The organism is Xanthomonas sp. SI (assembly GCF_014236855.1).
In the GTDB taxonomy this organism is placed as follows: domain Bacteria; phylum Pseudomonadota; class Gammaproteobacteria; order Xanthomonadales; family Xanthomonadaceae; genus Xanthomonas_A.
The window spans coordinates 4,797,338-5,246,417 of sequence record NZ_CP051261.1 but is presented as its reverse complement, the minus strand read 5'-3'; the positions used below and the strand labels follow the sequence as shown (position 1 = coordinate 5,246,417).

334 protein-coding genes, 1 tRNA gene, 5 pseudogenes and 2 riboswitches (1 of these 342 only partly in view) are annotated in these 449,080 nt (G+C 69.1%); of the genes and pseudogenes, 218 read left to right on the top strand and 122 right to left on the bottom strand.

The window, feature by feature from the left end; all coding sequences use genetic code 11:
* Positions 1–258 precede the first annotated feature (258 nt).
* The 5 genes from rpmH to mnmE all read left to right on the top strand — a co-directional run bounded on the left by rpmH (position 259) and on the right by mnmE (position 6,836).
* Positions 259–399, top strand: a complete 141-nt coding sequence (gene rpmH, locus HEP75_RS22130) for a 50S ribosomal protein L34 (RefSeq protein WP_003469983.1) — start codon at positions 259–261, stop codon at positions 397–399.
* Positions 400–437: 38 nt separating this feature from the next.
* Positions 438–875, top strand: a complete 438-nt coding sequence (gene rnpA, locus HEP75_RS22125; RefSeq protein ID WP_185824981.1) for a ribonuclease P protein component — start codon at positions 438–440, stop codon at positions 873–875.
* Positions 876–893: 18 nt separating this feature from the next.
* Positions 894–2,636 (top strand): membrane protein insertase YidC, encoded by a 1,743-nt coding sequence (gene yidC, locus HEP75_RS22120; protein WP_185824980.1) that lies wholly within the window; start codon positions 894–896, stop codon positions 2,634–2,636.
* A 94-nt stretch (positions 2,637–2,730) separates the two neighbouring features.
* Entirely contained in the window at positions 2,731–5,466 is a 2,736-nt protein-coding gene (locus HEP75_RS22115) for a polysaccharide deacetylase family protein (RefSeq protein ID WP_185824979.1), read from the top strand.
* 29 nt (positions 5,467–5,495) lie between these two features.
* Positions 5,496–6,836 (top strand): tRNA uridine-5-carboxymethylaminomethyl(34) synthesis GTPase MnmE, encoded by a 1,341-nt coding sequence (gene mnmE, locus HEP75_RS22110; RefSeq protein ID WP_185824978.1) that lies wholly within the window; start codon positions 5,496–5,498, stop codon positions 6,834–6,836.
* A gap of 24 nt (positions 6,837–6,860) precedes the next feature.
* Here the strand turns inward: mnmE and HEP75_RS22105 are convergent, their stop codons facing one another.
* A complete protein-coding gene (locus HEP75_RS22105) occupies positions 6,861–7,769 on the bottom strand; it encodes an NAD(P)H-binding protein (protein WP_185824977.1) in 909 nt (302 codons plus the stop codon).
* Positions 7,770–7,928: 159 nt separating this feature from the next.
* On the opposite strand from HEP75_RS22105, the gene HEP75_RS22100 reads away from it, so the two are divergent.
* The 9 genes from HEP75_RS22100 to HEP75_RS22060 all read left to right on the top strand — a co-directional run bounded on the left by HEP75_RS22100 (position 7,929) and on the right by HEP75_RS22060 (position 18,157).
* Positions 7,929–8,393 carry a helix-turn-helix domain-containing protein gene (locus HEP75_RS22100; protein WP_185824976.1) on the top strand — a complete coding sequence of 155 codons (465 nt, stop codon included), beginning with the start codon at positions 7,929–7,931 and terminating at the stop codon, positions 8,391–8,393.
* A 589-nt stretch (positions 8,394–8,982) separates the two neighbouring features.
* Positions 8,983–10,428 carry a DUF4832 domain-containing protein gene (locus tag HEP75_RS22095; RefSeq protein WP_221899289.1) on the top strand — a complete coding sequence of 482 codons (1,446 nt, stop codon included), beginning with the start codon at positions 8,983–8,985 and terminating at the stop codon, positions 10,426–10,428.
* A 288-nt stretch (positions 10,429–10,716) separates the two neighbouring features.
* Positions 10,717–11,646, top strand: a complete 930-nt coding sequence (locus HEP75_RS22090) for a glyoxalase (RefSeq protein ID WP_185824974.1) — start codon at positions 10,717–10,719, stop codon at positions 11,644–11,646.
* A gap of 8 nt (positions 11,647–11,654) precedes the next feature.
* Positions 11,655–13,067, top strand: a complete 1,413-nt coding sequence (locus HEP75_RS22085; RefSeq protein WP_185824973.1) for an alginate export family protein — start codon at positions 11,655–11,657, stop codon at positions 13,065–13,067.
* Between the two features lie 116 nt (positions 13,068–13,183).
* Complete coding sequence (locus tag HEP75_RS22080; protein ID WP_185824972.1) at positions 13,184–13,837, top strand: isochorismatase family protein; 654 nt, start codon at positions 13,184–13,186, stop codon at positions 13,835–13,837.
* Positions 13,838–13,850: 13 nt separating this feature from the next.
* Complete coding sequence (locus HEP75_RS22075) at positions 13,851–14,132, top strand: DUF1427 family protein (RefSeq protein ID WP_185821630.1); 282 nt, start codon at positions 13,851–13,853, stop codon at positions 14,130–14,132.
* Positions 14,125–16,017 (top strand): amidohydrolase, encoded by a 1,893-nt coding sequence (locus HEP75_RS22070; RefSeq protein ID WP_185824971.1) that lies wholly within the window; start codon positions 14,125–14,127, stop codon positions 16,015–16,017. Before HEP75_RS22075 ends, HEP75_RS22070 begins: the two co-directional genes overlap by 8 nt.
* Before the next feature lie 93 nt (positions 16,018–16,110).
* Complete coding sequence (locus HEP75_RS22065) at positions 16,111–16,530, top strand: DoxX family protein (RefSeq protein WP_185824970.1); 420 nt, start codon at positions 16,111–16,113, stop codon at positions 16,528–16,530.
* A complete protein-coding gene (locus HEP75_RS22060; RefSeq protein WP_185824969.1) occupies positions 16,523–18,157 on the top strand; it encodes an MFS transporter in 1,635 nt (544 codons plus the stop codon). The genes HEP75_RS22065 and HEP75_RS22060 overlap by 8 nt, the downstream gene beginning before the upstream one ends.
* A gap of 373 nt (positions 18,158–18,530) precedes the next feature.
* On the opposite strand, the gene HEP75_RS22055 is transcribed toward HEP75_RS22060, so the two are convergent.
* Positions 18,531–19,373 carry an ATP-binding cassette domain-containing protein gene (locus tag HEP75_RS22055; RefSeq protein ID WP_185821626.1) on the bottom strand — a complete coding sequence of 281 codons (843 nt, stop codon included), beginning with the start codon at positions 19,371–19,373 and terminating at the stop codon, positions 18,531–18,533.
* A gap of 141 nt (positions 19,374–19,514) precedes the next feature.
* On the opposite strand from HEP75_RS22055, the gene HEP75_RS22050 reads away from it, so the two are divergent.
* Positions 19,515–20,711 (top strand): fatty acid desaturase, encoded by a 1,197-nt coding sequence (locus HEP75_RS22050; RefSeq protein ID WP_185824968.1) that lies wholly within the window; start codon positions 19,515–19,517, stop codon positions 20,709–20,711.
* Positions 20,712–20,767: 56 nt separating this feature from the next.
* Positions 20,768–21,106 (top strand): EF-hand domain-containing protein, encoded by a 339-nt coding sequence (locus tag HEP75_RS22045; RefSeq protein ID WP_185826707.1) that lies wholly within the window; start codon positions 20,768–20,770, stop codon positions 21,104–21,106.
* 282 nt (positions 21,107–21,388) lie between these two features.
* Here HEP75_RS22045 and HEP75_RS22040 read toward each other — a convergent pair whose 3' ends face one another.
* Positions 21,389–22,402, bottom strand: a complete 1,014-nt coding sequence (locus HEP75_RS22040; RefSeq protein ID WP_185824967.1) for a DUF4034 domain-containing protein — start codon at positions 22,400–22,402, stop codon at positions 21,389–21,391.
* A 964-nt stretch (positions 22,403–23,366) separates the two neighbouring features.
* Between HEP75_RS22040 and mutM the strand changes: the two genes are divergently transcribed.
* From mutM to HEP75_RS22010, 6 genes are all read left to right on the top strand, one after another.
* Positions 23,367–24,179 carry a bifunctional DNA-formamidopyrimidine glycosylase/DNA-(apurinic or apyrimidinic site) lyase gene (mutM, locus tag HEP75_RS22035; RefSeq protein ID WP_185824966.1) on the top strand — a complete coding sequence of 271 codons (813 nt, stop codon included), beginning with the start codon at positions 23,367–23,369 and terminating at the stop codon, positions 24,177–24,179.
* 69 nt (positions 24,180–24,248) lie between these two features.
* Positions 24,249–24,815: an ECF-type sigma factor gene (locus tag HEP75_RS22030; RefSeq protein ID WP_185824965.1), complete on the top strand. Its 567-nt coding sequence runs from the start codon at positions 24,249–24,251 to the stop codon at positions 24,813–24,815.
* An 18-nt stretch (positions 24,816–24,833) separates the two neighbouring features.
* Positions 24,834–27,680, top strand: coding sequence for a serine/threonine-protein kinase (locus HEP75_RS22025; protein WP_185824964.1), 2,847 nt, complete (start codon positions 24,834–24,836; stop codon positions 27,678–27,680).
* Between the two features lie 137 nt (positions 27,681–27,817).
* Positions 27,818–28,165 (top strand): low molecular weight protein tyrosine phosphatase family protein, encoded by a 348-nt coding sequence (locus HEP75_RS22020; RefSeq protein ID WP_255423943.1) that lies wholly within the window; start codon positions 27,818–27,820, stop codon positions 28,163–28,165.
* Between the two features lie 537 nt (positions 28,166–28,702).
* Entirely contained in the window at positions 28,703–29,665 is a 963-nt protein-coding gene (locus HEP75_RS22015) for a DUF4380 domain-containing protein (RefSeq protein ID WP_185826706.1), read from the top strand.
* Between the two features lie 58 nt (positions 29,666–29,723).
* A complete protein-coding gene (locus HEP75_RS22010) occupies positions 29,724–31,328 on the top strand; it encodes a glucan biosynthesis protein D (protein WP_185824963.1) in 1,605 nt (534 codons plus the stop codon).
* A gap of 389 nt (positions 31,329–31,717) precedes the next feature.
* Here HEP75_RS22010 and HEP75_RS22005 read toward each other — a convergent pair whose 3' ends face one another.
* Entirely contained in the window at positions 31,718–32,473 is a 756-nt protein-coding gene (locus HEP75_RS22005) for a sel1 repeat family protein (RefSeq protein ID WP_185814617.1), read from the bottom strand.
* A gap of 295 nt (positions 32,474–32,768) precedes the next feature.
* Complete coding sequence (locus HEP75_RS22000) at positions 32,769–33,389, bottom strand: thymidine kinase (RefSeq protein ID WP_185814616.1); 621 nt, start codon at positions 33,387–33,389, stop codon at positions 32,769–32,771.
* A gap of 135 nt (positions 33,390–33,524) precedes the next feature.
* Between HEP75_RS22000 and rep the strand changes: the two genes are divergently transcribed.
* A complete protein-coding gene (gene rep / locus HEP75_RS21995) occupies positions 33,525–35,501 on the top strand; it encodes a DNA helicase Rep (RefSeq protein WP_185814615.1) in 1,977 nt (658 codons plus the stop codon).
* A 583-nt stretch (positions 35,502–36,084) separates the two neighbouring features.
* Here rep and glyS read toward each other — a convergent pair.
* Positions 36,085–38,316: a glycine--tRNA ligase subunit beta gene (glyS, locus tag HEP75_RS21990; protein ID WP_185824962.1), complete on the bottom strand. Its 2,232-nt coding sequence runs from the start codon at positions 38,314–38,316 to the stop codon at positions 36,085–36,087.
* 162 nt (positions 38,317–38,478) lie between these two features.
* Entirely contained in the window at positions 38,479–39,387 is a 909-nt protein-coding gene (gene glyQ, locus HEP75_RS21985) for a glycine--tRNA ligase subunit alpha (protein WP_003469925.1), read from the bottom strand.
* Between the two features lie 75 nt (positions 39,388–39,462).
* Between glyQ and HEP75_RS21980 the strand changes: the two genes are divergently transcribed.
* The 4 genes from HEP75_RS21980 to HEP75_RS21965 all read left to right on the top strand — a co-directional run bounded on the left by HEP75_RS21980 (position 39,463) and on the right by HEP75_RS21965 (position 44,260).
* Positions 39,463–41,283 (top strand): GspE/PulE family protein, encoded by a 1,821-nt coding sequence (locus tag HEP75_RS21980; RefSeq protein WP_185824961.1) that lies wholly within the window; start codon positions 39,463–39,465, stop codon positions 41,281–41,283.
* 233 nt (positions 41,284–41,516) lie between these two features.
* Positions 41,517–42,362, top strand: a complete 846-nt coding sequence (locus HEP75_RS21975; protein ID WP_185824960.1) for a hypothetical protein — start codon at positions 41,517–41,519, stop codon at positions 42,360–42,362.
* A 200-nt stretch (positions 42,363–42,562) separates the two neighbouring features.
* Positions 42,563–43,312 carry a glutamine amidotransferase gene (locus tag HEP75_RS21970; protein ID WP_185824959.1) on the top strand — a complete coding sequence of 250 codons (750 nt, stop codon included), beginning with the start codon at positions 42,563–42,565 and terminating at the stop codon, positions 43,310–43,312.
* Between the two features lie 48 nt (positions 43,313–43,360).
* Positions 43,361–44,260, top strand: a complete 900-nt coding sequence (locus HEP75_RS21965; protein ID WP_185824958.1) for a BPSS1780 family membrane protein — start codon at positions 43,361–43,363, stop codon at positions 44,258–44,260.
* Between the two features lie 225 nt (positions 44,261–44,485).
* Here HEP75_RS21965 and tatC read toward each other — a convergent pair whose 3' ends face one another.
* From tatC to HEP75_RS21945, 4 genes are all read right to left on the bottom strand, one after another.
* Positions 44,486–45,229, bottom strand: a complete 744-nt coding sequence (tatC, locus tag HEP75_RS21960; RefSeq protein WP_185821605.1) for a twin-arginine translocase subunit TatC — start codon at positions 45,227–45,229, stop codon at positions 44,486–44,488.
* Positions 45,226–45,777: a Sec-independent protein translocase protein TatB gene (gene tatB, locus HEP75_RS21955; RefSeq protein ID WP_185824957.1), complete on the bottom strand. Its 552-nt coding sequence runs from the start codon at positions 45,775–45,777 to the stop codon at positions 45,226–45,228. The genes tatC and tatB overlap by 4 nt, the downstream gene beginning before the upstream one ends.
* Before the next feature lie 16 nt (positions 45,778–45,793).
* Entirely contained in the window at positions 45,794–46,021 is a 228-nt protein-coding gene (gene tatA, locus HEP75_RS21950) for a Sec-independent protein translocase subunit TatA (protein ID WP_179570189.1), read from the bottom strand.
* Between the two features lie 87 nt (positions 46,022–46,108).
* Positions 46,109–47,023 carry a YSC84-related protein gene (locus HEP75_RS21945; protein WP_185824956.1) on the bottom strand — a complete coding sequence of 305 codons (915 nt, stop codon included), beginning with the start codon at positions 47,021–47,023 and terminating at the stop codon, positions 46,109–46,111.
* 165 nt (positions 47,024–47,188) lie between these two features.
* On the opposite strand from HEP75_RS21945, the gene hemH reads away from it, so the two are divergent.
* The 3 genes from hemH to HEP75_RS21930 all read left to right on the top strand — a co-directional run bounded on the left by hemH (position 47,189) and on the right by HEP75_RS21930 (position 51,494).
* Positions 47,189–48,148 carry a ferrochelatase gene (hemH, locus tag HEP75_RS21940; RefSeq protein ID WP_185824955.1) on the top strand — a complete coding sequence of 320 codons (960 nt, stop codon included), beginning with the start codon at positions 47,189–47,191 and terminating at the stop codon, positions 48,146–48,148.
* The gene (locus tag HEP75_RS21935) at positions 48,145–48,993 is read left to right on the top strand and encodes an alpha/beta hydrolase (protein ID WP_185814603.1); all 849 of its coding nucleotides are present in this window, start codon (positions 48,145–48,147) and stop codon (positions 48,991–48,993) included. The genes hemH and HEP75_RS21935 overlap by 4 nt, the downstream gene beginning before the upstream one ends.
* A 320-nt stretch (positions 48,994–49,313) precedes the next feature.
* Positions 49,314–51,494, top strand: coding sequence for a methyl-accepting chemotaxis protein (locus HEP75_RS21930; RefSeq protein ID WP_185824954.1), 2,181 nt, complete (start codon positions 49,314–49,316; stop codon positions 51,492–51,494).
* Between the two features lie 713 nt (positions 51,495–52,207).
* On the opposite strand, the gene HEP75_RS21925 is transcribed toward HEP75_RS21930, so the two are convergent.
* From HEP75_RS21925 to ttcA, 3 genes are all read right to left on the bottom strand, one after another.
* Positions 52,208–52,987, bottom strand: coding sequence for a SprT family zinc-dependent metalloprotease (locus HEP75_RS21925; RefSeq protein ID WP_185824953.1), 780 nt, complete (start codon positions 52,985–52,987; stop codon positions 52,208–52,210).
* 358 nt (positions 52,988–53,345) lie between these two features.
* Positions 53,346–54,254, bottom strand: a complete 909-nt coding sequence (locus tag HEP75_RS21920) for a recombination-associated protein RdgC (RefSeq protein WP_185824952.1) — start codon at positions 54,252–54,254, stop codon at positions 53,346–53,348.
* 132 nt (positions 54,255–54,386) lie between these two features.
* Positions 54,387–55,262, bottom strand: a complete 876-nt coding sequence (gene ttcA, locus HEP75_RS21915) for a tRNA 2-thiocytidine(32) synthetase TtcA (RefSeq protein ID WP_185824951.1) — start codon at positions 55,260–55,262, stop codon at positions 54,387–54,389.
* 522 nt (positions 55,263–55,784) lie between these two features.
* Here ttcA and xylA point away from each other — a divergent pair.
* Complete coding sequence (xylA, locus tag HEP75_RS21905; protein WP_185824949.1) at positions 55,785–57,125, top strand: xylose isomerase; 1,341 nt, start codon at positions 55,785–55,787, stop codon at positions 57,123–57,125.
* A gap of 26 nt (positions 57,126–57,151) precedes the next feature.
* Here the strand turns inward: xylA and HEP75_RS21900 are convergent, their stop codons facing one another.
* Positions 57,152–58,228, bottom strand: a complete 1,077-nt coding sequence (locus HEP75_RS21900) for a LacI family DNA-binding transcriptional regulator (protein ID WP_185824948.1) — start codon at positions 58,226–58,228, stop codon at positions 57,152–57,154.
* Positions 58,229–58,410: 182 nt separating this feature from the next.
* Here HEP75_RS21900 and HEP75_RS21895 point away from each other — a divergent pair, with 182 nt between their 5' ends.
* The 6 genes from HEP75_RS21895 (at position 58,411) to HEP75_RS21870 (ending at position 70,206) form a co-directional block, all read left to right on the top strand.
* The gene (locus tag HEP75_RS21895) at positions 58,411–60,612 is read left to right on the top strand and encodes an alpha-glucuronidase family glycosyl hydrolase (RefSeq protein WP_255423942.1); all 2,202 of its coding nucleotides are present in this window, start codon (positions 58,411–58,413) and stop codon (positions 60,610–60,612) included.
* Positions 60,609–62,600 (top strand): sialate O-acetylesterase, encoded by a 1,992-nt coding sequence (locus HEP75_RS21890; RefSeq protein WP_185824947.1) that lies wholly within the window; start codon positions 60,609–60,611, stop codon positions 62,598–62,600. Before HEP75_RS21895 ends, HEP75_RS21890 begins: the two co-directional genes overlap by 4 nt.
* Before the next feature lie 10 nt (positions 62,601–62,610).
* On the top strand, positions 62,611–63,870 hold the full coding sequence (gene manD, locus HEP75_RS21885) for a D-mannonate dehydratase ManD (RefSeq protein ID WP_179570167.1): 1,260 nt from the start codon (positions 62,611–62,613) through the stop codon (positions 63,868–63,870).
* A gap of 53 nt (positions 63,871–63,923) precedes the next feature.
* Positions 63,924–65,576: a glycoside hydrolase family 43 protein gene (locus HEP75_RS21880; protein WP_185824946.1), complete on the top strand. Its 1,653-nt coding sequence runs from the start codon at positions 63,924–63,926 to the stop codon at positions 65,574–65,576.
* Between the two features lie 3 nt (positions 65,577–65,579).
* On the top strand, positions 65,580–68,324 hold the full coding sequence (locus tag HEP75_RS21875) for a glycoside hydrolase family 3 protein (RefSeq protein WP_255423941.1): 2,745 nt from the start codon (positions 65,580–65,582) through the stop codon (positions 68,322–68,324).
* A gap of 412 nt (positions 68,325–68,736) precedes the next feature.
* Positions 68,737–70,206, top strand: coding sequence for a mannitol dehydrogenase family protein (locus HEP75_RS21870; RefSeq protein WP_185824945.1), 1,470 nt, complete (start codon positions 68,737–68,739; stop codon positions 70,204–70,206).
* Positions 70,207–70,283: 77 nt separating this feature from the next.
* Here HEP75_RS21870 and HEP75_RS21865 read toward each other — a convergent pair whose 3' ends face one another.
* The gene (locus HEP75_RS21865; RefSeq protein WP_185824944.1) at positions 70,284–70,646 is read right to left on the bottom strand and encodes a hypothetical protein; all 363 of its coding nucleotides are present in this window, start codon (positions 70,644–70,646) and stop codon (positions 70,284–70,286) included.
* A gap of 148 nt (positions 70,647–70,794) precedes the next feature.
* Between HEP75_RS21865 and HEP75_RS21860 the strand changes: the two genes are divergently transcribed.
* The 4 genes from HEP75_RS21860 to HEP75_RS21845 all read left to right on the top strand — a co-directional run bounded on the left by HEP75_RS21860 (position 70,795) and on the right by HEP75_RS21845 (position 73,168).
* Positions 70,795–71,193 (top strand): hypothetical protein, encoded by a 399-nt coding sequence (locus HEP75_RS21860; protein WP_185824943.1) that lies wholly within the window; start codon positions 70,795–70,797, stop codon positions 71,191–71,193.
* Positions 71,194–71,262: 69 nt separating this feature from the next.
* Positions 71,263–71,625, top strand: a complete 363-nt coding sequence (locus HEP75_RS21855) for a hypothetical protein (protein ID WP_185824942.1) — start codon at positions 71,263–71,265, stop codon at positions 71,623–71,625.
* 559 nt (positions 71,626–72,184) lie between these two features.
* A complete protein-coding gene (locus HEP75_RS21850; RefSeq protein WP_185824941.1) occupies positions 72,185–72,508 on the top strand; it encodes a hypothetical protein in 324 nt (107 codons plus the stop codon).
* Between the two features lie 471 nt (positions 72,509–72,979).
* On the top strand, positions 72,980–73,168 hold the full coding sequence (locus tag HEP75_RS21845) for a hypothetical protein (protein WP_185824940.1): 189 nt from the start codon (positions 72,980–72,982) through the stop codon (positions 73,166–73,168).
* A 107-nt stretch (positions 73,169–73,275) separates the two neighbouring features.
* Here HEP75_RS21845 and HEP75_RS21840 read toward each other — a convergent pair whose 3' ends face one another.
* The 5 genes from HEP75_RS21840 to HEP75_RS21820 form a co-directional block, all read right to left on the bottom strand.
* Positions 73,276–73,500, bottom strand: coding sequence for a hypothetical protein (locus HEP75_RS21840; protein ID WP_185824939.1), 225 nt, complete (start codon positions 73,498–73,500; stop codon positions 73,276–73,278).
* A 137-nt stretch (positions 73,501–73,637) separates the two neighbouring features.
* Positions 73,638–74,465, bottom strand: a complete 828-nt coding sequence (locus tag HEP75_RS21835) for a hypothetical protein (RefSeq protein WP_185824938.1) — start codon at positions 74,463–74,465, stop codon at positions 73,638–73,640.
* Positions 74,466–74,538: 73 nt separating this feature from the next.
* Positions 74,539–75,042 (bottom strand): RIP homotypic interaction motif-containing protein, encoded by a 504-nt coding sequence (locus HEP75_RS21830; protein WP_221899288.1) that lies wholly within the window; start codon positions 75,040–75,042, stop codon positions 74,539–74,541.
* A gap of 70 nt (positions 75,043–75,112) precedes the next feature.
* A complete protein-coding gene (locus HEP75_RS21825) occupies positions 75,113–75,661 on the bottom strand; it encodes a hypothetical protein (RefSeq protein WP_185824936.1) in 549 nt (182 codons plus the stop codon).
* 216 nt (positions 75,662–75,877) lie between these two features.
* Positions 75,878–76,162, bottom strand: coding sequence for a hypothetical protein (locus HEP75_RS21820; protein WP_185824935.1), 285 nt, complete (start codon positions 76,160–76,162; stop codon positions 75,878–75,880).
* Positions 76,163–76,749: 587 nt separating this feature from the next.
* On the opposite strand from HEP75_RS21820, the gene HEP75_RS22380 reads away from it, so the two are divergent.
* Both HEP75_RS22380 and HEP75_RS21810 read left to right on the top strand, forming a co-directional pair.
* The gene (locus tag HEP75_RS22380) at positions 76,750–77,187 is read left to right on the top strand and encodes a SymE family type I addiction module toxin (protein ID WP_255423940.1); all 438 of its coding nucleotides are present in this window, start codon (positions 76,750–76,752) and stop codon (positions 77,185–77,187) included.
* 209 nt (positions 77,188–77,396) lie between these two features.
* Positions 77,397–77,960: a hypothetical protein gene (locus HEP75_RS21810; protein WP_185824934.1), complete on the top strand. Its 564-nt coding sequence runs from the start codon at positions 77,397–77,399 to the stop codon at positions 77,958–77,960.
* 143 nt (positions 77,961–78,103) lie between these two features.
* Here the strand turns inward: HEP75_RS21810 and HEP75_RS21805 are convergent, their stop codons facing one another.
* Entirely contained in the window at positions 78,104–79,000 is an 897-nt protein-coding gene (locus HEP75_RS21805) for a LysR family transcriptional regulator (RefSeq protein WP_185824933.1), read from the bottom strand.
* A gap of 112 nt (positions 79,001–79,112) precedes the next feature.
* Here HEP75_RS21805 and HEP75_RS21800 point away from each other — a divergent pair, with 112 nt between their 5' ends.
* A complete protein-coding gene (locus HEP75_RS21800; protein ID WP_185824932.1) occupies positions 79,113–79,988 on the top strand; it encodes an aldo/keto reductase family oxidoreductase in 876 nt (291 codons plus the stop codon).
* A gap of 284 nt (positions 79,989–80,272) precedes the next feature.
* Here the strand turns inward: HEP75_RS21800 and HEP75_RS22375 are convergent, their stop codons facing one another.
* From HEP75_RS22375 to HEP75_RS21790, 3 genes are all read right to left on the bottom strand, one after another.
* Positions 80,273–80,395 (bottom strand): hypothetical protein, encoded by a 123-nt coding sequence (locus HEP75_RS22375; RefSeq protein WP_255423939.1) that lies wholly within the window; start codon positions 80,393–80,395, stop codon positions 80,273–80,275.
* A gap of 35 nt (positions 80,396–80,430) precedes the next feature.
* Positions 80,431–80,919, bottom strand: coding sequence for a DMP19 family protein (locus HEP75_RS21795; protein ID WP_185824931.1), 489 nt, complete (start codon positions 80,917–80,919; stop codon positions 80,431–80,433).
* A 64-nt stretch (positions 80,920–80,983) separates the two neighbouring features.
* On the bottom strand, positions 80,984–82,021 hold the full coding sequence (locus HEP75_RS21790; RefSeq protein WP_185824930.1) for an SMP-30/gluconolactonase/LRE family protein: 1,038 nt from the start codon (positions 82,019–82,021) through the stop codon (positions 80,984–80,986).
* 360 nt (positions 82,022–82,381) lie between these two features.
* Here HEP75_RS21790 and HEP75_RS21785 point away from each other — a divergent pair, with 360 nt between their 5' ends.
* Both HEP75_RS21785 and HEP75_RS21780 read left to right on the top strand, forming a co-directional pair.
* Positions 82,382–82,855 carry a hypothetical protein gene (locus tag HEP75_RS21785; protein WP_255423938.1) on the top strand — a complete coding sequence of 158 codons (474 nt, stop codon included), beginning with the start codon at positions 82,382–82,384 and terminating at the stop codon, positions 82,853–82,855.
* Between the two features lie 11 nt (positions 82,856–82,866).
* On the top strand, positions 82,867–84,204 hold the full coding sequence (locus HEP75_RS21780; RefSeq protein WP_185824928.1) for an XVIPCD domain-containing protein: 1,338 nt from the start codon (positions 82,867–82,869) through the stop codon (positions 84,202–84,204).
* A gap of 121 nt (positions 84,205–84,325) precedes the next feature.
* On the opposite strand, the gene HEP75_RS21775 is transcribed toward HEP75_RS21780, so the two are convergent.
* The 5 genes from HEP75_RS21775 to HEP75_RS21755 form a co-directional block, all read right to left on the bottom strand.
* A complete protein-coding gene (locus tag HEP75_RS21775) occupies positions 84,326–85,525 on the bottom strand; it encodes an endo-1,4-beta-xylanase (RefSeq protein ID WP_185824927.1) in 1,200 nt (399 codons plus the stop codon).
* 95 nt (positions 85,526–85,620) lie between these two features.
* The gene (gene galB, locus HEP75_RS21770; protein ID WP_255424120.1) at positions 85,621–88,317 is read right to left on the bottom strand and encodes a beta-galactosidase GalB; all 2,697 of its coding nucleotides are present in this window, start codon (positions 88,315–88,317) and stop codon (positions 85,621–85,623) included.
* A 107-nt stretch (positions 88,318–88,424) separates the two neighbouring features.
* Positions 88,425–89,843, bottom strand: coding sequence for a glucuronate isomerase (gene uxaC, locus HEP75_RS21765; RefSeq protein ID WP_185826702.1), 1,419 nt, complete (start codon positions 89,841–89,843; stop codon positions 88,425–88,427).
* 58 nt (positions 89,844–89,901) lie between these two features.
* Positions 89,902–90,882 carry an endo-1,4-beta-xylanase gene (locus HEP75_RS21760; RefSeq protein WP_185824925.1) on the bottom strand — a complete coding sequence of 327 codons (981 nt, stop codon included), beginning with the start codon at positions 90,880–90,882 and terminating at the stop codon, positions 89,902–89,904.
* 96 nt (positions 90,883–90,978) lie between these two features.
* Positions 90,979–92,289 (bottom strand): MFS transporter, encoded by a 1,311-nt coding sequence (locus HEP75_RS21755; RefSeq protein WP_185824924.1) that lies wholly within the window; start codon positions 92,287–92,289, stop codon positions 90,979–90,981.
* Between the two features lie 493 nt (positions 92,290–92,782).
* Between HEP75_RS21755 and HEP75_RS21750 the strand changes: the two genes are divergently transcribed.
* The 5 genes from HEP75_RS21750 (at position 92,783) to HEP75_RS21730 (ending at position 99,361) form a co-directional block, all read left to right on the top strand.
* Entirely contained in the window at positions 92,783–95,722 is a 2,940-nt protein-coding gene (locus HEP75_RS21750) for a TonB-dependent receptor (RefSeq protein WP_185824923.1), read from the top strand.
* A 177-nt stretch (positions 95,723–95,899) separates the two neighbouring features.
* The gene (locus tag HEP75_RS21745; RefSeq protein WP_185824922.1) at positions 95,900–97,384 is read left to right on the top strand and encodes an MFS transporter; all 1,485 of its coding nucleotides are present in this window, start codon (positions 95,900–95,902) and stop codon (positions 97,382–97,384) included.
* 31 nt (positions 97,385–97,415) lie between these two features.
* The gene (locus HEP75_RS21740; RefSeq protein ID WP_185824921.1) at positions 97,416–98,432 is read left to right on the top strand and encodes a glycoside hydrolase family 43 protein; all 1,017 of its coding nucleotides are present in this window, start codon (positions 97,416–97,418) and stop codon (positions 98,430–98,432) included.
* 159 nt (positions 98,433–98,591) lie between these two features.
* Complete coding sequence (locus tag HEP75_RS21735; RefSeq protein ID WP_038231978.1) at positions 98,592–98,795, top strand: DUF465 domain-containing protein; 204 nt, start codon at positions 98,592–98,594, stop codon at positions 98,793–98,795.
* The gene (locus tag HEP75_RS21730) at positions 98,792–99,361 is read left to right on the top strand and encodes a DUF488 domain-containing protein (protein WP_185824920.1); all 570 of its coding nucleotides are present in this window, start codon (positions 98,792–98,794) and stop codon (positions 99,359–99,361) included. The genes HEP75_RS21735 and HEP75_RS21730 overlap by 4 nt, the downstream gene beginning before the upstream one ends.
* Before the next feature lie 134 nt (positions 99,362–99,495).
* Here HEP75_RS21730 and plsB read toward each other — a convergent pair whose 3' ends face one another.
* Together plsB and HEP75_RS21720 are read right to left on the bottom strand one after the other, a co-directional pair.
* Positions 99,496–102,159 carry a glycerol-3-phosphate 1-O-acyltransferase PlsB gene (plsB, locus tag HEP75_RS21725; RefSeq protein ID WP_185824919.1) on the bottom strand — a complete coding sequence of 888 codons (2,664 nt, stop codon included), beginning with the start codon at positions 102,157–102,159 and terminating at the stop codon, positions 99,496–99,498.
* Positions 102,159–103,112 (bottom strand): hypothetical protein, encoded by a 954-nt coding sequence (locus HEP75_RS21720; RefSeq protein WP_185824918.1) that lies wholly within the window; start codon positions 103,110–103,112, stop codon positions 102,159–102,161. Before HEP75_RS21720 ends, plsB begins: the two co-directional genes overlap by 1 nt.
* 388 nt (positions 103,113–103,500) lie before the next feature.
* Here HEP75_RS21720 and HEP75_RS21715 point away from each other — a divergent pair, with 388 nt between their 5' ends.
* The 4 genes from HEP75_RS21715 (at position 103,501) to HEP75_RS21700 (ending at position 112,382) form a co-directional block, all read left to right on the top strand.
* Complete coding sequence (locus HEP75_RS21715) at positions 103,501–106,566, top strand: discoidin domain-containing protein (protein ID WP_185824917.1); 3,066 nt, start codon at positions 103,501–103,503, stop codon at positions 106,564–106,566.
* Complete coding sequence (locus HEP75_RS21710) at positions 106,563–107,627, top strand: LacI family DNA-binding transcriptional regulator (protein WP_185824916.1); 1,065 nt, start codon at positions 106,563–106,565, stop codon at positions 107,625–107,627. The genes HEP75_RS21715 and HEP75_RS21710 overlap by 4 nt, the downstream gene beginning before the upstream one ends.
* A 92-nt stretch (positions 107,628–107,719) precedes the next feature.
* The gene (locus HEP75_RS21705) at positions 107,720–110,746 is read left to right on the top strand and encodes a TonB-dependent receptor (RefSeq protein WP_185824915.1); all 3,027 of its coding nucleotides are present in this window, start codon (positions 107,720–107,722) and stop codon (positions 110,744–110,746) included.
* A 118-nt stretch (positions 110,747–110,864) separates the two neighbouring features.
* A complete protein-coding gene (locus HEP75_RS21700) occupies positions 110,865–112,382 on the top strand; it encodes a tryptophan halogenase family protein (protein ID WP_185821561.1) in 1,518 nt (505 codons plus the stop codon).
* Positions 112,383–112,583: 201 nt separating this feature from the next.
* Here HEP75_RS21700 and pyrF read toward each other — a convergent pair whose 3' ends face one another.
* The gene (gene pyrF, locus HEP75_RS21695) at positions 112,584–113,318 is read right to left on the bottom strand and encodes an orotidine-5'-phosphate decarboxylase (protein WP_185824914.1); all 735 of its coding nucleotides are present in this window, start codon (positions 113,316–113,318) and stop codon (positions 112,584–112,586) included.
* Positions 113,315–114,211 carry a 5'-nucleotidase, lipoprotein e(P4) family gene (locus HEP75_RS21690; RefSeq protein ID WP_185824913.1) on the bottom strand — a complete coding sequence of 299 codons (897 nt, stop codon included), beginning with the start codon at positions 114,209–114,211 and terminating at the stop codon, positions 113,315–113,317. The genes pyrF and HEP75_RS21690 overlap by 4 nt, the downstream gene beginning before the upstream one ends.
* A gap of 406 nt (positions 114,212–114,617) precedes the next feature.
* Here HEP75_RS21690 and HEP75_RS21685 point away from each other — a divergent pair, with 406 nt between their 5' ends.
* The 5 genes and pseudogenes from HEP75_RS21685 (at position 114,618) to HEP75_RS21660 (ending at position 132,677) form a co-directional block, all read left to right on the top strand.
* Complete coding sequence (locus HEP75_RS21685; protein ID WP_185824912.1) at positions 114,618–116,297, top strand: ShlB/FhaC/HecB family hemolysin secretion/activation protein; 1,680 nt, start codon at positions 114,618–114,620, stop codon at positions 116,295–116,297.
* Between the two features lie 73 nt (positions 116,298–116,370).
* Positions 116,371–130,956 carry a hemagglutinin repeat-containing protein gene (locus HEP75_RS22370; protein ID WP_255423937.1) on the top strand — a complete coding sequence of 4,862 codons (14,586 nt, stop codon included), beginning with the start codon at positions 116,371–116,373 and terminating at the stop codon, positions 130,954–130,956.
* Positions 130,953–131,474, top strand: a complete 522-nt coding sequence (locus HEP75_RS21670; protein ID WP_185824911.1) for a hypothetical protein — start codon at positions 130,953–130,955, stop codon at positions 131,472–131,474. Before HEP75_RS22370 ends, HEP75_RS21670 begins: the two co-directional genes overlap by 4 nt.
* Before the next feature lie 232 nt (positions 131,475–131,706).
* Positions 131,707–131,909 (top strand): annotated as a pseudogene (locus HEP75_RS22365) (IS4 family transposase); the annotation flags it as partial.
* A 177-nt stretch (positions 131,910–132,086) separates the two neighbouring features.
* On the top strand, positions 132,087–132,677 hold the full coding sequence (locus HEP75_RS21660) for a hypothetical protein (protein ID WP_185824909.1): 591 nt from the start codon (positions 132,087–132,089) through the stop codon (positions 132,675–132,677).
* A 121-nt stretch (positions 132,678–132,798) separates the two neighbouring features.
* Here HEP75_RS21660 and HEP75_RS21655 read toward each other — a convergent pair whose 3' ends face one another.
* Positions 132,799–133,887: an alginate lyase family protein gene (locus tag HEP75_RS21655; RefSeq protein ID WP_255423936.1), complete on the bottom strand. Its 1,089-nt coding sequence runs from the start codon at positions 133,885–133,887 to the stop codon at positions 132,799–132,801.
* A 426-nt stretch (positions 133,888–134,313) separates the two neighbouring features.
* On the opposite strand from HEP75_RS21655, the gene HEP75_RS21650 reads away from it, so the two are divergent.
* The 3 genes from HEP75_RS21650 (at position 134,314) to HEP75_RS21640 (ending at position 136,436) form a co-directional block, all read left to right on the top strand.
* Positions 134,314–134,916, top strand: a complete 603-nt coding sequence (locus tag HEP75_RS21650) for a hypothetical protein (RefSeq protein WP_185824908.1) — start codon at positions 134,314–134,316, stop codon at positions 134,914–134,916.
* A 10-nt stretch (positions 134,917–134,926) separates the two neighbouring features.
* Positions 134,927–135,622 (top strand): hypothetical protein, encoded by a 696-nt coding sequence (locus tag HEP75_RS21645; protein WP_185824907.1) that lies wholly within the window; start codon positions 134,927–134,929, stop codon positions 135,620–135,622.
* 163 nt (positions 135,623–135,785) lie between these two features.
* Entirely contained in the window at positions 135,786–136,436 is a 651-nt protein-coding gene (locus HEP75_RS21640) for a DUF480 domain-containing protein (protein WP_185826699.1), read from the top strand.
* A gap of 197 nt (positions 136,437–136,633) precedes the next feature.
* On the opposite strand, the gene HEP75_RS21635 is transcribed toward HEP75_RS21640, so the two are convergent.
* Together HEP75_RS21635 and HEP75_RS21630 are read right to left on the bottom strand one after the other, a co-directional pair.
* On the bottom strand, positions 136,634–137,176 hold the full coding sequence (locus HEP75_RS21635) for a DinB family protein (protein WP_185824906.1): 543 nt from the start codon (positions 137,174–137,176) through the stop codon (positions 136,634–136,636).
* 3 nt (positions 137,177–137,179) lie between these two features.
* Positions 137,180–137,722, bottom strand: a complete 543-nt coding sequence (locus HEP75_RS21630; RefSeq protein ID WP_185824905.1) for a GNAT family N-acetyltransferase — start codon at positions 137,720–137,722, stop codon at positions 137,180–137,182.
* Positions 137,723–138,133: 411 nt separating this feature from the next.
* On the opposite strand from HEP75_RS21630, the gene HEP75_RS21625 reads away from it, so the two are divergent.
* The 6 genes from HEP75_RS21625 (at position 138,134) to HEP75_RS21600 (ending at position 151,913) form a co-directional block, all read left to right on the top strand.
* The gene (locus HEP75_RS21625) at positions 138,134–139,915 is read left to right on the top strand and encodes an autotransporter assembly complex family protein (protein ID WP_185824904.1); all 1,782 of its coding nucleotides are present in this window, start codon (positions 138,134–138,136) and stop codon (positions 139,913–139,915) included.
* The gene (locus tag HEP75_RS21620) at positions 139,912–143,751 is read left to right on the top strand and encodes a translocation/assembly module TamB domain-containing protein (protein ID WP_185824903.1); all 3,840 of its coding nucleotides are present in this window, start codon (positions 139,912–139,914) and stop codon (positions 143,749–143,751) included. Before HEP75_RS21625 ends, HEP75_RS21620 begins: the two co-directional genes overlap by 4 nt.
* 230 nt (positions 143,752–143,981) lie before the next feature.
* Positions 143,982–147,983 carry a hypothetical protein gene (locus HEP75_RS21615; protein WP_185824902.1) on the top strand — a complete coding sequence of 1,334 codons (4,002 nt, stop codon included), beginning with the start codon at positions 143,982–143,984 and terminating at the stop codon, positions 147,981–147,983.
* Positions 147,984–148,117: 134 nt separating this feature from the next.
* Positions 148,118–150,265 (top strand): S46 family peptidase, encoded by a 2,148-nt coding sequence (locus HEP75_RS21610; protein WP_185824901.1) that lies wholly within the window; start codon positions 148,118–148,120, stop codon positions 150,263–150,265.
* A gap of 236 nt (positions 150,266–150,501) precedes the next feature.
* Positions 150,502–151,122, top strand: a complete 621-nt coding sequence (locus HEP75_RS21605) for a DNA-3-methyladenine glycosylase (protein ID WP_185824900.1) — start codon at positions 150,502–150,504, stop codon at positions 151,120–151,122.
* Positions 151,123–151,679: 557 nt separating this feature from the next.
* On the top strand, positions 151,680–151,913 hold the full coding sequence (locus HEP75_RS21600) for a DUF378 domain-containing protein (protein WP_185821546.1): 234 nt from the start codon (positions 151,680–151,682) through the stop codon (positions 151,911–151,913).
* Between the two features lie 265 nt (positions 151,914–152,178).
* On the opposite strand, the gene HEP75_RS21595 is transcribed toward HEP75_RS21600, so the two are convergent.
* Positions 152,179–152,778, bottom strand: coding sequence for a gluconokinase (locus HEP75_RS21595; protein ID WP_185824899.1), 600 nt, complete (start codon positions 152,776–152,778; stop codon positions 152,179–152,181).
* A 150-nt stretch (positions 152,779–152,928) separates the two neighbouring features.
* On the opposite strand from HEP75_RS21595, the gene HEP75_RS21590 reads away from it, so the two are divergent.
* Positions 152,929–154,308 carry an MFS transporter gene (locus HEP75_RS21590; protein WP_185824898.1) on the top strand — a complete coding sequence of 460 codons (1,380 nt, stop codon included), beginning with the start codon at positions 152,929–152,931 and terminating at the stop codon, positions 154,306–154,308.
* Positions 154,305–156,704 (top strand): NdvB protein, encoded by a 2,400-nt coding sequence (locus HEP75_RS21585; RefSeq protein ID WP_185824897.1) that lies wholly within the window; start codon positions 154,305–154,307, stop codon positions 156,702–156,704. Before HEP75_RS21590 ends, HEP75_RS21585 begins: the two co-directional genes overlap by 4 nt.
* 122 nt (positions 156,705–156,826) lie before the next feature.
* On the opposite strand, the gene HEP75_RS21580 is transcribed toward HEP75_RS21585, so the two are convergent.
* Together HEP75_RS21580 and HEP75_RS21575 are read right to left on the bottom strand one after the other, a co-directional pair.
* Positions 156,827–159,253, bottom strand: a complete 2,427-nt coding sequence (locus HEP75_RS21580) for an AAA family ATPase (protein WP_185824896.1) — start codon at positions 159,251–159,253, stop codon at positions 156,827–156,829.
* 157 nt (positions 159,254–159,410) lie between these two features.
* Positions 159,411–161,312: a GGDEF domain-containing protein gene (locus HEP75_RS21575; RefSeq protein ID WP_185824895.1), complete on the bottom strand. Its 1,902-nt coding sequence runs from the start codon at positions 161,310–161,312 to the stop codon at positions 159,411–159,413.
* Positions 161,313–161,466: 154 nt separating this feature from the next.
* On the opposite strand from HEP75_RS21575, the gene HEP75_RS21570 reads away from it, so the two are divergent.
* The 5 genes from HEP75_RS21570 to HEP75_RS21550 all read left to right on the top strand — a co-directional run bounded on the left by HEP75_RS21570 (position 161,467) and on the right by HEP75_RS21550 (position 172,169).
* Positions 161,467–162,873, top strand: coding sequence for an ATP-binding protein (locus HEP75_RS21570; protein ID WP_185824894.1), 1,407 nt, complete (start codon positions 161,467–161,469; stop codon positions 162,871–162,873).
* Between the two features lie 45 nt (positions 162,874–162,918).
* Positions 162,919–166,359 carry a PAS domain-containing hybrid sensor histidine kinase/response regulator gene (locus tag HEP75_RS21565; RefSeq protein WP_185824893.1) on the top strand — a complete coding sequence of 1,147 codons (3,441 nt, stop codon included), beginning with the start codon at positions 162,919–162,921 and terminating at the stop codon, positions 166,357–166,359.
* 195 nt (positions 166,360–166,554) lie between these two features.
* Positions 166,555–168,435 (top strand): tetratricopeptide repeat-containing sulfotransferase family protein, encoded by a 1,881-nt coding sequence (locus HEP75_RS21560; protein WP_185824892.1) that lies wholly within the window; start codon positions 166,555–166,557, stop codon positions 168,433–168,435.
* A gap of 283 nt (positions 168,436–168,718) precedes the next feature.
* Positions 168,719–171,472 (top strand): TonB-dependent receptor, encoded by a 2,754-nt coding sequence (locus HEP75_RS21555; RefSeq protein ID WP_255423935.1) that lies wholly within the window; start codon positions 168,719–168,721, stop codon positions 171,470–171,472.
* Between the two features lie 97 nt (positions 171,473–171,569).
* Positions 171,570–172,169 (top strand): 2OG-Fe(II) oxygenase, encoded by a 600-nt coding sequence (locus HEP75_RS21550; protein WP_185824891.1) that lies wholly within the window; start codon positions 171,570–171,572, stop codon positions 172,167–172,169.
* Between the two features lie 78 nt (positions 172,170–172,247).
* Here HEP75_RS21550 and HEP75_RS21545 read toward each other — a convergent pair whose 3' ends face one another.
* The 3 genes from HEP75_RS21545 to acs form a co-directional block, all read right to left on the bottom strand.
* Positions 172,248–172,814: a manganese efflux pump MntP family protein gene (locus tag HEP75_RS21545; RefSeq protein WP_185824890.1), complete on the bottom strand. Its 567-nt coding sequence runs from the start codon at positions 172,812–172,814 to the stop codon at positions 172,248–172,250.
* 634 nt (positions 172,815–173,448) lie between these two features.
* A complete protein-coding gene (locus tag HEP75_RS21540; protein ID WP_179570029.1) occupies positions 173,449–174,114 on the bottom strand; it encodes a response regulator transcription factor in 666 nt (221 codons plus the stop codon).
* A 137-nt stretch (positions 174,115–174,251) separates the two neighbouring features.
* The gene (gene acs, locus HEP75_RS21535) at positions 174,252–176,195 is read right to left on the bottom strand and encodes an acetate--CoA ligase (protein WP_185824889.1); all 1,944 of its coding nucleotides are present in this window, start codon (positions 176,193–176,195) and stop codon (positions 174,252–174,254) included.
* A 215-nt stretch (positions 176,196–176,410) separates the two neighbouring features.
* On the opposite strand from acs, the gene HEP75_RS21530 reads away from it, so the two are divergent.
* From HEP75_RS21530 to HEP75_RS21505, 6 genes are all read left to right on the top strand, one after another.
* Positions 176,411–177,817 (top strand): DcaP family trimeric outer membrane transporter, encoded by a 1,407-nt coding sequence (locus tag HEP75_RS21530; RefSeq protein ID WP_185824888.1) that lies wholly within the window; start codon positions 176,411–176,413, stop codon positions 177,815–177,817.
* A 131-nt stretch (positions 177,818–177,948) separates the two neighbouring features.
* A complete protein-coding gene (locus tag HEP75_RS21525) occupies positions 177,949–179,607 on the top strand; it encodes an MFS transporter (RefSeq protein ID WP_185821532.1) in 1,659 nt (552 codons plus the stop codon).
* A 145-nt stretch (positions 179,608–179,752) separates the two neighbouring features.
* Entirely contained in the window at positions 179,753–180,433 is a 681-nt protein-coding gene (yjjG, locus tag HEP75_RS21520; RefSeq protein ID WP_185824887.1) for a pyrimidine 5'-nucleotidase, read from the top strand.
* Between the two features lie 631 nt (positions 180,434–181,064).
* Positions 181,065–182,501, top strand: a complete 1,437-nt coding sequence (locus HEP75_RS21515; protein ID WP_185824886.1) for a coniferyl aldehyde dehydrogenase — start codon at positions 181,065–181,067, stop codon at positions 182,499–182,501.
* A 259-nt stretch (positions 182,502–182,760) separates the two neighbouring features.
* Positions 182,761–183,540, top strand: coding sequence for an exodeoxyribonuclease III (gene xth / locus HEP75_RS21510; protein ID WP_185824885.1), 780 nt, complete (start codon positions 182,761–182,763; stop codon positions 183,538–183,540).
* The gene (locus HEP75_RS21505; protein WP_185824884.1) at positions 183,537–183,968 is read left to right on the top strand and encodes a GFA family protein; all 432 of its coding nucleotides are present in this window, start codon (positions 183,537–183,539) and stop codon (positions 183,966–183,968) included. The genes xth and HEP75_RS21505 overlap by 4 nt, the downstream gene beginning before the upstream one ends.
* A 66-nt stretch (positions 183,969–184,034) precedes the next feature.
* Here the strand turns inward: HEP75_RS21505 and HEP75_RS21500 are convergent, their stop codons facing one another.
* Positions 184,035–184,286: a GlsB/YeaQ/YmgE family stress response membrane protein gene (locus HEP75_RS21500; protein ID WP_003466992.1), complete on the bottom strand. Its 252-nt coding sequence runs from the start codon at positions 184,284–184,286 to the stop codon at positions 184,035–184,037.
* A gap of 129 nt (positions 184,287–184,415) precedes the next feature.
* On the opposite strand from HEP75_RS21500, the gene HEP75_RS21495 reads away from it, so the two are divergent.
* From HEP75_RS21495 to HEP75_RS21465, 7 genes are all read left to right on the top strand, one after another.
* Positions 184,416–185,039 (top strand): 4'-phosphopantetheinyl transferase superfamily protein, encoded by a 624-nt coding sequence (locus tag HEP75_RS21495; protein WP_185824883.1) that lies wholly within the window; start codon positions 184,416–184,418, stop codon positions 185,037–185,039.
* 296 nt (positions 185,040–185,335) lie between these two features.
* The gene (gene rsmG, locus HEP75_RS21490) at positions 185,336–185,977 is read left to right on the top strand and encodes a 16S rRNA (guanine(527)-N(7))-methyltransferase RsmG (protein WP_185824882.1); all 642 of its coding nucleotides are present in this window, start codon (positions 185,336–185,338) and stop codon (positions 185,975–185,977) included.
* Positions 185,978–186,074: 97 nt separating this feature from the next.
* Entirely contained in the window at positions 186,075–186,872 is a 798-nt protein-coding gene (locus HEP75_RS21485) for an AAA family ATPase (protein WP_185814523.1), read from the top strand.
* Positions 186,872–187,798: a ParB/RepB/Spo0J family partition protein gene (locus HEP75_RS21480; RefSeq protein WP_185814522.1), complete on the top strand. Its 927-nt coding sequence runs from the start codon at positions 186,872–186,874 to the stop codon at positions 187,796–187,798. The genes HEP75_RS21485 and HEP75_RS21480 overlap by 1 nt, the downstream gene beginning before the upstream one ends.
* Positions 187,799–187,864: 66 nt before the next feature.
* Complete coding sequence (locus HEP75_RS21475) at positions 187,865–188,830, top strand: NAD-dependent epimerase/dehydratase family protein (protein WP_185824881.1); 966 nt, start codon at positions 187,865–187,867, stop codon at positions 188,828–188,830.
* Positions 188,831–188,938: 108 nt separating this feature from the next.
* Positions 188,939–189,661, top strand: coding sequence for a glycosyltransferase family 2 protein (locus tag HEP75_RS21470; RefSeq protein ID WP_185824880.1), 723 nt, complete (start codon positions 188,939–188,941; stop codon positions 189,659–189,661).
* 1 nt (position 189,662) lies between these two features.
* Entirely contained in the window at positions 189,663–190,004 is a 342-nt protein-coding gene (locus HEP75_RS21465) for a lipid-A-disaccharide synthase N-terminal domain-containing protein (RefSeq protein WP_185824879.1), read from the top strand.
* 59 nt (positions 190,005–190,063) lie between these two features.
* Here HEP75_RS21465 and HEP75_RS21460 read toward each other — a convergent pair whose 3' ends face one another.
* Complete coding sequence (locus tag HEP75_RS21460; protein WP_185814518.1) at positions 190,064–190,564, bottom strand: transposase; 501 nt, start codon at positions 190,562–190,564, stop codon at positions 190,064–190,066.
* 228 nt (positions 190,565–190,792) lie between these two features.
* Here HEP75_RS21460 and HEP75_RS21455 point away from each other — a divergent pair, with 228 nt between their 5' ends.
* The 12 genes from HEP75_RS21455 to HEP75_RS21400 all read left to right on the top strand — a co-directional run bounded on the left by HEP75_RS21455 (position 190,793) and on the right by HEP75_RS21400 (position 205,848).
* Entirely contained in the window at positions 190,793–192,622 is a 1,830-nt protein-coding gene (locus HEP75_RS21455; RefSeq protein WP_185824878.1) for a DUF885 family protein, read from the top strand.
* A 312-nt stretch (positions 192,623–192,934) separates the two neighbouring features.
* A complete protein-coding gene (locus HEP75_RS21450) occupies positions 192,935–193,309 on the top strand; it encodes a hypothetical protein (RefSeq protein ID WP_185824877.1) in 375 nt (124 codons plus the stop codon).
* Between the two features lie 55 nt (positions 193,310–193,364).
* Positions 193,365–194,636 carry a TolC family protein gene (locus tag HEP75_RS21445; RefSeq protein ID WP_185824876.1) on the top strand — a complete coding sequence of 424 codons (1,272 nt, stop codon included), beginning with the start codon at positions 193,365–193,367 and terminating at the stop codon, positions 194,634–194,636.
* Between the two features lie 401 nt (positions 194,637–195,037).
* A complete protein-coding gene (locus HEP75_RS21440; protein WP_185824875.1) occupies positions 195,038–196,309 on the top strand; it encodes an efflux RND transporter periplasmic adaptor subunit in 1,272 nt (423 codons plus the stop codon).
* Positions 196,310–196,458: 149 nt separating this feature from the next.
* On the top strand, positions 196,459–199,665 hold the full coding sequence (locus HEP75_RS21435; RefSeq protein WP_185824874.1) for a CusA/CzcA family heavy metal efflux RND transporter: 3,207 nt from the start codon (positions 196,459–196,461) through the stop codon (positions 199,663–199,665).
* 154 nt (positions 199,666–199,819) lie between these two features.
* Positions 199,820–200,143, top strand: coding sequence for a helix-turn-helix transcriptional regulator (locus HEP75_RS21430; protein WP_221899287.1), 324 nt, complete (start codon positions 199,820–199,822; stop codon positions 200,141–200,143).
* Position 200,144: 1 nt separating this feature from the next.
* Positions 200,145–201,413 (top strand): type II toxin-antitoxin system HipA family toxin, encoded by a 1,269-nt coding sequence (locus HEP75_RS21425; protein ID WP_185824873.1) that lies wholly within the window; start codon positions 200,145–200,147, stop codon positions 201,411–201,413.
* Between the two features lie 257 nt (positions 201,414–201,670).
* Complete coding sequence (gene rpmB / locus HEP75_RS21420; RefSeq protein ID WP_003467012.1) at positions 201,671–201,907, top strand: 50S ribosomal protein L28; 237 nt, start codon at positions 201,671–201,673, stop codon at positions 201,905–201,907.
* A 10-nt stretch (positions 201,908–201,917) separates the two neighbouring features.
* Positions 201,918–202,085, top strand: coding sequence for a 50S ribosomal protein L33 (gene rpmG, locus HEP75_RS21415; protein ID WP_170874102.1), 168 nt, complete (start codon positions 201,918–201,920; stop codon positions 202,083–202,085).
* 219 nt (positions 202,086–202,304) lie between these two features.
* Positions 202,305–203,723 (top strand): cardiolipin synthase, encoded by a 1,419-nt coding sequence (cls, locus tag HEP75_RS21410; protein WP_185824872.1) that lies wholly within the window; start codon positions 202,305–202,307, stop codon positions 203,721–203,723.
* A gap of 115 nt (positions 203,724–203,838) precedes the next feature.
* Positions 203,839–205,272, top strand: a complete 1,434-nt coding sequence (locus HEP75_RS21405) for an FAD/NAD(P)-binding protein (RefSeq protein ID WP_185824871.1) — start codon at positions 203,839–203,841, stop codon at positions 205,270–205,272.
* Between the two features lie 210 nt (positions 205,273–205,482).
* Positions 205,483–205,848, top strand: a complete 366-nt coding sequence (locus HEP75_RS21400) for a DUF6713 family protein (RefSeq protein WP_185824870.1) — start codon at positions 205,483–205,485, stop codon at positions 205,846–205,848.
* A 168-nt stretch (positions 205,849–206,016) separates the two neighbouring features.
* On the opposite strand, the gene HEP75_RS21395 is transcribed toward HEP75_RS21400, so the two are convergent.
* Positions 206,017–208,008 carry a PEP/pyruvate-binding domain-containing protein gene (locus HEP75_RS21395; RefSeq protein WP_185824869.1) on the bottom strand — a complete coding sequence of 664 codons (1,992 nt, stop codon included), beginning with the start codon at positions 208,006–208,008 and terminating at the stop codon, positions 206,017–206,019.
* 332 nt (positions 208,009–208,340) lie between these two features.
* On the opposite strand from HEP75_RS21395, the gene uvrD reads away from it, so the two are divergent.
* The gene (gene uvrD, locus HEP75_RS21390; protein ID WP_185821511.1) at positions 208,341–210,542 is read left to right on the top strand and encodes a DNA helicase II; all 2,202 of its coding nucleotides are present in this window, start codon (positions 208,341–208,343) and stop codon (positions 210,540–210,542) included.
* A gap of 406 nt (positions 210,543–210,948) precedes the next feature.
* Positions 210,949–212,334 (top strand): serine hydrolase domain-containing protein, encoded by a 1,386-nt coding sequence (locus HEP75_RS21385; protein ID WP_185824868.1) that lies wholly within the window; start codon positions 210,949–210,951, stop codon positions 212,332–212,334.
* On the opposite strand, the gene HEP75_RS21380 is transcribed toward HEP75_RS21385, so the two are convergent.
* The 5 genes from HEP75_RS21380 to HEP75_RS21360 all read right to left on the bottom strand — a co-directional run bounded on the left by HEP75_RS21380 (position 212,312) and on the right by HEP75_RS21360 (position 217,575).
* A complete protein-coding gene (locus HEP75_RS21380) occupies positions 212,312–213,016 on the bottom strand; it encodes a LytTR family DNA-binding domain-containing protein (protein WP_185824867.1) in 705 nt (234 codons plus the stop codon). The two genes, HEP75_RS21385 and HEP75_RS21380, sit on opposite strands and share 23 nt — an antisense overlap.
* Positions 213,013–214,053: a histidine kinase gene (locus HEP75_RS21375; protein WP_185824866.1), complete on the bottom strand. Its 1,041-nt coding sequence runs from the start codon at positions 214,051–214,053 to the stop codon at positions 213,013–213,015. Before HEP75_RS21375 ends, HEP75_RS21380 begins: the two co-directional genes overlap by 4 nt.
* A gap of 173 nt (positions 214,054–214,226) precedes the next feature.
* A complete protein-coding gene (locus HEP75_RS21370; protein WP_185826696.1) occupies positions 214,227–214,613 on the bottom strand; it encodes a VOC family protein in 387 nt (128 codons plus the stop codon).
* Between the two features lie 114 nt (positions 214,614–214,727).
* Positions 214,728–215,129 (bottom strand): hypothetical protein, encoded by a 402-nt coding sequence (locus HEP75_RS21365; RefSeq protein WP_185824865.1) that lies wholly within the window; start codon positions 215,127–215,129, stop codon positions 214,728–214,730.
* Between the two features lie 508 nt (positions 215,130–215,637).
* Positions 215,638–217,575 carry a M61 family metallopeptidase gene (locus tag HEP75_RS21360; protein ID WP_185824864.1) on the bottom strand — a complete coding sequence of 646 codons (1,938 nt, stop codon included), beginning with the start codon at positions 217,573–217,575 and terminating at the stop codon, positions 215,638–215,640.
* Between the two features lie 153 nt (positions 217,576–217,728).
* Between HEP75_RS21360 and HEP75_RS21355 the strand changes: the two genes are divergently transcribed.
* Positions 217,729–218,295: a maltose acetyltransferase domain-containing protein gene (locus HEP75_RS21355; RefSeq protein ID WP_185824863.1), complete on the top strand. Its 567-nt coding sequence runs from the start codon at positions 217,729–217,731 to the stop codon at positions 218,293–218,295.
* 79 nt (positions 218,296–218,374) lie between these two features.
* Positions 218,375–218,821: a universal stress protein gene (locus HEP75_RS21350; protein WP_185824862.1), complete on the top strand. Its 447-nt coding sequence runs from the start codon at positions 218,375–218,377 to the stop codon at positions 218,819–218,821.
* A gap of 186 nt (positions 218,822–219,007) precedes the next feature.
* Here HEP75_RS21350 and HEP75_RS21345 read toward each other — a convergent pair.
* Positions 219,008–219,469, bottom strand: a pseudogene (locus HEP75_RS21345) (AraC family transcriptional regulator); the annotation flags it as partial.
* 421 nt (positions 219,470–219,890) lie between these two features.
* Between HEP75_RS21345 and tssB the strand changes: the two are divergent.
* The 29 genes from tssB (at position 219,891) to HEP75_RS21205 (ending at position 266,398) form a co-directional block, all read left to right on the top strand.
* Positions 219,891–220,397, top strand: a complete 507-nt coding sequence (tssB, locus tag HEP75_RS21340; RefSeq protein ID WP_145704028.1) for a type VI secretion system contractile sheath small subunit — start codon at positions 219,891–219,893, stop codon at positions 220,395–220,397.
* A 3-nt stretch (positions 220,398–220,400) separates the two neighbouring features.
* Complete coding sequence (gene tssC / locus HEP75_RS21335; RefSeq protein ID WP_185821500.1) at positions 220,401–221,894, top strand: type VI secretion system contractile sheath large subunit; 1,494 nt, start codon at positions 220,401–220,403, stop codon at positions 221,892–221,894.
* A gap of 92 nt (positions 221,895–221,986) precedes the next feature.
* Positions 221,987–222,490, top strand: a complete 504-nt coding sequence (locus tag HEP75_RS21330; protein ID WP_185824861.1) for a type VI secretion system tube protein Hcp — start codon at positions 221,987–221,989, stop codon at positions 222,488–222,490.
* An 81-nt stretch (positions 222,491–222,571) separates the two neighbouring features.
* Positions 222,572–223,363: a type VI secretion system accessory protein TagJ gene (locus HEP75_RS21325; RefSeq protein ID WP_185824860.1), complete on the top strand. Its 792-nt coding sequence runs from the start codon at positions 222,572–222,574 to the stop codon at positions 223,361–223,363.
* A gap of 14 nt (positions 223,364–223,377) precedes the next feature.
* The gene (gene tssE, locus HEP75_RS21320) at positions 223,378–223,881 is read left to right on the top strand and encodes a type VI secretion system baseplate subunit TssE (protein WP_145703999.1); all 504 of its coding nucleotides are present in this window, start codon (positions 223,378–223,380) and stop codon (positions 223,879–223,881) included.
* Positions 223,881–225,776, top strand: a complete 1,896-nt coding sequence (tssF, locus tag HEP75_RS22360; RefSeq protein ID WP_255423933.1) for a type VI secretion system baseplate subunit TssF — start codon at positions 223,881–223,883, stop codon at positions 225,774–225,776. The genes tssE and tssF overlap by 1 nt, the downstream gene beginning before the upstream one ends.
* The gene (gene tssG / locus HEP75_RS22355) at positions 225,740–226,783 is read left to right on the top strand and encodes a type VI secretion system baseplate subunit TssG (RefSeq protein WP_255424119.1); all 1,044 of its coding nucleotides are present in this window, start codon (positions 225,740–225,742) and stop codon (positions 226,781–226,783) included. The genes tssF and tssG overlap by 37 nt, the downstream gene beginning before the upstream one ends.
* A gap of 49 nt (positions 226,784–226,832) precedes the next feature.
* The gene (gene tssH, locus HEP75_RS21310; RefSeq protein ID WP_185824859.1) at positions 226,833–229,589 is read left to right on the top strand and encodes a type VI secretion system ATPase TssH; all 2,757 of its coding nucleotides are present in this window, start codon (positions 226,833–226,835) and stop codon (positions 229,587–229,589) included.
* Positions 229,590–229,675: 86 nt separating this feature from the next.
* Positions 229,676–230,671, top strand: coding sequence for a LirA/MavJ family T4SS effector (locus tag HEP75_RS21305; protein WP_185821496.1), 996 nt, complete (start codon positions 229,676–229,678; stop codon positions 230,669–230,671).
* 47 nt (positions 230,672–230,718) lie between these two features.
* On the top strand, positions 230,719–231,498 hold the full coding sequence (locus HEP75_RS21300) for a hypothetical protein (RefSeq protein WP_185821495.1): 780 nt from the start codon (positions 230,719–230,721) through the stop codon (positions 231,496–231,498).
* A gap of 171 nt (positions 231,499–231,669) precedes the next feature.
* Positions 231,670–232,596: a hypothetical protein gene (locus HEP75_RS21295; RefSeq protein WP_185824858.1), complete on the top strand. Its 927-nt coding sequence runs from the start codon at positions 231,670–231,672 to the stop codon at positions 232,594–232,596.
* A 299-nt stretch (positions 232,597–232,895) separates the two neighbouring features.
* Complete coding sequence (locus HEP75_RS21290; RefSeq protein WP_185824857.1) at positions 232,896–235,391, top strand: serine/threonine-protein kinase; 2,496 nt, start codon at positions 232,896–232,898, stop codon at positions 235,389–235,391.
* A 61-nt stretch (positions 235,392–235,452) separates the two neighbouring features.
* Positions 235,453–235,740 carry a PAAR domain-containing protein gene (locus tag HEP75_RS21285; protein WP_185814486.1) on the top strand — a complete coding sequence of 96 codons (288 nt, stop codon included), beginning with the start codon at positions 235,453–235,455 and terminating at the stop codon, positions 235,738–235,740.
* A gap of 72 nt (positions 235,741–235,812) precedes the next feature.
* The gene (locus tag HEP75_RS21280) at positions 235,813–237,123 is read left to right on the top strand and encodes a tetratricopeptide repeat protein (protein ID WP_185826694.1); all 1,311 of its coding nucleotides are present in this window, start codon (positions 235,813–235,815) and stop codon (positions 237,121–237,123) included.
* A 231-nt stretch (positions 237,124–237,354) separates the two neighbouring features.
* Positions 237,355–239,346: a type VI secretion system tip protein TssI/VgrG gene (tssI, locus tag HEP75_RS21275; RefSeq protein ID WP_255423932.1), complete on the top strand. Its 1,992-nt coding sequence runs from the start codon at positions 237,355–237,357 to the stop codon at positions 239,344–239,346.
* 10 nt (positions 239,347–239,356) lie between these two features.
* Positions 239,357–239,893 carry a hypothetical protein gene (locus tag HEP75_RS21270; protein ID WP_185824856.1) on the top strand — a complete coding sequence of 179 codons (537 nt, stop codon included), beginning with the start codon at positions 239,357–239,359 and terminating at the stop codon, positions 239,891–239,893.
* A gap of 175 nt (positions 239,894–240,068) precedes the next feature.
* Positions 240,069–241,361, top strand: coding sequence for a type VI secretion system-associated FHA domain protein TagH (tagH, locus tag HEP75_RS21265; RefSeq protein WP_345776779.1), 1,293 nt, complete (start codon positions 240,069–240,071; stop codon positions 241,359–241,361).
* Positions 241,362–241,826: 465 nt separating this feature from the next.
* On the top strand, positions 241,827–243,161 hold the full coding sequence (gene tssK, locus HEP75_RS21260) for a type VI secretion system baseplate subunit TssK (RefSeq protein WP_185824854.1): 1,335 nt from the start codon (positions 241,827–241,829) through the stop codon (positions 243,159–243,161).
* Between the two features lie 97 nt (positions 243,162–243,258).
* On the top strand, positions 243,259–244,464 hold the full coding sequence (gene icmH, locus HEP75_RS21255; protein ID WP_255424118.1) for a type IVB secretion system protein IcmH/DotU: 1,206 nt from the start codon (positions 243,259–243,261) through the stop codon (positions 244,462–244,464).
* Between the two features lie 23 nt (positions 244,465–244,487).
* Complete coding sequence (gene tssM, locus HEP75_RS21250) at positions 244,488–248,006, top strand: type VI secretion system membrane subunit TssM (RefSeq protein ID WP_185824852.1); 3,519 nt, start codon at positions 244,488–244,490, stop codon at positions 248,004–248,006.
* An 11-nt stretch (positions 248,007–248,017) separates the two neighbouring features.
* Entirely contained in the window at positions 248,018–248,593 is a 576-nt protein-coding gene (gene tagF, locus HEP75_RS21245; protein ID WP_185824851.1) for a type VI secretion system-associated protein TagF, read from the top strand.
* The gene (locus tag HEP75_RS21240) at positions 248,593–249,321 is read left to right on the top strand and encodes a PP2C family serine/threonine-protein phosphatase (RefSeq protein WP_185824850.1); all 729 of its coding nucleotides are present in this window, start codon (positions 248,593–248,595) and stop codon (positions 249,319–249,321) included. Before tagF ends, HEP75_RS21240 begins: the two co-directional genes overlap by 1 nt.
* A gap of 5 nt (positions 249,322–249,326) precedes the next feature.
* Positions 249,327–252,968, top strand: a complete 3,642-nt coding sequence (locus HEP75_RS21235; protein WP_185824849.1) for a bifunctional serine/threonine-protein kinase/formylglycine-generating enzyme family protein — start codon at positions 249,327–249,329, stop codon at positions 252,966–252,968.
* Complete coding sequence (locus HEP75_RS21230; protein WP_185824848.1) at positions 252,965–253,435, top strand: hypothetical protein; 471 nt, start codon at positions 252,965–252,967, stop codon at positions 253,433–253,435. Before HEP75_RS21235 ends, HEP75_RS21230 begins: the two co-directional genes overlap by 4 nt.
* The gene (locus HEP75_RS21225) at positions 253,432–255,129 is read left to right on the top strand and encodes a ShlB/FhaC/HecB family hemolysin secretion/activation protein (RefSeq protein ID WP_185826692.1); all 1,698 of its coding nucleotides are present in this window, start codon (positions 253,432–253,434) and stop codon (positions 255,127–255,129) included. Before HEP75_RS21230 ends, HEP75_RS21225 begins: the two co-directional genes overlap by 4 nt.
* 11 nt (positions 255,130–255,140) lie before the next feature.
* The gene (locus tag HEP75_RS21220) at positions 255,141–263,336 is read left to right on the top strand and encodes a filamentous hemagglutinin N-terminal domain-containing protein (RefSeq protein WP_185824847.1); all 8,196 of its coding nucleotides are present in this window, start codon (positions 255,141–255,143) and stop codon (positions 263,334–263,336) included.
* An 80-nt stretch (positions 263,337–263,416) separates the two neighbouring features.
* On the top strand, positions 263,417–264,469 hold the full coding sequence (tssA, locus tag HEP75_RS21215) for a type VI secretion system protein TssA (protein ID WP_185824846.1): 1,053 nt from the start codon (positions 263,417–263,419) through the stop codon (positions 264,467–264,469).
* Positions 264,470–264,913: 444 nt separating this feature from the next.
* Positions 264,914–265,960, top strand: coding sequence for a hypothetical protein (locus tag HEP75_RS21210; RefSeq protein ID WP_185824845.1), 1,047 nt, complete (start codon positions 264,914–264,916; stop codon positions 265,958–265,960).
* Positions 265,961–266,002: 42 nt separating this feature from the next.
* On the top strand, positions 266,003–266,398 hold the full coding sequence (locus HEP75_RS21205; RefSeq protein ID WP_255423931.1) for a hypothetical protein: 396 nt from the start codon (positions 266,003–266,005) through the stop codon (positions 266,396–266,398).
* Between the two features lie 134 nt (positions 266,399–266,532).
* Here the strand turns inward: HEP75_RS21205 and HEP75_RS21200 are convergent, their stop codons facing one another.
* Positions 266,533–266,820 carry a DUF2782 domain-containing protein gene (locus HEP75_RS21200; RefSeq protein ID WP_145703958.1) on the bottom strand — a complete coding sequence of 96 codons (288 nt, stop codon included), beginning with the start codon at positions 266,818–266,820 and terminating at the stop codon, positions 266,533–266,535.
* Positions 266,821–267,436: 616 nt separating this feature from the next.
* On the opposite strand from HEP75_RS21200, the gene polA reads away from it, so the two are divergent.
* Both polA and HEP75_RS21190 read left to right on the top strand, forming a co-directional pair.
* Positions 267,437–270,205 carry a DNA polymerase I gene (gene polA, locus HEP75_RS21195; protein ID WP_185824844.1) on the top strand — a complete coding sequence of 923 codons (2,769 nt, stop codon included), beginning with the start codon at positions 267,437–267,439 and terminating at the stop codon, positions 270,203–270,205.
* Positions 270,206–270,929: 724 nt separating this feature from the next.
* Entirely contained in the window at positions 270,930–271,409 is a 480-nt protein-coding gene (locus tag HEP75_RS21190; RefSeq protein WP_185824843.1) for a YetF domain-containing protein, read from the top strand.
* 104 nt (positions 271,410–271,513) lie between these two features.
* Here the strand turns inward: HEP75_RS21190 and HEP75_RS21185 are convergent, their stop codons facing one another.
* The 5 genes from HEP75_RS21185 to HEP75_RS21165 all read right to left on the bottom strand — a co-directional run bounded on the left by HEP75_RS21185 (position 271,514) and on the right by HEP75_RS21165 (position 277,187).
* Positions 271,514–271,783 (bottom strand): DUF2164 domain-containing protein, encoded by a 270-nt coding sequence (locus HEP75_RS21185; RefSeq protein ID WP_185814471.1) that lies wholly within the window; start codon positions 271,781–271,783, stop codon positions 271,514–271,516.
* The gene (hemF, locus tag HEP75_RS21180; protein ID WP_185824842.1) at positions 271,780–272,679 is read right to left on the bottom strand and encodes an oxygen-dependent coproporphyrinogen oxidase; all 900 of its coding nucleotides are present in this window, start codon (positions 272,677–272,679) and stop codon (positions 271,780–271,782) included. Before hemF ends, HEP75_RS21185 begins: the two co-directional genes overlap by 4 nt.
* A 288-nt stretch (positions 272,680–272,967) precedes the next feature.
* Positions 272,968–273,975, bottom strand: coding sequence for a hypothetical protein (locus HEP75_RS21175; RefSeq protein WP_185824841.1), 1,008 nt, complete (start codon positions 273,973–273,975; stop codon positions 272,968–272,970).
* A gap of 42 nt (positions 273,976–274,017) precedes the next feature.
* Positions 274,018–274,581, bottom strand: a complete 564-nt coding sequence (locus HEP75_RS21170; RefSeq protein WP_185824840.1) for a hypothetical protein — start codon at positions 274,579–274,581, stop codon at positions 274,018–274,020.
* A 224-nt stretch (positions 274,582–274,805) separates the two neighbouring features.
* The gene (locus HEP75_RS21165; RefSeq protein WP_185824839.1) at positions 274,806–277,187 is read right to left on the bottom strand and encodes a S9 family peptidase; all 2,382 of its coding nucleotides are present in this window, start codon (positions 277,185–277,187) and stop codon (positions 274,806–274,808) included.
* A 243-nt stretch (positions 277,188–277,430) separates the two neighbouring features.
* Between HEP75_RS21165 and HEP75_RS21160 the strand changes: the two genes are divergently transcribed.
* The 3 genes from HEP75_RS21160 to HEP75_RS21150 all read left to right on the top strand — a co-directional run bounded on the left by HEP75_RS21160 (position 277,431) and on the right by HEP75_RS21150 (position 281,345).
* Entirely contained in the window at positions 277,431–278,831 is a 1,401-nt protein-coding gene (locus tag HEP75_RS21160) for a cytochrome ubiquinol oxidase subunit I (RefSeq protein ID WP_185824838.1), read from the top strand.
* Positions 278,831–279,847 (top strand): cytochrome d ubiquinol oxidase subunit II, encoded by a 1,017-nt coding sequence (gene cydB / locus HEP75_RS21155; RefSeq protein ID WP_185814465.1) that lies wholly within the window; start codon positions 278,831–278,833, stop codon positions 279,845–279,847. Before HEP75_RS21160 ends, cydB begins: the two co-directional genes overlap by 1 nt.
* 136 nt (positions 279,848–279,983) lie before the next feature.
* Positions 279,984–281,345, top strand: coding sequence for an AMP-binding protein (locus HEP75_RS21150; RefSeq protein WP_185814464.1), 1,362 nt, complete (start codon positions 279,984–279,986; stop codon positions 281,343–281,345).
* Positions 281,346–281,541: 196 nt separating this feature from the next.
* On the opposite strand, the gene HEP75_RS21145 is transcribed toward HEP75_RS21150, so the two are convergent.
* The 3 genes from HEP75_RS21145 to HEP75_RS21135 form a co-directional block, all read right to left on the bottom strand.
* Positions 281,542–282,075, bottom strand: a complete 534-nt coding sequence (locus tag HEP75_RS21145) for an AAA family ATPase (protein WP_185824837.1) — start codon at positions 282,073–282,075, stop codon at positions 281,542–281,544.
* A 193-nt stretch (positions 282,076–282,268) separates the two neighbouring features.
* The gene (locus HEP75_RS21140; protein WP_185824836.1) at positions 282,269–283,279 is read right to left on the bottom strand and encodes a pteridine-dependent deoxygenase; all 1,011 of its coding nucleotides are present in this window, start codon (positions 283,277–283,279) and stop codon (positions 282,269–282,271) included.
* Positions 283,276–284,643 (bottom strand): NAD(P)/FAD-dependent oxidoreductase, encoded by a 1,368-nt coding sequence (locus HEP75_RS21135; protein WP_255423930.1) that lies wholly within the window; start codon positions 284,641–284,643, stop codon positions 283,276–283,278. The genes HEP75_RS21140 and HEP75_RS21135 overlap by 4 nt, the downstream gene beginning before the upstream one ends.
* 129 nt (positions 284,644–284,772) lie before the next feature.
* On the opposite strand from HEP75_RS21135, the gene xanC reads away from it, so the two are divergent.
* The 11 genes from xanC to fabG all read left to right on the top strand — a co-directional run bounded on the left by xanC (position 284,773) and on the right by fabG (position 292,990).
* The gene (gene xanC, locus HEP75_RS21130; RefSeq protein ID WP_003470209.1) at positions 284,773–285,042 is read left to right on the top strand and encodes a xanthomonadin biosynthesis acyl carrier protein XanC; all 270 of its coding nucleotides are present in this window, start codon (positions 284,773–284,775) and stop codon (positions 285,040–285,042) included.
* On the top strand, positions 285,017–285,748 hold the full coding sequence (locus tag HEP75_RS21125) for a ketosynthase (protein ID WP_185824835.1): 732 nt from the start codon (positions 285,017–285,019) through the stop codon (positions 285,746–285,748). The genes xanC and HEP75_RS21125 overlap by 26 nt, the downstream gene beginning before the upstream one ends.
* 54 nt (positions 285,749–285,802) lie before the next feature.
* A complete protein-coding gene (locus HEP75_RS21120; RefSeq protein WP_185826690.1) occupies positions 285,803–286,552 on the top strand; it encodes a lysophospholipid acyltransferase family protein in 750 nt (249 codons plus the stop codon).
* A 12-nt stretch (positions 286,553–286,564) separates the two neighbouring features.
* Entirely contained in the window at positions 286,565–286,852 is a 288-nt protein-coding gene (locus HEP75_RS21115) for a hypothetical protein (RefSeq protein WP_185824834.1), read from the top strand.
* Entirely contained in the window at positions 286,849–287,823 is a 975-nt protein-coding gene (locus HEP75_RS21110; protein WP_185824833.1) for an acyltransferase, read from the top strand. Before HEP75_RS21115 ends, HEP75_RS21110 begins: the two co-directional genes overlap by 4 nt.
* The gene (locus HEP75_RS21105; RefSeq protein ID WP_345776770.1) at positions 287,747–288,394 is read left to right on the top strand and encodes a LolA-related protein; all 648 of its coding nucleotides are present in this window, start codon (positions 287,747–287,749) and stop codon (positions 288,392–288,394) included. The genes HEP75_RS21110 and HEP75_RS21105 overlap by 77 nt, the downstream gene beginning before the upstream one ends.
* 82 nt (positions 288,395–288,476) lie before the next feature.
* Positions 288,477–288,698 carry a hypothetical protein gene (locus HEP75_RS21100; RefSeq protein WP_185821470.1) on the top strand — a complete coding sequence of 74 codons (222 nt, stop codon included), beginning with the start codon at positions 288,477–288,479 and terminating at the stop codon, positions 288,696–288,698.
* A complete protein-coding gene (locus tag HEP75_RS21095) occupies positions 288,695–291,049 on the top strand; it encodes an MMPL family transporter (protein ID WP_185824832.1) in 2,355 nt (784 codons plus the stop codon). Before HEP75_RS21100 ends, HEP75_RS21095 begins: the two co-directional genes overlap by 4 nt.
* Before the next feature lie 10 nt (positions 291,050–291,059).
* Positions 291,060–291,503: a phosphotransferase gene (locus HEP75_RS21090; RefSeq protein WP_185824831.1), complete on the top strand. Its 444-nt coding sequence runs from the start codon at positions 291,060–291,062 to the stop codon at positions 291,501–291,503.
* A gap of 37 nt (positions 291,504–291,540) precedes the next feature.
* Complete coding sequence (locus tag HEP75_RS21085; RefSeq protein ID WP_185824830.1) at positions 291,541–292,110, top strand: hypothetical protein; 570 nt, start codon at positions 291,541–291,543, stop codon at positions 292,108–292,110.
* Positions 292,111–292,252: 142 nt separating this feature from the next.
* Positions 292,253–292,990, top strand: coding sequence for a 3-oxoacyl-ACP reductase FabG (fabG, locus tag HEP75_RS21080; protein WP_185824829.1), 738 nt, complete (start codon positions 292,253–292,255; stop codon positions 292,988–292,990).
* Between the two features lie 21 nt (positions 292,991–293,011).
* On the opposite strand, the gene HEP75_RS21075 is transcribed toward fabG, so the two are convergent.
* Genes HEP75_RS21075 through HEP75_RS21060 form a run of 4 tightly spaced genes read right to left on the bottom strand, consistent with a single transcriptional unit; the run spans position 293,012 to position 297,436 of the window.
* Positions 293,012–294,637, bottom strand: a complete 1,626-nt coding sequence (locus HEP75_RS21075; protein WP_185824828.1) for an NAD(P)/FAD-dependent oxidoreductase — start codon at positions 294,635–294,637, stop codon at positions 293,012–293,014.
* On the bottom strand, positions 294,634–295,455 hold the full coding sequence (locus HEP75_RS21070; RefSeq protein WP_185824827.1) for a glycosyltransferase family 2 protein: 822 nt from the start codon (positions 295,453–295,455) through the stop codon (positions 294,634–294,636). Before HEP75_RS21070 ends, HEP75_RS21075 begins: the two co-directional genes overlap by 4 nt.
* Complete coding sequence (locus HEP75_RS21065; protein WP_185824826.1) at positions 295,452–296,228, bottom strand: beta-ketoacyl synthase chain length factor; 777 nt, start codon at positions 296,226–296,228, stop codon at positions 295,452–295,454. The genes HEP75_RS21070 and HEP75_RS21065 overlap by 4 nt, the downstream gene beginning before the upstream one ends.
* A gap of 8 nt (positions 296,229–296,236) precedes the next feature.
* Complete coding sequence (locus HEP75_RS21060) at positions 296,237–297,436, bottom strand: beta-ketoacyl-[acyl-carrier-protein] synthase family protein (protein WP_185824825.1); 1,200 nt, start codon at positions 297,434–297,436, stop codon at positions 296,237–296,239.
* A gap of 221 nt (positions 297,437–297,657) precedes the next feature.
* Between HEP75_RS21060 and HEP75_RS21055 the strand changes: the two genes are divergently transcribed.
* Positions 297,658–297,918, top strand: coding sequence for a YcgL domain-containing protein (locus HEP75_RS21055; protein ID WP_185823536.1), 261 nt, complete (start codon positions 297,658–297,660; stop codon positions 297,916–297,918).
* Positions 297,911–301,231 (top strand): ankyrin repeat domain-containing protein, encoded by a 3,321-nt coding sequence (locus HEP75_RS21050; RefSeq protein ID WP_185824824.1) that lies wholly within the window; start codon positions 297,911–297,913, stop codon positions 301,229–301,231. The genes HEP75_RS21055 and HEP75_RS21050 overlap by 8 nt, the downstream gene beginning before the upstream one ends.
* A gap of 201 nt (positions 301,232–301,432) precedes the next feature.
* On the opposite strand, the gene HEP75_RS21045 is transcribed toward HEP75_RS21050, so the two are convergent.
* Together HEP75_RS21045 and HEP75_RS21040 are read right to left on the bottom strand one after the other, a co-directional pair.
* Positions 301,433–303,325 carry a S8 family serine peptidase gene (locus HEP75_RS21045; protein WP_185824823.1) on the bottom strand — a complete coding sequence of 631 codons (1,893 nt, stop codon included), beginning with the start codon at positions 303,323–303,325 and terminating at the stop codon, positions 301,433–301,435.
* Positions 303,326–303,390: 65 nt separating this feature from the next.
* Positions 303,391–305,793: a YadA-like family protein gene (locus HEP75_RS21040; RefSeq protein WP_185824822.1), complete on the bottom strand. Its 2,403-nt coding sequence runs from the start codon at positions 305,791–305,793 to the stop codon at positions 303,391–303,393.
* A 215-nt stretch (positions 305,794–306,008) separates the two neighbouring features.
* Here HEP75_RS21040 and HEP75_RS21035 point away from each other — a divergent pair, with 215 nt between their 5' ends.
* Entirely contained in the window at positions 306,009–307,409 is a 1,401-nt protein-coding gene (locus HEP75_RS21035; RefSeq protein ID WP_185824821.1) for an ATP-binding protein, read from the top strand.
* Here HEP75_RS21035 and HEP75_RS21030 read toward each other — a convergent pair.
* Positions 307,385–308,092, bottom strand: coding sequence for a response regulator transcription factor (locus HEP75_RS21030; protein WP_185824820.1), 708 nt, complete (start codon positions 308,090–308,092; stop codon positions 307,385–307,387). The genes HEP75_RS21035 and HEP75_RS21030 overlap by 25 nt on opposite strands.
* 165 nt (positions 308,093–308,257) lie before the next feature.
* Here HEP75_RS21030 and HEP75_RS21025 point away from each other — a divergent pair, with 165 nt between their 5' ends.
* Together HEP75_RS21025 and zwf are read left to right on the top strand one after the other, a co-directional pair.
* Positions 308,258–310,048, top strand: a complete 1,791-nt coding sequence (locus HEP75_RS21025) for a glycoside hydrolase family 15 protein (RefSeq protein ID WP_185826688.1) — start codon at positions 308,258–308,260, stop codon at positions 310,046–310,048.
* Positions 310,045–311,862, top strand: a complete 1,818-nt coding sequence (gene zwf / locus HEP75_RS21020) for a glucose-6-phosphate dehydrogenase (protein WP_185824819.1) — start codon at positions 310,045–310,047, stop codon at positions 311,860–311,862. The genes HEP75_RS21025 and zwf overlap by 4 nt, the downstream gene beginning before the upstream one ends.
* A 630-nt stretch (positions 311,863–312,492) precedes the next feature.
* Here zwf and HEP75_RS21015 read toward each other — a convergent pair.
* Positions 312,493–314,325 carry a monovalent cation:proton antiporter-2 (CPA2) family protein gene (locus tag HEP75_RS21015; protein ID WP_185824818.1) on the bottom strand — a complete coding sequence of 611 codons (1,833 nt, stop codon included), beginning with the start codon at positions 314,323–314,325 and terminating at the stop codon, positions 312,493–312,495.
* Positions 314,326–314,960: 635 nt separating this feature from the next.
* Between HEP75_RS21015 and HEP75_RS21010 the strand changes: the two genes are divergently transcribed.
* The 4 genes from HEP75_RS21010 to HEP75_RS20995 all read left to right on the top strand — a co-directional run bounded on the left by HEP75_RS21010 (position 314,961) and on the right by HEP75_RS20995 (position 319,188).
* Positions 314,961–317,657 carry a bifunctional acetate--CoA ligase family protein/GNAT family N-acetyltransferase gene (locus HEP75_RS21010; protein WP_185824817.1) on the top strand — a complete coding sequence of 899 codons (2,697 nt, stop codon included), beginning with the start codon at positions 314,961–314,963 and terminating at the stop codon, positions 317,655–317,657.
* A 161-nt stretch (positions 317,658–317,818) separates the two neighbouring features.
* Complete coding sequence (locus HEP75_RS21005) at positions 317,819–318,154, top strand: hypothetical protein (RefSeq protein ID WP_185814443.1); 336 nt, start codon at positions 317,819–317,821, stop codon at positions 318,152–318,154.
* Between the two features lie 60 nt (positions 318,155–318,214).
* Positions 318,215–318,640, top strand: coding sequence for a hypothetical protein (locus tag HEP75_RS21000; protein WP_185824816.1), 426 nt, complete (start codon positions 318,215–318,217; stop codon positions 318,638–318,640).
* A 104-nt stretch (positions 318,641–318,744) separates the two neighbouring features.
* Positions 318,745–319,188 (top strand): hypothetical protein, encoded by a 444-nt coding sequence (locus tag HEP75_RS20995; protein WP_185824815.1) that lies wholly within the window; start codon positions 318,745–318,747, stop codon positions 319,186–319,188.
* A 272-nt stretch (positions 319,189–319,460) separates the two neighbouring features.
* Here the strand turns inward: HEP75_RS20995 and HEP75_RS20990 are convergent, their stop codons facing one another.
* Positions 319,461–320,804 carry a hypothetical protein gene (locus HEP75_RS20990; RefSeq protein ID WP_185824814.1) on the bottom strand — a complete coding sequence of 448 codons (1,344 nt, stop codon included), beginning with the start codon at positions 320,802–320,804 and terminating at the stop codon, positions 319,461–319,463.
* 178 nt (positions 320,805–320,982) lie between these two features.
* Here HEP75_RS20990 and HEP75_RS20985 point away from each other — a divergent pair, with 178 nt between their 5' ends.
* Positions 320,983–321,141 (top strand): hypothetical protein, encoded by a 159-nt coding sequence (locus HEP75_RS20985; RefSeq protein ID WP_185824813.1) that lies wholly within the window; start codon positions 320,983–320,985, stop codon positions 321,139–321,141.
* Between the two features lie 389 nt (positions 321,142–321,530).
* On the opposite strand, the pseudogene HEP75_RS22350 reads toward HEP75_RS20985, so the two are convergent.
* Positions 321,531–321,619: pseudogene (locus tag HEP75_RS22350) on the bottom strand (hypothetical protein); the annotation flags it as partial.
* Between the two features lie 113 nt (positions 321,620–321,732).
* Here HEP75_RS22350 and chrA point away from each other — a divergent pair.
* The 3 genes from chrA to HEP75_RS20970 all read left to right on the top strand — a co-directional run bounded on the left by chrA (position 321,733) and on the right by HEP75_RS20970 (position 324,162).
* Entirely contained in the window at positions 321,733–322,938 is a 1,206-nt protein-coding gene (chrA, locus tag HEP75_RS20980) for a chromate efflux transporter (RefSeq protein ID WP_221899286.1), read from the top strand.
* A gap of 88 nt (positions 322,939–323,026) precedes the next feature.
* Positions 323,027–323,599: an excalibur calcium-binding domain-containing protein gene (locus HEP75_RS20975; protein ID WP_185824811.1), complete on the top strand. Its 573-nt coding sequence runs from the start codon at positions 323,027–323,029 to the stop codon at positions 323,597–323,599.
* A 146-nt stretch (positions 323,600–323,745) separates the two neighbouring features.
* Complete coding sequence (locus tag HEP75_RS20970; protein WP_185824810.1) at positions 323,746–324,162, top strand: hypothetical protein; 417 nt, start codon at positions 323,746–323,748, stop codon at positions 324,160–324,162.
* A 177-nt stretch (positions 324,163–324,339) separates the two neighbouring features.
* On the opposite strand, the gene HEP75_RS20965 is transcribed toward HEP75_RS20970, so the two are convergent.
* From HEP75_RS20965 to HEP75_RS20950, 4 genes are all read right to left on the bottom strand, one after another.
* On the bottom strand, positions 324,340–325,107 hold the full coding sequence (locus HEP75_RS20965; RefSeq protein ID WP_185824809.1) for a DUF6065 family protein: 768 nt from the start codon (positions 325,105–325,107) through the stop codon (positions 324,340–324,342).
* Positions 325,108–325,315: 208 nt separating this feature from the next.
* Positions 325,316–327,325 carry an acetyl/propionyl/methylcrotonyl-CoA carboxylase subunit alpha gene (locus HEP75_RS20960; protein ID WP_185824808.1) on the bottom strand — a complete coding sequence of 670 codons (2,010 nt, stop codon included), beginning with the start codon at positions 327,323–327,325 and terminating at the stop codon, positions 325,316–325,318.
* 749 nt (positions 327,326–328,074) lie between these two features.
* Positions 328,075–329,685, bottom strand: a complete 1,611-nt coding sequence (locus HEP75_RS20955) for a carboxyl transferase domain-containing protein (RefSeq protein ID WP_185824807.1) — start codon at positions 329,683–329,685, stop codon at positions 328,075–328,077.
* A 111-nt stretch (positions 329,686–329,796) separates the two neighbouring features.
* The gene (locus HEP75_RS20950; RefSeq protein WP_185824806.1) at positions 329,797–330,960 is read right to left on the bottom strand and encodes an isovaleryl-CoA dehydrogenase; all 1,164 of its coding nucleotides are present in this window, start codon (positions 330,958–330,960) and stop codon (positions 329,797–329,799) included.
* 132 nt (positions 330,961–331,092) lie between these two features.
* Between HEP75_RS20950 and HEP75_RS20945 the strand changes: the two genes are divergently transcribed.
* The 3 genes from HEP75_RS20945 to HEP75_RS20935 all read left to right on the top strand — a co-directional run bounded on the left by HEP75_RS20945 (position 331,093) and on the right by HEP75_RS20935 (position 334,322).
* Complete coding sequence (locus HEP75_RS20945) at positions 331,093–331,710, top strand: TetR/AcrR family transcriptional regulator (RefSeq protein ID WP_185821439.1); 618 nt, start codon at positions 331,093–331,095, stop codon at positions 331,708–331,710.
* A gap of 271 nt (positions 331,711–331,981) precedes the next feature.
* The gene (locus tag HEP75_RS20940) at positions 331,982–332,500 is read left to right on the top strand and encodes a c-type cytochrome (protein ID WP_185824805.1); all 519 of its coding nucleotides are present in this window, start codon (positions 331,982–331,984) and stop codon (positions 332,498–332,500) included.
* A 94-nt stretch (positions 332,501–332,594) separates the two neighbouring features.
* Positions 332,595–334,322 (top strand): ExeM/NucH family extracellular endonuclease, encoded by a 1,728-nt coding sequence (locus HEP75_RS20935; RefSeq protein ID WP_185824804.1) that lies wholly within the window; start codon positions 332,595–332,597, stop codon positions 334,320–334,322.
* Positions 334,323–334,516: 194 nt separating this feature from the next.
* Here HEP75_RS20935 and HEP75_RS20930 read toward each other — a convergent pair whose 3' ends face one another.
* Positions 334,517–334,897, bottom strand: coding sequence for a MerC domain-containing protein (locus HEP75_RS20930; RefSeq protein ID WP_185824803.1), 381 nt, complete (start codon positions 334,895–334,897; stop codon positions 334,517–334,519).
* Between the two features lie 63 nt (positions 334,898–334,960).
* Between HEP75_RS20930 and HEP75_RS20925 the strand changes: the two genes are divergently transcribed.
* Entirely contained in the window at positions 334,961–336,286 is a 1,326-nt protein-coding gene (locus HEP75_RS20925; protein WP_185824802.1) for a GTP-binding protein, read from the top strand.
* Between the two features lie 188 nt (positions 336,287–336,474).
* Here HEP75_RS20925 and HEP75_RS20920 read toward each other — a convergent pair whose 3' ends face one another.
* Positions 336,475–337,338, bottom strand: coding sequence for an EamA/RhaT family transporter (locus HEP75_RS20920; RefSeq protein WP_185824801.1), 864 nt, complete (start codon positions 337,336–337,338; stop codon positions 336,475–336,477).
* A gap of 84 nt (positions 337,339–337,422) precedes the next feature.
* Between HEP75_RS20920 and HEP75_RS20915 the strand changes: the two genes are divergently transcribed.
* From HEP75_RS20915 to HEP75_RS20895, 6 genes and pseudogenes are all read left to right on the top strand, one after another.
* Positions 337,423–338,088: an alpha/beta family hydrolase gene (locus tag HEP75_RS20915; RefSeq protein ID WP_185824800.1), complete on the top strand. Its 666-nt coding sequence runs from the start codon at positions 337,423–337,425 to the stop codon at positions 338,086–338,088.
* Positions 338,089–338,149: 61 nt separating this feature from the next.
* Positions 338,150–339,247 carry a cell division protein ZapE gene (gene zapE, locus HEP75_RS20910; protein ID WP_185824799.1) on the top strand — a complete coding sequence of 366 codons (1,098 nt, stop codon included), beginning with the start codon at positions 338,150–338,152 and terminating at the stop codon, positions 339,245–339,247.
* Between the two features lie 353 nt (positions 339,248–339,600).
* Positions 339,601–340,068, top strand: a complete 468-nt coding sequence (locus HEP75_RS20905; protein WP_185821432.1) for a MarR family transcriptional regulator — start codon at positions 339,601–339,603, stop codon at positions 340,066–340,068.
* A 111-nt stretch (positions 340,069–340,179) separates the two neighbouring features.
* Positions 340,180–340,611: an organic hydroperoxide resistance protein gene (locus HEP75_RS20900; protein ID WP_145703847.1), complete on the top strand. Its 432-nt coding sequence runs from the start codon at positions 340,180–340,182 to the stop codon at positions 340,609–340,611.
* A gap of 91 nt (positions 340,612–340,702) precedes the next feature.
* Positions 340,703–340,905: pseudogene (locus tag HEP75_RS22345) on the top strand (methylcrotonoyl-CoA carboxylase); the annotation flags it as partial.
* Between the two features lie 945 nt (positions 340,906–341,850).
* Entirely contained in the window at positions 341,851–342,621 is a 771-nt protein-coding gene (locus tag HEP75_RS20895; RefSeq protein ID WP_185824798.1) for an NAD-dependent deacylase, read from the top strand.
* A gap of 33 nt (positions 342,622–342,654) precedes the next feature.
* On the opposite strand, the gene HEP75_RS20890 is transcribed toward HEP75_RS20895, so the two are convergent.
* From HEP75_RS20890 to ompR, 3 genes are all read right to left on the bottom strand, one after another.
* On the bottom strand, positions 342,655–343,563 hold the full coding sequence (locus tag HEP75_RS20890) for an alpha/beta hydrolase (RefSeq protein ID WP_185824797.1): 909 nt from the start codon (positions 343,561–343,563) through the stop codon (positions 342,655–342,657).
* Positions 343,564–343,696: 133 nt separating this feature from the next.
* Positions 343,697–344,965: an ATP-binding protein gene (locus HEP75_RS20885; RefSeq protein WP_185824796.1), complete on the bottom strand. Its 1,269-nt coding sequence runs from the start codon at positions 344,963–344,965 to the stop codon at positions 343,697–343,699.
* Positions 344,962–345,684, bottom strand: a complete 723-nt coding sequence (gene ompR, locus HEP75_RS20880; RefSeq protein ID WP_185821427.1) for a two-component system response regulator OmpR — start codon at positions 345,682–345,684, stop codon at positions 344,962–344,964. The genes HEP75_RS20885 and ompR overlap by 4 nt, the downstream gene beginning before the upstream one ends.
* A gap of 179 nt (positions 345,685–345,863) precedes the next feature.
* Here ompR and HEP75_RS20875 point away from each other — a divergent pair, with 179 nt between their 5' ends.
* From HEP75_RS20875 to HEP75_RS20845, 7 genes are all read left to right on the top strand, one after another.
* Positions 345,864–346,403: a hypothetical protein gene (locus HEP75_RS20875; protein WP_255423929.1), complete on the top strand. Its 540-nt coding sequence runs from the start codon at positions 345,864–345,866 to the stop codon at positions 346,401–346,403.
* 104 nt (positions 346,404–346,507) lie between these two features.
* Complete coding sequence (locus HEP75_RS20870; RefSeq protein WP_185824795.1) at positions 346,508–346,798, top strand: hypothetical protein; 291 nt, start codon at positions 346,508–346,510, stop codon at positions 346,796–346,798.
* A 338-nt stretch (positions 346,799–347,136) separates the two neighbouring features.
* Positions 347,137–347,360, top strand: a riboswitch (cobalamin riboswitch).
* Positions 347,361–347,539: 179 nt separating this feature from the next.
* A complete protein-coding gene (locus tag HEP75_RS20865) occupies positions 347,540–349,957 on the top strand; it encodes a ribonucleoside-diphosphate reductase subunit alpha (RefSeq protein ID WP_185824794.1) in 2,418 nt (805 codons plus the stop codon).
* A 125-nt stretch (positions 349,958–350,082) separates the two neighbouring features.
* Positions 350,083–351,123 carry a ribonucleotide-diphosphate reductase subunit beta gene (locus HEP75_RS20860; protein ID WP_185814415.1) on the top strand — a complete coding sequence of 347 codons (1,041 nt, stop codon included), beginning with the start codon at positions 350,083–350,085 and terminating at the stop codon, positions 351,121–351,123.
* A gap of 222 nt (positions 351,124–351,345) precedes the next feature.
* The gene (locus tag HEP75_RS20855) at positions 351,346–351,915 is read left to right on the top strand and encodes a flavodoxin (RefSeq protein ID WP_185814414.1); all 570 of its coding nucleotides are present in this window, start codon (positions 351,346–351,348) and stop codon (positions 351,913–351,915) included.
* A 92-nt stretch (positions 351,916–352,007) separates the two neighbouring features.
* Positions 352,008–352,340 (top strand): thioredoxin family protein, encoded by a 333-nt coding sequence (locus tag HEP75_RS20850; protein ID WP_185814413.1) that lies wholly within the window; start codon positions 352,008–352,010, stop codon positions 352,338–352,340.
* A gap of 187 nt (positions 352,341–352,527) precedes the next feature.
* Positions 352,528–353,196, top strand: a complete 669-nt coding sequence (locus HEP75_RS20845; RefSeq protein WP_185824793.1) for a VOC family protein — start codon at positions 352,528–352,530, stop codon at positions 353,194–353,196.
* A gap of 108 nt (positions 353,197–353,304) precedes the next feature.
* Here HEP75_RS20845 and HEP75_RS20840 read toward each other — a convergent pair whose 3' ends face one another.
* A complete protein-coding gene (locus HEP75_RS20840) occupies positions 353,305–354,210 on the bottom strand; it encodes a LysR family transcriptional regulator (RefSeq protein ID WP_185824792.1) in 906 nt (301 codons plus the stop codon).
* Between the two features lie 97 nt (positions 354,211–354,307).
* Here HEP75_RS20840 and HEP75_RS20835 point away from each other — a divergent pair, with 97 nt between their 5' ends.
* Positions 354,308–355,561 carry an MFS transporter gene (locus HEP75_RS20835; RefSeq protein ID WP_185824791.1) on the top strand — a complete coding sequence of 418 codons (1,254 nt, stop codon included), beginning with the start codon at positions 354,308–354,310 and terminating at the stop codon, positions 355,559–355,561.
* A 115-nt stretch (positions 355,562–355,676) separates the two neighbouring features.
* Here the strand turns inward: HEP75_RS20835 and HEP75_RS20830 are convergent, their stop codons facing one another.
* Together HEP75_RS20830 and HEP75_RS22405 are read right to left on the bottom strand one after the other, a co-directional pair.
* Positions 355,677–357,635 (bottom strand): S8 family peptidase, encoded by a 1,959-nt coding sequence (locus HEP75_RS20830; protein ID WP_185824790.1) that lies wholly within the window; start codon positions 357,633–357,635, stop codon positions 355,677–355,679.
* Positions 357,636–357,692: 57 nt separating this feature from the next.
* Positions 357,693–360,041, bottom strand: a complete 2,349-nt coding sequence (locus HEP75_RS22405; protein ID WP_276568357.1) for a YadA-like family protein — start codon at positions 360,039–360,041, stop codon at positions 357,693–357,695.
* 145 nt (positions 360,042–360,186) lie between these two features.
* Between HEP75_RS22405 and HEP75_RS20820 the strand changes: the two genes are divergently transcribed.
* A complete protein-coding gene (locus HEP75_RS20820; RefSeq protein ID WP_185824789.1) occupies positions 360,187–361,566 on the top strand; it encodes an ATP-binding protein in 1,380 nt (459 codons plus the stop codon).
* Here the strand turns inward: HEP75_RS20820 and HEP75_RS20815 are convergent.
* The gene (locus tag HEP75_RS20815; RefSeq protein WP_185824788.1) at positions 361,547–362,296 is read right to left on the bottom strand and encodes a response regulator transcription factor; all 750 of its coding nucleotides are present in this window, start codon (positions 362,294–362,296) and stop codon (positions 361,547–361,549) included. The two genes, HEP75_RS20820 and HEP75_RS20815, sit on opposite strands and share 20 nt — an antisense overlap.
* 325 nt (positions 362,297–362,621) lie before the next feature.
* Here HEP75_RS20815 and HEP75_RS20810 point away from each other — a divergent pair, with 325 nt between their 5' ends.
* Positions 362,622–363,491: an NAD-dependent protein deacetylase gene (locus HEP75_RS20810; protein ID WP_185824787.1), complete on the top strand. Its 870-nt coding sequence runs from the start codon at positions 362,622–362,624 to the stop codon at positions 363,489–363,491.
* A gap of 96 nt (positions 363,492–363,587) precedes the next feature.
* On the opposite strand, the gene HEP75_RS20805 is transcribed toward HEP75_RS20810, so the two are convergent.
* The gene (locus HEP75_RS20805; RefSeq protein ID WP_185824786.1) at positions 363,588–364,799 is read right to left on the bottom strand and encodes a hypothetical protein; all 1,212 of its coding nucleotides are present in this window, start codon (positions 364,797–364,799) and stop codon (positions 363,588–363,590) included.
* A 245-nt stretch (positions 364,800–365,044) separates the two neighbouring features.
* Between HEP75_RS20805 and HEP75_RS20800 the strand changes: the two are divergent.
* From HEP75_RS20800 to purU, 5 genes and pseudogenes are all read left to right on the top strand, one after another.
* Positions 365,045–365,188, top strand: a pseudogene (locus HEP75_RS20800) (transposase); the annotation flags it as partial.
* Positions 365,189–365,691: 503 nt separating this feature from the next.
* Positions 365,692–366,789, top strand: a complete 1,098-nt coding sequence (locus tag HEP75_RS20795; protein WP_185824785.1) for an NADH:flavin oxidoreductase/NADH oxidase — start codon at positions 365,692–365,694, stop codon at positions 366,787–366,789.
* A gap of 61 nt (positions 366,790–366,850) precedes the next feature.
* Positions 366,851–367,726 (top strand): NAD(P)-dependent oxidoreductase, encoded by an 876-nt coding sequence (locus HEP75_RS20790; RefSeq protein WP_185824784.1) that lies wholly within the window; start codon positions 366,851–366,853, stop codon positions 367,724–367,726.
* Positions 367,727–367,896: 170 nt separating this feature from the next.
* Positions 367,897–368,307, top strand: a complete 411-nt coding sequence (locus HEP75_RS20785) for an XVIPCD domain-containing protein (RefSeq protein ID WP_185823533.1) — start codon at positions 367,897–367,899, stop codon at positions 368,305–368,307.
* A 451-nt stretch (positions 368,308–368,758) separates the two neighbouring features.
* Positions 368,759–369,610, top strand: coding sequence for a formyltetrahydrofolate deformylase (gene purU, locus HEP75_RS20780; RefSeq protein WP_185814403.1), 852 nt, complete (start codon positions 368,759–368,761; stop codon positions 369,608–369,610).
* 261 nt (positions 369,611–369,871) lie between these two features.
* Here the strand turns inward: purU and HEP75_RS20775 are convergent, their stop codons facing one another.
* Positions 369,872–371,833: a choice-of-anchor X domain-containing protein gene (locus tag HEP75_RS20775; protein WP_185824783.1), complete on the bottom strand. Its 1,962-nt coding sequence runs from the start codon at positions 371,831–371,833 to the stop codon at positions 369,872–369,874.
* Between the two features lie 262 nt (positions 371,834–372,095).
* Here HEP75_RS20775 and HEP75_RS20770 point away from each other — a divergent pair, with 262 nt between their 5' ends.
* Positions 372,096–373,253, top strand: a complete 1,158-nt coding sequence (locus HEP75_RS20770) for a PDZ domain-containing protein (protein ID WP_185824782.1) — start codon at positions 372,096–372,098, stop codon at positions 373,251–373,253.
* 216 nt (positions 373,254–373,469) lie between these two features.
* Here the strand turns inward: HEP75_RS20770 and metE are convergent, their stop codons facing one another.
* From metE to HEP75_RS20655, 23 genes are all read right to left on the bottom strand, one after another.
* A complete protein-coding gene (gene metE / locus HEP75_RS20765; RefSeq protein WP_185824781.1) occupies positions 373,470–375,761 on the bottom strand; it encodes a 5-methyltetrahydropteroyltriglutamate--homocysteine S-methyltransferase in 2,292 nt (763 codons plus the stop codon).
* A gap of 212 nt (positions 375,762–375,973) precedes the next feature.
* Positions 375,974–376,227, bottom strand: a riboswitch (cobalamin riboswitch).
* A 54-nt stretch (positions 376,228–376,281) separates the two neighbouring features.
* A complete protein-coding gene (locus HEP75_RS20760) occupies positions 376,282–377,832 on the bottom strand; it encodes a DUF6519 domain-containing protein (RefSeq protein ID WP_185824780.1) in 1,551 nt (516 codons plus the stop codon).
* 18 nt (positions 377,833–377,850) lie between these two features.
* Positions 377,851–380,097 (bottom strand): hypothetical protein, encoded by a 2,247-nt coding sequence (locus tag HEP75_RS20755; RefSeq protein ID WP_255423928.1) that lies wholly within the window; start codon positions 380,095–380,097, stop codon positions 377,851–377,853.
* Positions 380,094–383,225 (bottom strand): putative baseplate assembly protein, encoded by a 3,132-nt coding sequence (locus HEP75_RS20750; protein ID WP_185824778.1) that lies wholly within the window; start codon positions 383,223–383,225, stop codon positions 380,094–380,096. Before HEP75_RS20750 ends, HEP75_RS20755 begins: the two co-directional genes overlap by 4 nt.
* Before the next feature lie 138 nt (positions 383,226–383,363).
* Entirely contained in the window at positions 383,364–385,865 is a 2,502-nt protein-coding gene (locus HEP75_RS20745) for a putative baseplate assembly protein (protein ID WP_185824777.1), read from the bottom strand.
* A 17-nt stretch (positions 385,866–385,882) separates the two neighbouring features.
* Complete coding sequence (locus HEP75_RS20740; protein ID WP_185814396.1) at positions 385,883–386,239, bottom strand: GPW/gp25 family protein; 357 nt, start codon at positions 386,237–386,239, stop codon at positions 385,883–385,885.
* A gap of 24 nt (positions 386,240–386,263) precedes the next feature.
* Positions 386,264–386,623 (bottom strand): hypothetical protein, encoded by a 360-nt coding sequence (locus HEP75_RS20735; protein ID WP_185824776.1) that lies wholly within the window; start codon positions 386,621–386,623, stop codon positions 386,264–386,266.
* Between the two features lie 84 nt (positions 386,624–386,707).
* A complete protein-coding gene (locus tag HEP75_RS20730; protein WP_185824775.1) occupies positions 386,708–387,232 on the bottom strand; it encodes a phage baseplate assembly protein V in 525 nt (174 codons plus the stop codon).
* Positions 387,229–388,362: a hypothetical protein gene (locus HEP75_RS20725; RefSeq protein WP_221899285.1), complete on the bottom strand. Its 1,134-nt coding sequence runs from the start codon at positions 388,360–388,362 to the stop codon at positions 387,229–387,231. The genes HEP75_RS20730 and HEP75_RS20725 overlap by 4 nt, the downstream gene beginning before the upstream one ends.
* Positions 388,359–388,682 carry a LysM domain-containing protein gene (locus HEP75_RS20720; RefSeq protein WP_185824774.1) on the bottom strand — a complete coding sequence of 108 codons (324 nt, stop codon included), beginning with the start codon at positions 388,680–388,682 and terminating at the stop codon, positions 388,359–388,361. The genes HEP75_RS20725 and HEP75_RS20720 overlap by 4 nt, the downstream gene beginning before the upstream one ends.
* An 11-nt stretch (positions 388,683–388,693) precedes the next feature.
* Entirely contained in the window at positions 388,694–389,347 is a 654-nt protein-coding gene (locus HEP75_RS20715) for a hypothetical protein (protein ID WP_185824773.1), read from the bottom strand.
* Positions 389,344–390,711, bottom strand: coding sequence for a DUF4157 domain-containing protein (locus HEP75_RS20710; RefSeq protein WP_185824772.1), 1,368 nt, complete (start codon positions 390,709–390,711; stop codon positions 389,344–389,346). The genes HEP75_RS20715 and HEP75_RS20710 overlap by 4 nt, the downstream gene beginning before the upstream one ends.
* Positions 390,708–391,148: a hypothetical protein gene (locus tag HEP75_RS20705; protein ID WP_185824771.1), complete on the bottom strand. Its 441-nt coding sequence runs from the start codon at positions 391,146–391,148 to the stop codon at positions 390,708–390,710. Before HEP75_RS20705 ends, HEP75_RS20710 begins: the two co-directional genes overlap by 4 nt.
* Positions 391,149–391,160: 12 nt before the next feature.
* Positions 391,161–394,805, bottom strand: a complete 3,645-nt coding sequence (locus HEP75_RS20700) for a DUF4157 domain-containing protein (protein WP_185824770.1) — start codon at positions 394,803–394,805, stop codon at positions 391,161–391,163.
* Between the two features lie 8 nt (positions 394,806–394,813).
* On the bottom strand, positions 394,814–395,206 hold the full coding sequence (locus tag HEP75_RS20695) for a hypothetical protein (RefSeq protein ID WP_185824769.1): 393 nt from the start codon (positions 395,204–395,206) through the stop codon (positions 394,814–394,816).
* Positions 395,203–397,314, bottom strand: coding sequence for an ATP-binding protein (locus HEP75_RS20690; protein WP_185824768.1), 2,112 nt, complete (start codon positions 397,312–397,314; stop codon positions 395,203–395,205). The genes HEP75_RS20695 and HEP75_RS20690 overlap by 4 nt, the downstream gene beginning before the upstream one ends.
* A 15-nt stretch (positions 397,315–397,329) precedes the next feature.
* Complete coding sequence (locus tag HEP75_RS20685) at positions 397,330–398,613, bottom strand: DUF4255 domain-containing protein (RefSeq protein ID WP_185824767.1); 1,284 nt, start codon at positions 398,611–398,613, stop codon at positions 397,330–397,332.
* Entirely contained in the window at positions 398,610–399,437 is an 828-nt protein-coding gene (locus tag HEP75_RS20680) for a hypothetical protein (RefSeq protein WP_185824766.1), read from the bottom strand. The genes HEP75_RS20685 and HEP75_RS20680 overlap by 4 nt, the downstream gene beginning before the upstream one ends.
* A complete protein-coding gene (locus HEP75_RS20675) occupies positions 399,434–400,204 on the bottom strand; it encodes a hypothetical protein (RefSeq protein ID WP_185824765.1) in 771 nt (256 codons plus the stop codon). Before HEP75_RS20675 ends, HEP75_RS20680 begins: the two co-directional genes overlap by 4 nt.
* 8 nt (positions 400,205–400,212) lie before the next feature.
* On the bottom strand, positions 400,213–400,737 hold the full coding sequence (locus HEP75_RS20670; RefSeq protein WP_185814383.1) for a phage tail protein: 525 nt from the start codon (positions 400,735–400,737) through the stop codon (positions 400,213–400,215).
* 30 nt (positions 400,738–400,767) lie between these two features.
* A complete protein-coding gene (locus tag HEP75_RS20665) occupies positions 400,768–402,492 on the bottom strand; it encodes a phage tail sheath subtilisin-like domain-containing protein (RefSeq protein ID WP_185824764.1) in 1,725 nt (574 codons plus the stop codon).
* A 30-nt stretch (positions 402,493–402,522) separates the two neighbouring features.
* Complete coding sequence (locus HEP75_RS20660) at positions 402,523–402,798, bottom strand: hypothetical protein (protein WP_185814381.1); 276 nt, start codon at positions 402,796–402,798, stop codon at positions 402,523–402,525.
* A 275-nt stretch (positions 402,799–403,073) separates the two neighbouring features.
* Positions 403,074–404,135 carry a sigma-54 dependent transcriptional regulator gene (locus HEP75_RS20655; protein WP_255423927.1) on the bottom strand — a complete coding sequence of 354 codons (1,062 nt, stop codon included), beginning with the start codon at positions 404,133–404,135 and terminating at the stop codon, positions 403,074–403,076.
* A 303-nt stretch (positions 404,136–404,438) separates the two neighbouring features.
* On the opposite strand from HEP75_RS20655, the gene dusA reads away from it, so the two are divergent.
* From dusA to HEP75_RS20625, 6 genes are all read left to right on the top strand, one after another.
* Positions 404,439–405,467 (top strand): tRNA dihydrouridine(20/20a) synthase DusA, encoded by a 1,029-nt coding sequence (dusA, locus tag HEP75_RS20650; RefSeq protein WP_185824763.1) that lies wholly within the window; start codon positions 404,439–404,441, stop codon positions 405,465–405,467.
* Between the two features lie 498 nt (positions 405,468–405,965).
* A complete protein-coding gene (locus HEP75_RS20645; RefSeq protein ID WP_255423591.1) occupies positions 405,966–406,235 on the top strand; it encodes a hypothetical protein in 270 nt (89 codons plus the stop codon).
* Between the two features lie 75 nt (positions 406,236–406,310).
* Positions 406,311–406,994: a response regulator transcription factor gene (locus HEP75_RS20640; RefSeq protein WP_003469280.1), complete on the top strand. Its 684-nt coding sequence runs from the start codon at positions 406,311–406,313 to the stop codon at positions 406,992–406,994.
* An 85-nt stretch (positions 406,995–407,079) separates the two neighbouring features.
* On the top strand, positions 407,080–408,450 hold the full coding sequence (locus HEP75_RS20635; protein ID WP_185816734.1) for a sensor histidine kinase: 1,371 nt from the start codon (positions 407,080–407,082) through the stop codon (positions 408,448–408,450).
* Positions 408,451–408,601: 151 nt separating this feature from the next.
* Complete coding sequence (locus HEP75_RS20630; RefSeq protein WP_185824762.1) at positions 408,602–410,182, top strand: DUF1800 domain-containing protein; 1,581 nt, start codon at positions 408,602–408,604, stop codon at positions 410,180–410,182.
* A gap of 61 nt (positions 410,183–410,243) precedes the next feature.
* The gene (locus HEP75_RS20625) at positions 410,244–411,434 is read left to right on the top strand and encodes a DUF1501 domain-containing protein (protein ID WP_185824761.1); all 1,191 of its coding nucleotides are present in this window, start codon (positions 410,244–410,246) and stop codon (positions 411,432–411,434) included.
* 650 nt (positions 411,435–412,084) lie between these two features.
* Here HEP75_RS20625 and HEP75_RS20620 read toward each other — a convergent pair.
* Positions 412,085–412,873, bottom strand: coding sequence for a M90 family metallopeptidase (locus HEP75_RS20620; RefSeq protein ID WP_185824760.1), 789 nt, complete (start codon positions 412,871–412,873; stop codon positions 412,085–412,087).
* A complete protein-coding gene (locus HEP75_RS20615) occupies positions 412,840–413,112 on the bottom strand; it encodes a hypothetical protein (protein ID WP_185821406.1) in 273 nt (90 codons plus the stop codon). The genes HEP75_RS20620 and HEP75_RS20615 overlap by 34 nt, the downstream gene beginning before the upstream one ends.
* Positions 413,113–413,272: 160 nt before the next feature.
* Here HEP75_RS20615 and birA point away from each other — a divergent pair, with 160 nt between their 5' ends.
* From birA to HEP75_RS20575, 8 genes are all read left to right on the top strand, one after another.
* Entirely contained in the window at positions 413,273–414,244 is a 972-nt protein-coding gene (gene birA / locus HEP75_RS20610; RefSeq protein WP_255423926.1) for a bifunctional biotin--[acetyl-CoA-carboxylase] ligase/biotin operon repressor BirA, read from the top strand.
* A complete protein-coding gene (locus HEP75_RS20605; protein WP_185814374.1) occupies positions 414,241–414,981 on the top strand; it encodes a type III pantothenate kinase in 741 nt (246 codons plus the stop codon). The genes birA and HEP75_RS20605 overlap by 4 nt, the downstream gene beginning before the upstream one ends.
* A 9-nt stretch (positions 414,982–414,990) precedes the next feature.
* A complete protein-coding gene (locus tag HEP75_RS20600; protein WP_185824759.1) occupies positions 414,991–415,839 on the top strand; it encodes an SPOR domain-containing protein in 849 nt (282 codons plus the stop codon).
* Between the two features lie 135 nt (positions 415,840–415,974).
* Positions 415,975–416,050: transfer RNA gene (locus HEP75_RS20595), tRNA-Thr, on the top strand.
* A gap of 206 nt (positions 416,051–416,256) precedes the next feature.
* Complete coding sequence (gene rocF / locus HEP75_RS20590; RefSeq protein ID WP_185821402.1) at positions 416,257–417,180, top strand: arginase; 924 nt, start codon at positions 416,257–416,259, stop codon at positions 417,178–417,180.
* A 143-nt stretch (positions 417,181–417,323) separates the two neighbouring features.
* Positions 417,324–417,476, top strand: a complete 153-nt coding sequence (locus HEP75_RS20585; RefSeq protein WP_185814371.1) for an entericidin A/B family lipoprotein — start codon at positions 417,324–417,326, stop codon at positions 417,474–417,476.
* 98 nt (positions 417,477–417,574) lie between these two features.
* Positions 417,575–417,709 (top strand): entericidin A/B family lipoprotein, encoded by a 135-nt coding sequence (locus HEP75_RS20580; RefSeq protein WP_003469322.1) that lies wholly within the window; start codon positions 417,575–417,577, stop codon positions 417,707–417,709.
* 200 nt (positions 417,710–417,909) lie between these two features.
* On the top strand, positions 417,910–418,125 hold the full coding sequence (locus HEP75_RS20575) for a CsbD family protein (RefSeq protein WP_145703764.1): 216 nt from the start codon (positions 417,910–417,912) through the stop codon (positions 418,123–418,125).
* 74 nt (positions 418,126–418,199) lie between these two features.
* Here the strand turns inward: HEP75_RS20575 and HEP75_RS20570 are convergent, their stop codons facing one another.
* Positions 418,200–419,039: a hypothetical protein gene (locus tag HEP75_RS20570; protein WP_185824758.1), complete on the bottom strand. Its 840-nt coding sequence runs from the start codon at positions 419,037–419,039 to the stop codon at positions 418,200–418,202.
* A gap of 110 nt (positions 419,040–419,149) precedes the next feature.
* Between HEP75_RS20570 and HEP75_RS20565 the strand changes: the two genes are divergently transcribed.
* The 3 genes from HEP75_RS20565 (at position 419,150) to HEP75_RS20555 (ending at position 423,447) form a co-directional block, all read left to right on the top strand.
* Positions 419,150–420,442, top strand: a complete 1,293-nt coding sequence (locus HEP75_RS20565; protein ID WP_185824757.1) for a tryptophan--tRNA ligase — start codon at positions 419,150–419,152, stop codon at positions 420,440–420,442.
* Between the two features lie 279 nt (positions 420,443–420,721).
* Positions 420,722–421,645, top strand: coding sequence for an MBL fold metallo-hydrolase (locus tag HEP75_RS20560; protein WP_185824756.1), 924 nt, complete (start codon positions 420,722–420,724; stop codon positions 421,643–421,645).
* A 146-nt stretch (positions 421,646–421,791) separates the two neighbouring features.
* Positions 421,792–423,447: a M28 family metallopeptidase gene (locus HEP75_RS20555; protein WP_185826684.1), complete on the top strand. Its 1,656-nt coding sequence runs from the start codon at positions 421,792–421,794 to the stop codon at positions 423,445–423,447.
* A gap of 91 nt (positions 423,448–423,538) precedes the next feature.
* Here the strand turns inward: HEP75_RS20555 and HEP75_RS20550 are convergent, their stop codons facing one another.
* The gene (locus HEP75_RS20550) at positions 423,539–424,465 is read right to left on the bottom strand and encodes a LysR family transcriptional regulator (protein WP_255423588.1); all 927 of its coding nucleotides are present in this window, start codon (positions 424,463–424,465) and stop codon (positions 423,539–423,541) included.
* A 66-nt stretch (positions 424,466–424,531) separates the two neighbouring features.
* On the opposite strand from HEP75_RS20550, the gene HEP75_RS20545 reads away from it, so the two are divergent.
* The 5 genes from HEP75_RS20545 (at position 424,532) to rarD (ending at position 429,922) form a co-directional block, all read left to right on the top strand.
* The gene (locus tag HEP75_RS20545) at positions 424,532–425,326 is read left to right on the top strand and encodes an SDR family oxidoreductase (protein WP_185824755.1); all 795 of its coding nucleotides are present in this window, start codon (positions 424,532–424,534) and stop codon (positions 425,324–425,326) included.
* A gap of 41 nt (positions 425,327–425,367) precedes the next feature.
* A complete protein-coding gene (locus tag HEP75_RS20540) occupies positions 425,368–426,141 on the top strand; it encodes an SDR family oxidoreductase (RefSeq protein WP_185824754.1) in 774 nt (257 codons plus the stop codon).
* A 90-nt stretch (positions 426,142–426,231) separates the two neighbouring features.
* Positions 426,232–427,452, top strand: a complete 1,221-nt coding sequence (locus HEP75_RS20535; RefSeq protein ID WP_185824753.1) for a PQQ-dependent sugar dehydrogenase — start codon at positions 426,232–426,234, stop codon at positions 427,450–427,452.
* 650 nt (positions 427,453–428,102) lie between these two features.
* Positions 428,103–429,005: a drug/metabolite exporter YedA gene (gene yedA / locus HEP75_RS20530; protein WP_185824752.1), complete on the top strand. Its 903-nt coding sequence runs from the start codon at positions 428,103–428,105 to the stop codon at positions 429,003–429,005.
* The gene (rarD, locus tag HEP75_RS20525) at positions 429,002–429,922 is read left to right on the top strand and encodes an EamA family transporter RarD (RefSeq protein ID WP_185824751.1); all 921 of its coding nucleotides are present in this window, start codon (positions 429,002–429,004) and stop codon (positions 429,920–429,922) included. Before yedA ends, rarD begins: the two co-directional genes overlap by 4 nt.
* A gap of 87 nt (positions 429,923–430,009) precedes the next feature.
* Here rarD and HEP75_RS20520 read toward each other — a convergent pair whose 3' ends face one another.
* From HEP75_RS20520 to HEP75_RS20500, 5 genes are all read right to left on the bottom strand, one after another.
* Positions 430,010–431,167 (bottom strand): alpha/beta fold hydrolase, encoded by a 1,158-nt coding sequence (locus tag HEP75_RS20520; RefSeq protein ID WP_185824750.1) that lies wholly within the window; start codon positions 431,165–431,167, stop codon positions 430,010–430,012.
* 373 nt (positions 431,168–431,540) lie between these two features.
* Positions 431,541–432,854: an ABC transporter permease gene (locus HEP75_RS20515; protein ID WP_185824749.1), complete on the bottom strand. Its 1,314-nt coding sequence runs from the start codon at positions 432,852–432,854 to the stop codon at positions 431,541–431,543.
* Between the two features lie 46 nt (positions 432,855–432,900).
* Positions 432,901–434,058, bottom strand: a complete 1,158-nt coding sequence (locus tag HEP75_RS20510; protein ID WP_185814363.1) for an ABC transporter permease — start codon at positions 434,056–434,058, stop codon at positions 432,901–432,903.
* Between the two features lie 61 nt (positions 434,059–434,119).
* Positions 434,120–434,812, bottom strand: a complete 693-nt coding sequence (locus HEP75_RS20505) for an ABC transporter ATP-binding protein (protein WP_179569547.1) — start codon at positions 434,810–434,812, stop codon at positions 434,120–434,122.
* Between the two features lie 1,064 nt (positions 434,813–435,876).
* Entirely contained in the window at positions 435,877–437,121 is a 1,245-nt protein-coding gene (locus HEP75_RS20500; RefSeq protein ID WP_185824748.1) for an efflux RND transporter periplasmic adaptor subunit, read from the bottom strand.
* Positions 437,122–437,365: 244 nt separating this feature from the next.
* On the opposite strand from HEP75_RS20500, the gene HEP75_RS20495 reads away from it, so the two are divergent.
* The 4 genes from HEP75_RS20495 to HEP75_RS20480 all read left to right on the top strand — a co-directional run bounded on the left by HEP75_RS20495 (position 437,366) and on the right by HEP75_RS20480 (position 441,107).
* Positions 437,366–438,274, top strand: coding sequence for an ABC transporter ATP-binding protein (locus tag HEP75_RS20495; RefSeq protein WP_185824747.1), 909 nt, complete (start codon positions 437,366–437,368; stop codon positions 438,272–438,274).
* On the top strand, positions 438,271–439,122 hold the full coding sequence (locus HEP75_RS20490; RefSeq protein WP_185824746.1) for an ABC transporter permease: 852 nt from the start codon (positions 438,271–438,273) through the stop codon (positions 439,120–439,122). Before HEP75_RS20495 ends, HEP75_RS20490 begins: the two co-directional genes overlap by 4 nt.
* A gap of 136 nt (positions 439,123–439,258) precedes the next feature.
* Entirely contained in the window at positions 439,259–440,452 is a 1,194-nt protein-coding gene (locus HEP75_RS20485) for a sensor histidine kinase (RefSeq protein ID WP_255423925.1), read from the top strand.
* A 52-nt stretch (positions 440,453–440,504) separates the two neighbouring features.
* Entirely contained in the window at positions 440,505–441,107 is a 603-nt protein-coding gene (locus HEP75_RS20480; protein WP_185824744.1) for a response regulator transcription factor, read from the top strand.
* Positions 441,108–441,201: 94 nt separating this feature from the next.
* On the opposite strand, the gene fhuE is transcribed toward HEP75_RS20480, so the two are convergent.
* A complete protein-coding gene (gene fhuE / locus HEP75_RS20475) occupies positions 441,202–443,394 on the bottom strand; it encodes a ferric-rhodotorulic acid/ferric-coprogen receptor FhuE (RefSeq protein ID WP_185824743.1) in 2,193 nt (730 codons plus the stop codon).
* Positions 443,395–444,036: 642 nt separating this feature from the next.
* Between fhuE and HEP75_RS20470 the strand changes: the two genes are divergently transcribed.
* On the top strand, positions 444,037–444,840 hold the full coding sequence (locus tag HEP75_RS20470; protein WP_185826683.1) for a ThuA domain-containing protein: 804 nt from the start codon (positions 444,037–444,039) through the stop codon (positions 444,838–444,840).
* Between the two features lie 408 nt (positions 444,841–445,248).
* Here the strand turns inward: HEP75_RS20470 and HEP75_RS20465 are convergent, their stop codons facing one another.
* Both HEP75_RS20465 and HEP75_RS20460 read right to left on the bottom strand, forming a co-directional pair.
* Positions 445,249–445,836: a cytochrome b gene (locus HEP75_RS20465; RefSeq protein WP_185824742.1), complete on the bottom strand. Its 588-nt coding sequence runs from the start codon at positions 445,834–445,836 to the stop codon at positions 445,249–445,251.
* On the bottom strand, positions 445,833–446,933 hold the full coding sequence (locus tag HEP75_RS20460) for a catalase family peroxidase (protein WP_185824741.1): 1,101 nt from the start codon (positions 446,931–446,933) through the stop codon (positions 445,833–445,835). Before HEP75_RS20460 ends, HEP75_RS20465 begins: the two co-directional genes overlap by 4 nt.
* Before the next feature lie 252 nt (positions 446,934–447,185).
* On the opposite strand from HEP75_RS20460, the gene HEP75_RS20455 reads away from it, so the two are divergent.
* Entirely contained in the window at positions 447,186–447,698 is a 513-nt protein-coding gene (locus tag HEP75_RS20455) for an RNA polymerase sigma factor (RefSeq protein ID WP_185814354.1), read from the top strand.
* Positions 447,695–448,441 carry an anti-sigma factor gene (locus HEP75_RS20450; RefSeq protein ID WP_185824740.1) on the top strand — a complete coding sequence of 249 codons (747 nt, stop codon included), beginning with the start codon at positions 447,695–447,697 and terminating at the stop codon, positions 448,439–448,441. The genes HEP75_RS20455 and HEP75_RS20450 overlap by 4 nt, the downstream gene beginning before the upstream one ends.
* Before the next feature lie 275 nt (positions 448,442–448,716).
* Here the strand turns inward: HEP75_RS20450 and HEP75_RS20445 are convergent, their stop codons facing one another.
* Positions 448,717–449,080 carry the final stretch of a M17 family metallopeptidase gene (locus HEP75_RS20445; protein WP_185824739.1) on the bottom strand. It continues 1,007 nt past the right edge of the window, so the window shows 364 of its 1,371 coding nt (coding positions 1,008–1,371); the start codon falls outside the window, past its right edge; the stop codon is at positions 448,717–448,719.

Here is a 449,080-nt window from a genome sequence, read left to right as displayed (position 1 = left end):
CAGATGTAATTCATTGAGAGACCAGGCGTGAGGCGCGAACGATCGCGGCGCACTCGGCCGGTGAAAAGAGGAAAGCGGATGAGTCAGACTACCATCGGCACGCAGGGTCTGGAATGGTTTTCCCGCATCTATGCACAGATCCATCCACAGGCCGCGCGCAGCGCCTGTCTTGGCGCCGGATAAAGAGCAGTTGACCGCACCCCGGTTGGTTCTATAGAATTTCCGGTTCTTTCCGCCTCATTCAGACAGAGCGCCCCGATGGCCACCAAGCGCACATTCCAGCCCAGCAACCTCAAGCGCAAGCGCGACCATGGCTTCCGTGCCCGTATGGCGACCGCCGACGGCCGCAAGATCCTGGCCCGTCGCCGCGCCAAGGGCCGCAAGCGCCTTAGCGCTTGATTGCTTCGCCGCCCCAGGCGGCGCCTGCAATCCGGACCGTGAATCATCCCGACCCGCGTAGGCGATTTCCTCGCTCTGCGCGGGTTCGCACGTCTGCGGAATACCGCGTCGTGTTCGATGCCGCACGCCGCTGCTCCGAACCGCTGATGAGCCTGCACTGGCGCAGCGCCGATCACCCTGCGCGGCTCGGCCTTGCCGTGTCGCGCAAGGTCGACAAGCGCGCCGTGGTCCGCAATCGCATCAAACGCGTCCTGCGCGACGCCACGCGGCATCTGCTGCCGTGGCTGGCGCCGGGCGACTATGTGGTGGTGGCGCGCAGCGCCGCCGCCCAGGCCAGTGGCGAACAGCTGCGTCAGGCCTATCTGCGCCTGCTGCGTCGCGCTGGCGCATTGCCGGCCCCGGCTGCGGACGGCACAATGCCGCCGCCCCTCTCTCCTTCTTCCCCCACTTCCAAGTCAGAACCCGTTTCTGGCTGAGCCGAGCTTGCCTGTCCGATGAACCAGACCCGCCTTTTCCTGATCTTTGCCTGGCTGATGGTCGCGGCCCTGTTGTGGATGGAGTGGAACAAGGAGCACGCCGCGCCTGCGGCCGATGCGACCGCCATTGCGGCCGCGACCACGGTGCCGCCCGCGCAGGACGCCGATGCCGGCAACGCCGGCACGCCTGCCGTGCCGCGCGCCACCGTGCCCGGTGCCGCTACCGTGCCGGGCACGACGCCCGAAACGGCCGCCACCCCGACCGCCGCCGGCGCCGCGCCGCGGGTCACCATCACCACCGACGTGCTGCACCTGACCCTGGACGGGCGCAGCGTGTTCGACGCGGATCTGCTGATGTTTCCGCAGACCAAGCAACCCGGCAGCCCGCCGGTGGCGCTGCTGACCGAGGACCCGGTGCATCCGTACACCGCCACCAGCGGCTGGGTCGGCGAGCACAACGCGCCCTCGCCGGGTCCGGGCGGCTTCCGCCCCGAGCAGCCGGGTAAGGACTACGTGCTGGCCAAGGGCCAGGACGCGCTGCAGGTGCCGTTCGTGTGGAATGGCCCGGACGGCATCAGCATCCGCCGCGTCTACACCGTGCAGCGCGGCCACTACGCGGTGCAGATCAAGGACGAGATCATCAACCAGGGCAGCAAGCCCTGGCAGGGCTACGTGTTCCGCAAGCTGAGCCGGGTGCCGACCATCGTCAGCCGCGGCATGACCAACCCGGATTCCTTCAGCTTCAACGGCGCCACCTGGTTCAGCGCGCAGGACGGCTACCAGCGCCGCGCGTTCAAGGACTTCCTGGAAGACGGTCCGCTCAACCAGACCATCAAGGGCGGTTGGATCGCGCTGCTGCAGCACCACTTCTTCACCGGCTGGATCCCGCAGGCCGACCAGGACGCGCTGTACGTGCTGTCCAACGATGGCCCGCGGCATGTCATCGAAGCGCGCGGCCCGGGCTTCACCGTGGCCCCCGGCGCGCGCGCCAGCAGCGAGGCGCGGCTGTGGGTCGGCCCGAAGCTGGTCAACCAGATCGCCAAGGAAAACGTGCGCGGCCTGGACCGCGTGGTCGACTACAGCCGGTTCTCGCTGATGGCGATCCTGGGCCAGGGCCTGTTCTGGGTGCTCAGCCACCTGCACACCCTGCTCGGCAACTGGGGCTGGTCGATCGTCGGCCTGGTGATCCTGCTGAAGCTGATGCTGTATCCGCTGTCGGCCGCGCAGTACAAGAGCATGGCCAAGATGCGCAAGTTCCAGCCGCGCATCCAGCAGCTCAAGGAACGCTACGGCGACGACAAGCAGAAGTTCCAGACCGCGATGATGGAGCTGTACAAGAAGGAGAAGATCAATCCGATGGGCGGCTGCCTGCCGGTGCTGGTGCAGATGCCGATCTTCTTCGCGCTGTACTGGGTGCTGGTGGAATCGGTGGAGCTGCGCCAGGCGCCGTGGTTCGCCTGGATCCAGGACCTGACTGCGCGCGATCCATACTTCATCCTGCCGGTGATCAACGTGGCGGTGATGTGGCTGACGCAGAAGCTGACGCCGTCGCCGGGCATGGACCCGATGCAGGCGCGGATGATGCAGTTCATGCCGCTGGTGTTCGGCGTGATGATGGCCTTCGTGCCATCGGGCCTGGTGCTGTACTGGGTCACCAACGGTTCGCTGGGTCTGTTGCAGCAGTGGTGGATGACCAAGCGCCACGGCGAGGCGGCCACCGCCGGCGCCGGCGCCAAGCCACCGGCCAAGGCGAAGAAGTAAGTTCGACAACGCCCGCCGCAAGGCGGGCGTTGCGTATGCGGCCGCGGCATTGCGCGCTCGCCTGTCCTGCCACCGTCCTTGCGAGTCCCGGGCCATGCTCGACCGCCGTTCCGCCTTCCTGCCGTTCACCGCGCTATGCCTGATCGTGCTTGCGCTGCCAGGCTGCCAGCGTAGTACGTCGTCCACGGCCACGGGCGCAGCACCGTCCGCGCACGCGGCGGACGCCGACGCCACGCCGTTGCCGGGTTCGCCCGCGCTGCAGGCGCAGGCCGCGGCGATCCGCACGCAGCTGCAGGAACAGCTGGCGGCGCAGCGCAAGATCATCGTGCTGCTGGCCGACGAGGCCAAGCAATCGCCGGCCGAGCGGCAGACTTCCAGCGGCGTGGGCCAGCAGTTGTTCCATGAAGGCCTGGAGCGGCGCGACGCGTTGGCCAAGCAGTTCGATGCGTTGCTGGCGCAGCCGGACGCGCAGCGTTTCGCCGCGGTCGGCGCGCTGCTGGACTACGTCGAATCGGCGCCGGACCTGTACGACGCCGACCGCCTGGCGTTCCGCGAGATCCTGGCCGACTGGCAGACGCGCATCGGCAAGGATTCCTCGCTGCCGGCGATCAAGCTGCACCAGCGCATCGGCGAGGATCTGGAAGCGCTGGACGAGATCGAGCGCACCTACAACCGCGAGATCACCGCGATCTTCAGCCGCTTCGACCGCACCCGCGCGATCGTGCAGAAGCGCGAGAAGTGGGAGGACTACCTCGCCCACCTGGGCACGCTGTACACGCGCGAACGGATCCTGCGCGACTACGGGGTGATCACCCCGTATCCGATGTCGATGCAGGACAGCGACCGCGAAGTGTTCGGCCGCGACCTGCCGCCGAAGACGGTGGTGCTGAGCTTCGACGACGGCCCGCACCGCGAGTACACCGACGAGATCGTCGCCATCCTCAAGCGCTACGACGTGCCGGCCACGTTCTTCGAGGTCGGCCGCAACCTGGGCAAGCTCGATGCCGACGGCAAGGTCGAACTGGCGCCGCTGGCCAGCGTCAGCCGCGAGCTGATGGAGCAGGGCTACACGGTCGGCAACCACAGCCTGACCCATGCGCAGCTGTCCAAGGAAACCGGCGCCGCGCTGCGCAGCCAGATCCTGGACACCGACCGCATGCTGCGCGCGGTCGATGCCAAGCGCGCGCCGCTGTTCCGCTTCCCGTACGGCGCGCGCAACGCCGAGGGCATGCAGATCCTCGGCGAAGCCGGATTGAAGTCGGTGATGTGGAACGTGGACTCGCTGGACTGGGCCGACCCGGTGCCCGAATCGATCGTGCAGCGCGTGCTCGAGCAGGTCGGCCGCGAGCAGCGCGGCATCCTGCTGTTCCACGACATCCACGCACGCACGGTCAAGGCGCTGCCGCAGATCCTGGACCGGCTCAGCGCCGACGGCTACCAGTTCGCCGCCTGGAACGGGCGCGATTTCAGCGTGGCGCGCGCGGCGGCCAATGCGGCGGCGCCGGCGGTGACCAGCGGCTACGACAAGTCGTGGGCGATCGTGATCGGCATCGACGACTACGCGCACTGGCCCAAGCTGCAGTACGCGGCCAACGACGCGCAGGCGATCGCGCAGACGCTGACCGGCAGCTTCGGTTTTCCGTCGTCGCAGGTGATCGTGCTGAAGAACCAGGAAGCCACGCGCAACAACATCCTGGCTGCGTTCCACGACCGCCTGGCGCACGGCGGGGTGGGCAAGAACGACCGCGTGTTCGTGTTCTTCGCCGGGCATGGCGCCACCCGCAAGCTCGCCTCCGGGCGCGACCTGGGCTACATCGTGCCGGCCGATTCGGACCCGACACAGTTCGCCACCGATGCGATCCCGATGACCGAGATTCAGGACATCGCCGAGAGCCTGGAAGCCAAGCACGTGCTGTTCGTGATGGACGCCTGCTACAGCGGCCTGGGCCTGACCCGCGGCGGCGGCGGCACCGGTGCCTACCTGCGCGAGAATGCGCGGCGCGTGGCGCGGCAGATGCTCACCGCCGGCGGTGCCGACCAGCAGGTCGCCGACAGCGGCCCCAATGGCCATTCGGTGTTCACCTGGGTGCTGTTGCAGGCGCTGTCGGGCAAGGGCGATCTCAATGGCGACGGCCTGATCACGGGCACCGAACTGGCCGCGTACGTGGCGCCGGCGGTGTCGAGCATCTCGCCGCAGACGCCGGCGTTCGGCAGCCTGCCCGGCTCGCAGGGCGGCGAGTTCGTGCTGCAGGTGCCGGAAGGCGACGAGTTCCTGACCGCCAACACGCAGCAGCTGTCCTCGGCGGCGATCGCGATGAACGATCGGGTCGCCGCGGCGGTGCCGGCGGTGGCCACGCCCGCCACGGCGGCGGCATCGGCCGCGGCGCCTGCGGCCAAGCCGACCGTGGTCAAGGACCTGCAGGGCGGCGAGCGGCCGCTGGCGGTGCCGGTCGCGGCCGGGCCGCTGTCCGATCGCCAACAGGCGCAGCGCGCCAACGACCGTGGCCTGCAGCTGTACAAGGAAAAGCGCTACGACGAGGCCGAGGCGCAGTTCACCGAAGCGCTGAAGCTGCGTCCCGACTTCGCGCTGGCGGCCAACAATCTCGGCTTCATCTACTACCGCCAGGGCAAGTACGCGCAGGCCGCGCGCTGGCTGGAGAACACGCTGAAGATCGATCCCTCGCGCGCGGTGGCCTACATCAATCTCGGCGACGCCTATCGGCAGATGGGCGATGCGGCCAAGGCCAAGCATGCGTTCCAGACCTACCTGGAACTGCAGCCGGGCGGCGCCTCGGCGGCCTACGCGCGCGCGCAGCTGCAGACGTTGTAGCCTGCAGCGCCGCCGGGACGTTCTTCGCCATGCCGCACGCCGCCGACACCATCGCCGCCATCGCCACCGCCCCGGGTGCGGGCGGCGTTGGCGTGGTGCGCGTGTCCGGGCGCCTGGCCGCGGCGATCGGCGCCGGTCTCGGCCTGGGCGCGCTGCCACCGCGCACGGCGCGCTATGCGCGCTTCCGCGATGCGCAGGGAGAGACGCTCGACGACGGCATCGCGCTGTGGTTTCCGGCGCCGCGCAGCTTCACTGGCGAGGACGTGCTGGAATTGCAGGCGCACGGCAGCCCGGTGCTGCTGCGGCAACTGGTGGCGCGCTGCTGCGAACTCGGCGCGCGGCCGGCGCGGCCCGGCGAGTTCAGCGAGCGCGCCTTCCTCAACCGCAAGCTGGACCTGGCCCAGGCCGAGGCGATCGCCGACCTGATCGCCGCCGGCGACCTGCGCGCTGCGCGCGCGGCGCGCAGGTCGATGGACGGCGTGTTCTCGCGCCGGGTCGAGGCCCTGGCCGAACACCTGATCCGGCTGCGCATCCATACCGAGGCGGCGATCGATTTCGCCGACGAATCGCTGGACACGCTCGGCGGCGAACAAGTGCGCGCCGGTCTGGCACAGGCGCGTGCGGACCTGGCGCAACTGCTGCTGGACGCCGAACGCGGCCGGCGCCTGCGCGACGGCCTGCACGCGGTGCTGGTGGGGCCGCCGAACGCCGGCAAGAGTTCGCTGCTCAACGCGCTGGCCGGCAGCGAGCGCGCCATCGTCACCGACATCGCCGGCACCACCCGCGACACCCTGCGCGAGACGGTGCGCCTGGACGGCGTCGAGCTGACCCTGGTGGACACCGCCGGCCTGCGCGACGGCGGCGATGCGATCGAGCGCGAAGGCATGCGCCGCGCGCGGCTGGAGCTGCAGCGCGCTGACCTGGCGCTGATCGTGCTCGACGCGCGCGCTGCCGACGCCGGCCGCGCCGCCATCGCCGAGGCCATCGCCGACGTGCCGCAGCGGCTGTGGATCCACAACAAGAGCGATCTGCTCGACGCCGTGCCGGAAGCGACGGAAGACAGCATTTACGTCTCCGCCAGCACCGGCAGCGGTCTCGAACAGCTGCACGCGCAACTGCGCGCGATCGCCGGGCATGCCGCCGGCGACGGCAGCGACGGCGAATTCTCCGCGCGTGCGCGCCACGTGGAGGCGCTGCAGCGCGCCGCAGAACACGCCACCGCCGCGGCGGCCGAGCTGGGCTACGAACGGCTGGAACTGGCCGCCGAGGAACTGCGCCTGGCGCACGCCGCGCTTGGCGAGATCGTCGGCCATCTCAGCGCCGACGACTTGCTCGGGCGGATCTTCTCCAGCTTCTGCATCGGCAAGTAGGGCACGCCCACTTGCCCGCGGCGCTCACGGCACCAGTGCGGCGAGCTGCGCGCGATTGGCCTGCAGCCACTGTTCGAACGGCTGCGGTGCCTGGCCGGTGAGCGCCTGGTAGTCGCCGGTGACGGTAGCCACGCGGCCGGCGGCGGTGTTGCTGTCGAACGAGGCCAGCACGCGCGCCAGCGGCTCCGGCAGTCCGGCGCCGACCATGCCCTGAACCAGGCCTTCGACCGGTACCGGCACCACCTGGATCGGCGTGCCGAGCGTTTGCGCGACCAACGCGGTGATATCGGCGGTGCTGTAGGCGCGGGCACCGCTGAGGGTCAGCGTGCGCTTGGCCTCGCCGCCGCCGGCCAGCGCCACCGCGGCCGCGCGCGCCAGGTCGTCGCGGGCGATATGCGCGATGCGGCCGTCGCCGGCGGCGCTGTACCAGTGGCCCGAGGCCAGCACCGACGGCAGGCTCATGAACAGGTTCTCGAAGTACCAGTGGTTGCGCAGCACGGTCCAGCCGGGCAGGGCGCTGGCGGCCAGCGCGTCCTCGCTGCCGGCGTGGTCGGGCGCGATCAGCAGCGGCGAATCCTGCGGTTCCGGGCAGGAGGTGTAGACCACATGGCGCACGCCGGCGCGTGCGGCCGCGGCGATCGCGGCCTGGTGCTGCGCGAGGCGGTGGCCGGGACGGTCGATCGCGTCGGTGCTGATCAGCAGCAGGCGCGCCACGCCGACGAACGCGGCATCCAGCGAGGCAGGCGCGTCGAAGTCGCCGTGGCGCACTTCGACGCCGCGCGCCGCCCAGGCGGCCAGGGTCTCGGGACGGCGGGTCAGGGCGACGATGCGCGTCGGCGGCAGCTGCAGCGTGTCCAGCAGATGGGCCAGCACGCGCTGGCCGAACTGGCCGCCGGCGCCGGTGACGAGCAAGGAATCGGGATGAGTGGACATGGGTTTCCTTGGGAGTGGACGCTGCCGGCGCCCGCCAAGCGGCGCGGCCGTGCAGCGGACTGCGGTGGTCTGAAAAAGGAACCAGGTGCATAGTAGAGATCGCCGCAGGGCTGTAAATACGGCACTTTTTCCGCCCCTGATTACCTCGAGGTAACCGCCATGTCCGTCTCTGCGCCATTGGCTGCCGTGTCCACCGAGCCGCCGCTGAGCCAGAAGCTGCGCGACTACCGCGGCGAGGGCATGCCTATCGACCGCTGTCCGGTGCGCGACGTGCTGGCGCAGATCGGCGACAAGTGGAGCACGCTGTTCCTGCTGCTGCTGGCCGAGCGCCCGCACCGCTTCGGCGAATTGCGCCGCGCGGTGCCGGACATTTCCCAGCGCATGCTGACCCAGACCCTGCGCGACCTGCAGCGCGAAGGCCTGGTCGCGCGCGCGGTGCTGCCGCTGGTGCCGCCTGGCGTGGAATACCGGCTGACCGCGCTGGGGCAGTCGCTGAGCGAACCGCTCGCGCAACTGGTGCGCTGGGCCGAAGCCCATCACGGCGACGTCCGTGCGGCGCGCGCGGCATTCCAACACGAGCAGCCCGGCGCTGCGACCTCGGTGCAGACCCGCCGCAGCGCCTGACCGCGGTCGCATGGCGATGCGCTGCCTGTGTCACAGGCCGGCGTGATCGAAGCAGGGCCTGTCGCGCAATGCGGCAGGTCGGGCGTGCCGTGGTGCGCCTGAAGTGGCGCTGCCTGCCGCAGGTTCGCCGATCCGGCTAGTGCGCCCGATGTCGTTGGTCCCGCATGGCGCACAACGCCCCCCATCACCCACGACACGCCGATGCACCTTGAGGGCCTGCCCGGATCGCCGCGCACGCGACGCGGATCGACCCGTTGCGGCTGCGCCGGCCATGGAAAGGGGTGGGCATCAAGGATCCAGTCCATCCAGGTAGACAAAGATAATTTCGTTATATTTCCAGATTGATGCATAACGAAACATGGACTAGGCTCGATTCCGTTGCATCGGTGCCGTTTCGCCCATGACGACGCCTGCCGGCGCGGTGCGTTCGGTGCATCCAGCTGCAACGAGTGCCGTCCAGCACGCAGGACTCGCACGGTGCCGGATGGTGCCGGCCGTTCGCCGGCATCGGCACGGCGGAAACGCAATCCCCAGCGCTCGCCACGTTGTCTGACGTCTCCACCCCTCCATAAAACGAAGAGGTCGCCCCATGTCGTCACGTCCCGTTTCCCGACGCTTGCCCCTCGCAGTCGCCTGCATCTTCAGCGCCGCCTGCGCGCACGCCGGCACGCTGAGTCCGGCGGTGTCCACCCAGGAGTTCGACAACCCGCATCGCGGGTTCATGCTGTGGGGCAGTTCCTACGCCGCCGATGGCGGCGTGGACAACTTCCATGGCGCGCACATCTATCACGTGTACCTGCCGTGGCGGATGATCGAGACGTCCGACCAAGTCTTCGACTGGCAGGCGATCGAAACGCATTACCTGCAACCGATCCTCAACGACGATCCGTTGGCCACCTTCGTGCTGCGCCCGGTCGCCGACTATCCCGACAGCGCAGGCAGCCAGATCGACGCCCACTACACCGGTGGCGAGAACGAGCGCGACTACCCCAAGTTCCTCGAGCAGCAACCGCTGTCCATTCCCTTCGCGGTCCGCGCCAGCTGCGACGGCGACGGGCCGATCCGCAGCCTGGACTACAACAACGCCAAGGCGCGCCAGCAGATGCAGCAGTTCGTGGCGGCGTTGGCCGCGCGCTACGACGGCGATCCGCGCATCACCGCCATCCAGGTGGGGCTGCTCGGCTTCTGGGGCGAATGGCATACCAGCGGCTGCGAAGACCTGCAGCCGAACGCGCAGACCCGGAGCTTGATCCGCGACGCCTATGTCGCCGCGTTCCAGCGCACGCCGCTGCAGACGCGCTACGCACGCCAGTCCGATGTGGGATCGGCGATGTTCGGCTTCCACGAGGATTTCTTTCCGTCCTTCACCGCCAGCTGCAGCGCCTTCAGTCCAGCGCTGCCCAGTTGCAGCGACGACGGATGGTGGAACCTGGAGTACGGCCTGAGCAACGAAGTGCCGGCCGCGCGCCAGAACTGGATGGTGAGCCCGATCAGCGGCGAGAGTCCCAACGCCAACCAGAAGAGCACCTGGATCAACCGCACCGCCGACATCCGCAAGCTGCTGCGCGACTACCACTTCAGCTTCCTCGGCCCGGCCGGCGCGCACGAAACCAGCGGCAGCGCCAGCAAGCTGCAGGACATCAAACGCGACCTGGGCTATCGTCTGGCGGTCGCCAAGGCGAGCTGGCCCGACACGCAGACCCGCGGCCAGCAGGCCACGCTGCAACTGGACATGACCAACCGCGGTTCGGCCCCGCTCTATCACGGCTACCACGTGGAACTGCACTGGGTCGCCAGCGACGGCACCACGCGCGCACGCGCTACCGTCGCCGACTTCGCGCTCAACGAGATCATGCCCGGCGCCACCCTCAGCCGCAGCGCCAGCTTCACCGTTCCGGCCGCGCTGCCGTCGGGCAGCTACGCGCTGCGCCTGGCCCTGGCCGACGACGCGCCGGGACGCCGCCACGTCGCCCCGCAGAACGACGGCCAGGACAGCGAACGGCGCTTGCCGCTGGGGCAGGTGCAGGTGCCCTGATCCGACGGCGCGCCGCGGCCGCACATTGCGGCCGCGGCGCGCCATTGGAATCGGCGCGGCGGGGCGGATGGGCGCAGAAGATCCGGAGTCCTCGCTCGGAGGGGACGCGACCGCCAGCCGCATCACCTTGCAAATGCCGGCCATCCCGATACAGGCAGCGCAACACCGCGCGAATTTCCAAGACGTCCACTTGGCCGCCGCGCAGCATGCAGTGGCCGGCGCATCGGGTGCCGGTTGCCTGCGCCGTTGCCGGCGCAGGTCTTCGCTGCAAGCCGAGGATGTTTCCGCATGCGCCTGAAAATCGCCGCCGCCCTGCTGTCGCTCAGCGTGCTGTCGCTCGGCGCGCAGTCGCCGAGTGCGTTCGCCGCGTCCGCCACGTCGCCAGCTGCGCGTAGCGCCGCCACACCGCCGGTCGCGGTCGGCCCGCAATACGACACCACCCACGTCTATGTCGCGCCGGCCGATGTGGACCGTTTCGTCGCCAGTTTCCTGGCCACCTTCGGCGGCACCAGCACGCGCCAGGTGGTGGCGACGGTGACGCCGACGCCGAGCAGCACCACCTCGCAATTGCTGCAGACCCCGGTCGGCACGGTCTCGCTGTTCGGCTTCACCACGCCAATCCCGCATCCGTTCGGCGCCGAGCGCAACGGCCTGCTGGTGCGCGACCTGGACCAGGCCGTCGCCGCCGCGCGCGCCGCCGGTGCCGACGTGCTGGTCGCGCCGTTCCCCGATCCGATCGGCCGCGATGCGGTGGTGCAATGGCCGGGCGGGGTCAACACGCAGCTGTACTGGCATACCACCGCACCGTCGTACGCGGCGTTCCGCACACTGCCGGAGAACCGCGTGTATCTGTCGCCGGACCGCGCCGACGCCTTCGTGCGCAGCTTCCTGGCCTTCTCCCACGGCAAGCTCGTGGACGATGCGCGGCAGGCGCCGGGGCAGGAGATCGGCCGCCCGGGCGAACACTACCGGCGCATCCGCCTGCTCTCGGAGTTCGGCAAGACCACGGTGGCGGTCAGCGACGGTCACCTGCCGTATCCGTACGGCCGCGACACCACCGGCTACGAAGTCGAGGACCTGCAGCAGACCCTGGACAAGGCCAAGGCGGCCGGCGTGCAGGTGCTGGTGGCGCCGTTCGTTGCGCAGGACCGGCGCAGCGCGGTGGTGGAATTCCCGGGCGGCTACGTCGCCGAGATCCATAGCCCGCTGGCGCATTGAGCGGGGGCATGCACGGCGCCGGGCGCCTGCGGCACGGCGCGTTGCTGGCGCTGGCCTGCACGGTCGCGCTCTCGGCACCGGTGCGCGCCGAGGAACAGGCGCCGCAGCCGACACGGCCGCAGCCGAGCACCAACCGCTGGCAGGAAGACTGGTCGGCGCTGGCCGATCCGGCCCTGCGGCAAATGCCGCTGGACCGCTTGAAGTACCTGCCGTTGGACGCCGACGACCCGCAACGCTACCTGTCGCTGGGCGCCAACCTGCGCGAGCGCTTCGAGTCGAACGATGCGCCCGGCCTGGGCACCGGCGACACGGCCGATGCCTACCTGCTGCAGCGGCTGCAACTGCACGCCGATCTGCGCCTGGGCAGCGACTGGCAGGCGTTCGCGCAACTCGAGGACGTACGCGCCTATGCCAAGCGCATGCATTCCGGCGCGGACCAGAACCGGCTCGACCTGCGCCTGGCCTTCCTCGCCTACCAGCACGCCTTCGCCGCCGGCACCTTCAAGGCGCGCGTGGGGCGGCAGGACTTCGCTTTCGATCTGCAACGTTTCGTGTCTTCGCGCGACGGTCCCAACGTGCGCCAATCGTTCGATGCGGTGTGGGCCGATTGGGAAACCGCGCGCTGGCGCCTGCTCGGCTTCCTCAGCCAACCGGTGCAGTACGCCGATGCGCGCGCCTTCGACGACAGTTCCAGCCGCCGCGTGCGCTTCGGCACGCTGCGCGCCGAGCGCAAGGTATTCGGCGACAACGAACTGTCCGCCTACTACGCGCTGTACGCGCGCGACCAGGCGCACTACCTGGATGGCAGCGGCCGCGAGCGCCGCCATGTGGTCGACCTGCGTTTCGCCGGCGCCGCCAGCGGCGCGGACTGGGACCTGGAAACCATGGCGCAGCGCGGCAGCGTCGGCCAGCAGGCGATCCGGGCCTGGGCGGTCGGCGCGCGTGCCGGGTATACGTTGCAACGGTTCGCCACGCAGCCACGCCTGGGTCTGCAACTGGATGCCGCCTCCGGCGACGCGCATGCCGGCGACGGCCGCGTGGACACGTTCAATCCACTGTTCCCGAACGGCTACTACTTCGCGCTCGCCGGCTACACCGGCTACAGCAATCTGCTGCACGTGAAGCCGTCGCTGCAGTGGCAGGCCGCGCCGGCGCTGACCGCGACCCTGGGCGTTGGCCTGCTGTGGCGGCAGAGCAGCGCCGATGCGGTGTACCTGCAGCCCACTGTGCCGGTTGCCGGCACCGCGGGCCACGGCGGGCGCTGGACCGGCCGCTACACGCAGCTGCGGCTGCAACATCCATTGTCGCCGCAGCTCACCGCGGCGCTGGAAGCGGTGCGCTACGACGTCGGCAGCGCGCTGCGTCAGGCCGGCGCGCGCGACAGCGACTATGTCGGCGTGGAGTTGCGCTGGGCCTGGTAGCGCCGCCGCTGCATGGAGCGGCCGTACGCTTTGCGCACAAAGCGACACGAATCTCCAAGACGCGGCCGCCAGCGCGCGCCAGCATCGTGCTTTCCCCCGCACACCAGGATGTCGCCATGCCGCTCGCCGCTCTGCCCGTTCCGGGCACCTCGTTGCTTTCCCCGGGCGACCACACCCTGATCATGATCGACTTCCAGTCGCAGATGGCCTTCGCCACGCACTCGATCGATGCGAGCGCGCTGCGCACCAACGCGGCGCTGGTGGCCAACGCCGCGGCCAGCTTCGGCGTACCGACGATCCTGACCACGGTGGCGGAAAAGAGCTTCTCCGGACCGATGTTCGACGAAGTGGTGGCGCCGTTCCCGGGCCAGGCGCTGCTCGACCGCACGTCGATGAATACCTGGGAAGACGCGGCGGTGATCCGCCGGGTCAACGAGATCGGCAAGCCGCGGATCGTGCTGGCAGGGTTGTGGACCAGCGTGTGCATCGTCGGCCCGGCGCTGTCGGCGCTGGACCAGGGCTTCGAGGTCTACGTGATCGCCGATGCCTGCGGCGACGTGTCGGCCGAGGCGCACAACCGCGCCATCGAACGCATCGTGCAGGCCGGCGGCCGGCCGATGACCGCGCTGCAATACCTGCTGGAACTGCAGCGCGACTGGGCGCGTACCGACACCTACGCCACCACCACCGAGGTGGCGCGCAAGTACGGCGGCGCCTACGGCCTGGGCATCGTCTATGCCCGGACCATGTTCGGCGCCCACGAAGGCTGAGCGGAGCACGCCGATGAAGACCTATCTGGTATCGCTGGGCCTGGGCCTGCTGGTCGGGGTGATCTACGCGCTGTTCAAGGTGCGTTCGCCGGCGCCGCCGGTGATCGCGCTGGTCGGTCTGCTCGGCATCCTGCTCGGCGAGCAGTTGCCGCCGCTGGTGCAACGCCTGCTGCGTAGCGACGCCAACCCGACCGCGTGGTTCCACCACCAGGTCAAGCCGCACGTGTTCGGCGAACTGCCGCAGCGCACGCGCGCGCCGGCGCAACCGGAACGGGGAGAGCACGACAATGGCTGAGCCGCATGCGACCGACGCCGCGCCGGACCTGATCCTGTACCGCGGCCGCTTCACCACGCTGGACCGCGCGCGTCCCAGTGCCACGGCGGTGGCGATCAAGGACGGCCGCTTCCTGCAGGTCGGCAGCGAAGAGGAGATCCTGCCGCTGGCCGGCGCGCGCACCCGGCGCATCGACCTGCATGGCCGCTGCGTGCTGCCGGGCCTGATCGACAACCACCTGCACCTGATCCGCGGCGGCCTCAACTACAACCTGGAACTGCGCTGGGACGGCGTGCGCAGCCTCGCCGACGCGATGGACATGCTGCGCCGGCAGGTGGCGATCACCCCGGCGCCGCAGTGGGTGCGCGTGGTCGGCGGCTTCAGCGAGCACCAGTTCGCCGAGAAGCGCCTGCCGACCATCGCCGAACTCAATGCGGTGGCGCCGGACACGCCGGTGTTCCTGCTGCACCTGTACGACCGCGCGCTGCTCAACGGCGCCGCGTTGCGCGCAGTGGGCTACGGCAAGGACACGCCGGCGCCGCCGGGCGGGGAGATCGTGCGCGACGCCGACGGTAACCCGAGCGGGTTGCTGCTGGCCAAGCCGAACGCCTCGATCTTGTACGCGACCCTGGCCAAGGGCCCGAAGCTGCCCTACGCCTACCAGGTCAATTCGACCCGCCAATTCATGCGCGAATTGAACCGGCTCGGTGTCACCGGCGCGATCGATGCCGGCGGCGGCTTCCAGAACTATCCCGACGACTACAAGGTGATCCAGGAACTGGCCGACGCCGGCCAGCTGACCATCCGCCTGGCCTACAACCTGTTCACCCAGAAGCCGCAGCAGGAGAAGGAGGACTTCCTCCACTGGACCGCCAGCTCGCGTTACCAGCAGGGCGACGACTACTTCCGCCACAACGGCGCCGGCGAGATGCTGGTGTTCTCCGCCGCCGACTTCGAGGACTTCCGCCAGCCGCGGCCGGACATGCCGCCGCAGATGGAGACCGAGCTGGAGGACGTGGTGCGGATCCTGGCGCAGAACCGCTGGCCGTGGCGCCTGCATGCGACCTACGACGAGACCATCAGCCGCGCGCTGGACGTGTTCGAACGCGTGGACCGGGAGATTCCGCTGCAGGGGCTGCACTGGTTCTTCGACCACGCCGAAACCATCTCCGAAAAATCCATCGACCGCATCGCCGCGCTCGGCGGCGGCATCGCGGTGCAGCACCGCATGGCCTACCAGGGCGAATACTTCGTCGAGCGCTACGGCATCGGCGCGGCGCAGGCCACGCCGCCGGTCAAGCGCATGCTGGAGAAAGGGGTCAAGGTCTCGGCCGGCACCGACGCCACCCGCGTCGCCTCGTACAACCCGTGGGTGTCGCTGGCGTGGCTGGTCAGCGGGCGCACCGTCGGCGGCCTGCGCCTGTATCCGCAGCGCAATTGCGTGGACCGCGAAACCGCGTTGCGGATGTGGACCGAGCACGTCACCTGGTTCAGCAACGAGGAAGGCAAGAAGGGCCGCATCCAGGCCGGCCAGTTCGCCGATCTGGTGGTGCCGGATCGCGACTTCTTCGGCTGCGCGGAAAGCGACATCGCCGATACCACCGCGCTGCTGACCATGGTCGGCGGCAAGGTGGTGTGGGCCAGCGGTGCGTTCGCCGAACACGACGAAGCGCCGCCGCCGCCGGCGCTGCCGGACTGGTCGCCGGCGCGCAGCTTCCGCGGCTATGGCGCCTGGGGCGAGGCGCCGAAGGCGGCGCTGTCGCAACAGACCGTGGCCAGCTGCGGCTGCGCCCACGACTGCACGATCCATGGGCACCAGCACGCCACCGCGTGGAGCAGCCAACTGCCGATCGCCGACCTGAAGAGCTTTTGGGGCGCGCTGGGTTGCGCGTGCTGGGCGGTATGAGCCGGAGGAGCGCGATGGGCGCGATGGGCACGCGGGCCGGCATCGGTGCGCAGAACGTATCGCTCACCGCCAGCATCGCGCGGAGCGTGCGCCATGCATGAGGCGACCCGTTCGATCGGCACGCGCCTGACGCCAGCCTGGCTGCGCTGGCTGGCGCTGCTCGGGCTATGCGCGGCCTATCTGCAGGGCGGGCTGGTCAAGGCCTTCGCCTTCGACGGCGCGGTGGCGGAGATGGTGCATTTCGGCATGGCGCCGGCCGCGCCGCTGGCGGCGGCGGTGATCGTGCTGGAACTGGGCGCGTCGCTGCTGATTCTCAGCGGCGCGTATCGTTGGCTGGGCGCACTGGCCCTGGCCGGTTTCACCCTGGGGGCCGCGTGCGTGGCCAACCGCTATTGGGAGATGAGCGGCATGCAACGCTTCGCGGCGATGAACGCGTTCTACGAACACCTCGGCCTGGTCGGCGGCTTCGTGCTGGTGGCCTGGCACGACCTGCGCGAGCGTGCGCATGGCTGAGTCCACCGCGCCCGCGCCGGCGACCGGCAGCTTCGCCCCGCTGCGGCATCGCGTGTTCGCGGTGCTGTGGGCGGCCACCGTGCTCGGCAACGTCGGCAGCTTCATGCGCGACGTCGCCAGTTCCTGGCTGGTCACCGACCTGTCCGACAATCCCGCTGCGGTGGCGCTGATGCAGACCGCGGCGACGCTGCCGGTGTTCCTGCTGGCGATTCCCGCCGGGGTGCTGTCGGACATCCTCGACCGGCGCCGCTTCCTGATCTGCGTGCAGCTGCTGCTGGCCAGCGTCAGCGCCAGCCTGCTGCTGCTGTCCAGGACCGGCGCGCTCACTGTCGAGTACCTGGTCGCGCTGACCTTCGTCGGCGGCATCGGCAGCGCGCTGATGGGGCCGACCTGGCAGGCGATCGTGCCGGAACTGGTGCCGCGCGCGGACCTGAAGAATGCGGTGGCGCTGAACTCGCTGGGCATCAACATCGCCCGCGCGCTGGGCCCGGCCGGCGGCGGCCTGCTGCTGGCCAGCCTGGGCGCGGCCGCCGCCTACGCCAGCGACGTGCTCAGCTACGTGTTCGTGGTGGCCGCGCTGCTGTGGTGGCCGCGCGCCAAGGTCGCCGACAGCGGCCTGTCCGAGCAGTTCTTCGGCGCTTTCCGTGCCGGCCTGCGCTACGCCCGCGCCAGCCGCGAACTGCACGTGGTGCTGCTGCGCGCGGCGGTGTTCTTCGTGTTCGCCAGCTCGGTGTGGGCGCTGCTGCCGCTGGTGGCGCGGCGCATGCTCGGCGGCAGCGCCGGGTTCTACGGCGTGCTGCTCGGCGCGGTCGGAGTCGGCGCGATCCTCGGCGCGATCGTGCTGCCGCAGTTGCGCAAGCGCCTGGACGCCGATGGCCTGGTGCTGCTGGCCGCTGTGCTGACCGCGGCGGTGATGGCAGCGCTGGCGGCCACGCCGTCAAAGACGGTCGCGGTGCTGTTGCTGCTGGTGCTCGGCGTCGGCTGGATCGTGGCGCTGACCACGCTCAACGGCGTGGCCCAGGCGGTGCTGCCGAACTGGGTGCGCGGCCGCGGCCTGGCGGTGTACCTGACCGTGTTCAATGGCGCGATGGCCGGCGGCAGCCTGGCCTGGGGCTTGATCGCCGCGCAGCTCGGCATCGCCGCCACGCTGCTGCTCGGCGCCGGCGCGCTGCTGCTGGTCGCGTTGGTGTTCCATCGCCTGCGCCTGCCCAAGGGCGAGGCCGACCTGCAGCCGTCCAACCACTGGCCCGAACCTTTGCTCAATGCACCGGTGGCGCACGACCGCGGCCCGGTCATGGTGCAGATCGAATACCGCGTGCGCGCTTCCGACCGGCCGCCGTTCCTGCACGCCTTGCGCGAGCTGTCGCAGGAGCGGCGCCGCGACGGCGCCTACGCCTGGGGCATCACCGAGCACAGCAACGAGCCGGAGCGGGTGATGGAATGGTTCCTGGTCGAATCCTGGGCCGAGCACCTGCGCCAGCACCAGCGCGTGTCGCATGCCGACGCCGACCTGCAGGAGGCCGCGCTGCGCTATCACATCGGCCCGGAGCGGCCGGCGGTGCACCACTTCCTGGCGCTGGACCTGCATCAGGCGCAACCGCCGGCTGCCGATGGACGTGGCGGCTAGCGGGTTTCGGAGCAGATTTCTGCGATTGGCGAGCGGTGGGAGCAGACGTGGTGGTGTCGGAAGGACTTCAGTTGCGATGGCGTGTCGGGACCGCGCGTCGCGACTGAAGTAGCTCCCATAGGTGTGTTGCCCGCGGTACAACCGGATGCGGAGAGAGGCTAGCCGATCTAGCCTTCTCGGATGTTGGCCGATGCAGCAACGCCATCACGCCATTGTAGGAGCGGCTTCAGCCGCGACGAACGAAGTCATCGGCACACCAGGTCGAGTGGAAGCATCGGCACCGATGTCTCGACGGCATGTCCAGCCCACACACTGCTGGCCATGAAAGACCAGCGTCGACGGCAGTACGCAGACCACAAGCCCGCGCACCCGCCTATTCCACCTCGGCCACGCTAGCGCTATAGGTCGCACCATCGCGGCGCACCCGCACCGGGCCGCCGAACACCGCCGATAGCGGCGCATCGGCCAGCAGTTCCTCGCGTGTGCCGTCGGCGTACACGTGGCCGCCGCGCAGCAGGATCACCCGATCGATCTCCGGCACGATCTCCTCGATGTGGTGGGTCACCAGCACCAGGGTGATGCCCTGGCGGGCGAGGCCGCGCATCGTCGCCAGCAAATGCTGGCGCGCGATCAGATCCAGCCCGGTGCTGGGTTCGTCCAGCAGCAGCGCCTGCGGCCGGTTGACCAATGCCCGTGCGATCAGTACGCGCCGGGTCTCGCCGGCCGACAGCTCCGCGTACGGCCGCTGCAGCAGCGGCAACGCATGCGCCAGCTGCAGCGCCTCGCGTGCGCGGTCGCGCATGGCCTGGGTCACCTCGCGATGCGGCGGCACCACGTAGCTGGCGAAGAAGCCGGACAGCACCGCGCTCTCCACGTCCAGCCCAGGCATGTCGGCGAGATTGACGCTGAGGTCGCCGGTGACGATGCCCAACTGGCTGCGCAGCCGGTCCACCTGCCAGCGGCTCTGGCCCAGCACCTGCACCGGCGCGGCTTCGCCGGCGCGCGCCAGCGGATACAGCTCACGCGTGATCAGCTTGATGAACGAGGACTTGCCGCAGCCGTTCGGGCCGAGCAACGCGGTGTGCTGGCCGAGCGCGATGCGCAGGCTTAGCTCGTGCAGCACGCGCACCTGGCCGCGCACCACGCTGGCGCGGTCCAGTTCGATCAGCGGCGCGGCGGCCGGCATGGGAGTTGCATCGGGGATGGCGACGGACATGGAAGTGAAACCGTTCTGTGATCAAGAGCGCGCAGCGGCTGAATACCGTACGCAGGCGATGGGTGAAGTTTGCCGCCACTGGCCCCATCATGTCTCCTATACCAACCTGGCGCACGCCTTCACCGGCCTGGAGTTCTGGCAATGTCCGACGCGATCCTCGACTTCCTCAGTACCGGCCTGCTCGACGTCGGCTGGTGGGGCATGCTGGCGGTACTGCTGGTGTTCACCCAGCTGACCATCTTCGCGGTGACCCTGTATCTGCACCGCAGCCAGGCGCATCGCGGCGTCGATTTCCATCCGCTGCTGTCGCACTTGTTCCGCTTCTGGACCTGGTTCACCACCTCCATGATCACCAAGGAGTGGGTGGCGATCCATCGCAAGCACCACGCCAAGGTCGAGACCGACGAGGATCCGCACAGCCCGCAGACCAAGGGCATCGGCCGCGTGTTCTGGCGTGGCGTGGAGCTGTACCGCGAAGCGCGCGCCATGCGCGGCGACATCGAGCAGTACGGCAAGGGCGCCCCGGACGACTGGATCGAGCGCCGCCTGTACACCGCGCACGCGAACTGGGGTCCGATCGCCCTGCTCGCCTTCAACTTCCTGCTGTTCGGCCTGCCCGGCATCGCCCTGTGGGCGCTGCAGATGGCCTGGATCCCGTTCTGGGCCGCCGGCGTGGTCAACGGCCTCGGCCACTGGTGGGGCTACCGCAACTTCGAATCGGCCGACACCTCCACCAACCTGACCCCGTGGGCGCTGTGGATCGGCGGCGAAGAACTGCACAACAACCACCACGCGTTCCCGAGTTCCGCGCGCTTCTCGATGCGGCGCTGGGAACTGGACATCGGCTGGGTCGCGATCCGCGCGCTGGCCGCGCTGCGCCTTGCCAAGATCCTGCGCGTGGCGCCGACCCTGGACGTGCGCCCCAACATCGCCGTGCCCGATGCCGACACCCTGCGCGCGCTGCTCTCGCACCGCTTCCAGGCGATGACCGACTACCAGCGCAATGTGTTCACCCCGGCGCTGAAGGAAGAGGCCGCGCAGGCCGGCGCCAAGCTGCGCCAGCTGCTGCCGCGGCGCCTGCGCAAGGGCTTGGTCGACGACGGCCGCTGGCTCAAGCCCGATGCGCGCGAACAGCTGCAGCACTGGGTCGCGCAGCGCCCGCGCATGCGCACCCTGGTCGAACACCGCGCGCGCCTGGCGGCCCTGCTGGAAGCGCGCAGCCACGACGCCAGCGAACGCCTGAAGCAACTGCAGGCCTGGTGCCACGACGCCGAGGCCAGCGGCATCGCCGCCCTGCAGGCCTATGCGGCACGGTTGAAGGGCTACGCCCTGGCATGACCCGCCCTCTCCTGCAGCCGCTTCGCGAACGCCGCCTCGTGCGGCGTTCGTCGTTCATGGCGCTGCGCGCGCTGCTGGCTGTCGCACTCAGCGCTGTGATCGCCACCGCCGGCGCGCAGGTCGTCGACAGCACCGGCAGCTACCTGCAGCGCATGGACCGCGACGGCGACGGCCGCGTCAGCCTGGACGAATACCTGGCCTGGATGAGCTACGCCTTCGACGCCCGCGACCTCGACCACGACGGTGTGCTCAGCGCCACGGAACTCCCCGGCGGCCGCGGCAAGCCGATCAGCCGCGCCCAGCACCAGGCGACTTTGACTGCGCGCTTTCGCAAGCAGGACAGCAATGGCGATGGTTACCTCAGCGCCAGGGAGCTGGCGGCGCCGCCGCAGTGAGAGGTTGACCTGCCCGTGTCGTCTATGCCGTGTCTTTGCGCGGGTCTTGAGACGTGGGTTCCGTCACCTGGACGATTTGGCACCTAAGGAAAGTGCAGCAGCGCCATCGAAAGGAAACAGACGGCGGTCGCATCGCTTCGAATACCGAGCATCGGCAAGGCGAGAAAGCAGTACATCGCGGCCAGTTTACGGTGCGAGGAAGAGCGCATGGTCGTTTCGTTCTGCAGGTAAGTTCGATGTGTCTCCTCACCGTTGCCTGACGCCGCCGTCCACCGCTGACGCTTAGATGACGCTCTGCAATGCCCAGCTCTTGCAACGCTGAAAATTTTCTTCGTTGTTCCAGACCATGATGTAGGTCGGGCCCCGCACGCGTCCAATCAGTTCGAAGGCCTTTTCGCGATCGCGAGCGAGGCAGGCGAAGCGGGCAAAATTCTGCAGGTTCCACTCATCCGAATAGACCTTGAGCACATCGTCGATCCCCGCACGCATGGTCGACCAGCGCGCAAGCGACTCGCTGAACAGTCGTTCGTCGTAGACCGATTGCGAGGCGTACCAATAGATGCGTGCGTACAGCCCTTTCCCTTCCCGCGCACGAGTGCGCTCCATCGCCATCCTGGTGAACCGTTCGATGTCGGCCGCACTGCCTCCCCATTTTGGCGAATAGAACTCGATCGCGTGGAAATATATCTCGTAGTACTCGGGATACCGCGTCATCGCTTCATCGATCAAGGTCTGGAAACGGGCATCGTCCCACTGCTGCGCCTTGGCGACGGATTCCATCTTGACGTACCACTCCGGATCCGACGATGCGATCTTCTTGTTGTCCTCCAGATAGCGTCTCGTCGCCTCGATTCCGGCTCTGAACGGTGCCCAGTCCTCCGGTCGAACCGTATTCGCATAGCCCCCGCCGCGATGGCTCCAGGCGCGTCTGGACAGCCACTCCGCGTACGCCAACCGTGCGGTCGGAGACTTCGGATATGCCGCGATCCAGCGTTTGGCGGTCTGTTCCTTTTCCGCCCATGTGGCCTCGTCGTACGTACCTATGAGGAAATAGCGATTGACGCCGCCATGCAGCACACTCAATTTCCAGACGCCGCTGGAGGTACGGTCCTGCTGCGTTCGAAACTGCTTGGCTTGTCGCTCGAGCGTTGCGAAGTCGTCCTTCTTGAGTGCCTCCTTCGTACTATCGAGAATCGATGTGCGTTCCTGTATCTCTTCGCTCGATGCCAGCGTGGAAAGCGTCAACGCGGCGATAAATAGAAACGCAGACAACACGCGGTGCTTTGTCCAGCTCATTGCTCCAACTCTCCTTCAAAAAAAGCGTGCTTCCTTAACGGATATGGGAGGTTCCAATGCGATGCTTCTGCAGGCAAGCTCCGCTTGCGCGTACTGGCATGTCTCCGCCCAGCGCCTGTGATCCACGCAGACGCAGGCGTCGGGTGAGAATCGGGAGGCGTGTGGACGATCAAAGTTGCCAAAGAAAATATTTAATTCAAAAAGATATTCCCTCTGGTCCATTTTTGGGCGACACCGCTACGATCAGAGTAAGAAGTGATTTCAAGCAACTCTAGCTGTAATAACTTAGTTGATTTTTACATATCTAGTTGTCAGCCTGGCGCTGGGATGAATTCAACTTCTCGGCTTTTTATATCAAGTATGAGCCAATGCTCTGAACCCGGAGGTCTCGGAGCGTTGGCTGTGTATTTTTCAGGTATCGCGAACCAACGGATCGTTTTCTTGCAAGCCGTTCGATCGATTAGCTGAAAATTACTCAATCCGAGTTTCTCCACTTGAAGCTTGACTTCAGATGGTGGGTTCTTATCAACCCCAAGCGTAGTCTTGCAGTTTCTCGCAACAGCCATGCTAGGAATCGCTAATATAATCAGTACCCAGAAGAGACGCATTTATTATCCTCTCGTCTTTTGGAGTGGAAAATATGGCAAAAGCAGCGCGAAGGTTCTCGGGTATCGGCGCATTTCCACCGTAAAATCGTGCCACCTCCTCGTCGAGTTATCCATTTCCTCTCGCCATAAGAATATAAAACTAGAAGCGCAGATGCGCGCTGACTAAAACGTGGCCCGCAAGACAAGATGGCCCCACACCGGCAGCTGCCTGTGGTTCCATGAAATTTTGTGTCAAAAATTGAGTGGGGTTGCTCCTTACCCAAAACCGAGACCGCTTAGTAACTGCTTCCTAGCACTGGGGACGGTGATACATTTAGCAAGAAAATTTGTCAACCGGAAGTCAGCAGCTCTCTCCCATGCCCGAACTCCCCGAAGTAGAAACCACCCGGCGCGGCCTGGAGCCGCATCTGCTGGGGCGGCGCATCCACGGCGTGATCCTGCGCCGGCCGGATCTGCGCTGGCCGATCCCGCCGGAGGTGGCGCAGCAGTTGCCGGGGCAGCGCATCGACGGCATCCGCCGCCGCGCCAAATACCTGCTGATGGACACCGACGCCGGCAGCGCGCTGCTGCACCTGGGCATGTCCGGCAGCCTGCGCGTGCTGCCCGGGGACACGCCGCCGCGGGCGCACGATCACGTCGACATCAGCCTGGAAGACGGGCGCGTGCTGCGCTTCAACGATCCGCGCCGCTTCGGTTGCCTGCTGTGGCAGGCGCCGGGGCAGGTGCATCCGTTGCTCGAGGAGCTGGGGCCGGAGCCGCTGTCGGACGAATTCGACGGCGATTACCTGTTCCGGCGCAGCCGTGGCCGGAGTGCGCCGGTAAAGACGTTCTTGATGGACCAACGCGTCGTGGTCGGAGTCGGGAACATCTATGCCGCTGAAAGTCTGTTCCAGGCAGGAATCAGTCCGCTGCGCGAGGCCGGGGAGGTCTCGCGGGCACGCTATGCGCGCCTGGCCGAGGCGGCCAAGGCGATCCTCGGCTATGCCATCGCCCGCGGCGGCACCACCTTGCGCGACTTCATCAGCCCGGACGGGGCGCCCGGCTACTTCGAGCAGGAGCTGGCGGTCTACGGCCGTGAAGGCGAGGCCTGCAAGCGCTGCGGGCGGCCGCTGCGCCATGCCAGCATCGGCCAGCGCGCCAGCGTCTGGTGCGGGAGCTGCCAGCGCTGACGGACGGCAGCCGCTGGCCGCCGGCGCGCGCTATAGTCCGCGCGACTCCCGGCCGGAGGAGAGACCGCCGTGGTAGAGACCGCCCCCGAGATCACCGTGTGGCTGGATGCCGCGCGCGGCGGCGACCGCGAGGCACTCGATCGCGTGCTCAGCACGCTCTACCAGGAACTGCACAGCATGGCCCGGCGCCAGTTGGCCGGGCAGCAGGCGCAGACACTGGATGCGACCTCGCTGGTCCACGAGTCCTATCTGAAGCTGCTCGGCGCGCACGGCATGGCCCGTTTCGACGGCCGCGCGCATTTCTTCGCCTACGCCGCCTCGGCGATGCGCAGCGTGGTGGTGGACTACGCGCGCAACCGCCTGACCCGCAAGCGCGGCGGCGATCTCAAGCGCGTCGCCGAGATCCCCGAGGACAGCGGCGGGGTGCGCCTGGACGAGGACCTGCTGGCGCTGGACGTGGCGCTGGACCGGCTGCAGGCGCTCGACGAACGCCTGGCCAAGGTGGTGGAGCTGCGCTATTTCGCGGGCCTGTCCGAACAGGAGATCGCCGAGCTGATGCAGCGCTCCGAACGCAGCATCCGCCGCGACTGGCAGAAGGCGCGCATCTTCCTGCTGGCGGCGATGCAGGATCACTAGGACCGACCGGAGCACCGCATGGACGCGCTGCAGTGGCAACGCCTGTCGCCGTTGCTCGACGAATTGCTGGATCTGACCCCGGAGGCGCGCGCGGCGCGGCTGGCGCAGTTGCACGCGCAGGATCCGGCCAGTGCAGACGACCTGGTGCGCATGCTGGCGCTGGACGCGGCCGGCTCGGACCTGCTCAGCGAGCCGTTGCTGGCCACCGCCACCGAGTGCCTGTGTGCCGGTAGCCGGATCGGGCCGTATGCGCTGGAGCGGTTGCTCGGCGAAGGCGGCATGGGCCAGGTCTGGCTGGCGCAGCGCGCCGATGGCCTGTACCAGCGCCAGGTGGCGCTGAAGCTGCTGCGCCCCGGCTATGCCGATGCCGCGCTGCGCCAGCGCTTCACCCGCGAACGCGAGATCCTGGCGCGGCTGGAGCATCCACACCTGGCGCGCTTGCTCGACGCCGGCATCGCCAGCGACGGGCGCCCGTACCTGGCCTTGGCCTATGTCGAAGGCGAGCCGCTCACCGATTACTGCCAGCGCCTGCACCTGCCGGTCGGCGCGCGGCTGCGGCTGTTCCTGCAGGTGTGCGAGGTGGTCAGCCATGCGCACGCCAACCTGATCGTGCATCGCGACCTGAAGCCGTCCAACATCCTGGTCAACGCCGCAGGCGACGTGCGGCTGCTCGACTTCGGCATCGCCAAGCTGCTCGACACGGAAGCCGACCCCGCGGCCGACGCGCATCCGCGCACCGAAGCGCGCGCGTTCACCCTGCACTACGCCGCGCCGGAGCAGGTGCGCGGCGAGCCGATCACCACGCTGACCGACGTGTATTCGCTGGGAGTGGTGCTGTACGAACTGCTCACCGACCAGAAGCCCTACCACCTGCGCCGCAGCAGCGATGCCGAATGGGAGCGCGCGATCCTGGCGGTGGAGGCGCCGCGGCCGTCGGCGGCGGTGGCGCGCGCCGCACAGCAAGGACAACGCGATCCGGCTGAGGCGCGGCGCCTGGCCCGGCGGCTGAGCGGCGATCTGGACAACATCCTGCTCAAGGCGCTGCAGAAGCCGCTGCCGCAGCGCTATTCCTCGGCCGAGGCGCTGGCCCAGGACCTGCGCCGCCATCTGCAGGGGCGGACGGTGCAGGCGCGCCCGCAGGGCGTGGCCTATCGCCTGCAGAAATACCTGCAGCGCCATCGCTGGAGCGTGGTGCTCGGCAGCCTGACCGCCGCCGCGCTGCTCGGCGCGGCGGGCGTGGCGCTGTGGCAGGTGCGCGAGGCGCACCGCGAAACCGTGCGCGCGCAGGCGATGCAGGACTTCGTGATCGGCCTGTTCGATCGCGCCGGCAACGCGCAGCGCGGCGACGGCTTCGACCTGCGCGGGCTGCTTGCCAGCGGCGAACAGCGCGGCGAACGCGAACTGCTGCGGCAGCCGCTGGCGCGTGCGGAACTGCAGGGGGTGATCGCGCGCCTGCGCATCGGCCTGGGCGACTATCGCGAAGCCTTGCTGCTGCTGCAACGGCAGCGCGCGTTGCTGGCCACGCAGGACGATGTACCGCTGGCGCTGCGCCTGGAAGCGGCGGCGCAGCATGGGCGCGCGCTGCGCCTGCTGAGCCGTTCGCAGGAGTGCGTGGCGCTGCTGCAGCCGCTGGCGGCGCAGGCGCAGCAAGCGCAGGCGCAGTTGCCGCTGCAGGCCGCGGGGTTCTTCTCGCAACTGGGACGTTGCCGGCGCGTGCTCGGCGAACGCGCGCCGGCGCGGGCCTGGTTCGAGCGCGCGCTGGCGCTGCACCGCGACGTGCTCAAGGACCCGGCCGGCATCGTCGAGAGCATGACCGACATCGCCTCGATGGACAGCGACATCGGCAACACCGATGCGGCGATCGCCGGTTACCTGCAGGCCCTGGCCTTGCTCGACCGCCAGGCCGGCCCGCGGCATCCGCTCAGCGTCAACCTGCTGCGCAGCCTGGGCGTGGCCTACCGCGATCGCGGCGATGTCGACCAGGCCGAGCAGGCGGTGAGCGCGGCGCTGGCGTTGTCGCGCAGCTTGAACGGCGATCGCCACCCGGTCAGCCTCGGGCTGCGGCGCTTGCGGGCGGCGGTGATGATCGACCAGGGCCGGCTGGACATCGCCGAGCGCGAACTGCGCGCCGCGCATGCGCTGACCGTGGAGCGGCTGGGCCCCACACACCGCGACACCGGCATGAGCTGGAGTTCGCTGGCGATGCTGGAACTGGAGCGCGGCCAGGGCGTGCAGGCGATCGCCGACATGGACCGCTCGGTGGCGATCATGCGCGCGCCCGACAGTCAGGCGCTGCTGCCGTACATGCTGCTCAACCAGGGCCTGGCGCTGTCGGCGGCGGGCCGCCACCGCGATGCGCTGGCGCCGCTGTACGAGGCGCGCGCGCGCTGGATCGCGCAGCTCGGCCAGAACAACCCGGCGGTCGGCGACAGCGAGCGGCTGATCGCCGAGGCGCGCGCTGCGCTCGGCGAACCGCGGCAGGCCGATGCGCTGCTGGCGCAGGCGCTGCGCCGCACCGAGGCCGGTTACGGCCCGACCCATCCGCGCACGCGCGCAGTGCGCGTGGCCTGGGCGCGCAACCTGGGCCGGCTCGGCCGCGACGCGCAGGCGTTGCACGAGCTGGAGGCGCAGGCGCGGCAGGGCGGCGACGGCATCGAAAGCCGCAAGCTGCGCTGGCGCGCCCGCGCCTATGCCGCCGAGCTGCATTGCCAACGCCGCGGAGGTGCGGGCGACGGGCGTGGCGAACTGCAGGCGCTGCAGCGCGAACTGGCGCAGGCGCAGCCGCAGGGCGGCACGCTGGTGCACGAGGTGGAGGAGCTGCGTGCCGCATGCGCTCCGCCGGCGGCGTTGACCGCGGCGCGCTGAGTCCTGCTGCGGCGGCGGCGCGACGCCGGCCGCTCCCGGCGCAGTGGCGGGTCCAGCCGACGGCGGCCTGGCATCGCCGCCCCGAACCGCCGGCGATCGCCGCTACCATGGGCCATCGCCCTTCGATCCGCCGCGCCGTGCCCGTCCGCCATATCCTGTTCCTGTGCGCCCGCAACCGGCTGCGCAGCCCGACCGCCGAACAGCTTTTCGCCGACTGGCCGGGCATCGAGACCGCGTCGGCGGGAGTCAATGCCGATGCCGATAGCGCGGTGACGCCGGAGCTGCTGGCCTGGGCCGACCTGATCTTCGTGATGGAACGGCGCCACCGCAGCAAGCTGTCGGCCGCGTTCCAGCGGCACCTGAGCGGCAAGCGCATCGTCTGCCTGGACATTCCCGACGACTATGCGTTCATGGATCCGGCGTTGGTCCGGCGGCTGCAGCAAGCGGTGACGCCGCATCTGCCGCGGCGTCATCCGGCGCTCTGAGCGGCACGCGGCGTGGCCGCGCGGCGCAAACCGCCGCCTGACGCCACGAGCGCGGCAGCGAGCTCCTCACTTGCCGCGCGGTCGCACGGCGCCGCTCGCTGCGACCGTGCCAGTGACCCCTGCAGTGTCTACGCCACCTCGTCTCGAGAAGCGGCGGAGCTGTGGCGTCTGCCCGAGGACTTCACCAGCCGCGACCCAACTCGCCACGGCCGTCGTCTTCGCTGCTGCTACAGCTGCAGGTGTCCGATCAGCCCGCTGCCGAAGCTGCGCGCTCTCCTGCGCCAGCCGCGTCCGCCGGTTTGCGCCCAGCGGCAACGGCCGCGGCGCGCATACGCAACCGGCCGACTGTCGCCGCGGCCGCAGAGTCGCCACAATCGGGCTTCCTTCCTCGATCGCAGGTTCGCCATGCGCACCGATACGCAGAATGGACGACGGCGCCCGCGCGCGGCGCTGCTCGCGCTACTCGGCGCCTGGCCGTTGCTCGCCGCCGCGGCCCCGGCAACCGCGCCTGACGCCGCCGCGCCTGCGCCGTGGGTCATGGACAACGGCGTGGTCCGGCTTATGGTCACGCCGACTCTGGGCGGGCGCGTGCTGGGCTTCCAGCGCAGCGGCGGGCCGAACCTGATCAAGGTCGGCGACGCGGTGCAGCGCCAGCCGCTGCCGACGGTCAACGCGGCGGCGAACGATATCCCCTATTTCGGCCACGACGTCTGGGTCGGGCCGCAGAACGCCTGGTGGCAGCACCAGGACGCCAATCCGGCGCGGCGCGCGGCGCATGCCAACTGGCCGCCGGATCCGTACCTGAGCTTCGCCACCACCACCGTCACCGCGCGCGCGCCGCGGCGCCTGCAGCTGCGCGGCGTGGACAGCCCGATCAGCGGCGTGCGCCTGCGCAAGACCTTCGCGGTCTCGCCGCAGCGCGCCGACAGCGTGCTGCTGCAGGTGCAGGCGCAGAACGTGCGCAAGACCGCGGTGGCCTGGGACCTGTGGTTCAACACCCGGGTCAGCGCGGCCACGCGGGTGTTGGTGCCGGTCGCGGCCGCCGCCGATATCCGCGTGCAGCCCAGCGATGGCGCCGGCTACGCGCCGCCGCAGTACGTGTTGCAGGACGGGCTGCTGGCGCTGGCGGCCGCGCCGCCGGGCAGCGCCGGACAGCGCGGCAAGCTGCTGCTGCAGCCGTCGGCGGGCTGGATCGCCGCCTTCGCCGGCGGCCAGGCCTGGGTGATCCGCTTCGCGCACCAGCCGCTTGCGCGCATCCATCCCGAGCAGGGCCAAGTCGAGTTCTACCTGGATGCGCCGGCCTCCGATCCGGGCAGTGGCCTGCTGGAAATGGAAGTGCACGCGCCGTACCGGACCCTGGCGCCGGGCCAGACCATGCACGCCGAGGAGCAGTGGACGTTGCTGGACTACACCGGCGGCGACGACCCGGCGCAGCAGCGCAGCTTCCTGTGCCGGCACGCCGCGGCGCTGGCGCTGGCGGGCGCCTGCGTCACGCCCTAGCTCTCGCGTTTAACGCCGCTTGTCTATGATGGAGGCCCTTTCCGCTTCGATCCGGCCCATGCAACGACGCGATTTCCTCAAGAACGCCGCCGCCGCCTTCGCCGCCATGGGCTTGCCCGCGATGCCGATGCTCGGCCAGGCCGCGCCCGCGGTCGGCCTGCGCCGCCTGGGCAAGCCGCAGCCCTTCGATTACGCCTGGCTCAAGGGCCATGCCCGGGCCATGGCCCAGGCGCCCTACCAGAGCCACAAGCGGGTGCTGCCGGGACCGCTGGAGTCGTTGAACTGGGACCAGTACCAATCGATCCGCTACCGCCAGGATCACGCGTTGTGGGCGGTGGACAACGAGTCGAAGTTCCAGGCCAAGTTCTTCCACCTGGGCCTGTACTTCAAGTCGCCGGTGCACATGTTCGACCTGGTCGACGGGCAGGCGCAGGAACTAGCCTACGACGGCGCCGCGTTCGATTACGGCAAGAGCGGCCTGCAGGGCAAGCACCTGCCCAAGGAGCTGGGCTTCGCCGGCTTCCGCCTCAACACCAAACAGGACACCGACCGCGACTTCGCCGCGTTCCTCGGCGCCAGCTATTTCCGCGCGGTGGGCAAGGAAGGCCAGTACGGCCAGTCCGCGCGCGGATTGGCGATCGATACCGGCACCGGCGGCCCGGAGGAATTCCCGGACTTCATCGCCTACTGGCTGGAGCAGCCCAAGGCCGGCTCGGACACCGTGGTGGTGTACGCGCTGCTGGACTCGCCGAGCGTGGCCGGCGCCTACCGCTTCGCGATCACCAACGGCGACGTGCTGCTGATGGACATCGACAGCGCGTTGTATCCACGCAAGACCATCGAACGGCTGGGCCTGGGACCGTGCACCAGCATGTATCAGGTCGGCGAGAACGACCGCCGCATGGACTGGGACTGGCGCCCGGAGATCCACGACACCGACGGCCTGGCGATGTGGACCGGCGGCGGCGAATGGATCTGGCGGCCGCTGTGCAACCCGCCGCAGCTGCGCTTCAACATGTTCGTGGACGAGAACCCGCGCGGCTTCGGCCTGTTGCAGCGCGACCGCAACTTCGACCACTACCACGACGACGGCGTGTACTACGAAAAGCGCCCGTGCCTGTGGGTGGAACCGAAGCAGGGCTGGGGCAAGGGTTCGGTGCAGCTGGTGGAGATTCCCACCATCGACGAGACCTTCGACAACATCGTCGCGTTCTGGAATCCGCAGGACAAGCCGCAGCCTGGGCAGGAACTGCTGTTCGGCTATCGCCTGTACTGGGGCGCGAAGCCGCCAGCGTCCTCGCCGCTGGCGCAATGCGTGGCCACGCGCACCGGCCTGGGCGGCGTGGTCGGGCAGAAGCGCAGCCATTTCTCCTGGCGCTTCGCGGTGGACTTCGTCGGCGGCGAACTGGCCAGGCTCGGCAAGGACAAGGACGCCAAGGTCGAGGCGGTGCTGCAGCTGAGCCGCGGCAGCACCGAGATCGTCTCGGCGCGGCCGCTGCACGAACTCTCCGGCTACCGCGCGATGTTCGACGTGGTGCCGCCGGACGACGGTACGCAGCAGATCGACATCCGCCTGTTCCTGCGCGCCGGCGGCACGCCGCTGACCGAAACCTGGCTGTACCAGTGGACGCCGCCGCCGGCGGCCGAGCGCAAGTTGTATTGAGCGTGGCGGGGGCTGCCGCGTCATGCGCGGCAGCGCCTCGCTGAGTGCAGTGCCCGGCTTCGTTTGTCGCGGCTGAAGCCGCTCCTACAAAAGCTCGCGGCCACCGTGCTGGGTGCACTGTAGGAGGGGTTTCAACCCCGACGCCTGAAATTGCCGGCTTCGCTCGTCGCGGCTGAAGCCGCTCCTACAGTGGCTTGCGGATACCGGCCGGGTGCACTGTGGGAGGGACTGCAGTCCCGACGCTTTTCGCAACGCTACGCATCGGCTGGCTTCGCGCGTCGCGACGGAAGTCGCTCCTACAAGAGGCTCGCAGCAAGGTGCCGGGTGCATCGTGGGAGGGACTTCAGTCCCGACGCGCGACGTGTCCGGCGTCGCGCGTTGCGGCGGCCTCAGGGCTTGGCCGGTTGCGGCGGCTTCGGCGCGGTTTCCTGGGTGATGTCCTCGACATCGCCGATATCCACGCGGCCCGGCGTGCGGCCGTCCCAGACCCGGTCCTGCAGCTTCCAGTACGCCGCCGGTTCCCAGAATTCCTTGGCGTAGAACACTTCCGGATCGACGCTGCCGCCGCGCGGACCGTTGATCTGCAGGCCAGAGGCGCCGGAGTAGCCGAGCATGCTGCCGGTGCTGCGCGACGCTTCGCGGCGCAGTACCGCTTCCTGGCGCGGCTTGGCCACCTGGTCGCCATACGTGGCCAGCATTTTCTTGTCCTGCTTGACCGCGCGCTGCCGCTCTTCGGGCGTCAGCTGGTTCCAGTACTCCATCTTGCGCGTGGTGAAGGCGTCGTAGCCGCGCTCGGAGGCCAGCGCCATCCACAGGAAGCCCATCGCGCGATCCTGCGCGCCGCCCTGGCCTTCCCAGTACATCTCGCCCAGCCGCGCCTGCGACGGCTTGTCGGCGTAGCGCGCGGCGAGCTGGTAGTTCTTCTTGGCCTCGGCGAACTCGCCCTTCTTGTCGGCGCGGATCCCGGCGCGGCGATAGAACAGGTCCAGGTGCGCCTCGAGGAACCCGTCGGTCATCACCTGCGCCGGAATGTCGTCGAAGGTGCGGGCGTTGTCGGCGGCGGCGGCCGGGCCGGACAGCGCCAGCGCAACCGCAACGACCAGCGCGGCGCAGCCGCCGATGGCATATCCCTTGAACTGATGCATAGAACTCTTCCCATGAGTGCGATCGCCGACGATTCTAAATGGGCGTCGCGGCCGCGATCCATAGACTGATGGCCTATGCGGCCGAGGACGGTGTCGACGTTTTCAACCGATGTTCATGGTCGGTGTCGCGTCGACTGCCGCCGAAACGGATCGGCGGATGGATGCACCAAGGCAGTGCATGGCACTCGCGCGGCATTCGCCTGCGCATGCGGTTGAACCGCGAAAAGTGGCGTCGCGTTCGGCCAACGCCGTCTTTCGTCCGCCGCCGCAGCCGTCAGCCGGCGCGGCGGGCCGACTACCGCGGCAACGCGATCTGCAACGGGTCGATGCGGCCCTCGCCGCGCATGATCTTCTTGAACTCGGCGCGGCTCACCGACACGTAGCGCTCGTTGCCGCCGATCTCCACCTGCGGGCCGTCCTGCACGGCGTGGCCGTCGGCGTCCACGCGCACGGTCATCGTCGCCTTGCTGCCGGTGTGGCAGATGGTCTTGATCTCCTGCAGTTCGTCGGCCCAGGCCAGCAGGTACTGGCTGCCCTCGAACAGCTCGCCGCGGAAATCGGTACGCAGGCCGTAGCACAGCACCGGGATGCGCAGCCGGTCGACCACCTCGCTGAGCTGCCAGACCTGCGCGCGGCTGAGGAACTGCGCCTCGTCCACCAGCACGCAATGCAGCGCGCCGTCGCGGGCGATATCGTCCTGCAGCAGCGCAAGCAGGTCGGTGTCGGGCACGAACGTGTTGCCATCGGCGCGCAGGCCGATGCGCGAGGCGACCACGCCGCTGCCGTCGCGGTGGTCCAGGCGCGGGGTCAGGATCGCGGTGCGCATGCCGCGCTCGCGATAGTTGTGCGCCGACTGCAGCAGCGTCGTGGTCTTGCCGGCGTTCATCGCCGAATAGTAGAAGTACAGTTTCGCCATGCTCCGATTCTAGCGCGGTGGCCGGCCCCGTCGCAGTCCGGAGGCGCGCGGGAAAACCCGTTCAGCGCCAGCGCGGCGGCGCGGTCCTCGCCACCGGCCGGCGCCCGCTACAATGCGCGGCCCAGGGAAGTCTTCATGCACGGTCTCAATCCCCCCCAACGCGCCGCGGTGCTGCATTGCGAAGGCCCGTTGCTGGTGCTGGCCGGCGCCGGCAGCGGCAAGACCCGCGTGATCGTGGAAAAGATCGCGCACCTGATCGCCACCGGCCGCTACCCGGCCAAGCGCATCGCCGCGATCACCTTCACCAACAAGTCGGCCAAGGAAATGCGCGAGCGCGTGGCCAAGCGCATCCGCGGCGACGCCGCCGATGGCCTGACCATCTGCACCTTCCACGCGCTGGGACTGAAATTCCTGCAGATCGAGCACGCCGCGGTCGGCCTCAAGCGCGGCTTCTCGATCTTCGACGCCGACGATGCCGCCGCGCAGATCAAGGACCTGATGCATGGCGCCAAGCCCGATGCGATCGACGACGCCAAGAACCTGATCTCGCGCGCCAAGAACGCCGGGCTGTCGCCGGAGCAGGCGATGGCCGCGGCGCGCAGCAACCGCGAGCAGGAAGCGGCCAGCCTGTACGAGCGTTACCAGGCGCGGCTGAGCACGTTCAACGCGGTGGACTTCGACGACCTGATCCGCCTGCCGGTACAGGTGCTGGAGGAGAACGAGGACATCGTCATGGCCTGGCGCGAGCGCATCGGCTACCTGCTGGTGGACGAGAGCCAGGACACCAACGACGCGCAGTACCGGCTGCTGAAGATGCTGGCCGGCCCGCGCGGCAACTTCACCTGCGTGGGCGACGACGACCAGAGCATCTACGCCTGGCGCGGCGCCAATCCGGAAAACCTGATGCAGATGGGGCGCGACTATCCGGCGCTGCAGATCGTCAAGCTGGAACAGAACTACCGCTGCTCCAACCGGGTGCTGCGCGCGGCCAATGCGCTGATCGCGCACAACCCGCACGAGCACCTGAAGACCCTGTGGAGCGACCAGGCCGACGGCGAGCGCATCCGCGTGTGGGAATGCCGCGACAGCGAGCACGAGGCGGAGAAGGTCGCCGCCGAGATCGCCTACCTGGGCACCGCCAAGCAGGTGCCGTGGAGCGATTTCTGCATCCTTTTCCGCGGCAACTTCCAGTCGCGGCCGCTGGAAAAGGCCTTGCAGATCGCCGGCGTGCCGTACCACATCACCGGCGGCACCGCGTTCCTGGAACGGCAGGAAGTGAAGGACGTGCTGTCGTGGCTGCGGCTGCTGGTCAATCCCGACGACGATGCCGCGTTCCTTCGTGCGGTGCAGGCGCCCAAGCGCGAGGTCGGCGCGACGTCGCTGGCCAAGCTGGCGGAACTGGCGTCGGCGAAAAATCTACCGATGTCGCGCGCGGCCGAGTCGATGGGCGCGCTGCAGCAGCTGCCGCCGCGCGCGGCCAACGGCCTGAGCGATTTCGTCGACGTCCTGCATGACTTGCGTACCGCCTCGCTGACCCTGTCCTCGGCCGACGTGGTGCGCCAGCTCGCCGAGCAGTCGGGGCTGATCCGCGAACTGCGCAGCCAGTGCAAGGACGAAACCACCTTCCAGCGCCGCCGCAGCAACCTGGAAGAACTGGCCAAGTGGTTCGAGGGCGGCCCGCGTGGCGCCACCGTCGGCGATCTGGCGGCGCAGCTGGCGCTGCTGTCGCGCAACGACAAGGACGACGGCGGCAACCAGGTGCGAATGATGACGATGCACGCGTCCAAGGGCCTGGAGTTCCGCTACGTGTTCATCGTCGGCTGCGAGGACGGCGTGCTGCCGCACGAGGTCAGCCTGGAGGAGGGCAACCTGCAGGAAGAGCGGCGCCTGCTGTACGTGGGCATCACCCGCGCCAAGGAACAGCTGTGGATGAGCTACAGCAAGCTGACCCGCAAGTTCGGCGAGCACATCCGGCTCAAGCCCAGCCGCTTCTTCGACGAGATCCCGGCCGAGGAAATGCAACGCGACGGCGCCGATCCGGTGGCCGACGCCGAGCGCAAGAAGGAGCGCGCCAATGCGGGGCTGGCGGCGATCCAGGCGTTGTTTGATTGACGGCGGGGATTGGGGAGTGGGGATTCGTAAAGGCGGTTGTGCGTGGTGCCGCGGTTGGCGGGTTCTGATGTAGCGCGGGTATATGCTGGAGTTCCCTTCTCCCTGCGGGAGAAGGTGCCCCGAAGGGGCGGATGAGGGTACGGGCGCAGCCTCGTGCACTCAAACTCAGCGAGACGCTTCGCGCCGGACCCTCACCCCAACCCCTCTCCCGAGGGGAGAGGGGCTCAAAAACAGGTGCTTGTACATGGCTGGCCGAGTGCACTGTAGGAGGGGCTTCAGGCCCGACGCTTCTTCTCAGCACGACGGGGATTGCAGCTTCGCGCGTCGCGACTGAAGTCGCTCCCACAAGAAGCGGTGTCGCCGGAGGCTGCGGCTCTTTCAAGTGCAGCTGCTTGGCTGGCGCTCGCCGGTAGCTGGCTGGGTGCACTGCGGGAGGGACTTCAGTCCCGACGCTGTTTCACTTGGTTGTGGGAGTGCTGGCTTCGTTTGTCGCGACTGATGGCCCAAGGCGACCCAGAATCGCTCCCCACAAAAAGAAGAGGCTGCTTTCGCAGCCCCTACATGCATCAGTTCGCAGCCCTGCTTACGACGACAGATGCTCGATCGCGGCGACGCTACCGAGGCGATCGCCCAGGCGCTTGAGCAGGGCCAGGCGGTTGCCGCGGATCGCCGGGTCCTCGACGTTGACCATCACCCCGTCGAAGAACGCGTCCACCTGCGGCCGCAGCCGCGCCAGGAAGTTCAGCACGGTGACGTAATCGTGCTGGCGCAGGGCGCCGTCGGTTTCCACGATCGCCGCTTCCACCGCTTCGGCCAGCGCGCTTTCGGCCGGCTCGCGCAGCAGGGTCGAGTCGATCTGCCCAGGAATCGCGCCCTCGGCCTTGCGCAGGATGTTGCGGATGCGCTTGTTGGCTGCAGCCAGCGCCTCGGCTTCCGGCAGCGTGGCGAAGATGCCGATCGCATCGATGCGGCGGTCGAAGTCGTAGAGCGATCCGTGGGTGGCGGTCGCGGCTGAAGCCGCTCCTACAGAAGCTGCGCTTCCTTCAACCCCGACCGAGAACAAGGCCGCCACCGCGTTGAAATGCGTGGCCGGCACGCCCTTGTCGGCGTAGTAGCCGCGCAGGCGGTCGAGGATGAAGTCGTAGACCTCTTCAACCTGCTCCAACGATACCCCGCCCACCTGAGACTGCATCGGCGATGTTTCCGCTCCTTTCCGCTTTGCTTCGTTGGCGGCTTCTACTTTCTTCATTACCGCGGTTAGGCGAATGGCTTCCATTGCACGGGTTGCTGCATCGGTCAGCAGCACCTTCAGACTCACATCAAACCCACTCTCAATCACCGTCCGCGCCAACCCCAGCGCATTGCGTCGCAGCGCGAACGGGTCCTTGTTGCCGGTCGGCTTCAGCCCCGCGGCAAACCCACCTGCCAGGGTGTCCAGGCGCTCGGCGATGGCCAGCACCTTGCCCAGCGGCGACAGCGCGATGTCGTCGCCGGCGAAGCGCGGCTGGTAGGCCTCGTCGATCGCCAGCGCGATCTCGCCCGGCTCGCCGGCAGCCTTGGCGTAGTGGCGCCCGGCGATGCCCTGCAGTTCGGGGAATTCGTTGACCATGCGCGACTGCAGGTCGTTCTTGCTCAACTCGGCGGCGCGCCGCGCCTGCACAGCGTCCACGCCGACCAGCGGCGCGATCGCCTCGGCCAGCGCGGCCACGCGCTGCACCTTGTCGGCGATGCTGCCGAGCTTGGCCTGGTAGGTCACGCTGGCCAGGCCCGCGCCCATCGCCTCAAGACCCTGCTTGAGGTCCTCGTCGAAGAAGAACTTGGCGTCGGCGAAGCGCGGGCGGATCACCCGCTCGTAGCCCTTGGCCACTTCGGCCACGTCGCGCGAAACGATGTTGGCGATGCCGATGAAGTGCTCGGTCAGCTTGCCGCCGTCGTCGAGCACCGGGAAGAATTTCTGGTTGCTCTCCATCGTCTCGATCAGCGCTTCCTGCGGCACCGCCAGGAACGCCTGTTCGAAATGGCACAGCACCGCCGACGGCCATTCGACCAGGTTCACCACCTGCTCCAGGTTGTCGTCGGAGATGCGCGCGCTGCCGCCGGCCTGGCGCGCGGCCTGCTCGACCTCGGCGACGATGCGCGCGCGGCGCGCATCCGGATCCACCAGCACCTGCGCCGCCTGCAGCGCGGCCACGTAGTCGCCCGGCTGCGCCAGCGCCACCGGCGCATCGTGCAGGAAGCGGTGGCCGCGGCTGACCCGGTCGGCCTGCACGCCGAACAGCTGCACCGGCACCACGTCGTTGCCGAACAGCAGCACCAGCCAGTGCACCGGCCGCGCGAAACCGTAGTCGTGGTCGCCCCAGCGCATCGGCTTGGGGATCGGCATCGCCGCGATCGCTTCGCGCAGGATCTCCGGCAGCAGCGCGGCGGTCTGCGCGCCCGCGTTCACCGCGCGGTGAACGAAACGCTCGCCCTTGGCGTCGCTGGTGCGCTCCAGCGCGGTCCAGTCGATGCCGGCCTTGGCGGCGAAGCCGGCCAGCGCCTTGGTCGGCTGGCCATCGGCGTCCAGCGCGATGTTGAGGTAGGGGCCGAGTACTTCCGAACGCTGCTCCGGCTGCTCGGCGGCCACGCCCGGCAGCAGCACCGCCAGCCGCCGCGGGGTGGACAGCGGCTTGGCGTCGCCGCGTTCGACCGCGATGCCGCGCTTCTCCAGCCCGGCGATCACACCGTCGAACAAGGCCTGCGCCAGACCCGGCAGCGCCTTGACCGGCAGTTCCTCGGTACCCAGTTCGATCAGCAGGGGATGTAGTGCGCTCATGTGTCAGACCTTGCTAGCGGTTCCCTTCTCCCTGCGGGAGAAGGTGCCCCGAAGGGGCGGATGAGGGTACGGCGGAGCCTTTGGAGTTTGGGAGTGGCAGGTTCTCGTGCCGGCGTACCCTCACCCCAACCCCTCTCCCGGAGGGAGAGGGGCTCTACAGCCTCAGCGCTTCACGCCGGGGAAGCCCAGCTTCTCGCGTTGCGCGTGGTAGGCCTTGGCCACCGCCTGCGCCAGCGCGCGCACGCGCAGGATGTAGCGCTGGCGTTCGGTCACCGAGATCGCGCGGCGCGCGTCGAGCAGGTTGAAGGCGTGGCTGGCCTTGGTCACCTGCTCGTAGGCCGGCAGCGGCAGGCCCAGCTCGACCAGCCGCTGCGCTTCGCGCTCGCAGGCGTCGAAGCGGTGGAACAGCTCGGCCACGTCGGCATGCTCGAAGTTGTACGCGCTCTGCTCCACCTCGTTCTGGTGGTAGACGTCGCCGTAGGTCACCGGCGCGCCGTCCGGGCCGTAGGTCCACACCAGGTCGTAGACGTTGTCGCAGTTCTGCAGGTACATGCACAACCGTTCCAGGCCGTAGGTGATCTCGCCCAGCACCGGCTTGCACTCCAGGCCGCCGGCCTGCTGGAAGTAGGTGAACTGGGTGACCTCCATGCCGTTGAGCCACACCTCCCAGCCCAGGCCCCAGGCGCCGAGCGTCGGCGATTCCCAGTTGTCCTCGACGAAGCGCAGGTCGTGCACCAGCGGGTCGATGCCCAGCGCCTGCAACGAGTCCAGGTACAGCTGCTGGATGTTGTCCGGGTTCGGCTTCATCGCCACCTGGTACTGGTAGTAGCGCTGCAGGCGGTTCGGATTCTCGCCGTAGCGGCCGTCGGTGGGGCGGCGGCACGGCTGCACGTAGGCCGCGTTCCACGGCTCCGGCCCGAGCGCGCGCAGGAACGTGGCCGGGTGGAAGGTGCCGGCGCCCACTTCCAGGTCCAGCGGTTGGATCAGCACGCAGCCGTGCTGCGCCCAGAACTGGTTGAGGGTCTGGATCAGACCCTGGAACGTGATCGGAACGGACCGGGAGACGGGCATGCAGCAAAGGCCGGCAAAAGGGGTGCGCTAGTATAGCGACCGACTTGCGGGGACTTCCGCGCACCGGACCTGACCATGGATACGCGACCTGCCGCGCAGCCGCCCGCCGTGCCTGTACCCGCCGCCGTGTCGCTGCCGCCGGGGCGCCTGAATTTCGAGCGCGTGGTCGCCGCGCTGCTCGCCGACGGCCTGGTCGCGCCGGCCGAGCGCGGCCGCATGCAGTTCTCGGCGCAGTCCGCGCGCACCGTCAGCGACGTGCATCCGCTGGTGCTGCTGTCCAACCTGAAACTGGCCGCCACCCGCCCGCCGGGCAGCGAACTGGGCCTGGAACGGCTGACCGAATGGCTGGCGCAGCGCTGCGGCCTGCGCTACCTGCGCATCGATCCGACCCGGGTCGACGTGGCCGCGGTCACCGCCGTGGTCTCGCATGCCTACGCGCGCCGCCACCGCATCCTGCCGCTGGCGCTGGACGGCGAACGCCTGCTGGTGGCGACCAGCGAGCCGCTGGCGCTGGACTGGCTGGCCGACGTGCAACACCTGGCGCGGCGCCGGATCGAGATCGCGGTGGTCAACCCGCTGGACCTGCATCGCTACACGATGGAGTTCTTCGGCGTGACCCGCTCGGTACGCGGGGCCAAGGACGGGCGCAACGAGCAGAGCAGCGGCCTGCCCAGCTTCGAGCAGCTGGTGGAACTGGGCCGCGGCGGCGACGTCAACGCCGACGACCACCACATCGTGCACATCGTCGACTGGCTGCTGCAGTACGCCTACGAGCAGCGCGCCAGCGACATCCACCTGGAACCGCGGCGCGAGGCCGGGCGCATGCGCTTCCGCATCGACGGCGTGCTGCACAAGGTGCTGGAAGTGCCGCCGGCGGTGATGACCGCCATCGTCAGCAGGATCAAGGTGCTCGGGCGCATGGACCTGGCCGAGCGCCGGCGCCCGCAGGACGGGCGCATCAAGACCCGCTCGCCGGGCGGGCGCGAGACCGAGATGCGCCTGTCGACCATGCCCACCGCGTTCGGCGAGAAGTGCGTGATGCGCATCTTCGACCCGGACGCGGCGTTCAAGAGTGTGGACCAGCTCGGTTTCAGCGTGCAGGAAGCGGCCGGCTGGGCGGCGCTGGTCGAGCGCCCGCACGGCATCGTGCTGGTCACCGGCCCCACCGGCTCGGGCAAGACCACCACGCTGTATTCCACGCTCAAGCGCCTGGCCACCCCGGACGTGAACGTGTGCAGCGTTGAGGACCCGATCGAGATGATCGCGCCGGAGTTCAACCAGATGCAGGTGCAGACCAACATCGACCTGGATTTCGCCAGCGGCGTGCGCACCCTGCTGCGGCAGGACCCGGACATCATCATGATCGGCGAGATCCGCGACCTGGAAACCGCGCAGATGGCGGTGCAGGCCTCGCTGACCGGGCACCTGGTGCTGTCCACCCTGCACACCAACGACGCGCCCTCGGCGATCACCCGCCTGCTCGACCTGGGCGTGCCGCACTACCTGGTCGCCTCCACCCTCAACGGCGTGCTGGCGCAGCGCCTGGTGCGCACGCTGTGCAGCCACTGCAAGCGTCCGCACACGCTCAGCGACCTCGAATGGGACGCGCTGCGCGAGCCGGGCGAGGCGCTGCCGGACGACCTGCAGGTGCACGCCCCGGTCGGCTGCCTGGAATGCCGCCGCACCGGCTATCTGGGCCGGGTCGGCCTGTACGAACTGCTGCCGGTGACGCCGCGCCTGCGCACGCTGATCCGCGCCGACATGGACCTGGCCGGCTTCAGCCGCGCCGCGCAGGCCGAGGGCGTGCGCAGCCTGCGCCGCGCCGGCCTGGAAAAGGTGGCCGCCGGCCTGACCACCATCGAGGAAGTGCTGTCGGTGCTGCCGCCGCGCGAGTGAGCGCACCGTGGCGTGCGCTGGCGCGTTGCATTGCCGGCAAATTGTCCACCCGCGGCGGCGCCAGCTGCGCTAGAACGGTGGGGCCGTCCGGGGGACGCAAGGGACGGCATGCGGGCCGCGTTTGCAGACCTCGATCGCTGCGTTGCCCACTCCAGTGCGGCAGCGCGCCGCTTTTCGCCTGTGCGTGGCTCTTCCCGTAATGCACGTCAACGGAAGTGCAAGGAGATCGCGCAATGACGACAACCACACTGTATGCCTGGGTGAACCCGGTCGGCGCCGGCGACACCGGCTTCATCCAGCAGGCGCCCCGGCTCAGCGCCCTGGTCGATCACACCTGGGTGACCAGCTACGACAACCGCGAGCACCCGTACACGATCGACGAAGTCCTCGCCCATCAGCAGCAGTATTGGTATTGCTGGGGCGTGTTCCATCCGACCGGGCAGAGCAAGAAATCCCCCGGCGGCTATGCCGGGCAAGCGCAGGCCGACCTCGGCCACGCCAGCTGCCTGTGCCTGCCGAACCAAGCCTCCAGCGACAACCCGCCGGCGCAGGGCACCATCTTCCGCTACGCCATCAACGGCGTCTGCCACCAGCTCGCCAACCAGGTGCTGTGGGCGACCGGCAGCGCCACCACCGCGCCGCTGACGGTGCGCATCGCGCGTGGCTACTGGCTCAGCAATGCGTTGTACGGCACCTATGGCCGCAACTGGCTGTCGAATGCGTGGGAGGAAAAGAAGAACGCCTGTGCGGTCGGTGCCGCGCTGGTCGCCGCGCAGGACACGGACGATTTCACCGCGCGGGTGCACGCCACCGTGGGCGAAGCGCTGACCGCCGATGCGCGCGATGGCGTGCTGCAGATCCGTGATGCCGCGCTCGCCAGGATCGCGGCAGTCGCCGCGCGCGAAACGTTGCGGGCCGACGCCGCCACCAGCCAGGCCGAGGGCGAGGAGATCAACCGCATCGCCCTGGAATTCCAGGACGCAGCGGCCAAGGCCCTTACCCCGGAACAGTACCGGCAGATCTTCGAACTGGATCCCGACGAGCGGCTCACGGTCGTGGATCCGGCGATGCTGGCGTAAAGCCCCTGCGGTCATCAGCGCTGCGTCCATCCGCTCGAGTGGCGCAGCGCTTATGTCAAAACCGACGCGTTGCCACGGCAAACGACTGTCGAGCAGCTGAATTGCGACGCGCGACAGCCGTGCAGTGCGGCGCAGGCTTGGAAAAAGCCGCGAAGGTCTGTCTACAATCGGGTCGACCCCACCCGAGTTGCCGCCCGCCGATGACGCCTGCGCCCTTCCTGATCCTCGAAACCGGCGAGCCGGTGGCGACGATGCGGCGCTATGGGCGCTTCCCGCACTGGATCCGCGTCGCCGCCGGCCTGGCCGAGCGCGACACGGTGGTCGCCAATGTCGCCGGCGGCGCCGCATTGCCCGCGCGCACGGGCTTTGCCGGGATCATCGTCACCGGCTCGGCCGCCTTCGTCACCGACCGCGCCGACTGGAGCGAGCGCTCGGCCGACTGGCTGCGCGAGGCCGCCCACGCCGGCACGCCGCTGCTGGGCATCTGCTACGGGCATCAGCTGCTGGCGCATGCGCTGGGCGGGGAGGTTGCCTACAACCCGGCCGGGCGCGAATCGGGCACCGTGCACATCGACTTGCATCCGCCGGCGTTCGACGATCCGCTGTTCGCCGGCCTGCCCGAACGCTTCCCGGCCCACGCCACGCACCTGCAGACGGTGCTGCGCGCGCCGGCCGGCGCCACCGTGCTGGCGCGCTCGGCGCAGGACCAGTGCCATGCGTTCCGCTGGGGCGAGGCGGCCTGGGGCGTGCAGTTCCACCCGGAATTCGCCACCCACCACATGCGCGGCTACGTGCACGCCCGCGCCGAGTGTCTACGCAGCGCCGGCCGCTGCGCCCGTACCATCGCCCGCGAGGTCAGCGCCGCGCCGCTGGCGCGCAAGCTGCTGCGGCGCTTCGTTCAGCACGCGCGCGGCCAGCAAACCGCCGGCGGCCTGGCAAAACCGCGATAATCTGTACAGGCGCCGCGCTGTACGGCGTTCCCCCACTTCGGATTGGCAATGATCGAGATTCGCAAGCTGCCGGCCTCGGCCGGCGCGGAATGGCTGTTGAGCGGTATTGCGCTGCTGCGCCGGGCGCCGCTGGCGCTGGGCCTGCTGGGCGTGATCTGGGGCCTGGCGGCGCTGTTGGCGCTGCTGATGGGCGCGCTGAACCCGACCCTGGGCATGCTGGCGCAATTGCTGCTGGGCTTGGCAGGACCGCTGCTGTTCGGCGGCTTGGTGTGGGCGGTGCGCGAAGTGGACCTGGGCCGCGTCGCGCAGCCGGCGCACCTGCTGCAGGGGTTGCACGACGGCCGCGCGCCGCGCCTGCTGGTGGCGCTGCTGCCGCAGGTGCTGGTCGGCCTGGCGCTGGGCGCGCTGGCCCTGGTGGTGGTCGGCCAGAGCGGCTGGGAGCAGCTGGGCACGGTGATGAACAAGCTCAACGAACTCGGCCAGTCCAGCGCCCAGCCGGATCCGGCGCAGGTCGAGCAGCTGGTGGCCACGCTGCCGGCGATGCGCATCCTGCTGTGGCTGCTGATGGTGTTCGTCGGCTTCGTGGCGGTGACGCTGACCCTGTTCGTGCTCGCCCCGCAGGTGATGTTCGACGGTCGCGGCGGCCTGGCGGCGATGCGCAACAGCCTGCGCGCCTGCCTGCACAACCTGCCGGCGATGCTGGTGTTCTTCATCCTCGCCTTCATCGCGATGTTCGCGCTGTATTTCGCCCTGGTGCTGGTGATCCTGCTGGTGCAGGCGCTGGCCGGGCCGACCATCGCCGCCCTGGTCGCGCAATTGCTGCTGATGGCGCTGGCGATGCCGGCGCTGGCCGGCGCGGTCTACGCGGCCTGGAAGCAGATGTTCGTGCACAGCGGCGACGCCGCGCCGGCGGTGCCGCCGCCGCCTTCCAATGTGTTTGCGGCTTAAGGGCCGGGATTTGGGAGTCGGGATTGGGGATTCGTAAAAGCGGGAGCTGACGGTTTCCCGGTCGTCGCTTTTGCAGAGCTCTAGCCTTGCCAGGTCGTCGCATCTGTAGGAGAGGCTTCAGCTCCGACGCTTTCGGCTTCGTGGATTGCCGCGATTGACGAAGCATGAGGTTCCTGGAGCCGCGCTACATGGCGAAGGCGCGGCCGCCCCGGCCTTTGCGAATCTCTAATCCCGAATCTCGGCTTCAGACGGCTTCTTGGTTACCGCACTAGCCGCAATGATGCCGATCTCGTACAGCAGGCACATCGGGATCGCCAGCATCAGCTGCGAGACCACGTCCGGCGGGGTCAGCACCGCGGCCAGCACGAAGATGCCGACCACCGCGTAGCCGCGGCCTTCGCGCAGTTGCTGCGGGGTGACCCAGCCGAGCAGGGCCAGGATCACCAGCGCCACCGGCAGCTCGAAGCTGGCGCCGAAGGCGAAGAAGATCGCCAGCACGAAATCCAGGTAGGCGCCGGCGTCCGGGGTGAGCTGGATGATGTCCGGCTTGAACGTGGTCAGGAAGTGGAACACCGCCGGCAGCACCAGGAAATAGGCGAAGGCGCAGCCCACGTAGAACAGCAGCACCGCCGAGGCCAGCAGCGGCAGCGCCAGGCGCTTCTCGCGCTGGTACAGGCCCGGGGCGACGAACGCCCAGGCCTGGTACAGCAGCCACGGCACGGCGATGAACACGCCCACGAAAAAGGTCAGCTTGAGCGGCGCGAACACCGCGCCGGCCGGGTGGGTGGCGATCACGCTCTGCCCGATCGGCAGCTGCGCCAGCATCGGCGCGGCCAGCCAAGTGTAGATGGGCTTGGAGAACGGCAGCAGCGCCAGCACCACCACGCCCAGGCCGAGCAGCGCGCGCACCAGGCGCGCGCGCAATTCGACCAGATGCTCGATCAGGCTGCTTTCGGCTTCCGGATTCATCGCGGCGCCTCAGGATCGCCGTTGGGCGGTGCGGCGCCAGGCGCCGGCGGTGTGTGGGCCGGCTCGTGCGCGGCGGGCGGCGGTGCGTCGCTTGCTGCGTGCGGATGCGGATGCGCGGCTGGCGCCGCTGGCGCGGTAGCCGGCACCGCGGGGGCAGCGGCGGGAGCGCCCGACGGCGGCAAGGCTTCCGGCGCTGGCGCCGTCGGCTGCGGTTCGCTGCCCGCAGGCGCGGCCTCGGCGAGCGGTTCCGGTCCGGTCGGGTCGATCTCGCGGCGCAGCGCGTCGGTTTCGCGCTGCAGCTGTTGGCCGCTGTCGCGCAACTGCGTTTCGGCCTGGCGCAACGAGGCCTGCACGTCCTGCAGGCTGCGCTTGAGTTCCTCGGCTTCCAGTTCGCGCTCCAGTTCCTGCTTCACCGAATCCCACTGCGCGCGCGCGCGGCGCACCCACAGGCCGGCGAAGCGCGCTGCCTTGGGCAGGCGTTCCGGGCCGAGCACCACCAGCGCCACCACTGCGATCAGCAGCAGTTCGCTGAATCCGATATCGAACACGCCGACAGCGTCCTATTCAGCGCGCGTCGCGGTCGCGCTCGGCCTGGGTCTCGCGGGACTGCTCGCTGCTGCGCGACTCGTCGCCGAGCTGGCCGGCGGGTTTGTCCTCGTCGCGCATGCCTTTCTTGAATTCCTTGACCGCACTGCCCAGATCCTTGGCGCCGCTGGTCAGCCGCTTGGTGCCGAACACCAGCAGCACGATCACCAGCACGACAAGCCAGTGCCAGATGCTAAAACCGCCCATGATCCGCTCGCAGAGAAGTCGTAAGGAATAAAGAGGATAACGCACCGCGCCGCGGTACGTTCAGTGCTGCACGCCGTACCGCGGATTCTAGCGGTTGCCGTCCAGCGATTCGGTGCGGATCTCGCCTTCGGACACCGGCTGGAAGCCGCCCTGTGGCGGCGGCGTCTGCGGCGGAGCCTGCAACGGTGCGGTGCTGGCGCCGTCGGCGGCAGCGGGTTCGGCGACCGGCGGCGGTGCGGCCTGCGCCGACGATTGCGGCCGCGGCGGCGGCGGCGCCGTGGCGGAACGCCCGGCGCTGTCGGTGCCGCGGTTCTGCCGCGCGGCGTAGGTGGCTTCCTCGAGCTTGTCGCGGAAGGCGACCACGTCGTTGGACGGCAGGCCGGTGGTGCGGCCTTCGAAGATCATGCGCGGGGTGGTGTTGCTGCCGTACACGTTGAGGTCGGCGGCATCGTCGATCTGCAGCGCCGCGCCGTCCAGCGCCACGCCGGCGAACAGGCCGCGCGCACGCGACCACGACCAGATCTCGGCCTTGAGCTGGCCGTCGGTGGCGGCCGACGCGTTGCGCCCGACCGGGCCGGCAGCGACGCCGGCATCGGCGCCGAGGGTGAACTTGCCGTTGACGATGTTGTCCAGGCTGCGGTCGTTGCGGAACACCAGCACCACGTCGGAGGACTGCACGCCGACCTGGAAGCCGATGCTGCCGCCGGTGAGCTTGACGAATACCGGGTTGGACCAGGTGCCGTCGGGACGCTTGACCGACATCAGGCCGTGGCCGCGGCGGCCGCCGATGACCAGGCCGGCCTTGAGCGTGTCCGGGATCACCACGATCGCGCGGCCCTCGTCGAGCAGCTTGTCGGGGATGGATTGCTCCGGGATCTCCTGGATGTCGCTCAGCACGCGCAGCGCGTTGCGGGCGCGCTCGTCTTCTTCCGGGCCGGCCACGGCGTGGCCGACGAACAGCGTGGTACTCAACAACAGGGCGAGGCGCGGCAGGCGGGGCATGGCGGGCTTCCGAAATAGGTCCGCAGCAAGATACTGCAAGTCCTTGAACTTAGTCACAGCGCAATGAATCGGCAATGAGTGCGCGCGGCGCTGCGCGGGCGCATCGATCGTTGCGATAGACACGATCGCGACGCGCGCGGCGGGCGCCTCTGCCACAATGCGTGGATGAGCGACGCACCCGAGACCGCCGTGCTGGTGGTGAATCTAGGCACGCCCGAGGCGCCGACCGCGCCTGCGGTCGCCCGTTACCTGGCCGAATTCCTCGGCGACAAACGCGTGGTCGCCATCCCCAGGCTGTTCTGGTGGCCGCTGCTGAACTGGGTGATCCTGCCGCGGCGCTCGCCGCGTTCGGCAGAGAAGTACGCGCTGGTGTGGCTGCCGGAAGGCTCGCCGCTGGCGGTGTACACCCGGCGCCTGACCGAGGGCATGCAGCGCGAACTGCCCGGGCACCGCGTGGCCTGGGCGATGCGCTACGGCACCCCGGCGCTGGCGCCGGCACTGGACGCGCTGCGCGACGGCGGCGTGCGCCGGATCGTGGTGCTGCCGCTGTACCCGCAGTATTCGACCACCACCACCGCCTCGATCGAGGACGTGGTGCAGGCCTGGCAGGCGCGCAATCCGCAGCTGCCGGTGACCCTGATCGAGGACTATCCGACCGATCCGGGCTGGGTCGAGGCGGTGGCCGACAGCGTGCGTGCGCATTGGGCGCAGCACGGCCGCGGCGAGACCCTGTTCTTCTCCTTCCATGGCCTGCCGCAGCGCGTGGCCAACAACGGCGACCCGTATCCGCAACGCTGCGAGGCCAGCGCGCAGGCGATCGCCGCGGCGCTGGGCCTGAGCGCCGACGAATGGCAGCTCGGCTACCAGTCGCGCTTCGGCGCCGAGCGTTGGCTGCAGCCGTATGCCGAGCCGAGCCTGTGGCAGCTGGCCGAGCAGGGCACCAAGCGGGTCGACGTGATCTGCCCGGGCTTCGCCACCGACTGCCTGGAAACGCTGGAAGAAGTGGCGATGGGCTTCGTCGAGACCTGCGCCGCGCGCGGCATGCAGGTGCGCTACATCCCCTGCCTCAACGACGCCCCGGCGCACGCGCGCGCGCTGGCGCAGCTGGCCGCCCGCGCCGCATGACGCTGCGCACCTTCGCCTGCCCTTCGCGGGTGGGCACGCTGGCCGGGCTGCGCAGCGGCGATCCGCATGGGCCCAAGGTGCTGGCGGTGCATGGCTGGCTGGACAACGCCGCCAGCTTCGTGCCGCTGAGCGCGCAGCTGCCGCAGTTGGACCTGGTGATGCTGGACCTGCCCGGCCACGGCCACAGCGAACCGTTGCCGGCCGGCGCCGACTATCTGCTGACCGGCGCGCTGCATCCGCTGCTGGACGCGGCCGACGCGCTGGGCTGGGAGCGCTTCGCGGTGATCGGCCATTCGATGGGCGCGGCGATCGCCAGCACCCTGGCCGCGGCGGCGCCGCAGCGCATCGAGAAGCTGGTCGCGATCGAAATGCTCGGCGGCCTGGCCGAGACCGTGGAGGGTACGCTGGAACGCCTGCGCGACAGCGTCGCCGCGACCCGCCGCGCCAACGCCAGCGCCTCGCCGCTGCGCGTGTTCCCCGACCTGGCCGCGCCGGTGCGCGCGCGGATGCTGGCCAACCAGCTCAGCGAGCCGGCGGCGCGGCTGCTGGTGGAACGCGGGGTCGAGGCGGTGGAGGGCGGCTACGTGTGGCGCAGCGACCGGCGCCTGACCCTGCCCACCGCGGTGCGGCTGAGCGAGGCGCAGGTGCAGGCGCTGCTGGCCGGCATCGACTGCCCGGCGCGGGTGATCTACGCCGACCCGGCGCAGCCGTATTTCCCCGAGCCGTTGCGCAACGAACGTGCGGCGCGGTTGCGCCATGGCCGCGTGCACGTGCTGCCCGGCACCCATCACCTGCACATGGAGCAGCCGGCCGCGGTGGCGGCGCTGTTGCACGACTTCTTCTGAGCCGCCGGCCGGCGCCGTTGCGCCGCCCTGCCAGCGCGGCATCGTGCGCCCGCCGCAGTGGGACGCTGCGCCGCTCGCCCGAACCGACGCCGTCGCACGTCCAGCACACGCCCTCGAACGTCAACGCGTGCACGAACGGCGCCAGCGCCTGCTCAAGTTCCCGGCATCGCCGCCGATAAACGCCTGGGACGCGCGGCACGCCGCGGTTGCGATCCACCCGGCGTCACAGTTCGCCATGTTGTCGTAGGTCGGTCGCGTTTCGGTAAAGCTTGCTGGCCAGGGTACGCGTGGGCAATTGCGCCCGAACCTTCCCCGCCCCGATGATCCGTCTCCTTCGCCGTTATCCCGTCGGTCCCCGACTGACCTTCGCCTTCGCGGCCCTGCTGCTGCTCTGCGGCGCGCTGATCGTCGCCAGCCTGGCCTCGATGGCCATGGCGCGTCACCAGCTCGACGACATCAGCCTGGACAAGATGGAGAAGATCCGCCTGTCCGATGCCATGGTCACCGCCCAGGCGCGGCTGGAAATCGGCCTGCTCAACGATGTGATCCTGACCAACCCCGACGAGAAGCGCGAGATCGTGCGCGCGATCGGCCAGGCCGCGCGCGACTACGCGCAGGTACGCCGCAAGCTGTTCGCGATGCGCCTGGATCCGGCCGACCGCACCGGCGCGCAGCGCCGCGCCGCGATCGACCAGGCCTATGTCCAGGTGCAGCCGTTCCAGACCCAGGTGCTGGCGCTGGCCGCCGACAACCAGAACTTGGACGCGCAGACCCTGCATCTGTACACGCTGCAGCCATTGCTGGCGAACTGGCAGCAGGCGATCCAGCGCAATGCCACGCACCTGCGCTCGCTCAGCGACCAGGCGTATACCGATGCGGTGACGACGATGGACCGCGCGCGCTGGATGCTGTTGATCGGCGGCGGCCTGCTGCTGGCGGTCAGCACCTGGCTGGGTTGGTGCATCACCCAGAGCCTGGTGCGGCCGCTGCGCGAAGGCACGCGGATCGCCGCGGCGATCGCCGCCGGCCGGCTCGACGCACCGCTGCCGGTGCACGGCAACGACGAGGCCGCCGAGCTGCTGCGCAGCATGCAGACCATGCAGGCGCAGTTGCGCGCGGTGCTCGCCGAGCAACGGCAGATGGCGCAGCGCCACGCCGCCGGCGCGGTCGCGCACCGCAGCGACGCGGCAGGGTTCCCGGGCGAATACGGGCAACTGCTGCACGATGCCAATGCGCTGGTCGACCTGCACGTGGGCACGGTGCAGTCCACGGTCGCGTTGATGCAGCGCTACGCCATCGGCGACCTCAGCGAGGACATGCCGCGCCTGCCCGGCGAGCAGGCGGCGATCTCCGACACCATGGACGCGATCAAGGCCAACCTCGGCGCGCTCAACCGCGACATCTGGCACCTGGCGGCGGCCGCGGCGGCCGGCGATTTCAGCGCGCGCGGCGACGTCGGCCGCCACCAGCACGATTTCCGCACCATGCTGGAAAGCCTGAACCAGCTGATGGCGACCGTGGACGGCAACCTCGGCGCGCTGTCGACGCTGCTGCGCGCGATCGCCTGCGGCGACCTGGGCGTGCGCATGCATGGCGAATTCCATGGCGTGTTCGCGGGCATGCGCGACGACGCCAACGCCACCGCCGACCAGCTGGCGGGGATCGTGGCCGGCATCCAGCAGGCGGCGGCGGCGATCGACAGCGAGGCCGGCGCCATCGCCGGCGGGCACCAGGACCTGTCGCGCCGCAGCGCCGAGCAGGCCGGTGCGCTGGAGCGTACCGCGGCATCGGCGGCGCAACTGACCGAGACGGTCAAACAGAACGCCGCGCACGCGGACCAGGCCAACCAGTTGGCGACCGTCGCGGCGTCGGTCGCGCGCCAGGGCGGCGCGGCGATCGACGAAGCAGTGGCGGCGATGCAGGGCGTGCAGGGCTCGTCGCGCAAGATCGGCGAGATCATCGCGGTGATCGACAGCATCGCGTTCCAGACCAACATCCTGGCCCTGAACGCGGCGGTGGAGGCGGCGCGTGCCGGCGAGCAGGGGCGCGGCTTCGCCGTGGTCGCCAGCGAGGTGCGCGCGCTGGCGCAGCGCTCGGCCGGGGCGGCGAAGGAGATCAAGACGCTGATCGAAGCCTCCCTGTCCCAGGTCGCGGTGGCCTCGGCGCAGGTCCACGGCGCCGGCCAGACCATGGGCCGGGTGCTGGCTTCGATGCGCGAGGTCAACGACGTCGTGGCCGGGATCGCGGTGGCCTCGCAGGCGCAGTCGGCCGGCATCGAGCAGGTCGGCCAGGCGATGGCGCAGATGGACCGCAGCACGCAGCAGAACCTGGCGCTGGTGGAGCAGGCCACCGCGGCCTCGCATGCGCTGGAACAGCAGGCCGGCACGCTGGCCGCGGCGGTGGCGGTGTTCCGGCTGCAGCCGGCGGTGCCGGAACGGCGGCCCGTGGCCGCTGCGCCGGCGTCAGTGCCTGCCGGACTCGCCCTCGCCGTTGGCGGCTAAGCGGGTGGGCATAGCGCATGGGCGGGGGCCGTGGCAGGGGCGCTCCCGCTCGCGTGGCGCCAGCGGATCGGCCTTACCTGGGCCGGCGGCTGAATGCGGCGCCTACACACCGCTTGTGAAGCTTGTGTGTAGAAAAAATTTCGCTTAAGTTCCCGCCACGCCTGCCGACAAAACAGGCATAGACGCGATACGTCTTGCGTACGTGGCCCGATCCCGGCGTCCTGACATGCCGGCGTAGCGCCGCTCGGACCGTATCGTTCGCTGGCGCCGGAGGCCGCGCCAGGTGTGAGGTAGGCGGGGAGAGGGGGCCTGCCGGGCGCTGCGCATGGAGTTCTTCTTCCGCAGCGCTGAGGCGAAACCCGCCGTCCTTCCGTTTTCTCCGACTTCCGTTTCTCCGATCTGTCCATCGCCGCGGCGCTGCGCGCCTCGATGCGCGCGATCCATTCCCGAAGACGCCGCCGGATTCGCCCGGCGCGCCGCGACTGCGCGTCTTGTGGCCGTGTCGCACTACGTTGGCTACCGGCCTGACAGGCCCAACTTGCATGGCCGCTCTCATGGGTCCAGGCATGGCCGGCTTGCCGGCGTTGGGCTCGCGGTCCACCGCGGCCGGCAGGCCGTCGCCCCGCGCTATGCCATCGTCCGGGCTGAAACAGCCTCCATGCTTTCTTGCGTGCCTTGCCTCGTGGGCGCAACAGCGGCGCGCACGAGCCGCCCTAACTCAACAGCCGCCGCAGTTGCGCCTTCAGGCGCCGACCGTGCGCGTGGAAATAGTCGCGCTCGGCCCGCCAGGCCGGGAACCGCGCTTCCACCTCGCGCCAGAACGCCGGCGAGTGGTTGGCCTGCAGCAGATGGCATAGCTCGTGGACCAGCACGTACTCGAACGCCGAGGGCTGGCCCAGCACCAGCGCCAGATCCAGCGCCATCGAGCCATCCGGCGCCAGCGAACCCCATTGCGAGGACATCACCTTCAGCCGCACCCGCGCCGGTGCGCGCGGCAGCGAGGGCAGGTACTTGGGCAGCCAGCGGCCGACGTCGGCGCGCGCCTGCGCTTCGTAGAACTCGCGCAGCGCGCGCGCGATCGCGGCATCGCCGGCGCGCGCCGGCAGCTGCAGCTCCGCCCCGTCGCCATCGACCTGCAGCCGCGCGTAGCGGCCCTCGCTCCAGCGCAGCGGCAGGCGTTCGCCGCGCAGCGGCAGCCAGCCGGGCACGCCGCGCTGCAGGCCGGGCTCGTCGTCTTCGTCCTGGTAACGCGCCAGCTGCTCGCCGAGCCAGTGCCGGTGCTCGATCAGGAAGCGCTCGCCGGACACCAGGCTGGCGCGCAGCGGCAGGGTCAGCCGCGCGCCGCGTTCGTCCACGCTGAGCTTGATCCGCCGCGCGCGCGGGTCGCGCACGCGCAGCACCTCGATCTCGCGCTCGTCCAACCGCAGGCGGACGAGGTCGCGTTCGACGGCCGCGGCGGGCGGCGCGATCAGGCGACGGAGGAAATCGGGCATGCGCACAGCATACCGCTCATGCGCACGCGCACGGTGACAGCGCGCACCGATCGCGCTGCATGCTTCAGCTGAGTTCCGGCACAGTGGCCTGCGGGTCGTTCGGCAGCGGATCCGGACAGCGCACGCCAACGCCTCTGTAGGAGCGGCTTCAGCCGCGACGAACGAAGTGAGGAAGCTGGCCGGTTTGGCAGCAGTCGGGACTGAAGTCCCTCCTACAGTGCACCCGACCCAGCAGGCGCGCGGCTTGTGTAGGAGCGGCTTCAGCCGCGACGAACGCAGCCCGGAAATGGGCCGGCTTCGGTGCCTGTCTGGGCCGATGGCGCGAGGCGCGATCGGCCCAGATGTCGCCGGCCTCGCCTCAGGTCTCCGCCTTGCTCAGCTTCAACGCCTCTTCCAGCAACAGAAACAGGCGCCGCACTTCGGCGCTCATCAGCGCGAAACGGGCGTCCAGTTCGGCGCGCACGCCGTCCTGGTCGGTGTTCTCCAGCTGGTCCAGGGCGCCGTCGAGGAACTTCAGCTTGCGGATCACCAGGTCGTCGCCGAGCACGAAGGAGACATGGTCGTCCAGGATCAGCGCCAGCTTGGTGACCTGCTTGCCGGCTTCCAGGTGCTTGTCGATCTCGTCGCAGCGCAGTTCCTGGTGCTGGCACTTGACCACCGCGCCGCCTTCGATCGGATCCTTCATCTCGCACTCCTCGCCCAGGCTCAGGCCTTCGGGCAGGGGCTCGCCGGCGATCCAGCCAGTCAGGATCGAGCGCGGCGCCACTTCCGCATTCAGCGGCAGCGCCGGGAAGCTGCCCAGCACGCCGCGGATCTCGGACATCACGTTCTCGCCGGTCTTGCGGCTGGAGGTGTCCACCGCGACGTAGCCGTGCTGCAGGTCGAGCATCGCGTCGGTGCGCGAGGACTTGACGAAGGCGCGCGGCAGCAATTCGTGGATCAGATCGTCCTTGAGCCGCTTGCGCGCCTTGCCGCCGGGCCGGCGGCCTTCCTTCTCCTCGATCTCGGCGACCTTGCGCTCGAGCAGGTCGTTGACCACCGAGCCGGGCAGGATCTTGTCCTCGCCGCCGACGGTCAGCCACAGGAACTCGGCGATGCGGTGCGACAGCACTTCGCGCTCGTCGCGGCCGAACGGGGAGATGAAGCCGCGCGAGCTCATTTCCAGCGGGCCGACCGGCTTGAGCTGCACTTCCGGCAGGAGCTTGTCGATCTCGGAGAAGTCGAGGGTGGTGGGGAAGCGGAACAGGGTCAGGTTGCGAAAGAACATCGAGCATCCAGCAGAAGGAAACGGAACGGCCCGGCGCCGTGCGCAGGGTGGGCGGCGGGCATTGTCGCATCGCTCCCGCCCGGATACCGCAACGCGCGGTTCAGCGGCGCGTGCGCGCCGCCGGCAGCGGCCTCAGGTGTCGTCGTCGAGCGGCCAGGCGGACGTGGCCGGCGCGGTATCGGCAGCGCCGAGCGTGCGGAAATCGAACAGCGCCGGGTCGGCCAGCTGCGCCGGCTGCACGTTGCCCATGGCGCGCGCGATCTGCTCGATGCGACCGGGATGGTCGCGGTCCCACTGCTGCAGCATCAGCCCGACCTGGCGCCGCTGCAGATTCTCCTGGCTGCCGCACAGCGTGCACGGGATCAGCGGGAAGCCGCGCGCCTGCGCGTAGTCGGCGATGTCGGCCTCGCGCACGTAGGCCAGCGGCCGGATCACCACGTGGTGGCCGTCGTCGCTGCGCAGCTTCGGCGCCATCGCCGCGAGCCTGGCGTGGAAGAACAGGTTCATGAAGAAGGTGGCGACGAGGTCGTCGCGGTGGTGGCCCAGCGCGATCTTGCTGATGCCGTTTTCGGCGGCATAGCGGTACAGCGCGCCGCGGCGCAGCCGCGAGCACAGCGAACACATGGTCTTGCCTTCGGGCACCACGCGGCTGACCACCGAGTAGGTGTCCTGCTCGATCACGTGCCAGGCCACGCCGAGCGCGCGCAGGTAGTCGGGCAGTACCTGCGCGGGAAAGCCGGGCTGTTTCTGGTCCAGGTTCACCGCCACCAGTTCGAACGGCACCGGCGCCTTGCGCTGCAGCTGCAGCAGGATGTCCAGTAGCGTGTAGCTGTCCTTGCCGCCGGACAAGCAGACCATGACCTTGTCGCCGGCCTCGATCATGCCGAAATCGGCGATCGCCTGGCCGACCTGCCGGCACAGGCGCTTGCCCAGCGCCGACGGCGTGCGCCGCTCGCGCGGGGCGGGATCGGCGAGGCGTTGCGGCAGCGGCAGGGGCGCGGAGGTCATCGGCGCGCATTGTAGTCGGCGCGCTGCACAATCGTTGAGCGGGACGCATGGGTTACCCGCGCGAGATCGCGACGTGGCGCACGTTGCGGCCGGCGTGTTGCACTGTGGTGGCGCGCACGCTGCGGATACGGATGGCGCAGCGCAGCAAGCGTTTCGCCGATGGGCTGGGTAAAGTCCGCCTGTCCCCCCGGCTTGCGAACCGCATCTGATGGCCCCGTCGGCTTCCCTCCGCAGTGAAGCTTTTTTTAGCGCTGTTTCTGGTAGCGCTACCATAACGTTGCGTATGGCGCGGGCCACCACGCGCGCAGGCTACCGGATGCGGCGCCTGAGCTTCGCCCGGGACTGCGCCTGCAGCATCCGCGCGACCAGTGCACGGGGCAGCCACGGCGATCGCGCCGCGCGCATATCCGTGCCGGCGCTGCTCCATCCATGCGTGCCCGGGTCCATCCCGCTGCCTTCCGCCGCCGCCGCGGCCGAACCCGCCTCTTCTTGTTCCTCCCACTCGACAGGATTCCACCTCCCATGAGCACTTCCGTCTACATCGGCGCCAAGGAATACTTCCCGGGCATCGGCCGCATCGCGTTCGAAGGCAAGGCCTCGGACAATCCGCTCGCCTTCAAGGTCTACGACGCGAACAAGCGCATCGGCGACAAGACCATGGCCGAGCACCTGCGCTTCGCGGTGGCGTACTGGCACAGCTTCTGCGGCAACGGCGCCGATCCGTTCGGTCCGGGCACGCGCGCCTATCCGTGGGACGCCGGCAGCGACGCGCTGGGCCGCGCCGAGGCCAAGGCCGATGCGGCGTTCGAGTTCTTCACCAAGCTCGGCGTGCCGTACTACTGCTTCCACGATATCGACCTGGCGCCGGACGCCGACGACGTCGGCCAGTACGAGAAGAACCTCACACACATGGTCGGTATCGCCAAGCAGCGCCAAGCGGACACCGGCATCAAGCTGCTGTGGGGCACCGCCAACCTGTTCTCGCACCCGCGCTACATGAACGGCGCCTCGACCAACCCGGACTTCAACGTGGTCGCGCGCGCGGCGGTGCAGGTCAAGGCTGCGCTCGACGCCACGGTGGAGCTGGGCGGCGAGAACTACGTGTTCTGGGGCGGCCGCGAAGGCTATGCCAGCCTGCACAACACGCAGATGAAGCGCGAGCAGGACAACATGGCGCGCTTTCTGACCATCGCTCGCGACTACGGCCGCAGCATCGGCTTCAAAGGCAATTTCCTGATCGAGCCCAAGCCGATGGAGCCGATGAAGCACCAGTACGACTTCGACAGCGCCACGGTGATCGGCTTCCTGCGCCAGCACGGCCTGGACCAGGACTTCAAGCTCAACATCGAGGCCAACCACGCCACGCTGTCGGGCCACAGCTTCGAGCACGACCTGCAGGTGGCCAGCGATGCCGGGCTGCTCGGCAGCATCGACGCCAACCGCGGCAATCCGCAGAACGGTTGGGACACCGACCAGTTCCCGACCGACCTGTACGACACGGTCGGCGCGATGCTGGTGGTGCTGCGGCAGGGCGGGCTGGCGCCGGGCGGCTTGAACTTCGACGCCAAGGTGCGGCGCGAGTCGTCCGATCCGCAGGATCTGTTCCTGGCCCACATCGGCGGCATGGACGCGTTCGCGCGCGGGCTGGAAGTGGCCCATGCGCTGCTGACGTCCTCGCCGCTGGAGCAATGGCGCGCCGAGCGTTACAGCAGCTTCGACAGCGGCGCCGGCGCGGCGTTCGCGGCCGGCAGCAGCACGCTGGCGGACCTGGCGGCGCACGCGGCCAAGGCCGGCGCGCCCAAGCAGGTCAGCGGCCGCCAGGAAGCCTACGAGAACCTGATCAACCAGTACCTGATCCGCTGATGCGGAACCTGCCGCCCGCCGCCGCGTCAGCGCCGTTCGCTGCGCGCGGCGGCCGGTGCGGCCACCGAATCGCGCTTGACCAGCTGATGAGCGAGCACATGATCGATCTTCGTCCGAGCCGTGCGTTCCTTGCTGCGGATGCTGCGCAACAGGATGTCGATCGCCGCATCGGCCATGGCTGCGATCGGCTGGCGGATGGTGGTCAGTTCCGGCCACACGGTGGTCGCGGCGGAGGTGTCGTCGAAACCGACCACCGACAGGTCGTGCGGCACGTCCAGGCCGCGCCGATGCGCGACCGAGATCGCCGCGGCGGCCATGTCGTCGTTGCTGGCGATGATCGCGCTGGGCCGATGGCGGCGCGACAGCAGTTTCTCGGCGGCGTCCAGGCCGGAGCGATAGGTGTAGTCGCCCGGCTGCAGCAGGTGCCGGTCCAGGCGCAGCCCGGCCTCAGCCAGCGCCGCCTGGAAGCCTTCGAAGCGGCGCGCGCTGGCCGACAGATTGGAGCGGCCGGCGATGTAGCCGATACGCGTGTGGCCCTGCGCGATCAGGTAGGCGGTGATGTCCTTGCTGGCGTTGAACTCGTCGATACGCACGCAGGCGACCTGGTCGCTGAAGCGGTCGGAGGCGATCGCCACCACCGGCACCTTGGCGCGCACCAGCTCGCGGATCGCCGCATCCGATTCGCACAGCGGCGGCGGCAGGATCACCCCGGCCACGCCGCTCTTGGCCAGCTTGCGCGCGGCCTTGCGTTCGGCCTCGGCGCCGAGGTCGTCCCAGTAGTCCATCACCACCTGGATCGAGGTGCGCGAGGCCGCGCGCAGCACCCCGACCAGCAGCTCGCCGAGGTAGGCGCCGCTGGGATTGCTGTAGATCAGCGCGACCCGGGTGCTCTGCGCGGCAGCCAGCGCGCTGGCCGCCAGGTTCGGCGTGTAACCGAGCGTGTCGACCGCGCGCATGACTTGCTCGCGGGTGCTGTCGCGCACGTTGCCCTGGCCGTTGATCACCCGCGACACGGTCATCGGCGAGACCTTGGCCAGTGCGGCCACCTCGTCGATGGTCACGGCGAGGCTCTTGCGGCGAACCGATTTCCTGACCTTCTCCAAGATGCGCCTCTTCGTTGGCTTGCGGGCGTGGATCGCGACCGGGGACGTGCTGCGCAAGCCGCGTGTGCGGCGGCGCCGCGACACGGTGTGGATCCCGACACGAGTGACGGCTGCATGGTACCGGGAAGCCGAGTGGGCGGCGACCGCAGGCGAGCGCCGGCACCGTGCCAGCGGGGGCGCGCATGAGCGGCCACCCGCGGCTGCGTGCGCAGCAGCGTCGGCGCCCGTTGCGCGGCAGATGGCTGCGCAGCGCCTGCCTGTGGCTGGTGCTTTTGTTGCCGATCGCCGTGGCCCAGGCCGAGGACGGCTACGATCTATGGTTGCGCTACCAGCCGCTGGCCGAGGCACAGGCCGCGCCGTGGCGCGCGGCCGCCACGCAGCTGGTGGCCGGCGCCGACACGCCGATGCAGCAGGCCGCGCGCGACGAACTGCGCCGCGGCCTGGGCGGCCTGCTCGGCGCCGAGCCGCCACTGGCGGCAAGTGCGGACCGCGCCGGCGCGATCGTGCTCGGCACCCCGGCCACGCCGGCGATCGCGCGGCTGCGGCTGGACATGCGAGGCCTGGGCGAAGAGGGCTACCTGATCCGCAGCGTGGTGGTCGACGGCCGCCCGCTCACCGCCATCGTCGGCGGTGGCGAGCGCGGCGCGCTGTATGCGGCGTTCCGCTTCCTGCGCCTGCTGCAGACCGGGCAGGCACCGGCGCCGCTGGCGTTGCGCGATGCGCCGCGGGTGAAGCTGCGCGTGCTCGATCACTGGGACAACCTGGACGGCGTGATCGAACGCGGCTACGCCGGCGCCTCGCTCTGGGACTGGCAGAAACTGCCCGGCTACGTGGACCCGCGCTATACCGACTACGCGCGCGCCAACGCCTCGATCGGCATCAACGGCGCGGTGCTGAACAACGTCAACGCCAAGGCGCTGAGCCTGACCGCGGCCTACCTGGACAAGACCGCGGCGCTGGCCGCGGCGCTGCGGCCATACGGCATCCGCGTGTACCTGAGCGCGCGCTTCAGCGCGCCGATCGAGATCGGCGGACTGCGCAGCGCCGATCCGCTGGACCCGGCGGTGCGGCGCTGGTGGAAGGACAAGGCGGACGAGATCTACGCGCGCATTCCCGATTTCGGCGGCTTCCTGGTCAAGGCCAATTCCGAAGGCCAGCCAGGCCCGCAGGACTACGGGCGCAGCCACGCCGACGGCGCCAACATGCTCGCCGACGCGCTGGCGCCGCATGGCGGGGTGGTGATGTGGCGGGCCTTCGTCTATTCGCACGAACAACCGGACGACCGTGCCAAGCAGGCCTACAGCGAGTTCGTGCCGCTGGACGGCAAGTTCCGCGACAACGTGGTGGTGCAGGTCAAGAACGGCGCCATCGACTTCCAGCCGCGCGAGCCGTTCCATCCGCTGTTCGGAGCGATGCCGAAGACGCCGCTGATGCTGGAATTCCAGATCACCAAGGAGTACCTGGGCTTCGCCACGCACCTGGTCTACCTGGGCACGCTGTACCAGGAAACCCTGCAAGCGGACACGCGGCGCGGCAAGCGCGCGACGGTGGCGCGGGTGGTGGAGGGCGCGGTGGACGGGCATGCGCTCAGCGGCATCGCAGGTGTCGCCAACATCGGTGCCGACCGCAACTGGTGCGGCTCGATCTTCGACCAGGCCAACTGGTACGCGTTCGGGCGGCTGGCCTGGGATCCGCAGGGCGATGCGCAGGCCATCGCCGAGGATTGGGTGCGGATGACCTTCGGCAACGATCCGGCGCTGGTCGCGCCGGTGGTCGGCATGATGATGGCTTCGCACGAAGCCGCGGTCGATTACATGACCCCGCTCGGCCTGCATCACCTGATGGGCCGCGGCCACCATTACGGCCCGGCGCCGTGGGACGCGGGCAGCGCGCGGCCGGACTGGGACCCGGTGTACTACCACCGCGCCGACCGCAACGGCATCGGCTTCGACCGCAGCGCGACCGGCAGCAACGCGGTGGCGCAGTACGCGCCGCCGCTGGCGCGCCGCTTCGGCGACGTGCGCACGGTGCCGGAGGAATACCTGCTGTGGTTCCACCACGTACCGTGGGACCATCGCATGGCCTCGGGCCAGCCGCTGTGGAATGCGCTGCTCGGCCGCTACGACCACGGCGTGGCCGAGGTGGCGCGGATGCGAGCGACCTGGGCCGGGCTTGCACCGTACGTGGACGCGCAGCGCTATCGCCAGGTCGCCGACTTCCTGGCGATCCAGCAGCGCGAGGCGCAGTGGTGGCGCGATGCCAGCATTGCGTATTGGCAAGAGGTGTCCGGACGCGCGCTGCCGCCGGGCACCGTAGCGCCGCCGCATCCGCTGGCGTATTACCAATCGCTGTCGTTTCCGTACGCACCGGGAAATCCGAAATGACGCCGCACCGTTCCGCTGTCCACATCACCCGCCGCCTGCTGTTGGCGGCGCTGTGCGTGCCCGCGTTCGCGCATGCCGACGACGCACCGTTGTTGAATGCGCTGTTCCAGGACCACGCGGTGCTGCAGCGCGATGCGCCGATCCGCGTCTGGGGGCAGGCCGCGGCCGGCGAGACGGTGACCGTGCAGCTGGCGCAGCAGCGCGTGCAGGCGCGCGCCGACCGCCAGGGCCGCTGGCAGGCGCAGCTGGCGCCGTTGCCAGCCGGCGGGCCGTACGTCCTGCAGGCCAGCACCGCGCACGGCCGCGTGCAGCGCGCCGACGACGTGCTGCTTGGCGACGTGTGGCTGTGCTCGGGCCAGTCGAACATGGAGCTGCCGGTGCAGCGCACGCTGGATACGCGCAGCGAGATCGCCGACGCGCAGCAGCCGGCGATCCGCATGTTCAAGGTGCCGGCGCAGTCCAGCCCGACCCCGCAGGCGCAGTTCGGCGGCGCCGCCGCCTGGCAGCCGACCACGCCGGAGACGGTGGGCGCGTTCTCCGCGGCCTGCTATTACTTCGCCCGCGAACTGCGCAAGACGGTGGACGTGCCGATGGGGCTGATCAATGCCTCCTGGGGCGGTTCGCAGATGCAGGCGTGGATCGGCGATGCGGCGCTGCGCAAGGTGGACGGCAACGCGCCGGCGCTGGACGTGCTGGCGCGCTACGCCAAGGATCCGCAGCAGGCGGCGCCGCGCTGGGGCGGGCTGTGGGAGACGTGGTGGCGCGCGCACGGCACTGGTGCGCCTTGGCAGCCGGACGATGCCAGTGAAGACTGGCGCGCCGCACCGGCGGCGCTGGGCGCCTGGGACGACTGGGGCGTGCCGCAGCTGGTCAATTTCAACGGCATGGTCTGGTACCGCAGCACGGTCACGTTGAGCGCCGAGCAGGCGAAACAGCAGGCGACGCTGGCGCTGGGGCCGGTGGACGAACTCGACCAGACCTGGGTCAACGGCCAGGCGGTGGGCAGCAGCTACGGCGCCGACCAACCGCGCAGCTATCGCCTGCCGCGCGGTACGTTGCACGCGGGCAAGAACACCGTGGTGGTCAACGTGTACAACAGCTACCGCCGCGGCGGCCTGCTCGGCGCTGCGCAGGCGCAGCAGCTGCAACTGGGCGACGGCAGTCGGGTGGCGCTGGCCGGGTGGCAATACCGCATCGTGCCGCCGCAGCTGGGCACGCCGCCGCGCGCGCCGTGGTCCTCGGCCGCGGGCCTGACCACGCTGTACAACGGCATGATCGCGCCGCTGGGCCGGGTCGGCCTGCGCGGCGTGCTGTGGTACCAGGGCGAATCCAATACCGGCGATGCCGCCGGCTATCCGGCATTGCTCGACGCCTGGCAGCGCGATTGGCGGCAGCGCTTCGGCGCGCAATTGCCGCTGCTGCTGGTGCAACTGGCCAACTACGGCGCGCCGCCCACCCAGCCCGGCGACAGCGGCTGGGCGCAGCTGCGCGAGGCGCAACGGCGCTTCGTCGCGGCCGATCCGCACGCCGGCCTGGCGGTGGCGATCGACATCGGCGACCGCTACGACATCCATCCGGCCAACAAGCAGGAACTCGGCCGGCGCCTGGCGCGCGCGGCGCGGCACGTGGTCTACGGCGAGGCCTTGGCGCCGTCCGGGCCGGTGCCGCATGCGCTGCGCCGCGATGGCGCAGCGCTGGTCGTCGATTTCGACGATGTCGATGGCGCATTGCAGACCTATAGCGCGGATGCACCGATCGGTTTCGAACTGTGCGGCGCGGCATCCGGCAGCTGCCGCTATGCGCAGGCCGAACTGCAGGGCCGCAGCGTGCGCCTGCCGGTTCCCGCCGGCACCGCGCCTACCCGCGTTCGCTATTGCTGGGCCGACAGCCCGGTGTGCACCTTGTTCGACCGCGCCAGGCTGCCGGCCGGTCCGTTCGAACTTTCCCTCCCGTCCGTGGCCCGTGCGGCTGCGGCTTCTTCCCCGTGAGCGATCCGCGATGACCCAGACTTCCGATAGCGCTTCTTCCGCCCAAGGCTCGGCCCGCGATCGCGAGATCGTCGAGGCGCGGGTCATCGTCACCTGCCCGGGGCGCAATTTCGTCACCCTCAAGATCGTCACCCGTTCCGGCGTGTACGGCCTGGGCGACGCCACCCTCAACGGCCGCGAACTGGCGGTGGCGTCCTATCTGCAGGACCACGTGGTGCCGAACCTGATCGGCCGCGACGCCGGCCGCATCGAGGACATCTGGCAGTTCTTCTACCGCGGCGCGTACTGGCGGCGCGGGCCGGTGACGATGACCGCGATCGCCGCGGTGGACGTGGCGCTGTGGGACATCCTCGGCAAGATGGCCGGCATGCCGCTGTACCAGCTGCTGGGTGGGCGCTCGCGCGAAGGCGCGCTGGTCTACGGCCACGCCAACGGCCGCGACATCGCCGAGACCAGCGAGGAAGTCGCCCGCTTCCGCGAACTGGGCTTCATCGCCATCCGCGCGCAGTGCGGCGTGCCCGGGATCAAGAAGACCTACGGCATTTCCAGCGGCGGCAAGCCCTACGAACCGGCCGAGAGCGAACTGCCGACCGAGACCGTGTGGTCCACGCCGCGCTATCTCAGCGTGGTGCCGAAGTTGTTCGAACAGTTGCGCGCCGACCATGGCGACGAGATCGAACTGCTGCACGACGCGCATCACCGCCTGACCCCGATCGAGGCGGCGCGGCTGGCGCGCGACCTGGAACCGTACCGGCTGTTCTGGCTGGAAGACGCCACGCCCGCGGAAAACCAGCGCGCGTTCGAGACCATCCGCCAGCACTCGGTGACGCCGCTGGCGGTGGGCGAGGTGTTCAATTCGATCTGGGACTGCAAGCACCTGATCGAACAACAGCTGATCGACTACATCCGCACCACCATTGTGCATGCCGGCGGCATCACCCACGTGCGCCGCCTGGCCGACTTCGCCGCGCTGCACCAGGTGCGTACCGGCTTCCATGGCGCCACGGATCTTTCGCCGGTGTGCATGGGCGCGGCGCTGCACTTCGATACCTGGGTACCGAACTTCGGCATCCAGGAATACATGTTCCATTCCGACGAAGCCAACGCGGTGTTCCCGCACGACTACACCTTCCATGCCGGCCGCCTGCATTGCGGCGAGACGCCCGGGCATGGCGTGGACATCGACGAAACCCTGGCTGCACGTTATCCGTACGCGCCCAAGCAGTTGCCGGTGGCGCGGCTGGAAGACGGCGCGATGTGGGACTGGTGAGGCGCATGCGCTGGGGACGCGCACTGGTGTTGGCGCTTCTGTGTGTCGTGGCGATGCAGACGGCATCGGCGCAGCGCGGGCAGGCCGCCAACATTGCCGAATTCGACTGGTTCGAATACCGCGGCGACGATGCGGTGTTCGCCACGCCGCTGCCGCCCGGCCACTACCGCAACCCGGTGCTGGCCGGCTTCTATCCAGATCCCAGCGTCGTCCGCGCCAGCGACCGCTACTACCTGGTCAATTCCACCTTCGCCTATTTCCCGGCGATTCCGGTGTTCGAGAGTCGCGACCTGGTGCACTGGCGGCAGGTCGGCAATGTGGTCGAGCGCGCCGAGCAGCTGGACTACGACGGCCTGCGCGTGTCGCGCGGCATGTTCGCCGCCAGCATCGCGCACCATGACGGCCGCTTCTACGTGGTCGGCACCGCGGTGGACAGCGGCGGCAACTTCATCGCCACGGCGGACGACCCGGCCGGGCCGTGGTCGGCGCTGCACTGGTTGCCGGACATCGACGGCATCGACCCGTCGCTGTTCTTCGACGACGACGGTACCGCCTACCTGCTCAACAACGGCCCGCCCGACGGCGCGCCGCTGTACGAGGGACACCGCGCGATCTGGATGCAGCGTTTCGACCTGGCGCGGATGCAGCCGGTGGGCCCGCGCAAGGTGCTGGTCAACGGCGGCACCGATCTGGCCAGCAAGCCGATCTGGATCGAAGGCCCGCACCTGTACAAGCGAGACGGCTGGTACGTGCTGTCTTGCGCCGAAGGCGGCACCGGCCCGCAGCATTCGCAGGTGGCGCTGCGCAGCCGCACGCCGTGGGGGCCGTACGTGCCGGCGCCGCACAATCCGATCCTGACCCAGCGGGACCTGCCCGCCGAACGCGCCAACCCGATCAGCAACGCCGGCCATGCCGATCTGGTCGAAGGCCCCGACGGGAAGTGGTGGGCGCTGTTCCTGGCCAGCCGCCCGTACGCGGGCGATCGCTACAACACCGGCCGCGAGACCTTCCTGCTGCCGGTCACCTGGCACGACGGCTGGCCGTCGATCCTGCCCGCCGGGCAGCCGATTCCCTACGTCGCGCCGGGGCCGGCCGGACTGCGCGCCGAGGCCGATGCCGCACCATTGAGCGGCAACTTCACCTGGCGCGACGGCTTTGACGCGCCGCAGCGCGACCGCCGCTGGCTGCTGCTGCGCACGCCCAAGCGCGAATGGCTCGACCTGCGCGCGCGCCCGGGCTGGCTGACCCTGCAACCCGATACGCAAGGCCTGGACGGCAGCGGCAATCCGGCATTCCTGGGCTACCGGCAGCAGCACACCCGCTTCGACGCCAGCACCGCCGTGCAGATACCGGCGCAGCCGGGCCTGGTCGCCGGCCTGGCCGCATTCCAGAATGCCGATGCCTGGTACGTGCTCGGCGTGCGCCGCCGCGGCGCGCGCGCCGAAGTGTTCCTCGACAAACGCGACGGCAAGCGCACCACCACCGTCGCACGCAGTACGGTCGATGCCAAGGGCGCGCTGCGCCTGAAGATCGCCGGCGATGGCGGCCGCTATGGCTTCGCCTTCGCCGCCGATGGCCAGGACTGGCAGTGGCTGCGCCGCGACGACGATGCCGCGATGCTCAGCACGGCCGTGGCCGGCGGTTTCACTGGCACCACCCTCGGGCCGTACGCCCGCCGCGAACCGGATCGATCCGACAAGGAGTAGGCAATGCACATCGAGACTGCGCCGTACCAAGGACATGGCCGCCGCGTCGCGACGCTGGCGCTGCTGTTGGCCATCGCGCCGTGCGCGGCGTCCGCCGCCGAAGCGCCGCCGCCGTACCTGGACACCCAGCGCAGCTTCGAGCAGCGCGCCGCCGACCTGGTGTCGCGGATGACGCTGGAGGAAAAGGCCGCGCAGATGCAGAACGCCGCACCGGCGATCCCGCGCCTGGGCGTGCCGGCCTACGACTGGTGGAACGAGGCGCTGCACGGCGTGGCCCGCGCCGGCGGCGCCACCGTGTTCCCGCAGGCGATCGGCATGGCGGCCACCTTCGATGTGCCGCTGATGCACGACGTCTCCACCGCGATCAGCGACGAGGCGCGCGCCAAGCATCACGAGGCCCTGCGCCACGACCAGCACGCGCGCTACCAGGGCCTGACCTTCTGGTCGCCGAACATCAACATCTTCCGCGACCCGCGCTGGGGCCGTGGCCAGGAAACCTACGGCGAGGATCCGTTCCTCACCGCGCGCATGGGCGTGACCTTCGTGCAGGGCCTGCAGGGCGAGGGCGCGGATGTGCCGAAGAACGCGCAAGGCGAGGCCTATCGCAAGCTCGACGCCACCGCCAAGCACTTCGCCGTGCACAGCGGCCCGGAGGCCGACCGTCACCACTTCGACGCGCACCCGTCGCAGCGCGACCTGTACGAGACCTACCTGCCGGCGTTCGAAGCGCTGGTCAAGGAAGGCAAGGTGGATGCGGTGATGGGCGCCTACAACCGCGTGTTCGGCGAATCGGCCAGCGCCAGCAAGTTCCTGCTGCGCGACGTGCTGCGCGATCGGTGGGGCTTCGACGGCTACGTGGTGTCCGACTGCTGGGCGATCGTGGACATCTGGAAGAACCACAAGATCGTCGCCACCCGCGAGGAAGCCGCCGCGCTGGCGGTGAAGCACGGCACCGAGCTGGAATGCGGCGAGGAGTACTCCACGCTGCCGGCCGCCGTGCGCAAAGGGCTGATCAGCGAAGCAGAAGTCGACAAGGCCTTGCAGAAGCTGATGTATTCGCGCATGCGCCTGGGCATGTTCGACCCGCCGGGCACCCTGCGCTGGGCGCAGATTCCCATCTCGGCCAACCAGTCGCCCGAACACGACGCACTCGCCCGGCGCACCGCGCGCGAATCGCTGGTGCTGCTGAAGAACGACGGCGTGCTGCCGTTGTCGCGCGCGAAGATCAAGCGCATCGCCGTGGTCGGCCCCACCGCCGACGACACCATGGCGCTGCTCGGCAACTACTACGGCACGCCGGCCGCGCCGGTCACCGTGCTGCAAGGGATCCGTGAAGCCGCGCCCGACGCCGAAGTGCTCTACGCGCGTGGCGCCGACCTGGTCGAAGGCCGCGACGATCCCGCCGCCACGCCGCTGATCGAACCGCAGTACCTGCGCCCGTCGGCCGATTCGCCCGAGCGCGGCCTGCGCGGCGAATACTTCCGCAACCGCGAGCTGTCCGGCACCCCGGCGCTGGTGCGCACCGATGCGCAGATCGGCTTCAAGTGGGACCGCGGCTCGCCCACCGACAACCTGCTCGCGCGCGGCGAAGCCGGCCCGGACCAGGCCATCCCGGCCGACAACTTCAGCATCCGCTGGAGCGGAAAGCTGGTGCCGCCGGCCACCGGCACCTACCACCTGGAAACCGCAGCCGACGACGGCGTGCGCCTGTACCTGGACGGCAAGCGCCTGATCGACCGCTGGAGCGCCAGCGACCGCCTGCATGCCGACGGCGTCGATGTGCGCCTGGAGGCTGGCCGCAGCTACGACCTGCGCCTGGAGTACTACGAAGGCGAGCGCGATGCCGGCGTGCGCCTGGCCTGGCGCCAGCCCGGCGCCAAGCCGCCGCTGGACGAAGCGCTGGACGCGGCGCGGCGCGCCGACGTGGTGGTGTTCGTCGGCGGCCTGACCGGCGACGTGGAAGGCGAGGAGATGAAGGTCAACTATCCCGGCTTCGCCGGCGGCGACCGCACCGACCTGCGCCTGCCCAAGCCGCAGCGCGAGTTGCTCGAAGCGCTGCAGGGCACCGGCAAACCGGTGGTGGCGGTGCTGACCACCGGCTCGGCGCTGGCCATCGACTGGGCGCAGCAGCATGTGCCGGCGATCCTGCTGGCCTGGTACCCCGGCCAGCGCGGCGGCAGCGCCGTGGCCGACGTGCTGTTCGGCGACGCCAACCCCGGCGGCCGCCTGCCGGTGACGTTCTACAAGGAGAGCGAAACACTGCCGGCCTTCGACGACTACGCCATGCGCGGCCGCACCTACCGCTACTTCGCCGGCACCGCGCTGTACCCGTTCGGGCACGGCCTGTCGTACACCCGATTCGCCTATTCCGACCTGCGCCTGGACCGCAGCAAGCTCGCAGCCGACGGCAGCCTGCACGCCACGCTCAAGGTGAAGAACACCGGCCAGCGCGCCGGCGACGAAGTCGTGCAGCTGTACCTGCACCCGCTGTCGCCGAAGCGCGAACGCGCGGGCAAGGAACTGCGCGGCTTCCAGCGCATTGCCCTGCAACCCGGCGAAACCCGCGAAGTGCGCTTCGCCATCTCCCCGCAGACCGACCTGCGCATCTACGACGAGACGCGCAAGGCCTACGTGGTGGACCCGGGCGACTACGAACTGCAGGTCGGCGCCTCCAGCAGCGACGTACGCGCGCGCCAGCGCTTCAGCGTGCAGCCGTCGTCCGCGGCGGAGGCAAAGCCGCACAAGTGATGCGCGCGGTGGTGCGAGCAGGCAACGCTCGCACCACCGAAGCAGCGACGGCCCCGATCACCTCACCGACCAACCACCAGACCGACGCGATTCCTGTAGGAGCGGCTTCAGCCGCGACCGCCCTACCGACCAAACCCAGTCCGCCCAAGCTCCCCTGTAGGAGCGGCTTCAGCCGCGACCGCCTTACCGACCAAACGCAGCCCGCCTAATCCCCCCTGCAGGAGGTGCTTCAACCCCGACCGCTCTACCGACCAAGCATCGGCTCGCCCCAGCTCCCCTGTAGGAGGGACTTCAGTCCCGACGGCTTTACCGACCAAACACCAGCTCGCCTCAGCCCCATTGTGGGAGGGACTTCAGTCCCGACAGCCTTACCGACCAAGCCTCAGACCGAAATCCTCCTCCTGGATCTCCCGTGACCGAACCGCACCTCACCGCCGCCACGCTCCCCTGCCTGCCGCCGGCCATCGTCCGCCCTACCTACGCCCTGGAACGCGTCCGCATCGGCATCGTCCACCTCGGCGCCGGCGCCTTCCACCGCGGCCACCAGGCCGTCTATCTGGACGACCTGCTCGCGGACGAGCCGGACTGGGCGATCAGCGCCGTCTCCCTGCACAGCCCGCAGGTGCGCGACGCCCTGCGCCCGCAGGACGGCCTCTACACCCTCGCCCTGCTCGACGAACCCCCCGAGCTGCGCATCATCGGCGCCATCCGCGAAGTGCTCTGCGCGCAGGACGAACAACCCGCCGTCCTCGCCCGCCTGGCCGACCCGGCGGTGCGCCTGGTCACCCTCACCGTCACCGAGAAAGGCTACTGCCTGGCCGGCGAACAGCTCGACTTCGCCCATCCGGACATCGTCCACGACCTGGCCGCCCCGCACGCCCCGCGCAGCGCCATCGGCTACCTCGTCGCCGGCCTGCGCGAACGCCTGCGGCTGGGCCTGGCGCCGTACACCGTGCTCAGCTGCGACAACCTGCCCGACAACGGCGGCAAGCTGCGCCGCGCCGTCCTCCAGTTCGCCCACACCATTGACCCGGCGCTGGCCGCCTGGATCGAAACCGAAGCTGCCTTCCCACGCTCGATGGTCGACAGCATCACCCCGGCCAGCGACGACGCCCTGCGCGAACGCGTCGCCACGCAACTCGGCTGCCACGACGCCTGGCCGATCCAGCGCGAGCGCTACAGCCAATGGGTGATCGAAGACCGCTTCTGCAACGGCCGCCCGGCCTTCGAGCGCGCCGGCGTGACGTTGAGCAACGACATCGCCGGCTACGACCGCGCCAAGTTGCGCCTGCTCAACGGCCCGCATTCCGCGCTGGCCTACCTCGGCTCCCTGCTCGACCTGGACACCGTCGCCGACGCCATGCGTCACCCGCAACTGGCCGCCTTCGTCGACACCCTGATGCGCGAGGACATCGCCCCCACCCTGCAGCCGATGCCCGGCTTCGACCCGCAGCACTACACCGGCGCCATCCTCGCTCGCTTCCGCAACCCCGCCATCGCCCACCGGCTGGCGCAGATCGCCTGGGATGGCTCACAAAAAATTCCGGTACGCCTGCTTGGCACCATCGCCGACGCCCTGGCCGCCGGCCGCCGTATCGACCGCCTGTGCCTGCCGATCGCGGCGTGGATGCAGTTCGTGAGGCGGCAGGCGCGCGACGGCGTGGCACTGGTGGACCCGATGAGCGAGGTGCTGAGCGAGATCGGGCGTAGCGCGACCGGTGATGCAGGCCGCGATGTGGAGGCGTTCCTCAAGCTGGATGGCGTGTTCGCTCCGCTATCGCAGGATGTGCGCTTCGTCGAGACGCTGCGAGCGGTTTGTGCAATGTTGAGCGGTGACAACAGCGGACCGAAAGCTGTGGAAAGCGCTCTTGAGTCGGCATAGATCCGCAGTAGTCATTCGACGGCAAAAGCGAATGACGTCAAGGACGTTTTGTGCGAGCTGGTCGGCCTCCCGCCAAGTCATTCCGGATCGATAGCGACGCCATAGACTTCATAAAAGGGGGCTGCTGGAGGTTCCGGATACTGGCGGCCCACCATCTGCGTGGCGAAGCATCGCAGCGCGGGAACGTTCGGATTGACCAGATACTCGGTCACCTTGCCGCGGCGGTCGACGGTTGCGACAGCCTTGAAGCTGCTGATGCCGGCAGCTCTCGCCTCTGGCGCGCAGGTCTGATACACCTGAGCCCAGAATTGGTTGTGCACCAGAATCATCTCCCTTTCCCACAGCGTGCCGCGGAAGGTCGACGTTTGCCGGTCGCTTTCATCCTTTAACTGGTTCCAACGCTCGGTGGATGATAACGACGAGCAGTCGGCGCTACTCATGAAAACAACGAGCACGAATGAAATCGCTAGCAGCCGCCGCATAGTGTTCCTTGGGGTGTACGCTGATCTTGAGGTTTGAGCGTATCAGTGTAAGGCTGCAGCCACGCATCCAGCCATCCGAAGAGCAGCGAAAGCCCGCCTCACACGCATGGAACGGAATCAGATCGACCCAGCCTGGCCCAACGCACTGCGCTGGTTCCTAGCGCAGGACCTGACCAGCTTCACCCCCTGGCACTTCATCACCGAAGCGTCGGAGCTGGCGTTCGCGTCGCGTGCATTTGCCCGCGAGGATGTGAGCGGTGGCGACCTCTTCACCTTCGCCAGGCGCCAGGACCGCGAAGACTTCGCCGGGTTGCTGGTGGTCGATGGTCGCATCAGCGACACCGTCGTCTACTTTCATCCCGTGTTCGCCGACAGCTCCACGCCATCGCCTCGCACCTGGAACATCGTCGTCGCCAGCTTCGAAGACGTGTTCGCGTTCGTGGCGGGGCAGGTGATCCCGGACATGAAGGAATGGGCGCTTGCGGAGGATGCCGCGGAGCTATGAGCAAGACCCGACTCTTCTCGGTGTTACCTTAGCTCCGGCCGCCAGCAGGCTTCCAACGCAGGAGAACCGATGTTCAAGAACCTCATTCCGAAGATCTTCTACGACCGCCTGCAGGACGGACTCGACTTCTTCGTCGATGGCCTGGGCTTTGCCGTCCAGTACCAGGACGGCACGATGGCCGTCGTCGCACGCGACGGCGCCAAGGCCTATCTGGTCGAGAACCCCGAGTGGGCGGCGAAGGACCGTCCGGAACTCAGCGTCGACACCGACGATGTCGATGCGATCTTCGCGGAAATGTCCGCACGCGTGCCGCATCTGCTACACCCGAATTGCAACACCGTCGCACTCCGGCCCTGGGGTTCGCGCGAGTTCGCGATGCTGGACAAGAGCACGGTGTGCGTGAATTTCCGTGAGTGGCCTCCAGAGGAGTGAGCCAGGGCGAGCGGCATCATCCGGATCGCGTCCGCACGCGGCGCGTGCATCACTGCAGTTCGGCGTCCAATTTTCGGGTCCGCCCGCTACGGTAGCTCGGGCAGCGTCGCGATTACCTGATCTCGAACTGGACTCGGTACAGTCAGGTGGCACCGACGGCGGTGACCGTCGGGTATGGGGCGCTGCCCCTATGGGTGAAGGATCGCCGGCCGCGACTCGCCAATCACCGATGCAGAATGGGAGCTGTTCTCTTCCCAGGCTTCTGGCGTTGGCGGATACTCGCCGCAACGCCGCTTCCAGGCGCTTGCATGACAGCTGGATACCAAGAGAACGACATGGCGTCTCAGAGAGATACGCCCTTTTGCTCGCAAGCTTGCATGGGGGCCGAACGCAACCGCTCTTTCCGCAGCTGTACGCTGTGCGGCGCAACCTGGAACGGTCAAGGCGGCGCTGCAAGCAAAAACTACTGCAACAGCGCCTGGAAGATTTGCGTTGACTGCGCGACGCTTCAGCAGCGCTGTGTCGTCTGCGCCGAGAGGACGCCGGGGGTGGCACCGAGATGACGTTTCGATCCTGCTCCATCGCCATGTTGGTGCTGTCGGTGCTCGCGCCGGCCGCGTACGTCGCCTATTTTTCCTGGCGCTTCAGCCAGTGGGCCGAGACGCAGGACGGTGGCGTGTGCGGCATGCCCCTGCTCGGGGCCTGGGGGGTCGGATTGTTGGCCATGTGCTTTCTTTCCTTGGTTGCTCTGGGTCTCGGGGTCGTGTCGTTTGTGCGTCTGCCTGCGCCTCGGCCGCGTCGCCGCCTCGCGGAGCTGCTGCTCTTGGCCTTGCCACTTCTCGTGGCTTCATCCATCGTTGCCGTGGTCGTACTATGGAACTGACGTACTCGGGCGGAAGGTTTCGCAACCGCCCAACCCCCATGTGAGGCCCTGGCAGCATGTTCACGTATGCGATTCTGGCATTCGCGGTGGTGGGCGGTATCGCTGGCGGTGCAGCGGTGCTGGTCGTGGCATTCCTGCTTCCGCGCAAGTCGTGCCCGAAATGCAAGACACTCCTGCCGAGGTTCCGCAAGCCAAGTAGTGCGCGCGAAGCGATGCTGGGGGGGATGGCAATGCCCAGCGTGCGGCGCAAGAGTCGCGCGGGATGGCTCGCTCTTGTCCAGTGGTCCCGATGACGGGCTCGCCTGATACTGCGGGCGACATCGCTTCGTCGAATGGCTTAAATCCTTAGCTGTCGTCGCGTGCAACAGCGAAACCTGAGGGTCAGGTTGACTTCTTAAGTGAACCTGATCCTGTTACTTCGGGTGGGTCGTTGGAGGCGTTGTAGCGGCTGAGAGAGTCGGCATGCGATAGATGCAACGCAAGCGCTTCGGTTGCCGCGTATTTGCGCCGATCGTTGACTCTTGCTTTGAGGCCCGCTTCAAGCGGATATTTACGCTGACCCCATATGTGGACAGCAAGACGATGCTCGAAACCGTTGTCTGGCTGAACATCAACGGTAAGCCGGAGATCACGACGAACCGTTTCAATCGTGTGGAATAGCCGGTGACGGAGCAACGGGGCCGGGAAATATCGTTTGAGCTAGATATTTCCTCTGGCCCCGTTGTTGGGATTATTGTGAGCGGATATTTACTCTGATCCCGGTTTACTTACGGCTTATTCTTAATCCACTCCGCATATTTGTCGCCCCAGTCATCTACTGCCTTCTCGTCGATGAATTCAAGGAGGCGATCGACAAGGTCTTCGTTATTGGGAAGGTCTGTATCCGAGACGCCCTTTTCCCTGAGCTTTTCATATATTGGCTTGAGTACTTCGCGCAAAGCTTCTGCGTCGATTGACCGATCCTTGGTGATGGATCCTTTTACTCTTCCCATTTGTGTCCTCCTTTTCTTCGTTGATGTGCCCATCTTGTCGATGAGTGCTGGGTAAAACTGTATCTACAGCATGGGGCGATCAGAGGCCTAACACCTGAGTTAAGCCGCCGCGAAGCGGCGTCGGCTTGAATGACTTGTTAGCCATCTCTGCGAATATCTCTATCAAGAGATCTGTAGCCGCTAGCTTCATCTGGCTTGGTCGGCTTTCTTTCCTGAGTGCCACCTGTGTCTGAAGGTTTTGCTTCGTCTCCTATATGGATCGTCGCAACTGCTAGGAATTTGGCGCCGCCAGGTGCCCCTGCGAGAACACGCTTCACAAGGTCAGTGTCGAAGTCAAGATCCAAGCCTCTGAAGTACCGGAGCACAATCTGTTCCGACAGGCGGTGGCCGATACTCTCTAATTTTCTCCCCTTCTCTTCATATGCAATCGCGTGAAGTGTAGGCATTACGATGGCGGAACTAAGCTCAGACGGTTCGCAGCAATATGGGCGGTGATCTTCGCAGTAGTGGCAGTAATCACAAGGGAGGCAAGCTCCAAGTGAGTACTGCGTGGAGATCGGATTGTGGTCATACAGCAATAGTTGGTGGTTCGACGAGTTAGAGCTCAGCAAACGGAGTTGGGCCCACTTTAGTGCTTCAAACCTGTCAGTGGGGTAGATTCTCTTTGCTTCTAAGAATCCGACGCCCTTCAGTCTGTTGCCATTGTCAAAATTGATATCGATCAAGAAGGCAATATCACCATTATCTTGTTCGAGGTTGCCATCCATCTTGTATGCATCCCAGTGGACGCTGGTGGTCGGATGCGGGGCCAGATTAATAGACGGCCACTCGGAAATGAGCTTCTTCAACCAGCTGTAAGTGATATGGTCTTCATTCCAATATCTAGGGTGGCACTGCGCAACTTCCCTGTGAATGATCTGGTCGATGTGATCAAGCTGACATACGCAAATCGAAGTGGACGCCACTGCCCTTCTCCTTGGCTAACGCCTGAGTTAAGCCGCGCCGCCAAGCGGAGTCGGCGTGAATGAATTGTTAGCCCTAGCCAGCGACGCCGCTAGCAGCGCCGCCAAGTACCGCAACGACCAACGGATGTTGCAAGAGCGCTTGCAGTTTGGTTTTGGCATCAGCCTTGGACTCAGGAGGGGCGGTCTGAGCGTCAATTGCTCTCTCTAGTGTCTTAAACGCAGTCTGCATGTTCTGGATATTGTGGTCCCCAACCTGCACGCCTGTTGAGTGAGTGATGCTGACGTTATTGACAACGCTAGACGGCGCTTTGTGTATCTGTTGCTCTTTCTGAAGCTTTAGGTCGTAGCCGCCAGGGATGCCATGAAAGTCCTCGCGAAAGTCGGCTCGAAGCACGGTGTAGTGCTCTTCCTTTCCGTTTGGCAGGGGTCTCGCGATGGTGTCGCCATGATCCACATCCAGCGTCTTGTCGAAGATGGTGCAGCTGCTGGGAGAAAGTGCCGAGTTGTAAGGGCCCAGCCGCTCTCCGCTAGGTTTGACGATAAACACTTTGTCCTTGGTCATGTCTGCAAACGACATAGATATCTCCTAGAAGGGCTAACGTCTGAATTAAGCCGACCCGCGAAGCGGGTTAGGCTTGAATGATTTGTTAGGCGCCATCTCGTAGCGCCTCAAGTCTCTGATCATTGTCACGCAGCCATTGCTCGAGTGCCTCAAATCTCTGAGGCCAAATCTCGTTGTACTGTTGCTCGTAGCATAGGAACAGCAAATCTGCAGATGAAACTGTGTGGTTTTTGAGCGGATCCGTTGCAGAGAATCTGTTTGAGAAGCTGGTCAAAAATATATCGGGTTGGCTGGTGCTAAATCCGTAGATCATGCCGGCAGCATTTGGATGGGCATCCTCGCTCAGTCTGTTGTAGATCTCGAGGATCGTCGGATGGTCTTTGGCGAAGTGCGTCAGAGCTGTTAGAACATTCACTGGCGGGAAATAGTCCTCATTCTTTCCGCCGAGTAGCAATTGCTTCGTAAGCTCGTTGAACGCCTCAAAGTCGACTTGGCCAGACACTACATCGTGCAGCTTTTTGTTCAGATATGCGAGCAGTGCAGAAGTCTCGCAAGCACTGCGTAAGATGATGCGGGCGGACAAGTACTTGCTTGAGTCAACTAAATCTACAAACGCTGCCCCGAGATCAGCCATGCGCCACAGTGATGCCTCTCGGACAAGAAGGATCCGAAATGTCGCTTTCCATTTGTGAGCGATAGGGCAACGCGCATATAGCGATCCAGCGTCAACTTCTGCGGGGAGAGACGCTGTCCAATTTGCTACACGTTGCCTGATGCTGTGCATGGCGCCTAACGCCTGAATTAAGCCGACCCGCGAAGCGGGTTCGGCTTGAATGAATTGTTAGGCGCGCTACTCGTAGCCACGCCCAGCCCATAGAAAGGTCGCGAACAACTTCCAGGCATTGCCGGGCTTTTGGCCTGGCCGCTCACCGAAAGCAGAGTCTCTGGCCCATGCCGAGGCGGCCCCCAAGAAGTCTGCGATGGTTTGATTGGCCCACTCTCCCTGAAACCCATCGACTGTCAGCATGAGCAAGTCCGCGGACTGCCGGTCCGCGACGAGAAGCTCCACAAAACGAACGAACGAGGACTCGTCCGCAACCGCCTCAAGAATTTCAAATAATTGATCGCTTGCCATGCGCGCCTAACTACTATTCGGCGACAGTTTGGGTTGTAACCGAGGTTTGTATTCCCGACCTCACTCGGCCAATCTGCCGTGGCGAACTCATCACACCAAAAGATTCCATTTCAGTAGGGGTGTAATCCTTGTGCCTAATCACGGTGTCTTTCCCGTAAGTGCCTATAAGTGCCTATGAATGTGACGGTATCAGCACAATTCGATGGCCGCAAGCATTCAAGCCATCGGGCCGGTAGACGTTTGGCTCGTTGTGGTCAGGTTTCCTTTTGCCAGCAAGTTGCTTGAAATCGTGGATGGAAACCCATTGACAGGATTCAATGCCAAGTCGCATGATCGAAATGCTGCGGCACATTCCGCGGCCGGGATTGACAGCCTGAAACCACAAGGCGCACCAGCGCCCATTGCTCGATGTCGGCGTTTTTCTTTTGTCCGGCTTTCGGGATGGGTCGCGTGCTCGTCCTTTGGCGGGCGGTGTGCGGAGGCCGAAAGGTCTGCCGGTTCCTTGTGGCCGGTCTGTCAACCGCGCACCGTCCGCCACCTCGGTTGACAGCGAGTCGGTGGATTCCTGAGCACACAAGGAGTCCGACATGCATCGTTTCAACAGAACCACCTTCACTCCCCCCAAGGCTACGTCCGCGTCGCGTACAACTAAGCGCCGCACTCGATCGGCCGGCACGCAGGCCGCTGAGCACCCGGCGACCGCCGATGCCTCCCCATTCGCCACACCCGCCGCGTCGCGCCTGCGCTTCCGCGTGCCCGAACGCTGCACGATGAGTTACCAGTACTACGACGTGCGCCGTGCCGAGGATGTCGTCGGCTGTGCCGTGCCCAAGCTGCGCCTGTCCGGGCGCTGGTTGGAGCAGTACGGTTTTGCCGTGGGCGATGCGTTGCGGGTGACGGTGGGGCGCGGGGTGTTGTTGATCAGCCGCGTGCCGGCTGCGGTTGGGCCATCGGCGCGGGCTGCGGGGAAGAAGAAGGCGCGGGCTACGCGCGTCGCTTCGCGTCCGCTGCGATCCAAGGTCTGACGTCATTGGTATGCGCACGTCCGTGTGGCGTGCGCCGCCGGGGCCACTCCAGCGTCGCGTAAGGCGGCGCCTGGCGTGGTGTTGGTGGTCGGTTTCTCGCTGCGATAGCGCCGGCCTCGATCCCGAGATTCACTCGGCGTTTCCAAGATCGAAACGTCGCCCTGCTACCGTGCGCGCCAGGCAAGTGCCTGGTCTTCAAAGGAGCGAGCGTGAACGAGACCGATGCGTATGTCCTCGATTCAATCCGGAAGTGGGTCTGGTCCGGGTTCTACTCGGAATCCGAGATCCGCGAGGAGATGCTCGACGATATTCTGGAAGACGATTGCGATGAATCGATGTTGCGTGCCGCGGTCGCCAGCCATTGGCAGGCGAAGCAACAGGCGGAGCAGGGTTGGCCGGCGCTGACCGATTGCGATCGCCTGGATGCGGTGTTCGAGCAGTTGCACGATGCGGGCATCTGCGCGCTGGCGAATGCCGGCTACACGATGTCCGATGGCCACACCGAGGTGACCGAGGCGGTGGCGGAGGCGCCGGAGGGCGAGTACCGCGGCTATTGTTTCTACCACGGGCAGGATGTGGAGTGCGCGGTGGACGGCGGCGGGTTGTTTATCGCGTTCGGGGATTTGCAGGGTGGGGCGGATGCGGATCTTGCGGTCGGGCGGCAGGTCGCTGCGGCGTTGGTGGATGCGGGGTTTGTGTTGGCGTGGGATGAGACGTCGAAGATGCGGATCGCGGTGCCTGGGTTTGTTTGGTTGCGGCGGTTTCGGGAGTAGTTGGGAGTTTTCTTGCAAGTGGTGGGGCGATGCAGATGGCGTGCCTCCGAAAGGCGCGCTGGGCGTTGTCGGTGAGGCGGGTCGCGGCTGAAGCCGCTCCTACAGGGAGCAGGAAGCAGTGAGCACCGCCGCTTGCACCGCGCTCACGGCGTCCGAATGAAATCCACGAACGCGCGTAGCGGGGCGGGCAGATGGCGGCGCCCGGGGTAGTACAGGAACGGGCCGCTGAAACTCTGCCACCACGGTTCCAGCACCGGCTGCAGCGCGCCACTGTCCAGGTGCGGGCGTAGCCAGTCTTCGAACAGGTGGATCACGCCCAGGCCGCCGACCGCGGCGTCGACGGCCAGGTCCACCGCGGCGCCCAGGCGTACCAGCAACGGGCCCGTCGGTTCGACCAGCACGATCTCGCCGTCGCGTTCGAATTCCCAGGCCGGGATGGCGCCGCTGGCGAACTGGCCGCGCAGGCAGGCGTGCGCGAGCAGGTCGCGCGGGTGCTGCGGGCGGCCGTGCGCGGCGAGGTACTCGGGCGCCGCGGCGGTGGCGAAGCGCTGCACGCGCGGGCCGATCGGCACGGCGATCATGTCCTGCTCCAGCCGCTCGTCGTAGCGGATGCCGGCATCGCAGCCGGCCGCCAGCATGTCGACGAAGCTGTCTTCCACGATCACCTCCAGCCTGATCTCCGGATAGGCCTTCAGGAACGGGGTGACGATCGCCGGCAGCACCAGGCGCGCGGCGGCGCCCGGCACGTTGAGGCGCAGGGTGCCGCTGGGGCGGTCGCGGAAGCCGTTGACCACGTCCAGCGCCGCTTCCACTTCGCCGAGGGCGGGGATCAGGCGTTCGGCCAGGCGCGCGCCGGCCTCGGTCGGCAGCACGCTGCGGGTGGTGCGGTTGAACAGGCGCACGCCGAGGCGGGTTTCCAGGCGCCGCACGGCCTCGCTCAGGCTGGAGGCGGAGCTGCCGCTGAGCCGCGCGCCTTCGCGAAAGCCGCCGCCGCGCAGTACCGCCAGGAAGGCGAAAAGGTCTTGCAGGTCCGTGGTCATTGTTCGAGATCCCGCACAGCCCGTGCCGATTCGACCGGATTATCGCGCATCGGCGCGCGGCCTACAGTGCAGGCCTCACCCGGGCTTCGGCCCACCCCTTCTGGAGGCAGTCATGAGCAAGCTTTCGACAGCAGGCACTTTTTCCCTCGGCGACCGCACGGTGACGCGCATCGGCTACGGCGCGATGCAGCTGGCCGGGCCGGGCGTGTTCGGCCCGCCCAAGGACCGCGCCGCGGCGCTGGCGGTGTTGCGCGAGGCGGTGGCCGCGGGCGTGGACCACATCGACACCAGCGACTTCTACGGGCCGCACATCACCAACCAGCTGATCCGCGAGGCGCTGCACCCGTACCCGCAGCCGCTGACCATCGTCACCAAGGTCGGCGCCATGCGCGGCGACGACGCGTCCTGGCTGCCGGCGCAAAGCCCCGCCGAGCTGACCCAGGCGGTGCACGACAATCTGCGCAACCTTGGCGTGGAGGTCCTGGACGTGGTCAACCTGCGGGTGATGCTGGACGCGTACAAGCCCAGCGAGGGTTCGATCGAGGCGCAGTTCAGTGCGCTCGCGGAACTGCAGCAGCGCGGCCTGATCCGGCATCTGGGCATCAGCAACGCCACGGCCGCGCAGGTGCAGGAAGCGCGGGGCATCGCCAAGGTGGTCTGCGTGCAGAATCACTATAACCTCGCGCACCGCGGCGACGATGCGTTGATCGATGCGCTCGGCCGCGACGGCATCGCCTATGTGCCGTTCTTTCCGCTCGGTGGTTTCTCTCCGTTGCAGTCCGACTCGCTGTCGTCCATTGCGCAGGAACTTGGCGTGACGCCGATGCAGGTGGCGCTGGCGTGGCTGCTGGCGCGTGCGCCGAACATCCTGCTGATCCCGGGCACCTCGTCGGTTGCGCATCTGCGGGAGAATCTGGCGGCGGCTGAGCTGTCGTTGTCGGACGATGTGCTGGCCGCGTTGGATCGGATCGGGCAAAAGGCTGGCTGAGAAATTCAACGTAAATCAGTGTGTGTTTCGCAGCGACGCCGCGTCCTAGCTACAGCGCGAAGGGGGTTGAATTCCTCCTGTAGGAGCGGCTTCAGCCGCGACGAACGAAGCGGCAGACATCACGGCGACGCGAATGGTTGGATTGAAGAGCGTCCACTGTGGATGCCTGCCTTGAAAAAAAGCAGCCTGAGGTGCGGTGCGACTGCCTGGGTCGCCCGTACCCTCATCCGGCGCTGCGCGCCACCTTCTCCCGGGGGGAGAAGGGGACTGGGCTTCCGGACTGCTCAAACCAGCGTCCCTCGATTTTCTTCCCCGACGACGGCCAGACGCTCTTCGTTACGTTGCTCAGATAGAAGAACGGCAACATCTTCGTCCGGCAGGACGAAATGGGCACCAAGGCGAGCCATGGAATGCCTCCTGAGAGGCCGAACGTTGGAGCGGATCAGGCCCTGATCGATGCACTGGGGTGATCGGACACATACGAGTTCAGCAGCGAAACCAGATTGTCTTCGTACTTGTAGAACTCGACGTCCAGCCTGTCTATCTCCGCCTCGTACTCAGGCGTGCCGGAGAAGGCTTGACGTTGCGACCACCTGACCCGGCGGTCGCTGGATGGCAATGCGTTCCGAAACCACGAAACCGCTTTGGACAGAAGGTCGTGGGACTTGCCCGCGCCGATGGTCTGCAAGTGGCCAAGGATCTCGACGCAATGGTTGCCTAGCGAGTTCGTGAAAAGTTGGTCGAAGCCACCATTGTGGATCTCGCCGTCCAAGCACCACAGCAAGTAGACCAGCCGCGCTTCAGGAGAGAGGCGATCGATATGCTCCGTAACTCCATCGCCCTTGTCGAAGACTACGTCGAGCGCAGCCTTGAAGACCGCATATGCGGGTTCATCCAGCGCTACTGCATCCGCGAATCCCGTGATTTCCATATACCTAATGGCCGTGTTGGCGGCGCGAGGCTGCTTGAATGGACGGGCCGAGCCCGTCGGTCGGTTATGGCGTAAAACCCAACCCCGTCGCCTTCACCCGCACCCGCGCCAGGATCTTGTGCGAGGTCATGTACAGGGTGCGGCCGTCGTCGCCGAAGGCGCAGTTGGCGATGGGGCCGCCGGTTTCGATGCGGCCCAGGCGGCGGCCGTCGGGTGCGAACACCAGCACGCCGCCGGGGCCGGTGGCGAACAAGCGGCCGTCGCTGGCCACGGCGATGCCGTCCGGCAGGCCGGGGTTGGCGTCGCCGACGATGTCGGACGCGTCGGCGAAGAGGCGCTTGCCGGTGACTTCGCCGCGCGCGTCGAGCGTGTACGCGGTCCAGATCGGTCGCGCCGGATCGGAATTGGCCACGTACAGGGTGCGTTCGTCGGGCGACAGGGCGATGCCGTTGGGCAGGCTCAGGCTGTCGTCGAGCAGGTGCACGCTGCCGTCGGTGTCCAGGCGATAGACGCCGTTGAAGCGCAGTTCCTTGACCGGGGAGTTGTCCCCGTCCTTCAGGCCGTACGGCGGGTCGGTGAAGAACACCACGCCGTCGCTGCGCTGGATCAGGTCGTTGGGGCTGTTGAGGCGGTGGCCGTCGTAGGCGCTGGCCAGGATCGTCTTGCGCCGCGTGGCCGGATCGAGCCGGGCCACGGCGCGCGTACCTGAATCGGCGAGCAGCACGCTGCCGGATGGCTCGGCGTGCATGCCGTTGGCGCCAGCCTCGCGCAGGACATCCAGCGGCGGGCCGGCGTAGCCGGAGGGCTTGAGGAACACCGACAGGCCGTCGCGCTCCGACCAGCGGTACATGGTGTTCTGCGGCACATCGTTGAACAGCAGGTAGCCGCCGTCGCGGACCCAGGCCGGGCCTTCCGACCAGGTGAAGCCTTCGGCGATGCGTTCGATGCGCGCGTCCGTCGCCACCGTGTCGCTGAACGCGGGGTCGAACGCGGTGACATGGCCGATCACGGGGAAGCGTGGCGCGGGCGGCTGGCTCTTCGCACAGCAGGCGAGCAACGCCAGCACGGAGGCGGCAAGCAGGACGCGGGTCGGCAATCGCATCGGAGGATTCCTGGGTGGTGTGGGGCGATGATGCCATCTGCCGGGCGCGTGCTCTTCACCTCCGGGCGCCCGCACGGCTGCGTATGCTCGCGGCCACGGTGGCGCGCCCGTGCGGGCTGCAGCGCGCCGACGCGATGGCTACAATCGCCGGCAACATGCCTGGCCGCGGACACGCGCGACAGGCGTTCAAAGGAGAGGCGCACCATGGACTCTGTTTCCCCCGGCGACATCCGCCCACCATCGCGCGCTGGGCGCCGGCTCGTGCAGCGCGGCGCTGCGCTGCTGGCGGCGGCGCTGCTGGCCGCCTGCGCCGGTGCGCAACCCCAACCTTCATCGATTCCCACTACAAAGGAGCGGGCCATGTCGGAGATGACGCCAGAGCAACTGGCACAAGGCGTAGTGCGGCTGATCCTGGCGATCGGCGGCAAGCAGGACCTGACCCCGGCGCAGGTCGCTGCGCATGCGGGCCTGCAGGTGGAGGCCGGCGACACCGCGCATGCGTTCAGCGCGTCGGGACCTGTGGCCGGCGGCGGGCGCTATTCACTGGAGTCGGTCGCCGATGCCGATGGAGAGCTGCCGTCGCGGCTGGACTTCGCGTTCGCACCGGCATCCGCTGCACCGACGCACTGCATGCAGCCGCTCGGTGCGTACAAGCAGGCGTTGACCGAGGCCGGTTTCGCCGCGCAGTGGATCGCGCCGCCACGTCTGGGCAGTCCGGGGCGCTGGCACTTCGAGCGCGGCGCCGTGGTGGTGTACGCGTTCGTCGGCGACGCTGCCGGCGCGGATGATGCGCAGGCCTGCGTGTCGAAGCTGCAGATCCTGGCCACCGCATAAGGAGATGGGTGATGGCGACCGACGATGACCTGAAGAAGATGGTGGACACGTTCGAGGCGGCGCACGCCAAGGAAGGCCAGGCGCTGCGCAAGATGCTGGACAACACGCCCGAGCTGAAGGCGCGGGTGGAGCAGGCGATCGAGCAGAAGCAGCTGTCCGGGTTCGGGCCGCATCCGCGCGACGGCAATGGCGCGTACCGGCCGAGCACCGGCGAGATCCTGCTGCCGATGGACGTGCTGCGCACCGCCAAGATGGATGCGCCGCGCGACGATTCGGCCAATACCGCGCGGATCATCCTCGGCCACGAGATCGGCCATGCGATCAACAAGGCGGCGATCGACACATCCGATACCGCGTTCAAGGACAAGATCGACGAGATCGCCAGGTCGCCCTCGCCGCACGACTACACCGCGGCACTGAAGGCGCACAGCGCCGAGGAGCGCACGCGCGAGTCCAAGGACGAGATCGCCGGGATCAACACGCTGGCCGACTACGTCAAGCACAGCAATCCCAAGGCGACGCTGAAGGATCTGTACAACGCCAGTACGGAGATGGCCAGCTACATCGACAAGGACGGCGAGGGCGCTAAGGCGACCTACAAGGCCAAGGATGGGTTGACCTTCGGCAACGACTTGAAGATCGACGCGAACGCGCCGAAGAACGTCGAGGCGATGGGCAAGCTGTTCTACGACGCGCGCGGCTATCCGCAGGAATACGGCGCGCGCGACCTGGGCATGGTCGCCGAAGCCGAGGATGCCGCGCAGTTGCGCGATCCCAAGCGCGCGCAGCCGGAAGTGCGCGCCGATCTGAAGGCGTTGGGCATCGACCAGGACAAGGTACGGCCGGAGTGGATCCCGAACGGTTTCCGCGATACCGGCGCGACTCCGCCGGCGCCGCGCGCCGCTGCGCCCGCGGCCGAGCCGACCGGCGCGGACCGCGCGCTGCACGACAAGGTGCGCAGCGGCGTCGCCCAGGCCGAGCAGGCGCTGGGCAAGGGCTGGGACGACAACAGCGACCGCATGACCGCCAGCCTGACCCTGCTGGCCAAGCAGAGCGGTTTCAGCGAGCGCGACCAGCTGTCGGTGGGCTTCAACCGGCCCACCGGGGCGCACCAGGGCGGCGAGCTGGCGTTCGTGTATCGCGAAGGCGCCTCGGCGTCGCCCGATCCCTACGCCAACCGCGCGCACATGACGACCAGCGAGGCGATCGCGCGGCCGGCGCAGGAGACCTACCAGCAGCTGCAGGAGCAGACCGTGCAGCAGGCGCAGACCCAGCGCACGGTGCAGGCACAGGAGCAGGCCACGCAGGCGCAGACCCAGGCCCAGGCGCCGCAGGTGTTGACGCGCTGAGACGGTGCCGGCGCGTTGGTACGTGCGCCGGCCCTTCGCGGCAATGCGGCCGGTTGCCTGGCGAAAAGGCCAGGGCGTGCCGCGGCGGTCGAAGCCGTTGCGGCTGCGCCGGCCGGGCGCGCTACTGCGCCTGCGCCGGCACCGCCAGCACCGCGTCGAACGCAGGCTTGGGCTTGCGTTCGCGGTCGAACAGCAGCGGATAGTTGCGGCGCCCCGGCACCGGGTAGTCGTTCTTCCACGACATGCCGTCGTCCACGCCCCATACGCTGACCCGCGCCAGCTTGTCGCGCTTGCGCCAGAACAGCTGGAACAATTCGGCGTAGCGATCGCGCAGCTGCGTTTGCACGTCCGCCGGCAGGCCGTCGCGGTACGGATCGAGGTAGCGCTTGAACTCGGGCAGCTGGAACTGCTTGTGCGCCATCCCGGTGCCGATCACCTGGCCTTCCTTGGTCAGCGGCAGCACGTCCACGTCCAGTTCGGTGATCATCACCTTGACCCCGAGCGCGGCGTAGGCGTCGATCGCCGCCTCGATATCGTGCTGACTGGGATAGTCCAGGCCCCAGTGGCCCTGCATACCGACGCCGTCGATGCGGATGCCGGCGCGCTGCAGCATCTTCACCATGCGCACGATGCCGTCGCGCTTTTCCGGGCGCCAGGCGTTGAAGTCGTTGTAGTACAGCTGCGCATCCGGCGCGTACTGCGCGGCGAAACGGAACGCCTGCCGCACCAGCTCGTCGCCGTCGCCGACGCGCTCCACCCACTTGGTGTTGCGGTAGCTGCCGTCCTCGTCGATCACCTCGTTGACCACGTCCCAGGCCTGCACCTTGCCGACGTAGCGCCCGGCCACCGCTTGGATGTGCGCGCGCATGCGTTCGATCTGTGCGTGGCGGCTGTTGGGCTTGCCCTGCGCATCGACGAAGAACCAGTCCGGGGTCTGGTTGTGCCAGACCAGGGTGTGGCCGACCACGAACATGCCGTGGCGGCGGCCGTAGTCGACGAAGGCATCGGCGGCGGCGAAGTCGAACACGCCCGGGCGCGGATTGACCACCTCGGCCTTCATCGCGTTCTCGGCGGTGATCGCGTTGAACTGCCGCGGCACCAGTGCGGCGGAGGCGGCGTCCTTGCCGGAGACGATGTCGGCGTTGACCGCGGTGCCGATCAGGAACGCGCCGGCGTAGGCGTCCTTGAGGCCGCGGCCGTCCGCGGCTGCGGACGGCGTGCGCGATGCGGCGGCAGGCTGGTCGGCGGCGCCTGCCGTCGCCGTGCCGAGCAGGCAGGCCAGCAGCAGGGTCGCGATGCGTGTGTTGCGCAATGCAGGCATGGCGGCGGTCCTTGTTCGAGCGTTGATGTCATGCGGAGGCGTGGTGCGTGTGCGGCGACGGGCAGGCGGCGCCTGCATGCCGGCGGGCGCGCCGCTCATGGCTGCACCCGCATCTGCGTGCTGGCGGACTGCAGCGTGTCCGATTCGACATGCAACGTGATGGTGCCGGTCTTGTCCGGCAGCGCGCGCACGATCGCCAGCGCCAGGCCATTGAACGCATTGCGCGCGGGCGCGGCGAACGATTCCAGGTCGGTGGGGTCGCCGTTGTCGGTGGCGACGAGTTCGCCCGGGCCCTCGACACGGAAGCGCAGCCGGTCGCCCGCGGTGGGCGCGGGAGTGCCGTCGCGGTCGAGCAGGCGCACGGTGACGAAGGCTAGGTCGCGGCCGTCGTTGCGGAGCGTGGTGCGGTCGGGCGTGGCCTGCAGCCGCGCGGCCGGGCCGGCGGTATGCACGCGCTCGCTGGCCCAGGGCTTGCCGTCCTTGTAGGCCTGCACGCGCAGTTCGCCCGGCGCATAGATCACCTCGTCCCAGCGCAGCCGGTACTGCAGCGGCGCTTTTTTCTTGCGCCCTTGCGAGACGCCGTTGACGAACAGCTCGGCCTCGTCGCCGGAGGTGAACACGTGCACCGGCGTGACCTGGCCCTCGCGGCCAGGCCAGGTCCAGTGCGGCAGCAGATGCGCGATCGGCAATTCGGGGCGCCAGCGAGCCTGATACAGCCAATAGCGGTCCTTGGGAAAACCGGCCAGGTCGAAGATGCCGGAGTAGGAGCTGCGCGAGGAGTAGTACGGGGTCGGTTCGCCGAGGTAGTCGAAGCCGGTCCAGACGAACTCGCCGGCGACGAACGGATGCGTGTCGAGCGAAGCGAACACCTTGTCGGCACTGGCACCGAAATCCACCGCGTGCAGTTCGTAGGCGCTGACCTGGTGCGCGATCGCATCGCCGCCGCGGCCGTCGCGCACCGGCGCGCTGCTGTCCGCGGTCACCGGGAACAGGTATACGCCGCGGCTGCTCAGCGCCGAGGCGGTCTCGCTGCTGAAGATCGGCGTGTGCGGGAAGTGCGCATGGAACAGCGGATATTGCGGCGGCTTGCGGATGCGCTCGGTGCCGGCGAACTCCGGGGTGTCGCGGATGCCTTCGCCCTGATAGTTGAGGCCGATCACGTCCAGCGCCGCAGGCAGCGGCATGTCCGGCGCGGCGTAGTTCATCGCCGCGGTGGCCAGGCGGGTGGGATCTTCTTCGTGCACGATGGCCTGCAGGCGCCGCGCGATCGCCGCGCCGGCTTCGCCGGTGTATTGCTCGCCGACTTCGTTGCCCACGCTCCACAGGATCACCGACGGATGGTTGCGGTCGCGGCGCAGCAGCGCGCGCAGGTCCGGCTCGTGCCAGTCGGCGAACAGCAGGTGGAAATCCAGCGGGGTCTTCTTCATTTCCCAGCTGTCGAAGATCTCGTCGACCACCAGCAGGCCCATGCGGTCGGTCAGTTCCAGCAGTTCCGGCGCGGGCGGGTTGTGGCTCATGCGGATCGCGTTGGCGCCCATGCCTTGCAGCAATTGCAGCTGGCGCTCGGCGGCGCGCAGGTTGAACGCCGCGCCGAGCGCGCCGAGGTCGTGGTGGTTGTTGACGCCGCGGATCGGCACGTGTTCGCCGTTGACCAGCAGGCCGCGGTCCGGATTCCAGTGCAGCGTGCGCACGCCGAACGGGGTTTCGTAGCGATCGACCACGCGCCCGTGCTGCGTCACTTCGGTGACCGCGACGTAGCGGTGCGGTTTCTGCGTCGGCGGCGGGCCCCACAACTGCGGCTTGGCGATGCGCGCGCTGCCGTCGAGCGTGGTGCTCGATCGCGCCGCGATGCGTGCACTGGCCGCAGCGATCCGCGCCACCGCCGCGCCTTGCCGGCGGCCCTCGGCATCCAGCGCATAGATCGCGGTGCTGGCCTGCACCTGCGCCGCCGCGTCGCCGCTGTTGTCCAGCGTCACCGCCACCCGCACCGTCGCCGCCTGCGCCGACACCTGCGGCGTGCTGACCTGCGTGCCCCACTGGCCGACATGCACCGGCGCGGTCTTGCTCAGCCACACGCTGCGGTACAGGCCGCCGCCGGGATACCAGCGCGCCGACTCGGGCGGGTTGTCCAGGCGGATCGCCAACTTGTTGCTGCCGCCGGGCACCAGGTACGGGGTCAGGTCCACGCGCCAGGAGCTGTAGCCGTACGGCCAGCCGCCGACCAGGTGGCCGTTGAGCCACACCGTGGCGTAGGACATCGCGCCGTCGATGTCGAGGAACACCGCGCGGCCGCGGTCGCTGGCGGGAATGTCCAGGCGCTTGCGATACCAGCCCACGCCCCAGCTCGGCAGCCGGCCCATGCCGCCATATGGACCGTCTTTCAGGAACGGCCCGGCGATCGCCCAGTCGTGCGGCAGGTCCACGCGCGTCCACGCGCTGTCGTCGAAATCGGCGCGCACGAAGGCCACGTCGCTGCCCGGGTCGCCGGGCGGGCGCTGGTGGCGTTGCGTCGGGTCGGCGATGAAGGCGTTGCCGGTGGGCAGGATCCACGGCTTGAGTACCGGCCGGATGCGTGCCGCGACATGGTCGGCGGCATCGGGGCGGGCATCGGCCACCTTGCCGTCGGCGCTGCGCTCGATGTCCGGGCGCACGTCGTAGTCCAGGGTGTCGCCGACGCCGGGCGCATTGCCGCGATGGAAGCGCCAATCGGCATCCAGCGACAGCCGTTCGCGCGGAGGCGGCGGCTGTGGCGCCGGCGCCGCGTCGACGCTGCCGGCGGCAAGCGAGCCCAGCACGAGCAGCGGTGCGAGCGCGCGTTGCAGCGCGCGCCTGGATATCGCCACGGCGGTTCGCGCAGGTTCGCGCGCCGACGCGGCGCCAACGCAAGCGACACCCGCTGTCACAGCCGGTAGGCCTGCTTCGGCAACCGATACGCCAGGTCCAGCGCAACCTCGGCCGCTTCGTCCTCGTCGAGGCGATGCTCGGCCACAAGTTTGGCCAGGAACGCGCAATCGACGCGGCGCGCGACATCGTGCCGCGCCGGGATCGACAGGAACGCGCGGGTGTCGTCGTTGAAGCCGACTGTGTTGTAGAAACCGGCGCTGGCCAGGGTCTGCTCGCGAAAGCGCCACATGCCTTCCGGCGCGTCATGAAACCACCAGGCCGGGCCGAGCAGCAGGGCGGGGTAGTGCCCGGCCAGCGGCGCCAGTTCGCGCGCGTAGGTGCTCTCGTCCAGGGTGAACAGGATCAGGGTGAAGCCGGGCGTGTTGCCGAAGCGGTCCAGCAGCGGCTTCAGCGCATGCACGTAGTCGGTGCGCAGCGGCAGGTCGGCGCCCTTGTCGCGGCCGTAGCGCGCGAACAGCGCGCGGTTGTGGTTGCGGAAGCAACCTGGGTGCAACTGCATCACCAGGCCGTCGTCCACGCTCATCGCCGCCATTTCGGTCAGCATCTGCGCGCGGAAGAGTTCCGCGTCCGCGGCGCTGGCGCCGCCACCGCGCACCCGCGCGAACAGCCGCGCCGCCTCGGCCGCGGGCAGGTCGGCGGTGGCCGCGCTGGGATGGCCATGGTCGGTGGAGGTGGCGCCCATCTGCGCGAAGAACGCGCGGCGCTGGCGATGCGCGCGCAGGTAGCCGTCCCAGGCGTACACGTCCTCGCCGGTCAGCTCGCCGAAACGGTGCAGCGCGTCGGGGAACTGCTCGTGCTCCGGGTCGATCACCGCGTCGGGGCGGTAGGCGGTGATCACCCGCCCGCTCCAGCCGCTGGCGCGGATCGTGGCGTGGTGCTGCAACGGATCCAGCGGCGATTCGGTAGTGGCGATCACCTCGATGCCGAACCGATCGAACAGCGCGCGCGGCCGGAATGCCGGTGTCTGCAGCGCCTCGCCGATGCGGTCGTAGTACAGGTCGGCGCTGGCCGCGTCCAGGCGCACGCGCAGGCCGAACACTTCGTGGAAGACATGGTTCAGCCACAGCGCCGACGGCGTGCCGCGCAGTAGCTGGAAGCGCTCGGCGAACACGCGCCAGGCCGCGCGCGGGTCCACCGCGGCGCGGCTGCCGTCGGCGCGCGGGATGCCCAGCGCATCCAGGTCCACGCCTTGGCTGTAGAGCATGCGGAACACGTAGTGGTCGGGCACCAGCAGCAGTTCGGTGGCGTTGGCGAACGGCGCATCCTCGGCGAACCAGGCCGGATCGGTATGGCCGTGCGGGCTGACGATCGGCAACGTGGCGACCTGCGCGTACAGGCGGCGCGCGATCGCGCGCATGCCCGGCTCCGGCGGCAGCAGGCGGTCGGGATGCAGGGACAGGGCGGGGGAGGACAGGGTCATGGTCGGGATGCGGGTCGTGGAATGATGATGGTCGGACGCAGCGTGTTTCGCGCTACGGCTTGCTCGCCACGTAGCCGCGCAGCCAGGCCAGCGCCGGGCGCTCGCTGCCGTCGTCGCGGATCAGGTAGGCGCCTTCCTTGTCGCGCCACAGGCCGCGGCGGAAGCCCCACAGGGTCACGCCGCGCACGCTCGGATGTTCCCAGAACAGCGGGAACACGCGTTGGTAGTCGGCCAGTTGCTGCGCATCGGTGGGACCGTCCAGGTCGAGTTCGGTGACGTAGATCGGCAACCCGGTCGCGGCCAGCGTGTCGAGGTTGGCGCGGTGGACCGAGATCGGCACGTCCGCCCGCGTCTCGAAAGCATGTTGCTGCAGGCCGATCGCATCGATCAGGCGCTCGCGCTGCAGCAGCTGGATGACGTGCAGGTACTGGCGCGTGGCGTCGGCACTGTTGGTGATGCCGTAGTCGTTGATCATCAGCTTGGCATGGGGGAAATGGCGCCGCGCCAGACGGAACGACTGCAGCACCCAGTCCCAGCCGGTGCTGCCGGCGCCGCCCAGCGCCTGCAGGTAGTTGCCGCTGTCGTCCTTCCTGTTGTCGGGCTGATTGTGGCCCGGCAGGGTTTCGTTGGCCACCTCCAGCAGGTCGATGTCCGGATAGCGCTGCGCCACCGCGGCGAACCACTGCTCGATCGCGGCGCGCTGCTCCGTCGGCGACAGCGTCCGCATCCACAGCGGCTGCTGGCTGCCCCAGATCAGCACGTGCATCTGGAACGGCATGTTGTTGCGCTTGGCGAGGTTGTAGGCCTCATCGAGCGCGCTCCAGTCCATGCGCCCGCGCACCGCTTCCACGCTGCCCCATTTGCCGGCGTTCTCGGGCGTGACCTTGTTCCAGTAGCGGGTGAAGTCCTGCGTCTGCGATGGGCCATAGGCGCTGCCCAGGAAGCGCTGCTTGCCGGCGGCCAGCGGCGCGGCGCCAGCCGCAGCGGAAACGGCCAGCGACAGTGCGAACAGGATCGATGCGATCGTTTTCATCATGGCATCTCGCGGTGGGATGGGATGGAACGTTGTCGGATGGATGCGGATACGCTCGCGCGTCTGCGCTTTTCGGCATGTGCTGGGCAGGCCCGATCAGGCATGGTCTTCCAACTGTGCCGGCTGCAGGCGCGGCGCCAGCCATTGCACCAGCGCCAGCGCCAGCAGGTAGGCCGAGCCGGCCATCAGGAACACCGGCACGTAACTGCCGGTGGCCTCGAGCAGGAAGCCGATGAAGGTGGCGATCAGCATGCCGCCGACCGCACCGGCGAAGCCGCCGATGCCGACCACGGTGGCCACCGCGTGGCGCGGGAACATGTCCGAGGGCAGGGTGAACAGGTTCGCCGACCAGCCCTGGTGCGCGGCGGTGGCCAGGCCGATCAGGCCCACCGCCAGCCACAGGTTGTCGGCGCGCGCGGCGAACACGATCGGCACCACCGACAGCGCGCAGATCAGCATCGCGGTCTTGCGCGCGCGGTTGACGCTCCAGCCGCGGGCGATGAAGCGCCCGGCGATCCAGCCACCGGTGATGCTGCCGACGTCGGCGAGCACGAAGATCACGATCAGCGGCGCGCCGAGCTGCAGCAGGCTCAGTCCGTACTCGGCATGCAGGAACTTGGGCAGCCAGAACAGGAAGAACCACCAGATCGGATCGGTGACGAACTTCGCCACCACGAACGCCCAGGCCTGGCGGTGGCGCAGCACCTGCGCCCAGCTCAGCCGTTGCATGGGTTCGGGCGGGTCGCTGCGGATATGCGCCAGTTCCGCCGCGCTCAGGCGCGGCTGCTGCTCGGGCGCGCGATAGTTCAGCCACCACACCGCCAGCCAGGTGGCGCTGAGCGCGCCGGTGAACAGGAACGCCGATTGCCAGCCCCAGGTGCTGGCGATCACCGGCACCAGCAGCGGGGCAACGATGGCGCCGATGTTGGAGCCGGAATTGAAGATGCCGGTGGCCAGCGCGCGCTCGCGCCGCGGAAACCATTCGGCCACGGTCTTGATCGCCGCCGGGAAGTTGCCCGATTCGCCCAGGCCCAGGAAGAAGCGCGCGATCGCGAAGCCGATGACGGTGGTGGCCAGCGCATGGCTCATCGCCGCCAGGCTCCAGATGCCGATCGCCAGCGCATAGCCGGCGCGCGTGCCGAAGCGGTCGATCACCGCGCCGCTGCACAGCAGGCCCAGCGCGTAGGCGGCCTGGAACGCGGTGACGATGTAGCCGTATTCGATCTCGTTCCAGCCGATCTGCACCTGCAGGAACGGCGCCAACACGCCGAGCACCTGGCGGTCGATGTAGTTGATGGTGGTGGCGGCCAGCAGCAGCGCGCAGATGCGCCAGCGCATGCGCCCCAGGCGCGTGCCGGTGACGGTGTCGACGGTGTCGGTCGCATCGGCGCCGGGCGAGGGAATCATGTGAGCGGCACCGGCATGGCGACCCGGATACACGCGCCGTGCTGCGGAGGTCTGCAGCGGCATGCGGCGCTGCATCCGTGCAGCTGTCGGATATTGCGATGCAGCACGCTATCTGCGCTGTTCCCGGCTCGGTGCATACGCTTCGATCCCCACAGGGCGCGGCGGTCGCCGCCGTTTGGTAGCGCTATCATTAGCACGCCGCCACAGGCGATCCATCGTGCACAGCAGCACGAAACGCGATGCCGACGCCGATATGCGACGTGCATCCGCCATACCAGGCGCACATTTTCCGAAATGTATCGGTGTGCAGCGGTTTTATGTTGCCCTGCAGCGTGACAGCCATCCTGGTAGCGCTAACATCCGCGGCCACTGCCCAAGCATGGGCATTTGAAGTCGCTGCACGTTTTTCCGTCACTCGGGCAATTCGTCGGCTGGTCGCTCCGCGTCACACTGCACGGGGCCGCAGGTCGCCTGTTTTTTGGGGAGGATCACGGTGAAGAACAGTTACGCGCGCACCACGTTGTCTCATGCACTGGCTACCGCATTGCTCGGCATGGCCGCCGGCAGCGCCTGGGCGCAGACCGCACCGCCCACAGAAGCCCCTGCGGCGCAGGCGGCGCCCGCGCCCGCGGCGGCCGGCGACGATGCGGTGAAGCAACTGGATACGGTCACCGTCTCCGGCTACCGCCGCAGCATCCAGTTCTCCACCGACGCCAAGCGCGATTCGGTGACCTTCAGCGATACCGTGTTCGCCGAGGACATCGGCAAGTTCCCGGACATGAACATCGCCGAGTCGCTCAACCGCATTCCCGGCGTGCAGCTCGCGCGCGACGTCAACGGCGAAGGCCTGAACATCGCCATCCGCGGCCTGGGCACCAGCTTCACCAAGACCACGCTCAACGGCGCCAGCATCGCCACCGCCTCGATCGGGATCAACGCGCAGAACCAGAACCGCGAGGTCGACCTCAACCTGTTTCCGACCGAGTTCTTCACCCAGCTGACGGTGAGCAAGACGCCGACCGCGAGCATGCTCGAAGGCGGCGTGTCCGGCGTGGTCGACATGCGCAGCGCGCGGCCGTTCGATCGGCCCGGTACGCATCTGACCTACCAGCTGCAGGGCGACTGGAACAGCACCAGCGAAAAGACCACGCCGCGCGGCGCCGTGATGGGCAGCTGGACCAACGAAGCCGGCACCTTCGGCGCGCTGTTCGGCGTGGCCTCGGTGCGCAGCAAGATCGGCGTGGAAGGGTTCGAGACGATCGGTTGGACCAATCCGGGCCTGACCTACGCGCAATGCGGGCTGACGCCGCCAGCCGGCACGCCGGCGACCAACCAACCGGCCGCGTGCAACGCCAACGGCGGCGGCAACTGGCGCATCCCCGACACCGTGCCGGTCACCGCTGGCGCCGGACTCACTCCGGGAGAGAGCATCGACGCAGCCTGGCTGCTGGCGCACAACCCCGGCCTGAGCATCGCGCAGATCAGCGACGCGCTGATCCCGCGCCTGGGCCGCCGCGTGCAGATGCAGGGCGACCGCGACCGCGACGCCTCGGTGATGTCGCTGGAATGGCGGCCCAGCGACACCGCGCATTTCTATCTGGACACGATGTTCTCCAAGGCCAAGCGCACCACCGATCGGACCAGCATGAACCTGATCGGGCGCAACGGGAACATGATCCCGCTGGACATGCAGCTGGACGGCAACAACGTCGTCACCGAGGCCACCTTCACCAACGCCCAGTACTTCCTGGAAGCGCGCCCGTACCACGAGGACGTCAAGTTCTGGAGCGTCAATCCGGGCGCCGAACTGCTGTTCGGCGCGAACCAGGACATCAAGCTCAACGTGCAGGCCAATGCCACGCGCAGCTGGATGGAGCGGCAGTCGCCGAGCATCCTGGTGACCTCGCCGTTCACCACCGTGGACTACAGCAACACCGGTGGCGACCAGCCCTCGATCGACAGCCCGCTGGACCTCAACGATCCGAACCTGGGCTGGAGCTGGACCGGCGGCCGGCTCAACATCAGCAACGAGAAGCGCGAGACCGAGACCCGCGGCGCCCGTGCCGACCTGCAGTTCGGTGAGGACAAGCGCAACATCAAGGTCGGCGTCGCCTACGACCAGGCCGAGCGCCGCATCCGCGGCTTCGACAACAGCACTGCCTGGGAGACCCTGGTGTGCCGCGGCGCCGGCACCACCTGCACCGGTGGCCCCGGCTCGCTGATCCCGCAATCGGCATTGGCCTCGTACCTGAAATCCGGCCAGGGCGGCTTCATCACCGTGGATTTCGATCGCTTCCTGCGCGACAGCGGCTACTACGGCCTGAGCGCCGCCGCGCCGGAGACCAACGCCGCCAATACCGGTGCCTCCACCGGCGGTATCGAGGAAAAGAACTGGGGTTTCTACGTCGAGACCAACGCCGAGACCGACGTGTGGAACCGGTCGATGCGCTTCAACGCCGGCGTGCGCTACGTGACCACCGACCAGACCATCAGCGGCCCGGTCACCGTCGGCGGGGTGCGCCGCTATCAGGTGCTGAATTCGGACTACAACGAACTGCTGCCCTCGTTCAACGTGGCCTGGGATGTGGCCGACAACGTGGTGCTGCGCCTGTCCGGCTCGCGCACGCTGACCCGGCCCGATCCCAGCGCGATGCTGCCCAACACCAACTTCAGCGATCCCTCCGCGCAGACCGCCACCCAGGGCAATTCCAACCTGGCGCCGTACCGCTCCACCAACGTGGACATCGGCGGCGAGTGGTACACCGGCGGCGAAGGCTTCGTCGGCCTGACCCTGTTCGACAAGCGCATCGACGGCTTCACCGTCAACGGCGTGCGCCGCATTCCGTTCCAGGACCTGGGCGTGGCCTACAGCGACCTGACCGCGACCCAGCAGGCCGCGATCGACCAGCGCGGCGGGCCGAACGCGGCCACCGTGGACGTGCAGACCCAGGTCAACGCCGACGGCACGCTCAACATCCGCGGCCTGGAAGCGATCTGGGTGCAGCCGCTGGACCGCCTGCTCGACGGCCTGGGCTTCAGCCTCAACTACACACACGTCAAGCAGGAGTCCGAGGGCGACGGCATCCAGGCGGTGGCGGTGGGCGTGGCGCCGAACCTGTGGAACGGCACGGTGTACTGGGAGAAGAACAACGCCTCGGTGCGCCTGTCCTACGCCTGGAACGACGACATGATCATTTCCGGCGCCAACCAGAACGGCATTCCGGATGCGCGGCTGATGGCCGACGCGCGCGGACAGCTGGACCTGTCGGCCAGCTACACGCTGGCGTGGATGCGCTCGGCGCCGCAGATCACCCTCAACGTCACCAACCTCACCGACGAACCGCTGCGCACCACCTTCCAGTATCCGAACGCCACCTACGACCTGTACCAGCCCGGGCGCACCATCATGCTCGGCATCCGCGGCTCGTTCTGATCCTGGCGCCGGGCGCGGTGCCCCGCTGCGGCGAGGCACCGCGCGCGCGGCCGGCAGCGGGCCTGCCGCCAGACGCGCCGCAACCGCTGCACCTGCTTCCGCGTTCGCCGTACCCTCGTCCTCCGGCCCCTCTCCCGGCGGAGAGGGCAGCAAGCTCCTCCCGCGACTCCCAGGCCCATGACCAGCACGCACCGCCTCCCGCTCAGCGAAAAGATCGGCTACAGCCTGGGCGACCTGGCCGCCAACCTGATCTTCCAGACCCTGATCACGTTCCTGGCGTTCTTCTACACCGACATCTACCGCATCCCCGCCGGCACCGCGGCCACGCTGATCTCGGTGGTCGGCATGTTCGGCGCGCTGGTGTTCACGCCGCTGGTGGGCGTGCTCGCCGACCGCACGCGCACGCGCTGGGGCAAGTTCCGGCCGTGGATCCTGTGGACCGCGCTGCCGTTCGGCGCGATCTCGCTGCTCGCCTTCAGCACCCCGGCGCTGAGCGAGCAGGGCAAGGTGATCTACGCGTTCACCACCTACACCTTGCTGGTGCTGATCTACGTCGCCAACAACCTGCCGTATTCGGCGCTCAGCGGCGTGCTCACCGGCAGCATGGAGCAGCGCAACAGCCTGTCGGCGTACCGCTTCTTCGCGGTCACCATCGCCCAGTTCGTGATCCAGGTGCTGCTGCTGCCGCTGGTGCTGATCCTCGGTAACGGCGACAAGGCGCAGGGCTTCCAGCGCACCATGGCGCTGTTCGCGGTGGTCGGCACGATCTGCTTCCTGATCACCTTCCTCACCACCCGCGAGCGGGTGCTGCCGATCGCCGCCGAACCGTCCAGCGTGCGCAAGGACCTGGGCGACCTGGTCCGCAACAAGCCGTGGCTGGTGATGCTGGCGCTGACCATCCTGGTGTTCGTCAACCTGGCGATGAAGGGCGGCATGTACGTGTACTACTTCAAGTACTACCTGGATGCGGCGGCGTTGACGCGCTTCCTCGACCAGGCCGGGTTCAACGGGTTCATCGCCGGCATCAACGGCTTGCTCGCCAGTGCCGGGCTGACCGCACTGCACTGGCCGCAGGACGCGCCGACCTCCGCCTTCAGCGTGTTCAGCGCCGGCGGGATCCTGGCGATGATCGTCGGCATCGGCTGCTCCAAGCGCCTGGCCGACCGCTACGGCAAGCGCAACGTGTTCGGCGCCGCGTTGCTGGTGTCCACGCTGTTCCTGCTGGCGTTCGCGGTGTATCCGCCGCAGGCGATCGGCCTGGTGTTCGGCTCCTACGTGCTGCACGGGTTCTTCTACGGCATCACCATCCCGTTGCTGTGGGCGATGATCGCCGACGTGGCCGACTACTCGGAGTGGAAGAACCACCGGCGCGCCACCGCGATCATCTTCTCGGCGATGCTGTGCGGGCTGAAGGTCGGCCTGAGCGTGGGCGGCGCGCTGGTCGCCGGCCTGCTCGCGTTCTACGGCTACGACGCCGCGCTGCCGCAGCAGAGCGCCGCGGTGACCGGCGGCATCCGCCTGGCGGTCAGCGTGTACTGCGCGATCCCGTTCCTGCTCGGCGTGGCGCTGCTGTTCCTGTACGAGATCGACAAGGCGCTGGAGTCGCGCATCGAACGCGACCTGGACACGCGCCGCCTGCAGGCCGCCGCGCTCGGCAACTGACGCTTCCTCCCCCTCACGCTCTAGGTACGCAATGTCCGCCGACACCGATGCCGCAGACCTGCGCAGGCTGGCCAGCAAGGCCATCTCGCAACCCCTGGTGACCCACATGTACACCGCCGATCCGTCGGCGCACGTGTTCGAGGGCGCGTTGTACATCTATCCCTCGCACGACATAGACGCCGGCATCGCCTTCAACGACGACGGCGGCCATTTCGACATGGAGGACTACCACGTGTTCCGCATGGACAGCGCCGACGGCCCGGCGGTGGACTGCGGCGTGGCGCTGCATGTGAACGACGTGCCGTGGGCGCAGCGGCAGATGTGGGCGCCGGACGCGGCGTGCAAGGACGGACGCTACTACCTGTATTTCCCGGCCAAGCGCGCCGACGGCATCTTCCAGATCGGCGTGGCCATCGGTGCGCGCCCGGAAGGACCGTTCGCCGCCGAGCCGCAGGCCATCGACGGCAGCTACTCGATCGATCCGGCCGCGTTCGCCGACGACGACGGCGAGCACTACCTGTATTTCGGCGGGATCTGGGGCGGGCAGTTGCAGAAGTACCGCGACAACGCGTATGCGCAGGCGCACGAGGAACCGGTCGATGCCGAGCCGGCGCTGGGGCCGCGCGTGGCGCGGCTACGCGCGGACATGACCCAGTTCGCCGAGCCGCCGCGCGAGGTCAGCATCGTCGACGAACACGGCCAGCCGCTGCTGGCCGGCGACCATGCGCGCCGTTTCTTCGAAGCGCCGTGGCTGCACAAGTACGGCGGCCGCTACTACCTGTCGTATTCGACCGGCGACACGCATCTGCTGTGCTACGCGATCGGCGATTCGCCCTACGGCCCGTTCACCTACCAGGGGCCGCTGCTGAGCCCGGTGGTCGGCTGGACCACGCACCACTCCATCTGCGAGTTCCAGGGCAAGTGGTACCTGTTCTATCACGACGCCATGCTGTCCGGCGGCGTCACCCACCTGCGCTCGATCAAGCTCACCGAACTGCAGCACGACGCGCAGGGGCGCATCGCCCTGGTCCATCCGTACGGGGAGTGAGGGCGGCGCGGGGCCGGTCGGTGCGCGCAGCCGGCCGCGACCGTCGCGCCGGAACGGATCACCGGTTCGCGATTCCCCCGGCAGGGTGCCGCCGCCGATCCAGCTGCCGTCGCCGGGCACGGTGACGGCAGCCCCATCGGCTGTGTATGCTCGGGCCTAGTGGAAGACATGACGCCCGCCGAGATCTCCTTGCGCATCGACGCCCTGCGTCGCGAGCACCGTGCGCTCGACGAACAGATCCAGCGCACCCCGGCCAACCTCGACGACGAACTGCAGGCCAAGCGGCTGAAGAAGCGCAAGCTGCAGCTCAAGGATTGCATCATGCGCCTGGAAAACCTGCTGATCCCCGACGAACCGGCGTGAGCGCGGCGACGTTCTTCAGCGTCGGCCATTCCACGCGGCCGCTGGACGAATTCCTGGACATCCTGCACGGCGCGCAGATCGCGCACCTGGCGGACGTGCGCGCGTTTCCGTACTCGCGCCGCTTCCCGCAGTTCGACGGCAGCGCACTGGCGCGCAGTCTGGCCGCGGCCGGCATCGGCTACAAGCACTTCCGCGCGCTGGGCGGGCGCCGCGGCAAGCAACCAGGCATCGACCCGCAGCGCAACGGCCATTGGCGCAGCGTCAGCTTCCACAACTATGCCGACTACGCGCTGGGCACCGAATTCGGCGAGGCCTTCGCCCAGCTTCGCGACCTCGGCAGCCGTGGCGCGTGCGCGGTGATGTGCGCAGAGGCCTACTGGCGCCAGTGCCACCGCCAGATCATCTGCGATCACCTGTTGCACCACGGCCACCCGGTGATCCACCTGATCGATGCCAGGCGCCAGGAGCCGGCGGTCCTCAACCCCGCCGCGCGCAGCGATGCGAATGGGCAGCTGGTGTATCCGGCGGATGTCGCGCCGGTCACCGGCGATCTGTTCGGCGGCTGAGCGATTCGCTCCGTACGATCTCACCTGTAGGAGCGGCTTCAGCCGCGACAGGGTCTCGCCGGGTGGTGTCTGTCGCGGCTGAAGCCGCTCCTACAGGACTGTCGCTAGCGGCGAGAAACACATACGGCGGCCGCTCAATCCTGCGGCACCACCGGCTCTTCCGGCTTCGCCGCCTCCGGGCTGACCCGCTCGATCGTATGGCGCAGTTCGCGACCTAGGATGAACTTGGCGTCCTTGGCCCATGCGTCCAGGCGCTCGTCGAACATCAGCTTGCTGTTCTCGTCCGGCCACACCAGCTTCAGTTCGCGCAGCTTCTGGATGAAGCCGCGGAACAGGGTCTTGTCGAAGAACTCCGGCGCGGCCGGGGCGTATAGCAGGCTCAGGCGTTGCGCGGCCTGCTGGCACAGGCTTTCCAGTTCGCCGGCGCCGAGCTTGCCGGGGCCGTTCTTGACCAGCACCGAAATGGCGATGTAGTAGCGCTCGAACGCCTGCTGCAGCGAATGCCCGATCGCGCGCAGGCGGAACACCTCGTCGGTCTGCCCGGTGTTGCGCGCCAGCACGCCGCCGTCGTCGTCGTTGACCTGCAGCAACAGCCCTTCGCGTGCGAACACCTCGATGGTGCGCTCGATGCGTTCGGCGAACTGGTCCTCGCTCCACGGCAGGAACAGTTCGGCCTGCAGGAACGGGTACACGGTGCGGCCCAGCCGCAGCAGGCCGGAGCGGCTCATGCGGCGGTTGTTCTGGAAACAGCACGCCACCCACGAGGAGGCGGTGAACAGGTGCAGCACGTTGTTGCGGAAGTAGCTCAGCAGCACCGCGTTGTCGCCGTTGACGCTGAGCACGTCGCCGAGCGGATGCGGCGTGCGGGTCAGCACGTTGATCTCCTCGGCGTGGGCGATGATGCGCTCGGGCGAATGCGGGGTGACGGTGACCCGGTCCGAGTACGGCAGTTCGGCCAGCAGCTTCTTGCACAGTTCGATCTGCGCGATCAGGTCGGCTTCGCCCATCGCGTGCTTGGGCGTGGACAACAGCGCCAGCGCCAGCAGGTTGACCGGATTGACGTCGGCGGCGGCGTTGATGTGCACCTGGATCTGCTCGGCCAGCGCATCGACGGTGCCGTTCAACCAGCTCGGTTTCTCGTCCTCGCCCAGCGGCTGGCCGTCCCAGTCCGGCGCGCGCTGCGCCAGCACCTGGCTCAGCGAAATCGGCTCGCCGAAGTTCACCACCACCTGGCCGTAGTTCTGCTTGAGCACCTTGGGGATGTTCCACAGCAGGCCCCAGATCGATTCCTTCTCCTTGGGCCGGCCGCTGAGTTCGTCGAGATAGCTGTTGCCTTCCATCAGCTTCTCGTAGCCGACGTAGATCGGCTGGAACAGTACCGGCTTGCGCGGCTGGCGCAGGAACGCGCGTAGGGTCATCGCGATCATGCCGCCCTTGGGCTGCAGCAACCGGCCGGTGCGCGAGCGCCCGCCTTCGACGAAGTACTCGATCGAGTAGCCGCCGGCCACCAGCTGCGCCACGTATTCGCTGAGCACCGCCGAGTACAGCGCGTTGCCGCGGATCGAGCGGCGGATGAAGAACGCGCCGCCCTTGCGCAGCAACTGTCCGACCACCGGCAGGTTGAGGTTGATGCCGGCCACGATGTGCGGCGGCACGATGCCGCGTTCGTACAGCAGGTAGGACAGCAACAGGTAGTCCATGTGGCTGCGGTGGCTGGGTACGTAGATCACTTCGTGCCCGGGCGCGGCCTCTTTGAGCTTGTCCAGGTGGTGCACCAGCACGCCGGCGTAGATGCGGTTCCACACGTGGGTGAGCAGGAAGCTGGCCGAGCGCACCACCGGGCTGGAGTAGTCGGCGGCGATTTCCCAGGCATAGGCGTGGGCCTTGCGCCAGGCGTCCATCGGCTTGCTGTTGTCGCGCTTGGCCTGCGCGGCGATCGCCTCGCGCACCGGCTCGGCGGCCAGCACCTGGTCCACCAGCAGGCGCCGGGTCGACAGGTCCGGCCCGATCACCGCCTCGCGGATGCGCCGGAAATGGGTGCGCAGCACGCGCTGCAGCTTGCGCACGGTGCGTTCCGGCGGCAGCCCTTCCTCGATCGTCAGCCGCATCGACACCGGCGGGGCGAAGCGCACGATGGTGCTGCGGCCGTTGAGCAGCACGCCGAGCAGGCGGCGGAAGCTGCCGACCAGCGCCCAGTTTTCCGAGAACAGCACCGCGAACCAGCCGCTCTGCTTGTCCGGGGCGCGGCCGACGAAGATCGACACTGGCACCAGGTGGATGTCCAGGTCCGGGCGTTCGCGGTGCGCCTGCAGCAGCTTGGCCAGCGAATCGGAGTGGGTTTTGGCGCCGCGCTGCTCGGGGATCAGCGCGTTGTTGCTGCTGCGCCGCGACAGCGCCAGGTAGGCGCGCTTGCGCCCCAGCGGGTCGCCGGGCAGCGGCACCAGCGGCGACGGCAGGCCGGCCTCGCGGCAGGCCTTGTCCAGGATCAGCGCGTTGGACAGGCCGTAGTCCTCCAGCACGTAGACCACCGGGCGGCCGTCGTCGTACTGGCCGGGTTCGGCCGGCTCGATGTTCAGGCCCAGCCACGGATCGGCCACGCGCCCGAGCAGGCGCGCCCACAGCGGCCGCTTGGCGGCGCGCGCGGCGAGCACCGGGCTCGGCAGCGCGGCGGCCGGCGGCACGCTGCCGGCGGCATCGCCACCGGTCGCGGAGGCGGGCGCGTGCGCCGGGTCCGAGGCGCGCGCAGCCGCAGCGTCGTCGGGGAAGGGGAGGGGATTTTGTTCTGGCATCGGCGTCATTATCGCTTAGCCGGCGTTGCGGGGTCGGCGGGCGGCGCCGTCGGCGCCGTCGGCGCTTCGGCCGGAGCCGTGTGCGGTGCCGCGGCGGCGGCCAGCAACGCGTCCACCTCGTGCAGGGTATCGCGCAGGTACCAGCGGCCCTGGCGGCGCACCAGGACCGCGGTGGTGTCGATCTGCGCGCTGCCCAGCGGGTACTGGATGCGCACCACCGCCTGATCGCCCTGCTGGCTGACCAGCCCGGTGCGCAGTTCGCGCGCGCTGGCGTCCAGGTCCAGGCCATAGCCGGCCAGCACCGTCTTCAGCTCGCCCAGGAATGGCCCGAGCCGCTGCAGGCTCTGCTCCATGCCCAGGCCGCGCAGGTCGGCGTCGCTGCGCAGACCGGTGCGGCGCGCGGCGGCGCTGAGCTGCGCGATCGCCGCCTGCGCGCGCTTGCGCTCGGCCAGCGGCGCGTGTTCGGCCCAGCCGCTCAGCGCCTGCACCAGTTGCACGTAGTGGCCGCGCTGTTCCGGGGTGTAGTCGCCCTGGTTGCGCAGGTATTGCACGCCGAACAGGCCCAGCGAGTGCGCGGCCTGGCGCAGGCTCGCGGTCTGTCCGCCGAACTGCGCGTCGAAGGCGCGCTGCAGCTGGCGTTCGGCATCCGGCGCGGACAGCGTGTCGAGCACTTCGGGCAGGCGTTCGGCCAGCGGCAACTGGGTCAGCGGCCAGCGGCTGCGGTCCTCGCTCCAGGCCTGTTGCAACCGTTGATAGTGCGCGGGCGGCACCGCGGCGCGGGCATAGCCGGCCAGGTCGTTGCGCTGCAGCGTATGCGCCAGCTCGCGCACGGCCGCGGCCGGTTCGGCGCTGGCGCCGGGCAGCTCGGCGGGGCTGCGCTTGCACCCGGACAGGGCCAGCGCGGCCAGCAGCAGCGCGGGAACGACATGCAAGGGCGTGAGCCGGGTCGGACGTGGCGACATATGGTGCTGGCTCGTTCCCCAAAACGTTCCGCATCTTGCTGGGCGCGCGCGATTCGGGCAAGCCGTGCGCCGCTGGCGGTGCGGTCGTGGCGATTGCCGCGGCTGGATGCCGATGTCGCATCGGGACAATTCCTGACCCGACCGGACCGGTCGAGACAACGATGTCGCTGCGATGTCGGCGTATCGCACAGTGTGCCGCCACATTACGCAATGTTGCGGCGCATCATGTAACCGCTTGCAGTTGCTGTTACCGTCCGCCCACCTTGCCTCGAGGTGGTACTGGACGGGGGTCCCAGTGCGATACATGTCCGAAATCTTCCGCGCACTGTGTCACGCTGGTATCGGCCGTGGCGGATTGACCCTGGCCGGCGTCCTGTGTGGCCTGGCCATGACCCTGCCCGCGCACGCGCAGGACGGCTGTTTGCCGCCGCGCGAGGCATGGCGCGCGTCCAGTTCTTCCAGCCAGGTCAAGGCGCAGGCGATCGGTTACCTGATCGACGGCGATGCCACCACCCGCACCGGCGGCGCGTTCAGTCCCGGCCATTGGTTCCAGGTCGATCTGGGTCGCGAGGCGCGGCTCGGCGGCGTGCGCCTGCAATGGGACAGCGCCAATCCGGAAGGTTTCCTGCTGCAGGCCTCGCGCGACGGCCAGCGCTGGGACACGGTCTACACCATGGCCGATTCGATGGGCGGCACCGAGACGCTGTTCTTCGCGCCGCGTAGCGCGCGCTACCTGCGCCTGGCCAGTCCCGAACGCACCGCCGACTGGGGCATCTCGATCTTCGAGATGGAGCCGCTGGGCGAAGCGGCCAGCGCGCGCCTGCGCGGCGTACCGGCGGATGCGGCGGCCGCCCTGTGGCAAGGCGGCATGGCACTGGCCATGCCCGGCAAGGGCGCGCAGCCGCGGCAACTGGACATCGCCTTCCCGCGCGCCTTCGCCAGCGCCGGGCTGGTCGTCGAATTCGCCGGCACGCATGGCGCGGCGCGGCTGCAGGCGCAGGATGCCGCGGGCCGTTGGCGCACGCTGGCCGAGGATCCGCAGGCCGGGCAGAGCGACAGCGCCTATCTGGCCGGCACCGCGCCGGTCGAGGCGCGCGCGCTGCGGCTGAGCGTGGATGCCGCGCCCGGCGCCGCCGCACCGGCGCTGCGCCGCCTGCGCCTGCTCGGGCCGAAGGCGGTGATGACGCCGATGAAGCGTTATCAGGTCGCCGCGCAGCGCGGCCAGGGCGCGCTGTTCCCGGCCTCGCTGCACATGCAGCAGACCTACTGGACCGCGGTCGGCATCCACGCCGGGCGGCAGAAATCGATCTTCGACGAGTACGGCAACCTGGAGGCGTGGAAGGGTGCGCCGCTGGTGCAGCCGCTGTGGCGCGATGCGTCCGGCACCGCCGCCGGCGCCGACGGCCATGCGCTGACGCATGCGCTGCGCGATGGCTGGAAGCCGATGCCGTCGGTGAGCTGGTCGCCGCAGCCGGGGCTGGAACTGCGCAGCGAGACCTTCACCATCGAACACGGCGGGCAACCGGTGACGCTGCTGCGCCACCGCCTGCGCAATACCGGCAGCAGCCCGGTCAGCGGCACGCTGTCGCTGCTGGTGCGGCCGATGCAGATGAATCCGCCGTGGCAGAACGGCGGCCTGTCGCCGATCCACGACATCGCCGTCGAGGACGCCAAGGTGCGCGTCAACGGCCGCCTGCTGCTGGAATCGCTGAGCGCGCCCAGCGGCGCCGGCGCCGAGGCGTTCGGTACGCACGGGGAAACCGAGATCACCCGCCACGTCGCCGCCGGCACCGTGCCGTCGCAGCGCGCAGCGCAGGACGCCGACGGCCTGGCCGCGGCGATGCTGAACTACGCGGTGACGCTGGCGCCGGGCGCGCAGCAGGACGTGGTGCTGGCGTTCCCGCTCGGTACCGCCAGCGCCGATGCGCAGGGCCGGTTGCCGCCTGCACCGGCGCTGGATCGCGCCGCGATGCTCGGCGCCGATGCGCGCACTCCCGGCCGCGGCTTCGACGCCCTGGCCGAGCGCGTGTCCGCCGACTGGCAACGCCGGCTCGGCAACGTCGGCCTGAGCCTGCCCGACGCCAGCCTGGTCGACATGCTGCGCGCGCAGGCCGCGTACATGCTGATCAATCAGACCGGCCCGGCGATGCAGCCCGGCCCGCGCAACTACAACCGCTCCTTCATCCGCGACGGCATGGCCACCTCGGCGATCCTGCTGCGCATGGGCCAGGCCAAGGTCGCGCGCGACTACCTGCAGTGGTACAGCGACCACGCGGTGCACCCGAACGGACTGGTGTCGCCGATCCTCAACGACGACGGCAGCGTCAACGACGGCTTCGGCTCGGACCTGGAATACGACAGCCAGGGCGAATACATCACCCTGGTCGCCGACGTGGCGCGCCTGGACGGCGGCCCGGACAGCGTGCGCGCCTACCTGCCGAAGGTGAAGCTGGCGATGCAGTTCATGCAGCAACTGCGCGAGCGCACCCTGGTGCCGGGCTACATGGCCGAGCAGCCAGCGCCGGAACGCTTCCGCGGCATCCTGGCGCCGTCGATCAGCCACGAAGGCTATTCCAGCCCCACCCACAGCTACTGGGACGACTACTGGGCGCTGAAGGGCTGGCACGACGGCGCGTGGCTGGCCGAGTCGCTGGGCGATGCGGAGACCGCGGCCTGGGCGCGCGAGCAGTACGCTGCGCTGCGCACCTCGCTGGCCGCCTCGATCCGCGCCACGATGGCCTGGAAGGGCGCCGACTTCATCCCCGCGGCGGCCGACCTGGGCGACGGCGATCCGAGCAGCGTGTCGATCGCGCTGGATCCCACCGGCCAGCAGGACCTGCTGCCGGAACCGGCGCTGCGCACCACCTTCGCGCGCTATCTCGACGACGTGCGCAAGCGCAAGCAGCCCAACGCGCTGTGGGCGTATTCGCCGTACGAGATGCGCAACGTGCTGACCTACGTGCACCTGGACCAGCCGCAGGTCGCCGACGAACTGCTGCAGGACATGCTGCGCGACCGCCGCCCGTTCGAATGGCAGGTGCTGGCCGAAGTTGTGCATTCGCGGCCGCGCTTCCCGCGTTACCTCGGCGACATGCCGCACACCTGGATCGGCGCCGAGTACGCGCGCACCGTGTTCGGCATGCTGATGCACGAGGGCGACGACGCGCTGGTGCTGCTGCCGGGCACGCCGCCGGCCTGGGTCGAGGGCGAGGGCCTGGCGGTGCAGCGCCTGCCCACCGCGTACGGCCAGTTGAGCATGCGCGCGCGTCAGCGCGGCGACATGCTGCGGATCGAGCTCGGCAGCGGCCTGCGCGCGGGCACCGCGGTGCGCGTGGCATGGCCCTCGCGCACGCGGCCGGTGCAGGTACGCGTGGACGGGCGGCGCATCGATGCCTACGACGCCGCCGGCGTGGTGCTGTCCAAGCCGTTCCGGACCCTGGAGGCACGCTGGTGAATCCGCGCATCGCACACGCGCCGGAACAGCGCGCCAGCATCACCATCAAGGACGTGGCGCGCCTGGCCAACGTCTCGGTGGCGACGGTGTCGCGCACCATGAACGGCCACCAGCACGTGGCCGAACCGGTGCGCGCGCGCGTGCTGGAAGCCGCGCGCACCCTGCACTACGTGCCGCACCACGCCGCGCGCAGCCTCAGCAGCCGCCGCACCCACACCATCGGCGTGGTGTTGCCCGACCTGCACGGCGAGTTCTTCTCCGAGCTGATCCGCGGCATCGACACGGTCGCGCGCGAGCGCGGCCTGCATCTGCTGGTGTCCAGCTACCACGGCGAGCCGGAAGAGCAGCGGCTGGCGGTGCGGCGCATGCCCGGACGCGTGGACGGGCTGCTGATCATGTCGCCCTATCTGAGCACCGATGCCGACGAGGCCGCCGACATGCTGCCCGGCACGCTGCCGGCGGTGCTGATGAACTGCGCCGAGCGCATCGCCGACGCGCAGGTGCTCAACGTGGACAACTACGGCGGCGCGCGGGCGATGACCCGCCACCTGCTCGACAGCGGCCACCGCCACATCGCCTTCATCGCCGGGCCGGACGACAACTTCGACGCGCGCGAGCGCCTGCGCGGCTACCGCGACGAGTTGCACGAGCGCAGTGCGCAGACGCTGCCGCGGGTGCTGCCGGGCGACTTCGACGAAGCCTCCGGCTACCGCGCCGGACAGGCGCTGCTGCAGGGCGAGCGCCCGGACGTGGTGTTCGCGGCCAACGACATGATGGCGCTGGGCTGCCTGTTCGCCTTCACCCACGCCGGCCTGCGCGTGCCCGACGATATCGCCCTGGCCGGGTTCGACGACGTGCCGATGGCGCGCTACGTACACCCGGCGCTGACCACGATGCGGGTGGACATTGCCGGCTTCGGCGCGCGCGCGATGCAGATGCTGATCGCCGCGCTGGAACCGCAGTCCGCCGCGGCCGCCGCAGAGGCCCCGCTCGCCACCGATATCGCTCCGCAACTGATCGTCCGTGCGTCCAGTGCCCAGCGAGGAACCGCCATGGACTGACACCGCCCGTCGCGCTCCACCCTCACCGTTTGCATCCAACTAGAAGAAAACACCGAATGAACCCGTTTACTGCCCTGGGAGGGGTTTCTGTCATGAAGAGAAAGCGTTCCGCTTCCAATATGCCCGCACGCAGCCTGCTGTGCTGCGCCCTGGCGACCAGCCTGTTCGCAACGATGCCGGCGATGGCGCAATCCAGCAACGCGATCCTGCGCGGCCAGGCCCAGGCCGGCGCCGAAGTGGTCGTCACCAACACCGCCACCGGCTCGGTGCGTCGCACGCCGGTAGGCGCCAACGGCAACTACACCGTGATCGGCCTGCCGCCGGGCAGCTATACGGTCGAGTCCAACGGCGTCAAGCGCAGCGTGACGCTGCAGGTCGCCTCCTCGTCCACGGTCGATCTCGACGCCAGTGCGGCTGCCGCGCCGAGTGGCGACGCCACCACGCTGGGCACGGTCAACGTCACCGCGCCGCCGTCGCTCAAGGACGTCAAGACCTCCGAGGTCGGCAACGTCGTCTCGCTGCACCAGATCCAGCAGCTGCCGCAGGCCACGCGCAACTTCCTCGAGTTCGCCGACATCGTGCCGGGCATGGTCTTCACCATCGACGGCAACGGCAACACCAAGCTGCGCGGCGGCGCCGCCAACGCCAGCGCCGGCAACCTGTACATCGACGGCGTCGGCCAGAAGAGCTACGTGCGCAGCGGCGGCATCGCCGGCCAGGCCGACACCCAGGGCAACCCGTTCCCGCAGCTGGCGATCGGCGAGTACAAGGTCATCACCTCCAACTACAAGGCCGAGTACGGCCAGGTCAGCGGCGCGGCGATCACCGCGGCGACCAAGTCCGGCACCAACGAGTTCCACGGCGAGGCGTTCTACCGCTACACCGACCAGGACCTGCGCGACAAGCGTCCGGACGAGGACAACGGCAAGATCGATTCGCAGACCAAGGAATACGGTTTCTCCCTGGGCGGCCCGATCCTGCAGGACCGCATGCACTTCTTCGTCGCCTACGAAGGCAAGGAGAACGTCGCGCCCAAGAGCGTGCAGGCCGAGGCCAATGCGCAGCCCTTCGTCGGCGTGTTGCCGGCCAACCTGTCCAGCCAGTTCGGCGCGGCGAACATGCCGTTCGAAGAGGACTTGGTGTTCGGCAAGATCGATTTCGAGCCGACCGATCGCGACCGCATCGAACTGAGCACCCTGTACCGCGACGAGACCCAGATCGCCAACGTCGGCGGCCTGAACACGCCTGAGCAGGCCACCAACAAGATCAACAAGGACAAGCGCTCGACCCTGCGCTGGCAGCACAGTGCCGACAGCTGGTACAACGAGCTGATCGTGGGCACCGAGGATTCGGAGAACAACCCGACCGCCAAGACGCTCGGCAACGGCATCCTCTACAAGTACCTGGCACCGCGCGCCGGCTCCACCGATGTCGACGAGTACACGTTCCTGGCCACCGGCTCGGCCGGCGGCTCCACCGTGCAGCGCAAGAGTCAGAAGGGCTGGTTCCTGCAGAACGACCTGACCTTCACCAGCTTCGAGTGGCATGGCGAACACACCATCAAGATGGGCGTGAACTACAAGGACGTGAAGCTGACCTCGCAGGACGCGGCAGCGGTGAACCCGCAGTTCAGCTACGCTGTCGATGCCAATGGCGTCGCCGCCACGCCGTACCGCGTGGATTTCGTCGCCCCGTACACCACGGCCGGGCAGCGGGCGACGGTGGAGTCGCCGTCCAAGCAGTACGGCATCTACATCCAGGACGACTGGGCCGCCACCGACAAGTTGATGATCAACGTGGGCGTGCGCTACGACTACGAAGATACCCCGGCCTATACCGACTTCGTCACCTCGCAGGCCTTCGTCGATGCGCTGTACGGCGACGATCCCGACAACCCCGGCCAGCCCTGGGCCAACCGCCTGCTGCCCAGCGGCATCAATGCGGCCGATTACATCAGCACCGGCAAGAACCGCAAGAACTTCAAGGACGCCTGGGCGCCGCGTCTGGGCTTTTCGTACGATTTCTTCGGCGACGAGACCGCAGTGCTGCACGGCGGTGCCGGCCGTTCCTACGACCGCAACCTGTTCGAGCAGCTCGCGCTTGAAACCAGCAAGGCCGCGCTGTCGCCGGTCGCGGTGTACTTCGAGAACCCGGCCACCGGCCAGTGCTTCCGCAACGATCGCACCTGCGCTCCGTGGGATCCGCGGTTCCTCAACGGCGTGGACCAGCTGAACACCATTCCTGGCGTCAGCGGCAGCGCCGAGCTGTTCATTTTCAACAACAACATCAAGACGCCGTACAGCGACCAGTACAGCATCGGCATCAGCAACCAGGTCGGCGACTGGTTGACCGACGTGACCTTCCAGCGCGTGCTCAGCTACGACGGCTTCGTTATGTCGCTGATCAACCGTTATCCGGACGGTTCCTACTTCCAGAACGGCAGCGTGCCGTGGGGCGAGCCGGTACCGGGCTACCAGAACACGATCATCGGCAACAATGGCCTGGAGCAGCGCAGCAGCCAGTTCCTGCTGTCGGCGGAGAAGCCGTACACCAAGGAATCGGGCTGGGGCCTGTCGCTGTCCTACACCCACACCAGCGCGCGCCAGAACCGCAACATCGACGAGCCGTTCGCGTTCGACAAGCCGACGGTCGGCGACTATCCGTTCGTGAAGTCCGATGCGGTCTCGGCGCACCGCTTCGTCGCCTCCGGCTCGATCGACGGTCCGTGGGGCGTCACCTTCGGCGCCAAGGTGGTGTTGGCCACGCCCGAGCCGATCAACACCATCGCCTGCTACGGCAAGGTCGATGCGGATGGCGGCACCTGCCAGCAGGTCGGCGTCACTCCGCCGGGCAGCGGCAAGTTCCTGGTCGGCGGCAAGATCTGGGGTTACCGCACGGTCGACTTCCAGGCCAGCAAGGACTTCTCCGTGTACAACGACTTCAAGCTGTCGGCGCGCATCAACCTGCTCAACGCCTTCAACTTCAAGAACTACTCGTCGTATGCGTACAACGGTTTCGGCACCAATGGGAGTTTCGATCCGGACATCACCATCAACAGGACCGGCGAGATCAACTACGTCCCGCGCACCGTGACCTTCGAGATCGGCGCCAAGTTCTGATCCACCGCAGCATCCACGCGCGTGCCCGACCGGCGCGCGTGGGGTTTTTCCGGACGGGGCCGCTTGGCCCCGTTCGCGTATCGGATACTCCCTTCTTTCCGTACAGGACCGCGCACGCATGATCGCCGCCCCTCTCCGCAACCTGGTCATCGTCGGCGGCGGCACCGCCGGCTGGATGGCCGCCGCCGCGCTGGCGCGCGTGCTGGGCCCGGACTACCGCATCACCCTGATCGAGTCGGAACAGATCGGCATCGTCGGCGTCGGCGAGGCCACCGTGCCGCACATCAAGGCCTTCAACAACCTGCTCGGCATCAACGAAGCCGAGTTCGTGCGCCAGACCCAGGGCAGCTTCAAGCTCGGCATCGAGTTCGTCGACTGGCACCGGCCGGGCACCTCCTATATCCACGGCTTCGGCACCGAGATCGGGCATACGCTCGGGTTGCTGCCGTTCCAGCAGTATTGGTTCAAGCAGGCGCTGGCCGGCAAGGCCAAGCCGCTGGGCGCGTATACGCTCAACACCGTGGCCGCCAAGCGCGGCAAGTTCATGACCTCGGCCAGCGATGCGCCGCCCAATTCGCCGCTGGCCAACATCGCCTACGCCTACCATTTCGATGCCTCGCTGTACGCGGCGTTCCTGCGCCGCTACTCCGAGCAGCGCGGGGTGACCCGGCGCGAAGGCATCGTCGAGGAGGTGCAGCTGCATCCTGAATCGGGCGATGTGCTCTCGGTACGGCTGGCCTCGGGCGAGGTGATCACCGGCGACCTGTTCATCGACTGCTCCGGGTTCCGCGGCCTGCTGATCGAGCAGGCGCTGCATACCGGCTATCACGATTTCACCCATTGGCTGCCGTGCGACCGCGCGCTGGCGGTGCCCTGCGCCAAGGTCGGCCCGCCGACGCCGTACACCCGCGCCACCGCGCGCGCGGCCGGCTGGCAGTGGCGCATCCCGCTGCAGCACCGCACCGGCAACGGCTACGTGTATTCCAGCGCGCACATCAGCGACGACGAAGCCGCGGCCACGCTGCTGGCCAACCTGGATGGCGCGGCACTGGCCGATCCGCGCCCGCTGCGCTTCGTCACCGGCCGCCGCAAGCAGGTGTGGAACCGCAACGTGATCGCGCTTGGCCTGGCCAGCGGCTTCATGGAGCCGCTGGAATCCACCAGCATCCACCTGATCCAGTCCGGCATCTCCAAGCTGCTGGAGCTGTTCCCGCGCGAGGGCATCAGCCCGGTGCTGGTGCAGCGCTACAACGACCGCATCGCCTTCGAGTTCGACCGCATCCGCGATTTCCTGGTGCTGCACTACACCGCCACCGAGCGCGACGACAGCGACTTCTGGCGGCAGTGCCGCAACATGGCGATCACCCCCGAGTTGCAGGCGACGTTGGACCTGTTCGGCGACAGCGGCCGCTTCTACCGCAACGGCGACGAGATGTTCGCCGAGATCAGCTGGGTGCAGGTGATGGTCGGGCAGGGCATCCTGCCGCGCGCCTACCACCCGCTGGTGGACCAGGTGCCGGCCGCGGACATCGAACGCTTCGTCGCCAGCATCGAGCAGACCATCGGCCATTGCGTGGACGCGATGCCGCCGCACCAGGCCTTCATCGACCGCTACTGCGCCGCCGCGCCGCGCTGAGCGGGCCGCCCGGCCGCGCGCCGGCATAAAAAAAAGAGGCTCGCGCACCAAGGCGCGGGCCTCTTCAAAATCCGACCGAAGCCGGAGAACGGTTTGTGGCGCATCTCCGGCAAAGCCGGACGCTGCGCATGCTACCGGCAGTACGCAGCTAATGCAATGGTTTAAGTTTTATTGGCTAAGTCTTTGATATTTATTGATCGGTCAGCGCGCTGCCGCATTCGCCAGGGTGGCAGCGATCTCGCGCTGGATCGCTTCGGCCGCGGCGCGCGGGTCGGCGGCCTGGCGGATCGGGCGGCCGACCACGATCGCATCGGCGCCGTCGGCGAAGGCTTGGGCCACGCCGACGGTGCGCTGCTGGTCGTCGCCGACCGGGCCGCCGGGGCGGATGCCCGGGCACACGATCGAGAAGCCGGCGCCGGCGGCGCGGCGGATCGGCGCCGCTTCCTGGCCGGAGGCGATGACCCCGTCGATGCCGGCCGCCTGCGCGGCCAGGGCACGTTCCACCACGACGTCCTGCGGTTCGCGGTCGATGCCCATCGACGCCAGGTCGGCGCGGCCCATCGAGGTCAGCACGGTCACCGCCAGCAGGCGCATGTCGCCGCCGTTGGCCGCGGCCGCGGCCTGCATCATCGCCGGGTGCCAGCCGTGGATCGTGCAGTAGTCCACCGGCCACTGCGACAGGCGCCGGATCACCCCGCCGACGGTGGCCGGGATGTCGAAGAACTTCAGGTCCACGAACACGCGCTTGCCGCGCGCCGCCAGCGTCTCCAGCACGTCGAAGTACTCGCCGGAGGCCAGCAGTTCCATGCCGATCTTGTAGAACGCCACCGAATCGTCGAGCCGCTCGATCCACTGCAGCGCCTCGGCGCGGCCGGGCACGTCGAGGGCGAAGATCAGCCGTTCGCGCGCCTCGAGCGCCAGCGGCGCGCGGCTCACTGCGCCAGCTCCAGCGCGTCGCGCTTGGCCTGGTGGCGCGCGGCGCGCGGCTGCGCGAAATCGTTGTTGAACAGCGCCGGCTCCCAGGAGCCGTAGCTGGGATTGGGCAGCATCCACCAGCGCTCGCCGAACCAGTCGTGGTACTGCTGCAGCAGCTGCGCGCGACCGTCCGGGGTGTTGGCCACGACCTGCACGAAATCGCCGAGCTGGTCGCCGAACTGCATCAGCACGCGGTACTGCTGGCCGACCAGCTTGCGCCGGCAGTTCTTCTCCGAGCCGTTCTGCTCGCAGTCTTTGACCACCGTGCCCAGGCCCAGCAGCACGCTGTTGTCGGCCACTGGCAGGCCGGCGCTGCGCAGGTTGGCCAGGGTCGCGTCGGTCAGGTGCACCGCGCGGTTGGACACGTACAGCACGGTGATGCCCTTGGCGCTGGCCGCCTTGGCGAAATCGACCACGCCGGGGATCGGCTTGGCCTTCTTCTCGGCTACCCACTGGTCCCAGCTGACCTCGTCGAACTCCTTGCCGTTGCGGATCAGCCGCGCCTGGTACGGCGAGTTGTCCAGCACGGTTTCGTCCACGTCCATCACCACCGCCGGCTTCAGCCCGGCCGCGGCGTTGCCGCGTTCCTCCGGCACCAGCGCGTCCCAGTTCGGCTCCTGCAGCGCCGCGTCCAGGCGATCGGCGGCGGCGCGGTAGGTCTGCTCGGCGACCGCCCGGTACTCGGCCGAGCGCTGCATCCACAGCACCGCGTTGAGGTTGTCGTCGCCGGCCACGGCGGCGTCGGCGGTCTTGGCGGCCGGCGGTGTCGCGGCATCGGTGGCCGGCGCCTGCGGCTTGCAGGCGGACAGGGCGAGCACGGCGCAGGCCAGTGCGGTGCGGGCGATCGGGGTCATCGGGCGCGGGAACCTAGGCGGGGAATCGACCGATTTTAGCGGGTTGCGGCGGCGCTGGCGCTGCGGCACTGCCGTAGCGGCCGCGCCCGGGCGTGGCCGCGATGCATATTCCCGCGGGCGCCGAAGCGGACGCGCTCGACGCCTCGCCGTGTAACAAGTGTGCGCAAGGTCCATGGAAAGCGCGACCGGGTTCATGGAAGCGCATCAAAGCTAGGGAATTCCCCCACAGGGCGTCAGGTAGCTCCGGATTGTGCGATTGCTGTGGTCTGCACCACAGTCTGCCTCGCCTGCGCGCGATGCGCAGTGCACTCGGAAGGATGCGATCGACGCCCTGCGCCTAGCGGGGATACGCCGGATGCGTGACAGGGGAAGAGGTGTGAGTGTGTCGAGGAAAGGACTCTCTCTGATGGCCGTGGCTGTCGGCGCGCTGGCGTGTCTGGCGGTTCCGGCGTTTGCGCAGGAACTGCCGACCACGCTGGACCGCCAGGAACAGCTGCGCCAGGCCGAAGAGGTACAGCGCAAGCAGGAGCAGGACCGGCAGGCGCCGTTCGCCGGCCCGCGCGAGCCCGTGGCGCCGGCCGACATGCGCAGCATCGCATTGCCTGCCGAAACCCTGTGCTTCCCGATCCAGCGCATCCAGCTGGGCGGCGCCGGTGCCGATGGCGCGCGCTTCGCCTGGCTGTGGCTGTACCTACGCCAGTACCAGGGACGCTGCATCGGCCGCGAGGGCATCGACCTGATCCGCCGCCGCGCGCTCGATCAGCTGGTCGCACGCGGCCTGGTCACCACCCGCATCGGCGTGCCCGAGCAGGACCTGTCCAGCGGCCGCTTGCGCTTCGAACTGATGCCCGGCCGCTTGCGCCAGGTCCGCGTGGCGTCTGCCGATGGCCAAGCCTTCTGGCGCAGCGCCTTGCCGCTGCGGCCGGGCGACCTGGTCGATCTGCGCGCGATCGAGCAGGCCGTGGAGCAGTTCAAGCGGGTGCCCTCGCAGGACGCCAAGATCGATATCGCCCCGGGCGAGCAGCCCGGCGAATCGGACCTGGTGATCACCCTGCAGCACAGCCGGCGCTGGCGCAGCGTGCTCAACGCCGACGACTCCGGCGTGCGCGCCACCGGCCGCGTGCAGGGCGGCATCGACTTCGCGCTGGACGCGCCGCTGGGCATCAACGACCTGCTGTCGATCGGCTACAACCACGACCTGGTGGACCACGGCGCCGAGCGCGGCACGCGCGGCAACAGCCTCAGCTACAGCGTGCCGTGGGGCTGGTGGACGTTCGCGCTGTCGCTGTCGTCCTACCGCTACCACCAGCGCGTGGACGGCTACCTGCAGAGCTTCCAGTCCAGTGGCGAATCCAACAGTGCCCAGCTCGACCTGCAGCGGGTCATCCATCGCAACGGCAGCAGCAAGACCACCGCCGGCGTGGTGGTGGCCAAGCGCGAGGCGCGCAGCTACCTGGACGGCATCGAGATCGGCATCCAGCGCCGGCACACCACCAGTGCCGAGGCCTACCTGAGCCACCGCCGCTACCTGGGACCGATGCAGCTGGACCTGCGCCTGGCGCACCGCCGCGGCACGCCCTGGTTCGACGGGCAATGGACCGGTTACGACCCGGCAGTGGGTTTCCCCAGCTTCCGCTACGGCGTTACCACCCTGGATGTGAGCACCGGGCTGCCGTTCAAGCTCGGCAGCGTGGCCGCCAGCTGGGACAGCAGCCTGCACGCGCAGACCGCCTCGCAGCTGCTGCTCGGCTCGGAGTTCATCAGCATCGGCGGGCGCTACAGCGTGCGCGGCTTCGATGGCGAACGCACCCTCGGTGCCGAACGCGGCGCGTACTGGCGCAACACGCTCAACCTGCCGGTGCAGCGCCTGGGCATCGTCCCGTACCTGGGCGTGGATGCCGGCCGCATCGGCGGCCCCAGCGCCAGCGGGCAGGACGGACGCAGCCTGGTCGGCGCCTTCATCGGCGTGCGTGGCGCGCGCGGCGGGCTCACCTGGGACGGCTTCGCCGGCTGGGATCTGCACGCGCCGCGCGATTTCGATACCGCGCAGCCGGCCTACGGCGTGCGTGTGACCTATCAGTTCTGATCCCCGGGCCGCCGTTTGGCGGACGGGTTTTTGTGGTTTTGAGCGCCGGTGGCGCGACGAGAGAGAAATGGCGATGGACAAGGATTCCGCTGGCATGCGCACCACGATGGCCGACCGCTTCAAGCGCGGCGTGGCGATGCTGCTGTGCTGCACCGTCACCTGGACCTCGCTGCCGCTCTACGCGCAGGTCGTGCCGGTCGCCAATCCCGGCGGGCAACAGCCGGGCCAGCAGGCCGCGGCCAACGGCGTGCCGGTGGTCGACATCGTCGCCGCGAACGCGCGCGGCGTCTCGCACAACCGCTATTCGCGCTTCGACGTCGGCGCCAACGGCCTGATCCTCAACAACAGCGCCAACATCTCCAAGACCGAACTCGGCGGCTACATCGCCGGCAACGACAATCTCAAGAACAGCGGTGCGGCCACGCTGATCCTCAACGAAGTCACCTCCAGCGCCAGCCGCCTGCAGGGCTATACCGAAATCGCCGGGGCCAGGGCGCAACTGGTGATCGCCAACCCGAACGGCATCAGCTGCGACGGCTGCGGCTTCCTCAACGCTTCGCGGGTCACCCTGGCCACCGGCACGCCGCAACTCGGCAGCGACGGTGCATTGAACGGTTTCGCCATCACCGGCGGCGTGCTCAGCATCGGCAGCAACGGCCTGGACGCGTACAACGTCGATCGCCTGGATCTGCTGTCGCGCCAGCTCAGTGTGGACGGCTCGGTGTGGGCCAAGGACCTGCTCGCCAGCACCGGCACGCAGCGCATCGGCTACGACGGCATGCTGCTGGAGCTGCTGCCGGGCAGCGATGGCGCGGCGCCGTCGATCGGCATCGACGTGGCCTATCTCGGCGGCATGTACGCCGACCGCATCCGCCTGATCGCCACCGAAGCCGGGGTCGGCGTGGTCAGCCGCGGCACCCTGGCCGCGCAGAGCGGCAGCCTGCAGATCGACAGCGCCGGCCAGCTCAGCCTGAGCGGTACCACGGTTGCCCGCGACGACGTGGACCTGCGCGCCGCAGGCGCGTTGACCCAGCAGGGCACGCTCGGTTCGCAGCAGGCCAACGTGCGCCTGCGCGCCACGCAATTGAGCCTGAGCGGCGACACCGTCGCCAGCGGCCTGCTCGACGCGCGCGCCAGCGGCAGTTTCCTCCACAGCGGGCGCAGCAGCGCCGGCGCGATCAGTCTGTTCGGCTCCGAACTCGATGCCGGCGGCACGCTGTACAGCAGCGGCGCGTTGAGCCTGGACGCGAGCGGCAACCTGCACAACAGCGGCGTGGCCTACGCCGCCACCACGATGGCGTTGCATGCCGGCGGCAGCTGGCTGCAGAGCGCCGGGACGCTGCAGAGCGGCGGCGCGATGAGTGTGCAGGCGGCGCGGATCGACGCCGCCGGCACGCTCGACGCCGGTGCCGGCCTGGGCTTGCGCAGCGATGGCGACATGCGCCTGTCCGGGTTGGTCCAGTCCTGGCAGGACGCCGCGCTGCAGGCCGGTGGCCGCCTCGACAATGCCGGCCAGCTCAGCGCCGGCGGCCGCGTGGACATCGCCGCGGCGGCGATCGGCAACCGCGCCAACGGCGTGCTGTCAGCCAATGGCGACGTCGCCCTGGCGACCACCGGCACGCTGGACAATGCCGGCACCGTGTACGCCGGGCGCGACCTGCGGATCGACGCGGCGGCCTTCGCCAACGACGGCAGCAGTTATGCCGGCCGCAACGCGGACATCGCCAGCAGCGGCGCCACCCGCAGCCGCGGCAGCCTGGTCGCCGGCGATGCGCTGCGCGTGGATGCGGCGCAGTTCGTCAGCAGCGGCGAACTCGGCAGCCAGCGCGGCGCCACCAGCCTGTACAGCCGCGGCGATCTCGCGCTCGACGGCGCCGTGGCGGCGAAGGGTGCGCTGACGGCGCAGGCCGCGGGCGACCTGCACCAGTCCGGCACGCTCAGCGCGGCCAGCGCGCAGCTGCAGGCCGGCGGCGCTGCGCTGCTGGACGGCACGCTGAAGACCGACGGCGCACTGCAGCTGAGCGCCGACGGGCAACTGCGCAGTGCCGCCACGATCGCCGCCGGTGGCGACGCCGATCTGCGTGCGCAAGGCACGCTGCTGCAGGCCGGGCAGATCCAGTCCGGCGGCGCGCTGCGCCTGCAAGGTGCGGACATCGACCAGTCCGGCGTGCTCGACGCGGGCACCACGCTGTCCCTGCGCAGCGCCAATGCGATGCGCCTGGCCGGCACACTGCAGGCGCGCGGCGACGTTGCGCTGGACAGCGCCGCAACGCTGCAGAACCAGGCGCAGGTGGTCGCCGGGGGCAACCTGGCGGTGACCGCCGGCAGCCTGGACAACACCAGCGGCGCGGCAATGTCGGCGAGCGGCGATGCCACCATCGGCAGTGCCTCTGCGCTGCGCAACGACGGCAGCCTGCATGCCGATGGCGCCCTGCGCCTGAGCGCCGGCAGCTTCGCCCAGACCGAGACCGGCAAGGCTTACGGCGGCACTAGCCTCGACCTCGCCGCGAGCGACGCGGTGGACAACCGCGGTGACCTGATCGGCGGCGGCGACGTGCGCATCGCCGCCGGCAGCATCGCCAGCAGCGGCCAGCTCGGCAGCCAACGAGGTGAACTCGCGCTCGACAGCCGCGGCGACCTGAACCTCGACGGCGTCGTGGTCGCGGCCGGTGCGTTGCGCGCCGCCGCACTCGGCGACGTGCACCAGCGTGGCAGCGTGCAGGCGCAATCGGCGCAGTTGCAGGCTGGCCGCGATCTGACCCTGGCCGGCACCCTGCGCAGCGCGACGACGCTGCAATTGCAGGCGCAGCGCGCGTTGAACGTGGACGGCCAGGTCGTGGCCGGCGGCGATCTGGGCATGCGCGGCGCCAGCGTCGCGCTCGGCCAGGACGCCGTGATGCAGACCGCCACGGCGCTGCAGGTGGACGCCGGCACGATCGACAGCCGCGGCGCACTCGATGCCGGCACCGATCTGCGCCTGCGTAGCCAGGGCCAGCTGACCCTAGCCGGCATCGCCCAAGGCGGTGGCGACGTGGTGCTGGAAGCCGGCGCTGGGTTGGACAACAGCGCCCAGGTCGTCGCCGGCCGCAATCTGCAGCTGAGCGCTGCCAGCGCGGTCAACCGTGCCACCGGCACGTTGGCGGCGGCGGACACGCTCGACCTGCGCGTCGCCGGCCTGCTCGACAACGCCGGCCGCCTGCGCGGCCAGAAGTCCCTTCTGCTGCAGGCCGGCGACTTCCAGCACAGCGGCGAGCTGTACGCCGGCCAGGCGCTGGATCTGCACAGCGCCGGCGCGCTGGACAACCGCGGCACGCTGATCGCTGGCGGCGACCTGCGCATCGATGCCGGTAGTCTCAGCAACAGCGGCCAGCTCGGCAGCGAGTCCGGCCAGGTGACGCTGAGCAGCCAGGGCGACATGCAACTGGGTGGCAGCGTCATCGCCGCGCAGGCGCTGAGCGTCAGCGCGCTGGGCGATCTGAATGTGGATGGCGCGCTCAAGGCGCAGTCGGCCACGCTCGCCGCCGGCCGCGACCTGAGCGTCGCCGGTGGCGCACAGACCGCTGCCGCGCTGGAGCTGCAGGCACAGCGCGCGCTGCGCGTCGATGGCCAGGCATTGGCCGGCGGCGATCTGCGCCTGAGCGGCGCCAGCATCGCCACCGGGACGGCCGCGGTGCTGCAAGGCGCAGCTGCCGTGACCCTGCAAGGCGGCGCCATCGACAGCCGCGGCACGCTCGATGCCGGCACAGATCTGACCTTGCGCAGCGACGGCGCGCTGGCAGTCGCCGGCGTGGCCCAGGCCAAGCGCGATATCGCGCTCGATGCCGGTGCAGCGCTGAGCAATGCCGGCCAGGTGGTCGCCGGCCGCGACCTGAGCGTCGCCGCGCAAAGCATCGACAATGCCGCCAGCGGCACGCTCGCCGCGCAAGGCGCGCTGCAACTCGCCACGCCTGGTACGGTCAGCAACGCCGGCAGCCTGCAGGCCGGCCAGGCCATGACCCTGGACATGGGCACGCTGCAACACAGCGGCCAGGCCTACGCGGGCGATCGCCTGACGTTGCGCGCCAGCGGCGCGGTGGACAACCAGGGCGAACTGATCGCCAAACATGATCTGCAGGTCGACGCCGCCAGCATCGCCAGCAGCGGCCAGCTCGGCAGCGAAACCGGCCAGGTCGCGCTGACCAGCCAGGGCGATGTGCGTCTGGGCGGAATCGTCGCCGCGGCCACGCAACTGAAGGCGCAAGCGCAAGGCGATCTGCTGCAGTCGGGCACCGTCAGCGCGCAGGTGCTGGACCTGCACGCCGGGCGCGATATCGCCATGGCTGGCCAGGTCACGGCCGCGCAGTCGTTGCAGGCCCAGGCGCAGCGCGATCTGCATGTGGACGGGCAAACCAACGCCGGCCAGGGCGCATCGCTGAGCGCGGGTGCCACATTGAGCACCGGCAGCCAGGCCGTGCTGCACAGCGCCGGCGCGATCGCACTGACCGGCGCACGCATCGACAGCCAGGGCACGCTGGACGCCGGCACCACGCTTGCCCTGACCAGCAGCGGCGATCTCGCGCTGGCCGGCATCGCTCAGTCGGCGACGACGCTGAACTTGAATGCCGGCGGCGCACTGAGCAACGCCGCGCAGGTCGTGGCCGGCACCGACCTGACGCTGACCGCGGCCAGCGTCGACAACGCCGCCAATAGCCTGCTCGCCGCGCAGGGCGATGCAACGCTGACCGTGAGCGGCGCGTTGGGCAACGCCGGCGCGCTGCGCGCGCGCCAGCGGCTGCAGTTGGACGTCGGCTCGCTGCAGCAGACCGGGCAGAGCTACGGCCTGCAGCGCCTGGGCCTGACCGCCAGCGGCGCCGTCGACAACCGCGGCGACCTGATCGCCGGCAACGCGCTGCGCGTGGAAGCGGCCAGCGTCGCCAGCAGTGGCCAACTCGGTAGCGAAAGCGGCGACGTGGCGCTGGTCAGCCATGGCGATCTCGCGCTGGGCGGCACGCTGGCTGCCGCCGGTGCGTTCAGTGCCCAAGCCGGCGGCGCGCTGTCGCAGACCGGCGCGCTCAGCGCCGCGACCACGCTGCAACTGCAGTCGCACGGCGACCTAACCGTGGCCGGCACGCTCTCGGCCAAGCAGCTCACCCTGACCAGCGATGCCGCACTGCTCCAGCGCGGCACCGTCAACGGCAGCGACGTCGCCTTGCAGGCGCAGCGCATCGACAACGCCGGGCAGACCCTGTCCAGCGGCAACCTGAGCCTGCGCGGTGGCGATATCGCCATCGGCGGCGTCGCCGCGGCTGGCGTGCGCAGCGACGGCAGTCTCGGCAGCAGCGGTGCGCTGGACCTGCATGCCGACCGCACCCTGAGCGCCAGCGGCAAGCTGATCGCCGCCGGCAACCTCACCGCGCAGGCCACCCAACTCAACCTGGCCGGTAGCACCAGCCGCGTCGGCGGCGATGCCAGCCTGACCGCGAGCAACGGCCTCGATCATCGCGGCGCCGATCTGCTCGCCGGCGGCCTGCTGACCGTGCGCGCCGGCGGCAGCCTCGACAACGGCACGCTCAACGGCGTCGGCGGACAACTGCAGGCCGCGCGCCTGGATCTGGGCGCAGCGTCGTTGAGCAACACCGGCGGCACCCTGGTGCAGAGCGGCAGTGGGCAGACCCGCATCGCCATCACCGGCGCGTTCGACAACGGCAACGGCAAGCTGGCCACCAACGGCCAGGACCTCAACCTCAGCGCCGCGTCGCTGAACAATGCCCAGGGGCGCATCGAACACGCCGGCAACGGCACCGCCACATTGAGCATCGGCGGCGCCGTCGCCAATGCCGGCGGCCGCATCCTGACCCAGGGCCAGCTGCAACTCGGCGCCAATGCCGGCATCGACAACCAGAACGGCGCGATCGCCGCCGCCGGCGACGCCACGTTGACCGCGGCCAGCCTGAGCAATGTCGGCGGCAGCGTGTCGGCACGCGGCTTGAACACCCAGCTCGGCGGCGCGCTCGACAACCGCAGCGGCGTGCTGCAGGCCTCCGGCGGCACCCTGACCGTACGCGCCGACAGCCTCGACAACCGTAGCGGCACGCTGCAGGCTATCGCCAACGGCAGCAGCGGCGGCGATCTGCGGACCGAGATCGCGCACACGCTCAACAACGATGGCGGCCTGCTCGGCGCCAGCAACGACGCCAGCATCGGCGCCGAGAACCTCAGCAACAGCGCCGGCACCGTCCAGGCCGGACGCGACCTGGCGCTGACCGCGCGCGGCCAGCTCGACAACCACCAGGGCGGGCGCATCGGCGGCGGCCGCGACCTCAACGTCGCGGTTACCGGCGCGCTGCTCAACAGCGGCGGCCAGCTCGACAGCGGCAACGCAATGACCCTGTCCGGCGGCCGCATCGACAACAGCCAGGGCAGCATCGCCAACAACGGCAGCGGCCTGACCCAGCTCACCACCGGCGGCGAACTGCGCAATGCCGGCGGCAGCCTGGGCGGGCGTGGCAGCGTCGTGCTCAACGCCGCCAGCGTGGTCAACAGCGACGGCCAACTGGTCGCCGGCGGCAATCTCGTCGCCAACACCAACGCGCTCGACAACCAACGCGGCAACGTCTACGCCGGCAATACGTTCCAGCTGCAGCGCGCCGGCGCAACGCTCGACAACCGCGGCGGCACCATCAAGGCCGAACAGGCGGTGCGCCTGAACCTGCAGAGCCTGAGCAACAGCGGCGGCCGCATCGGCGCCGGCAGCAGCGTCGGCGGTGCCGGCGACGTGGTCATCGATACCGTCGGCTTCGACGGCAGCGGCAACATCCTCGCGCAGAACCTGCTCGACCTGACCGTGCGCAGCGACTACACCCACCGCGCCGGCGCCGACATCACCAGCAACGGCGACTTCCGCCTCAGCGTCGGCGGCAACATGACCAACGCCTCCGCGCTTAAAGCCGGGCGCAGCCTGAGCGTGACCGCCAACAACATCAGCAACGTCGCCGGCGCGACGATGCAGGCGGGCAACACCCAGTTGAATGCCGGCGGGACCATCGACAACGCCGGCGACATTTCCGCCAGCAACAATCTGCAGCTCACGGCCGGCAGCGTCTACAACACCGGCAGCCTGGTCGGCGCCAACGTGCTGGTGGACACCGGCACCCTGGTCAACGGGGCCGACCTGGGCAGCGCCACCGACAACGCCGCTTACGGCTCGGCGCTGATCGGCGCCACCAACGGCATGACCCTGCTGGTCCGCGACCAGCTGCTCAACCGCGACGCCAGGATCTTCAGCCTCGGCAACATCGCCATCGGCGGCGCCCGCGACGGCGGTGGCACGCTCACTGCGCGTACCGGCGTGGTCAACAACCTGTCCGGCAGCATCGAGGCCGATGGCAGCATTTTGATTGCTGCCAATCAACTCAATAACCGACGGCGGACGATCACGACGGCCACCTCGCAACTGTCTGCCGACGAGCGCGCTGCCGCTAACCAGACGATGCCGGAACAAGAGCTTCGCAACGATCCGGAGCCTGCCAATTATCACGGCCACAATCTCGGCGTTTTCCGAACCTTCGACGCGCAACAAAAGGAAAGGGTGACTGCCGCCAGCGCCGAAGGCCGCATCGCGGCGGGCGGGAATATTGCATTGTCCGGCAGCGTCACCAACACCGCCTCGACGATTGCGGCAGCGGGCGCGCTATGGATCAACCAGCGCGGTGTCTCCGGTCTGGCCGACGGCATGATCGCGGGCAACGAGAGCGTTCTGAATCAAGCGTTGGCACTCAATCAGAGATTCAACTACACCGATACCGAATACAAAGCCGGCACCGGCCCCAGAGGCTGCACGCCTCCGCCAGGGATGGTGCAGTGCAGTGGCGAAGATGCAGAAAACCAGTCGGGTGGCAACATCGGCGGGAATACGGCATCCGTCACCGGTACCGGCACCATCGACACCAGCTACACCGCCCTTGCCGCCAACATGACCGGCGGACAGGGCGTGTCGATCAACGGCGCCACCATCAGCAACGGTGCCGTCGGCAGCGATGGCCGCAGCATCGGCGGCGCCGCGTTCAACGCCACGCAAGGTACGGCACTGAACCGCCGCAGCGCACAGAGCGCCAACGGTGTCGGGAATAAAGCCGTGCAGGCGCAGACCGGCACGGCCGCGGGCGGTGCAACGGTCAGCAACCGCATCGTCAGTGCCAGCATCGGCCCGATCCGCATCGATGAAGGCCAGGGCTCGCTGGTTAAAAGTACCGATGCGTCTGCCGCCAACGTGCAACCGCAGACGGTGCAGGCCAGTCTGTCCAACGCGGGCAGCACCACCCAACGCCAACAGATCGACCCCGGCACCGGCAATGTGCAGCAAGTGGTTGGTGGTATCGGCGCCCCGCTCGGCAACATCACGTTGCCCATCGGCGGTCTGTACCGCCTGGTCGGCGCCAACGGCGCCAGCGTCAACGCACTGGGCCGCGCCGCCAACGGCCTGGGTGGTGTCAACGCCAACCGCAGCAATGGCCCCGGCCGTCGTTACCTGATCGAGACCGATCCACGCTTCGTCAATTACGACAACTTCATCAGCAGCGACTACCTGCTCGACAAGCTCGGCGTGGACCCCGAATGGACCCAGACCCGCCTGGGCGACGGCTTCTACGAACAGCGGCTGGTGCTGGACCAGATCACTCAGCTGACCGGTCGCCGCTACCTGGGCAACTACGACGACGGCGTGGCGCAGTACCGTGCCCTGCTGGACGGCGCCGTGGCCGAAGCCGGCGCGCTGCACCTGGATGTGGGCGTGGCCTTGACTGCTGAGCAGGTCGCCGCGCTGACTCACGACATCGTGTGGATGGTCGAACAGGAGTACCAGGGCCAAAAGGTATTGGTGCCGGTGGTATACCTGTCGTCCAGCACCGCGCTGACCCTGCGCAGCGACGGCGCCCTGCTCGCCAGCGACAATGGCGACGTCTCGCTCAACGCAACCGCGAGCCTGAGCAACAGCGGCACCATCAGCGGCGTCAACGTCAGCGCTACCGCCGGCAACCTGCTCAACCAGGGCCGCATCGCCGGCACCGGCACGGTCAGCCTGCAAGCGCAGCAGGACCTGCTCAACCTCGGTGGCCAGATCATTGGCCGCGACGTCCTGCTGAGCGCCGGCAATGACCTGCTCAGCAGCACAAGCGGCGGCGTGCTGAATGCAGGTTCCGGCATCACTGCCGACCGCAATCTCCTGATCAATGCCGGCCATGACCTGACCCTCGCAGGCGTCACGGTGCAAGCCGGCGGCAGCGCCGCCCTGCAGGCCGGCAACAACCTGGTGCTGCAGCCAACGGCAAGCTCGGAAGAACGGGGTTTCACCCGCGACGGCGCAACAACGACACTCGCCACTGGCGCCGATCTGTCGCTGCTCGCCGGCAACGACCTGCAACTGCACGGCGTCGCCATCACCGCTGGCGGCGACGCCGCGCTGCAGGCCGGCCACGACCTGTCGCTGACCCCGGTCACGGATGTCAACGGCAAAGCCACGGTACGCAGCAGCATCGTCACCGACGGCAGCCTGCAACTGGCGGCCGGCAACGACATCACCATCCGCCAGGCCGAAGTGAAGGCCGGTGGCGACCTGATCGCTGCGGCCGGACACGACCTCAACGTCGAATCGGTGCTGGGCGAGAGCACCACCACCACCGACCACACCCGCGAGGGCAAGACCAAGGTCACCACGACCACCACCACCCAGGACCTCGATGAGCAGGCGCTCACCGCCGGCGGCAACCTGATCCTCAGCGCCGGCAACGACGTCAACCTGGTCGCGGCCAAGCTCGACGCAGGCAAGGGCCTGGCCGTGGTCGCCGGCAACGACATCAACAGCACCACGCTGACGACGGTGGACAGCAGCGACACGCTGGAGACGCGCAAGCGCTTCAAGCAGACCACCAGCACCACCGATGAGACTGTGCACGGTACCGAGTTCAGCGCCGGCAGCGATATCGCCATGCAGGCGGGCCATGACATCAACCTGACCGCCGCGCAGGTCTACTCCGAGACCGGCGGCGTTGCCTTGACCGCCGGCAACGACGTCAACCTGCTCGCCACGCAGGAGCAGCACGACGCCGAACAAGACATGCAGAAAAAGAAAAAGGGCTTCCTGTCCAGCAAGACCACCACCACGCATGACGAGTGGCACGACAGCTTCGCAGTAGGAACCTCGCTCAGCGGCGACACCGTACAGATCAAGGCAGGCAACGATATCGCCGTGGTCGGTTCGACGGTCCTGGCGGACAACGATGCGCGTCTGGTCGCAGGCCACGACATCACCATCGAGTCTGCCCAGGATCAGAGCAGCGAGGAACACAGCAGCAGCCAGAAGAAATCCGGCTTCAGCGGCAGTTTGTCCGGCGGCGTCGCCAGCGTTGGTTATGGCAAGTCGCGCAGCGGCAGCGATACGGCCACGGAGACGACCACGCAGGTGGCATCGGCGGTCGGGTCGCAGCAGGGCAACTTGCTCATCAGCGCAGGCGATCAACTGACCATTGCCGCGTCGGACGTCGCCGCAGGCAAGAACCTGACCCTTGCGGCCAAGGACATCGCGCTGCTGGCACGCCAGGACACCACGGACACGCAATCCAGCCAGTCCAGCAAGTCCAGCGGGTTCTCCGTTGGCGTGACCTACGATCCGGGCGCGGCGTACCGCAGCGCTCGCGATTCGACGACCGACAACATGCCCGACAGCGGCTCGACCATGGGCAAGATCAGCCGCCGTGCCGAGGGCGACATGGCCGGTATCGCGGCAGCGACCACGGCGGTGGTGATCCAGGCCGGGGCGCATCGCTCCAATGATGCGCAGAACGACAGCACCAGCGACGCGCGGGTCAGTCAGCTGAGCGCCGGCGGCAACCTCAGCCTGCTGGCCAGCGATGGTTCCATCACCAGCCAGGGCGCGCAGTTGTCGGCGGACGGCAATGCCTTGCTGCTGGCCAGCCAGAACATCGTGTTCGATGTGGCGCACAACACCGAGTCCAGCGGCAACGCCAGCACCGGCAAGGGCTGGGGCTACGCCAACAACACCGCCAGTCCGCCATTCGGCAACTACAACCAGAAGGGCGATGGCAACGGACAGTCGGACACGATCACCGGCACCCAGCTGTCTGTCGGCGGCAATGCCAGCCTGACCACCACCAAGGGCGACATCGCGCTGACCGCCAGCAACATCGCGGCGCAAGGCGATGTCGCGATACGCGCGGCGGGCGACCTGACGATCCAGAGCGGGCAGGACACCGTTGGCAACGCCAACACCTCCAACAACAAAGCCATCGGCACGGTGATCATCTCCGACACCGAGCGCTTCGCCGGCTACCACACCGAGGACCATCGCGACGACAGCGCGAAGGTCACGCAAGTGGCCAGCAGCGTGGGCAGCCTGGGCGGCAGCGTCAGCCTGACCGCGGGCGGCGCCTACACCCAGTCTGCCGGCAACGTGGTGGCGGCCAAGGACGTGGACATCACCGCCGCGTCGATCGACATCTTGACTGCCAACGACACGCACTCGGCCTCGTCGCAGGACGACACGCTGAAGTTCGGTGTGTTCGCACGGGTGAAGTCGCCGCTGATCGACCTGATCAACAACGTGGATGCGGCACGCAACTCCGACGGCCGGTTGTCGGCGATGCAAGGCATGGCCGCGGCGGCCAATGGCTACCAGGCGGCCAGCGCGATCAGCAGCACGGCCGGCGACGCCGGCAGCGGCTCGCTGGTCACCGTCGAGGCTGGCGTGGGCTATGCGACCAGCACGGAGCAGTACAAGGGCAGCAGCCAGACGTCGCAAGGTTCCACCATCAGCGGCGGCGGCAACGTCAGCCTGACCAGCACGCAGGGCGACCTGCACGTCGTGCAGGGTAACCTGAAAGCCGGCGATACGCTGAGCCTGGATTCGGCGCGCGACCTGGTACTGGAAGCGGGTAAGTCCACGGCCTCGGAGCAGAGCAAGGGCAGCAATGCCGGCGTGGAAGTCGGCGTGGGCGTATCGGTCGGTGCGCAGACCGGCTACTACGCCTATGTGCAGGCCAGCGTCGGCAGCCATTCGTCGAACGTCGATGGCGCGACGTGGAAGAACACGGAACTGGCCGGCCAGACCATCTCCCTCGCCTCGCAGGGCGACACCACCTTGCGCGGCGCCGTGGCCAAGGCCGACCGGATCGATGTGCAGACTGGCGGCGACCTGACCATCGAGTCGTTGCAGGACACAACGAACAGCCAATCCAAGGAGAGCGGCTACGGCGGCCGCATCCAGGTGGCCATCGGCAATGCGTGGGATCTCAGCGGCTACGCCAGTTCGGCGACAGCGAACGGAAGCTCTGCGGGCGTGACCGAACAATCGGGCCTGTTCGCGGGCAAGGGCGGCTACCACGTCGATGCCGGCAACGTGAACCTGATCGGCGGCGCCATCGCCAGCACTAACGCGGACAACAGCGAGCTGACCGCCGACTCGCTGACGTATACCGATCTGAAGAACCAGATGGACTACAGCGCCGCGTCGGGCAGCATCAGCGGCGGGTTCGGCCATGCCAACCAAGGCGCCACGGATGCCGATGGCAACGCCGTGGGAGCTGGCGGGCAGTTCAAGGACATCGGCAACACCCTTGCTACTGGCAGCTTTGGCGAAGTCAACACGGCCCACTTCAGCGGCGGCGTGCCGATGTCCGAAAGCGGCAAGGACAGCGCGACCACGCGCGCCACGCTGACCGAAGGCAAGATCGTCATCGGCGGCAAGCGCACCACGGCGGCGGAGACGGGCATCAATACCGACGCCAGCATTGCAAACGAAGTCCTCGCGGCATTGCCGGACGTGCGCAAGGTCATGGTCGATCAGCAGGCGATGGGGGCCGCGGCCGGGACGGTGCTGGAGACCAGCGGGCAGGTCGCCAGCGACATCGCGGCCAATGCGGCGAGAAAGGCCGACGATGCGCGCGCGGCGTACCTGAAGGACCTCAGCGGCGATCAGCAAGAGGCGTTCGCGAAACTGGACCCGGCAGCACAGCAGAACCTTCTGCTGAGCCAGAGCGCGGCTTACCGCGACGCTTACGCCACTGAGAAGCAATGGGGTGCCGGCGGTGACTACAGCCGAGCGCTGCAGGCGGTGACGACGGCGCTGGTGGGCAGCGTGTCGGGCCAGGCCGCAAGCCAAGTGGCGGGCAATGCGCTGGCGCCCTATGCGGCGCAGCTGATCGGCCAGACCTTCGACGCCAACCACGGCAGCGACCCGAATGCAGCGATGCAGGTGCTCTCGCACGCGCTGCTGGGCGCGGTGCTGGCGGAGGTGAACGGCACGTCGGGCACAGGTGGCGCCTTGGCCGGGGCGGGCGGCGAATTGGCGGCGCAATGGCTGACCAAGGAGCTGTACGGCAACGACCCGCGCGCGATCGACTCGGAGGGTAAGTTCAACCCGAACCTGCTGCCGGAAGAGGACAAGCAGACGATCGTGGCGCTGTCGCAGGCGGTCGGTGCGCTGGTGGGAGGGATGACCGGGGGCAGTCTGAATGATGCTGCCGTCGGAAGCGGCATTGCACGCAATGCGGTGGAAAACAACTGGTTGAAGGAAGATGAAGCCGCCTTGAAAAAGGTCGCTCAGGCCGAGTGCACGGCAGCGAACAAACTGTCATGCGACATCGTAGACGCCATAAATAAGTTAGATGAAGCACGGGACGCTGACTACGCTGCAAATGTCGCCTTGGCGAACGCGAATATGGATTCGCACGGTATTCCGCACACGCTTGGCGAACTCGACTTCTATATGGAAGGCTACTGGAAAGCCAACGGTTTGGGCGGTCAAAAGGACGCCATATTTACAAACGGTATAGTTCGTACTTACCCGACATTTGGACAGGATCTCTACGATCTTCTAGCAAGTGCACCAAAGCTGCTGCCGGACTTGTTAATCGGTAAAAACACATTCGTGGCTGCGGGGATACTGAATCAAGGTCTTTTAACTGCGGGTGGTGAGACGTTTGCGGCATGGCAGGATCTTGTCCAGCCCGGCCAGGCGAGCAATTACTTCACTGGTAAGCCTGTGGAGGGCGCAGATGCTTGGTCTGCACGCTTCCTGAGTGCTGTGGGAATAGTCCAGGCTGCTTTGACAGGAGGCGGGAGTAACGTCGCGCGCGCCGGTATGAACGCTGCCGGCGAAGTAGCTGAGACTGGCACCTTGGCCGGTGCTACCGTCCCTAAAGAAACTTCAAAAAATCTGCTTGGTAATGCTGATAAAATGCTTCCCGATGCCATCAATGGCGATGGCTTGTCTAGCCGGACGGCCAGGGATGTAATAAACGAAATAGACTCTGGAAATCTTCCCGGAACACCTATCGGCGGCATTGGCACGCCTCGCGAAATGCGACCAACTTCCAATCCTAGTGCCGCCGCTGAGGGATTTGCGATGGAGTTTTTTGGAGGTAAGATTCCAGATGATGCAATCCTTATGAAGAACGGGGCATGGCGTGCAAAGATCCCAGGAGAACCAGGAGAAGATACTTGGGTTACCTATCGTCCGGCAAACGTAGCAAGCGATAGAACCAAAGTGACTACAGCCACCGTAGAAGTAAATGGGCTTAAAATAAATACGGTTAACGGTGGTCCAGAAAATGTATTGAAGCTCAAATTCCCCTTAATTGGAGAGACTGGACCAGGAGCCAAAAGATGATTCATATGCATAAGGCAATTGTTGAGCGGTTGGCGCGCATTCTTGATGTTCTAATAATTAGCGAAATGCCGGTTATATTTTTTGGAATGAGTGGCACGGGGCTTGTTGAGTACCCTGCATGTTCTGCATCTTCTCAGCAGCTATCGGTAGATATGATTTATCGATTTATTAAATGTGGAGTAGTAGAATTTTTTCCTGACGACTGGGTAGAAGATGCTGGGTTTAGAAGTATTGATGATTATTTTGAAAAATTAGCGAGTGTCGACAAAAATAAAAAATCAACTTCCCTTGGGGAGCTATCCAAGCAACACGATTTGGACATGGGGGTTTGGCTTGAGCCTCAGTTGGTATCCACCGAGCTGGGAGAATCTATTTTTAAAAGATGTTTTGCGGAAAAAGAAGTGAGTGATGATGAATCCCTCGATATGTTTAGAGAGGAACTCGAAAGTTTATTCAAAAAAAACAATGTTCCATGGACAAGTAGACCATTGATTCCTCTTAAATTAAAAGGTGAATAGGTGTTTTTTCGGGTAAATTCAAGTGGATGGCTTTATCCAATAACGGGGCAAGAAAAAATATCCATTTGGAAATTCGCTACATGTGCTCGGCGTCAGCGTCAACGCGCTGGGCCGCGCCGCCAACGGCCTGGGCGGCGTCAACGCCAGCCGCAACGCTGGACCCGGCCGCCGCTACCCGATCGAGACCGATACACGCCTCGTCAATTACGACAACTTCATCAGCAGCGACCAGTGGCTGGCCGATCTGGGCTGCGAGGCCACCGGAATCGATCAATGGCTGTATCTGGCCAAACGGCGGCGCAAGCTGTACCCGACTCTGCGCGTGGGGAGGGAGGCGCTGGCCCGAAGTTGCCCGTGGAGCCGGTCTGGAAGTGGCTGCAGCGACTGCGAGAACTTCCGGAACACGTCCTCGACCAGATGGTTGCCCCTTCATGAAAAACGTGGGGATGCCTCCACTCTGATCCTGTTGTACGGCGCAAACGTGCGCTGGCGGCACATCGCCTATTGGAAGGCGTAGTTTCCCAGAGCAGCGCGGCCATGTCGGACGATCAAACAGCTTCAGAATCTCAGCCAGCAGCCGCTATCGCTACCTCAAGTCAAGATGAGGTCAGTATGGAACCCCTACCCAAGCTTTTTCTGCTGACCGCACTTTTCGCTGCGGCTTGTCCAGCCGCGGCCATAACCGACGACGACGAGGACGAACAGGCACGGGTCAACCCTGACAACCAGGCGCGGATCCGCTTTTTCGGGCAGGCCGCGATTGGCCTGGAGTTCTATCGCAACACCATGTGCTACGGCGGTGATGCTGAAAGCGAAACGCCCTCCAGCAGCGGCTTCGGCGGTGCTTTCGGCAGCAAGAAGAACATTTCCCTGGGAATGCCGGTCACCCCCAATGTCACCAACCTCAAACAGCGCAACGGCATCCTGGCCAAGGCGTTCTATCGCGAATACGCCATCACCGCAGGCGAGCCAATCGCCATCCACGCCTCGTATTATGAAACCACGGGGCCAAGCGGCATTTCGCTCGGCTGCAAGGATTTCGGCGTGTCCTTCGTCCCCGAAAAAGGCCAAGACTACGAGGTCGCCCTGGATCTCTCGCGCCAGTACTGCCATCTCGCCATCTCCAGGATCAGCGAAACCAGCGACGGCGTAGCGCTGGCTCCGGTCGAATCCAAAGACGCGCAGGAATGTAGCGACGAATAGGGCTGCTTTGCTGCCGGGTGTGCCAACTGGCATGCGCGAACGCCGGCATTGGTTTCCGGGAAGCCTCAGGCGCCGACCTCCGTTTCAGCACTCCTAATAGCAACGCGATCGACCAACCTCTCTACATGGCGCTGGACAGCGATCGCGTCGGCAGCAAACTCAAGGCCAGGCGCAGGTCCGCCGTGTCGCTACCGAACTGCGTCGCCAGGCGCGCGCTCTCGGCATCGTAGGCGGCCGTCAACGACAGCAACGGCAATGCGTCGCGCGGGGCGTAGACGCTGCCGACCACATGGCCCGCTTCGCCGTTGCGCGAGCGGGCCTTGTCGAAGGCGACGTCGCTGCCCACGAATTCGGCATGGGTTTTGTCGCCGCGCAGGTAGGGCAGCAGCCATTGCACGCTGTGCGCGAGCGAGGCGCCGTTGCGCGCCTGCCATTGATACAAGTCGTCGCCACGCTCGGAGAAAGCCAAGGCGAGCGTCACCAGGGGGCGCAGGTCATAGACATGGTAGGACAGCGCATCGCGCTCGATGAAGTCGATGCTCTGACCATCCGGTCGCAGGTTGTCGCCGATCTGTTGCTTGAATCCATCCCTGGCATAGGCGATCAATGCGTCGTCGTCCAGCGCGATGCCGATCAGGCCGACGGTCTTCAAGCGATGGCTATGCCAGTTGTTGGTGGCGGTCTTGCGCTTGATATCGCGCGACGCGATCTCGGCGCGCGCAATACGCCGCATCCAGTCGTCGACGTCATGGCGGGTGCCTGCGGGCAATTCCTTCCTGACGATGCGGTAGGCAAAGATCGCCGGCTCCAGGCCGGTCTCGTCGATGGGTTGACCGGTAGGCTGGTTCATTGCGGCCCATCGGCCGAGATAGTCGCCGGCTTTCGTTGCATAGCGCTCCTCGCCGGTCAGGGCATAGGCCACGGCCAGCGCCTGGATCTTGCGCATGTCGCCAAGGCTCGCTTCGGTGCTTGCCTTGACGGGGTCGCCTTTCAGCCGGCCGGCGGTGTTCAGCGCGGCGATGGGGTGCGCAGTGTCTTGCAGCGCCGCGTCAGCCAGGCGCAGTTGCGCGGTAGCCGCGTCGCTGCCGGTTCCGAGTTGGCGCCATTGCTGCTCGGTCGGCCAAAGGCGCTGCATCGCAGCGGCCGGCGCGCATGGCGACAGGACGAGGACGGCGATGGCTAGGCTAGCTCGCAACCCGGCGAAAGACATAGGGGCACTCCGTGCGACCGAGGCGACTCGCGATCTGGGCGAATCTATGCCGCGCGGCATGAACCGGACATGGCTTCAGGCGCGAGTGTGCGGACGCGGCACGCATTGATCACGGTCGTGTGTAAACGCACCAGGCCAAACCCGAACATCGCCACCGACAGCGGTGGAACAGTCGCGAGAAATGCGAACGGCAGGGCATCGCCAGCCTGCATTGTCAGGACTATCCCGACAGTGCGTCAGAGATGCTCGGATGGTGAATCTGCCTACAGCGCAGGACAATACAACAGCGCCGAATCGCAGTCAGGGGATTCCGTTTCGTCGCCGATCGCTTGCGGCGCAGCATCGGCACATCGCATTCCAGCGATGGGTCGTTCCGTTACTCGGGCACGAGCATCCCCTACTGAATTCCCAAGGAAGGATCGATCCATGGCCGGTAGAAAATTCTCGTGGCTGTGTCTGGCGTCGCTTGCCGCAACGACCGCTTCTTGCGCCATCGTCAAAAACGCTCCGCAACTTTTCCTCTACGACGAGCCTACGGACGGCGCGCGCACGCGCTTGCGTCTGCTGGGTGCGACCGACAACGCCGTGATCTATCCGGGCACCACCTGCAATCGCGGTCATGTACCCGGCTTCGGACGGGTTGCGTTCTCTCCGTTGACTGCGCATCGGAACCTGCAGATGCCGCGCCTGAGCGATACGCCGAAGCGATCGCTCGAACTCTATGTCCGTTCCGAGCAGCCGCTCGTGCTGGCGTTCGACGCAGGCGCGTCGGCGCCTGCGGCACCGTGCCCGCCTGCGCCGCCCGGCTACCGCATGGTCTGCAATCGTCCGATCGGGCATGGCCCCACCTGTGTCACCGAAGGGACGTTCGTGCCGCAAGCCGGGCAGGACTACGAAGCCGTCCTGAACACCGCGTCCGGCGCGTGCAGCCTGGATATCTATGCGCTCGTCAAAGACGCCGATGGTCGGATCGATCGGCGCTCGGTACCCAGTCGTTCGCCCACATGTCCCGCCGAACAGCAACAGTAAGGAACGTTTCGTGTCATTGAAAATATGGATGTACTGGGTTGCTGTCGCCGCCGTGGTGCCTGCGTTGGTCGGTTGCGCCAGTACCGGCAAAAAGGCTGCCTTCGTCGAGCCGGTGCAGACGCCGTTGACCGTGCTCGCCAGTACCGACTCGAAAACGCGTGGCTTGCGCGTCGTACGGCGCTCGCACACCGCCAAGATGACAAGCGTGAAGGTCATGCAGGGCGTGTTCGGCGCCATGAGCGGACAAGTAGTGACGGGATTCAAGAAGGAGGATCTGCTCGGCGACCCCAACGAGACCATCGTCGATCCTGCGCTGAGTGCGCTGCCGGCTGCGCTGGAAAAGAGCCTGCATGCCTATGCCGCCGCGCATCCGCAGGATCTGCCGCCAGCGATGTTCAAGGTGAAGGCCGAGGACTGGCTGCTCGTCTACAAGTCGCTGGGAGATGCGGACACGCCGTACGAACTGCGCTTTGCGGTCAGCATGCAGGCGCGGCCTGCGGATGTGGGCGGCGTACCTCAGGCGTCGGTGACACAGCGTTGCAATCCGGGCGTCATCGAGTTGCCGATCGCCGACTGGGAGGCCGACGACTACGCCAAGGTCAAGCGGCGGGCCGATGAGCTCTCCGAACAATGTGCCGCCGAGTTCGCGCAGAGCTTTCCAGAACTGTTCCACACAGCCGAGAGCATGGCGGTAACGCAGCAGTAGCCTTGCTGTCGCTGATAGCTGCATCGACATTGCCTGCGCCACACTTGCCGGCATGGCCGCCATCGCCGGGATGGCGGCTAGCGCAGACCGGCTCCGCGCGTCGCAGGCGAACCCGTCGCGGTTCGGCGCTATGCTGCGCGTCATTGCCTGGATGCCGAGCACGATGACCGACACTTCCGCACCCCTTGTTCTCTCCGCCGTCGAAGCCCGCGCGCTGGGCTGCCTGATCGAAAAAGAAGCCACCACGCCGGATGCGTATCCGCTCACGGTCAATGCGACGGTAGTGGCCGCCAACCAGAAGACTTCGCGCGAGCCGGTGATGTCGCTGAGTCCGGGCGATGTGCAACATGCGCTGCGCCAGTTGGAAGGGCGGGGGATTGCGCGGCAGCAGTTCTCTTCGCGCGCGGTGCGCTACGAGCATCGCCTGGCGGCGGCATTGGATCTGACCCAGCAGCAGGTGATCCTGATCGGGCTGCTGTTGCTGCGCGGCCCGCAGACGGCGAACGAGCTGCTGGCACGGGCCGAGCGCATGGCGCGGTTCGCCGATGCCGAGGACGTGCGCCACCAGTTGGAGCGCCTGGCACAGCGTCAGTTGGCGGTGCAGTTGCCGCGCGCCAGCGGCCAGCGCGAGGATCGCTACATGCATCTGCTCGGTGGGCCTATCGATGCCGAAGCGTTGGCGGCGACGTTCAAGGCGCGCCCGGCGGCATCCGGCAACGACGAGCTGGAAGCGCGGGTACAGGCGCTGGAGGCCGAGGTGGCGGAGCTGCGCGAGATCGCCGCCGCATTGCAGGCGCAGAGCGGTACGGCATAGCGACGTTGTCACGCAGGAGGCTGTCGCGGCAGTGCGCTGGCGCGCGTCGCTAGCGTGTCTTCGGCATCAAGGCCTTGCTCAGCGATTCGCCGAAGGCGATGTTGCGAGCAACTGCCCAGTGATGCTGGACGTTCGGATCCTGCTGTCTCCACTGTTGCTGGCGCGTACGACTGTCGCGCCACCGGCTGCATCGATCCTCATTCGATCTCCATCTGCGGAATCAACATCAGCAGATCGGTCACGCCCACCTCCGCGCCGGCCTGGTTGAGCAGGGTGGTGGCCTGGCCGCGGTGGTGGGTCTGGTGATTGAAAAAATGCAGCAACACATCGCCGAAGCGCCGGCGATGGGCGTCGCCGCGGGTGTTGCGGTAGTGCAGCGTGATGTCCAGGTCCGCGGCGCTTACCTGCGCCATCCAGGTGGCGATGGTGGCGTCCAGCGCCTGGCGTTTGGTCAATAGCGCAGCCAGGGTCGTGGCTTGCACTGCATCCAGCGCGGCGGGAATCGGAGCGGCGGCGATCGCGGTCAGTGCCGGGTACTGCGCCGGATGCTTGGCGAAACGCTGCAGCCAGATCGTATCGGCCACCACCAGGTGGTTGAGCGTGCCCAGCAGCGAGCCGAAGAAAGCACCACGCGGCTGTGCGACGGCCTGTTCCGGCAGGGTCGCTGCGGCCGCATAAAGGCGCTCGTTCATCCATTGGTTGTAGCGCGCCAGCAATTGCAGCGATTCCAGGGCGTCCACGGCTCAATTCCCCGCTCGTTCGTTCGAGGCAGACAGGTCGCGTGCGTACAGCTCGACCTCGTGCGCATCCGCGGCGATCCGCATGCGGCCCTGCGCGGCGAAGCCCAGTGCCTCCAGCAGCCGCGTCGAGCGGGCGTTGTCCGGCGCCACGATCGCGCACAGGCGCGGCAGCGCCAGGGTGTCTTGCGCGTAAGCCAGCACAGCGCGCGCGGCTTCGCTGGCATAGCCGTGGCCTTCGTAAGGCTGCAACAGGGCATAGCCCAGGTCCGGGCAGGGCAGGGTGGGACGCAGCACCAAGCCGGCCACGCCGAGCCAGGCGCCGTCGTCGCGGCGTTCCGCGGCATACAGGCCAAAGCCGTTCTGGGCGTAGCTGAGCACCGCGCCGTCGGCGAGGTAGCGGCGCGCCTGGGCTTCGTCGCGCACGCCGCGGTCGCCGATATGGGCCAGGAAGCCGGGATCGTTGAGCAACGCCAGCATCGCCGCGGCGTCGCGGTCCGGCTCCAGCCAGCGCAGGCGCAGGCGCGCGGTTTCGATCACGGTGGACACTGCACGTCCTTGCAGGGATGGCGATCGCGCCAGCGTGGCGCGGCCTGTGCGGATTGGCAAGCTGCGGAGGGGGCGCGGGACACGCGGCGCTTGTAGGGCTTCGCCGCGCGGGGGAATACGTCGTCTGCTGCCGGCTCGTCGGCCCTATGGCAAGCCGCCGATGCGCAGGCCGCGGCAAGTGAAGGCCTCCCACCACCGCGCAAGATGGCGTCCGGCAGCGCAGGCTACCCACTCAGGCACGCATCCCAGACCATGCTGTACCGACGCGGGGACGCCACCGCCGACGCGACCGTCGATGCCGCACAGGACCACGGCAACGACGTCCCGCCAGCCGCTTACGCGACCTTGCCGGCAGATGCAAGCAAACGTCTAGTTAACAGCTTCACGCGGTGTGTCGGTATTCTGGCGCCCATGCGATCCATCCCCCGCCTCGCCCTGCTCTTGTCCTTGCTGTCGCTGGCCGGCTTCGTCCAGGCGCGCGGCACGATTGAAAAAGTCCAGATACAAGGCCTGGACAAGGACGACGACGCGGCGATGATCGAGAACATCGAAGTCTCGCTGTCGCTGTACCAGACCATCGGCAAGGTCCAGGGCGAATCGCGGCTGGAATACCTGTTGAGCCAGGCCGAGCGGCAGACCCGGCAGGCGCTGGAGCCGTTCGGCTACTACACCCCGACCATCACCGTCGAGGCGCCGCGCAACGACGACAAGCTGACCGTCACCCTGCACGTGGACAAGGGCGAGCCGGTGCGGGTGCGCAACTTCCATGTGGGCATCACCGGGCCGGCCGAGGACGACAGCTACCTGGGCGAGGACCTGCAGAAGTTCCATCCCAAGGCCGACGAGGTCTTCGACCACACCACCTACGAGACCAGCAAGGTCGCCATCACCCGGCGCCTGGCCGAGCGCGGCTACTTCGATGCCGACTTCACCCAGCGCCGGGTCGAGGTGACCCGCGCCGACCATGCCGCCGACATCGACCTGAGCTGGGACAGCGGCCGCCGCTACAACATGGGTGCGATCCGCTTCCACCAGGACTATTTCAATCAGGACCTGTTCGATCCGCTGGTGTACTGGGACGAAGGCAGCTACTACCACGAAGGCAAGCTGGACCGGCTGCGCGAGTCGCTGGTCAAGCTCGACTATTTCAGCACCGTCGACATCCAGCCCAAGCCCGAAGAGGCCGATGCCGACGGCAACGTGCCGGTCGACGTGAACCTGACCCGCGCCAAGCGCAGCATCTACACCAGCGGCATCAGCTACGGCAGCGAGAGCGGCGCCGGCGTGCGCCTGGGCGTGGACCGCCGCTACGTCAACGCGCGCGGGCACAAGCTCAGCACCCAGTTGGACTATGCGCAGAAGCGCAAGAGCCTGATCACCAGCTACCGGGTGCCGGCGTTCCGCTGGCTCGACGGCTGGTACACCGCCTCGATGCGTGCCTACGACGAGCAGACCGACTACATCGACCTGCGCAACCTCAAGCTCACCGGCAGCCGCAGTGGCGAGATCAACGAACACTGGATCGCGATCGCCTCGCTCAATGCGCTGCGCGAGCGCTGGCGCTACGCCACCGACGAGGTGTTCGACAACGCGCTGTACCAGTACTCCACGCTGGTCTATCCGCAGATCGAAGCCGACTACGTGGGCGTGGACGACAAGGCATTCCCGCGCAAGGGCTTCAGCGGCAACCTCAGCCTGCGCGCCGGCGCCGAAGGGCTGGGCTCGGACGCCAGCTTCACCCAGGCGCACATGCGCCTGAGCTGGTTCCAGGGATTGGGCGACAACAGCCGCCTGCTCCTGCGCGGCGAAGCCGGCAGTACCTGGACCAATGCGCTGGTGGCGATGCCGCCGAGCCTGCGTTTCTTCGCCGGCGGCGACAACAGCATTCGCGGCTACGCATTCCGCGAAGTCGGCCCGCGTACCGCCAAGCCTGACCGCTTCGCACTCGGCGCCAAGCACGTGCTCACCGGCAGCGCCGAATACGAGCACTACTTCAAGGGCGGGCCGTGGGGCGGCGCGGTGTTCGTCGACAGCGGCAGCGCCTTCGACGATACCCCCGACTGGCACACCGGCGTCGGCTTCGGCGTGCGCTGGCGCTCGCCGGTGGGACCGGTGCGGGTGGACATCGCGCATGGCCTGAACGATCCGGACTCGCAGTTCCAGCTCTATCTCAACATCGGAGCCAACCTGTGAGCGCGACCGGCCCCGCCACGCCTGCACCGCCGCCGCCGCGTCGCCCGCGCTTCTACCGGCGCAAGCGCTTCTGGTGGGGCTCAGGACTGACCATTGCCGGGCTGAGTTTGCTGACCTTGCTGGCGCTGTACTGGCTGCTGCAGACCGTAGCCGGGCGCGATGTGCTGCTGGCGCAGATCGTGGCGCGGCTGCCGGCCGGCTCCTCGCTGACCTGGGAGCGTGCCGAAGGCCCGCTGGCCGGCCCGCTGACCCTGTACAACCTGGATTTTCGCTACGACCAGATCCACTTCACCGCCGAGCGCGCCTACCTGGATCCGGACATCCGCCCGCTGCTCGGGCGCAAGCTGCAGCTCGACACGCTGCAGCTGAAGAACGCCACGCTCAACCTGGCCAAGAGCGACGAACCGTTCGAGCTGCCGAGCTGGCCGCAGTCGCTGCCACAGATCGAAGTGCCGCTGGCGCTGCAGGCCGATCGTATCCTGATCGACGGACTGCGCATCACCCAGGCGCAGCAGCCGATGATCGACATCCACACGCTGCGCGGCGGCATCGAAGTGGCCAATGGCGAATTCCGCGCCAGGCAGCTGCTGGTGAGCAGCGACCGCGGCGATTTCCGCGTCGATGGCGATTACGTGCCGGCGCAGGACTACAAGGCCAACCTCACCGCCAGCGCGGTCCTGCCGGCCGCACGCGGACGCACCCCGGCGCGGCTGGGCCTGGTCGCGCGCGGCAACCTGGACAAGATGGAAGTGGCGATCGCCGGCAATGCGCCAGCGCCGCTGCGCACCACGCTGGTGTTCACCGGCCGCACCGATCCCACCTGGCAGTTCGCGGCGAGCAGCAAGGCGCTGGATCCATCGTTGTTCGTGCCGCCCGGCGACGCCGCAGCCCCCGCCAGCGAGCCGATCGCGTTCGACCTCAGCGCCTCTGGCAAGGGCGGCGACGCCAAGCTGCAAGGCCAGCTCGCGTACGGCGCGCAGAAGCTGACGCTGGACCCGTCCAACGTGCGCCTGGACAACCAGGTGCTCACTGTCGCGCCGCTGCAACTGCGTGCCTTCGACGGCCAGGCACGGTTGCGCGGCACGGCCGACTTCCGCGATCCGAACAACGCCACGTTCCGCTTCTCGGTCAACGCCAGCGGCCTGAATTTCGCCACCGCGCCGGATCCGTCCACGCCGGATGCGCCAGCCGTGCCGATCAAATTGGTCGACGCCAACCTCGGCCTGGCCGGTACGCTGCAGCAGTGGGCCACCTATGGCGAGGCCACGGTGGCGCGCGGCAAGGACAGCGCCGAACTGCACCTCGACGTGCGCGGCAACGACCAGCGCGCGCAGCTGGCGCAGGTGCAGGCGAAGATGCCCAGCGGCACGCTCGACCTCGGCGGCGAAGTGGCATGGGCGCCGGAACTGAGCTGGGATCTGAACGCCAAGTTGGCCGGCTTCGATCCCGGCTACTTCGCACCGGGCTGGGACGGCAACCTATCTGGTCAGTTCGCATCCAAGGGCAAGCAGTTGCCGGCGCATGCCGACGGCAGCGCCGCCGGCTACCAGGCCAGCCTCGACGTGCCGCGCTTGAACGGCAAGCTGCGCAGCCGCCCGCTCGACGCCAACGGCAAGTTCGCGCTGCAGGGCGAGCAGGGCGAAGGCAAGCTGCAACTGGCACTGGGCGACAGCCGCGTGCAGGCGCAGGGCAAGGTCGGCGACCAGCTCGACATCGATGCGCAACTGCAGCCGCTGCAACTGGCCGACCTGCTGCCCGGCGCCACCGGCAGCCTGCGCGGCAGCGTGCAGGTCAAGGGCCGCCGCGATGCGCCCGACCTCACCGCCGATCTCACCGGCAATGGCCTGAAGTGGGACAGCTACGGTGCCGACAGCGTCAGCCTGCGCGGGCGCCTGCCGTGGCGCGGCAGCGGCGGCGAACTGGCGCTGCGCGGCAGCGCGATCAGCGCCGGCGTGGTGCTGGAGACATTGCGCGTGGATGCGCGCGGCGCGGTGGAAAACCTGCAGCTCGATGCCGACACCCACAACGACATGGGCGCGCTCGCCTTCGCCGGGCAGCTGCGCCGCGACGGCGCGCGCTGGCAGGGCGGCTTGAACACGCTGCGGGTGGCGCCGGCCAAGGGCGAGCCGTGGCAACTGCGGCAACCGGCCACGTTCGCCATCGCCGGCAGCGCCTTTACGCTTTCCGATACCTGCCTCGGCGCGAGCGGCGGCGGCGCGTTGTGCTTGGCCGCCAACTGGCCCAAGCAGGGCCTGACCGTGCGCGGCGACGCGTTGCCGCTGTCGCTGGTGCAGCCGTGGCTGCCGCCCAACAGCGGCCGCAAGATGTACCTGCGCGGCGAACTCACCCTCGACGGCAGTTTCAAGCCGGCCGGCAACGCCTGGCAGGGGTCGTTGCGCCTGGCCTCGCCGGAAGGCGGCCTGCGCCTGGGCGACAACGCACGCGGCGAACTGGTGCGCTACGACCAGTTCAGTTTCGTCACCGACTTCACCGCCCAGCACATCCACTCCAAGCTCGGCGTCGGCTTCAAGGGCGACGGCTTCATCGACGCCACCGTCGATACCGGCTGGGATGCGTACGCGCCGCTCACCGGCGAGATCTACATGAACATGTCGCGGTTGTACTGGATGGAGCTGTTCTCGCCCGACCTGGTACGGCCCAAGGGCCTGGTCGAAGGCCACGTCAGCCTGCGCGGCACGCGCTCGCAGCCGTCGATGGGCGGCAACGCCACGCTCAGCGACTTCACCGGCGAATTGCCGGCGCTGGGCCTGACCCTGAGCGAAGGCAAGGGCCGTTTCGACGCGCAGCCGGACGGCTCGGCGCGCATCGTGGCTTCGGTCAAATCCGGCGAAGGCACACTCAACGTCGACGGCGGCCTGTCCTGGTACGGCGACACCACGCCGCTGCAGTTGAATATCCGCGGCACCAACGTGCTGGTGTCCAATACCGCCGAACTGCGCGCGGTGGCCAATCCGGACCTGCAGTTCGGCATCGCCAACAAGACCATGAAGTTGAACGGCCAGGTCACTGTGCCATCGGCGGACATCGACCTGGAGCGGCTGGACCGCGGCACTTCGGTATCCGAGGACGTGGTGGTGCTGGACCCGGCCGACCCGGAAGAAGCGCCGAGTTCGCCGCTGGAGATGGACCTGCGCGTGGTGCTCGGCGACCAGGTCAAGATGGCCGGCTTCGGCCTGAAGGGCGCCCTGACCGGCGCCATGCAGGTGCGCTCGCGCCAGGGCCGCGAGATGACCGCCACCGGCGGCCTGGACGTCAGCGGCCAGTACAAGGCCTACGGCCAGGACCTGACCATCACCCGCGGCCAGCTGACCTGGAGCAACAACATCGTCTCCGACCCGCGCATCAACATGCGCGCGCAACGCAAGGTCGGCGACGTCACCGCCGGCATCGACGTCACCGGCCGCGCCACCGCCCCACGCGCCGACGTGTGGTCGGACCCGTCGATGTCGCAATCCGAAGCGATGTCGTATCTGGTACTCGGCCGCAGCCTCAGCAACGCCAGCAGCGACGAAGCCGATCAGGTCACCGCCGCCGCCAGCGCACTATCCGCGGGCAGCGGCATCCTCGCCTCGCAACTCGGCGCCAAGCTCGGCTTCGACGACGCCGGCGTCAGCCAGTCGCGCACCCTCGGCGGCTCGGTGGTCGGTTTCGGCAAATATCTGTCGCCGAAACTCTACGTCAGTTACGGCGTGTCGTTGGTTGGCAGTGGTTCGGTGTTGACCCTGAAATATCTGCTCGGCCGCGGTTTCGACGCGGAGGTGGAATCGAGCACGGTGGAGAATCGTGGGTCGCTTAATTGGCGGAAGGAGAAGTAGGCTTTCGCCTTTCATCTTTGAAAGCCTTCTTGCTCAGCGGCGATGCCGCCGAAGCGGACCGTTGCGCCAGCCGCTGCCCTCGGGACACAAAGTTCTCCAGCGCGCTACCACGATGACATCTTGTAAACTCGCCGGCCGGTAGCGGGCCTCGGGCGCGACCCTGGACCTACAGGCATGGATGGAAGTGCCGGGCCTTGCTGCACCTTTCCTACGTAGACATGGATGACACCGTGGACTTGATTTCTTCCTATTCGCGCTTCTATGCGCTCCCGCTTACCGAGCAGATCGTTGCGGCGATCACTTCCGATTTCGCCGCGCTGGATGTCCCCGATCTGGTCCAGGCGCACCTGGGCAACAATCCGCGGTACTTCGGTGGCATCGACAAGACGCTTTCCGGCTTCGTCGTGCTGGACGACGCGGGCGACAACTACACCCTGCTGGACCTGCGTGGAAGCGGCCAGGTGTGGTGGCAGGACCACGAGACCCGTCAGGTGGAACCGCGTTTCGCCAGCCTGGCCGATTACCGTGCCTTCCGTGCGCGGATGTGGGAAAAAGAGCTGGAGTTGGACGAGCTCGATGATTGGGAGGTGGGCGACGACAGGGAGGATGCGGAGGCGGAGCTGTTGCACGAGTACGCATGGACGCCCTCCCCACAGGACTTCGTCAGCGCCAATCTGCTTACGCGCTACCAATGGCTGATGCAGGCGCTTTCGCAGCCAGCCTGCGACGACCAGGGCCATCCCTTGCAGGGCCCGGATGCGCTGGGGGCCGAGGCGTTCAACCACTATCTGAGCATCTTCCCCACCAAGGAGTACGAACAACGCGAATTCGAGACGGCGCTGCCCGCGATGCGCGGGGACGTGCACCTGGCGATCTACTGGCTGCTGCACACGCGCCTGCTCGGCCAGGATGCGCGGCTTGCGCAGGTGCTGGAGCAGGTCGCCGGGGTGGAGACGCCATTGCTGCGCGCGTTCGTGGACACCTTCGGGGCGATGGCCGACGACGCGGATCTGCCGGTCGTTCCGGATTTCCGCCACCGCCGTGCACGCATGCTGGTCTGGGCGCAGATCGACACCAAGGCGCCGGTTACGCAGCGGCTGCGGGCGCTTGCGGTATCGCCCAAGTCCGTCGGCGCGATGGTTCTGGATCATATCGACAGCGCGCTGGAACGCGATCCCGACGCGCTGGACCCGGCCACCACCCTGCAGGCGCTGGATCGCATCAGCGACACCGATGCGCCGGCGACATGGGCCCTGCGTGCGCGCATGCAACTGCGCCTGGGCCAGGATGCGTGCGCGGCTGCGGATACCGCCACGCGGTTGCTCACCGCGTCAACGACCGTGGATTGGCAGGTCATCACCATCCTCCTGAACCCGATTCACCAGGCCATCGGCGACGGTCGTGCGCTGCTGGCCGTCGTACAGCCGCTGCTGGCATGGGACGACCTGATGCTGCGCGTGCTGGACCTGGCCGAGCACGCGCAACGGTTGCTTGGCGACGAGGAACCGTCGCTCAGTGCCGAGGCGCTGGCCCACAACCGCCGCCTGGCCGAGGACCTGCTCACCATCTGGGATGCTCCCAGCTTCGCCGAGGGCGTCGCCCAGGCCGCACCGGCCACGCGCGATGCGATGGCCATGCGCCTGGCCCGCCGCCCAGACCTGGCGGACGACGATGATGAGCGGCGATGGGCAATCCGCCATCTGCTCGACAGCACGCTGCCGACGCGGATCACGCTGGTGCAGCGCGCCCTGCCGCAGCTGAGCGGCGCACTGCAGACGTCCCTGTTGCCGGAACTGTGCCGCAGCGTCACCGATGCCGGCGACGCGCTGGTTCCCATGCTGTTGGCGATGATCGGCGAGCCGCCGGCCGGCGATTATCTCGCCGAATTGGACGCCGATGATCGGGTCGACGCCATCCTTGCCGGCCTGCAGACCTTCTGGAGCGACGCGCGCCTGTTCGAGCCGCTGATGGCCCTGTTGCAGGACGCGCCGGTGAAAAGCGTGCTGACCGATCGGGTCGGCGAGGCCATCAAGCGCCTGCGGGAGGTGCTGGACACGGCCCAGCGCCAGCGTCTGTTCCACTGGGCCTTGGCCCGCGTGCAGGCCCGCGCGGCGGCGCTCGCGCCGGATGGCAGCGACGACTACCCGGCGAAGCGCGTGCTGGAAGCAATGACCTCGACGGACATGGCCGACACGATCCGCATCGCGCTGGAAGAAGCGGCGGCCGCGGTGCAGCGTGGCGAGCATGCGCACAAGGAAGTGCTCGATACGCTATACGGGAGTCTGGGCGACATGGGCCCACAGGCGCCGGGCAACACGGCCTACCTGTTCTCGCGCCTGTGGGACGAGAAGAGCTTCCCGCGCGGCCTGTGTTTTGCAGTGCACAAGTGCTGGACGCCGGCATTGCATGCCCAGATCCTGCAGCGCCTGCGCGAGCAGCCGTCCAGCGCCGCGGCGGCCCTGTACTGCGCAAGTCACGGCTGGGAAAGCCGCCACAGCGAAACGCTGGACCTCGCCGAACTGGTGCTGGCCTGGCCGCTACCGGAGGACGCGGCCGAGCGCGGACTGCGCAAATATGTGCTGTTGAAGGGCTGCGTTGCGGCCCTGTCGCTGAAGAAGTACGCGCAGGTGCGCACCCTCCATCCGGCCGCGAGCGCGATCGACGCCACCGCCTATCAGGTGGGAGCGCACACCACCACCGTGTTCGACCCGTTCGCCGACAGCGACTTGCAGGCCAAGTTGCGCAATGCGCTGGATGGCAAGGGAGAGCAACAACAGACGGCGTTGCTGTCACGGCTGCAGAAGGCGCGCGGCAAAGGCGTACCCGTCATCGGGCTTGCCCCGAAGGCACTGGGCGAGCTGGCCGGGGCCGACGTGGCCTTCCTGTGGTTCAGCCATCCCGACACCGGCGCCACGCTGTTCCAGGACGTGCGCGGGGACGTGCACTACTTCGATGGCTACGGCCTGGCCACGCCGCCGTTCGAGGCGCACGCGGAGCAGGCCATCGGGACGAACGTCTTCCACGACGCCGTGGATGTTTCAGCGCGACTGACCTTGTGGCGCGGCGAGGCGCTGTACGACTGGACCCGCCTCGGCGCGGCGATCAGTGCGGTACACGGCAAGGCAGGCCTCGGCCAGGTGCGCATCGCCATCCGCTGCGCTACGGCGGACGATGCGGCGGGCCTGCTGGACAGCATCGCCGCCCACCCGCCGCAGGGGTTCGTGGCCAGCGACCCCTGGTATCGGCCGGGCCATGGCGCAATCGCTCGCTCCCTGGCCGATCCGCGCCGGAAAAATCTCCACTCGCTGCGCCTGCGCTACAACGCATGGGACGACCCCAGCGACACTTGCCTGGTGGGCGCGCACGCCATTGCGGCGATGGACGCGCTGGAAGTGGACGCGCGCCGCGCCGGCGGTTACACCTGCAGCATCGAATACCTGGACGTCGACAAGCGACCGCAGGACCTGTCGTTGCTGGATGGATTGGAGTACCTGCGCCACCAGCAAGCCGACACGCTTGCCCAGGCCGTGGCGCAGACGCTGGAAGGCCTGGCCGGTTATCTGGCCGCCCATGCGCTGCAGCCGGCCGGCGCCGCGCTGGAGTCGCGTTGCGATGGCCCTGCTGCGCAGGCGGACATCGCGGCTCTGGCGCAAGCCCGCGCGCATCCCCTGCCCGATGCGCTGGTGGCGCTGTGGCAACAGCATGCCTCGATCGGCTGGCGCTATTCCGAGCAGGGCATGCGGTTGCTGTCACCGGCCGAAGTGCTGGCCGCCACGCCGGTGGCCTCACGGCAGCCGCTTGTGGTCGACGCGCAGGGCGCGCCGCAGTGGTTGTTGGGCGATACCGATGAGGTGTCCCGGCAGATAGTGCCGGCCGACATCGATGAAGGCGAAGACCTGGACGACATCTCGGCAGGCGATGCGCTGCGTCAAGCGCTGGTGGACACCCTGCTGGATGCCCTCGCGCGCGATATCGCCGACGCCGCCCTGCTCTGGCATGGGCAACGTGGCGACGCGCGGATCGAGCGCCTGCAGCTCGGCAACGCACGCAACCTGACCACCCTGCGCCTGGACCGCGATGCCGCCATCCTGGCGATTCGCAAGGGTCCGCGAAGCTACAAGGGCGATGTGTCGTTCAAGCATTTCGATAGCCTTGCCGCAGCCGAGGCGGCATGGGCCAAGGCTCGCGCCACCGCGGAATCGGCCGGCCAGGTGCCCGAGTCGGCGAGCTGACCTTGTGCAGGGGGCGACAGTTCCGGACCAGGCTCTGCTCCAGGTCCGGTGCTGGCGCGGCAAGGGTGTTCGCAGATTGCTACACGCGCAGTGGCCGGCTAAGGTTGGGATTCGATTTGTAGCGAACCACCTGCATGCCAGCACCCAGCACTCTCGCCGCCTCGCTCACCCTGGGCCTCGCCCTCACCGCGACCGCCCATGCCGACGAAGGCATGTGGATGCCGTCGCAGTTGCCGGAGCTGGCCAAGCCGTTGCGCGAAGCTGGCTTTCGTGGGGATCCACGCGATCTGGCAGCGGTGACGCAGCCGCCGTTGAGTGCGGTGGTGAAAGTCGGGGGCGGGACCGGGGCGTTCGTGTCCGAGGACGGGTTGCTGTTGACCAATCACCACGTCGCCTATGGGGTGATTCAGTACAACACGTCGGCCAAGGAGAACCTGATCGAGCATGGCTTCATCGCCAAGGATCGCGGCGACGAGCGCGCGGCCAATCCGGATTTCCGGGTGCTGGTGACGGTGGGTTTCGACAAGGTCACCGACGCGGTGCTGGGACCGGCCAAGGGCAAGACCGGGCGCGCGTATTTCGATGCGGTGGATGCGGCGAGCAAGCGCATCGTCGCCGATTGCGAGCGCGAAAGTGGGGTGCGCTGCAGCGTCGCCAACATGTACTACGGCACGGACTTCTACCGGATCCGCCAGCTGGAGCTGCGCGACGTGCGCCTGGTGTATGCGCCGCCGCGGGCGATCGGCAACTACGGCGACGAGATCGACAATTTCATGTGGCCGCGGCACAGCGGCGATTTCACCTTGCTGCGCGCCTACGTCGGCAAGGACGGCAAGCCGGCCGACTACAGCGCCGACAACGTGCCGTACCAGCCGCCGGCGCACCTGCAGATCGCCACGCAGGGACCGCAGGCCGGGGACTTCGCGATGCTGGCCGGGTATCCGGGCATCACCTACCGGCATCGCACCGCGGCGGAGTTCTACGAGCAGGTGAACGGGGCGTTGCCGCAGCGGGTGGCGGTGTACGACCAGATGATCGCGGTGATCGAGGCGGCGGGCAAATCCGATGCGGAGGCACGCACGCGCTATGCGGCGCAGCTGCAGTCGCTGAAAAACAATCGCAAGCGTGCGGCCGGCGAGTTGGAAGGGATGCAGCGCAGCGATGCGGTGCGGCTGCGTGGCGAGGATGAGCGCGGCATGCTCGCCGTCACGCACGGCGATGATTCGCGTGACATCGCTGCGCTGCAGTCTTTGTTGGCCGATGCGTCGGCGCTGCGCGAGCGCGATCTGCTGCTGACCTTGATCGGTACCCAGACCCAGCTGTTGCGTTCGGCGTTGACGCTGGAGCGGCTGCGGTTGGAGTGGGCCAAATCCGACGATCAGCGCGAAACCGGCTATCAACAGCGCGACCAGGCGCTGATCGAGGGCACACTGAAACAGGTGCAGCGGCGCTACTCGCCTGCGGTGGAAAAGGCGCTGTTGGGCGCGCTGCTGACCCGCTACCAGCAGTTGCCGGATGCGCAGCGCGTAGCGGAATTCGATGCGGCGTTCGGGCGCACGCAGGCGCAGTTGCAGCAGGCCTTGGACAAGCTCTATGCCGGGACCAGGCTGGGCGAGGAAGCCGAGCGCCTATCGCGCTTCGCTGCCGCGCGCGCTGCCAAGCCGATGGCGGCCGATCCGCTGATGACGTTGGCCGCAGCACTGGTGCCGGCGCAGCTGCGCCTGGAGAACGAGCGCAAGACGCGCGAGGGCGAACAGTTGCGCCTGCGTCCGGCCTACATGCGTGCGCTGTTCGCCTGGCGCAAGCAGCAGGGACGGGGGGTGTATCCGGATGCCAACAGCACGCTGCGGATCAGCTATGGCCGGGTCGAGCCGCTGGCGCCGCGCGATGCGGTGAGTTTCGCGCCGGTGACCACCGTGGCCGGCATCGTCGAGAAGAACACCGGGCAGGAGCCGTTCGACGCGCCCAAGCCTTTGCTTGAGGCGATCGCCAAGGGCGATTTTGGCAGCACCGCCGATGCGCAGCTGAAGACGCAGCCGGTGAATTTCCTGACCAACCTGGACACGACCGGCGGCAATTCCGGGTCGCCGGTGCTCGACGCGCGCGGCGAGTTGATCGGGTTGAACTTCGACAGCAACTGGGAGGCGGTCAGCGCCAGTTGGTGGTACGACCCGCGCTACAAGCGGGCGATCCATGTGGACATGCGCTACCTGCGCTGGTTGCTGGCCAAGGTGTATCCGGCGCCGCAGCTGCTGCAGGAACTGCGGTTGCCTGCGGAGTGAGCCACGCCGCGCCCGCAAGGTCCCGGGCTCTGTGCTCGAACTTGATGCCGGTGGGCGGAGTGCGGTGCGCGCCATTCGGCTGTAGCAGCATGTGCCAGGGCACTACGCCATGCGCGATGGTCCGTCGCCGACCAGACGGTTCCGTGGTGCGCGCATTACGATCCGCGTGTTTCGGCACGCATGCTGATCTGCACGCGTCGCAGGGTTCTTCGCGGGCGTCCCACTAGGCTGTGGCGATGTTGCCAACACCGCTGCCGCGCACGTTCTACGCCCGCGATTCGCGCCTGGTGGCGCCAGAGTTGTTGAACAAGTTGCTGATGACCGACGATGGCCGCTGCGGTCGTATCGTCGAGGTCGAGGCCTATTGCGGCGCCGAAGATCCGGCGGCGCATTCGTTCCGCGGCATGACCCCGCGCACGCAGGTGATGTTCGGGCCGCCCGGCCATCTGTATGTCTACTTCATCTACGGCATGCACTGGGCGCTCAACGCGGTGTGCGGCGGCGCGCCCGGGCATGCGGTGCTGATCCGTGCGCTGGCGCCGGTCGCAGGCATCGAGGCGATGCAGCTGGCACGCGGGATGGGACGCATCGCCGATCTCACCCGTGGTCCCGGCCGGCTGGCCAAGGCGCTGGGTGCTTCGGGTGCGGACAATGGCCTGGATCTGACCCAGGCCAGCTCGCGCCTGTGGCTGGGCAAGGATGGCACGCCGCCGCCGGCCGATCCGGTGGCCACGCCGCGCATCGGCATCAGCAAGGCCACGGAGGCGTTGTGGCGCTGGTACGTGCCTGGCGATCCGAACGTGTCGGGGCCTGCGCTGCCGGGAGCGAAGCGCAGGGGCCATGCGCGGGGCCTATGAGGTGATTGCTGTTCCCTGATAGGAGCGGCTTCAGCCGCGACGAACGCAGTGATAATGCTGCCCTAACCCCAAGGCGTCGGGACTGAAGTCCCTCCCACAGTGCACCCAGCGAATTGCCTGCAAGCCCTTTGCAGGAGGAGATTCGGCCGTGACGAACGCCAGCGATGATGTTGCCGTAACCGCAAGGTGTCGGGATTGAAGTCCCTCCCACAGTGCACCCAGCGAGTTGTCCGCAAGATGGCGCGGCTTCGGCCGCGACAGACGGAGCAGGGGAGGCGCCGTATTCGGAGGCATCGGGTTGACGCTCTCCTGCAAAGTTCCACGTGGGTCGATGCAAGCTCGCCGGAGTTGGGAGCGTCCATGGCTGCGGAAAACGTACGCGATCGGCCATCTCACGCCTAAACAGATCCGGCTGACACGGCGGTGCTGCGTGTGTTCAGTCAGCAAGGTGCACTGCACATGAGCATCGATTTCAGACGCCGTATACATCGCATTCGCGCGCACGCCATGCAGCGCATCGCACGATGCAGGCTCCTCCCACGTCGCGAGATGCCACCATGAAAGTGCTCAATGTCGTTACCCTCGTGCTGCTGATCGTCGGCGGCCTGAACTGGGGCCTGGTCGGGCTGTTCCAGTTCGATCTGGTCGCTGCGCTGTTCGGCGGACAGGACGCGACGTTGTCGCGGATCGTGTACACGCTGGTCGGTCTGTCGGCCCTGTGGCAGCTCGTGCCGTTGTTCACCAACCAGCACACGCCGGTCCGCCATGGCGAACACGCCCGCCACCACTGACGCGCGGCGCGACGCCGGTGCCGAAGACCGCACCGGCGCCGCCGCGAAGGCACCGCGACCAAACGCGTTCAGTTGGTGGCAGCGTCTGATCCGGCCGATCCTGCGTTATCACCGTGCCCCTGGCGACAAACGTTGAGAGCGACACTCCAGCCAATCGCTTCGCGAGCAGGTGTTCCAGGAAGAACGCAATCGTGATGTGCTGTCATCACCGTGACAGCCATCGCTGGGCATCGCCGGGGGCGGCGGTGTCGGAATCTGGCGTCACCTACAAACGCTTGGATCCTTTCCACGAGCCATGTCCGCTAGACACGCTACCAAGCGCAACGTCGGACGCGGCATCCAGCTGTCTGATCGCATCCGCCACCACCGCATCGAACGGCGCGTCCACGTCCACCGATAGCACGTCCGGCTCCTCCAGCGGCAGTTCCAGCGCGTCGATCTGGCTCTGCAACAGGCCGGGCGGCATGAAGTGGCCGCTGCGCTGCGCCAGGCGTTCGGCAATCACATGCGCGGCGGCATGCAGGAACACGAAGCGCATCGGCACGCCGCTGTCGCGCAGCTGTTGTCGGTGCGCGCGGCGCAGCCCGGAGAAGGCCAGTACCACGCTGCGGCCGGCATCGATCGACTGGCGCAGGCGCAACGCCAGCGCCGCCACCCAGGGCGCACGCTGCGCATCGGTGAGCGGCACGCCGCGCGCCATCTGCGCCTTGGCCTCGGCGCTGTGGACATCGTCCGCGTCCAGGAACGCGAGGCCGTAGTGCGCGGCCAGCGCCTGCGCGACGCTGGTCTTGCCGCTGCCGGAAATGCCCATCACGACGATGGCTTCGCTGCGCTGCGGCAAGGAATTCTGGGATGTCGCGTCCATCACGAGCGGTTATACCTTGCTTGGGGTTTGGCATGATGCGTGCGCCGGCGTTGGCGACGCGCGCAGCGTGGTGTAGCGTCGGCACGCCACGATCGGCGCAGCGTGCCTTGCGCCGTTCCATCATCGCATGACCACCCGACAGGATCGCCGATGCCCACACCGCCGCAACGCGCCGATGCTCCGCTGCGCTGGACCGAAAAGGTCGGCTATGGCGTCGGCGACATGGGCTTCAATTTCTACTGGGCCAACATCTCCGCATTTCTGCTGATCTTCTACACCGACACCATGGGCCTGCCGGCGGCGGCGGTGGGCACGATGATCCTGTTGACCAAGGTGGTCGATGCGGTCACCGATCCACTGATGGGGGCGATCGCCGACCGCACCCGCTCGCGTTGGGGCAAGTTCCGCCCGTACCTGCTGTTCGCCGCGCTGCCGATGGCCGCCAGCGGGGTGCTGGCCTACACCACCCCGGACCTGGGCCAGGGCGGGCGGCTGGTCTGGGCCTACGCCACCTTCGGCGCGATGATGCTGATGTACACGGTGATCAGCATTCCGTATTCGGCGCTGTCGGGGGTGATCACCGCCGACAGCCAGCAGCGCACCACGCTGATCAGCTTCCGCTTCATCGCCGCCTTCGCCGGCACCACGCTGGTCAACTACGCCACGCTGGACATGGTGCGCTGGTTCGGCAACGGCGACGACGCGCAGGGTTGGCAACGCACCATGCTGGTCTACGGGATCGCCGCGGCGGCGCTGTTCGCGATCGTGTTCGCGACCACGCGCGAACGCGTGCAGCCGCTGCCGCAGCCGCGCACGCCGGTGCTGCAGGACATCGCCGATCTGCTGCGCAATCCGCCATGGCGGGTGCTGTTCGCGCTGGCCCTGATCATCATGATCACCATCGTCATGCGCGCCGGCGCCGGCGTGTACTACTTCAAGTACTACGTCGGCCGCCCCGACCTGACCGGATGGTTCCTGGGCAGCTATTCGATAGCACTGGCGGTCGGCGCGGCAGCCACGCCGCTGCTGACCCGGCTGTTCGACAAGCGCCGGCTGATGATGTGGCTGATGGTGGTGGTCGGCGTGCTCAGCTGCGCGATGTTCTTCATTCCGCGCGAGGCGATCTGGGCGCTGTTCGCGATCAACCTGCTGATCGGCCTGGCGTTGGGGCCGAAATCGCCGCTGGCGTTCTCGATGTACGCCGACACCGCCGACTACACCGAATGGAAGACCGGGCGCCGCGCCACCGCGATGACGTTCTCGGCGGCGACGTTCTCGCAGAAGCTCGGCGGCGCGCTGGCCTCGGCCTGCATCGCGTGGATGCTGGCGGGGATGGGCTATGTGGCCAACCAGGCGCAGAGCGACGCCTCGCAGCTGGGTATCGTGCTGCTGCTGACGGTGATCCCTGGTGCGGTCGCGTTCCTGGCGGCGTGGACGATGCGGTTCTACCCGCTCGACGATGCGGCGCTGTTACGCATTCAACAGGAACTGGCCGCGCGCAAGCGCGCCGCGGAGGAAGCAAGCGCATGAGCGTTGGCAATGATGCATCCCGCGAGGTAACCGATGTGCTGGCGCCCAGCGCCGACGGCGAACGCTACGAGCTGCATAGCCCGACGGCCCTGCCCAATGCCGGCGGCTTCCTGTGGAACCGGCGGATGATGATCCAGGCCACCTGCCGCGGCTACGCCACCGCGCAGTTCATGCAGCCGGAGCCGGCCAAGTACGCGCATGCGCCGAACCTGGAGGCCAGGACCTTCATGCAGCCGGAGCAGCCGTACTACGCGCATCATCCGGGGCGCTTCTTCTATCTGAAGGACGAGGACAGCGGTGCGGTCTATTCGGTGCCGTACGAGCCGGTGCGGGCGACGCCGCAGGCGTTCCGCTTTTCGGTCGGCAAGCGCGACATCGTCTGGTGCGTGCGTTACGCCGAGATCGAGGTGGAGCTGCGCCTGCAGTTGCCGGTCGAGGACACGGTCGAGCTGTGGCAGTGCCAGGTGCGTAATCTGGATGGGCGCGCGCGGCGGATCGCGCTGTATGCGTATTTCCCGGTCGGCTACATGTCGTGGATGCACCAGAGCGGCGAGTATCGCGCCGACCTGGGCGGCATCGTGTGCCGCAGCGTCACCCCGTACCAGAAGGTCGAGGACTATTTCCGCAACCGCGACTTCAAGGACTGCACCTTCCTGCTGCACGAGCAGGCGCCGGATGCGTGGGATGCGCGGCAATCGGCATTCGAGGGCGAGGGCGGCCTGCACGCGCCGAGCGCGGTGCTGCAGCCGCGGCTGGGCGGCAACGATGCGCGCTACGAAACGCCGACCGCGGCCTTGCAATACTGCCTGGCGCTGCAGCCGCAGCAGGAGCACACGCTGCGCTTCCTGTTCGGCCCGGCACGCGACGATGCGGAGATCGCGGCGCTGCGGCAGCGCTATCTGTCCGCGGCCGGCTTCGCCGAAGTGGCTACCGCGTACAGCGACTATTTGAACGAAGCGGCCGGTTGCCTGCATATCGCCACGCCCGATCCGTGCCTGGACAACCTGGTCAACCATTGGCTACCGCGGCAGGTCTTCTACCACGGCGACGTCAACCGCCTGACCACCGATCCGCAGACCCGCAATTTCCTGCAGGACCACATGGGCATGAGCTTCCTGCGCCCGCAGACCGCGCGCGCGGCGCTGCTGCATGCGCTGTCGCAGCAGGAAGCCAGCGGCGCGATGCCGGACGGCATCCTGCTGATCGAAGGCGCGGAGCTGAAATACATCAACCAGGTGCCGCACACCGACCATTGCGTGTGGTTGCCGGTGTTTCTGTCGGCGTATCTGGACGAGACCGGCGATGCGGCGTTGCTCGACGAGACCGTGGTCGGTACCGACGGGCATGGCGCCAGCGTCGCCGAGCGGCTGGATGCGGCGATGCGCTGGCTGCTCGGCGCCCGCGATGCGCGCGGGCTGAGCTACATCGCGCAGGGCGACTGGTGCGACCCGATGAACATGGTCGGCTACCGCGGCCGCGGCGTGTCCGGCTGGTTGTCGGTGGCCACCGCCTACGCGTTGCAGCTGTGGGCGACGCTCTGCGAACGCCATGGCCGCCATGCGCAGGCGGCCGCATGCCGCGCCGGTGCGGCCGAGGTCAACGCCGCGGTCAATCGCGAATTGTGGGACGGCGACTGGTACGCACGCGGCATCACCGACGACGGCGTGCGTTTCGGCATCAAGGACGATGCGGAAGGCCGCATCTATCTCAATCCGCAGAGCTGGGCGCTGCTCGCCGGCACCGCCGATGCGGACCGGCGCGCGCGCCTGCTGCAGGCGGTCGATGCGCAGCTGGACACGCCGTACGGGCCGACGATGCTGGCGCCGCCGTATACCGCGATGCGCGAGGATGTGGGCCGGCTGACGCAGAAGCATCCGGGTTCGGCGGAGAACGGGTCGGTCTACAACCACGCCGCCGCGTTCTACCTGCATGCGCTGTACGCGATCGGCGACGCCGACCGCGCCTGGCGCGTGCTGCGCGCGATGATCCCGGGGCCGGACCTGGCCGACTACCTGCAGCGCGGGCAGCTGCCGGTGTTCGTGCCGAACTATTACCGCGGCGCCTGGCGCGAGCTGCCGCGCACCGCCGGCCGTTCCAGCCAGTTGTTCAACACCGGCACCGCGGCGTGGCTGTACCGTTGTCTGATCGAGGGCCTGTTCGGGCTGAAGGGCGAGGGCGAGGCGCTGTGCGTGCGCCCGCAGTTGCCGTCGCACTGGAAGCAGGCAACGGTGCAGCGCCGGTTTCGCGGGGCGGTGTTCGAAGTGCGCATGCAGCGCGATGCGGGCTGTGTTGCGCCGCGGGTCAGCGTGGACGGGCAGGTGTTGGACGTGGCGCGGATCGAGGGCATCGAGCGCGGCCGCCGTTATCGGGTCGAGGTGATGTTGCCGGAGGGGTGAGGGCGGCTCGGGCGATCGGGCTGCGGATGGTGTCTGGTCGCGGCTGAAGCCGCTCCTACAGTGCACCCGGCCGGCTGCATGCCCGCTCCTGTAGGAGCGGCTTCAGCCGCGACCAGCAGCCTCTATGCGCGCACCGCATCCGCCGTTTCGATCAGATCGTCCCATTGCAGCCGGGTGTTCGCCGCATCGTCGCTTTCCAGCAGCGCGCGGCGCGCGGCGCGGCGCATGGCGCGGCTGATCCAGGTCTGCAGGTCGCGGCCGGAGCGGCCTTCGCTGCGTTCGGCCAACCATTCACCCGCTTCCGCCGCGTCGAACGCCAGCGGCTTGCCGTGCAGCAGGCGCGCGACGATCGCGCCGCGTGCGGCGCGGTCGGGCAGGCCGATCTCGATCTGCCGGTCCAGCCGCGACAGCAGCGCCGGGTCGATCGCCGCGGCATGGTTGCTGGCGGCCAGCAGGAACACCTGCCCGGCCTGGCTGGCGACGCCGTCCAGTTCCTGCAGCAGCTGGCCGACGATCTCGCGGGTCAGCGCATCGTCGCCATCGGCGCCGCGCGCCGGGGCGACGATGTCGATCTCGTCGACGAACACGATGCACGGCGCCTGCGCGCGGGCGCGCTCGAACGCGGCCTGTACGCGCTGGCCCGACTGGCCCAGGTAGGCGGCCTTGAGGTCGGCGCCGGTCAGGGCGATGAAGGCCAGGCCCGACTGGCTGGCCAGGATCCGCGCGAGCTGGGTCTTGCCGGTGCCAGGCGGGCCGTACATCAGGATCCCGCGCGGCACCGGCACGCCCAGCGTGGCCAGCGTCTCGGCATTGCGCAGTTCCTTGCCCAGGCCGACGAATTCCTCGATCACCGGCGCCGGCAGCACGATGTCGTTCCAGTCCAGCGGCGTCACCCGGGTGGAACCCTTGCCACGCAGCAAGCGCAATTGCGCCAGCAGCGCGTCGCCATCGAGTTCGCCGTCCATGCATTCGGCGGCGACCCGCGCCACCAGGGTGTGCAGGTCGCGGCCGGACAGGCCGCTGCTGTCGGCGACCACGCGCGGGTCCAGCGCCAGCACGAAGCCGGCGCGTTCCAGTTCGCCGCCAAGGATGCGCGCGCGCGCGCCCGCATCGGGCAGGCCGATGCCGATGCTGGCGGTGAAGCGCGACATCACCGCATCGTCCAGCAGTTCGGGACGGTTGGTCGCGCCGATCACCAGCACCTGGCCGCGCGCTTCGTGGAAGCCGTCCCATTCGGCGAGGAAGGTCTGCACCAGCTCGGCGCCGAAGCTGTCGCTGTCCACGCCGCCGCGGCGCGCGAACACGCTTTCGCATTCGTCGATGAACAGGATCGCCGGCGCCTTGGCGCGGCAGCGCTGCCAGATCGCCTGCACCTTGGGGCCGGTGTGGCCGACGTGCGCGGCCTTCAGGTCGGCCACGCCCAGCGCTTCGAAATGGCAGCCGGCATGGCGCGCCAGCTTGCGCGCGATCAGGGTCTTGCCGGTGCCCGGCGGGCCGTGCAGCAGCACGCCCTTCGGCGCCGGCGTGCGCCCGGACACGAACAGGTCCACCAGCTTCAGGATCTGGTCCAGGGTGTTGTCGGGCAGCGCCACGTCGGCCCAATGGCGGTGGATGGCGTCCATGCTCTGCAGCCGCTGTTGCAGCATGCGCTGCTGGCTGCGCGCTTCCATCCACGCGTCCACGTGCCGGTGCAGTTCGGCGATCGGCTGCGACTCGGCCGCCGCGCTGGTCGCCACGGCCAGCGCCAGGTCGTGCAACTGCGCCTGCGCCTCGGCGTCCAGCGCGTCGGCGATCGGGATCAGCGCCGCGGGGTGGGACGCGTCCGGCAGCACCAGCAGTGCCTGCACGTGCGGCTCCGGCTCGGCGCCGTCGTGCAGCGCCAGCATGCGCGCGCCGAAAAGGTCGCCGTGCGCCGCGGCGATCTGCCAGCGGCCCTGCAGCTCGCGCAGCGGCCATGGCGCGCGGGTGACGCGGTACGGAAAGGCGGCGTCGTGGCGGCTGTCGCTGGCGAACTGCAGCAGCGCCAGCGGCCGTTGCGCGAAACCGCTCAGCAGCGCGCGTTCGTCGTGGCTGACGTGCCGGGCCAGCAGTTGCGCACCGCCGATCACCAGCAGCGCATACGTCAGCAGCGACGGCAGCACGCGCTGCAGCAGGTCCAGCGTGTCGCGCTGCAGGCCCAGCTGGCGCCACCAATCCAGATAGCCGCGCGCGTCGCCGAGCCAGTGCCCGCTCATCCACGGCAGCGCCAGCAGCAGGAAGGCGAGCAGCGCCAGCCGCCAGCGCCAGTCCGGCAGCAGCGGGCGCAGCAGCAGCGCCGGCCACCACGCGCGGCGGCGTTCGCGGCGCAGCACCGCGCTCGCGGCCTGCGCGGCCTGCGCGACGAAGTCGCGGCGGATCGTGGCCAGGGCCTGTTCCACCGCCGGCAGATGCCGCTCCACCTCGGCCTCGGCAGCGGCCTGCCGCACCTGTGCCTGCTGCAACTGCGTCTGCAGCCGCAGCCGTTGCTGCTGCAGATAGCCCGCTCGCGATTCGGCTGGGACGGACGTCATCGGTCTGGGCGGGCGCGGACGTTCATCGCACGAATCTTAGCCTGCCGCACGCGCGGTACTGCCGGTACCGGCACATAGCCCCTCTCCCCTCGGGAGAGGGGTTGGGGTGAGGGTACGGCAGCCGCAACCCACGGCGACGCGTTGGATCCGCACGCGCTCACCCGCGCCTAGAGGCCGGCGCATCGAACGCGCGCGTCCACAGCAACGGATCGCTGCCGTCGAGCAGGACCTGGCCCTGCGCACGCGCCTGCAGCGGATCCTGCAGCACCTGCTGCGGCGTGGTCGCCGCATCGCCCTGCACGCCCCACAACCCGGCCCAGGCGTTGCCGCCGGCATGCCCGGCCGCCTGCACCGCGCGCTCGGCCAGCGCAACGCTGTCCTGCAAGCGCGCATCGGGGCGATGGAACAGCGGGAACGGCGCCACGCCGACCGACACCGTCAACGGCAGCAGCTCGCCCTGGCCGGCGTCCACGCGCAGGCGTTCCGCCGTGCCGCGCAGATGCGCGGCCAGCGCGAAGGCCGCGGCCGACGACGTGTCCGCGCGTACCACCAGGAATTCCTCGCTGCCCCAGCGCGCGACCAGGTCGTCGGCGTCGCAGCTTTCGCGCAGGCACGTGGCCAGCGCCAGCAGCGCGCGGTCGCCGGCGGCGTGGCCGTAGCGCGCATTCAAGGCCTTGAACCCGTCCACATCGACCAGCAGCAGTGCGCAGCGGTTGTCGGCGTCGCCGGCCTGCTCCGGCGCGACGGCGAACAGCGCCTGCATGCGGCGCTCGGCCTCCGGCCGGTTCAACAGCCCGGTCAGCGGGTCGCGCTGGCCGAGGTCGAGCGCATGGCGCTGGCGGCGCCGGTACAGGACCACCAGCACCGCACCGAGGGTCACTGCCAGGGCCAGGCCGATCGCGACGGTGCCGGTGTTGTCGGCGCGCGCCACGCGCGCATCGACGCTGCGTGGCGTCTGCGCTGCGGCGGCCTGCAGATTGGCCAGCGCCGCGTAGGTTTCGCCACGCGCCTTGGCGCGGTCCATCGCATGCGCCTGCTGCGCGTCGCGCGCGGCCGCGGCGCTATCGCCCAGCGCGGCATGGACCTCGCCCAGCACATCCAGGCCGTCGCGGATTTCGACCATGTAGTTGCCGCGCACGGCCAATGCCTGCGCCTGTTCGGCGTAGGCCAGCGCGTCGGCATTGCGCCGTTGCTCCAGGCGCAGCCGCGCCAGGCGATGCAGGCTGACCACGGCACCCTGTCGATCGCCATGCGTCTGCTGCCATTGCAGTGCCTGCTGCACCAGCGGCTCGGCGCGTTCGGGGTGGCCGCTGGCGCGCTGGATCTCGCCGCGATGGCTGACGATGCGGTTCAGCAACACGTCCTGATTGCCCAACTGGGTGCCCGTCTGCGTGGCACGCTCGAACGCGCGATCGGCCTCGTCGTAGCGCTTGAGCACCAGCAGCGTATAGGCATAGTTGTAGTGCAGCACCATATCGCCCGTCGCCGGCGGCCGCTGCAGCCGCTCCGACAGCGCGTTCGCCTGCTGGAAGTAGGTCAGTGCGCCCTCGGGGTCGTCCAGAGCGCCGCGCATCAGCGCGATCGATATCAGCGCGTTGATCTGCATGGCGAGATCGCCGGCGGCCACCGCGTCGGCCTGGATCTGCTCCATCAGCGCGATCGCGCGCGGCAACTGACCCAACTGCTGCAGCAGCATCGCCGCCTGCAGGCGCTCGTTGTTGTGCACGATCGGCGGCAGCCCCGGGGTCTGCAGCAGGGCCAGCAGGCGTTCGGTGGACGCGGTCGCCTTCGCGCTGTCGCCCACCAACTGTTGCGCGGTCGCCAGGCAGCCCGTGGCCATCACCCGCACCGGCAGCGGTAGCTCCGGCTTGGCCAGCAGGTCGCTGGCCACGCGCAGCGACGCCTGCGGCTGCTGCCCCAGGTCCGCGCGGCAGCGCTGCAGCGGTCCCTCGTAGGGATCGCCACCGGGGATGGTTTGCGCCAGCACCGGCACGACCGGCAAGCTTGCGGCGGCCAGGAGCAGCAATCGGCCAAAGCGCTTGAAGCGACACGACATCATCGAAAGGTATCCAGCGGTCGAACGATGGATCGGCCCGCCATGCACGCCGCGCCATGGTTTTCGGCGCTGCGTCAGCAGCCAGCGGGGGAACGGAGGTCGCTAATATAGCCGCAGTCCGCATCCGCCCGTCGGTGCGCTTCCTGCCGGTCCGTACATGACGCTCCGTCCCACCTCCGCTTCCCTCTCGCCCACGCCGCGCGCCGCTGGCGTCCTGGCGCGCCTGCGCCACTGGTGGCGCGACGTTCCGGTCACCGATCAGGTCGATCGGCGCAACGCGGCGATGCTGCAGTTGGTGCTGGCGTTCGTCGGCCTGTACCAGCCGATGGCGATGCTGCTCGCCTGGGGGCGGATCGGCGCGGCCATGGACCCGGTCGCGTTGTGGCTGGCGGCGGCCAACACGCTGGCGATGTGGGCCTGCTTCGTGCTGCTGCGGCGCGGCGCGTTCCTGTGGGCGGCGCGGATGTTCGTGGTGGTGAGCCTGGCGCTGCTGAGCGTGGGCTATGTGCGATGGGGGCTGGAAGCGCAGCTGCGCGGGCAGTTGAGCCAACTGCTGCCGGTGCTGATCGGCGGGCTGCTGTTGAGCCGGCGCGCACTGTGGGGCGCGGTGGCGTGGCTGGTGCTGGTGGTGGCGCTGGGTGCCTGGCGCGACGCGACCCGCTCGTTCTTCATGCCCACGCTGATGCCGCGGTTGCTGGAGAGCGCGGTGCTCGGCATCGCCGGCTTCGTCATCGCCGCGGTGGTGCTGGACCAGTCGGTGGCGGCGTTGCGCGAAAGCCTGGACCTGGCGCGCAAGCGCGGCAACGATCTGGCCCGCTCGCGCGACCGGCTGCAGTTGGAGATGCAGGAAAAGGAGCGTTCGCGCGACCAGCTGGTGCACGCGCAGAAGATGGAGAGCGTCGGCCGCCTGGCCAGCGGCGTGGCGCACGATTTCAATCATCTGCTCAGCCTGATCATGGGCTATGCCGCGCGCGCGCGGCGCAGCGACGATCCGCAGCAGCTCAAGGCCGCCCTGCAGGGCGCCGATGCGGCGGCGCGGCGCGCGGCGGCGGTGACCCGCAAGCTGCTGGATTTCAGCCGCCAGGAAGCCACCCGGCTGGAAGTGTTCGAACCGGCCGAGACGATCGCCGGCATGCGTCCGATGTTCGACCAGCTGTTCGGCCTGGGTGTGCAGGTGCGCCTGCAGTTGCACGAGGCGCCGTGTCCGGTGCGCTTCGACCGCGCGCAGCTGGAACTGATCCTGCTCAATCTCGCCGCCAACGCGCAGCAGGCGATGCCCGAGGGCGGGCAGTTCGAGCTGACCCTGGCGCCGCGGCCCGATGCCACGCTGGAGATCGCGGTGCGCGACAGCGGCCACGGCATGAGCGAGGACGTGCGCGCGCGCTGCCTGGAGCCGTTCTTCACCACCAAGCCCAGCGGCCAGGGCACCGGCCTGGGGTTGGCGGTCAGCGCCAACCTGATCGCCGCGGCCGGCGGCACGTTGCTGGTCGAGAGCGCGCCCGGGCAGGGCAGCGTGTTCCGCCTGCGGCTGCCGCTGCACGCCGGCGCGGCGGCGGTCTCGTGAGCGGCGCCGCGCTAGACTGCGGCGAACGCACCGGGGACCTCGCCCTTGGTTTCTAGCTGGATCCTGCTGCTGGTGTCGGTCGGCTACGCGGCGCTGCTGTTCACGGTGGCGTGGTGGGGCGAACGGCGGCCGCTGTACCCGGAGCGGCCGTGGCTGCGCCCGGCGGTGTACAGCCTGGCGCTGGCGGTGTACTGCTCGTCGTGGACGTTCTACGGCGCGGTCGGCAGCGCGGTGCGCAACGGCGCCGGCTATCTGCCGATCTACCTGGGGCCGTTGCTGTTGCTGCTGTTCGGCTGGCGCATCATCGAACGGCTGGCGCTGATTGCGCGCAGCGAGAACACGGTGTCCATCGCCGATTTCATTTCCTCGCGCTACGGTCGCTCGCGGCGGCTGGCGGCATTGGTGGCGGTGATCGCGCTGATCGGCGTAGTGCCGTACCTGGCACTGCAGTACAAGGCGGTGGCGATGAGCCTGCAGGTGCTCAGCGGGCAGTCCAGTGCCGGGGCGCCGTTCTATGCCGACCCGGCGCTGTACGTGGCGTTGCTGATGGCGCTGTTCGCGACCCTGTTCGGCACCCGTCAGGTGGATGCCACCGAACATCACCACGGCATGATGCTGGCGATCGCGCTGGAATCGGTGGTCAAGTTGCTGGCGATGGTCGCGGTGGGCGTGTTCGCCTACGTGTGGCTGAGCGGCCGCGACGGTCGCGTGCTGCAGTCGGCGCAGACCCTGTTCCAGAACACCCCGCCGGTCGGCTTCATCTCGCAGACCCTGCTCAGCTTCCTTGCCATCGTGTGCCTGCCGCGCCAGTTCCACGTGGCGGTGGTGGAATGCAGCGACATCGGCGACATCCGCAAGGCGCGCTGGCTGTTCGGGCTGTACCTGGTGGTGATCTCGGCGATGGTGGTGCCGATCGCCGCGGCCGGCATCGCCCTGTTCGGCCAGTCCGGCGAGGTGGCGCACGACAGCATCGTGCTGGCGCTGCCGCTGGCCGAGGGCCGCACCGCGCTGGCGCTGGTCGCCTACGTGGGCGGGTTCTCCGCCGCCACCGGCATGGTCATCGTGTCCAGCATCGCGCTGGCGACGATGATCAGCAACGACCTGGTGATGCCGGTGCTGCTGCGCCGGCGCGGGCACCAGGCGGCCGGCGCCGACGTCGCCTCGCGGGTGTTGTGGATCCGCCGCCTGGCGATCCTGCTGCTGGCGCTGATCGCCTACGGCTACTACCGCAGCAGCAGCAACGACAGCTCGCTGGCCTCGTACGGGCTGATGGCCTTCGCCGCGGTGGCGCAGTTCGCGCCGGGCGTGATCGGCGGGCTGTACTGGCGCGGCGCCAGCCGCAAGGGCGTGGAAACCGGCATGCTGCTGGGCTTCGGTACCTGGATCTACACCTTGTTGTTGCCGGCGATGACCCAGGCCGGCTGGCTGGCGCCGGGATGGCTGCACGATGGGCCGTTCGGTATTTCCTGGCTGCGCCCGCAGCAGCTGTTCGGCATGAGCGGCTGGGATCCGCTGGCGCACGGCACGTTCTGGTCGCTGCTGCTCAACGTCGGCACGATGATGCTGGTGTCGGCGCGCTGGCGCCCGGGGCTGGACGAGCGGCTGCGTGCGGCGCCGTTCCTGGAGCCGTATTCGCAGCGGCCGGCGGTGGCCGGCGTCTGGCTCGGGCAGGTGCAGGTGGTGGACCTACAAGCGCTGGCCGAACGCATGGTCGGCGAGCGCCACGCCCGCCGCGCCTTCGCCGAACAGGCGCAACTGCTCGGTCGCGAGCCGCAGCCCAACGCGGTGGCCGACCGCGTCTGGGTGCAGTTCACCGAACGCCTGCTCGCCGCCTCGATCGGCGCGGCCTCGGCGCGGCTGGTGCTGACCAGCCTGCTACGCGGTTCGGGCATGGACCTGGGCGAAGTGGTGGCGGTGCTCGACGAGGCCGGGCAGGAACTGCGCTTCAACCGCGAGATCCTGTCCACCACGCTGGAGAACATCAGCGCCGGGGTCAGCGTGGTCGATCCGGCGATGCGCCTGACCGCGTGGAACCGGCGCTACCAGCAGATGTTCGGCTATCCCGACGGCATGCTCTATGTCGGCCGCCCGGTCGCCGACCTGATCCGCTACAACGCCGAGCGCGGCGAACTGGGCGAGGGCCGCATCGAGGACCAGATCGGCCGTCGCATCGCGCATCTGCGCGCCGGCACCTCGCACGTGTTCGAGCGCACCCGCAGCGACGGCAAGGTGATCGAGATGCGCGGCCAGCCGCTGCCCGGCGGCGGCTACGTGACCAGCTACAACGACATCACCGACTACAAGCGCGCCGAGCAGGCGCTGCTGGAAGCCAACGAGACGCTGGAGCAGCGCGTGGCCGAGCGCTCGCGCGAGGCCGAGCTGGCGCAGCAGTCCAAGACCCGCTTCCTGGCCGCGATCAGCCACGACGTGCTGCAGCCGCTCAACGCGGCGCGGCTGTTCGCCTCCGCGCTGCGCGAAGCGCACCAGAACGAGGAGCAGCGGCACCTGGCAGAGCGCGTGGACGCCTCGCTGCGCGCGGCCGAGGAGTTGCTCGATGGCCTGCTCGACGTGTCGCGGCTGGACGCCGGCGGCATGCGTCCGACGATCGAGGATTTCGACGCCAGCGTGCTGCTGCGCGAACTGGCCGCGCAGTACACCCCGGTCGCCGCCGGCCGCGGCCTGCGCATGCAGGTGTACGCACGGCCGATCTGGGTGCGCAGCGACCGCCGCCTGCTGCGCCGCGTGCTGCAGAACTTCCTCGCCAATGCGCTGCGCTACACCCGCCAGGGCCGCATCGTGCTGGGCATGCGCGGCCGCGGCGCGGCGCTGGAGCTGCAGGTGTGGGACACCGGCCCGGGCATTCCCAAGCACCACATGCAGCAGATCTTCGAGGAGTTCCAGCGCTACCAGCAGCCGTTCGACTGGGGCGAGCAGGGATTGGGTCTGGGCCTGTCGATCTGCCAGCGCATCTCGCGCCTGCTCGGCCACGACCTGGATGCGCGCAGCGCGGTCGGCCACGGCAGCATGTTCTCGATCGCCGTGCCGCGGGTGGCGCCGGTGCCGCAGAAGCAGCAGCGCCAGCAGCGCAGCGCCGCCAACAGCGACTCGCTGGCCGGGCTGCGCGTGCTGTGCGTGGACAACGATCAGGAAATCCTCGACGGCATGCGCGCGCTGCTCGGCCGCTGGCAGGTGGAGGTGATCTGCGCCAGCACCGTGGACGAGGCGCTGCTGCTGGCCGCGCGCGCGCCCAACGTGATGCTGGTGGACTACCACCTCCACGACCGCCTGGATGGCTTGGACACGCTGGACGCGCTGCGCGAAGCGATGGTCGGCCCGGTCGCCGGCGCGCTGCTCACCGCCGACGGGCGCGACGAACTGAAACTGCAGGCGCGAGAACGCGGCTACCGGCTGCTGACCAAGCCGGTCAAGCCGGCCTCGCTGCGCGCCTTCCTCACCGCGTATCACGATCCGATCAAGAGCGACTAGCGCCGGTTGGCGCGATCGCGCGATCGCGCGAGTGCGCGTTGCCGGGTGCGGCACTGCGCTGGCCGTGCGGCGAATTTGCGTATCCGCAGTGTGTGCGTCGTTTGTCCGCGACCGGCACGGCGTGCGTTGCGATTCGCGATCCGGCCCGGCTATGGTGGCAGCCCTTTCCGCCTGCCCTGCGTGGACCGCCAGCGCATGACCCCACCGGACGATTCCGCGATCCCGTCGCTGCCCGCCTTGCTGGCGGCATTGGAAGCCGGACAGGCGCAGGCGCTGGAGCAAGGCGCGCGCCGCTACCTGCAACATGCGCCCGGCGATGCGCTGGCCAGCAGTCTGCTGGCGATGAGCCTGCAGATGCAGGGCGATGCGGCGCAGGCGGCCGTGCTGTATCGCGCCCTGGCCGAGCGCCAGCCGCAGGATGTGGCGCACTGGAACAACCTGGGCACCGCCTTGCGCGAGGCGCGCGATTTCGCCGAGGCGCGGCAGGCGTATGCGCAGGCGCTCGCGCTGACGCCGGACGATCCGATGCTGCACCACAATCTGGGCTTGCTGGCGATGGGCAGCGGCGACTACGGCGCCGCCCGCGAGCATCTGCTGGATGCGCATGCGTTGGCGCCGGAATCGGCGCCACTGAGCGTCCACGCCGCGATGGCCTGCCACGAATGCGGCGACTTCCAGCGCGTGGAGGCGTTGATCGCGCACTGGCCGCAGTGGCCCGCACTGGATCCGGAGACCACGCTGGAACTGGCCTGGCTGCTGTCGCAGGCCGGCCAGACCGACGCGGCCTGCGCGATGCTACGCGCCTGCGCCGCCGGACCGATGCCGCAACCGGAACGCGCCTGGTCGCGTCTGGTGCTGGTGCTCGAACGCGTCAACCGGCTAGAGGAGGCGCGGCAGGCGGCCGCACAGTTGCCGGCGCCGGAGCGGATCGAGAATATGGACGCGCGCCACGATGCGATCAATGCGCTGGCAGTGCTGGCGATGCGCGACGGGCAATGGGACGCCGCGTACCGGCTGCTGCGCGACCTGCTGCCCGCCGGCGCGTCCATCGACGCGACCACCGACGCGACCACCGACATGCGCAAGCAGAGCAACCTGTTGTTCGCCATGGCCCGGGTCTGCGACCGCCTGGGTCGCCACGACGAAGCGCTGGCGGCATGCGCGCAGGGGCACGCCGGGCAGGTCGATGGCGTCGCCTCGCTGGTGCCCGAGCTGCTCGCGGCGGACGCGGCGCCGCTGCCGGTCGCGCGGCGGCGCTGGAATCCGGTGCGCTACGCTGCCGCGCCGCCGGTGTCGGGCCCGGACCGCGATGCGTCGCCGATCTTCGTGGTCGGTTTCCCGCGCTCCGGCACCACCTTGCTGGAACAGATGCTCGATGCGCATCCGCAGCTGTGCGCGATGGACGAGCGGCCGTTCCTGCAAGGGCTGGCCGAGCGCAGCGAGCGCCGCGGCCTGGCCTGGCCCGATGGCCTGGGCGAACTGGACGATGCCGCTTGCGTGGCCTTGCGCGCCGACTACTGGCAGTCGGTACGCGGCGTGGTGCAGCTGCAGCCCGGACAACGCCTGGTCGACAAGAATCCGCTGAACCTGCTGCGCCTGCCGCTGATCCAGCGTCTGTTCCCCAACGCGCACGTCATCCTGGCGCTGCGCCATCCCTGCGACGTGCTGTTGAGCTGCTACATGCAGGCGTTCCGCTCCCCGGCCTTCGCGGTGCTGTGTTCCAGCGCGCAACGTCTGGCGCAGGGCTATGCCGATGCGATGGCGTTCTGGCTCTACCACGTCGACCTGCTGCAACCGCGCGCGCTGGAACTGCGCTACGAAGACCTGGTCGCCGATCCGCAGGCGCAGGTCGCGCGCCTGGGCGGCTTTCTGGAGCTTGAACAACCGGAGCGCCTGCTGGAGTTCCAGCGCCATGCGCGCGCCAAGGGCTTCATCAGCACGCCTAGCTATGCGCAGGTGGTCGAGGGCATCAATCGCAAGGGCCTGGACCGCTGGCGCCCGTATCGCGACTTCTTCGAGCCGGTGCTGCCGCTGCTGCAGCCCTACCTGCAGCGCTGGAACTATCGCGTCGACTGATTCGGACACGCGGTTTCGCATGCCCAGGCGCCCATGGCGCCTTCGCCGTCCACCCGCGTGAACGCGCATGTTTTCGAACGATGTAGCGATTGTGCCAAGCGCTGGCGCAATGCGGCACATCAAAACAACACTTTTCTTATAAAAAACTAACAAGTGCTTGACGGTCCGGTTGGCCCGCAAGTCCGAAGCATCCAACGAAGACGTCGCGCCCAGCGCGATTCGAATCGGTTCACGTCCGCGTGCACCGCTGGCGTTCTGTTGCCCATCACATGAGGTTTTCCCAATGTCCGCACCAAAGAACAGACTCGCCCAGGCCATCTGCCTGGGATTGGCGGCGCTTCCCGCCGCTTCGCTCTACGCACAGAGCGCCGATACCGCTGCGACCTCCGCGAGCGGCGCGGTCGACCTGGACCGGGTCACCGTGACCGGCTCGCTGGTGCGGCGCGTGGATGTGGAAACGGCCAGCCCGGTCACCGTGGTCGATCGCCAGCAGATCCAGCAGAGCGGCAAGCAGACCCTCGGCGACCTGATGCAGTCGCTGCCCGGCATCGCCGGCGATGCGACCAACCCGCAGGTCAACAACGGCGGCGGCGACGGCGCCTCGACCGTGTCGCTGCGCGGACTCGGCGATCAGCGCACCCTGATCCTGATCGACGGCCACCGCATCCTCAACAACGACATCAACTCGATCCCGGCCAGCATGATCGACCATGTCGAAGTGCTGAAGGTCGGCGCCTCGGCGCTTTACGGCTCCGACGCCATCGGCGGCGTGGTCAACTTCATCCTGCGCAAGAACTTCGAAGGCGGCGAATTCGTCGCCAACTACGGCCAGGCCAGCCGCGGCGACGGCGCGCGCCAGGGCGGCGCCTTCACCTTCGGCAAGACCTGGGACCGCGGCAACATCGTGGTCGGCATCGACTACAACAAGCAGAAAGAGATCTCCTCGGCCAATCGCGCGTTCTCCAAGGACGCGATGTACCTGTCCAGCGGCAGCGTCTACAAGGGCGGTTCCAGCCGTACCCCGAGCGGTTACTACAAGCTGCCGGCGAGCACGCTGGCCGCCAACGGCTGCAGCGCGAACGGCGCGATGACCAGCGACGGCAGCGGCGGCTACAAGTGCTACTCCTCCTCCGACGCCTACAACTACCAGGCGCAGAACCTGCTGATGACCCCGCAGCAGCGCGTCAACAGCTTCGTGCTCGGCAGCTTCAACATCACCGACAAGGTGCAGGCCTACGTCAACGCCTACCACAACCACACGATGTCGCATTCGGCGATCGCACCGCTGCCGTTCGATGCGCAGAGCGACGGCATCACCATCGCCGCCGACAATCCGTACAACCCGTTCGGCGTGGAGTTCGGCCCCGACGGTTACGAGTACCGCACCCGCTTCAGCTCGCTGGGCCAGCGCGAAACCTTCTACGACACCGCCACCGACCAAGACGTGCTCGGCCTGAAGGGCAGCATCGGCGATACCAGCTGGGTCTGGGACGTCAACTTCAACTACGGCCACTACAAGCAGCGTAGCTGGAGCCACGGCTACGTGGACTACGCGGCGCTGCAGGATGCGATCGATGCGGGCGAAGTGAACATCTTCGACCAGACCGATGCCAACACCATCGACTGGATGAACAGCCACGAGTCGATCCCGCGTTACCAGACCACGAGCATCACCCGCCAGTGGGAAGCCAGCGCCAACGGCAGCGTGTGGGAGCTGCCGGCCGGCAGCGCGCAGCTGGCGGTCGGTGCGCTGTATCGCAAGGAGAGCCTGGGCTACACCGTCTCCAGCAATGCAGTGATCAACAGCGACAACACCTGCGACATCTCCTCCGAGGCCTGCTCCTCGCCGTTGAGCGGTTCCTTCAGCGTGAAGGAAGCCTATGCGCAGCTGTTCATCCCGGTGCTGGCGCAGTCCTCGCCGATCGGCGCGCTGAACGTCACCCTGAGCGATCGCTTCTCCGACTACAGCAGCGTCAGCTCGACCAACAACAGCGCCTCGTTCCAGCTGGAGTGGCGCCCGATCCACGACCTGATGGTGCGCGGCACCGTGGCGCAGGTGTTCCGTGCGCCAACCATCTACGATCTGTACCAGGGTCCGACCGCTAACTCGCCGACCTTCACCGATCCGTGCATCGACTACAGCGGCAGCGGCCACGAGAGCGCCTGCGAAGGCGTGGAGGCCGGCTGGACCGGCTCGGGCTTGTCGCAGACCAACGCGATCGTGTCCGGGGCGAGCTACGCCAACTACAACCTGAAGCCGGAGAAGGGCACCTCCTACGACTACGGCATCGTGTACAGCCCGGAGTCGGTACAGGGCCTGTCGCTCAACGTCGATTGGTGGAAGGTCAAGCTCGACGACCTGATCCAGTCGATCTCCGCGCAGACCGTCGCCAACATCTGCTACAACGACAACAGCAGCCCGTACTGCGGCTACATCCACCGTTATGCGGCAGGCACGGTCAGCGCCGGCAACATCGACTACATCGAAACCCCGGTGGTCAACATCGGCAAGCTGGACACCCAGGGCATCGACTTCGGCGCCAACTACGCCTTGCCGGAAACGGCTTTCGGCAAGTTCACCCTGGCCCTGGACAGCACCTACCTGCAGCGCTACGACATCGACACCGGCGACTCGGTGGTGCACATGGCCGGCAAGTACAACTCGTCCTACGGCAACTACGCACGCTGGCGCGCGCGTGGCCAGATCGGCTGGAAGCTGGGCAACTGGGACGCCACCTGGACCACGCGCTGGGTCGGCAAGATCCAGGTCGGCAGCACCGACCTGTCGGAGAACATGTCCGCCGATGCGGCAGACAAGGGCGTGGTGCTGAACTACGGCAGCTACATGTACCACGCGCTGCAGCTGGGCTACGACATGAGCGACGCCAACATCCGCTTCGACCTGGGCGTGGACAACCTGTTCAACAAGCAGCCGCCGGTGCTGTACCAGAACAACGTGTTGAACGCGAACACCGACGTGAGCACCTACGACACGGTCGGCCGCTACTACTGGATGCGCGCCACCTATCGGTTCTGAGGGATGCCGACCAGCGTCGCTTGCGGTAGCGAGGACGCGAGGTGGTGACATGCGGCGCGCCCAATCGGGCGCGCCGTTTTTCCTTGAGAGGACACCAATGAAAGCGAGCCATGCCGATCTCCGCCACTATGTCCGCGTCTACGATGCAGCGCTGGATGCCGGCTTCTGCAGCCGGCTGGTCGCGCAGTTCGAACGCACGTCGGCGCAGCACAGCCACAACGGTGTCGGTGCGCGTGCCGGCCTGGACGACAGCGCCTGGACCGAACTCAACGTGACCCGCGCGGCCGATCCGGCCTTCCAGGGCTTCTTCATCGAACAGGTGCGCGCGGCGCTGGCGCGCTACAACGCCGATCTGGGCCTGTCCGCGCCGGTGCCGTGGCGCCCGCGCCTGGCCGACCTGCGGATCAAGCGCTATCACGCCAGCGCCGGCGAGCGTTTCCAGCCGCATTTCGACGCCTGCGACGAAGAAACCGGCCGTTACCTGGTGCTGCTGTGGTATCTCAACGACGTCGCCGAGGGCGGGCAGACCCGCTTCGTCGACCTGGACCTGGAGGTCGCGCCGGGCGCCGGGCGCCTGCTGATGTTCCCGCCGTACTGGATGTACATGCATGCCGCGCTGCCGCCGCGCAGCGGCGACAAGTACATCCTCTCCACCTACCTGGAATTCACCGCCAAGCCAGCCCCATCGCCGCGCTGACGCCGGGCGAATCCAGCACCATGCCGGCGTCGCGATCCGCCGCCACCAATCCCCAATCCCGACTCCCCAATCCCGGCTTCACTGCAGATGCTCGTACAGGATGGTGCTGCCGATCGCGATCAGCAGCGCACCGCCGACGATCTCCGCGCGCTTGCCGGCCAGGCTACCGAGCACGCGGCCGAGCATGATGCCCAGGGTCACCATGGTCAGCGTGCACAGGCCGATGACCACCGCGACCTCGGCGATGTTCACCTCGAGGAAGGCCAGGCCGACGCCGACCGCCATCGCGTCGATGCTGGTGGCCAGGCCGGTCGCGGCCAGGTTCCAGAAGCCATGGCGCTTGGGCGCTTCGGCGGCGTCCTCGGGCGTCTCGGGCTTGAGCCCGGCGACGATCATGTGCACGCCGAGCGCGCCGAGCAGGCCGAACGCGATCCAGTGGTCGAACGCGGTCACGTACTTGGCCGCGGCCTGGCCCAGCAGCCAGCCCAGCACCGGGGTCAGCGCCTCGATGCAGCCGAAGATCAGGCCGGCGCGCAGTGCATCGCGCCACAGCGGCTTGCGCATGGCCGCGCCCTTGCCGACCGCCGCGGCGAAGGCGTCGGTGGACATGGCGATGCCGAGCAACAGAATCGAAAGAAACGACATGTGGGGGGCCGCGCCGGGGCAGAAGACGAACGACGAGCGCGCGCGCCCGGCTTTCGCCACGCAAGCTCGCCGCTGGTCTCGCCAACCGAGATGGCTGCCCGCACCACGGCGCAACGGCCGAGTGTGTTGATGCGGGCGCTGTCCGAAACACGCCGGACAGCAGGCTACTCCCCAAGGGACGCGCAGTCTAACAGCGGCAAATGCCGGCGAATACGCTTCGAACGCACGGGAACCTGCAGCTTTTTTTCTTAGCAGCGGCTATATGTGCGGCATGCCGACGGTACTGCGGCATGGGTGCGCCGAAGGCGATTCGGCAAGCCGATCCGGTGTGCAGCAGCAATCGCCGGGTATGCCGGCGATGGCCTGCGGTGTGCGAACAGCGGTCGCGGCTGAAGCCGCTCCTACAAGGGCCGAGGCTCAACGTCATCCCACTGTAGGAGCGGCTTCAGCCGCGACCGAAATCTTCAGGCGCCGCTAAAGCCGGGGAGCACGCCGACGAATGCCGCGACATGCAAACAACGGTCGAGGTTGAAACCCCGCCTATAAGTGGAGCCGCGCCGGCCTCGCGCGCAACGACAGGTCACGCCAAGCCGCGGTGAACCTCGGCACGCGCATCCACCAGAACGCAGCGCGCTCAATCCTCTTCCAGCGGCAGCACGATGGCGTCGCTGTCGATGGCCAGTTTGCCGGCCATCAGCACCGCCTGGGTGCGGTTGGTGACGCCGAGCTTGCGCAGGATCGCGGTGACGTGCGCCTTGATGGTGGCTTCGGATACGCCCAGGTCGTAGGCGATCTGCTTGTTGAGGCGGCCGGCGCCGAGCATCTGCAGCACGCGGAACTGCTGCGGGGTCAGTTCGCGCAGGCGCTGGCCGACCTCGCGTTCGGCGCGGTCGGTGGGCGGCAGGTTGTGCGCCTCCGGCGGCGCCCAGCGCTCGCCGTCCAGCACCGTGCTCAGGGCCAGGCCGATGGTGTCCGAATCGGCCGACTTGGGAATGAAGCCGAACGCGCCGTGGTCCAGCGCGCGGCGCATCACCGTCGGTTCCTCGCGTGCGGACACCACCACCACCGGCAACTGCGGGTGCAGCGCGCGCATGTGCACCAGCGCGCTGAAACCCTGCGCGCCGGGCATGTTGAGATCCATCAGCAACAGGTCGGCATCGGCGTGATGGTCGGCCAGCGCGTACAGCGCCTCGACGCTGTCGGCCTCGTACAGCTGCACCCCCGGCATCACCCGCTGCACCGCCCCGCGCAGCGCCTCGCGGAACAGGGGGTGGTCGTCGGCGATCAGCAGGGTGGGCATGGGGCGGGGATTCGGGATTGGGGGATTGGGGATTCGTGGAGCAACAGCAACAGCGGAGCGTGACCTCGTCAGGAGATTGGACGCGGGCAGGGGACCGCTTTGGCGAATCCCCAATCCCGACTCCCGAATCCCGGCTCTCAGCGCGTCAGTCGCTCGTTCACAAGCGAATCCACCACCGACGGATCGGCCAGGGTCGAGGTGTCGCCGAGCTGGTCGGGCGCGTTCTCGGCGATCTTGCGCAGGATGCGGCGCATGATCTTGCCCGAGCGGGTCTTGGGCAGGCCCGGCGCCCACTGCAGATGGTCGGGCGCGGCGATCGGGCCGATCTCCTTGCGCACCCAGGCCACCAGTTCCTTGTGCAGGGCTTCGCTCGGCTGCTCGTCCGCTACCAGGGTCACGTAGGCGTAGATACCCTGGCCCTTGATGTCGTGCGGGAAGCCGACCACCGCGGCCTCGGCCACCTTCGGGTGCGAGACCAGTGCGCTCTCCACCTCGGCGGTGCCGATGCGGTGGCCGGAGACGTTGATGACGTCGTCCACGCGGCCGGTGATCCAGTAGTAGCCGTCTTCGTCGCGGCGGCAGCCGTCGCCGGTGAAGTAGCTGCCCGGGTAGGTGCGGAAGTAGGTGTCGATGAAGCGCTGGTGGTCGCCATAGACGGTGCGCATCTGCCCCGGCCACGAGTCGCGCAGCACCAGGTTGCCTTCGGTGGCGCCTTCCATGATCTCGCCGTCGGCGTTGACCAGGGCCGGCTGCACGCCGAAGAACGGCAGCGTCGCCGAGCCGGGCTTGAGGTCGATCGCGCCGGCCAGCGGGGTGATCAGGATGCCGCCGGTCTCGGTCTGCCACCAGGTGTCCACGATCGGGCAGCGGCCGTCGCCGACCACATCGAAGTACCAGCGCCAGGCTTCGGGATTGATCGGCTCGCCGACGCTGCCGAGCAGGCGCAAGGACGCGCGCGAGGTGCGCTTGACCGGTGCCTCGCCCTCGCGCATCAGCGCGCGGATCGCGGTCGGCGCGGTGTAGAAGATCGTGACCTTGTGCTTGTCGATGACCTCCCAGAAGCGCGACACGTTCGGGTAGTTGGGCACGCCTTCGAACATCAGCGCGGTGGCGCCGTTGGCCAGCGGCCCGTAGACGATGTAGCTGTGGCCGGTGACCCAGCCGACGTCGGCGGTGCACCAGTAGATGTCGTCCTCGCGCAGGTCGAACACGGTCTCGTGGGTGTAGGCCGCGTACAGCAGGTAGCCGGCGGTGGTGTGCAGCACGCCCTTGGGCTTGCCGGTGGAACCGGAGGTGTAGAGGATGAACAGCGGATCCTCGGCGTTCATGCGCTCGGGTTCGCACTCGGCCGGCTGGCTGTCGACCACGTCGTGGAACCAGCGGTCGCGCGGGGCCTGCATGTCCACCGCGCCGCCGGTATGGCGCACCACCAGCACGGTTTCCACGGTGGTGGTGCCGGGCAGCTTCAGCGCCGCATCGACGTTGCCCTTGAGCGGGATCTTCTTGCCGCCGCGCAGGCCTTCGTCGGCGGTGATGATCAGCTTGCTGCCGCAGTCGATCACCCGGTCGGCGATCGAATTGGGCGCGAACCCGCCGAACACCACCGAGTGGATCGCGCCGATGCGCGCGCAGGCCAGCATCGCCACCGCCGCGTCGGGAATCATCGGCAGGTAGATGGTGACGCGGTCGCCCTTCTTGACCCCGAGCGCGCGCAGCGCATTGCCCAGGCGGCAGACGCGTTCGTACAGCTCGCGGTAGCTGACGGTGTAGGACGGCGCGTCCGCGCTGTCCGGCTCGAACAGCAGCGCGGTCTTGTCGCCGCGCGTGGCCAGCTGCCGGTCCAGGCAGTTGACGCTGGCGTTGAGCTCGCCATCGTCGAACCAGCGGATATGGAAATCGTCCAGGGCGAAGTTCACGTCCTTGATCCGGGTCGGCTTCTTGAACCAGTCCAGGCGCTCGGCGGCCTGGCCCCAGAACGCCTCCGGCTGTTCCACCGATTGCCGGTACAGGGTCTGGTACTGGGTCTTGTCGACCCGTGCCCGGGCGGCGAACTGCGGATCGACGGGGTAGATATCGGCCATGGTGCCCTCTGCAATGAACGGGGCGCCGCATGCGGCGGCGCGTCATGGCGCAGTTTGCCGCATTCACTGTTAAGCGCGCACGCGCCGGGCTTTAGACGATGGTCGTAAACCCCGCCCCGTTCGACTAATGGCCAATAGGCGCGGCCGGCCGCGGCGCGCACTGTGCACCCAGCCGTGCCTGCGCGCGGCGGACATCCATTATTCGGGAGGGAGTAATGAGCAACCGCATCGCATCCTTGGCACGGCGCCCGTTGGCCGCCGCGCTGTTCGTCGCACTGATCGCCCCAGGCGCGGCCTTCGCCCAGAGCGGCAAGACCCCGTCGGCGCGCGAACAGGCGCTGGAAGCCCGTGTGGCCGAGCTGGAGCGGCAGGTACAGCTGCTGCTGTCCTCGCAGCAACAGCAGCAGGGCCAGATCGCGCAGGCCCAGAGCGAGGTCGCCGCAGTGAAGTCGAGCCAGGCCACGGCACCGGCGGTGCCGGCCGGCAAGGCGCCGATCCAGGTGACCACGATCACCCCCGGCGCCGCGCCCGGCACCACGTTCAAGGTCGGCGGCTTCATCAAGGCCGATTTCCTGGCCACCCGCACCGGCGACGGCCAGCTCGCCGACGACGCCACCGGCCGCGCGCTGTACCTGCCCGGGCAGACGCCGGTCGGCGGCGGCAAGTCCGGCACCGACTACAACGCGCACGCCAAGTTCTCGCGGATCAACTTCGGCGTGGACAGCGTCACCGAGGGCGGCAACAAGGCCGGCGCGCTGGTGGAACTGGATTTCTTCGGCAATTCGCTGGGCACCCAGACCGCCACCAACACCTACGGCGCCACCCTGCGCCACGCCTACATGTACTGGAACCACTGGCTGGCCGGCCAGACCTGGTCCAACTTCATGGACCCGGCGGCGCTGCCGGAAGCGGCCGACTTCATCGGTCCCACCGACGGCGTGATCTTCGTGCGCCAGGCGCAGGTGCGCTACACCAACGGCGGCTTCAGCGTCGCCCTGGAGAACCCGGAAACCACCATCTACAACCGCAGCGCGACTGGCGTGATCACCAGCGCCAGCTCCGACCGCGGCGCGCTGCCGGACCTGACCGTGCGCTACGGCTGGAAGGGCGACTGGGGCAGCTTCGGCATCGGCGGCCTGCTCGGCCAGCAGAAGGTGGACAACCGCGCCACCGGCGCCGACGCCAGCAAGGTCTCCGGCGGCCTGACCCTGGGCGGCAAGTGGGTGGCGGGGGACAGCGACAGCCTGTTCTATCAGCTCAGCGGCGGCGAAGGCATCGGCCGCTACGTCGGCCTGGGCATCGCCCAGAACGCGGTCTACGACGCGGCCGACCGCGATCTGGACACGGTCGGCGTGGTCGCCGGCTACATCGGCTGGCGCCACGCGTTCTCGCCGAAGCTGCGCACCAACCTGATCTACGCGCGCAGCGACTACGACAACGACACCGCGCTGACCGGGCTGGGCGTGACCAAGAGCGTGCAGAGCATCCGCGGCAACATCTTCTATACGCCGATGCCCAAGGTCGATGTCGGCGCCGAGCTGATGTACGGCAAGCGCGAGATCGAAAGCGGCGCCAAGGGCGACATCACCCGCCTGCAGTTCACCACCAAGTACAGCTTCTGAGGCTGCGGCCGCGCGGCGCCCGGGAGGGCGCGCCGCGCGGCCGCGGACTCGCCCCGCACTCGCGACGGATCGCGCCACCCGACCATCTGACCGCCACCGCCACACCACCCGCTTCGGAGGGGAAGCTTCCTATGTCCAGCACCGCCATCAACCCGTCGGGTCAACCACTGACCAAGGGCCACAAGAAGGTCATCTTCGCCTCCAGCCTGGGCACCGTGTTCGAGTGGTACGACTTTTATCTCTACGGCTCGCTCGCCGCGATCATCGCCAAGCAGTTCTTCAGCGGGGTCAACGAGACCACCGGCATGATCTTCGCACTGCTGGCCTTTGCCGCCGGCTTCTTCGTGCGCCCGTTCGGCGCCGCGTTCTTCGGCAGCCTGGGCGACCGCATCGGCCGCAAGTACACGTTCCTGGTCACCATCCTGATCATGGGCATCTCCACCTTCCTGGTCGGCGTGCTGCCCAACTACGCCAGCATCGGCGTGGCCGCGCCGGTGATCCTGATCGTGCTGCGCCTGGCCCAGGGCCTGGCGATGGGCGGCGAATACGGCGGCGCGGCGACCTACGTCGCCGAACACGCGCCGCCGGGCAAGCGCGGTCTGTACACCAGCTTCATCCAGACCACCGCCACGCTGGGCCTGTTCCTGTCGCTGCTGGTGATCCTGGTGTGCCGTCTGACCCTGGGCACCGAAGCGTTCGAGGCCTGGGGCTGGCGCATCCCGTTCCTGGGCTCGATCATCCTGCTCGGCGTGTCGGTGTGGATCCGCCTGCAGCTGAGCGAATCGCCGCTGTTCCAGCAGATGAAGGCCGAGGGCAAGGGTTCCAAGCAACCGTTCCGCGACAGCCTCAAGGACGGCAACTTCAAGCTGATGCTGATCGTGCTGCTCGGCGCCACCGCCGGCCAGGCGGTGGTCTGGTACGGCGGCCAGTTCTACGCGCTGTTCTTCCTGCAGAGCACGCTCAAGGTCGATCCGACCGTCTCTTACCTGCTGATCGCCGCGGCGCTGGCCCTGGCCACCCCGTTCTTCCTGTTCTTCGGCTGGCTGTCGGACAAGATCGGGCGCAAGAAGATCATCCTGTTCGGCTGCCTGCTGGCGGCGGTGACCTACATGCCGCTGTTCAAGGGCATCACCCACTTCGCCAACCCGGCGGTGGAAGAGGCGCGCAGCAAGTCGCCGGCGCAGGTGCTGGCCGATCCGGCCACCTGCAGCTTCCAGTTCGATCCGGTGGGCGTGCGCAAGTTCACCAGCTCCTGCGATGTGGCCACCGCCGCGCTGACCAAGGCGGGCGTGCCGTACGAAGTGCAGCCGGCCGCGCCGGGTTCGCTGGCGCAGGTGCGCATCGGCGGCAGCCAGGTCGCGTCCTACGAGGCCGCCGGTCTGAGCAAGGCCGACGCCAAGCCCAAGGCCGACGCTTTCGGCAAGGAGCTCAAGGGCGCGCTGACCGCCGCCGGCTATCCGGAGAAGGCCGACACCGCGCGCATCAACATCCCGATGACGATCCTGCTGCTGTGGGTGCTGGTGATCTACGTGACCATGGTCTACGGCCCGATCGCCGCGTTCTTGGTCGAGCTGTTCCCGACCCGCATCCGCTACACCTCGATGTCGCTGCCGTACCACATCGGCAATGGCTGGTTCGGCGGCTTCCTGCCGGCGATCTCCTTCGCCCTGGTGGCCGGTACCGGCAACATCTACTACGGCCTGTGGTATCCCATCGGCATCGCGCTGATGACCCTGGTGCTGGGCACGCTGTTCCTGCGCGAAACCCGCAACGTGGACATCACCAAGTAAGCGCACTTGTGCTTGCGCCGGATGCGTCCGGCACTGCGACGCCGGCCTCGTGCCGGCGTCGTCGTTTGCGCGGTCCGCCGGCGGCGCCGGAATCGGCGGCGGCGTGCGCTTACCATGCGCGCTGGACACACACGCAGATCGCCGCATGCGCTACCGCTGGATCCTGTTCGACGCCGACGACACGCTGTTCCGCTTCGATGCCTATGCCGGCCTGCAGCGCATGTTCGCCGGTTACGGCGTGGCCTTCGCCGAGCAGGATTTCGCCGACTACACCGCGCTCAACCGGCCGTTGTGGGTGGAGTACCAGAACGGCGCGATTACCGCGCTGCAGCTGCAGCAACGTCGCTTCGCGTCTTGGGCGCAACGCCTGCAGACCGCGCCGGAGACCTTGAACGCGGCGTTCCTGGCGGCGATGGCCGAACTGTGCGCGCCGCTGGACGGCGCGGTGGCGCTGCTCGACGCGCTGCGCGGACGCGCACGGCTGGGCCTGATCACCAACGGCTTCACCGCGCTGCAGCAGGCGCGGCTGCTGCGCACCGGCCTGCACGACCGCTTCGATGTCGTCGCCATTTCCGAACAAATCGGCGTGGCCAAGCCGCACCCGGGCATCTTCGCGCACGCGCTGGCGCAACTGGGCGATCCGCCGCGCGCGCAGGTGCTGATGGTCGGCGACAACCCGCACGCCGACATCGCCGGCGGCCTGGCCGCGGGCCTGCACACCTGCTGGGTCAACGCGCACGGCCTGCCGGCGCCCGAGGGCATCGTGCCGCACTACGAAGTGGCGACGCTGGCGCAGTTGCAGGATTTGCTGCTCGGGGAGGCATGACCGCTGGTGTTGCACCGCGCGCCGCCGCCGAAGCGCTTCAGCGCTTTCTGTAGGGGCGGCTTCAGCCGCGACCCACAGGCTCGGCGCACATCATGCTTGCTGGGGCAGGGAACCAAGCTCTCGCAGGATGCCAGCGACACGCATCCGGATGCCGGACCCCGTTGGGGTGACGCCCCTCCGACACGCACAGCGCGCCGATCGACCCCTCGTGGGAGCGACTTCAGTCGCGACGCGGCAAACCCTCAAGCACCTGCCAATCACGCTTCGGCATCGCCGCCACCATGGCCTGCCGACGCTACGCCCTGTATGGCTGAAGCGCACGCTGTAGGAGCGGCTTCAGCCGCGACACCCCGCGTCGGCGCAAGCCATGTTCGCTGGGGCAGGGATCGAAGCCCATGCAGAATTGCCAGCGGCACGCCTCCGCACGCCGGACACCGTCGGGGGCTGAAGCCCCTCCGACACGCAAAGCGCGCCGATCGACCCCTTGCGGGAGCGACTTCAGTCCCGACGCGGCAACCCTCAAGCACTTGCCAATCACGCTCTGGCATCGCCACCACCATGGCCGGCCAACGCCACACTCTGTCCTGCACCACCCACATCGAGCCATACGTGGGCATCGTATAGTGCGCCCATGCCCATTTCCGACCCCGCTTCCCACAGCGCCGACACGCCGCTTGCCGACCTGCCGGCCACCCTGCAGCGGCTGCGCACGGCCTGGCAGGCGGCCAAGCCCGACCAGGCGCAGCGCCGCGACGACCTGCAACGTCTGCGCGCGGCACTGAAGCGGCGCCTGCCGGAAATGGCCGACGCCATCGCCGCCGATTTCGGCCATCGCTCGCGCCACGAATCGCTGCTCGCCGACGGCATGACCGTGCTCGGCGAGATCGATCACCTGCTGCGCCACCTCAAGCGCTGGATGCGGCCGCAGCGCGTGGGTGCCGGTTGGCGGCTGTGGCCGGCGCGCGCCGAAGTGCGGCCGGTGCCGGTCGGCGTGGTCGGGGTGATCGCGCCTTGGAACTATCCGGTCAACCTGGCGCTGATCCCGCTGGCCACCGCGATCGCGGCCGGCAACCACGTCTACCTGAAACCGTCCGAGCACACCCCGCGCACCGCGCAGTTCCTGCAGTCGCTGCTGGCCGAGGTATTCCCGCCGCAACGCGTGGCGGTGGCGTTGGGCGCGGCCGAGGTGGCCGGCGCCTTCGCCGCGCTGCCGCTGGACCATCTGGTGTTCACCGGCTCCACCGCGGTTGGGCGCAAGGTGATGGCCGCCGCCGCGCCGAACCTGACCCCGCTGACCCTGGAACTGGGCGGCAAGTCGCCGGCCATCGTCTGCGCCGACTACCCGCTTGAGCAGGCCGCCGCGCGCTTGGCCAGCGGCAAGTGGTTCAACGCCGGGCAGACCTGCATTGCGCCGGACTACGTGCTGATCGACGCCGGCCGCAGCGCGGCGCTGGTGCAGGCGCTGCGCGCGCAGGTGCTGGCGCGCTACGGCGACTTCGCTGCGGCCGACGACTACACCCGCATCGTCAACGAAGGCCAGTACCGGCGCCTGCGCGGCTACCTGGACGACGCGCGCGCGCGCGGGCTGGAAGTCGTCGAACTGGCCAGCATCGAACCCGAGCGCGCCGAACGCGAACGCCTGATCGTGCCGACCGTGGTGCTGCAGCCCGGCGACGACGCATTGCTGATGCAGGAGGAGATCTTCGGCCCGATCCTGCCGCTGCGCAGTTACCGCACGCTGGACGAGGCGATCGCAATGGTCAACGGCCGCGACCGGCCGCTGGCGCTGTATCCCTTCAGCCACGACCGTGCGCAGGTGGAGGCGATCCTGCACGCCACCGTCGCCGGCGGCGTCACCGTCAACGACAGCCTGCTGCACTTCGCCGCCAACGCGCTGCCGTTCGGCGGCATCGGCCCCAGCGGCATGGGCGCCTACCACGGCCGTGCTGGCTTCGACGCCTTCAGCAAGGCGCTGCCGATTTTGTGGCAGTCGCGCTGGGCCGCCAGCGATCGACTCAAGCCGCCGTACACGAAGATCGCGCGGCTGATCGATCTACTGCTGCGCTGATCGCGCAGGCCTGGACGCCTGCCACGTCCACGGCCGCTTCGAACCCGAGACGGACGCCGCGGCGCGCGATCCGCCGGCGCAGGCGCATGCGTGGCGACCGGCCGTCGATCGAGGCACTGGCGCCACTGCTGGAGTCGCCGATCCTGGCCATCGCCGATCCAGCCTATGCGGCGCTGGCGCCTGGCGGGCGCTGCAGGATTGGCCGTGGCGGCGGGCAACGGTCAAAATACCCGCCAGCCGCCCCGTTATGGATTTCCCCTTGAAGATCGCCTCCTGGAACGTCAACTCGCTCAACGTGCGCCTGCCGCACCTGCAACAGTGGTTGGAGGCGTTCGCGCCGGACGTGGTCGGCATCCAGGAAACCAAGCTGGAAGACCACAAGTTCCCGGACGCGGCGCTGGCCGCGGCCGGCTACCGCAGCGTGTTCGCCGGGCAGAAGACCTACAACGGCGTGGCGATCCTGTCGCGCGCGCCGCTGAGCGAGGTGCAGATCGGTGTGCCCGGGCTGGACGACGCGCAGCAGCGGGTCATCGCCGCGACCGTCGGCGATCTGCGCATCGTTAACCTGTACGTGGTCAACGGCCAGGACGTGGGCACCGACAAGTACGCCTACAAGCTGCGCTGGCTCGAGGCGGTGCACGACTGGCTCGCCGCCGAACTGCAGCGTCATCCGCGCATGGTGGTGCTGGGCGACTTCAACATCGCCCCGGACGCGCGCGACGTGCACGATCCGCTGGTGTGGAGCGACAACCACATCCTCACCTCCACCGCCGAGCGCGGCGCGCTGCACAAGCTGCAGGCGCTGGGCCTGTACGACGGCTTCCGTCTGCACCACGAAGACGGCGGCATCTTCAGCTGGTGGGACTACCGCCAGGCAGGCTTCCGCCGCGACCTCGGCCTGCGCATCGACCTGACCCTGGTCTCCGACGCGCTGAAGGCGCACACGCGCGCGGCCGGCATCGACCGCGCACCGCGCACCTGGGACCGCCCCAGCGACCATGCGCCGGCCTGGATCGAACTGGACGAGGCCAGCGCATGAACGAACGTCATCCGCGCCGCTGTATCGACAAGGTCGGCGACACTGTCATCGCGCCGCTGCACCGGCTCAGCTGCCACTGCGGCGCGGTACAGATCGACCTGGAACTGCCGCACGGCATCGTCGATCCGCGCCGCTGCAACTGTTCGCTGTGCCGGCGCCGCGGCGCGATCGTCGGCTCGGTGCCGTTGGCCGCACTGCACGTGCGCGAGGGGGGCGACGCGCTGCGTCTGTACAGCTTCAACACCCATACCGCGCAACATTATTTCTGCGGCGTGTGCGGGATCTACACGCATCACCAGCGCCGCTCCGATCCCAGCGAATACGGCTACAACGTCGGCTGCCTGGAAGGCGTGGATCCGTATGCGCTGGCCATCGCGGTGCCGGTCAGCGACGGCGTGCATCATCCTGCCGACCGCGCCGCCTCGTGAGCGGCGCCGCAAACGCAAACGCCCGGCGAACCGGGCGTTTGCACACACCTGCGGGGGCGTTGGCGCTTAGCGCGCGCGGCCGCGGGTGAACAGGTTGACGATGGCCAGCAGGATCACCGCGCCGATCAACGAGTACAGGAACGTCCACAGCGTGATCGCCTGGTTGATGCCGCCGCCGAACAACCAGCCGGCGATCAACGCGCCGACGATGCCGACGACGATATTCAGGATGATGCCCTGCTGTGCGTCACGGCGCATGATGATGCTGGCCAGCCAGCCCACGATGCCGCCGACGATCAACCAGATGATGATGCCCATGGGTAAGACTCCTCGGTTCTGCCCACACCGGGAGCGGTGTGGCGTGCGCCATTTAAGGAGCGCTGCCGTGAAGCGCCCGTGTACCCAGGCAGGCCTGTCGCAGCGGCCATTGTGCTTTGTGGACGCAGCGTGAGCGGTCCCGCCGACGCACCGTTGCGCCCGGATCCACCGGATTGGCGGTTCGGCCCGGTGGCGCTGTGGCTGCGCACGCATCCGCCGCGCACGCCGGGCGAGGCGCAGGCGCGGCGTCTGCTGTCCGCCGAACTGGCCACGCCGGAGGCGCAACTGCCGCTGCGCCGCGACGAACGCGGCCGGCCGTGGCTGCACGCGCCGCTGGCGCATGTCGGTGCCGGCTGGAGCCACAGCGGCGACTATCTGCTGGTGGCGATCGGCGCGCACACGCGGCTGGGCGTGGACATCGAACACCAGCGCGCGCGGCCGCGGTTGCTGGAGCTGGCCCAACGTTTCTTCCATCCCGACGAGGTCGTGACGTTGCAGGCGCTGGCCGAACCGGCACGCGAAGCGCTGTTCTTCCGCCTGTGGTGCGCCAAGGAAGCGCTGCTGAAGGCGCACGGGCACGGGCTGTCGTTCGGGCTGCACCGGCTGCGCTTCGCCGAAGACGCCGATGGCGTGCTGCAACTGGCCTGGTGCGACCCGGCGCTGGGCGTGGCCGCGCGCTGGCAGGTGCATGAGTGGGTACCGGCGCCCGGCTATCGCGCCGCGCTTGCCTGGTATCCGCTCGAGTCGACATAGCGCCCCCAATCCCTTGTAGGAGCGGCTTCAGCCGCGACAGGTTCTACAGGGATAGAGAGTGCCTGTCGCGGCTGAAGCCGCTCCCACAACGAAGCGGCAGCGCGCCGGTTGCATCCGCCGCCGCGGCTCATGCCTCCACCGCACCGGCGCGGCCGTTGCAGGTCACCGGCCGATGGCGTTTCCTGGAGATCCGGCATGCCGCTGCACCACGACCGCAATGAACCGCTGCGGATCATCGGCCGCGATGATGTCGGCTACATGGCGGTGACGGTGGCGGCAGCTGCGATAATCGGGCGATGAATGACGCCTCCCTTCCCGACTCCGTCCGCGCCGCGCTCGACCAGGGCCTGCGCGCGCAAGGCCTGGACGCCGCCGCGCTGGCGCCGCCGCTGCTGGCCTACCTGGCGCTGCTGGCGCGCTGGAACCGCACCTACAACCTCACCGCGGTCCGCGACCCGCACGAGATGGTGACCCGGCATTTGCTCGATTCGCTGGCGATGCAGCCGTTCGTGGAAGCCGGCACGCTGGCCGACCTGGGCACCGGCCCCGGCCTGCCCGGCATCCCGCTGGCGATCGCGCGGCCGCAGCTGCGGGTGACCCTGGTCGAGAGCAACGGCAAGAAGGCGCGGTTCCTGCGCGAGGCGGTGCGCCAGCTGCGCCTGGACAACGCGCGCGTGGCCGAATCGCGCGCCGAGGCGGTGGACGAACCCGGCGCCTACGATTTCCTGACCGCGCGCGCGCTGGACACGCTGGCCGGCATCGTCGCCGTCGGCGGCCACCTGCTGCGCCCGGGCGGGCGGCTGCTGGCGATGAAGGGCCTGCGCCCGGACGAGGAGATCGCCGCGCTGCCGCCGGGCTGGGTGGCGCAGGCGGTGCACCCGCTGCAGGTGCCGGGGCTGGGCGCGGACCGCCACCTGGTGGTGGTCGAGCGCGGCTGAGCCGCCGGGCGGGGCCGGCGCGCCGACGCCGATTTCCGCCCCAGGGGGGTGTGACCGCATAATGCCCGGTCCCACCCATCGCCGACGAGGCTCCCGCATGGCCCGCATCATCGCCATCGCCAACCAGAAAGGCGGCGTCGGCAAGACCACCACGGCGGTCAACCTGGCGGCGGCGCTCGCGCGCCAGCCGCAGCGCGTGCTGCTGGTGGACCTGGATTCGCAGGGCAACGCGACGATGGGCAGCGGCATCGACAAGCGCGAGCTGGCCGCGTCCACCTGCGACGTGCTGCTGGGCGAAAGCAGCGCCGCGCAGATCCGGGTGACCGCGCCGGAAGGCTTCGACCTGCTGCCCGGCAACATCGACCTGACCGCCGCCGAGATCCAGCTGATGGACCAGCCGGCGCGCGAGCAGCGGCTGAAGACCGCGCTGGCGCCGCTGCGCGAGGAGTACGACTTCATCCTGATCGACTGCCCGCCGGCGCTGTCGCTGCTGACCCTGAACGCGCTGACCGCCGCCGACTCGATCATCGTGCCGATGCAGTGCGAGTACTACGCGCTGGAAGGGCTGACCGCGCTGCTGGAGACCATCGAAGCGCTGCGCGCCAACCTCAATCCGACGCTGGAGATCGAAGGCGTGTTGCGCACCATGTTCGACGTGCGCAACAACCTGGCCAACGCGGTGTCGGCGGAGCTGACCAACCATTTCGGCGACAAGGTGTTCCGCACCATCGTGCCGCGCAACGTGCGCCTGGCCGAGGCGCCCAGCCATGGCCAGAGCATCGTCGGCTACGACCGCACCTCGCGCGGCGGCGTGGCCTACCTGGGCCTGGCCGGCGAGATCGTGCGCCGTCGCAACGAACGCAACAGGCCCGCCCCGGCCATGGAGAGCTACTGATGACCGCCAAGCCCCCCGCCCTCGGAGCGAAGAAGCGCGGCCTGGGCCGTGGCCTGGAAGCGCTGCTGGGACCGAAGGGCGGCGCTACGGCCGCGCCGGCGCCCGACGACGCAGCGCAGCCGGGCGAGAGCCTGCGCCAGTTGCCGGTCGGGCAGCTGCAGCCGGGCAAGTACCAGCCGCGCCAGGAAATGGACGAGGGCAAGCTGCAGGAGCTGGCCGAGTCGATCAAGGCGCAGGGCGTGATCCAGCCGATCGTCGCCCGCGAGCTGGCGCCGGGCAGGTTCGAGATCGTCGCCGGCGAACGCCGCTGGCGCGCCTCGCAGCTGGCCGGGCTGAGCGAAGTGCCGGTGGTGGTGCGCGAGCTCGACGACCGCACCGTCATCGCCATGGCGCTGATCGAGAACATCCAGCGCGAGGACCTCAATCCGCTCGAAGAAGCGCAGGCGCTGCAGCGGCTGATCGACGAATTCGCGCTGACCCACGCCGAGGCCGCCGAAGCGGTGGGCCGCTCGCGCGCCTCGGTGTCCAACCTGCTGCGCCTGCTGGAGCTGCCGCCGGCGATCCGCGCGCTGCTCGAGGCCGGGCGCCTGGAAATGGGCCATGCGCGCGCGCTGCTGACGCTGTCGCCGGACCTGGCCAGCCGCCTGGCCTCCGACGCCGCCGACCAGGGCTGGTCGGTGCGCGAGGTCGAGCACCGCGCGCAGCAGTTCGCCGCCGGCAAGGTGCCCAGCAACCGCAAGGCCAAGCCCGGCCGCGTCGCGCCGCAGGCCGACATCGCCTCGCTGGAGACCGAGCTGTCCGAATCGCTGGGCACCAAGGTCGCCATCGCCCACGGCCGCGGCGGCAAGGGCAAGCTGGTGATCCACTACACCGACCTGGACACGCTCGACGGCGTGCTGGAGCGGTTGCGCGGCAAGGTCGGCTGAGCCGCCGCCGCTGTCGATCCACATGACGTCCGCCCTCGTCCCCGCAATCGCGCAAGGCGCCCGCCGATGACGGTGCTGGTCACCGGCGCGGCCGGCTTCGTCGGCGCCTATACCTGCCGTGCGCTGGCAGCGCGCGGCGAGACGGTGGTGGGGCTGGACAACTACAACGACTACTACGACCCGCAGCTCAAGCGCGACCGCGTCGCCGCGCTGTGCCCGCAGGTCGATATCCGCCCGCTCGACCTCACCGACCGCGACGGCCTGACCGCGCTGTTCGACGAGATCCGCCCCGAGCGCGTGGTGCACCTGGCCGCGCAGGCGGGCGTGCGCTATTCGCTGCAGAACCCGTACGCCTACGTCGACAGCAACCTGGTCGGCTTCGTCAACGTGCTGGAGCTGTGCCGGCACCGCGGCGTGCAGCACCTGGCCTATGCCTCGAGCAGTTCGGTGTACGGCGATTCGGCGACGCCGCCGTTTTCCGAAGACCAGCGCATCGACCAGCCGCGCTCGCTGTACGCGGCGACCAAGGCCGCCAACGAGCTGATGGCCTACACCTATGCGCAGCTGTACGGCCTGCGCGCCACCGGCCTGCGCTTCTTCACCGTGTACGGCCCGTGGGGCCGGCCGGACATGGCGCCGCTCCTGTTCAGCCGTGCGGTGCTGGCCGGGCGCCCGATCGAGGTGTTCAACCACGGCCGCATGCGCCGCGACTTCACCTTCGTCGCCGACATCGTCGCCGGCGTGCTCGGCGCGCTCGACCACCCGTCCACCGACGCGGTGCCGCACCGCGTGTTCAACCTGGGCAACCACACCCCGGTCGAACTGGAGCGCTTCATCGGCGTGATCGAGGCCGCCGCCGGCCGCGCCGCCGAGAAGGTGTACAAGCCGATGCAGCCGGGCGACATGGTCGAGACGATGGCCGATACTGCGCGCGCCCACGCCGCGTTCGGCTTCGATCCGAGCACCCCGATCGAGGTCGGGCTGCCGCAGGTGGTGCAGTGGTGCCGCGAGTATTTCGGCGCCGCGGCCTGAACCTTCAGCCCCGGGTCACCGGCCCGGGGCACAATGCGCGGTCTTTTTGCGTCGTTGTCGCCGTTCCCCGCGTTTTCCCATTGCGTTGCCGTCGAGCCTAATCGAGCCATGAACCAGCCTTCCCTTTCTGTCGTCGTCCCGGTGTTCAACGAGCGCGACAACGTGCCGCCGCTGGTGGCCGAGATCGTCGCTGCACTGCGCGGCGTGACCGACTTCGAGATCGTCTACGTCGACGACTATTCGCGCGACGACACCCTGGCGGTGCTGGACGGGCTGAAGGCGAGCACGCCGGAGCTGCGGGTGCTGCATCACGTCACCCAGAGCGGGCAGAGCACCGCGGTGCGCAACGGGGTCAAGGCCGCGCGCGGCGCGTGGATCGCCACCCTCGACGGCGACGGCCAGAACGACCCGGCCGACATCCCCAAGCTGCTCGCCGCGCGTAGCGCCGCGGACGCGCAGGTGAAGCTGTTCGCCGGCTGGCGCGTGTCGCGGCAGGACTCGGGCAGCAAGCGCTGGGCCTCCAAGTGGGCCAACGCGATCCGCGCGCGCATGCTGCGCGACGACACCCCCGACACCGGCTGCGGCATCAAGCTATTCGAGCGCGAGGCGTTCCTGGACCTGCCGTACTTCGACCACATGCACCGCTACCTGCCGGCGCTGATGCAGCGCGCCGGCTGGCAGACCCTGAGCGTGCCGGTGAACCACCGCCACCGCACCTCGGGCGTGTCCAAGTACAACAACCTCAACCGCGCGCTGGTCGGCATCCGCGACCTGCGCGGCGTGGCCTGGCTGATCGCACGCAGCCGCCGCACCGTGGTGCAGGAGCGCTGAGATGGAGTCGCATTTCCTCAACGAACCGATCCAGGCGCTGTACTGGACCGGGCTGCACGTCACCGGCTGGAAGCTGATCGGCTACGTCGGCGCGCTGATGTTCGGCGGCCGCTGGCTGGTGCAGTTCGTCGCCTCCAAGCGCGCCGGCAAGCCGGTGATCCCGCGCATGTTCTGGTACATGAGCGTGGTCGGCAGCCTGATGACGCTGAGCTACTTCCTGTTCTCGGCCAAGCAGGACTCGGTCGGCGTGCTGCAGAACCTGTTCCCGGCCTTCACCGCGTTCTACAGCCTGTACCTGGACATCAAGCACCGCGGCTGGCACCGGGATCGCGCTTCGCATTGACGTTCGCGCGGTAGTGCTTCCCAGTTCCGGTGGGGATCTTGTCGCGGCTGAAGCCGCTCCTACAGGGAATCATGCTCTTCTGTAGGAGCGGCTTCAGCCGCGACCGCTTTTGCTCCCGCATGCGCCGGCAGCCAGATCGCATCCCAATACGGATAATCGCCCAAGCGACGCACCAGGCCGGCGCGCAATGGATTGGCCACGATGTAGCGTGCCGCGGTCAGCATGTCATCCTCGCGCCGTAGTGCGCGATCATGGAAGCCCGGCGACCACACCCTGCCGCCGCGGCCGCGTGCGCGATTCACCGCATGCGCGCATCGGCCCTTGGCGTGTTGCATCGCTTCTGACAGCGTCGCGCGCGGACCCAGTTCGATCAGGCCGTGCCAATGGTCGGGCATCAATACCCAGCACAGCAGTTGCACCTGCGGCCAGCTGGCGGGCGCGGAAAGGCAGGCAGCCGCTGCACGTGCGCAACGCCAGTCCGAGAACAGCGTTGCGCGTTGGAAGGTCACCACCGTCAACAGATAGGTACGCCCGCCCTCATCATGGCGGCCGCGGCGCAATGCGGCATTTCCTGGAAAATGAGCGAGCGGAGGCATGGCGTGCAGCGTGCCCGCAGGAGCGAGCGACGCCTATCGGCCGAAGTCAGTGCGCCGTGTCGGGAAATGCCCTGCGTCGCGCGGACGGATGCCCGGGGTCGCGCGTTGCGTGGAAGCAGGACTTCCGGCCCACCCCCTGCCGCACGCGGGATGCGATCATCGGGATCTCGTTCCCACTGCCTGTCGCCGCCCATGCCGATCGCCAAGACCCCGCTGGCCGCTTCCCTGTTGCTCGCGCTCGCACTCGCCACGCCGGCGCTGGCCGCAGCGCCGGCCGTACCGCCGGCGGCGGCCACCGCCTCCGCGGCCGATGCCCGCTTCCAGGCCATCTACGAAAAAGAGTGGAAGTGGCGGCAGGCGCAGGTCGGGCAGGCCGACGAGGACAGCGACAGCAGCGGCGACAACCAGCAGCTACCCGACGTCGGCGCGGCGGCGCAGGCGGCGCGGCTGAAGGTGTGGGACGACGTGCTGCGCCAGCTCGACGCGATCGACCCGGCGCAGCTGTCGGCCGACAACCAGGTCAACCTGGCGGTGTACCGCCCGCAGATCGAGAACCTCGCCGCCGCGGTGCGCCTGCGCGCCTACGAGATGCCGTTCAACTCCGACAGCTCGTTCTGGTCCGACCTGGGCTTCATGGCGCGGCGCACGCTGCGCACCCCGGCCGAGTACCGTGCCTACATCGCGCGGCTCAACGACGTGCCGCGCTACTTCGGACAGCAGACCGACAACATGCGCGCCGGCCTCAAGCGCGGCTTCAGCGTGCCGCGCGCGGTACTGGAAGGGCGTGACGGTTCGATCGCCAACGTCGCCGAGCTCAAGGATCCCACCGCGGCCGCGCTGTACGCGCCGTTCAAGCAGCTGCCGGCGCAGATCCCGGCCGCCGAGCAGCAGGCGCTGCGCGAGCAGGCGCAGGCGGCGATCCGCGACAAGGTGATCCCGGCATACGCGCAACTGCTGCGCTTCTATCGCGAAGAGTACGTGCCGCAGGCGCGCACCACGCTTGCCGCCGAAGCGCTGCCCGACGGCAAGTCTTACTACCAGCAGCAGATCCGCGAATACACCACGCTGGAGATGCGCCCCGAGCAGATCCACCAACTGGGCCTGCAGGAAGTGGCGCGGATCCAGAAGGAGATGGACGCGATCATCCAGCAGGTCGGCTTCAAGGCGCCGACCGGGCAGCAGACCTTCCCGGCGTTCCTGCAGTTCCTGCGCACCGATCCGCAGTTCTACGTCAAGACGCCGCAGGAACTGCTCGATCGCGCGGCGTGGATCGCCAAGCGCGTGGACGGCGAAGTCGGCAAGTTCATCGGCACGCTGCCGCGCGGGCGCTTCACCATCGTGCCGGTGCCGCCGGAGATCGCGCCGTTCTGGACCGCCGGCCGCGGCGGGGTGGGCACCTACTGGCTCAACACCTACAACCTGCCGTCGCGCCCGCTGTACAACCTGCCGGCGCTGACCCTGCACGAATCCTCGCCGGGCCACTCGCTGCAGGGCGCGCTGGCCGAAGAGCAGGGCGCGCAGCCGGCGTTCCGCCGCGAGAACTACATCTCCGCCTACGGCGAAGGCTGGGCGCTGTACACCGAGAAGCTGGGCAAGGAGATGGGCATCTACGAAACCCCGTACGAGGATTTCGGCCGGCTCAGCTACGAAATGTGGCGCGCCTGCCGGCTGGTGATCGACACCGGCGTGCACCACAAGGGCTGGACCCGCGAGCAGGCGCTGGCCTACCTGCGCGAGCACACCGCGCTCAGCGAGCACGAAGTCACCACCGAGGTCGATCGCTACATCTCCTGGCCGGGGCAGGCGCTGAGCTACAAGCTCGGCGAGATCGCCATCGTCAAGCTGCGCGCCGAGGCCGAGCACGAACTGGGCGCGGACTTCGACATCAAGGCCTTCCACGACGCCGTGCTGAAACAGGGCTCGGTGCCGCTGCCGGTATTGCAGCAGCAGGTGCGCGCGTTCATCGCCGAGAGCAAGCAGCAGGCCGCCGCGCGCAAACCCACCGCGACAAAGCCCGAATAACCGCCGCGCGCGCTTCCTTCTCCCACCGGGAGAAGGTGGCGCGCAGCGCCGGATGAGGGTACGACCGCCAGCCTGGCGTGGGGGCAAGAACCTGCGCCGGATGAAGGGACGACCGCCAGCGCTGCATGGGAGCGCACGAGCCCGTGCCGGATGAGGTAAGGCCCCAGCGCGGCAGGAGGATGCAACCCCCCGCGCCGGATGAAGCACGACCATCACCGCCGCACGAAGGCGCATCCGCTTTCCGCCCGTGCCGCGCCGCTCATTCCCCCACCTGCGATTGTGTAACCCCACCCGCATCGCTAGGCTGGCGCCATGTCCATCCGCCGTGCCCGCCTGCTCCACCCCTTGCTGCGCCTGATGGCGCTGGCGATGCTGGCGCTGGGCGTGTTGGTGGCGCCGGTGGCCTGCGCGCTGGGCGATGTGCATGCCTTGGCGCACGACCAGGCGCACGTGGACGAAGACGCGCCGCACCGCGGCGACGGTGATGGCGCCGGCGAACGCGATGGCGCCGGCCTGCTGCACGCGCTGATGCACAGCGGCTACTGCCACGGGCAGAGCCCGGCGCTGTTGTCGTCGCTGATCTGGCAGGGCTTGCCGTTGGCCGCGCAGCCGCGCCCAGCCGCCGCGCACCAGGACTACCGCTCGCACCTGCTGGACACCCCGCTGCGACCTCCGATCGCGGCTTGATGCACCGCCGGCGCCTGCCGGCCCGTCCATCGATCCCCGAATCCGGAGAAGTCCCATGTGGTTGCGACTGGCGGCTGTTGCCGCCTTCGCGGTCGCGCCCTGCGCGTGGGCGCAGGCCGTGCCGCCCGATGCTGTGCTCACCCTGGACGACGCCTTCGCCCGCGTCGCCCAGACCCATCCCGACCTGCGCCTGGCCGACGGCCAGCGCCGCGTGCTCGCCGCCGAGGCCGAGCGCGACGCGCTGCGTCCGCCGCTGCGGCTGGGCGCCGAGCTGGAGAACGCCTTCGGCAGCGGCGCCGCGCGCGGCCTGGACCAGGCCGAACTGACCGTCACCCTGGCCGGCGTGCTCGAACGCGGCGGCAAGCTCGACGCGCGCCGCACCCTGGCCCAGGCGCGCATCGACGCGCTGGCGCCGCAGCGCGAACTGGCGCGGCTGGACCTGCTCGCCGAGGTCGCGCGCCGCTACCTGGCGATCGCCGCCGCGGCGCAGCGCCAGGCCATCGCCGCCGCCGACCTGGCGCAGCGCCAGCGCACCGTCGCCGCCGCGCGGCAGCGGCTGCAGGCCGGCGCCTCGCCCGAATCGGTGCTGCTGACCGCGCAGGCGCTGCAGGCGCGTGCGGAACTGGACCGCGACCGCGCGCAGCAGGAGCACGCCGCCGCGCGCCGCCACCTGGCGGTGCTGTGGGGCGAACGCGATCCCGACTTCGCGCAGGTGACCGGCGATCCGCTGGCGTTGCCGGCAGTGCCGGACTTCGACGTGCTGGCCACGCTGCTCGATGCCACCCCGGAGCTGGCGCGCTTCGCCGGCGAGGCGCGCGTGCGCGAGGCGCGGCTACGCCTGGCGCGTAGCCAGGCGCGGCCCGACCTGGACTGGCAATTCGGCGTGCGCCGGCTGCAGGACGGCGACGCCACCGCGCTGGTGGCCGGGATCTCGCTGCCGTTGGGCAGCGCCGCGCGCGCGCAGCCGGAGATCCGCGCCGCCGAGGCCGAGCGCGAGCTGCTCGGCGTGGAGCGCGAAGCGCAGGCGCTGGCGCTGTACTCCACGCTCGCCGACGCGCACGGCCGCTACCGCGCCGCGCAACTGGAAGTGGCGCGCATGCGCGACGACGTGCTGCCGAAACTCGCGCGTGCCGAGACCGCCGCCGAGCGCGCCTATCGCGGCGGTGCGATCAGCTATCTGGAGTGGGCGCAGTTGCAGGCGCAGCATGGCGATGCGCGGCGGCAGCAGCTCGCCGCCGCGATCGAGGCGCAGACCGCGCTGATCGAGATCCAGCGCCTGAGCGGGCAACCATTCGTACTCGCGCCCGCGGCGCAGGTGGCGCGATGAGCCGTTCGTTGCCGTTGCGCATCCACAACGCGCTGGTGTCCGCCGCCGCCGCAACGGCGCACGCATCTCCATCGCCGTGGTCCGCGCGGCACGCCGTCGGCAGCGTCGCGCGTGCCTCGTGCCAGCGGTTGCCGGCCGGCGCGATCATGTTCGCGTTAGCCGCACTACGCCGCGCGCTGCGCCAGCGTCGCGCGCAGCCTGCAGCGCTGGCGCTGTGCATGGCGCCGGCCGATTCCAGCCGCTCTGCGGGTACGCCGATCGCCAGCGCCGATCGCAAGGATCCGCCGCCTGTTATGCCGCCGCGCGAACCGCGCCACGCGGCGCCGGCGAACGCAATCGCTTCCGACCACCTTCTCCCGACGCCTGGCGCCCGCCGCCGGCGTCTTTCAGGACGCCCTACGATGAAATTCGAATCCGCTGCGCTGATCGCGCCGCTGTTGCTTGGACTGCTGCTCGGCGGTTGCGCCGGTGCCGGCGACGACGCCAGTCACGACGAAGCCGACGCGCATGGCGCAGCCGGCGAAGCCCATGCCGAGGAAGCGCGCAAGGGTGCGCATGGCGGCCGCCTGCTCGAGCAGGATGGCATCGCGGTCGAACTGGCGATCGCCGAGGACGGCACGCCGCCGACCTACCAGGCCTGGCTGTACCGCGACGGCAAGCCGTTGCCGCCAGGCGCCGGCAGCGTCGAGGTGCGGCTCACGCGGCTGGGCGGCGTGGCCGAGACCCACCGTCTGCGCGCGCGCGACGACGGCGGCCTGCTGGCCGACAGCGTGGTCAGCGAGCCGCATTCCTTCGACGTGGAAGTGCGCGCCACGGTGCAGGGCAAGGCGCTGCGCTGGACCTATCCCAGCTACGAAGGTCGTACCGAGATCGCGGCGAAGATCGCCGCCGATGCGGGCATCCGCGTCGCCCCGGTCGGCCCCGGCAGCATCGCCGACGAGCACGAGGTGCAAGGCCTGCTGACCCCGGCCGAAGGCGCCCAGGCGCAAGCCACCGCGCGCTTCCCCGGCCCGGTGCGCAGCCTGCGCGCCAACGTCGGCGACCGCGTGCGCGCCGGGCAGGCGCTGGCCACGGTGGAAAGCAACCTGAGCCTGACCACCTACACGATCAGCGCGCCGATCGCCGGCACGGTGCTGGCGCGCACTGCCAGCGTCGGCAGCAGCGCCGCCGAGGGCCAGGCGCTGTTCGAGATCGCCGACCTGTCCACGCTGTGGGTGGACCTGCACATCTTCGGCGCCGATGCCGGCCACATCGCCGCCGGCGCGCCGGTGACGGTAACCCGGATCAGCGATGGCACGGTCGCGCAGACCACGCTGGAACGCGTGTTGCCGGGCACCGCCACCGCCAGCCAGAGCACGGTGGCGCGCGCGGTGCTGCGCAACGAGGACGGGTTGTGGCGGCCGGGCTCGGCGGTGAAGGCGCGGGTCACGGTGGCGCAGCAGCCGGCGGACCTGGTGGTGCCGGTGACCGCCTTGCAGACCTTCCGCGACTGGGACGTGGTGTTCGTACGCGTGGGCGACATCTACGAAGCGCGGCCGCTGCAGATCGGCGCACGCGATGCACGCCAGGTGCAGGTGTTGTCCGGATTGAACGCCGGCGATGAAGTGGTGGTGGAGCAGAGCTATCTGGTCAAGGCGGACATCGAGAAGTCGGGGGCGTCGCATGAGCATTGAGCTGCGCACCGCGCCCCGGCCCCCCTGTAGGAGCGGCTTCAGCCGCGACAGACACCCGAACGTAGACGTGATGCCGGCAGATCGGTCGCGGCTGAAGCCGCTCCTACAGAAAAGCGCCGCGTTTAGCGCCACGCACGGAGGCCGCCGCCATGCTCGCTAACCTGATCCGTTTCGCCATCGCGCAGCGCTGGCTGATGCTGGCGCTGACCGGGGTGCTGATCGCGATCGGCGCGTGGAGTTTCTCGCGCCTGCCGATCGACGCCACGCCCGACATCACCAACGTGCAGGTGCAGGTCAACACCGCCGCGCCCGGCTATTCGCCGCTGGAGGCCGAACAGCGCGTCACCTTCCCGCTGGAGACGGTGCTGGCCGGCTTGCCGGGGCTGGAATCCACGCGCTCGCTGTCGCGCTACGGGCTGTCGCAGGTCACCGTGGTGTTCGCCGACGGCACCGATCTGTACTTCGCGCGGCAGCAGGTGGCCGAGCGCCTGCAGCAGGTGAAGTCGCAGTTGCCACCGGAACTGGAGCCGCAGCTCGGGCCGATCGCCACCGGCCTGGGCGAGATCTTCATGTACACGGTCGAGGCCAAGCCGAACGCGCGCAAGCCCGACGGCACGGCGTGGACCGCCACCGACCTGCGCACGCTGCAGGACTGGGTGGTGCGGCCGCAGCTGCGCAACGTGCCCGGCGTGACCGAGGTCAACACCATCGGTGGCTATGCGCGGCAGATCCACATCACCCCGGATCCGGCGCGGCTGGTCGCGCTCGGTTTCACCCTGGACGATGTGGCGCGCGCGGTCGAGGCCAACAACCGCAACGTCGGCGCCGGCTACATCGAACGCAATGGTCAACAGTTCCTGGTGCGGGTGCCGGGGCAGGTCAGCGGCATCGCCGAGATCGGCGCGATCGTGCTGGACCGGCGCGAAGGCGTGCCGATCCGGGTGCGCGATGTGGCCCAGGTCGGCGAGGGGCCGGAACTGCGCACCGGTGCCGCCACCCAGGACGGCAGCGAGGTGGTGCTGGGCACGGTGTTCATGCTGGTCGGCGCCAACAGCCGCGCGGTGGCGCAGGCCTCGGCGGCGCGGCTCGAACAGGCCAACCGCAGCCTGCCGCCGGGCGTGCAGGCGGTGCCGGTGTACGACCGCACCGCGCTGGTCGACCGCACCATCGCCACCGTGGCCAGGAACCTGGTCGAAGGCGCGCTGCTGGTGATCGCGGTGCTGTTCCTGCTGCTGGGCAATTTCCGCGCGGCGCTGATCACCGCGGCGGTGATCCCGCTGGCGATGCTGTTCACCCTCACCGGCATGGTCCGCGGCGGCGTGTCCGGCAATCTGATGAGCCTGGGCGCGCTGGATTTCGGGCTGATCGTCGATGGCGCGGTGATCATCGTGGAGAACTGCCTGAGTCGCTTCGGGCAGGCGCAGCAGCGGCTGGGCCGGGTGCTCAGCGCCGCCGAGCGCTTCGAGCTGACCGCGCTGGCCACCGCCGAGGTGATCCGCCCCAGTCTGTTCGGCGTGGGCATCATCGCTGCGGTGTACCTGCCGGTGTTCGCGCTGACCGGCATCGAAGGCAAGATGTTCCACCCGATGGCGATCACCGTGGTGCTGGCATTGACCGGGGCGATGCTGCTGTCGCTGAGCTTCGTGCCGGCGGCGATCGCGCTGACCCTGGGCGGCAAGGTCGCCGAGCACGAGAACCGCGCGATGCGCTGGGCGCGGCAGGCGTATGCGCCGCTGCTGGACGGCGCGCTGCGCCACGCGCGCTGGATCGGCGCTGGCGCGCTGGCGCTGGTGCTGCTGTGCGGCGTGCTGGCCACGCGGCTGGGCACCGAGTTCATTCCCAACCTCGACGAAGGCGACATCGCCCTGCATGCGCTGCGCATTCCCGGCACAAGCCTGGAACAGGCCATCGCCATGCAGTCCACGCTGGAGCGGCGGATCAAGCGGTTCCCGGAAGTGGCGCACGTATTCGGCAAGCTCGGCACCGCCGAGGTCGCCACCGATCCGATGCCGCCGTCGGTGGCCGACACCTTCCTGATCATGAAGCCGCGCGCGCAATGGCCCGATCCGCGCAAGCCCAAGGCGCAGTTGCTGGCCGAGATCGAGGCGGCGGTGCAGCAACTGCCCGGCAACAACTACGAGTTCACCCAGCCGATCCAGATGCGCATGAACGAGCTGATCTCCGGCGTGCGCGCGGACGTGGCGATCAAGCTCTACGGCGACGATCTGGACACGCTGGTGGAGGTCGGTCGGCGCATCGAAGAGGTGGCCAGGACGGTGCCCGGCGCGGCCGACGTCAAGCTCGAACAGGCCACCGGCCTGCCGATGCTGACCGTGGTCCCGGACCGCACCGCGCTCGCCGGCTACGGACTCAATCCTGGCGTAGTGCAGGACACGGTGGCGGCCGCGGTGGGCGGGCAGGACGCCGGGCAGCTGTTCGAGGGCGACCGCCGTTTCGCCATCGTGGTGCGCCTGCCCGAGGCATTGCGCCAGGATCCGGCGGCACTGGCCGATCTGCCGATCCCGCTCAGCGGCGATGGCGAGCGCGGCGACGCCGACGAGTCCAGCCGCGCCCCCGGCTGGCGCAGCGGCGCGCCGATCACCGTGCCGTTGCGCGAAGTGGCCAAGGTGGAAACCGTACTGGGGCCGAACCAGATCAACCGCGAGGACGGCAAGCGCCGCATCGTGGTCACCGCCAACGTGCGCGACCGCGACCTCGGCGGTTTCGTCGCCGAACTGCAGCGGCGCGTGCAGGCCGACGTGGAACTGCCCAGCGGCTACTGGATCGGCTACGGCGGCACCTTCGAACAGCTGATCTCGGCCGGGCAGCGCCTGGCCTGGGTGGTGCCGGCCACGCTGCTGCTGATCTTCGCGCTGCTGTACTGGTCGTTCGGCTCGCTGCGCGATGCGGCGATCGTGTTCAGCGGCGTGCCGCTGGCGCTGACCGGTGGTGTGGTCGCGCTGGCGCTGCGCGGCATCCCGCTGTCGATCTCGGCTGGGGTCGGCTTCATCGCGCTGTCCGGAGTGGCGGTGTTGAACGGGCTGGTGATGATCGCCTTCGTGCGCAAGCTGCGCGAGGACGGCCTGCCGCTGGCGCAGGCGCTGCGCGAAGGCGCGCTGGCGCGGTTGCGGCCGGTACTGATGACCGCGCTGGTGGCGGCGCTGGGCTTCGTGCCGATGGCGTTCAACGTCGGTGCCGGTGCGGAGGTGCAGCGGCCGCTGGCCACCGTGGTGATCGGCGGCATCGTCTCCTCCACGCTGCTGACCCTGCTGGTGTTGCCGGTGCTGTACCGCTGGCTGCACCGGCGCGACGCTGCAGCAGCGGCGTCCGCTGTGCATGCAGGCCACCCGTTATGACGGTCCATCGATGTCGGCAGCAACGTGATTTCTTAAATTTTATTAATACGTCCGATTGATAACATCTATGTTAGTTTTCTTGTGCGGGCGATGATTGGCATCGAAATTTCTTAAATGATATGGTTTCCTTCAATCGCTAACATCTATGTTAATTATGCGTCGGAACGAAGCCGAGTTCGCCACCACTGCCGCTGTGAACACCGCCAAGCACCTGGCGATGCTGGTGAAACAGGCACGGATGGCCCGTGGGTGGTCCCAGGCCGGGCTGGCTGAGCGGGCACGCATCAGCGCACCCACGATGAACCGTATCGAGAAGGGGTCTCTGGGGGCCTCCCTCGGCGCTTGGTTGGCTGTGCTGGAGCGGGTTGGGCTACTGCACAAACTGAACCAGCTGGACGATCCTGCCTCCAAGGCAATCATGGACAGCACCAAGGCCAAGCGGCCCATCCGTATGTCCAGCCAGGACCTGGACTTCTGACATGCCTGTGGTCTTCATTCACTTGCCCGATGAAGTCGATGCGGTTCCTGCCGGTCGCCTGACGTTGCTGGAAGACGGCACCGAGGTGCGCGCGTCCAGGTTCGCCTACGGCCGGCGTTATCTCGACCGGCGCGACCCGAGCGCGGTGGCAGTCGATCCGGTATCGCTGCCCCTTGCCGATGCAGCGGGAGAGCAGCTTCCGGCGAACGGTCTGGCCATGTTCGGCGCGCTTCGCGATGCCACCCCGGACGACTGGGGTCGCCGGGTGATCGAGAACCGCCTGGGCGTGCCGGCGAACGGGTTGCCGGAATCCACGTATCTGTTGCTGGCAGGCTCCAACCGCGTAGGGGCGCTGGATGTTCGCGAAGAACTGGAGAGCGGGCCGGCCGCTGGCGCGTTGCCACGGGTGCTCGACCTGCAGCACCTGGTCGACGCGGCTGGGCGGGTCGAGGAAGGCCTGCCGGTGCCGGCGCATCTGCAGTTCTACTTCGAGGGCGCTCCTTCGCTGGGCGGGGCGCGGCCCAAGGCCCCGATTGCCCATGCGGGCCGGGAGTGGATCGCCAAGTTCCCGTCGATCAGGGACCGTTTCAACGTGCCGGCAGTCGAGCGAGCCACCCTGGAACTGGCGCGTCGTGCGGGTCTTACTGTGCCTCGCACCGAACTCGTCACTCTGGTCGATGGTCGACAGATCATGCTGATCGAGCGATTCGACCGGGAGCCGGTGGAGCGCGGGATGAGTCGGAAGCATGTGGTCAGCGCGCTGACGATGCTCGGCCTGGATGAGCATCAGTCCCCGGCATCCAGCTACGCGGCTATCGTCAGCGCGATCGAGGGGTTTGCGGCAGAAGGCAGCGTCGCGACCCAGCGGGAAGAGCTGTTCTCTCGCATGGTGTTCAACATCCTTGTCACCAATGACGACGACCACCTTCGCAACCATGCCTTTGTCCACGAGGATGGCGCCTGGAATCTGAGTCCGCTCTACGATGTGGTTCCCAAGGGGCAGGCAGGAACCGAGCGCAACCTGCACCTGGGTGTCGGTCCGCGAGGTAGGCGCGCCACCTTGGACAATGCGCTGCATGGTTGCGGAGCATTCGGCCTGTTCCCCGCGCGCGCCGCGCAACTGATCGGCGGGATCGTAGCGGCGACCCGGACGTGGCGAGAGGTCTTCGAAGAACTGGGAGTCCCGATGCGGGACTGTGATGCCGTCGCTACGGCCTTCAGGCGTGCATCCGATATCGGCATGCGCGAGGTCGAGCGCCATCTCGTCTGAGCAGGCTCGACTTCACTCGCAACGGCGCGGCGGCACTTCCCGGCGGCGGTAAGTGCTTGCGACACAAGGGAAAGGCATGCATAATGCGCGGCTCGCTGTGCCCGGCTCCGGTCGGAACGGCGGCCGGATGCGCGATCTCCGGCCGGCCTCTCCCAGCGTAACTGCTTGATTTCCCACGTCGCGTGGTGGCCCACAAGGCTGCCGGGGCCGCCGTCTCCCAGGCTATGGGCGACTCAAACTTTCTATCGAGGTGCGTAATGTCCCGCGTATGCCAAGTGTCCGGCAAGCGTGTGCAGACGGGTAACAACGTCTCCCACGCCAACAACAGAACCCGTCGTCGCTTCCTGCCCAACCTGCACGAGCGCCGCTTCTGGGTCGCCAGCGAGAACCGCTGGATCAAGCTCCGTGTTTCCGCGCATGCGTTGCGCACCATCGACAAGAACGGGATCGATGCCGTTCTGAAAGAGCTGCGCGCGCGCGGCGAAAAGGTCTGAGGAGTAAACAATCATGGCAGGCAAGCGTGACAAGATCCGTATGATTTCCTCGGCCGCCACCGGCCACTTCTACACCACGGACAAGAACAAGAAGAACACTCCGGGGAAGATGGAAATGATGAAGTACGACCCGGTCGTGCGTAAGCACGTGATGTACAAGGAAGGCAAGATCAAGTGATCGACTGATCGCTGGATCGCCTTTCGAGGTCGACACGGAACCCGCCGCAAGGCGGGTTTCGTGCGTCTGGGGCCTGCACATTTTGTTCTGACTGCGGGGCCGTCGCCGCTGTGCGAGGCGGACGCCCGGCGCGCGCCGCCAGCCGCGGCACTGCACGCAACGGTTGCGTTTGCCGCCGCAGCCCGCAGAATCGGGCGACTTGGCTTGCGAAGGGTCGCGATGCTGCCGTTCTGGTTGGAAGGCACCTGGTTGCTGGCGCTGGATTGGCTGATCCGGCTGGTGGCGTTGCTGTGGATTCCCGCGCGCACCACGCCCGGCGCGGCGCGCAGCTGGCTGCTGCTGGTCGGGTTCGTGCCGGTGCTCGGCCTGCCGCTGTACCTGCTGCTGGGCCACCCGTGGCTGTCGCGCGAGCGCATCCAGCGCCAGGCGCAGGCCTCGCAGGTGATCCGCGAGCAGCAGGTGCCGTTGACCGCGCTGCGCTGGACTCCGCCCGCCGACACCGCGATCGCCGAAGTGGTGCCGCTGATCGAGCGCCAGGGCGATTTCATGCCCACCCACGGCAATACGGTGGAATTGCTCGATCGCTATGCGGACTCGCTGCAGGCGCTGATCGACGACATCGACGCGGCGGTGGAGCGAGTGCACCTGCTGTACTACCTGATGTTCGACGATGCGGTCGGCGACGCGGTCGTGGCTGCGTTGTTGCGTGCCGCCGCGCGCGGCGTGCGCTGCCGCCTGCTGCTCGATGCGCGCGGCGGCAAGCGCGGGCTGCGCCGCTACCGCAAGCGCCTGCGCGCGGCCGGCGTCGAGGTGCAGGCGCTGCTGCCGGGCGGCCTGCGCTGGCGCCGCAGCGGGCGCATGGACCTGCGCAACCATCGCAAGATCGCGGTCATCGACAACCGCGTCGGCTACACCGGTTCGCAGAATTTGGCCGCGGCCGAATTCGTGCGCGGCCATCCCAACCGCGAACTGGTGGTGCGGCTGCAGGGACCAGTGGTCGGGCACCTGGAGGCGGTGTTCGCCAGCGACTGGTTCATCGAGACCGGGCAGCGCCTGCGCGTGGCCGACGGCACCGGGGTGCACGGTGCCGACACCGCCACGCAACTGCTGCCCAGCGGCCCGGCGTATCCGTTCGAGAACGCGCGCGATGCGGTCAACGCGCTGATCCATCTGGCGCGGCGGCGGATCGTGATGGTGACGCCGTACTTCGTGCCAGACGAGGCCACGCTCAGCGCGCTGCGCATCGCCGCGCTGTCCGGGGTGGACGTGCAGCTGATCCTGTCGGAGAGCAGCAACCAGCGGCTCACCGCCTGGGCGCAGGAGGCGTACTACGACGAACTGCTGCGCAGCGGGGTCAAGATCGCGCTGTACCGGCCGTGCTTCCTGCATGCCAAGCACCTGAGCGTGGACGAGGGCATCGCCCTGGTCGGCTCGATCAACCTGGATATCCGCTCCTTCGCGCTGAACGCCGAGATCGGCGTGCTGTGCTATTGCGCCGAGGTGGTGCAGCGGCTGCGCGCGGTGGAGGCCGACTACCTGGCCGATGCGCGCGCGCTGTCGCTGCAGGATTGGCGCAAGCGGCCCACCTGGCGGCGCAGCCGCGAAGGCATCGCCCGCCTGGCCGATGCGTTGATGTGAGTGCGCACGTACATGACAGCATGATGTCGCCGCCATGCGCGATGTTCGCGCCGACATGAGCGATGGTTCTTAGCCGCGGGCGGAGCCGGCGAGGGCATCCCTTACAATCGCCGGCATGAGCGACCTCTTGCCCCCCGCCTCCGATGGCGACTGCGACTGCGATATCGCCATCGTCGGCGGCGGCGCGGCCGGCACGCTGGTGGCGCTGCACCTGCTGCGGCAGGCCACGCAGGCGCTGCGGCTGCAGCTGATCGAACCGCAGGCGGCGCTGGCGCAGGGCGTGGCCTATGCGACGCCATGCGCGGAGCACCTGCTGAACGTGCCGGCGGGACGCATGAGCGCCTTCGCCGAGTTGCCCGACGATTTCCTCGACTGGCTGCAGCAGCAGGCGCTGTATCCGGCGCTGCAGCGCGACGCGCTGGCGCAGGCCTATGTGCAGCGCCGCCATTACGCCGACTACCTGCGCGCGCGGCTGGCGCAGGCGCACGCGGCGAGTCCGGCGCAGTTTCAGTGGCGGCAGCAGCGGGTGGTGGCGCTGGGCCGGGATGCGCATGGCCAGGCGCTGCAACTGCAGGATGGCGCGACGCTGCGCGCGCAGGCGACGGTGCTGGCGCTGGGCAACAGCCTGCGTCCGCTGCCGGCGCGCGGCGCGGCCAGCCTGCCGGCGCACGTGCGGGTGGATGCCTGGAACTACGAGCAGCTGCGCACGATCCCGCGCGAATCCACGGTGTGCATCGTCGGCGCCGGGCTGAGCATGGCCGACAGCGTGCTGACCCTGCTCGCCAATGCGCACCGCGGCCCGGTCCACGTGATCTCGCGGCACGCGGTCCTGCCGCTGCCGCATGCCGAGCATGCCGGCCACGCCGCGGCCGACTTCGACCCGCAGCCGTTACTGGCGCTGCCGCTGCGCCAGCGCCTGCGCGCGCTGCGCCGGCATGCGGCCGCGGCACAGGCACGCGGCCTGCCGTGGCAGAGCGTGATGGAGCGGCTGCGGCCGCTGGGCCAGGCGCTGTGGCAGTCGCTGTCGGCTACCGAACAGCGGCGCTTCCTGCGCCATGCCGTGCGCTACTGGGATGCGCACCGGCACCGCATTGCCGCACCGGTGTTCGCGCAATTGCAGGCGATGCGTCGGGTCGGCCAGCTGCGCGTGCACCGCGCGCGATTGGACACGGTGTTCCCGGTCGGCGCCTGCGTGCAGGTCAACGCGGTCGGTCCCGACGGGCTGGCGCTGCAACTGGACGCGCACTACCTGATCAACGCCACCGGCGTGGAGTTGCGCGCGCAGACCATGCGCAACCCGCTGCTGCACCAACTGCTGGGCTGCGGCCACGCTGCGCCCGGCCCGCACGGTATCGGCGTCGCCACCGCGTCCGATGGTGCGCTGCTCGACGCCGACGGCCATGCCGACCCGAACATCCGCGTGCTCGGCAGCCTGCGCATCGGCAGCCTGTGGGAAAGCCTGGCGATCCCGGAGTTGCGCGTGCAGGCGCAACAGCAGGCGCAGGCGTTGCTGTGCGAATGGCGGCCGGCGAGCGCCGGCGCGAACTAAAAGCGCGCCTGGCTGCCGTCATGGCGCCTGTGCAGTGCGCGCTGGCCGGTTTTCAACGGTCGCGCGTTCGAACCTCCGCGATCGGTCGATAATGGGCGTTACCGCCGGCCCACCCGGGGAGCAGGAATGCCTTTGCAGTGGCGCATTCCACTTCCGCCGCACGCACAAGACGGCGCGCTAGGATCGTTCGGAAAATCAGGAAGCCATGGCATGGAACGTCTTTACTTCGCGACAGCGCTTTCGCTGATCCTGCATCAGATCGACGCCGCCTTCTGGCAGGAATGGAAGATGTTCGCCGTTCCCGGGGGCATCCAGGGATTCCTGGTCTTCAACGGCGTTGCGGTCGGTGCGCTTCTCTACGGTTATCGAAGCGTCCTGCTGCGCGGTCGCCATGCACGAGCATGGGCGCTCGGTTGTGGTGGCGTGGGGGTGACCACCTTCATCCTGCACGCGGGCTTTGCGCTATCGGGCCGCAAGGACTTCAGCCTCCCGCTCTCGGTGCTCGCCATTCTGGCTTGCCTGGCGTTCGGCACGGCGCTGCTGCTGACAGCGCTACGCCCTCGCCCGGTCCACTGAACGCGACTCCTCGGCAACCGCAGGATGTCCGCTTCCGGCAATAAGCGGACATGGGCAGACGAATGCAGCACATGGTCCCGCACAGCGAAGTCGACGCGATGCGACGGAGACGGCCTCCGCGGCGCAGGCTTCAGGCAGCGGTATGAAAGGCGGCACGGCAATAGCGCGTCATGGCGCGCTTCTGTCCACATACGGCCGCGACTGCAAAATCACCACCTCGTCGCCGACCACGGCCCATTCGATGTCCTGGTCCGCGCCGCCCAGCGCCTGCTTGGTGGAGGCGCCGACCCTGGCCAGCCGCGCGATCAGCGCGTCGGTCAGCACCTGGCGCGAGCCGGTGATGGGCACTTCGCGCACGCCGCCAGCGGCGTTCGCCACGAGCTGGGTGTCTTCGGCCGAGCGGCTCAGCACCTGCACCGCCTTGGACCAGGTCGAATACATCACCTGTTCGGCCTGGCGCTTGCCTTCCACCACGCGGATGCCGAGTCCGCGCTTGGCCGAGATGTAGGTGATGTGGCGGCGGGCGGCATCGAACGGATCGCGGGTGATCATCACCCCCGAACTGTCCGAGGGCGCGGCCAGCTGCACCAGCACCGCCATGGCCACCGCGTCCTGGCGCAACCCTGCCGCCGCGCGCGCCTCGTACGCCTCGAAGTTGTAGACCGAGGCCCACACCGTCTGCACGGCCTTGGCCAAGGCATCGGCGCGGGTCACGTTGGGCACGGTGGTGTACAGGCCGGCGCCGCTGAAGCCCGGCAGATCCTCGGAGTTGGACGAACTGCGCACGAACACCGGACCGCCCTGGAGTTGATCGCGCCATTGCGCGTCCAGCACGCGAACGAAAGCGGGATCGGGCGCGGCGTCGGCGATCTCGGCACGCAGCGCCGCCAGCGCCTCGCGACGGACGTTCGCGTCGGTAGCGAAACCCGGGCGACGCTGCAGGTCCTGCAGGCGCTGCGGAATCTGCAGCCGCTGCATCGCCGCCTGGTAGTGCGAGAACGGGATGCAGAAGCCATCGGGCACACGCGCGGCCGGCGGCAGCGCCGCCTTCAGCGTGCCGAGGTTGGCGGCCTTGACCCCGCAGTGGCCGCTGTCGCGCGCGCGCAGCGCCGCCAGGGGCTTGAGCGCGACTACCGTCAGGTCCGGGCGCGGCAGGTTGCGCGCCGCCGGACGGGCGGCCGCGGGCGATGGCGTCCTTGGCGGGCGCGTCAGTGGCGTCACCCGGTAGTCGTTGTGGGTGACCTCCAGCGCCACCCAACGTCCGTCGTACTGGCGCAGGGCGGTCTGCGCATCGCGCACATAGACATTGGGAATGCCCCAGCCCTTGGCCAGCAGGTTGACGTGGGACAGCAGGGTGGACGGGCGTTGCGTCACCAGGCCGGCGACCGGCGCCAAGGCGATCGGTACCTCGTCCAGGACCGGGATGTCGCGCGGCGACAGCGTGCGCAGCTGTTCCTCGGAGCGCACGATGCGCAGCCGCCCCTCGGCGCGGCCCGTGTTCAATGGCAGGAAGCGCTGCTCGCGCAGTAGCGCCTCCTGGCTGACGTAGGCCAGCCCCATGGAACTGGCCAGCTGCTCGTGCTGGGTGGAGTTGGTCTTGAAGCGGATCGGCTCGCGGAACGAGGCATGGACCACGTCGTCGGTCTGCCGCAGCAAGGGCGCGGTGAGCTGGTCGCCCTCCCAGAACTCGTAGGTGTAGCCCGGCAGGTCCCGCTGCCAGCTGATGGTGCCGAACAGAAAGCGCCGCTGCGGGTCGCGGTACTGCGCGTTGCGCGTCGCCTTGTCCATGACGCGCACCAGCCGCTGATGCTGCACGAACTGCTCGTGCAGCGCATGCCGGGGCGTATTGATGTAGTAGATGCGCGCTGCATTCTGCCGATCGATCACGAAGATCAGATGCGGCATCTCCAGCGCGGTCCCGGCGTTGTAGACCCGGGCGAGCTGCATGAACTGCGCGCGGCTGTCGATGCGCGACAGGTAATCCGGCCCCTGCGTCGGCTGCAGCGGGGAGGTACCACTGCTCTGGCGGTATTCGTAGGGCGACGGTTTGCGCGCGGTCTGCGCCATCGCAGGCGCGGTACACCCCACCAGCAACGCGAGCGTGGCGGCCGATGCGAACAGGCGCTGGCGCCAGGCAAAGTGCGTACGGGATCGGTCCATGATGCCGGTGCGGGTATTGGGAGTGCGGATCTTAAGCCAGTCCCGTCGGCTTTGGACGCCGCGAAGGCGCTGCCGCAGGCGCCGCATGGGGATCGGCCGCATGCTCGGTTCCTGGCGCGCAGGCGTCGACGATGGCCGCCTGCAGCGCCTGATCGACGGCAGCCGGGCGGCAGCGGCCTGTCCGTCTTGCCGTGGCCGACGCTGCGCGTGTGCGTGGCGATCGTCGCCGGCCGGCTGCTCCCGGCGGGGTGAACGCGCCGCCGCGGCCGCTTTTTCGCGATCCGGTTGCCCGGTCGCAGCCGGTGCGCCGCCGCAACCGGTAAAATACCCCGGTGGATGTCTCCCATTTGCTCGATGATCTGAACCCCGCCCAGCGCGAGGCCGTCTCCGCCCCGTCCGGCCATTACCTGGTCCTGGCCGGCGCCGGGTCCGGCAAGACGCGCGTGCTCACCCACCGCATCGCCTGGCTCAACGAAGTCCACGGCGTGCCGGTGCACGGCATCTTTGCGGTCACCTTCACCAACAAGGCGGCTGGCGAGATGCGCCACCGCACCGACCTGCAATTGCGCAACGGCAGCCGCGGCATGTGGATCGGCACTTTCCACGGCCTGGCGCATCGCCTGCTGCGCCTGCACTGGCCCGACGCCAAGCTGCCGGAAAGCTTCCAGGTGCTGGATTCGGACGACCAGCTGCGCCTGGTCAAGCGCGTCGTGCAGCAGCTGGAACTGGACGAGGGCAAGTTCCCGCCCAAGCAGATCGTGTGGTGGATCAACCAGCAGAAGGACGAGGGCCGGCGTGCGCAGCACATCCAGCCCGAGCCGCGCGACGAGTGGACCACTACCTTGCGCAGCGCCTACGCGCTGTACCAGGAGCGCTGCGACCGTGCGGGCCTGGTCGATTTCGCCGAGCTGCTGCTGCGCGCGCACGAGCTGCTGCGCGACAACCCGGCATTGCTGGCGCATTACCGCAGCCGCTTCAGCGAGATCCTGGTCGACGAGTTCCAGGACACCAACGCGATCCAGTACGCGTTCGTGCGCGTGCTCGCTGGGGACACGGGGCGTGTGTTCGTGGTCGGCGACGACGACCAGGCGATCTACGGCTGGCGCGGCGCCAAGGTCGAGAACGTGCAGCGCTTCCTGAAGGATTTCCCGAACGCGCAGACCATCCGCCTGGAGCAGAACTACCGCTCCAGCGCCAACATCCTCAACGCCGCCAACGCGGTGATCGCGCACAACCCGGACCGCATCGGCAAGCAGCTGTGGACCGATTCGGGCGACGGCGACCCGATCGACCTGTACGCGGCCTACAACGAGATCGACGAGGCGCGCTACGTGGTCGAGCGCGTGCGCCAGTGGGTGCGCGACGGCGGCAGCTACAGCGAGGCGGCGGTGCTCTACCGCAGCAACGCGCAGTCGCGCGCGTTCGAAGAATCGCTGATCGCCGAGCAGGTGCCGTACCGCGTCTACGGCGGCATGCGCTTCTTCGAGCGCGCCGAAATCAAGGACACCCTGGCCTACCTGCGCATGGTCGCCAACCGTGCCGACGACGCGGCGTTCGAGCGCGCGGTGAACACGCCCACGCGCGGCATCGGCGACCGCACCCTGGACGAAGTGCGGCGCCTGGCGCGCGCGCAGTCGCTGTCGCTGTGGGCCGCCGCGCAACAGGCCGCGCAGCAGGGCGGCGACCTGGCCGCGCGGGCGCGCAATGCGCTGGCGCAGTTCCTGGGGCTGATCGAGCAGTTGTCCGCCGAAGTGGCCGGCCTGCCGTTGCCGGAGCAGATCGACCAGGTGCTGGCGCGCTCGGCGCTGCGCGAGCACTGGAGCAAGGAAAGCCGCGGCGGGCTGGATTCGGAATCGCGCACCGACAACCTCGACGAACTGGTCTCGGTCGCCTCGCGCTTCGTGCGCGCCGACAACGACGAGGACGCCGACGAGGGCCGCCAGGCGATGACTGAGCTGGTCGCGTTCCTGGCCTATGCCTCGCTGGAGGCCGGCGAAGGCCAGGCCCAGGCCGGCGAAGAGGGCGTGCAGCTGATGACGCTGCATTCGGCCAAGGGCCTGGAGTTCCCGCTGGTGTTCCTGGTCGGCATGGAGGATGGCCTGTTCCCCAGCGCGCGTTCGCTGGAGGAGAGCGGGCGCCTGGAAGAAGAGCGGCGCCTGGCCTACGTCGGCATCACCCGCGCCCGCCACAAGCTGGTGCTCAGCTACGCCGAGTCGCGGCGCATCCATGGCCAGGACAACTACAACGTGCCTTCGCGCTTCCTGCGCGAGATCCCGCGCGAGCTGCTGCACGAAGTGCGGCCGAAGGTGCAGGTGTCGCGCAATGCCTCGCTGGGCGCGCCGCGCAACCTCGGCCACAGCGCCATCGAAGCGCCGGCGATCCGGCTCGGCGCCAACGTGCAGCATCCCAAGTTCGGCGGCGGCGTGGTCATCGATTACGAAGGCAACGGCGCGCACGCGCGCGTGCAGGTGCAGTTCGACGAGGTCGGCGCGAAGTGGCTGGTGATGGCGTACGCCAATCTGACGGTGATCTAGGCTGTTAGCGCGATCGGGATGGGCCACGTTGCCGAGTCCCGATCGCGTCAATAGTCCTAGGCCGCGTCTTCCATTCCAGAGCGGCTTGCTCGGGAATCGGCCGCACGCCCTGGCCCTGCTCTTCGTCGCCGCGCCGCGTGCCGCGGCACGTGGCGCGGCGCTTGGCGAGTGGGCCTGCAAGCACGCAAGCGCTCCGCGGCGGCGGCCTTCCCCGCTGGCGCATCCGCGGGACCCGCCGGCCAGCCGGCGCTGCAACGTCTGCGTTTGCCGCGCGGATTCCGCGCCCGCGCCGCCACTCGTCCGTTCCGACGACCGCTCACGCGGCGTGCCGCCCGTCCGTCATAGGTCGCTGGAGTGCGGCGCCCGGGCGCGCCAGCCTTGCCCCACATCACCAAGGGGAAGGCGCATGACATATCGTTTGACGTGGTTGCTGGCAGCGGTCCTGGCCATGGCCGGCACCGCGCATGCCGCGGCGGGAGCGGCCACGGCCTCAGCGGAGGCTGGCCTGGCCCAGGCGGCCACGGACTTCTTCAAGGACGCCGGGCCAGGTGGCGTGGTGCTGGTGACCCGTGGCGATCGGGTGCTGCTGCGCCAGGCCTATGGCATGTCCGATGTGGAGAATGGCGTGCCGATGCAGCCGGAGTCGGCATTGCGCCTGGCATCGGTCACCAAGCAGTTCACCGCGGTGGCGGTGCTACAGCTGGTCCAGGCCGGCAAGCTGGACCTGGAGGCGACGCTGCTGTCACTGGATCCGGCATTGCACGGCCCATTGGCGAAGGTGACGATCCGCCAGCTGCTGACGCATACCTCGGGCATCAAGAACGTCAGCAGCATCCCCGCCTCGCGCGCCGCGCGCCGCGAGGACACCGACGCCATGCGCCTGATCGGGTACTTCCAGGACCTGCCGCTGGAGTTCGCGCCGGGCACGCGGTTCCGCTACAGCAATTCCAACTACATCGTGCTGACCCACCTGATCGAACGCCTCACCGGCCAGCCCTACGCGGCCTACATGCAGCAGGCGATCTTCCAGCCGCTGGGCATGACCCACACGCGCTACGACGATCACCTGGCGCTGATCCCGCACCGCGCCCATGGCTACCGCCGTGCCGGGCAGGCGCTGCAGAACGCAGACTTCATCAGCATGTCGCAGCCGCAGGGCGCCGGCGGCCTGATCAGCAGCGTGGACGACCTGGCGATCTGGCACCGCGCGCTGCGCGACGCCACGCTGCTGCCGGCCGCTGCGTTCGCCCAGGCCATGGCCAAGACCAAGCTCGCCGACGGCACCCTGTCGCCCTATGGCTTCGGCTGGATCATCGGCCAGGCGAACGGGTTGCCGGACGTGGAGCACGGCGGCTTCATCAACGGCTTCAACAGCTACGTGGTGCGCATCGGCGAGCCGGACGTGTTCGTGGCGGTGCTCACCAATGCCGAGTTCCTGGATCCCACCACGCTGGCCGTGCGCCTGGCGGCGATGGCGGCCGGGCGGCCGTATGCCGGCACGGACCCGGCGCCTGCGCTGCCGCCGGGCCGCACCGGGCAGTATCGGTTCGCCGACGGCGCCCGCACGCTTGCGCAAGTGGATGGCCGCCTGCAGCTGCAGCGCGACGGCGAGGATGCGCTGCCGCTGCAGGCGCATGCGGACGGCCGCTACTATCTGGACGGTGGACTGGATGCGTTGAGCTTCGGCCAGGACCGCGCTGGCCGGCCCACGATGACCTTGCACGACCGGCTGATGGGCGACAGCACCGGCGTGCGCGAGGCGGATGCGGCTACAGGCTCAACAGTTCCCTGAAGCGCGCGCTCTGCCGCCGCGATACCTCCACCTCCAACCCGCCGCGCAGCGTGAGCAGCAGGCCGCCGTTGCTCCAGGGCGCCACCTGCTCCACGTAGTCGAGATTGACGATGTACTTGCGGCTGGCGCGGAAGAACTTTTCCGGCGCCAGCTGCGCCTCGATCGCGCCGAGCGGGCGATACAGCAGCGGCGCATGCTGCTGGAAGTGGACCCGGCTGTAGTTCCCGACCGCCTCGATGACGCGTACGTCGCGCGGCTTGACCAGGAAGCAGTGCTCGCCGTCCTTGATGAAGATGGCGCTGTCCATCGAACGCCGCGCCGGGCTCGCCGGCATCGACTCGGACAGTTTCTGGATCGCCTGCGCGAGCCGCTGCGGTTCGATCGGCTTGAGCAGGTAATCCACGGTGTTGAATGCGAAGGCCTTCAGCGCATAGGCATCGAAGGCGGTGGTGAAGACGATGCGCGGCACCTGCGACAGGCGTTCGAGCACGTCGAAGGCATTGCCGCCGGGCAGGTCGATATCCAGGAACACCACATCGGGTGCGACCGCTTCGATCAGCGCGACCGCCGCCTCCACGTCGGCCGCGTGGCCGACCACGTTCACCTGCGGATAGGCCTTGAGTTGATGCTGCAACTCGAAACGCGCCAGTTCCGAATCCTCCACGATCACCGCTTCGATCACGCCGCCGCTCCTATCCACACGCTGGCCACCACGCACTCTTCCTCTTGAACCAGGTGCAAGCCGGCGCCAGGCCCGAACGACAGCAGCAGGCGCTGGCGCAGGTTGTTCAAGCCGGTGCCTTGTCCGTCGTCGCTGCGCAGCCGGCCGCTATTGCGCACCTCCAGGTGCAGGCCGCCGCGTTGCATCGCCACGCAGACCTGCAGTTCGCCGCCGGTGCTGCTCGGCCCCAGGCCATGCTTGATCGCATTCTCCACCAGCAGCTGCAGGCAGAAGCGCGGCACGCGCATCGCCAGCGCCTGCGGGTCCACCTGTTCCTGGTAGCGCAGCCGCGCGCCCAGCTGCAGGCCGACCAGGCCCAGGTAGTCGCGCACCACCTCGAGTTCTTCGCGTACCGACACCAGGGCCTCGTCGCCGCCGGAGAACTGATAGCGCAGCGTGGCGGCAAAGCGCGTCAGTTGCTCGCGCGCCGCTTCCGGGTCCTTGAGGATCAACGCGCGGATGTTGTTGAGCGTATTGAAGGTGAAATGCGGGCTCAGCTGACCCAGCAGGCGCTGCAGTTGCGCGTCCTTCAACGCCAGCTGCAGATCGCGTTGGGTGCGGGCCGCCTGCTGCAGCCGGGTCTGCCGGCTGATGGCCAGGTACAGCAGGCTCCAGGCGATATACGCCACGGCCAGCAGCGGCGCGCGCGACATCGCCGGCTGCGCTTCCCGCAGCGCCGCCAGGGCCGGGGCCAGGCCTGCGCCCAGGGACAGCGCGGCGTGGAACAGCAGGTCGATCGCCACGGCCGCCAGCACGCTTGCGGCAAACAGGATGCCCAGCCAGCGCACATCGCCATAGCCATCGGCCTGCAATCGCCGGTAGAGCCAGCGCAACCCCAGGCTTCCCGCCAGCCCGGCCGCACTCAAGGCGCACATCGCCATGAACTGCAGCGCATCGGCGACCGCCGCTTCGCTCGGACGCGCGGCGTAGGCGATCGACAGGAACAGCGACCAGCCGAACGCTTGCAGCAGCCAGAACTTGGGCGTCACGGAGGGCATGTCCGGCAATCGGGCCGCCACTTTAGCGCCGTTGCAGGCCACTGGGTCGCCCTTGTTCGCAGCGCGGCGCGGTTACACCCCGGCGGCGCCTGGCGTCGGCTTCGTCTGCAATCGTGGCCGCGGGGGATGCTGGGCGCCCACAGTCGCAGCGCCCGCCGATGCAGCCTGGCGGCTCACTGCCCGGCAGGCGGTTGCCAAAGCTCCACCTTGTTACCTTCCGGATCGATGACCCAGGCGAATTTCCCGTATTCGGAATCGTCCACGCGCTCGAGCACGTTGCAGCCTTCCTCGCGCAATACCGCGACCAGCGCATGCAGATCCTCGACCCGGTAATTGATCATGAAAGGCGCTGTGCTGGGCGCGAACTGATCGCCTTGCGCCGCGCCGATCGACCAGATGGTGCTGCCGGCGACCGGCGTGCCGGCAGCGTCGGTCCAGGGGAACGCCGTGCCGCCCCACGCCTGCACATCGATGCCCAGGTGCCGCTTGTACCAGGCCTGCAACGCCGCAGCGTCGTTGGCCTTGAAGAATATGCCGCCAATGCCGGTGACGCGCTTCATGGGATGTTCCAGGACGGGGCGATGGTCGAGGATGGTTTCGCGGCCTGGGCGCAGCGTCAAGCCGCGCCGCGGCACGGCATCAAGCGCCGGACGCACGCGCTGGAGGAAACGCGTTCATTCCCAGAAGCTGTACTTGCGCGCCAGCGCCAGTTGCTCGCCGCCGGCGAAATGGCCGGCCAGCTCCTTGAACCCCACGGTGCCGACGAAGGTGGAGGAGGGGCAGCCCGGCGTCGCGTGCGACGGCAGCGCGATGCGCACCTGGTCGGCGGTCATCGTCACCTGGCCGATCGCCGGCGGGCCGGCCTTGCCGTCGGCGCACTGCACGATCGCGTAGTAGTCCTGGCCGGCGCCGGCGCCGGCGCCGCGATCGGCCTTGACGATGAAGATCTCGTAGCCGTACAGCAGGCCGTCCTTGTCCAGTTCCAGGGTCGAGAACATGCCGGTCTGGCGCGGCTGGCAGCCGCTCAACGCCAGCGCCGCAAGCGCCAGCAGGACCATGCGCTGAACGGTCTTCATGGGGGAAGGGGCGGCGGCGCGATCGCGCCTGGGGCGCGCGGCGAACGCTGGCGCTGTCGTCTTCACGAACCGATCGAACATGGAACTTCCTTCTGGCGTCCGTTGCAATAAAGGTGCGCCGCAATGAGGTGGACGGGCGAGCGTCCGGCATGCCCAAGGCGCGCTATGAAAGTGTGTCGATCATCACACAATGCGCGCAGGTTTTTCCACACTTTTAAAGGACAGGCAACTCCTGCCCCTGGGTGCTGAGCCGCCATTGGCGCGCCGATCCGGCATGACGCCACGACGCCTTCAGCGGCCGGCGGTGGCAAGCACTCGTCGCGGACACGCCAGGCGTCGCCGCTCACGTGGCCGCGGATCGGCATGCCGCGGCTGCGCCGGTGCCGCCGACGCTGGCGGCCTGCGACATGCATGGAGGCGCACCGGCGACGCCTCGTGGCGATTGCGCCGATACGGCCCGTCAGCGCCAGCAATCCGGCTGCCGGATAGGCTCCGGCAGCCGTCCTGGCTACCGCCGCGCGGCGATGACCTGGCTCAGGCTGTCCGGCGTGCCGTCCACCCGCACCAGGTGCGGGTACTGCAGGCCGTCGTGGTAGTTCACCTCCACGTTGTGCACGCCGCCCTGGAACTTCAGCGTCAGCACGATCGGCGCGGTGCCGCCCTTGGCCTCGGCGATGGCCTGCTTGAGTACCTCGCGCGTGTAGTCCTGGCCGTTGACCGCCAGCAGCGTGGCGCCGGTGCTGATGCCCGCCTTGAACGCGGGGCCGTCCCACACCACGTCGTTGATGCTGGCATCGTCGTTCATCACCAGGCCGATCGACCAGGCGAAGTTGTAGCGGTGGCGCGCCGACTGGTGGCGGCTGTCGTACTGCTTCTCGAACGCGCTCGGCTGGTCGGTATAGACCAGCTTCCAGCCGCTGGCCTGCAGCCCTTCCAGCAGCGGCGGGTTCACCGCATCCACGCGCGGTGCGAGGTAGCCGGCCCAGTCGAACGCGGCCACGCCATCGAGCGCGGCCACCACGTCGTCGAAGCCGTAGGTCCTGACCGTGTGGCTGCCATCGTCCACGCCGAAGAAGGCCTTGGCGAAATCGTCCAGCGACTTGCGGCCGTGGCTGAGCGCGCGCAGCTTGGCGTCCACCGCCAGCCACAGCATCTGCCCGCCGCTGTAGTAGTCCTCGCTCATCTGCCAGCTGCGGTAGGGCAGCGGCGCGCGATGCGCGGCGGTGGGATCGTTGGTGGTGTCCTCCAGCGAGCGCCACTGGAAGCCCTCGCGGTTGCGGTCGTAGTTGGCCGCGGTCATCGCCAGCGCATCGCGGAACTGTTCCGGCGTCCACATCCCGGCGCGCGCGGTAAGCACATAGCCCCAATACTGGGTCTGCCCCTCGTAGACCCACAGCAGCGAATCGCCCATCGGCACGTTGAAGGTGGGTGTCCAAAGATCGGCCGGACGCCGGAACTTGCCGTTCCACGAATGCGTGTACTCGTGCGCCAGCAGATCGCGGTCGGGCGCGTTGTCGGCCCAGGCGCTGAAGTAGTCCGCCTCCAACCCGTTCTCGCTGGACTGGTGGTGTTCCAGGCCGTTGCCGCCCAGCACGTCGGACAGCGAGAACAGGAAGTCGTAGTGATCGTAGTGGTGCGAGCCGAACAGCTTGAGCGCCTGCACGGCCAGGTTGCGGTGCGCCTGCAGTTGCGCGGGGGTGATCTCCAGCGACGCCGGCGTATCCGCAACGACGTCCAGATGCACCGGCGCACTGCCCGGCGGGGTGAGATCCACGCGCTTGAAATAGCGGCCGGCATAGATCGGCGAATCGACCAGGGTTTCGAAATCGACCGGCTTGAACGTGGTGGTGGCGCCGGACTGCGTGGCGGTCTCCAGCGCCGTGCCGAACTGCCAGCCTGCGGGCAGGGTCACGCTGGGCACCACGGTGATGCCATGCGTGTAGTGGCCGGCCGGATACAAGGCCAGCTTGTTCCATTCCAGCTGCAGCATCCTGTCGGTCATCTCGAAGTCGTCGTCGCGCGGCGACAGATACTGGAAACGGGCTTCGATCGCGGACACGCCCTGCGGCACTTCCACGTGGAAGCTGTAGACATCGAAGGTGTCGCGGCGCCACGCCAGCGGCGCGCCGTTGGCGGTGAGCGTCAGCCCGGCCAGCATCGCCACCGGCCCGCTCGGCGAATGGTCGCCGGGGATCCACTGCGGATACTGCAGCGTCAGCCGCCCGGCCGCGACCGGAATCGTCTCGCGCACCCGGTAGATGCCCTGGCGCACGTCGCCGGCATCCACCTGCAGCGCGATGCTGCCGGGATACGGCGTGTCCTGCGGCGGCGGCACGTCGGGCGTGCGCACGGTTTGCGCGCCGGCCATGCCCGCGAATGCCAGGGAAATGCCCAGGGCCAGCGCCAGGTGGGCGCGGCGGGGGACGAGACGGATGGCGGCGGGCATGGTGGGGCTCCGGGATCTGGATTGGGTGACGTCAAGCGCGCGACAGTAGCACCGGTGGGTACGCCTAGTGCGGCAGATGGATCGGTCCGTCGTGGCGGCGTGCGATGGTGGTCGGTGCGATGATGCGCGCTCCCCAATGCCTGGGAGGGCAGGATGCGTAGCGAGAAAGACAAGATGCTGGCCGGCGAGCCGTATCGCCCTGGCGATGCGCAGTTGCAGGCCGACCAGGCCGCGGCCAAGGCGTGGATGGTGCGCTACAACGCGGCGTTGGCCGAGCCGCCGGCGCGGCGGCGCGCGTTGCTGGCCGAGCGGTTGGGCGCGGTCGGGCGCGGGGCGGTGGTGCGGCCGCCGTTCCATTGCGACTATGGCTACAACGTCTTCCTCGGCGAGGACGTGTTTCTCAACTTCAATTGCGTGATCCTGGACGTGTGCAAGGTCAGCATCGGCGACGGCACGCAGATCGGGCCGGCGGTGCAGCTGTATGCGGCCGACCATCCGCGCGATGCGGCGCAGCGTGCGGCCGGGCTGGAGTTCGGCCGGCCGCTGACGATCGGCCGCAATGTGTGGATCGGCGGCGGGGCGATCGTGCTGCCCGGGGTGACGATCGGCGACGATGCGGTGATCGGCGCAGGCAGCGTGGTCACCCGCGACGTGCCTGCCGGTGCGCGCGTGGCCGGCAATCCGGCGCGCGCGCTGGTGTCGCGATCGTCCGGAAATTGATCCGGGTCAAGGCGCGGCGTCCGCGCCGGGTGTCCAATGCTGCCCATGCCGCTGCGAGCGGCGTTACCGGAGCACGCAGATGTACCAGCGCATTCTGATTGCGATCGATGGTTCCGAATTGTCCGCCAAGGGGCTGCAGCAGGGCCTGGCGCTGGCCGCCAGGCTCGGTGCGGAAGTGGATGTGGTCACTGTGTCCGAGCCCTGGGCGATGGGCATGTACGACGCGATGGGCTGGAGCGTGGGCTACGAGGCCACGCCCGAATACCGGCAGGACCGCGAAGAGGGCGCACAGAAGATCCTGGCGCCGGCGCTGGCCGCCGCCGAGGCCACCGGCGTGATCGCGCACGGCTGCCATGTGCTGGATCGCTATGCGGCCGAGGGCATCATCGATATCGCCATGGCGCACCGCTGCGATCTGATCGTGATGACCTCGCACGGCCGCCGCGGCATGAGCCGGGTGCTGCTCGGCAGCCAGACCGCCGAGGTGCTGGCGCGCAGCCAGGTGCCGGTGCTGGTGATTCGCTGAGATTGGATTGCTGCGCGATGCTTCCTGTAGGAGCGGCTTCAGCCGCGACAGGATCTTGCCGGGAACGGTCGCGCTGGGGAAGGCTTCTGTCGCGGCTGAAGCCGCTCCTACAGGGAGCGCTAGCTGCTATTGCGCCGTCGCCGGCTCCGTTGGCGCGTACACCGGCGCGTCGTCCACCATCGAGGTGCGGCACAGTTCGCGGATGATCCGCCACATCGGGATGTAGGGGCCGCGACGCTCTTCCCTGGGCTGGCACGGTGCCGCGCGGCACGCCTTGCGCCATTGCGCCGGCGACATGCCGAAGCGGGCCTGGAACGCGCGCTGGAACTGCCGTTCCGAGGCGAAGCCCATTTCGTACAACAACCAGGTCAGGCTGCACTGCGGGTGCAGCTGCAGGTAGCGGTGCGCGGTGCGCAGGCGCTGCTCGCGGATGTAGCTGGCCACGCCGCCGCGCGCCTGGAACAGACGGTACAAGGTGGCGCGCGACAGCGGGAACGCGGCCAGCAGCATGTCGCCGCCCAGGTCCGGTTCGCCGATGTTCTCCTCGATGTAGGCCAGCAGGTCGATCAACAGCGGTTCGCCGGCGTCGGCGAGGTGCGCGCGCGCTTGCATGCGCGCCGGTACGGTGATGCGACGGATCGTGGTCATCTGCGGCGGTCGCGGCCCACCCCTGGGCCTGTCATCGGTACAACCGGAAGAAGCAGGGCGAAACCATCACCGTCGTCACACTTTGTGCACGAGCGTAGACGCGGCCTTCGCTGAGACGAAATGTCGGGTGGTCTTCCGGGGCCGTTCCTAGACTCGCCGCATCGCTGAAAAGCGCCGTGCAGAAGGATGCGCCGAGGGGATCGGCGCGACGCATGGCATGCGATGCCCGGTGTGCGGCGATCTGCCCGCGCGCCGACGGCGCAAGGGGAACGTGGAGGCGGAACGGCGGCGAGCGCGCGATGGGGGAGCGCCGCCGGCGTTTCGCGTCGGCGGCCCGGGGATCAACCGGCGGCAGGTGCGCGGCCGGCCTGCACGGCATTGCCGGCGGGCCGGGTCGAAAAGCTCAATCGGAGACAAGGCAATGGCAAACAGTCAGAAGTTCATCGCGCGCAATCGGGCGCCACGCGTACAGATCGAGTACGACGTGGAAGTCTACGGCGCGCAAAAGAAGGTGCAGATTCCGTTCGTGATGGGAGTGATGTCGGACCTGTCCGGCGCCAATGCCGGCGAGCTGCCGTCGCTGGAAGAACGCAAGGCGCTGGAGATCGACGTGGACAACTTCGACAGCCGCCTGCAGTCGATGCGCCCGCGCGCCACCTTCAAGGTGCCCAACACGCTCACCGGCGAAGGCGAGCTGGCGGTGGACATCACCTTCGAAAGCATGGACGACTTCTCGCCGGCGGCGGTGGCGCGCAAGGTCGAGCCGCTGGCCAAGCTGCTGGAGGCGCGCACCCAGCTCGCCAACCTGGACACCTACATGGACGGCAAGGCCGGCGCCGAGAACCTGATCGCGCAGGCGCTGCGCGATCCGGCCCTGCTGCAGTCGCTGGTCTCGGCGGCCAAGCCCGCCGATCCGAAGGAGGGCTGAGCCATGGCGAGCGAACAACTGGCCGAAGCCGGCAGCGGCACCCAGGTTCTGGAAGCGGGCGATTTCGCCGCGCTGCTGAACCGCGAATTCAAGCCCAAGAGCGAACGCGCCAAGGAAGAAGTGGAGTCGGCGGTGCGCACCCTGGCCGAACAGGTGCTCAGCCGCAGCGACGTGGTCAGCGAGGACGTGTCGCAGACGATCAAGGCCTACATCGCCGAGATCGACCGCAAGCTCAGCGAGCAGCTCAACCACATCCTGCACCACGCCGACATGCAGCAGCTGGAAGGCGCCTGGCGCGGCCTGCACTACCTGGTCAGCAACACCGAGAGCGACCAACAACTGAAGATCCGCGTGCTCAACATCTCCAAGAAGGAGTTGGGCAAGGTGCTCAAGCGCTACAAGGGCACCGCCTGGGACCAGAGCCCGATCTTCAAGAAGGTCTACGAGCAGGAATACGGCCAGCTCGGCGGCGAGCCGTACGGCTGCCTGGTCGGCGACTACTACTTCGACAACAGCCCGCCGGACGTGGAGCTGCTCAACGGCATCGCCCAGGTTGCCGCCGCCGCGCATGCGCCGTTCATTTCCGCGGCCGCACCCAAGCTGATGGGCATGGACAACTGGAACGAGCTGTCCAATCCGCGCGACCTGGCCAAGATCTTCTCCACGCCGGACTACGCCGCATGGCGTTCGCTGCGCGAGTCGGAGGATTCCAAGTACATCGGCCTGGCGATGCCGCGCACGCTGTCGCGGCTGCCGTACGGGGCCACCACCAATCCGGTGGAGGAATTCGATTTCGAGGAAGAGACCACCGGCGCCGATTCGGCCAAGTACACCTGGCAGAACGCGGCCTATGCGATGGCAGTGAACATCAACCGTTCGTTCAAGCAGTACGGCTGGTGTTCGCGGATCCGCGGCATCGAGTCCGGCGGCGCGGTCGAAGGCCTGCCCACGCACACCTTCCCCACCGACGACGGCGGCGTGGACATGAAGTGCCCGACCGAGGTGGCGATCACCGACCGCCGCTCGGCCGAACTGGACAAGATGGGGCTGATGCCGCTGGTGCATCGCAAGAACTCGGACATGGCCGCGTTCATCAGCGCGCAGTCGCTGAACAAGCCCGACGAGTACGACGATCCGGACGCCACCGCCAACGCCGCACTGGGCGCGCGCCTGCCGTACATGTTCGCCTGCTGCCGCTTCGCGCATTACCTGAAGTGCATCGTGCGCGACAAGATCGGTTCGTTCAGCGATCGCGAGCAGATGCAGGCGTGGCTGACCCGCTGGATCACCCAGTACATCGATGGGGATCCGTCCAACTCCAGCGAAGACACCAAGGCGCGCAAGCCGCTGGCCGCGGCCGAGGTGGTGGTGGAGGAAGTGGAAGGCGCGCCCGGCTACTACACCTCCAAGTTCTTCCTGAAACCGCACTACCAGCTGGAAGGGCTGACCGTGTCGCTGCGACTGGTGTCGCGGCTGCCGTCGGCGGCCAAGGCCTGACCCGGCGCCACCGTGCCACGGCTCCGGCGCGCAGGCGATGCGCGCTGGGCGCCGATCCATCGTTGTCCGTTTTTCACTAGAGGAGCAGTTCCATGGCGTTCGACATGCATATCAAGTTCGGCAGCGGCAAGGTCAAGATCGAAGGCGCGTCCAACCACAAGAAGCACAAGGGCGAGGTGCCGATCCTGGCCTGGTCGTGGGGCGCGAGCAATTCCGGCGACCTGCACACCGGTGGCGGTTCGGCCAGCGGCGGCAAGGCGCACATCCAGGACATCTCCATCACCAAGTACGTCGACGGCTGCTCCAACGCGTTGCTCGATGCGGTGTGCACCGGCGCGCGCGTGGAGACGGCGTGGCTGTACGTGACCAACGCCACCGGCGAACAGAGCGACTTCCTGACCATCGAGTTGAGCGAAGGCGTGCTGATCACCTCGCTGTCCACCGGCGGCTCGGGCGGCGAGGATCGCCTGACCGAGAACGTGACCCTGCACTTCGGCAAGTTCAAGTACAGCTTCCAGCCGCAGGACGACAAGGGCACGGCGCAGGGCGGGGCGAAGGAATTCACCTACGACATCCAGGGCGTGGCCAAGGCCTGACCGCGGCGGCGGCTGCGGCCGCCTCGCATCCCGGCGCCGTCGTTGCGACGGCGCCGCACATTCCCTTCGTGCGGACAGGCCATGGACACCACTCCCGAACTGCTGCTGCGTCACGGGCGTCCGGATGAAGCGCTGAAACTGCTGACCCAACGCGTGCGCCAGCATCCGGCCGACGCGCGCCAGCGCGTGTTCCTGTTCCAGCTATTGGCGGTGCTCGGCCAATGGGACCGCGCCCGCGACCAGCTCACCGCCTGTCGCGAACTCGATGCCGACAACGCCGCGCTCGCCGCCACCTATGCGATCACCGTGCAGGCCGAGCGCCAGCGCGCTGCGGTGTTCGCCGGGCAAGCCTTGCCGACCGTGCTCGGCGCGCCCGAACCGTGGTTGGCGCTGCTGTTGCAGGCGCTGCGGCTGTCGGCCGAAGGCGCCACTGCGCAGGCCGCCGAACTGCGTGCGCAGGCATTCGAGCAGGCCCCGACCAGCGCCGGCGAGCTCGACGACACGCGCTTCGCCTGGATCGCCGACGCCGATCCGCGCTTCGGCCCGTGCCTGGAACTCGTAGTCAACGGCGGCTACGCCTGGGTGCCGTTCACGCAGATACAGGCCTTGCGGTTCGAAGCGCCGGCCGACCTGCGCGACATGCTGTGGGCGCCGGTCGCGGTGACCTGGCGCAACGGCGGCGAGGCGTTCGGTTTCGTGCCGGTGCGCTACCCCGGCACCGAGCGCAGCGACGACGGCCAACTGCTGCTGGCGCGTCGTACCGACTGGAGTGGCAGCGACGGCGACGTCGGCCTGGGCCAACGCCTGTGGGCCACTGATGCCGGCGAGCACGCGCTGCTGGACGTGCGCCAGATCCTGTTCGATCCGACCTGAGCTGAGCCGCTGCGATGGCCGAACTCACCACCCAGGAACGCCTGCAGCCTTCGCTGCTGGACCGGCTCAGCGACGATGAGCCGCTGCGCCAGGAGGAGAGCCGCGACAAGCGGGTGATCTCCGCCGCGCGCCTGCGCGAGTGCGTGATGCGCGACCTGTCGTGGCTGCTGAACTGCGTCAACCTGGCTACCGACCAACCGCTGGACGCGTATCCGGAGGTGCGTCGTTCGGTGCTGAATTTCGGCATCCCCGACCTGGCCGGCGTGGCCATGTCCGGCATCGACGCGGCGGCGCTGCAGCTGCGCCTGCGCGAGGCGATCCTGGCGTTCGAGCCGCGGCTGATCGCCGACACCCTGCGCGTCACCGTGCAGGCCGACGCGCGGCGCATGGACCGGCGTTCGCTGGTGTTCTTCATCGAATCGGAGATGTGGGCGCAGCCGCTGCCGCTGAACCTGTACCTGAAGACCGAGCTGGACTTGGAGACCGGGCGCCTGGACGTCAGCGAGGGCTACGCCTGATGGACCCGCGCCTGCTCGGCTACTACAACCGCGAACTGCAGCACGTGCGCGAGATGGGCGGCGAGTTCGCGCGCGAGTTTCCGAAGATCGCCGGACGCCTGGGCCTGGAAGGCTTCGAATGCGCCGATCCGTACGTGGAGCGCTTGCTGGAAGGCTTCGCGTTCATGGCCGCACGCGTGCAGCTCAAGCTCGACGCGCAGTATCCGGTGTTCACCCAGCACCTGTTGCAGATGGTCTACCCGCACTACCTGACGCCCATGCCATCGATGGCGGTGGTGCAGCTGCAGCCGGAGCTGAAGGAAAGCGCGCTGGCCGCGGGCTACACCGTGCCGCGCCACACCGCGCTGCGCAGCCTGGTCGCCGGCGGCGAGCGCACCGCCTGCGAATACCGCACCGCGCACGCGCTCACGCTGTGGCCGCTGGCGCTGCGCGAAGCCAAGTACCTGGACACGCCGGCGGCGATCGCCGCGGCCGGCATCGGCCTGCCACCGGCGCAGGCCGCGGCCAAACCGGTGCGCGCCGCATTGCGCCTGCGTTTCGAAACGCTGGCCGGGGTGCAGGCGAACATGCTGGCGCTGGATGCGCTGCCGCTGTTCCTGGCCGGTGCCGACGAGCTGCCCACGCGCCTGTACGAACAACTGCTCGGCCACGCCGCTGGCTTCGTGGTGCGCGGCCAGGATGCGGCCGGCGCGGCGGTGGAGTTGCAGCGCGACCGCAGCGAACTGCGCGCGCGCGGCTTCGCCGACGACGAGGCGCTGGTTCCGTACGACGGCCGCGCGTTCAGCGGCTACCGCCTGCTGCAGGAATACTTCGCCTGCCCGCAGCGCTTCCTGTTCGCCGAACTGGGCGGGCTGCGCGCGGCGCTGCACCGGCTGCATGGCACCGGTTTCGAGATCGTGGTGCTGCTGGAGCGCAGCGTGCCCAGCCTGGCGCAGGCGGTGAGCGCGGACAACTTCCGCCTGTTCTGCACGCCGGCGATCAACCTGTTCCCGCGCCGTGCCGACCGCCTGCACCTGGCGCCGGGCAAGACCGAATACCACGTGCTCGCCGACCGCACCCGGCCGATGGATTTCGAGATCCACAGCCTGGGCGAGGTCGAAGGCTTCGGCGACCGCCAGGAACCGGAGCAGCGCTTCCTGCCGTTCTACGGTGGCGACGCGCACACCTGGCACGCGCGCCACGGCGCGTTCTACACCATGCGCCGCGAACCGCGCCTGCTGTCGGCGCGGCAGCGGCGCCAGGGCGCGCGCTCCAGCTATGTCGGCAGCGAGGTCTACGTGAGCCTGGTCGATGCCGACGACGGCGCCTACGCCACCTCCTTGCGCCAGCTCGGCCTGCAGCTGCTGTGCAGCAACCGCGACCTGCCGCTGCACATGCCGGTGGGCAAGGGCGCGACCGATTTCACCATGGACGCCGGCGCGCCGGTGCACAGCGTGCGCTGCGTGGCCGGGCCGACCAAGCCGCGTCCGGCGCTGAGCGATGGCGAGACCGCGTGGCGCCTGCTCAGCCATCTGCAGTTGAACTACCTGTCGCTGTTCGAGGACGGCCAGGACGGCACCGCCGCGCTGCGCGAGATGCTCACGTTGTACTGCGATCCGTTCGACGCCGCGGCGCTGCGCCAGATCGAAGGCATCAAGCAGGTGCGCGCGCAGCCGATCGTGCGCCGCATTCCCGCGCCGGGGCCGATCAGCTTCGGCCGTGGCCTGGAAATCACCCTCACCTGCGAGGACAGCGCGTTCGAAGGCAGCGGCGCGTTCCTGCTCGGCGCGGTGCTGCAGCATTTCTTCGCCCGCTACGTGTCGGTCAATTCCTTCACCGAGACCGTGCTGCGCACCAGCGAGCGCAACGAGATCGCACGCTGGCCGGCGCAGCTCGGCAAACGGCAGCTGCTGTGAGCGCCACCGATCTGGCCGCCCTGGAGCAGGCGCTGCGTGAGCGGCCGCACGACTTCGAGTTCTTCGCCGCGCTGCGCGCGCTGGAACGCGCGCATCCGCAGCAGCCGCGGCTGGGCCGTTCCACGCGCCCGTCCGACGACCCGGTGCGGCTGCGGCATACGCCGTCGCTGGCCTTCGCGCCGCGTTCGATCGACCGCTACGTGGCCGCCGCCGGCACCCAGCCGGGCAAGCTGTACGGGCTGTTCCTGGGCCTGTTCGGGCCGAACGCACCGCTGCCGCTGCACCTGACCGAATACGCGATCGAGCGCCAGGCGCAGGCCAAGGATCCGACCCTGGCCGCGTTCGCCGATCTGTTCCATCACCGCATGCTGAGCCTGTTCTACCGCGCCTGGGCCGATGCGCAACCGACCGTGCATGCCGACCGCCCGCACGAGGACCGCTTCCGCGGCTACCTGGATGCGCTGGCCGGCATCGCCTCGCCGCATCTGCGCGGGCGCGACGCGCTGCCCGACGATGCGCGCCGCCACTTCGCCGGGCGCCTGCTGCCGGTGGCGCGCAATGCCGAAGGCTTGCGCGGCCTGCTCGAACAGCTGTTCGCGGTGCCGGTGCAGGTGCTCGAGTTCGTCGCCGAATGGATGCGCCTGCCCGACGATGCGCGGTTGCGGCTGGGCGCTTCGCCCGAGGTCGCCACGCTCGGCCACAGCACCGTACTAGGCGCGCATGCGCGCGGTGCGCAGCAGCGGTTCCGGCTACGCCTGGGGCCGCTGTCGCGCAGCGCCTTCCAGCGCTTCCTGCCCGGCGGCGAGGCCTTGCGCCAGCTGGCCGCGGCGGTCCGCAGCTACGTCGGCGACGAAAAAGGCTGGGATCTGCAGCTGCTGCTGCAGTCCGACGAGGTGCCGGCGACCACGCTGGCGCGCGGCGGGCGCCTGGGCCTGGACACCTGGCTCGGCCAGCGCAGCTGGGACATCGCCGACGCCGACGACGTGGTGCTGCGGCCGTCCGGCTGAGCACGTCTTTTCTCTTTCTCTTTCCGCATTCGCACAAGGAATCACCGCCATGGCCGAAATCAGTCGCAGCGCCCTGTTCGGCAAGCTCAACAAGCTCGCCTATCGCGGCATCGAAAGCGCCACCGTGTTCTGCAAGTTGCGCGGCAACCCGTACGTGGAACTGGTGCACTGGCTGCACCAGATCCTGCAACTGCAGGACTCGGATCTGCACCGCATCGTCAAGCGCTTCGAGCTCAACCCGTCGAACCTGGCGCGCGACGTGACCGAGGCGCTGGACCGGCTGCCGCGCGGCGCCAGCGGCGTCACCGATCTGTCCGGCACGGTCGAGGAAGCGGTCGAGCGCGGCTGGGTGTATGCCTCGCTCAGCTTCGGCGAGGCGCAGGTGCGCACCGGCTACCTGATCGTCGGCGTGCTCAGCGTGCGTACGCTACGCAATGCGCTGCTCGGCATCTCCAAGGAATTCGAGAAGATCAAGCCGGAAGCGCTGAGCGAGCGCTTCGCCGAGATCGTCGCCGGCTCGCCGGAAGACGGACTGCTGCCCAGCGACGGCTTCCAGCTCGGCCAGGCCGGCGCGCCGGGCGAGGCCAGCGGCGCGATCGCCCCGGCCGCGCTGGGCAAGCAGGAAGCGCTGAAGAAATTCACCACCGACCTGACCGCGCAGGCGCGCGACGGCAAGCTCGACCCGATCATCGGCCGCGACGACGAGATCCGCCAGGTGGTGGATATCCTGATGCGGCGCCGGCAGAACAACCCGATCCTGGTCGGCGAGGCCGGCGTCGGCAAGACCGCGGTGGTCGAGGGCCTGGCCCAGCGCATCGCCCGCGGCGACGTGCCGCCGGCGCTGAAGGAGGTCGAGCTGCGCGCGCTCGACGTGGGCCTGCTGCAGGCCGGCGCCAGCATGAAGGGCGAATTCGAGCAGCGCCTGCGTGCGGTGATCGACGAAGTGCAGGCCAGCGCCAGGCCGATCATCCTGTTCGTCGACGAGACCCACACCCTGGTCGGCGCCGGCGGCGCGGCCGGCACCGGCGATGCGGCCAACCTGCTCAAGCCGGCGCTGGCGCGCGGCACCCTGCGCACGGTCGGCGCCACCACCTGGGCCGAATACAAGAAATACATCGAGAAGGACCCGGCGCTGACCCGCCGCTTCCAGGCGGTGCAGGTGGACGAGCCGGACGAGGTCAAGGCGGTGCTGATGATGCGCGGTGTGGCCAGCACCATGGAGCAGCACCATAAGGTGCAGATCCTGGACGAGGCGCTGGAGGCGGCGGTCAAGCTCAGCCATCGCTACATTCCGGCGCGGCAGCTGCCGGACAAGTCGGTGAGCCTGCTCGACACCGCCTGCGCGCGCGTGGCGGTGAGCCTGCACGCCACCCCGGCCGACGTGGACGATAGCCGCCGCCGCATCGAATCGCTGCAGACCGAACGCGGCATCATCGAACGCGAACGCGCGATCGGCATCGTCGTCGACGAGCGCGACGTCGCCTGTCGCGCGCTGCTGGATGCCGAACAGGCGCGCCTGGCCGCGCTGGAACAGCGCTGGGGCGAGGAGAAGGCGCTGGTCGACGAACTGCTGGCGCTGCGCGCGCAGCTACGCGCCGGCATCGCCCCGATCGAAGGCACCGGCAGCCCGCTGGAAGCGGCGGCACAGACGCTGGCGCAGCAGGAGCCGGCGCAGCAGATGCAGGACATGCCGGCACCCGGCGCCACCGGCAACGAACGCGACGCGCTGCTGGCGCGCTTGCGCCAGGTGCAGGCGGAGCTGAGCGCGCTGCAGGGCGAGAACCCGCTGATCCTGCCGACCGTGGACTACCAGGCCGTGGCCGCGGTGGTCGCCGACTGGACCGGCATCCCGGTCGGGCGCATGGCGCGCAACGAGATCGACACCGTGCTGCGCCTGCCCGAACTGCTGGCCAAGCGTGTGATCGGCCAGGACCACGCCATGGAGATGATCGCCAAGCGCATCCAGACCACCCGCGCCGGCCTGGACAACCCGCACAAGCCGATCGGCGTGTTCATGCTCGCCGGCACCTCCGGCGTCGGCAAGACCGAGACCGCGCTGGCGCTGGCCGAAGCGCTGTACGGCGGCGAGCAGAACCTGATCACCATCAACATGAGCGAGTACCAGGAAGCGCATACCGTGTCCTCGCTGAAGGGCGCGCCTCCCGGCTACGTCGGCTACGGCGAAGGCGGCGTGCTGACCGAGGCGGTGCGGCGCAAGCCGTATTCGGTAGTGCTGTTGGACGAAGTGGAGAAGGCGCACCCGGACGTGCACGAACTGTTCTTTCAGGTGTTCGACAAGGGCGTGATGGAAGACGGCGAAGGCCGCCGCATCGACTTCCGCAACACCTTGATCATCCTCACCACCAATGCCGGCACCGAGCTGATCGCCAGCCTGTGCAAGGACCCGGAATTGATGCCGGACCCGGACGGCATGGCCAAGGCCCTGCGCGAGCCGCTGCTGAAGATCTTCCCGCCGGCGCTGCTCGGCCGCCTGGTCACCATCCCGTACTACCCGCTGAGCGACGCCATGCTCGGGCAGATCGTCAAGCTGCAGTTGAACCGGATCAAAAAGCGCGTGGAGGCCCGCTACAAGATCCCGTTCGACTACGACGAAGACGTGGTCAAGCTGGTGGTCGGCCGCTGCACCGAGAGCGAATCGGGCGGCCGCATGATCGATGCGATCTTGACCAATTCGATGCTGCCGGAGATTTCGCGCGAGTTCCTCGGTCGGATGATCGAAGGCCAGCCAGTCACCGGCGTGAAGCTGGGCACGACGGGCGGCGATTTTTCCTATCGCTTCGCCTGAAGTCGGATCAATCGAAGTGCGAGCAATTCAGTGCGGTCGAGCGCGGCATTGCGCCGTAGCGGATAGTGTCATTACGGGGAAAGAGCATGGCAAACACAGTATTCGCCGATGCGGTCACGGCTGAGCGTAGCTTGCGGGACAATGGATTCAAGCCTCACGACCACACCGGTCTGGACGAGACGCTCATCGATGGCGATCTTAAGCTTGCGGCGCAGATCGCTGCGTTTCTCTGCAATAAGTCTCAATTCGAAGCGCAGCTTAGAATAGTTTCGGAAGCGATGTGGAAGCGTTACGTAACACTCGATGTCAACGAGCGAAACAAGTTCACCCGTGTCATCGCCTTGGTCGCGGAACCATACGGATTCCGAGTGTCCACTCGGCTCGCGCCGGATCATGCGCGCGGTGCCGCAATGCAGCTCAAGCTGATCGCTGGTGACCCGGAGCTTGGCTACATGTTGCGCAACAAGCTGTTCTGGAAGGATTCGATGCACAATCGGCATGGCGAATATACGCATGCCTTGCAATGGCTGAGCATCGCCAGCAAGTTCGGCCGTCCGGCAGCGAGGCTCTATGCGCAACTGGGAAATTACCGCGCCAACGCGGCCGAGCGCAAGACCGTGTTCCTCTGGCAATGGCTGGCGGACTGCTTCCCTTCGGACATGCATGCGGATGCTGCAGGTACCGTGTTGAAGAATGGCGAGACACTGGAATCCCAGAGCTATCGCTCGCCACAAGTGATCACGGATTACTTGGTGCGCGGGCTGAAAGGACCGCTCAAGAATCACTTTGTCTCCAGCTTCCTGTGCATGCGCTACGACAAGCGCGGCTGGATTTCGGCAGCGACGAAAGATAAGGAAGGCAACAAGCTCCCGATGAGGAAGCTGCAAGGCGATTCGAAGGGCAGCGCGGAAGCCAAGAAAGCCGACGGGCAGTGGTCCAATAGCACGCGCCCCGGTGAAACCGGTAAAGCCCGTTGGGTGCGCGACGTAGCGCACGATGCCGCCGCGGTGGTGGCGAGTTCACACAAAACCTATGCGAAATCGTTCCATGGCTTGGACGGAAACCTGTACGAAGGAGGCTGACGTCAAACCATCCTGTGGTTCGGTCGATCAATGTTTTTGGAGGATTTATGGGCTATGTGGCCGTGAGCATCAAGGACTCGATGGTCTATTATTCGCATTATTCGAAAGCCGGGCAGGTCAGCCAGTATGGGCACGTTTCCACCAACCACGATCTGAACACATTGGTCGTGAGCAACGCGATTGTATTCCAGGTTTTCGCAACCAATTCCATTCAGCTTAGCGCCGACAATTTCGTGCGCTTCAAGAATGGCGGAAAGCGGCTCCCCAGTGGCGCTGCGGTTCCCAAGGGCGTAGGCAAGAAAGCGAAGCCGCGGAGCAGGTTGGACAGAAGAAACGACTTGGTCCGCGAGGGCGATGTCGGGCCTTACAGTACAGGTGTCGGATCGCTGAAGCACAACGTGGCAAGCGCGACATTGGAGCGGGACCATATCAGTTCCGACGGCGCGCTTAAGTATCGTGCGAACGTGCTAAATACGGGGCCGCTTTCCGGAATGGGATACAGCGACGGCCAGATAAAGGCGCGAGGCATTGCCATCGCCATCGAGCACGACATCCATACCATGGGCTACAGCTACGGTTCGAAGCAAAAAAGAACCGATACGCCCAATGGCACTACCCGAATGCATTACGTGGCGCAGTTTCCGGAGCGTGGGCTTTATCTGGAAATCGAGGAGGAACTGGCCGCTTACTACGGAGCTGGTTCGCTTTCCTTTGAGTTGGTGGGGAGCTATCGCTATCTGTATCGCCTGAACGTGAAGAATGGTCACGTCACGGCTACCGATGAACTGGATGCGCTGATCGAGGCCTATCTGGCGGTTGCAGCATAGGCGCGTCTGCCATGCGTCTGCGCGACGCGGTGGCGATAAGTCGATTGAAAATTGGATTGTTTAACGAAGCGCTGTCCGGTCGCGTCCAGGCATTCGACGGCCGGTCTGTCGCCGATTTCACTGCATGGGCATGCCGGTCGAAGCGAACGGATGAAATCGAGGAGAAGGGTTGTGCCAAAAATCTACTTTTGGAATGCGGAACATCTCTCAACGAATGCGGAACTGCTTTCCCAGGAAAGGGAGGCGGAAGCCGAACGCGCTCAACTCGACACGATGCGGCAGCTTGAAAACCACGCGGCGAAAGGGGCCGTCGTAACCCCGCCAATTACGCGCTCGATGCGTCGGGTCGCAGGTAGGGAGGTAGTGAAGGCCGGGTCCTATCATCCCTACGCGCGGACCATCTACAGCGAAGACCGCAGGGTGCAGCGCCAAGTTGAGACCGAGTTGAGCCAGCTTCTTAAAGTCAACAGACTCGAATACAAGGCCGGCGTCAGCCTGCGCAAAGTCCAGACGCAACGCTGGCTCGAAAGCCAGCCGTTTCCGGTGTTCTATTGCGAGGTTCAGCAGGGCTTTCCAGGCAACACCTCTTCGTTACGCAACGCAGTCGCTCCTGGGGCCAAGATATTGTGCTATTGGACCAACATTCTCGGCGCGCTCGCCGAACCGCTGGCCTTTCCGGCGGTCGGTGCCGGCGTGCCTGGGCCGCCGGGCGGCCCGCATCTCGCCGGCGGCAATAGGCGCATTCCCAGGTGGGTGGTCCACGGCGGCATCAACCTGTTCTTCTGGCATGCGCCGTCTGGCAACAACGGCCAGGTCGTCGCTGCCATGTGGAACTTCATCAAAGCCAATCACGTCGGCAACAGCATCCTGTTCGGTGATCTCAACGCCGAACCCGGCCAGCTATTGGCTCAGGGGGTACCGGCCGGCGAAATCTGCGCGCCCGTCGGTCCGACGAGAATCAGCGGGCGTAAGCTCGACTACGCTTTGTCGAACTTCCAGCCGGTGCTGGTCTTTCGTGCCTTCGATCAGGCTGCGCCGCATGCCGAGATCAAGCGTCGTTTTGGTTCCGATCACGCAGCGATGTGCCTGCGCTGGTAGGAGCGTCCGGTACGGCGCATGAGCCCGGCAAGCGAAATCATGCAGGGTCTGTGGCGAATCCGGCACGAAGCGGCGGGCGGATCCGGCGCGTGCCGCTTGATCCATCCAACCGGCAGGCGACGGAATGCGAGTCGCGTCACTTTTATGCGTGATACTTGCGTGGCCCTCACTCTTCCGCCAGCCATGCTCGACGTCGTGCCCAGGCCGCTCCCGATCGCTGTCCAAGACTTGGCGCATCACGCCCCATGCCGCGGTTCGGGCATCGCACCGCGTTGGACCGTGCAAAAGGCCTCCCCGCCATGCCGCTGAACCCCGCCACCTGGCAGCGCCTGCAGGCGCTGTTCCATCAAGCCTGCGCCCTGCCCGAGCCGCAGCGCGCGGCCTTCGCGCAGGCGCAGGCCGGCGACGAGCCAGAGCTGCTGCACGAGCTGCTCGGCCTGCTCGCGGCCGACGTGCGCGCTACCGAGCTGCCGCGTCCGGGCCTGCTCGGCACGCTGCTCGGCGGCGATGGCAACGCCGACGAGGTGCCGCCCGGGACCCGCTTCGGCCCGTGGGCGATCGATCGGCTGATCGGCCGCGGCGGCATGGGCCAGGTCTATCTGGGCCATCGCGCCGATGGCGCCTACGCGCGCGAAGTGGCGATCAAGCTGATCGCCGCGACGGGACTGGATGCGCAGCAGCGGGCGGTGTTCGAGTTCGAATGCCGCCTGCTGGCGCAGATGCAGCATCCGGCGATCGCGCAGATCCACGATGCCGGCACCGATGCGCAGGGGCGGCCGTATCTGGTGATGGAGTACATCCGCGGCGAACCGCTGACCCGCTGGTGCGCGCAGCACGGGTTGTCGCTGCGCGCGCGGGTGGAGCTGCTGGTGCGGGTCGGCGAGGGTGTGCAGCACGCGCACCAGAAGGGCGTGATCCATCGCGATCTCAAGCCGAACAACGTGCTGGTCGGCGAGGTCGACGGGCGCCCGGTGCCGAGCATCATCGACTTCGGCATCGCGGTGGAAACCGCGCAGCCCTCGCGCAATCCGGCCGGCGCCAGCGGCACGCCCGGCTACATGAGCCCGGAGCAGGCGCAGGGCGACGGCGGCGGGGTGGACGCGCGCAGCGACGTGTACTCGCTGGGCGCCCTGCTGTACGAACTGATCTGCGGGGTGCGTCCGGAGCTGTTCGAGGCCGGCGTGCCGGAGGCGCCCTCGCGCTGGATCCAGGCGCAGCCGCAGCCGCTGCAGCGCGAGCTGGCACTGCAGCGTGGCCAGTCGCCGGCGCAATTGCTGCATGGGCTGCACGACGGCCTGGACGCGATCGTGTTGCAGGCGATGGCGCCGGACCGCGCCGCGCGCTATGCATCGGTGTCGTCGCTGCTGGATGATCTGCGCCGCTGGCTCGGCGACTATCCGCCGCGGGCGCTGCGCCGCTCGCGCGGGCGCGACGTGCGCAAGTTCGTGCAGCGCAACCGTGGTGCGGTGCTGGCTTCGCTGCTGGTGCTGGTCGCGTTGTGCGGCGGCCTGGCCAGCACGTTGTGGTCGCTGCGCAACGCGCAGCGCGAGGCGCAGCGGGCGCAGGTGACCGCGGACTTCCTCGGCTCGCTGCTGTCCAGCGTGGATCCGGCGGTGGCCCAGGACAAGGACAAGACCCTGCTGTTGCAGGTGATGGACCAGGCCTCGCAGCGCGCCACGCGCGAACTGGCAAGCCAGCCGCAGGCGTTGGTGGAGGTGGAACTGACCATCGGCACCAGCCTGGTCGGGCTGGGCGAGTACAAGCGCGCGGTGACCCAGCTTGAGGCGGCGCGGCGCCATGCACAGGCGCACTTGGGCGCCTACAGCGCCGACGAGCTGCAGATCATGCGCCTGCTCGGCGAGGCGCTGGTGAACGTGGGCGAGCCGAAGCGCGCGGAAGCCATCTTGCGCGAGGGCGTCGCGCAGGTGCGCCTGCGCCACGGCGCCGACGCGCCGCTGGGTTACGACATGCAGTCGCGGCTGAGTTGGGCCCTGCGCGTGCAGGGCGAAGCCAAGGCGGCGTTGCGCGAGAGCCGGCAGGCGTACACGGGCATGCTGCGGGTATTGCCGGCCGACGACCAGAGCGTGCTGAGCGCGGGCGATCGCTACGCCGCCACGCTGGCCGATGGCGGCGACTACGATCAAGCGATCGCCTTGATCCGCGGGCTGATCGCGCGCCGCGCCGCGCGCCTGGGCGCGGAGCATCCCCTGACCCTGTCGATGCGCAACAGCCTGGCGGTCTATCTGCTGATGAAGCGCGACTACCCGGCGGCGGAGCGGGAGTTGAAGGCATTGCAGCCGGTCATGATCCGTCTGTACGGGGTGAACGGCTCCGATACCCAGATGATCTACAACAACCTGGCCGGGGCGCTGCGCCAGCAGGGCAAGGTCGCCGAATCCGGACCCTACTACCGCAAGGCGCTGGACAATGCGCGCGCAAGATACCCCGAGGACCATCCCACCACCATCATGGCGCGCACCAACCATGCGTTCTGGCTGCTCGACGACGGCCAGGCGCAGGCTGCCGCAGCTGAGCAGCGGGCGGTGTTGGCCGATGCCGAGCGTGTCCTCGGCGGCAGGCACGAGGTGACGGCGGAAATCCTGCGCGGCCTGGCCGAGGCGGAGATCGCCTTGGGCCAACGCGCACAGGCGCGCGCGCATGCCGAACGCACACGCGACATCCTGGTCGGTCTGTACGGCGATGCGCCCGGGCCGCTGGCGCAAGTGCGCGAAACGCTGGCCAAGCTGGACGCGCCGGATGCGCCACGCTCGGCGTTGGTGGCTGAGACGAAATGACGGGTCGCGCGCCGCCGCGCGCGCCAAGCTGGATGCCTGGCCACTGCGCTCTCGGCTCCGCATGCAACCTGCCGCCCGCCTCACCGATCTGCACGTCTGCCCGATGGTCACCGGGGTGGTGCCGCATGTGGGCGGGCCGATCCTGGCGCCTGGCGCGCCGACGGTCCTGATCGGCGGGTTGCCGGCGGCGCGGATCGGCGACATGGCGGTGTGCGTGGGGCCGCCGGACAGCATCGTGTCCGGCGCACCGACTGTGCTGATCGCGGGCATGCCCGCAGCGCGGCTGGGCGATAGCACCGCGCACGGCGGGGCAATCGTGCTGGGGTGTTTCACCGTGTTGATCGGATAAGGGAGCGGGGCGATGCAGCAGGCGGGGGCCGCGCTGGCGCGGCATGGGGAGGCGGAAGCGGCCGCGGCCGGCATGGGGATGCCGGCCGCAGCGACGCTGGCGCAGACGATCGCCGTGCACCGGGCCGGGGACCTGGACGCGGCCGAGCGCGGCTATCGCGACCTGCTTGCGCAGCACGCCGCGCATGCCGACGCGCTGCACTTCCTCGGCGTGCTGTGCCATCAGCGCGGGCGCAGCGACGAAGCGCAGCAATTGATCGAGCGCGCGCTGACGCTGATTCCCGCCTACCCGGACGCGCACAACAACCTGGGCAACGTGCACAAGGAATGCGCGCGCCTGGCCGAGGCCGAGGCCTGCTACCGGCGCGCGCTGGCCTGCGCGCCGTCGCACCACAACGCACTGAGCAACCTGGCGGTGGTGCTGGAAGCGCAGGCGCGGCTGGACGAGGCGTTCCTGGCCTATGCGCAGCTGCTGCAGCAGGTGCCCGGGTTCGCGCACGGCCACTATCTGCTCGGCTTGTTCCTGCGCAACCACGCGCAGCAGCACGAGCATCTGGAGCAATCGGCCGAGTGCTTCCGCACCGCGTGGCAGCTGGATCCGGCCAACCTGCGCGCGCTGGAGGCGCTTGGCACCGCCTGGTATCTGCTCGGCCGCCACGACGAAGCGGTGGCGGTGTACCGCGACTGGCTGGTGCGCGATCCGCACAATGCGGTGGCCCGGCACATGCTGGCCGCGTGCGGCGGCAGCGCCGCGCCGCCGCGCGCCGACGACGCCTACGTGCGCGAAGTGTTCGATGGCTTCGCCGAGAGCTTCGACGAGCAACTGCTGAACAATCTCGAGTACCGCGCGCCACAGCTGCTGGCCACGGAGCTGGCGCAGGTACTGCATGCGCCGAGCGCGGCGCTGGACGTGCTCGACGCCGGCTGCGGCACCGGCCTGTGCGCGCCGCTGCTGCGGCCGCATGCGCGGCAGCTGGCCGGGGTGGACCTGTCCGGCGGCATGATCGACAAGGCGCGCCAGCGTGGCGGCTACGACGCGCTGGTGGTCGGCGAACTGACCGCGTACCTGCAGGCGCAGCCGCAGGCGTGGGACGTGGTGGTCTCGGCCGATACGCTGGTGTACTTCGGCGACCTGCGCGAGGTCTGCGCCGCCGCGCATGCCGCATTGCGCCGCGACGGCTGGCTGGCCTTCACCGTGGAGGCGCTGGACGCCGCGGACGATCGGGTGCAGCTCGGCTCGAGCGGGCGCTACCGGCACAGCCGCGCGCACGTGCAGGCCGCGCTGGCGCAGGCCGGCTTCGCCCGCGTGCAAGTCCGCGCCGACCAGCTGCGCAAGGAAGGCGGTACGCCGGTGCAGGGCTGGGTGGTGCTGGCACGCCGCTAGCGCCGCGTGCTTCGACGCCGGTGTGCGGCGAGGACGCGCGCCGCTGGCGGTGCGCAGCGCTGAGACGAAATGTCGGCTTTCGCGCCGGGCGCCGTGTGAGTATCGCCCTGCCGGCAGCGCACGCGGGCGGCGTTCGTGCCGGTGCCTGCGTTGCGCGCCGCACCGCGAACGCCGCTCGCGAGCGCCGGCCAAGGTCCGCATTGCGCGGCGCTCGACTTCCCGGACACCACGATGCCCACGCCGATGATGACGCTGCACTCCGACCTTGGCGATGCGCTGCTGTTCTGGCGCATGCAGGCGACGGAAGCGTTGGGCGAATTGTTCGAGTACCGCCTGACCGCGCTCAGCACGCAGCCGCGGCCGGACCTGCGCGCGCTGCTCGGCACCTCGATGGCGGTGCAGCTGAAGGCAGGCGAAGGCCATGTGCGCTGGTACCACGGCATCGTCGCGCATGTCGCGCAGACCGGCTTCCACGTCGTCGACAAGCTCAGCTACGCGGTGCTGGAGGTGACTCTGGTGCCCAAGCCTTGGTTGCTGACCCAGCGTCGCGACTGCCGCATCTTCACCGCGCAGAGCGTGCCGGAGATCGTACGCACGGTGCTCGACGGCATCGGCTACGGCGACGTGACCCTGAGCCTGAGCGGCACCTATCCCAAGCGCGACTATTGCGTGCAGTACCGCGAGGACGATTTCAACTTCATCAGCCGCCTGCTCGAGCAGGAAGGCATCTATTACTTCTTCGCCCACAGCCAGACCACGCATACGCTGGTGCTGGCCGACGCGCTCGGCGCGCATGCCAGCACCGGCGGCTTCGAGACCTTGCCATACGTGCCACCGGGCCAGCATGCCAACGGCATGGGCGCCACCGTCAGCGAATGGCAGCTGGCGCGCAGCGTGCATACCAGCGCGCAGCAGCTCACCGACTACGATCCGTTGCGCCCGCGCGTGTCGCTGGCGGTGGACGAGGACATCGGCCATGGCGGCGATCTGCATCCGGTCAGCGGGTTGACCGCCTTCGACTACCCCGGCACGCATGTGCAGGTCGCCGATGGCAAGCGCTACGCGCAGGTGCGCGCGGAAGCGCACAACGTGCAGCGTTCGCGCTATCGCGGCGAAAGCGACGCGGTCGGGCTGCGCATGGGTGCGCTGTTCTCGCTGAAGGCGTTCCCGCGCCCGGAATGGAACCAGGAATACCTGGTGATCGGCGCGCAGACCGCGCTGGAAGCGCCGGGCTATGCCTCCGGCGTGGGCAGCGGCGCGGCGCCGTTCGCGTGCCGCTTCGAGGCGATCGAGAGCAAGCTGCCGTTCCGCACCGCGGCGCGCGCGCGGCAGCCGCTGATCGCCGGCCTGCAGACTGCGGTGGTCACCGGCAGCGACACCGACGAGGACATCGTGGTCGACCAGTATGGCCGCATCCAGGTCACCTTCCATTGGAACACCTCGGCGCGCGACGGCAGCAAGCCCTCGTGCCCGGTGCGGGTGGCCTCGTCGTGGGCCGGCAAGGGCTGGGGCGCGATGAGCCTGCCGCGGGTGGGGCAGGAAGTGGTGGTCAGTTTCCTGGAAGGCGATCCGGACCGCCCGCTGGTGATCGGCAGCGTCTACAACGCCGATCACATGCCGCCGTTCGCGCTGCCGGACAACAAGACCCAGAGCGGGGTGCGCAGCCGCAGCGCCGGCGGCGGCGCCGCGGACTTCAACGAGATCCGCTTCGAGGACAAGCTCGGCAGCGAGGAACTGTTCGTGCACGCGCAGAAGGACTTGCGCGAGGAAGTGGAGCACGACCACTTCGCCACCGTCGACAACGACCAGACCAGCACCGTTAAGCACGACCGCAAGCACAAGGTCGACAACGACGAGGCGCTGGACGTCGGCAACAACGCCACGCACGCGATCGGACAGAAGTTCAAGCTCAGTGCGGGCAGCGAGATCGAACTGGTCACCGGCGCGTCCAGCATCGTGATGAAGAGCAGCGGCGAGATCGAGATCAAGGGCGTGACCATCACCATCACCGGCAACAGCGCGGTGAACGTGGAAGGCAAGGTGCAGGTGGCGATCAAGGGCGGGGCGAGCGTGGACATGGGCGCCGGCGCCAGCGTCAAGGTGCACTCGGACGCGATGCTGGCGCTGGAGGGCGGGGCGATGGGCACGCTGAAGGCGCCGATGCTCAGCCTCAAGGCCGATGCGCTGCACCAGATCGGCGGCGCGCTGATCATGATCGGTTGAGGGCGCGGCGATGAATGCGATTGAGAAGGCCTGCGTAGAGATGGAGCTGTCGGCGCCGGCGCGCGCGCAGCTGGACGCCGCGCAACCGGCACAGGCCGCGGTGCGCGTGCTGCTCGACGGCGGCCAGCCGCAGGACGCGCTGAAACTGCTGGCGCGGCTGCTGCCCAAGCGCTACGTGGTCGCCTGGCTGTGCCAGTGCGCGCGCGGCGAAGCCTTGTCGCCGGAAGACCGCGCCGGCGCCGCACTGGCCGAGAAATGGGTGCGCGAGCCGAACGAGGCCAACCGCCGCGCCGCGTTCGCCTTCGCCCAGGCCGGCGGCTATGCCTCGCTGGGCGCGTGGCTGGCGGCGGCGGTGGCCTGGTCCGGCGGCAGCCTGGCGCCGCCGAGCCAGGACACGCCGGTGCCGCCGGCCGAGCACCTGACCGCGCGCGCGGCGGTGGCGGCGATCAACCTGCTCGCCGCGCAGCAGCCGGCGCAGTTCGAAGCGCGGCGCCATGGCTATGCGCTGCATGCGCTGGAGTTGCTGGCCGGCGGAGCGGCGGCATGAGCGCGGTCGTGCCGCGATGCCACGCGCGCGCGGCAACGCCTAGCCCATCCGCAACAGCGTGTCCGCGGCCGCGCCGCGCCACCCGATCCGAAGGAAGCGCCCCGTGTCCCTACCGTCCAAACTGACCCTCACCGTCGCCGGCCAGGCCGCCGCCCAGTTCGGTGCGCGCGCGCAGATGGCGTTCGCGCAGCGCGGCGGCAGCATCGGCCGCGCCGACGACAGCGACTGGGTGCTGGCCGCACCCGGCGTGTCGCGCACGCATGCGGTGGTGCGTTATCTCAACGGCATGTATTTCATCGAGGACCGCAGCACCAACGGCATGCTGCTCAACGGCGCCGCGCTGCAACGCGGCGACCCGGCCGCGCTCGGCGACGGCGACCGCCTGCAGCTGGATAGCTTCGAGATCCAGGTGCAGTTGCAGGCCGAAGCGCCCGCCGCACCGCCGCCGCCTGCCGTGACGGTGCCCGACGACACGTCGGACCTGACCCAGGTGGTGCCGGCGGCGTTGCCGCCGCACGTGGCCAGCAGTGCGCCCAGTGCCGGTATTGGCGCATTCGATTTCGACTTCGGTCTGCCCGGATTCGGCGGTGCCGCCGCGCCCGCGGGCGGCGCCTACGACGATGCGCTGCTCGGCGATCTCGGCGTGCCGGGCGCGGCCGGCGAACTGGACCCGCTGCGCCTGCTCGATCCGCTGCCGGCGCCGCCCGTGCCGCCGCAGCCGACACAGAGCTGGAACCACAGCGATGCCGGCCACGACCATTTCCGCGTGCCCGCGCCGCCGGCAGCGGCCGCGGCGCGCGGCTTCGAACTGCCGGAAAACTGGGACCTGACCACCGGCGACTTCGCGCCAGCGGCGCCGCCGGCGGCGAGCGCCGCGGCCACGCCTGCCGCGCCGCAGCCGTTCGCGGCGCAGGCCGCGCCCTCGGCGCCGTCCGCGCAGATGCCGGAGGACGTGGCGCGGATCTTCGAGATCGTGGTCGATGGGGTGATGGAGGTGCTGCGCGCACGCGCCGAGATCAAGAACACCTTCCGCCTGCCGGTGACGGTGATCCAGCGTTCGGAGAACAACCCGCTGAAGTTCGCCGCCACGCCCGAGGATGCGCTGCAGAAGCTGCTGGCACCGCCGAGCCCGGCGTTCCTGTCCGGCGTGGCCGCGTTCGACGATGCGTTCGACGACATCCGCTGCCACCAGATGGCGATGCTGGCCGGCATGCGCGCCGCGTTCGAATCGATGCTGTTCCACTTCAGCCCCGACCGGCTGGAGCAGGAGGTGGACGCCAGCGGCAAACGCCTGGCGTTCGCCGGCAAGGGCCGCTACTGGGAGCGCTACCGCGACAACTTCCAGGCCCTGGCCAAGGACCCGGACGAATGCTTCCGGCGCCTGTTCGGCGACGAGTTCGCCCGTGCCTACGAGGCGCAGCTGGCGCGGCTCAAGTCGGCAAGGCGCGCGGGGAAGTCCCCCCTGTAGGAGCGGCTTCAGCCGCGACAGGGATTGTCCGCAGCACGTGTCGGGGCTGAAGCCGCTCCTACAAAAAGCTGCGTGGTCGCAGAGACAGGAACGCACGTGCGGCGCATGACGCCGGCACCGTTACACAGGTCGCCTGTGGGAGTCGGCGGTGGCATCGGCACCGCGCGCATGTCGGCGCACAACACCAGGAAATCGAAGACGCTGACCCGCAATGCACGTGCCGCGATCGGCCGCGTTGCGCAGGCCATCGTCTCGACGCAGTGCAGCGCCACGGCATCCCCGGCGCCCTGAGACGAATTGTCGGGTAGCGCGCATCCGCGCTGGCCACACTGCATCCCGCCAGCCTGGACTGCGCGCGCCGCGCGCCGCGTCCGGGCCGTCGGCAAGGGGATCGCACATTGGGGTCGGCTGCTGCGTGCAACGCCGCGGCCGCATCGCCATCGACAGCAGCGGACACGGCGGATCATGCACAACAACAAGGTCGTCTGGAGCGAGGGGCTGTTTCTGCGCCCCCAGCATCTGCAGCAGCAGGAGCGCTACCTGGAGCGCTACGTGGAGCTGCGCGCCGGTGGCCTGCATGCGCATGCCTGGGGCTTCTCCGAGCTGGAACTGGAAACCGATCTGTTGGCGATCGGCAAGCTCGGCATCCGCCGCGCGCGCGGCGTGTTTCCCGACGGCACCCCGTTCGCGATGCCGGGCGACGATCCGCTGCCGCCGGCGCTGGACGTGGAGCCGAACTGGCGCGACCAGACCGTGTACCTGACCCTGCCGCTGCGCGCGGCCGCGCAGGCCGATGTGGGCCGCGCCGAGGCGCCGCCGGACCAGCTGTTCCGCTACCGGGTACGCGAGACCGAGGTCGACGACGCCTCCGGCAGCATGCAGGGCGCGGTGCTGATGGAAGTGGGCGGGATGAGCACGCGCCTGTTGCCGCAGTCGCAGCCGCTGGACGGGCTGACCCGGATGCCGCTGGCGCGCATCGTCGAATCGCGCGCCGATCGCCAGGTGACGCTGGACGAGGCGTTCGTGCCGACCGCGCTGGCCTGCCAGGCCGCGCCGCGGCTGGCCACGTTCCTGGTCGAGTTGCTCGGCCTGCTGCACCAGCGCGGCGAAGCGCTGGCCGCGCGGGTGTCGGTCGGCGACCGCGGCGGTGCGGCGGAGATCGCCGATTTCCTGCTGCTGCAGGTGGTCAACCGTTGGCAGCCGCTGATCGCGCACTGGGCGTCGGCGCCGCTGCTGCATCCGCAGGAGTTGTATGCTGCGCTGGTCGCGCTGGCCGGCGAACTGAGCACCTTCACCACCCCGGGCAAGCGCCCGCCGGCGTGGCCGGCATATCGCCACGACGCGCTGCAGCCGAGTTTCGAGCCGGTGATCGCCAGCCTGCGCAGCAGCCTCAGCGCGGTGCTCGAACAGACCGCGCTGCCGATCCCGGTGCAGGCGCGCAAGTTCGGCGTGTGGGTGGCGATGGTGCCGGACGCGGCCTTGTTCGACAGCGCCGCCTTCGTGCTTGCGGCCAAGGCCGACGTGCCCGCCGAAGAGCTGCGCCGGCAATTGCCGCTGCAGGCCAAGATCGGCCCGGTGGAGAAGATCCGCGACCTGGTCAATCTGCAGCTGCCCGGCATCGCGGCGATGCCGATGCCGGTGGCGCCGCGGCAGATCCCGTACCACGCCGGCTACCTGTATTTCGAATTCGACAAGCAGTCGCCGCTGTGGCGCACGTTGAAGGGCTCCGGCGGCATCGCGTTCCATTTCGGCAGCGAGTTCGCCGGGCTGGACCTGCAGCTGTGGGCGATCCGGAGCTGAGCGCATGAATTCACGACCGCCCGTCGATCCGTTGAGCGATGCCACCATCATGCGCCCGCAGCGCGGCGCCGCAACGCCCGCCGCCGCCGCGCCGGCCATGGCGTCCGCGCCTGCGCCCGGCGATGCCGACATCAGCGAATTCCTCGGCCGCAGCGTCAATCCGCTGGTGCAGGCGGCCAGCCCGCTGTTGCTGCTGGCGGTGCAGCTGCGGCACAGCGTGGCGCTGCCGGACGTGGCGCGGCTGCGCGAGCAGGTGACCGCGCAGGTGCGGCGCTTCGAGCAGCGTGCGCGCGACGGTGGCGCGGCCCCCGAAGCGGTCACCGCCGCCCGCTACGTGCTGTGCGCGATGCTCGACGAGGCGGTGCTCAATGCGCCGTGGGGCGAGCACAGCGGCTGGTCGCAGAAGACCTTGCTGGTGGTGTTCCATGGCGAGTCCTACGGCGGCGCCAAGTTCTTCCAGATCCTCGAACGCCTGTGCGCGGACGTGCCGCGCCACGTCGACCTGATCGAGCTGATGTACCTGTGCCTGGCGCTGGGCTTCTGCGGTCGCTACCAGATCGAGGCCGGCGGCCGCGCCAAGTTGGCCGAGATCCAGGACGACCTGTACCGGCGCATCCGCGCCCAGCGCGGCGCCGCGGCGGAGACGCTGGCGCCGCATTGGCAGGGCGTGGACGACCGCCGCCGGCGCCTGGCGCGCTACCTGCCGCTGTGGGTGGCCGCATTGGGCATGGCCTGCATCGTGCTGCTGGCGTTCGCGTGGTTCAACGCGCGGCTCAATGCGCTGTCGGCGCCGATCAGCGCCGCCGCCGCGCAGATCGGCCTGCAGCGCGGCACGCCGCCGGACGCGCTGCGGCCGCCGCCGCCGCGGGTCACGCTCAAGCAGTTGCTGGCGCCGCAGGAGCGCGCCGGCCTGCTCGTCGTCGAGGAACAGGCCAACGGCCAGGCGCGGGTGCGGCTCAACGCCAACGCGATGTTCGCCTCCGGCGGGGTCGAGGTCGATCCGGACCAGCTGCCGCTGCTGGGCAAGATCGCCGCGGCACTGGAGCAGCTGCCGGGGCGGGTGATCGTGGTCGGGCATACCGACGACCAGCCGCTGCGTTCGCTGCGCTTCAAGGACAACTACGCGCTGTCGGCCGCGCGCGCAGAAGCGGTGGCGCAGCTGCTGGGGCAACGCCTGTCGGTGCCGGGGCGGATCGAATCGGCCGGCGCCGGCGATTCGCAGCCGGTGGCCGTGCCGCCGGACCTGGCGGCCAACCGGACGCGCAACCGCCGCGTCGAAATCCTGTTCCAACCGGGGGAGTGAGCGCCGTGGGCAAGCTGCTGGGAATGCTGCGATCCGGTTGGGTCGTGACCATGGTCGGGCTGCTGCTGGCGGCGCTGCTGATCTGGCTGATCGGCCCGTACATCGGCATCGCCGGACACCAGCCGCTGGCCGGCGCGGTGCCACGGCTGCTGCTGATCCTGCTGCTGGTCGGCGTGTGGGCCGGCTGGCTGCAGTGGCAGCAGCTGCGCGCGCGCCGGCAGAGCCGCCAGTTGGCCACCGAGATGGCCACCCCGTCGGCGCTGGACGCGCTCGGCGACGACCGCCAGGCGCGCGGCGCCGACGAACGCGACCAACTGCAGGCGCGCTTCCACGAGGCGGTGCAGATCCTGCGCAAGCGCCGCGGCGGCGGCGATCTGTACACGCTGCCGTGGTACGTGGTGATCGGCCCGCCCGGCTCGGGCAAGAGCACCTTGCTGCAGCATTCCGGCTTGCACTTCCCGCTCGCCGCGCGTTTCGGCCAGCAGGCGCTGCGCGGCATCGGCGGCACCCGCAACTGCGACTGGTGGTTCACCGACGAAGCGGTGTTCCTGGATACCGCCGGCCGCTACACCACGCAGGATTCCGACCGCCAGGTCGATGCCGGCGCGTGGATCGATTTCCTGCGCCTGCTGCGCCGTTACCGCCGCCGCCGCCCGCTCAATGGCGTGCTGGTGACGATGAGCATGTCCGACCTGCTGCTGCTCGACGACGCCGAGCGCGACCTGCACGTGCAGGCGATCCGGCGCCGCCTGGACGAACTCAGCGAGCAGCTGAAGATGAGCGTGCCGGTGTACCTGGTGTTCACCAAGTGCGACCTGATCGGCGGCTTCGGCGAGTTTTTCGACGATCTCAATCCCGAGCAGCGCGCGCAGGTGTGGGGCGTGTCGTTCCCGCTGCCGCGCAGCCTCGACGGCACGGCCGCGCGCGGCTTCGCCGACGAGTACGCGCTGCTGCAGGAGCGGCTCAATGCGCGCCTGTTCGAACGCATGCACGTGGAACGCGACCGTTCCCGGCGCGCGGCGATCCTGTCGTTCCCGCAGCAGTTCGCCGCGCTCGGCGAAGCGGCGCGGCAATTCGTCGAAGGCGTGTTCGCCGGCACCGCCTACGGCACGCCGCCGCTGCTGCGTGGCGTGTACCTGACCTCGGGCACCCAGGAAGGCACGCCGATCGACCGCATGATGGGCGCGGTGGCGCGCACCTTCGGCCTGGCCGAAGCCAGCGTGCAGGCGCCGGGCGCGCAGCGCCGCACCTTCTTCGTCGAACGCCTGCTCAGCCAGGTGCTGCTGCGCGAATCCGGCCTGGCCGGGCGCGCGCCGGCGCTGGAGCGGCGCCGCGCCTGGCTGCAGGTGGCCGGCTACGCCGGCATCGCGCTGCTCGGCGTGCTGCTGCTGGGCGGACTCAGCGGCAGCTACCTGGGCAACCGCGCCTACCTGCAGCAGGTGCGCGCGGCGCTGGATGCGCGCCCGCACAGTCCGGACCCGGACAGCGCGGCCACCACGCCGCAGTACTTCGCGCTGGCGCTGCAGCAACTGGAAGGTACCCGCGCGCTGGCGCAGGTCGCGCAGCAGTACCGCGACGGCGCGCCGTGGTCGATGCGGATGGGCCTGTACCAGGGCGATGCGGTCGGCGAGGAACTGCACGACGCCTACCTGCGCCAGCTCAACGGCACCCTGGTGCCGGGCGTGGCGCTGCGCCTGCGCCAGGGCATGGCCGAGAACGCGGGCGCGCCGCAGGCGCTGTACTACTACCTCAAGGGCTACCTGATGCTGGGCCAGCCGCAGCATCTGGACGCGCCGCAGCTGACTGCGCTGAGCGCGATCGAATGGCGCAAGCTGTTCCCCGCCGACACGGTGCTGCAGCAGGCCCTGGCCGGGCATTTCCAGGCGCTGCTCGACGAACCCGGGCGGCTGCGCGCGCTGTCGCTGGATCCGGCGCTGCTGGAGCAGGCGCGCAACACGCTGCGTTCGGCCGACCTGGCCACGCTGGTGTACGGCAACCTCAAGCTGTCGCAACCGCAGGCCGGCGCCGAGCCGCTGCAGCTGGACAAGGCGCTGGGCCTGCTCGGCAACGTGTTCCAGCGCAACAGCGGCACCGCGTTGTCCGAACCGCTGCCGGCGCTGTACACGCAACCGGTGTTCGCCGCGCTGGCCGGGCAGGGCATCGGCGAGGCGGTCGAACAGTTCGTGCGCGACGACTGGGTGTTCGGCCCGCGCCGCATCGACGCGCTGGGCAAGGCGCGGCTGGCGCAGCAGGTGCGCGTGCTCTACGAACAGGACTACATCCGCTACTGGGACGGCCTGCTGGCCGACCTGCAGCTGCAGCCGGCCGCCGACCTGCAGCAGGCCAGCGCGATCGCGGCCAAGCTGGCCGGGCCGAGTTCGCCGTTGCGGCTGCTGCTCGGCGTGGTCCGCGACAACACCCAGCAGCTGCTGCGCGCGCCGCCGCCCAAGCCCGGGCAGGACGCGGCGAGCAAGGCGGCGGGCAAGGCCGGCGCGAAAATGGCGGCCAAGCTGCCCGGCGGCAACGCGGCCATGGCCGCGGCGCTGGCGGCCAGCGGCGACGCCGGCGATGCCGGTGCCGCTCCGCCTGGCGAGGCCATCGCCAGCCATTTCGCCGCGCTCAACGCGCTCGCCAGCGGTGCGCCCGGCGCCACGCCGCTGGACCACCTGCTCGGCGTGCTCGACCAGCTCAGCAAGACCTTGCTGACCATGACCGATCCGGCCACCGCCTCGCCGCAGCCCAACGCGCAATTGCTGCTGGCGCGACAGGAAGCGGCGCAACTGCCGCCGCCGCTGTCGGCCTGGCTGCAGGCGTTGACCGGCAGCAGCGCCGCGCTGATGACCCGCGGCGCGCAGACCGCATTGGATGCGCAGGTGCAGCAGGCGGTGGGCGTGGTCTGCGCCGAATTCGTCAAGGGCCGCTATCCGTTCGATCCGGCCAGCGCGCAGGAGATCCCGCTGCAGAATTTCGGCGAACTGTTCGGCGTCGGCGGGCGCTTCGATGCGCTGTACCGCGACGCGCTGCAGAAACTGCTCGACACCAGCGGCCGCGACTGGCGCTGGAAGAGCGGCCCGGATGCGCTGGCCGGCGCGCCGGGCTTGCCGGCGCAACTGCAGCTGGCCGAGCGCATCAAGCAAAAATACTTCCGCGGCGCGGCGCAGCCGGAAGTCGGCTTCACCGTGCTGGCGCCGATCCTGGATGCCGGCGTGGCGCGGCTGACCGTGGACATCGAAGGCCAGCGCTTCGACTACACCGCCGGCGGCGTGGACAGCATGCCGATGAAATGGCCCGGGCCCACGCCCGGCCACGTCAGCATCGCCGCCTTCGGCGCCGACGGCGCCGCGCTGGGCCGGCTCGACTACCAGGGCGACTGGGCGCTGTTCCGCGCGCTGCAGGCCGGTGACCTGCAGAACCCGTCGGACCTGCGCTTCGTCGCCCATTTCGATGTCGGGGGCCATGCGGTGCAACTGCCGCTGCGCGCCGGCAACCTGCGCCATCCCTTCCTCGACGCCGACGTGCGTCGTTTCGCGTGTGGGGGTTGAGGATGCAGCCGATGGCATTGCCCGGATTCTTCGGCAAGCTGCCGAGCGCCGGCGACTTCGTGCAGCGGCGGCTGCCGCCGGCATTCGTCGAACCGTGGGACCGGCATTTCTCGCAACTGATCGCCGGCGCGCGCGAGCAGCTCGGCACGCAGTGGGCGCCGGCCTATCGCGGCAGCGGCCTGCATGCGTTCGTGCTCGGCAATGGCCTGTGCGGCGGGATGGCCTGGGCCGGCGTGCTGGGGCCGGGCGAGGACCGCGTCGGCCGCTGTTTCCCGCTGGCGATCGCGTTGCCGCTGACGCAGGGCGCCGCGCCGGAGCGTAGCTGGTATGCGCGTGCGGCCACGCTGCTCGGCCAGGCGCTGGCCGATCGCGCGCTGGGCGTGGAGGCGTTCGACGCGCAGCTGCAGGCGCTGGCGCCGGATCCGGACGCCACCGCCATTCCCAATGCGCCGCGCGCGCTGGCCGGGCAGGCGTTGTGGTGGAGCGGCGACGGCGTGGTGCAGCACAGCGTCGGCCTGTTGTCCGCGCACGACTATCTTGGCTGGCTGACATCGGCCGCGCTCGCGCTGCCGGAGGCCACGCGCTGATGACCGCACACCACTATCGCTCGGCCGGGCATACCGAAGTCGGCAAGGTGCGCCGCCACAACGAGGATGCGCTGCTGCTGCGCGACGACGCCGGGCTGTGGGTGGTCGCCGACGGGCTCGGCGGGCATGCCGCCGGCGACTACGCCAGCGGCTTGATCGTCGAGCGCCTGGCGACGCTGCCGCGCGCGGCCGACGTGTGCGATTTCATCGAGGCGATCGAGGACGCGCTGGCGCAGATCAACACCGAACTGCTGCACTGCGCAGCGCAGCGCCAGGTCGACATGATCGCTTCCACCGTGGTGCTGCTGGTGCACGACCCGGATTTCATGCTGTACGGCTGGGTCGGCGACAGCCGCGGCTACGGCCGCCTCGGGGGGGCGCTGCGCCAGCTCACCCGCGACCACGTGCATGGGGTCAAGGACGACGCCACCCAGTTCGCGCACGCCGGCGCCAGCGCTGAGCCGGCCGCCAACGCCGGCGTGCTGACCCGCGCGGTGGGTGCGCAGGAACCGCTGTTCGTGGACTGGGTGCTGGCGCCGAGCGCGTCCGGCGCGCAGTTCCTGCTGTGCAGCGACGGCATCAACAAGGAAATCCCCGACCCGGAGCTGGATGCCGAGTGCCGCCTGCATGGCGAGCCGCAGGCGCTGCTGACGCGGTTGTTCGAATTGGCGATGGGCCGGGCGGCGCGCGACAACGTCACCGCCGTCGTCGTCCGCCTGCAGGAGTGAAGGACGTGCATGAAGATACCGCTACCGTCGTCGAGCTGGTCGCCGCGATGCGCACCGGCGAGCTAGACCTGAAGGCCGTGCTCGACGCATTGGCCAAACGCAGCGCCGTGCCCGAGGCCGACTACCGGGCCGGGGTGGAAACGCTGTGGCAGCTGCGCCAGCAGCATCTGCTCGACGACGTCACCGTGACCACGCTGGTGACCCGCCTCGACGCCTTGCGCGCGGACGGCGGCACCGCGCCCGTGGCCGCACCGATCGACGACGACGCCACCGTGGTGATGCCGCGCCGTGCGCCGCCGCCGCCGCCGGCGGCGGTCGACGACGAAGCCACCCGCGTGCAGCCGGCAATGCCGCTGCCGCAGGCCGGCGCCGACCGCACCGGGGCGACCGGCACCGGCGGCGCGACCGGCACCGCGGGCACCGCCAGCCTGGCCAGCTGGCAACGCCTGGCCGATGCCGCCGGCGGCGATTACGCCACGGTCGGCACGCTGCTGAAGAGCCGCTTCTACCTGGAGCGCGAACTCGGCCGCGGCGGCATGGGCGTGGTCTACCTGGCGCGCGACGAACGCAAGGTCGAGGCGCGCGACCGCGACCCATGGCTGGCGGTGAAGGTGCTCAGCGACGAGTTCCGCCGCCATCCCGATTCGTTGATCGCGCTGCAGCGCGAGGCGCGGCGCTCGCAGAAGCTGGCCCACGACAACATCGTGCGCGTCTACGACTTCGACAAGGACCGCACCCTGGTCTTCATGACCATGGAGTACATCGACGGCTGCGACCTGAAGACGCTGATCCGCGAGCAGGCCTACAACGGCATGCCGCTGGCGCGCGCGCGGCCGCTGATCGAGGGCATGGCGCGGGCCCTGGCGCGGGCGCATGCCGCCGGCGTGGTGCATTCGGATTTCAAGCCGGGCAACGTGATGGTCACCCGCGACGGCGTGGCCAAGGTGTTCGATTTCGGCATCGCCCGCGCCGGCAAGCACGCCGCCGACGTGGCCGGCGAGCAGACCGTGTTCGATGCGGCCACGCTCGGCGCGCTGACCCCGGCCTACGCCAGCCTGGAAATGATCCGCGGCCAGGAGCCTACGCCGGCCGACGACATCTACGCACTCGGTTGCGTGTGCTTCGAGCTGCTCACCGGCAAGCATCCGTTCGACAAGCTCAGCGCCGAAGTGGCGTTGCGCGACAAGCGCGTGCCGCCACCGGTGCCGGGCCTGACCAAGCGCCAGTACCAGACCCTGTGCGCAGCGGTGGCGTTTCCCGCCGCGCACCGCCTGAGCAAGGTCGAGGCGCTGCTGGAAGGCCTGCGCGAGGTGCCGCTGCGCGAGCGCGCGCTGCCGCTGCTGGGCTACGGCACCGCGGCGCTGGTGCTGGTCGGGGCCGGCGGCTGGGGCGCGTCGCGCTATCTGCATCAGCGTCATCTGGAGCAGGTCACCGCGCGCTTCGGCGCGGCCGATCCGCAGCGTTACGTCGACGAGACCCAGGCGATGCAGGCGCTGGCCAGTCTGGACGACGACGACCGCCGGCGCCTGCTGGTGGACCGCGGCGACCTGATCCAGGATTTCCTGTTGCGCCGCCTGGATGCGCTGTGGAATCCGGCCAGCGGGCGCTACGACTACCGCGGCGCACTGCAGGCGTTCGCGCTGCGCGACCGGCTGCGGCTGTATTCGCCGGCGCTGGACGCCCGCCGCGAGAGCATGGAGCGCGAGAAGAACGAACGCCTCAACGCGCTGGATACCGCGCTCAACGCGCAGATCGCCGCCGGCGCCATCTTCCGCGACCGCGCCGACAACGCACTGGCCACGCTGGACCAGGTGCGGCGCATCGATCCGAACAGCGCGCTGCTGCGCCACCCGGAACTGGAGCTGCGCCTGGACGCGGCGATCCAGCAGGCTGCCGACACGCAGCAGTGGGCGCAGGCGCGCACCCGCCTGCAGCAGGCGCGCGCGACGCTGCCCGATTCGCTGCGGCTGCAGTTGCGCGGCGCGCAGCTGGAACTGGCGCAGCACCATGCCAGCCAGCCGGCGGTAGCGGCGCTGCACGATCCGGCGCAGGCGCGCAAGGCGCTGGCGGCGCTGCTGGCCGAGCCTTCCGCCGACCTGGACTGGCAGGACAACGTCGAGGCGGCGCTGGCGGTCCTGCCGGCGGCCGAGCGCGATGCGCAGGACGCGGCGCTGGCGGCGGCGATCGCCGCGGCGGTCGCGCCGCAGAGCGATCCGTTGCAGTTGCCGGGCGCGCAGGCCCTGGTCGATTTCGGCCTGACCCAGGCGCCGCAGGCGCCGCAGCTGCTGGCCCAGCGCGAGCGCCTGCAGACCCTGCAGCAACAGTTGCAGACCATGCTGGCGCGCGAGAGCGCCGAGGCCGAAGTGACCTCGCGGATCGAATCGATGCGCCGCGCCGCGGCCGCCAACGATCTGGACAAGGCGCGCCAGGCGCTGGCGCGCATCGGCGCGCTGCAACCGCAACATCCGTTCCTGCAGAAGGAAGCGCCGCAGCTGCTGGCCGGGGTCTATCTCGGCAACGCCGCCGGCGCGTTCCGCCAGGGCCGCTATCGGCAGGCCGCCGACGTGCTCGGCCAGGGTGTCGCCGCGCTCGGCGACCGCGCCGAACTGCGCGCCGCGCAGGCCCGCTACGACGTCGTCGCCGCGGTGATGGACGGCAGCGCGCAGGCCTTGCCCGCCGCCGCGCGACAGCAACTCGGCCAGCGCCTGGAGGCGCTGTACCGCAGCGATGCGCAGGCGATGGCGCAGCTGGAAGCCGACCTGAAGGCGCGCGGGCAGCTGCCCGAAGGCACGCTCGGCGCACGCCTGCAGCGCCAGGCCGGCAGCGATGCGCCCAGTTCAGATGCATTGGCGCCGACGCCGGCTGCAGCGGTCGAGCCGGCCGCCAAGGACGCCACGCGCAAACCCGCGAGCGGCAAGCCCGCCGCCAAGCCGGCGACCGCGCCTGCGGCCAGCGCACGTGCGCCTGCCGCCGGCGCGGCGAGCGACGAGGAACCGTTGCCGCCGGTGCCGACCGGCCCCGATCCTTGCGCCGCTGCCGCGCCCGGACGCGGCAAGGCCTGCTTCGATGCGCTCGGCGCGCAGCGCGGGCCGATGCTGGTGGTGGTGCCCGGCCTGGCCGGCGGCAAGCCCTACGCGCTGTCGCGCGCGGAAGTGGCGGTGGCCGATTTCAACCTGTTCTGCCAGGCCACCGGCAAGTGCACCGCGCAACCGGCCGGGGATGCGGAACTGGCGCGCGCGCCGGTGCGCAACATCAGCCTGACCCAGGCCCGCGCCTACCTGCGCTGGCTGACCATCGCCAGCGGCGGCTGGCGCTATCGCCTGCCCACCGATGCCGAATGGCAGCACGCCGCGCAGGCCGGCAGCGACTGGCGGCAAGCCGAGGACAGCAATTGCGTGCCGCCCACCGCCAGCGCCGGCGACGCCAGCCGCGCACCGTTGCCGCCGCGCGGCCGCGAGCCCAATCCATGGGGGCTGATCAATGTCACCGGCAACGTCTGGGAGTGGGTGTCCAGCGGCGCCGGGGTGCAGGCGCGCGGCGGCAGTTTCGCCAGCTATTGGGCCGATTGCACGGTGCAGGCGCGGCGTGCCGACAACGGCTCGGCGCAGCCGGACGTGGGCCTGCGCGTGCTGCGGGAGTTGCCATGAACGAGGCCCAGCACCTGGCCAACGCGCATCTGCAGGCGCTGGCCGAGGCCTATCAGCACGGCCGCATCGGCCGCGACGAATACCGCGCGCGGCGGCGCAACGTGCTGGCCTCCGTGCGCGATATCGGCCAGGGCGTGACCCATCGCAATGCGCTGCGGCCGACCGTCGCTGCCGCCGTGCCGGCCGCCACGCGCGCCGCGCACGAACCGCTGCGTGCGCTGTTCGCCGACGCGCCGGCGCGCCGCCGCCTGCGCTGGCTCATGCTGTTTATTTTCGTGACGTTGATCGCACTTTTACTGCTATTCTTCGCTGGCGCCTTGCCCGCATTCGCAGGGCAGGCGCAAGCGGCGGCCGCTCCCGGCCCGCGCGCGCATCGGTCCGCCGCTGCCGCCGCGGTACCCGGGGCGCAGTGGGGCGAGGCCGGCGCACGACAGGGAATCGTTCCAGGGGAAATCGCATGCGTATGACGTGTCTGGCCGCGGCTGTGTCCGCGTGGCTCGCTGCCGTTCCGGCGTGGGCGCAGCTGCCGCCTGCCGCCGCCGAAACCGGCACCGCCGCCAGCGGCGCCAGCGCCACGCTGCCGCCGCTGAAGGATCGCGAGGACAGCGCGGTGACCTTGCAGGTCCGCGGCTTCCGCGTGCGCGATGTCGGCGAACACGCCAAGGCCGGCATCACCCCGGCCAGCGTGCAGGCGCTGGCCGATGCGCAATTCCAGGCCTTGGCGCAGGGCCAGCCGGTGGTGGCGCTGCGTTTCGAGCAACTGCAGGCGGTGGCCGACGCCATCACCCGCGCCTACCGCCTGTCCGGCTTCATCGTCAGCACCGCCTACCTGCCGGCGCAGACCCCGGGGCCGGAACAGATCGTCGAGATCCGCGTGCTCGAAGGCCGCGTCGGCCAGGTCGAGGTCAAGGGCGCGTCGCGTTACCGCGCCAGCACCCTGGCCGCGCCGCTGCAGGCATTGCAGGGGCGCGCGCTGCGCAAGCAGGACGTGGACAGCGCGCTGCTGTACGTGCGCGACCTGCCGGGCGTGTCGGTGTCCTCGGTGCTGCAGCCGGGCCAGCACGAAGGCGAGACCGACGTGCTGCTGGTCGCCAGCGAGGCGCCGCGCCCGTATGCGATCAGCCTGGGCGGCAACAACTACGGCACCGACCTGACCGGCCGCTACCGCGCCCAGCTCGGCCTGGCCTGGAACAGCCCGCTCGGCCTGGGCGATGTGCTGTCCGCCAGCTACGCCTATTCGCTGGACCCGCGGCAGAGCCGGATCGGCGCGTTGTCCTACGCGCTGCCGGTGCCGGCAGTGCCCGGATTCGGCGCGGTGATCGGCGCCAGCCGCAGCGAACTGGAAGTGCGCAACGGCGTGTTCGCCACGCTCGGCCTGCAGGGCCCGACCTCGGTGGTCTACCTCGGCAGCGACTGGAAGTTCGTCAATCGCGAGAACCTGCAATGGCAGGCCTCGGCGCGCTACCTGCGCGAGCAGTCGCGGCTCAGCGCCGCCGGCATCCAGCTGTCCGACCAGAAGTTCGACGTGGTCGAACTGAGCACCGCGCTGCGCCGCACCGACCTGCGCTGGCGCGGCATCGATCTGCTGCAGCTGAGCCTGCGCCAGTCGCTGAAGGACCGCTCTGCCACGCCGGACCTGGTCAGCCCGGAGCACGACAGCCACTTCAGCATCGCGCGGCTGAGCTATACGCGCATGCAGTACCTCAGCCGCACCCAGCGCCTGTACCTCAAGCTCAACGGCCAGTACAGCGACGACGCGCTGACCCCGATGGAGCAGTTCGCGGTCGGCGGACCGGACAGCGTGCGCGCCTACCCGGTGTCCGACGCGCTCGGCGACCGCGGCTACTACGCCGCGCTGGAGTACCACGTCGATGCGCCCGGCTTCGCCGACGCCGCCTCGCCGTTCAACGGCCGGCCGTGGCGCGAGGTGCTGGAGCTGGACGTGTTCGCCGACCACGCGCAGGTCTATCCGGCCGGCGGCAACCGCGCGACCACCGCGGCGGTGACCACGTTCGATGGCGCCGGTGCCGGCGTCACCCTGCGCGTGCCGCAATGGAAGAGCTTCGAACTGCGGCTCAGCGCCGCAAAGCCGACCGGCGGGCGCGATGCGTCCGACGGACGCGACGTCCGTTTCTATTCGCGTTTCGGTTTCACCTTTTGAGGAATCCGCTCATGTCCGCCATCGCCCAGACTTCGATCGCCCCCCGTGCCGCACGGGCGCTGCGCCACTCGCCGCTCGCGCTGGCCCTGGCGCTCGCCATTGGCGCCGCGGCGCCCGGCGACGCGGCGGCGCAGGTGGCGAGTACCCAACTGCCGACCGGCGGCAGCATCGCCGGCGGCACCGGCACCATCAATGCGGCCAGCGGCGCGACCCTGACCATCGACCAGACCTCCAGCCGGATGGCGTTGAACTGGTCCGCGTTCGATATCGGTTCGGCGGCCACGGTGACGTTCAACCAGCCGTCCACCAATTCAGCGGTGCTCAACCTGGTGCAGAGCGGCAATCCCACGCAGATCTTCGGCAATCTCAATGCCAACGGCCAGGTGTTCCTGATCAACCCCAACGGGATCATCTTCGGCAGCACCACGCACATCAACGTCGGCGGGCTGGTGGCCAGCACCCTGGGCACCACCGCCTCCGCCTTCATGAGCGGCAACGACACGCTCGACGCCGGCGGCAACACGGTCGCGCTGATGTCCAACAGCGGCACCATCAACGCCGCCGCCGGCGCGGTCGACCTGATCGGCGGCAAGGTGGTCAACAGCGGCACCATCACCGCCAGCGCCGGCAACATCAACCTGGTCGGTGCCGACAAGGTCACCCTCACCTTCGAAAGCGGCGGCTTCGGCGTCGTCGTCGACAAGGCCTTGCAGCTGCAGCTGGACAGCGTGGCAGTGGACAACAGCAACAGCGGCACCCTCAGCGCGCCCGGCGGCATCATCACGCTGCAGGCGCGCGCCGCGCAGGGCCTGTTTGACCAGTTGATCAACAACAGCGGCACCATCACCGCCGCCGCCCTCAGCGGCGGCAGCGACGGCAGCGTGTCGCTGGTCGCCAACGGCAGCAGCCAGACCAGCGTCGGCGGTAGCGGCAGCATCGATGTGGGCAGCGGCGCGATCAACATCAGCACCGACCACAGCGTGCAGCAGAGCGGCACCTACACGGCCGGCACCCTGGGCGGCAGCATCGGCGGCGACGCCAGTTTCAGCGGCAGCAACCACATCGCCGCCCTCGCCAGCCTGAGCGTGGACGGCAACCTGAGCCTGACCAACGCCATCGACCTGGCGCAGTCCGGTGCACTGACGGTGGGTGGCAGCAGCAGCTTCTCGCTGGGCAGCCATGCGCTCACCCTGGACAACGCCGGCAACGACTTCGGGCAGGCGGTCGGCCTGAGCGCCGGTAACACCACCATCGTCGACAGCGGCGCGCTGACCCTGGGCACGCTGGCCACCGGCAACCTCGCCGCGACCAGCACCGGCGCCTTGAACCTCGGCAGCGGCAGCGTGACCGGCACCCTGGCCGCCACTAGCAACGGCGGCGCGATCGGCCAATCCGCGAGCAGCCCGCTGACGGTGACCGGCACCAGCAACCTCAATGCCGGCAGCGGCGCGATCACGCTGCAGCAATCGGGCAACGATTTCGGCGGCGCCGTGTCGCTGACCGGCAGCGGCATCGCCCTGACCGACGCCAACGCCCTGACCATCGGTACGCTGAGCCTGGGCAACAACAGCGCGCTGTCGTTGAACGCCGGCGGCACGCTGACCCTGCCGAGCAGTGCGATCGCCACCGGCAGCGCCAACCTGAGCCTGCACAGCGGCAACGTGCTGGCCACCGCGGCAGCGCTGTCCGGCACCAACGTGAGCCTGAGCGGCGACGCCGGCATCACCCTGGCACACGACGTCACCGCGACCGGCACGCTGGCGCTGACCACCGTCAACAGCGCGATCGCCCAGAGCGCCGGCGCAATCGCCGCCTCCGCCACCAGTAGCGTCAACGCCGGCAGCGGTGCGATCACCCTGGCCGGCACCGGCAACCACTTCGGGCAGGCCGTGAGCCTGACCGGCGGCACCACCCAGATCACCGACAGCGGCGCACTGACCCTCGGCACATTGGCGACCGGCAACCTCACCGCCATCAGCACCGGCGCACTGAATCTCGGCCGCGGCACGGTGACCGGTACGCTGTCCGCCACCAGCAACGGCGGCGCGATCACCCAATCCGCGAGCAATCCGCTGACCGTCACCGGCACCAGTACCCTCAACGCCGGCACCGGCGCGATCACCCTGACCACCAGCGGCAACGACTTCGGCCAGGCGGTCAGCCTGACCGGCGGCAGCACCGCGATCACCGACGCCAACGCGCTGACCTTGGGCACGCTGGCCACCGGCAAACTCACCGCGATCAGTACCGGTGCCTTGAACCTGGGCCGCGGCACGGTGACTGGCACGTTGGCCGCGACCAGCAACAACGGCGCGATCACCCAGTCGGCGAGCAACCCGCTCACGGTCACCGGCACCAGCGCCCTCAATGCGGGCACCGGCGCGATCACACTGACCACCACCGGCAACGACTTCGGTCAGGCGGTCAGCCTGACCGGCGGCAGCACCGCGCTCACCGACGCCAACGCGCTGACCCTGAGCACGCTGGCCACCGGCAACCTCACCCTGATCAGCAACGGCGTATTGAACCTGGGCACCGGCACCGTGACCGGCACCCTGGATGCGACCAGCAACGGCAGTAACATCCGCCAGTCCGGGTTGTACCCGATCACGGTCAGCGGCATCAGCAACTTCAATGCCGGCAGCACGGGAAATGTCAGCCTGACCACCAACGGCAACGACTTCGGGCAAGCGGTGAGCTTGACTGGCCGCAGCGTTGCGATCGTCGACATTGGCGCGCTGACCCTGGACACGCTGGCCACCGGCGACCTCTTCGCCGTCGCCACCGGGGACGTGAACCTGGGCCACGGCACGGTGACCGGCGGGCTGACCGTGTACAGCAACGGCGGCGCGATCACCCAGTCCGCGAGCAACCCACTCACGGTCACCGCCACCAGCTACTTCAATGCCGGCACCGGTGCGATCACCCTGACCACCGCCGGCAACGACTTCCGCCAAGCGCTCACTCTGATCAGCGGCAACGCCGCGATCACCAACGCCAACGCGCTGGCGTTTGACGCGCTGACCACCGGCTCTCTCACCGCCATCAGCAGCGGTGCACTGAACCTGGGCCGCGGCACGGTGAGCGGCGCCCTGTCCGCGACCAGCAACGGTGGCGCGATCAGCCAGTCCACGACCAATCCGCTCACGGTCAGCGGCACCAGCACCCTCGATGCCGGCGCCGGCTCGATCACGCTGGAACAGGCCGGCAACGATTTCGGCGGCGCCGTATCGCTGACCGGCAGCGGCATTCGCCTGGTCGACGGCAACGACCTGAACGTCGCCGCGTTGACCCTGGGCAGCAACAGCGCGCTGTCCTTGATCGCCGCCGGCACGCTGACCCTGCCGGCGAACGCGATCGATACCGGCAGTGCCGACCTGACCCTGCAGAGCGGCAATGCGCTGACCACCGGCGCGGCCTTGTCCGGTACCAACGTCAACCTGCGCGGCGACAACGGCATCACGCTGGCGCACAACGTCACCGCCGCCGGCGCGCTGACGCTGAGCGCCGTCAATAGCGCGATCGGCCAAAGCGCCGGCGTGCTCACCGTCAACAGCAGCAGCAGCATCGACGCCGGCACCGGCGCCATCGCCTTGACCAGTGCCGGCAACGATTTCGGCCAGGCGGTCAGCCTGACCGGCGGCAGCACCGCGATCTCCGATGCCAACGCGCTGACCTTTGGCACCCTGGCCACCGCCAACCTCACCGCGATCAGCAGCGGCGCCTTGAATCTGGGCAGCGGCACGGTGAACGGCACGCTGTCCGCAACCAGCAACGGCGGCGCGATCACCCAATCCGCGAGCAATCCGCTGACCGTCACCGGCACCAGTACCCTCAATGCCGGCACCGGGGCGATCACCTTGACCACCAGCGGCAACGACTTCGGCCAGGCGGTCAGTCTGACCGGCGGCACCACCTCGATCACCGATAGCGGCGCACTGACCCTGGGCACGCTGGCCACCGGCGCGCTCACCGCGACCAGCAGCGGCGCCTTGAACTTGGGCAGTGGCACCGTGACCGGCGCACTGTCGGCGACCAGCAACGGCGGCGCGATCACCCAGTCCACGACCAGCCCGCTCACCGTCAGCGGCACCAGCAGCCTCAATGCCGGCACCGGCGCGATCACGCTGGAGCAGGCCGGCAACGATTTCGGCGGCGCCGTGTCGCTGACCGGCAGCGGCATTCGCCTGGTCGACAGCAACGACCTGAACGTCGCCGCGTTGACCCTGGGCAGCAACAGCGCCCTGTCCTTGATCGCAGCCGGCACGCTGAGCTTGCCGGCGAACGCGATCGATACCGGTAGTGCCGACCTGACCCTGCACAGCGGCAACGTGCTGGCCACCGCGGCGGCGCTGTCCGGCACCAACGTGAGCCTCAGCGGCGACGACGGCATCACCCTGGCGCACGACGTCACCGCCGGCACGCTGGCGCTGACGACCAGCAACAGCGCGATCGTCCAGAGCGCCGGCGCACTCGCCGTCTCCGGCACCAGCAGCATCGACGCCGGCACCGGCGGCATCGTCTTGACCGGCGCCGGCAACGACTTCGGGCAAGCGGTGAGCCTGACCGGCGGCACCACGGCCATCACCGACAGCGGCGCGCTGACCTTGGGCACGCTGGCCACCGGCAACCTCACCGCCACCAGCAGCGGTGCGTTGAACCTGGGCAGCGGCACGGTCAACGGCGCATTGGTCGCGACCAGCAACGGCGGCGCGATCGGCCAGTCCACGATCAACTCGCTCAGCGTCGCCGGCACCAGCGCACTCGACGCCGGCAGCGGATCGATCGCGCTGGCCAACGCCGGCAACGACTTCGGCCAGGCGGTCAGCGCCACCGGACGCGGCATCGCCCTGGCCGACGCCAACGCTCTGACCATCGGCGCACTGACCCTGGGCAGCAACAGCGCGCTGTCGCTCATCGCGGGCGGCGCGCTGTCGCTGCCGGCCATCGCGATCGACACCGGCAGCGCCGACATGACCCTGCACAGCGGCGGCGTGCTGACCACGGCGGCCGCCCTGTCCGGGAACCGGCTGGACCTGGCCGGCGCGGCCGGCATCGTCCTTGCCCACGACGTCACCGCCGGCGCCACGCTGCGCTTGCAGACCAGCAACGCGGCGATCTCGCAGATCGGCGGTGCGCTCGTCGTCGCCGGCACCAGCACGCTCGATGCCGGGACCGGCGCGATCGCCCTGAACCAGGCCGGCAACGACTTCGGCCAGGCGGTCAGCGTCGCCGGCAGCGGCGTCGCCCTGACCGACGCCAACGACCTGAGCATCGGGGCGCTGAGCCTGGGCAGCAACAGTGCGCTGTCGCTGACCGCAGGCGGCACCCTGTCGTTGCCGGCCACCGCGATCGATACCGGCAGCGCCGACATCACCCTGCGCAGCGGCGGCGTGCTGACCACCGCGGCGGCCTTGTCCGGGAACCGGCTGGACCTGGACAGCGCCGGCGGCATCGTCCTTGCCGACAACGTGACTGCCCGCGACACGCTGCGGCTCAAGACCACCAACGCTGGCATCTCCCAGTCCGCCAGCAGCGCTGTCACCGTCGCCGGCACCAGCAGCATCGACGCCGGCAGCGGCGCGATCGCACTGACCAACGCCGGCAACGACTTCGTCGGCGCGGTCGATCTCAGCGGCAGCGGCATCCAGCTCGCCGACCGCAACGATCTGAGCATCGCCGCCGTCCACAACGGCAACAACGCCGCACTGTCGCTGCTCGCCGACGGTTCGCTCGACCTGCCGGGCGGCGCGATCGACACCGGCAGCGGCGACCTGAGCCTGGTCGCCCGCCACGGCACCCTGAGCTTGGGCGGCGCGCTGAGCGGCCACAACCTGACCCTCAGCGGCGGCAGCGGCCTGAGCCTGGCCGACGACGTCGCCGTGACCGGCACTCTGCTGCTGAGCACGGACAACGCGGCCATCGTGCAGACGGCCGGCGCGCTGACGGTCGACGGCAGCACCAGCATGAACACCGGCAGCGGCGGCATCGCCCTGACCGGCAGCGGCAACCATTTCGCCGGCACCGTGGACATCGCCGGCGGCGCGGTGCAGCTGCACGACAGTGGTGCGCTGCGCCTGGGCATGCTGTCGGTCGACAGCCTGGCGGTGAGCAGCGGCGGAGCGCTGAACCTGGGCAGCGGCAGCGTACGCGGCGCCCTGCAGGCCGACAGCGGCAACGCCACGATCGGCCAGAGCGGCGCGCTCGACATCGGCGGCGCTACCCGCCTGACGGCCGGCAGCGGCGCGATCACGCTGGACCAGGCCAATCGCTTCGCCGGCCCACTGGCGTTCGACGGCGGCGCGGTCCGCATCGGCGCGCTCGGCGCGCTGACCCTGGGCGCCTCGAACGCCGCCGCGCTGCAGCTCACCAGCACCGGCGCGCTGAGCCAGAACGGCGCCTTGCGCGTGACTGGCGATACGGCAATCGCCACTGGCAGCGGCGCGATCGCGCTCGACGACGCCGGCAACGATTTCCAGGGCCTGCTCGCACTCAGCGGCGGCGCCGCGCGCGTCCGCGACGCCAACGCGCTGTCGCTGGGCACGCTGTCGCTGGGGTCGCTGGACGTTGCCAGCCACGGCGCGCTCAACCTGGGCGAAGGCAGCATCGCCGGCGATCTGGTCGCCACCAGCGGCGGCGGTACAGTGAGCCAGAGCGGCGCGCTGCAGGTGGGCGGCAGCAGCACGATCGACAGCGGTGCCGGCGCGATCGCGCTGGACACCGCCGGCAACGATTTCCAGGGCGACGTGAACCTCGCCGGCGGCGCCACCACTCTGCGCGACCGCAATGCACTGTCGCTGGGCAGCGTGGCGGTCGCCGCGCTGAACGTGACCAGCGGCGGCGCCTTGTCGCTGGGCCAGGGCCGCATCGGCGGCGATCTGGTCGCGCGCAGCGACGCTGGCGGCGGCACCACCTCCACCACCTCCACCACCTCCACCTCCACCACCTCCACCATCGTCACCGCCAGCGCCACGCCCGCGGCGAGCGGCGGCGGCATCGGCCAGCACGGCGCGCTGACCGTCGCCGGCGCCACCACGCTGGATGCCGGCAGCGGCGCGATCGCGCTGACCGATGCCGGCAACGATTTCCAGGGAACGGTGCAAGCCAGCGGCGGCGATATCGCCATCGCCGATCGCAACGATTTGACGGTAGCGGCGCAGGCCAGCGGCACGCTGGCGCTGAGCGCGGGCGGCGCGCTGCGCACGGCCGGCGCGTTGAGCGGCAGCAGCATCGGCTTGAGCGCCGGCGGCGACCTGGGGCTGGGCCACGACGTGAGCAGCGGTGGCGCGCTGCAGTTGCGCAGCGGCGGCACGATCGCGCAGAGCGCCGGTACGCTGCGCGCCGCCTCGCTGAGCGGCAGTTCCAGCGGCGCCACCAGCCTGACCGGCGCCAACGCCATCGCCGCGCTCGGTGCCTTCGATGCGACGCAGCTGAGCCTGCGCACGTTGGGCGACCTGAGCGTGACCGGTCCGGTCGCGGTTGCCGGTGCGCTGCGTCTGGACGCAGGCGGCGATCTGGCGATCGACGGCGCACTCGGCGGCCAGAGCGTCTGGTTGCAGGTCGGCGGCGACCTGAGCGAAACCAGCAGCGGCCGCATCAGCGCCGACACGCTGAGCGGCAGCGTCGGCGGCAGCACCCGGCTGGGCGCCGCCGGTGCGGCGATCGACAACCGCATCGGCACCCTGGGCGATTTCGCCTCGCCCGGGGGCTTCAGCCTGAGCAATGGCCAGAGCCTGACCCTGTCCGCGCTCAACGGCAGCGCCTACACCGTCAATGCCGGCACCTCGGCGCTGTACCTGGCCGTGCTCGGCGATCTGCTGCAGACCGACACCGCCTGGCTGTACGACGGCGCCGGCACCTTCTCGGCCAGCGGCCGCATCGGCACCGTCGCCAATCCGATCTACGTGCTGGGCGTGAGCAACCAGACCGTCGCGGCGGTCGGCTTGCCGCCAGCGTACTTCTACGCGGTCGCCGCCGACGGCAGCCTGCTGGTCGTGGACGGCGAGGCGGGCTTCAACGTCCCGACCTCGGCGTTCGCCAGCCGCGCGCAGAGTTCGAACAGCCGCACCATCGCCTATGTGGACCTGAGCGCGGCCAACGCCAGCTACCGCGCGTTCGGCCTGGTCAAACCGGGCCTGCGCCTGCCGGCCGACCAGCAGCCGGCCTGCGACGCCGACGATCCGGATGCGCAGTGCACGCAGGAGTGAGCGCAGCGCGCCGCCGTCCCGTTTTCCTGCCGGCGTGCGCCATCGCCACGCCGGCCGCATCCGCCCCGGAGTGATTGCGCATGAGCACCGAACAGACCCTCGAGACGCTGCTGGCGCCGATCGCCGACGACGCGGTGTCCGGCCCGGACCTGGAATACGACCCCGACTTCCTGGCGCTGGACCGCGCCGCGGCGAACAAGGCCGAGCGCGCGGTCGGCGACAGCGTGATCGCCGCCGAGGAGCCCGACTGGGACAAGGTGCAGACCCTGGCGCTGGCGCTGTTCCGCCGCAGCCACGACCTGCGCGTGGCGATCCACCTGAGCGCGGCCTGGCTGCGCCTGCGCGGCCTGCCCGGCTGGGCCGACGGCCTGGCCCTGGTGCATGCGCTGCTGGCGCAGCGTTGGGACAGCGTGCATCCGCAGCTGGACGCCGAGGACGACGACGACCCGACCGCGCGGGTCAACGCCGTGGTCGCGCTGGGCGATCCGCTGGGCCTGCTCGGCGCGCTGCGCAGCACCGCCTTCGTGCAATCGCCGCGGCTGGGCCGCTTCAGCCTGCGCGACCTGCGCGTGGCCAACGGCAGCGTCAAACCGGCCAATGCTGGCGACAGCGTGCCGTCGCTGACCGAGATCGAGGCCTGCTGCCTGGACTGCCCGCTGGAAGCGTTGGGGGAGACCGTGGCCGCGGTGCAGCGCGCGCAGCAGCTGGCGCGCGAGCTGGACGCGCTGTTCGCCGATCGGATCGGCAGCGCCGCGCCGGACCTCAAGTCGCTGCTTGGCGACCTGCGCGAGCTGGAGCGCTTCCTGCTGCCGCAATGGACCGCGCGCAACGGCGGCGCAGCCGAAGGCGACGCGGCGGGCGAGGAGCAGGCCGGTGGCGAGGGCGGCAGCGCCGCGCCTGCCGGAGCCGGCGGCGGCAATGCCCGCATCGCCAGCCCCGACGACGTGATGCGCCGGCTCGACGAGATCTGCGCCTACTACGCCAGCCACGAACCCTCCAGCCCGGTGCCGCTGCTGCTGCGCCGCGCGCAGCGCCTGGTCGGACGCAACTTCCTGGACCTGCTCAAGGAACTGGCCCCGGCCGGGGTCAGCGAACTGCAGCACGTGGCCGGCGTCCGCGACGAGGACGCCTAGCCGCGGCAGCGCGGCACCACGCCCGCGCGCCGCGCGCGGGGATTCGCCGCGCTGCACCGCTGGGGCTCACACACGGATAAGCGCGACGCGCTTCCCGCATCGCCTGCGACCCTCGGCCGCAAGACAAGGCGCGTAGCAGGGCGCGCCACTCCTTCGCGAACGAACGGACCACACAGCGAAGGCGGCACCTGCCGCCTGCTGCGCGCCGTCGCGTGCGCATGCGCCACGCGCATGCCACTGCCGAACCACGGCGCGACACGATCCCTCGGCCCCACGGCAGCACGGAATCAGGTTTGCACCGATGGTCCGGCCTGCGGCTTGCGCCGACCCTGGCTGCCAAGGACGCATGCGCCGCAGGTACACGCCAGCAGCGCACGCGTCCAGCCAACGCGCCGCCTTCGCATCCTGCGATCGGCGCCTGCCACCGGACGAGGGAGTCGCAGCATGAGCATCGTCAGCGAATGGGAACTCAAGGCGCGCCTGCAGCCGCGCAGCGCCGAACTGAAGCGCGTGGACGTCGCCGTCCTGGCCTGGGCGAAGCAGGGCAACGGAGTGAAGGGTGCCAACGTCAACGCGGTGCGCACCCAGTTCGACGCATGGAAGTCCGCGCAGGCGGCCGAATACGCGAGGTTGCGGTCGGTGGCCGACGAGTTGAACGCCGAGGTGGTCCGCCAATCGGCGGTTCCTGCTCCGGCGCCGGCCGCCGCTGCGGCGCCGGCCCAGGTGGTTGCGGTCGGCTGGCGGCTCGTCGCCTACGATCCGGCCAGGCACGGCGGCACGCTGTTGCCGGCGGCGCAACGCGTGGCGGCGCTGACCACCGCGGAAATCGCGCGCATCAACGAGGCGGTGCGGCGCGCCAGGGCGGCGGTGACGCTGGCCCGCGACGCGGTGCTCGACGCCGCCAGGCTCAAGCGCTTCGCCGCCGTCCCGGTGCCGCCGCCGGAACGCACCTATCTCGATTTCTTCGGCGCCTACGACGCCGCGCGCCTGCAGAAGCTGGTCGAGAACTTCCGCGCGCTGGTGCTGGCGTTCGAAGGCACGCCGGACTTCATCGACGTGCGCAACCGCGTGGATTGGGCCGAGACCTACGGCGGCTGCGTGCGCCGCAACCTGGTGACCAAGAGCGCCAAGGGCGAACTGTCGCTGAGCGGAAAGGTGGAAATGCTGATGGGGCGCGCGTTCCTCGGCGGCGGCAACTACGAGAAGAGCACCGACGACACCATCGCCACCCTGGCGCACGAGTTCGCGCACGGCGCACTGAACGCGGTGGACGTCCCGGACCTCGATGCGGCTGGCAGCTTCCAGTGCGCGCGGGTCAGCGACGATCCGGCGCATGCCGACTTCGGCAATTCGGTATCGCCCTTCGCCCACCAGAGCAGCACCGAGCCGATGGACAAGGTCCTGGCGCAGTTCCATCCGGCCTATGCGCTGGTCAATGCGGACAACTACGGGCAGTTCACCAAGCGTGTGCTGATCGCCGCGCGCGGCTGAGCCGTCCCCACTCCCCCCACAAAACCTGCAAGGAGATCGTGCATGACCATCAACACGGAAGGCTATTACGTTGCCAACGGCAAATGGAAATCCGGTGCGACCGGCTCGGTCAGCGGCCAGGGCAAGCAGCAGCATTCGGAGATCGGCGTCTACAACGCGCTTGGGGCGAAGGCGGCGGCCGGGCCGTTCCTGATCGTGCAGGACGCGTTTCCCTGCGCGGTCTGCGATGCGGCGTTCACCAAGCAGCGGCTGCCGCTGCTGGTCAAGGTCACCGCCAACAACGGCGCCTATTCGGCCGACCACGGCCTGGGGCAGAAACCGGCGGCGACCATCTATCCGTACTACCTGTGGTACCGCAACGGGGTCAAGACGGCCGGGACCGCCGCGGCGCCGGCCGGTTTCCCGGCGATCCCGGCCTTCGCCGCGATCACCCTGTAGGGCGTGTCATACGCGGACATGCTGCCGTGTCGGCGCTCCACACATGCGCAGGAGCGGCGCGAGCCGCCAGGGGAATGGATGACACGCCCTGGGTAGCGCTTGTGCGCCGGCGACTGGAGGCCGGCGCGCCGGCCTCACCAGCTGTACAGCTTCCAGTACACCGGCGACACATTGTCCTTGCTGCCGTCCATGTGCCCGTCGCCGTTCTGGTCGTACAGGTAGTAGGCCGGGGCGTTGGCCGGGGTCACCTTGACCGCGCGCAGCTGGCCGGAGACCCGGTATTCGTCCACGCTGTCGCCGTTGTCCATCGTGCGGTGGGTCACGTCCGCGCCGCGGACGTCCACCGGCGGACCGTCAGGGCCGATCCCGGTCGAGGCGCAGCCCGCCAGCAGCAACAGTGGAACCAGCATCAGGGCTTTCATCGCAGCATTCTCCACAGCTTAAAGTCGTCGCCACGGATTATGCGCCGAGCCGCCGTATTCGGCGCGCAACGGCTGGGCGCGCGTAGCGCTTCATCCCAACCCCTCTTGATGGAAGAGGGGCTAGCGGCTGTCCCTTCTCCCCTCGGGACCATGGCCCCCTTTTCGGGGGAAGGTGCCCCGAGGGGCGGATGAGGGTACGGGCGAAGCCTCGCGCATCCAAACTCCACGAGACGCTTCGCGCCGTACCCTCACCCCAACCCCTCTCCCGATGGGAGAGGGGCTAAGGCTGCTCCCTTCTCCCATCGGGAGAAGGTGCCCCGCAGGGGCGGATGAGGGTACGGGCGAAGCCTCGCGCAGCCAAACTCCGCGAGTCGCTTCGCGCCGTACCCTCACCCCAACCCCTCTCCCGGTGGGAGAGGGGCTAAAGCGGCTGTTCCCTTCTCCCGTCGGGAGAAGGTGCCCCGCAGGGGCGGATGAGGGTCCGGGCGCAGCCTCGTGCACCCAAACTCCGCGAGACGCTTTCGCGCCGTACCCTCACCCCAACCCCTCTCCCGATGGGAGAGGGGCTCTTGGTCTGGTCTCCGGTCTCGGCCCACGCCCAGCGTAGAATTGCCCGATGAGCCGATTAGTCCTGATCGACGGGTCCAGTTACCTGTATCGCGCGTTCCACGCGCTTCCCCCGCTGACCAACCCCGCCGGCGAGCCCACCGGCGCGCTGTTCGGCGTGGTCAACATGCTGCGTGCCACGCTGAAGGAGCGTCCCGAGTACGTCGCCTTCGTGGTCGATGCGCCGGGCAAGACCTTCCGCGACGACCTGTACGCACAGTACAAGGCCAACCGCCCGCCGATGCCCGACGAGCTGCGCGCGCAGGTCGAGCCGATGTGCCAGATCGTGCACGCGCTGGGCATCACCATCCTGCGCGAGGGCGGGGTGGAGGCCGACGACGTGATCGGCACCCTGGCCCTGCAGGGCGCCGGCGACGGCCTGGACGTGACCATCTCCACCGGCGACAAGGACTTCGCCCAGCTGGTGCGCCCCGGCGTGCAGCTGGTCAACACCATGAGCGGCAGCCGCATGGACTCCGACGCGGCGGTGATGGAGAAGTTCGGCGTGTGGCCGAGCCAGATCGTCGACCTGCTGGCGCTGATGGGCGACGCCATCGACAACGTGCCGGGCGTGGACAAATGCGGCCCCAAGACCGCGGCCAAGTGGCTGGCCGAATACGGCTCGCTGGACGGGGTCATGGCCAATGCCGATGCGATCAAGGGCAAGATCGGCGAAAACCTGCGCGCGGCGCTGGCGCGGCTGCCGCTGAACCGCGAACTGGTCACGATCAAGACCGACGTGGCGCTGCCCGGCGGCCCGCGCACGCTGGCCCTGCGCGAGCAGGAGCCGGACCTGCTGCGCGGCCTGTACCAGCGCTACGGCTTCACCCAGGCGCTGCGCGACCTGGACGGCGGCGTGGCCGCCCCGGCCGGCGCCGCCGAGGTCACCCCCAGCCTGCGCGGCACCGCCGCCGGCTATGCCCGCGCCGCGGCACCGATCGACGACACCCTGGACCCGGCGCTGGCCGCCAAGGGCGACTACGCCGCGATCATGACCCCGGAGCAGTTCGAACACCTGCTGCAGCGCCTGCGCGCGGCCGACGGCTTCGCCTTCGACAGCGAGACCGACGCACTGGACGCGATGCGCGCCAACCTGGTCGGGCTCAGCTTCGCGATCGAGCCCGGCCGCGCCGACTACCTGCCGCTGGGCCACGACTACCCCGGCGCGCCGGTGCAACTGGACCGGAGCCTGGCGCTGGCGGCGCTGAAGCCCCTGCTGGAAGACCCGGCCAAGCCCAAGGTCGGCCAGCACGGCAAGTACGACCTGCACGTGCTGCGCCGCCACGGCGTGGACGTACGCGGCTACGCCGACGACACCATGCTGGAGAGCTTCGTGCTCAACTCCACCGCCAGCCGCCACGACATGGATTCGCTGGCGCGGCGCTACCTGGGCTACGACACGGTCAAGTACGAGGACGTGGCCGGCAAGGGCGCCAAGCAGATCGCGTTCTCGCAGGTGGCCATCGACGACGCCACCGGCTACGCCGCCGAGGACGCCGACATCACCCTGCGCCTGCACCGCGCGCTGTCCGCGCAGTTGGACGCCGAGCCGGCGCTGGCCAAGGTCTACCGCGAGATCGAAATGCCGCTGGTGCCGGTGCTGGCACGGATCGAGGCCAACGGCGTCAGTGTGGACATGGCCGAACTGCGCAGGCAGAGCCAGGACCTGAGCCAGCGCATGCTCGCCGCGCAGCAGAAGGCCACCGCGCTGGCTGGGCGCACCTTCAACCTGGATTCGCCCAAGCAGCTGCAGGCGGTGCTGTTCGACGAACTGAAGCTGCCGGCGCTGATGAAGACCCCCAAGGGCCAGCCCAGCACCAACGAAGAGGCGCTGGAGGCGATCGCCGACCAGCACGAACTGCCGCGGGTGATCCTGGAATACCGCGGCCTGGCCAAGCTGCGCAGCACCTACACCGACAAGCTGCCGGAGATGATCAATCCTGACACCGGCCGCGTGCACACCAGCTACCACCAGGCCGGCGCCGCCACCGGGCGGCTGTCCTCGGCCGATCCGAACCTGCAGAACATCCCGATCCGCACCGACGACGGCCGCCGTATCCGCCGCGCCTTCGTCGCCCCGTCGGGACGCAAGCTGATCGCCTGCGATTACTCGCAGATCGAACTGCGGATCATGGCCCACCTGTCCGAGGACCCGGGCCTGCTGCGCGCCTTCGGCGCCGGCGTGGACGTGCACCGCGCCACCGCCGCCGAGGTGTTCGGACGCAAGCTCGAGGACGTCACCAACAACGAGCGCCGCGCCGCCAAGGCGATCAACTTCGGCCTGATGTACGGCATGAGCGCGTTCGGCCTGGCCCGCAACCTGGGCATCGGCCGCGGCGAGGCGCAGGACTACGTGGCGCTGTACTTCAGCCGCTACCCGGCGGTGCGCGACTTCATGGAGCGCATGCGCGAGCAGGCGCGCACCCAGGGCTACGTGGAGACCCTGTTCGGCCGCCGCCTGTACCTGAACGACATCAACGCCAAGCAGCAGGGCCTGCGCGCCGGCGCCGAGCGCGCGGCGATCAACGCGCCGATGCAGGGCACCGCCGCGGACATCATCAAGCGCGCCATGGTCACCGTGGACGCCTGGCTGGAACAGCACCGCGAGCGCGCGCTGATGATCCTGCAGGTGCACGACGAACTGGTGTTCGAGGCCGATGCCGACTTCGTCGACACCCTGCTGCCCGAGGTGACCCGGCTGATGGCCGGCGCCGCCGAACTGAAGGTGCCGCTGGTGGTGGACAGCGGCGTCGGCGACAACTGGGACGAGGCGCATTAGTTGGGGCGGGGAATGGGGAATCGAGAATCGGGAATGGGAAAGCCCGGGCCGGCCAGCGGCCGGGTCTGGGTGTGGTGAGCAGGGATGGGCGCGCGTCGCCATGGGCGGCCTGATTCGCAGGCGGCGGAGTGGTGACCGGGTCGCGCTCGTGATGTTGCGGCACGCCTGAACGCCTTTATTCGAAACCGCGCGGCTTGGCGATGGGCCGCGCGGGGAGCGTCGCGGCGCAACTGTCTACGCGCTGCTCCTGTCGTTGCTCGCGTGGCGGATTGGATCGCATCGCACCGGTTTTGGCGCATCCATGCGCCAGACCGGCGAACAGCGCACAGTTTCGGGATCCACTCCGCATCACAAACGCGCGTCCGCCGCGTTCTTGTGCACGGATCCATCCTATAAAAAGCAGTTGTTTCTGGAACCCTGCGTTGCGCTGGATTTCGTGAATGAATCGGTCCTTAATTCGATGAATTTTTAACTAAAATCTTCACGAACTAGCAAGGTGCAAAATGGTTTTATATCCCTCGACAGGCGCAATACCTGTCGCGGATCTCCTCCCATCCCCTGGAGCAGATCTAGGAACGGCGACTCCTCCCCAAGTCTCCGTTCCCTGGCCCCGCCGACCTCCCCCTGGTCCGCGGGGCTTTTTATTGCCTGCGAAAAAATCCAGTTCAGCGCCATCGCCGCCGGCATACGCCGGGGTGCAACCACCTTATCTGCGAGCCGCGCGATGCCCGATCTTTTTCATCTGTCGATGCCGTGGTGGGAATTCATTTTCCGCGCGGTGGTGGTGTATGTGGCGGTACTGACCATGGTGCGGGTATCGGGCAAGCGCGCGATGGGGCAATTGACACCGTTCGACATGCTGCTGATCGTGCTGCTCGGCAATGCGGTGCAGAACGCCCTGCTGGGCCAGGACACCTCGCTCGGCGGCGGCCTGTTGCTGGCGGCGACGCTGATCGCGCTGAACTTCGGGGTCGGCCTGATCACCTCGCGCAGCGACCGCGCCGAGCGGCTGATCGAAGGCGAGCCGGTGGTGCTGGCGCGCGACGGCCATGTGTTCCGCCAGGTGCTGCGCCGCGAACTGGTCAGCAACGCCGATTTCGAGGCGGCGATGCGCCAGCAGGGCTGCCCGGGCCTGGACAACGTGCGCCTGGCGCTGCTGGAGACCAACGGCCACATCACGATCCTGACCGCCAAGGATGGTTGATCCCTGTAAACCCCTGTAGGAGCGGCTTCAGCCGCGACCGGGGCTTTCCCGGTAACGCCCGGTCGCGGCTGAAGCCGCTCCTACAGGGGGCGGCGTCACTGCGATTAGCGGCGCGTCTCGGTCGGTTGTTCCAGTTGATACAGCGCGTCGTCCAGCGCGTCCCACTGGGTGGCCAGCTGCGCGCGCGCATCCTGCAGGCCGCGATTGTAGAACTGCGCGCCGATGCGCTCGGCGACGAAATCGAGCAGGAATTCGGCCTCGAAGCTGCCGATCTGCTGCTGCAGTTCCTCGCGCAGGTAGCGCTGCAGCTGCTCGGCGATGCGCGCCTTGTCCTCGCGCCCCAGTACGCCAGACGGCAACGGCGCGCGGCTCATGCCAGCCAGTCGCGCGGCACCAGGTACTCGGCCAGGCGCGCCTCGGCGCTGTCCGGTTCGGGCTGGAAGCCGTATTCCCAGCGCACCCGCGGCGGCAGGCTCATCAGGATGCTCTCGCTGCGGCCGCCGCTCTGCAGGCCGAACAGGGTGCCGCGGTCGTAGACCAGGTTGAACTCGACGTAGCGCCCGCGCCGGTACAGCTGGAACTCGCGTTCGCGTTCGCCCCACGGCAGCGCGCGGCGGCGCTCGAGGATCGGCAGGTAGGCGTCCAGGAAACCATCGCCGACCGCGCGCTGGTAGGCGAAGTCGCGCTCGAAGTCGGCGTGCAGGTCGTCGAAGAACAGCCCGCCCACGCCGCGGGTCTCGTTGCGGTGCTTGAGGAAGAAGTACTCGTCGCACCAGCGCTTGTGCGCGGCATAGCGGTCCTCGCCGAACGGCGCGCACAGCGCCTGCGCGGTGCGGTGCCAGTGGCGCACGTCCTCGTCGAACGGGTAGTACGGGGTCAGGTCGAAGCCGCCGCCGAACCACCAGGCCACGGTCTGGCCGTCGCGCTCGGCGCGGAAGAAGCGCACGTTGGCGTGGGTGGTGGGCAGGTAGGGGCTGTGCGGGTGGAACACCAGCGACACGCCGGTGGCGCGCCACGAGGCGCCGGCCAGTTCCGGGCGGTTGGCGCTTGCCGAGGGCGGCAGGCGCGTGCCGGACACGTCGGAGAAGCCGATCCCGGCCTGCTCGAACAGCGCGCCGTCGCGCAGGATGCGGGTGCGCCCGCCGCCGCCTTCCGCTCGCTGCCACAGGTCTTCGGCGAAGCGGGCCTGGCCGTCGGCGGCCTCGATGGCGGCGCAGATGCGGTCCTGCAGCCCGGTCAGGTAATCGCGTACTCGGTCGAACTCGGTCATGGTGGCGGTAGGCAGTCAGGCGGCGGGGAGGGGGGCGGGCCGCCTGCGCTGGGCGGCAGGCAGCGGCGCGGCGCACATTATTGCGTGCCGATCGCCAGGGCCTGTTAACCCGACCGGCATTGCCAGGATGCCGCGCGCGGCGCCGGGTTGCCGGAGGAGCTTCGCCCGCACCCCATCCGCCCTTTCGGGGCGCCTTCCCCCGTGGGGAGACGGGAGTCACTGTCGGACAGTGACAGCAAGCGCTGCGCTGCGGCCCCGTGGCCGGCTGATTGCGCCGTTACCGCGCCGTTACCGCGCCGCGGCACCGCAGTGGCCGGCTTCGTCGCCGAAGAACACCATGAAGCGGTGCGCGCGATCCAGGCCGAGCAGCTGCTTCGCGCCGAGCGGACGCAGCCGCCATTGCTGTCCATCCTGCTGGCGCAGCGCGACCTGGCCATCTTCCAGGCGCGCTTCCATGACCTCGCCCTCGCCGCTGCGCACGCTGCCATCGGCACCGAACTGCAGGCTGATTCCGTCGCCGATGGGGGCGACGAAGCGGCCGCATGGCAGCCGCGTGGCCGGCGGCGACTGCAGCAGCGCCGCGTCCACGTCTTCCAGTGCCGTGGTGCGGCCGCAGGCCACCGGATCGGACAGGGCGCAGGCCTGTTCCAGCAGCGCCTTGGCCCGCAGGAACTGGCCGGCGTCCCACTGCCGTTCCGCCGCCGCAGTGCAGATCTGCGGGGAGGCGCTGCGCTGGCACACGGCTTCGGGCTGCATTGCGGCGTTGGCCTGGGTGGGCGCGTCGGTCGCCGCCGCTGCGGGATCGAGCAGCGCGCCGCAGGCGAACGGCAGCTGCGGCCCGCACAGTTCCGCGGCCTGTGCCCGGTCGCCTTGCGCCAGCCGCTGCGCGCAGGCCGGCAGGTCCGCGCGGCACTGCGCGATCGCCGATGTCGGCGCCGGGGCGGACGCTGCGCAGGTGGCGCTGCTGCCGCGGCGGTAGACGGTGCCGTCCGCTGCGCGGATCTCGGCGGCGTCCGCCGACAGCGTGTAGCGCTCGCTGCGGCCGCTGGCCAGATCGAACAGCTGCAAGGCGTTGCCCTCGCGCTGCAGATGGAAGCGCCGTGGCGTGTCCTGCTCGGGCTCCAGCCGCGCGCTGTCGGCGCTTTCCAGATACAGCGCGTTCTGTGCGCCGTCCACGTACAGGCCGCAGACGGGGGCGACGGGCGCGGCGTCGGCGCAGGCGGCGATGCCGAACCAGGCCAGGGCGGACAGGGTGGCGCCGGCCAGGAAGCGGCGGCTGGGGCAATGCGATGTCATCGGAAGTCCTTTTCGAAGCCGGCGCGGTGCCGGCGGGTGAGGTCAGCTGCGGAATTCGGCGCGGATCGCCGGCCGGTACAACTGGTAGACGATCCAGCCGTGCAGCGCGGCGAAGACCAGCGCGGTCACCGTGGCGGTGGCCATGCTGATCATGCGTCCGCTCTGCAGCTGGCCAAGCAACTGCGCGCCGTCGGCGCTATGCAGCATCGCCTCGGGCAGCATCTGGCGCATCGCGCCGAAAAATTGCCACAGCAGCGGCAGGCTGGCGAAGTTGGCCAGGCCGGTGATGACCAGGAAGGCGACGAAGCTCAGCCGTGCCCATTCGCGCCGTTGCTGCAGTCCCCATGCGGAGGCGCTGAACAGCAGCGCCAGCAACGCCGACAGCAGCGACAGCGCGAACAGATGGTCCAGGCACCATTGCCACAGCGCCGGCAGCGCGATGCCGATGCGCACGACCACTTCTTGCAGAGCGCCATCGGGCAGCAGCGCCAGCACCGCCAGCTGGCCCAGCGCGTACAGCAGCCAGACCACGCCGACCACCAGCGAGATCTTCGCCATCGTGTCGATCATCGGGTTGCGTGCGGCGGGCAGCGGCGGGGGTGGCATCGGCGGTCCTTCGATGGGTGGCGGCATGAGGGGGCCGCGAAGCGTCCGGCAAGGATAGGGCCGGTTGCTGCCGGCGCAAGCGAACTGCGCCTCTTCGCCCATCGACTACCAGGAAGCCGGCGCTTCGCCCGTCGCGACCGCAGTCGCCCCCACAACAGACCCTGCGGTTCGCAGGAAACCCCTGTAGGAGCGGCTTCAGCCGCGACCATTTGCCGCAGGCAGCTCTACTTCAACTGCTGCTCGAACAGCTTCAGCACCCGCTTGTATTCGTCCAGCCACGAATCGGCGCGGGTGAAGCCATGCTTTTCCAGCGGGTACGGCGCGATCTCCCAGTTGTCCTTGTGCAGCTCGATCAGCTTCTGGCTCATGCTCACCGAATCGCGGAAGAACACGTTGTCGTCGATCATGCCGTGGGCGATCAGCAGGTGGTCGCGTAGGCCGGCGGCGTATTCGATCGGCGAGGAGGTGCGGTAGGCCTCCGGGTCCAGTTCCGGGGTGTTGAGGATGTTGGCGGTGTACTCGTGGTTGTACTGGGTCCAGTCGCCGACCGGGCGCAGCGCGGCGCCGGCCTTGAACGTGCCGGGGCTGCGGAACAGCGCCATGTAGGTCATGAAGCCGCCATAGGAGCCGCCGTAGATGCCGGCGCGGTCGCGGTCGCCCTGCTTGTCGGCGACCAGCCAGTCCAGGCCGTCCAGGTAATCCTCCAGTTCCGGATGGCCCATGTTGCGGTAGATCGCGGTGCGCCAGTCGCGGCCGTAGCCGGCGCTGGCGCGGTAGTCCAGGTCGAGCACCACGTAGCCCTTCTGCACCAGCAGGTTGTGGAACATCTGCTCGCGGAAGTAGGGGGTGTAGCGCGCCGACACGTTCTGCAGGTAGCCGGCGCCATGCACGAACATCACGATCGGGTAGCGCTTGCCGGGTTCGGGATGCTGCGGGCCGTAGTACTTGCCCCAGACCACGCCGGCGCCATGCTTGGACGGCACCTGCACGTACTGCGGCTGGATCCAGGCGCGCGCCTTGAACGCGGCGCTGCGCGTGTCGGTGAGGGTGCGCGCGTTGCCGCCGGCCACCGGCACGACCGCCAGTTGCGGCGGCAGGTAGCTGCCCGAATAGCGCACCAGCAGCTGCTGGCCGTCTGGCGACAGCGCGAAGTCTTCCACGCCGTCGAGCGCGGTCAGTTCGCTGACGCGGTCGTCGCGCAGGTCGAGCTTGCATACTTCGTAGTCGCCCGGCCACTTGCGGTTGCACAGGAACAGGAAGCCCTGGCCGTCGGCCGTGGCGACCGGCGCGGAGACTTCCCATTTGCCCGAGGTGCGCTGCCGCGGCTTGTCGGTGCCGCGCTGGGTGTACAGGTGCGCATAGCCGGATTGCTCGGACAGCAGCCACAGCGTCTGGTTGTCCGGCAGCCAGCCGAAGTCGTTGAAGCTCCAGCCGATCCAGGCCGCGTCGGTGAGGCGGTGGCGGTTGAGCAGGGTGGCCTTGTCCAGATCGACGCTGGCGATCCAGCGGTCCTTGTTGTCGACCGCGCGCAGCATCATCGCGACATTGCGGCCGTCGGCGCTCCAGTGCAGCGCCGGACCGGCGCCGTCGCCGTCGGTCTCCACGCGGATCGCGCGCGGCCCCTTCAGCGGTTCCTGCTTGGCCGCCTCGCGCAGTGCCGCCAGCGGATCGGTGGCGATGCCGGGCAGGCCGGCTACGTCGAGCTTGCGCGCGCTGCCGGCGACCACGTCCACCAGCCACAGGGTCTGCGCCAGCGGCGGGTTGCGGCCGACGCGGGTGCGCGCTTCCTGGAATTCCTCGTAGCCCGATTCGGTCACGTACTTGGGCATCTTGCCGTCGCGGCCTTCGTCGCCGCCCTTGGCGTGGGTGACCACCAGCAGGTGGCGGCCGTCCGGCGACAGCGCGCTGTCGTCGATGGCCACGTCCTCGCCCAGGTACACCGGCGCCGGCGCGCGGCTGCCGTCGGCGCGGCGCCAGGCCTGTTCCTGCTGCCGTGCCAGCTCGCGCTGCGCGCGGTCGCGGGCCAGGGTTTCCAGGGTGCGCAGTTGCTGCTCGCGCAGCGCATCGGGCTTGGGCGCGGCATCGGGATCGCGCTCGGCCTTGAGCACCGCCGCCTGCAGCGTGCCGCCGCCGGCGCTCCAGCGGTACCAGTCGTTGCCGACCCGCCACAGCGCACCGCCGTCGCTGGTGAACTGCGGGCGCGAGGCGGCCTCGTTGCTGCGGGTCAGCTGGGTCAGCGCGCCGCTGCGCAGGTCGCGCAGGAACACGTCGCCGTTGCGCACGAACAGCATGCGCTGGCGCGTCGCGTCGTAGACCGGATCTGCCGCATCCAGCGTGCTGCGCTGGGTGTCCTCGACGCGCTGCGCGGCGGCGCCGTCGACGCCCTGGCGGTAGGTGTCGCGCACCGGGCTGCCGGCGCGCTTGAGCTGGTACTGCACCTGGCGCCCGTCCCAGGCCCACCAGGCCGCCTCGACCGGCGGTCCGATCCAGTCCGGATCGGCCATCGCCTGCTCGATCGTCAACGGGGCAGCGGCGTCCTGCGCGACGGCCAGCGGCGCCAGGCAGGACAGGGACAGCAACACAACGCACAGGGTTACGCGACGCATCTGGATTCCGGACGAACGGGCAAGCGGGGAGGGTAGCAGCCGCGACGCTTTTGCGACTGCGCCGTTGGTCATGGAGGGGCCGGGATTGGGGATTCGGGATTGGGGATTCGCAGCGGCTTTTCGCTTTTGCCAATCCCGAATCCCCAATCCCGAATCCCGCCCCCTGCGACAACCCGTCACACGCAATTTCACGACCGGGGGCTAACAATGACGCTCAGTTACGGTTTCTCGAGCGAACGTCCCATGGACGCAGTGCTGCTCTCGCGCATCCAGTTCGGATTCGTCATCAGTTTCCACGTGTTGTTCCCGGCTTTCACCATCGGCCTGTCGAGCTGGCTGGCGTTCCTGGAATGGCGCTGGCTGCGCACCCGCGACACGCTGTGGCGCGATCTGTATTTCTTCTGGCTTAAGATCTTCGCGGTGTCGTTCGGCATGGGCGTGGTCAGCGGCATCGTGATGAGCTTCCAGTTCGGCACCAACTGGTCGGTGCTCAGCGAGCGCGCCGGCAACATCCTCGGCCCGCTGCTCAGCTACGAGGTGCTGACCGCGTTCTTCCTGGAGGCCTCGTTCCTCGGGGTGATGCTGTTCGGCTGGCGCAAGGTGCCGGAGAAGCTGCATTTCCTGTCCACCTGCCTGGTCGCGCTGGGTACGCTGATCTCCACGTTCTGGATCCTGTCGGCCAACAGCTGGCTGCACACGCCGGCCGGCTACGCCATCGTCGATGGCGTGTTCCAGCCGGCCAGCTGGCGCGAGGTGATCTTCAATCCGTCGTTCCCGTACCGGTTGACGCACATGGTGCTGGCCTCGTTCATCACCACCTGCTTCGTGATCGGCGGGGTCAGCGGCTGGTACCTGCGCCGCGGCGTGCACGTGGAGGTGGCGGGGCGGATGCTGAAGCTGGCGGTGGCGTTCGCCGCGATCGCGGTGCCGCTGCAGATCGCCGCCGGCGACGCGCATGGCCTGAACACGCTCGAGCACCAGCCGATGAAGGTGGCGGCGATGGAGGCGCACTGGCATGGCGAGGCGCCCGGCGCCGGCGTGCCGCTGGTGCTGTTCGCGGTGCCCAACGAGAAAGCAGAGCGCAACGACTACGAGGTCAAGATCCCGCGCGTGGGCAGCCTGATCCTGACCCATACCCTGGACGGCGAGATCGCGCCGCTGACCTCGGTGCCGGCCGACGAGCGGCCGCCGGTGAAGCCGGTGTTCTACGCGTTCCGGGTCATGGTCGGATTGGGCATGGCGATGCTCCTGCTGGCCTTCGTGTCGCTGTTCTTTTGGTGGCGCGGCACGCTGTTGCGGCGACGCTGGCTGCACGTGGCCTGGAACGCGATGCTGCCGGCCGGGTTCGTGGCCTTGCTGGCCGGCTGGTTCGTCACCGAGATCGGGCGCCAGCCGTACGTGATCTACGGCCTGCTGCGCACCCGTGATGCGGTCAGCGCGATCAGCCCGGCGATGGTGTGGGTGTCGCTGGGCGTGTACGTGGCCGCGTATGCCTTCGTGTTCGGCTTCGGCGGCTGGTACATCCTGAAGATGCTGCGCAAGGGGCCGCTGCCGCACGAGCCCGAACCGCAATTGCAGGATGGCGACAAGACCCCGGCGCGGCCGATCTCGGCGGCCGACGACGATCTCGAGGAGACGCGCTGATGGACATGGCCACCGTGCTGCCGGTGATCTGGTTCGGGGTGATCGGATTCGGCGTGCTGATGTACGTGCTGCTGGACGGCTTCGTGCTCGGCCTGGGCATCCTCGCCCCGTTCGCCGAGGACGAGGACCAGCTCGATCTGATGATGAACACCGCCGCGCCGATCTGGGACGGCAACGAGACCTGGCTGGTGCTCGGCGGTGCCGGCCTGCTGGCGGCGTTCCCCAAGGCCTATGCGCTGATCCTGTCGGCGCTGTACCTGCCGGTGCTGATGATGCTGATCGCGCTGGTGTTCCGCGGCGTGGCGTTCGAGTTCCGCTTCAAGGCGCACACTTCCAAGTACCTGTGGGGCTGGGCGTTCGCCGCCGGCTCGCTGTGCGCGGCGTTCTGGCAGGGCGTGATTCTCGGCGCGCTGGTCGAGGGCATGCCGCTGCAGGGCGGCAAGTATCTGGGCGGCGTGCTGGGCTGGTTCAGCCCGTTCTCGATGCTGACCGGCGCGGCGGTGGTGTTCGGCTATGCGCTGCTCGGCGGCAGCTGGTTGATCCTGAAGACCGAGGGGCCGATGCAGCGCATCGCGCGTTCGCTGACCCGGCCGCTGGTGCTGGTGGTGGTGGTGTTCATGGGCCTGGTCAGCGCCTGGCTGCCGTTCCTGGACTCGCGGATCATGGCGCGCTGGTTCCACGGCGGCAATTTCTGGTGGCTGTCGCCGGTGCCGCTGCTGGTGCTGGTCAACGCGTTCGCGCTGTGGCGCGCGGCGATGGCGCAGGGCCGCGATGCGCGCCCGTTCCTGCTGACCCTGTGTTTCTTCGTGCTCGGGTTCTTCGGCCTGGTGCTGGGCATCTGGCCGAACATCGTGCCGCCGGGGCTGACCATCTGGGAAGCGGCCTCGCCGCCGTCCTCGCAGGGCTTCGTGCTGGCCGGGCTGGTGGTGTTGCTGCCGGTGATCCTGGGCTATACCGCATGGTCGTACCGGGTGTTCCGCGGCAAGATCACCGCCGACAGCGGCTACCACCACTGAGTCCGGCGGCACCGGCGCGCCGCTTGCCGCGATCGCGTGCGCGGCGGCGCCGGCTTGCCAGCGGCGGCGGTGGCGGCCAAGCTACCGATTCGCGCTGCCCGTTGCGGGCCTGTCGCCCGCCGAGCCTTCGCCACGCATGCCTGTCGCTTCGTCCGCCGTTTCCCCGCCGCTGCTGCATCCTCTTGCCGTCGGCGACCTGCACCGTCCGCTGGCCTATGCCGGCGGCCAGCACATCGATCTGGCCACCTTCCTCGGCCACGTGCGCGGCCTGGCCGCGGTGCTGCCGCCGGGCCGGCATGCGCTGAACCTGTGCGAGGACCGCTACCGCTTCATGGTCGCGTTCTGCGCGGTCGCGCTGCGCGGGCAGACCTCGCTGCTGCCGTCCTCGCGCGCGCCGGCGGTGGTCGCCGAAGTGCAGCGCAGCCATGCAGACAGCTATTGCCTGGGCGACCTGGAACTGGCCGAACCGCCGCCGCGCTACTGGCAGCTGCCCGAGCCGTTGCCGAGCCTGGACGGCGACATGCCGCAACTGGCGGACGATGCGCTCGTCGCGATCGGCTTCACCTCCGGCAGCACCGGCACGCCGAAACCCAACCCCAAGACCTGGGGCAGTTTCCTGACCAGCACCCGCCAGGATCTGCTGGCGCTGGTCGGATTGTGGGAGGCGGACGCGGTACCGCAGGTGGTGGCGACGGTGCCGCCGCAGCACATGTACGGCATGGAGCTGTCGATCCTGTTGCCGCTGGTGACGCCTCTGGCGGTACATGCCGGGCGGCCGTTCTTCCCCGAGGACGTGGCGCGCGCGCTGGCGCAGGTGCCGGCGCCGCGGCTGCTGGTGACCACGCCGGTGCATCTGCGCGCGCTGGTCGAATCCGGTGTCGCCCTGCCGCCGCTGGCCGGCATCGTCTCGGCCACCGCGCCCCTGGCGCAGGAACTGGCCGCGGCTGCCGAGGCACGCTTCGGCGGGCAGGTGCGCGAGATGTTCGGCTCCACCGAAACCTGCGTGTTCGCCAGCCGCCGCACCGCCTGCGAAGCGCAGTGGACGCCGCTGCCCGGCGTGCGCGTGGCACCGCAACCGGATGGCACCCTGGTGCACGCGCCGCACCTGCCGCAGCCGGTGCTGCTGGCCGACCTGATGGACGTGGACGCCGACGGCCGTTTCCAGGTCCGCGGCCGCCAGGCCGACCTGCTGGAGATCGCCGGCAAGCGCGCCTCGCTGGCCGACCTGACCCGGCGCCTGCTGGGTGTGCCGGGCGTGGTCGACGGCGCGATGCTGCAGCTGGAACCCGAACCCGGCCAGGCGGTCGGCCGTATCGCCGCCGTGGTGGTCGCGCCGACCCTGGACGAAGCCGCGATCCTGGCCGCATTGCGCCGCGAACTGGACCCGGTCTTCCTGCCGCGCCGCCTGCGCAAGCTCGACGCCTTGCCGCGCAACGAAACCGGCAAACTGCCGCGCGATCGGTTGCTGGCGTTGTTGGCGGGGGAGCGCGAGGGCTGAGGGTCGGGGGGCACCGGACGCCGTGGTGCTTCCGGTGACTGTCGCATCTGCGTAGTACGGCGCTGCATTGGCCGGGAAATTCGCTGCTTGTCCCGACGGGTAAGTGGATACGGCACGCATCTCGCACGCCCCGGCGGTCGTCACTGCCTTTGGCACTCGGCCCGGCCTCAACGCCGAATGGACCAGCCGCCGCTCTTCAGGATAAAGCGCTCACTACCTGCGCCACGAGGCGCTCCAGGTCCACCGGCACGCGCGTATCCACCGCGACCACCGTCCCTAGTCCAACCGGTCCGGCGTACTCCGCAAGCATGTCCGGCGGCAGTTCTTTCAGCGGATGCGCGGCGTGATGTGCGCTGGCCGCCGCGCGATCCCGAAAACGCCGGGCGGTTTCGTCGGGACCGCAGTCGCAGTGAACTTCGACGATGACCGCGTCCAGGCTGGTCAGTTTTTCGCGTTCGTACGCGCTGCGCGGCCGGAAGTTTGCTTCCAGCACCGCTTGCGGCGCGTGGCGCGCCAGCGACCAGAGCAGTTCCATCGCCGCGCCGCCGAGACGGCGTGACGCGGCCAGATCGCCGCCGCTGTCGCCGAGGCTGTCGGTCAGCGTTTCCTTGATGACATCCTTGCAGAACAGCGGAAAGCCGAGCCGTTTGGCAAGCGGCATCGCCAAGGTGGTTTTTCCTGCGCCAGGCGCGCCGGAAACGATCACGATCTTGCGGCGAATGTCGGACATGGAATGCCAGTGCACAGGTCTGGATCGGGTGCCGCCGATTATCTGGCGACGCTACTCGGGGGGGGCGGTGCGCGCATGCGAGCACCGAATCGGGCAGCCGCCGCTACCGAACATCTTGCGTTGTTCGACGCCTCGTCGAGCAGGCGCTACCGCCGCCATGACGGCAGGCGGATACCCTCAGCCGCACGCATGCTCAACCATGCACGCCATCGATCTCCACCGCCAGTTCGTTGCGGCAGATCACCGCGTGCAGCAGCAGGCGCGGCACGCGCTCGCCGAAGCGGGCGTCCAGCGCGGCGGCGACCAGCGGCAGGTCGGCCGCTTCGCGCACGTACACCTTGAGCCGGGTGCCGTCGCCGAACTGCGCCGGCAGGTCGGGGGCATGGATGCGTGCGGCGCCCAGCAGCGCGTCGAAGTTGGCGAAGGTTTCCTCCAGCTGCGCCAGCAGCTGGCCGGTGTGCATCGAGGCGTGGCCGACCACGCTGGCGGTGCCGGACAGCAGCAGCGGCATGTCGCTGCCGGCCGGCGGCAGCATTGCGCGGGCGAAACTCGGCGATTGCGGGCCGTACTGGCGCGGGTAGCGATAGGCGCTGACCTGGCGCGGGTTCTCCAGCGGCGTGCCGGCCTGCGCGGCGGCCAGCCAGTAGATCTGCATCACCCGCGCGTCGTCGCAACGGCCGACCGCGGTGGCGGCCGGCAGCTGGCTGGCGTCGAAATCGCCCAGGCCGCGCGCGCGGCCGACGCAGAACTGGCGGTAGCGCTCGCGGTCGCCGCTGCCCAGGGTGATCGCGTCGAGGTAGTTCCAGATGCGCAGCAGGCGCGGCGTGGCGCTGCGGCCGACGAAGGCGGTGATCTGCGCGTAGGCCAGGCGCGAGGCTTCTTCGATCTCCAGCGTCTGCTCGTCGATCTCGATCACGCCGAACTGCAGGCGCCCGTCGCTGGCCCAGGCGATGTCGCCGTCGCGGCCGCTGCTGACCGGCGCGTCGGTGCGCCAGACCTCGAGCATGCGCGGGCCGTGCGGCTGCAGCGGCACGCGCAGGTAGCGCGGGTCGTCGTGGTGCGGCGCGCCGTTGCCGAAGCCGAACACCGCCAGCACCCGTTCGTCGCGCAGCAGCGCGCCCGGATCGGTCTCGGCGACGTAGTCCACCTGCAGCTGCGGGTGGCGCTGCGCGTGGGACGGGAACTGCGGGTGCGGCCGGCTCATGAGTTGTCTCCATGCAAGGTGTCGCCGTGGAACTGTTCGCGTGCCTGGCGGCGTCGCTGGCGCCAGGACCGCCAGGCGCGCGGCAGCATCGCCGCTGCGGACATGGCGTAGATCGCGCGGAACACGCGCAGCCGGCGCAGCACCGCGCGGTTGTCGAAGACATCGCCGGCCAGCATCGCCACGATCGCTTGTTCCACCTGCAGCACGTTGCGCGGCTGCGCGAACAGTTCGCGCATGGTCGGCGAGGTGAAGCGGTAGATGAACCACTTGAATTCGTCCAAGCCGCGGCGCAGGTGTTTCTCCAGGCCGCGCTGCAGCCGCGCTTCGCGCGCCGGATCGCGCAGCGCCGCATCCACCATCGCCGCGCCGCGCTCGGCGCTGTGCATGGCCAGGTACACGCCGGAGGAGAACATCGGATCGACGAAGGCATAGGCGTCGCCGAGCATCAGCCAGCGCGGCCCACTCATGCGCGTGCACTCGTAGGCGTAGTTGCCGGTGGCGTGCACCGGCGCCACGCGTTGCGCGCCGGCCATGCGCTCGACCACGTCCGGGTTCAGCGCCAGGGTGCGAATCAGGAACGCCTCGCTGTCGCCCTGGCGGGTCTTCATGTATTCCGGGTAGCACACCGCGCCGACGCTCATCACGTCGTCGGGCAGCGGAATCAGCCACATCCAGCCATGCGGATGGCGGTAGATGCTGATGTTGCCGGCGTCCTCGCCGGGGCGCCGCGCCACGCCGCGGAAATGGCTGAACAACGCCGCCGACTGGTGCTGGGCGTTGGCGCGCTTGAGCTTGAGCTTGTTGCCGAGGAAGGTGTCGCGGCCGCTGGCGTCGATCAGGTAGCGCGGACGGAAGCTGTGCACGCCGTCGGCGCTGCGCGCCTGCACCAGCGGCTGCGCGCCGTCCAACTGCACGGTCTCGACCTTGACGCCTTCGCGCAGATCGGCACCAGCGGCGCGGGCGTGGGCGAACAGCACCCGGTCGAAGTCGGCGCGCGGCACCTGGAACGCGTAGTCGGACTGCGCGTCCAGCGCCTTGGCGAAGCGGAAGGTGTTGTAGCCGCCGCTGTCGTTGGGGAAATCGGCGCCGAGCTTGAGCACGCCGATCGCGCGCACCTGCTCGAGCACGCCCAGCCGCTGCAGGATCGGGATGTTCATCGGCAGCAGCGATTCGCCGATATGGAAGCGCGGATGGTGGTCCTTCTCCAGCAGGGTCACCTGCCAGCCCTGTTGCGCCAGCAGGGTCGCCGCGGCGCAGCCGGCCGGGCCGCCGCCGATCACCAGCACATCGGGCGTTTCCGCCGCGGCGGCCTGCGGCGTGGCGGGCGAGGGCGCGGGCGCGCGGGCGGGAGCGGTGGAATTCATCCTGAAAAACCTGCGGCTGACATGTAAGACGAGGGTCATGATAGCTTGCCTGCCAGGGTCGGACAGTTGCGTCGCTGCGCCCGATGCACCATCTTGTCGCACCTGTCCTCACCGCCTGGAAGCCCCTGGATGTCTTCGCAAACCGCCGCCGAACGTGAACTGGCCGAGCTGCTGGTCGAGAGCCTGAACCTGGAAGACGTGCAGCCCGGCGACATCGATCCGGAGGCGCCGCTGTTCAATACCGGGCTGGGACTGGACTCGATCGACGCGCTGGAACTGGCGCTGGCGATCAGCAAGCGCTACGGCTTCCAGCTGCGCTCGGACAACGACGAGAACCGCCGCATCTTCGCCTCGCTGCGCGCACTGTCGGCGCATGTCGAAGCCAACAAGACCAGCTGAGCCGGCCGCCGCCGCGCCGTGGGCGCTGGCGCTGGGGGTGTTGCTGGCGCTGGCGTATTCGCCGCTGGCGCACTGGGCCAACGCCGCGCACCGTTCCGATCTGGCCGTCCTGGCCGGCGCGGCGCTGGTGCTGATGGTGCTGGTGGAGCCGATGGCGCGGCTGCGGCCGTGGGCCTGGGCGTTGGCGCTGCTGGCGCTGGCCGCGCTGCTGCCGTTGTGGCGCTCGCCGCACGCGCTGCTGCTGCTGGCCGCGCCGCCGGTGCTGTTCACCGCCTGGGTGGCCTGGTTCTTCGGGCGCAGCCTGCAGCGCGGGCGCACGCCGCTGATCTCGCTCATCGTCGAGGCGCTGTACCGCCAGGCCGGCTTGCCGCTGACCCCCGAGCAGCTGCGCTATACGCGCCGGCTGACCCTGGCCTGGGCGCTGCTGCTGGCGGCCATGACCTTGCTGAACCTGTTGCTGGCGCTGTGCGCCGTGCCCAGCGGGGTGCTGGCGCAGCTGGGGCAGGCTTCGCCGCTGCCGATCGGCGATGCGCGCGCCTCGCTGATCGCCAATCTGCTGGGCTACGGCGTCATCGGCGGCTTCTTCGTCGGCGAGTACTTCCTGCGCGGGCGCTGGTTTCCGCAGCGTCCCTACCGTAATCTGCCTGACTTCCTGCACCAGCTGGCGCGGCTGGGGCCGGTTTTTTGGCGCGATCTATTGCGCTGACGCGCGCATCGGGGGATGCAGAGGCTTGTGCAGATCATCAAGGACAAACTGAAGATGCCGCAGGCAGGGATGCCGTCGCGCATGGCCTGGGCCGTGTGGAATACCTTGCAACTGCTGTTCACCCTGAGCTTTACCGGGGTGGGCATCGTCGTGGCGCTGGGCATGTTGCTGCTGGCCGGGCCGCGGCTGCCGCTGCGCATGGGCGCGCGGGTGTGGGCGCCGGTGCTGTTCTTCGGCGCCGGCGTGCGCTTCGAAGTGGAGGGCCAGGAGCGGGTGGACTGGTCGCGCAACCACCTGTTCGTCAGCAACCACCAGTCGATCATCGACATCTGCGCGCTGTTCGCGGCGCTGCCGGTGCCGCTGCGCTTCCTGCTCAAGGACGAAATGCTGCAGGTGCCGTTCGTGAGCTGGTATGCGCGCGCCACCGGCATGCTGTTCCTGGACCGCGACAGCCGCCGCGCCGGCGCCATGGTCCGGCGCCAGGCCGCGGCCTTGCTGCGCCAGGGCCAGGACCTGTGCCTGTTCCCGGAAGGCACCCGCAGCCGCAACGGCGAACTGGCCGAATTCAAGGCCGGGCTACTGCAGGCCGCTATCGATGCTGGCGTGGACGTGGTGCCGGTGGCGTTGGACGGAGCGGGCAAGGTGCTGCCGTCGACCAGCCTGTTCCGGGTGCGGCCCGGCGTGATCCGGGTGCGGATCGGCACGCCGATCAACGTGAACGGCGCCGACGGCGCGCTGGACCGGCAACAGCTGACCCAGCGCGCGCACCAGGCCGTCCGTGCCATGCTCGAACCCAGGATATGAGTCGCCAGCCTTATGGATTTCGTCGTACCGCATGATCATCCCAGCCTGCCGGGGCATTTCCCGGGCCACCCGGTCGTGCCCGGCGTAGTGGTGCTTGGCCACGTGCTGCAGGCCGTGGAGGCCGCGCACGGCGCGTGCGGGCCGCTGCGCCTGCCGCAGGTGAAGTTCCTGCAGCCGCTGCTGCCCGGGCAGCCGGCGCGGGTGGAACTGGACGGCGCCGCGCCGCGCTGGCGCTTCCGCGTGCGCCGCGGCGAGGACCTGCTGGTCAGCGGCGATCTGGTCGCCGAGGCGGCTCCATGAGCGCCAGCTGGAAACACCGCCCCGAGGGTGGCGGCCGTTTCGCGCTGTGGCTGATCCGCAGCATCGCCCGCTACGGCGGCCGCGCGCTAGGGCGCCTGCTGCTGTATCCGATCACCCTGTATTTCCTGCTGGTGCGCGGCCCGGAGCGGCGCGACTCGCGCGACTACCTGGGCCGCGTGTTCGGCCGCCCGGCCACGCTGCTGGACGTGGCCCGGCACATCCACACCTTCGCCTCGACCATCCTGGACCGGGTGTTCATGCTGTGCGGGCAGATGCACCGCTTCCGGGTCGACATCCAGGGCCTGGAGCAACTGCATGCGCAGATGGACCGCGGCCGCGGCGTGCTGATCTTCGGCTCGCACCTGGGCAGCTTCGACGCGCTGCGGGTGCTGGCCACCGAACGCCCCGACGTGCAGGTCAAGGTGGTGCTGGACAAGGCCCACAACCCGGCGATGACCGAACTGCTGGGCGCGCTGAACCCGCAGCTGGCGGCCAACATCATCGATGCCGGCATGGACAGCACTTCGATCGTCATGGCGATCAAGCAGGCCACCGACGAAGGCGCGCTGGTCGCGCTGCTGGTGGACCGGCCGCGCCCGGAAGACCCGGCGCTGCCGGCCGCGTTCATCGGCCAGGGCGCGATGTTCCCGACCTCGCCGTGGCTGATCGCCGCGGCGCTGAAGGTGCCGGTGGTGCTGGCGTTCGGCCTGTACCGCGGCGGCAACCGCTACCAGCTGGTGTTCGAGACCTTCAGCGAAGGCCTGGACCTGCCGCGCCGGCAGCGCGCGCCGGCGTTGGCCGCGCTCATCCGCGATTACGCCGCCAGGCTGGAACATTACACGCGCTCCGCGCCGTACAACTGGTTCAACTTCTACGATTTCTGGAACAACCGCCATGCCGATGCGCCGCACCTTGCCGTGGATGCTGATACTGCTGTGCAGCGCCGCACCGCTATGCGCCGCATCGCCTGAGCCGCTCGACCCCGGCTGGATCCTGCAGAAGCTGGCGCGGCCGGTCCCGGTCAGCACCGATTTCGTCGAACTGCGCGGCTCGGCGCTGCTGAAGGCGCCGCTGCGCGTGCAGGGCCAGTACCGGCGCCCGGACAGCGACACGCTGGTGCGCGAAGTCACCGCGCCGTACCGCGAGACCACCACCTTGCGCGGCGGCGAAGCGACGCTGGAGCGGGCCGGCAAGGCGCCGCGGCGTTTCTCGCTGGCGCGGGTGCCGGAACTGGCGGGCCTGCAGAACGGCTTCGGCGCGCTGCTGTCCGGCGACCGCGCGCAGTTGCAGCAGCACTACACGCTGAGCAGCAGCGGCACCCGCGAACGCTGGCAGTTGCAGCTGCAGCCCAAGGATCCGGCGCTGGCCGCGCAGGTGCGCAGCCTGCGCCTGTACGGCCGCGGCGCCGAGCTGCGCTGCATCGAGACCACCCCGGCCAAGGGCGACGTGCAGCGCACCCTGCTGGCCGGCGCCGCGCGCGACGCGGCCAGCCTGGCCGAGACCGAGGCGCTGACCGCGCTGTGCCACGGCGACGCGCGCTGATGTCGGCCCGCATTAGTTGCAGGCGGGCCGTGCTGTGCGCGGCCTCGGGCAAGAACGTGCTGGCGCTTGCGTGGTCGCAGCGATGAAACGCGAACTGAGTTCGAAGGCGCGCATCTCGCTGGCACTGCTATGGCTGGCGCTGTTGACCGTGGCCGGCATCTGGCTGGGCAATGTGCTGCAGGTGTCCGGTGATTTGCGCAAGTTCATGCCCGCCCGCGGTAGCAGGAGGCGGTTCGCAGCGCCGGATGCCGCGCGCGCGGCCCCGGATCCGGACGTGTGGGCTCTTGCGTGGTCGCAGCGATGAAACGCGAACTGAGTTCGAAGGCGCGGATTTCGCTAGCGCTGCTGTGGCTGGCGTTGCTGACCGTGGCCGGCATCTGGCTGGGCAACGTGCTGCAGGTGTCTGGCGACCTACGCAAGTTCATGCCAGAGGCCCAGACCCCCGCGCAGAAGCTCCTACTCGACGAACTCGGCGAAGGCCCGGGCTCGCGGCTGCTGCTGATGTCGCTGTCCGGCGCCGATGCGCCTACCCTGGCGCGGCAGTCGCAGGCGATACGCGCGCAGCTGGCCGCGCAGCGCGACACCTTCGAACTGGTCGCCAATGGCGCCGATGCCGGGCTGGACGCGATCCCCGAGCGGCTGCTGGCCTACCGCTACCTGCTCAGCGACAGCTTCGACGCCCATCCGCTGGATGCGGCGACGCTGGCCGACGCGCTGCAGGCGCGGCTGCAGGACCTGGGCTCGCCGGCCGCGGCGATGGTCGAGCCGCTGCTGCCGCGCGACCCGACCCTGGAAGTGCTGCATCTGGCCGAGAGCCTGCAGCCGGCCGGCGGTCCGCAGCAGCGCGACGGGGTCTGGTTCGATCGCGCCGGCAAGGACGCGCTGCTGGTCGCGCAGACCCGCGCCGCCGGGTTCGATCCGACCGGGCAGCAGCAGGCGGTGGACGCGATCCATGCCGCCTTCGCCAAGGCCAGCGCCGGCAGCGCCAGCCGCCTGACCCTGACCGGCCCCGGCGCGTTCTCGGTGGAGATCGGCGGGCGCACCCAGAACGAGGCGCAGTGGATCGGCATGCTGGATACGCTGGGCCTGATCGTGCTGCTGCTGGTCGCCTACCGCAGCTGGAAGATCCCGGTGCTCGGCGTGCTGCCGCTGGCCAGCGCCGGCCTGGCCGGGCTGGGCGCGGTGGCGCTGCTGTTCGACGGCGTGCACGGCATCACCGTGGCGTTCGGCTTCACCTTGATCGGCGTGGTCCAGGACTATCCGATCCACCTGTTCAGCCATCAGCGCCCGGGCCTGGATCCGCGCGCCAATGCGCGCCACCTGTGGCCGACCCTGGCCACTGGCGTGGTGTCCACCTGCATCGCCTACGTCACCTTCCTGTTCTCCGGGGTGGACGGCCTGCGCCAGCTGGCGGTGTTCACCATCGCCGGGCTGCTGGTGGCGGCGCTGACCACGCGCCTGCTGCTGCCGGCGCTGATCGACCCCTCGCCGCGCGACCATGCCGATTCGCCGGCGCTGGCGCGGCTGTGGCGCGGCATCGCGCGGTTGCCGCGGCCGCGCTGGTCGCTGCTGCCGCTGGCGCTGGTCGCGGCAGCGGTGATCGCGTTCGCGCCGGGCCCGTTCTGGCAGAACGACCTGTCCAAGCTGACCCCGGTGCCGGCCGACGGCCTGGCCCGCGACGCGCATCTGCGCAAGGAGCTGGGCGCGCCGGACGTGCGCTACGTGTTGGCCCTGCCTGCCGCGTCTGCCGACGCCGCGCTGGCCGCCTCGGAACGGCTGCGGCCGCGCCTGGATGCGCTGGTCGCGCGCGGCGAACTGGCCGGCTACGACATGGCCGCACGCTACCTGCCCAGCGCGGCGACCCAGCAGCGTCGTCAGGCGGCCTTGCCGGATGCGGCGCAGGCGCGCGCGCTGACCGCCGCCGCGGTGGCGGCCAAGCCGTTCCGCGCCGACGCCTTCGCCCCGTTCCTGGCCGACCTGGAGCGCGCCCGCAGCGCACCGCCGCTGACCGCGCGCGACCTGCACGGCACGCCGCTGGCGACCACGGTCGATGGCCTGTTGCTGGACCGCGCCGACCACGCCACCGCGCTGGTATCGCTGACCGGCCTGCGCGACCCGGCGCTGCTGGCCGACGCGGTGCAGGGCAGCGGCGCGCAACTGATGGACCTGAAGGAGGCCTCCGAATCGCTGGTCGCCGCCTACCGCGGGCGCGTGCTCGGCGCGCTCGGCATCGCCGCGCTGCTGCTGGCGCTGACCGTGGCGGTCGCGCTGCGTACGCCGCGCCGGATCGCGCGCGTGCTGCTGCCGATGGCGCTGACCACGCTGCTGATCCTGGCGATCCTGCGCGGCTGCGGGGTCGAACTGAACCTGTTCCACCTGATCGCGCTGATCCTGGCCGCCGGCCTGGGCCTGGACTACGCGCTGTTCTTCGACCATGCCGGCGACGACCGCGCCGACCAGCTGCGCACGCTGCACGCGCTGATCGTGTGCAGCCTGATGACGCTGCTGGTGTTCGCGCTGCTGGCCGCGTCCAGCATTCCGGTGCTGCGCGCGATCGGCAGCACCGTGGCGCTGGGCGTGCTGTTCAATTTCGTGCTGGCGCTGCTGATCTCGCGCGAGACCGCCAGCGACGCGCCCGCCGCCGCGGCGCATTAGGAGAGGTTGCATGACCGAGCTTCCGCGCGGACGCGACGCGATCGCGGCGCTGGTGCCGCACCAGGGCCTGATGTGCCTGTGGGAAGAAGTCGTCGCCTGGGACGCACAGCGCATCGTGCTGCGCAGCCACGCGCACCGCGCCGCCGAGCATCCGCTGCGCAGCGGCGGCCGCCTGCGCGCGCTGCATCTGTGCGAATACGGCGCGCAGGCGATGGCGGTGCACGGCGGCCTGCTCGGCCGCGCCAGCGGCAAGCCGGTACGCCCGGGCATGCTGGTCGCGCTGCGCGGCGTGCAACTGCACGTGGCCGATCTGCAGGAGTTGCCGGAGGCGATCGAATGCGAGGCCGAGGTGCTGCTGCAGGCCGAGGACAGCCAGCAATACGGCTTCCGCATCGTGCATGGCGCGCAGCTGCTGGCCGAAGGTCGCGCCACGGTGATGCTGGGCGCGGCGTAGCGGCGCCCGTACCGATCATGCAGGCAGGAAACCTTCGATGAAGGCGCTGAGAGCACCGAAACCGGGCGATCTTTTCTATATCCCCGCCGTCGATGCCGCCGATGCACCCGGCTTCGTGATCGCACGCTGCATCGAGCTCATACCGCCTGCGCTCGGTCATCTGATCGAGGTGTTCGCCGATTTCCATAGGCAGATCCCGGCATCCATCGCCCAGGTGGATACGTCGCGCCGCCTGTTCAGGCCGATCTTCTGCAGCCTGCGATTTTCGGCGATTCCGCGCTGGAAGATCCTCTTCAGCGATCCCGGCTACGAAAAATCCGACTCCCGTTACGATGACATCCAATTCGCCTTCGAAACGGACATCTGGATCGGAGGGGCCAGCCATCCGGCCACCGCGGATCGGCTTGCCGGCATCGAACCGTCGATCTGCTGGCGGATGGACCATCTGATGTTCCGCGTGATTGCGCACTTGCGCGGGGCCATCGCCGAGAACGCATGCATGGAGTACTCCGCCCTGCCGGAAGACCTGCGTGTGGATAGCGAGGTTGCGCTTGAACGGGTAAGGAAGGCTGCGCACAACATGCAAACGCTGTTCGGCAGCAAGTAGTCGATCGCCAGATCCTGGCGGCGCAAGATGCATCCGCCGCATGTTGGATGCGCGCCCCGCGCGGTGCCGGCCACTGACCCTGCACGTCGCCGTGTTCTACGATGAAGGGTCCCGCAGCCAACGCAACACGGAGAATGTGCGCATGACCGATCCTTTGACGAAACGCCGCGCCCTGGTCACCGGCGGCAGTGGCGACCTTGGCGGTGCGATCTGCCGGCGCCTGGCCGCGGACGGGCTGCATGTGATCGTGCATGCCAACGGCAACCTGGCGCGCGCCGCTGCAGTGGTGCAGGACATCGCCGCGGCCGGCGGCAGCGCCGAGGCGGTGGCGTTCGACGTGGCCGATGCCGATGCCAGCGGCGCGGCGCTGGCGACGTTGCTGGAGGCCGGGCCGATCCAGGTGGTGGTCAACAACGCCGGCATCCACGACGACGCGCCGATGGCCGGAATGAGCGCGGCGCAATGGCACCGGGTCATCGACGTGTCGCTGCACGGTTTCTTCAACGTGACCCAGCCGCTGCTGCTGCCGATGGCGCGCAGACGCTGGGGCCGCATCGTCAGCGTGTCGTCGGTGGCGGCGGTGCTCGGCAATCGCGGGCAGACCAACTACGCCGCGGCCAAGGCCGCGCTGCACGGCGCCAGCAAATCGCTGGCGCGGGAGATGGCCAGCCGCGGGATCAGCGTCAACGTGGTCGCGCCCGGCGTGATCGAAGGCGCGATGGCCGGCGAGGCGTTCGCGCCGGAGGCGATCAAGCAACTGGTGCCGGCCGGCCGCCCCGGCAAGGCGGACGAGGTCGCCGCGCTGGTCGGCTTCCTGTGCTCGGACGTGGCCGGCTACATCAACGGCCAGGTGATCGGCATCAACGGCGGCATGGGCTGAGGCCCGCGCCGCCGTCTGCGCTCACGCGGCGCGCGCGTACCAGCTGTCGGCCAGCGAGCTTTCGCCTTCCATCATGTCGGCGAGCAGGGCGTCCAGGCCGTGGTCGTCGATCTGTGGATGCTGCGCGCGCGCCTGGCCCAGCACTTCGCGCGCCAGCCAGCCCATCCGCGCGACGTTGCCGCGCAGGCGCGCGAGGAAGGCCGCGTCGTCCAGCACCTCGCGCAGCGACGCGTTGAGCTGGTGGAACCAGCCGATCAGGTATTGGTCGAGCAGCCGGCCATCGGCTTCCGGCCGGCCCTGCGCGTCGTTGTGCCGGCCCCAGTCGCGCAACAGCGCCTGCATGCCCAGGTTGAGTTCGCGCGCGCGGCCGAAGTCCGGCCGCAGCCGGCCCAGCATGGGCAAGTCGGCGATGCGCTCGGAGAAGTACAGCGGCGCCAGCAGCGCCCAGTAGTAGGTGTAGTCCCAGATCACCTTGACCGGCATCACCTGCGCGTCGCCGAACAGCGGGTACTGGTCCTGGTACAGGGTCAGGGTGTTCTCGTAGAACGAGAAATACAGCTGCTGGTACAGATCGGCGTAGGGCGCGATGTTGCGGCCGGCGCGATCGAGTCCGATCAGTTCGCAGATGTAGGTGTTGGAGATGGCGATGAAGTCGCTGCCCGGCGAATAGAACGGATCCAGGAACACGCCGGCCTCGCCGGTCAGCGCCCAGCGCTGCGCCGAGAACACCTGCTTGCAGCCGTAGGAGAACTTGCGCAGGAACAGGAAGTCCTGCAGCGCGTGCTGGCTCTGTTCGAGCGTGCGCGCGACCTGCGGCTGGTGCGTGTGCAGCCAGGCCATGGCTTTTTCGTGCGTGTTCATCGTCTCCAGCGGATGCATCGCCGCATCGCAGACGATGCCCAGCGAATGCGCGCCGGACGACAGCGGGATCAGCCAGAACCAGTAGCCCGGTCCGCACATGTGGTTGGTCGAGCGCCAGCGGTCCGGCGGCGTGCAGCGCTGCAGCCAGTCGCTGTCCTGCGACCAGGCATTGGGATCCACCAGTCCGTCCACCCGCCACCACACGGCGTTGGCGTGGTGCGCGTTGTCCTGGGCCAGGTCCAGCTTGCGCTTGAGCAGGCCGGCGCGGCCGCTGGCGTCCACCACCCAGCGCGCGCGCAGCGTCGCCGCTTCGCCATCGCGCTCGTAGCGTACCTGGTGGTCGGCGTCGTCGTCGGCCAGGTCGATGCCGCGCACCGTGCAGCCGTCGATGAACTCGATGTCCAGCGCGCGCGCGCGTTCGCCGAGGAAATTCTCGAAGCGGCCGCGGTCGATCTGCCACGACGGCGTCGGCAACAGCCGGCTCACGCCCAGCTCGGTGCAGCGGTCGATGTCCTCGCGCCCGTCGGAGAAGAAGAAGCGGAAGCCGAACTTGCGGATCTGCTCGGTGTCCAGGTGCTCGCGCAGGCCGAGCACGCTGGCGAAGTAATGCGCGCCGATCTCCACCGAGGATTCGCCGACCTTGAACGCGGCCTCGCGCACCGGGTGCGCACGCCGTTCCAGCACGCTGATGCGCAGCTGCGGATCGCGCTGGCGCAGCTGCAGGGCCAGGGTCAGCCCGGCCAGGCCGCCGCCGGCGATGACCACATCCGCATGCCGTTCGTTCATGTCGTTTCTTCCTTGTCGAAAGGGGTGGGCTTGGCCGCGAACTCGCCGGCCGCGTCGTCGATCAGCGCCGGGTTGGCGCGGGCACGGCGGTATTCGCGCACCACATGGCCGTATTGCCAGACCTGCGCGATCACGTGCGAGGTGATCTTCCACAGATCGCGCACCAGGCGGAAATGGCTCTTGCGGAAGCTGCCCAGGGTCTGGTTGGCGTAGCGCGTTTCGATCGGCACCGCGACCACGCGCGCGCCGGCCTGGCGTGCGGCGGAGATCAGCAGCTGCGCCTCGAACACGAAGCCCTCGCCGGGCACGTTCGGCAGCGTGTACACCGCCTGCGGATACAGGCGCTGCCCGCTCTGGCTGTCGACCAGGCGGAAGCCGCAGCCCCAGGCGATGCCCCAGTCGCCGAAGTCGTTGCCGATGCGGCGGATGGTCGGCTGGCTGGCGCGCTTGCGCAGGCGCGCGCCGACGATCACGCAGCCGGGGTGGCGATTGGCCGCGGCCAGCAGGCGCGGGAAATCGGCGGCGCTGTGCTGGCCGTCGCCGTCCATGGTCATGACCGCGCGCGCGCCCTGGCGCTGCGCTTCGGCGAAGCCGCTGCGCAGCGCGGCGCCCTTGCCGCGCCGCTGCGGATGCCGGATCAACGTTACCGGCAGGTCGGCGATGCAGTCGCTGGTGCCGTCGTCGGAGCCGTCGTCGACCACGATCACCCGCGGGCAGTGCGCCAGCGCGTCGCCGACCACGTCGCGGATGCGCAGCGATTCGTTCAGCGCCGGAATCAGGATCGCCGCATCGGCGGCGCTCAGCGCGATCCGGCTCATGCCTGCAGTTCCACGTGCAGGCAGCGGCCGCCACCGGCATCCAGCGTGCAGCCGGCGGCGCCAGCGGCCAGCGCGTCGAACAGCACCAGCATCGGCGCCATCGCGTTGCCGGCGGCATGCCGCGCCAGTGCGCCGTCGCCAGCGGCCGCGTCGCCATCGGCCAGGCGCACGCGCAGGCGCGGTTTGCCGGACTGCGCGGCGGCGCCGAGCACCAGCGCGCCGCCGAGCAGGCCTTCGCTGTGCGAAACGCGGCCGAGCGGGCCGGTCGAGCGGCTGTCGTAGCCGGCCAGCAGCACCGCCGCCTCGCCGGCCGCCAGTTGCGACAGCGCTTCCAGCAGGCCTTGCGCGAAGCTGGCGCGGTGCGCGCTGATCGCGGTCGCCGCGGCGGTGGCGCCGGCGCCGATGGTCCAGTAGCCGGCGGCGGCGTTGTGCACCGAGTTGTGGAACTTGGTCGGCGAGATCGCCAGCGGATCGTCGGCCAGGGTGGCGCACATGTAGTCGGTGATCGCCAGATCGCCGTGGGTGGAGGTGAACACCGACGGCAGCGCGGCCGGATCGCGGCCAGCGTCCTGGCACGCGGCCAGCGCCACCTCCAGCGACACCGCCACCGTGTCCGGCGCGCGGCGCCGCTCGTTGGGCGCCAGCAGTTGCGAGGCCGGCCGCGCCGGCGTCTCCACGGTGCCGCCGCTGCCCGCGGCGAACGCGCGCGCGGCCGCCCAGTTGGGCAGGCCCGCGGTCCAGAAACCGATGCCTTCGAGGGTCGCGGTCAACATCGGCGTGCTCATGCGCGGCCGAACAGCAGCGAGCAGTTGTTGCCGCCGAAGCCGAAGGAGTTGTTCATCGCGTAACGGACCTGTGCGTGGGCATTGGCGAAGCGGATCTGCGGGCCGCATTCGGGATCGGGTTGTTCGCTGTTGAGAGTGCCGGGGAGCAGGCCGTCGCGCAGCGCCAGCAGCGCGAACACCGACTCGACGATCCCGGCCGCGCCCAGCGTATGCCCGGTCCAGGCCTTGGTGGAACTGGCATGCAGGGTGGCCGGGAACAGCGCGGCGACCGCCGCGGCCTCGACGCTGTCGTTGGCCGGGGTGGCGGTGCCGTGCAGGTTCAGGTAGCCGATCTCGGCCGCGTCCACGCCTGCGCGCTGCAGCGCGCCGCCCATCGCCAGGCGCGCGCCCAGGCCCTGCGGGTGCGGCGCGGACATGTGGTGCGCGTCGCTGGATTCGCCATAGCCGCACAGCAGCGCCAGCGCCGGCGGTGCGCCCGCGGCATCGGTGCGCTCCAGCAGCGCATAGCCGCCGGCTTCGCCCAGCGACAGCCCGACCCGGCGCACGTCGAATGGCCGGCACAGCTCCGGCGACACCAGCTGCAGCGCGTTGAAGCCGAACAGCACGCTGCCGCACAGCGTGTCCACGCCGCCGACCAGCGCCGCATCCACCACCCCTGCGGCGATCAGCCGCGCCGCCTGCGCGAACACCTTCGCGCTGGACGAACACGCGGTGGCGACGGTGATGCACGGTCCGCGCAGGCCGGTGGCGGCGCGTACGAAATCGCCCAGCGAATGCGGCGTGTGCACGATCGGCCGCTCCAGGTCGGCGGGGAAACGCGCACCCTCGGCGTCCTGCTCGAGCCGGGTATAGGCCTCTTCGCTGGCGCCGATGCTGGAGGTGGACGTGCCCATCACCACCGCCACGCGCTCGGCGCCATGGCGTTGCGCGGCGGCGGCGACCGTCTCGCGCAGGCCGTCCTGCTGCAGCGCCAGCCAGGCCAGGCGGTTGTTGCGACATTCCCAGGCGGCCAGCGCCGGCGGCAGCGGCAGTGTTTCCAGCGCATCCACGCGGCCGATCCAGCAGGGCAGCGGCTGCGCGCCGAAATCGTTGCGGCGCAGGCCGCTGCGGCTGTCGCGCAAGGCCGTGGCCTGAGCCTGCAATCCGCTGCCGAGCGCGGTGGTCGCGGTGTACGCACGAATTGCGACGGGTGCCATGCGGGGCGACGGGGACGCTTCGGTCACGCGATATTCCGTAAAGAATGGATCAGGGGAGTATATCGGCGCGGTCCACAAAGCCGTGAAGCGCGCGCGGCCACGCTGAACGTGAACGGGCACGCCGCGTGCATTTATAAATGCAGCGCGGCGCGCGCGCTTTCGCCGCTGGCGCATTTCCTCCACAATCGCTTGCCTTTCCACGCCAGGCGCACGCCACGGGCATGCAAGCCTACGTCTACAAAAGCCAACGCAAGCCGGACACCTATCTCTACCTCGCCAAGCGCGACGATTTCGGCTGTCTGCCGCCGCCGCTGCTGGCGTCGTTGCAGCCGCTGCTGTTCGTGCTGGACGTGGCGTTGACCGCCGAACGCACCCTGGCCCGGACCGACCCCGCGGCGGTACGCGCGAACCTGGCCGGCTGCGGCTTCCATCTGCAATTGCCGCCGCTGCCCGACGGCCGGACCGATCGCCACGATGACTGAATCCCCCTTCCGCGCGCGCGCTCCCTGGATCGCCGCCGCGCTGGGCGCGCTGCTGGCGCTGGTCGCCGGGTTCGGCCCGCTGGCCGCCGCCCTGGGCGCGTGGCTGGCACAGCCGGCGTTCGCACTGGCGCTGTCCTGGTCCCGCGGCAGCCGGCCGCGGCCGGCCAGCGTGCCGGCGCTGGGTCGCGAACTGCTGCCGCTGCTGGCGCTGTGGGCCGGCGGACTGGGCCTGGTCGCGCTGCTGGTGGCCTGGCCGCTGGCGGCGCTGCGCGACAGTGGCAGCCTGGCCGCCGCCCTGGCGCTGAGCGTGGCCGCCAGCGCGGCGCTGCTCGGGCTGTGGCGCACCTGGCCGCTGTGGCACGGCAGCGAGTGCGAGGGCGGCGCGCTGGGCGCGCGCTGGCAGGCGCTGGCGCAGCAGGACGTGCAGGCCTGGCGCGGACTGGCGGTGGCGGCGCTGGTGTTGCTGCTGGCCGGGGTCGGCGTGCTGCTGGCCTGGCCCGGATTGCTGGCCGCCGCGGCGCGCTGGCCGCTGGCGCTGGCCTATGCGCTGCTGTCGCCGCTGCTGCATGCGCTGCTGCAGCGCGTGGCGCCGCCGCAGGCGCTGCCGTCGCCGGTGCGGACCACCTCGGCCGACCTGTTCGCCGAACTGAGCGCCAATGCCGCGCCGCGCGAGGACGAAGCGGCGCCGGCGGCGGACGAACTGCACGCGGCGCTGTACGACGCCGCGCGCGGCGGCCGCGTGGATCGCGCGCTGCAGTTGCTGCAGTCCGGCGCCGACCCGCACGCGCTGCCGGCGCCGGATTGGCGCGACCAGCGCAGCCTGCCGGTGCTGGCCGCGGTGCTGCCGGACCTGCGCCTGCTGCGCGAGCTGATCGTGCGCGGGGTGGACGTCAACCAGCCGCACCTGGGCATGACCCCACTGCTGGCCGCGACCCGCGACAGCTGGCACGGCCGCCCCGAGGCGGTGATGACCCTGCTCGCCAACGGCGCCGATCCGCGCGCCAGCGACAGCGACGGCAACACCCCGCTGCACCATGCCGCGCGCAGTTCCGATCCGGGCGTAGCGGCCTTGCTGCGCGATGCCGCGGCCGAGCTGGACGCGCTGAACCACGACGGCCTGACCCCGCTGGCGGTGGCCTGCCACGTCGGCAACTGGCGCATGGGCAAGTTCCTGCTCGAGCGTGGCGCCAAGCCGGAACCTGCCGAGGGCAGCCCGGTGCTGCTGGCCGCGGCCGGCACCGAGGAAGACGATCCGGCCGGCGTGCAGATGCTGCTCAAGCACAAGGCGCGGGTCGATGCGCGCGACCGCCAGCGCCGCAGCGCCCTGCACGAGGCGGCGCAGGCCGGGCACGTGGAGATCGTCGATGCGCTGCTCGGCGCCGGCGCCAACCTGGAAGCGCGCGACGCCCTGGGCCGCACGCCGTGGCTGGAAGCCGCGCGGCATGGCCGCGTCGCCGTGCTCGAACACCTGCTGCCGCACAAGCCCGACCTGGTCGCGGTCGATGGCGACGGCCGCAACGCGGTGCTGCTGGCCTGCACCGCCGACCAGGTCTCGCCGGGCCTGATCCGGCGCCTGCTGGAACTGGGCATCGCCGCCGCGCAGCCGGACCAGAGCGGCCGCCGCGCGGTCGACCTGGCCGCCGAGGCCGGACGCTGGGCGATCGTCTCCGCGCTGGACCCCGACTACCCGCTGCCGGCCGCGGTCAGCGATGGCCAGGGCGAGGTCGGCAGCGCCAGCCTGCCGGACCGGCCGCCGCTGGAACTGCTGCGCGAAGGCCTGCAACTGGGCCAGCGCGACGGCCTGGCGGCGCTGGCGCGGCTGTGCGCGGCCGAGGAACTGGGCGCGCTGCTGCACGATCCGCACCTGGCGCTGAACCCGCAGGCGGTGGAGTGGCTGCTGGCGCATGGCGCCGCGCCGGAAGTGCTCGATGCCTGCGGCGACACGCCGATGTTCGCGCTGCTGTCGCGCGGCGTGGAAGCGGTGCCCAGCCTGCAGGCGATGCTGCGCCAGGGCGTGTCGCCGGCCGGCCGCGGTGGCCTGACCCGGCTGCTCGCCGCCTGCGCCCAGCACGACCACGCCTCGCGCGCCCTGGAGCAGTTCGCGCTGGAATTGCTCGAACGCGGCGCCGATCCGTTCGCGCCGTCGCCGGCCGGCGATCCGCCGCTGTCGCTGGCGGTGCGCCTGGGCTGGCTGCGCCTGCAACTGCAGCTGCTGGAACGCGGCGCCGACCGCGAGGCGCGCGACAGCCACGGCATGACCGCGCTGCACCTGGCCGCCGCGTTGGGCCGCGAGGCCTCGCTGAAACTGCTGATCCAGCAGGGCGCCTCGCCGGAGGCGCGCGCCGCCGACGGGCAGACGCCGCTGGGCGTGGCCCTGGCCAGCGGCCGCCGCGACCTGGCCGACTGGCTGGACTGGCGGATCTGGCCGTTGCCGCGGCGTCCGCTGCGCGAGGCCGACCTGCCGGCCGCGGCGATGGTCGGCGACGCCGATGCGATCCGTCGCCTGATCGACCTCGGCCTGCCGGTCGATGCGATCGACGCGCAGGGCTGTACCGCGCTGCTGCGCGCCGCCGGCGGCGGCCATGCCGCGGCGGTGGACCTGTTGCTGGCGCGCGGTGCCAACCTGCAGCACGCCGCGGGCAGCGGCGCCACGCCGTTGTCGGCGGCGGTGAGCATGCGCCAGACCGAGATCGTCGCCGCGCTGCTGGCCGCCGGCGCGCAGATCGAACACCGCCTGCCCGGCGGCGTCACCGTGCTGATGCTGGCCTGCGCGCTGGGCCTGCCGGACATCGCCGCGCGCCTGCTGGCGGCGGGCGCCGACGTGCATGCCGGCGACGCGCAGCAGCTGGCGCCGCTGCACTGCGCCGCGCTGTACGGCTTCACCGCGCGCGACAAGTCGCGCCTGCTGGCGCTGCTGGACACCTTGCTGCTGGCCGGCGCCGAAGCCGACCGCAGCGCCGCCGGCGGGGTGACCCCGCTGTTGCTGCTGCTGGGCGCGCGCGCCGAACCGGGCACCGCCTGCGAAGAGCCGGTGGTGCTGGCCGGGGTGGAGCGCCTGCTCGACGAGGACGTGAGCCTGGACGTGCAGGACCCGCGCGGCTTCGGCCCGCTGCACCTGGCCGCGCTGCATGGCCTGCCGCTGCTGGTGCAGCGCCTGCTGCGCGCCGGCGCCGACCCGGACCTGCGCGACACCTTGAACCGCCCGCCGCGCGAGATCGCGGTGATGCGCGGCTTCGTCGATGTCGCCGGGCAGTTCCAGCCGGCGCTGCCGGGCGTGTCGTCGATGGCCCGGTTCCTGCGCGAAGGCCGCTGACGACAGCTGGCTCCGCGTTGTGGCGGTGTATGCGCATGCGTGACCGCCGGCGCGGCGGTCGCGTGGCAGCGCTCGCGCCGCGCCGCCAAAAAAAGCCCGCCATAGGGCGGGCCGGTCGATCTCACGAAAACGCGCGCGGGAGGATTTCCCCTCCCGCGCCCGCCGGCGCGGCGGCGAACGGCGCCGCCGCTTGCCGTTCGCTTACTGCCGCACCACCAGGGTCAGGCCGCTGTAGCTGCCGGACAGGCGCAGGTAATACGTGCCTGCGCTGGACGGCGTGAAGCGGATCGTCTGGGTGGTGCCCGCCCGTACCGAGCGCGTGTCGTAGCTGCTGCTGGTCGGCACCTTGCCGGCTGCCGCGTAGATCGCGACGTTGCCGGTGCCGCCGAAGGTCATGAAGCTCACCGCCTTGCCGGCTTCGGCCTGGAAGCTGTACAGCGCGTCGCCGCGCTGGCTGCTGAGGCCGCTCAGTTCGACCTTGTTGCTGAGGGTCTTGGTCGGCGGCACGCAACTGCTGTCCGCCGGGTCGCACGGCGGTGTCGTCGCCATCTGCAACAGCATGTCGATGTCCAGAATGCCGGCACCGATCGGCGTGCTGGTCGGGATCGCCACCGGGAACGGACGCGCGCTGGCGCGCAGCAGGTCGCGCATGCCGCTCCAGGTGAACGGGGTCTTGGCCACGCTCTGCACCATCGCCACCGCCGCGGCCACATGCGGCGAGGCCATCGAGGTGCCGGCCATGCCGCCGATCTGCCACTCGCCGGTCGGACCCTGCGTACTGGCATTGACCACCTGGAAGATGTAGCCGTTCGGGTTGCCGTCGACGCCGCCGCCGCCGCCCGGCGCGGCGATGTCCACGCGCGTGCCATAGCTGGAGTAGCTGGCGCGGCCGCCGTTGACGCGCGTGGCGCCGACGCTGATCACGCCGTTGCAGGAGGACATGGTGTAGGTGGCGGCGTCGGCGTTGGAGTTGCCTGCGGCCACCACGACGATGCTGCCGGCGGCGTTGATCTTGTCGATCGCGTCCTGGTACAGCTGCGGGCAGCTCTCCGGTCCGCTGCTGCCGAGGCTCATGTTGATCACTTCGGCCGGATTCGGGTTGGTCGGCAGGCCGTCCACCGGCAGCCCTGCCGCCCACAGCATGCCGTCGGCAATGTCGCTGCCGAAGCCGCCGCACGAGCCGAGCACGCGTACCGGCAGGATCTTGGCGTCATGGGCCAGGCCGGCGGTGGCCAGGTTGTTGTTGGTGACCTGGGCGATGGTGCCGGAGACGTGGCTGCCGTGCCAGGAGCTGGCTTCCGCCGGATTGCCCGACCCACCCAGGGCGTTGCAGTAGTCCACGTCGACCCAGTCGCCCAGGTCGAAACCGCCCGCTGCGCGTCCGTCCTGGTCGCGGCGCGAGATGCGATGGTCGGTGATCATGTCGTAGCCGGGCAGCACATTGGCGGCCAGGTCCGGGTTGTCCTTGACCACGCCGGTATCGACCACCGCCACCACCACGCCCTGGCCGGTGGAGCGGGTCCAGGCCTGCTCGGCATTCACCCCGCCGACCGGATCGTGGAAATTCCACTGCAACTGGGCGTAGGCCGGATCGTTCGGCGCGGTCGCGGCCCCCGTCGCGGTCGCGGTCGTGCGCGGCAGGGTCACCCTGGCTTCGTCCAGGCGTTGGTAAAGCCGGTCGTCCTGCACCGAAACCACGGAGGGATCGGCCTTGAGTTCGGCGACGAATGCATCACGTTCGCTATCGCTGAGGTGGCGCGAGGTCTGCACCACATGCCAGCCCGGCACCGCCATCTCGCGCAGCACCTTGGCGCTGACCGCACCGCGCGCCGGCAGGTCGCTGCTGGCCGCTCTGGCCTGCTGCAGGCTGCTGCGCGACACGGCGCTGGACAGGGTGCCGTCGAGCAGGCGCCGCGCCTGGTTGCCGGTGTCGCGGGTCTTGACGATGAAGCGCTGACCCTGGTTCGCGGTCTGCGCGGATTGCGCAACCGCGTCGTGCACACCGCCCAGGCCGATGGTCGGCGTGGCGGCGTGGGCGCTGCCGACGGCAAGGGCGGCGGCGAGGGCGGCGGCGAGTTTGTCGGAGGAAATCATCTGCAGGTCCTAGAGAAACGAGAAGGAAGAGAAGAAACGCACGGCGCGTTGCGCCCCGCGTGCGATCACAGGTCCACGCCCACGCCGATGCCGGCGGAGGAATCGCTGCCGCTGAACGAGCCGCCCAGGCTGAACGAGGCGCGCGTGCCGAGCTTCTTGGCGTAGCCGATCGACAGCGCCTGTTCGCCGCCCTGGAAGCCGGCACCCACCGACACGCGTCCGCGCGGGCTCTGCGTGCCGGCGGCGTTGATCGCCATGTTGAGCATCGCCGCGCTCATCGCGCCCAGCCGGTCCATGCGCCGGTCCATGCCGTCCAGGCGGTGCTCGGTGTCGGTACGCAGCTGGTTGAAGCTGTCGTCGAGCGCGGTGACGCGGGTGTTGGTGTAGGCGTTGGCGCTGCTCAGCGTGGCGCTGTCGCCGGAACGCATCTGCGCTACGTTGGCCGCATCGGTGCCGGCGCTGCCGGCGGCGACGTTGGCGATCTGGCGCTCGTTGCCGCTGCTGCCAACCGAGACCGTGTTGGCGCGGTCGGCGACCGAGCCCTGGCCCAGGGCGACCGCATTGCTGGCGGTGACCGACGCGCCCTGGCCGAGCGCGGTGCCGGAGGCGGCGCTGACGCTGGCGCCTTCGCCGACCGCCACCGCATTGGTCGCGACCGCGGCGATGCGGGCGTTGGCGCCGACCGCGGTGCTGCCGTCGGCGTTGACCTTGGCATTGGCGCCGATCGCGGTGTCGTTGGGGCCGTAGGCCAGCGATTGGGCGCCCAGCGCCAGGCCGTTCTCGCCATTGGCGGTGGCGCCGGAGCCCACCGCGACCGCGTTGGTGCTGGTGCCGGTGCTGGGGGGCGCGGTGTCGCCGCCGCCGATGCTGACGCCTTGGCCGCCGCCGGAATTGGCGATGGCGTTGATGCGGGTGTCGAAGCCGGTCAGCGCCGTGTCGAACGCGCCCATTGCCGAGCCCAGGTCGTTATAGCGCGTGCCCTGTACCAGATAGCTGCCGCCGATCAGGTTGCCGTTGGCATCCACCGTGCTGCCGGCGCCGAACGCGCTGGCCACGCCGCGCAACTGCGCCAGGTTGACCGCATCGGTATCGGTGGTGCCGGCGGCCAGGTTGGTGAGCTGGCGCTCGGCGCCGGCGTGGCCGATGGAGAGGGTGTTGTCGCGCTCGGCGACCGAGCCCGAACCCAGCGCCACGCTGTTGTTGGTGACGATCTGCACGTCGTTGACGTAGGTGGAGTTGCCGACCCGCGCACCGGCGCCGATCGCGACCGACTGGTTGCCATGGACGTCCGCGCCGGTGCCCATCGCGATGCTGTCGTAGAAAAGAATCGGGGCGGCGTCGCCTCCAAAAACACCGTTCCAGACCATCGCATTGCCGATGGCGATGCTGCGGGTGCCGCCGGCCCAGGCGCCGCTGCCGATGGCGGTGGAGTCCGGCTGCAGCGCCAGTGCGGCAGACCCGACTGCGGTGGCGTTTTCCGCCTGCGCGAAGGCCTGCGGGCCGACGGCCACGCCGCGATCGCTCAGCGCCCGCGCGCCATTGCCCACGGCGAGGGCCCATTCGCCGGTCGCCTGCGTCTGCGCGCCCAGGGCGACCGCAGCATATTGGTTGGCGGTGGCGCTCTGGCCCAGCGCGACGGTGCGCTCGGAACTTGCCTCGGCCAGCACGCCGACCGCGGTGGAACTGTAGGCGGTGGCCATCGCGCCGCCGCCCACCGCGGTGGACAGCGGGCCGGTGGCCTGGGTGGCCTGCAACTGTATCCCTGCCGAGCCCAAGCCGTATTCGCCCACGTCGACGATGCCGCCGACGGCGACGCTGGAAATGTCGCTGGCGATCGCGCCGGCACCGGCGGCCACGTTGTACTTGCCGCTGGCCTGGGCGCCGGCGCCCAGCGCGGTCGCGGCCATGCCGGAGGCGGATGTCTGCTGCAGGATGACCGCACCGTTGGGCTGGGAGGAGAAGTCCAGGTCGAGCATGCCGCCGACCGCGGTGGTGGAGACGTCGGTGGCCAGGCTGTTGTGGCCCACCGCCAGCGCCTGGTTGGCGTAGCTGACCGCGCCTGCGCCGAGCGCGACGGTGCCGGTGCCGACCGCCGAGGCGGCCTCGCCGGCGGCCAGCGCCTCGTCGCCGTCGGCGTAGGCGCCGGCGTTGCTGCTGTCGCTGCCGGTGGCCTGGAAGTAGAGGGCGGTGTCGCCGCTCGCATCCGCTGGCACCGCGTTCGCGTCGGTCGGCGCCGCATCGGCGCTCGTCGCCGGGGTCGCAGTCGGGGTCGCAGTCGGGGTCGCAGTCGGGGTGGCGGCCGAAACCGCAGCCGGGGCAGTGGCGGCCTGCGCCAGCGACGAGGTCGCCAGGCACAGCGCGCAGGCCAGCGCCAGCGCGCTACGGGCGCCGGTGCGCGAAACGGCGGGCGCGGCATGGCGGATCGGGCGATAGGCGGCGGTGCCGCGTATGGTCGTGCATTCGTTCATGGCGATCTCTCGGTTCTTATGCGGATGGACAGGAGGCGACGTCAGCGGCGCGCAGGCGCGCCGCTTCGGGATCGGTGGTCTTGGGATGCGCCGCTGACCCTGGGCGCGCTCCGTGCAGCGAACTTAGGCGCTGCGTCATTTGCTTGTCACCCGCAAGTTCTCGCCCGATCATCACCGGGTTCTCACCGAGTCGGTGGGATGGGGAGCACATTCGGATGGTGAGGGCATTGTTGAACTGGTTCGACCGGGCGCCGGTCGTGGACGAGGTGGACCGGCGCAACGTGCGGGTGATCCAGCTGTTGCTGCTGTTCCTGGCGATCACCATTCCGGCCACGTTCGCCGTCGCGCTGACCCTCGCTTGGCCGCAATTGAGCGGACGCGCGGTGCCGCCCGGGATGGTGGTGTCGCTGACGATGAGCCTGCTGATCGCGCTGTGCGCCGCGATCGGCTTCATGCGCGTACGCCGCGGCGCGCTGCGCGGGGGCGTTGGCTTGCTGTTGGCCGCGATGCTGGCGTCGCTGCTGGTCAATGCCGCGGTCAACGGTCTGCAGCGTCAGTTGCCGGACCAGCTGGCGCAGATGCTGGTGCTGATCCTGGCCGGGCTGGTGCTGGGGCGCCGCGCGCTGTGGATCACCTTCGGCGCGCTGCTGCTGATGCTGGGCCTGGGTGTGGGCCACGACGCGCTGCTGGAATTCGTCGAGGACCCGGGGCGCGCGTTCTACAACCTGCCGTCGGTGCTGTTCAGCTACCTGCTGGTGACGCTGCTGCTGGATCGCACCACCGAAGCGCTGCGCGAGAGCCTGCGCGAATCCAATGCGCGCGGGCATCGCCTGCAGCAGGAAATGCTGGCACGCGAACGCGCGCAGGCGCAGCTGATCCATGCGCAGAAGCGCGAGATCGTCGAGCGCATGGCTGGCGGCCTGGCGCACGACTTCAACAACGTGCTGGCGGTGATCGTCGGCTTCTCCGCCACTCGCCACGACGACGAGGCCGGCAGCGACGGCGAGCGCATCGCGCTGCTGGAAAACAGCCTGGCGTCGGTGGAGGAATCGGCACGGCGCGGCATGGCGGTCATCCGCCGGCTGCTGCGCTTCAGCCGCCGCGATGGCGAACAGGCCGAGGACTTCGACGCCGCGGCCGCCATCGAGGCGTTGCAGCCGATGCTGCGGCAACTGCTGGAAGCGCGCATCGTGCTGCGCTGCGCCTTGCCGGCGACGCCGGCGCCGATCCACCTGGATCGCAGCCAGTTCGAACTGATGCTGCTCAACCTGGCCAGCAACAGCCGCGACGCCATCGCCGACCGCGGCCATCTGGATATCGCCGTGCGCAGCGAGGACGCATGGACGATCATCGAGATCGCCGACGACGGCCAGGGCATGCCGGCGGACGTGATGGCGCGCGTGTTCGAGCCGTTCTACAGCACCAAGCCCGCCGACAGCGGCACTGGGCTCGGCCTGGCGGTGGTGCACGACCTGGTGGTGCGCAGCGGCGGCCGCATCCAGGTGCACAGCGAACCGGGCGTGGGCACCCGCTTCCGCATCGCCTTGCCGCAGGCAGCCGCGGCGGCCGGCAATGCCGCCGTGGCTGCCGCTCAGCCGGCCGGATCGAAGATGTAGCCCTTGCCGTGCACCGCCGCCAGCGGCAGGGCGATGCCGCAACGGCGCTGCGCCTTGCTGCGCAGGCGGTGCACCATCGAGTCGAGGCGGTGCGCGTCGAAGTCGTACACGCGGTCGGTCAGCGCCGCGATCAACGCTTCGCGCGCGACCAGCAGGCCGGGCTGCTCGAGCAGGCGCTGGCACAGGCGGCGTTCGCTCGCGGTCAGCGCCGCCGCCGCGCCGGACGGGGCCAGCAGGCACCAGCCGTCCTCGCTGAGCTGCCAGCGGCCGCGCGCCGGTTCCAGCGGAGTGCCGCCCAGGCGCCGGGTCAGGCTGTGCAAGGTCGCCGCCAGCAGGTCGATCTCCACCGGCTTGGACAGGTAGGCATCGGCGCCGCCGGTGAGTCCGCGCACGCGGTCTTCGGTCTCGCCCAGGCTGGTCAGCATGACGATGCCGATGGCCGGATACTGCTGGCGCAACTCCCGCGCCACGGTGAAGCCGTCGGTGTCGGGCAGGCCGACGTCGAGCACCACGATGTCGGCGGGCCAGGTCCGCAGCCGCGCCTGCAGTTCGGCGCCGCTGCCGCAGCCATGGGTGTCGAAGCCGAAACGGCGCAGACCCGGGAGCAGGATGCGCTCGCGCAGCGTTGGATCGTCCTCCAGGACCAGAACGCGCAGGGCGGCGGCGGCGATAGTGGCATTCATGCGCCGGCGCAGTGTAGCGGCAGCCGGCCGATCGCGTATGCCCGTGGCGCGCGTCGTCGATCCCCGAGCAGGCCTTGATGGCACGCGCTGGCCGGCCGGCGGCCCTTACGCAAAGCAAACGCCGGCGCTGGCAGACTCGCGCTTTCCCGGCGAACGGCGGACATGATGGCAGCACGAATCGAGGACTACGCCATGCTCGGCAATTGCCGTAGCGCGGCGTTGGTGGACAAGCACGGCTCGATCGACTGGCTATGTCTGCCGCGTTTCGATTCCGACGCGCTGTTCGCCGCGCTATTGGGCACGCCGGAGCACGGCCGCTGGTCGATCGCGCCGGTCGGCGAGTTTCGCAGCACGCGCCATTACCGCGACGGCAGCCTGGTGCTGGAAACCGAGTTCGAGACCGATGAGGGCGCCGTGGCGGTGCTGGACTTCATGGTCGCCAGCCACAACGACGACGTGCACAACCACGTGGTGCGCATCGTGCGCGGCTTGCGCGGGCGCGTGCCGCTGCGCATGCAGTTGCAGCTGCGTTTCAACTACGGCCGCACCATCCCCTGGGTGTCGCAGATCGACGGCGGCCTGCAGGCGATCGCCGGGCCTGACCAGATCGCGCTGCGCAGCCCGCAGCCGATGCATGGCCACGGCTTCGCCACCGAAGCGGACTTCGCGCTGGAGGCGGGCGACAGCACTTGGTTCGTGCTCAGCCATGGCGCTTCGCACCTGGAGCTGCCGCCACCGCTGGCGCCGGAACAGGCGCTGGCGCAGACCGAAGCGTTCTGGCATGGCTGGTCGCACCGCTGCGTGCATGCAGGTCCGTGGACCGAGGCGGTGCGGCGCTCGCTGGTGGTGCTGAAGGGCCTGAGCTACCTGCCCACCGGCGCGATCGTCGCCTCGCCCACCACCTCGCTGCCGGAACGGCTCGGCGGCGAGCGCAACTGGGACTACCGCTTCTGCTGGCTGCGCGATGCGGTATTCACCCTGACCGCGCTGCACGCCGCCGGCTACTCCGACGAAGCGTCCGCGTTCCATGGCTGGCTGCAGCGCACCGTGGCCGGCTCGCCGGACCAGTTGCAGGCGCTGTACGGCATCGGCGGCGAACGGCGCATGCCCGAATGGGAAGTGGACTGGCTGCCCGGCTACGAAGGCGCGCTGCCGGTGCGCGTGGGCAATGCCGCCGCCGGCCAGTTCCAGCTTGACGTGTACGGCGAGGTGATCGCCGCGTTCCATCGCGGCCACCACGAAGGCATGGCGACCGCGGCGCATGGCCGCTCGCTGGCGCGGCAGCTGCTCGAGGAGCTGGAGCAGCGCTGGCGCGAGCCGGACGAAGGCATCTGGGAGATTCGCGACCAGCGCCGCCATTTCGTGCATTCCAAGGTGATGGCGTGGCTGGCGTTCGACTGCGGCGCGCGCGACGGGGTCACCGACGCCGACGCCGCGCAACGCGCGCACTGGCGCGCGCTGGCCGACGAAGTGCATGCGCAGGTGCTGGAGCAGGGCGTGCACCGCGACGGCTATTTCGTGCAGAGCTACGGCAGCGATCGGCTGGACGCGGCGACGCTGCTGATCCCGCTGGTCGGCTTCCTGCCGGCGGACGATCCGCGCGTGGCCGCCACCGCCGATGCGATCGCGCAGCGGCTGAGCATCGACGGCCTGGTCGAGCGCTACCGCGCCGACGACGACAGCGGCGACGGCCTGCCGGCCGGCGAGGGCACCTTCATCGCCTGCAGCTTCTGGCTGGTGGAGAACTACGCGCTGCTCGGGCGCATGGCGCAGGCGCGCACGCTGTTCGAACGCCTGCTCGGCCTGTGCAACGACGTTGGCCTGCTGGCCGAAGAATACGATCCGCGCAGCGGCCGCATGCTCGGCAACTTTCCGCAGGGTTACTCGCACGTGGCGCTGGTCCACGCCGCGTTGCGCCTGCATGGCTTAATCGGCGAACAGGAAACCCATCCATGAGCGAAGCGACGCAAACCACTCCTCCGTGCCTGATCGTGGTGTTCGGCGCGCGCGGCGACCTGACGCGGCGCCTGGTGCTGCCGGCGCTGTACAACCTGCGCCGCAGCGGCGCATTGCCCGAACAGTTCGCGGTGATCGGCGTGGACCACGGCGACATCAGCGAAGCCAGCTGGCGGCGCCTGCTCGGCACCGCGCTGCACGGTCTGATGGCCGACCGCGATGCCGAGTTCAAGGCCGACGGCCTGGACGAGGACGTGTGGAACTGGCTGCGCACGCGCCTGCACTACCTGCGTGGCGATTTCGCCGATGCGGCCACTTATCGCGCGCTGGGCGAGGTGATCGCCAAGTACGACGCGCAGTACCAGACCGGCGGCAACGTGCTGTTCTACCTGGCCACCGCGGCGCGCTTCTTCGCCCCGGCGATCGAGCAGCTGGGCGCGGCGGGGTTGGTCAAGCAGCCCGCCGGCGGCGGCTGGCGCCGGGTGATCGTGGAGAAGCCGTTCGGCCACGACCTGCGCAGCGCCAAGGAGCTCAACGCCATCGTCGGCCGCGTGCTCGACGAGGACCAGGTGTTCCGCATCGACCACTTCCTGGGCAAGGAGACGGTGCAGAACATCCTCGCCTTCCGCTTCGCCAACGGCCTGTTCGAGCCGGTGTGGAACCGCGACCGCATCGACCACGTGCAGATCACCGCCGCCGAGACCATCGGCGTGGAAGGGCGCGGCGGTTTCTACGATCCCACCGGCTGTTTGCGCGACATGGTGCCCAATCATCTGTTCCAGCTGCTGGCGATGATCGCGATGGAGCCGCCGGCGGCGTTCACGCCCGCGTCGATGCTGCGCCGGCGCGCCGAGGTGATCGAGGCGGTGCGGCCGCTGGCCCCGGGCGACGTGGTGCGCGGCCAGTACGCGGCCGGCGCGATCGGGCGCAATGCGGTGCCCGGTTACCGAGAGGAAGACACGGTGCCTTCCGATTCCAACACCGAGACCTACGTGGCGATGAAGCTGCAGGTCGACACCTGGCGCTGGGCCGGGGTGCCGTTCTACCTGCGCACCGGCAAGCGCCTGCGCGAACGCACCACCGAGATCGCGATCCGCTTCAAGCCGGCGCCGCTGGCGCCGCTGCGCAGCGCCGAAATCGGCGGCTACGGCCCCGACTGGCTGGTGCTGCACATCCAGCCCGACGAAGGCATCTCGCTGCAGTTCGACGTCAAGCGACCGGGCGCGCGGGTCAGCCTTGCGCCGGTGCGCATGGACTTCCGCTATCGCGACTGGTTCCCGAAGGAATACACGGTCGGCTACGAACGCCTGCTGCAGGACTGCATGAACGGCGAGGCCGGCCTGTTCCAGGACGCGACGATGGTCGAAGCGGCCTGGCGCATCGTGCAGCCGATCCTGGATGCCTGGCAGGCCTCAGCCGACGAAGTGGCGCAATACCCGGCCGGCAGCGCCGGCCCGGCCGCCGCCGACGCATTGCTCGCGCTCAACGGCGGCCACAGCTGGCGCACCCTGACCGCCGGCCGCCGCCCACCGCCGCGGCGCCCAGCGGAAGGCGGCGCCGACGCCAAGTCGGCAGCGCCGGCGAAGCGTGCGGCCGCTGCCAAGCCTGCCGCCTCCAAGGCCAAGGCGGCAGGCGCCGGCAAGCCCAAGCGCGCCGCTTCGCCCAAGAAGGCGGTCGCCTCGGCCAAGAAGACAGAAGGCAAGAAGACAGCTGCGCCGAAGAAGGCAGTCAAGTCCGCGTCCGGGAAAGCGAGCAAGCCGGTGGCGAAGAAGGCGCCTGCGACCGCCGCCAAGCGCGCCGTGGCGAAGCGCTGACCGGCGCCGCGCTCCGTCCTCATGGCAGGGACTCCGGGTGGCATTGGGGCCATCCGTCGCGATCGGCGCGGGCTGCAGTCGGGACTGAAGTCCCTCCCACAGTGCCTCCGGCGCGCCAGCCGCGAGTGCTGCAGCAGCGAGCCCGCTGCAATTCTGTAGGAGCGGCTTCAGCCGCGACAAACGAAGCGGCGGAGCAGGCAGGTTCGGCATTCTGTCGGGGCTGAAGCCCCTCCTACAAAGGCACCCGCCACGCACGAAACCCTGTAGGAGCGGCTTCAGCCGCGACAAACGAAGCCGCGAAATCGTCAGATTTCGGATCCTGTCGGAACCGATGGCCCAAGACCATCAGCATTCCCTTCCACAACATCCAGCAAGCCGGCCGCAAGTCCTGTAGGAGCGGCTTCAGCCGCGACGAACGCAGCGACGGAGCCCACCGGCCTCGCATCCCGTCGGGGCCGACGCCCCGCCTACAAGCGCTCCAGCAGCAGCTCGCGAACACCTGTAGGAGCGGCTTCAGCCGCGACAAACGAAGCAAGGATCCAACCGGCATCCGGCACCGCCCTTGACCGACATCCCTGCCGCCTGTGCTCTCGCCGCACACGCCACGCAAGCGCCGCACCACCAACACCGCTACGACTGCGTCTTCGCCGCCGCCGCCGCATCGGCCGCCGCTTCCCCAGGCACCTCGCTCACATCCGCCTCGAACAGCTGCATCAGATCCGCGCGCGCATCGCGCGAGGTCTGCACCACCGCCGCTTCGTCGTCGTAGACCAGGTGCTGCGCGCGCAACAGCTGCTCGTCGTGCTGGCGGAAGCGGGCGATGCGGTCGCGCGCGGTCTCCGCGCTCAGGCCCAGGTTCACCAGCACCTTTTCGCTCAGCTCCAGGCTGGAGGCGAACACCTCGCGGAACGGCTCGGCGCCCAGGTCCATCAGCCGCCAGGCGTGCTGGCGGTTGCGCGCGCGCGACAGCACCTGCGCCTTCGGATACAGGCGGCGGATCAGCCGCGTGGTCTTGATGTTGGTTTCCGGATCGTCCATCGCCACCACGAAGATGCCGATGCTGTCGCTGCCGGCCGCGCGCAACAGGTCCGGACGGCTGGGGTCGCCGTAATAGATCTTGTTGCCGAAGCGGCGCAGGTCTTCCACCGTGTCCGGGTTGTGCTCCAGCGCCACGAACGGGATGCGCTGCGCGGTCAGCAGGCGCGCCACGATCTGGCCGAAACGGCCCATGCCGGCGATCAGCACCTGCGCGCGCTGCTCGTCCACGGTGTCGTAGTGGGCGGCCGGCGGCGGCGTGCGTTTGGCCTTGGCCGCCTCGCCGCTGTCGAGCAGGCGCTGGATGCCGATCAGCAGCAGCGGCGTCAGCGCCATCGACACGCCGACCACCGCGACCAGGCGGTCGTGGTTGGCGTCGTCCAGCAATTGCACGCGCTGCGCCTCGGTGAACACCACGAACGCGAATTCGCCGCCCAGCCACAACAGGCTGCCCAGCAACAAGGCGCTGCGCAGCGGCAGCCGCGCCACCCGGCCGATGCCGACCAGCAGGCTGAACTTGACCAGCAGCAGCGTGGCCACGCCGCCGGCGATCAGCCACGGCTCGGCGACGATGCGGTCCAGGTCGATGCCCATGCCCACGGCGATGAAGAACACGCCCAGCAGCAGGCCCTGGAACGGTTCGATCTGCGCCTCCAGCTCGTGCCGGAATTCCGAGTCGGCCAGCAGCACCCCGGCCAGGAACGCGCCCAGGCTCGGACTCAGCCCGGCCTTCTGCAGGAACCACGCATTGCCCAGCACCACCAGCAGCGCGCTGGCGGTGAATACCTCGGGCATGCGCGTGCGTGCCACGATGCGGAACAGGTAGCGCAGCGCGAAGCGCCCGCACAGCACCACCACCGTCAGCGCGCCCAGCGCCTGCGCCACCTCGGTCCAGGTCAGGGTGTCGTTCTTGGCCCCGCCGAGCAGCGGGATCGCTGCCAGCAGCGGGATCGCGATCAGGTCTTGGAACAGCAAAATCGCGAAACCGAGCCGGCCGTAGTCGCTGTTGAGCGCCTTGCGCTCGGCCAGCAACTGCAGGCCCACCGCGGTGGACGACAGCGCCAGCGCCAGGCCCACCACCAGCGCGCTCTTCCAGTTCAGGTCCAGGCACAGCAGCAGCACGCCCAGCGGCAGCGCGGTCAGCACCACCTGCGCGGTACCGGCGCCGAACACCGCGCGCCGCATCAGTTTCAGCCGCGCCGGCGACAGTTCCAGGCCGATCAGGAACAGCAGCATCACCACGCCGATCTCGGCGGCGTTGAGGATGCGCTCGGTGTCCTGCACGAAGCCCAGCCCGTCCGGGCCCAGCACCACGCCGGCGGCGAGATAGGCCAGCACCGCACCCAGGCCCAGGCGTTTGAACACCGGCACCGCGATCACCGCGGCCAGCAGCAAGACCAGCGCCAGCTCCAGGCCGCCGCTATGCATGAGTCGTCTCCATCGCGCCATTATGCGGCCGCCACGCGACCGTCCGCTTACCCGGATTGGGGGAAGCGGCAGGCGGATGCCGACCTTCGGCATCGGCGGGATGCCAGGCGGGGCGCTGGGGGGCGCCTTGGCGGCTTTGGGCCACCGGTGCCGACAAGGTGCGAAGCCGGCAAGCGTCCCTGCTTCGTTCGTCGCGACTGAAGTCGCTCCCACAGGAACTCGCGGCCAGCGTCCGGGTGCACTGTAGGAGGGGCTTCAGCCCCGACAGAATACCGAACCTGCCAGCTGCACCGCTTCGTTCGTCGCGGTTGAAACCGCTCCTACAGGGAACTCGCGATAGGCCGAAGGTGCACTGTAGGAGGGGCTTCAGTCCCGACAGAATGCCGAACCTGCCAGTTGCGCCGCTTCTTCGTTCGTCGCTGTTGAAACCGCTCCTGCAGGGACCTCGCAACTGGCCGGAGGTGCACTGTGGGAGGGACTTCAGTCCCGACGCATGGACGCCGGAACCCACCGCCTTTCCCGCATCGCCCGAAGCCGCGATCCGGCAGGCCGCGACGCATCCGCATCCCCCGATCATCCCCGCGCCAGCATCACCCGTGTACCGTTGGCGCACCGCTTGCCCGCCCGCGCCCGCCATGAGCACCTACCACCTGCAGTCCGTGTTCCGCCCCGCCTCGGTCGCCATCGTCGGCGGCAGTCCGCGCGAGCGCTCGGCCGGGCGCGCGGTGGTGCGCAACCTGCGCGCCGCCGGGTTTCCCGGGCAGATCGGCTGGGTCAGCCCGCGCTACCGCGAGATCGACGGCGTGCCCACCGTGCGCGGACTCACCGATCTGCCGTGGGTGCCGGACCTGGTGGTCATCACCGCACCGGCGCGGATCGTGCCGCGCATCGTCGCCATCGCCGCGCGGCGCGGCGTCGCCGCGGCGATCATCCTCACCGCTGGTCTGGGCGAAGGCCCCGGCTCGGCCGCGGCGCGGGTCGAGGCGGCCGCGCGCGCCAAGGGCCTGCGCATCCTCGGCCCGCATTGCCTGGGCGTGATCGCTCCGCACGCCAAGCTCAACGCCAGCATCGCCGCGCACTGCCCGCAACCGGGCGACCTGGCGCTGATCTCCGAATCCAGCGCCATCGCCGCCGCCCTGGTGGAGTGGGGCGTGGCGCGCTCGGTCGGCTTTTCCGCGGTGGTGTCGCTGGGCGACGCGCTGGACGTGGACTTCGGCGACTTGCTCGACTACTTCGCCACCGACTACCGCACCCGCGCCATCCTGCTGTACGTCGAACACATCCACGACGCACGCAAGTTCATGTCCGCCGCGCGCGCCGCGGCGCGCGCCAAACCCGTGGTGGTGGTGAAATCCGGGCGCCTGCTGCGCATCGATCCCAATGCCGACACCCACGTGCAGGCACTGGCCAGTTCCGACGCGGTCTACGGCGCGGCCTTCGCCCGCGCCGGCCTGCTGCGCGTGCGCGCGCTGGACGAACTGTTCGCCGCGGCCGAGACCCTGGGCCGGCTCAGCACCTTCCCCGGCCGGCGCCTGGCGATCCTCAGCAACGGCGGCGGCGTCGGCCGGCTGGCGGTGGACAAGCTCGCCGACCTCGGCGGCACCCTGGCCGCGCTGTCGCCGCAGACCCTGCAACGCCTGGAGCAGGCGCTGCCGCAGGAGTGGTCGCACGCCAACCCGGTGGACATCGTGGTCGACGCCGATGGCGACCGCTATGCCGCCGCCGCCGAAGCGCTGCTGGCCGATCCGGAGAACGACGCGGTGCTGGTGGTCAACGTGCCGACCGCCTTCACCTCCTCGGCCGACGCGGCGCAGGCGCTGACCCGCACGCTCGGCCTGCGTCCGCGCCACCACCGCGACAAGCCGGTGTTCGCGGTGTGGCTCGGCAACGACGAAAGCGCCACCGCCACGCTCAACGCCGCGCACATCCCCACCTACGCCACCGAGGCCGACGCGGTGCGCGGCTTCATGCACCTGGTGCGCTACCGCGAAGCGCAGGCGGCGCTGATGGAGACCCCGCCCAGCCTGCCCGAGGATTTCGTGTTCGATGCGGCCACCGCGCGCGGCATCGTCGACGCCGCGCTGGCCGCCGGGCAGACCTGGCTGGATCCGCTGGCCACCACCCGCCTGCTCGCGGCCTACGGCATCCCCACCGCGCCGGTGGTGCATGCCGCCAGCGCCGCAGAGGCTGCGTTGGCAGCGGCACCGATGCTGGCCGAGGGGTTGGCGGTGGCGGTGAAGATCCATTCGGCCGACATCCCGCACAAGTCCGACGTGGACGGCGTGCGTTTGAACCTGGTCAGCGCGCAGGCGGTGCAGGACGCCGCCGAAGGCATCCTCGCCCGCGCGCGCGCCGCGCGTCCGGATGCGCGCATCGACGGTGTGCTGGTGCAGCCCACGCTGCTGCGGCCGAAGGCGCGCGAACTGATCGCCGGCATCGCCGACGACCCTACCTTCGGCCCGGTGATCGTGTTCGGCCGCGGCGGCACCGCGGTGGAAGTGATCGACGACAAAGCGCTGGCGCTGCCGCCGCTGGACCTGCGCCTGGCCCACGAACTGATCGGCCGCACCCGCGTCAGCCGCATCCTCAAGGCCTACCGCGACGTGCCCGCGGCCGACGAGCGCGCGGTGGCGATGGTGCTGGTCAAACTGGCGCAACTGGCCGCCGACCTGCCGGAGATCCGCGAGCTGGACATCAACCCGCTGCTGGCCGACCGCGACGGCGTGATCGCGGTGGACGCCCGCGTGGCGGTGGCGCCGTCGCGGCGCCTGCACAAGGGCCGCGGCCACCCGCGCTTCGCGATCTTCCCGTATCCGAAGGAATGGGAGCGGCGCATCGTGCTCAACGACGGCGCCGCCGCGTTCGTGCGCCCGGTGCGCCCGGAAGACGACGCGCTGTTCCGCAGCTTCTTCGCCCGCGTCACCGACGAGGACCTGCGCCTGCGCTTCTTCCAGGCGGTGAAGCACTTCAGCCACGAATTCATCGCCCGCCTGACCCAGCTCGACTACGCCCGCTCGATCGCACTGGTGGCGATCGAACCCAAGACCGGCGACATGCTCGGCGCGGTGCGCCTGCACGCCGACGCCGACTACGACCGCGGCGAATACGGCATCCTGATCCGCTCCGACCTCAAGGGCCATGGCATCGGCTGGCAACTGATGCGGATCATGATCGAATACGCCGGCTGGCTCGGCCTCAACGTCGTCGAAGGCCAGGTGCTGCGCGAGAACCGCACCATGCTGGCGATGTGCGAACACCTGGGCTTCAAGGCCACGCCTGACCCGGAAGATGCGACGTTGATGGATGTGGTGTTGCCGGTGGGGAAGGGGTGAGGTCTGGGTAACGACCTGCTCCGACGATGGTTCGGAAGACGGAGCGGATCGGGTGTAGGCGTGATGGCAGTGGCCGATCGCGCCGCGTGCTCCACGCCGGCATCTGCGCATGCGTCGGCCTTGGACCGCAACAAAACCCGAGTGAGTAGGGCGTACTCGACATGCACATCGCCAACGTCGGCAGCGCATCCTCGTTCGAAGCAGCGTGGTCGGGATTTACGCAGGAAGAGGCGCACGAGACGTTCTGCGATCAGTTCGCGCGGCGAGTGGCCGAGCGTTATCTGGGCGGAGAGTTGTCGTACGAGGTTGCCGACCGCGCGATAAATGGGCTATATGCGTACTGTTACCATCTGGATTCCGATAGGGGCATGTCCGGTTACGCGTGGGCCGTGTTCGATGCCTTCGAAGCGGGCGAGTACGTGCATGAGGGGGATGGCCCGGAAGCGTCCCCCGATGAAACATACGTTGTGCCGCTCTTGCGGAAGCTGTGCGTGTAATGACTTTCAGCCCGATGCCGCTCCGCGGTGCGGCTCAATCCAGGGATAGGGAGTGACTGAATGAAGTTGTACGTTCCACTTGTCGCATCCGCGCTCGTGTACATCGTGGCGTTGTTCCTGCCGGCGTTGCACGGCGGTGGATCGCATGTCGTTGGTTTTGTCCTGCTGGTGCTGGGCTGGGTGCAAAGCCATCACGGCGAGTGCTACGCCTGGTTCGCCAATCCGGTCTTCTTTGCCGGATTTTTCGCGTTCGCGTTGCGCAGGTTCAAGGTGGCCCTTTGCTGTGCGGCATTGGCTTGCCTGATCGGCCTGGACACCTTCCGCGCCACGGTGTTCTCGCTCAATGAGGCCGGCAACGACGTTGCGATCGAGCATGTGGGCGCGGCGTTTTATGTGTGGCAGCTGAGCTTCATTGTCCTGCTCCTCGCCTCCATCCGCATGATGTCGATCGGCAGATCGCCGACGCCGAGTGGCGATGCAGCGTGAGCAGGGCTCAGCGTCTCAAAGGGCGTCTAGCGTGACAAAAAATCCTTTCGCATCCACTACGCGTGGCAAAGCTAGTAATCCGAGTTGATTCGTAGGCACAGGACATGCGACGCAAAGTGCTGCAGGACATCGCCAACACCCTCTGCCAGATGATGGTGGGTTGGCGCATGGGCGACGACTATGAAGGGATGGCCGAGCTTCCAGATGGAACGCTCTACTTCGATCTCCTGGAGAGGACGGCCACGCATAGCGCCGGCTATAGCCCGACTCTGTGGATAGCGGGTGAGTTGAGTGCATGGCTGGAGCACAGACTGGGCGTCGAGAAGATCGACCGTAGCGAACTGGTACACGCAAAGCTCGAACTCCGCTATGAGACGAGTCGCATAAGAACGAATCGGAAGCAGGTCGTCTCGTTCGATTTCGAGTGTCGCTCGTCGCTCCGAACCGACGAGGTGGAGTACCGTGGAAGCGTCGTCGACCGCCATGCCTACCACCAGCGCCTAGCGTCCAGTCCATTTTCCAAACGCGCGACCGACGGCGTTGCTTAAAAGGCGATCGCCGGCAGCGGCAAGCGCGGCACTATCTACGATCTTTATGCGCTGTCCGAACAGATCGGCGTGTCGTCTCGGTATTGGTTGGTGGACGATCTGCCGGTTCGGCACCGTCCAGCGATCTCGATCTGTGCGGTACGTCTTTCGAAGGGCTGCCGGCGCTGAAGTATCGCGGCGTGTTCGCGCCAGCGCATCGCGGTTCGCCTTCCACCGCGCAGGCCGGGCAGGGCAACGCGCCCCGCCCGACGTGCAAGCGCAGCGCGCCGGGACTATTCCAGCTCCTGGTTGTCCACGCCGCGTTCGACCGGGTAGACCGTGGCCGGCGGGGTGGTGGAGCGCATCAGTTTCAGCGGTAGCGCGCTCTGCTGGCAGAGATTGCCGCCGCTGACGAACACGCCGTCCTGGGTGCACTTCCAGTCGTAGAAGTTGGCGATGCCGCCGGCCAGCTGCAGGCTGAAGTCGGTGCTCTGGGCCGCGGCGTCGAACGGCGTGCCGGCCGCGTTGTTCTGGAACCAGCGCATCCATTCCTTGGAGCCGATCGGCGGGATCTTGCTGGCCGCCTGGAAGGTTGGGTTCATCGGCGAGAGCTGCGGCGATTCTGCAGTCATGTGGCAGCTCAGGCAGGAGCTGATCGGGTTGTCGACCGGACCGTTGAGGCGGCCGTTCCAGCCCAGGTGGGTCGCCGGCAGTTCGGGCCTGGCATTGATCGCCGACTGCAGGATGGCGGGATTGATCCGGGTCTGGGTCGGCTGCTTGTTGGTGTAGTCGTTGCCGGTATTCTGCGGGTCGTTGCCCCACATCACCCCGACCGGTACCAGGTTCTGCCAGCTGGGCTTGCCGCTGACCGCGCCGTTGTACTGGAAGGTGCCGAAGATCCAGCCGCTGCCGGGAATGCGGCTGTCGCGCACGGCGAAGTCCATCTGGATCAGCGCCACCTGCTTGAGCGTTCTGTCTGCCGAACTGAAGCTGTTGGTGACGTACGCCGTCCACAGCACCGGGTTCTGCAGGAACGGCACCTGGCTTCTGTCCACGTCGGCGAACAGCGCCTTGCACACCACGGTGCCGTCGCGGAAGCTGTTGGGCTTGGAGGTGAAACTGGGATCGGGATTCTGCGGATCCTTCCACACCTGGCCGAAGGTATAGCCGCCGATGTCGTTGTAGATGCCCACCGCGAAGGTCTGCCCGGTAGTGAGCTGGGTCGGTGCCAGCTGCTTTACCTGGATCTGCGCTTCCTTGGTGAGGCCATGCACGCCTTCGCGGCCGAGCGGTCCGTAGTGCTGCCACGGCGCGTGGTACCAACGCCGGACCTTGTTGTTCTGCACGTACCAGTCGCTTTCCACGTTGCCTTCCAGGCAATAGGTTTTCACCGCGTCCACGTAGCTGCGCCAGGTCTCGAAGTTGTTGCTCAGCGGCTTGGGCAACTTCTGGAAGAACGCTGGCGGCGGTCCGCTGGGCGCTTGCTGCGGAAAGTCCTGGCTGAGCTGGAACACTGGTCCCTTGTAGCTCTGTGGCGGCGCGTAGCCGAAGTCCGGAAACTTGCCGGCGGTCGCGGTGCCGCTGGCGAGCGCCAGCGCGACTGCGGCGGCGATGATGCGCAGATGAGGCAGGTGCATGGTGTACTCCCTGTTGTGTGCGTCGGTCCCACGCGGACGTGGCCTGCGTGCATTAGGTGTCCGGACTCTCCCCGGCCCCGGACCGGCCACACGACCGCGCCGACGGCACGGTCGAGAATGCACAGCCCGTTGCGCGAGGACGTGCCTTGCGCCGGGCGCACCGGCCCGCGCTGCGGGCATGCACGCCCGCAACCGCGGCGACGGCTGTGTCGAGATTGAGTGGTTCGGGCAGCTGCACACCGCCGCGGCGCGTGCGCGCCTGGCTGCGGCGATGGGCAGCGCTCTGCGACGCTGCGCTTACGGGATCGAAGAAGAAATATCCATGTCGCTCTCCTGACCGGCGGGTGAAGGCAACTGCTGTGTGATCGTCCCAAGTGCATCGAGCGCAGGGGGAATACGCCGGCATGGCAGGCAGCATCGGGGGACGAATGCTGCGGGGCGGGCGGTGACGCTGCCGCGCGGGTGCCAGGTGACGCGTCATGCGCTGCGTGCGCGGCGATCGCGCGATCCGCAGCGTTGCTCGACGCTTCGACTCTAGCCGATCGATCCGGCACAAGTAGTAGACAGTTGTGCTGCCGGGCAGGCGCTGGGATGCCTACCGCAGCCGGGGTCGGGGATGCGCTCGGGCATGGCCGCAGGTCGGGAGGTCGTTCGTCTGCCCCGCCAGCGTGGCTGGTCTCGGCCAGTACCCGCCGCTGCACTTTGAAGAAGTGGCAAAGCGGTTCGCCGGCGTCGAAGCGCAAGCGACCGGAACGGGTGAGCTGCCAGTTCAGTGTGGATGCGAACCCACTCGGGCAGTGCCAGCCGGCCGGCATGCATCGGTCGCGGTCGCCGGCAGCGGCGGTCGCATTACCCTGGCAGAATCGGGATGCGCCACCGTCGGCGCTGCGCGAGGGGGCGCCGCATGTCTGCTGCCGAGCGGCCGCCAATGTCCGTGCCGGGACGCGCCAGGGAAGTGCTGGGCGTGTTCCTGCGCCTGGGGCTGACCAGTTTCGGCGGCCCGCTCGCGCACCTGGGCTACTTCCGCGAGGAATTCGTGCGCCGCCGCCGCTGGCTGGACGAGTCCAGCTTCGCGCAGTTGCTGTCGCTGTGCCAGGTGCTGCCCGGCCCGACCAGCAGCCAGCTCGGCGTCGCGATCGGCTGGCAGCGCGCAGGCTGGCGCGGGGCGTTGGCGGCGTTCGTGGGCTTCACCCTGCCGTCGGCGCTGCTGATGTTCGCGCTGGCGCTGTCTGCGCCGCGATGGCTGCTGCATCCGCTCGGTGCGGAATTGCTGCACGGGCTCAAGCTGGTCGCGGTGGTGGTGGTCGCGCATGGCGTGTACGCGATGGCACGCACGCTGACGCCCGACCTGCGGCGGCTGCTGCTGGCGGTGGCGGCCGCGGCGCTGGTGCTTGCGCTCGATCGCGCCTGGGGCCAGCCGCTGGCGATCGGGCTGGGAGCGCTGGCCGGGATCGCCTGGTGCCGGCCGCCGCCGGTGCCGATGACGGCGGCCGCGCCGCGGCGCTGGCGCCGCGATGTGGGACTGTGCTGTGCGCTGGCGTTCGGCGGATTGCTGCTGGCGGCGCTGTGGGTCTCTTCAAGCAACGCCGCGATACCGACGCCGGCGCCGCTCGCTGCGGCGTTCTACCGCGCCGGGGCGCTGGTGTTCGGTGGCGGTCACGTGGTGCTGCCGTTGCTGCAGCGCGAACTGGTCGCCAGCGGGTGGATGTCCGCGGACACCTTCCTTGCCGGCTACGGCGCGGCACAGGCGATGCCGGGTCCGATGTTCGCGCTGGCCGCCTACCTGGGGGCCAGCGCCGGAAGCGGCATCGTTCCGGGCGCGGCGGCGATGCTGGCGCTGGCGGCATTGTTCGCGCCGGGCCTGCTCGCGTTGGGCGCGGCGTTGCCGCTGTGGCAGGCGCTGGCGGGGCGCCGATCGGTGGCGCGGGCGCTGGCGGGCATCAACGCCGCGGTCGTCGGCGTGCTGGCCGCGGCGCTGTACGAACCGCTGTGGCGCGACGGCATCCGCAGCCCGCCGGATCTGCTGGTGGTGGCGCTGGGCCTGATCCTGATGGCACGCCTGCAGCGCCCGGCGCTGTGGGTCGTGGCATGGTGTGCGGTGGCGGCGCTCGGCTTCGGTGCGTTGGGGCGCTAGGCGCCGCCGCCGATGGCCGCAACCGGACATCGTTTGCGTTGTTGTCGGCGGTAAGCGGGAATGCGATTTCTCTTTGGGGAGAGGGGCCATGCGTACGCACGGAACGTTGATCAAGTGGGACGATGAGCGGGGCTTCGGCTTCGTGCGCTCGGCTCATGGCGATGCCGAGATAGTCGTGCACATCGCGGCGTTTCCGCACGACGGCGTGCGTCCGCGGCTCGGCGAGTTGATTTCGTTCGATCTGGAAAAGGATGCGGAAGGACGGCCACGCGCGGTGCGGGTGATGCGCCCCGGCCGCGCACCGACCACGCCGGCGCGCCGCGCCGCGGCTGATGCGCATTCCGGCAGCGTGTTCGGCCGCGTGCTCGCCGTGCTGCTGGTGATCGGCATCGGCGCCTATGCGTATTCGGTGATTGCACCGCGCTTCGCGGCCACGCCGCCACCGACACCGAGCGCAGCCACCTCACCCACTTCCAGTGCACCGGCCACAGCGCCCCCCGCGGCGGCGGCATCCGCTCAGCACTTCCAGTGCGACGGGCGCACTCACTGCGCACAGATGACTTCCTGCGAGGAGGCAACCTATTTCCTGCGTAACTGCCCCGGCGTGCAGATGGATGGCAACCACGACGGCGTGCCGTGCGAACGGCAGTGGTGCCATTAGCGTGCGACGGGTGCGGAATACACCGCGGACCATGCGTACCCGGGGCGATGCGCGCGTCTCCGGACAGTGGCGTTGACGCGCATGCTTGCGCGCCCACACACTCGCCGCTGCAACTGCGGCGCCTGCGCCACGACTAGGAAGATGGGATGAGTTACGACCTGGCGGTATTCGACATGGAGGCAGTACCGCGAGAGCGCGCGCAGTTCCTGGCCTGGTACGACACCCAGACCGAATGGGGCGAGGAGCACGGCTACGACGATCCGGCAGTGAGCTCGGCGCCACTGCGCGCATGGTTCCTCGACATCATCGCTGCGTTTCCGCCGATGAACGGCCCGCTGGCCGCAGACGACATCGACGAAGACGCTGGACGTGCCACCGACTACAGCGTCGGCCGTTCGCTCATCTATGTGGCATTCGCCTGGTCGCAGGCGCAAGACGCGCACGCCACCGTGTTCGGCCTGGCCGCCAAGCATGGCGTGGGCTTCTTCGATGCCAGCTCCGAGCTGGGCGAAGTCTGGTGGCCGGATGGTCAGGGCGCGCTTACGCTCGCCCATACGGAGTAGCCGCTTCGCTGCATCGGTCCAACACCCGCTACAGGGTGCCGTTCTTCCCGAAGGACACTTTCTGGCCGGTCTTGTGCCCGTCCCTTTTGTGACTGTCCTGGCTGCGCATCCAGGCGCGGCAACTGCACGATTCGCCGCGTCGCCGGACGTCTATGGAAAGCCACTTCGTGCGTGGCGTCATTCCGGCGCCGGCTGGCCCGGCTGCGGATCTTCGGGCTGCGCACGGGTGAACGGCGCCAACCGCAACTTGACCCGATGCTCGACCCCGGCCGGGCACTGCCCCGGCGCCGGGCCGCGGAAATAGCTGCGCTGCCAGCCTTCGCGCTTGGCCTCTGGATCGTCTTGCTCCAGGTCGTGCAGGAACTGGCCGCGGCTGCGCATCCAGGCCTGGTAGTCGCACTCCAGTTCCGGGGTCTGCGACAGCGGTTGCCAGCGCGGTTCGGTCTCGGCGAGCACCCGCCGCTGCACCGGGAAGAAGTGGCAGAACGGTTCGCCGGCGTCGAAGCGCACGCGGCCGGGGCGGGTGAACTGCCAGTTCATGGTGAAGGTGTAAGGACTCCAGTCGGTCTCGATCAGGCCGGTCAGCCCGGCGATGCCGTCCTTGGGTCGGTTGACCGGCGCGGTCACGTACAGGTCCATGCCTGGCTCGGTGCGGAACAGGCATGGCACGTGGAAGGTGAGCACACCGTAGCCGAAATGGCTGACCGCCGGCGCGAGGCTGCCGGCATCGGCGTGGATGCGGATGGCGTCGAGCGCGTTGCCGCCGTTCCATTCGGCCTCGAACCCGCTTTGGCACAGCAGCTCCCAGCCGTGCGCGTTGGCGATATCCAGCGGCAGGCAGCGGTAGGCGTAGCGCTGGTCGGTGCGGTCCATCCACGGCCGCTCGCGCGGCGCCGGACGCACGTCTAGGGTGTGGCCGTCGAGAACGTGGGCGGTGAGTTTCATGGCTGCAGACTTGGCGGAGGGCGTGCGCCGAGTGTGACGCGTCGGCGCACGCCTGGCGACCGTGCGCGGCGGCCGCATTGCGCTCGCTGCGGTTGGCCGTGGCTGGTCGCGGTCGTACGCATCGCAGTGCGATCGTGCGCGGTCGATGGCGCGACGCAGGTTGTGCCTGTTTTGCGAAGCGTGCGCAGTGCGCGGCGCCGACCCGCGCTCAGTCCGCCTCGAACTCCAGCAGCGCCACGCCGTCGCCGACCAGCTCGCCCTCGCGCACGCGGTAGCCATGCACCACGCCGTCGGCGGGGGCCTGCAGGGTGTGCTCCATCTTCATCGCCTCCAGCACCAGCAACGGGGTGCCGCGCGCCACGCGGGTGCCGGGCGCGACCAGCAGCGCGACGACGCGGCCGGGCATCGGCGCGGTCAGCCCGCCGGCCTCGGCGATCGGCTGGTCGGCCTCGGCGACCGGGTCGTGCAGGTCGAACAGGTGCGCCTGGCCGGCGACGAACAGATGCAGGCGGCTGCCGGCGAACACCGCGTCGGCGTGCACGCGCTGCACATCGAGCTGCGCCTGCAGGCGTTGGTCCTGCAGGCTGCCGGTGGCGAGAAGCACGGCATCGGTGGCGCTGTCGTGGATGCGCCAGCCCGCGTCGGTCGCCGCCGCGCGCAGCGTGCGGCGCGCCTCGCCGTGTTGCAGGATCAGGTTGCGCGGCGCGGGTTCGCCCAGGCGCCAGCCGTCGCGCAGGTCCCAGGGCGAATGCGGGTCGCCCGGTTGCGCGGCGTCGGCGCGGTCGCGCAGCAGCCAGGCCAGCGCGGCCAGCGTCCAGGTCGGCTCGGCGGTAACCGGCGCGGTCTCGAACAGCGCGGCATGCTCGCGCTCGATCAGTGCGGTATCCAGATCGGCCTGTGCGAACGCCGTGGTGCCGATCAGGCGTTGCAGGAACGCGGCATTGGTGGCCACGCCGACCACCTGGCACGCCGCCAGCGCCGCCTGCATGCGCCGCAGCGCGCGTTCGCGGGTCTCGTCCCAGACGATCAGCTTGGCGATCATCGGGTCGTAGTGCGTACTGATGACGTCGCCCTGTTCGACGCCGGCATCGACGCGGGTATGGGCGTCCGCCGCCGGCAGGCGCAGATGCTGCAACGTGCCGGTCGAAGGCAGGAAGCCGCGCGCCGGATCCTCGGCGTACAGCCGCGCCTCCAGCGCATGGCCGCGGATCGCCAGTTCGTGCTGGCGCCTGGGCAGCGGCTGGCCGGCGGCCACGCGCAGCTGCCACTCGACCAGGTCGGTGCCGGTGATGCATTCGGTGACCGGGTGTTCCACCTGCAGCCGCGTGTTCATTTCCATGAAGTAGAACGCGCCGTCGGGCGCGACGATGAACTCCACCGTGCCGGCGCCGATATAGCCGACCGCGCGCGCGGCTTCCACCGCGGCCTGGCCCATCGCGGCGCGGCGTTCGCCGCTCATGCCCGGCGCCGGCGCTTCCTCCAGCACCTTCTGGTGGCGGCGCTGCACCGAGCAATCGCGTTCGAACAGGTAGGCCAGTTCGCCATGCGTATCGCCGAACACCTGGATCTCGATATGCCGCGGGCGCAGCACGTATTTCTCCACCAGCACATGCGCGTTGCCGAACGCGGCCTGCGCTTCGCGCTGGCAGGCGGCCAGGGCGGCGACGAAGTCCTCGTTGCGATCGACCCGGCGCATGCCCTTGCCGCCGCCGCCGGCGCTGGCCTTGATCAGCACCGGATAGCCGATGGCGTCGGCCTGGTCGCGCAGGAACTCCGGCTCCTGGCGTTCGCCGTGGTAGCCCGGGGTCAGCGGCACGCCGGCGGCGTGCATCAGCGCCTTGGCCGCGCTCTTGTCGCCCATGGCGCGGATCGCCGCCGGCGGCGGGCCGATGAACACGATGCCGCGCGCGGCGCAGGCCTCGGCGAAGTCGGCGTTTTCGGACAGGAAGCCGTAGCCGGGGTGGATCGCCTGGGCGCCGCTTGCCTGGGCGGCGTCGAGGATGCGTTCGCTGCGCAGGTAGCTGTCGCGCGCGGGTGCGGCGCCGATGTGGATGGCTTCGTCGGCCAGGCGCACGTGGTGGGCGTCGCGGTCGGCATCGGAGTAGACGGCGACGCTGGCGATGCCGAGTTTGCGGCAGGTGGCGATCACGCGGCAGGCGATCTCGCCGCGATTGGCGATCAGGATCTTGTCGAACATCGGCAGGTCGGGCGTGGCCATGGTCAGTTGCCTGGAAAAGGGGTGTCGTGTCTTGCAGTTGCAGTTGCAGTTGCTATTGCTGTTGCTTTGGCTGTCGCTGTTGCCATTGCTTTTGCTTTTGACTTACCGGGTTCCCTTCCGCAGCGGCGGCCATGGCGGGGAAAAACCCGAAGGGCGGCGCACAAGGATGTGCGCCGTTCGCGGCAGGGGCAGGATGCCCCTTCCGCGAATCCCCGGTATGGACGCGGACCCGGAGCGCGCAGCGCGGAGGGCGCAAGGCAGGGCGCGCTTTCTTTTGGTTACTTTTCTTTGCGCGAGCAAAGAAAAGTGACTCGCCGCAAGGCGAAAGCCTTTGCCTTTGCCTCTGCCGTTGTCTTGGTTCTGGCGCTGGGATTTTGAAGCTTTGGAGCAAGAGCAAGAGCAACAGCTTCCGCTGGCGCGGGTCACTTTTCTTTGCTTGTGCAAAGAAAAGTAACCAAAAGAAAGCACACCCCGCAGCGCGCCCTCCGCGCTGCGCGCTCCAGGTCCGCAGCCCCGACGGGCATTTTTCGATGGCACATCCATGTGCCAACGAAAAACGTCGCGCATCCTGCGCGCCGCCCTTCGGGTATTCGCCCGCCGGGTCTGCCGCGCTGAGGGGACCCGGTAGATCAAAAGCAAAGCGAAGGCGACAGCAACAGCAGAGGCAATAGCAACAGCGGAGCTGTCGGCCACGGTTGGTGGGACGGTCGACGACCGCCGCGCGTGCAAAGCAGGGCGCCCGCGCCCGCTCACATCCGGAACACCCCGAACCGGGTCGGTTCCGCCGGCGCGTTCAACGCCGCCGACAGGCCCAGGCCCAGCACCCGCCGCGTCTGCGCCGGATCGATGATGCCGTCGTCCCACAGCCGCGCACTCGCGTAGTACGGATGGCCCTGGCGCTCGAACTGCTCGCGGATCGGCGTCTTGAAGGCAACTTCGTCCTCGGCCGACCAGGCGCCGCCCTTGGCCTCGAGGCCGTCGCGGCGCACCGTCGCCAGCACGCTCGCGGCCTGTTCACCGCCCATCACCCCGATCCGCGCGTTCGGCCACATCCACAGGAAATTCGGCGAATACGCGCGGCCGCACATGCCGTAGTTGCCGGCGCCGAACGAACCGCCGATCACCACCGTGAATTTGGGCACCTTCGCGCAGGCCACCGCCATCACCAGCTTGGCCCCGTCCTTGGCGATGCCGCCGTGCTCGTACTTGCGCCCGACCATGAAGCCGGTGATGTTCTGCAGGAACACCAGCGGGATGCCGCGCTGCGCGCACAGTTCGATGAAGTGCGCGCCCTTCAGCGCCGACTCGGAGAACAGGATGCCGTTGTTGGCGATGATGCCGACCGGGTAGCCGTGCAGGTGCGCGAAGCCGGTGACCAGGGTGGTGCCGTAGCGCGCCTTGAACTCGTCCAGGCGCGAGCCGTCGACCACCCGCGCGATCACCTCGCGCACGTCGAACGGCTTGCGTGGGTCGGCCGGGATCACCCCGTACAGTTCCTCGGCCGGATACAGCGGCGGCTCCGGCGCGCGCAACGCCAGCGCCGGCTCGGGCTTGCGCCAGTTGAGCTGGGCCACGATCGCGCGCACCCGGGCCAGCGCCTGCAGGTCGTTATCGGCGAAATGGTCGGCCACGCCGGAGATGCGCGTGTGCACGTCGGCGCCGCCCAGCTCCTCGGCGCTGACCTCCTCGCCGGTGGCCGCCTTCACCAGCGGCGGGCCGCCGAGGAAGATCGTGCCCTGCTCGCGCACGATCACCGTCTCGTCGCTCATCGCCGGCACATAGGCGCCGCCGGCGGTGCACGAGCCCATCACGCAGGCGATCTGGGCAATGCCCTGCGCCGACAGGTTGGCCTGGTTGTAGAAGATCCTGCCGAAATGGTCGCGGTCCGGGAACACCTCGTCCTGCAGCGGCAGGAACGCGCCGCCGGAATCGACCAGGTAGATGCACGGCAGCCGGTTCTGCTGCGCGATTTCTTGCGCGCGCAGATGCTTCTTCACCGTCATCGGGTAATAGGTGCCGCCCTTGACCGTTGCGTCGTTGGCGACGATCACGCATTCCACGCCGGACACGCGGCCGATGCCGGCGACCACGCCGGCGCAGGGTACCTCGTCGGCATACAGGCCCAGTGCGGCGAGCGGGGCGATCTCCAGGAAAGCGCTGCCCGGGTCGAGCAGCGCGTCGATGCGCTCGCGCGCCAGCAGCTTGCCGCGCGCCTGGTGCTTGGCGCGCGCCGCGGCGCTGCCGCCCTGGGCGATGCGCGCCTGGGTCTGCTGCAGGTCGTCGACTACCGCGCGCAGCGCCGCGACGTTGGCGGCGAAGGCGTCGCCGCCGGGTTGCAACTGGGTCTGGATCACGCTCATGGCAGGGCCATCGAAAAGGAGGAAAAGAGATTCCGTGTAGGAGCGGCTTCAGCCGCGACGCCTTACCGGGAGCGTGTCGCGGCTGAAGCCGCTCCTACATGAAGCGCATCATCACTTGGTCCGCTCGAACAATTCGCGGCCGATCAGCATGCGGCGGATTTCCGAGGTGCCGGCGCCGATCTCGTACAGCTTGGCGTCGCGCCATAGGCGGCCGGTCGGGTAGTCGTTGATGTAGCCGTTGCCGCCGAGCACCTGGATCGCCTGGCCGGTGAGCCAGGTCGCCTTCTCGGCCGCGTACAGGATCGCGCCGGCCGCGTCCTGGCGGGTGGTGCGGCCGGCGTCGCAGGCGCGCGCCACTGCATACACGTAGGCGCGGCAGGCGTTGAGGCCCACGTACATGTCGGCCAGCTTGCCCTGCATCAGCTGGAAGCTGCCGATCGCCTCGCCGAACTGGCGGCGCTCGTGCACGTACGGCATCACCACGTCCATCGCCGCGGCCATCAGCCCCAGCGGGCCGCCGGACAGCACCAGCCGCTCGTAGTCCAGGCCCGACATCAGCACGCGCACGCCGCCACCGACGCTGCCGAGCACGTTCTCCACCGGCACCTCGCAGTCCTGGAATACCAGTTCGCAGGTGTTGGAGCCGCGCATGCCGAGCTTGTCCAGCTTCTGCGCGGTGCTGAAGCCGGGCATGCCCTTCTCGACCAGGAACGCGGTGATGCCGCGCGCGCCGCCGGCCGGGTCGGTCTTGGCGTAGACCACCAGCACGTCTGCATCGGGGCCGTTGGTGATCCACATCTTGTTGCCGTTGAGCACGTAGCGGTCGCCGCGCAGCTCGGCGCGCAGCTTCATCGAGACCACGTCCGAACCGGCGCCCGGCTCGCTCATCGCCAGCGCGCCGACATGCTCGCCGCTGCACAGCTTGGGCAGGTAGCGCGCCTTCTGCGCGGCGCTGCCGTTCTTGCGCAGCTGGTTCACGCACAGGTTCGAATGCGCGCCGTAGGACAGACCGATCGCGCCGGAGGCGCGCGAGATCTCCTCCATCGCCACCACGTGCGCCAGGTAGCCCATCGCGCTGCCGCCGTACTCCTCTTCCACGGTCAGGCCGAGCAGGCCCTGCTCGCCGAGCTTGCGCCACAGCGGCGCCGGGAACGCATTGTCGCGGTCGGCCTGTTCGGCCAGCGGCGCGATCTCGCGCGCGGCGAAGGCGGCCACCGTGTCGCGCAGCAGGTCGATGTCCTCGCCCAGTTCGAAATTCAACGACGGCATCAGCATGGCGGGCTCCGGAGGCGGGCGTGCGGCAGACGGGGCGCCTAGAATCCAGGCGGCGCCGGGGAATGGGCGCCAGCGTAGCCGGGAACTGCGAAGAAGTGAACAATAATTCATTAATTGAACCTAGAATCACCCATGGCCTACAAACGCTCCGCCCTGATGGAAGAACGCCTTGCCGGCAACCGCCAGCGGATCCTGCTGGCGGCGCGGCGGCTGGTTGCGGCCGGCGGCTTCCGCGGCGCGCCGGTGACCGCGGTGGCGGCCGAGGCGGGGGTGTCCACCGGGCTGATCTACCGCCATTTCCCGTCCAAGGCCGAGCTGTTCGTGGAAGTGCTGACCGCGGCGGTGGACTACGAACTGGCGATCCTGCGCGGCATCGCCGCCGAGCCGGCGCCGGCGACGCAGCGCCTGCGCGCGGCGATCGCCTCGTTCGTGCGCCGCGCGCTGGCCGGGCCTGGGCTGGCCTACGCCTTCATCGCCGAACCGGTTGAGCCGGAGGTGGATGCCGAGCGCATCCGCTGCCGGCGCCTGTTCGGCGATCTGTTCAAGGGCATCCTCGCCGACGGCGTGGCCGCGGGCGAATTCCCGGCGCAGGACCTGGACGCGGCCGCGGCCTGCCTGGTCGGCGCCTACACCGAAGCCCTGGTCGGCCCGACCGCGCCCAGCCGCGACGGCCCGCGCGACAGCGACCGCCTGGTCGAGGCGGTGTGCGGTTTCTGCCTGCGCGCGGTCGGCAGCGCACAGGCGGGGTAGGACGTTTTGCGCGGCCACGTTGTTCCAATCTCTGCGCAGCGTGGCTCCGGCGGCCGGCGGAATGCGCGAGAGGGGTGGCGGCGCAGCGATGCCGTCGTCATGGCGTGCGACCGGCGAGGCACCAGGAAAGCCGGGCGCGGGGCAAAACTGCTGCGATGCAGCATGCATCGTCTGCGATTGGCCGCATCGCCGGACTGCCGTGCGCGGCAAACGCTGGCTATACTCGGCCGCGTAGCGGTGGTCCGGTCACCACGTGCCAAAGGGGTGTGATGTGCGGAATTACGACCTCGAATTTCTCAAGCGGTTCTCGATGGTGATCGGCCTGTTGGCCGTCATCACCCTCGGGCTGATCGCGTTCGCGGCCTATTTGCAGCGGGCGATCCCGCCCGAGGTGTCGCCGGTGGCGCTCAAGCGCACCGAGGAACGCATCGCGCCGGCGGGCGCGGTGTATGCCGGCAGCACCGGCGCTGCGGCGCAGGCCGCCGCGCAGGCGGCGGCGCTGGCCAAGGCCTCGGCGCAGGTCGCCTACGGCGGCACCACCGACGGCAAGGTGATCTTCAATAACCTGTGCACCGCCTGCCACACCACCGGTGTCGGCAAGGCGCCGACCCTGGACCATTCACACTGGGATGCGCGCATCGCGCAGGGCAAGGACACGCTGTACAAGCACGCGATCGAGGGCTACACCGGCCCCGACGGCGGGATCATGCCGCCCAAGGGCGGCAATCCGGCGCTCAGCGAAGCGCAGGTCCACGCCACGGTGGATTGGATGCTGTCCAATCTGAAGTAACCCCCGCAGCCTGCGGGTTTTTCCAGCGCCGCCTCCGGGCGGCGCGTTCGTATTCGATGCCGGCCTGTGCCGGCGAGCTAAGGAGAGTGATCGTATGCGCCTGTTGCCCCCGATGTTGTCGTTGCTGCTGGTTGCCGGCGCGCCCGCCGCGCAGGCGTTGACGCCGCCGCAGATGGTGCCGATCGGGCAGCTGCGGCCGGCCGACGGCGCGCAGGGCGTGGTGTTCGAAGGCGTGGTCACCGCGCGCGTGCAGGCCGGCGGCGACGCCTATCTGGTGCAGGACGCCGGCGATGGCGATCCGCTCACCGCCGACGCGCTGCTGGTGCAGGGCGATGCCGACGCCACGCTGGTCCCGGGCGACCGGGTGCGGGTCTGGGGCGAACTGGCGCCGCTGCGCGCGGCCAGCCTGGCATCCGCGGGCACGCCGTTCGCCGGGCGCAGCGTGCGCGCCGCCGGGCACACCGTACTGGCGCGCGCGCAGCCGCTGCCGCTGCAGGTGCTCGACGCCGCACCGGCCGACTGGTCGGCGCTGGCCGGCATGCGCGTGCGCATCGATGCGCCGCTGACCGTGGTCGATACCGATGCGCTGGCCAAGGCCGGCGAACTCGGCGTCGCCTTCGGCGGACGCCTGTGGCAACCCTCCGAAATCGCCGCGCCGGGCAGCGCCGAACTGGCCGCGGCGAACGCCGACAACGCGCGGCGTTTGCTGCTGCTGGGCGAAGCCGGCGCGCATGCGCCCGACAGCCTGCCTGCCTACCTGGGCAGCGGCGAAGCCGCCGTAGCGCCGCGCGCCGGCACCACGCTGCAGGGTGTGGAAGGCATTGTCGGCGGCGTGGTCGAGGGCGCGGCGCGGCTGTATCCGACCGCGCCGCTGCAGCTGACCCCGCCGCCGGCACCGCCGCCGCCGCAGGTCGCCGGCACGCTGCGCGTGGCCGCGTTCAACCTGGAGAACTTCTTCAACGGCGACGGCCGCGGCGGCGGCTTCCCGACCCTGCGCGGGGCGCGCACCGCGGCCGAATTCCAGGCGCAGCTGGCCAAGCTGGTCGCCACCATCCGCCCGCTGCAGGCCGACGTCGCCGCGCTGATGGAACTGGAGAACGACGGCTACGGGCCGACCTCGGCGATCGCCACGCTGGTGACCGCGCTCAATGCCGGCGATGGCGGCGACTGGCATTTCGTCGATGCCGGGCGCGGCCCGGGCGATAACCCGATCCGGGTCGGCCTGATCTACCGCGCCTCGCGGGTCAGCCCGGTCGGCAAGCCGGCGGTGCTGGAAGGCGGCCCGTTCGCCGCGCACAGCCGGGTGCCGCTGGCGCAGGCGTTCCGCCGCGGCAACGGGCAGCCGTTCGTGGTCGTGGCCAACCACTTCAAGTCCAAGGGCTGCGGCGATGCGGCCGCCGACGATGCCGACCGCGGCGACGGCCAGGGCTGCTGGAACGCCACCCGCACCGAATCGGCGCGGCGCCTGGATGCGTGGCTGCGTACCGATCCCACCGGCAGCGGCAGCACCACCAGCGTGCTGCTCGGCGACTTCAACGCCTACGCGATGGAAGACCCGCTGCGCCTGCTGCGCGACGCCGGCTGGGGCGATGCGCTGGCGCTGGCGCACGTCGAACAGCCTTACAGCTTCATCTACAGGGGCCTGAGCGGCCGCCTGGACCACGCCCTGCTGAGCCCGGCACTGGCACCGCTGCTGCGCGGCGCCGCCGAATGGCACATCAACGCCGACTCGCCCGACGCCGACGGCTACCGCGAACGCAACCTGCCGGGCCCGTGGCGCAGCTCCGATCACGACCCGCTGCTGCTCGGCTTTGAGCTTTGAGGGCCGGGATTTGGGATTTGGGATTCGTTGAAGCGGAGGGCCGCGATCTGCGCCGAGTGCGGCTGCGTTTAGCGGGGCTTTCGGAATAGCGGACTGCGCTGCCGGGTCGGTCCTGATGCGCAAGGAGATGCGCGATCTTCCCGATCGCGAATCCCCGCTTTTGCGAATCCCGAATCCCGAATTCCCAATCCCCGCTATCGGTGCCGATGCCCATTGCGCCGCCAGTTCCACAGGTGCGCGCTCGCCAGCAGCAGGCTGCCGGCCACCGTGACCGGGGTTTCGGCCTGCGCGCTGGGAAACCCGATCGCGCCGGCCAGCAGGCCGCACAGGCCCAGCACGGCCATCGTCCACAGCGGCCACGGCAACGGCCGCTGCCGCTGTGCGCGCCATAGCGCCAGCCCGGCCAGCGGCAGCGCGATCGCCACGAACAGCCCATGCACCCATTCGGCCTGCGCCCACACGCCGAACAGCGGCAGGGCCGCGGCCAGCAGCGGCAGCGCCAGGCAATGCAGCAGGCATAGCCCGGACAGGAGCACGGCGGAGACATCGAAGAACGGCTGAGGCAGGGATTTCATGGGCGGCGATTCCGGCGTTGAAGTGTTATATAGTAACATTTCTCCCGCCACGTCCAAGCCGCCATGCCAATGCCCGCCGTGCTCGACCGCCGCCTCCCCGTCACCGTCCTGTCCGGCTTCCTCGGCGCCGGCAAGACCACCTTGCTCAATCGCGTGCTGCGCAACCGCGACGGCCGCCGCGTGGCGGTGATCGTCAACGACATGAGCGAGATCAATATCGATGCGGCGCTGATCCGCGACGGCGGCGCCGCGCTCAGCCGCACCGAGGAAACCCTGGTCGAGTTCAGCAACGGCTGCATCTGCTGCACGCTGCGCGAGGACCTGCGCCAGGAAGTGCAGCGCCTGGCCGACAGCGGCCGCTACGATTACCTGTTGATCGAATCCACCGGCATCTCCGAGCCGATGCCGGTCGCCGCCACGTTCGCGGTGCGCGACGAACACGGCCGCAGCCTGGCCGACGTGGCGCGGCTGGACACAATGCTCACCGTGGTCGATGGAGTGAGTTTCCTGCGCGATTTCGGCTCTGCCGAACGCCTGGCCGAACGTGGCCTGCAGGCCGGCGACGATGACGATCGCGGCCTGGTCAACCTGCTGGTGGAGCAGATCGAATTCGCCGACGTGATCGTGATCGGCAAATGCGATCTGGCCACCGCGGGCACGGTGGCGCGCACGCGCGCGGTGTTGCGCGCGCTCAACCGCGACGCGCGCATCGTCGAAGCCAGCCACGGCGACGTGCCATTGGACCTGGTGCTGGATACCGGCCGTTTCGATTTCGTGCGCGCGCAGCTGGCGCCGGGCTGGATGCAGGCATTGCGCGGCGAGCACGCGCCGGAAACCGAGCAGTTCGGCATCGGCAGCTTCGTCTACCGCGCGCAGCGCCCGTTCCATCCGTTGCGTTTCGCGCGGCTGGCGCAGAACGGCCTGCGCGACGTGGTCCGCAGCAAGGGCTTTTTCTGGTTGGCCAGCCGCATGGACTGGGTCGGCGAACTGTCGATCGCCGGCGCGGCCACCCAGACCAATGCCGCCGGCTTCTGGTACGCCGCGCGCGAACGTGTCGAACAGGGATTGCTGGACACGCCGCTGCCGTTGCCGCCGCGACCGCTGCCCTACACCGAACTGGGCTGGCAGCGGCAGCACAGCGCGTGCTGGAGCGCGCCGCCGCCGCGTGCCGATGAGGTGGGCGATCCGCGCGAATACGCGGCGTTGCGCGCGCTGTGGCACCCGCTGTGGGGCGACCGCCGCCAGGAGCTGGCGGTGATCGGCGTCGACCTGGACGAGGCGCGGGTGCGCGCCGAACTTGATGCCTGCCTGCTCGACGACGCGGAACTGGGCCGCGGGCCGGCGGCCTGGCAGGCGCTGGCCGATCCGTTCCCGGTGTGGCGGCGCTGAGGGGTTGCTGCGGCTGTCGGCGTTTCTGGTTCGCTTGCCTGTTCATTGGCTAAGAACCATCCCCACACGCAGGTCCCCGCGCTTCGTTTGTCGCGGCTGAAGCCGCTCCTACAGGGGCCGGACGCCTGATGGGTGCACTGTAGGAGCGGCTTCAGCCGCGACAGAATCCATGCCCGCACATACCACCGCTAACCGCGCGCACCAACCGCGATCAGCACGATCGCCAGCAGCGCCGCCAACAGGCCCGCACGGTTCCAGGCGCTGGTCTTCTCGCCGAAGGCCAGCACGCCGAGCAGCGCGCCCAGCACGATCACGCCCAGGTTCATCGCCGCGAACACCACCGCCGGGCTGTCCGGCAGCGCCTGGTGCGCGCGCACGTAAAACGCGATGTTGCCGAAGTTGAGCGTGCCCAGCAGCAGGCCGGCGCCCACGTTGCGCCAGGCCAATGGCGCGCTGCGGCGCAGGTGCCGCCACAGTTGCACGCCGAGCAGCAGCACGAAGGCGATCGCGAAGGCGACCAGCAGCGAGGCGGCGAACGGCGTGCCGGCCTGGGCGATGCGTTTGAGCAGCACGTCGATCGCAGCGAAGCCGGCCCACACCAGCAGCAGCCAGGGCGCGGCGCGCGCTGCGCCGGCCGGCGTCGGTCCGGGCCGGTGCACGATGCCGGCGATGGCCAGCAGGCCCAGCGCCAACCCGGCCAGCTTGTAGCCGTTGGCGCGCTCGCCGAACAGCGCGAAGGCGGCAGCCAGCGACAGCAGCAGCGATAACCGCTGTGCCGCGTCGGTGCGCACGATGCCGGCCAGCGCCACCGCGCGGCCCAGCACCAGGAACAGCGCCGGCAGCAGCAGCGCCAGCCCGAGCTGCGCTGCCCACGGCGCCTGCGCGCTGCGCAGCGTGGCCAAGGGCGGATGCAGCAGCGCCGCGCACAGCAGCGCCGCCGCCAGGTAGTTCCAGGTCACGGCCTGGGCCAGGTCGATGCGCCGCTGCGGCGCCAGCTTCAGCAATGCGGAGACCAGCACGCTGCACATCACACTCAGAAGAACGAACGCCACGCGCAAGGGATCCGGTCGGGGAAGAGAACGCTGCGTGCGCCTGGCCTGCATGTGGCCTGCACCCAGCCCCGCTATTATGAGCGCATGACCTCTCCCGCTTTCCCTACCGAATCCGGCGCGTTTACGCTGGACGGCCCCGCCGGCCCGATCGAGGCCGCGGTCGATCTGCCCGATGCCGAGACGGCCGCCTTGCCGGTCACCGCGATCGTCTGCCACCCGCTGTCCACCGAGGGCGGAACCATGCACAACAAGGTGGTGACGATGGTCGCGCGCGCGCTGCGCGAACTCGGCGTGCACGTGGTGCGCTTCAACTTCCGCAGCGTCGGCGCCTCCGCCGGCAGCTTCGACCATGGCGACGGCGAACAACAGGACCTGGCCGCGGTGGCGGAGTGGGTGCGCGCGCAACGCCCGCACGATGCGCTGTGGCTGGCCGGCTTCAGCTTCGGCGCCTACGTGTCGTTGCGCGCCAGCGCCGCGCTGCAGCCGCAGGCGCTGGTGTCGATTGCGCCGCCGGCCGGGCGCTGGGACTTCGCCGGCGTGGAACCGCCGCCGCAGTGGCTGCTGATCCAGGGCGATGCCGACGAGATCGTCGATCCGCAGGCCGTCTACGACTGGCTGGAGACGCTGGAGCAGCAGCCCGAGCTGGTGCGCATGCCCGACACCAGCCATTTCTTCCACCGCAAGCTGATCGACCTGCGCGGCGCCTTGCAGCACGGGGTCAAGGCATGGCTGCCGGCGAAGCAGGCGTGAGCGTGGTGCGTGGACGGGCGGCCGCACGGCCGCAGGCAGGGCGCTGCGCGGGCACGCGCCGATGAGCGCCGCCGCCACGCCTTCGCAACGCTACGCCGCCGGCGTGACGCGCGGCGACTGGCGCGACGACCCGGCGCAGCACGCCGCGCTGGCCGAACTGGACCGCATCCACGCCGCGATCGTGGACAGCGACCAGGACGGCTGGCTGGATCGCCTGGCCGCGTTCTGGAAGAAGCCCGAGCCGGTGCGCGGCCTGTATTTCTGGGGCGGCGTGGGCCGCGGCAAGACCTTCCTGGTCGATCTGTTCTACGACGGCCTGCCGATCGAACAGAAGTACCGCACCCACTTCCACCGTTTCATGCGCGGCGTGCACGAGCGCCTGCGCGAACACGCCGGGCAGAGCGATCCGCTGGCCAAGATCGCGCAGGAGTGGCGTACGCAATTGCGCGTGCTGGTGCTGGACGAATTCTTCGTCACCGATATCGGCGATGCGATGCTGCTGGCGCGGTTGCTGGAGCGCCTGTTCGCCGAGGGCGTGACCCTGGTCACTACCTCCAATACCGCGCCGCAGAACCTGTACCTCAACGGCCTGCAGCGCGAGAGCTTCCTGCCGGCGATCGCGCTGCTGCAGAAGTACTGCGTAGAGCTGTACGCCGAAGGCACCGAGGACTACCGCATGCGCGCGCTGACCCGCTCGCCGGTGTACCGCGCGCCGCTGGACGCGCAGTCCGACGCGTGGCTGGACGGGCGCTGGGGCGAACTCAGCGGGAATGAAGCCGCGCGCAGCGGCAACATCGTCATCGAGGCGCGCAAGATCCCGGTGCGCGGCCGCGGCAAGAGCATCGCCTGGTTCGATTTCGCCGCGCTGTGCGAAGGCCCGCGCGGACCCGCCGACTACATCGAGATCGCACGCGAGTTCAACACCGTGCTGCTCGGCGGCATCCCGCACTTCGACCGCATGAACGAAGACGCGGCGCGGCGTTTCGTCAACCTGATCGACGAACTGTACGACCGCCAGGTCAACCTGGTCTGCACCGCGCAGGATCCGCCGCCGCAGCTGTACAGCGGCGAGCGCCTGGCCGGCGCGTTCGAGCGCACCGCCTCGCGCCTGATCGAGATGCAGAGCGCCGAGTACCTGGCCACCGCGCACCGCGCCTGAGGGCGGTAGCGAGGCGATGGCCTTGGCGAGAGGGCTGCGGGCCATTTTGTCGCCATGCCTTCTTCTGGACGCCAACTTTGCGTGGACTCGGGTCCTAGCCCGCGAAGGTATGGCGCACACGGAGCGCTTGCCGCTTGCGTTCGTCGCGGCTGAAGCCGCTCCTACAGTGCACCCAGTCAGCCTGCCGCGGTTCCTGTAGGAGCGGCTTCAGCCGCGACAAACGGAGCAATCCGGCCGGCAGGCGCCGCATTTCGGTCTGGGCCGACGCTCGCAGCGGAAGAAACGGCGCACGGCGACCGGTTCGGTATGGAAAAGTGCTTGCAATTAAATAGCGCGCTATGTAAATTGCATCCATGCCGAAGAAGCGCACCCCTGCCGAGATCCCCAGCCGCGACGCGGCGCTGCAGTTGGATCAGCAGCTGTGCTTCGCGCTGTACTCGGCCAACCTGGCGATGCACAAGCTCTACCGCGGCCTGCTGAAGACGCTGGACCTGACCTATCCGCAGTACCTGGTGATGCTGGTGCTGTGGGAAGGGGATGCGCGTACGGTCGGGGCGATCGGCGAGCGCCTGTTCCTGGATTCGGCCACGCTGACGCCGCTACTGAAGCGCCTGCAGGCCAGCGGCCTGGTCACGCGCGAACGCTCGGCCGACGACGAACGCCAGGTCGTGGTGCGCCTGACCGCGGCCGGCCGCGCGTTGCGCAACAAGGCGGGCGCGGTGCCGGAGCAGGTGTTCTGCGCGGCGGCGTGCTCGCTGCAGGACCTGCGCCAGCTCAAGCAGCAACTGGAAACCTTGCGCGGCAACCTGGGCGGCGGCTGATGCCATCGCCACACAGCGGACATCGGAGCATGACGTTTCGTTAATTAAGTAGTGTGCTATTAAATAGCTGTCAATCAACCGGCGCGACGCGCCTCACCAGGAGCAACCACCATGGCCTCACCCGAAAAGATCCTCTACACCGCCCACGCCACCGCGACCGGCGGCCGCGAAGGCCGCGCCGTGTCCTCCGACAAGGCGCTGGACGTGAAGCTGTCCACTCCGCGCGAGCTGGGCGGCGCTGGCGGCGACGGCACCAATCCGGAGCAGCTGTTCGCGGCCGGCTATTCGGCCTGCTTCATCGGCGCGATGAAGGCGGTCGCGGCGCAGGACAAGCAGAAGCTGCCGGGCGAGGTCAGTATCGAAGGCAGCGTCGGCATCGGCCAGATCCCGGGCGGCTTCGGTATCGCAGTGGAGCTGCGCATCGCGGTGCCGGGCATGCCGCGCGAGGAGCTGCAGGCGCTGGTCGACAAGGCGCACCAGGTCTGCCCGTACTCCAACGCGACCCGCGGCAACATCGACGTGAATCTGGTCGTCCTCGACTGATCGATGCGGCTTGTCCTAAGACCCCGTCGCGCGACTGCGCGGCGGGGTTTTTGCTGTCTGCCATGCGGAATGGCCCGAGCCGTCATGGCGCATGCGCTGCGATGGCATCGAGAGCAATGGCCGCAGTTGGTCGGCCAAGAACGAGACGGCCTTCAAGACGCCGATCCGCGAACAATTCGAACAACGAGGCCATCCGTACTACGCGAGCGTACGGTTTTGCGATGACGTCACCATCGATCCGGTGCAAACGTAGCGGTTACTGGAATTGGGTTATCGGCAGCGCTGAACAGGCCGGCCAAGATCCGGTTCGGGTATTTCGGAGGTGAGCGAGCGCGATCGCTCTGCTTTGCACGCGCGGCGATCATTGACCATCCCACCGACCGTAGCTGCCAGCTCCGTTGTTGCTTCTGCTTTCGCTTTTGCTGTCGTCTTTGCTTTGCTTTTGATCTACCGGGTCCCCTCAGCGCGGCAGACCCGGCGGGCGAATACCCGAAGGGCGGCGCGCAGGATGCGCGACGTTTTTCGTTGGCACATGGATGTGCCATCGAAAAATGCCCGTTGGGGCTGCGGACCCGGAGCGCGTAGCGCGGAGGGCGCGCTGCGGGGTGTGCTTTCTTTTGGTTACTTTTCTTTGCACAAGCAAAGAAAAGTGACCCGCGCTAGCGGAAGCTGTTGCTCTTGCTTCAAAGCTTCAAGCTTTAAAGCTTGAAGCTCCAAAGCTCCAAGCTCCAAAGCTTCAAAATCTCAATGCCAGAGCCAAGGCAAGGGCAAAGCTTTCGCCTTGCGGCGAGTCACTTTTCTTTGCTCGCGCAAAGAAAAGTAACCAAAAGAAAGCGCGCCCTGCCTCGCGCCCTCCGCGCTGCGCGCTCCGGGTCCGCGTCCATACCGGGGATTCGCGGAAGGGGCATCCTGCCCCTGCCGCGAACGGCGCACATCCTTGTGCGCCGCCCTTCGGGTTTTTCCCCGCCATGGCCGCCGCTTCGGAAGGGAACCGGTAGGTCAAAAGCCAAAGCCAAAGCCCCAGCAACAGCCAGAGCAACAGCCAGAGCACCAGCAACGCCTCACGCGATGACGATGACAGCGCCGACGGCAGTGGCCCGGCGGTCTGGCGATAGCGATCGCATCGCCTTCGTACGAGACTTTTGCCGCACCCACAGCCACGGCGGCATTGCTGTGCTGCAGATTGAGACGGAACTGGGTCAATGTAATAGTGCGAAGACCATCACTTTTGCGTGCGCCATGCTCAGCTCCGCCTACAACGCCGATACCGTTGCCGCCTTCATTCAGGGCGCGCGCCGCCTGCTGGTCCTCACCGGCGCGGGCATGTCCGCCGAGAGCGGCGTGCCGACCTTCCGTGGCCAGGACGACAGCCTGTGGGCACGCTTCGATCCGCAGCAGCTGGCCACCGAAGAGGCGTGGCGGGCGGACCCCGCGCTGGTCTGGGGTTGGTACCGCTGGCGCATGGCGATCGTCGCCCAGGCGCAGCCGCACGCCGGACACCACGCGCTGGTGCGCCTGGCCGGACTGAAGAGCACCACCCTGGCGACCCAGAACGTGGACGACCTGCACCAGCGCGCCGGCAGCGAGGTCGCCGCGCATGTGCATGGGCGCTTGTCGGCGTTGCGCTGCGGCGACTGCAGCCAGACCTGGCACGGCCTGCTGCCGCCGATCGACGTACAGGCGCCGACCCAGCGCCTGGCGCCGCCGGTGTGCGCGGCCTGCGGCGGCGCGGTGCGTCCGGGTGTGGTGTGGTTCGGCGAGGCGCTGCCGGCCGCCGACTGGGCGCGTGCCGAGAGCGCTGCCGATGCGGCCGACCTGGTGCTGGTAATCGGCAGCTCCGGCCTGGTCTATCCGGCGGCCGGGCTGCCGCTGCGCGCCAAGGAGCGCGGCGCCTACGTGGTCGAAATCAACCCCGAGCCCAGTGGCCTGTCCTCGCGCGCCGACCTGCACTGGCGCGACAGTGCGGCGGTGGCCTTGCCGCTGTTGTTGCAGCGCTGGCCGGCGGGCTGAGGCCAGGCGCAGGCGATCCGCGCCGGCAAGCGATCAGCGCAACGAGCGCAGGAACGCGTCCACCGCGTCGGTATAGGCCGAGGGCAGGCCCAGGTCGTGGTTGATCTCGGCGTGGCTGCGGTCCTGCGGCAGCACCTCGACGCGAATCCGCCGCGCCGTCGCCTTGTCGGCCAGGTGCCGGGCCTGCGCGCAGGCGTCGGCGCGGCGGCTGGAACACACCGCCAGCAGCGGCGGCGCGGCGCTGCCCATCTGGTGATACGGCGAGGCGGCGATCCAGTCGCTGCGCTGGCTGCCGAAGGCGCGGTCGTACAGCGGCAGGTGCCGCGCCTGCATCACCTGCTCCACGTCCATTGCGGCGCTGTCCAGCGCCACGGTGGCCAGCGGCGCGTGCGCGCCGGCCTGCGCCAGCAGCGTCGGCGACAGGTCCAGCAGAGCCACCAGGTGCGCGCCGGCCGAGTGCCCCATCAACACCATCCTCGCGCCATCGGCGCCCCAGCCTGCGGCCAGCGCCTGCACCTTGGCCACCGCGAGGGCGACATCGCCGGCCTGTTGCAGCGGCGTGGCCTGCGGCAGCAGGCGGTAGTTCACCGACACCAGCGCGTAGCCCTGCGGCAACCAGTGCGCGACCTTGTTGGCGGCGACGCCGGGATTGTCCTTGTCGCCGTTCGCCCAGCCGCCGCCGTGCACCATCACGATCAGCGGCGCGTTGCGCGCATTGACGGGCAGGTAGACATCGAAACGTTGCGCTGGATCGGCGCCGTAGGCGACATCGCGCAGCACGCGCGCTCCCTCAGGCAACGGCGCGCGCGGCGCGGTGGCCGACTGCGCCAGACGCTCGCGCAGCCGTTCGCGCAGGCGGCCATCCTGCGCATGCAGCGCTGCGGCGTGCAGCGCGGTCAGCAGCAGGGTTACACCGAGCAAGATGCGGGCGAACGAGGTCATGAGCGGAGTCCTTGGAGGGCGCAGGCGTGGGCGGGGAGGGTGGCGCGATGCGTTGCCGATGCGATTGCGGCGCGCGCTGCGGCAGTGGTCGGTGCGGCGCGCATGGCGGCCGGCGTCGCCAGGGCGCCGGCGCTCATGCCTCGCGCACCCGCAGGGTCGCGCGCAGCCCGTGCGGGGCGGCGTTGTCCAGGCGCAGTTCGCCGTGGTGCTGGCGGGCGACGCGCTCGACGATCGCCAAGCCCAATCCGCTGCCGCCGTGGCCGCCGTGCACGAAAGGTTGCTGCGCGCTTGCGGCCAGTGCCGGATCCAGCCCAGGGCCGTGGTCGCGCACCTCGATGCGCCAGCCATCGCCGTCGCGCGCCAGGCGCAACTGGAACGGTGCGGCGCCGTGGCGCTCGGCATTGCCGATCAGGTTGCCGAGCGCGCGCTGCAGCGCCATCGGCTTGGCGTACAGCGGCGCCTGCTCCGGCAGTTCGACCTCCCAGGCCGCGCGCGTCGCACCCAGCGCATGCCTGCACAGTTCGGACAGGTCCAGTGGCGCGCTGGCTTCGTCGCGGCCGTCGCGGGCATAGGCGATGAACTGCGCCAGGATCGCGTCGATCTCGCCGATGTCGCGCTCCATGCCGTCGCGCAGCTCCGGCTCCACCTGCGGCAGCAGCGCGAGCGCGTATTGCAGGCGGGTCAGCGGCGTGCGCACGTCGTGCGAGATGCCGGCCAGCAGCAAACTGCGCTCGGCTGCGGCGTTGCGGACGTCGGCACTGGCATCGGCCAGGGCGCGCGCCAGGTCGTTCACCTCGCGCGGGCCGCCGCCAGCGATCGGCACGGCGCCGTCGCCACGTACGATATGCGGCGCCGCCAGGGCCAGTTGCCGCAGTGGCAGCACCAGGCGCCGTGCGAAATAGGCCGCGGCCAGCCAGACCAGCAGCGCGCAGGCGGCCAGCAATGCCACCGAGAAGCGGCGCACGCCATGGCCGCGGCGTTCGCCGGAGAACGCCACCCACAGCGGATCGGGCGTGGCCAGCTTGAGCCACATCGCACCGTCTTCGCCGCGGCGCAGTTCCCGCCCCGGGCCGAGCTGACCGGCGGCGCGCCGTTGCACTTCGTCGGCCAGCACGCCGGCGCGCTTGGCGGCCGGCGGCGGATCGTGCCGGACCTGCAGCCCGGCCTCGTGCAGGGCCGGCTCCAACGCCGCGGCCGATGGCGAGCGCTGCAGCGCCTCGGCGACATTGGCGAACCCGTCCAGCGTGCGCAGCAGCTGTTGCGCGGCAGGACGCAGTGCCAGTTCGCGGCCGAGCAGCAGCGCCATCAGGCCGGCGCCGGCCAGTACCAGCGCGATCACCAGCGCCAGTTGCCCGAACAGGCTACGCGGCCAGCCATCGCCGGTGCGGCGGATGCGGCTCATGGCGCGGCCTGCGGCGGCACGTAGACGTAGCCGATGCCCCACACGGTCTGGATCAGCCGCGGCGTGCGCGCGTCGTCTTCGAGCAACTTGCGCAATCGCGCCACGGTGACGTCAATGCTGCGCGCGAAGGCGTCGTGTTCGCGGCCGTGCGCCAGGCTCATCAGGCGGTCGCGGCTGAGCGGCTGCTGCGGATGCCGCAGCAGCACCGACAGCACCGCGAACTCGGCGGTGGTCAGTTTCAACGGCTGTCCGTCGCGGCTGAGTTCGCGCCGGCCCAGGTGCAGGCGGAAGCGGCCGAAGCCGATCTCGCCGCCGTCCGGCTGCGGTGCGCCGGCGCCGGCCGGTCCGGTACGGCGCAGCACCGCGCGGATCCGTGCCAGCAGCTCGCGCGGGTTGACCGGCTTGGGCAGGTAGTCGTCGGCGCCGATCTCCAGGCCGACGATGCGGTCGATCTCGTCGCCCTTGGCGGTGAGCATCACGATCGGCGTGGTGTCGCCCTGGCCGCGCAGGCGCCGGCAGATCTCCAGGCCGTTCTCGCCTGGCAGCATCAGGTCCAGCACCACCAGGTCGTAATGGCCGCGCGCCAGCGCCTGCTGCAACTGGGCGCCGTCGGCCACCGCCTTCACCGAAAAGTCCTGGCTTTCCAGATAGCGGCGCAGCAGTTCGCGCAGACGTTCGTCGTCGTCGACCAGGAGCAGGCGGGCAGGGGCGTCGTTCATGACCGCCACTATCGGCTGCGCCACGGTCGCCGGGCAACGCCCGCCGCCCGGATTGTGTAAGCGGATGTTTCCGACGCCGCCGGCGGAAACATCCGCTGGCCAGAACGCAACACCTTGCGCCTGCGCGCGGCCTACCGTGTCTCCACCGCAGCGCCCGCGCTGCTCCACGGAGAACGACGATGACCTTCTCGCTACGCAATTCGCTGCTGCTGCTCGTCCTGGCCATGGGTGGCCTGACCACCCTGGCGGCGCCCGAGGCGCAGGCGCGCGAACGCACCCGTACCCGCACCGCCAGCCACGTGGACGGTGCCCGCAGTGCCGCGGTGAACGCCAGCGCCAGCGGCGCCCACGGCAGCCGCACGCGTGCGCGGCAATGGCAGGCCGATGGCCAGGGCAACGCGGCGGGCAGCAGCGGCGCGACCGCCAGCGGCGCCAACGGCGGCTCCGCCACGCGCCAGGGCAGCTTCTACCGCAACGCCGACGGCAGCGCCGGCCGCCAGGGCAGCGCCAGCGTCACCACGGCCAACGGCGGCAGCGCCAGCAGCAGCGGCAGCATCGCCAAGAACGCCGATGGCAGCGTCGCCGGCAGCCGCCAGACCAGCGCTACCGGCGCCAATGGCGGCAGCTACCAGGGCTCGACCACGCTGGCCGACGGCAGCGTCAGCCACACCGGCACCTGCAGCAACGCCGCCGGCGAGGTCGTGGCCTGCCGCCCGTAGCCGGCTGCCCGGGCATGGCGATCACGCGCCCGCGGCGGCCAGTCCACCGCGGGTGCGATCGCCCACGTCGCCATTTTCCGTCCATCCTTTATTCGGGAACCGTCATGAAGACCGCCATTGCCCATGGGCTGCTGTGCAGCCTGTTGTTGGCCGGCACCGCCGCCGCACAGACCGCGCCGAGCGCCGCACAGAAGCAGAAACTGCAGCAAAAGCTCGAGACCGCCGACGCCAACGGCGACGGCCTGATCAGCCGCAGCGAAGCCGACGCGGCGCTGCCGCGCCTCGCCAAGCGTTTCGACGCGCTGGACCGCAACCACGACGGCCAACTGTCGGCGGACGAACTGCGCGCGGCCGTGCAGCAGGCCAAGCAGCAGGCCGGACAGCGCGCGCGCTGAGCAGGCACGGCGGCGGTATCGCCTGTAATCCGAGTCCCCGCAGCGGTAGGCACCGCTCGCGTTCCATGGGCGCGAGCCGCGCGCGGTTGCCGTTCGTCCGCCCCCGGGGTGGCGGTTGCCCGCGCTCCGCGCAGTTGGCGCAGATCGGCGCGCACCGCCATGCACAGGCAGTCGTCGGCGGGCTCGCCGAGGCCCTTGCGGCATGGGCGCTCCAGCCGTTTCCAGGCCCGATTCGGCGCCCCGCTGCGGGGATTTGCGGCGTCGCCACGGCAAACGGTTGTCCCGCTTGGCTTTTCGAATTTATGACTACATTTAGCGTTGACGAGGCCCGGGGACCCCACTATCTTGTGGTGGTCGGTTCCAGTAGCCACCAGGCTGCGGGATCAAAAGGGAAGCCGGTGCGGCGCGCGAGCGCTCAGGCCGGCGCTGCCCCGCAGCGGTAATTGGGAACGAACCCGTCACCCGCACTGAGGCGCCCTGCCTTGGGAAGCGACGGGCTAGGAAACCGGCCATCGGCCGTCGCCCATAAGCCCGAAGACCTGCCGACAGCCGCGCGATGCACACAGCGCGGCGCCGACCGTTGAATCTCCGGGGGGAGATGGTCGGTGAAGCGTTGACCGCCCGCAGGCTCGCGCCTGCGCCGTCGCGGTCTCTGCGACACCGCGTCTCCACCCTGCTGATCCGGTCGGAGCGTTGCCTGCGAGGGTCGGGCAGCCAGGTGCACCACGCTTGGAGACCTTCATGAGCCAGACCCACAGCCTGCCGGCCGCAGCCCCCCTCGACACCGCCGATGTCGACCCCACGCCTGCCGCCGCCGCTGCCGCGCAGCCCGATGCGACCGCCAGCGAGCCGAGCAACGACCAGCGCGCCGTGACCTGGATCGTCAAGGACGGCGGCAACCGCCGCATGGCTTTCGACCGCTCGCGCCTGCAGCGCACCCTGGACCGGATCCATGCCGAGTTCCCGCAGTTGGACGTGGCCGACTACGAGCGCAAGGCGTTCGCCTTCGTCGAGAAGAAGGAAAGCCTGTCGGCCGACGAGATGGTCGACTACCTGATCCGTGAGGCCGAGTCGCGCGTGGACATCGCCACGCCGGAGTGGGAGTACTTCGCCGCGCGCCTGTACCTGCATCGCCTGTACAAGCGCGCCAGCAAGAACCGCTTCTACGATGCCGGCGAGAAGTACGGCTCCTACGTCGGCCTGCAGGAAAGCCTGGCCGACCGCGGCGTGTACTCGATCGACATCCTCAAGAACTACTCCAAGGACGAACTGGCCGAAGCCGGCAAGATGATCGACCCGGAGCGCGACAAGCTGTTCGCCTACAACGGCCTGTACCTGCTGGCCACGCGCTACCTGGCCACCGACAACTCGCGCAAGGTCTACGAACTGCCGCAGGAGCGCTGGCTGACCATCGCGCTGTACCTGATGCAGGACGAAAAGCCACGCGAACGCCGCATGCAACTGGTCGGCGAGGCCTACTGGGCGCTGTCCAACCTGTTCATGACCGTGGCCACGCCCACGCTGGCCAACGCCGGCAAGATCGGCGGGCAGCTGTCGAGCTGCTTCATCGACACCGTGGACGACAGCCTGCAGGGCATCTACGACTCCAACACCGACGTGGCGCGCGTGTCCAAGCACGGCGGCGGCGTCGGCGCCTACCTGGGCTACGTGCGTTCGTCCGGCTCGGCGATCCGCGGGGTCAAGAATTCCAGCGGCGGCGTGGTGCCGTGGATCAAGCAGCTCAACAACACCGCGGTGTCGGTGGACCAGCTCGGCCAGCGCAAGGGCGCCATCGCCGTGTACCTGGACATCTGGCACCGCGACATCGAGGCGTTCCTGGACCTGCGCCTGAACAACGGCGACCAGCGCCTGCGCGCGCACGACGTGTTCACCGCGGTGTGCGTGCCGGACATCTTCATGGAAGCGGTGGAGCGCCGCGGCGAGTGGTACCTGTTCGACCCGCACGAGGTGAAGGAGGTCAAGGGCTGGTACCTGCAGGACTTCTTCGACGAAAAGCGCGGCGAAGGCACGTTCCGCGCCAAGTACGAGGAAGTGGTCGCCGACGAGCGCATCGGCCGCAAGGTGGTCAAGGCCATCGACATGCTCAAGCGGATCATGGTCAGCCAGCTGGAGACCGGCAACCCGTTCATGTTCTATCGCGACGAAGTCAATCGCATGAACCCGAACAAGCACCAGGGCATGGTCTATTCCAGCAACCTGTGCACCGAGATCCTGCAGAACATGAGCCCGACCCGGGTCATCCAGGAGATGATCAGCGGCGACCAGATCGTGACCACCAAGCAGGCCGGCGACTTCGTCGTGTGCAACCTGTCCTCGGTGAACCTGGGCCGCGCGGTCACCGCGCAGCCGGACCTGCTGTCGCCGGACGTGCTGGAGCGGCTGATCCGGGTGCAGGTGCGCATGCTCGACAACGTCATCGACCTCAACGACCTGCCGGTACCGCAGGCCACGATCACCAACCAGAAGTACCGCGCGATCGGCCTGGGCACCTTCGGCTGGCACCACCTGCTGGCGCAGAAGGGCATCGAGTGGAACTCCAGGCAGGCCGAGGACTACTGCGACGAGCTGTACGAGCGCATCAACTACCTGACCATCCAGGCGAGCCTGGCGCTGGCCAAGGAGAAGGGCGCGTACAAGGTGTTCAAGGGCAGCGACTGGCAGAACGGCGAGTACTTCAGCAAGCGCGGCTACGACAGCGCGCAGTGGCAGGAACTGGCCGCGCAGGTCAGCATCAACGGCGTGCGCAACGCGTGGATGATCGCGGTGGCGCCGAACATGAGCACCGCGCAGATCGCCGGCTCCACCGCCTCGATCGACCCGATCTACAGCGCGTTCTACTACGAAGAGAAGAAGGACTTCCGCCGTCCGGTGGTGGCCCCGGGCCTGACCGTGGACACCTATCCGTACTACGAGAAGGGCGCCTACCGGGTCGACCAGTTCGCCAGCGTGCGCCAGAACGCGCGCCGCCAGCGCCACGTCGACCAGTCGATCAGCTTCAACTTCTACGTGCCCAGCACCATCCGCGCCAGCACCCTGCTCGACCTGCACATGACCGCGTGGAAGGAAGGCCTGAAGACCACCTACTACGTGCGCTCCAACGACATCGACATCAGCGAATGCGAGTGGTGCTCGAGCTGATCGCCACCCCGTAGCGGTGCCTGTGCGCGCATGGCTCCCCCCTGGGAACGCCATGCGCGCGGTGCGCCGCTCCCGCATCGCCGCGCCGCTTGCCGGCGCGCTTCACCCCACTACCGAATCCGACCATGGCCATCGCGCTCGACCGCATCAAAATCCTCGAACCGATGCATCCCAACCGCTCCACCGGGATCATCAACGGCACCACCAGCGGCATCCTCAACTGGAACGACATCCCGTACCCGTCGTTCTATCGCGCGTACAAGGAGCTGTCGACCAACTTCTGGATCCCCGACGAGGTGGACATGAAGGGCGACGCCAAGCAGTACGGCGAGCTGTCGGCGCGCGAGAAGAACGCCTACGACTCGATCATCGGCCTGCTGGCCACGCTTGATTCGCCGCAGACGCGCTTCATCTACAACGTCGCCGAATACATCACCGACCCGGCCGCGCACGCCAACGCGGCGATCATCGGCCAGCAGGAAGTGATCCACAACGAGAGCTACTCCTACGTGCTGGCCTCCATCGCCGGGCTGGCCGACCAGAACCGCGTGTTCGAGATTGCGCGTACGCACCCGACCATCATCGCGCGCAACCAGCCGATCATGCAGGCCTACGACGACTTCATGCGCGACAAGACCGCAGAGACCCTGCTGCGTTCGCTGATCCAGTCCTCGATCCTGGAAGGCATCAACTTCTATTCCGGGTTCGCGTATTTCTACAACCTGGTGCGGCAGAACCGCATGACCGGCACCGGCAAGATCATCAGCTTCATCAACCGCGACGAACTAGCGCATACCAAGTTCATCAGCGAGCTGATCCGCGCCATCATCGGCGAGAACGCCGAGCTGCAGACCAACGAGCTGACCGACTACGTGCACCAGGCGTTCGAGCACGCGATCCGGCTGGAGACCGAGTGGTCGGCCGAAGTGCTGGACGGCATCGAGGGCATCGACGTGGACGAGATGATCCAGTACGTGAAGTACCGCGCCAACAAGATGTCCGGCATGCTCGGCATCGAGAAGCTGTACACCGACGCCAGCGACAACGTGATGCCGTGGATCAAGGCCTACGCGGACAACTTCACCGAGACCAAGACCGACTTCTTCGAGATGCGCAACGCCAGCTACAAGAAGACCAACTCGGACAACGGTTTCGACGATCTCTGAGGGGCCGGGATTAGTGATTGGGGATTCGGGATTGGTAAAAGCCGTGCCGAACCTCTCTTTCCCAAACACCGATCTCCTGTCTCCACTCATTGACTCTGAGAAGCAGCGGTCCGGGAATGTGTGAGGCGTGATTTGGTCGCGGTCACGCCGAGTCCGCTTTTACGAATCCCCGCTTTCCCACAGCCGAATGGCTGGTCATCCCGAATCCCCAATCCCCGCCTCATGCGCATCCTGCTCGCCTACGCCTCGCTCAGCGGCAACACCCGCGACGTCGCCCGCCGCGTGCATGCGCAGTGCGAGGCGGCCGGGCACCAGGTGACCTGGATCCATACCGACCTGCAGACCCTGCACGGCGCGCTCGGCGACGCCGCGCGCGCGGCGGACTTCGATCTGCACCTGCTCGGCAGCTGGAGCGACAACGCCGGGCGCACCCCGGCGGAGATGAAACGCTACATCGCCGAGCTGGTCGAGGCGGCGGGCAAGGATGTGGAGGTCGCCGCGTTCGGCACCGGCGAGACGCAGTGGGGACTGGAGTACTACTGCGGCGCGGTCAGGCGCATCGCGCGTTTCTTCGGCAGCGCCTACCCGTTGCTGGAGATCGAGCAGATGCCGCACGGCGACCGCGACAACGCCGCGATCGACGCCTGGTGCGCGCAGGTGCTGGCGCTGCGTGCCGCGCGTGCGCTGCCGGCCGGCGCCGCGCCTGTGGCCGAGGTGGCTGCTGCCGAATCCGCGTCCGCCAGCGCGTCCGGGTTCGCCTCGATGGCGTTGCCGCTGCACGGCAGCGGTTGACGCTGCATTTCGCCCATTCGTTTTTTCCGGCATTGCCGGCGTCGCAACTTCCCACGCCGGGCTTCTTCCGACATCAGACAAGGTCCCGCTCCATGTTCACCACCATCACCGTTGCCACCGCCGAACAGTTCGCCGACGCCATCGCCGCGCATCCGCGCGTGCTGGCCGATTTCAACAAGGACAACTGCCCCGGCTGCCGCATGCTCGACAAGTCGCTGGAGCGCTTCGCCGAGGGCGACAGCGCGCAGGGCGTGACCTTGCTGAAGGTGAAGATGGAAGACGTGGGCGAAGAGTTCTTCCGCGCGCAGGGCCTGCGCCAGACGCCGACGTTGATGCTGTTCCGCCAGGGCGAGGAAGTGGCGCGGGTGCCGGGCTTCGTGCCGCCGGCGAAGATCGACGAAGCGGTGCGCGCGCACCTGGGTTGAGCGCTCGCGGCAAGGCTCTTCTGTAGGAGCGGCTTCAGCCGCGACAGGTTCTACCCGGAGGTCCTGTCGCGGCTGAAGCCGCTCCTACAGGAGCACGTCCGCGTGAACATCCCATACGCTGCGCGCCGTGCTTGACCTCAACCACGCTTGAGGTCGTCCAATAGCGGCTCCCGCACAAGGAGCCACCATGCGCATCGCCCAACTGAGCCTGCCCGTCAGCGATCCCGCGGCCAGCGCCGCCTTCTATCGCGATGTCCTGCAACTCCCGGTCGCGGCCACGCAGGTGCGCATCGGCTGGAGCCTGCTGGATCTGGTGGCCGCCAATGCCGCGGTCGGCAGCGTGCATCTGGCGTTCAATATCCCCGCGGCCCGCTTCGACGCCGCTTGCGCCTGGCTGTCCCGGCGCGTGCCGTTGCTGCGCGATCCACTGGGCGAATCGTACTTCGCGCTCGACGCGGCGTGGCAATCGCAGTCGGTGTATTTCGCCGGGCCCGACGGCGCGGTACTGGAACTGATCGCGCGCAAGCCGTTGCCGGCGCACGCCATCGCCGACGGCGCATTCTCCGCATCCGAGCTGCTGTGCATCAGCGAGATCGGATTGCCCAGTGCGCAGGTGCCGGCGGTCGCCGCAGCGGCGCAGCAGCGCATGGGGCTGCCGCCGTTCATGCCGGTATCCGACGCGTTCGCGCCGCTCGGCGATCACGAAGGCCTGTTGATCGTGGTCGATGCGCAGCGGCGCTGGTTCCCCGAGCAACGCCAGCTGCCGTTCGCGCATGGCGTGCGGGTGGTCGTCGAAGGCGTGCACGGCGGGCAGGTGTTGCGCGATGCGGCGGGATGGGAAGTGGTGTCGCAATGAGGCAGTGCGCCCACGCTTCCCTGTAGGAGCGGCTTCAGCCGCGACAGATTCCTGCCGCAGGTCATGTCGCGGCTGAAGCCGCTCCTACAGGTGGAGCGAAATCTGCAGCTACCTGCGCTTCCCCGCCGCATGCGCCTGCGCCAGCTGCCACAGATGACGCACCACCGGCAGCGCCTGCGCGGTGGCCGGCAGCGCCGCCAGCGCCAGCCGTGCCATCGGGACGCGGCCTTCGATCTCCAGGTAGCGTACGCCGGGCAATTGCACCTGGGTCGTCGAGGCCGGCACCACCGAAACGCCGAGTTCGGCGGCGACCAGGTTCACGATCGACGACATCTGCGGCGCTTCCTGCTTGATCTGCAATTCGAAACCGGACTGGCGGCAGGCCTCGAGGATCTCGTCGTACAGGCTGGTGCCGAAGCTGCGCGGGAACAGGATGAACGGTTCGCCTGCCAGCGCCGACAGCGGCGCGCGCCGGCGCTTGGCCAGGTGGTGCGCGGCCGGCACCGCGATCTTCATCGGCTCGTCGGGAAACTTCAGCAACTGCAGTTCGGGCGGCGTGACCACGCTGTAGCGGATGAAGGCCGCATCCAGGCGCCCCTGCACCAGCGCGGCGAGCAGGCCGGCGGTGTTGGTTTCCTCCAGCGCCAGCGCCACCGCCGGCCAGGCGCGGCGGAAGTTGCGCACCAGCGTCGGCACGATCGGGTTGAACGCAGCCGAGGCGGTGAAGCCCAGCCGCAGCACGCCGCTCTCGCCGCGCGCGGCACGGCGGGCGGCGTCGCCGGCGCGTTCCAGGTCCGCGAGCACGCGTTTGGCCTCGACCCGGAACGCGCGGCCGGCCTCGGTGAGGTCCGCGCCGCGCGAGGTGCGCACGAACAGCGGCGTGCCCAGTTCCTGTTCCAGCGCGCGGATCTGCTGGCTCAGCGGCGGCTGCTGGATGCCCAGCTGCGCCGCGGCGCGGGTGAAGTGGCCGGCCTCGGCGACGGCCAGGAAATAGCGCAGGTGGCGCAGTTCCATGTCATATCCAGAAGATATGAAGAATGCCTGGATCATATATTGGACACCGGATCGGCGCAGGCAAATACTGGCCGCCCTCGTTCGTTGCCGTGTCGTCGTGACTATTTCCAGCCAATGCCCGTCGCTGCAGGCCGTGGACAATGCGCGGCTGTTGCGCATCCGCCTTGCCCTGTTCCTGGCCGGCTTCGCCACCTTCTCGCTGCTGTACAGCGTGCAGCCGTTGCTGCCGGCGTTCGCGCGCGAATTCGGAGTCGACGCGGCGACCAGTTCGCTGCCGCTGTCGCTGGCCACCGGCGGCCTGGCGATCGCGATCTTCTGCGCCGGCGCGGTGTCGGAGAATCTGGGCCGGCGCGGGCTGATGTTCGTGTCGATCGCGTTGGCGGCGCTGCTGAATTTGGTCGCCGCGTGCCTGCCGCACTGGGGCGCGCTGGTCGTGGTGCGCGCGCTGTCCGGCGTCGCCCTGGGCGGGGTGCCGGCGGTGGCGATGGTGTATCTGGCCGAGGAAGTGCCGGCGACCAAGCTCGGCGCGGCCACCGGTCTGTACGTGGCCGGCAACGCATTCGGCGGCATGGTCGGGCGCATCGGCATGAGCGTGCTCACCGATCATTTCGACTGGCGTACCGCGCTGGCGGCGGTCTCGGCGATCGACCTGCTGGCCGCGGTCGGCTTCGTGCTGCTGCTGCCGCCCTCGCGGCATTTCGTGCGCCGCCGCGGCATCAACCTGCGCTTCCATCTGCAGGCCTGGGGCGGGCATCTGCGCGACCGCTACCTGCCGTGGCTGTTCGCGATCCCGTTCCTGGCGATGGGCGTGTTCGTCAGCGTCTACAACTACGCCGGCTTCCGCCTGGGCGGGCCGGAATTCGGGCTCAGCCAGAGCCAGCTCGGCATGATCTTCAGCGCCTACGTGTTCGGCATCGTGTCCTCGTCGGTGGCCGGCGCCGCGTCGGACCGCTTCGGCCGCGGCCCGGTGGTGCTGGCCGGCATCGCGGTAGCGGCGCTCGGCGTGGCGCTGACCATCGCGCACGTGCTGGCGGTGGTCATCGCCGGCATCGTGCTGCTGACCATCGGCTTCTTCATCGCGCACTCGGCGGCCAGCGCCTGGGTCGGCCGCCTCGGCGGGCGCAACAAGGGCCATGCCGCGTCGCTGTACCTGCTCGCCTATTACAGCGGCGCCAGCCTGATCGGTTCGCTCAGCGGCGCGGCCTGGCAGCACGGCGGCTGGAACGCGCTGGCAGGCTGCTGCCTGTTGTTGCTGGGCATCGCCCTGGTGGCCGCGCAGGTCTTGCGCCGCGGCGCCGACGACAGCCGTCCGTACGGCCGCTTCGGTCCGCATCCGCCGCGCGGCGAATAGGCGGCCGGGGAATAGAGAATAGGGAAAGGGGAATGGGTTAGAACAGAGCAAAGGCGATTGCCCGTGCTTTTCGATTCCCGATTCCCGTTTCCCCACTCCCGGCTTCACCGGCGTATCACTGCACCGAGTAACTCACCGACAGGGTCACGTTGGCATAGCCGCCTGTGCCGCCGAGCGCGCGGATGAAGTAGCTGCCGGTCGCCGGCAGTGCCGTCTGCACGTTCTGCGTGGTGCCGTTGCGCACCGAGGTGTAGTCGGCATCGCTGCCGTCCGCACTGGGCGCGCGCGTGGCACGCACGTAGAGCTTGAGCTGGCCGCTGCCGCCCAGCGTGCGGATCTGCAGGTTGCGCGCGTTGAGCGGCACGTCCAGGCGGTACAACTGGCCCTGGCCGGCAGCGGCGGACAGCTTGCCCAGCGTGCCGCGGTCGACATTGATGGCCTTGCCTTCCTCGCCGCCGCCATCGGCGCCTGCGGCACGCGCCACGGCCTTGGCCGCGTTGAGGATGCCGACACCCAGTGGCAGCACCGGCTTGACCGGGAACTGATTGGAGGTCTGGGCCAGGATGTCGCGCATCTGCGTCGGCGACGGCACCGGGCGATTGGCGTTGAGCGCGGCGCTGATCGCCAGCGCGACCACGCCGGCGACGTGCGGCGACGCCATCGACGTGCCGGCGTAGCCGGCATAGATCGATTGATCGGGGCCGTGCGTGCCGTTATTGAGGGTGGACCAGATCAGGCCGGTGCGGACCGAGCCGGAGCCGCTGGACGCGTCGTTGGCATAGACGCCGCCGCCCGGCGCCGACAGGGTGATGCTGTTGCCGTAGTTGGAATAGTAGGCACGGCCGCCGGTGATGCCGGTGGCGGCCACGTTGATCACGCCCGGGCAACTGGCCGGGCTGAATCCGGCGGCGTCGGCGTTGCTGTTGCCGGCAGCCACCACCACCACGCTGCCACGCCCGATCGCGCTGGCGATGGCGTTGGCGGTGACCGCATCCTGCTCGCAGGATCCGCCGCCGCCCAGGCTCATGTTGATGACCTCGGCCGGGTTCGCATTGTCCGGCACGCCGTCGATGTGGCCGCCCGATGCCCAGACGATGGCGTCGGCGATGTCGGCGGTGGTGCCGCCGCAGTGGCCGAGCGCGCGGATCGGCAGGATCCTGGCGTCCGGGGCGATGCCGACCATGCCCACGCCGTTGTTGGTGCGCATGGCGATGGTGCCCGCCACGTGGGTGCCATGCCAACTGCTGTCGGACTGCTCGCCCGGCTGCGCGCAGCCGCCGTTGGCCGCCAGGTACTTGTCGTCGGTGGTCCAGTCGCCGGTGTCCCAGCCGCCGGCCGCGCGCCCGTTGCTGGCCCGGCCCGACACCAGCGCGTCGCTGATGAAGTCGTAGCCGGCGCTGGCCAGCGAGGTGTCCAGATCCGGGTGCGCGGTGATGCCGGTGTCGATCACCGCCACCACCACGCCCTGGCCGGTCCCGTACTGCCAGGCCGGCAGCAGGTCGATGCCGCCGCGATTGGCGTAGCCGGTGGTGTCCGGCGCCAGCGTTTCCAGGTGGCCGTCCGGCGTGCGCAGGTGCCACTGCACCACGTAGCCTGGATCGTTGGGCGCGGCGACGGCCGTGGCGCTGGCCTGCGCGGTGCTGCGCACCGGCTTGAGCAGCAGGTTCGGCTCCACGTGCGCCACCGCCGGATCGGCCTTGAGGCTGGCCATCAGCGTCTCCAGCTGCGACTGGCTCAGGCGGCGGTCGGGCCGGACCAGATCGGCGCCGATCCCGAGCCGGCGCACCCGGCTCAGCGCCGGCGCGCTCTGCCGGTAGGTGCTCGACCACATGTTGGCGGCGCTCGGCGCGGCCATGATCTGCTTCAGCTTGACGGCGGCGGCGTTCGCATCGCGGCGCTCGCTGCTGCCGTCGCGGTAGGTGACGATCAGGCCGTCGTAGAGCTTGGACTGGCCGGGCGCGGCGGTCTCCAGGACGGAGAAGCGCGGGGCGGACTGCGCGTGCGCGCTGGAGGCCAGCGCCACGCCCAACGACAGCGCCAGCAGGGTGCGGGGAAACGAGGAAATGTCGGTCATGTCTGGATCTCTACGGAAGGTCGGAAGGAGGCGGCGGCAGTGCGGCGAGGCGTGGCATCACCAACTGAAGCCGGCACCGGCGGAGACGCTCTTCTCGTTGCCGGAGAACGCGCCGCCAAGCGAGACGCTGGCGCGGTTGCCGATCGCGCGCTGGTAGCCCACCGCCAGCGCGTTCTCGCCGCCCTGCGAGCCGACACCGACGCCGACCCGATTGGCGCCGCCCAGGCCGGAGGTGTTCGTCGCCATGCCGGCATAGGCCGCGCTGACCGCGCCCATCCGGTCGATGCGCCGGTCCATGTCCTGGAAGCGGTGGTCGGTGTCGGTGCGCAGCTTGGTCAGGTTGTCGTCCCAGCCGGCCATGCGGCTATCGGTGTAGGCATTGGCGCTGCGCAGCGTGGCGCTGTCGCCGGCCTGCATCTGGCCGACATTGGCTGCATCGGTGGCGGCGCTGCCGGCCGCCACGTTGCTGATCTGGCGCTCGTTGCCGGCGCTGCCCACCGAGACCGTATTGGCGCGGGTGGCGCTAGAGCCGCGGCCCAGCGCCACGGCGTTGTCGGCCGAGACCGAGGCGCCCTGGCCCAGCGCGGTGCCGGAGGCGGCGGTGACGGTGGCGCTTTCGCCGACCGCCACCGCGTTGGTGGCGTTGGCGCTGATGCTGGCGTTGGCGCCGACCGCGGTGCTGCCGTCGGCATTGACCCGGGCATTGCCGCCCAGCGCGGTGTCGTTGGGACCGTAGGCGAGGGCATTGGCGCCCATCGCAGTGCCGTTGTGGCCGTTGGCGGTGGCATCGGCGCCGACCGCCACGGCATTGGTGCCGGCGCCGACGCTGGGTCCGCCGCTGCTGCCGCTGCCGATGGCCACGCCACCGCCGCCGCCCTGCGCAAGGCTGCCGACGCGGGTGTCCAGCGTCGATAGCGCACCGTCCAGCGCCGACAGCGCCGAACCGACGCTGCCGTAGGTCTTGCCCTGGATCAGGTAGGCGCTGCCGCTGAGCGTGCCGTCGTTGCCGACCACGCTGCCGGCGCCGAGCGCGGTGGCGATGCTGCGCAGCTGCAGCACGTTGACCGCATCGGTGTCGGCGGTGCCGGCGGCGACATAGGTCAGCTGGCGCAGCGCGCCATCGCTGCCGAAGGCCACCGTGTTGTCGCGGCCGGCGACCGCGCCGGCGCCGATCGCCACGCTGTTGGCGCCGGTCGCGGCGCTGTTGTAGCCCAGCGCGACGCTGCCGGCGGTCAGCGCGGTGGCGCCGCTGCCGAGCGCGGTCGCGCCGGCCGCGTTGGCGCTGGCGATGGCACCGAAGGCGCTGGCGTCCTCGCCATCGGCGAAGGCCTGCGCGCCGATCGCGGCGGCATTGTTGCTGGTGGCCACCGATTGGGCGCCCAGCGCCAGGCTGTAGGTCGCGTCGGCATGGCTGTCGAAGCCCAGCGCGGTGCCGTAGTCGGACAGCGCCCAGCTGCCGGCGCCGATGGTCACCGCGCCCAGGCCGTTGGACTGGGTCGGGATGCCGGCGTTGCTGGCGCCGATCGCCACGCTCTGCTGGCCGGACGAGGAGGAGCTGTCGCCGATGGCGATGCCGCCGGCACCGCTGGCCATGGCGCCGTAGCCCATGGCCACCCCGAAGAAGCCCGAGGCCACGCTGTAGCCGCCGTTGGCGATCGCGCCGACGCCGCTGGCGTTGGCGGCATAGCCGAAGGCGCTGGCCTGTTCGGCCGCGGCAACGGCCGAGGTGCCGGCGGCGGTGGCGTAGTCGGCGGTGGCCGCGGACGTGGCGCCGATCGCCGTGGCGCTGGCGCCGCTGGCGCTGGTGTTCCAGCCCAGCGCGCTGGCGTTGGCGGCGCTGGCGGTGGCGGCGGTGCCGAGCGCCAGCGCACCGAAGCCGGTGCTCTGCGCGCCGGCCGCATCGCCGTAGGTGCTGCCGAAGAAGCTGCCGCCGATCGCGATCGCCGACGTGCCGCTGGCCACCGCACCGTCGCCCATCGCGATGGCGGCGGCGTCGGAGGCCACGCTGTGGTGGCCGATGGCGATGGCGAAGGCGCCAGACGCGTCGGCGCGTGCGCCCATCGCCACGGCACGCAGGCCGGCGGCGGTGGCGAAGTCGCTGCCGTCGTTCAGGCCCTCGGCCATGAAGTAACCCGTGGTGTTCTGGCTGCCGGGCTGCACCGGCGCGGAGGGATCCGTGTCGTCGGAGGGCTGCGCATCGCCGCTGTTCGCTGCTGCCGTGGTCGCGGTCGTGGTCGTGGCTGGCTGGGCGGCAGGCGTGGCGGCTGCGGGCGCATCGGCCGCGCTGGCGGCCAACGGCGCCGCCGCCAGCAGCAACGCGACCGTCAGCAGGCTGTAAGGAGCGTGCGACAGAGTGGACGAGGGGCGTGTGCGGCGCGAGCGAACGAGCGTGTGCTTAACGGGCATGAGCGGTTCCGTGGAAGCGCTGGGACGATGGTCCCGGCAATGGGTTTAGCCCCGATTAAGGCGGCAAGCCCGGTCGCCTTCAATGCCGGTAAATTCACCTCAACCTCACGGTAGACTCACCGACATGGGAGTCTGGGTGCGACGCATGCCACAAAAACCGCTGATCCGGCTGTGGCGCCGGTATTGGGCATGGCTGCGGCGCATCCCCATTACCGATCCGGTCGACCGCGGTAACGCGCCTGCGCTGCAGGTGCTGTTCCTGTTCCTCGGCTGCGAGATCCCGCTCAACAAGCTCTACCACCTGCTGACCGCTCCGCAGATCCAGATGACCACCGGCCAGCTGGCGGTGGACGTGGGCACCGACGCGGCGATGTCGGTGGCCGCCTGGGCCGGGGTGTGGATGATCCGCCGCGGCCTGCTGCAACAGGCCGCCGCCGCGTTCATCGCGGTGGTGCTGTGTTCGGCGGTGGCCGCCAACCTGGCCTTCGGTTACCAGGTGCAGGCCTTCGATCCCTTCCCGATGATGATGTTGACCCTGGCCGCACTGGTGATCGGGCGGCGCGCGCTGTGGGTGGTGTACCTGTGCATCACGCTGATCTTCTGGGCGGGCATGGAGAGCCCGTGGGGACGCGATCCGCGCGGCACGCGCAGCCCGTTCCAGAACCTGCCGTCGCTGGCGCTGAGCTACCTGATGATCACCCTGGTGCTCGATCGCACCGTGGCCGCGTTGCGCGAGAGCCTGTGGCGCGCGCGGCGCAGCGCCGCGCGGCTGCGGGTGGAGATGCGCGAGCGCGCGCAGGCGCAACAGCGGTTGCTGCATCTGCAGAAGATCGAGCTGGTTGGGCAACTGGCCAGCGGCGTGTCGCACGACTTCAACAACGTCCTCAGCGCGATCCTCGGCTATGCCGAGCAGCGCCACTGCGTGCACGAACTGGATTTCGATCCGCCGCGCGATGCGCTGGCGCTGGCCGACGCACTGGACGGCGTGGCGCTGGCCGCGCAGCGCGGCGTGGCGATCAGCCGCAAACTGCTGAGCTTCAGCCGGCGCGAAGTGAGCGTGCCCGAGCGCTTCGACGCCGGCGAGGCGCTGCACGGCATCCAGCCGATGCTGCGGCAACTGTTCGGGCCGACCGTGCGCCTGCATCTGGACCTGGCGCCGGAACCGCTGCCGCTGTTCCTGGACCGCAGCCGGCTCGATCTGACCTTGCTCAATTTCGCCGCCAATGCGCGCGATGCCATGCCCGACGGCGGCAGTTTCTCGATCTGCCTGCGCCGCGATGGCGCCTGCGCCCGCATTGAGATCGCCGATACCGGCGTGGGCATGAGTGCGGACGTGCAGCGGCAGGCGTTCGAGCCGTTCTTCACCACCAAGCCGGCCGGTCAAGGCACCGGGTTGGGGCTGGCGGTCGCCTTCGAAATGGCGCAGGAGGCGCAAGGCAGCCTGGAAGTGCGCAGCGCGCCGGGCGCGGGCACCTGCTTCGTGCTGCGCCTGCCGCTGGCGGCGCTCAGCGTTCCTGCGGCATGAACAGGTAACCCTCGCCACGCACCGCCTTTAGCGGCAGCGCGACGCCGGTACGCTCCTGCACCTTGAGCCGTAGCCGGTGCAGCAGCGCGTCCAGGCGATGCGGGTCGACCTCCAGGCCGAGGTTGCCGCCGAGCATGCCGATCAACGCGTCGCGGGTGACCAGCCGTCCGCGCGCGCTCCACAGGCTCTGCACCACCTTGCGCTCGGATCCGGTCAACGCCACCGCCTGTCCCTCCGGCGAGAACAGGCACCAGCCGTCGTCCTGCAGCTGCCATTCCTCGGCCGCGTTGGGTGCCGAGGACAGCGGACGCGACATGCGCCGCGCCACGCTGAACAACGTGGCGGCCAGGATCTCGATCTGCACCGGTTTGATCAGGTAGGAGTCCGCGCCCTGGGTCAGGCCGCGCACCAGATCCGGCTGCTCGCCGCGCCCGCTCAGGATGATGATGCCCAGCCCCGGGCGCTGCGCCTGCAACTGCTCGGTCAGGGTGAAGCCGTCGCTGTCCGGCAGGCCGATATCGAGCACGATCAGGTCGAAGCGGTGGTCGTCCAGCGCCGCCCACAGCGCCTGCGCAGTGCGCAGCGGCGTGACCTCGAAACCGTGCCGCTGCAACCCGGGCAGCAGGACCCGGTCGCGCAGCACGTCGTCGTCCTCCAGCAGCGCCACCCGCAGCGGGGCGGTGGCGGTGGCGACGATCGGCTGGCCTATCGGATCGGAAAATCTGCTCACGACGCGGAATCGGGATGGGCGGCATTCCTGCCGGAGGCATCGTGCGGCAACGAGGCTGCGCGCAGCCGATGCATCTTGCCGGTGTTCGACAGTAGCCAGTTTCTGCAGCGCTTTCAATGCGCGGCGTGCTGGGGCTGCACGCGGATTCGGCGCCGTGCGCGCCGCGTGCGTGGTCTTCACACGACAGATGCCGCAGTGCGAAGCCGGCACGCTGGCGTGCGGACGCTTGCGTTGCCGCGCCGCGAGCCCAAGATTGAATCCATCGCGTCGCTGGCGCAGCGTACGTCCACGCCGCAGCGACGCAACCGCCCAAGGACACCGCACGATGCACCAGACATTGCCGGATCATGCCCTGCCCATGCCTGCAGCGGCCGCCGCGGACGCAGCGCTGCAGGCGTTCGTCGCGCGCCACCGGCGCCTGTTCGTGCTGACCGGTGCCGGCTGCAGCACCGATTCGGGCATTCCCGACTACCGCGATGCCGCCGGCGACTGGAAGCGCGCGCAGCCGGTCACCTACCAGGCGTTCATGGGCGAGCTGGCCACGCGGCAGCGCTACTGGGCGCGCAGCCTGGTCGGCTGGCCGCGCTTCGGCCATGCCCGGCCCAACGCCACGCACGCGGCGCTGGCGCAGCTGGAAGCGCGCGGCCAGGTCGAACTGCTGCTGACCCAGAACGTGGACCGCCTGCACCAGGCCGCCGGCAGCGCAGCGGTGATCGACCTGCACGGACGCCTGGACGTGGTGCGCTGCATGGGCTGCGAGCGGCGCCTGCCGCGCGAGGACTTCCAGCAACAGTTGCTGCAGCACAACCCGCACTGGGCGACGCTGCAGGCCGGGCAGGCGCCAGACGGCGACGCCGACCTGGAGGACGTGGACTTCGCTGCCTTCGCGGTGCCGGCCTGCACGCAATGCGGCGGCGTGCTGAAGCCGGACGTGGTGTTCTTCGGCGAGAACGTGCCGCGCGAGCGCGTGGCCGCCGCCTTCGCGCACCTGCAGCAGGCCGACGCGATGCTGGTGCTGGGATCGTCGCTGATGGTGTATTCCGGCTTCCGCTTCGTGCAGGCCGCGGCGAAGGCGGGAGTGCCGATCGCCGCGGTCAACCTGGGCCGCACCCGCGGCGACGACCTGCTGAGCCTGAAGCTGGCGCAGCCCTGCGCGCAGGCGCTGGCGTTCCTGCTGCCGCGTGCGGCCGCCTAGCGGCTGCGGCCCGATCCTTTCGCTGTACTTCCGCGGTCTGGACGGCAACCGATCGAGGTCGGTAGCGTCCTGAACATAGGGGATTGTGACTGGGTTCTATTTGGCGTGATGCAATTTGCATATGCCACTTAACACAGGAATCAACCGGCCATTCGGCTTTGCCACTACGCCGTCAATCACTTCGCCGTCCTGTTTGATCGTGACGTCGGCCTGCAGGATGTCGTTGGACGAAGTATCGACTCTTTCGTAATCCGTCCATTGGTAAATCGTGTTCGTGCTTCCGTCGTACTGCGACTGCGGCTTTGTGAGGTAACTGGTGGCCCCGCCATGGAATTCCGTCATTACGATGTAACGACCGGGCTTGATTCGGGTGAACATGAATTCGCCATTGGCGTTCGTCTTGCCTGCAAGACCTGATGCAAAAGCACGCTCATCCACTTCAACTCGCACTTTTCCGCCTTTATTACGGTTGGCATCAATCAGATCGATCGCTTCCTTCAGGTAGGGAGTGTACGGGAACAGCATGATCCCCTGATTCGGCGTCGTCTGGAATTGAGCGCCGCCTACCACCGGCACTCGCCCGCAAGTGAAGCCCTTGATGGTCGAATTGCCTTCGGACTGCAGACTCATATCCGCGTCTGCAGGGCTGAATATCGCCTTGGGCCTGACAACCTTGCGGCGATCCGCGATTTTTGGCGCCGCACCGCGGTCGTTATCAGCGTCGACGACTGCAGCCTCTCGGCTAGCGGCCACCGATACCTTGGCGGCCTCGTCTGCGCTCATGCCGCCATTCAGCGCGGCCAGTAGTGGCTTGGCGAGCGAGGAATTGCGAGCGGCATTGCGTCGGCTGGCATTTGCGGGCTGTCCATTCAATTTTGCGCCATCAAAGAACGAACAGACGCTGCCTTTCGCATCGGGCGCAGTCATGCCCTTGGGTAATTCGAAGGAAATGACTGCTGCATCAGTGTCGGGCGCCACTATCATGACAATAGGAAAGCCGCGCGCGGTCGCGGACGCTTTCTGCGCGAAGACCATGGTGATGAGACCGTCTTCGAAAACGGAGGGGCCTTGGATGAGCTGAAATTTCTGGCTCTTTGCCATGGCCGCGAGATTGGCTGTCGCCGCAACCTTGTCAGTGCCGTATAGCCCAACGAAGCTCTGGTGAATAACGCCACCGTTGGAGCCGGGAGATGCGTTGTAATTTTGCTCGCATTCGCTCGCTGCGTGGGCGGTCTGCGCATAAACCAGCATCCCCAGAACTATCCCGCACGCACTATATTTAATCGCACCAAACATTGCCTTTACCATGGCATCTACATGCCCCTGTGTGAAGTTAATTAGTATTCTGGATCGGCTTCAAAATAGCAAACAGCATCACGGGTTGTCGGCGTTCAGATGAGGATGGCCATGCGGTGCGACGCCAGTGCCCCACTATTTGCGCTGCCTTTCCATTACCCAAAGCGTGTTATCAACTTGACGATCCTGCTGTCGTGGTTGAATGCAAGCGCCCGTATCCATCCGAAATTTCCGATTAAGAGTGGGCGTTAGCCTATCTGGGCTTGATGACGGAGCGGGGTGCGCAGCGCAAGTACGCGTTGCGGGCGATGTTCAATGCATTGCGCTGGATGGCGCGAGCTGGAGCACCGCGACGACTGCTGCCCAATGACGGCACGCCATGGAACGCGGTCTACCAGCAGCCACCAGCGCTGGCTGCACGCGACTACCAGCACTTGCCGGAAACCTGGCTGGCCTGCATTGTCACTGACCTGTTGAGCCTGAAGCTGGCGCAGCCCTGCGCGCAGGCGCTGGAGTTCCTGCTGCCGCGCGTGGCCGCCTAGGGCGTGTCATCAATCCCCGAGCAGCTCGCGCCACCCCGCGCATACGTGTTCCCGTCAGCGCTGGCACGGCAGCGTGCACGCGCAACAGTGGCCCTACGGGTTGGGCCTGTCAGGCCGCCAGCCGGCACCGCGCGGCTTGACCTGACCGCCAGTCAGGCGCTGCGCCACGCAGCACCGGCTGGCGACCTGACAGACCCAACGCGACCTGCTCGGGAATCGATGACACGCCCTGGCGGCTCCGGCGCCGCGCGTTCCGAATCCGCGCACGAACTGATCCATCGGCGGTGGTTGATCGGCAGCGCCGGCAGGAGTGCAATGGCAGCTTGCCCGCGGTGCAGCGGGCGTCCCCACGGAACGCCACCTTGAGCCATCTCTTCTCGCCCCTCGCCCTGGGGCCGCTGTCGTTGTCCAATCGCATCGTCATCGCGCCGATGTGCCAGTACTCGGCCGAGCATGGCCAGGCCAGCGACTGGCACACCATCCACCTCGGCCAGCTGGCGCAGTCCGGTGCCGGTTTGCTGATCCTGGAAGCCACCGCTGTGGAGCCGCGCGGGCGCATCAGCTACGCCGACCTGGGCCTGTGGGACGACGCCACCGAAGCGGCGCTGCGCGGGGTGCTGGCCTCGGTGCGGCGCTGGTCGCCGATGCCGCTGGGGATTCAGCTCGCACACGCCGGGCGCAAGGCGTCCACGAACAAGCCGTGGGAGGGCGGCGGCGCGATCGCGCCGGGGCAGCCGAACGGCTGGCAGACCGTGGCGCCGTCGGCGCTGGCCTTCGCCGAACACGGCACGCCGCCGCAGGCGCTGGACCTGGCCGGCATCGACGCCGTCGTCGCGGCCTTCGTCGCCTCGGCGCAGCGCGCCGAACGGCTGGGGTTCGAGCTGATCGAATTGCATGCCGCGCACGGCTATCTGCTGCACCAGTTCCTGTCGCCGCTGAGCAACCAGCGCGAAGACGCCTATGGCGGCAGCCTGGAGAACCGCATGCGCCTGCTGCTGCGCGTGCATGCCGCGGTGCGTGCGGCGGTGTCGGCGTCGGTCGCGGTGGGCGTGCGCCTTTCCGCCACCGACTGGGTCGAGGGCGGCTGGGACGTGGCGCAGAGCGTCGCCCTGGCGCAGGCGCTGCAGGCGCAGGGCTGCGATTACCTGCACGTGTCCAGCGGCGGCCTCGATCGCCGCCAGCAGATTCCGCTGGCGGCCGGCTACCAGGTGCCGCAGGCCGAGGCGATCCATCGCGCGGTGCGCATGCCGGTGATCGCGGTCGGCCTGATCACCGAGCCGCAGCACGCCGAGGCGATCCTCGCCGAGGGCCAGGCCGACGCGGTCGCGCTGGCCCGCGGCATCCTCTACGATCCGCGCTGGCCGTGGCACGCCGCCGCCGCGCTGGGCGCCAGGCTGAAGCCGTCGCCGCAATACCTGCGCTGCGAACCGCGTTCGGCGCGCGGCCTGTTCGACGCGTGATGCGCGCGCGCTGCGCCGCGCAGGTCGCGGCATCCACCACGAGTTGTGCAAGGAGTTGGCGATGAGCATCGGATTTCTCGGCCTGGGCACGATGGGCCAGCCCATCGCGCACAACCTGTTGCGCGCCGGGCATGCATTGACCGTGTGGAACCGCAGCGCGGCCGCGGCGCAGCCGCTGCTCGAGGCCGGCGCGCAACTGGCCGCGCAGCCGGCCGACGCGGTGCGCGGCCCGGTGCTGTTCTCGATGCTGGCAGACGATACGGCGGTGCGCGAAACCCTGCTCGACCGTGGCGCGCTCGACGCGCTGCCGGCCGGCAGCGTGCACGTCAACATGGCCACGATCTCGGTGGCGCTGGCGCGCGAGCTGAGCGCCTTGCATGCCGAGCGCGGCGTGGCCTACCTGGCGATCCCGGTGCTGGGGCGCAGCGACGTGGCCGCCGCCGGCCAGCTCAACCTGCTCGCCGCCGGCGATGCCGCGGCGCTGGCGCGGGTGCAGCCGCTGCTCGACGTGATCGGGCGCAAGACCTGGTATTTCGGCGCGGCGCCGGAGCAGGCCAATGCGGTCAAGCTGGCCGCCAACCTGTGCCTGGCCAGCGCCATCGGCACCATGGCCGAAGCGTCGGCGCTGGTGCGCGGGCATGGCGTGGACGCGGCCGATTTCCTGGGCATGCTGGTCAACACCCTGTTCGCCGCACCGGCGTACCAGAACTACGGCGGCATGATCGCCGAGCAGCGCTACAGCCCGGCCGGCTTCAAGACCACGCTGGGGCTGAAGGACGTGCGCCTGGCCTTGAACGCCGGCGAGACCCGGCACGTGCCGATGCCGCTGGCGGCGGTGCTGCGCGACCAGTTCATCGACGCGATCGCGCACGGCGACGGCGAGCTGGACTGGTCGGCGCTGGCCAAGGTCGCCGCACGCCGCGCCGGGCAGGCCTGAGCGTTCGCTGCTGCGGCGCGCGGCCGCCATCTTCAGGCGGCCTTGTCGCGGTTTGGTGCAGACTGCGTCGCCGCGCTTGAGCTGGCCGCGTGCTTGCCGCTAAGGTGCGGCGGCCTGCAAGCGCATCATAGGAGGATGCCATGAGCCCGAATTCGTCCGACCCCGGCGCCATGACGCCCATCCAGCCGCCGCGCGCCGTCGCGCGCGAGGCCGTGCTCGGTCCCGAGCATCCGGAGCATCCCGACCATCTGCTGTACGCGCAGATCCGCGAAGGCGTGCACGCGCTGGACGCCGCCTGTGGCCGCGCGCCCGACGCGATCAGCGAGCGCATGGTGGCGCGGCTGCTGCCGCTGGCCAAGGAGTACGGCTTCGACCAGGTCGATCACGTGGTGCTGAGCCGCGAGCTGGGCGAGGTGGAGCAGGGCGAGAACGTGTTCCTGGTGCGCGGCGACCTGGACGACCCGGCGCATCTGCGTGCGCACATCACCACCCACGAGGCGGTGGGCATGTCCGTGGAAGACTCGCTGGCGCGGCTGGAGAAGGTCAACCGCCGCCTGGCGCTGCGCCTGCGTCCGGAGTGAGTGCGGCCTGGCGCGCAGGCGAGGCCGCCTGCTGCCAGCATGCGGATGCCGCACTTCGGAGGAACGGCTTCAGCCGCGACGAGCGAAGCGATGCATTTTCCTTCGCGGCAAAGCGTCGGGACTGAAGTCCCTCCCACAGTGCACCCGGCTGGCCCACCGCAAGTCCCCTGTGGGGGCGGTTTCAGCCGCGACCGGCGAAGCGATGCACTTTCCTTGGCGGTAAAGCGTCGGGACTGAAGTCCCTCCCACAGTGCACCCCGCTGGCCTGCCGCAACTCCCTGTAGGAGCGGCTTCAGCCGCGACAGGCTTTACCGATAGATCCTGTCGCGGCTGAAGCCGCTCCTACAGACGGCAAGACCCCGGCAATGCCGCTGCGGCATCCCACAGCCAATGTCCTGGCAACATCCGCAGCCCACCATCCCGAGTCCCGAATTCTCCTATCATTGCGCGGATGCGCCCCGACTACATCCTGACCCTGTCCTGCCCGGACCGTACCGGCATCGTCTACCGCGTCAGCGGCCTGCTGTTCGAGCACGGCTGCAACATCCTCGACGCGCAACAGTTCGGCGACGAGGAGAGCGGTCGCTTCTTCCTGCGCGTGCATTTCGACGTGCCCGCCGACGGCATCGTCGCGGCGGTGAAGGTGCAACTGGCGCCGCTCGCCGCCGACTACGCGATGGACTGGCAACTGCACGACGCGCGGCGCCGCGCGCGTCTGCTGGTGCTGGTCAGTAAGCAGGGCCATTGCCTCAACGATCTGCTGTTTCGCGCGCACAGCCGTCAGCTGCGCGTGGACATCGCCGCGGTGGCCTCCAATCACGACGATTTCGCCGCACTGGCGCGTTCTTACGACGTGCCGTTCCACCACCTGCCGGTCGGTGCCGACAACCGCGCCGAACAGGAAGCGCAATTGCTGGCGCTGGTGGAGCGCGAGCGCATCGACCTGGTGGTGCTGGCGCGCTACATGCAGATCCTGTCGCCGACGCTGTGCGCCGCGCTGGCCGGACGCGCGATCAACATCCATCACAGCTTCCTCCCCAGCTTCAAGGGCGCGCAGCCGTACCACCAGGCGCACGCGCGCGGGGTCAAGATCATCGGCGCCACCGCGCACTACGTCACCGGCGATCTCGACGAAGGCCCGATCATCGAACAGGACGTGGCCCGCGTGGACCACGCGATGACTCCGCGCGACCTGGTGCGCCTGGGCAGCGATACCGAATCGCAAGTCCTGGCCCGCGCGGTGCGCCGCCATGTCGAGCATCGCATTTTGCTCAACGGGCATCGCACTGTGGTGTTTCGGTGAGGCCGGGATTTGTAATTCGGGATTAGGGATTCGCAAAATCAAGAGCGTGAGCACGGCTGGCTCCGGGTGTTCCAATTCACGATTCGCAATTCGAATAATGCCTGTCGCGGCTGAAGCCGCTCCTACAAAAAAAGCGGCATCGAATCGGACCTGCGCCAGCCGCAGCATCGGTGCATGGAGACCTAGACGCTGCACCGACCCTGCAGGCCCGGTGCAGCCGCTTTTACCAATCCCAAATCCCAAATCTCCAATCCCCGCCCTTCAACGCGCCGCGTTGGCGTTCATCGTCGCGTTGCGGCTGGCATCCAGGTATTGCGCCGGATCGCGCATGCCGGTGGTGTGGCACTGGCCGGTGGTGTGGCCGCGGTTGACCCCGCCCGGCAGTTGCGCGTTGACCTGCTCGACCACGCCGTCCTCCGGGTCGTCCAGCACCAGGTCCGAGGCCGCGTTGCAGTAGTCGTTGGTGTACCAGTTGGTCTTGGCGAAGGAGGTGGTGTAGTAGTTGACCAGCGCCCGCGCCGAGGTCGGGATGCCGGCCAGCCAGGCCTTGGCGCCGTCGTAGGTCATGTCGCTGTTGCTGCCGCAGCCCACGCCGAACCACGAGCCCACCGTGGCCAGGATGCCGGACAGGTTGGTGCCCTGGTAGGGCGTGCCGACCGACTGCATGACGCGTCCGCCGCTGGCATTGTCCAGCCCGCTCCAGTAGTAGCTGTACAGGTGCAGCGCGGCCATGCCCCCCTGGCTGTGCGCCACCGTGCCGAACGAATTCCATTGGCTGCCGAACTGCCCCAGCAGTTGCGCGAACTGGTCGTTGCTGCGGTTCTGGTTGGCGTCCAGGAAGGTCGAGGCGTTGCTGAACTGCGCCGCCGGCCACACCCCGCCGGAGCAATAGCCGTGCACCAGTACCAAGCGCGATCCGGTCGCTTGCGCTTGCGCATCGGTCGCCGCGCGCTGCAGCGTCGCCGGGCGCTCGCCCATGCGCATGCTGGCGTCGATCGCGCCGCCGCGCGCCACGCTGCTGCGGCGCAGTGCCGGCAGGGTCAGCGCCAGCGTGTCGCGCGTGGCCAGCGGCACGAAATGGTCCGGGTCCTCGATGCGCAGATTGCGCAGCGTGAACGGCGCACGTGCGCCGGCACGCACGATCCAGCGTTCGTCCACGCTCAGCGGCAGGCGTCCGTTGTGCGGCGCGAGCATGCCGCCGAGCCAGGCCACCGGCACCGCGCTGCCATCGCGACCGGTGCCCCACAGTTCGCCGAGCACGCGATAGTGCGCCGGCGCCTGGCCGCTGGCGCTGACCGGGATCGGCAGCGCCAGGCGGGTGCCGTCCTGTGCGCTGGCGCTCACCGCGTCGGCGGCGATGCGCAAGCTGGTATCGAGCACCGGCAGCACGTGTTCGCTGGTGCGCACGAAGGCCTGGCCGGCCGCGTCCTCGCCGTGCACCACCACCTGCGCGAGATAGCTGCCCGGCGCCTTCGCCGGGAAATCGCCGGCATAGATGCCGTCGCCGGCGGCGCCGTCGCCATGGCGGCCGTCGTCGGCCATCGGCCACTGGGTCACCGTGCCGTCGGGCGCGGTGACGCGCAATTGCGCGTCGCGGATGCGTCCGGCATTGCTGGCGAGCGCGGTGGCGCCGTGGCTGTCGCTGCCGCCGAGCAGCGCGGTCAGGCCGATGCGCTGGCCGCTGTGCAGTTGCCGGCGGTCGCTGGGATAGGACGCCAGCTGGGTGCGCGCATCGCCTTCCATCAACAGGTAGCCGCGTTGCGCGGCGCTGCCGTCGGCGCGCAGGGTCAGCGTCCAGCTGCCGTTGGCCGCCCTGTCCACGCGGTACTCGCGGGCCGGTAGTGCGGTGTCGCCGCTGCCCAGGCGAGTGGCGACCGCGTTCGGCACGATGGCGGCGCTGGCGCGAGCGTTCGCCGCGCCGGGCGCGTGCAACTGCGGTTGCCAGTCGTGCGTGCCGGACAGCAGCACGAAGCGCAGCTTGCCGTTTTCCACCGGCAGCGTCGCCTGCCATTGCGCCGCTTCGCCGCTGCGTGCGGAAGCGAATTCCACCGGCAGCAACGCGCTCTTGGACAGGATCGCGGCCTCGGCCGGCGCCGGCGCGCGCATCTGCGCGAATTCCTCGGGAGGGCCGGCCAACTGTTTGGGAACCAGATCGGCCGCCTGCGCGAGCAATGGCGACAGCAGCAGCGTGGACAGCAGGGACAACTTCGGTAGCGTCGGCATGGCGGCTCTCTCCTTGAACAATGCGAAGCCAGGCAGTACGGCGATCGCGATCGCACGCCTGCGCAGCGGATGCAGCGCCCCCTCGCCGCGACGTGACTGCGTTATACCCCGCCCAGATGACAGTTCCACGGTGCACTGCAGCACCGGCGTGGCCATGCGCCGCGGCGATCCAGTGCAGCCGCCGCGTGAATGGGCTAGTGTCTGCGTTGGGGCGGCATGGCGATGCCGATGGCAATACTGGAGTAGCCAGGGGGATATCCAGATGCTGCGCAATGCGGTGCTTTTCTCCGTTTTCTTCGCCGGGCTGGCGCCCGTCGCGGTCCTCGCGCAAGCGCCTGTGCCGACGCGCACGGCGTTCGCGTTCTGCAGCGTGACCGACACCGGCGGGGTGCCGGCAAAGGTCTGGGCCTCGCCGGTCGTCGAGATTGCTTATCAGGACGACGCCAGCGGCTGGCTGCGGCGCAGCAACGAGCTAGCCAGTGATTTCCTACAGCATGTGGGCAGCCTCGGCGGGGCGGGAACCAAGGACTGCATGCTCGGCCCAGGGCGCGAGGAAGCGCTGGCGCAGCGCGAGCAGCAACGCGCGATATGGAGCAAGCGCCTGTACCTGATGAAGGTGGGCAGCTGGCGCGACGTGGACTGGACGCCGCCGCCGTGGGATGCCGCCGCCAAGCCGTCGGCGCAGATCACGCGCTATTTCTACTGCTACGCGACCCAGGTCGACATTCCCGATCGCAGCGACCTGGCGCACACCGTCGCCACTCAGATCTTCGCCATGCCGAGCGGCGCCGATCCGACGGCGGTCTATGCGCAGAGCGCGGCGTATGCCGAGGAATTCAAGCAGACCGTGCGCGCGCACGGCCAGCCGGAGGAAGACACGACCTGCACCGCATACGACACCCAGGCCGAAGCGAGCAAGGCCAGTCGCGACTATCGCAGGCTGTTCGGCGGGTTCAACACCAAGTTCGCCGAAGTGGCGTGGATGCCGAGCGGCCGCGCAGCTGCAGTGGCTGCGGCGACACCGACTTCGGCGTCTGCCACGCCGATCGCGCCCACTGCGGCTGCGGCAGCAGCGCCCAGAACACTCGGCGTGCGCATCGCGCCGGTCACCGCGGAAGTGGCGCTGGCAACCGGACTTCCTTCCGCGCGCGGCGCATGGATCGTGGAGGTGATCGACGGCAGCGTCGCCATGCAGGCCGGGATCAAGCCGATGGATGTGCTGCTGGAGATCGACGGCCGGCCGGTCGGCGGCCCTCAGGACGTGCCGCCCTTGGTGGCAGGATTGCGCGCAGGCGTTCCGGTGCCGGCGCAGATATGGCGCGATCGCCGCATGCAGCAGCTGAGTCTGTTGTTCGCGAGCGGCGCTGCCGCTGCGGTGTCGGCGCAAGTGCCGGCGGCCGCTGTGCCAACGACGGAGTGAATTGCGCTCGCCTGTAGCTGCGGGTGCTTTGCCGCATGTCGGGTATTCGTCGCAGTCGCCCGCGACGTGCATCGCAGAGGGGCAGAGCAGCCTGTTTCCCGCATCGGCGCATGAACCCGGCGCTGCGCGGCGATGCACGCGAACGCGCATGCCATGCATTCTGGCGTTGCGATGCCCGGCGTGCAGCACGCCGAGCACCGTTGGCTCATCGCCTACTTACGCCGCTTGCGCCTGCTGCGCACGCAGCTGCCGCGCCGCGGCCACCATCGCTTCCAGCGCGCTGCGCGTTTCCGGCCAGCCGCGCGTCTTCAACCCGCAATCCGGATTGACCCACAGCTGCTGCGGATCCAGCACCGCGCGCGCCTTGTCCAACAGTTGCACCATCTCCTGCGTGCTGGGCACGCGCGGCGAGTGGATGTCGTACACGCCCGGGCCGATCGCGTTCGGATAGCGGAAGCGCACGAACGCATCGAGCAGCTCCATCCGCGAGCGCGAGGTCTCGATCGAGATCACGTCCGCATCCATCGCCGCCACCGCCTCGATGATGTCGTTGAACTCCGAGTAGCACATGTGGGTATGGATCTGGGTGGCGTCGCGCACGCCGGCCGCGGCGATGCGGAAGCACTGCACCGCCCAGTCCAGATACGCCTGCCAGTCGGCGCGGCGCAGCGGCAGGCCTTCGCGGATCGCCGGCTCGTCGATCTGGATCACGCCGATGCCGGCCGCCTCCAGGTCGCGCACCTCGTCGCGCAGCGCCAGCGCGATCTGCCGGCAGGTCTGCGCGCGTTCCTGGTCGTCGCGCACGAACGACCACTGCAGCACCGTCACCGGCCCGGTCAGCATGCCCTTCATCGGCTTGTCGGTCAGCGACTGCGCGTACTGGGTCCAGCGCAGCGTCATCGGTGCCGGCCGCTGCACGTCGCCGTAGATGATCGGCGGCTTCACGCAGCGCGAGCCGTAGCTCTGCACCCAGCCATGCTTGGTGAAGGCGAAACCGTCGAGCTGCTCGCCGAAGTATTCGACCATGTCGTTGCGCTCGAACTCGCCGTGCACCAGCACGTCCAGCCCGAGTTGCTCCTGCGCGCGCACGCAGCGTTCGGTCTCCGCGGCCAGGAACGCGTCGTACTCGGCATCGCCGAGCTTGCCGGCCTTGTGCTGCGCGCGTGCCTGCCGCACCTGTGCGGTCTGCGGGAACGAGCCGATCGTGGTGGTCGGGTAAGCCGGCAGCCGCAGCGCCGCCTGTTGCGCATCGCGCCGCTGCGGATACGGCGATTGCCGGCGCCCGGCATCCTCGCTCAGCGCCGCCACCCGGCGTGCGACTTCTGGGCGATGCACGCGCGCGGAGGAACGCCGCGTCGCCAGCGCGTCGCGCGCCTGCTCCAGCTCGGCCTGCGCCTGCGGCAGCTCGTGCAACGCATCGGCCAGCGTGCGCAATTCCTGCAGCTTCTGTTTGGCGAAGGCCAGCCATGCGTGCAGTTCGCGGTCCAGCGCCTTTTCCTGCTCCAGATCCACCGGCACGTGCAGCAGCGAGCACGACGGCGCCAACCACAGCCGCTCGCTGCCGACATGCCCGGCGGCGTAGCGCGCCAGGGTCAGCGCAGTGTCCAGCGGCGTGCGCCACACGTTGCGGCCGTTGACCAGCCCCGCCGACAGCACGCGCCCGGCCGGCAACGCCTGCAGCACCGCGTCCAACTGCGCCACGCCGCGCACCAGATCCACATGCAGGCCGTCCACCGGCAGCGCCGCGGCCAGTTCCAGGTTGTCGCCCAGCTCGCCGAAATACGTGGTCAGCAGCAGCTTCGGCCGCGGCGCCTGCGCCAGGAAGTCATAGGCGCGGCGATACGCCTCGCGCGCAGCCTCGTCCAGGTCCAGCACCAAGGCCGGCTCGTCGATCTGCACCCAGTTGGCGCCGGCCGCGTCGAGTTGCTGCAACAGCTCGGCGTAGGCCGGCAGCAGGCTGTCCAGCAGCGCCCAGCGATCGCTGCCGTCCACGGTCTTGGACAGCAGCAGGAAGGTCACCGGCCCGATCAGCACCGGCCGCGTGGTGATGCCCAGCGCCTTGGCTTCCAGGAACTCGGCCAACGGCTTGTCGCCGCGCAGGCGGAAGTGCTGGCGCCGCGCCAGTTCCGGCACCAGGTAGTGGTAATTGGTGTCGAACCACTTGGTCATTTCCAGCGCGTGCAGGTCCAGGCCGTTCTCCTGCGAGCCGCGCGCCATTGCGAAGTAGCCGGCCAGCGGATCGGCATCGGCCAGCGCGCGGTAGCGCTGCGGGATCGCATCGAACAGGAACGCGGTGTCGAGCATCGCGTCGTACAGGCTGAAGTCGTTGCTGGGCGGAAGATCCACCCCGGCCTCGACCTGCAGCCGCCAATGCCGCTGGCGTAGCTGCCGCGCGGTGTCTTGCAGGCTTGCCTCATCCGTTTCGCGGCGCCAGTAGCTTTCCAGCGCACGCTTGAGCTCGCGCCGCGCACCGATGCGCGGGAAGCCCAGGTTGGTCACGATCGTCATTTGCGTTTCCTCATTGCGTTCATAGGCATTGAGGAACGAAGGAACCGCGCGCCGTCCGCCCGTTCGCACGGGACGCCCGCCACGCCAGCGACCTTCGCCCCCGCGGGCGAACCGGCGCCACGCGGGCAGGCGGAAGAGCGCGGCGCGGCGCAGGGCCACGGCACGGCTTCCGGCCGCCTCCCCGCGGAGACGCCAGGTCGAATCGGAGGACGCACAGGTCCTCCGGCCGGGGCCGGTATTCGGGCTGATGGACGAGCGCACCGTGCCGGCTGCGCGCCTACTGTCCGCCGCTTCCCAGGCCGGCATGCGCCGGCCCAGTGCCATTGACGGAGGTCGTTTCCATTCACCGCTGCGGGGCAGCTCCGGAATGGGCGGACGCTTGCGGCGCCAGCCTTCACCGGATTCCCGTTTAAATCCATCCCTTCATCCGAATGAAGCGATGGATACCTTCGGCATGCGCAAGATAGGTGGTGTGGGCTGACGGGTCAAGCGCGGTGGGCGATCCGTCGCGGATGCAGGGTCAGGTATGCGGTTTGGGCTTGGCCGGGGTCTTCTTGCCCGGCGTGGCGTTGCCGTTGCCGCCGCCGCGGGGGAGCGCATCGCGTTCGCCGCCAAGGCTGCAGCTGTTCATCGGGGTCACGCTGCAGCTGCAGGATTGGGTGACGCCGATGCCGCCGCCGGTGGCCTGCATGCCGAGCACGCCCAGTGGTGCGTAGTGATGCTCGATGCCGCGCGGCGGTTGCGCCGTTGCGCTGCCGTCGGCCAGGGTCGGCCAGTCGATGCCGCCGCTGGCCACGCGCGCGGGGATCAGCCAGTAGTCGCCGCTGCGATAGTCGGCATCGGCGGCGAAGCGGATCTGCACGCCGTCCTCCAGGTCGATCCATTGCGCTTGCGCGTCCTTGGCCGCGGGGATCGGCACCGCACCGTCGACCAGTGTCACGTCGCCGTAGGCCGACTGGTCCCAGCGCCGCAGTTTGGGGTGCACGGCGTCCGTGTCCCATGCCGGCGCGCCGTCCAGCAGCAGCGCGTCGCTGTCGATGGCGTCGATCAGATACAGGGCGCCCGGCCGCGCCTGCAGGTCGTCGCGCTCGTCGCTCAATTCCACCCACTGCCCGGCAGCGAAACCGCGCGCGCTGGCCAACTGCAGGTGCTCGCCCTGCGCGGACAGGCAGGCGCTGGCGACGCTGCCGTTGTCGCGCGACCATTTGAAGGTCGGCTGCGCGCCGTTGTCGCTGCCGCGGTGGATCTCGACGCGGTACAGGTTGTTCTCGACGCCGCGGTAGGCCGCATCGGGCGCGGCCAGGCACGGGTCGTCCAGCCGCTGTCCCGGGTCCACGCGTGCGGCCAACTGTGGCAACGCGTCGCGTGCCAGCGCCTCCAGCGGTGCGGAGCAGACATCGCCGCCCTCTTCCTGCAGCGCCTCGCTAGCGCGCTGCGCGCGTTCCAGCGCGCGCTCCAGGCGCTCGCGTTCGTGCGGATCCTGGGTGTGCTCCAGCCGCTGCTTGAGCCGCGCGCTGCGTGCATCCAGTCGCTTGGGCAGCGCCGCCAGGTCCAGCGCACGCACCTGCCATACCACCTGCAGGCGGCTGCAGGTATCGGGACCGCCCAGCGCCGTCTCGCGCAGGTGTGGGTATTCGATCGCGGTGACGTGGCGCTCCCACACGTCCAGGTAGAGCCAGTAGCGCTGGTCACCGCGTTCGCGCGATTGCAGCCAGTCGCTCAGCGCGTCGCCGCTGTGCTGCTCGTCGCTTGGCTGCGGCCGGTAGTACGGCTGGTTGCCGTAGTCGCAGCCCTCGTTCTCGCACAGGATGCCGTCGACGTAGTAGCGGCCGGCATCGATGCGCAGCACCGGCGCTTCGCCGCTGGCGTCGATCTGCAGTCCGAAGCCGAGATGATCGACTGGCCCGCCGTAGGCGCCGAACAGGTCGCGGGCGAGCGTGCGCAGGTAATGCAGCAGGATCGCGCCCTGTTCGTTGGGATCGGCATCCAGGGTCACGCGGCCTTGTTGCAGCAGTACCTGGCTGAAGTGATGGCGGGGGTCGAAGCTCACCCGCGAGAAGTCGCCTTTCATGGTTGCGTCCTTTTCGAGTCAATCGGCGAAGAACAGGCCGACCGAGGTCGCGGCCGGGGTGGAGTCGTGCAGGCGCGCGCGCAGGTTGGCCTCGCGCTGCGCTGCGTACAGGTGGTGGTACACGCCCAGTTCGGCGCCGTCGTCGGCGCCGCGACGCAGTTCCTCGGCGCTGTCGCGCGACAGCCGCGCATAGCCGGGATGGCCGTAGCGGCGCGCGTCGTAGTGCGGGGTCAGGCGGCGCTGCTCGCCGGCGACGCGCGCGGCTTCCTGCACCGGTGGCAGCTGCAGGTCGCGGACCGCGGCGATGGCCTGGTCGGGCTGGCAGCGATAGCGGCGTGGAGTACGGCAGTGACGCGGTACGCGGCAGAAGCGCAGGCAACCGATCTGGCGGCGGGCGACGTTGAGGCAGTCGTTGAACAGGCTGTTCTCGGCCAGGCGCAGCGCATGCACTTCGACCAGGCCGAACACGGTGCTGCGCAGCACGGTCAGCTCGGCATGGGCGATGCCGCCGCCGCTGCCGCCGATCGCCTGGCGCTGCGGCGCGCAGGCGTCGACGATGCTGTCGCCGATGTGCAGCGGCAGCGGGTCGCTGCCGACCTCGTCCTGCTGCACCTGGATCGCGCCAACGATGCTGCGTTCGATCCGCACCCGCGCCTTGAGCCGGTGCAGTTCCAGGCTGGGCTCGGCCGGGCGCTGCGGGGCGCAATCACACTCCAGGCTCCAGCCAGGGACAAGCGTGCAGTGGCGGATGATCACCTCGGCGGCGCAGTCCGGCACCTGCGCCGCGGCCGCGGCGTGCAGGCCGGGATCGCGCGGGGCGGTGATGTGCAGCGGACGGCCGCTGACCATCACCCCGTCCAGCACGAAACGGCTGCCGGCATCGACCTCGACGGTCAGCGCGTCCGGCAGGTCGGTCTGCCAGTCGATCAGGCGGATCACCGGACGGGTGCCATCGGCCGCGCGCAGGCTCAGCGTCTGCTGCGGTTGCAGGCGGATATGCAGCGGTTCGACCCAGACGCCGCTGTGGCACAGCTCGATCGCGGCATGCCGCGGGGCGTCCTGTTGCCAACGGCGCAAGGCATCGCCGATGCGCGGCAGCGCGGTGGCTTCGCCGACGCGGTACACCACGGTGGCCTCGGCGCTGGGCGCCGGTTGCGCGTCGAAGGCGACTTCCTCGGCGCTCGCGCGCAGCTGCGGCCGCGCATATTCGCCGCCGCCAAGGTCGGCCGCGAAGCCGTAGTGGTAGCTGACGCGCACGCCCTTCTTCGGCAACTGCCCTGGTGGGAACATCAGCCGGCCGCGTTGCGGGTCCACCGCGACTTGGCCGCGCGCCGGCGTGTAGCGCCAGTCGCCCAGGTCGGCCACGCGCAGCACCGAGGCCGGCAGCGGCTGGCTGGGGTCGTGCCCGGCCCATTGCTCGGCCCAGATCGCCAGGCTGCCGGCGGGGCCGTACTCCTGGTCCAGCCGCGCGGCCAGTTCGCGGCGGCCCAGCGGCGTCGGCAGCGCCGGCTCGGCGGCGTCCGCCGCGGCGTGCGCACGCAGGTACAGCGGCGCGTCCTGGCCGAGCACGCTGAAGGTGAAGCAGTGCGCGCCGACCTGTTCGATGCAGCTGGCCGGCGTGCGCGTCACCGGGTAGCTGCGCATGCGCCACACGAACACCGCCACGTCGGGGATGTTGTGGCAGCCGGCACCGCGCGCCGAGCTGGCGCGGCGCAGGTCCACGCTGTGCGCGAAACGGTCGAACGGCGTGCCGATCCGCTCCAGTGCGCCGGCGTCGCGGAGCGGCGCGGTGCCGAGCCGCTGCAGGTGGCGGTGGTCCAGGTGCTGCGCGCGGTCGAGGGTGCGGAAGCCTTCCACCGCATGCGCCGGCCAGCCGGCCACGTCGCGGGCCAGCGTCTCCAGCAGCGCCACGGTGCCCCTGCGGCGGCGGCTGCGGATCAGGTGGGCGACGTCGCGGCGCGGGATCAGCACGCGCCGCAGCGCCGGATCGTCGCGGGTGCCGGGCACGCTGGCCGAAGCGTAGCCGAGCAGCTCGGCCAGGTACGGCACGGCCCAGTCGTCGGCGGTCTCGATGAACCAGTTGCGGTACAGCTGCGCGATATCGTCCTCGACCCGCTCGACCTGTTCGCCGATCACCCGCAGCAGCGCCTGCAGCGGATAGCCGAGTTCGGCGTCGCGGATGCGATGGATCGATGGCAGCAGCGCGTAGAGACGGTCGCGGCGGTCGTTGGGGTCGTTGCTGGCAAGGTCCATGGCAGTGCTCACGGGATCTGGTTGAGGATCAGGGTGTCGGCCACCGCGGGCGCGAAGATGGCCAGTTGCGCCGGGCGCAAATGCCCGTGCAGATAGGCGGCGCGAGCGGCTGCGACGCGCTCGGCTGGACCGCCCGGCGCGCTGCCGGGGACACTGGTGTCGTGGTCGGCCAAACCGACGATCCGGTGCACGGTGTCGGTGATGAAGTCCTGGGTCACCAGCGTGCGTGCGCCGGTGGCCGGGTCCTCGCTGCGTTCGGGCACACCGCCGAAATGGTCGACATCGACCCAGGCGACGCCGCGCACGGCCTGCATCGTGGCGATGACCTCGCACAGCAGCGCCGCCTGGCCCAGCGCGCGCGCCTCGAAGCCGAAGCGCTGCAGCAGCGCCGCGCGCAACGCTGCGGCGACCGGCTCCCAGCGATGGCCGTCGAGCAGGCGCACACGCGCCTGCAGCATCAGCGCGATGCGTTCGCGCGGCGATACCTGCAGGGCAAGCCCGGGATCGCCGAGCATGCGCAGCGCCTGCAGCAGATTCCGGTACAGATCCGATGCCGGATCGATCGGCATGTCGTCGACGCCGGCGATGGTGACGTGCACGCATTCGCGCGCGCCGTCGCTGAGGCGTACCGCGTCGGCCTTGGCGATGCCTGCGAACATGCGCACGAAATCGGCGTAGTCGCCGACCGAGACCAGGCGATCGAGCGCGACCACCGAGCGTGGCGCGTTCTCGCGGATCAGCGCCAGGCTCTCGCGGTCGGCGCCGCCGGAGGCGCGCAGCGGATTGACCACCTCCTTGACCCCGAGCGGACGTGTGACCATCAGCGCGATCTGCCCGGCCTGGACGTTGCCGCCGCGGCCCAGGCCGCTGCGGTATTCGGCGCGGACGTTCTCCACGCCGCTGGGCAGGCGCGCGCCATCGCGGCCGTTGCCGAAGATCGCCGTGGTGCGGTCGTCGTCGTCGTTGCGGGTGACGAAGACGCGCGCCTGCGCGCCGAGCCCGGCCAGGCTGTCGGCTTCGCGCCATTCGACGTCGTTGACCAGCACCTTCAGCGTGCTGCCGGCACCGGCGGCGGTCGGCGCCGGGCGCCAGGTCAGCGGTGCCTGGTGCAGTGCGAAGTGTTGCAGCGCGGCCCGGCCGTCGCCGCTGCCGAGCACTTCGCGGCGGCTCTCGCCGTGGCTGGCGGCGACCACGTTGCCGTGGATGCGCAGCGTGCCGCGGCGATAGCGGTAGGCGCAGGGCGTGGCCAGGCGCAAGGTGGTGTGCGGGCGGTCGCCGGGCAGCGAGCGGTCGTAGCCGTGGACGAGCCCGGCGATCATCAGCAGTTCGCTGGCGCGCACGCCGTCGACCCCGTCGATGTCGGCGCGCTCGCCTTCGAAGATCACCCAGCGTCCGGACGGCAGCGAGGCGTGCAGCGGACCCAGTTCGATCTCCTGGCCGGCGACGTCCTCGTCGATCGGCGCGTCCGCCGGCTGCAGCGCGGCCTTGGGCAGGAACAGCTGCGTCCTGCGCAGCGCGGCGATGTCGTGCCGCCCTTCCTTGCCGTATTCGATCTCGCGCCAATCCTGCGCGAACTCGATGCCGGTCGCCTCGGCGCTGAGCCCGTAAGCGCTGCGCGGGCCGACGAACACGTTGTCCACGCCGAGCAGGCGGCGCTGGAACGGTGCTTCGTGCTTGTCGTTGTCTTTGTCCTTGTCCTTGTCCTTGTCCTTGTCCTTGTCGCTCGGAGTCTGCGCCAGCACCGGATCGTCGTGGAGCAGGCGCGTTTCCGCACGTGCGAGGAAGCCGTTATAGCTCTCTTCGTCGGCCGCATAGGGCCATTCCGGCCATTGCGACATCGGCAGTACGTGGTCCTTCTCCGATCGCGGCTCGCGCGGCGCGCTGGCGCCGAACAGCGCCTCGCCGGGCTGCAGCACGTGCAGGCTGTGCAGGCGGCTGGCTGCGGCCGGCGGTGTGCTGCCGCGCCACGCGGCGTAGTAGCCGTCGCGCAGCGCCGGGGCGAAGTCGAGCAGCAACTGCGGTTGCAGGTCCGCGCCGCGGGCGAAGGCGTTGCCGAGCTGGCGGCGCAGCTGCAAGGCGTTGCGCGGCTGCAACTGCTGGGGCTGCAGCAGCGCGCCGACGAATCCGTCGGGCGTGGCGGTCTTGTCGTCGATGGACGCCGCGCTGTCGTCGTGCTGCTTGATCCGCTCGGCGAAGCGGTCGAGCAGGGCCGCCGCTTCGGGGTCTTCGATGCCGTTCGGGCTGGCGATCAGGTGCGGCCACTGCAGCGGCCGCACATAGCTGCCCAGGCGCAGGCTGTTGAGCAGGCGGCGGGCCTTGTCGCGGGCGATTTGGGTGCCGCTGTCGTGCTCGGCGGCGGGACCCAGCTGCGCCACCAGCTCCATCAGCAGCGGCAGTGCCGCCAGCAACGGCGCCGGCAGCGGCTGCAGCGCGATGGCGCAGCGGTCGCTGGCGAAGTCGCCGCGCACCGACTGCGCCACGCGCACCCAGGCGATGTCGTCGGTCTTGTCGCGGAAGCGGAACAGCAGCAGGTCGCCGGCCGCGACCGGCGCATCGGCGCCGCGCACGTACAGCCGGTCGAGCAAGCCCAGGGTCGCGGCGTCGATCGCCTGCGGGCGTTCGCGGCGCACCTGCAGGTCGTTCCATTCGCGCCGCGCCAGCAGCGGCTCGTCGGTTTCGAAACTCTGCGGCAGTTCGTCGGCGCCGGGGATGCTCTGCGCGCGATTGCCGGCCGCGATCTCGACCGCGTCGGCCTGGTTGTCGTCGACCCGGTAGGACAGGTGCACGCTGGCGGACACGCCCGGCCGCGGCGCATAGCCGATCAGCCGCGACAGTTCCACCAGCGAGCGTCGTTCGGTCGCGGTGCGCACATAGCCTTCGTTGGCGATGCGCTCCTGGTAGAAGGTCAGCACGTCGGCGACGCTGGCCCAGGCATAGAGCAGCGCAAGCGCCGGATCGGCCGGGTCGCGCGTGGTCAGCGCCTGCAACGGGCGCAACTGCTGCGGCGGCTGCCCAGCGACGGCGGGGACTTCGATCTCCAGCGTCGGCAGGCGCGCGCGCATCGCCGCCAGAAAGCGGCCGTGGGTGCCGGTGCGGTAGCGCAGCGCCGGCAGGCCGGGGCGGTTGTCGGCGCCTGCCACGCGCGCGTCCCCGCCGCAGCCGCAGCCGCAGGGCGTGGCGCCGCATCCGCATCCGCAGTCATGGCTGGTCATGGGAGCGATCTCCTGGAAACGGGCAAGCGGCCGCGTCGCGGCGTGGGACAGACAGATATGGACGCGTCATCGGCCGCCTCGCAGCACGATCGACAGGCGGCCGTGTTCGGGGCGGTCCGGGTCGCCGTCGAGCCGCGCGATCTCATGCGCGGCCAGGACCAGGCGGCCGTTCTCGAGCTCATGGTTGGGCGGCAGGAACAGCCGTTGCAGCCGGGTCACGCGCACGCACTCCACGCCCGCTTCGGCCATCGCCTCGGCGACGATCGTGCTGAGCAGCAGGCCTTGGCCGAAGCTGAGCCGGTCCGGATGGAACAGGCCCAGGCGGCCGTCGCCGCCGACACCGGCGCCGAAGCGCGCCAGCAGCGCCGCCTTGACCGCGCCGCGTTCGTAGCCGGGCAGCGCGCAGACCTCCAACGCCAGGTCGATCGCCACGTAGCTCGCCGCTTGCACGTGCAGGTCGTGGCCGATGCGGCGGACCCGCTGCAACCGCGCGCGCACGTCGTCGAGCAAGGCCGGCGTGGCGCCGGTAGCGCCCAACGGGTCCAGCGCCACGTCGGCTTCGTACCAGCTGCCGGTCCACACCAGTTCGCAGGCGGCGCGCTGCACGCGCGGATCGTCCTGCGCCAGGCGGGCGTAGTCGTCGGCGGTGATCGCGCGCTGCAAGGTCTTGCGGAATGTCGATGGCGCATACAGGCGCGCGTCGTCCAGCGATTCGGGCGCGCGGCCACCGCTGGCTGGCAACGGGTTGTACACGCGCAGCGAGATCCCTTCCAACTCCTGATCGCGCAGGCGCACGCGGTTGATCGCGCCGGCGCCAATGTTGCCGGCGGGGCCGTTGCCGATGCGGTAGCGGGCGGTGAAGCGGCGCCCGACCGCGGGTGCCCGGCCCAGTTCGCCATCGCCGAAGCGCAGCCGCGCGACGCCGGCGTTGTCCAGCTCCACCACCACATGCGGATCGTCGGGACCGCTGTCCAGCAGGTCCGAGACCGGCGTCCAGGCGCTGCCGGCAGCGTCGTGCAGCGACAGCTGCGGCAGCGCGCGGCGCGGATCCTGGCGCAGTGCGGCGCTGGCCGGTTGCGCGTGCGGCGCCGGTTCGCGATGGGTGAGCGGTACGCGTGCCAGCCGCCACTCGCAGCGCTGCGCCAGCGCGGCGATCTCGCCGGGCTGGCCTTCGCACAGGCAGGCGGCCTGGGTCTGGATACCGGCGACCGTGCCCAGCACTTCGTCGAGCGCGCTGTCGCCGTGATCGACCAGCAGCACGTTGCCGTGTGCGACGGACAGGCCGCGCAGGCGCGCACAGTCCGGCGCCGGGCCCAGGCGCGACAGGCACAGCGCAAACGGCAGCGCGTCGCTGGCGTCCCAGCTCACTTCGAGCAACGGCGTGGGTTGCGGCGTCGCGCCGTCGGTAGCGGGCAGCGGCCGCAGCGCATCTTCGCTGGGCTCGACCCGGGTCAGCCGCACCGGCCAGCAGCGCGTGGGATCGGCATCGGCATCGAGCCCGGCAGCGCCGCCGCGTACTTCGCGCAGCATCAGCACGTCGCCGGGGCGCAGCCGCAACGCGCGTTGTCCGTCCTGCCAGGCATCCACCAGGGTGGCGTGGGTCGCGCCGCGCGGCAGCTGGCAGCCGTCGTCGCCCCAGTCGTAGAACGCGATGCGGTTGTGCGCCGGGTACCACCGCACCTGGTCGATACCCGGGTCGAGCAGCGGCGCGAACGTTTCGCAGTCCAGCCCGGCCAGCGCCGGCAGCGCGGTCGGGCCGATCACCGACGGCACTGCGGCATCGGCGTCGATGCCGGCGACGAAACCGAGCGCGGCCGGGTCCAGGCTCAGTTCGGCACTGGTTTCCGCCACCACCCAGGCGCGCGCGTTGCAGCCTTCGTGCAGCGCGTAATCGACCAGGCGCGCATGGCGGCGCACCGAGATGCGCTGGCGGGCGGTGGCCAGGTAGGCCTCGCTGGCCACCGCATCCTGGTAGTAGCTCAGGTAATCGCCGGTGTAGGCGAGCAGTTCGGTGAGGGTGACCCCCAGATCCGGCACGTGCGCTTCGTTCCAGTCCGGCGCCACCAGCGCCAGGCGGTCCTGGATCAGGCGCCGGAAACTGGCGTAGTCCTTGGCCAGGTAGTTGAGCGCGGGCTCGGCCTCGGCCGGCGGCGTGCAATCGCGGCGCGGCGCGCAGTCCAGGTCCGACGGGCAGCCGGCCTTGAACGAGAACGTGCAGCTGGCGTAGCGCGGGTCCGCGTCGGCCACGTCGCGCAGCTGCAGTGTGTAGCGGGAATGGTCGCCGGCGCGGTCCACGCGCACGCTGAGCCAGTCGTCGCGCTCCGGATCGTCGCTGATATGCGGATCGACATCGACGATGGCGATGTCGCGGATGCGTTCGCCGCCGTCGATGCGCAGATGCGCCGGCAACGCCGGGCCATCGCTGGCGAACTCCGGCGGCAGCTTGCCGAGGAAGTAGACGAACAACGTGCACTGGTCGGCGGAGACCTCGACGAAGTCCAGGCCGACCCGGCCGGGCGCCTGGCGCACCGCGGTGCGGCGGGTGTCGTTGCAGCAGCTGATGCTCATCGTGGCGTCCTCGTCGATCACAGCGCGCGGGTGAAGCTGGCGTCCTGCTCGGTGCCGTCGCGCAGCAGGCGGTAGCCCACCTGCACGGTCACCGTGGCGTCCTGCGCGGTCACCTGCAGCGTGTGCAGGTCGATCACGTCCTGCAGCCAGCGCTGCAGCGCCGCCTGCAGGGTGAACTGCACGGTGGCTGCCAGCTCCGGGCTGTTGGCGGCGAACACCAATTGCAGCAGGCCGCTGCCGAACTCGGGCCGGTTGACGCGCTCGCCCGGCGAGGTGAACACCAGTTGTTCGATCATGTCGCGCACGTGCCGCGGATAGTCGGCTTGCGCGCTGCGGCCGCGGCCATCGGGACGGAACGGGAAGGCGAGATCCATGGCGTTCTCCTGGAAGCGTGCGCGCTACAGCGCGCGCACGCGGGCCTGCATCGCGACGATTTGCGCCGCACCTTGGGGAATCTGTTCGGCGCTCTGGCAGATGCCCGGCGCCGGCCCGGGCGCCGGCGCGAGCAACGCCGGCAGCCCCATGATCAGCAGCCGTGCGCTGGGCATGCTCCAGCGCACCGTCGCGCACGGTTGCGGCTTGCCGTTGGGCAGGGTGAACAGGCAGCCGAGCACGCCGATCGTCGGTGGCCCGGGCGGCAGCGTGGCCACCGGCTGGCCGCTGACCAGTACGCGCGGCTGGGTCGGCGCGATCTTGGCCTGGCCGGTACCGTGCTGGCAGGTCATGCCGGCGTTGACGTGGAGCAGGAATCCGGGCATTGCGCGTTCCTCCGAGGGATGGGTGCCGAGGCGCTCGCATCGGCGTGTGCGGCGCATTCGCCGCGCGGCGTGTGCCTGCGCGGCTCAGGTGATCGTCATCGCCCCCAGGTTGAAGTTGATTGCCGGGCCGATCATCGAGATCACCGCGCCCTTGCCGTTGTTGAGATAGATGCCGCTGTCGTTGACCACGATCATCGCGCCGGTGGTGCTGCGCAGGACGATGCCGCCGGTGAGCGGGGTCGGCGGCAGATCGCTGATCACCACGGTGTTCTTCAGCAGCGTCTGGAACACGATGCTGGGGTCGAGCGGATTGCTGAGCTTGGCGTCGATCGGCGGATCGGCCGGCGTGTCGAAGCGGCAGCCCAGCCACACCGGATTGTTGACGTCGCCGTGCTCGAACATCACCCACACCCCTGCGCCGGGCGGCGGCACCATGTACACGCCCATCGGCCCGGGTGGGCCGGACAGCGGCGTGCACGGCTCGGCCCAGGTCGAGGGGACGAAGGAGAGCACGTCGGCGATGGTCAGCAGCAGGCGCCCACGGAACTCGGGGTCGTTGTTGAAGGCGACGGTGCCGCGGTAGAGGCCTGGGTAGCGATTGGCGCTCATAGCGGCACCTTCTGTGCGAGCGAGATCAGGCCGTCGCGGCTGAGTTGGAAGCTCTGCTTGAACTCGCCACGCTTGATGCTGTGGGTGACACTATCCACGTAATACAGGCCGTCGTAAGCCAGCCCCGCCCCGCGCACGCCGACCAGCAGTTTGGAGCGCAGCACGTGGCCGTAGCGCAACACATCCAGCGAGCCGCTGACGGTGATCGCGTTGGCCGCACCGACCAGCAAGCGGCCGAGCATCTTCTTCAGGGTGAACGGAACCGAACGGCCGCCGATTTCCTTGGCCAGCACCATCTTCAACGGCAGGGTAGGCCGCGCGCCCAATGGCGGCTGGAAGATGTTGACCGCCGGAATCGGGATCGGCGTCGGGATCTTGCCGGTGATCGGGTCGTCGAGCGTGACCAGCATGGTCTCCTTGGCCAGCCCGTCCAGCGAGAAGCTCAGCGATTCGACATTGGTATGCGCATCCATGTTCACGCTCAGTGCCGGCTGCGGCACCGGGATGCGGATGTTCGGTCCCAGGTAGGCGATGCTCTGGCCGGGCAACGGCCCGGGTTCGACGTAGAACACGAAGCCGTTGTTGCTGGCGATCAGCTTGAGGTGCTCCAGATCGGTGCCGTTCTGCGACTCGATCTTGTTGGTCATGATCGGCTGCTCCGGGAAAAAGCCGGGAATGACGATGGGCGCCACACCCAACCACGCGTACCTGGCCAGCGTGGCGTAGGCCTGTACCGTGTCCGACATGTTCGGGTAGGGAATGCACAGCTCGATCAGGTCCATCGCCGCACTCAGGTCCTCGCCGGTGATGGTCAGCGTCGATTGCCCCGGCTCGTCGCTCGGCGCCAGTTCCTGTTGGGTCACCATGCCGTCCATCAGCACGTGCGGTTGGCCGCCTAGCGTGACCATCACGATCACCCGTGTGGCGATGGGGTCGAAGTAGCCGGCCGGCAGCAACGTGTTCAAAAGCGGCGAGGTCTTGCTCACCGCGAAGCTCAGCTGGAAACCGCTCTTGTCCTTGCCGCTGGTGATCTTGACGCTCTGCAGCGCATCCACCACCGCGCGCGGCGCCGGTACCGGCACTGCCGGTCCGATCATCAGCGTCAGCTGGATGCCCTTGAGCATGCTCATTCGCGTCCCGGTCCGGGCACGCCGTGGGGCAGGGTGATGCGCACCACCTTGCCGATCGCATCGACCAGCTCGTCCGGATGCATCGCGCCATTGGCATCGCACAACCGCCAGAACGCTTCGGCATCGCCCAGTTCGGCAGCGGCGATGTGATCCGGGCGTTCGCCTTCGACCACGCGATGCTCGTGCAGCACGCTGAAGCTCTCCACCGCAGGCAGGAAGCGGCGGCGCAGGTACGGCACCACGGTGCCGTCGTCGCGGCGCAGCATAGCGATCTCGGTCGCGTGGTAGCGGCTGCCGGGAGGAAAGTCGTAGTTGGCCATGCAGGAACTCCTCAGGGAACGCCGGAAATGCCGAACGCGCGGAAGTCACTGGCGGTGGCGCGTCCAGCCAGCCGCTCCTTGGCCTGCAGATAGCTCATGAACAGCCCGCCGCCGCGGCTGTCGAAGCCCAGATCGTCTACGCTGAGCACGCGCAGGCTCAGGCTCAACTTGGCGCGGATCGGATTGAGCGCCACGTCGAACGCCTCCTCGGTGATGCTCAGTTCGGTGATGCGCACCGGCACGATCCGGTTCGGCCCGAACACGAACACCGACAGCGGCGCCAGCGCCGGTGCGATCTCCAGCGCGCCGGACGCGGCGATCGCGTCGGCACGCAGCAGATCGATGCTGTGCGGATGGACCAGCACCTCGAGTGCGGCCAGCTGCGGATGCAGGCCGAGGGTGACAGCCGGCGCGCTTGCCGTCTCCAGTGCATCGGTGGCGTCGATCTCCGCCTCCAGCTTGATCGTCTCCACGGCGGGGCCCTTCAGCCGCATCGCCTCGCTGCGATCGCCGGATTCGGTGCCGACGCCCTTGACCTGCAGGCTGCGGGTCATGGTGTCCGGGTTGTACTGCAGGGCGATGAGGCGCAGGACGATACCGGTGGTCGCGTCCAGCAGTACCAGGCCGCCATGCAGCAGTCTGGGAGCGCGTGCGTACCCACTCATGGCCGCTGCTCCTGCGCGTTCATCTTGATTGCCGCCTCAACCGCTTTTTCGATGGCCTCCAGACCTTTGGAATCCTGCAGGCCCGCGGCCTCCGCGACGGCGCGGGCACCTTTCTTGGCGCCCGCGACGATCGCCGAGCGGATGCCCGACTTCATCTTGTCGCGCGCCAGCTTGGGCAGCCGCGCGGCGACTTTGTCGACGAGCGGATCGACGATCTCCTCGCCGATGGCGTCCATCAACGATCTCGGTCCGGCGCCCTTCGGCAACGGCGGCAGCGGCTTCCAGAAGTCCGGCGGCAGCGCCTGCGATTCTGGACGCAAGGGACCCGGCGGCGGCGCCGGCAGCAGCGTCCCGCGCCGGATTCCCAGCGGATCCAGTGAATAGGGCAACGCCGCGGTAGCGCCAGCTGGACCGGGAGGCGCGGAGACCACCGACCCCGGCCGGGTAAGTTCGGGCAGCATCGAACGCAGCGGCATTTTTTCCGGAGAGAACCGGATTTCGACCCGGCGGTTCTTCGGATGCGAGGTCCCGTCGCGGGTCGTCACCGCCTGCGGCTCGCCTTCGCCCACGCTCGATGTCTCGACCAGCGTCTCGGCAATGCCCAATTCGACCAGTGCCTGCTTTACCGCCGCGGCGCGATCCTGGCCCAATGCCAGGTTCGAGGCCTCGGCGCCGGCGGTGTCGGCATGGCCGATGACCCTGATCCTGGACAACGGATACTGCTTCAGCAGCGTGAGGATGTTGCGTACGGCCGACGCCAGTTGCGCGTGGTGCCCAGGCTTCAGCTCGGCCCGGCCGGTATCGAAAGCATCCAGCGCGGCCGACCCGGCCGCCGCCGCGAGAAACGGCGAGGCATTGTCCAGCAGAGCCTCACCGCCGCTCAGCGGGGGCAGCGTCGAACTGCGGGGCAGCGGCTGGCGTTGGATCGCGCCGCCACGGGCGGCGGTTGGCGTGGCGCGCCCGCCGGCGGTCACGATATCGGCGACCCGGTGCGCCTCGCGTTCGCTCGGATGATCCGGCGCGGCGATGCCGGTGGCGGCGGACGATGTCGGCTGTGCGACGTGGGCAAGTTCGTGCGCAAGCAGGTGCTGGCCGTGCTGCTGCGTCGGCTGATACCGCCCGGCGCCAAAAAAGATCGAATTGCCCTGTGTATAGGCCGCCGCATCGAGTCTGCGCGCAGAGACGGCGGCAGTGTGGTCGGTATGCACGCGGACGCTACTCAAGTCGCAACCCAGACGCGATTCCATATGGGCGCGCAGCACTGGCTCCAGTTGCTGCCCGCCCGGTGTCTGCGTCGCGACTCTGACGATGTCGCGTTTTGGGCGCGCGATCCCCGGCCATCGCGACATATCGCGCGTGCTCATTGCATCACCAGACGTACGGGCGTTTCCGTGTCGGCAACGAGATCGGGGAAATAGGTGTGTGGATCCGCGCCGGCCAGGAAATCGAGCGTCTTCACCATCTCCACCGGTCGTGGCGCTCGGTCGAAGCGCTTGCGGTAGGCCTCCACGATTGCCGGAAATGCTTCGGCGAATGCTGCGCGCGCATCAGCCGGACCGGCCTGGCTGCTGCCACGGTACTCGCGTGGCGGGGCGTCGCCGACCAGCAAGGCGAGACCGGTGAACGCAGGGCGTAATCGTGCTGCCTGCAGTGCCGCCGCGAAAGCCTCGAGCAGTTCGTCTGCAGATAACGCGGGCTGGCCGGCGTCGCGACGGCGGGCCAGTAGCGTGCGCAGGGAGGCTTTGATCCGATCGGCGGGTTCGTCGCCGAGGATATCGTCTTCGTCATCCCACCAGGACATGTGCGTGCTCCTTCATGGACAGTAACCCTTCGCCTTCACCGCAGGATCGGCCTTAATCGCCTCCACCACCGCTTTCATGTGGCTATCGTTGGTGATCTCGTTGCGCCGGTTCATCACCTTGTCCTTGCCGGAAACCTGACGCTCCAGTTCGATGTTGCGCTGCTCAAGATAGTCCGCCTGCGCTTGGGTGCCGATGCCCTCGACGATCGGCTCCAGCTTCGCTCCCTCCATGAACTCATAGAACGCCTTGTCCCGTGCGCTGAGCTTCTTTATGCCACTAGCGTCATCGGCGAGCTTGCGGCGAGCGGCCTTTTGATGCTCGAGTTCGCGCGCCTTGTCCCCGCGGGGGGCGCCGCGCACGTCCAGTTGCGTGGTTTGACCGATATAGACCTGCCCGGGGTATTTCACGTTGGTGCCGCGATAGATGACGAAGTCGCCCCCCAGGCCAATGTCCACTCCGCCGTTGTGCACCAGCACGCCGGCACCGACGTAGTAGCTGTGCAGCTCTTCGACAGTGAGGTTGAAGGTGTCGGCATCGGTGCCGACGACCTGCTCCTCATTGCCCAGCAGGCGGAGACGATGGCCGTTGAGGTCGCGCAGTTGCGCGCCGGGCATCAGCGATTCGGCGGTGCGCCAGGCCAAGTCGCTTTCGACCCAGAAACGGTGCTGGCGCGTGGCCAGGATCGTCATGCCGTCTGCGGTGAGACGACGGAAGCCCTTGGTGAGTCCACGATGCACCTGCAGCACCGGCCTGAGTCGGCGCGTCCCCGTGGCGAAGTCCCAGGCCCAGACGCGATCGCCCGGGCGCAGCTCGCTGATCGGACGCGGGCCGTCCGACGTCCACACCGGCGTGTCCGGTGCGAAGCATGGCAACGTTCCGCGGCTGTTCGGGTCGGCCTTGATGTTCTCGATCCCGATCTCGGTGTCCAGGCGCTTCAGGTCCTTGCTCACGCCTTCTTCGGATGGCAACGCATCCAACCGTTCGCGCAACTGGGTGGCGCGTTCATTGGCGGCCCGTGCCTTGTCGCGCGCCGCGTCGCGCGTGGCGTGATCCTTCGCCGCATCCCATTCCCTGATGGCGGCGTCCTTTTCGCCGACAGCTTTGCGCCGCTGTTCCAACAACTCGCTGCGACGTTGACGCAGATCCGCCAGTTCCTTCCGCTTGCCGCTTTTGCTCTCTCCGAGTTCCTGCAGGCGCTGCTTCGCCTTCTCTACCGGTGTGGCTTCAGCCTGTTTGGCTTCCGGCTTCAGCTGCGCTTCTGTCTTCGTCTCTCCTTTCGCCTCCGCCTTTGCTCCTGCTTCTGCCTTTGCTTCGCCCTTCGCTTCCGGCTTGGCTTCCGGGGTGAGGGTCTTTGCTTCGGTCGTGCCCGGGCCTTTCAGGGCGCAATGCGTGCATTCGATGCGGAGTTTCCGCAGTCCGCTGTGGGCACCGCTGATCAACTTGCCGAGCGCCATCGTGGCGAACATCGCGGCTATCTCGGCAACCATGTCCTGGATCAGTTTCGCCGCGGCATTCAAATGCGATTCCGACAGTGCGCTGACCTCACCTCGATCGTTTCTTTCGAACTTGCTCAGATGTGCGGCAGCCTGCAAAAGGCGCTGCATAGCGCCAGCAGCGAAATCGATTTCCATGACGTAGCCGGCAGCGGTCAGCAATCCCTTCAGGGCGATACCGACCGATGCCACATAGGGATTGGGTACGCGCATCAGCAGTGCTGACACCGCGTGCCCGGCGATGAAACCGATAAAGAACGGCAGCATGTCGACGAATTTCTGTTTTACCTCATGCGCCAATCCGGCCTGCACCTTTCCGTTGACAAGTTCGATGTTGTTGAAATAGACCTCGGCGCCGGCTACCGCCATGCGCATCGGATCGCCAAAGGTCTGGCGCAGCGCATTGAGCAGGGAACGCAGCCCGGGATCGGCGACATTGGCGATGTTCAGTCCCCACGCGTCCTTGGCGACCTTCGTAGCGATGAATCCTTTGTCGCGAAAGCCGACGCCGGCAAGGCCGGCCAGCGGTATGCCTGCGTCGGTGTAGAGCAACAGACCGGTACCACGCTCGACGATGCCAAGTACGCCCTGTTCGGGGAATCCCTTTCCGATCTGCAACTGGTTGTGGGTGGCTGTCGGGTTGCCGCGCGTGAATTGCTCGCACACGATCTGTATCAGGATCGAGAACCGGTCCAGTTCGCTACCGCCGACCTGCTCGAACTCGCGAAATCCTTGGCCGAACAACGCGGTGAGTACCCGGCGCATGGGCTTGCCGTCGATAATCTTTTCCAGCTCGACCTGATCCAGGCCGTCGGCGGCAGCGGCATGATCGGCAGCGGTCGGTGAACGGCCGTGGTACTGCTCCAGAATCGCCAGGTACAACTCGGCGCGTTTCGGATCGCGCATGACTGTAGCGTCGGCGCTGACCGGGACGGTCCGGTACTCATCCTGATAGCGGTCTTCGGCGACCTTGTCACCGAGCTGACCGAAGTCGCCCAGGGCCGGCATGCCTTGGCCTGGCTTGCCCTTGATCTGCGCGGTATGCGGAGTCGCATTGCTTGGCGGCATCGCCGATTCTGCGGCCGCGGCTGGCGCGGGTGCCGTGGCATCCTTGCCGCCGTCGCTGGCCGCGGGCGCTATGTCCTTACTGCCGTCGCCGCTCGGCGCGGGTTGCGCCTTAGCGGCTTCGGTTGCCCTCTTCTCGCGAGCGGCCTCCCCGGCGAGCTGGCGCAGATTCGACATTGCGTCGTAGTCGACGGTGATTTTGACCTGGCAGCCGGGATTGCCCGCCGCTTCGCCGCGCGTCGTCAGCAACCCGTAGTCCAATACAGCCGCAAACTGGCGGCTGTCTATACCGCCGAAGCGCCATTTGATCCAGTCGGTCAGCGTGCGGCGGAGGAAGCTGAGCGTGTTGTCGCCTTCCCTCCACGCACCCCAGATACGGTAGACGGGCGTATTGGCAGCAGGCGCGGCCGCCGACTTGATTGCCTCGCCGAGAGGGCGTCCTTTGACGCAGTCGCCCCCCGCTTCAGCAGGCGTATCACGGGCGATCATGCGGCTTACCCGCCCGGAACTTTGCTGAACCACATGGGCCAACTCGTGTGCCAGCAAGCGTTGGCCCGGATGGGTATCCGGCATGAATTGACCTCGCCCGAAGACGATCTGGTCGCTGACGGTGTACGCCAGAGCCCCGACCGCATCGGCGGAGTGTGCTGCCTCGGCGTCGTGATGGATGCGCACCCGGCTGAAGTCGCGTCCGAATCCCTCCTCCATCGTCTGCCTTAACGCAGGGGGCAGCGCGTTGCCCGCGCGGCCCAACACGCTGGCTACCCGGGCCGAGGCCGACGCAGCATGTGGCTGCGCGGAACTGCCTATGTCCTCAGGCGCCGAGCTTGCAGTGGATGGCATCCTTCCTGGCCCGACGATACGGTCGGCGGCGGCATCGGCCTCGCGTTCCAGCGCATCGCCGGGTTGCGACACCGCAAGATCGTCGGTGCCATGGTCGGTGCCGCTTGCGTAGCGCAGCACGCCGAGGCTTTTCTTTTTCCTGCAGGCATCACAGCTGTCGCCGGCTGCGGTGTGGTTACCGCAGGCGCATTTGCGCTGCAACAGGCCGGCCGCCACGGTGACGGGCGCGGCAGGGCGGCGAGCGATCACCGGCATGCCACGGCTCATCGATGTCCCCGCGTCGCTGAGTCGAGCATCGCTGCATAGATGCTGCGGGCGATTTCGGCGCCGAGCTTTGCAGGGTTGTCACCTGCGACGTAGTGCAGCGTTTGCGCCCGTGCGTCCGCATGCGGATCGCTGCGAAACACTTGGTGCCCGGCTCGCATCAGCTGCTGTAGTTCGGATTCCAGTGCGTGCTGCAGCAAGGTGCCCTGTGCAGGCGATAGCGCCAGCCCGTCGATGCGCAGACGTTCGATCGACAATGACGTTGGGTGAGTCGCCATCGCGATCAATTGTTCGCCGCGCACGGGCTCGGCGCCTGCATTGCGTGCCGTGGCGGCGGGCGGCGACACTGAGCGCGCTATGCGCTGCGGCATCGGTAGCGGCACGTCGTTCATCTGAACTCCACCTCGTTCACCGGCTTGTCCAATTTGCGCAGTTCGCTGCGTACCGACTGCAGCAATCGCGGCATGTCCACCGTCGCGTCGTCGCTGGCGGCGGCGAACGCGGCATTCAACGCGACGCTGTGGATGTTGCCGCCGGACAGGCCGAAGCGGGCCAGGCGGTCGTAGTCCAGCGCCTCGCGCGGCACGCCGGGAGCGAATGCGCCGCGCCACATGCGCGCGCGCTCGGCCGGGCCTGGGAATGGAAAATTGACCACGAAGCGCAGCCGGCGCATGAACGCGGTGTCCAGCGCCGCCTTCATGTTGGTGGCCAGGATCGCCAGTCCGGAGAACGCCTCCATTCGCTGCAGCAGGTAGTTGATCTCGATGTTGGCGTAGCGGTCGTGGCTGTCCTTGACCTCGCTGCGCTTGCCGAACAGCGCGTCGGCCTCGTCGAAGAACAGGATCGCGCCGCCCTGCTCGGCGGCATCGAACAGGCGCCGCAGGTTCTTCTCGGTCTCGCCGATGTACTTGCTGACCACCGACGACAGGTCGATGCGGAACAGGTGCAGGCGCAGTTCGTTGGCGATCACCTCGGCGGCCATGGTCTTGCCGGTGCCGCTCTCGCCGGCGAACAGGGCGCTGATGCCCATGCCGCGGTTCATCCGTTCGGCGTAGCCCCATTGCTGGTAGACGCGATGGCGGCCGTGTACTTGGGCGGCGATCTGGCGCAACAGCGCCGTGGCTTCCTCGCCGAGCACCAGGTCCTCCCAGCGCGCCTTCGGTTGCAGGCGTTGCGCCAGGGTGTCCAGTTGCGCCAGCGACAGGTCGCGGCAGATGTCCCAGGGATCTGCGTTGCGCGTGCGCGCTTGCGCGGCGACGGCGGCGATCTGTTCGAGATTGAGCTTGAAGTGGCCGGACAGGGTCGCCGCGTCGCGCGCTCGCGCGGCCTGCGCATCGTCTCCGGCGGTCGCGTCGGGAGCGCTTTCGCCAGTGGCGCTGCCATCCGGCCCGGCCGCGAGCGCGTCGCGCCACGCTGCATGCTGTTCGGCGGCGGTCGGCGTGGTCACCTCGAGACTGCATGCGCTGCCATCGCCGCGCAGCGGCGTATCGCGCAGGCCGACGAAGAGCAGGCCCGGCGGCCGCAGCGCGAGGTGCTGCACGGCCGCGACAGCGTCGCCGCTTGCGGCATCGGTCTGGTCGGCTTCCACGTACAGCGCGATCGGCAGCAGCAGGCTCTCGCGCAGCCACAGGCGGACGAAGATCTCCAGTTCGGCGCGCGTGGTCGGCAGCGATTCGGCCGGCACGGTATACAGATGCCGGCCCAACGCGGCGGCGGCCTGTGCCGCCACCGCGACGCGGCTGCCGCGATCGGCGCCGAGCAGTTGCACTGCGGGCGTGCTGCCTGCCGGCGCGGCCTGCACCCTGCCGAGCAGCTCCTGCACCTGTCGATGCTGGCTTGGCGCCAGCGGCAGCAACTGCGGCAGTGGCGTCGCCAGCGCGGCCAGGCGCTCGTCCAGCTGGTTCAGACCCTTGATCGCGTTGACGATGCGCTCGTCGGCGCGCAGCGCCGACGCGGTCAGCGCGGTGGCGCCGGGCTGGTTGATCTCGAGCAAGCGCAAGTGGCGCAGCGGACGCTGCGCAGAAAGCGCATCCCAGCTCGGTTGCTCGAACAGCTGCAAGGCCAGGCCGAAGCTGGGATACGCCACGCCATGCACGGCCTGCAGCAAACCGGGCAGCGCCGGGTCCAGCTCCATCGCCGCGCACAGCAGCAACACGTCGCGTTCGAACGGATTCAGGCCCAGCCGCTCGGCCAGCAGTAGCAAGGCCGGCGGCGGCTCGGTCTGCGCCGCCTGCGCGCGTGCGTCGGTGGCGCTGCCGAGCGAGGCCTGCGGCGCCGGCAACGCGATCGGCGCCGCCTCCACGCGCGGCGCATCGCCCTGCGCGGCGCGCGCGAACCAGCCGCGCGACACCGGCGCGACCGCCTGCGTCGTGCCGGGCGCCGCGGCGGCCGCCGGCAGCATCGTCTGCAACAGCAACCGCAGCCAGTGCAAGGACGCCGCCAGGTAGCGGTTGTTGTCCTCGGTCCAGCGGTCCAACTCGGAGGCGACACTTTCGCGCATGCGCTGTCCCGTGCGTCAGCCGACCACGACGGTCTGCTGGGGATCGAAATCGAAGCTGCCATCGGCGCCCGGCTGGATCGGCAGGCTGTCGACGCCGTCGATGCGCAACCGCAGCGGATAGCGACCGGCGGCGGCATCGGCAACGGTGAAATACAGGGTGGTCGGCAGGCTGGGATCGGCCGGCGTGTCGATGGCCTGTGGACTCAACTCGGCGCTGCCGAACAGCAGGCGCGCGGCGGCATGCTGCAGCGGCGTCAGCCGTGGCCGGCATTCGATGCTCACTGCCAGCGCGCCGGGCGCCGCGGCCAGCGGGGTGGCGACGATACGCGGCGCCAGCGGCAGTGCCAGCGCGCCGCTGCTGAGCGGCGTCAGTCCGGTCGGCGCATGGCGTACCCGCACTGTGTAGAAGCCGCAGCGCCACGCATCGATCGCGCCGCTGTCGCTGTCGGCGGGCAGCGTTACACGCAAGGCGCTGTCACCCTCTGCAGCGTTCGGCGCCAGTTCCACCCGTTCGCCGCTGCGCGCGTGCTCGAACACCACGATGCTGTCGGCGAGTGCCAGTTGCCGGCCGCGCAGCAGCAGCGTGTCGCCGAGCCGCGCCGCCGGCAGCAGCGTCGACCCTGCCGGTTGCACGCTGCTCAGACTCGGCGCCGCACCCGCCAGCGCGATCGGCCCGCGGTCGCCGGCGCCGCGCTTGAGTACCGGCAGGGCGCTGCTGGCCGCGGCATCGGATTCGATCAACACCACCGAGACCTGGTAGGCCATCGATGGCCGGTAGCGCGCCTGCATCGCCGTCCACAGCTTGGATAGCTCCTCGGCACCGAGGAACGACGGAGTGATCTTCAGCCATTCCACCTGGTCGGCCAGGCTCAGTGCGGACAGGTTGCCGAACGGTGGCGTCGGCGGCCCGAGCACGCTGCGCAACTGCGCGCGGCTGAGCATCGGCGTCTCGTGCAGGAACTGCATGGCGAAACCGAGCAGCGCTTCGGCGGCCAGGTCCTGCGCGCCGTAGGCGGTGAGCATGTAGTGCAGGTCCAGCGCCAGCGGCGGCTTGCCGACGCGCGCGCCGGCGCTGTCGCGCGCCGGCAGCGCATGGTTGCGCCAGCCGCTGTTCGGCGTCACCTGATACAGGAACAGGTTGAGCTGGTTGGGCTCGGTCTGGCCGGTGGCGATGCGGTCCGGCGGCAAGGCGCTGACGCCGACGCTGCCGATCGCCGACAGATCCAGGCCGAGCAGACCGGCATTGAGCAGATCCTTGAGTGCAGCGGTGACCGCGGCGATGGCCAGCGCGTTGCTCATCGGCCACCGCCATGGCGCTGTTGCAGATACGCGTCCAGGTCCAGCGCCGGCTTGCGCGCAGGCTTCGATGGAGCCGCGGTGGGCGCGGCGGCGTTGGCGCGGATCTCGACGCGGCCGATCGTCACCTGCACCGCGGGCGGCGGTGCTGCCGCGAGCGCGGCCAGTGGCGCCTGGCGCGCGGCATCGGTTGCGCGTGGCGTTGCCACCGGCATGCGCGCGTCGCGCAGTGGCGCGCGCAGTTGGGGCGGCAGCGGCAACGATGCGGCAGTCGCCGCCGTGGCGACAGTGCGTTCGGCTGCCGGTGCCGACGGCGTTGCCTGTGCCTGCTGTGGTGCGGCGAGGGGCGCTGTCGTCGCAGCGCGCGGTGGTGGCGCATTGCCCGGTGGGGTGTGCAGCCGTGCATGCGACGCCGCGGCGCTTGCTTGAGGCAGCAGCGACGCTGGCAAACGCTGCGTCGCCGCGACGACCACCGTCTCGTGCACGCGGTCGCGGCGCAGCGGCGCCGGCTCGGGCGGCGCGACGTCAGCCGGTGCCGCAGCGGCGGGTGACACGCGATCGGCGGCGGCGTGCGCGGTCGGGTGCGGCAATGTGGGCAATAGTGGTTGCGACCACGGCGCCGACGGCGAACGCTCGGTGGCAGCGGGCGCCGCAACAGGCAATACCGCCGGTCGCTGCATGGCCTGCGCTGCGGGTGCAGGCGGCATGTCGTCGGTCGTTGCGGTGCGCGGCTCGAACAGTCCCGGTCGGCGTCGGCTCAGCACCGGTACCTGGCCGCGCGCCTGCTCGACCAGATGCGCCAGGTGGGTCAGGCCGGGCCCGCTCATGCTTGCACCAGATCGAGGTAGAAGCGGCGCCGTACCGGCGCCAGCGCCAGGATGTCGCGCTCGCTCCAGGCGTAGTGGCGGGCCAGCAGATGGACGTCGGCCAGCAATTCCTGCGCCCAGTCGTCGAGTTCGTCCCATAGATAGGCCGCGATATCCAGCCGCGCCGACCAGGCATGGCTGCAGGCCGGGCAGCGCACGCCGATGCGCAGGTCCGCCTGCGGGTCGGCTGCGGCCATCGCCGCACCCAGGCGCTCGCGTAGCGCCGGCGGCAAGGTATCGGTAGCGACGGTGGCGTCGCCGTGGCGTACGTCGAGCAGGCAGCGCGCGATCAGCGCGCCGATCGCGGCGTCGGTATCGGTGTCTGCGTGCGCGGTGCGGACGATCGCGGTGAGGTCGTCGCCGCAGGGCAGGCGGAACTGCAAACGGTAGCCGTCGTGGCGCAGTTCGTGCACGGCGCGCGGCTGCGGCAGTTGGCTCGGCGCCGCGCACAGTTGCTGCACGGGAAGGGTGGTTTCCAGCGTCTCGCCGCAGGCCGGGCAGTCGCTCAGCGTCTGCAGCGTGTCGCCGAACAGCATGGCCTGCAGCTGCAACAGCCAGGCATCGCGCTCGCCGAGGCCGACCTGGCGCCACTGTTCCAGCGCCAGCTGCGGCCACAGCACCGCCAGCAGACCGTACGCGCGCTCGCTGGCGCACGCGCCATGCAGGCTTTCCCATGCCTGCAGCAAGGTGTCGGTCGGGGTGCGGGCGGCGCAGGCCACGGCGTTCATCGCGATGCTCAGGCCGGCTCGGTGTAGCTGGGTTCGGCCGGCTCGACCACGTCCAGGTCGCGCTCCCAGCCCTCGTTTTCCAGCTTGATGTGCTGGATCGCCACCGCGTTGGCGTTGGCGTCCAGGTCCGGCAGCGACTGGAATTCGGACACCCAGCAGCGGTACACGCGGTAGGCGATCGCCAGCTGTCCGGCCTCGTTGTAGACCTCGATGATCAGGTCCTTGCGGAAATCCTTCAGCGAGGCTTCCGCGCCCAGCCCGGCGCCGTAGTTCCATACCTTGTTCGCCCACTGCTCGAATTCCTTGTCGTGGGTCACTCCGCGCTCCAGGGTGATCGCCTCGAACTCGGTGCGCCCGGGCGATTTGCGGCTGCTGCTGGGGTCGCCGCCCTCGCGGTGCTTGACCACCTCGGTGGTGCGCTTGAGCGCGCTGACCTTGCTGACGCCGGCGACGTACTTGTTGTCCCAGCGGACCCGGAACTTGTAGTTCTTGTACGGATCGAAGCGGTAGGCATTGACGGTGAACTGGGCCATGAAGATTCTCCGGATGACGTTTGGATCGGCTCAGACGTCGATCTGGCCGGCGATCTGCTGCAGCCGCAGCACCACGAACTCCGCAGGCTTCAGCGGCGCGAACCCGACCACGACGTTGACGATGCCCAGGTTGATGTCGTTCTGCGGCGTGGTCTCCTTGTCGCAGCGCACGAAGTAGGCATCGCGCGGCGAACTGCCCTGGAACGCGCCCTGGCGGAACAGGGTGTGCATGAAGGCGCCGACGTTGAGCCGGATCTGCGCCCACAGCGGTTCGTCGTTGGGTTCGAACACCGCCCATTTCAGCCCGCGGTACAGGCTTTCCTCGATGTACAGCGCAGTGCGGCGCACCGGGATGTACTTGTATTCGTCGGCCAGCTGGTCGGCGCCGCGCAGCGTGCGCGCGCCCCACACCACGCGGCCGGCGCCCGGCAGCGCGCGCAGGCAGTTGACCCCCAGCGGATTGAGTTCGCCGTTCTCGGCATCGGTCAACGCCACCGCCAGCTGCGGCGCACCGACCAGCGTGGCGTCGAAGCCGGCCGGCGCCTTCCACACGCCGCGGTTGGCGTCGGTGCGCGCGAACACGCCGGCCACCGCGCCGCAGGCGGCGAAGGTCTCGATCTGGCCGTCGCGCAGCGGATTGGGCTGGCGCAACCGCGGGAAGAACAGCGCGGCGTTGCGGCTGCGGGTGCCGACCTGATCGGTATCCACGTCGCTGATGCCGCTGCGTGCGCTGTCCTTGTCGATCCACGGCTTGGGCGCGTCGAGCAACAGCATCGCGCGGCGCTTCTCACAGTAGGCGGCGGCCGCGGACACCAGGCCGGTATCCACATCGATGGTGTCGGTGGCGGCGCGGTAGGGCGGCAGGCACAGCAGGTTGAACAGGTCCACCTGCTCCAGCGCGTACAGGCCTTGCTTGGCGGCTTCGCCGCCGGCGGGCAGGAAGTCGGCCACGGTCAGCGGCAGGCCGTCAGACACCGCCTGGCTGGCGGCGTTGAGCACCCCGTCCAGCGCGGTGCGCGCGCTCGCCACGGCGGCGATCTCCGCGGCGGCGTCTGCGGACGGATCGCTGTTGCGCTTGCCGTCGAGCGCCTTCTGCGCCGTCAGCAATCCCTCTTCCTTGACGCTGATCGCATCGCCGCCGGCCTCGACCGCCTCGCTGCCGTCGGGAGCGCCGGCATAGCGCAGCAGCGACGAGGCGCCGCTCAGCACGCGGTCCACGCGGCGCGGGCTGTCGACCACGGTCAGGTTGAGGTAGCGCTCGCTGCGGCCGCTGGCACTGTCGCGCACGGTCAGGTTGAACAGCGCGGTGGCCGCCACCCCGAGCGACGCGGCCGCCTCGGCGGACACGTTGTCGCGATCCACGCGCACGCGCAGCGCATTGCCCCAGCGGCCAGCGTCGGCGGCGAGGAAATGCAGTTCGCCGATATCGATCGGCCGTTGCGCCGCCGCTGCGGCAGGCGGGTTGCTGTTCGCGAGCGGCGCGGGGTCGGCATGGTAAAGGCGCACGATCACCGCTTGTCCGCCGCCGTTGGCGAAGAAATCGCGTACCGCATACCCCAGCGCGGACTCGACCCACAGCCCGCCGAAACGGGTTTCGAAATCGCCGAAGCCGTTGATCACGGTAGCGGTGTTGAGCGGGCCGCGCAGCGCGCGGCCGATGAAAGCGGTGACCGAGGTGGCCACACCGGAAATGGTGCGGACCCCGCTGGCGATCTCTTCGACGTAAACGCCCGGATAGGTGAGCGCAGCTGGCATAACGGTTCTCCTTGGATCGTCGGGATTCGGTCAGTGACGCAACGTCGGCGGACGCTGCGCGGCATGCAGGGAATACAGCACGGCCCCGTCCGGCAATGCGTGCCGGTGCAGCGCGCCGGTATCGACCAGCCGGTGCAGGACCGCTTCGATCCGTGCCGACGCGGCGATGTAGCGCTGTTGCGGCAGCCACCAGGCGACGATGCCTTGCAGCGTGTCCGCCGCCTGCGGATGGTTCTGCAGGTACGACAGCAGGGTTGCCGTGATCTCGCCATCGGCATACGCCGGATCAGAGTCGGGCTCGCTCATCTCGATACTCCCACCGCGGATCGGGCGATGTGGGGAACACGAATCGCAAGAGCCGTGCCAGCGATACGGATGTGGCGGGCTCGGTCTCCGGCGTTCGCTACGAGGCGCTGCGTCATGGTGATACCCGATTGATTCCGTTTGGGAAAACCCTCGTTTCGCCGGCGCCGTGCAGGCGTGCCGCGGCGATCGGCACGATGTGCGGTAGCCGCATCGCCGGGTCGATGCAGACCCGGACCAGCACGGTGCCGGGTCGATGCGCACCCGGCGTCGGCGGTTCATTCCGGGACCGCATGGCCCCGTTCCACGCCATGCCGCTTGAGCAGCTTGCCGAGCTGCCGCCGTTCGGTACCCGACAGCAGCGCCGCGCGGCTAACGTTGCCTTCGGCATCGCGCATCAAGGCGGTCAGGTAGCAGCGTTCGAATCTGGCGATGGCGTGTTGCTTGGCCCGCGCGAAGCACAGCGGTGGCCGCGCATGCCCTTCGTCGTCGTCGCCCTTGCCGTGGAAGGTGGTGCGCGGCGGCATCGTCTCGCCCCAGATCGCCGGCTCCGCCAGCGCCAGATCGTCCATGCCGATGCGCTCGCGCTCCACGCGCATGCTCAGGCGCAGCACGATGTTGTCCAGCTCGCGGACGTTGCCGGGCCAGTCGTGGTCGCACAGCGCGAGCAGCACATCCTGCGCCCACTGCCGTGGTGGAGTGCCGAAGCGTGCCGGCGCCTGTGCCAGGAGGTAGCGTGCGAGCAGCATCACATCGCCTTCGCGATCGCGCAGCGGCGGCAACAGGACGTACAGCGGATTGAGCCGATAGAGCAGGTCGCGGCGGAACAGCCGCGTCTCCACCGCCGTGGCCAGCGATGCATTGGTCGCAGCGACGATGCGTACATCCGCGGCGCGCAGCGTGCGCTCGCCCACCGCACGGAACTCGCCGTTCTGCAGGAAGCGCAGCAGCGTGGTCTGCGCCTTCGCCGACAGCGAGTCGATCTCGTCCAGGAACAGGGTGCCGCCGCGCGCGCAGTCGACCAGCCCGGGTTCGCTGCTGTGCGCATCGGTGAAGGCGCCGCGGCGATGCCCGAACAATTCGGATTCGAGCAGGCTGTCGGTCAGCCCGCCGCAGTTGATCGGCACGAACGGTCCGAGATGGCGAGCGCTTGCATAGTGGATCTCGCGCGCGGCCAGTTCCTTGCCGGTGCCGGTTTCGCCTTCGATCAGCACCGGCGCATTGCACTGCGCATAGCGCTGCAGCAGCCGGCGCGCAGCGCACAAGGCCGCCGATTCGCCGATCATCGGATTCGCACAGCGGGACGGACCCGGCGGCGCAGCAGCGGACATCCAGTTCATCGAGAAGCTTCCTTGTCTTGCCCGCACGACGGCACTCGGCGGTGCCGCCTGGGCGCCGCGCTTGCGGATGTATCCCCTGTCATGACGCTAGACGCGGTCCGCGGCGCAAAGCGGCCACGCCCCGGCGCTCGGCGTGGACGGCACCACTTCCCGGCTCGGCCGGCAGCGGGCGGGCGCGCATGCGTTCATCCGCCGCTTCTCGGCCGCGCGCCGCCAGCGTGTAACCTAGGCAGACTCTTTGATCGACGACGGATGCCGCGCTTGCGCCGGCCCGTGTCGCCCTGTGAACCGATGCCCGCCTCGATGTCGCTGAATCCGCCCTTCGCCCCGACCCAGCACGCCGCCGCGCGCTATGCCGCCTCCCTGCGCCTGTCCGTCGCGCCGATGATGGACTGGACCGACCGCCACTGCCGCGTGTTCCACCGGCTGCTGGCGCCGTCGGCGCGGCTGTATACCGAGATGGTGCACGCCAACGCGGTGGTGCTGGGCGACCGCGCGCGGCTGCTGGGCTTCGATGCGGTCGAGCATCCGCTGGCGCTGCAGCTCGGCGGCAGCGATCCGGCGCTGCTGGCGCAGGCGGCGCGGATCGGCCAGGAGTGGGGCTACGACGAGATCAATCTCAATTGCGGCTGCCCGTCCGACCGGGTCCAGGCCGGGCGCTTCGGCGCCTGCCTGATGCGCGAGCCGGCGCTGGTCGCCGAGTGCGTGGCGGCGATGGTGCAGGCGGTGGACATCCCGGTCACGGTGAAGTGCCGGCTGGGGGTGGACCAGGACGACGACTACGCGGTGTTCCTGGCTTTCGTCGACCAGGTCGCCGCTGCCGGCTGCGGGCTGTTCGTGGTGCATGCGCGCAACGCCTGGCTGCAGGGCCTGTCGCCGAAGGAAAACCGCGAGGTGCCGCCGCTGCGCTACGACTGGGCCCACCGGCTCAAGCGCGAGCGCCCGCAGTTGCAGATCGTGCTCAACGGCGGGCTGGCCGACGTGGACACGGCGCGCGCGCAGCTGGACGCGGTCGATGGGGTGATGCTGGGCCGCGCGGCCTATCACGATCCCTACGTGCTGCACCGGCTGGACGCGGCCCTGACCGGCGCCACGCCGAGGCCGCGCGCCGAGCTGCTGCGCGCGCTGCAGCCGTATGTCGAGGCGCGTCTGGCCGATGGCGTGGCGCTCAAGCACATCGCCCGCCACCTGCTCGGGCTGTTCCACGGCCAGCCCGGCGGCCGCGCGTTCCGCCAGGTGCTCAGCGAGGGCGCGCACCGGCCGGGCGCGGACTGGGCGCTAGTGGAACAGGCTTTGCTTATGACCGCAGGGGCGCCGCAGGTCGCAGCGTAGCGACTCTCGGACGGGGCGCCATTCATCCGCGCTTCGCTCCTGGGGGCCCAACGCAAGCCGTCCCAACAGACGCTGCGGCTCCCTTTTGGATGCGCGTTCAGTTACTTTGTTCAGCTTCCTGCGGCAGCCAGTCCCGTCGCAGTGGGGACGGCAGACCCTTGCCGAGGCGGGGCTAAGGGCCGTCAGCAAGCGCCCGCCGGTGCGGTGTAGTAAGTTCATTTCACTGAACGAAGACGGTCGCGGCCGGAAAAGTTCAGATCGGATTCACCCCGAAAAATCAAGAATTTGGCTCGATTTTGCGGAATCGCGGCGCTGCTGCCAGGCATCCGGTTTCACAACTTTTGAACGTTTCCGATCAGTCCGTTAGGATGCCACCTCGTGATCTCGCCCACTCTCCGCCGCCGTCGCACCGTTGCCGTGATCGCACTCGCGCTCATGGCGGCTGGTCATGGCTGGGCGCAGCAGCCGGGTCCGCCTGGTCCGCCAGGCGCGCCGCCGATGGCGCCGCCCCGCGAGGCGCCCCGGGCGCGCGACTACAACGGCAGCTCGCTGTCCGATGCGGTGCGCCGGGTGCAGCGGTCCACCGGTGGACAGATCCTCGGCGCCGAGCGCGTGCCGTTCGACGGGCGCGACATCAACCGGGTGAAGTACATGGATGGCCGCGGGCGCGTGCGCTACATGGACGATCCGCAGCCTGGCCGCTCCGCGCCGCCGCGCGTGCCGCGTCCCAGCGATGCGCAGGAACCACCACGCGGCGATAACCCCTGAGCCCGGATAGTCTGGTTCAGCTTGTCATACACACTGCCCGGCCGCCGGCCATCTGTAAGTAACTAGGGAGAGTTCATGCGTATCCTTCTGGTCGAAGACGAAGCTCCGCTGCGAGAGACCCTGGCTGCTCGCCTGAAGCGCGAAGGCTTCGCGGTGGATGCGGCGCAGGACGGCGAGGAAGGCCTGTACATGGGCCGCGAAGTGCCGTTCGACGTGGGCATCATCGATCTCGGCTTGCCGAAGATGTCGGGCATGGAGCTGATCAAGGCGCTGCGCGACGAAGGCAAGAAGTTCCCGGTGCTGATCCTCACCGCGCGTTCCAGCTGGCAGGACAAAGTCGAGGGCCTGAAGCAGGGCGCCGACGACTATCTGGTCAAGCCGTTCCACGTCGAGGAGTTGCTGGCGCGGGTCAACGCGCTGCTGCGCCGCGCCGCGGGCTGGAGCAAGCCGACCCTGGAATGCGGGCCGGTGGCATTGGATCTCGCCGCGCAGACGGTCAGCGTCAGCGGCAGCAACGTCGACCTGACCAGCTACGAATACAAGGTGCTCGAGTACCTGATGATGCATGCCGGCGAACTGGTCTCCAAGGCCGACCTCACCGAGCACATCTACCAGCAGGACTTCGATCGCGACTCCAACGTGCTGGAAGTGTTCATCGGCCGCCTGCGCAAGAAGCTGGATCCGGACGGCGAGCTGAAGCCGATCGAGACTGTGCGCGGCCGCGGTTACCGGTTCGCGATCCCGCGCACCGAAGGCTGATCCCACGCGCCTGCGACGAGCAACCGAAGGACGCGACAGCGTGGCGGTACGGCCCAAGTGGTACAAGCGCTGGCGCCCGCGTTCGTTGCAGGCGCGCCAGTTGTTGGCCGCCAGCCTGAGCCTGGTGGCGTTCCTGGCCGCGGCCGGCTATGCGCTGGACCAGGCCTTCGCCGATACCGCGCTGAGCAACCTGCGCGAGCGCCTGAAGAGCTACGCCACGGCCTACGCCAACAACGTCGACGTGGCGCGCGACGGCTCGCTGTACATCAACAACGACAAGCCGCCGCCGGACCCGCATTTCGACAGGCCGGGCAGCGGCCTGTACGCGCAGATCGTGATGCCCAACGAGCGCTGGATCTCGATGTCCAGCGAGGGCCCGCTGCCGCCCAAGGGCGGCATGCTCGAGCCGCGCCAGGAAACCTTCGACGGCCCCTGGCCGATGACCCAGATCGACGGCAGCGAAGGCGAGGTCTACCGCTACGGCATCGGCCTGGCCTATGTGCGCCGCGACAAGGAAACCCCGGTCACCATCTACATCATGGAGGACACCCGCGCGCTGGGCGCGCAGTTGTTGGTGTTCCGCCACCGGGTGTGGTTCAACCTCGGCGGCGCCGGCTTGATCCTGTTGCTGCTGCAGGCCTTCATCCTGCAGTGGAGCCTGCGTCCGCTGCGGCGGGTGATCAACGAACTGACCAAGGTGCAGCGCGGCGAAGCGGTGCGCATGGGCGACCGCCATCCGCGCGAGCTGGAACCGCTGACCGACAGCATCAACGCCTTCATCGAGAGCGAGCGCGAGAACCTGGACCGCCAGCGCAACACCCTGGCCGACCTCGCGCATAGCCTGAAAACGCCGTTGGCGGTATTGCGCACCCAACTCGACAGCGGCAACGATGGCCCGGAGCTGCGCGAGGAGCTGGACGCGCAGTTGCGGCGCATGAACAACCTGGTGACCTACCAGCTCAGCCGCGCCGCTTCCAGCGGCCACAAGCTGTTCTCCGCGCCGCTGCCGATCGAACCCAACGCCGAAGAGATCGTGCGCGGGCTGGAGAAGGTGTACGCGGCCAAGGGCGTGCTGTGCGAGTTCGACATCGAGCCGAGCGCGCGCTTCCACGGCGAACCCGGCGACCTGCAGGAACTGCTCGGCAACCTGCTCGAAAACGCCTTCAAATGGGCGCGGCGGCGGGTGCTGCTGAGCGTGCGTCCGGCGCCGGCGGCCGGCAGCCGGCGCGCCGGCCTGGTGATCTCGGTGGAGGACGACGGCCCCGGCATCGCGCCGGAGGAAGTGGCGCACATCCTGCAGCGCGGCGTGCGCGGCGACGAGCGCGTGCATGGCCACGGCATCGGCCTGGCGATCGTGCAGGACCTGGTCAAGGGCTACCGCGGCGAACTGCAGGTGAGCCGTTCCGAGGAACTGGGCGGCGCGCGCTTCCTGGTGACCATGCCGCCGGGGCTGTAGCAGCCGAGCCCGTAGCAGCCGGGCTGTGCGCTGCAGGTGAATCCCGCGCAAACGCCGCGGCGGTTTCCGACATCGGCTTAACGCCTGCGCCAGGCAGGCGCGGATACTGCGCGGGTCGTCACAGCCGGTTTTTCCGTCCAAGGAGCGCCGCATGCCCAAGCCCCGGCATCGTCCCGTATCGCGTCTGCGCGCGCACGGGCGCCGCGCGTTGCGCAACACGCAGCGGCTGCTGCTGTCGCTGCTGCTGGTGCTGTTCACCGTCGGCGCCATCGCCGGCAGCCAGAAGGTGCTGGAGCGCGACGATGCGCGCTGGCTGCAATCGATGACCACCGGCCTGGACAGCGCCAGCGTGGCGCAGCTGCAGCACGACGGGCGCAAGCGCTTCCTGCGCGACCAGTTGCAGGCCTCCAGCGGCGACGCCGCCCTGCCTGCGGCGGTACGCACGCAACTGGATGGCTACGAGGCGCTGCATACGCCGGTGCAGGACCTGCTCAAGCAACTGGATGCGCGCCAGCAGTACATCAAGGCGATGCCCGACGGCGAGGCCAAGGTCGCGGCGAAGAAGGCCTTGCAGCAGCGTGCCGATGCGCTGTTGGCGCAGGCCCGGCAGGCGCAGCTGCTGCGCGCGGTGTATTCGCGCGACCAGCTGCGCGAGCAGATGGTGTGGTTCTGGCTCAATCACTTCAGCGTGTTCGCCGACAAGGGCCGCCTGCACTGGACCGTCGCCGATTACACCGACAACGCGATCCGCCCGCATGCGCTGGGCAAGTTCTCCGACCTGGTGATGGCGACGCTGCAGAGCCCGGCCATGCTCGAATATCTGGACAACGCGCAGAATGCCAAGGGCAAGGTCAACGAGAACTACGCGCGCGAACTGATGGAGCTGCACACGCTGGGCGTGGACGGCGGCTACAGCCAGCACGACGTGCAGCAACTGGCGCTGATCCTCACCGGCGTCGGCATCGCCCCGCCCAACCGCGATACACCGCCGAAATTGCCGCCCCCGCAGCAGGCGCAATACCTGCGCCGTGGCGCGTTCGAATTCAATCCGGCGCGGCACCAGTCCGGCGACAAGACCCTGCTCGGCCAGCGCATCGCCGGCGGCGGTTTCGACGAGGTCGAACGTGCGGTGCAACTGATCGTGCGCCAGCCGGCGTGCGCGCATTTCGTGTCGCGGCGCATGGCCGAGTATTTCGTTGCCGACGATCCGCCGCCGGCGCTGGTGGAGAAGATGGCGCGCACTTTCCAGCGCAGCGATGGCGATATCGCCGCCGTGCTGCAGGTGCTGTTCACCGCGCCGGAAATGGCCGCCGGCGCGCCACACAAGTTCAAGGACCCCTACCGCTTCCTGGTGTCGTCGCTGCGCTTGGCCTACGACGGGCAGACCATCGCCAATCCGCAGCCGCTGCTGGGCTGGCTGAGCCAGATGGGCGAGCCGAGCTATGGGCGCATCACTCCTGATGGCTGGCCGCTGCAGTCCAGCGCCTGGAACAGTTCCGGGCAGATGGCGCAGCGCTTCGAGATCGCGCGCGCGATCGGCGGCGGCAATACCCAGTTGTTCACCAGCGACGGACAGCAGCGCGGCGGTTTTCCGCAACTGACCACGCCGCTGTATTACCAGGCGATCGAGCCGCAGCTCGGCGAGACCACCCGCCAGGCGCTGGCGCAGGCGCGCTCGCAGCAGGAGTGGAACGCGTTTTTGCTGGCATCGCCCGACTTCAACTATCGCTGATCCGGCCCATAGCGCTGGGCGCGGCGACCGCCGCCGCGTCCGGCGATCACGGAGATCCTCCATGCACCGCCGCCATTTCCTGTTCGCCTCCGCTGCCGCCGCGGCCAGCCTGCCGTTCGCCGGGCGCTTGTTCGCCGCGCCGGCACCCTCGCCACGCCTGCTGGTGGTGTTCCTGCGCGGCGGCTACGACAGCAACAACCTGCTGATTCCCTACGCCAGCGATTTCTACTACGCATCGCGGCCGACCCTGGCGATCGCACGGCCGGATCCGGCCAACCCCAACAGTGCCATCGCGCTGGACGCGCAGTGGGGATTGAACCCGCGGCTGCGCGACACCTTGCAGCCGCTGTGGAACGACAAGCAGTTGGCGTTCGTGCCGTTCGCCGGCACCGACGACCTGTCGCGCAGCCATTTCGAAACCCAGGACAGCATCGAGGCCGGGCAGCCGGCCGGGCAACGCAGCGACTACCGCTCCGGTTTCCTGGCGCGGCTGTCGCAGGTGGCCACCGGCACCCCGGCGATCGCCTTCACCGATTCGCTGCCGCTGAGCTTCCAGGGCGGCGGCGACATTCCCAACCTGTCGCTCAAGCGCAATCCCACCCCTGCCTTCGACCAGCGCCAGGCCGATATCCTGGCGCAGATGTACCAGGGCACGCCGCTGGCCAGCGCCGCGCATGAGGGCCTGGCGCTGCGCCAGCAGGTGTCGCAGGCGCTGCAGGACGAAATGCAGCAGGCCAACCGCGGCGCCGCCAGCGCACGCACCTTCGCCGACGAGACCCGGCGCATTGCCACGCTGATGCGCGAGCGCTACCGGCTCGGCTTCGTCGATGTCGGCGGCTGGGACACCCACGTCAACCAGGGCAGCACCGACGGCCTGCTGGCGACCAACCTCGGCAACCTGTCCGAAGGCCTGGCCGCCTATGCCGAGGCGCTGGGCACGGAGTGGCGCAACACCGTGGTGGTGGTGCTGTCCGAGTTCGGCCGCACCTTCCGCGAGAACGGCGACAAGGGTACCGATCACGGCCATGGCACCACGTACTGGGTGATGGGCGGCGCGGTCAACGGCGGCCGCATCGCCGGCGAGCAGGTCGCGGTGAGCAAGGACAAGCTGTTCCAGGATCGCGACTACCCGGTGCTGACCAACTACCGCGACCTATTTGCCGGCCTGCTGAGCCGCATGTGGGGCCTGTCGCCGGCGCAATTGCAGAAAGTGTTCCCGCAGGCGCATGCGCGGGATCTGCAGTTGGTGTGAGGTGGGCGCTGCGCCGTTGCACAAAGCGGCCGCGCGCCGGCTGGGTGAACTGTAGGAGGGGCTTCAGCCCCGACAGACAGTGTCCGGAGTCGGTGCAGTTCCTGACTTCGTTCGTCGCGGCTGAAGCCGCTCCTACAAGGGGCTCACGGCGGGCTGGCTGGGTGCACTGTAGGAGGGGCTTCAGCCCCGACAGACAGTGTCCGAAGCCGGTGCAGTTCCCGACTTCGTTCGTCGCGGCTGAAGCCGCTCCTACAAGGGGCTCACGGCGGGCTGGCTGGGTGCACTGTAGGAGGGGCTTCAGCCGCGACAGATAGTGTCCGAAGCCGGTGCAGCTCCGACTTGTTTGTCGCGGCTGAAGCCGCTCCTACAAGGGGACTTGCGACGAGCCGGCCGGGTGCCCTGTAGGAGGGGCTCCAGCCCCGACAGATAGTGTCCGAAGCCGGTGCAGTTCCGACATCGTTTGTCGCGGCTGAAGCCGCTCCTACAAGGGGCTTGCGGCTAGCCGGCTGGGTGCACTGTGGGAGGGACTTCAGTCCCGACGGCATCCGAAGCCAGGGGTCATCGCTGCATTTGTCGCGGTTGAAATCGCGCCTGCAGGAAAGCATCCGTCATGCCGCGATCGCCGCCTGCTCGCCTCTCACGCCGAGCGCTCACGCGCCAGCGAACGGGGAGCGACCATAGAACCGTGTCAGATGCGCAGCCACGTCCGGCATCTCGCGCTGCAGCCGCTCCGGCGCGGAGAAATGGTATTCGCTGACCACCGCGAAGAATTCTTCCGGCGCCTCGGCGGCGTAGGCGTCGATCTCGCTGCCGCGGCCGCGGTCCACGCGCTTGCAGAACGCGTCGTAGCTGCGCTGGAAATCCGCGGCCCAGCGCCGCTGCCAGTCGCGCGGCAGCGGCGGCGTGCCGTCCAGTGCGCCGTCGAGCACGTCGAGCTTGTGCGCCATTTCGTGCACCGCCACGCAGTAGCCGGCATGCGGGTCGTCCAGGTCCGCCTGCACATCGGCCCAGGACAGGATCAGCGGGCCGCTGTCCCAGGATTCGCCGATCAGCTCGTCTTCCCATTCGTGCAGCACGCCGGCCGCATCGACATGGCTGCGCTGCACGCGGAACGCATCCGGATACACCAGCACTTGCGACCAGCCGCGCAGGCCCTCGGCGCCGAACTCCAGCAACGGCAGGCAGCATAGCGCCGCAAGTACGGTTCGCTGCGCCGCATCCAGGGTCAGTCCGTCCAGCGGCGAGATGGTCTTGCGTTGCAGGAAGTGCGTGGCCAGCGTGCGCAACGTGTGCTCGCGCTGCGCATCCAGTGCCGCCACCCACGCGCAGCGCTGCCGCACCAGGTGCCAGGTCGCATCGTCGATCGCAACAGGCGTCGGCAGTAGCCAGCGCAACCAGCGTGGGATCAGCGGAACATCCCCGGTAGGAAGCTGTGCCACTTGGGCATGCGCAGGCGCGGCACCAGGTCGCTGTCGCTGCCGCCGCCGCTCGGTGCCGCCGGCTTGGCCGCCGCGGCGGGCGGGCGCGCCGTCGAGGCCGGGCGTGCCTGGACGGCGTCCGCGTCGGTGCTGTCGGCGTAGACGCAGTCGTTGCGCTGCTTGCTCACCAGCGCTTCGGACGCGTGGACGGCGGCCAGCGGGAGCAACAGCAGGATCAGGCACGGCAGGGAGCGGCGCATCGTCGGCATCCAGGGCGAACGGCGGTGAATCCCGATTCTAACGCGGTTTTCACCCCGTGCAGGCCGGCGCTGGGCGCGGGGCCGGCGCTTCCCGCATACTTTTCCGTTCCGAGTCACGTCTTCAGGGGCGTGTGGATTGAAACGAGGCGATGGAATCGGCGTGGACGAGCGCGAACTACTGGCCCGGCTCAGCCAGGGCCGCCTTTCCGGCGACGCCCTGGCGCGGTCGTTCGGGCTGACCCGGGCTGCGGTGTGGAAGCGCATCCAGGGCCTGCGCGCGGCCGGGGTGGAGATCGACGGCCGCGCCGGCGAGGGCTACGGGCTGGCACGGCCGCTGGAATTGCTCGAGGCCGAGCGTATCCGCGCCGCGCTGGCGCCGGCCGCGCGCGACGAGCTGGCCGGGCTGGAGATCGCCTGGAGCCTGGCTTCCAGCAACAGCACGCTGCTGGCGCGGCCGGCGCCGGCGCGCGGCAGCGAAGTGCTGCTGGCCGAGCGCCAGACCGGCGGCCGCGGCCGCCGCGGCCGGGTCTGGACCTCGCCGCTGGCGGCGCATCTGTACCTGTCGGTGGCGCGCGGCTTCGACGGCGGGCTGGGGCGGCTGGGCGGCCTGAGCCTGGCCGCCGGCGTCGCCGTGGCCGAGGCGCTGCGCGCGGCCGGCTTCGCCACGGTCGGGCTGAAATGGCCGAACGACCTGCTCGCCGACGGGCACAAGCTCGGCGGCCTGCTGGTCGAAGGCGGCGGCGAGTTCGCCGGGCCGGCGCGTGCGGTGATCGGCCTGGGGCTCAACGTTCGCATGCCCGCGGCCAGCGCCGCGAGCATCGGCCAGCCATGGACCGACCTGGCCACGCTGTCCGGCGCCGACGCCGAGGTCTCGCGCAACGCGATCGCCGCCACGGTGCTGTCGCATCTGCTGCCGGCGTTGGCGCTGTTCGACGCGCAGGGCCTGGCGCCGTTCCTGCCGCGCTACGCCGCGTTGGACCTGCTCGCCGGGCGCGCGATCCGCATCGACGAGGGCGGCGTCGCGCGCGAGGGCGTGGCGTTGGGCCTGGCCGAGGACGGCGCGCTGCGGGTCGCCTTCGCCGATGGCGAGCGCCCGCTGCATGCCGGCGAAGTCAGCGTGAGGCCGGCATGAGCGACTGGTTGTTCGACCTGGGCAATTCGCGCTTCAAGTTCGCCGCGCTGGAACGCGGCCGCGCCGCTGCGGTGCAGGCCTGGCCGCACGGTGCCGAAGCGATGGACGCGGCCGCGGTGGCGGCGCTGCCGCGCGGCGACACCGCCTATGTCGCCAGCGTCGCCGCGCCGGGACTGACCGCCACCGTGCTGGATGCCTTGCGCACCCGCTTCGCGCAGGTGCGGGTGGCGCGCACCGAGGCCGCCTGCGCCGGCGTGCGCATCGCCTACGCGCAGCCGCACAAGTTCGGCGTGGACCGCTTCCTGGCGCTGCTCGCCGCGCACGGCGACGGCGATGTGCTGGTGGTCGGGGTCGGCACCGCGCTGACCCTGGACCTGCTCGACCGCGACGGCCTGCACCACGGCGGGCGCATCGCACCGTCGCCGACCACGATGCGCCAGGCGCTGCAGCAGCGCGCGGCGCAACTGCCGGCCGAGGGCGGCGACTATCACGAGTTCGCCGCCGATACCGCCGATGCGCTGGCCTCCGGCTGCGACGGCGCGGCGCTGGCGCTGATCGAACGCAGCCTGCAGCGGGGCGAGGCACTGCTGGCGCGGCGGCCGCGGCTGCTGCTGCACGGCGGCGGCGCCCCGCCGTTGCTGCACGCGTTGCCGGCGGCCGAGCAGCGGCCATCGCTGGTGCTGGACGGGCTGGCGCTGTGGGCGCAGGCGCACGCCGCGGCCGGGTCCGCCGGGTAGAATCCGCGCATGCTCGTCCGCGCCCTGCTCGTCGTCCTGACCATTCTCAATCTCGGCGTCGCGCTGTGGTGGGCGACGCAGCCGCAGACCCCGGCGCCGGCACCGATGCCGGCGCTGCCGGCCGGGGTGGCGACGCTGCAACTGGTGCAGGCGTCCGCGGCCGCGCCACAGGCCGCGTCTGCGGCACCGGCGGCTTCCACTGCGGCGCCGCCCCCTGCCGTCCACGCCGCGCCCGCGCCGGCCGCCGACGTTCCGGCCGCCAGCGCTCCTGCAACGGACGCAGCTGCGTCCAGCGCAGTGACGGCGACCGCAGCGCCAGTAACGGCCGCCGCGTCACCGCCGCCCAAGACACCCAGCGTTGCAGCGGCCGCTGCTGCCGAGCCTGCCGCCGCCGCCCCGGTGTGTCTGAGCCTGGGTCCGTATCCGGACCGCGCCGCCGCCGAGACCGCCGCCGCCGCGCTCGGCACCGCCGCGCCGCGCCCGCGCCTGCGCGAGGTCGGCGACGGCGATGCCACCAACTTCCGCGTGCTGCTGCCGACCATCGGCGGCGAGGACGGGGTCAAGGCCGCGGTCGATCGCATCGTCGCGGCGGGCATCCGCGACTATTACCCGATCCGCGAGGGCGACGCCGGCAATGCCATCGCCCTGGGCCAGTACCGCAGCCGCGAAGGCGCCGAACGCCGCAAGGCCGAACTGGCCAAGGCCGGCTTCAACGTCGATCTGATTCCCAGCGGCGGCAGCGGCCAGTCGCGCTGGTGGCTGGACCTGCGCACCGACTCCGCAGCGCAGGCCACGGCGCTGCGCCGGCAACTCGGTGCGCAGCGGCAGCGTGCGCTGGACTGCGCCACGCTGCGCTAGAATGCCGCGCTGCGACGGCGTAGGTCGCGTGCGGCCGGCGCGGATCGCGGTCCAGCGCCGCCGCCGCGATATGCCACAGCGGCCTGCCAGCAGGTAGACTGCGACGGCCCGCAGCGCGGGTAGTGCAGTCCTCGTGCCGCTTTAGCTCAGTCGGTAGAGCAACTGATTTGTAATCAGTAGGTCGTCCGTTCGATTCGGACAAGCGGCACCACTTTTCGCATCGCATCGCACAGGCCAGCGCCACGCTGCGCCAACCCCATGCCGGTCGACTGCATGCACCTGCAAGCGCCGCGCTGCACTTCCCATGTGTTTCCGGCAACCAGCGCACAGCGCCGGCGCTCGCCTGCTGCGCCGCGGCGGGTCGCGCTGCAAGCGGCTCGCTAGACTGGCGCACATTTTTCGCTGGAGCGCGTCCGCATGAATTCCTCTTTTCTGCCGGTGTCCCTGATCGGCGTTCCCACCGACATCGGTGCCGGGCACCGCGGCGCGCGCATGGGGCCGGAGGCGCTGCGCATCGCCGGCCTGCACGAGGCGCTGGCCAATCGCGGCATCGAGGTGCGCGACCTGGGCAACCTCGACGGCCCGCGCAATCCGTGGCAATCCCCGGTCGCCGGCTATCGCCACCTGGACGAAGTGGTGGCCTGGAACCGCGCGCTGATGGAGGCCAGCTACGCCGAACTGCGTGCCGGGCGCATGCCGATCATGCTCGGTGGCGATCATTGCCTAGGCATCGGCTCGATCACTGCGGTGGCGCGGTATTGCCGCGAGCAGGGGCGCAAGCTGCGGGTGCTGTGGCTGGATGCGCATTCGGACTTCAATACCAGCGAGGTGACGCCGTCGGGCAATGTGCATGGCATGCCGGTGGCCTGCCTGTGCGGGCTGGGGCCGCAGGCGCTGACCGAACTGGGCGGCACCGCGCCGGCGCTGCGCCCGGAGCAGGTCCGCCAGATCGGCATCCGCTCGGTGGATCCGGACGAGAAGCGGCTGATCAAGCAGCACCGCATCGACGTGTACGACATGCGCTACATCGATGAGATGGGCATGAAGCGGACCATGGAGGCGGCGCTGGACGGGCTGGACGCCGATACCCACCTGCACGTCAGCTTCGACGTGGATTTCCTCGATCCCAGCATCGCTCCCGGCGTCGGCACCACCGTGCCTGGCGGGCCGAACTACCGCGAAGCGCAGCTAGTGATGGAGATGATCGCCGACAGCGGGCGCATGGGCTCGCTGGACATCGTCGAACTCAATCCGGTGCTGGACCATCGCAATCTGACCGCCGAACTGGCGGTGGACCTGGTCGAGAGCCTGTTCGGCAAGTCCACGCTGATGCGCGATTGAGGCGGTTTTCGATACGAAACTGAATATTGCCACGCTTCATTCACGTGAAATCCACAGTCGTGAAGTCAGATTCACCGCCAGACGGTAGCTCGGCAACGGCTATCGCCGCCGCCCCAGACCCGATCCACTGCGAGGAATCCACAATGAAGCGACTGCTCACCTTGATGATGCTGACCCTGTTCTGTGCAGGCATGCTGACTGGCTGCAACACCATGGCCGGTGCTGGCAAGGATATGCAGAAGGCCGGCGATAAGGTGGAAACCAAGGCCGACGATTGCAGCGACGGCAAGTGCTGATCGATCGTCCGTAGCGGCTTGGCGTCGACCGATTAGCCAATGCGTAACCCAGCGCGGCACATACGCCGCGTTCCCATGACCAAGAAGGAGTAAGACCTATGAAGCGTACTTTTGCGTGGATGCTGCTGGCGATGTTTTCGGTGGGCCTGCTGTCGGGCTGCAACACGGTTGCCGGAGCCGGCAAGGACGTGAAGAGCGCCGGCGAGAAAGTCGAAGACGCCGCCAAGAACTGAGCCTAGCGCTCGGTGACGAAAGACGGGTCGGCTTGCCGGCCCGTTTTTTTTGCGCGTTTTCGCCATCGCGATGGGTGTTGGTGGTAAACGCTTCAGCGCTCTCATGCGCCGTTGACGGTGCATTGATCGATCGGCAACGGTCGCGGCGCGATGCTGCGCACGCGGTTCAATCGCCGCGAACATCCAACGAGAGCGAGGCTATGAACAAAGACATCATTTCCGGCAAGTGGACCCAGCTCAAGGGCAAGATCAAGGCCCAGTGGGGCGACCTGACCGACGACGATTTCGACGTGGCCAGCGGCAACGCGCAGTACCTGTCGGGCAAGCTGCAGGAACGCTACGGCTGGGATCGCGACCGCGCCGAAAAAGAGGTGCGCACGTTCCAGGACGGCCTGGGCAAGGAATACCGCGACTGAGGCGCGCGCTGCGCTCTGACGTAGAAACGGGCCGCGATGCGGCCCGTTTTTCGTTTTGCGCGCTGGTGCAGGGTTCAGCGCGACGGCGGATCCGGCACGAAGTCGCCGGGAAAGGCCTGCGGTACGTCGGCCACGCGCGGATAGAAGCGCGGCCGCGGGATCACCCCGCGTGCGACCAGCCGCGCACGACTGTCGTAGCGCAGTTGCAGGCGCTGCCGCGGCACGTCGCTGGCGCGTTCGAATTCGGTGACGCTGGACGGCGACCATTCGCGTTCGCCATGGCCGGTGCCCAGGCGCTGCATCTTGCCCTGCACCGCATCGCTTTCTGCGCGTGCGGCTGCGGCAGGGGGCGCTGCCGCGATCGGCGCTGCAGCGCGCTCGCGGTCTTCCTCCACGCTCGCCTGCGGCACGATCTCCGGCGCCTCGTCGAACACCGCCATGCCGATCACGCCGACGTTGTCGGGGCGGCCGGTGCGCGCGGCGTAGCTGTCGGCGAGGTCGGTGAACACGAACTGCGCGATCTCGCGCTGCGACTTGCGCCAGCCGGCGATCTCGCTGCTCTGCCATGGGTCCAGCACGTAGCCGCGCTGGTCGCTGGACGCGGTCTGCCCGCTGACCGCGTTGACCCCGTCCACCGACAGCACCACCAGCACGCGGCGGTCGCTGCGGTTGGTCAGGCGCAGCGCATAGCGGTGGCCCGGCTCGGCGGCGATCCAGCGCTCGCCGCGCTGCTTGTATTGCGGCAGGTTGGCGCCGTCGGCATCGCGGTCGATCACCTCCAGCGCCACCAGCGGCGCGGGCGCGGGCGGCGCAGGATAGGGGCGGAAACCGCACAACAGGCCGATGCACAGCAAGGCGATCGAGATCGGGCCGATCGGGCGGGGCGAAAAAAACAGGCGGGCGGGCTTGCGCATCACGGCGACTCCACGGAAGGGACCTGCTGTTGAACGCGCCATGCGTCGGAACGGGGTTGCCGTGCAGCGGTTAAACTCGCCGGGTTATCCATTGGCCGTCGATTCTCCGCATGACCACCCGCGTCCTTACCGGCATCACCACCTCCGGCACCCCGCACCTGGGCAACTACGTCGGCGCGATCCGCCCGGCGTTGCAGGCCAGCCTGCGCCCCGGCATCGAGAGCTTCTATTTCCTGGCCGACCTGCACAGCCTGATCAAGGCGCAGGACCCGGCGCGTACCCAGCGCTCGACCCTGGAGATCGCCGCCTCGTGGCTGGCGGCCGGGCTGGATCCGTCGAAGGTGTGGTTCTACCGCCAGTCGGACGTGCCGGAAACCAACGAGCTGACCTGGTTCCTGACCTGCGTCGCCGGCAAGGGCATCCTCAACCGCGCCCACGCCTACAAGGCGGCGGTGGACAAGAACCGCGCCGATGGCGAGGACGACGACGCCGGGGTCAGCGCCGGGCTGTTCATGTACCCGGTGCTGATGGCCGCCGACATCCTGCTGTTCAACGCGCAGCAGGTGCCGGTGGGCCGCGACCAGATCCAGCACATCGAGATGGCGCGCGATTTCGGCCAGCGTTTCAACCACGTCTACGGCCGCGACTATTTCACCCTGCCCGAAGCGCTGATCGACGAGAACGTGGCGACCTTGCCCGGGCTGGACGGGCGCAAGATGAGCAAGAGCTACGACAACACGATTCCGTTGTTCGCCCCGCGCGAGGAACTGAAGAAGCGCGTGTTCTCCATCGTCACCGATTCGCGCGCGCCGGGCGAGCCGAAGGACACCGAGGGCTCGGCGCTGTTCCAGCTGTATCAGGCCTTCGCCAGCGCCGAGGAAGCCGCCGCGTTCGCGCAGGCCTTCGCCGACGGCATCGGCTGGGGCGAGGCCAAGCAGCAGTTGTTCGCGCGCATCGATGCGGAGATCGCGCCGATGCGCGAGCGCTACGAGGCGCTGATGGCACGCCCGGGCGACATCGAGGCGATCCTGCGCGACAACGCGCAGCGCCTGCGCGCGCGCTACGCCACGCCGTTCCTGGCCGAACTGCGGCATGCGGTGGGCCTGCGCGACCTGTCGCTGCGCGACGCCGGGCACGCCGATGCGGCAGAGGCCAGGCAGGCGTTGCCGAGCTTCAAGCAGTACCGCGAAGGCGACGGCCGCTTCTACTTCAAGCTGCTCGATGGCGAAGGCGCGCTGCTGCTGCAGAGCGGCGGCTTCGAATCGCCGCGCGACGCAGGGCGCGTGATCGGCGCGCTCAAGCAGGCCGTGCAGGCCGATGCGCTGCAGATTCCGGACCTCACCTTGGCGGTGCCGGTCGAGGCCGTGCTGGCGGCGCTGCAGCGGTTGCGCGACGCGGGCTGAGGACAGAAAACGGTCCAGGCCAGCAATGTTGTGGGAGGGACTTCAGTCCCGACGAGGCTTTGGCGGTAATGCGTCGGGACTGAAGTCCCTCCCACAAAAAGCCCAGGATCGCAGCTGGCTGTAACCGCGAGTTACCCGCGCCGCGCTCCCCAGGAATGCATGTCGCGATGACAAGGCCGGGGGCATGGATTGCCTGGAGGCCGAGGCGTAGCCAAGCAGGGCTGGCAACAACTTCCATACGGCCTAGAATGGAGCTTCGCCCAGCCACCGCCCTGCGCCATGCCACGCGACCCCAGCATCCATCTCATCGACACCGGCTTCCAGCGCGCGCAGTTCGATGCGGCCTACCTGATCGTGGAGAACGGGCGCGGCGCGTTCGTCGATTGCGGCACCAGCCACTCGCTGCCGGCCATGCTTGCCGCGCTCGATGGCGCCGGCCTGGCGCCGGGCGACATGGACTGGCTGATCCTGACCCACGTGCACCTGGACCACGCCGGCGGCGCCGGCGCGCTGCTGCAGCAGCTGCCGAACGCGCGCCTGCTGGTGCATCCGCGCGGCGCGCCGCACATGATCGATCCGGCGCGGCTGATCGCCGGCGCCACCGCGGTGTACGGCGAGGCCGAGATCGCGCGCAGCTACGGCACGATCGTGCCGGTGCCGGCCGAGCGCGTCGTCGTCGCCGAGGACGGCCATCGGCTGCGGTTGGGCGAGCGCGAACTGCTGTGCATCGATACGCCCGGCCACGCGCGCCATCACCTGTGCGTATGGGACGCGCGCAGCCGCAGCTGGTTCAGCGGCGACACTTTCGGCCTGTCGTACCGCGAACTGGACAGCGCGCAGGGCGCGTTCGTGATCCCGACCTCCTCGCCGGTGCAGTTCGATCCGGAGGCGATGCGCACCTCGATCCAGCGCATGCTCGGCCATGCGCCGGAGACGCTGTATCTGACCCACTACGGCCCTGTCGGCGCGGCGGACACGCTGGCGGCGGATCTGTTCGAGCAACTGGACGCGATGGTGGCGATCGCGCGCGGCTGCGACGGGCGTTCCGATCGCCATCGCTGCCTGGTCGCCGCGCTGAGCGCGCTGTACCTGGAGCGCGCGCGTCTGCATGGCTGCCCGCTCGACGATGCCGGCGTGGAGCGGGTGCTGCAGATGGATATCGAGCTCAATGCGCAGGGTCTGGCCTGCTGGCTGGATCGCTGAGAGGCCGGGATTCGGGATTTGGGATTCGGGATTGGGAAGAGCGTGTGTCTGCGCTCCTCGTGTCTCTATCCGTCTCATTGCTGTTTCGTGACGGCGCCACGCTTACACTGTGCAGCCAGGTTTTTCAGGTCGTTGCCGTGAATCCGATGCGCATGTTGCTGCTGTCCGCCTGCCTGTTCATGGGAGGCGCCGCGCAGGCGGCCAACGAGGTGCTGCCCGGTGGCGGCATCGATGCCGAAGCGCTGGAGCGGCATGTGCGCACGCTGGCATCCGATGAATTCGAAGGCCGCGCGCCGGCCACGCCGGGCGAGGACAAGACCATCGCCTATCTCAGCGAACAGTTCCGTCTGGCCGGCGTGCAACCGGCGGGCGACGACGGCGGCTGGACCCAGGCGGTGCCGCTGGTGCGTGCGCAGGTGGACGGGCCGGTGACGGCGACGTTGCGCGTGGCCGGCGCGGCGCAGGCGCTGGTCAACGGCGAGGACGTGGTGCTGCAGAGCCTGCGCCCCGGCAGCAAGGTGACGTTGAAGGACGCGCCGCTGGTGTTCGTCGGCTACGGCATCCATGCGCCCGAGCGCGGCTGGGACGACTACAAGGGCGTGGACCTGAAGGGCAAGATCGCGGTGATGCTGATCAACGACGCCGACTTCGAGACGCCGCAGCCGGGCGCCTTCGACGGCCGTACGGTCACCTACTACGGGCGCTGGACCTACAAGTACGAGGAAGCCGCGCGGCAGGGCGCGGCCGGCGTGCTGATCGTGCACGAGACCGCGCCGGCCGCATACGGTTGGGCCACGGTGAAGAGTTCCGGGCTATCGCCGCTGTTCGACATCGAGCGCAGCGACGCGCAGGCGCGGGCGCAGCACGTGCCGGTGCGCGGCTGGATGCAGCGCGCGCTGGCGGTGTCGCTGTTCCAGCGCGCCGGGCTGGATTTCGAGGCGGAGAAGCAACGTGCGCAGCGCGCCGACTTCCGCCCGCAGGCGCTGGGCGATGCGGCGCTGTCGGTGCGCTTCGCGCTCAAGCGCGAGCGGGTGGTCACCCACAACGTGGTGGCCAAGCTGGAAGGCGCCACGCACCCGGAGGAGACCATCATCTACTCGGCGCATTGGGACGCGTTCGGCATCGGTGCGGCCGACGCCAGCGGCGATCGCATCCGCCGCGGCGCGATCGACAACGCCACCGGCGTGGCCAGCGTGCTGGAACTGGCGCGGGTGTTCGCCGCCGGGCCGCGGCCGCAGCGCACGCTGTATTTCATCGCGCTCACCGCCGAGGAGAAGGGCCTGCTCGGCGCGACCTATTACGCCGCGCATCCGCTGGCGCCGCTGGCGACCACCGTGGCGGTGATCAACAGCGAGATGTTCAGCCCCGACGGCGCCACCCGCGACATCGCCTCGTGGGGACGCGGGCGGGTGTCGCTGGAGCGCGACCTGGCCGCCGCGGCGCAGGCGCGCGGCCGCGCCTATTCGCCGGATCCGAACCTGGAGGCGGGCTTCTTCTACCGCGCCGACCACTTCGCCTTCGCCCGCGCCGGCGTGCCGGCGATCACCGTGGGGCCGGGGCTGGACAAGCTGGAGGGCGGCGTGGCGGCAGGCAAGGCGATCCGCGACCGCTATTTCGCCGACTGCTACCACCAGCCCTGCGATCGCTGGAGCGCGTCGTGGGATCCGGCCGGGCATGCCGCCGACACGCTGCTGCTGTACGACCTGGGCCAGCGCCTGGCCGACAGCCGCGAGTGGCCGCGCTGGGACGATGGCTCGGAGTTCAAGCCGGCGCGCGATGCGAGCGAGGCCGCGCGGCGCTGAGGGTGGTGGTGTCAGCCCGCCTGTCGCTGGCCTGGGCACCCTGCGCGCTCCCGAACCTGAGCGCTTTCGCTGAAGTAGCCTCTCAGCGCGCTCAAATCCGTCGCGGTATGGCCTGCGCGAAGAAATCGGTGGCATGTCGCACCCGGGCGGGCACGAAACGACGTCTCGGCCAGATGATGTTGATGTCTCTGGTCTCGTCCAGAAATTCGCCGAGGATGCCGATGACGTCTGGACCCCGGAGATCGTCGATAAAAGACGCCTGCGTAAACAGCCCTATGCCCACGCCGTCCAGGACGCCAGCCCGGATCGCTTCGACGCTATTGGACGTGAGCGTTCCGCCAACCGACACGCTGAACCGACCGTCGGGTCCGACGAATGGCCAATGCGTCGATTCCGTCATCCCGCGATACACCAGGCAATTGTGATCCACGAGATCGGCCGGCGTCTTCGGTATGCCGTGTTGCTCGAAGTAGCGGCGCGATCCGACGCATACGAGCGGCGTGCTGGCAATGCGCCGGACGATGGCTTCCGGATCGTTGACGGTCCCCACCCGGATCGCAAGATCGATCCCGTCTTCAATCATGTCCCGGACGAAATCCGAAAGGACGAGGTCCACCTTCAGGCCGGGGTGGCGCGACAGCAGGCCGGGGATCACCGGCAAGACGTGCAGACGGCCAAACGTACCTGCCGCAGCGATCCTGAGCAGACCCGAGACGCCCTTCGTGCTTTGGGTCAGCTCGCTGTCGGCGTCGTCCATTTCGTCGAGAAGTGGCTTTGCCCGATCGTAGTACCGCCGGCCCTGATCGGTCAGCGTCACGCTGCGCGTGCTCCGGTTGAAAAGCGCCACCCCGAGGCGCTTTTCGAGGGCACCGACGGCCTTGCTGACCGACGACTGTGAATCCCCGGTCCGGCGCGCCGCCGCGGTGAAGCCACCCGCCTCTACGACGGCGATGAAGGCACTGAGTTCCTGGAAACGATCCAAATCATTCCCCCGAAGAATTAATGTTATCGCGTTCAAGGGGATTATCCCCGGCTACGGCATTGCCCACAATCGCCTCTCTCCACGATGAGAGGGTTCGGCGTCATGCAGATCGATCTCACTGGCCGCAAGGCGGTCGTCACGGGTTCTACCGCCGGTATCGGTCGCGCCATCGCCGCAGGCTTGGCCCGCGCAGGCGCCGCGGTGGTCATCAACGGGCGAAGCGAGCAACGGGTGGACGCGGCGCTCCGGGAGCTGCGCGAGGCCTTGCCGAACGCCGACGTCATCGGCGTCTGTGCCGACCTCGCGACGCTCGCAGGCGCGGCGGAGTTGTTCGCGCGAGCGCCCGATGCGGACATCCTGGTCAACAACGTGGGAGCGGGACGCATGACATCGTTCTATGAGGTTCCCGACAGCGACTGGATCGATCTCTTCCAGTTGAACGTCATGAGCGGCGTTCGCGCATCGCGCCACTATCTGGCGAACATGAAGAAGCGCGGCTGGGGTCGCGTCGTCTTCATCAGCAGCGAGTCCGCGCTGGCCGTGCCCAAGGACATGATCGACTACGCCATGACCAAGACCGCCCAGCTCACGATCGCGCGGGGCCTGGCCGAGGACGTCGGTGGCACGGGCGTGACGGTGAATTCGGTTCTCCCCGGTCCGACGAATTCGGAAGTCATGGATGGCTGGATGCAGGCGACTGCGCAGGCGCAAGGCATTACGCGGGAGGAAGCGGAACAGCAGTTCCTGAAAACCATGCGCCCGACCTCGCTCCTCAACCGGTTCACCACCACCGAAGAAGTCGCCAACCTGGTCGTTTATGTCTGTTCGGAGCAGGCCTCGGGCACGACGGGTACGGCGCTGCGCGTCGACGGTGGCGTCGTGCGGACGATCGCCTGAAGCAGCTGCTTACCCCACGCATCTACCGAGGAAACACGCTCATGCATCATGTTGCAGCCCACAAGATAAGCCCGGCGCCCCTGTCGTTCGGGCTCAGCGGCAAGCGCGTGGTCGTCGTCGGCGGCAAGCGGGCGATCGGCTTGGGCGTTGCCCGCGCAGCGCACGCCGCCGGCGCCCGCGTCACGGTGGCCAGTCGCCGCGAGGTGGCGATCGAAGACCAACCCGAGCTTGCCGCGTTCGAGCAGATCGCCCTGGACATGCGTGACGAGGCGGCGGTACAAGCCGCGTTCGAATCCATCGGGCCGTTCGACCACCTGGTGGTCACCGCGGGACCGGAGATCGGATCCTGGGGCTCGTTCATGGACCCGGACATGCGCGGCGTCCGTAGCTACATGGAGGGCAAGTTCATGGGGACCTGGGCTTGCGCCCGCCATGCCGCTGCGCACCTGGCGCGCGACGGCTCGATGACATTCCTTACCGGCGGTATTGGAGCGAGGGCGAAGCTTGGCATGGCGGCCGTCACCTCGACGTTCGCCGCTGTCGACGCGTTGTCGCGTTCCCTCGCACTGGACCTGGCGCCCGTCCGGGTGAACACGATACGGCCCGGTTTCATCGACTCGGAATTTTGGGACGCCCTGCCCGCCGACGATGTCGAGGCCCTGCGCAAGAAGGTCGCGACGGCGTTTCCTGCGCGTCGGGTCGGCACGATCGCCGACGTCGGGCACGCGGCGGTGTTCCTGATGACCAACCCCTATGTCACCGGAACCGTCCTCGAGGTCTCCGGCGGGGAGTTGCTGGTCGACTGGCTATTCTGACCGACATCCCAGGACGGGCCGCCGTCACACCCGGGCGGCGTCGAAAACACTACGATTCCTCGCGCCACCTTGACGCGAGGAATCATGCAGATGAAGACGCTGGCAAATGCTGTCCTGCTCGGAGTCCTACTGACGAGTGTCGCGCATGCGCAGACCAACGCAGGCAATCAGAACCCCGACCCTGAGCTCCCTTTCAACGTCACCAAGGTGGCCACCTTCGATCTGCCCTGGCGCATCGCGTTCCTGCCTGATGGCCGCATGCTGATCACCGAGAAGGTCGGTCGCGTGCAATTGGTGACCCCGCAAGGCGCCAAGACCGAGGTCAAGGGCGTGCCAGCCAGTTACGTGGAAGGCCAGAACGGCATGCTGGGCGTGTTCCTGTCGCCCCACTACGCCATCGACAAGAGTGTGTACCTGACGTATGTCGCACCCGGCGACTACGGCGGCGGCCTGGCTATGGGCCGAGGCAGACTCGTGATGGAGGGCAGCGAGGCCCGGCTGGACAACTTCAAGGTGCTGTGGCGCCAGATGCCGACGGGCAAGGGCGGCCAGGCTGGCGCGCAGATCGCCTTTTCGCCGGACGGCAGGTACCTGTTCCTCACGGTGGGCGACCGCCAGCGCTTCACGCCGGCACAGGATCTCAATCAGCCGGTAGGCAAGATCCTGCGGTTGACGCTGGACGGCAAGCCCGCGCCGGGCAACCCGTGGGCAGGCAGGGGCGGCGCGCGCACCATCCCGCTGATCGATCCGGCGAGCGATACCGAGGCGGCCAAGACGGCACCGGTGGTCAGCACGTATACGTTCCCCATATCCAACCTCACGCCGGCCGAAACCTGGTCCATCGGCCACCGCACACCTTACGGCCTCGCCTTCGCTCCCGACGGTCGGCTGTGGGAGCTCGAGCACGGTCCCAATGGCGGCGACGAACTGAACCTGATCCAGCGCGGCAAGAACTACGGCTGGCCGTTGGTTTCGTATGGCGTCAATTACAACGGCGTGCCGATTCCCAAACCCGAGACGCGGCCCGATCTTGCCAGGCCGGCGATCTATTGGGTGCCGGTGATCGCGCCCGGCAACCTGATGTTCTACAAGGGCACCCTGTTCCCGCAGTGGAAGGGCAGCGCGTTGATCAGCGGCCTGGTCAGTCAGGGCATCATCCGCGTCACCGTCGATAGCAAGGGCGGTGCCACCGCGGTCAATCGTTGGAGCATCGGCAAGCGCATCCGCGATGTCGAGGAAGCGCCGGATGGCTCGCTGTGGTTGCTGGAAGATGCCAAGCCCGGTGGCCTGTTCCGGCTCACACCGAAATAAGCGCACAGGCGGTGTCCCTCGCGATGGCGGGTGCGCCCGCTCAGTCGCGAGGAACCGCCGCCATGCGGAAGGTTATCGACCGGTTCAGACAGTGTCCGCAGCCGGTGCAGTTTCCGGTTCCGTTCGTCGCGGCTGAAGCCGCTCCTACAAGGGCCTTGCGGCGAGCTGGCTGGGTGCACTGTAGGAGGCGACAGACAGTGTCCGCAGCCGGTGCAGTTCCCCGCTTCGTTCGTCGCGGCTGAAGCCGCTCCTACAAGGGGCTTGCGGCGCGTCGGCTGGGTGCACTGTAGGAGGGGCTTCAGCCCCGACAGACAGTGTCCGAAGCCGGTGCAGCTCCCGACTTCGCTTGTCGCGGCTGAAGCCGCTCCTACAGGGGTTTGCGGCGAGCGTGCTGGGTGCACTGTGGGAGGGACTTCAGTCCCGACACAGGCGAGTCCGCCGGCACAGCGCATCGATGGGCCGACTTCGCCAGAGCTGTGTCTGCGCAGAAGAGCGAGTGCGCTATCACGATCGTGCATCGTCGATGCGTCGCGAACAGGGCGCGTGCGCCACGTGCAAAACAGCGTGCCACGCGCGTCGCGCCGCGCTGCTGTCGCTGGCCGCCGCCGCTGGCCTAGAATCCATCTCCACACCGCCCGGTCCTTCTGCGCATGTCGTCTCCGCCTTCTCCCGTCGCCGCCGTTCCTGCGCGCGGCGGTTTCGTCGTCCTTGCGCTGCTGCTGGTCTACGTGGTCTGGGGCTCGACCTATCTGGCGATCCGCTTCGCGCTGGAGGGCGGCACGCCGCCGCTGAGCATGGTGTCGGGATTGCGCTTCGTGGTCGCGGGCTCGCTGCTGTATGCGGTGCTGCGCTGGCGCGGCGTGGCCGCGCCGACGCGCGCGCAGTGGGGGTCGCTGACCGTGCTCGGCGCGTTGCTGCTGTTGTGCGGCAACGGCATGGTGGTGCTGGCCGAGCGTGAGGTGTCCTCGGGCCTGGCCGCGGTCGCGCTGGCCTCGGTGCCGTTGTGGATGGCGCTGTTCGGCGCGCTGCGCGGGCAGCACGCCAGCCGCGGCGAATGGTTGGGCATCGTGGTCGGGTTTGCCGGCGTGCTGTGGCTCAACGCCGGCAGCAGCCTCAGCGCCAGCCCCAAGGGCCTGGTGCTGCTGTTGATCGCGCCGATCGGCTGGGCGTTCGGTTCGGTGTGGTCGCGCGGACGCGATCTGCCGACCCCGTTCATGGCCGCGGCCGGGCAGATGCTGTGCGGCGGCGTGCTGCTGATCGCCACGGGTTTGCTGAGCGGCGAACGTTCGCACGGCTGGCCGACTCCACACGGGCTGATGGCAGTCGCCTACCTGTGCGTGTTCGGTTCGATCGTGGCATTCACCGCCTACGTGTGGTTGCTGCAAAACGTGCGGCCGGTGTTGGCCGGCAGCTATGCCTACGTCAATCCGGTGATCGCGGTGGCGCTGGGCAGCTGGCTCGGCGGCGAACGCTTCAGCGCCAGCGACCTGGGTGCGATGGCGGTGATCCTGGCCGGCGTGGTGGTCATCACCGTGGCGCGGACGCGGCGATGAGCGTCACCGAGCAGGAGACGCGCCGCGGCCTGCTGATCACCGCGCTGACCTTCGCGCTGTGGGGTGTGGTGCCGGTGTACTGGCATCTGCTCAAGGGGGTGCCGTCGGCCTACATCATCGCCCACCGCATCGTCTGGAGCGCGGTGCTGGTGGTGGGCTGGCTGCTGTACAGCGCGCGCCTGCAGTGGTGGCGCAGCATCGCCGCGCAGCCGCGCGCGCGGTCGATCCTGGCGCTGAGCAGCCTGGCGATCGCGTTCAACTGGGGCCTGTACATCTGGGCGATCAACGCCGGCCATGTGATCGAGGCCAGCCTGGGCTACTTCATCAATCCGTTGGTCAACGTGCTGCTCGGCGTGCTGGTGCTGAAGGAGCGGTTGCGCGCGTTGCAGTGGCTGGCGGTGGCCTGCGCCGCGCTCGGCGTGGCGTGGCTCACCGTCGATGCCGGTGCGCTGCCGTGGATCGCGCTGAGTCTGGCCGCCTCGTTCGGGCTGTACGGCCTGCTGCGCAAGCTGGTGCAGGTGGATGCGGTGGCCGGGCTGGGCGTGGAGAGCCTGTACCTGTTCCTGCCGGCGTTGGGCTTCGTGCTGTGGAGCGAGAGCGGGCACGGCGGCGGCTTCGCCGCCGGTTGGGGCTGGCGCAACGATCTGCTGCTGGTGTTCGGCGGCGTGGTCACCGCGGTGCCGCTGATCGGGTTCGCCTACGGCGTGCGGCGCATCCCGCTGTCGCTGGTCGGCTTGCTGCAGTACATCGCGCCGAGCCTGCAGTTGCTGCTGGGGGTGTGGTTCTTCCGCGAACCGTTCGACAGCGGCAAGGCGATCGGCTTCGCCGCGATCTGGGTCGGGCTGCTGCTGTTCGCGGGCGAGAGCCTGTGGCGCTCGGGTTGGGGGCGGCGAGGGGCCGGGATTCGGGATTCGTGATTCGCAAGAGCCTGCTCCCAGAAGTCGCACCGGTCGCCTGCGCAGTCCGCTGTTACGAATCCCCACTCCCGAATCCCCAATCCCGGCTCAACTGCGGCCGACGCTCGCAGCCGGGCTGCCCGTCAGCTGCTGCCCGGCGTCCACGCGCGGCGCCAGCGGCGGCGGGCAGTGGCCGTCGTGGCGCTGCGCCGGCAGTTCGGCGAACCAGTCCTCCACGGTCGGCGCCAGCAGGTCCAGCCGCATCGGCAGGCTGATGTGGTTCTCGCCGGGCATTTCCAGGTAGTGCGCGCGCGGCGCGTCCAGCGCCAGCAGGCGGCCGTGCGCGACCGGGATGTGCTGGTCGGCGCTGCCATGCAGCAAGAGCAGGCAGGCCGGCGCGGTGCGCGCGGCGGCGGTCACGTCGACCTGATCCAGGTTCAGCGCCAGGCGCTGGTTGGCGTTGGCGATGACCGCGTCCAGGTTCTGCCCGCCGTAGCGCCAGCGCGCCAGGTCCATCGCCGCGCTGGCCATCAGGCCCTGCGGGCGGCTGGCGAGCATGTGCGGGATCATGTCGCGGATGCCGCGGCCGGCGTTGGCGAAGGATTCCATCGCGACCACGCCGTCGACGTCGCCGCCCAGCTTCTGCGCGGTGAACAGCGCGGTGGCGGCGCCGTAGGACACGCCGAACAGGTACAGCGGGCCCTGGATCTCGCCGCGGGCGCGCAGTGCGCGGATCACCGCGACCACGTCGTCGGACTCGCGCGTGCCGTAGCCGGCCGGGCCGCCGCCGGAGCGGCCGTGGTTGCGCAGGTCGATGCTGATGCTGCGGTAGCCGGCCTGGGCCAGGTCCAGCGACCACGGCAGCAACGAATCGCCGTCCATCATCCAGCCGTGCAGCAGCACCACGGTGCCGCGCGGGGCGGCGTGGGTGCCGGGCTGCGGCGCGGCCACGTCCATCGCGAAATCGGCGCGCTCGTGGCCGTTGGCGTCGCGGCCTGCATGCTCGTAGCGGTAGCGCATGCGGTAGTCGCCCGGATCGATCGCACGCCAGAAGATCGGGATGCCGGCCGGGGTGAGCACGTGCCCGCTACGGTTGGGCAGCGTCGCCAGCAGGCCCTGGATGCGTTCCTCGTCCATCAGCGGCGACACGCCGCCCGGCGCGACCAGGCGGTCGCTGAGCGAGGTGGAGGTGCGCGCAGCCAGACAGCCGGCGGCCAGGCACAGGCTGGTGCAGAGGACGAGCAGCAGGCGGAGGCGCGACGGCATGGCGATAGGCGGTGGGTGAACGGCCGCGCAGGCTAGCGCCTTCGCCGACGCGGCTCTACCGCAATTGGATGACGAAACGATGACGCGGTGCGGGTACGGGGCGCCGAGGTGCGGTCGCCGGCCCGGTTTTCCCGGCGGCGCCTTGCGCTGCGGCGCATGCGCGGCGCTCGTGTGGGCCACGCCGGGTCTGTTCGGCGCTCGGTGGATGCTGCGTGGCGCAGCCTGGCGTTCAGGTCGGCGCGACGCTACCGGCTTGCGGCACGCCGGACTTGGGCCCGCAGGGGTGGTGCTTGCGCAAGCCAACGACCTTGCCCGGCCGCGCGGTCGCCGAGCCGGGCAGGCATGGCGCCTGCCCGGGCACGCAGGCCAGTCGCTACAGCGCGCGCAGGGCGGTGGTGATCGGCAGCCGCGCCGCGCGCAGCGCCGGGAACAGCCCGCCGACCAGGCCGATGCCCAGCGCCCACTTCAGCCCGCTCCACAGCAGCGCCGGCGAGACCTTGAACTGGAACACCACCTGGCTGAAGTTGCTGCCCAGGGTGGACACGCTGTAGCCGTTGAACACGGCCCAGGCGATCAGCCCGCCGAGCAGCCCGCCGAGCAGCGCCAGCAGCATCGTCTCCAGCATCACCGCGGTCACCACCGGCGTGCCGCGAAAGCCGATCGCGCGCATCGTGGCGATCTCGCGCGCGCGGGTGGCCACCGCCGCGTACATGGTGTTGAGCGCGCCGAACACCGCGCCGACCGCCATGATCGCGCCGATCACGGTGCCGAGTATGCTGATCAGCTTGCTGAGGTTGCCGCCCTGCTTGGCGTAGTAGGCACGGGTGGTCTCCACGTCGAGCTTGAGTCGCGGGTCGGCGGCCATCGCCGCCTTGAACTGGGCGTAGCCGTCCTTGCCGTCGGTACGCACGTTGATCGACTGGTAGGCGCTGCGGTTGTAGGTGGACGCCAGGGTCTGCGCGTCGGCCCACAGCTCCGAGTCGTGCGCATCGCCGGAGGCGAACACGCCGACCACGGTCCACTGCTCGCGGCCCAGGCTCAGGGTCTTGCCCACGTCCAGGCCGCGGAACTGCGCCTTGGCGCCCTGGCCGACCACGATCTCGCGCAGGCCGGCGCCGAAGCGGCGGCCCTCGACGATCCTGAGCTTGTCGTGCACCGCCCAGCCGGCGTCGCCAACGCCGCGGAACTGCACGTTGGTGTCGGTGCCGTCGGCCTTGCTCGGCAGGTTGATCACCTGCGACAGCTCCGGGGACACCAGCGGCTTGCCGTCGGCGCCCTTGGCCACGCCGGCCAGGCTGGCGATCAGCGGCACCTGGTCGCGGGTGATCACCGAATTGGTCTCGGCGCCGGAGCCGCCGCGCAGCACGATCGCAGTGCTGTCGTCGCCGGTGCTGTTGAGCGTGGCCTGGAAGCCTTCGCCCATCGCCAGCATCGCCACCAGCACGCCGACCACGCCGGCGATGCCGACCACGATCACCGACGAGGCGCCCCAGCGCTGCGGCAGGCTGGCCACGCCGATGCGGGTGGCGGCCAGCGCCAGGCGGCCGCCGCGGGTCAGCAGCAGCCACAGCGCCACGCCGACCGCCAGCGCCAGCACGCCGTACCAGGGCAAGGCGATCCACAGCGCCAGCCCGATGCCGAGCAGCAGCAGCGAGAGCAGGTTTCCCAACCAGAGTTTGAGTTTCATCAGTGCGTCTTCCGAGAATGCGACAGGGAACGGTGCGGCGGCGGGCTCAGCGCCCGGCCAGCGCGTCCACGATCTTCAGGCGCTGCGCGCGCAACGCCGGCAGCAGCCCGACCACGATGCCGATGGCGACCATCAGCCCCAACGCCACCAACCAGGTCTGCGCCGGCACGCCGCGCATCGGCATCATGCCGCCGCTGGCCGCGGCCACGCCGGGGATGACCAGCGCCGCCAGGCCCATGCCGATCAAGCCGCCGAGCACGATCAGCAGCACCGACTCCACCATCACCAAGGTCAGCACGGTGCCGTCGCGGAAGCCGAGCGTCTTCAGCACCGCCAGCTCCGGGATGCGCTCGCGCACCGCCTGCGCCATGGTGTTGCCGGTGAGCAGCAGCAGGGTGAAGAACACCGCGGCCATGATCGCAGTGACGATCAGACCGACGTCGGCGAACTGCTTGGCGAAGGCCTGCGAGAACGCGGCCTCGGTCTGGCTCTTGGTCTCGTGGTCGGAGTTCAGCGACAGCGCGTCGATCGCCTGCGCCACCCGCGAGGCCTGGTCGGCGCTGCCGAGTTGCACGGTGTACCAGCTGACCTTGTTCTTGATGTAGTCGTTGGATTCGTCGAAGTACTTCCAGTTCATCATCAACTGGTTCTCGGCCTGCGCGTTCTTGGCGTCCTTGACCTTGAAGATGGTGGTCAGGGTCAGCGGCCAGTCGTTGCTGCCGCCGCGCGGGAAGATAGTGGCCTGCAGCGGAATAGTGTCGCCGATCTTCCAGCCGTTCTTCTTGGCCAACGACGCGCCTACGGCCGCCGCGGTGCGGGTTTCGCGGAACGCCTTGAGCTGCGCCGGCGGCACGTCGTACTCGCTGTACACGTCGAAGAAATTCGGCGCCACCGAGAAGTTGGGGAAGAAGTTCTTCGGGTCGCGGTAGATGCCGCCGAACCACATCGCGTAGGTGACCTTCTTCACTCCGGGCACCGATTCGATCTGCGATTGCAGGCTGACCGGCAGCGACTGGGTGATCGACAGGCGCGAGGACACGATCAGCCGGTTGGCGCCTTCGACGCTGCCGCCGGAATTGAACGCCACGCGCACCGAGTCGAGCATGCCGAACAGCAGGAACGCGGCGACCACCGACAGTAGGGTCAGCAGGGTGCGGGTCTTGCTGCGGAACAGCTGGGCCCAGACCAACGAAAAATATTTCATGTTCGATCCTCCAGGGGACGGGATGCCGGGGCGCGGAATGCGCGCGGCGGCAGCGGCCGGTTCAATGCGCCACGAGCGGCGCGTCGGCCAGCTCGCCCTTGTCCAGGTGCACGGTGTGGCTGGCGTACTCGGCGGCCTTGGGGTCGTGGGTGACCATGATGATGGTCTTGCCGTGTTCGCGGTTGAGTTGCTGCAGCAGGTGCAGGATTTCCTCGGCGGCGGTGCGGTCCAGGTCGCCGGTGGGTTCGTCGCAGATCAGGAAGGTTGGGTCGGAGACGATGGCGCGGGCGATCGCCACGCGCTGCTGCTGGCCGCCGGACAATTCGTTGGGGCGGTGGCTACGGCGGTCGGCGAGGTTGACCAGGGTCAGGGCGATCTCGGCGTTGCGCTTGCGCTGGGCGGCGTTGAGGTTGGTCAGCAGCAGCGGCAGTTCCACGTTCTTCTGCGCGGTGAGCATGGGCATGAGGTTGTAGAACTGGAACACGAAGCCGACGTGCTGGCTGCGCCAGGTGGACAGTTGGCCGCCGCTCATGCGGTCGATGCGTTCGCCTTCGATCTCGATCTCGCCGCCGCTGGGGGTATCCAGGCCGCCGATCAGGTTCAGCAGGGTGGTCTTGCCGGAGCCGGAGGGACCCATCAACGCGACGAAGTCGCCGCGTGCGATGTCCAGGTCGATGCCGTGCAGGACTTGTACTTTCTCGGGTCCGCGCTGGTAGGTCTTGGTGACGTTGCGCAGTTTGACGAGGGTGGACATGGTGGTGTTCCTGGCAGTGGACGGGTAGTGGATGTGCCGATTGCGGTGAGGCAGTTCGCTGATGCTTGTGTCGCTTGCAGTTGCAGTTGCAGTTGCAGTTGCCTTGTCTTGCCTTGCTTTGCTCTTCAGCTTTTCGCTCTGCCGGGTCCCTTACGCAGCGGCGAATAGGGCGGGAAAAACCCCGAAGGGGCGGCGCACAGGGATGTGCGCCGTTCGCGGCAGGGGCAGGATGCCCCTTCCGCGAATCCCGTCCTATTCGCGGACCCGGAGCGCGCAGCGCGGAGGGCGCGGAGTAGGGTGTGCTTTCTTTTGGTTACTTTTCTTTGCACAAGCAAAGAAAAGTAACTCGCCGCAGGCGAAAGCTTTTGCTCTTGCTCCTGCAGTGTTAGAGCCCCTGTAGGAGCGGCTTCAGCCGCGACTGATTCTGTCAGGAAGGTGTCGCGGCTGAAGCCGCTCCTACAAAAGCAAACGCCCAAGCAAAAAAGCAACAGCAAAGGCTTCCGCCCTTGGCGGGTCACTTTTCTTTGCTCGCGCAAAGAAAAGTAACCAAAAGAAAGCGCGCCCTGCCGAGCGCCCTCCGCGCTGCGCGCTCCGGGTCCGCGGATGCACCGGGGATTCGCGGAAGGGGCATCCTGCCCCTGCCGCGAACGGCGCACATCCATGTGCGCCGCCCTTCGGGTTTTTCCCCGGTCCATCCGCCGCTGCGGAAGGGAACCCGGAAAGTCAAAAGCCACAGCGGAGCGACAGCAACAGCGGAGCAGTAGCAACAGCGGAGCAGTAGCAACAGCAGAGCAGTAGCAACAGCAGAGCAGAGCAACAGCTACAGCAATATCAAGAGCGGTATGGCAGTTGGAGCTTGTGCAGCCAATTGCAGGCTTGATCCAGCACGAGCAGAAACCAAACGATGCGATGAAACGACTAGCTGGGGCGATACGCGGTATGGCAAGAACGGGACGGAAACAAAGCGAGCGCCGCCGTCTTTAGGGCGATGGAGCAAGGCGGTGACGACACGGGCGACATGCAGTGGTTCGCGCCAACGCGCGGTACCTCACATGCGGTCGCCGTTATTGCTCGGTCGCCTCCGCCATCTTTACATTGACACCGTCGCGCAACGTCTCCGGCGGATCCAGCACCACCGTGTCGCCCGCCGTCAGGCCCGACAGCACCTGGCGGTCGTCGCCCAGCGCGATGCCGGTCTTCAGCGCGCGCTGCTCGACCGTGTTGTCCTCCTTCAGCGCGAACGCCACCTCCTGCCCGCCGCGCTTGACGATCGCCGCGCCCGGCGCGCGCACGCCCTGCGGCTTGTCTTGCGCCTGCGCCTGCGGCGCTTCCAGGAAGCTCACGCGCACGCCCATTTCCGGCACGATCCGCGGGTCCTTCTGCTTCAGCGCCACGCGCACCTTCACCGTGGCCTTGCCGCGGTCGGCCGAGGGAATGATCGCGATCACTTCGGCCGGGATCTTCCACTCCGGGTAGGCGTTGAGCACAGCTTCCACCGGCATGCCCGGCTTGACCCGGCCGATGAAGGCCTCGCCCACTTCCACCTCGATCTCCAGCGAATCCATGTCCACCACCGTGCCGATGCCGGTGCGGGTAAAGCCGCCGCCGGCCGACAGCGGCGACACGATCTCGCCCGGCTGCGCCGCCTTGGCGGTGACCACGCCAGCGAAGGGCGCGCGCACGATGGTGTTGTCCACGTTGAGGTCGGAGATCGACAGCTGGTTGCCGGCCACCACCACGTTGCGCTGCGCGCTCTGCAGCTGCGCGCGCAGGGCGTCGCGCTGCGACAGCGCCTGCTCGTATTGCGAGCGCGACACCAGCTGCTGCGTGGACAGCGTCTGCAGCCGCTGCGCATCGGCCTCGGCCTGGCGCAGCTGCGCCTGCATGTTGGTCACCTGGCTGCGTGCCGCGTCCAGCTGCGAGGCCGACAGTTGCCGCTGCGCGCCGGCGTCGATCGGGTCCAGCGTCGCCATCACCTGGCCCTGCTCCACGCGCATGCCTTCCTCGATCAGCACTTCGCGCACCTTGCCGGTGATCTTCGCCGACACCGTGGCCATGCGCCGCGCCACCACGTAGCCGCTGGCGTCCAGCACCGAGGCGCTGCTGCTGCCGGCGGCGATCGCCACCACCGGCGCGGTGGTCACTTCGATGGCCTTGCCGCGCCCGAACAGCAGCCAGCCGCCGACGCCGAGCGCGAGCAGCAGCACCAGGACCACGGCGATCCACAGCCCGCGCCGCGACGGCGGTTCGCTCGGCGGTGCCTTGCGGTCGATACGGAGTTCTTTGAGCAGTTCGGCGGAGGTACTCATCGTGTCCCTGGATGAATCGGTAGGCGCAGTGTGGATCGGCGAGGCGCGCGCTTCCAAGTTGCCGGAAGTCACTTTCTGCGTTGCGCTGCGGTAGGTGCGGCGCCATTCCCCATGGCGTGGAGCGCAGCATGCGGCAATCGCGCGGCCATCGCCAGTGACAGCTGTCACCTGCCGTGGCTGACGGGCCGCACTGGGATGCGCCGACGGCGCAGCGCAGCATGGCCACTCCTGCCACGACCGGTCCATGCCGATGCACGCACCCGACACTCTCCCGCTGGCGCAGCTGCGCGGCGTGCACAAACGCTACGGCGCGGTGGTCGCGCTGGATGGCGTGGATCTGCAACTTCAGCGCGGCCAGTTGCTGGCGCTGCTCGGCGCCAACGGCGCGGGCAAGAGCACGGCGGTGGCGCTGTTGCTCGGGCTGCAGGTGGCCGACGCCGGCAGTGCGCAGCTGTGCGGGCAGGATCCGCGCGCGCTCGGCGCGCGGCGCCAGGCCGGGGTGATGCTGCAGTCCGCCGGGTTGCCGGACACGCTGCGGGTGGGCGAACTGCTGGACCAGACGCGCGGCTATTACCGGCGCCCGCGCAGCGTCGCCGATTGCGTGGCATTGGCCGGGTTGGACGGGTTGATGGCACGCCGCTACGGCGGCTTGTCCGGCGGCCAGCAGCGGCGCGTGCAGTTCGCGATGGCGATCTGCGGGCGGCCGCAGGTGCTGTTCCTGGACGAACCCAGCACCGGTCTGGACATCGAGGCGCGGCAGGGCATGTGGCGGGCGATCCAGGAGCTGGTCGCGGACGGCTGCGCGGTGCTGCTGACCACGCATTACCTGGAAGAGGCCGAGGCGCTGGCCGACCGGGTCGCGGTGCTGCAACGCGGCACGTTGATCGCCGAGGGCAGCGTGGAAGAGCTGCGCGCGCGCTTCGAGCAGCGCACGATCCGCTGCCGCAGCGTGCTGGACGCGGCGCAGGTGGCGAGCTGGCCGCAGGTGCGGCGCGTGGACGGCCGCGACGGCGTGCTGGAGATCGTCGCCGAACCGGCCGAGCCGGTGGTGGCGCAATTGCTCGCCGCCGATCCGGGGCTGGACGAGCTGGAAGTCAGGCGCGCCGGCCTAGCCGACGCGTTCCTCGCCATCACCCGTGCGGAGGCCGCATGAATACTCTGGACCCGCGTCGCACCGATTCCGCCGCCGAACTCGCCCGCGACGTCCCCCTGCCGTTGTACGACTCCTCCGAATTGCCACTACGCGACCATGCCGCGCTGCTCCTGCGCGACCATGCCGCGCTGCTCTTGCGCGAAATCCGCTACGAACTCATGCGCTGGCTGCGCACCCCATCCTTCGCGTTGCCGACCCTGCTGTTCCCGCCGATGTTCTACCTGCTGTTCGGCATCGTGCTCAACCGCGGCAACCCTGCCGCCGCGGTGTACCTGATGGCCAGCTACGGCGTGTTCGGGGTGATGGCGCCGGCGCTGTTCGGCTTCGGTGTGGGCCTGGCGCTGGACCGCGAACGCGGCCTGCTCACGCTCAAGCGTGCGATGCCGGTGCCGCCAGCGGCGATGCTGCTGGCGCGCACGGTGCTGGCGATGTTGTTCGCGCTGGCGATCGGGGTGTTGTTGCAACTGCTCGGCAGCGTGCTGGGCGGGGTACACCTGGCGTTGCCGCAGCGCGGCTTGCTGCTGCTGGTCGATGTACTGGGCACGCTGCCGTTCTGTGCGATCGGCCTGTACATCGGCGCCCGCGTCGGCGGCAGCGGCGCGCCGGCGGTGGTCAACCTGATCTACCTGCCGATGGCGTTCCTGTCCGGCCTGTGGATCCCGCTGCAGATGCTGCCATCGCTGCTGACCACGCTGGCGCCGCTGTGGCCGTCCTACCACCTGGGCCAACTCGCGTTGCGCGTGGTCGGCCAGGACAACGGCAGTAGCGTCGCCGGCCACATCGCCGCACTGCTGGCGGTGACCGTGGCGTTCTTTGCGCTGGCGCATCGGCGCCTGCGCCGCGGCTGATGGCCGGCCTCTGTCGCGCCGGCACGGCGACGCCGGCATCGCCCATTCCAGCCACGCCGTCGGCACCGTTGCGCGGCACCGGCGCTCGCTCGCTATGCTATGCACCGCGGCAGCGCGTCCGCCCCTGGAGCCTGCCGTGATCGCCTTGGACGCCTCGCCCGAATCGCTGATCGCCCGGCGCCTGGGCTGGAGCAATGCCCGGCGCAGCACGCAGTGGTTCGTGTGGCTGTCGCTGGTCTGGTCGATCTGGCTGTTCGTGACGCCGCTGTACGAGCCACAGTACTTCACCAGCTGGTTCTGGCCGACCATGGCCAGCTACGCCGTGTTCCTGGCGCTGTACTACTGCGCCTACTACCGCGATCGCCGCTACCTGCGCTGGTGCGTGGCCGGCATGGCGGCACTGGGCTTCGTGCTGCTGCCGTACAACCCGGGCGCGCAGTGCTACATCATCTATGCCTGCGCGTTCCTGGCGTTCTGCTTTCCGATGGCGCGCGCGCTGGCGGCGATGCTGCTGTTGCTGGCCGCCTTCGCGCTGGCCTGGTGGCTGCGCGGCTGGTCGCCGCTGTACATGACCAGCGCGGTGGTGATCGGCCTGTCGGTGGGGCTGATGAACATCAGCTTCGAACGCCGCGCGCGCGCCGATGCGCAGCTGCGCCTGAGCCATGAGGAAGTGCGACGCCTGGCCGGGGTCGCCGAGCGCGAGCGCATCGGCCGCGATCTGCACGATCTGCTCGGCCACACGCTGTCGCTGGTGGCGCTGAAGTCGGACCTTGCCGCGCGCCTGCTGGCGCGCGATCCGGCCGCGGCACGGCAGGAGATGGAAGACGTCAGCCAGGTCGCGCGCGAGGCGCTGGGCCAGGTGCGGCGCGCGGTCAGCGGCATCCGCGCCGCGCAGCTGGCGGCGGAGATGGCCTCGGCCAAACTGCTGCTGGAATCCTCCGGGGTCACCTTCCGCTATCAGGTCGATGCGCTGCCGCAGTGCGCACAGCTGGAGACCGTGTTCGCCATGGTGCTGCGCGAGGCCGCCACCAACATCCAGCGCCATGCCGAAGCCCGCAATGCGCAGCTGCGGCTGTGGTGCGAGCGCGACCAGGCCTGGCTGGAGATCCGCGACGATGGCCGCGGCAGCGCGATGCAGCCGGGCACCGGCCTGGCCAGCATGCGCGAACGGTTGGAGGCGGTGGGCGGGGCGTTGCGGATCGAGTCCGAACGCGGCCAGGGCACCCGCCTGCTGGCGTCGGCGCCGTTGCCGCGCACGCCGTCTGCGACACCGCCCGCAGCGGAGACCGCGCCGGAACCGCGCGGCTGCCAGGATCCCGCGTTGCGCTGAACGTGACTGCGGCCGGCGCCCTACAATGCGCCCACAAGCACCGGGGGCAAGCGTGATTCGATTAGTGCTGGCGGAAGACCAGGCGATGGTGCGCGGTGCGCTCAGCGCGCTGCTGGGCCTGGAAGCGGATATCGCCGTGGTCGCCAGCGCCGCCGACGGCGAGGCCGCCTGGCGCGCGCTGCAGGCACATACGCCGGACCTGCTGGTCACCGACATCGAGATGCCCGGCCTCAGCGGCCTGGAACTGGCGCAGCGGGTGCAGCGCCAGCAGTTGCCGATCCGCGTGGTCATCGTCACCACCTTCGCCCGTCCCGGCTTCCTGCGCCGCGCGCTGGACGCTGGCGTCGGCGGCTATCTGTTGAAGGACGCGCCGCCCGAGCGCCTGGTCGATGCGATCCGCCAGGTGCACCGCGGCGGCCGCGCGATCGATCCGGAACTGGCGCTGGAAGCCTGGTCCGAAGCCGACCCGCTCAACGACCGCGAACGCCAGGTGCTGCGCCTGGCCGGCGAGGGCGCCTCGGCCGGCGATATCGCCGCGCAGCTCGGGCTCTCGCACGGCACCGTGCGCAATTATCTGTCCGAAGCGATCGGCAAGCTCGGCGTCGGCAACCGCATCGAGGCGGCGCGATTGGCGCGACAGAAAGGCTGGCTGTAGCGCCGCCGGAAACGCGAATGCCGGTGGACATGGGCCACCGGCATTCGGTTGAAACCAGGCCCGCCCGGCGCATCGCGCCGGACGCAGTGGCGGATCAGAACGACCAGGTGAAGCTCAGCGAGCCGCTGCGCGGTTCGCCCCAGGCGCCGTAACCGTAGATCTGCGCGTAGTACTTCTTGTCCAGCAGGTTGTTGAGGTTGGCCTGCACCGTGAATTCGTCGGACAGGCGGTAGCGCGCGAACGCGCTGACCAGCGCATAGGCGTCCTGCTCGAAGCGGCCGTAGGTCGCATCGACGTAGTAGATGCGGTTCTGCCAGTTGACGCCGCCGCCGAAGGTCAGCTCGGTGAGGCTGCGCGGGGTGTAGCTGGTGTAGAGCTTGAGCGTGGTCTGCGGCAGCTGCGCGTTGATGTCCGCACCGCCGGCATCCTTGGCGACGTAGCGCGAGGCGCCGAAGGTGCCGTTCCAGCCCGGCGCCAGTTCGCCGTTCAGCTCGAACTCGAAGCCGCGGCTGACCGTGCCCTGCGCTGCGACGTACGCGGTCTCGGTGGTACCCGGCACGAACTCGGTGGTGGCCTGGGCGACGTTGTCCTGTTCGATGCGGAACACCGACAGCGACGCGTTGAGGCGATCCTCGAACCACGCCGCCTTGACCCCGGCCTCGTAGCTCTTGCCGATCACCGGATCCAGGTACGCGCCGGTGCGGGTGCGCGAGGTCTGCGGCTGGAAGATGTCGGTGTAGCTGACGTAGGTCGACCACACGGCGTCGATCATGTAGACCAGGCCGGCATACGGCGTGGTTTCCTTCTGCCGGCTGCTGTACGCCACGCCGCTTTCGGCGCCATCTACCTTCCAGTCGGTGTAGCGCGCGCCGACGATCAGCTTCAGCGGATCGGCCAGCGAAAAACGCGCGGCCGCATAGCCGGCCTTCTGGGTGACGGTGCCGCGGCTGAACTCGCTCAGCGCCGACCAGGTCGGCTCTTGGTAATTTCCGCTCCAACCAAGATAGGTAGGTAGCGTCACGTATTCGGAAGGAAACCCAGTTACTGGGTCATAAGTCTTGACCGGGAAATCGAACGCGCCGTCGTTGACGTAGCGGCGGCGGTTGTAGCTGACCCCGGCCATCAGTTCGTGTTCGCGCCCGAACAGCTGGAACGGGCCTTCGGCATAGCCGTCCAGGCCATCGACCTTGCGCTCGGTGACGTAGTAGCCGGAGTAGGGCACCACGCCGGCGCCGGTGTTCTTGTCGAAGCCGTAGATCGTATAGAACGGATAGAACAGCTTGTCGGTGACGTTGGTCTGGTCGTGGGTGGCGTTGGCCTTGATCTTCCAGCCGCTGGCGAAATCGTGCTGCAGCGTGGCGAAGGCGCGCTTGGTGGTGGTGTCCCAGAACGTCCAGTCCGCGGCCGGGTTGAACGCGCGCGAATAGTTGGTGCGGCTGCCGTCGGAATACCACAGCGGGAAGCCGCCCCAGGTGACGTCGTCGGACTGTTTCTTCTGGTAGTCGTAGCCCACGCTCAGCTGGGTGTCCGGGGTCAGGTCGGCATCGATCACCGCATAGCCCAGGGTCTTGTTCTGGCTGTAGCGGTCCACGTACGAATCGGTATCCAGGTAGCTGCCGATCACCCGCGCGCGCACCGTGCCGCTGGCGTTGAGCGGAGTGCTGACGTCCACCGTCGTGCGGGTCCGGCCCCAACTGCCGGCGGTGACCTGCACGCTGCCGGCCAGTTCGGCGCTGTCGGCGTGCTTGCGGATCAGGTTGACCGAGGCCGACGGATTGCCCGCGCCGGTCATCAGCCCGGTGGCGCCGCGCACCACTTCCACGCGGTCGTACAGCGCAAGGTCCAGCGCCGAGTCGCCGTAGCTCCAGTTCTGCACCATCGTGGTCGGGATGCCGTCGAACTGGTAGTTGTCGATGTAGAAGCCGCGCGCGTAGAACTCGAAGCGCTCGCTGTCCGAGCGGGTGTTGGACACGCCGGTGGTGTTCTCCAGCACGTCGATGATGTCGTCCAGGCCCTGATCCTCGATGCGCTGGTGGCTGATGATGCTCACCGACTGCGGGATCTCGCGCGGCGCCAGCTCGAAGCGGGTGCCGGCGGTGGTCTTGCGCACGCTGTAGCCTTCGGCGCGCTCGCCTTTGACGCTGACCTTGTCGAGGGTGGTCACATCGCGATCGGTTGCGGTGTCGGCGGCCGCGTCGGCGGCGAAGGCCGGCACGCTGGCGAGCAGGCAGGCCATGGCCAGGGCCGAGCGGCGCGGGAAACGGTGGGGAGGGAGGAAACGGTTCATCGCAAGGCTCCGTGGCAAGCAGGCATGGCCATCGACCGCGCTGCACGCAGCGCCGCGGGATGGTCGGATTTGGAGGCTGGCTTGGAGCGGGACATGCGCCGTGCGCAGGCGAGGCCTGAGCGCGGGACGTCGACACCTGGCTGGCGCTGTCGATGCGGCCGGCTGCCTCGGAAGGGCGGCCGGCGCATGACGGGTGGTTCGGGGAAACGGGCGTGGTGACCTGTCGATCGGGGCGCGCCCACGGTGGCAAGTGTAACGGTGTCGGGTCGGCGCGGCCATGTCGGCGCTGCCACATCGCGTGGCGTCCTGGGGTCTTTCTGGCGGGGCGATGCGCGGACGCGATGCGTGGCGCGGTGTCCATCGGCCGCTACGTCCTGCCGGCGCTGCGGCGCACGCCCGCTGCTGCGCCGCGCAGGCGGTCATCGGTATGCCGGAAGCGCAGGCGCCTATGAAATTGTGCGTGCCCGCGCGGTGGCGCTGCCGCCAGTGACTATGCTGTCCGGAAGCGGATCCAGCGACGCGCCAAGCAGGGAGTGCCCGGAAAGGAGCGTCTTCGACGGCGGTGCGATTCCGCCCACCGCCATCACCGCCAATCCCGAGTGATGCGCTCGATCGACGGACAGGAGAACGTGGATGAAGTGGATGCGCGCAATGCTGTTGGCAGGGGCGCTGTTGCTGGCCTGGTCGCTGCCCGCCGCCGTGGCGATGGCGGCCGAGGGCCAGTTCAAGGTGCTGGTCGCGGCGATTCCCAACAAGTACCACCACGACTACATCCCGGTGGCCAAGCCGCAGTTCGAGGCGCTGGCGCGGCAGCACTACTTCGAGCTGGTGTGGGCCTGGAACGCCGAGGCCTTCGATGGCGACCTGTCGCAGTACGCGGCCGTCGTGCTGCTCAATACGCCGGCCACCGATCTCAATCCGGCGCAGCGCGCCAATTTCCAGAAATACGTGCGCGGCGGCGGTGGCGTGGTCGCGGTGCACAAGGCGTTCGCGATCGCGCGCGGGCAGTGGGACTGGTACGACCGTTTGATCGGCCGCTCGTTCCGCACCCATCCCTACCTGCAGACCGCGATGGTGGATGTGGTCGATCGCAACTTCCCGGCCACTGCCGGCCTGCCGCAGCGCTGGCTGTGGTCGGACGAGTGGTACGAATACGATCCGCCGTACAGCGACGACCTGGTCACGCTGCTGACGGTGGACGAAACCAGCTACGACCCCACCCTGATCTGGCCCGGCCAGGTCGCCAAGGGCATGGGCAAGCCGCATCCGGTGGCCTGGTACCACCGCTTCGAAGGCGCGCGCGTATTCGTCACCGCGCTCGGCCACCAGGCCGAGGCCTACAACGATCCGCGCTACCTCGAACACCTGTACGGCGGCATCTACTGGGCCGCCACCGGCCACGGCATCGCTGGCGAGGCGGCCCCGCCCGCGCCGCGCCCGCACTGAATCCGCCCGCGCCGCACTATCGCTGCCGGGCAATCCGAAGCCCCTCCTACAGAAGCACCGGGCCAGCACGCCGCCCGTTTTTTTGTAGGAGCGGCTTCAGCCGCGACAGGAACCGAACCGTCGTCAGGCGGTCTGTCGGGGCTGAAGCCCCTCCTACAGAAGCACCTGGCCAGCACGCCACCCGCTTTTTTGTAGGAGCGGCTTCAGCCGCGACAGGAACCGAACCGTCGTCAGGCGATCTGTCGGGGCTGAAGCCCCTCCTACAGTGCACCGGGCTAGCAAGCCGCACGCCTTTTTGTGGGAGCGACTTCAGTCGCGACGGGCGTTACCGATCACGCCCATCGCGGCCGATAGTCCAGGTCCACCCGAAGTCGTCCCGGTAGCCCGCAACCAGCACAGCGCAAACCCTCAGCCCTGTTCTCGCGACGCTGCCTGGTCCACCACCACCACCGGTGCCACACCACCCCGCGCCATGCTCGAAAACACTCCATCGCGGCGCACCCAGGCATGGAACAGCGCCGCGCACAGATGCCCCAGCACCGTGGCGAACAGCAGATACGCCAGCCAGCCATGCGCACTGCGCAACCAGGCATACAGCGCCGGGCTGTGCGGCGCGATCGGCGGCAGCTGCATCCCCGGCCACAGCACGATCGGATAGCCGCCGGCCGATAGCATCGACCAGCCTAGCAACGGCATCGCCAGCATCAGCGTATACAACAACCAGTGCGAGGCCAGCGCCGCCGTTTTCTGCCACCACGGCAGGTCCGCCGGCAGCGGCGGTGGGCGGTGACGCAGGCGGTTGCCCAGGCGCACGATCGCCAGCAGCAAGATCGCGATGCCCAGCGGGCGGTGCAGGTCGAGCAGCCACGGCCGCTGCGATACCGAGGCGACCATGCCCACGCCGACGAACAGCATGGTCAGGATCATCGCCGCCATCAGCCAGTGCAGCAGGCGCGCGGTCAGGTTGAAATGCCCGGAGGCGTTCGCGCGGCTCATTGCGCACCCCCATGCGCCTGGCCGGTCGCATCCGGCGCCTGGCCGCGGCCGATCTCGCGCTCGCGGCGGTTGAACGAGTGCGAATACACCGCCGAGCGCGCGGCCAGGATCGGGTCGTCGGAACCGGCGATGCCGCGCGGCAGGATCAACGGGTCGTAGTTCAGGTCGCGGCACGGGCCGGTGGCCTGCGGCTCGGCGTGGTCGAGCACCAGCGTGCCGGCGACGATCTGTTGCCGATCCTGCGGCCACGGCTGCGATGGATCGTTCACCGGGTCGCCGGGCGCGGCCACAGTCAGCACCAAGTCCCAGCGCAGCGGTCCTTGCGCCAACCGCGCCTGCAGATCCTCGCCGAGGAAGTCGGCGTCGGCCTGCGCGCGCTGCGCCGCGGACAGTTCCTTGAACGCGGTCTGCGGCCGCATCGACCAGCGCACGAAGCGGCTGCTGCCGTCGGCGGCGATGAAGCGGAAGCTGTTGACCCCGTTGTACTGGGTGTTGGCCCAGCTGTCGGACCATGGCGCGGTCTTGGCCCACTGCTGGAACTTCTTCGCTTCCGGATAGCGTTGCGCGAACGCGGCCATCTTCGCCGGGTCCGGCTTGCCGGTGGCCGGGTCCGGCTGCGCGGCCAGGGTCTGTGCCATGAAGCCTTCCGGCGTGGCCACCACGAAGAACGGGAAGCTGTTCATCGCCGTGCGCCACTGCTGGCCGTCGTCGCTGCGCAGCAGCAGCGCCATGCTGCGCACCCGCGCCGTGGCATCGGCGCCGTGCGGATCGCCGCCGCCGATCGACAGTCGTCCCAGCACCGGCACCGAGGCCTGGGCGAACACCCGCGCCGAGGACAGCGCACTGGCCTGGCCGTTGCCTTCGAAATGCCCGCTCACGCACATGCCCTTGCTGTGCGCGCGGCGGAAGCCCGGATGCGGCGGGCCGCCGGCTTCGATGGCATCGGTCATGCGCTGCGCGGTCAGCCGCTGCGGCCCGCCCAGCCAGCCCGCGCTCCAGGCGAAGGCGGCGGCGAGCGCGGCGGCGATGGCGGCGATGGCGGCCAGCGGCAGCCAGGGCCGCGGGCGTGGCGGCGGGGTGGGAGCGGGATGGGACATGGGGGCGACTCCTGTGGCGTTGGCGATTGGGAGTGAGACGTCCGGCGCCGCGTTCTATTCCCGAGGCGACGCCTGTTCGGCGTTTGCGTTGCGCTTTTTCGCCTGCGGTGGCTTCTTGCGGCCCGCCAGGCCGCACAATCGCGTGGGTGTCGCCGCCCAGCCAGGCGGCTCTCCCCGGCCAGGGAATAATCCGCCTCGCCGTGCGTCCTACCTGTGATTGCCCCTTCCCGAGCGCTGCACGCGACCCTGCCCATGGACGAACTCGACGACGATTCCCTGCGTGCGCTGATGCCCCGACTGCGACGCTTCGCCCAGTCGCTGAGCGGCGATGCGGCCAGTGCCGACGACCTGGTGCAGGCGGCGCTGGAACGCGCGCTGCGGCGCTGGTCCACGCGCCGCGACGCCGATGCGCTGCAGCCGTGGCTGTTCGCGATCGTGTACCGGCAGTTCGTCGACGCGCGCCGGCGCGCGCAGCGCTGGCAGCGGGTGCTGGCCCTGTTCGCGCCGCAGCAGCCGACCCAGGCGCCGTCCGCCGAACAGGTGCACGACGGCCGCGCGATGCTGGCTGCGTTCGCGCAACTGCCGGCCGAACAGCGCGCGCTGCTGTTGCTGGTCAGCGTCGAAGGCTTCAGCTATCGCGACGCCGCCACCGCGCTGGACCTGCCGATCGGCACGGTGATGTCGCGCTTGTCGCGCGCCCGCGAGAAACTGCGCCAGCTCGGCGAAGGCCGCAGCGGCAACCCTGCCTTGCGAGTGCTCAAATGACCGTGCTGCGCCCCGACGACGAAACCCTGCACGCCTATGTCGATGGCCGCCTGGACCCTGCGCGGCGCGCACAGGTCGCCGCATGGCTGCAGGCCAATCCTGAGCACGCCGCGCGCGTGGCCGGCTGGAAGCAGGACGCCGACGCGCTGCGCGCGGCCTGGGCCGGTGCCGAGACGCTGCCCGCCAATCCCGCATTGACCATGCCGGCCCTGCGCCGCCGCACGCGCCAGCGGCGCCGCACGCTGGCCGCTATGGCGGCCAGCTGCGTGCTGACGCTGGGCCTGGGCATCACGCTTGGCTGGCAGCTGCGCGACAGCCGCCTCGGCGGCGAACGCCTGCCGATGGCCGACGCGGTGGCCGCGTATCGCCTGTTCGCCGACGGCGAGCAGCCGCTGGAATTCGACCCGGCGCGACGGGTGGCCTTGCAGGGCTGGCTGCGCACCCATTTCGGCGACGCCGGCGCGGTGCCGGACCTGCAGGCGCAGGGTTTCGCGCTGCGCGGCGGTCGCCTGCTGTCCACCCCCGAGGGCGCCGCGGCGATGCTGGTCTACCAGGACGCCGACGGCGCGCGCATCGGCCTATACCTGCGCCCGCGCAGCGCCCGCCTCGGCGATGGCGAGCGTCGCGACGGCCGCTTGCTCGCGCAATATTGGTCCGAAGGAAACACCGCCTTCGCCCTGGTCGGCCCGGCCACGCAGACCCGCATGCGCCAGATCGCCCCGCTGCTGCGCGGGCAGGGCTGAGCCAGCGGAACGGCGTCGGGACTGAAGTCCCTCCCACAGTGCACCCAGCGAACAGGCCGCAAGTTCCTGTTCCTGTAGGAGCGGCTTCAGCTGCGACGAACGAAGTCAGGGACCCGGCGATTTTGCTTGTCTGTCGCGGCTGAAGCCGCTCCTACAGTGCACCCTGCGAGCAAGCCGCAAGCCCCTTGTGGTAGCGACTTCAGTCGCGACGAGCGAAGCGGTGGAGGTGCCGTGGCCGGAACAGTGTCGATAGACACCGACACCCCGCCAAACCCCTACCCGGCGTAGCGCGCCTTCAGCATCGCGTAGGCCGAGCGCAGTGCCAGCGCTTCGCCGCCGGCGGGGCGGCCGGGGCGGTCGCTGTCGTTCCAGGCGTACACGTCCAGGTGCGCCCAGGCCTGCCGCGCCGGGACGAAGCGCTCCAGGTACAGCGCCGCGGTCACCGCGCCGGCCATGCGCGAGCCGGCATTGGCCAGGTCGGCGATCGAGCTGGTCAGGTAGCGCAGGTAGGGGCGCCACAGCGGCATGCGCCACACCGGGTCGCGGCTGCGTTCGCCGGCGGCGATCCAGGCCTGCGCCAGCGCGTCGTCGTTGGAAAACAGCGCCGGCAGATCCGGCCCCAGCGCGACCCGCGCCGCG

Excerpts from the sequence above, each read along its gene's own strand:
- rpmH (WP_003469983.1), top strand. The coding sequence starts at position 259 with ATGGCCACCAAGCGCACATTCCAGCCCAGCAACCTCAAGCGCAAGCGC.
- yidC (WP_185824980.1), top strand. The coding sequence starts at position 894 with ATGAACCAGACCCGCCTTTTCCTGATCTTTGCCTGGCTGATGGTCGCG.
- HEP75_RS22115 (WP_185824979.1), top strand. The coding sequence starts at position 2,731 with ATGCTCGACCGCCGTTCCGCCTTCCTGCCGTTCACCGCGCTATGCCTG.
- mnmE (WP_185824978.1), top strand. The coding sequence starts at position 5,496 with ATGCCGCACGCCGCCGACACCATCGCCGCCATCGCCACCGCCCCGGGT.
- HEP75_RS22105 (WP_185824977.1), bottom strand. The coding sequence starts at position 7,769 with ATGTCCACTCATCCCGATTCCTTGCTCGTCACCGGCGCCGGCGGCCAG.
- HEP75_RS22100 (WP_185824976.1), top strand. The coding sequence starts at position 7,929 with ATGTCCGTCTCTGCGCCATTGGCTGCCGTGTCCACCGAGCCGCCGCTG.
- HEP75_RS22095 (WP_221899289.1), top strand. The coding sequence starts at position 8,983 with ATGTCGTCACGTCCCGTTTCCCGACGCTTGCCCCTCGCAGTCGCCTGC.
- HEP75_RS22090 (WP_185824974.1), top strand. The coding sequence starts at position 10,717 with ATGCGCCTGAAAATCGCCGCCGCCCTGCTGTCGCTCAGCGTGCTGTCG.
- HEP75_RS22085 (WP_185824973.1), top strand. The coding sequence starts at position 11,655 with ATGCACGGCGCCGGGCGCCTGCGGCACGGCGCGTTGCTGGCGCTGGCC.
- HEP75_RS22080 (WP_185824972.1), top strand. The coding sequence starts at position 13,184 with ATGCCGCTCGCCGCTCTGCCCGTTCCGGGCACCTCGTTGCTTTCCCCG.
- HEP75_RS22075 (WP_185821630.1), top strand. The coding sequence starts at position 13,851 with ATGAAGACCTATCTGGTATCGCTGGGCCTGGGCCTGCTGGTCGGGGTG.
- HEP75_RS22070 (WP_185824971.1), top strand. The coding sequence starts at position 14,125 with ATGGCTGAGCCGCATGCGACCGACGCCGCGCCGGACCTGATCCTGTAC.
- HEP75_RS22065 (WP_185824970.1), top strand. The coding sequence starts at position 16,111 with ATGCATGAGGCGACCCGTTCGATCGGCACGCGCCTGACGCCAGCCTGG.
- HEP75_RS22060 (WP_185824969.1), top strand. The coding sequence starts at position 16,523 with ATGGCTGAGTCCACCGCGCCCGCGCCGGCGACCGGCAGCTTCGCCCCG.
- HEP75_RS22055 (WP_185821626.1), bottom strand. The coding sequence starts at position 19,373 with ATGTCCGTCGCCATCCCCGATGCAACTCCCATGCCGGCCGCCGCGCCG.
- HEP75_RS22050 (WP_185824968.1), top strand. The coding sequence starts at position 19,515 with ATGTCCGACGCGATCCTCGACTTCCTCAGTACCGGCCTGCTCGACGTC.
- HEP75_RS22045 (WP_185826707.1), top strand. The coding sequence starts at position 20,768 with ATGGCGCTGCGCGCGCTGCTGGCTGTCGCACTCAGCGCTGTGATCGCC.
- HEP75_RS22040 (WP_185824967.1), bottom strand. The coding sequence starts at position 22,402 with ATGAGCTGGACAAAGCACCGCGTGTTGTCTGCGTTTCTATTTATCGCC.
- mutM (WP_185824966.1), top strand. The coding sequence starts at position 23,367 with ATGCCCGAACTCCCCGAAGTAGAAACCACCCGGCGCGGCCTGGAGCCG.
- HEP75_RS22025 (WP_185824964.1), top strand. The coding sequence starts at position 24,834 with ATGGACGCGCTGCAGTGGCAACGCCTGTCGCCGTTGCTCGACGAATTG.
- HEP75_RS22015 (WP_185826706.1), top strand. The coding sequence starts at position 28,703 with ATGGACAACGGCGTGGTCCGGCTTATGGTCACGCCGACTCTGGGCGGG.
- HEP75_RS22010 (WP_185824963.1), top strand. The coding sequence starts at position 29,724 with ATGCAACGACGCGATTTCCTCAAGAACGCCGCCGCCGCCTTCGCCGCC.
- HEP75_RS22005 (WP_185814617.1), bottom strand. The coding sequence starts at position 32,473 with ATGCATCAGTTCAAGGGATATGCCATCGGCGGCTGCGCCGCGCTGGTC.
- HEP75_RS22000 (WP_185814616.1), bottom strand. The coding sequence starts at position 33,389 with ATGGCGAAACTGTACTTCTACTATTCGGCGATGAACGCCGGCAAGACC.
- rep (WP_185814615.1), top strand. The coding sequence starts at position 33,525 with ATGCACGGTCTCAATCCCCCCCAACGCGCCGCGGTGCTGCATTGCGAA.
- glyS (WP_185824962.1), bottom strand. The coding sequence starts at position 38,316 with ATGAGCGCACTACATCCCCTGCTGATCGAACTGGGTACCGAGGAACTG.
- glyQ (WP_003469925.1), bottom strand. The coding sequence starts at position 39,387 with ATGCCCGTCTCCCGGTCCGTTCCGATCACGTTCCAGGGTCTGATCCAG.
- HEP75_RS21980 (WP_185824961.1), top strand. The coding sequence starts at position 39,463 with ATGGATACGCGACCTGCCGCGCAGCCGCCCGCCGTGCCTGTACCCGCC.
- HEP75_RS21975 (WP_185824960.1), top strand. The coding sequence starts at position 41,517 with ATGACGACAACCACACTGTATGCCTGGGTGAACCCGGTCGGCGCCGGC.
- HEP75_RS21970 (WP_185824959.1), top strand. The coding sequence starts at position 42,563 with ATGACGCCTGCGCCCTTCCTGATCCTCGAAACCGGCGAGCCGGTGGCG.
- HEP75_RS21965 (WP_185824958.1), top strand. The coding sequence starts at position 43,361 with ATGATCGAGATTCGCAAGCTGCCGGCCTCGGCCGGCGCGGAATGGCTG.
- tatC (WP_185821605.1), bottom strand. The coding sequence starts at position 45,229 with ATGAATCCGGAAGCCGAAAGCAGCCTGATCGAGCATCTGGTCGAATTG.
- tatA (WP_179570189.1), bottom strand. The coding sequence starts at position 46,021 with ATGGGCGGTTTTAGCATCTGGCACTGGCTTGTCGTGCTGGTGATCGTG.
- HEP75_RS21945 (WP_185824956.1), bottom strand. The coding sequence starts at position 47,023 with ATGCCCCGCCTGCCGCGCCTCGCCCTGTTGTTGAGTACCACGCTGTTC.
- hemH (WP_185824955.1), top strand. The coding sequence starts at position 47,189 with ATGAGCGACGCACCCGAGACCGCCGTGCTGGTGGTGAATCTAGGCACG.
- HEP75_RS21935 (WP_185814603.1), top strand. The coding sequence starts at position 48,145 with ATGACGCTGCGCACCTTCGCCTGCCCTTCGCGGGTGGGCACGCTGGCC.
- HEP75_RS21930 (WP_185824954.1), top strand. The coding sequence starts at position 49,314 with ATGATCCGTCTCCTTCGCCGTTATCCCGTCGGTCCCCGACTGACCTTC.
- HEP75_RS21925 (WP_185824953.1), bottom strand. The coding sequence starts at position 52,987 with ATGCCCGATTTCCTCCGTCGCCTGATCGCGCCGCCCGCCGCGGCCGTC.
- HEP75_RS21920 (WP_185824952.1), bottom strand. The coding sequence starts at position 54,254 with ATGTTCTTTCGCAACCTGACCCTGTTCCGCTTCCCCACCACCCTCGAC.
- ttcA (WP_185824951.1), bottom strand. The coding sequence starts at position 55,262 with ATGACCTCCGCGCCCCTGCCGCTGCCGCAACGCCTCGCCGATCCCGCC.
- xylA (WP_185824949.1), top strand. The coding sequence starts at position 55,785 with ATGAGCACTTCCGTCTACATCGGCGCCAAGGAATACTTCCCGGGCATC.
- HEP75_RS21895 (WP_255423942.1), top strand. The coding sequence starts at position 58,411 with ATGAGCGGCCACCCGCGGCTGCGTGCGCAGCAGCGTCGGCGCCCGTTG.
- HEP75_RS21890 (WP_185824947.1), top strand. The coding sequence starts at position 60,609 with ATGACGCCGCACCGTTCCGCTGTCCACATCACCCGCCGCCTGCTGTTG.
- manD (WP_179570167.1), top strand. The coding sequence starts at position 62,611 with ATGACCCAGACTTCCGATAGCGCTTCTTCCGCCCAAGGCTCGGCCCGC.
- HEP75_RS21880 (WP_185824946.1), top strand. The coding sequence starts at position 63,924 with ATGCAGACGGCATCGGCGCAGCGCGGGCAGGCCGCCAACATTGCCGAA.
- HEP75_RS21875 (WP_255423941.1), top strand. The coding sequence starts at position 65,580 with ATGCACATCGAGACTGCGCCGTACCAAGGACATGGCCGCCGCGTCGCG.
- HEP75_RS21865 (WP_185824944.1), bottom strand. The coding sequence starts at position 70,646 with ATGAGTAGCGCCGACTGCTCGTCGTTATCATCCACCGAGCGTTGGAAC.
- HEP75_RS21860 (WP_185824943.1), top strand. The coding sequence starts at position 70,795 with ATGGAACGGAATCAGATCGACCCAGCCTGGCCCAACGCACTGCGCTGG.
- HEP75_RS21855 (WP_185824942.1), top strand. The coding sequence starts at position 71,263 with ATGTTCAAGAACCTCATTCCGAAGATCTTCTACGACCGCCTGCAGGAC.
- HEP75_RS21850 (WP_185824941.1), top strand. The coding sequence starts at position 72,185 with ATGACGTTTCGATCCTGCTCCATCGCCATGTTGGTGCTGTCGGTGCTC.
- HEP75_RS21845 (WP_185824940.1), top strand. The coding sequence starts at position 72,980 with ATGCAACGCAAGCGCTTCGGTTGCCGCGTATTTGCGCCGATCGTTGAC.
- HEP75_RS21840 (WP_185824939.1), bottom strand. The coding sequence starts at position 73,500 with ATGGGAAGAGTAAAAGGATCCATCACCAAGGATCGGTCAATCGACGCA.
- HEP75_RS21830 (WP_221899288.1), bottom strand. The coding sequence starts at position 75,042 with ATGTCGTTTGCAGACATGACCAAGGACAAAGTGTTTATCGTCAAACCT.
- HEP75_RS21825 (WP_185824936.1), bottom strand. The coding sequence starts at position 75,661 with ATGGCTGATCTCGGGGCAGCGTTTGTAGATTTAGTTGACTCAAGCAAG.
- HEP75_RS21820 (WP_185824935.1), bottom strand. The coding sequence starts at position 76,162 with ATGGCAAGCGATCAATTATTTGAAATTCTTGAGGCGGTTGCGGACGAG.
- HEP75_RS22380 (WP_255423940.1), top strand. The coding sequence starts at position 76,750 with ATGCATCGTTTCAACAGAACCACCTTCACTCCCCCCAAGGCTACGTCC.
- HEP75_RS21805 (WP_185824933.1), bottom strand. The coding sequence starts at position 79,000 with ATGACCACGGACCTGCAAGACCTTTTCGCCTTCCTGGCGGTACTGCGC.
- HEP75_RS21800 (WP_185824932.1), top strand. The coding sequence starts at position 79,113 with ATGAGCAAGCTTTCGACAGCAGGCACTTTTTCCCTCGGCGACCGCACG.
- HEP75_RS22375 (WP_255423939.1), bottom strand. The coding sequence starts at position 80,395 with ATGGCTCGCCTTGGTGCCCATTTCGTCCTGCCGGACGAAGATGTTGCC.
- HEP75_RS21795 (WP_185824931.1), bottom strand. The coding sequence starts at position 80,919 with ATGGAAATCACGGGATTCGCGGATGCAGTAGCGCTGGATGAACCCGCA.
- HEP75_RS21790 (WP_185824930.1), bottom strand. The coding sequence starts at position 82,021 with ATGCGATTGCCGACCCGCGTCCTGCTTGCCGCCTCCGTGCTGGCGTTG.
- HEP75_RS21785 (WP_255423938.1), top strand. The coding sequence starts at position 82,382 with ATGTCGGAGATGACGCCAGAGCAACTGGCACAAGGCGTAGTGCGGCTG.
- HEP75_RS21780 (WP_185824928.1), top strand. The coding sequence starts at position 82,867 with ATGGCGACCGACGATGACCTGAAGAAGATGGTGGACACGTTCGAGGCG.
- HEP75_RS21775 (WP_185824927.1), bottom strand. The coding sequence starts at position 85,525 with ATGCCTGCATTGCGCAACACACGCATCGCGACCCTGCTGCTGGCCTGC.
- HEP75_RS21760 (WP_185824925.1), bottom strand. The coding sequence starts at position 90,882 with ATGAAAACGATCGCATCGATCCTGTTCGCACTGTCGCTGGCCGTTTCC.
- HEP75_RS21755 (WP_185824924.1), bottom strand. The coding sequence starts at position 92,289 with ATGATTCCCTCGCCCGGCGCCGATGCGACCGACACCGTCGACACCGTC.
- HEP75_RS21745 (WP_185824922.1), top strand. The coding sequence starts at position 95,900 with ATGACCAGCACGCACCGCCTCCCGCTCAGCGAAAAGATCGGCTACAGC.
- HEP75_RS21740 (WP_185824921.1), top strand. The coding sequence starts at position 97,416 with ATGTCCGCCGACACCGATGCCGCAGACCTGCGCAGGCTGGCCAGCAAG.
- plsB (WP_185824919.1), bottom strand. The coding sequence starts at position 102,159 with ATGACGCCGATGCCAGAACAAAATCCCCTCCCCTTCCCCGACGACGCT.
- HEP75_RS21720 (WP_185824918.1), bottom strand. The coding sequence starts at position 103,112 with ATGTCGCCACGTCCGACCCGGCTCACGCCCTTGCATGTCGTTCCCGCG.
- HEP75_RS21715 (WP_185824917.1), top strand. The coding sequence starts at position 103,501 with ATGACCCTGCCCGCGCACGCGCAGGACGGCTGTTTGCCGCCGCGCGAG.
- HEP75_RS21705 (WP_185824915.1), top strand. The coding sequence starts at position 107,720 with ATGAAGAGAAAGCGTTCCGCTTCCAATATGCCCGCACGCAGCCTGCTG.
- HEP75_RS21700 (WP_185821561.1), top strand. The coding sequence starts at position 110,865 with ATGATCGCCGCCCCTCTCCGCAACCTGGTCATCGTCGGCGGCGGCACC.
- HEP75_RS21690 (WP_185824913.1), bottom strand. The coding sequence starts at position 114,211 with ATGACCCCGATCGCCCGCACCGCACTGGCCTGCGCCGTGCTCGCCCTG.
- HEP75_RS21685 (WP_185824912.1), top strand. The coding sequence starts at position 114,618 with ATGGCCGTGGCTGTCGGCGCGCTGGCGTGTCTGGCGGTTCCGGCGTTT.
- HEP75_RS22370 (WP_255423937.1), top strand. The coding sequence starts at position 116,371 with ATGGACAAGGATTCCGCTGGCATGCGCACCACGATGGCCGACCGCTTC.
- HEP75_RS21670 (WP_185824911.1), top strand. The coding sequence starts at position 130,953 with ATGATTCATATGCATAAGGCAATTGTTGAGCGGTTGGCGCGCATTCTT.
- HEP75_RS21660 (WP_185824909.1), top strand. The coding sequence starts at position 132,087 with ATGGAACCCCTACCCAAGCTTTTTCTGCTGACCGCACTTTTCGCTGCG.
- HEP75_RS21655 (WP_255423936.1), bottom strand. The coding sequence starts at position 133,887 with ATGTCTTTCGCCGGGTTGCGAGCTAGCCTAGCCATCGCCGTCCTCGTC.
- HEP75_RS21650 (WP_185824908.1), top strand. The coding sequence starts at position 134,314 with ATGGCCGGTAGAAAATTCTCGTGGCTGTGTCTGGCGTCGCTTGCCGCA.
- HEP75_RS21640 (WP_185826699.1), top strand. The coding sequence starts at position 135,786 with ATGACCGACACTTCCGCACCCCTTGTTCTCTCCGCCGTCGAAGCCCGC.
- HEP75_RS21625 (WP_185824904.1), top strand. The coding sequence starts at position 138,134 with ATGCGATCCATCCCCCGCCTCGCCCTGCTCTTGTCCTTGCTGTCGCTG.
- HEP75_RS21610 (WP_185824901.1), top strand. The coding sequence starts at position 148,118 with ATGCCAGCACCCAGCACTCTCGCCGCCTCGCTCACCCTGGGCCTCGCC.
- HEP75_RS21605 (WP_185824900.1), top strand. The coding sequence starts at position 150,502 with ATGTTGCCAACACCGCTGCCGCGCACGTTCTACGCCCGCGATTCGCGC.
- HEP75_RS21600 (WP_185821546.1), top strand. The coding sequence starts at position 151,680 with ATGAAAGTGCTCAATGTCGTTACCCTCGTGCTGCTGATCGTCGGCGGC.
- HEP75_RS21595 (WP_185824899.1), bottom strand. The coding sequence starts at position 152,778 with ATGGACGCGACATCCCAGAATTCCTTGCCGCAGCGCAGCGAAGCCATC.
- HEP75_RS21590 (WP_185824898.1), top strand. The coding sequence starts at position 152,929 with ATGCCCACACCGCCGCAACGCGCCGATGCTCCGCTGCGCTGGACCGAA.
- HEP75_RS21585 (WP_185824897.1), top strand. The coding sequence starts at position 154,305 with ATGAGCGTTGGCAATGATGCATCCCGCGAGGTAACCGATGTGCTGGCG.
- HEP75_RS21580 (WP_185824896.1), bottom strand. The coding sequence starts at position 159,253 with ATGACGTCCGTCCCAGCCGAATCGCGAGCGGGCTATCTGCAGCAGCAA.
- HEP75_RS21575 (WP_185824895.1), bottom strand. The coding sequence starts at position 161,312 with ATGATGTCGTGTCGCTTCAAGCGCTTTGGCCGATTGCTGCTCCTGGCC.
- HEP75_RS21570 (WP_185824894.1), top strand. The coding sequence starts at position 161,467 with ATGACGCTCCGTCCCACCTCCGCTTCCCTCTCGCCCACGCCGCGCGCC.
- HEP75_RS21560 (WP_185824892.1), top strand. The coding sequence starts at position 166,555 with ATGACCCCACCGGACGATTCCGCGATCCCGTCGCTGCCCGCCTTGCTG.
- HEP75_RS21555 (WP_255423935.1), top strand. The coding sequence starts at position 168,719 with ATGTCCGCACCAAAGAACAGACTCGCCCAGGCCATCTGCCTGGGATTG.
- HEP75_RS21550 (WP_185824891.1), top strand. The coding sequence starts at position 171,570 with ATGAAAGCGAGCCATGCCGATCTCCGCCACTATGTCCGCGTCTACGAT.
- HEP75_RS21545 (WP_185824890.1), bottom strand. The coding sequence starts at position 172,814 with ATGTCGTTTCTTTCGATTCTGTTGCTCGGCATCGCCATGTCCACCGAC.
- HEP75_RS21540 (WP_179570029.1), bottom strand. The coding sequence starts at position 174,114 with ATGCCCACCCTGCTGATCGCCGACGACCACCCCCTGTTCCGCGAGGCG.
- acs (WP_185824889.1), bottom strand. The coding sequence starts at position 176,195 with ATGGCCGATATCTACCCCGTCGATCCGCAGTTCGCCGCCCGGGCACGG.
- HEP75_RS21530 (WP_185824888.1), top strand. The coding sequence starts at position 176,411 with ATGAGCAACCGCATCGCATCCTTGGCACGGCGCCCGTTGGCCGCCGCG.
- HEP75_RS21525 (WP_185821532.1), top strand. The coding sequence starts at position 177,949 with ATGTCCAGCACCGCCATCAACCCGTCGGGTCAACCACTGACCAAGGGC.
- yjjG (WP_185824887.1), top strand. The coding sequence starts at position 179,753 with ATGCGCTACCGCTGGATCCTGTTCGACGCCGACGACACGCTGTTCCGC.
- HEP75_RS21515 (WP_185824886.1), top strand. The coding sequence starts at position 181,065 with ATGCCCATTTCCGACCCCGCTTCCCACAGCGCCGACACGCCGCTTGCC.
- HEP75_RS21505 (WP_185824884.1), top strand. The coding sequence starts at position 183,537 with ATGAACGAACGTCATCCGCGCCGCTGTATCGACAAGGTCGGCGACACT.
- HEP75_RS21500 (WP_003466992.1), bottom strand. The coding sequence starts at position 184,286 with ATGGGCATCATCATCTGGTTGATCGTCGGCGGCATCGTGGGCTGGCTG.
- rsmG (WP_185824882.1), top strand. The coding sequence starts at position 185,336 with ATGAATGACGCCTCCCTTCCCGACTCCGTCCGCGCCGCGCTCGACCAG.
- HEP75_RS21485 (WP_185814523.1), top strand. The coding sequence starts at position 186,075 with ATGGCCCGCATCATCGCCATCGCCAACCAGAAAGGCGGCGTCGGCAAG.
- HEP75_RS21480 (WP_185814522.1), top strand. The coding sequence starts at position 186,872 with ATGACCGCCAAGCCCCCCGCCCTCGGAGCGAAGAAGCGCGGCCTGGGC.
- HEP75_RS21475 (WP_185824881.1), top strand. The coding sequence starts at position 187,865 with ATGACGGTGCTGGTCACCGGCGCGGCCGGCTTCGTCGGCGCCTATACC.
- HEP75_RS21470 (WP_185824880.1), top strand. The coding sequence starts at position 188,939 with ATGAACCAGCCTTCCCTTTCTGTCGTCGTCCCGGTGTTCAACGAGCGC.
- HEP75_RS21465 (WP_185824879.1), top strand. The coding sequence starts at position 189,663 with ATGGAGTCGCATTTCCTCAACGAACCGATCCAGGCGCTGTACTGGACC.
- HEP75_RS21455 (WP_185824878.1), top strand. The coding sequence starts at position 190,793 with ATGCCGATCGCCAAGACCCCGCTGGCCGCTTCCCTGTTGCTCGCGCTC.
- HEP75_RS21450 (WP_185824877.1), top strand. The coding sequence starts at position 192,935 with ATGTCCATCCGCCGTGCCCGCCTGCTCCACCCCTTGCTGCGCCTGATG.
- HEP75_RS21445 (WP_185824876.1), top strand. The coding sequence starts at position 193,365 with ATGTGGTTGCGACTGGCGGCTGTTGCCGCCTTCGCGGTCGCGCCCTGC.
- HEP75_RS21440 (WP_185824875.1), top strand. The coding sequence starts at position 195,038 with ATGAAATTCGAATCCGCTGCGCTGATCGCGCCGCTGTTGCTTGGACTG.
- HEP75_RS21435 (WP_185824874.1), top strand. The coding sequence starts at position 196,459 with ATGCTCGCTAACCTGATCCGTTTCGCCATCGCGCAGCGCTGGCTGATG.
- HEP75_RS21430 (WP_221899287.1), top strand. The coding sequence starts at position 199,820 with ATGCGTCGGAACGAAGCCGAGTTCGCCACCACTGCCGCTGTGAACACC.
- HEP75_RS21425 (WP_185824873.1), top strand. The coding sequence starts at position 200,145 with ATGCCTGTGGTCTTCATTCACTTGCCCGATGAAGTCGATGCGGTTCCT.
- rpmB (WP_003467012.1), top strand. The coding sequence starts at position 201,671 with ATGTCCCGCGTATGCCAAGTGTCCGGCAAGCGTGTGCAGACGGGTAAC.
- cls (WP_185824872.1), top strand. The coding sequence starts at position 202,305 with ATGCTGCCGTTCTGGTTGGAAGGCACCTGGTTGCTGGCGCTGGATTGG.
- HEP75_RS21405 (WP_185824871.1), top strand. The coding sequence starts at position 203,839 with ATGAGCGACCTCTTGCCCCCCGCCTCCGATGGCGACTGCGACTGCGAT.
- HEP75_RS21400 (WP_185824870.1), top strand. The coding sequence starts at position 205,483 with ATGGAACGTCTTTACTTCGCGACAGCGCTTTCGCTGATCCTGCATCAG.
- HEP75_RS21395 (WP_185824869.1), bottom strand. The coding sequence starts at position 208,008 with ATGGACCGATCCCGTACGCACTTTGCCTGGCGCCAGCGCCTGTTCGCA.
- HEP75_RS21385 (WP_185824868.1), top strand. The coding sequence starts at position 210,949 with ATGACATATCGTTTGACGTGGTTGCTGGCAGCGGTCCTGGCCATGGCC.
- HEP75_RS21375 (WP_185824866.1), bottom strand. The coding sequence starts at position 214,053 with ATGCCCTCCGTGACGCCCAAGTTCTGGCTGCTGCAAGCGTTCGGCTGG.
- HEP75_RS21370 (WP_185826696.1), bottom strand. The coding sequence starts at position 214,613 with ATGAAGCGCGTCACCGGCATTGGCGGCATATTCTTCAAGGCCAACGAC.
- HEP75_RS21365 (WP_185824865.1), bottom strand. The coding sequence starts at position 215,129 with ATGAAGACCGTTCAGCGCATGGTCCTGCTGGCGCTTGCGGCGCTGGCG.
- HEP75_RS21360 (WP_185824864.1), bottom strand. The coding sequence starts at position 217,575 with ATGCCCGCCGCCATCCGTCTCGTCCCCCGCCGCGCCCACCTGGCGCTG.
- HEP75_RS21355 (WP_185824863.1), top strand. The coding sequence starts at position 217,729 with ATGCGTAGCGAGAAAGACAAGATGCTGGCCGGCGAGCCGTATCGCCCT.
- HEP75_RS21350 (WP_185824862.1), top strand. The coding sequence starts at position 218,375 with ATGTACCAGCGCATTCTGATTGCGATCGATGGTTCCGAATTGTCCGCC.
- tssB (WP_145704028.1), top strand. The coding sequence starts at position 219,891 with ATGGCAAACAGTCAGAAGTTCATCGCGCGCAATCGGGCGCCACGCGTA.
- tssC (WP_185821500.1), top strand. The coding sequence starts at position 220,401 with ATGGCGAGCGAACAACTGGCCGAAGCCGGCAGCGGCACCCAGGTTCTG.
- HEP75_RS21330 (WP_185824861.1), top strand. The coding sequence starts at position 221,987 with ATGGCGTTCGACATGCATATCAAGTTCGGCAGCGGCAAGGTCAAGATC.
- HEP75_RS21325 (WP_185824860.1), top strand. The coding sequence starts at position 222,572 with ATGGACACCACTCCCGAACTGCTGCTGCGTCACGGGCGTCCGGATGAA.
- tssE (WP_145703999.1), top strand. The coding sequence starts at position 223,378 with ATGGCCGAACTCACCACCCAGGAACGCCTGCAGCCTTCGCTGCTGGAC.
- tssF (WP_255423933.1), top strand. The coding sequence starts at position 223,881 with ATGGACCCGCGCCTGCTCGGCTACTACAACCGCGAACTGCAGCACGTG.
- tssH (WP_185824859.1), top strand. The coding sequence starts at position 226,833 with ATGGCCGAAATCAGTCGCAGCGCCCTGTTCGGCAAGCTCAACAAGCTC.
- HEP75_RS21305 (WP_185821496.1), top strand. The coding sequence starts at position 229,676 with ATGGCAAACACAGTATTCGCCGATGCGGTCACGGCTGAGCGTAGCTTG.
- HEP75_RS21300 (WP_185821495.1), top strand. The coding sequence starts at position 230,719 with ATGGGCTATGTGGCCGTGAGCATCAAGGACTCGATGGTCTATTATTCG.
- HEP75_RS21290 (WP_185824857.1), top strand. The coding sequence starts at position 232,896 with ATGCCGCTGAACCCCGCCACCTGGCAGCGCCTGCAGGCGCTGTTCCAT.
- HEP75_RS21285 (WP_185814486.1), top strand. The coding sequence starts at position 235,453 with ATGCAACCTGCCGCCCGCCTCACCGATCTGCACGTCTGCCCGATGGTC.
- HEP75_RS21280 (WP_185826694.1), top strand. The coding sequence starts at position 235,813 with ATGGGGATGCCGGCCGCAGCGACGCTGGCGCAGACGATCGCCGTGCAC.
- tssI (WP_255423932.1), top strand. The coding sequence starts at position 237,355 with ATGCCCACGCCGATGATGACGCTGCACTCCGACCTTGGCGATGCGCTG.
- HEP75_RS21270 (WP_185824856.1), top strand. The coding sequence starts at position 239,357 with ATGAATGCGATTGAGAAGGCCTGCGTAGAGATGGAGCTGTCGGCGCCG.
- tagH (WP_345776779.1), top strand. The coding sequence starts at position 240,069 with ATGGCGTTCGCGCAGCGCGGCGGCAGCATCGGCCGCGCCGACGACAGC.
- tssK (WP_185824854.1), top strand. The coding sequence starts at position 241,827 with ATGCACAACAACAAGGTCGTCTGGAGCGAGGGGCTGTTTCTGCGCCCC.
- icmH (WP_255424118.1), top strand. The coding sequence starts at position 243,259 with ATGGCGTCCGCGCCTGCGCCCGGCGATGCCGACATCAGCGAATTCCTC.
- tssM (WP_185824852.1), top strand. The coding sequence starts at position 244,488 with ATGCTGCGATCCGGTTGGGTCGTGACCATGGTCGGGCTGCTGCTGGCG.
- tagF (WP_185824851.1), top strand. The coding sequence starts at position 248,018 with ATGGCATTGCCCGGATTCTTCGGCAAGCTGCCGAGCGCCGGCGACTTC.
- HEP75_RS21240 (WP_185824850.1), top strand. The coding sequence starts at position 248,593 with ATGACCGCACACCACTATCGCTCGGCCGGGCATACCGAAGTCGGCAAG.
- HEP75_RS21230 (WP_185824848.1), top strand. The coding sequence starts at position 252,965 with ATGAACGAGGCCCAGCACCTGGCCAACGCGCATCTGCAGGCGCTGGCC.
- HEP75_RS21225 (WP_185826692.1), top strand. The coding sequence starts at position 253,432 with ATGACGTGTCTGGCCGCGGCTGTGTCCGCGTGGCTCGCTGCCGTTCCG.
- HEP75_RS21220 (WP_185824847.1), top strand. The coding sequence starts at position 255,141 with ATGTCCGCCATCGCCCAGACTTCGATCGCCCCCCGTGCCGCACGGGCG.
- tssA (WP_185824846.1), top strand. The coding sequence starts at position 263,417 with ATGAGCACCGAACAGACCCTCGAGACGCTGCTGGCGCCGATCGCCGAC.
- HEP75_RS21210 (WP_185824845.1), top strand. The coding sequence starts at position 264,914 with ATGAGCATCGTCAGCGAATGGGAACTCAAGGCGCGCCTGCAGCCGCGC.
- HEP75_RS21205 (WP_255423931.1), top strand. The coding sequence starts at position 266,003 with ATGACCATCAACACGGAAGGCTATTACGTTGCCAACGGCAAATGGAAA.
- HEP75_RS21200 (WP_145703958.1), bottom strand. The coding sequence starts at position 266,820 with ATGAAAGCCCTGATGCTGGTTCCACTGTTGCTGCTGGCGGGCTGCGCC.
- polA (WP_185824844.1), top strand. The coding sequence starts at position 267,437 with ATGAGCCGATTAGTCCTGATCGACGGGTCCAGTTACCTGTATCGCGCG.
- HEP75_RS21190 (WP_185824843.1), top strand. The coding sequence starts at position 270,930 with ATGCCCGATCTTTTTCATCTGTCGATGCCGTGGTGGGAATTCATTTTC.
- HEP75_RS21185 (WP_185814471.1), bottom strand. The coding sequence starts at position 271,783 with ATGAGCCGCGCGCCGTTGCCGTCTGGCGTACTGGGGCGCGAGGACAAG.
- hemF (WP_185824842.1), bottom strand. The coding sequence starts at position 272,679 with ATGACCGAGTTCGACCGAGTACGCGATTACCTGACCGGGCTGCAGGAC.
- HEP75_RS21175 (WP_185824841.1), bottom strand. The coding sequence starts at position 273,975 with ATGACATCGCATTGCCCCAGCCGCCGCTTCCTGGCCGGCGCCACCCTG.
- HEP75_RS21170 (WP_185824840.1), bottom strand. The coding sequence starts at position 274,581 with ATGCCACCCCCGCCGCTGCCCGCCGCACGCAACCCGATGATCGACACG.
- HEP75_RS21165 (WP_185824839.1), bottom strand. The coding sequence starts at position 277,187 with ATGCGTCGCGTAACCCTGTGCGTTGTGTTGCTGTCCCTGTCCTGCCTG.
- HEP75_RS21160 (WP_185824838.1), top strand. The coding sequence starts at position 277,431 with ATGGACGCAGTGCTGCTCTCGCGCATCCAGTTCGGATTCGTCATCAGT.
- cydB (WP_185814465.1), top strand. The coding sequence starts at position 278,831 with ATGGACATGGCCACCGTGCTGCCGGTGATCTGGTTCGGGGTGATCGGA.
- HEP75_RS21150 (WP_185814464.1), top strand. The coding sequence starts at position 279,984 with ATGCCTGTCGCTTCGTCCGCCGTTTCCCCGCCGCTGCTGCATCCTCTT.
- HEP75_RS21145 (WP_185824837.1), bottom strand. The coding sequence starts at position 282,075 with ATGTCCGACATTCGCCGCAAGATCGTGATCGTTTCCGGCGCGCCTGGC.
- HEP75_RS21140 (WP_185824836.1), bottom strand. The coding sequence starts at position 283,279 with ATGAGCCGGCCGCACCCGCAGTTCCCGTCCCACGCGCAGCGCCACCCG.
- HEP75_RS21135 (WP_255423930.1), bottom strand. The coding sequence starts at position 284,643 with ATGAATTCCACCGCTCCCGCCCGCGCGCCCGCGCCCTCGCCCGCCACG.
- xanC (WP_003470209.1), top strand. The coding sequence starts at position 284,773 with ATGTCTTCGCAAACCGCCGCCGAACGTGAACTGGCCGAGCTGCTGGTC.
- HEP75_RS21125 (WP_185824835.1), top strand. The coding sequence starts at position 285,017 with ATGTCGAAGCCAACAAGACCAGCTGAGCCGGCCGCCGCCGCGCCGTGG.
- HEP75_RS21120 (WP_185826690.1), top strand. The coding sequence starts at position 285,803 with ATGCCGCAGGCAGGGATGCCGTCGCGCATGGCCTGGGCCGTGTGGAAT.
- HEP75_RS21115 (WP_185824834.1), top strand. The coding sequence starts at position 286,565 with ATGGATTTCGTCGTACCGCATGATCATCCCAGCCTGCCGGGGCATTTC.
- HEP75_RS21110 (WP_185824833.1), top strand. The coding sequence starts at position 286,849 with ATGAGCGCCAGCTGGAAACACCGCCCCGAGGGTGGCGGCCGTTTCGCG.
- HEP75_RS21105 (WP_345776770.1), top strand. The coding sequence starts at position 287,747 with ATGCCGATGCGCCGCACCTTGCCGTGGATGCTGATACTGCTGTGCAGC.
- HEP75_RS21100 (WP_185821470.1), top strand. The coding sequence starts at position 288,477 with ATGAAACGCGAACTGAGTTCGAAGGCGCGCATCTCGCTGGCACTGCTA.
- HEP75_RS21095 (WP_185824832.1), top strand. The coding sequence starts at position 288,695 with ATGAAACGCGAACTGAGTTCGAAGGCGCGGATTTCGCTAGCGCTGCTG.
- HEP75_RS21090 (WP_185824831.1), top strand. The coding sequence starts at position 291,060 with ATGACCGAGCTTCCGCGCGGACGCGACGCGATCGCGGCGCTGGTGCCG.
- HEP75_RS21085 (WP_185824830.1), top strand. The coding sequence starts at position 291,541 with ATGAAGGCGCTGAGAGCACCGAAACCGGGCGATCTTTTCTATATCCCC.
- fabG (WP_185824829.1), top strand. The coding sequence starts at position 292,253 with ATGACCGATCCTTTGACGAAACGCCGCGCCCTGGTCACCGGCGGCAGT.
- HEP75_RS21075 (WP_185824828.1), bottom strand. The coding sequence starts at position 294,637 with ATGAACGAACGGCATGCGGATGTGGTCATCGCCGGCGGCGGCCTGGCC.
- HEP75_RS21070 (WP_185824827.1), bottom strand. The coding sequence starts at position 295,455 with ATGAGCCGGATCGCGCTGAGCGCCGCCGATGCGGCGATCCTGATTCCG.
- HEP75_RS21065 (WP_185824826.1), bottom strand. The coding sequence starts at position 296,228 with ATGTTGACCGCGACCCTCGAAGGCATCGGTTTCTGGACCGCGGGCCTG.
- HEP75_RS21060 (WP_185824825.1), bottom strand. The coding sequence starts at position 297,436 with ATGGCACCCGTCGCAATTCGTGCGTACACCGCGACCACCGCGCTCGGC.
- HEP75_RS21055 (WP_185823536.1), top strand. The coding sequence starts at position 297,658 with ATGCAAGCCTACGTCTACAAAAGCCAACGCAAGCCGGACACCTATCTC.
- HEP75_RS21050 (WP_185824824.1), top strand. The coding sequence starts at position 297,911 with ATGACTGAATCCCCCTTCCGCGCGCGCGCTCCCTGGATCGCCGCCGCG.
- HEP75_RS21045 (WP_185824823.1), bottom strand. The coding sequence starts at position 303,325 with ATGATTTCCTCCGACAAACTCGCCGCCGCCCTCGCCGCCGCCCTTGCC.
- HEP75_RS21040 (WP_185824822.1), bottom strand. The coding sequence starts at position 305,793 with ATGAACGAATGCACGACCATACGCGGCACCGCCGCCTATCGCCCGATC.
- HEP75_RS21035 (WP_185824821.1), top strand. The coding sequence starts at position 306,009 with ATGGTGAGGGCATTGTTGAACTGGTTCGACCGGGCGCCGGTCGTGGAC.
- HEP75_RS21030 (WP_185824820.1), bottom strand. The coding sequence starts at position 308,092 with ATGAATGCCACTATCGCCGCCGCCGCCCTGCGCGTTCTGGTCCTGGAG.
- HEP75_RS21025 (WP_185826688.1), top strand. The coding sequence starts at position 308,258 with ATGGCAGCACGAATCGAGGACTACGCCATGCTCGGCAATTGCCGTAGC.
- zwf (WP_185824819.1), top strand. The coding sequence starts at position 310,045 with ATGAGCGAAGCGACGCAAACCACTCCTCCGTGCCTGATCGTGGTGTTC.
- HEP75_RS21015 (WP_185824818.1), bottom strand. The coding sequence starts at position 314,325 with ATGCATAGCGGCGGCCTGGAGCTGGCGCTGGTCTTGCTGCTGGCCGCG.
- HEP75_RS21010 (WP_185824817.1), top strand. The coding sequence starts at position 314,961 with ATGAGCACCTACCACCTGCAGTCCGTGTTCCGCCCCGCCTCGGTCGCC.
- HEP75_RS21005 (WP_185814443.1), top strand. The coding sequence starts at position 317,819 with ATGCACATCGCCAACGTCGGCAGCGCATCCTCGTTCGAAGCAGCGTGG.
- HEP75_RS21000 (WP_185824816.1), top strand. The coding sequence starts at position 318,215 with ATGAAGTTGTACGTTCCACTTGTCGCATCCGCGCTCGTGTACATCGTG.
- HEP75_RS20995 (WP_185824815.1), top strand. The coding sequence starts at position 318,745 with ATGCGACGCAAAGTGCTGCAGGACATCGCCAACACCCTCTGCCAGATG.
- HEP75_RS20990 (WP_185824814.1), bottom strand. The coding sequence starts at position 320,804 with ATGCACCTGCCTCATCTGCGCATCATCGCCGCCGCAGTCGCGCTGGCG.
- HEP75_RS20985 (WP_185824813.1), top strand. The coding sequence starts at position 320,983 with ATGCACGCCCGCAACCGCGGCGACGGCTGTGTCGAGATTGAGTGGTTC.
- chrA (WP_221899286.1), top strand. The coding sequence starts at position 321,733 with ATGTCCGTGCCGGGACGCGCCAGGGAAGTGCTGGGCGTGTTCCTGCGC.
- HEP75_RS20975 (WP_185824811.1), top strand. The coding sequence starts at position 323,027 with ATGCGTACGCACGGAACGTTGATCAAGTGGGACGATGAGCGGGGCTTC.
- HEP75_RS20970 (WP_185824810.1), top strand. The coding sequence starts at position 323,746 with ATGAGTTACGACCTGGCGGTATTCGACATGGAGGCAGTACCGCGAGAG.
- HEP75_RS20965 (WP_185824809.1), bottom strand. The coding sequence starts at position 325,107 with ATGAAACTCACCGCCCACGTTCTCGACGGCCACACCCTAGACGTGCGT.
- HEP75_RS20960 (WP_185824808.1), bottom strand. The coding sequence starts at position 327,325 with ATGGCCACGCCCGACCTGCCGATGTTCGACAAGATCCTGATCGCCAAT.
- HEP75_RS20955 (WP_185824807.1), bottom strand. The coding sequence starts at position 329,685 with ATGAGCGTGATCCAGACCCAGTTGCAACCCGGCGGCGACGCCTTCGCC.
- HEP75_RS20950 (WP_185824806.1), bottom strand. The coding sequence starts at position 330,960 with ATGCTGATGCCGTCGTTGAATTTCGAACTGGGCGAGGACATCGACCTG.
- HEP75_RS20945 (WP_185821439.1), top strand. The coding sequence starts at position 331,093 with ATGGCCTACAAACGCTCCGCCCTGATGGAAGAACGCCTTGCCGGCAAC.
- HEP75_RS20935 (WP_185824804.1), top strand. The coding sequence starts at position 332,595 with ATGCGCCTGTTGCCCCCGATGTTGTCGTTGCTGCTGGTTGCCGGCGCG.
- HEP75_RS20930 (WP_185824803.1), bottom strand. The coding sequence starts at position 334,897 with ATGAAATCCCTGCCTCAGCCGTTCTTCGATGTCTCCGCCGTGCTCCTG.
- HEP75_RS20925 (WP_185824802.1), top strand. The coding sequence starts at position 334,961 with ATGCCAATGCCCGCCGTGCTCGACCGCCGCCTCCCCGTCACCGTCCTG.
- HEP75_RS20915 (WP_185824800.1), top strand. The coding sequence starts at position 337,423 with ATGACCTCTCCCGCTTTCCCTACCGAATCCGGCGCGTTTACGCTGGAC.
- zapE (WP_185824799.1), top strand. The coding sequence starts at position 338,150 with ATGAGCGCCGCCGCCACGCCTTCGCAACGCTACGCCGCCGGCGTGACG.
- HEP75_RS20905 (WP_185821432.1), top strand. The coding sequence starts at position 339,601 with ATGCCGAAGAAGCGCACCCCTGCCGAGATCCCCAGCCGCGACGCGGCG.
- HEP75_RS20900 (WP_145703847.1), top strand. The coding sequence starts at position 340,180 with ATGGCCTCACCCGAAAAGATCCTCTACACCGCCCACGCCACCGCGACC.
- HEP75_RS20895 (WP_185824798.1), top strand. The coding sequence starts at position 341,851 with ATGCTCAGCTCCGCCTACAACGCCGATACCGTTGCCGCCTTCATTCAG.
- HEP75_RS20890 (WP_185824797.1), bottom strand. The coding sequence starts at position 343,563 with ATGACCTCGTTCGCCCGCATCTTGCTCGGTGTAACCCTGCTGCTGACC.
- HEP75_RS20885 (WP_185824796.1), bottom strand. The coding sequence starts at position 344,965 with ATGAGCCGCATCCGCCGCACCGGCGATGGCTGGCCGCGTAGCCTGTTC.
- ompR (WP_185821427.1), bottom strand. The coding sequence starts at position 345,684 with ATGAACGACGCCCCTGCCCGCCTGCTCCTGGTCGACGACGACGAACGT.
- HEP75_RS20875 (WP_255423929.1), top strand. The coding sequence starts at position 345,864 with ATGACCTTCTCGCTACGCAATTCGCTGCTGCTGCTCGTCCTGGCCATG.
- HEP75_RS20870 (WP_185824795.1), top strand. The coding sequence starts at position 346,508 with ATGAAGACCGCCATTGCCCATGGGCTGCTGTGCAGCCTGTTGTTGGCC.
- HEP75_RS20865 (WP_185824794.1), top strand. The coding sequence starts at position 347,540 with ATGAGCCAGACCCACAGCCTGCCGGCCGCAGCCCCCCTCGACACCGCC.
- HEP75_RS20860 (WP_185814415.1), top strand. The coding sequence starts at position 350,083 with ATGGCCATCGCGCTCGACCGCATCAAAATCCTCGAACCGATGCATCCC.
- HEP75_RS20855 (WP_185814414.1), top strand. The coding sequence starts at position 351,346 with ATGCGCATCCTGCTCGCCTACGCCTCGCTCAGCGGCAACACCCGCGAC.
- HEP75_RS20850 (WP_185814413.1), top strand. The coding sequence starts at position 352,008 with ATGTTCACCACCATCACCGTTGCCACCGCCGAACAGTTCGCCGACGCC.
- HEP75_RS20845 (WP_185824793.1), top strand. The coding sequence starts at position 352,528 with ATGCGCATCGCCCAACTGAGCCTGCCCGTCAGCGATCCCGCGGCCAGC.
- HEP75_RS20840 (WP_185824792.1), bottom strand. The coding sequence starts at position 354,210 with ATGGAACTGCGCCACCTGCGCTATTTCCTGGCCGTCGCCGAGGCCGGC.
- HEP75_RS20830 (WP_185824790.1), bottom strand. The coding sequence starts at position 357,635 with ATGACCGACATTTCCTCGTTTCCCCGCACCCTGCTGGCGCTGTCGTTG.
- HEP75_RS22405 (WP_276568357.1), bottom strand. The coding sequence starts at position 360,041 with ATGCCCGTTAAGCACACGCTCGTTCGCTCGCGCCGCACACGCCCCTCG.
- HEP75_RS20820 (WP_185824789.1), top strand. The coding sequence starts at position 360,187 with ATGCCACAAAAACCGCTGATCCGGCTGTGGCGCCGGTATTGGGCATGG.
- HEP75_RS20810 (WP_185824787.1), top strand. The coding sequence starts at position 362,622 with ATGCACCAGACATTGCCGGATCATGCCCTGCCCATGCCTGCAGCGGCC.
- HEP75_RS20805 (WP_185824786.1), bottom strand. The coding sequence starts at position 364,799 with ATGGTAAAGGCAATGTTTGGTGCGATTAAATATAGTGCGTGCGGGATA.
- HEP75_RS20790 (WP_185824784.1), top strand. The coding sequence starts at position 366,851 with ATGAGCATCGGATTTCTCGGCCTGGGCACGATGGGCCAGCCCATCGCG.
- HEP75_RS20785 (WP_185823533.1), top strand. The coding sequence starts at position 367,897 with ATGACGCCCATCCAGCCGCCGCGCGCCGTCGCGCGCGAGGCCGTGCTC.
- purU (WP_185814403.1), top strand. The coding sequence starts at position 368,759 with ATGCGCCCCGACTACATCCTGACCCTGTCCTGCCCGGACCGTACCGGC.
- HEP75_RS20775 (WP_185824783.1), bottom strand. The coding sequence starts at position 371,833 with ATGCCGACGCTACCGAAGTTGTCCCTGCTGTCCACGCTGCTGCTGTCG.
- HEP75_RS20770 (WP_185824782.1), top strand. The coding sequence starts at position 372,096 with ATGCTGCGCAATGCGGTGCTTTTCTCCGTTTTCTTCGCCGGGCTGGCG.
- metE (WP_185824781.1), bottom strand. The coding sequence starts at position 375,761 with ATGACGATCGTGACCAACCTGGGCTTCCCGCGCATCGGTGCGCGGCGC.
- HEP75_RS20760 (WP_185824780.1), bottom strand. The coding sequence starts at position 377,832 with ATGAAAGGCGACTTCTCGCGGGTGAGCTTCGACCCCCGCCATCACTTC.
- HEP75_RS20745 (WP_185824777.1), bottom strand. The coding sequence starts at position 385,865 with ATGAGCATCAGCTGCTGCAACGACACCCGCCGCACCGCGGTGCGCCAG.
- HEP75_RS20740 (WP_185814396.1), bottom strand. The coding sequence starts at position 386,239 with ATGGATCTCGCCTTCCCGTTCCGTCCCGATGGCCGCGGCCGCAGCGCG.
- HEP75_RS20735 (WP_185824776.1), bottom strand. The coding sequence starts at position 386,623 with ATGCCCGGATTCCTGCTCCACGTCAACGCCGGCATGACCTGCCAGCAC.
- HEP75_RS20730 (WP_185824775.1), bottom strand. The coding sequence starts at position 387,232 with ATGAGCGCCAATCGCTACCCAGGCCTCTACCGCGGCACCGTCGCCTTC.
- HEP75_RS20725 (WP_221899285.1), bottom strand. The coding sequence starts at position 388,362 with ATGAGCATGCTCAAGGGCATCCAGCTGACGCTGATGATCGGACCGGCA.
- HEP75_RS20720 (WP_185824774.1), bottom strand. The coding sequence starts at position 388,682 with ATGGCCAACTACGACTTTCCTCCCGGCAGCCGCTACCACGCGACCGAG.
- HEP75_RS20715 (WP_185824773.1), bottom strand. The coding sequence starts at position 389,347 with ATGAGTGGGTACGCACGCGCTCCCAGACTGCTGCATGGCGGCCTGGTA.
- HEP75_RS20710 (WP_185824772.1), bottom strand. The coding sequence starts at position 390,711 with ATGAGCACGCGCGATATGTCGCGATGGCCGGGGATCGCGCGCCCAAAA.
- HEP75_RS20705 (WP_185824771.1), bottom strand. The coding sequence starts at position 391,148 with ATGTCCTGGTGGGATGACGAAGACGATATCCTCGGCGACGAACCCGCC.
- HEP75_RS20700 (WP_185824770.1), bottom strand. The coding sequence starts at position 394,805 with ATGCCGGTGATCGCTCGCCGCCCTGCCGCGCCCGTCACCGTGGCGGCC.
- HEP75_RS20695 (WP_185824769.1), bottom strand. The coding sequence starts at position 395,206 with ATGAACGACGTGCCGCTACCGATGCCGCAGCGCATAGCGCGCTCAGTG.
- HEP75_RS20690 (WP_185824768.1), bottom strand. The coding sequence starts at position 397,314 with ATGCGCGAAAGTGTCGCCTCCGAGTTGGACCGCTGGACCGAGGACAAC.
- HEP75_RS20685 (WP_185824767.1), bottom strand. The coding sequence starts at position 398,613 with ATGAGCAACGCGCTGGCCATCGCCGCGGTCACCGCTGCACTCAAGGAT.
- HEP75_RS20680 (WP_185824766.1), bottom strand. The coding sequence starts at position 399,437 with ATGAGCGGGCCCGGCCTGACCCACCTGGCGCATCTGGTCGAGCAGGCG.
- HEP75_RS20675 (WP_185824765.1), bottom strand. The coding sequence starts at position 400,204 with ATGAACGCCGTGGCCTGCGCCGCCCGCACCCCGACCGACACCTTGCTG.
- HEP75_RS20670 (WP_185814383.1), bottom strand. The coding sequence starts at position 400,737 with ATGGCCCAGTTCACCGTCAATGCCTACCGCTTCGATCCGTACAAGAAC.
- HEP75_RS20665 (WP_185824764.1), bottom strand. The coding sequence starts at position 402,492 with ATGCCAGCTGCGCTCACCTATCCGGGCGTTTACGTCGAAGAGATCGCC.
- HEP75_RS20660 (WP_185814381.1), bottom strand. The coding sequence starts at position 402,798 with ATGAGCGAGCCCGACTCTGATCCGGCGTATGCCGATGGCGAGATCACG.
- HEP75_RS20655 (WP_255423927.1), bottom strand. The coding sequence starts at position 404,135 with ATGAACTGGATGTCCGCTGCTGCGCCGCCGGGTCCGTCCCGCTGTGCG.
- dusA (WP_185824763.1), top strand. The coding sequence starts at position 404,439 with ATGTCGCTGAATCCGCCCTTCGCCCCGACCCAGCACGCCGCCGCGCGC.
- HEP75_RS20645 (WP_255423591.1), top strand. The coding sequence starts at position 405,966 with ATGGCGCCGCCCCGCGAGGCGCCCCGGGCGCGCGACTACAACGGCAGC.
- HEP75_RS20640 (WP_003469280.1), top strand. The coding sequence starts at position 406,311 with ATGCGTATCCTTCTGGTCGAAGACGAAGCTCCGCTGCGAGAGACCCTG.
- HEP75_RS20630 (WP_185824762.1), top strand. The coding sequence starts at position 408,602 with ATGCCCAAGCCCCGGCATCGTCCCGTATCGCGTCTGCGCGCGCACGGG.
- HEP75_RS20625 (WP_185824761.1), top strand. The coding sequence starts at position 410,244 with ATGCACCGCCGCCATTTCCTGTTCGCCTCCGCTGCCGCCGCGGCCAGC.
- HEP75_RS20615 (WP_185821406.1), bottom strand. The coding sequence starts at position 413,112 with ATGCGCCGCTCCCTGCCGTGCCTGATCCTGCTGTTGCTCCCGCTGGCC.
- HEP75_RS20605 (WP_185814374.1), top strand. The coding sequence starts at position 414,241 with ATGAGCGACTGGTTGTTCGACCTGGGCAATTCGCGCTTCAAGTTCGCC.
- HEP75_RS20600 (WP_185824759.1), top strand. The coding sequence starts at position 414,991 with ATGCTCGTCCGCGCCCTGCTCGTCGTCCTGACCATTCTCAATCTCGGC.
- rocF (WP_185821402.1), top strand. The coding sequence starts at position 416,257 with ATGAATTCCTCTTTTCTGCCGGTGTCCCTGATCGGCGTTCCCACCGAC.
- HEP75_RS20585 (WP_185814371.1), top strand. The coding sequence starts at position 417,324 with ATGAAGCGACTGCTCACCTTGATGATGCTGACCCTGTTCTGTGCAGGC.
- HEP75_RS20580 (WP_003469322.1), top strand. The coding sequence starts at position 417,575 with ATGAAGCGTACTTTTGCGTGGATGCTGCTGGCGATGTTTTCGGTGGGC.
- HEP75_RS20575 (WP_145703764.1), top strand. The coding sequence starts at position 417,910 with ATGAACAAAGACATCATTTCCGGCAAGTGGACCCAGCTCAAGGGCAAG.
- HEP75_RS20570 (WP_185824758.1), bottom strand. The coding sequence starts at position 419,039 with ATGCGCAAGCCCGCCCGCCTGTTTTTTTCGCCCCGCCCGATCGGCCCG.
- HEP75_RS20565 (WP_185824757.1), top strand. The coding sequence starts at position 419,150 with ATGACCACCCGCGTCCTTACCGGCATCACCACCTCCGGCACCCCGCAC.
- HEP75_RS20560 (WP_185824756.1), top strand. The coding sequence starts at position 420,722 with ATGCCACGCGACCCCAGCATCCATCTCATCGACACCGGCTTCCAGCGC.
- HEP75_RS20555 (WP_185826684.1), top strand. The coding sequence starts at position 421,792 with ATGCGCATGTTGCTGCTGTCCGCCTGCCTGTTCATGGGAGGCGCCGCG.
- HEP75_RS20545 (WP_185824755.1), top strand. The coding sequence starts at position 424,532 with ATGCAGATCGATCTCACTGGCCGCAAGGCGGTCGTCACGGGTTCTACC.
- HEP75_RS20540 (WP_185824754.1), top strand. The coding sequence starts at position 425,368 with ATGCATCATGTTGCAGCCCACAAGATAAGCCCGGCGCCCCTGTCGTTC.
- HEP75_RS20535 (WP_185824753.1), top strand. The coding sequence starts at position 426,232 with ATGAAGACGCTGGCAAATGCTGTCCTGCTCGGAGTCCTACTGACGAGT.
- yedA (WP_185824752.1), top strand. The coding sequence starts at position 428,103 with ATGTCGTCTCCGCCTTCTCCCGTCGCCGCCGTTCCTGCGCGCGGCGGT.
- rarD (WP_185824751.1), top strand. The coding sequence starts at position 429,002 with ATGAGCGTCACCGAGCAGGAGACGCGCCGCGGCCTGCTGATCACCGCG.
- HEP75_RS20520 (WP_185824750.1), bottom strand. The coding sequence starts at position 431,167 with ATGCCGTCGCGCCTCCGCCTGCTGCTCGTCCTCTGCACCAGCCTGTGC.
- HEP75_RS20515 (WP_185824749.1), bottom strand. The coding sequence starts at position 432,854 with ATGAAACTCAAACTCTGGTTGGGAAACCTGCTCTCGCTGCTGCTGCTC.
- HEP75_RS20510 (WP_185814363.1), bottom strand. The coding sequence starts at position 434,058 with ATGAAATATTTTTCGTTGGTCTGGGCCCAGCTGTTCCGCAGCAAGACC.
- HEP75_RS20505 (WP_179569547.1), bottom strand. The coding sequence starts at position 434,812 with ATGTCCACCCTCGTCAAACTGCGCAACGTCACCAAGACCTACCAGCGC.
- HEP75_RS20500 (WP_185824748.1), bottom strand. The coding sequence starts at position 437,121 with ATGAGTACCTCCGCCGAACTGCTCAAAGAACTCCGTATCGACCGCAAG.
- HEP75_RS20495 (WP_185824747.1), top strand. The coding sequence starts at position 437,366 with ATGCCGATGCACGCACCCGACACTCTCCCGCTGGCGCAGCTGCGCGGC.
- HEP75_RS20490 (WP_185824746.1), top strand. The coding sequence starts at position 438,271 with ATGAATACTCTGGACCCGCGTCGCACCGATTCCGCCGCCGAACTCGCC.
- fhuE (WP_185824743.1), bottom strand. The coding sequence starts at position 443,394 with ATGAACCGTTTCCTCCCTCCCCACCGTTTCCCGCGCCGCTCGGCCCTG.
- HEP75_RS20470 (WP_185826683.1), top strand. The coding sequence starts at position 444,037 with ATGCGCGCAATGCTGTTGGCAGGGGCGCTGTTGCTGGCCTGGTCGCTG.
- HEP75_RS20465 (WP_185824742.1), bottom strand. The coding sequence starts at position 445,836 with ATGAGCCGCGCGAACGCCTCCGGGCATTTCAACCTGACCGCGCGCCTG.
- HEP75_RS20460 (WP_185824741.1), bottom strand. The coding sequence starts at position 446,933 with ATGTCCCATCCCGCTCCCACCCCGCCGCCACGCCCGCGGCCCTGGCTG.
- HEP75_RS20455 (WP_185814354.1), top strand. The coding sequence starts at position 447,186 with ATGGACGAACTCGACGACGATTCCCTGCGTGCGCTGATGCCCCGACTG.
- HEP75_RS20450 (WP_185824740.1), top strand. The coding sequence starts at position 447,695 with ATGACCGTGCTGCGCCCCGACGACGAAACCCTGCACGCCTATGTCGAT.